Raw genomic sequence first — 461,373 nt, forward strand, 5'->3', positions numbered from 1 at the left:
AGCCCCATTTCCGATGTGCAGTTCTTCGTGACCGAGAGTGATGGCACTGTGGTCGGCAACAGTAATGGCTACTTCACCACCGATTCGGCAGGCACCATCCTCATTGATAACATCGATCCCGGCACCACACTGGTCGCAAAGGAGGTCAAAGCAAAAGAGGGCTTCCTCCTGGACGACACCCCCCAGACCGCCCAGATCAAGGCCGGCCAGACCGTGACATTGGAATTTCGTAATAAACCGATGGGCAATCTGATCATCCACAAACTGTCCAGCACCAATCAGACACCGCTTGAGGGCGTACAGTTCAAGATCACCTATGCGGATGGAAGTTATCTGCCCGATGAGGGCGGCAAGCTCTCCAGCAATGGCTTGTATTGGACGGACTCCGAGGGACAGATCGTTCTCTCCAATATCACAGGCACCATCGTAGCGACTGAGGTACAGAGCGTGTCAGGCTACACCATTGACCCCAATACCCAGTCACAGACAGTGGTGGTCAACCCGGACGACACCCAGGAGCTGTGGTTCTACAACGACCCTGTGGGCGGTGTGGAGATCATCAAGGTAGACGAGGCGGACCAGACCCAGCGTCTGGCTAACGCCACCTTCGAGATCCGCAAGATGGATGATGCCCTGGTAGATACTGTGACCGTCGATCAGAATGGCCGGGTCTTCCTTCCCCTGGAGGACGGCGCTTATTATGCGTTGGAGGTCACAGCGCCGGAAGGTTATAAGCTGGATGACACCCCCCACTACTTCGAGGTAAAGGACGGTAAGACCATCAAGCTGACGATCACCAACCGGGCACTCTCAGGTATTCTCATCCATAAGACAGACGAAAGCACAGGAGAAGGCATCTACGGGGTGAGCTTCCTGCTCTACGACAGCAGCAACACCCCCATAGGCCAGTACACCTCGGACGATCGGGGCTATGTCTATATCGAGGATCTGGAGGCGGGCCGCTACTATCTGCGGGAGCTGGAGAACGAGGGCTATGTCCCGGATACCCAGAAGAAAACCGTCTATGTGAAGTCCGGGGAGACCACCGAGGTGGAATGGGAAAACACGCCCATTACCGGACAGATTCAGATCACCAAGACCTCGGCAGACTATAACAGCATGAATGGCTGGCCCGCCGGGACGCCCATTCCCAACACCGTTTTTGAGATCTACAATTACCGGACCGGGAAGCTGGTAGACACCATCAAGACGGACCGGAACGGCGTGGCGGTCTCCAGGCCCCTGCCCCTGGGTCGGTACAAAATCGTGGAAGCCCAGGCAGCGGAATTTTATGGACTGGACAAGACTCCTATCGAGGTGGAGCTGGAGTTTGCCGGCCAGATCGTCAAGACTGCCATGACCAACAAGAGCCTCTATACCAATGTCAGCATCAAGAAGACAGGGTACGTGGAGGTTATGCCCGGCCAATCCATCCGCTATGACTTCAGCGGCATCGCCAACAACTCCACCACCAGCCTGACCTCCTTCTACTGGCGGGATACCCTGCCCACTCAGGCGGTACGGCTGGATAAGATCATCACCGGAACCTACAATGCAAACGGCAGTTACAAGGTGGTCTACCAGACCAACCTGAGCGGCGGCACCTGGCGCACCATGTATGATAACCTGCTCACCAGTCAGAACTACACGCTGGATGCCTCCCCCGCCGCGCTGGGATTGGCCTCCAATGAGTATGTGACGGCGTTCATGGTGTCCTTCGGAGTGGTGCCCGCCAACTTCCGGCAGGTGGAGGCCCCGCGGGTCTACTGCAATGTCGTCTCCCAGCTTGCCGGCGGAACGCAGTTCACCAATCAGGCGGACGTGGGCGGCGTCTATGACGGACAGTGGATCATGGCCACCAGTCGGTGGGTCACTAAGGTCTACAAGCCCTCCCAGCCTCTGCCCCGAACCGGATATTGAGAACCCACCCAACGGGGCCATCCGCAAGGATGGCCCCACCACTTTTTTGGAGGTGTTGTAAGTGAAAGAGATCAAACGGTATGCCAGGCCTATGCTCATCGTGCTTCTGCTGGTGCTGCTCTTCACCATCCCGGCCATGGCCACCGGCGGCAATGTGGCCGGCGCAGTGCAGCAGACCTGGAAGGATGCCGCTACCCAAATCAAGACCGTGGTGGACAGCGTTGTCTTTCCGGCCCTGACCATGATCCTGGCTATCGCATTCTTTGTCAAACTGGGTATGTGCTATTTTGACTATCGGGAACGAGGGCGCTTTGAATGGACGGGCCCGGCCATCCTGTTCGTCTGTCTCATCTTCGTGCTTCTGGCCCCCAAGTACATTTGGGGCATTGTGGGCATCTGATCGCCCCGGAAACGGAGATGGAGGTGAGACAAAGGCGTGTTTATATGGGACTTTGTGGCCAATCCCGTCATGGACGCTCTGGTGGATTGGTTTTACAGCCAGGTTGTAGGCTTCCTGGGGGCGTTCTTCGCCCAGATGGGCAATATGGGGGTGGAGCTGTTTGAACTGGAGTGGGTTCAGGCCGTGGTTCAGTTTTTCTCCCAGCTGGGCTGGGCCCTGTATGGGGTCAGCCTGGTGGTGGCCGGCTTTGAATGCGGGATTGAGTATGCTTCCGGAGGACGTGGGAATTTCCAGCAGGTGGCTCTGAATGCCATCAAAGGATTTCTGGCGGTCAGCCTGTTTACCATCGTCCCGCTTCGCCTCTATACCCTATCAGTATCTCTTCAAGGCACCTTCACCACCGGGATTTCCCACCTGGGAATCGGTGAGCTGGGTGCCTCCGTTCTGGAGGGGATGGATATTGATTCGCTGATGGATCTGGCCGTGGAGACGAACTGGGGGATCGGCACAAACCCCATTATGATCCTCTTCTGCATGATCCTGATGGCATACGCCGTGATCAAGGTGTTCTTCGCCAACCTCAAGCGGGGCGGCATCCTGCTCATCCAGATCGCTGTGGGGAGCCTGTACATGTTCTCCATCCCCCGTGGCTACACAGATGGCTTTACCCAGTGGATGAAGCAGGTCATTGGCCTGTGCCTGACTGCCTTTTTGCAGGCAACCATATTGGTGGCCGGGCTGATGGTATTCAGCGAACACCCCCTGCTTGGGCTGGGGCTGATGCTCTCCGCGGGAGAGGTGCCCAGGATTGCAGGTACCTTTGGCTTGGACACCACCACCAGAGCCAACATCATGTCCGCGGTCTATACGGCACAGGCGGCGGTGAACACGACAAGGACCATTGTGCAGGCGGTGACGAAGTAGAAACAATCTATGGATATTATGCTTGCATTGCCTGCAGCTTCTTTGTTGGGTTTTATGAATGGCTTTATGCCTTGCATTTGGGTATGCTTGCTTTGCAATGACAGAGAAAGGAGGTCAGAAAATGGCGGAAGAAACCAGAAACCTCTGCGCCCAGATTCCGGCAAGCCTGCATGCCCAGGTGCGTAAGCAGCAGGAGGCGTCCGGCAAGACTCTGGGCCAGTACATGACAGAGCTCATCACGGCCTACTACGAATACGAAAAAGGAGGCGCCTGCAATATGGCAAATGTAAAAACAGTGGCTTTCCAAATCCCGACGGAGCTGATGGAGCAGCTCAAGGCCTATCTCGAGAAATACAACATGACTCAGAAGGCATTCTTTCTGGACTGCATCCACCGGGCGCTGGCAGAAGATGCCGCGCAAAAGCCGGAGGCGTAAATATGGAGATGCCCCCGCCGCACAGCACAGCGGCGGGGGCATCCTTTTATGACACTGGAACCCGAAAGAGGTGATTGACATGAACAAAGAAGAGTTCTGGAACACCATTGAAGCTGCCCGACAGGCTGTTCCTGACGGGAGCCAATCCATGATTGCGGAGCAAATAGTCCGAGACCTGGTACAGAAACCGCCGGAGGACATCCTGGACTGGAACCTGTACTTCTATGAATACCGTGATGCGGCATGCCGCAATGACCTCCGGGCCGCCGGCATAGCCCTTGGTGTACCGCCCGACTCGGATGCCTTTCTTGATTTCCGAGCCTGGCTGATTGCACAGGGTAAGGAGACTTACATGGCGGCCATAGGCAATCCGGATACGCTGGCAGAACGGCCGACCATTGGTGCGGATATGAGCTTCGAGGAGTTGGCCAACTGTGCTGTGGACGCATACGCGGAGTTGCTGTCAGCTGCGCCAGAGAAAGAATCTTGCAGGCTGTATGATAAGTTGGATCATCATCAGCTTGGCGATCAGGCTTTAGCCGAACTTCGCGGCGAACTGCCGCAGCGTCAGGATATGGCCGATGCCCGATTGCCATTGGACTACTCCACGCAGTTCCCGAAGATCTGGGCGCGGATGACGTCCCGCTCACCTGAGATCTGCGCATTGGAGGAGAAGTTCGATTATTTCATTCCGCTGCGGGATGTCGTGTATGCGGCGGTCTACCGGGATTCCAGCTGCATGGAATACCGCTTTCTGGACACACCGCGCAATATCGCCAATTTCATTGGAAGCCATTCTGCGGCAGACCAGATTGTCCTGACTGACACGTTGGACCGGCTGGTTCTGGATACCCGGGGTTATTTTATTCACACCTGCCCGGATCGGGAAATGCTGGCAAAAGTAATGCACTTTCTGCTGCCGATCCAGCACGGAGAGGTGCCGCCGGAGCCAGTTCCATGTGAGTGTCTGACCAAACGCCAGGAGGAAACCCATGGTGACATGACCATAACACCTACATATTGAGTGGAACAGCAGAGGTGATGAAATGTTTATCTACCCTGAAAACCTGAGAGCCAAGCCCATGCTCTGGCTGTGGGAGCTGCGGGATATCGGCATCATCGGCGTGAGTTTTCTGCTCTCTGTTCTGGCGCTCAGTCAGGGCATTGGTATGATTCCGCTGGTGATCACGGTCCTGTACGCCTTCCTCTCCATCCGTTTGGAGGGATCCAGCATATTGGACTTTCTCCGCCGGGCAGCGTGCTTTCTGTTTTTGCAGCAGCAGCGTTATGATTGGAGGCTTGATCCATGATGAACCGAAAAGAAAAGCTGGCAATCCGCCAGCATCAGTCCACCCGGCAGCTCATGGGGATCCAGCGGATTACGCCCCACGGAGTGACGACAGCCCGCGGCGAGCTGGTGTTCTTCCTCATTCGGCCGGACAACCTTACCGTCCTTTCGGAGGATGGCATCCGCGTGCGTGTCACAGCCCTGGCCAATCTGCTCCGGGCGGAATCGGCGGTGGAGCTGCTGGCCCTGGACTCCAGAGAGTCCTTCCAGCGCAACAAGGAATTCTACCAGGCAAGGCTGGAGCAGGAGACCATCCCGGCTCTGCGCACTCTGCTGCAGCAGGATATCCAGCATCTGGAGGCGATCCAGTCCGCCTCCGCCTCATCACGGGAATTTCTGCTGGTCATGCGGATGGAGGAAAAAGAAGCTGCGGACGAGCGCGGGCTGCGGCAGCTGGAAAAGGCTCTATGTGACCACGGGGTCCGTGTCCAGCTGGTGGAAGAACAGGACGTGAAGCGGCTGCTGGCAGTCTACTACCAGCATGACGTGACCACAGACTACTTCGAGGACGTGGACGGAGAAAGGGCGGTGACCGGGAATGGCTAAGAAACAGCAGAAGAAAAAAGTGGGCACAAAGCAGCCACCACTCCCTCGGCCCAAAGAATTCCTGGACCTCATTGCGCCTGCCGCCGTACAGTTCAACACAGATTCCTTTGTCCTGGGCGGCACCTACCGCTCTGTGATGGTTCTGCGCAGCTATCCCCCCACGACGGAGCAGCTGGCCCTCCTGAGTCAGCTGGGAGAGCTGGGGGGTGTGACGCTGCACCTGGCCGCCCGTCAAGTCACACCCGCGGAGGAGAATGCCATTCTCCACACAGCCACCAACAAGAGCCGGATGGAACGTGGCAACCTGAACAACATGAAGCAGAGCGTCACGGCGGAGGCCAAGCTCCAGGATGTGGCCACCCTCATCAATACCCTGCGCCGGGAACAGGAGCCGCTGATCCACTGTTCGGTCTTCCTTGAGCTGAGTGCGGCTACAGCGGAACAGCTGCGCACCCTGCGGGATCAGGTCAATGCCATGCTGCTCCGCGCCAAGCTGGGGGCGGACCCTCTGTTTCTGCGGCAGAGGGATGGCTTCCTCTCCTCCAATCCGGCGGGCCATAACGTCTTTGGTGCCTTTGCAGAGCGCGTCCTGCCCGCCTCCAGTGTGGCCAACCTCTACCCCATGAGCTATTCAGGCAAGACGGACCCCTGCGGCTTCTACCTGGGTAATGAAAAATATGGCTCCAATATCATCGTGGACCTGGATCGGAGAACCGGCGACAAGACCAACGCCAGCGCCCTGATCCTGGGCAACAGCGGGCAGGGCAAGAGCTACCTGCTGAAATTCCTGCTGTGTAATGTGCTGGAGTCCGGCAAGTCCGTTATCTCCCTGGATTCGGAGCACGAGATGGAGGATCTGTGCGGCAACCTGGGGGGCAGCTTCGTGGATCTGCTCAGCGGCAGGATCCGCATCAATCTGCTGGAACCCAGGCACTGGGACGATGGCAGCGAGCCGGATGACCCTGACGCGCCCGACGCCTTCAGGGGTACCCTGCTGGCCCAACACATCTCCTTTCTGCGGGACATCTTCCGTGTCTACAAGGATTTTGACACCCCCCACATCGACACCCTTGAGTTGATGGTGGAGCGGCTCTACCGAAAGTGGGGCATCAGCGACGCCACCGACTTCTCCCGGATGACTTCTACCGACTACCCCGTCCTGGCCGACCTCTACGACACCATTGAGGAGGCCTATCAGAATTATGAGCACGAGGAGGATTTGAAGCTCTACCCGCGGGCAATGCTCCGGGATCTCATGTTGGGGCTCCACTCCATGTGCAAGGGGGCGGACGCCCGGTTCTTCAACGGCTACACCAATATCTCTTCGTCCAGGTTCCTGGTGTTCTGTATCAAGGGCCTGGAGAATGCGGCTCAGAACCTGAGAGACACCCTGCTGTTCAGTGTGCTGGCCTATATGTCCGACCAGCTGCTCACCGCCGGTAACACGGTGGCCGCCGTCGATGAGCTGTACCTGTGGCTTACCAATCCGGTGGCAGTCACCTACATCCGCAACTGTCTCAAGCGGGTGCGCAAAAAGGAGTCCAGTATGATTCTGGCCAGTCAGAACCTGGAGGACTTTGACCAGCCGGGTATCCGGGAGCTGACCCGCCCCCTCTTCGCCATCCCCACCCACCAGTTCATCTTCTATGCCGGCTCCTCCGACAAGCGGTTCTATATGGAAAACCTCCAGCTGGAGGAAAACGAGTACGAGCTGGTGCGGCAACCCCAGAAGGGCGTCTGCCTCTACAAATGCGGCAGCGACCGGCACCTGCTGGCCGTCCATGCGCCGCCTCATAAAGAGAAACTTTTTGGATCGGCAGGTGGTCGCTGATGGCAGCTCCCATTGCGGCTATCGCCAAGGTCGCTGCCGCGGTCCTGTCGGATGAGAGAGGACGCAAAGCGGTCGGGTGGATTGTGGTGGCGATTCTGGCGCCCGTCATCCTGCTTGTCGCTGCCTTCTGCTCCATCCTGGGCGGCTCGGCAGATCACAATAACAGTGTGCTCCAATTGTGCTTCTCCGGCGGTGCTCTGCCGGCCAGTATGCCGGCGGAGTATCGTGTCTATGTGGAAGACATGCAGCACAGCTTTGCGCTTCTGGACGGATACATGGAGACGGTCAACAATATGACCGAGGGTGAAAACGGCCTTGACTCCATACGGGTCAAGGCCATCTTTTATGCTCTGTATTTCGGCGACGAGGTACCCAGCAGCCGGGCCCATCAACAATTCGTGGATTGCTTTGTGACCTATGAGGAGCGCACCCGGACTGTGACCACCACAGACAAGGAGGGCAATGAGGTGGAAACCGAGGAGAGCTATACCGTGGCCATCCCCATCACAGACCTGGAAACCGTGTGGGCAAACATCCAGGCAGCCACCGGGCTCACCGTTACGGAGGAGCACCGCAGCAATGCCGACAGCATTTACAACCTGGTGCACTACGGCTTCTCCACCGGAACAGAGGACTGGATCCCAGGCGCGGAGGTGCCCTTCATCGGGGCGGATGGCTTCTGCTCTCCTATCGGCTCCGGCTGGGAGAGCCGTGTCACTTCTGAGTTCGGTTACCGCAGGGATCCCTTCACCGGCGAGACCAGGGGCCACACTGGAATTGACATTGCCGTTCCCACCGGCACGCCTGTCCGTGCGGCTCTGCCCGGCGTGGTCACCACCGCTACCTACAACGCCGGCGGCTACGGCTACTATGTGATGATCGACCACGGCAACGGCATGGTGACCCTGTATGCCCACTGCTCCAAACTGGTGGCCAGGGTGGGCAGCACCGTGCAGGCCGGCGACATTGTGTCCCTGTCCGGCTCTACCGGACGCTCCACCGGCCCCCATCTGCACTTCGAGGTGCGCATCAACGGTCAGCGCGTCAATCCAAGATCCTATCTGCCTACGAGCTAAGTCCAATGGTATGAAGTCAAGAGAGTGATGCAAGGAAATTTTAAGCAAAACAGAGGAAAAAGAAGGGCGTGAGCAGGAAAAAGGCAGTACCAACCAAAGCCCTGCCCCAGAGAAATTTTGAAACAGGGCCTTAACGTCAGAGCGGCAAGCGGTGCGCTTAGCCCTCCGGTGGGATATACAGGCGGTTGTCCTTCAGCAGCCGAAAGACCAACCGAACCAGTTTTCTGGCAGTTAAAGCGAGTGCGCGTTTATGCTGGTACTTGTTGACCTCATGGAATTTGAGGTCATAGTAGCGCCGGAATTCGGAGTCGCATCTTCTCACAGAGTTGGCGGCTTCCAGCAGGTAGTAACGGAGATAGCGGTTACCGGACTTAATCATTTGGGAATGTTCGGCTACAAATTCACCGGACTGGTCTTTGTTCCAGACAAGGCCGGCAAACTTGGCAACCGAGGCTTGAGAGTTGAAACGGTGGATGTCTCCAATCTCAGCGATAATACCAGCGGAGTAGACCTTGCCAATGCCAGGGATGGAAGTCAGGGTGTTTGGGATAATTTCAAACTGCTGTTCAATGGCTTTGTCCAAAACCTTGACCTGTTTTTCCAAAGCCCGCATAGAGGCAATGGAAACGGACATGGCCTGGTTCACAGAGTGATTCACTGTACTGGGCAAGCGATAAGAGCCCCTTGCAGCGGCTCGAATAGCCTTGGCTTTGGCTGCTGGATCGGCAAAGTTTCTGCCCTTTTCATCCAGAAATGCAGTCAGCTTGTCCAGATCAGCGTTTGCCAAGTCGTCCACGGTATCAAACTGTTCCATGAGTGCAATCGTGGTGGCGCTGGTATTTTGAATGTCCTTGTCCTGAGCCATACCAGAGCATTTGAGAAATAGGTAGTTAGCAAACCGCTGCTTTTCCCGGCTCAGGTTTTGAATGACATCAAATCTGGCTCGGGTAAGGGTTCTGAGCGCCTGGTAGCGATAGTCGTCCATATAGACCTCCTTTGCGATCCTGCCAAAACGGAGATGATCGGCAATCACAAAGGCGTCCACGAAGTCGTTCTTGGGCAGGTCAGGATAGGCTTCCTTGAACTTTTTGACCTGCTTGGGATTGAGTACGTGGATTTTTCTCTGAAACCGGCCAAGACTGCCATCTTCCCGGAGGGCATACACAAGGTTGTCCCCGTAAATGGAAGTGGCCTCCAGGCCAATTACCACATCGCTGAGCCGCATGGAGCCAAGCGCCGACACAATTCTTTCTGACAACAGTTTAGCACCGCCAAGGTTGTTCTGCACAGAAAAACTGGAGTGTTTGCTGCCGTCCGGGTTCATCAGGTAGGCGACATTGCTTCTGCTGCTCACATCAATGCCAACGAATAGTGGATTCACAATTTTCACCTCCCTGCACGGAGATTTCAGGCCAGCAGGTTTCGAGATACCCATGATAACCGGAGCGTCTGCAACCTCGCGTATCAGAATCATTCCGGAGAAGGCCGATGCGATATCCCTCACTGCTGAAAGGGCGACCCTGCATCCGGCAAACAGCCAATGAGTTTGCAGCTAACTCCCGGTTCAGGGGAACTGACTTAGCGTGAAGTAGCCTTGCGGCTCAACTGGAGGTAACAGAACTTGACCCTGCTGTCCTACAACTATTGTATCACGGGCATCTCAAAACCTGCTGATACCTGATTTATTAACTTTCAAACTTATTGTATGAACTTATTATACGAGGAGGTAATTCAGATGAAAAACAATGAGATCACCGTACTGAAAGTGGAGCCCGGAAAGGCTCCGGAGACCGTTACCATCCCCAATACGTTGGAGGCTGCCCAGAAGATGGTGGGTGGGTATATTGAGATCATCAGTCTGGATGATGTCTGCCTGGTCTGCAACGAGGATGGAAAACTCACCGGCCTGGAGGGCAACCGCCGGCTGGGGNTTACCATCCCCAATACGTTGGAGGCTGCCCAGAAGATGGTGGGTGGGTATATTGAGATCATCAGTCTGGATGATGTCTGCCTGGTCTGCAACGAGGATGGAAAACTCACCGGCCTGGAGGGCAACCGCCGTCTGGGGAACGACATCATCACCGGCACCTTTTTCCTGACGGGGTGTACGGACGATGGCGACTTCTGCTCTCTCACCCCGGAGCAGATGGAGCACTTCACCCAGCGGTTTGCGCAGCCGGAAACCTTCCAGCCCGGCGAAGTGGAAAACGCCTTCCGCTTTGAGTTCTACTCTATGTGAGGTGTGCCCTATGGAAAAGATTGAATTGAAAGTAACCATGGAACCGGAGCGGCTGGATGCTCTCCGGTATTTTTTGTCCGCCAGGGAAAAAAGCACACCTGAGAAGGAACTTCAGTGTGCATTGGATCAGCTCTATGAAAAGTATGTTCCGGCGGAGATGCGGGAGTACCTGGACAGCAAGTGCAAACCGTCCGCTTCCCGCCCCAGACCCCGGCGAGGCTTGAAGCCGAATCAAGAGCATCATTCCCCGCAGACTGAGCAGCTGCATGACGGCGCACTTCAGAAAATGGGAGGCAGAACCAGTGAAGAAACGTAAGTTCACAAGCCAGAACACATACCGACGCGGCCGCCTGCTGGACACACAGCAGATCAAAGTCATCCGGTACAGTTACGCATAGCAAGCAAAAAACTGCACGGCGGCGGAACAGGAGGTGTCCCATTGAGCGATTCTGTTGAAATTGTGACCTGGATTCACGAGTATGAGCTCAAGGCATGAACCAGGCAGATCAACGCTGGGAGCGATGGCTCAACAAACTGGATAGAAAAGAACTAACGCCTGACTCTGAGCCTTCGGTTGTTGTACGGCGGCCACCGCTGGTTGCTCCCGTGTGGGCCGCTGTGAGGCGCTGTGTGCCCGCCTTTGACCGCAAGGGGTATCCCTGCCCCTCCAGGCTGTCAGGCCCTCGCTTTGGGCCGGTTTCAGGGGCAGATTTGACTCTGGACCGGAGCTTTCGGGCTGTTCGATTTTAGTACTAGGATAAAGGGAGGTGGTCGCAAGCGCCCGCCTCCCGCCCACAAAGCCCCGCAGTGCGGGGCTTTTCTGGGTTTCAGGCTAGGTGCACCTTTTCACGCCTTTTCCGCTTTCTAGGTGCACCTTGGCGTAAAAAAACTCGCTGTACCAAGCGGTTGCGGCGATTTCAAGGAGGAGGTTGAGAATATGAGCGAACAGAGAATACAAAGAACCGTTGTGTGGGTGGATGCCGCACTTCTCGCCCGCGCAGACGGCTGGTTGGAGGCAGATAACTGTAAGAATCGCAGTGAATTTATCAGCAAGGCCCTGCGGTTCTACATGGGCTACCTGTCCACGGAGGACACCTCAGCGTATCTCTCCCGCGCTCTGGTAGACACGCTGCGAGGTATGCTGGCGGACAACGAAAACCGTCTGCGCAGCTTGCTGTTCAAGCTGTGCGTGGAGATCAACATGATGGGACACACCGTGGCCGCTCACTTCCGCGCAGACCCCATCAATCGCCGGGAGCTGCGGGCCTACGCGGTGGACGAGGTATTGCACACCAACGGTCAGATCAGCTTCGATGACGCCCTGGATCTCCAGCGGCAAATTGACTCTGACGAATGAGCCGCGTCCGTTTCATGTCCCCCTACCTGAAGGGCGGACAAAATGCAGCCAAGCTGTCCAACCGTGTCCGTTACATCGCGGCCCGTCCCGGCGTAGAGGTGCTGCCCGATGAGCAGAGAGATCTCCCGGCGACCAAAAAGCAGGAAGCCTATATCCAGCGCATCCTCCGGGACTTCCCCGGTGCGGAGGAGCTGCTGGAGTATGAAGACTACCGGAAGGAACCGACCAGAGGCCATGCAGACAGCTTCATTCAGCAAGCCTGCGAGGACTTCGTGGAGCCTATGAGCCGGGTGGAAAACTACCTGGACTACGTGGCCCACCGCCCTGGTGTGCAGACAAAGGGCGAGCACGGACTTTGGAACGGTGACGGCAAGGTGCGCAATCTCTCCCAGGCGGTCCGGGAGGTGGCGGAACACACCGGCAATGTGTGGACGCCGGTGGTGGCGATCCGCCGGGAGGATGCGGAGCGGCTGGGTTACGATACGGCTGAGAGCTGGCGCGCCCTGGTGTGTGCCTGCCTCCCGGAGATCGCCAGGGGCTATAAGATCCCGCTGGATCACCTACGCTGGTACGCAGCCTTCCACCGGAAAGAACACAGCGCCCACATCCATCTGGTGCTCTTCTCCACTGACCCTAAAGAGGGCTACCTGACCAGGCAAGGCATCGAGCAGGTCAAGTCAGCTTTCGGCCGGCGCATTTTTGAGCAGGACCTGCTCCACGTCTACGAGCAGAAGACGGAGTACCGGAATACCCTTGGCCGGGATGCGGAGCAGGCCATGGCGGAGCTGACCGCGAACCTGGAACACGGCCACTGCGAAAACAAGGTGCTGGAGCGGCTAGTCGTGGAACTGGCCGACCGGCTCCAAAACACCACCGGCAAAAAGGTGTATGGCTATCTGCCGCCTAAGACCAAGACGGTGGTGGATGCCATCGTGGACGAGCTGGCAAAGGATGAGCGGGTTGCCGCCGCCTATGATCTGTGGAACCAGATGCGGGAGGAGGTGTGCCGCACCTACACGGAGCATCCGCCCCAGCGGGTGCCGCTGTCCCGGCAGAAGGAGTTCAAATCCGTGCGCAATATGGTCATCCGGGAGGTGCTCCAGTTAGGCCGGAATGAGCTTTCCCAACATAGTGCGCCACAGCAAGGCGCATCTACTTCCAGTCAGCACACGTCAAATCGGCAGCCCCTGACGCGGCCCCAGGTGGCCGGATGTGTACTCAACCTGTTTCACAACATAGGGCGTATCTTCCGGGAGCAGTCTGCGGATGATGCTGTACAGCACGGTCTGCACATAGACAGGAAGCGCCGCCGGATGCTTCAGGAAAAGCGCATGGCCCTGGGCCACAAGGCCGACGACCACGAGGAGGCTATGCGGCTGAAATAGCCCTAAGAAAGGGTGCTCAGAAACCCGATGGGGTGAATGATATGGCTGCCCTTGGCGTCCAGATCCAACGCCGGGTCCAGCAGCTGGATGCCTCGCCGGATGCCGGTGTAGCCGTACTTGGCCCGAATGCGATCCACCGCCTGCTCCAGATCCTCCCGCTTCCGGCGCTTGACGTCCTCGGGAAAGAGGGAGAGCTGAGGTGCTTCCTCCGCCGGGGACAGTCCGCAGGCCCGGACGGACAGGCTGCGCACCGGCCGGGAGGGGCGGTTGGTGCAGAACAAATGGAAGGCCGCGTCAAACAGGTCGGTGGAGTTGCTGGCCGGGGCCGTCAGCTTCTCCTGCCGCTCATAGCGAAGAAGGGTGTTGTCCCGGATCCCCAGCTGGACGGTGGAGCACAGACACCGCTGTTCTCTCAGACGGGCAGCCACGCTTTCGCACAGAGCGTAGAGGGTGATCTTCACGTCGTCATCGCTGACCAGATCCCGAGGGGCGGTGGTGCTGTTGCCCACCGACTTCACCGGCGGCATGGCGTAATAGGTGGATACCCCGGAGCGATCCAGGCCGTTGGCAAACTGCCACAGCATCACTCCCACCTTGCCCAAAACCGCATGGAGGAAGTCGGGGCTGGACTGGGCCAGTGCTCCAATGGTATAGACGCCATACCGGCCCAGCTTCCGGGTGGTGGCAGGTCCCACATACAGCAGGTCGCTCACCGGCAGGGCCCACACCAGCTCCCGGTAGTTCTCACTGGTAATGACCGTGGTGGCATCTGGCTTCCGATAGTCGCTGCCCAGCTTGGCAAAGACCTTGTTGAAGGAGACTCCCACCGACACCGTCAGGCCCAGCTCTCCCTTGATCCGCCTCCGCAGGGTGTCCGCGATTTGCTTCCCATCTCCGAACAGGCTGGCGCTGCCACCCACGTCCAGCCAGCTCTCGTCCAATCCAAAGGGCTCCACCTGGTCGGTGTACTGGAGGTAGAGCTCCCGCACCTGATGGGAGAGCTCCAGATAGCGATCATACCGGGGCGGCACTACTACCAGACCAGGACAGCGTCTCCTGGCCTCCCAGATAGCTTGCCCGGTGGCCACGCCAAAGGCTTTGGCCTCATAGCTCTTGGCCAGGACGATGCCATGGCGCAGGGCGGGATCCCCGCACACCGCCACCGGCTTTCCCCGCAGAGCGGCGTTGTCCAGGCACTCTACACTGGCATAAAAGTTGTTCAGATCGCTGTGCAGAATCACCCGCTCCACCGCACCACATCCCGTACATTTGTTCTAATACCAGTATAGTGTGACACAGGCCCAAATATCCACGAGTAAGTTTTGGCAGTTTTGTGGTAGAATAACGTGGCGAGGTGAGTGCTATGTGCGGCAGATACAGCCTGTCCCCCCAGGAGAGCCGGGAGATCATGGATATCCTGCGGCAGGTGCAGGACAAGTTCAGAACCGGAGAGATCTTTCCCACCGATTCGGTGCCTGTGCTGATGGAGGTAGGGGAGGAGCTGGCTCCGGAGGTTATGGTGTGGGGTTATCCGGGGGTGGGCGGAAAAGGCAGGGCCATCATCAACGCCCGCAGTGAGACCGCCCTGGAGCGGCCCATGTTCCGCCAGTCTGTGCAGGGGCGGCGGTGCGTATTTCTCACCACAGGCTTTTACGAGTGGGGACATGGGGGCGGGCAGAAGCGGAAGTATCGGTTCCAGCTGCCGGGCCCGGATCGGGCCCTCTATCTGGCGGGACTTTGGAACGACTATGCAGGGCAGCGCCGGTGTGTGATCCTCACCACAGCGGCCAATCGCTCCATGGCGGAGATCCATGACCGGATGCCGCTGGTACTGAGAAGGGAGCAGGTGGAGGAATGGGTACACAATCCCCAGGCCGCCGGAGAGCTGCTCCACCAGATACCGCCGGAGCTGACCCACGTGGAGGCGGAAGCCTCCCAACAACTCTCACTCTTTTAACGATCAGATGCAAAAGGACGCCGTGGGCAGATGCTCACGGCGTTCTCTGTTTTCAGGAGGGAAATATGGGAACCTACATTCACTTTACCGACGAGCAGAAGGAGCGGGCCAACACCGTGGATCTGGTGGAGCTGCTGCGGCAGCACGGCGAAAAGCTGCTCCGCTCCGGGCGGGAGTATCGTCTGGAGAACGACCACAGCATTACCGTCCGGGGCAGCGAGTGGTATGACCACGACAGCCGCCAGGGCGGACATGCAGTCAGCTTTGTCCAACACTACTACGGCATGTCCTACCAGGAGGCTATGGAGTTCCTGCTGAAAGGCACCTATCCTGTTGTCGGTATTCGGGTCGGGCGAAACTAACCTTCAAGTGTCGGGAGTTCGCAGCCATACCTAGTCGGAAAAGATAAAGCCACTACCGATGCTCTTTTAAATCCTGTACACTGGAAAGTGCCAACAACCCAGCGGAAAGGAAAAGCGATGAAAGAGCAAAATGGTAATGGCTTTGCACCAAGTATAGCACAAGCCATAGAAGAAATGAAGGCAAAACAGGGAGACTCCTTTTCTTTGGAACGCATCAACTTAGCGGAGTTAGAACGACGAACCGGCGTATCTCGTAGCAGACTGCGCAGACTCAAGAGAAACGGCTTTCAAGACTTGCCTCGCAGCACTAAAGGCAGTAGACATAGGGTCACAAAACTCAGCGGTTATACTGGCCTGTTGGACAGCTTGCTGCGCCAAGGCGTTAAGAATTCCTCTGTCGTATTGGAGCGTTTGAAACAGGCTGGTTTTGAAGGAGGGGCGACCATTGTAAAAGAGTATATTGCCGCTCACAAGGACCTCATTCCGGCCAAACGCCAGTTGGTTGCGCCGCAGGGAAATCGTGGCCGCCGGTACGTCACAAAGCCCGGTGAAGCCTACCAGATGGACTGGGGATTCACGGATGTCTTGGATTACAACAGTCGGACCTACCGCGTTGCCTGCTTTGCCATGATTTGTCACCACTGTGGCCAGCGGTATATTGAGTTCTTCCCCAACGCCCGGCAGGAAAACCTGTTTATTGGGATGATCCATGCTTTCCAGTACATGGGGGTTCCGAGATTTGTATTAACCGACAATATGAAGAGTGTCGTGCTGCACCGGGATCTGGAGGGACATCCAGTCTGGCAGAAAGACTACGAAACCTTTATGCAAGCCCTGGCCTTCGAGACAAAACTTTGCAAGCCACGGCATCCCTTTACCAAGGGCAAGGTGGAGCGGTTGGTTCGCTTTGTGAAAGACAATTTCCTGGCTGACCGAGTATTCTGCGATCTTACAGACCTGAATTGGCAGGCACTGGAATGGTGCAACAAACAGAACGAAACATACCGCCGTACTGTGGATGGTGCGCCTCAAAAGATTCACGAAACTGTATGCGGAGAACAACTGCGTATGGTTCCGGAGGATGCCATCCGATTCTATCTCTGTCCGGAAAGAAAAATCTCCTTTGATGGCTTTGTAAATTACGAGGGCAGGCGTTTCGGTGTACCCTACAGCTATCCTGGTGCAACAGCGAGAGTAGAGCGCAACGGTGATTTGTTGCGCATCTATTCTGCTGATCTGAAGGTACTGCTGGCTACACATACCGTTACCTGGAGCCGCACCGACAGTTTCTGTGAGGGACAGTACGAATCCTTGGCACAGCCAGAAGAATTTCCCACAGCGCCTGTACAAACGCAGATTTTTCAGTTACCAAAACCCTCTCAGGATCTATCCTTTGCCAAATTCGATTTTGACAAGGAGGACCAGGTATGAAAGAAACAATCTTTGAGCAGGTGGCGTCCGCTGCTTCTGTTTTGAAGCTGGATCTTTCCGCTGAGGAATTCGCGCTGTTCGCAGAAGACCGGGAATTCTCGGAAGCGGGAATGGAGGCGGTACAGATGCTGCTCGGCTATCTTAGCGAAAAGAAACAGCAGACCACCATTCAGACCTTATTGAAGATGAGTCGTCTACCCACAAAAGCACCCAAGACCTTTGAGAATTTTGACTTTTCGTTGCTCAAAGGGAAAGATGTGGAACGCCTGAAGGTTTTGTCCTCCTTGAACGCTATCTACTCTCACCGCAACCTGGCCTTTATTGGCCCGGCAGGCACAGGCAAAACGCATTTGGCTCAGGCTTTCGGATACGCCTGCTGCCAGCACGGGTTGAAAACCTATTTCATTAAGGCATCTGAACTCCGTGACAGATTCACAGCAGCCCGACGTTCTGGAAAGACTGATTCCTGCCTAAATGGTCTTGTGCGCCCTTCTTGCCTGATTATTGACGAGATTGGCCACTGTGCCTTTGACAAGGAGAATACCAGGCTGTTCTTTGACCTGATTGACCGGCGCTACAACAAGGAAGGCAGTTTCAATATGATCTTCACCAGTAACAAGAATCCGGCTCTCTGGCGTGAGGATTTCGAGGAAGACGCTACCTTGCTGTGTACGCTGGACCGCATCTTTGACGATGCCACTGTGTTTAAGCTGCGTGGTGAAAGTTTCCGCGGAAAGAAACTGGAGACCGTCTCACTGCAAACTGGCAGGGTACCTACAGTTGAGCCGGCAGTAACGAAAGAATAACTAATCTATGAGTGCTGGGTTGTTGGCACTCTTTTTGTTTATTCTACTAGCTCTGGGGTTCGCCGACAAAAATTGGTTAAATACTCCCGACAAAATATGGTCTCGATCTCCCGGCGCTAACANGTAACGAAAGAATAACTAATCTATGAGTGCTGGGTTGTTGGCACTCTTTTTGTTTATTCTACTAGCTCTGGGGTTCGCCGACAAAAATTGGTTAAATACTCCCGACAAAATATGGTCTCGATCTCCCGGCGCTAACATCGGCAACCGGGAAATGGAGCCGCCCAAGCCCTTTGCGCTGCCCCCGTACCACCAGAATATGCGCCGGGTGTACGCCTACCTCATGAAGCAGCGGCAGATCGACGGCGCCATCATCACCCACTTTGCCAGGAAGGGCCTGCTCTATGAGGATACCCAGTACCACAACTGTGTCTTTGTGGGCACAGACGAGGGTGGCGTCCCCCGACATGCCCACAAGCGGAGCACCAATAGCTGGGGCAAGTCCTTCAAGGTCAATGTGGAGGGCAGCCGCCCCCAGTACAGCTTCCACCATGTGGGGAGAGACAACCTGCTCTATGTGTTTGAGGCGCCCATCGACATGCTGTCGTTTCTGACCCTGTACCCGGATGACTGGCAGGCCCACAGCTATGTAGCCCTGTGCGGCACCGGAGGGCAGGCCATGCATTGGATGCTGGAGCAGAATCAGCACCTGCGGGACGTGGTGCTCTGTCTGGATAACGACGGGCCGGGACAGTCCGCCGCAAAGCGGCTCCAGATAGAATTGCAGGAAGGAGGATACCACAGCGGTATCCTCCTTCCCGTATATAAAGACTGGAACGAAGACCTGGTGTCTGGTGCGCTTACATCATCCCCGGCCATGACTGCGGTTCAGAGCTTATGAGCCGGAACCATGACAGCCTCCGCCAAGGGAGAAGTATGCCATTCTCCTGGACCGGGGGTCGGTTCACCGTGGACCACCCAGAAGGTCACACTAGAAGAGGGCTCAAATACAGAGAACGAGAAAGGAGACCGAACCATGATAGACGAAAACTGGATGCTGATTGGACTGCTGGCACTGGTATTTGGAGCTCTGGTTGCGATAGCTGCCCTCTCCAACCGGGGCAGCCTGAACAGCATCAAGAACAAGACGGTGGGTGACGGCCAGTACGGAACTGCCCGCTGGGCCACCGAGAAGGAGATCCGCAAGAGCTACCGGCGGATACCCTTCCGGCCGGCCCTGTGGAGAAAGGGAGAGCAGCTCCCAGAGGCCCAGGGCCTGGTGCTGGGCTGTGTTGGGAAAAAGGACAGGCTGGCCGCTCTGGTGGATTGTGACGACATCCACTGCCTGATGATCGGCGCCTCCGGCGTGGGCAAGACGGCCTACTTTCTGTACCCCAACATGGAATATGCCTGTGCCAGCGGCATGAGCTTTCTGGCTCTGGATACCAAGGGAGATCTGGCCAGAAACTACGGCGCCATTGCCACCAAATACTACGGCTACCAGGTGGCGGTGGTGGATCTGCGCAACCCCACCCGCTCGGATGGCTACAACCTGCTCACCCTCATCAACCACTACATGGACGTGTGCCGACAGAAGCCGGACAATCTGGCAGCCCGGGCCAGGTCCGAGAAGTACGCCAAGATTTTATCCAAGACCATCATCAATCCCGAGGGGGAGAGCTTTGCCCAGAACCAGTATTTCTACGACGCCGCCGAGGGCGTACTCACCGCGATCATCCTGCTGCTGGCCGAATACCTTCCACCCAAGGAGATCGACGGAGCACTCCGGGAACGGAGGCACATCGTATCCGTGTTCAAGCTGGTGCAGGAACTGCTGGCTCCCAGCATGGTGCCGGGGAGAAACGAGTTTCAATTCCTCATGGACCACCTGCCGGAGGAACACAAGGCCAAGTGGTTCTCTGGTTCCGCCCTTAACGCCGCGGAACAGTCCATGGCCTCCGTCATGTCCACCGTCCTGGCCCGGCTCAACACCTTCCTGGACAGCGAGCTGGAGCAGGTGCTGTGCTTTGACAGCGCCATGGACGCAGAGAGTTTTGCCTCCCAAAAGTCCGCCATTTTTCTAATCCTGCCCGAGGAGGACACCACCAAGAACTTCATGGCCGGGCTGATGATCCAGACACTGAGCCGGGAGCTGTTCTCCGTGGCGGACGAGCACAACGGAAAGCTGCAGAACCGGGTGGTGTTTTTCTGCGACGAGTTGGGTACGATGCCCACCTTTGACATCCTGCCCCTCTTCTCCGCCGGCCGCTCCCGACGGCTCACCCTGGTGCCCATCATTCAGTCCCTGGCACAGCTGGAGAAGAACTACGGAAAAGAGGGTGCGGAGATCATCCAAGACAACGTGCAGGACACCATCTTCGGCGGCTTTGCCCCCAACAGCAAAACCGCCGAGGCGCTGTCCAAAGCCCTTGGCAACCGCACGGTTATGAGCGGAACCATCTCCAGAGGCAAGAGCGAGTCCGGGCAGTCTTTGCAGATGATCCAACGTCCCCTCATGACGCCGGACGAGCTCAAATCACTTCCAAAAGGTCACTTCATCGTCATGAAAACCGGCACCCACCCTATGCGCACCCGGCTGCGGTTGTTCCTGGAATGGGGCATCACCTTTGGAAAGCCATACCAGGTTTCGGAAAAGGCTGCCCGGAAGGTGTACTATGCAGACAAAAAGGAATTCTTACATGCAGTTCTACCAGAATTTCCAGTTATGGAACAAAACATACAACAGAAGGACTACCGGATCAGAAAGGGGAAAACATGAGTTATTTTAATGACATTTATGGAGACGCTGAGCTGAGCAGCAAAGCAAAACTGGTGCTGCTTTATCTCCACGACCGTGCCAACCAGAAGGGCGAAAGCTGGTACGCTATCAATACCATTGCTAAAGACCTGTGCCTTTCCCGCTCCTCGGTCAAGCGGGCAATGAGCGAACTGATCCGGCGGGGAAAAATCAAGAAGCGGGCCAGGTTCAGAGAAAATGGCGGAAACACATCCAACCTGTATTCCTTAATCGTATGAGTGGTCCCTCCCTCCGTATTCAACCAGTTCCTTCTCACTTTTGAATCGTCTATTTCTCTAGACTTTTGGCGCACATTCCAGTATTGTGTGTTTGCGAACTATAACAATAGTGAAAGGAGAATAAGCCATGGCACAACTGCCTGTTACAAAATGTCAGTATTGTGGATCCGAAGATATCGGTGAGGGCTGGCAGCACGGTGATGCTCTGGTAACCTTCAAGTTTCATGGAATGCTTGGTAACCGTTTGAAGTATCTCATCTGTCGGAAATGCGGTGCTGTACTGTACCAGTGTGTGGCTGAACCCCACCGCTTCCCGCCCGCAAAATAGTATAAGATCCTTGTTTCTATATGTATGGTCAAAAAACAGTGAAAAAGAACAGCGGTTAACCTACCGCTGTCCCTTTAAACAACATAGTTCGCTTGCTTGAGCAAGACCTCAACAACGTCAATAATCCTTTTTCGATCTTCGGCAGATATATTTTCCATCTGCTCTTCCAGTTTGGAATCCTTGGTCCGATAACCCTCATGAAGTACATCACACAAAACCATATCTGAAGTGGCAGACAAGGCGTTGCATATGTCTATGAACGTTTCGAGAGCTGGTATCTTCTCTCCACGTTCAATCGCTCCAATATAATTAATACTTAGCCCAGTAGCCTCCGCCAGATCCTCTTGGCGCAGTTCTCGATGATGACGGAACTTTCGTATGTTTTTTCCAATGGACTCAAGTCCCATCGTGATACCTCCTATAAGCATTGCAGTATCACTGATAGTATAGAGCCAGAAAACAATACACCATCTATTCGGATTTAATCAATACTATTAGAGCTGATTGTTTGCAAAAAATAATATAATAATAAATATACTTCGATGTAGCAAATCTTTAGGCTAACCAAAACTGATTGAAAAAGTATTCGGATTCAATGTCCATACCACCTTATTTAGAAATGAGCATAGTTTACTGTCATGCCAGTGCCACTAGGGTTTCCGTCCCAAACCGCTAAAACAAAATCAGAATGCTCACATCGAGATTGTTTTTATTATACATGATAATGTGAAAACCGAAAAGGAGGTCTTGGCTATTGTAGAGGAGCTCAAGCGTCTTTATCCCGACGCTCTGTGTTCCCTGCCTTACCCCAAGCCCTATGAATTATTATTTTCCGTTCGTCTGGCCACCCAGTGTACGGACGAGCGGGTCAACCAGGAGACGCCTGCCCTCTACGCTCGTTTTCCCACTCTGGAATCTCTGGCTCAGGCCGATATAAACAAAGTAGAGACCTATATCCACTCCACCGGCTTTTCCGGGCCAAAGCCAGAGACATTGTAGCGGCCGCCCAGATGATATTGGAGCAGTATGACGGCAAAGTGCCCGACACGATGGAGGATCTTTTAAAGCTGCCTGATGTAGGCAGAAAGACCGCCTACCTGATCCTGGGCAACGTATATTATAAGCCTGGAGTGTGGTGGCAGACACCACTGCATTCGGATTACCGGCCGTCTGGGGCTTACCAGCGGCACCATGGATCCTGGTGAAAGTGGAACAGCAGCTGCGCCAGGTTCTCCCTCCAGAGGAATCCAACGACTTCTGCCATTGGGTGGTGCTCCATGGCCGGGCTGTATGCATGGCCCGCAAACCGGATTGTCCCAACTGTACACTGCGTCCCTGATGCTCTCTATTTACGTAGCACCAAGTAGAAACCATATAATTTTCCAGCATAGATTCTATGCAATCTATGCATAGCGTGCCCTCTGTCTTGACGAGTCCGATTGAATTATTATAAGATTCAAATGAAATATCTCAAATCTGACAAAAAGGCGGGGTTATCATGATCGACGGCAAACGTGTGGTCGAAACATTTCTGGACTACGTCCAAATTGACAGTGAAACACACCATGAGCATGAAATGACCGCCCGGCTTGTGGCGGATCTGAAGGCACTCGGCCTTGCAGTGACAACCGATGAGGCGGGAAAAGCTGCTGACTCCGACGGTGCCAACGTCTATTGCCATATTGACGGGGATCCCTCCAGTGACTGTATTCTGTTCAGTTCCCATATGGATACTGTGACGCCGGGAAAGGGAATCCGCCCACAGATTAGAGACGGCTACATCTACAGCGATGGCACCACTGTTTTGGGGGCTGATGACAAGTCAGGAGTCGCCGCTATTATGGAAGCTCTGCGTGCCTTGCTGGAGAGCGGGGTTCCCCACCGCCCCATTGATATTCTCTTTACCATTCGGGAAGAGGGTGGGCTGAACGGCTCGGCAAATGTGGACTACAGCCGTCTGAAAGCCAAATACGGCGTGGTTCTGGACGCCAGCAACGATGTAGGAAAAATCGTCTCCAGCGCACCAGGTCAAATCCGGATTTATGCAGATATTTACGGTAAGCGGGCCCATGCCGGCTCTGATCCGGAGAAGGGCGTCAGTGCAATCCAGGCCGCAGCCGTGGCGGTAAGCAACATGAAGCTGCAGCGCATTGATGAGGAGACCACTGCCAACATCGGCACACTCTCCTGCGTGGGGGAGACAAACGTGGTGCAGGATCATGTGGTCTTTGCCGCTGAGACCCGCAGCAAGAACCAGGAAAAGCTGGAAGCCCAGGCTGCCCATATGGTCTCCTGTCTGCAGGCCGCCTGCGATACCTTTGGCGCGCGGCTGGAATACCGGCTTCACCACAGCTACCGCAGCTATTCTCTGCCGGAAAACCATCCCCATGTCCAGCGTATGATGCAGGCATGCAGGCAGGTAGGTTGTGACCCATGGCTGACCTATACCGGCGGCGGGACTGATGGAAACCATTTCAACGCCCACGGCATTGAAACCGCAGTTCTGGCCTGCGGCATGGAATACGAGCATACCACCGGAGAGCGGGTTTCCATCCAGAATCTACAAGACGCCGCAAAAGTCGTATATACTTTGATGCTACCGGACGAGCACTGATCGAAAAGAGCTTTCACATAAAAGCAGACAGCCTCGGACGGATTTACCCGTCCGAGGCTGCAGTTTTTATTTTCTCAGGCCAGCCCAGGCATAGAGCCATTTTTTCCGATAGAACCGCACCATGGATATCGAGGCCCGTGCCACCCAGTCCATGGCCATCGCGATCCACACCGCGTTCAGCCCCAGATCAAAGCCGTGCAGTAAAATCAGCGCCACGGAAACCCGAACACCCCACATGCCGATGAGAGAGACATAGAAGGGCCATTTCGTATCACCGGCTCCCCGCAGCACCCCCGCCAAAACAGTTCCAATTGCCTGGAATGGCTCTGCAAAGGCTTCGATCCGCAGAACCGTAGCACCCATAGCAATGACCTGTTCATCCCGAGTAAATACCCCCATGATCTGGGGAGCAAACAGAAACATACCAATGCTCAACAGGGTAATGGACAGCACCGCCAACTTGACACAGCCTGTCCCATACCGGATTGCCTGTTCTTCCCGCTTGGCACCCAATGCCTGTGACACCAGCGTAGTTCCCGCAGTGGCAAAGCCGAACATAGGCAGGTAGCACAGCGACTCTCCCGTGTTGGCCAGTTGATTGGCAGACAGTGCGGCAGTTCCGGCACTGGTAATCAAAGCGGTCATTACGATTTGCCCGGAGGAAATGGTAACCCGCTCCACCGCCGTGGGAAAAGCCAACCTGGCTGCCTGCTGGATAATTATCCGGCTCGGCCGATAATCATCTCGGAGCCGAATTGCCAGTTCACTCCGGGTTCGGAACAGGGTTATCAGCATACAGGTACCGGAAAAGGCAATCCCCAGCGTCGTCGCAATTGCCGCACCCCATACGCCGAGACCGGCTCCGGGCATGGTCACATTCATACCCAGAATTTGAAGTTGCCGCGTGGGATAAATCAGCAGAAAGTTGCCGCAGATGTTGATCAGATTGGTCAGAATATTGAAGAACATGGGGGTTCTTGTATCCCCGGAAACCCGCAGCAAATTGGCACATATGACCAGCGCCGCCTGAAACAGATAGGCGCTGCCAATGGTGGTGTAATATTGCTGGGAAAGCGGAATTACCTGTTGATCTGCACCCATCCACCGGGCCAGATTGGGCCCCAATACCGCCACCGCCGCCAATGTCAGTATGGCACCTACCACAAAGACAGACAAAACTGCCTGCCGAATAACACAGCGGGCTTTTTCCAGGTTTCCTTCTCCAATACTACGCCCCACAATGGCCGCAAAGCCCAGCGAAATGGCCATCAACAGCCCGTTGATCATCCAAACGGTAGACTGACTCACTCCAATGGCCGCCGTTGCGTCAATACCCACCGTGCCGACCATTGCAATATCTACATAGTTAACCGCAGTCTGAAGCAACTGCTCAATAATGGTGGGCCATGCCAGAAATAAAATAATCTGATAGGGCGACCTGCCGGTATCCAGCAGATCGGGCAGGCTCTTCATAATCGCGTTCCACCTCTGCTCCGCAAAAGTTATCCCAATATCCCCGCCAAAACGTGGATAATCTGCGGAAATATAGAGATTACCAGTACCATGCGTACGATCTGCAGCACAATCAAGTCAGGATTGTGAATGTCCAGATCGCTGGAAATAAGGGCCATATCGCTGGCGCCTGCAGGTGTGGCAATCAGCATGGACTCCCGCCGGGTGAAACCGCAAAAGCGGTGCAATACTCCACCCAGCAGGAAACAATTGCACGCATAGACCAGTACCAGCAGCAAAACAGGGATAATCAATACACGCATGCCCAGCAGATCTTCCAGTCCCAAACTGGCGCCGATATACGCACCGGAAAGTACCTGAGCTACGCGCTTGAGCCACATGGGAATGGACGCCCGCCCAAAGATCAACTTAAGTGCGATCACGCCAAGCATAGCAAACAGCAGCGTTCCTACCGGTATTCCGGATTTTTTCCCGATCACTCCGCACACCACTGCCACTACCATCGTCAATACAACCAGCTTCCAACTGCTGTCCTTTGCAATGACCCGCGCCGCTCCTGATCGCTCCTCCGCAGGCTCGTCCCGGGTTACCCGCATAATGATAGAGGGAAAAATACCAATGCCCGCTACCAACCGCATAAACTGCGCTACCGCTACATCGCCAGCGTTGGCACCCATATCTGCTGCAATGATGGGCACATCGCTCATCCCGCCTGGTACCGCGCAGAAGAAAGCAGTTAGCCAATCTACACCGCTTAACGTGTGGATCACTACCCCCATGACCATGTTCAGCACAAACATACTTCCCAGTAGCAGTGCAGCCGGTTTGAACAGGTAGGGCATCCGCTTTAGATCGCTTTTTTCCACGGTGGCCCCTATAAAAGCTCCGGCGGTAATTTGAGCCGCCATTCTGGCTTCAGGTGGCATATAGGATAAGCCCGTTCCGATATTCAGTGCTGTCACCCCTACCAAGGCGCCTACCATCATGCCGCCAGGTACTTTTAGTTTGAAGAAAAGAAGTCCCACTGCGACCCCTACCGCCAGAGTAATCAGTAATCGTACCACGCTAACCCGCTCCCTTAACCTTCCATTGATGTGCGGCCGCACATTTCTTGACTTTAGTCTAATGGAAAGCCACTTGCGATGCAAGTCGGGCCATTTTGGGAGGGCACACGCTATCTCCTCAATAAAAATGTAAAAGTTTCATTTTATTTGTCGGTTTTAATCGCTATGTGCACGAAATAATTTTGCATTATTTTTTCTTATGATCCTTCATAAAAAGATTCCATGGCACTTTACCCACAACAACGGATGTTTTGCCCCTGTGGCAGACGGTTCCTATTCAAACGCCGCTCCAATCTCTGGAGCTTAAGGAGAGAGCAATGTGGACAGCCAAGACTATCAAATATTACTGGATCTCAATGAACTAAAAAGCATCACCAAAGTGGCCCAGAAATATTATCTATCCCAACCTGCACTGACCAAGCGGATTCAGCGGATTGAAGATGAACTGGGATGCTCCATCCTGACCCGCCACAAAAAGGGCGTCACCTTTACCGCCATTGGTGAGCAGGTGCTTCCCTACTGCAGAGATCTGCTTCGCACCCAGCAAGAAATGGTAAGCTGCATCAACAATCGGCAAGGGCTGGTGGGTGGCGCACTCTCTATTCTCTGTTCCAATTCCTATTCCTATCACCGGTTGCCACTGGCTTTGAAAAACTACTGCACCGCCTATCCACTGGTCAGCATTTCTGTTACGGTGGGGCGCAGCGGTGTCCTCTATCAGCAATTTTTACAGCGAGAAGACTGTGTCGCTATTCTCCGTGGGGAGCGCGCCTGGGGCGATGGGCGACTTTCCCTGGCCTCAGAACCGTTGTGTCTGGCCTGCAGTTATGAAAACGCCGACCGTCCTCTCCACTCCTACCCCTTCATCTTTTACCATACAGATGATCGGGCCTCTCTCTCTCAGATCGAACGTTGGACACTGGAGCGGGAAATTCCTTTTTACAACGCGAAATATTCCATCAACCACATTGACAGCTGCAAAGAACTCGCTCTTTTGGGAATGGGTTGGAGTATTCTGCCCCGCACCTGCCTGGATGGTTTTGACGGTTTTATTCGGAATCTCTATTTTTCCGATGGCACACCGCTGACACGAGACACCTTTTTGCTCTACCACAGCTCTTACTATCATCAACTGGAACAGATTCGTCTGTTCGTGGACACACTTGTCTCAACGGATCACTCCTATTCCTCCCCATCCAAAGGGCAAAGATAGCAGGTTCCGTCGCCATAAATCCTTCGATATTCCGCCCTGCTGATGTTGGATGCCAGCATGATGCCTCTGTATAAAATCTTCAGAGAATTTTAGAATAATCAATGTCGTGCCTCACTTCAAAGTGAGGAATATTCTCCTGAACAAATTTAGGCATCTCGCGCATGGCTACTTCAATAAATTTATGGGTAGCCTGCGACATCGTTTTGCCTCTCTTATACAGAAGTCCCATCTTGCGCACGGTGGGCGTTTCTTCCATAGAGCAAAAAATGGGCTCCGGCGTAAACTGCTCCTCATAGGTTATAGACACCGGCGCCAATGCAAAGCCCTTACCTTGATGCGCCAGGCGATAGGCTGTGGTTGTGTTGATTACTTCCATAGAAATCTCCGGTTGAATCTTATAAGTCTCAAACAGCCGTCGGGAAAGGTAGTATGTCCCCTGTGACGGAGTAGCAGAAAAAAATGGAAGCTGTTCCAACAATCCTGCCGGTACGTACTGCAAAACCCCGTGTTGGTTGGGCGGAAGTTCAATTCCCTTAAAAATTACGCTTTCCCGGCTGACCACTTCCGTCATCTCTTCGTCACACAGGGGAACAAATTCCAGACCTTCTGTCAAGATCGGCAGTGTGCAGACGAAAAAGATATCAATAGCCTCTTTTCGCAGCATCTGCTCCAGGCTCAACCCGTTTCCTTCCACAAGTTGCACTTCAATCCCGGGATTTTCCTCATGATAGGCCGGCAATATCCGGGGCAGCCAGGTGTGACAGCGGGTAGAGGGCATCCCCAAGATCAACCGATCCTTTTTATCGGCCGCGATCTCCTCCATCTCTTGATCCAGCTTGGCTTTCATGGACAAGATTTTTCTCATTCCCGCCAGATATCGCTCCCCGGCATAGGTCAATCGGATGGGTGAACAGGATCGATCGAACAGCTTTACGCCCAGTTCTTCCTCCATATTTTTAATGCATCGGGTCAGGGCTGGCTGGGAGATAAAACATTTCTCAGCGGCTTTTGAAAAACTCTTGAATTCCGCTACCATCATCATGTAATGAACCTTGTTGAAATCCAAACAATCATCTCCCAAAGCCTTTTAATTTTGTTCTTTCATTATGTTTAAACAAACCCTATAACAAAGTAGTCATAATCATTATATCCAAAAAGCATTGGACGTATTGCATATTTTTCCGTATCCTATTGGCAGGATAATTATATGCATAATCCAAATTCTTGTCAACAAAAACGCACACCTCCCCTTTTATCCCCACATTTTGAAAGGAGCAAACCTATGAGGAAGCCAGATGTCGCCTACATAAATGGGAAAGTTTACACCATGGATCCCGGCTTTACCGTTGTCTCAGCTTTTTGCACGTCGGGAGATCGCTTTGTGGCTGCTGGATCAGACGATGAAATTCGCGCCCTGTGCACCCCTAAAACCAAGCTGGTGGATCTGAAGGGAAAAACCGTACTTCCCGGTCTGATTGACTCCCACCTTCATATCAACAATACCGGTGCTATGAAAATGGAGCTCAATATTGTAGGCATGCAACGTGAGGACATTATTGCAGCAGTGGGTAAGGCCTATGAGCAAGCCAAACCTGGAGAATGGATTGTGGGTCGTGGCTGGCTGAATGACGAGTGGCCAGACGCCTCTTTCCCCTCCAAAGAAGAACTGGATGCTGTTGCGCCAGACGCCCCTGTCTATCTGAAGCGGGCCTGTGGACATGCCGCCTGGGTTAACAGCAAAGCCTTTGAGGTGGTTAGAATTCACGACGATACCCCCGATCCGATCGGCGGAGAATATCTGCGCAAACCAGACGGCACTCTGCTGGGGGTGGTCACGGATCAAGCTCAGGACCCCTTTAACAAAGCTATTCCACCGTATAACAAGGAGCAGCTTCAACGTATCGTCCTTTTGGCACAGGAAGGCTTCTTTGCTGCCGGCCTGACTACTGTACACGACGCCGGAACTGCAGAGGAATGGATCCAAGCCTGGGAGGAACTCTACCAGCGCGAGGAACTGAAGCTGCGCATCTACGCCAGCATGCGTGTGGTGGGCCGTCCTAACTATCAGGAACTGACTGACGGCTCCCTGGAGTTTTTCAAAAAGGGTCTCCGCATCGGCATGTATGGAAACCGGCTGACGGCCCGTTCCTACAAGATCTCCGGTGACGGCTCTTTGGGTGCCCGCAGCGCGTGGATGTTGGAAGATTATAACGATCAGTCCGGCCACAAGGGAAACGGCAAGTGGACAGACGAGCAGTTGTATACCATCCTGTATGAGGCCCATAAAGCCGGATTCCAGATCTGGGTTCACGCCATAGGCGACGCCGCCAACCGGCAGTGCCTGAACATTTATGAGCGGCTGCTCCAGGAAATTCCCAATACCGATGCCCGTCTGCGTATCGAGCACGCGCAGATTCTCTCCCAGGAGGACATTCCCCGCTTCAAGCAGTTGGGCGTCATTCCTACTCATCAGACCGTATTCCTGCGCACAGACAAAAAAGTGGCGGATGACCGTCTGGGATCTCAGCGGATCAAGGGAGCTTACGCCTGGCGCACCCTAATTGACCAGGGCAATGTGGTTCCCAATGGCACGGACTCCCCCGTGGAAAGCTATAATCCCTTCCTGAGCATGTACTGCGCTGTTACCCGCAAGGATGAGCACGGCGAACCCGAGGGCGGCTGGTATCCAGAAGAGGCTATGACAAGAGAGGAAGCCCTTCGCTCTTATACCACCTGGGGTGCATATGCAGGCTTTGAAGAGCGGTTGAAGGGCAGCATTGAGCCGGGAAAACTGGCTGATTTCATTTTGATTGACCGGGACTATATGACCTGCCCGGCAGAGGAAATCAAGGATATTCAGGTCTTGCAGACCGTTTTGGGCGGCGAGACCGTGTATCAAAAAGGTTAGAGAGGAAGCAGTCGCACCACGTAAAAAGAAAGGAGATTGGAGTATGGGCTCGGCACAAAAGGAAAAAAAGAGTCTATTTTTCCGCTTTATTAATGGCGTAGAGGTCATAGGAAACAAACTTCCACACCCCTTTTATCTCTTCAGTATCCTGATCGTCGTTGCAATCGTTCTCTCCGTCATTTTTGCCGGAGTATCGGTTTCCTATCAGAGCGCCTCCAGTTCCGGCAGCTCGGAGGAGATGGTTACGGCAACCGTAAAGAATCTGCTGAATAAAGAGACCATTACTTATGTTACGGAAAATATGTACAGCATCTACTATAACTTCTCCCCCATGATGATGATGGGTCTGCTGATGCTGTCCATCGGTCTTGCCGAGCAGGTGGGCCTGTTTGGCGCCTTTATTAAACGCACCATCGCCGGTGTCCGTCCTGCTTTCGTATTTGCCATCGTCTCTTTCATCGCCATCAACGCCAATACCGCCTCCAACGCCGGTATCCTGGGCTGTACCGCTGTGGCCGCTGCGGTGTTTGCATCCATGGGCTATAACCCCTGGCTTGGCATCATCCTGGCCTATGCCGCCGGCAACGCCGGTATGTCCGCCAACGTGTTCGTGGGCAACCTGGACGTGCTGCTCAGCGGCATCAACGAATCTGTCTGCTCCTCTCTGGGAATTGACACTTCCACGGTACACGTGCTACAGAACTGGTTCTTCATGGGCGCTTGCGCCATCGCACTGACTTTTGTCTACACCTTTGTCACCACCAAGTTTGTCCGTGGCTTCATTGGCGAGCCCAAGGATCTGAGCCTGGTGCAGATGGAAGGCTCCGACCGGGAGCTCACTCCCATTGAGCACAAAGGTCTGCGCAACGCCGGTATTGCTGCCATTATCTACATCGCTCTGATCGTGATCGCCTGCATTCCCCAGAACTCCTTCTTCCGGGCGGATGACGGCAGCATCGTTCCCAACTCTCCCCTGCTTAAGAGCGTACTGACCCTGTTGTTCCTGTTCTTCCTGATCACCGCCATTGTTTATGGCCGTACCACCAAGAGCATCGCCAACTGGAATGACGTACCCAAATTCCTGGCCGGCAGCATCAGCTCCATGGTCAACTTTATGGTCATCGCTCTGCCTGCTTCCGTATTTATTTATCTGTTCAACGCCTCCAACATCCCCACTGTCCTAGGTGCCGCCGGAGCGGAGTGGATTAAGGGCTCCGGCATCAACGGGTTCGGTCTACTGGTCTTTATCGTGTTCTTCTCCACCTTCCTGAACCTGTTTATGACCTCCGGCTCCTCCAAGTGGATGATTCTGGCTCCCATCCTCATCCCCATGTTCTATGCCATCGGCTTTAGCCCCGCCCTGACCACTGTGGCCTACCGTATCGGCGACTCCTCCACCAACGCCATCGCCCCCATCTCTTCCGACGTGGCGCTCATCGTAGGTCTGCTGATCAAGTACAACACTGACAAAGACAAGAAGCCCGGTATGGGCACCGTGTTCGCCGGCTGTATGCCTTACGCCATCGCCACAATGATCACAGAGCTGATTATTCTTGCTGTATTCTGGATATTCAAGCTGCCCCTTGGTCCCGGAGTCAACATGTTTGTCAGCTAAAGATAAGGAGATATATCATGAGCTTTATGCCCCTCTTTACCATTCACGGCGCTACCAACCGGGAGCGCGGGTTGGATTACGGCAGACAGTGCAAAGAGTTGATCCACGGTGTACTTGATCGCTATATCACGTTTTTCAACAGCGGACACGCCGCTGTAAGCTGGGACAGCGCCCGGACGATTTCTCAGTCCTTCCTACCCTTTATCCGCGCCTACTCCCCTGAACTTCTAGAAGAGCTGGAGGGTATGGCGGAGGGAGCTGGCGTCAGCTTCGACGATCTGCTGACGTTGAATTCCCGCTCTGAGGCCATGACCCTGATTCAGCGCCCCGCCTTTGATGAGGAAGAGCTGGACGGCTGTTCCAGTGTGGCTGTCCTCCCCGACGCCATGGCAGATCAGCACACTGTCCTGGCTCAGAACTGGGATACCTATACCTGGCAGGAATATGGCACCATTATTCTGCAGGTTCTGAAAGAGGACGGAGCGGACATGATGATTGTCACCGAAGCCGGTCAGTTGGCCCGCTACGGTCTCAATCAGGCCGGTATTGCGCTGGGTGTAAACAGCCTGCACAAAACCTACAACACCAAAGTGTTCGGAGTGCCCTCCGTATTCATTCGGAGAAAATTCCTGGAGCAGGATCGCTATGTTGACGCTGTCAATCAGATCTTTGGCGCAGAATCCATGCTCCCCATGTATTATGTGGCCGCCTATGTCGGCGGTGACGCCATGGGGTTCGAGAAGGTGGAGCAGGGCCAGATGGTTCTCTATCCGGAAAACGGCCTGATCGCCCACAGCAACCACCTCAAGCATCCAAAACAGGGATATCAGGTAGATTCCCTGGGCGGCACGCTCTATCGTGACCGTCGGATTCTGACGCACTTGCTTCCCAAGGTTGGCTCAATTACCCGCCAGGATATCATTACCGCATTCCAGGATCACTTTGGGTTCCCCTTCTGCGTATGCCGTCATGGTGACGAGCGCAAGAAGGAGTTGGACAGGATCAGCACCCTTGGCTGCATCATTATGGACGCCACGGATAAACGAATCTGGGTCTGTAAGGGCACCCCCTGTTCTGGCCAATTCCGGGAATATGCCTGGGAGCGCCCCGGTAAGCTGGCCCAGTGGAACGGTATCGTCATGTGGTAAACACCCTCTGCCTCCTCTCATTTCCTAAAAGCGGCGGAACCGAAGTTCAAGCTTCGGTTCCGCCGCTTTTTTACCAACTGATTGGGAGAATGAGGACTCCTACTTTCGGGATATTTTGTGCCCCTTTCCGTCCGGAGAGCCATGCTCTCCGGCACTCTTGTGTCCACTGTTTCCGCCCGCTCGTTTCCCCGTGTGGGTCAGCGTGTGGGTCAGCAAAATGGTTCCTCTCAAAATCTCCACTACAATAAGCAAAGCACCATGCTTTACTCATAAAAGATTCTTCAGTGTATTTAACTGTTCCAGAAGGGGAGCTGGAACCCTAGGCTCAAATTTCTGATAAAACGCACTGATTTCTTTGGCTTCCTCCTTCCAGAGGGTGGTATCCACAGAGAGCAGGCTCTTAAGAGTTTCCAGGCTCACACCGGAACCCTCCAGATCAATATCCTCGGGCTTGGGCTCAAAGCCGATGGGAGTATCCACTGCCTCGATCTCATCGAAACAACGATGCATGATCCACTCCAGCACCCGCAGGTTGTCGCCGAAGCCCGGCCACAGAAAGTGCCCCGCGTCGTCGGTGCGGAACCAGTTGACGTTGAAGATCTTGGGGGCCTTGTCGCCCAGCACTTTGCCCATATCCAGCCAGTGCCGCCAGTAGTCGGCCATGTGGTATCCACAGAAGGGAAGCATAGCCATAGGATCCCGGCGCACCACGCCCACGTCTCCGGTGGCGGCAGCGGTTGTCTCAGAGGCCATAATGGAGCCCACGAACACACCGTGTTCCCAATCCCGGCTCTGGTACACCAGAGGAGCGGTTTTGGCCCGGCGGCCGCCGAATACCAGCGCGGAGATGGGAACGCCGGCGGGATTTTCAAACTCGGGAGAGATACAGGGGCAGTTCTTGGCGGGAGCGGTGAACCGGCTGTTGGGGTGCGCACCCTTCTCGGTGGAAGTCCTTCCGTCCCAGGGACGGCCCCTCCAGTCCACAGCGTTGGCGGGCGGATTCTTATCCAGCCCCTCCCACCACACGGTGTTGTCGTCCAAGTTATGCGCCACATTGGTGAAGATGGTGTCCTTCCGGGTGGCCTGCAGTGCGTTGGGGTTGGATTTTTCGTTGGTGCCGGGGGCCACGCCGAAGAAGCCGTACTCCGGGTTCATGGCCCACAGACGGCCGTCGGGACCAACCCGCAGCCAGGCGATGTCATCGCCCACGCACCACACCTTCCATCCCCTCTTCCGGTAGTGCTCCGGAGGAATGAGCATGGCCAGGTTGGTCTTACCGCAGGCAGAGGGAAAGGCGGCGGCCAGGTAACGCACCTCGCCCTGGGGATTCTCCACGCCCAGGATCAGCATGTGCTCGGCCATCCAGCCCTGATTTCTGCCCAGATAGGAGGCGATGCGCAGGGCAAAGCACTTCTTGCCCAGCAGTACATTGCCGCCGTAGCCGGAGTTGACGGACATGATGGTGTTGTCCTCGGGGAAGTGGACGATGTAGCGCTTCTCAGGATCGTTGTCTGCAGTGGCGTGGAGGCCCTTGACGAAATCATCCTCCAGCCGGTGGGCCGCAGCCCGACCTACTCGGGTCATGATGGCCATATTGAGCACCACGTAAATAGAGTCGGTCAGCTCGATACCGTATTTGGCGAAGGGAGAGCCAACCACACCCATGGAGTAGGGAATGACGTACATGGTGCGGTCCTTCATGGCTCCGGTATACAGTCTCCTCAGCCTGGCGTACATTTCCTCCGGGTCCATCCAGTTGTTGGTAGGACCGGCGTCCTCCTGTTTTCTGCAGCAGATGAAGGTGCGGTCCTCCACACGAGCCACGTCGTTGGCGGCGGTGCGGTGAAGATAGCAGCCGGGCAGCTTATCCTGATTCAGCTTCTCCAGTTCACCGGTGACGCAGGCCTGGGCCCGCAGCTCCTCCAGCTGGGTATCGCTTCCGTCGATCCATACGATATGCTCAGGCTGCGTCATGGCGGCCATTTCGTCGATCCAGTCCAGTACAGCTTGATTGTTTGTCAGTGCCAATTTGATCCACTCCTTCTCATTTCGGAAAATTCAGAAAGAAAAATGGCTGTTACAGAACAAACGCAGTAACAACCATTTTTTCCTTTATAAGACGTTGCGAATGACGTCCAGAATGGTACCGTCCCGGTATTCCACCAGCCCGACCACCTTGTCGCCATAGTGAGGTGTTTCAGGTTTCCCCGTCAGGTTGTAGGCCATGTCTCTCAGCTCTTCTATTTCGTACACAGGCAATCCCTGCTCGATCAGCCGCTGTTTCAGCTTCGGATTCTGGGGATTGACCGCGATGCCCCGTTCTGTTACGACGACATCCACGCTTTCACCCGGCGTGGAGATGGTGACGACGCGGTCTACGACGATAGGAACCCGCTTCCGGATGAGGGGCGCCACCACAATGGCCAGATTGGCGCCGGCCGCCGTATCGGGGTGTCCGCCCAGAGCTCCCATGATCACTCCGTCGGAAGCTGTGAGGACGTTTACATTGAAATTCGTATCCACCTCGGTGGCCGAGAGGATCATCACGTCCAGGGAGTTGGTTACATTGCCCTTGGCCTGGGGATCGGCGTACATCTCCGCATCCATCTCAATGTGTCTGGGATTGTCGCGGATGGAGGCCACTGCGTCGGCATCAAATGTCTGCACATCCAGGAGCGCGTCAAAGTAGCCTTCCTCCAGCATTTCTGTCATTGTGGAGGTAATGCCGCCGGAAGCGAAGGAGCCTTTGATGCCGTGCTCCTTCATGTAGTCTTTCAGATACCGGGCCACGGCCAGGGAGATGCCGCCGCTGCCGGCCTGATAGGAGAAGCCGTTTCGCACAAGACCCGTGGCGATGATGACCTGACTGGCGTACTCCGCAATGGCCAGCTCGATGGGATTCTTGGTCTTGCGGGTGGCACCCTGGCTGATCAGCTGCGGGTCGCCGATCTGCTCTACCTGGACGACGCAGTCGACCATGGTCTGAGGAATACTGATGGGGTTGGCGGGATAGGGAACCAGGTTGTCGGTAATGGCGACGACTTTCCGGGCAAAACGGGCGTCCACTTTGGCGTAGCCCATGGATCCAAAGGCCGATTTGCCCAGACAGCCGTTCATATTTCCCATGTTGTCGCAGCAGGACGCGCCGATAAACGCCACATCGATTTTCCGCTCGCCGGATTCAATGGAGCGGGCCCGGCCGCCGTGGGTCTTGAACACGACAGGTTTGGGAAGGATGCATTCCCTGGAAATGGCCTCCGCCAATTCCCCGCGCATGCCGCTGGTCTCGATCCCGGTCACCACGCCTGATTTGATGTAGTCAATCAGACAGCTGTGGGATTTGCTGAGGGAGGATGCGCATACCGTAAGGTCCCGGAATCCCATCGCTGCGATCTCTGCCATGACCAGAGGGAGAACCAGGTCTCCGTTGCGCAGGTGGTGGTGGAAGGAGATCGTCATCCCGTCCTTTAAGCCCACCTTCTCAATGGCGGCACGCAGGCTGGGCGCCAGCTTTCCGGTGGAAACAGGGATCTGCTCCGAAATGTATTTGTTGCGCCGCTTGCCCGGCTCCATATAAGGACGCAGCTTGCCGATGCCTTCTACCTCGGTTGGGATACGGCGCTTGATCCGGTTAGGAACAAATTCCATGTTACGACACCTCCTCACCGATTTGCAGCAGTACGCGCTGTGCCTTGGCAACCACGGGAGCATCCACCATTTTCCCGTCTACCGTAAAGACACCGACGCCTGCTTGCTCCGCTGCGCGCATGGCTTCGATCACGCGCCGCGCGTGAGCCACCTCTGCTTCGCTGGGGGTATAAATGCGGTGGACCACGGCCAGCTGACTGGGATGGATGCAGGATTTCCCGCTGAAGCCAAGTGCCTTGGCGTTGTTGACCTCCGCCTCAAATCCGGCTTCGTCCTCCAGATCGCTCCAGACGGTGTCGATGGCGCTGATCCCGGCCTCCGCAGCTACGACGGGCAGATACATGCGGGCGAACTGAAGCTCCTGTGCGGATTTGCTGCGGCTGGTCCCCATGGAACGGGTATAATCCTCTGCACCGAAGGAGAGAGAAATCACCCGAGGGCTGGCCTTTACAGTTTCCCTGGCGTTCAGAACGCCTTTGGCGGTTTCGATGGAGCATTGGATCTTTACGCTGCCGTGGGGGATCTGGTGCTCCTCCTCCACTTCATCCAGGAGCTGCGCCAGACACCGCACATCCTCCGGCGATTCGCACATGGCAAGGCGCAGATTACGCACACCCGCCGGTACTACAGCCCGCACATCCGCCTCGCCAAACGGGGTCTTTAAGGCGTTAATTCGGGCAAATACAAGACTTTTTCCAAAATCCAGCTGTTCCATGGCGGAACAGAGCAGATCCCGGGCGCTGTCCTTTTCTGCAAACGCCACCGCATCCTCCAGATCAAAGAGAATGGCGTCGGGGTGGAACACCGGTGCATTGAGAAACATTTTCGGCTGACTGGCCGGGCAGAACAGCATCGTGCGCATCCTATTCATGGTTTGCCCTCCTTGCCCGGTCCACAGCCGTTTTCAGTCTGGCCCGGATCACAAAATCCAGGCTACCGAAGTCTTGGATTTCTACAGCCGCGTTCTTTACCCCGAGTTCTTCCAGACATGCCTGGGCACATGCCCGGATAGCGTTACCAAACATACTCTCCTGTTTGCTATGCAATTGGAGTGCAATCCCACCAGTATCTCTCAGCGAAACCACTACAACACAGTCCTGCGGCTTTTCAAAGCCGGCACGTCCTGTCATCTTTCTTCCCCTCACTTTTAAACGCTATACTTTATACGAGATGTAGGTCCCTTCGCACGGGCAGCCTTTACAGATGTAGGCAGTTTTCCCATTTAAGTCGTAAACCGACGAGGATATCGTCTTCCACACCTTATCTTCATCATAATCCCCATGGGGCACATGACTGCAGACCGCTTCAATACAGTTACCTTCCGGATATGTATCAGGAGCGCCAGGAAATGTCTCATGATCTTTCAGACACTGTTGAATCCGGTAAATGTCCAGTTGTCCGCTGCATTTCTCCAACCGTCTGCGCAGCACCTCATCCCGAAACTTTGTGCCCTGGTTGGTGCAAAACGCATGCCCGGCCACCATATGGTTTGCATGGGTTACGATATTGTTTTCTGGAAACACCTTAAAGACCCCGCCCGGAGTGGCCTCCAGATCCACACCTACTCCCTCGGCACTAGCCAGCATAAAGTTGCAGGACACCCCTCTTTTGTTGTTTCGTACGTTTTCACATACTTCTTCAAAAGAGCGGCTGTTCAGTGCTTTCCGACGAACAAAGGTAACGGGGGCGCCTACTTCACCTGTATCAAAAACGGAGGTAAGGTTATTGGCACACAAGCCAATGCCAAAATTGTTCATCCCATTTCGCACCAACTGTCCCGCCTCTGTCACCCCGACGATATGCAGTCCTGCACCGTTGTCAATAGAGACAACTACTGCATGCCGTTCAACCCAGGGGCGGTAGTCCCAGTTCTGCATCAGATAGGTCGATTGCCCATCTGCAGATGCGGCAGGCAAAACTACCCCTGTGGTACATTCCTGTGCTTTATGTTTCAGGATTTCATAACGGCAGTTTAGTGCCAATATTTCCTCTAATTTGGTACCGCTTCCATCGGCAATTCCTCTGGCTTCCTCCAGTTCATCCAAGAAGTCCCGCTCTAGCAGATCTAGATACAGGCTGCTTTTGGTCGTGATAGAGTTCCAGTCCATCTGCAGTGTTTTGGAAAAATGCCGCTGATAGCCTTCAATTCCCCGGTAGATCAGCTCTTTTGCCTGTTCCCCGTATTGTATGCCTCTGGTGTATGGGTCTGCCGAGTTGATGGAAATACACTTGAATGTCTCTTCCGCCATATGCCTATCCTCTTTTCCGACTTATCTTTGCCTTCAGTGTGGGCCACAACAGCATGATCGCCGCCACTATCAGCAGCACTATTGCAATAGGTCTGGTAAACAGCGACGTTACATCCCCCTGGAAGGCCACAATGGCTGTACGGAAATTTAACTCCACCGTTGGGCCCAGCACATAGCCCAGCGTTAGAGGCGCCAGAGGAATTCCTACTCGGTTAAAAATATACCCCAGCACGCCCATAACACAAAACACCCAAATATCGAATATTCGGTTGTTTGCCGTGAGCGCTCCAATCAAACACATGAGCAGGATTACAGGGAACATATAGTTCATTGGTGTGGAGAGGATTTTGATAAAGTGGCGGATAAAGATAATATAGAGCACATACATTGCCACACAGGCCAAAATATAGGCAAAGTAAATGGTACCTACCACTTCAGGATTGTGGTCAAAAAGCATGGCGCCGGGAGCCAGTCCGTGCACAATCAGGCCGCTCATCAGCATTGCAGTAATGGTATCTCCCGGGATTCCCAGTGTCATCATGGGAATCAGCGCACCGCCGCACACCGCATTATTTGCGGATTCTGGCGCCACAATGCCCTCTGCACAGCCTGTTCCAAACTTCTCCGGTGTCTTGGAGGAATTTTTAGCCTGGTTGTACGCCACCAACGCAGCGGTACTCTGCCCTACGCCAGGCAAAATACCGATCAGCGTCCCAATGATAGAGGAAATGCTGATCGTCCTCCACAGGCCTTTAAAGGAACCTTTCTGAGGAATCACCGTGCGGCGCTCATCACTTTGAACCTCATGCATAGGCTGACCCAGATTTTTTAACTGTACCAAGATTTCACCTAGGGCAAACAAGCCCATCAGCACAGTCATTTCGGTAAAGCCGGAACTTAGGCGCCAATACCCGAAGGTAAACCGCTCTACAAAAGACAGCTTATCCAGCCCCACCATTGCCAGAATCATGCCCAGAATTGCGCTGATCAAGCCCTTGATCATATCCTCGCTGCAGAGAGATACCACTACGGCCAGGCCCATGATTCCTAATGCAAAATACTCCCAGGAACCAAACATCAAGCCAAATCGCGCCAGCTTTGTCGCCACCAGAATCATAACAATACCGCTGAAAATGCCGCCGATCAGGCTGGCCGTTGCTCCATAGCTCAAAGCACGATATGGGTGACCGTTTCTCGCCATAGGCGCGCCATCAAAGCAAGTAACAATTGCAGCGGCATTACCCGGAATATTCAGCATGATAGAGGCAATCAAGCCGCCGGAAACACCGCCTACATAGATGCCGATCAGCATCGCGATGCCCTGAGTGGGCGGCATGGAAAAGGTAAAGGGAAGCATGAGAGAAACGCCTAGTGCTCCAGTCAGGCCGGGAATCGCGCCAAAAATAATGCCGCCGAATGTGCCTGCCAGGAGATACAGTAGGGTAAGCGGATTTGTGACCACATCCGCCATTCCGTGCAGAATAAGTTCAAACGCAGACAAGTGTGTTCCCCCTTCCTGAGGATATTTGTCAGTACTCTCACTTCATGGGGCAGGCCTGTATTTACAGGTCTGCCCCATTGAGGCTTACCCGTTCAGTTTGGCATAGATATCGCCGTACACGCCGTAATAGTACTCGCCGTACTCATGCATTTCTTCATTGGTCATCCAGGAAGGGCTCTGTCCCATAGCAATCAGCTGCTCCTGGGTGGCGGGGTCTGCAACACACTCCTCCAGCTTTTCCGTCAGCACATCTACAATCTCCTGAGGCGTATCCGGGTGAATATCCCAGCAGCGGGTCAGACCAACCGTCACATCATATCCGCACTCTTTCAGTGTGGGGACATCAGGCCAAAAATCCAGGCGTTCATCTGCGCCGACAGCCAGAACTTTCAGCTCACCGGCATCCACGCTGGATTTTGCACCGGAGGCATAGGATTGATAGACCACCGCATGGCCACCCAAAACGGCTGCGCGGCTCTTGGAGGCATCATCGTAAGGGACATAATTAAAAGAAACCCCAGCAATATCCCACAGATTCTGGGCATCCATTTCATTTTTTCCTCCCGCGCCCACACAGGCCCAGTTGATACTGCTGTCCTCCTTCGCAGCAGCAAACAGGTCCTCAATCGTGTTATACGGTGAATCCGCGGCTACGCAGATGCAAAGCGGATCATATACAAAATTCCCCAGATAAATAAAGTCCTCATAATAGGGCTCGTTTAGCTGACCGCTGACCAAGGAAGCTGCCATAACCTCAGGAGAATGCATAAAGAGCGTATAGCCGTCGGTGTAGTCGCCCTTCATATACTCGATAGCAGCCGCTGAATCACCCGTCGTATTCTGGATCGTTACTGTCCACCCAAACATTTCCTGCAAGCGAGTGGCAATCGTGCGCGCTGTCAGGTCGTGTTCCCCGCCAGCGGAGAAGGGCACAATTACGGTAATAGCCTTTTTAGGGTACCCATCTGCAGCTGAACTGCCGTCACCGCTGGATTCGGCCGTTTTCGAACAACCGGCGGCGCTGAGAAACAGGGCTGCGGCTAAGCTAAGGGCCAAGAGTTGCTTCTTCATTGTAATTCTCCTTTTCATTCAGATATAGTGGTTTTCTATCCGCAGCGTTTACGCTGCGCTCTCTCATGTGATCAGGCCCAGAAACCCTCCGGGAGCCGTACTCCCAGCAGAGAGCCGAAAAGATACTGCACAACAAAAACGGTAATAGCAGTAATTATGAGCCATATGATGATCTCTTTGCGCAGCACCTTGCCTTTTACTGTGCCGCCCCTTGCTTCTATTGTAAAGAAGGCCAGCAATGCAAACAGGAACAAAGCGGAACTGATCATAAAACCAAGATAATTCATTAGGAGCAAATAGAGCACAATGATACCCAGCGTTACACATACCCGTTTGGAAAGAATAGTTGCTGCCGCCTCCTGAGAACGCTTTCTGACGCTGCGGATAATCAAAAGCAGGGATAACAATGCCAAAATTCCAACCCAAAGCAGAACATAAGTATCTGCCCGTGCTAGAAAGTAGCTAGCTTTGGTATCTTGCATAATAAACGCATAGACAAAGCTGATGATGCTAAACGTCAAAAGAATCAGGCCCAAAATTAAGTCTTGTACCCACGCTTTCACAAAACCATCTCCCCTGCTATAAGGACATTACATACCGGGCGATTTCCTCTCCTGTTGCGAGCCAGATGTTTTTCCTTTTGATCTGCTCCAGCACTGTGTTCACCATAAACATGCGCCCCGGCGAGCCAATGGTTTGCGGTGTAAGAGAAAGCACATAGCAGTAGCCCATATCGTAGTCCGCATTCAACTCCCGTAGCCAGTTGTCCAAAACATCATCGTAAATTGCGATACGCGCGTTTCCCGCCGGGAAGCTATCTCCCCAGGCCAGGTAAGGGAAATCAATCAGTTCCCACCTGGTGGGGATTTCAATCATATCCGCATATGCCCCTGACCCAGGAATTCGATATGGAATATCATGGTCAAAAAAGGAATTGTCATACAGGAATCCGGCCTGTTGAATCAGCGTAAGGGTCTCTTCCGTACACCCTCCCTCCGGCAGGCGAAAGCCAACAGGCATCTTGCCAATCGTCTGTTCGATCGCTTTTGCTCCCTGGTTTAATACACTTTGTTGCTGTTCCTTAGACAGTCCACCAAAGTCCTCATGCCGATACCCATGCAGTGCAATCTCATGCCCTGCCTCCGCAATCTCCTTTAGCTGTTCTGGATAGGTCTCGGCAAAAATTCCGGGCGCAAAAAAGGTGGCTTTTACCTGAAATCGATCCAGTGCCTCCAGAATTCGATTTATACCACGTCGAGGCCCGTATTCGCCCATTGAGCGATGCTTGGGTGTATCGTATTTTTCCGGGTCCATTCCAAGCCAGATAAATTCCGCATCCAGCATGATACAAATCATCGCCGCCGCTTGGTGCCCGTGCGGCCATACAATTTCTTTTTTCACGTGATCACCTCCTACCGTATCTGTATTAATAGTGTGTTTTCCACCAATTTGCAATTTCGATGCCAGTCGCAAACCAGACATCGCCCTTCGCCAGCATTACATCCAGTAATTCTTCCAACATCTGCGCTCTGCCCGGAATCCCAATAATCTGTGGGTGAAGCATGAACGTCATGCAGCCACCTTCAGCATAGTAACCCTCAAATTCGTGCTTCCAGTTTGATAATACACCGCGGTAGCTTGAAATTCTGTCCTGTCCTTTAGGCTGAGGTGGTTGAAAGCTGTAAACGAATGCGGGATAGTCATCCAATTCCCAACGAGCAGGTATTTCAATAAAATCTGACTTTTTACCCTGGAAACACATACGATAGGGCCTGTCATCCCCGCGCATCGAACTGGAATATTGAAATCCTAATTGTTCATGCCAAATCTGTGGTGCATCCATTTGAAAATCGCTGGAAGTCGCCACAAACCCTACAGCCTGTTTACCGATAATCCGGTCAAAGGTCTCCTGAGACCTCCGGATTACATCCATCCACGCTTGCGTGGGACGATCGGTATACATATGTTCCTCGTGGTCGTAACCATGGAAACCAATTTCATGTCCGCAAGCATCAATACGCCGTAACATATCGGGGTAGCGCTCCGCAATCTGACCTGGTACGAAATACGAACAGGGAATCTTCTTCCTATCAGCCAGCTCGAGCAGTCGATCCACCGCCCTCATGGGGCCATAACGGCCATAGGAGACCCTCCGCGGAGATGGATGCGCCGGATCACGATTGTATAGAGATTCTCCATCTACATGGATGGTAAGCAGCACCGCACATTTTGCATGATTAGGCCAGAGAATGTGAGAATTGCTCAATTTTATACACCCTCCATATTTTTGTTCAAAGATTGGTCTCGATTATACTTCCGGTTCCTCCACTTGAACGGCAAGCCATATACATGTAATCTTTTGGGCATTTTTAGCCTACTACTTTTGCACCGTACTGTCCAATACCAGTTCTCAGATATAACATATAACAAAAAAGGTATACCTTTTAGACATAGGAAAGATTTTTATAAAACTTTGTGTATTGTGTAGAATTTCACATATTATACAATAATTTTTGTTTTATTTTATAAATTGTGCTACACTATGTATAGTTTCCTAAACTGTAATCTCTGTTCCTTTGTTTGCCCTGTTTCCTATTGGTCAGATTTTCCTGCTTAGCAAGGGGTATTATATGATTTATTCTAAATATCATTATGTCGCAAAAGTCGCTTCACTCCGCAGCATTTCCAAAGCCGCGCAGGAGCTTTATATTTCCCAGCCAGCGCTCACTAGAGTTATCAGCAACTTGGAAAAGGAATTGGGCGTTACACTCTTCAATCGCTCTGTAATTCCTCTTCAGCTTACCTACGCCGGGGAGCGCTATTTGGAGGAAGCAAAACGGGTCTTAAGTATTGACGAATCACTAAGAAAAGAATTGCAGGAAATTTCTGAGGTAAAGCGAGGAAATCTGTCAATTGGAGCCAATTACGCCGCAAGCGCTTTATGGCTGCCACACATACTTCCTGTTTTTAGGAAAGAATATCCGGGTATAAAAATCAGTATTTCTCAGCAGACATCCCCTTTGTTTGAAAGCGACCTGTTGAAAGGCAATATTGATCTGGCTTTTACCACCCAGTCCGCTCCTTCAAAGAATCTCTCCTACACCTACATCTCTTCCGCCAGGCTTTTGGCATTCATTCCGCGTAACAGTCCTGTTTTACGAGGGCGGGATATCACATACAATAGTCTTGATAACATCCTGACTGTTACTCCAGAAGAACTGTGTGGCCAAGAATTCGTCCTCCTTCACCCCACAGACGGATTAGGCTATACTATTTCAAAGATGATGGAGGAAAACAGAATTCATCCCAGTCATGTGCTATATGTACCCAATATCGTAGCTTGCTATCGTTTGGCAGCATCCGGACTAGGAATCACATTTTCAACTCCATACTCTACACGATATACTCTCCCCAATGCCGTCCCTGTGATTGCTCAGCTTTCTACTGGCGCAGCTTATGAAAAAAACGCCATTGCTTACCCAAAAGAAAAGGTTTTATCCACAGTTGAAAAAAGATTTATTTCCATTGCACAGCAAAAAATTGCAAAACACCCCTTACTTCAGCCGCTTAGTGGAAGTCAATGGAACCAGTTGTGTTCCACCTCGCCTAGGCCAAATGATTTTTATGAATTCTCGTAAAGTAAATTCTTTGCTATCCAAATTCTATTGAATTCACACATACTGGCTATTACTACTTGCCCTTCGTGAACGTTAGTCAACAAAGCGCATCATAAAATTGGTGGGCAAACTGCTCATCGCAGTCGAAAACACAGCCTACATTCACAGGCGGGGTATGAAGTAGAACGGCAACAACCTCTACACCATCCTGTCGATACAGACAGCGATGAATGATTGCTGCCAACAACAGCAACTTCACCTGGAAACAAAAAGCGCCCGTGTGCTCCGCTGTGAGCTGCTGTATACCCCTTGTTTGAGGCCAGAGCACCCCCCTGTCCCAACCAAGGCTTTCAAAGCGGATTTGGGTCGCTGTCGGCCTGTTGAAAACACAAGCCGAGGGCAAAAGAAAAATTGGGACAACCTCAAAAACTACATCTTCTCGCAGTACAGGGAGCACCTGCGCCTCCGGGGCTTACACGGTTGAGGGAGCCGTTTTACCCACCCATGGGTGGGGCAAGCAGAGCATTTGGCTTGCCCCAAGCGGCTGCCAAACGCATGTTTGCGGGCAGAAGCCCGCACCCACTTTCCGCTGACCGGCAGCTGCACCTCACTTACACGCCGCAAAGCTTGCGCCCCAGAAAACAATATAAGGGCGGAGCGGGATTCCTGTAATTGATAACTTTCTCTTAACTCTGACCTTTTGGTATGGCTATCCACAAAAATGTTTGGTATGTTGTCGTTCCCGATAAGGAGCGGCAGCATACCAAATTTTTATGCGGAGGTGAGGAAGTATGGCAACACGAACCAGAAATCAGGTGGTGGCCTTCCGGGTAACCCCAACCGAGAGAAGGCAGATTAACGCCAGGGTCAGACGCTCCGGCCTGAGCCAACAGGAGTACCTGCTGAAGTCCGCACTGAATGAGCCTATCTATGTAATGGAAGAGCTCAAGCCCATTCTGGCGGAGCTGCGCGCTTGGGGTAAGAATCTGAACCAACTGACCACACTGGCACACCAAGGGCGAGTGCAGACCACCTACCTGCAGGAGTTTACCGCAGCTCTGGGCAATGCCTGTGAGGCGATCAGCACACTGACAGAGAAAGGCCCGGTGATTCACCATGGCAACCTGTAGTTTCATCAAAGAACGCAAACAGACGGCAGGGAGCATGGAGCGGGTAATCCAGTATGTGTCCCAGCCAAAGAAAACTATGGACGAGGAGGGCAACCGCTACCTGACGGGTGTCAACTGTGTTGCAGATGTGGCCATGCAGAGCTTCATGGCCACTAAACACCTCTACGGAAAAGACACAGGCACCTTCTTCTACCAGTACACCCAGTCCTTCTCCCCGGAAGAAGAGCTCACTCCCGCCCAGGCCCATGAGATCGGTCTGAAATTGGCGGAGCGATTCTTCCCCGGCTGTGAGGTCCTGGTGGCCACTCATGTGGATCGGCAGCACCTTCACTCCCATCTGGTGGTTAACTCGGTTTATCCGGATACCGGAAAGAAGCTCCACTTCACTCCCAGAACGCTGGAAGAGATGCGGAAGGTTAGTGATCAGATCTGTATGGAGCACGGCTTGACCACTCTAAAGCCGTACCGGCAGGATCACCGTACAAAGGGGCTAAGGACCGGGGAATACCGGGCGGCCATGCGGGGAGAGAGCTGGAAGTTCCAGCTCATCTCCACCGTGGAGGCAGTCATGCGGCAAGCTGGCAGCCGGGAGGAGTTCATACAGGAGATGAACCAGCGCGGCTACCAGGTACGCTGGGAAGAAAATCGGAAGTGCATTACCTACACCACATCTACCGGAATGAAGTGCAGAGACGATAAGCTGCACGAGCTAAAATTCAGAAAGGAGAACATGGAGCATGAGTTTGGAATACGAGCCCAAGCCAAGCAGCACAACGGTGCTTTGGCAGCCCTCAAGCAACGGGCGGTATCACCCAATCTGACGGAGCAACAGCCCAATGTACTGTATACCATGCCGGTGCAGACGGTGGAGCAGCTGGAGAATGTCCTCCAGCATACCCTGGCCCTCCAGAAAACGATTTAGGCATCCATGGCCACTCTGGCCACGAAGGAGAGCCTGGAGCCGCTGGCCACCTCAGAACTGCTCCAGCAGTGGCTGGAGCAGACGCAGGCATTCAACCAGGAAACCTACCGGGCGATGGAACGCATACTCTCGGACATGAAGGAAACAACCAGACAGGCTGGGAGGCAGAGAGGCGAATTTACCAGAGTCATAACAACCTTTCAGAAGGACACTCAGGAGGCAATTGCCTCGCTCCGGAGATGGATCCCCTTCATCATCATGAGTTCGGCAGCGGCGGCAGTTCCGGTGTACATTCTCATGTGGCAAACGCTGACATAACAACCGAAGTGCTCCGCCTGCTGTCCAGCCTGGAGGGAGATACCGATGACTTTGTCCTGGATACCACCATTAGGCATGGCCATGGAGACCAAAAGGCACTGGCCAGGGAGCAACAAAAAAGATCGCGCTGGGACATAAGCCGGATGACCACGATCAAGGGCAGTAGATGATTTAGTGCAGCGTATCAAAAATTATATCGCTAATCAAAGAATAAGGACTGCACACCAAAAAGTAATTGTTACTGCTCTGATAACTCTGCTCATTCCCTATGGCTATCCATTGGGAAAGCTGGTATTGTGTATTGCTGCAAAGGAGGCGACACACATGGCAAAGAAACGAGCTAACGGAGAGGGCAATATCAGAAAGCGGAAAGATGGCCGCTGGGAGGGCCGGTATACGGCTGGGTACGATCCCAAAAGCGGCAAACGGATCATTAAGAATGTGCTGGGTAAAACTCAAGGAGAAGTCAAGGAAAAGCTCAAGACCGCTATAGCGGAAAGCCAAGGTCTAGACGTCAGTAATGCGGCGGACGAGTATACCGTGGCGACCTGGCTCCGCACCTGGTATGAACTCTACGCCAAACCCAATGTGCGTACCGCCACAGCAAATCGGTATTAGCTTATTATTGAGGCCTACACCATCCCTCGCACCGGTAATATCAAGCTAAAGAAGTTGACCACCCGTCACCTGCAAAAGCTCTACAAAGAGTTACTGCAAGACGGCAGAATACATGTTAGAAAGACTTAGAAAGACACAGGTAAAGGGACTTAGCACCACAACGGTTCATAGCGTCCGTCTGATGCTCCATGCAGCCTTGGAACTGGCGGTCAAGAAGCGGCTCATCCCCAGAAATCCCGCCGAGGACTGTATTGCCCCGAAGCCCCCAAAAATAGAGATGCAGATTCTGCCCGCTGAAGATATGCACGCCTATCTGGAGGCTGCCAAGGCCCGAGCTCGCCTTCTCATGTTCTATCTGGAATTGGTCAGCGGCCTGCGAAAAGGTGAACTGGCGACCCTGCGGTGGGATGACGTGGACATCCAAGGTAAGACCATCTCGGTCAGCAAGCAGTATATCCGAAACCCGGATGGCTCCCTGGAGCTCACCCGCCCCAAGACGGAAAACTCCGTCCGCTTGGTATCTATTCCACAGACAGCGGTGGAACCGCTGGTCCAGGAGCATAACAAGCATCCGGACAGTCTCTACCTGTTTCCGTCTCCTATCACCGGGGAATGGAACAGGTCATGTAAGACAGAGAGAAAAAGCCGGGCAGGAAGCACAAACTTCCTGCCCGGCACTGTTTAGATCTTTCCAGCCCTTTCCGCGTGTGGGTCACGGTGTGGGGCAGAAGGTTGACACACATTTTGACCCACACCAAAAAATCAAAATTCGCGACAAAAAGTCCTTGAAAGTCAAAGTTCTCAAGGCTTTTTGAAATTGGACTCCAATCTGGATATTTTCAGATCCTGCGAACGGTTCCGAAAGTGCACCCAACCGGCCTTCTGGCTGGCGGCGCTTTTGCGCCGTACAAACGTTTTGGCCGAAGGCCAAAACCTTGGCGCAGGGCAACTTTATTTCGCCTGAGCATGTAAAATCTCTCTCGGTATCCATAAAAATAACCACACCTGACGGTGTGGTTATTTTTATGGAACATCGCAACACTATAGATACCAGCTTTCAGACTTGCATTTAAAACCAAACTACTGTAATGGGGATGAAAAGAAATGCTTTTGAATGCGACCGAAATGAAACCCAAGTCGCATTCCAGTCGTATTTAATTATGTGTACTCGAACCAAAATCATTTGCAAACCATTTTGCACCGCGGTTTTTTCCCTTACAATATACGCGATTTTCCTGCCGAAGTTCACGCATGAGAACCTGTAACTGATTCCGGCTTTGCCCGGGTAACACCTGTTGTAATTCCTTGAATGGCGTTCCGTACTCGCCGCTTTCGCGGATGTGCTTCAGTAGCAGTTCCTTGTTTGTTTCACGATCCAAACCAACGATCCGCGTATGTACACCGGATTTTCCAACTGCGGCATATAGGCTGCGCACCAAAACATATCTGTTGCGGCCGATATGCTCTACTAATCCCAGATTCTCCAAACGTTTTAAGTTCTGCCTGAGATTCTGAGGAATGCTTTCTGCATGATACATTGCGTTAATTACCAAAAAATCGCCAGTGGTCAACGACTCCATCCGCTCATCGCCTATGCGGTTAATGAGCGATAACATTTTTTCGTCCAGCACCATACCGTTTAGAGTTAATTTTACGAAATCTTGATCTGTGCCTGTGAAATCAGGCAGTTGTTTTGCCTCCTTAATGCTCCACTCATACATCAAGTTCATACCCTGACCAGAGCGCTCAACCAGACCACAAAGCGCTAAAATTTCAGCAATACGGCGGTTTCGTGGCGATTGCCGGTCCAGGATATTTTCAATCGTAATTCCATTTGGAAAGCCTCCTGGACTCTCTACTACAAGCCGATCTTGGTACTGCCGGATAAACACGCTCCCCCCCATTTGATAATTCCGGTGACTCACTGCATTCAAGATCGCCTCACGAACAACGCGTTCGTTAAATGTTGGAATATCATAAACAAAAAAACCTTCCTGATAGTGTTGCTTATCGTTACGCAGATTAATAAGCTCCCACAAACGGTTATAGCAAGAAAAAAATCCTACCCGAAATTCCTCTCTCTGATTTGCTGGGCCAGAGGCATTTGACGAGCGGTACTCAAAAACGATTTCAGCTTGTGGCAAAAACTTTCCGAGCGCTGTTCGTTTACCAAATAACGCCAGTGCCGCATATGTAATTCTGTCCTCATCAATAACGGCTTCACAGTCTCGCAAAAGCTGTTCTTGCGAAAGACTCATTATCCGACGGTTACCGCTCTTTTCAGCCCATTTGTTACGAAACTCGTCTACAGCAGACGGATCTAAATCATCAAGAGTTGCCCCGACGCAAATAGTGCCAGAAAAATCGATCCCTGCCTCCGCATAAATACGTCGCCGAATGGTTTCTGGCATAGGAATCAGACTATCTCCTTCGTACCACCAGGCAACGCCATCAGCCTGCACAGGCAGGCCAACTGGTCGACCTGCTATCTCAAATACTAAAACACGCTTACCCTCGTGTTCATAAACTTGAAAGTCAACCATAATGTGCAGCTTATCGATCAAACCCTTACGTGTGCGTTCGGGCTGTTCAAATGCTTGGCTGCCCACAACTTGTCTAGGGCGTTTATCTGAAATACCAAAGACAAGTTTTCCCCCGCCACAGTTTGAAAGCGCACAGCAGCAACGAAGTGCTTCTCCAAAATCAAAACGGTTCTTTGCCTCCTTAAACTGAATCCCTTCACCCTCCTGAGCTTCCATCAATTCTCCAAGCGTCATAGGGGTATACACTTTGGCCTCGTCTCCTTATGTATTGGTTTATTTGAATGCTATCCTATTATTATGACTTTTATTATAGCAAGGTTTTGTTCTTTCTACAATCGATTTCTGTCCGGCATTTCCAGACCTTTTCCTTACCTCGAGGTCAGATGTACAACTGCAGGTTTCTTTTGCACCTTGACCATACATGACCTCCCAAGTCCCGAGAAATTCCAATGTCGATCAGGCACGAAGCCAGTTTTTTATCACGTCTGCTGCCCTTATTGCATCGGTGCGGGCCTTCGTCATATCAGTAAGGCTGATATAATCGCGCTGATCCACACTCATGATGGCTACCGGCACATCCTGAACCGTGATAAATGTTGTTTTCTTAGATTGGCTTATACTTTTCCCACCACTTCTCCTTGACTGCTATATGAAACAAATGCTACTCTATGCTAAGATATCATTGCTGAGGTGCCCTGTCAATTCTCGAAACAGCCCTTGGCAACCGGCCAGTACATCCCGCCAAGCGGTGTCGAAGTCATTAGTGTACCAGGGGGCGGCTACCTCCTGATCCGGGTGGCCGGCGTATTCCATCAGGAGGTGCATCTTGTCGTTGAAGTCGCCGCCGCAGATGCGATACATGTTGCGGAGGTTGGCCTGATCCATTCCAATGAGCAGGTCGTACTCCTCGTAGTCGCGGTTGCGGAGCTGCCGGGCGGCATGGCCGCCGCAGGCGATATCGTGCTCCGCCAGCTTTCGCCGAGCTGGCGGGTAGACCGGATTGCCTAGCTCCTCCCGGCTGGTGGCCTCCGAGGCGATCTGGAACCGGTCCTCCAGTCCCGCCTTTTTCACCAAGTCCTTCATCACATACTCGGCCATCGGGCTCCGACAAATATTGCCATGACACACAAAAAGGATCTTCTTCATGCTCCAGACACCCCACTGATACTATGTTGCTCTCAGTATAACAGGTATTGTCCGGTTCGTCGAGTTCTTCCCGCAGCCATGCTCCGGCTTGGATCTGTTCCAGCAGCTCCACCTTTGTCCAGTGGTGCCCCAGAGCGGCCCGGAGATACCAGATGCGCTCGTCAAAGCTCTCACAGCCTTCTAGGATGGCCATATTTTGTGTCCAGCCCAGCTTCAGGGCCAGCGCCCTCAGCTCTGAATTGTCGGCATAGGCGCGGTAAAATTCCCGCATCCGCCGCAGGTTTCGCGGGGAGAATCCTCTATCCCCAGGGTAGTTTGCCTGGAGATACTCGGCGGCCATGACCGCCGTGCCCTTCTCCGGGTGGGCACAGACGATCTTGCCGATCTCAAAGTACAGCTCCATCTGCGGGAACTCCGCCCCCATGAGCTGATCCAGTATCCCATACATGGCGCTGTAATCGGTTGGCTTTCTGACGTTCATTGAGCTCTCCTTTCTGGCGCCCCGCGCCTGCTTTGATCGCAAAAGGGAGCACGGCGTCTGATGCACCGTGCTCCCTTTTGTGGTCAACTACATAAGTGTTTGGAAGATGTCGCTCTCCAGAGTCACCACATCTTCCAGTGGAATCTCTGTCCCGTCTGTCAAAACCAGGCTCCGCTCCAGTTCTCTGAGCTTTTTCAGTCGGCCGGTGGTGGTCAGGTAAGCCCCGCCGTCCTTCTTTTCGTCCCGCTGGAACCAAGTGACGGTGAGCTCCGGCCGTTCGTCCATGTACTCCAGCAGCACGGCCTGCCTCCGGTCCAACTCTGCCTTGGTGTCCTCATCCAACTCTATCTTCTGCTCCGTCAGCCGGGCGGTCTCGGCAATGGCGGCCCCGTGGCCGCTCAGGGCGGCAAAGGGACTGAAAATCGCGGCCCGGTCGCGGATGGGCATCCGGGGGTGCCGCTTGGAGGTGGGATGCGGGAGGTTTATGATGTCGTCGTATGGCCCACTCATGCCTGATGCCCTCCGATCGTTTGGTTGCGCTCTTTGGCCGTGGCGCCATCCTCCAGGTTCATCCCCTTGAGGATGGCGTTCTTGCCGTACCGCTTCTTGATGCCCAGCATGGCCTCCTGGAGCTTCCGCTCCCGGGCATGGGCAGCCTCGCCCGCCTGTTCCTGTTGTTCCCTGACGGAGTAGTCGGTGAACAGATCCATCTGCTCCGCCTCGTGCCCATTGGGGGCCTCCGCCTCATCCAGCAGCTTATTGGCGCTGATGCTCAGACGGCGGATGAGCAGGTTCTTATCCACAATCCTGTCATAGAGGGTGGCTGCTGCCTTTTGCAGATCATTGGCTGACGAGGTGTAGGTGAAGTTCTCCGTGCCCACTGCGTGCTTGGGGATGCTCCGTCCGTAGCGGTCAGTGGTCACCGGGCCGTGGTAGTTCTGACGGCGGCCTGGGTCGTCCAGGTTCTCCCGGTCATAGCCCACAGTGAGCACCAGCTGGTTGGTCACCAGCCGCTTGTCTACCAGATCCAGCGCCAGGGCATCCGCCATCTCCCGTACCACCAGACGGGCCTTGTCAAAGTCATAGGGGCACTGAAGCACCTGGCCGGAGACGATGCTCTTGTTCTCCGGCTTGTACGCCTTCACGTCCGCGATGGTGCAGGGCTCCCAGCCCCAGGCGTGGTCGATCAAAATCTCCGCGTTGACCCCAAACAGCTTGTAGAGCAGCTCCTCATTGTGGTAATCTGTAGGCTTGCCAATGGAGCACCGGGCGATGTCCCCCATGGTGTACAGGCCGTTGGCCTCCAGCTTGCCCGCGTAGCCCTTGCCCACCCGCCAGAAGTCCGTCAGGGGCCGGTGCGCCCAGAGCAGGCGACGGTAGCTCTCCTCCGTGAGCTTGGCGATGCGGACGCCGTGCCGGTCGGCCCGGATATGCTTGGACACGATATCCATGGCCACCTTGGCCAGATATAGATTGCTCCCCATCCCCGCAGCAGCGGTAATGCCGGTGGTGTTCAGAATATCCAGGAGGATGGTCTGGGTCAGCTCCCGGGCCGTCATTCTGTAGGTGTCCAGGTAGTTGGTCACGTCCATGAACACCTCGTCGATGCTGTAGGGGAAGATATCCTCCGGCGCGATGTATTTCAGATAGATGCTGTAGATTCTCGTGCTCCAGTCAATATAGTGGGCCATCCGGGGCGGGGCCACCAGGTAGTCCAGAGCCAGAGATGGGTTCTCCTGCACCGACCGGTCGTGCCAAGAGGCGCCGGTGAGTCGTCGGCCCGGGGCCTGCCGCTGTCGCCGGAGATTGACCTCTTTCACCTTCTGCACTACCTCAAAGAGCCGGGCCCGGCCGGAGATGCCGTAGGCTTTGAGGGAGGGGGACACCGCCAGGCAGATGGTCTTGTCCGTCCGCCGCTTGTCCGCCACCACCAGGTTGGTGGTCATGGGGTCCAGCCCCCGCTCCACGCACTCCACCGAGGCGTAAAAGCTCTTCAAATCGCAGCAAATGTAACACTTCTCCTTCACGCCCCAGTCACTCCTATTACAATAAATTTGGACAGGAAAACCGGGCAGCCAGTTCGGCTTTCCCTCCATCTCGTGCCTAAGCTACAATAAGAGGAGCAACTGGCTGACCAATCACTCCTTGGGCTTATATGTCCGTGCGAAAGACTGTTAGCCATCCTCTTGTTGTAGCGTTCGATTTAAGCAGGTTGAGCCACCGAATGTCGGAGAGTTCGCGTCACATAATAGATTGAATCGGCAGCGAGAAAAGATGGATTCCGGTTGCAGATCCTTGGTATTGGAGGAACGCGAATGAACTGTGTTGGCATTGATGTTTCCAAAGGGAAAAGCATGATCGCCGTCATGCGGCCCTTCGGAGAAGTGGTGGTTTCACCCTTTGAAGTGCGCCACACCGCCAGTGAACTGAGCAAGCTGGCAGGGTTGCTCAAAAGCCTGGACGGTGAGACCCGTGTGGTGATGGAATCCACGGGTAATTACCACGCGCCGGTGGCCTGGCTGCTCCACGACGCGGGGCTTTATGTCTCCGTAGTCAATGCAATGCTGGTGCATGACTACGGGAACAACAGTTTAAGACGTGGCAAGACCGACAAGAAGGATGCCGTGAAGCTGGCCAACTACGGCCTTGACCACTGGCTCACACTGCCGAGATATGTCCCGGAAGAGGACACCCGGCTCATGCTGAAGACCTGCTACCGGCAGTACCAGCAGTATTCCAAAGTACAGACCATGCTGAAGAATAACTTAATCTCCCTGCTGGACACTACTTTTCCAGATGCAAACCGCCTGTTTACCAGTCCGCCCCGCACCGATGGCAGTGAGAAATGGGTAGACTTTGTGGCTGCTTTTTGGCATTGCGAGTGCGTCTGTGGCCTGTCTGAGAAGGCCTTTGCCGCCAAGTACCAGAAGTGGTGCAGAAAGCACGGCTACCATTTCAGCGAAGATAAGGCGCTGGACATTTATGCCTCCGCCTGTGGACATTTCGGAGTTATGCCGAAAACGGATACAGCAAAACTTTTGGTAGAACAGGCCATTTTCCAACTCCGGGCAACTTCTGCCGCATTAGCTGCTCTCAAGCAGGAGATGCAGTCCCTGGCGGCTTCTCTGCCGGAGTATCCTGTGGTGATGGAGATGTTTGGTGTTGGTCCAACCCTCGGACCTCAACTCATGGCTGAAATCGGCGATGTGCGCCGATTCCACTCCAAGAAGGCTTTGGTCGCCTTTGCGGGCATTGACGCCCCACCTTACCAATCCGGACAAATGGATGTCCGTAGCCGCAGCATCTCCAAGCGTGGTTCCGCTGCTTTACGCCGGACATTATTCCTTGTGATGGGCGTTTATCTGCAAAGCGCCCCTATGGGCGAACCTGTATACCAATTCATGGACAAAAAACGTTCCGAGGGAAAGCCTTACCGGGTCTACATGATGGCGTCTGCTAACAAGTTCCTGCGTATTTATTACGCCTCGGTAACTGCTTACGGGAACGCATATCCCCGCCCCTGGGCGGTGAACAGCAGCCCCAGAATGCCGCCTACCAGGCCGAAGACCACCGGCGGGGCAAAAAGGCACGGATCACCAGACAGAAAAAGAGCTGCATCGCGGAGGCCGAGCCTGTGCCAACAGGGATACCATGGCGGGATCCCGTACCTGGATGTTCCCCAGGCGGTTCCCGGTACCCAGAATGGCGGGGAAAATGGGCAGCACCGGAAAGGCCAGTCACACGGTGCTTTGCAGGACGGGCATCCTGGTTGGCTGCGAGAATACCCTCATGGTCCACATCCGCCGCCTGCGGGAGAAGGAGGAGGCGGATCCCTCCCGTCCGCAGTTTCTGCTGACGGGGCGGGGCTGGGCTATCGGCTCCGGCGGGAGGGTACCGCGGCGGGAAGGCTGCCGTCCTTGGGCAGCACGCAGGACTGGATGATGTCGGCAATCATCTCTACCTCATCCGCGCAGTCCTGCCGCAGCCACTCCTTAACGATGGCGGCAATGCCCTCCACATAGTAGGCGATATAATAGGGACGGTGGGAGGCTGGGATCTCGAACCGCTCCAGGACGGGGCCGATGATGCGCTGCTTCAGGTCCCCGTACCGGGCATAGGCCTGCATGCTGCCTGGGTTCCGGAATGCCGCACGGTAGATCTTTTTGTTGTCCTTGATAAAGCGGAGATAGGGGAGAAGATACTCCCGGGTGACCAGAACCAGCTTTTCCCGCTCCCGGCTGCCCATATTGCCCAGAATCTCTTCTTCCTGCTGGGGGAAATAGGAGAGAAAGCGCTGGTTGATCATCTCCAGGGTCTCATTCACCAGGTCGGCGATGGTCTCGTAGTGCAGGTAGAAGGTGGACCGGTTTACGCCGGCCCGGTGACAGATCTCCTTCACCGTAATATATTCCAGATCCTTCTCCTCCAGCAGCGCGATAAGCGCCTCGTTCATCCGCAGGGCGGTATTGAAGTATTTGCTTTCGGACTTGTTCATCTGCCGCCCTCCTCGTGTTTATTCTGCCGATTCGCTGATCTCCCGGGCCAGCTGCATGATCTCAAAGGCGTACTTTTCCTTGCCGGTCCGGAGAAGCTTTTTGTAGATGGGGTAGTTCAGGCCCACTCCGACAATGCCCAGGATGCCCAGAAGGATCCCGGCACCCGTCATCAGCATGCCGCCTTCTCCGATCACCTGCATGGAGAGGCACATCCCCAGGCCGAGGATCAGAGCCGCCCCAATGCCGAAACCATAGGCGAAAACTGTGGCCGGGCGCTTCGCTTTCCAGTCCAGCTTTCGCAGGGCGACCACCTTGGAGGTATCCTTGGGGGCATATTCGTTGGCAACGGCTTCCGCAAAAATTTTATCTGTGTTCATGGTACTATTCTCCTCTTATAATCATTGATTCTCTGCAGCTGCTGATATGATCATAGAGGATGTAAGGCCAAAAGAAAACGACACGGTTTGTGATTCGTGCTGAGTTCAAACTTTTATACTTTTTTCCTTGTCAGACAAACTCCGACGATTGCCGCAATCAGGACAATGGGTGCCAACCTGACAAACAGCCATTCAAACGCGTGGGAGACCGTGCCTGCGACGGCAATTTCCGGGTCACTGAAATCCCAACCCAGGTAAGGACTGTTGACGACCACTAAGGCCGCGGAAACTGCCACGATAACCACGCATAATGAAATCAGCGACCAATGAAGGATTTTTCTTCTCAGTGCCTTCCTTCGTGCGAACTGCAAATTGATGATTTCCAGCTTTTCGGAGAGCACTTTTACGGTATCTGCCTCCGATTCCATTACAGTCTCTCCCAGCAACGTGCTAACGGGCGTCTCAAGCGCTTCCGACAGGGAGATCAGCAGATCGGAATCCGGGACTGACAATCCCTGCTCCCATTTTGAGATGGTTTGCCGCACCACATTCAGCTTTATGGCAAGCTCTTGTTGGGAAAGCCCCTTTGATTTTCTAAGCGCTTTTATGTTTTCGTTTAACATGTGGGCTCACTCCTATTACAATAAATTTGGACAGGAAAGCCGGGCAGCCAGTCCGGCTTTCCCTCCATCTCGTGCCTAAGCTACAATAAGAGGAGCAACTGGCTGACCACTCACTCCTTGGGCTTGTAAGTCCGTACGAAAGACTGTCAGCCATCCTCTTGTTGTAGCGTTCGATTTCAGCAGGTTGAGCCACCGGATGCCGGGGAGTTCGCGTCACCCAATAGATTGAATCGGCAACGAGAAAAGATGGATTCCGGTTGCAGATTCTTTAGTATTGGAGGAATGTGGATGAACAGCGTTGGCATCGATGTTTCCAAAGGGAAAAGCATGATCGCCGTCATGCGCCCCTTCGGTGAGGTGGTGGTTTCACCCTTTGAAGTGCGACACACCGCCAATGAACTGAACGAACTGGCAGGGCTGCTCAAAAGTTTGGACGGTGAGACCCGTGTGGTGATGGAATCCACGGGTAATTACCACGCGCCGGTGGCCTGGCTGCTCCACGACGCGGGACTTTATGTCTCCGTAGTCAATGCAATGCTGGTGCATGACTATGGGAACAACAGTTTAAGACGAGGCAAGACTGACAAGAAGGACGCCGTGAAACTGGCCAACTACGGCCTTGACCACTGGCTCACACTACCGAAATATGTCCCGGAGGAGGACACCCGGCTCATGCTGAAGACCTGCTACCGGCAGTACCAGCAGTATTCCAAAGTACGGACCATGCTGAAGAACAACCTAATCTCCCTGCTGGACACCGCTTTCCCTGATGCAAACCGCCTGTTTACCAGTCCACCCCGCGCCGATGGCAGCGAGAAGTGGGTGGATTTTGTAGCCGCTTTTTGGCATTGTGAGTGTGTCTGTGGTTTGTCTAAAAAGGCCTTTACCACCCAATACCAGAAGTGGTGCAGAAAGCACGGCTACAATTTTAGCGAGGATAAGGCACTGGACATATACGCCTCTGCATGTGGACACTTCGGTGTCATGCCGAAAACGGATACGGCAAAACTTTTGGTAGAACAGGCTGTTTCCCAACTCCGGGCAACTTCCGCCGCGTTAGCTGCTCTCAAGCAGGAGATGCAGTCCCTGGCCGTTTCTCTACCGGAGTATCCTGTGGTGATGGAGATGTTTGGTGTTGGCCCAACCCTCGGCCCCCAACTCATAGCTGAAATTGGCGATGTACGCCGTTTTCATTCCAAGAAAGCGCTGGTGGCCTTTGCAGGCATTGACGCCCCACCTTACCAATCTGGACAAGTGGATGTCCGTAGCCGTAACATTTCCAAGAGAGGATCTGCCTCACTGCGAAGGACGCTCTTTCTGGTGATGGGGGTCCTCCTGCAATGCGCTCCAATGGATGAGCCGGTCTACCAGTTCATGAACAAGAAACGCTCTGAAGGTAAGCCCTACCGTGTCTACATGATGGCCTCCGCCAACAAGTTCCTGCGCATCTACTACGCTTCTGTGAAAGCCTACCTGGATTCTCTGGAGCATGGCTGATTTCCCAGCTCTATACTGTCTGGCTGACCGCCATTTTTTGAAATGCACAGCGGTTTAATTTGGTGCACCCTTTTCCTTTGCTCGTTTCCTTTGAAAGTTTTACTTGACTTTTGTTAGCAGGTCTNGGAGCATGGCTGATTTCCCAGCTCTATACTGTCTGGCTGACCGCCATTTTTTGAAATGCACAGCGGTTTAATTTGGTGCACCCTTTTCCTTTGCTCGTTTCCTTTGAAAGTTTTACTTGACTTTTGTTAGCAGGTCTTTCGCACTTAGTATGTCATGGGTACCGTCCAATTATCGGGTCCAGCCCAGCACGGCATCCAGTTCCTCCTGCTCTGCCTCCGGGAAATTCCTCCAGATCTGTTCATCGATCAGGGCCTTGGACTCCGCCGGAGCCACAGAGTAGGCGGATGAGACGTGGTCATAGCCCCACAGGGTCTCCGGGGTGGAATAGACGGAGATGTGCCAGCCGTACTCCTGCCCCCGCTTGTTCCGCCTCCGTCGGAAGTCCCGGATGAGCAAGTAGCCGCCCATCTGCAGGTCAGTCACCGTGCCCTCGAAGTTCTTCTCCCCGCCTTTGCCGAATCCGGCCTGCCGCTTGAGTTCAAAGGAGAAGCACACTCGTCTTTGGTCAGGAACTGGTCCATGATCCGCTTCTGCCGCATGGTGGCCAGCTCCTCGTCCCAGCGGCTGTCGAAGTCGTAGCCGTCCCTCCGCCAGTTGGCGAAGTGGGGAAACCACGCTCTGGAGATGAAGCCCGCCTTGCCGCCGAAGAACTTGCCGTAGGCCGCCCTGCCGCTGCGGGCGATCAGCCGCCGCCACTCCCAGGGATCCTGTTCCTCGTCCCCCGTCCACCAATAGAGGTCGGAGGTGTTCTCCTCCGCGGAGAAGCTGTCTACCTCGTTTTTGAACAGGGGCAGGAAGCCCACCTCGTCAATCAAGCCGATGAGCTCCTCCCAGCTCTGGGTGCGGCTGGGGTCATCCCAGTCCAGCCCCCGCATGATCCACTCGCCGTCCTCGATCGCCATCGTACCGCCTCCCCGGAGTTTTTCAAGCCAATTATAGCACATTCGTTCTATCTACTCCATAGTGGTGAGATATTTTCTTGGACAGAAGGCCGCAAAGGAAAAGGCGGCGGATCAAAACGCCGCCCTTTCCCTTACGGCCTTCTCTATAAAATCTGCACGATTTGCTCCCACAAGAGGATGTGCTTGGTATCAATGGCTTTGTTTCCGTGGTAGTGCCCGAACAGCCAGTAGTGGTATTGCACCCGGTCTTTGACCTCCTGGAGGAAGTCCGTCAGGTGGTCCGCCACATTGTGCCGGGAGAACTGGAGAGCAATGCTGGTGGGGGCGCAGTGAGTGAGGATGTAGTCCACCGCCCAGCCGTGGGCGTCCAGGTTTCGTCTGGCCTCTGCATATTCCTCCTCCGAGGGTAACTCCTCCCTCCACCAGGACAGGTGATCGATGCGGAATCGGGCGTGCTCCTTCCGCTTCAATGTCAGGTATTTTCGCTCAAAGTTGGGATCTTCCAGGCTGAGGATGCCGTCCTCAATGTCGTGGGAGGCCGCCCCGCCCATGGTGAAGAAGGTGCGGCCGGCCAGCTCAAATACCTGCCCCCGCATCAGGTGGAGCACGTGGGGCCGGATGGGCTGCACCCTGCCGCCGTGCCAGTTCTCTATCGGGTATTTCACAAGGGCATCGTAGTTTTCATGGTTTCCCGAGACGAAGGCCACCGTGAAGGGCAGCCCTTTCAGCCAGTCCAGCGCCTCGTCATCCCGTTCATCTCCGAACCACACGCCGCCGAAGTCTCCCAGCTGGAGCACCACATCCTCCTTGGTGAGCTCTTGGCCCTCCGGGAAGTATTCCGGGCGGAACCGCTCAAAATTCCCGTGGGTGTCGCCTGTAGCGAAGATCTTCATGCAAGCTTCCTCCTTTTTGGCTGTGCCACATACTGCTCGATCTCCCGGCCATCCCGGAAGGTCACCCGGATCTTCTCCCGGGAGAGCACCGTCACCTTCTCCAGCAGCTGGTGGATGACCTCCTCGTCCCACTCTGTCATCGCCGCCGTCATGTGTTCCATGGCGGCCGACACCACCCGCAGACGGTTCTGGAGCCGGCCCTGCTCCTGGCAGGCCCCCTCCAGCTGTGCCTTCCGTTCTTTGAGACGGGCGGTGGACTCGGACAGCTTCCGGAACCGCTCCGTGTAGTCCTCTGCCGGGTTGGCTGACGCCTCGGCCAGCAGGCTGTTGAAACGGCTGCTCAGTTCCTCCAGGGCCCGGTCAATGTCCGCCAGGCTCATGCTCTCACCCAACATCGGAGCAAGCTCCCACTCCATGACGGCGGTGAGCTGCCGGGCCTGGGTGTCGCGATCCAGCATGATGGCGTTGACGGCGGCCAGGATGGCCTGCTGGAGCGGTTCCTCGTCCAGGGTGGGAGACTGGGTGCAGAACTTCTTCCCGTAGTCCAGGCGGCTGACACACCGCCATACGGGGCGCTTGACTCCGCGCTGGGTCCACACGCACCGCCGGTAGGCCGTCCCGCACTCCCCGCAGAACAGCAGGTTGCTGAGGACATGCTTACCGCTGTACTTCCCCCGGCCGGTGGGGGTGCTCTTTCGCGTGGCGCCCGCCTTGGCGTTCCGCCGGGCCATCTCCAGCTGGACGGCGTCGAAGATCTCCCGGCTGACGATGCCCTCATGGTGGTTTTGAATCAGGTATTTGGGGAGCTGTCCGGTGTTGGGGATCACCTTCTTGCTGATGCAGTCCTGGATGAAGGTCTTCTGGAGCAGGACGTCCCCGCAGTATTTCTCGTTGGTCAGGATGCTCCTGATATGGGAGCCCATCCACTCTACTTTTCCGGAGACCGTGGGAATTCTCTGGCCCTCCAGGGCCACTTTGATCTCCCGGATGCTGTCCCCGGCCAAGTAGCGGTCATAGATGAAGCGGACGGTCTCCGCCTGCTCCGGCACAATCCTGGGCTTGCCATCCGGGCCCTTCTCATAGCCCAGCAGCTGCTTGTACTGCATGGCGACATGGCCGGATTTCATGGCCTGACGCTTGCCCCAGCGCACCCGGCTGCTGGTGCTCTCGCTCTCGGCCTGGGCGAAGGCCCCGTGTAGGGTGATGAGGAACTCGCTCTCCGGGTAGATGGAGTTGATGTTCTGTTCCTCGAAGATGACTGGTATACCCAGGCTCCGCAGCTCCCGGGTGAAGTTGAGGGTATCCACGGTATTGCGGGCGAAGCGGGAGACGGATTTAGCCAGAATCATGTCGATCTTTCCCTGCCTGCACTGGCGGATCATCCGCAGGAACTCCTTCCGCTTACAGGTGGAGGTGCCGGTGATGCCCTCGTCCGCGAACACCCCGGCCATGGTCCAGCCCGGTTCCTTCATGATCTTCTCGGTATAGTAGGAGAGCTGGTTTTCATAACTGGAGAGCTGCTCCTCGCTGTCCGTAGACACACGGCAGTAGGCGGCCACCCGCAAGTGGCGCTTTTTCTCCTGTTCCTGGGGAGTCTCCACTTTGGCTGGGATGATAATGACGTTGGGCGCAGTATCGTTCATGTACCTTTTCCCCCTTCCAAGGTCTGGTTATTTTTCAGCAGGACGGTAACCGCCCCGTTGCTGACAGTGATACGGCGGACGCTCTCGTGGAGCAGTTCCTGCTCCAACTCCACCATGGGAGCCCGCTCCTGGAACAGCATCCGGAGGCCTAGGGTTTCATACTCCTCCGGCCCGATGGCGTTCAGCTGGAAGGCTGCCAACTGAAAGGCCAAACTTTTGGCCTGTGTCTCATCCACCGGCGGGCGGTGCAGGAGCTCGTCCAGCCCCCGGCGCAGATTCTCTGTCTCCGGCGGCGATCCAGCCACCGGGGCCGGACAGGTGATACGCTCCGGATGCTGGATCAGTCGGTTCAGGAGGCCCAACACCTGCCGCTCCACCCATGCCGGTGGGCTGCCGCCGCACAGTTTCCGCAGTTCCTTCTGGGCCGGCGTCTTTTTGCAGGGGGAGAATTTTTCTTGCCTTTGAGCCTGAACCATGTTGAACCGGGCCTCCGGGATGATGGACGGGAATCCACCTTCGCCGGTGTACCGGCTGTCCGCTAGGATACGGGCTGCCATGTTCTTGTTCCAGGGCTTGTCCCCGTCATAGGAGATGCCTCTCTCCCGGAGCTTGTCTACCAAGGCATTGTAGCTGGCACCGGCCAGGTAGCTGTCGTAGAGCCAGCGCACCGTCTCCGCCTCTGCCGGGTGGAGCACGATTTCGCCCAGCTCCATTTTGTAGCCGAAGGGCCGTTTCCGGTTGCTCCCCATCACCGCACCGTCCGTTCTATGGGCTCTGTCAGCTCCAGGCCATTGACCAGCCGGAACCGCAGACGGTCATTGCTCTCCACGATAATCTTGTCCACGAGCTCGCGGAACAGCTCCCCATCGAAGGCGTCCAGGAAGTCCGGCCCAGCCTCCAGGGCTTCGATCAACTCCTGGGTCTGCTGGATCGTCTGATCTTCCTCGGCCTCCAGGAACCGTTCCTTTTCCAGCTTCGCGGCGCGGAGTTGTTCCGCCAGCTCGTTTTGGCGGGATATAAAAATGTCAGGGCCAACAAGCCCTTGCTGCTTGAGCTGGGCCAACAGTCGATCCTGACGGGTGATGTCTGCAATTTTCTGGTTGAGTGCCACGATGTCCAGGCTCCAGAGCAGCTTGCCCTTCCGGGCGTTCTGGAGATCTGCGAGCAGTTGGGTGAGGATAGGCCCTCCCTGGTGACGGAGCTTATAGTACAGGTGGAACACTGCTGATACTACCGCTTCCTCAGCAATGGGCAGGAGGTCGCACAACTCCGTGGATTCTTCATGCCCACGACATGCCATGTACCATTTCCTGTTTATACATTTAGGGCGAAGCGCCTTCCCACAGCAGCCACAATATAGCCAGCCATTGGCAAGGGGACGTTGGCCTGCGATTCCGGGCACCTGGCTGTCCCCGCGCCTCCGACGCAATTCCTGTGCTTTATTAAACACCTCTTGGGAAATCGCTGCCTCGTTAATCCCTTCCACAAAGTACATGGGCTTTTGGCCATGGTTATACTTTATTTTGCGTGGCAGGGTATCCGTCGTATACCGTTTCCGCAGAAAGGCGTTGCCGCTGTACCGCTCATTGGTGAGGATGTAGTCAATCCGCTGTGGCTTCCAGAGTTTTCCTTTAGAGAACAGGTTCAGCGCCGCTGCGATATCCCCCGCCGTCTTACCGGACAGGTACGCTTCGTAGATATACCGGATGATTGGCACCTGCTCGGGGATCAGCTCCAGCTTCCCTTTGACCAGGCGGTATCCGAAGGGTGCGGTGCAGGTGTTGTACTTTCCCGCCCTCATCCTCATGTCGATGCTCCACCGGAGGTTGTCTGAGATGTTTTCGCTCTCCTTCTGGTCCATCATGGCGAAGATGGCGGTAAGAAACTCACCGGCCAACTCTGAGGTGTCGATGCCCTGCTCCTCGAAGCATACCCCCACCCCTAGGGCCTTCAGTTCCCGGACGGTCTCCAGGCACTCCTTGGCGTTCCGGGCGAACCGGGAGGAGGACTTCACCAGGATCTTGTCCACCCGACCCCGCCGGCAGTCCGCCAGCAGCCGTTGGAAGTCGTCCCGCTTTTCCGCCGAGGTGCCGGTGATACCCTTGTCCGCGTACACGTCCACAAACTCCCACTCCGGGTTGTCGGTGATGAGCTCCGTGTAGTGGGCGTTCTGGGCGGCAAAGGAGTTGAGCTGATCCTCTGACCTGGAGCTCACCCTGGCGTAGGCCGCCACACGCAGCTTGCGATCCCTGACCGGGGTGCTGGGCGCGATGGTGATTACCCGGGGCGTGCTGTTCAATGCCAGGGAACCACTGGTTTTCTTTTGCTCGTCCACGAAATTGCCTCCTGTCAGCAACACACAATACCAGCACCGCCACAAAATATCCATATCCAAACGCAACAAAAATCAGGGGGAAAATATGACGTCCGCCCCGGTCTCTACACGGAGCCGGGCGGCGATCCTCCCGGCCTCCTTCCGACTAACAAGGCCGGCGCTCTGAAGGTGGCGAAGGAGAATTATCAGCCCGATATAATTGATATTCTGGTTCATAACCAACCCTCGTTTCAGAGGGAGGCCACCCCCAATAGGCAGGGAGCGGCCTCCGCTTCCTATTTTGGATTTCCAAAGGCAATCATTCCGCACCTGTATTCGACACTACTCCCCCAGGTGTCAGGGCGGCAGCAGACGGACTGCGCTGGCGCGCATCACGGGAATCTCACCCCTCCGAGGATCTCTCCGAGCTGCCCCCATTGCTTGATCCCGGTATCACCCGGGGCTGTGGCTGGACAGGAGTATCATTATCAGATTGCTGACGAGGGTCGGGCTGGGTAAACCAGCCGCAATGCGAAACAGCCCGCCACAGGCTGCTTTGTGGACGTATGGGCACCGCTCTGCACCTTCCTTGGCCGTCTTTGATGCGGGCTCACGGTCCGCACAGGTGGTCTTGGCGCATCCTCCAGCGTCGCTTTAGCCCTCCTTACAGAGGGGCTCTCATCAGTGGACGTATCCCGCTGCCGGATATTCTATTTGCAAGGATCAGGACGGAAATCGGTAGATCACCGATACTCCCAATACAGGGCAAACTGTGCCAGGATGCTGTTCATGACCTGAAGATCATCTCCAGACAAGGTTTTACGAACCTTCATCAATAATACTTGTTGCTTAGAGGATAGTGTGCGGCTCTCCATGTGAAACCAGTCTGGCAAATGGATCCCTCCACCAAAACGTCCACGCACAACTTGGATTGGATAGTAGCACGAGAGAATCACCAGGTCTGCACGGATTGTCCGCTCGGAAACGCCAAGTTCTGCCGAGAGATTTATGGCGGTCTCATGGCGCCTTTTGCATAGCAGATGCAGAATTTCGCTTCTCCGCTCTGACGGGGTCATCTCTCTCACCGCCTCGTCTTGCCCTGTGATTAGAAGTATAAAGGTTAAAGCGGAAGACCAATTTCCGGTTTAAAAATTTTTATGATCTGATAATGCAATTTCGGCATTATGCCAGATTAAAAGCCATTCTTTTATGCAATATGACAGGCTCGTTTGGAATACAAAGAAAACTGCCCATGTCGGAAGAGCCATATGGCCGTTCCAACATGGGCAGCTCCTGCCTGTAAATAAATTCCCGTCAAACGGTTATGCAAAAGATCTTTGCCGTTGAACTACTATCTCTCCACCATTCCATACTTGACCTTTACGCGGTCCAGCTTCTCCAGCATGGGCTCTGCCCCAAACCAGAGAAAAAGCCAAGTGGCAGCCGCCTGGATACAGTCGAAGGGGAGTCCGGAGATGTAGTAGGTCAGCAGGACCTTTTCATTGAGCTCTCCCACCCAGGTGAGGGCGGATGCCGGATTCATAATTCCGCCGTAGATCAGTATGGCGGCCAGTGCGCCAAACACGCATAGTGCACCCCGGTTGCGCCGCAGCAGCCCCTTTCGGAACAGGATGCCTGCCAGGAAGCCGATGATCCCCATGGAAAACATCTGCCAGGGGGTCAGTGGCCCCTGCCCGAAGAGCACGTTGGAGGCCAGCATGGTCATTGCACCCACCAGGAAGCCAGTTTCACCACCGAAAGCCACGCCGGCGATAATGGTCACCGCCATCACCGGCTTGAACTGCGGCAGCATGAAAAGCGCCGCCCGCCCTGCAATTCCAATGGCACACAGAACCGCTATGATCACCAGTTCCCTGGCCTGCGGCTTCCGGCCCTCAAAAATCAGGAAAAAGGGGAGCATACACTCCAGCAGAACCAGTAGAGAGATAAAGTAATACTTCTTATTGTCCAGATAAAACACACCGATATACAGGGTCAGAGGGATCATCAGCAGCACTAGTACAGCCGCCACAACGGTTCGCTTGGCCAGCTTCCGCTTGGCCTTGGGTACCTGTAAGGCATAATCCTTTCGGTGGGATCTCCGGGTGATGCAGGTAGCAAACAGAAAGAGCGAGAGAATAAAGAGTGCGTATAGAATCATTTGATGGTTTGCCAGTTCTGTCATGCCGTCGGCAGTAATCAGTTGGGTCAGATCCGTAACGTTCATAAACGACAGGAACAGGAGGAAAGACACCGTTCCTGTCAGCACTGCCCCCAGCTTGCGCCACCAGGGCAGCGGTTTAGGCTTGTAGTCTGCGCTGGCTTCCTCTGGTTCCGGGAGCGGCTCCCCGCTGTCCGGAAGCTCTGGCGCCGGCGGTAGATTTCCCCCGCATGCCTGTATGACGTCCTCCGCAGTTACCGCCTCCGGAAGCAGGCCGCGGGCCATGCGGTTGGCTGAGGTGGTATAGAAGCTATTACCGGAGAAAAAGGCCCGCGGTGGGGCTTCCGTCACAATGGAGCCGTCAAAAAACAGAGCGCAACGGTGGGCATACCGGGCGCAGAACTCAATGTCGTGGCTGACCATGAGCAGGGTCACACCCTGACGCAAGAGGCTTTGCAGGATCTCGGCAAACACCTGCTTGAACTCTGCATCCAGCCCCTTGGTCGGCTCATCCATCAACAGGATCTCCGGCCCCAGCAGGAGCACTTTTGCCAGAGCCGCCCGCTGCTGTTCACCGCCGGACAGATCATAGGGGTGCCGATCCAGTAATCCCTCCAGGCGGCACAGCCGCACCGCCCAGGCCACCCGCTCCTCCTGCGCCTTCCCCGAGAAATTCCGGCCCTTGAGAATCTCAAAGAGATCCTCTCGAACGGTTTTCTTCACAAAAAGCGCCTGGGGATTCTGCGGCAACACGCCCACGCTCCCCGCCAGCCTCACCTCGCCTCGGTAGGGCTTCTGGAGTCCGGACAACAGCTTCAGGCTGGTGGTCTTTCCCGTTCCGTTGCCGCCCAGCAGGGCCAGAAACTCGCCCCGCCTCACGGTGAGGCTCAACCCCTTCACCACGTCCGGCAGCTCTTTTTCGTATTTGAACCACAGGCCTTCCGCCGTGATGGCCGGTTCATTCGGATATGTGCGGCGCGGCTCAGACGGCAGCTCCATCAGGGGGTGTCCATCCGCGAACTTCGTCAGCCAATCCCGGCCCTCCCGCACCGTGACCGGGCAGTGTCCGCCCGCATCCGGCGCGGATGCCCAGATCCGCATCGGGGTTGGCATGGCCAGGAACATTGAGTGTCCCGCCCCGCGCAGGATCGCCCCCACCTCCGCGGGACTCCCTGTGCAGAGCAGCCGCCCGCGGTCCATGACCGCCACACGGCTGGCCAACAGGAAGGCGTCCTCCAGCCGGTGCTCCGTCAACACGACCGTCGTCCCCAGCTCCCGGTTGATTTTCCCCAGCGTCGCCAAAAAGTCTGCCGCTGCAATGGGATCAAGCTGACTGGTCGGTTCGTCCAGAATGAGCACACTGGGCTGCATCGCCATGATAGACGCCAAATTCAGGAGCTGTTTCTGCCCGCCGGACAGCTCTGTGACATTCTTGTAGAACCATGTCTGAATGCCGAAAAAGGAGGCCATCTCGGCCACCCGGCGCCGGATGGTGGGCGTATCATATCCCAGGCTCTCCAAGCCGAAGGCCAGCTCATGCCACACCTTGTCGGTGACAATCTGGTTCTCCGGGCTCTGCTGCACAAAGCCGATTCTTGCGCTCTGCTCGCGCTGATCCAGCTCCTCCAGCGGCCGTCCCTCAAAGCGGATGTGACCCATCCGGCGGCCATGGGGGGCCAGTACGGTCTTGAGCTGACGCAGCAACGTGGATTTCCCACAGCCTGACGGGCCGCACAACACCAGGAATTCCCCCCGCTCCACGGTCAGCGTTAAATCGTCCAGCGTCTTCTCCGCCTGCTCCGGGTAATAGAAGGAAAAGTGTTCAATTTCAATACTTGGCTTCTTCTGCTCAGACACGCATCCGTCCTCCCTGCTGTAATAATCTTGTCTGTACGCTCACGGCCTCCGCCCGGGCCATGCGCCCGCGAGAGGACAGCTCGTGGGTCAGGTAGCGCGGTTCAATCTGCTCCAGAACTGACAGGATGGCGGGGTCTGTCCAGGGGCGATGCTGATCAATCTGGAGGATGTGCTGATAGCTCACTCCAAACCGCTCCATATAGTCCTCCGGCAGCCCCGCTGGCAGTGAACCAGTGTGCGCCTTCACATAGGCCCCACTCAGGGACTGGTGTAGATGGACGCCCCGCACCCACTTTGCCAGGCTGCCATGCCGGTTCAGCATACGCCGGATGTAGTCTGCTCCCTCTGCCTCAGTTTTCAACTCAGTACAAGCATTCATCAGATGTCCGGTGTCCAGCAGAATCCCTTTCCCCGCAAAGCGGATTCCCTCCAGCAGCCGGGCCGTCTCCTCCGGTTCCGTAAAGGTAAAGCCTGGCCACCACTGATTTTCCACCAGGAATTCAAACGGCCATCTCTCCTCGCCAAGAATGAGGTTCACCACCTCTACCGCCGCGTCAATGACCTCCTGGTTGGTGTGCAGCCAGCGGTAGGTATATCCCTCCTCCAGCGATACGTCCGACACATGGAAGACCACATAACGGGCGCCCAGGTTCACCGCCCGCCGTAAATCCGCGCGGTATTGCTCCAGCAGCGTATCTGGCCCCAGCCCGCCATAGAAGCTGGCCGTAACCTCCAGTGAGCCGAATTTTTGTTTCAGTGCCGCCCGGTCATCTCGATAGAAGTCCAGCCAGTCCGGGTAAAAAATCAGGTGGTACCCAAGAATAAGCTCGGCAGGCAAATCCTTTGGCAGATCCTCTCCGCCCCAGACGCCCTCGATGCCGTCGCAGCCCAGCCGTTCCAATTCCTGGCCTAGATCACGCCAACTGTTGTACTCCCCAAGAGTCCCGGAGTACAGAGGCAGGCTCATCATTTGATACATGGCTTCACCTCATTTCGGGCGTCCAGTCTGCTCCAGGTACGGTCCGCGTGGATATTCAGGAACACCGGCGTCAGGCATAATGCCAAATAGACCGCCTGTAGGCAGACTGTCAGCGGCGCCGCAGGCGCTCCCTTGGCCGTCGGGTAGTATCTCCAGGAAAAGCCGCCCACCGCCGCTCCGCAGCAGAGGAAGAACCCGCAATAGAGCAGCCATCCCAGCGCCATCTTGTCCCGGTCATCAAAGCGGTAAATGGAGAAGGCCGTCCGCCCCGGAAGCCCATACCCCCGGCTCTTCATGCTGTCAGCTGTCTCAATTGCATTTTCCAGGCTCCAGGTAAGCATGATGGAGAAAATCGTGACAGCGTTTCGAATCCGCCGGATAACCCCACCATCGGAGACATCCCGTCCGATGCATCGCTGCGCCTCCGACACAACGTGGAATTGGGCCTGGAACTTTGGGACAAACCGCAGTGCCATGCTCAGCACCAGCGAGAGAGCCGGTATGAGCCTTCCAAACAGGTAGACAAATTTGTCCGAGGTCATCACCGCTGTGTAACAGGAAAACCATGTCACCACTGCGGCCAGCATGGCTGCCGCCGCTAATCCATACAGGATACTCTCCAATGTGAGCGGATTTCCCGAAGGCAGGTATGTAAGCAGGGTCGCCCCCTCATGGTTGAAGGCCGGGTTGATCAGGGCGGCCATCGCCATCATGGGGAGCATAAAGACAAGCGAGAAGCGTATCGCCTTCCGCCCCCTCAGATAGACCGCATAGGCCAGCGCCGACCCAAGGGAAATGCCGAGGCTGACCGGGTGCATGAAAAACATTGTAAAGGCTATCACCATTCCAAAATACAGAAAATTTATTATTGGGTGATAGCTGGAAAAGGTATCTCTATTTCGGATAAGGCATCCCCTCTAAACACCGGGTACGGCAGTCAGCCGTACCCGGTGTGCATTTCTGTTGCGAGGCATTCCCGGTATGCACGCTACTCGGCCTACTCTGCCCGCGGCTCCTGTTCATGCCTCGCTATCTCGCCGGCAATCTCTTGAAAGCGGCCAGCAAGATAGCCATAGTTGTCCCTTTGGTGCGGTATCAGGCATTTGCTGCAATCCTTAACGCCGTTCTCCAAATGGTGAAGCATCTCCGCACGTTCTGCCCAGCATATACATCGGACGATAGCGGAACAGGCGGCTGAGTTCCATCCCTTCCGCATGGAGCGGCAGGGATAGCGTTCCCACGCCTTATTGGAGGAGAAAGAAAACGTCCTGCCTTCCCGGTATTGCAGTTGCTACACTCCCTGCAGTAGTGCAGGAATCGTCCCGCAACCACGCACTCGTTCAGATAGGTTCTTACAGGAACGGCAACTGCATTTGCCTCTACCGTATACGGCATGAGCATTATCCCTCTGAAAGAATTTCAGATCACTCTCCAGTCGAATAAAAACCGCCCACATCCACACCCAGGTCGCAGGTGTAGACCCACTCTATTACATCCCCCTCTTTGAGCTGATAGCGTGAGCAGCCATAATTGGGGAACCACCCGTTCACTTTATACATCCAGCCGGACAGCTCGCCGCAGTCAAACTCATAGAGGTTGTTAATCCCCTCAATATAAGCGGAGTTATACATGGGGGTGTCCTCGAACTCCATGTGGATGCCAGCCTTCCGCATCTCGCGCTGGAGCACATTGAACACACTCTCCCCCTCGTAGAACGTAACAGTCGTCGTAGGGAATATGACTCCGTCTTCCGGTACCAGCTCCACCTTCTCTGGATCCAGCCAGTCCATGTTGTCCAGAATGGTGTCACAGCGGACAGAGAGCGTACAGGTATGGGTCACATCGGAGAACTCCACATCCTGCGGCTCCACCGGCAGAGGCTTTCCTTCCGGCACTGGATCCGTAAGATACTTGTCCTTTCCAGTCTCCGGATTGATCTCCATGCCGTTGGCCTCTGAGTACGCCTTGTCGCCCTTTTCCACACCGGCGGAGGAGCCGCCCGCCAGCTCGGCCGCGGCCTCCACCTTCTCCCGGGCAGTCATGCCGCCCTCCGCACCGCCCGGGCGGGCATCCAGCCCACCGGGTGTTGGGGATGGCGCAAGGGCATCAGTCTCCTGGGGGGTCTCGGACGGCACCGGACTACCGCTCACCGTCGGCGGGGGGCTTTCCGCCTCCCCGCCAGGTGTCACGATAGGCGCTATGGATTCCTCCGGACCGGAGGCGGGCGGCGCGGCCTCCAGCACTGCGCTGCTCTCCTGCTCCTGCACCGTCCAGCCCTGAAGACCTGGCGCGTTGCCGCCATACCAGAACGCCCCTGCCAGGACCGCGATCACGGCCACAGCGGCAATGATTTTCCCTTTTGTCAGCTTCATTCGGCCGCCTCACTGTCTTCCCACGGCGTGTACAGGCAGTAGGCCGGGCACAGGTCGCCCATATAGATCCACACGTTCTCTCCCATGTCGACGGGCTCGGAGAATGTCAGATTGGGGATCATCAGCTTGAGAGTGGTGCGCTTACGGCCCTTGATATTTTCCCCTTCAGGTGAGGGCTCCTTCCGGAACGCCTCCACCCGCTGGGCCAGGTCGTTGATGCCCAGCTCCCGGGAGAGCTTTGGAAGTATCTCCTCCTCCTTACAGTAAGCCACATGATCCGGATTCTTGAACCAAGCTACGTTCATCATACTGTTTCGTCCCCTTTCTGTAATCGTCAGAGCAGCTCAGCGCTACTCAGAAGGTTGAAAAGCATCTGAGCAACCTCTGCTCGGGTCACAGCGTCCTGGGGCCGGACGTTCAACTCCGTTTGGCTCAGGATCCCCTCCTGGTAGCAGAAGGCCAGCTGGGCCCTGGCCCACTCCGCGGAGCTCATATAGTCCGGGAACTGCGCCAGCATATTCCGCACAGCTGCGGTATCCATCTCCGTCTCGAGTCCGCACAGCTCCGCCGCGCGGGACACCATGACGGCCGCCTCCTGCCGGGTGATAGTCCCGTCCGGGCTGAACCGGCCCTCGCCCACGCCGTTGATAAGGCCGTATGTGCTGGCCGCGCCCACATAGGGGGAATACCAGGCAGTGGAGGCCACGTCCACGAAGGCGCCGGTGTCCGCTGGTGTCAGCCCCAGGGCCCGTACCACGATGGTTGCAAACTCTGCCCGGGTCATGCTTCCATCCGGGTCAAAATTTCCGTCGGACTTGCCGTCAATGATGCCTCGGGCGGCCAAGGCCTCGATGGCGGTGATCTGGTCACTGAAGGCGATGTCCGGGAAGGTCTTACCCGGTGACGTGATAGGCTGGGCGGTCACGGCGGGATCCTTGCCCTCCAAGCCCTGTCCCTGCCCGCTCATCTCTGTCTCCACGGCGTCGGGGATGGAGAGGGCGTCGGACATGCGGTAGAGGCTGCTGCGCCCCTCCGCCGCCCGCTGGGCGGCCACCAGGCCGTAGAAGCCCTGCTCCGTCGCCATCTGGTTGGACCCGGAGCCGGACTGGGTGTGCAGGAAGCCCTCCCCCTGCCGGTAGAAGGTCATCAAATTGTCCAGCATGGTGTTTCCGTTCTTTACAAACCGAGGATCATCCAGTTCGATGCCCAGCTCACACAGAGCCACGATCATCTGCACACAACTCTCGGAGTTAGCCGTCCCCCAGGACGCAAAACCGCCATCGTCGCTCTGCTGTTCCGACATGCACGTCAGTGCTTCCTTAGTAGCCCGCGCTACCTCCGGCTGATCTTGATACTTGGCCAGTGCCTGCAGAGCCATACCGGTGATGTCTGGATCGGATATTCCATCGCCAGAACTGGCTGCCTCTGTTCCTCCGAACAGGCTCCACCCTCCATCGGGCAGCTGGCACTCCAAAATGCGGTCGATATACATTTGACGGGTCGCCTGTACATTTGCCTCCGGGTTCTCCGGCATGGGATAGCCTGCGCTATCCAGTGCAATCAACGCCCAAATTGGGCCGTTAAGCCCCTGCCAAATCGTTTTTTCGTAGTCGCCCAGCGGTTTGGTCAGGTCATATCCAGCCACATTTCTGGCATCTTTCCCGATTGAGCTGAGAGCAACTATCACACGGGAATACTCCGTATATTTCTTATCGTGCAGCTTGCCGTCGCAGGCCGTTACATAGGCCTCCACAGTGGCATAGTAGTCCTGATAATAGCTGTCCGGTACATCGTACCCACTTCGGGCCAGCCCCAGCACAGCCCATTCACCGCCGATAGACCCTACCTGCGGGTTCTGAACGGTGCGGTACATATATTCTGCGGTATCCTGCACCGCCTCGTTCAAGGTCTCTTTGGATACGGCCGCCTGCGCTCCCGTCAACATACCCGTGGTCAGGGACAGGGCAAGCACAAATGCGAATCCACGCTGTTTCCATTTCTTCATATGACCGCGTCTCCTCCTGTTTTTCTTTCGGAAGGCCCTGCAGGTTCCCTCCAGGCACTGAGCCAATAGCTCCACAAATGCTTCATGGCCAGCTTGCTAAGGACAGGTATGCCCATCAGCTCCATGGCCCTTTTATTGGTACATCGCTTTTTTTGAAACAGCTTCTTAAGCTCTGGTGTGATTTCTTCTTCTCCCGGCGGCCGCCAGCTTTCTTTGACAGACTTGCACATGCGTTCTACCAGTTCTGACTCCCGCTCCGTCAAGGGAGAACCAATCCGTTCGCAATACGCCCTGAATCTGTCTGCGGACACCCGCTCCGGCCAGTCTGGCGGCCACCGCTTTTGCTCTTCCAGCCTTTTTCGAAATCCTTTGGCTGCCCAGCACGCTTTATTGGTACTTCCAAAGCGCCGTTTCAAATAAACCTGACGTATTAGGCTGAGCTGATACAGCCGTGGCTTATGGCCTGGATGATCCATTGTCCCAACCACGGCCTCCAAAAGCGCCTCATCCGTATAGCTCTCATAAATCTGCCGGCCGATATTCCCTTCGGGATTAAATACCCGCCAGATGTCCGGATCCACCGTTTGTCTTGAACTTTCTTGTTCTTCCCGGCTTTCCACGTCCAGTTCTGAGAGCCACTGGCGGTATCCCCGCAGCTCTTTTTCCGTCAGCTTTTGCTCTTTGAGCATGATACCGCTCACCTCAACAAGTAAAAGGCACGCCCTCCCCTTGGGTGAGCGTGCCTTACATTTGTATATCCCACCCATTTCTTCACAATCAGGTCTTGCCGACTAGACGGCGGGGGCAGGCCCGTACCGGTTTCCCGGAGTTTCACCTGACTGCATCTCTGTTTAATTGTGGGCTGGGCCGCCCGGCAGACCAAATTCGGTCTGCCGGGCTCCTGCTCAAGTAAGAAGGTGCTCCCTCCATCCTTACTGGGTGGATAGGGGGAGCACCCATGCGGCTCGGCCTGGGTTTACAGACCGGAGCCGAACGGGGGTTTCATAGTTTCTTCCGGCATCTCAGGCGTTCTTTGCCTTACTCTCCAGAAGGCGCATCAAAATGGTGGCAACCTCAGCGCGGCTGGCCTGGCCCTGCGGGTCTAAACACTTTCCATCCTTTCCGGTAATCAGCTTCTCCGCATAGGCCCACTCCATAGCCCGGGTTGCCCAAGCGGAGGTATCCGTACCGTCGGCAAAATCCTGCAGATTGGCCGTTTTGCTTACATCCCAGCCCTTGAGCTTCGCATAGCGATACAGGATGGAGGCAATCTGCTCACGGGTCACGCTGCCCTCCGGGTCAAAGCCCGCACCTGTGCCGCTGACGATATCAGTCTGGCTGGCCCAATCCACAGCCTCGGTGTACCACGCATCCGGCTTCACATCCGGGAAACCGGATGTGCCAGCCGCCGCAGGCTCGCCCTCCAGCCGCCACAGCGCCGTAACCAGCATGGCGCGGGTCATGGTGCCGTTGGGAGAGAAGGTGGTGGCGCTGGTGCCGTTAAAGAGCTCGTTGGTATAGGCATAGGCCACTGCGTCGTAGAACCAGTCTCCCTCACGCACGTCGGTGAAGGGGAGCTGCACCGGCTGTTCCGGCGGTACTGCAACAAAGGTGCCCAATTGGGTCGTGCTGACCTTTACCCAAAGCCCGCCGTTCCGGCTCAGGCAGACGCCAGCCAACTTCTCTACCGCGCCGCCTCCGCTGATCTGGTATACGGTGCAGGCCTGGCCCGCCTGGAATGCACCGGCATTCACGGGCAGAAGCAGGGTAATGGACCGGCCGCCAAAGCTGGTGATGGACTTGTTGCCGGAGGTAAGGGACACCTCCACCACAGAGGCACCGCTCATCTGCTCTTCCGTAACGTCCGCCCTGCCGTTCAGCAGAGCCTCTGCCTGGGAGATGGTGCGCCGTGCCATATTGACGGTCAGATCCTTCCCGCCTGCCCCACTCAGGATTCTGGCAAGGGTGAGATTTGGCATGGACAGCTCGCCCAGCGGCGTCCGTACAGCCAGATCCGCGTTCGTCTCGTCAAGGGCGTTGTCCAGGGTGCATCGGGGCAATTCCACAGAGATAGCGGACGCCTGTTCCGCCCCCGTCGGGGCGATGACCAGCACGCTGGCCTCGGCCTCGAGAGCCTCGTCCAGGAGCTTGTTGAGATCCGCCGCAGTCACTGCCGCAGAAGCGTTTCCGCTATTATCCACAGACGCTTTGGGCTCCAGGACAACTTCAACGCCGTCCTGCTCTGGCAGTGTCAGGCTACCGTCAATGACAGGCAGCTCATTCTGCCCGACCGCACCAGACTCTATCAGCCACAGCCGCAGGGCCTCATACCGCCCTGCGTCCTCTGCTGTAATGTACTCCCGCTGCTTGCTGTTCAGCTTCTCATATGCGTCTGCGGCTTTCCGCACCTGACGGATCAGGCTACTGGTCGGGACTTTGTTCTTGTTAACCGCCGGCAGCTCCTTTAGGAGCTTTTTGGCTGCGTCGATCTTCTCATAGAACTCGATTTTCTCCTCGGCGGCCTCCAGCTTATTCAAGAGGGTCTGGCTGATCTCAGCCTTCGCCTTTTGGGTCAGCGCGTCATAGGCCGCCCGCGCCGCCGACACCTTAGATGCCTGGGTCTTGTAGTTGGCATAGGTAATCTCCGGCACTGCCTTGATCATCCCAATGACCGCTTCCGCGCTGTTGCCGTTCACCACGGTAATGGTATACTTGGTACCCTCGTAGTCAATGGCCTCCGTGCTCTGGTTGTTCATAGAAGGCCACGATGGGTCGCCTACGCCGATGTAAAGGATGTCGCCGGGCTTGACTGTGATGCTCTCCGTGCGCTTGTAGAAGGCAGAGTCGCGGTTGTAGCGGTTCAGGAAGGTCTTAACCATGTAGTTCTTGTTGACCGCGGTGGGCGTCACGGTGACCCGCGCACTGTTCCCGGTAATGCTCAGGGTATACTCCAAGGTATCGCCGTCAAAACGGGGGGCGAGACTCCCGCCGCTAATGTGCAGGTCCTCCAGACTAGTGTCCGAATTGCCCCAGAGACTCCCCACATCTTCGCCCAGGTTCTGGGTGAACACGATGTTCAGGTAGTCGCCGTCTGCCAGCTCGTAGGTGCCGCGGCCTCCGACCCGGAAGGACTGGAAACCTTCGTTGACAAACCAGTCGTTGAGGGTGCCCATCCAGCCGGCACCCCGGGAACCGTCGAACTCGGCCAAGCTGGGCTCGCTGTTGTCCCGCCGGCCATTTCCGTTTTTATCCATATAGATGCCGGACAGGTAGGTGATATCATAGCCTCCGGTATCGCTGGCCCCGGTACCCCACCAGGAGTAGCCGTCCAGGGCCAGGGCCTTGAGTACGATGGTCATCATGGTGTCCTCGGCGCACAAGTCATACCAGCCAGACGCCAGGGTGCCGGTGAAGTCTCCGCCCCAGTAGGTGTTATTCTCAATGCTGATATACACCTCGCCTACCACGGGGCCAAAGTCCGGGATCTCCGTGCCACGCTGGAAGGTGGCGCGGATGCTGTGGCTCGCATCCACATCGTAGAAGGTATAGGAAGCGCTTCCGTCCGAACGGATGTACAGCTCGTCCAGATCGACCGTCTTTCCGTCTACGCGCAGAGTGGCGATCTCGTAACCGTTGTCCGGCGTGATGTGGAAGATCTGATCTTCGCCGGCATCCACTTCGACAGAGCCAAACGGATCAATATCTCCATTGCCGCCAGCCGTCGCCGTGATGGTAAAGGTCTGCGCTGTGGTCTCTGCCAGGACGATGAAGGTGCTCAGGTGGTTCACGCTGATGCTGACCACCCGGCCACTGTCAGAAACGCGGCATGTGCCGGTAAGAATCTCATGGCTACCGTTATCGCTGATAACCAGCACTTTGTACTCTCTACTCAGGGTAAAGCTGTTGTCCACGGGGATGGTGAGGGTAAGGTCGTGACCACCGAAAGAGGTAAGTTCTGTGCTGCCCACCCTGACCGACACTTCCACCGCCACGCTACCGGCGAGGTTCGTCCCATCGGGAACTATGTCCTCCATTGCGCTGTGACTCTTCTCCTCCACATGGATGGACAGCTTCTCCCCGTCAGTCTCTTTTTGGGCAATGGAGCCCAGGACATTTGCGGGGAGGGTGACGGTTCCCCTGGACGTCTGGATCTCCACACCGGCATTGGCCTCCGAGATGGTCTGGGCCGCGCCCGCGGGCAGTTCCACGCTGACCGAGGAAATGCTGCTGCTGTCCGCCGTGGGAATGATGGTGATGGTATCCGCCGCTGATGCAGTCACCGCTTCTACCGCTTTCTGCACCGCCGCTTCGTCGATGACCGCGGTCTGAGTATTGCCATTTATTGTCACCTCCTGCACGATCACAGGGGAGGGCTTCTCAAAGGTGACGGATATGGCGTGGTCCTCGGTGACGTTCTCAAAGGTGTAGGTGTAGGATTTGCTGTCCGCGCTGGTGACCAGGGCGTTGGCGGCTGTGGTCGGGGCGGCAGATTCCGCCTCCGTCCGCTCCGCGCCGCAGTCCGGGCACACATAGACGGAAATTGTCTCCGTGGAGGCCGCCGCGTCCAGCTCCCAGCTGTGGGGGGCCAGAGAGGACAGCTCCTCCAGGCCGCAGGCGGCGCATACGTTCCAGTGCACCCCGCTGCTGTGGGCTGTCTCTGTGAAGGCGTGCTGTGCGTAATCGCCATAGGACTGGCCGCAGAGGTCGCAGCTCGCCAGGGCCGTGCAGGTGGCTGTGCCGCCGCTGTGGCTGCACGCCGCCGTGCCGCCCGTCTCCGGGCTGTAGCCGCACACCTGGCAGGCGCTCCCCTCTGCATGGGGCTCCGCTGTCCCGTCCGTCTGGGGCAGACCGGCGCCCACGCTCATCAGGAGCATCGGGTGGATTCCCACAACACTGACCAGTTCCCCGCCCGTGCTGCCGGGGTTTATATCCGGCTGGCTCTCATCACTGGCCGGGGCTTCGGCGGATTCCGGAATTTTGGTCTGCTCCTCTGCCGGGGGCTCGTTTTCGTTGGCAGAGTCTTCTCCGGTTTCCTCTCCGGGGGCAGGTACTTCAGGATCGGATTCTCCTTCTGGAGGAATTGTGTCGGGATCTTGCCCCTCGGTCTCCTCCGGCTGTTGTCCGTCGGCATCGGGCATCTCCGGTTCGGCCCCGGGCGCTTCGGTTTCCTCGCCGGTAGTGGGTTTCTGAGTGGCGCCTCCCTGCTCCGGGAACTCCAGCTCCGGTGGAGCGGGCTCCTCCGTCTGCTCGAACACATGGGGTTCTGCGCTACTTTTGGCGCCGCAGATCTGGCACACCTGCCAATGGCTCGTCTCGTCCATCTGCCACGCGCCGCCGTACTGATGCGGAACCGTTCTGGTTTCCGCGCCCTGCTCCAGCACTTCGCCGCAGGCACCGCAGATCGTATCTCCAGTGTATCCAGGCTCTGTGCAGGTGGCCGCTCGCTGGCCGATGACGACGTTCTCACCCACATGGATGCCGTCGGCGCAGGCCTCCGGCTCCACGTCCTCAACGGGAACTGTGGGTAGCTGGTATTCGGGCGGTTCTAGTTTCTGCGCCACGGTTGCACCGCCGGCCCAGACGGATTTCCCGTCCACGAGGATGTCCTCAATCTGGTAGCCCTCGTTTGGCGTGACGGTAAAGGACTGCTTCGCCCCATCCGGCACCGTGACATCACCGACGGGAGAGATGGTGCCACCGGCATCTGCCGAGGCGTGGATGGTGTGGTCGGTATCAGTACCGTCCGTCGGACCGTCAAACACGTCGCTCATGTCATAGAGGGGTTTCTTGTTGTTCTTGTAGCGGTCGTAAGCCACCAGGGCATAGGCTGCCTGCTCGGTGGACATTTGGTCGATGGGACCATCAGAGGTGTGGCTGAATCCGCCATCCGTCTTCCGGTAGCCCAGCAGGTCCGCCAGAACGCTGATGCTGCCCTTGGCAAAGCTCCCCGCATCCTTCTTGAGCGCAGCTAGGGCCACAATGACCTGCGCGCTGGACTCCGAACTGCCGTATCCGCCGGTGCTGTTCTGCGAGGTGGACAGGAAATCCAAAGCTTTTTTTACAGCGCTCTGCAGATCTTCATGGCTGTGCGCTGTGCCCAGACGGTTGAACTCACCTGCGTCGAGATAGTAGGGTGCCAGCGCCTGGAGTGCCATGGCGCAGACGTCCACGCCGCCCAGTTGGCTTCCGGAGCCGTCATTCTCCTGGTCCGGGTTATAGATGGGCCAGTTGCCGTTGGACTGCTGCTTGTCAATCAGCAGGTCAATCCATGCGGCCCGGGCCGTGTTGCCCGCTTCATCCCGGTAATAATCGCCGGAATTCAAGGCAATGAGAGCCCAGATGGTGCCGTTGTTGCCCTGCTCAGAGACCTGATAGGTGTAGCTGCTGCCTTCGGCGGCCTCGTCCAGCAACGGCTTCACCAGATTGTAGGTTTTACCGTCACTGACCTGGAACTGTGTGGCGTCCATGCCCAAAGCGGTTAGGGTTACTACGACACGGGCGTACTCTGTGTGCATGGTTCCATTCTTGGAGGTGTCCAGTATGCCGTCATGGGTCTCCACATAATCCGCCAGGTTGGCCAGATATGCCGCCCGGACGTCTTCGGACAGGGTGCCGGCCCGGGCCTGGGCCAGGACGGCCCACTCGCCTTTTGTGGAGCCGACAATCGGATTTTTGACGTTCTGCTCCAAATATTCCAGAACGCCGTTCATGACCTCCCGGTAGCCGGAGGTGCCCTGTCCGCCGCCCTGGAGGATCTCCAGCGCGGCCTCGGCAGCCTCCAACACGTTCAGGTTGGACACCATGTCCTTGCCGCTGAACTTGCCGGCATAGTCCGTGTACGCCTGCCGGGCAGCGGTGATGGCCGCCTCGCTCTCCAGCGTAACCGTGCCGATTCCGGCGATCCGTTCTACCACAGGCAGGGCGGCCTCCGCATTGAGGAGGGTGTTGTAGGAATCCGGCGCGGTTGCAACCAGGGCTTTTTGCGCATCCGTCAGGTTCTCATATGCCGTCCTGGCGGCTACAATGGCATCCTTGCTCCCGGCGCTGACTTTTTCCCCAATCGCTTCCACCAGATCGTTAAACGCCTGTACTGCGGCCACGTCGTCCGGCGATATGCTCCCGCCCAGGGCCTCCACCGCCTCGTTGAGACGGGCGACCTCCGCTGCCTTCAGATAAAGTTGGCCGCTGATACCCAATGCCTCGTAAGCCGTTTTTGCAGCTTCAACTTTTGAACGGTGCGCCTCAGGATTCTCCGTAATTTCTACGGCAGTGGGAAGGTCGGCGATCTGAGTTTTTACGCTGTCAATAGCCGCAAAGAACTGGATCTGCTCCGCCGCTGCTGTCAGTTTAGCAGCAGAAACCTGTGATTTGTCCGGCAGTGCATTATAATCCGCTTGTAGCGCACTGACCGTCTGTTGGAAGCTTTTATAGTTGCTATATGTGATTTCTGACTTATCCGGCAGGTCGTCGATCCTGGCCTGGATTCCCTTCGCTCCGCTCTCGCAGACCTGGATGGTGTACCAGGTGCCGGTATAGCGGAGCGTGTTGCCGGACTGGTTGTTCATGGACGGCCACTTGTATTCGCCCACACCGATGTAAATGGTGTCTCCTGGCTGGACCGGTAGATTTTCACCACGGCGATAGTACTCCACATTGTTGGCCGTGGTTTTGTTATTGATAAATGTCTTGACCAGGAAATTTTTGTTTGCCGCTGTAGGTGTGACCGACACATCTCCGCCGTCCAGGGTCAGGGCATAACTGGTGGTCTCCCCGTCGAAGGATGGCGACAGCGTACCGCCGGTGACCTCTAGTTCCTTGAGGCTGGTGTCTCCGTTGCCCCAGGTTCCGCCCAGATCGTCTCCGTACCCGTCCATCGTGAACATCACGCGGATCTCGTCTCCGTCAACCAGGCGGTAATCGCGATCCGTATTTGAAACAGCATAGGAAGAAAATCCGTAGTTGGTGAACCAATCGTTGAGCACGCCCATCCAGCCGGAACTCACACTGCCGTCAAATGCCGCAAGTTTGGCTTCGCCATTGTCCCACTGCCCATTCTGATTTACATCTTTATAGATGTTTTCGATGTAAGTGACGCTCGTGTCATTCCCGTTGTTCCAACCATAACCGTTCTCGGACAGGGCTTCCAACACAGCAGTCATCATAGTGGTATCACTGTAAAGCTCGACCTCCGCCTCTACAAAGGCGCCGCCATTTTGATAGAAAGAGCCGTCCGCGTAAGTGGTGTTCTCAACGGTCACATGCACACTGCCGAACTCTCCGCTGGAAACGCGCGTCTCAACGGCTTTCATCGCATTGAGGGCATCGCTCAAGGCTGTTTCTATTGCTTCGGCGTTCTCCGCCGCATTGATCTTGGACACGCCCTCGTCATACGCAGATGTCAGTGTCTTCCAGTTTGTATCGCTGTAATCAGACCGCTTATAGCCATTGAACGCCTCTGACAGTTGATCCAGCGCACTGCTGCGCAGACTTTCCACCGATGTTTTGCCTCGGATATAAAATGTGATCGTCACATCGTTCCTCGGCATGAACGCTGATGTGGAGTCAGCGAAGTAGAAAGGGGCAACCCCTTCCCAACCCTTGTTGTATCCGCCTTTCGGATCGGTTGGGGGCCTATCCAGCCTCAATTCGCTCAGTGTCGCCCCCGTGGACTCCACACGATAGATCTCATAGTCCAGTTCATTCAATGCAGTGCCGGTTTCCGTACGGATATATACCCACCACTCATCATTGGGCGAGAGTTCAATGACGTTCGCATATCGAAAGCCTTTGTTTTTAAGGGCCAAAAAGCTCTTGAATGGGTCACTGGATCCCTCCTGCCCAATGAACTCAAAGGTCAGCGTAAAGGTCTTTTCCGGCAGGTTGCTTCCGTCCTCACCATAGGCTTCTACCAGAGCCTCCCACTGTGCCTGTTCCTGGCCGGTGAGCTGTGATTTCTGGTAGCCGGTCATTCCGGCATAGTGGGAACTCGCCTCCTGCATGGTGGAGATGTCGCTCTGCAGGAAGAGTCCCTCCCCGATCTGTGCCACTGTTGGGAGCTTCGCCAGGTATTTCCGCATGGCAGAGACAGATTCCTCATTGGATTTCTCCGCGTTCTCCACCAGGCTCTCGATTTGGGTCAGCGCATTTGAGAGCGCGTCTTCGGCCGCTTTAAGGCTTGTCGCGTCCTCGATGGCCTGCACTCCCGCATCATGGGCCGCCTGGACCTGGGCGTAGACGGCTTCTCCCAACTCAGTGGCGTTGCATCCGGCCAGCACCGCAGCCAGAAGGCTCTTGCGCGCTTCCTTCGCCGCCGCAAGTTCTTCCTCATTCAGAGGGGTGACCGTCACTGTGGTCCGGGCGGGCGCGTTCAGCGATGCGTACTGGTGCTGGGCGCCGCTGGCCGTCTGGTCAAATATCACGGATTCCGGATTCGCCGCAACCAGCACATATTGGCCCGCCTCATTGAGATGCGTGGTCACCGTCCCGCTTGCGTCGGTGATCCCCTCCAGAAGCTGGTACTCCCCGGACGGCGCTCCTCTCTCATCCAGCTTCACTGCCAGCAGGCGGGCGCCGTTGAACGGCGCAGAGCGGCCGTCGTAGCTTCCCACCCAGCCTCCAGTTCGGGTCACCTTCAGCGTAAGCGCCTCGCCCTCTGCCACGGTCTCCGCATGGTCTTCAAACGACAGCAGGCCCCAGAAGTCTGTCGTGTTGACATACGCCGTTACGCCCATGGCGCTGTATTCCCTGTCCATGGGAGCGGGGGCGAACAGGATCACAACTTCATCGCCGTCCCGGAGCTTTATGTCGCCCCACTTCGCTCGATTTACGGCCACTCCGTCGAGCTGTGTCGGATTTAATCCGGCATCCCGGAGCTGAATGCCGTTGACGAAGACCGCGACCGTGGTTTGGCGGTTTGACGTGAGCGAGGAATTGCCTTTCACCTGCAGCTGGAGCCCGGCTGACGCGACCAGTCCGGCAACGGTGCGGCCCGCACCGCTCAGGGAGACGTCAGGGTTCTCATAGATGCCTTCCGAGGGCGGGAGTCCCAGCTCCGCTCCGTCTGGGCTGGCGAGGTCGTAGGCAACCTGGCTGTCGGCCACGCGGAGGGAGACAGAAATTGTTTCCTTCGCGCTCTCCAGCCCCTCGTAGTAGGCCGACCACAGCGCCGCCGCATGTCTCTGATATCCATTCAGGACAGAAGCGGACACCGACGTCCCTACCAGACCGTGCTGCTGATAGTAGGATTGGGCTTCCTGGTAGGCCGTCTGGAACGCGGTAAAGCTCTCCTCTGTATAGCCGCTCTCATGTTCCAAAGCGCCCGCGAACTGAGCGAGCATACCGGCAAGCGACCGCTGATAGATCGACGCGCTGGTCACCTCATCGCCGCCGTTGTAAACAGCGTCCAGATCGCCGGCGGCAGCCAGCAACTCCTCCGCGTACTGCTCCACAGTGTCCTGATGCTCAGCCTTGTTCTCCGTTGTGGGGTTCCCATCCTGGTCATAGAGGGAAGCGAGGTAAGCTTTGCCCTTCTCATAGACTGTCTTATACGCAGTCCAGGTCTCCGGCGTATAGTCCTCCTGCCGGTACCCTCGGCTTTCCACCTCCTGGATGGCTTCATACAGGACAGTGGCGTTGACCTGGTTAGCAGGGATCAGGTTGGCGATGGCCGCATTCAATGAAGCTGTGGCACCATTCACATCCTCCTGTGTTGCAGTTATATTATCTAAAATCTCCTTTGCTGTTTTTAGTGCCGTCTGAAAGTCCTGCCAAAAGCCGTCACTGCTCGTTGTCTTCCCGTTGTAATAATCCTCAGCCTGATAGTAATCACTACTACTTATTAAGCCAGCCCTAGCAATGACACGTTGAAGCTCATCTTTATTTGCTCCTTCGACTTCTTGCGATGCCTCTGGCCATTCCAAAATAAGGACACCAATTATAGTATTAATTTTACCCCGTCTAGTAGCATATAGGTAGTATCCAAGCTTGTCTGTGTCTGTTCTTAGTCCATCTAAAATTTCTTCAGACAGATTGGATGAAATACTGCTTTGATAAAGGGCCTCACCTTTCGAGTAATTTTCCGAATCAGGTGCCACGTTAATCAAGTTTGTCGCACCTATAGCTGCTGGTTTCTTACCCATAACTGGCACGACAGTCGTAATTGCGCAGCTTGCCGCATCCGAAAACTCAATCGCATTATATTGTACAGTATCTACTACAAGGCGGTATAAATTATAATCATTTCCTTCAATTGTTATAGTTCCAATTTGCTCCAAAGCATCTGGGTCCGATACGGTCATGGTCTCGGCGGCAAAAGCAGTTGTCGGTAAAAACCCAAGCAGGATTGTCAAAATCAAAATAAATGAGATGAGCGAGCGTCCAAAAGGACGCTCGCTCACTTTTCCTATTTTATCCATATCCATTTTTTATTGGCAAATCAGCACAGTAATATACGGGGCCTCTTCTCCGGTCTGCGTGATGATCTGTAACATGTCTCCGGCTGCCATTGTAAACACATGCCCATCCGCAGCATCGCTAATCGTCTCGCCATTGAGCAACACACGCTCCATATCGGAGTACAGACGGTACTTGCCAGCGGCCACTACCTGGCTCCCCCCGTTGCTCGTATTCACCTCGTTCTCTCCTGTCGCTGCATCGGCAATAAACAGATCCTCCGTGATGCTGGCAGAGCCGCTCCCTGTCACCGCGTAGATGCCGCAAACCTCAGCGGAGGTCTCACCGAAGATACCGGGTGTGGGGATGGTGGTGTTATCCGTGCTGCTCATCAGTGCGGATGTATATACCCGGATATAACCGATCCTTATAAGCCCCGCAGGTGTGCCGTCCGGCTTTACCGCCCACGCAATGTCGAAGCCATCCCCACCCTGCGTGGTGGCCGCGGCGGTGTAGGGATTGATCGCCGTACCATAATTGCCGCCATTCACATGGATATCCGCATAGCCAAACTGATAGTCCGCGGTGGTATCCGTGTCCTTTACCAGTGTAACGCCGGTATAAGTCACGCTGGCGCCGTTAAAGGCGGAAGCGCCGACGGTCTGATCGCTGGAGACGGCGGACGTCTTCCACACGCCGCCGTAGTTCGCCGTGGTGGGGAACCACGCAGCGGCGCCAGCCTTGAACGTCCCGGTGAGTGGGAAGGAAACGCCGGGATTGCGCCCGTTCGGATCCGTGATGCTGTACTGAATATCGCTCCCGCTCAGGGTATAGGTGATGTTCACATCGCGAAGCGTATTGGGGTCATAGTACAAACTTCCGGCCAGCTCATACCAGGTCTTTCCATCTTCGGAGACCTGGACAGAGGCCGCCTCAGGGTTGCCGTTGAAGGCGTTGCCGTAGACGATAAAGTCCACGCCATAGGGATTGCTCGCGTCATCTTCAATATAGGCCTGGTTCCCTTCGCTGTCCCGCAGGGCATACTGGACGTAGCCGCCGCCGGCACCCAAGGAGACGCCGGTAGAAGAGAACCCGCCTAGAACCTTGGGGGTGCTGCCGGCCGTCGTGCTGCCGTCGGTATAAGGGCTGCCCCACATCGTGCCCCGGGCATACTGGCCCAGCGGCAGATACCCCTGCAAGACTCCGGTGATGGCGCCGCCGGCCATCTGTCCCTCCGGCGCAGCAAAGGTCAGCGTGTAGACGTTGTTGCTCTGGGCCGCATTCGCCAGCCTAATCACAATGCTGCCCCCGCTGTTGTTGGTCACCAAATACTTGGTGCCGCCCTCCGTTTCCTCCACAGGCGCAGACAGGGTGCCGCCAGTAACGGTGATTCCGTTCTCCTCGGCGCTGTCTACATAGAGGTAGAAGCTGGAGGGATAGTAGCCGTCTTCACTCGACACGATATCTCCTGTGTGATAAGCTTCGGAATCTACGGTTTCACTATCCCATACCACCGACAAAGGGCCTGCAGTATCAACGCTGATGCGGTCATGGTCATTGTCCATTACCGCTCCCGCACTGACCGTCAGCAAGCTGAATGCCATAGCCAGGGTCAGCAGCATCGCTGTAAATTTTCTGGTTTTCATACGTAAACCTCCTTCAAGTCTCTCCGTTGGATCGTTTCCCTTGTACTCCTGTTTACAACTCTTTTTGACTCTCACCGCCTCCTTCCGCTGAGAAGTCGCATTTTAATCAACCGTCAATGCGGCCGCCGCCGCGCTCCCGGAAAAAGCGCAGGGGCCGCCGCACCGATTGTCCCGTTCCCGCTGATCCTCTCCGCCCAAACACCAATACTGTTCCTGTGCAGTTGCCGCCCCGCATTGCTCCACGTCTCTCCGCTGTTGGTGGCTCGGCCGGCCTTGCCGACGTCCTGGCCTACTCCGCTCACGGAATATCGCTTTTGGTACTGGGTTATTCAATTGTCAGCCGCGTACCGGCCATATGCGACAGGCGATAGCCCGCTGAATGCTCAAAGAGAGATCGTCATAGGGGTTTCCCTATGACGGAAGAAGGGGATCCCCTTCTTCCTCCGGATTGCTCGCTGCTGTTCTGTTGCTCTGTGCACTCCCGCTCTCCGCCTGGCAACGGAACTCCTCCTTGAAAATCTGCCGCTTGGAGGTGGGCTTCTGCTTCTTCGGCGAGGGCAGTCCTGCTGACGTGATCACATTCTGCCAGCCGCCAAAGCGCGCCGCCTCGCTCCGGACATAATCCAGCAGCGCTTCGTCGCTGGCGTCACCATGCGCCTGGGCAAACTGGACGTTTCGCTGACGAAGCGCCTCCTTGGTCCGCCCAATGAGCTTTCTGCTGAGCTGCTGGTTGCCGATGAAATGCTTACCGTTCACAAAACAGCCTCCTGACTTGTGGCACAATCCGGCTACCCCGCAAACCTCTTGGGGCAATCGAAACAAAAAGACGGACGCATACCGATACGTCCGTCTTTCTCCTGAGCTTGCGAATAAAAAACGGACGCAAAATATGCGTCCGCTTCTGCTCCCATTTCGGGTAGAAGGGGCCACTTATTCAGTGCCCTCCTCACATTTGGCATTTATCTCAGAGCAACCCCAATGAATTGGGGGTAAGCTCCTAGTAGGTCTTCTGACTAATGTGTCCCGACGGGCTTAAAGCCCGCCTGCGCATATCCGCCGCCTTCCCAGCTAAGCCATTACGACCGCCAGTGACCTGCTTTCGCAGAAAACAGATATACTCCACAATCACAGCTATTGAATTGCACGTCCCCGTAGCTTTCGCCACGGCTCCTGCTGCAAAACATGTCCAGGAATTTCACCTGATTCCCTTGTTCAGAAACAAGGATGCGTGTCCGCTCCCTGACGGGAGTCGGGTCGCGCATTTGCCACAAAAGCCGGATTCATATTAAATTTTACAGGAAGGTGCATCCCACTCTGCCCATGCAGAACTCAGAAGCCATCCCCTTCAAAGAACTATCTTTTGTTAAACTTGCACTTTACAAATGGCTTTCTTTTGAGTTCATTATACAACTTTCCGCTCAAAATGCAAGGGGTAAACAGGAAAATTTTTCAAACACTATTTCGCGATCCTGATAATCGCCTTTTCGCCGAGCGCTGCGGTATAATAAAAAGCACATGGCCCACCCCTGCGCCGGGTTCAGGCCATGTGCTTCTCTTGTTCCGGCTGGAAAAACACATAATATTACCCACGATATTATGCGCCCTTTTCTTCCAGCCGATTGCTCCAAAATGACGCGAGACCTGCAGAAGAGTCCCGTGTCCCGTGTGGAGCAGCACGAAATAGGAGGGACAAGTGAATTCGGCAACAAAAAAACTGTATCCTGAAGGATACAGCAACAAATTCCACAGGTTCCTACTGTGGTTGAAACTGCACCCTCCCAGGTCCGGGGAGGCTTTTTTGTGCGTTATACACAGGCAGGTCTTCTGACTCAGACGTTCAAACGCACCTCTCCGTCTTCCCGGAACAAACATCCCAGTGACATAGCAGAGAGGCACTCCGCCAACACAGCAACGGCTTTGTGCGGGATTCTCACCCGGCTTCCCTTTTCACCCACCACAATTGGATGGACACCTGTGTACCAACTATATTCACTTGTTTTTTTATTTTATCAGGGTGCACTCGGAATGTCAAGATGGAACAAAAGAAAGTATGTGTAACAAAATCGTTGGCAAGGGGTGCTGGTACCAAAATTGGAGCCAGTAGAAAGTGTTGTTCAAGGTGAATGGCCTCGGCGTAAACCGGGCCAAGCGCACTCAGCCAGCACAGTCATTCTGTGGTGTGCATCTCGGACAGCGGGAAGAATTTGGTCAGGCAATACTTCGCGGCTGGATGGAGGTCACCAGCAGACAGTAAATGCGGTGGGATATAGATTTCACTCATCTGTTTGTTGGTTTGCTTTGCAGATATGGGAGCCGTTATTGTGTATAGCTTAGAGGGGGCCCCGTGGGCCGTCCAATCCCGCAGAACACGCCGCAGATGGCCGGTGCGGTGCAAGGCGAGCAAAGCCGCAAGGTTGTTGGCCCCGGCCACGCTCCAGCAGGTGCGGTTGTGCTTCATCCGGTTCCCAATAATGGTAAAGATGTTGCTCTCCATGCTCCCACACCGGGCGGGCTGCTGGCCCTCGTTGGGCAGCGGGGGTTTTCTTCCACTCCGTTGGTAGTATGGAATAAGGGATTTCCGGTAGTTGTTGAAGTAGGTAAACAGCTTCCGCCGCTTCTCTTGTTCGTCGGGATCCAGTGTGCTCTCAATAGATGCCTCCACCACAGCAATCGCTTCTTTGACTTTACGTGCATGAAATAGCTCCAGGATGGTTTCCTGGAGGTCTGGGTCATTCACACAGGTACGCACAGCCCGGTTCCGGTGGAACAAATCGAGCTGGTAGGTACATCCAGGCACCATATTCCGTTGCAGCCAGGTTCCGCCGTCGCTGTTAAAGACCCGTCGCTTCACGCAGTCCACAGCATAGAAGTCGGCCACTACACCCTCGGCGTGGCGGCGGAAGTGTTCCGCCTGTTCCATGCTGGCGTATGAAACCTTGTTGGCAAGGCTTCGCCGCCCGCTGGCGTCCTCGTAAATCCCGGAGTAGGCAATAGACACCTTCATCTCTTTGCTGGGGCCGTGTTCCAGCCGGTCTTTCCCTTGCAGAGCAAGGTACACGCCGTCCATCTCCTCATACAGTACCGGCGTTTCATAGGTCCCAGACCCACACTCGGCCTTTGCCGCCGCCGCCAGGCTGTCCACTCGGGCTTGCTCCCAGCTCCCAGCGTTCTGGACAATGCGCCAGACGCTCTCGTGGCTCAGGCTCAGCCCGGTCAGATCGTTGAGTGTGGCGGCTGCCGTCCGGTGACTCACCGCACAGGCCGCTTCCACCGCCATCATACACACAGTATCGCTGAAAAGGCCTACCGTGTCAAGGCCCATGCTCCTGTCCAGCAGGTATACCGTTGCCCTGGGCTGCTCCGCGGCCCCGGACAGCAGGTAGACATGGCGCTGGTACCCCACCTCGCCCATCACTGTTTTGAGCGTGGTGGGCCGGTAGCCCTTGTCCCGGTACATCCCACGGTCCCGCTGCCGAGCGAGCGTCCGATCCGCCTCCTCTATGCACTGGCGCATGATATTGCGGCCGAGGGAGAGAACGGCTTCGTACACCGCTTTCTCCAGTGTGGCGATGTCTACAAACTTCTCGCCCCACTGAAAAATCTGCTTGCCTTGTGTCTCTAACTTTGTTACCATTACCTTGGGACTCCTTTGCAGTAGGTGTTTGTTCTCAACTCACAATTCTACTGACTTTGGAGCCCCAAGGGAAGCGATGTTTTCACCGTTTCCCTTTTTCTTTTGCCTACGATAATTTTACACTAACAAAAGAAACGTGCGCCATCCGGCTCAAGCCGGACGGCGCATTTTTTATACAGTCTTCCGTGGATCCTGTGCCGGACACTTCAATAAAAACGAATCTAACGTTACTAAAGAGTCTTCTTTAACACTATAATATCGTCCCGCAGATAGTCCAGAAACACTGCCATGGCGGCTGAGACCGCCACATTCTTTTGCAGCAGATATCCGACATGGAGTGAGTCGGAGATCTCCTCTACCGGCATGGCAACAATCTCACCCATCCCGCTGTGGAAGGCATCGGCGTTGCTGTTGGTCAGGTCCGGACCTATGCTGAACGCATCGGTAAACCGAACCAGCGCCACCTTGCTGCACCGGTCGGAGACGTGAACGGTCTTTTCCGCAATCTGATGGAACACAACTTCTTCGGTGTATTCAGAGCGATCCGCCTCCTGGTCATAGGTTACGAAGGGGTATTGGAGCAGTTCGGCCATGCTGACCTTGTCCCGCTTCGCAAGAGGGTGACTTCTACGCAGGAAGGCATACGTTGGCAAGCGTTCTAACTCGGTGAAAGTCACATGGTTTATCTCAAAGGTCTTTTCCAGTGCTGGAATGTACTGGTCGTGCAGGGCCACCACCCCCACATCACTTTTTCCAGCAGCCACGTCACTAATAATGGTATAGGTTGGGCACTCCCGGATGGCGATATCATAGCTGTTCCAGGAGAGCTGCTCCATAAATCTCTGGAATGCCCGGACGGCAAAGGGAAGCCGCTGGGTCGAAACCGCGAACCGTGTAGGCGCATATCTCCGGTGGCGATAACGCCGTTCCAGGGCGCGGCTCTGCTCCACAATTTCGCGGGCATAGCGCAGGAAGTCCTCCCCGTCGGGGGTGGGCTGGATACCGCGGTTACTCCGCAGGAAGAGTTGAGTTCCAAGCTCGGCCTCCAGCTCCTTGATTGCGGAGGACAGGGTGGACTGAGAGATGTAAAGGGCCTTGGCGGCCGCAGAAAACGAACCGTGCTCCGCCACTGCAACCACATATTTTAGATTTTGAAGCGTCACAGAGGTCACCTCCCAATGGGCGTTTAATCCCTCATATAGGAAAAGTTCTCAATCAGTTCCCGGGTATAGGGGTGGGTAGGGGCATTCAGTACGGCCTCTGTCTCCCCTTGTTCCAGCAGCTTTCCCCGGTACATGATGCCAATCCGGCTGCTCGCGTGGCGCAGCAGATCGAGGTCGTGGGAGATGAGAAGATACGATACTCCGGTTCGGAGCTGAACCTGGTGTAGCAGATCCATGATCTGGGCCTGTACCGACACATCCAGCATAGAAGTGGGCTCATCCAGTACAATAAACTCAGGCTGGAGCAGCATGATGCGTGCCAGCACAATGCGCTGGATCTGGCCGCCGCTGACTTGGGAGGCCCGGCGCTCCAGCAGCTCCGGCTGAATGCCATAGGGCTCAATATGGGCGCGAATTATTTCATCCATATCCTGCTTGCCGGGCAGATCGTGGAGCAGAAAGGGCTCCCGCAGACTGTCCAGCACTGTCATCCGCGGATTTAGCGAAGTGTCCGGGTGCTGAAAAAGCATCTGAATGCGCCGGCGGTAGGGGAGCATCTTTCGCTGAGGAATGTACAAGAGGTCCGTCCCGTCATAGAGAACTGTCCCGGAGGAGGCCGGGAGAAGCCGGGTAATCATCCGACCCAAAGTGGATTTGCCACAACCGGACTCCCCCATCAGCCCATAAGTTTGTCCGGGCCCGATGGCGAGGGAAACATCGTCCACCGCCTTGTGGGTGCGTCCGCGAAGGCGGTTGGAGTGAAAACTTTTTGAGAGGTGCTGGACTTCAAGCGTAGCGATGGCAACACACGCTCCCTTCTCCACAGGGGATGGATTTCGGCTCTGTATGCCGGCAACGAGCCTCCGCGTAAGGGCACCGGGGATGGAATACGCAGCCGGAGGGCTGGTCGGTAAAGGCGGGAGAAAAGCCCGCCATAGGCTTCATGCCCAGGTGGGGCAGCGAGGCGATAAGCCCCTGGGTATAGGGGTGCCTAGGGTGCTCAAACAGTTCCCGCGCCGCGTTGGTCTCCAGGACACGGCCGCAGTACATGACAACGATACGCTCGCAGAATTTGCGGGCCAGCAGAAGGTCGTGGGTAATGACGATAAAGCCGACGCGGTACTGGTCCCGTACCATACAGAAGGTGTCGTAAACCTGATTGCGCACCACTGCATCCAGTCCCTTGGTGGGCTCATCTGCGATCAGCCATTGCGGACGTGCAGCCACAGCGATGGCTGTCAGTACACGCTGGCGCATGCCACCGGAGAGCTCGAAGGGGTAGGCACCTGCAATCTGCTTCGGGTCGGAAAAGGCCATCTGCCTGAGAAGCTCCAGCGTGAGTCTCCGGCAGTCTGGGGTACTTTTTCCAGCCAGACGGAAGACCTCCTCGATCTGGCGTCCCACCCGCACGCTGGGATTCAATGAGGTGGCCGGGTTCTGAGCCACCAGAGCAATCTCTCTGCCGCGGACTGTGCACAGCTCCCGCTCGGACAGGGCAGTGAGCTCCCGCTCTCCCAAAAAGATCTGTCCGGTGACAGAGGCGTTGGACTGAAGCAGTCCGAGAATAGACAGGCCCAGCACAGACTTGCCGCTGCCCGTCTCTCCAATGATGCCGGTGACCTGTCGCTCCGAAAATGCGAGGGAGACATGGTTGACGGCGGGAATATCACCCGAACGGGTAGCAAAGCGGACGCAGAGGTCCTTTGTATACAGTTCCATGTGCGTCCTCCCTTTACAGCATGCGGGCCGCGCCGTCATCGTGGTCAAGGCAGTCCCGGAGATAATCAGCAATCAAGTTGATGCTCAGGCAGAACAGAGTCAGGCAGGCCGCAGGGGCCAGTAGAACAAGAAAATCCTTCACATAGTAGAGCTTGGCGTCGTTAATCATGATCCCCCAGTCCGCTGCGGGTGCCCGCAGGCCCAGGCCCAGGTAGCTCATGGCGGCCACGGTGAGCACCGTAGAGCCGATCCGTGTGGCGATTAGAACCAGCAGAGGGAGCAAGATATTGGGCAGGATATGGCGCCGCATGATATAGAAGCTCCCGCCGCCCATGGCCCGTGCGCCCTCGATATAGTGCAGCTCGCGGATCTCCAGAACTTGATTGCGCACAATACGGGAGAATCCAGCCCAGGAGCTGACCACAATGGCGATCAGCAGACTGCGCATACCGGGGCCCAGCAGTCCCAGGATGGCGACCACAAAAGCGGCGCTGGGGATTCCTTGGAAGATATTGACCACAGCCTGAATCAGTTGATCTATCCATCCCCCCAGATAACCGGACACCAGGCCGATAGTCATGCCCAGCAACAGAGTGCATCCGGTGGCGAAGAAAGCGATGAACACAGAAGAGCGGCTGCCGTAGATAAGCCGGCTCAGCAGATCACGGCCGATATGGTCGGTACCCAGCCAGTGTTCAGTGGAGGGGGCGGCAAGGCCGTTGGCCATATCCACCGCGTTGGGGTCGCAGGGTGCCAGAAAATCAGCAAAGACCCCTACCAGCAGGAAAAGAACAAGCACAGTTAGTGAAAGGATGAACAAGACTTTTTTACCACGCATGCTCAGCCCCCCAATCGAATCTGCGGGTTCAGCCAGGCGCAGATCAGGTCGGCCAGCAGGCAGACCAGAACAAAGACAACACCGGTAAAAAGCACATAGCCCTGTATGGCGATATAGTCCCGATTATTGATGGCGGTGAGGGCGTAGCTTCCGATTCCTGGGACGGAAAATACGCTCTCCGTGATCATGGAGCCTCCCAGAAGACCGCCGAAGGTATTGGCGATATAAGTAATGGAGGGAACTAGAGAATTTCGCAGTGCATGACGGGAAATGAGCTGGCCCCTCCGCAGGCCCTTGGCCTGGGCGGTCAGAATGTAATTCTTGCTAAGCTCCCCCAGAATGGAAGAGCGAAGCAGCCGGATAACCACACAGGCCGAGCCGATGGAAATAGCAAGACAGGGCATGAGGAAGCAGGACAGTGTCTCCGCGCCGCTGGTGGGCAAGATACGCAGCTTTTGGGCGAACAGCCAGATCATAAAATAGGCTAGGCAGAAACCAGGAATAGACATCAGAAACACCAGTAAAACTCGCCCGAGCAGGTCAATGAATTTGTCCCGGAACAGTGTAAGCAGCAGGCCGCCAGCAAGCCCCACCACAGTAATGACCAGCAACGCCATTCCGCTCAGCAGGAGGGTGTTGGGCAGCAGCCGGAGAATCTCACCCAGCACCGGCTTGTCGTCAATATAGGATTCCCCTAGATCACCGTGGGCTGCGTTCCAGATCCAGCGCCCGTATTGCACCAAAATGGGATCATCTAACCCCATTTCCGCCCGGAGCTCCTGGATTTCCTCCTCAGTGGGGATATAGTTGGGATCGGCGCTGGCCCGATTGGTAGCGGGGTCTCCCCGTGCAACCAGCCCCAGACCGAAGGCCAGAAAGGTGATGCCGACCAGAATGGGAATTGTCCACAATATTTTTTTTGCGGTATAGCGCAGGGTTTGATTCAATGAAATTCCTCCCTTGAAAAACACCGCGCCAAAGCACAGCTTTGGCGCGGTGTGGCGGTTACTGCGCGTTCACCCAGGAAAGATGACTCAGATCCAAATGGTCACTGAAATCCTCGTAGCCTGTAATCTGCTCCTGATTGTAGATGAGGTTGCTGGTGTCGTAGAACAGAGGAATAACAGGCAACTCAGTGTTGGCAATCTCCTGGAGCTCCACGGCCAACTCATGGAAACGGTCGTCGTCCAGGGTGGTCTTCATCTCGGCCAGCAGCTCGTCCACGTGGGGGTTGCTGTAGGCCAAATGCTGGGATTTATTGTAAGACCCTTCGCTGCTCATATAGATATCCAGGAAGTGGTAGGCATTGAGGTTGGACATACCATGAGTCATGAAGTTTGCCCCCAGTTCACCGGCCTTGGACATCTCAGAGTAAGTAGAGGAGTCAATCACATTCACGGTGGCATCGATACCGATCTGGGAAAGCTGGGACTGGATATACTCCATCATCTCCTTATAAGGGCCGCGGTCCAGATACAGAGAGCGGGTATACATATCCAACGGAAGGCGCTCGTCCCCCAGCACCTCACGGGCCAGCTCCTTGGCCTTGTCCATATCATACTCTACGGGCAGTTCTACCCAGTCGGGGCACATACGGTTAATCAGGTTCTGCGTTGGCATGGCATAGCCGCCCCAGAGCTGGTCCACAATAAGCTGACGGTCAATGGCCAGACTTACCGCCTGACGCAAACGCATGTCGGAAAATTTGGTGCCCTCACCCTTAAGAAGCATTATATGGGTAATATTGGAGGTCTGCACCGCCATGGCAAAGCGGTCATCCTTGAGAAGCTCGTCCCCCAGGGCGGCAGGCATAGCCCCGAGGTCCAGCACCCCCATGACCTCCTCGCTGTCCAAGGCGGCATAGCGGGCCTGAGGGTCAGTGATGATGCGCACGCGGATATTCTTTGTTTTGGCGGGCTCTCCCCAGTAGCCGTCAAAAGCAGTGATATCAACGTACTCATCCTCTTTGATATCCTTGATAATATAGGGGCCAGTGCCGACAGGCTGCTCAGTGAAGTACCCGGTTTCCGTGTCCCAGGAGCCGGGGTAGAAAATACAGCTTGCAGTGTCCTTCATGTTAAATAACAGCCGGGGGATGGGGTCGGTAAAGCTGACATTGACGGTGTAGTCGTCGACCTTCTCACAGCCAATGAGGCCGGGGTAGAGCTCGTCCACCTTGAATGTAGTATACTGGGAATAGCCGCTCTCCATGAGCTTGTAACGGTTGAAGTTCTCCACCACGATATCAGCGTTGAAGTCCTCTCCATTCTGGAACTTAACGCCCTGCCGAAGGTGGAACGTCCAAACAGTGGCGTCTTCGTTGCGCTCCCAGCTCTCAGCCAGCACCCCCATGGGGTTTCCGCTCTCATCCACGGAGATCAGCGGTTCCCATGCACCCAGGAGCTTGTGGGAGAAATAGACATCCTCCAGACCAGGGGCCAGAGTACGGGCACCAGCCAAAACGATCATATCGTCTGCGGTGTGACCGGCGGATGCGGGTTCCGCGCTGGGGGAGGGGGCAGTTGAGGGGCTCTCTTGGGTGGCGGGGCTGCCGCAGGCCACCAGAGACAGGGCAAGTGCCGCGCTCAGCAGCGCAGCAGTCAGGCGTTTTTTCAGATTCATAGAATCCTCCTTCTTTCGGTCCAACTTATATCTGGAAACGCGCAAGTCCTGCGGATGCAGAAAATGTGCCGGTTCCACGGCCGTCTTCCAGAGTCAGACCCCATAAGAGGAAAAAAAGCAGACCATTAAAGGTCCGCTTCGCACAAACAGCGTTTCCGGGTTTCCAGCGGAAATCACCTGTCCCATTTGTGTCGAGAGGCCTTGACCGGAAGCATCAACATACTTCATCAAGCAGGTTTCCTGGCTCACAGATCGCCGCACTGACACGCCTTCTCGTGTAATTTACACAATGGCATATGTGAAAGTGCTCCCTGTTCACAGTGACCGGATCGCTCGGGACTTCCACCCGATTCCCTTTTCTCCGCTGAAACGCACAAACAAAGCGGACACTTGACGAAAAACAATATTTTATTGTGGATATTATCATAGCAATCTTTCCCACGGAAGTCAAGCAGATCCCCCAGGGAAGCCGCAGGCACGGGCAGATCTGCTATCGGAAAAACCAATATTCAATAAGGGAAAATGGAAATAGTGGAAGATGTCTCCGCTGTGATATAATTAAAAATTACAGACAACATGCAAGGGAGGCGCAGAAAGTCAAGATGTTGCGTATTGCGTTTTACGGAAAAGGTGGGATCGGGAAGTCCACCGTGGCCGCCCATCTCTCCGCGGCCTTTGCCCGAACGGGGAAACGGGTGCTTCACATCGGCTGTGACCCCAAGGCGGACTCTACCCGCTGCCTGACGTCGGGACGAATCCCAACTGTGCTGGAGACTCTGGGGAGGTCGGAGGAGCTTCTAGCCCGGGAGCAGCTTGTCTTTCCCGGGGCGTTCGGCGTCTCCTGTGTGGAGGCAGGAGGTCCCCAGGCCGGCGCGGGGTGCGCCGGCCTGGGCATCACCGCCATGGCGGACGAGCTCAACCGGCTCGGCATTCTGGAGGAGCCCTGGGACGTGGTGGTGTACGATGTCCTGGGCGATGTGGTATGCGGAGGGTTCGCAGTGCCCATGCGAAAACATTTTGTAGACCGGGTATACCTGATCACCTCTGCCGATTTCATGGCGCTCTACGCCGCCAACAACATCATGCGCGGAGTCGCCCGCTATTCCGGCGCCGCTCCCCTGTTGGGCGGGCTGATCCAAAACCGCAGCCACGGAGCGGGAGAGGATGCCTTGGTACGCTCCTTCGCAGAGCAATCCGGGACCAGAGTCGTCGGTATCCTGCCGGAAGACCGCCAGCTCCGAAGAGCGGATTATCTGCATACCACCGTACACCATCTGGAACCGGACGGGGCGGCGGCCATGCGCTTTCTGGAACTGGCCCAGCGGCTCTGGGATACCCAGCCCACCAGCCCCCGGCCACTGGGGGACGAGGCACTGGAGGCATTCTGCCGCCGGGCAGCAGAACAGGAGGTGGAGGGGCTTGCGTGACGCCTGCCGTGTGGAAGTCTATTCGGCGGAGGGGGGCGGGAAGCACTTTATGACCCTTCCGGAACGCATTTGGCAAAGGGGAGACCTTCTTCTGGCGGCTGCCGGTTCTCTGGCCTGTGTGCGGGCGCTTTACCTGCGCGCGGCAGAGCTGGGGAAACTCCACCAATTCCTGCCCTGCCCGCTGACGAGGGCGGACTACGCCGCCGGCCAGGCAGCGGAGCATCTGGCAGCCAGGCTTCGGGAGGCCGCACGCCGCCCCGGCGTAGGCGGGGTCGTGCTCTACGCCTCCTGTGCCGAGGTGCTGACGCAATGCGATCTGGAACAGGTTGCGGAGCAGGCTGGCCTTCCCGTCCGGATTCTGCTGCGGGGGCCTCTGGTGGCCCGCACCCGGAATGCCGTGGCAGAGTTGGAGCAAATTCTGTCCACCTTTCCCCCGCCTGTGGGGGAAATTCCCCGGGGCAGCGCGCCGCTGCCCGTTCTGCCGCCGGATTTCAGCGGAGTGGCGTCCCTTCTCCAGAGCTGGGACGCCTACCCCTTTCTGTTGACTGCCGGAGGATGCACCGGATGTCTGACACTGGGGGACGACGCCACCGCCGGACTGCGTCTGGAACATTCACGGTTTGATGATCTGGAGCTGGCCGCGGGCTGCGAGGCAGCGGCAGTCAACGGAATTGCGAGAGGCTTTGCGCACAGCGGCCGCGCTTTCTGCGGCCTTATGGGGAGTGCAATTCCCGAACTGCTCGGCATGGACTATACCGGGATACAGGAGAGTCTGGCCGAGCGGGGGGTCCCGGTACTCAGGTTCCCCTGCACCGGATTTGAGTCCGCACCAGTGGGCGTGGACCGGGCCCTGCGGAATCTGGCCACTTGGAGGCGCCCGGAGGGGCGTGACAACCAGAGGATCTCTATTCTGGGCTATTCCGATCTCGCGCTGGGCTCCAGACAGCCGCTGCGCCTCGGGGCGGAGGCTTTGACCACCCGGGGGTATCAGGTCTGTGTCTGGGGGGAGGAAGGTTTTGGGGGCGGAGAGCTCCGGTCTGCGCCGGCCCTGAACTGGGTGGTGACGGCCGAAGGATTGGGGGCGGCACGGCAAATGGAGGCCGACTATGGAATCCCCTATTTCTGCGGCCTGCCGCTGGAACGCTATGGACTGGAGCGATGGCTGTCCCGTTTCTCCACGGCGGCAAAGGGGGCCCCGCCAGAGAAGCCGGTGGAACATGAAACAGGGAACCGCACCCTTCTCCTGATCGGAGCGCCCATTGCAACGGAAGGACTGGCCTGGGCGATCCGGGGGGAATATCCGAATTGCCGGATCCTCCGCGCCTTCTATGCCCCCTACCGGACTTTAAAGGAGCTTTACCGGCCCTTTCTCACCGCAGATACGCTTCTGTTTGGCGATCCGGCGGAGCTGGCCGCTTGGGCGACGCCCGATGTCCTGCTGGCAGATCCCCTCTTTTTCCCCTCCCTGCGGCCGTGGTTTCCACGGGCGGAGCTTCTGGCCTGTCCAGAGCCCGGAGTGTGCGGCAGGGGTGGACTGCCCGCACGGTGGCTGGAGGATGTGGCGTGTGTGATGTCGGCTATTGGAAAAAGTCATACCTGGTAATGGAAAAATGCACTTCTCCCGGTGGTTGCCGGATGGCGGCCGACGTGCTATACTGTAATCACAAAGTTCAATATAGAAAAGGCATTGGAGCATTTCATGGAAACCGGTGAAAGTCCGGTACGGTGCCGCCACTGTGAGATGGAGCATCCCCCACAATGACACTGAGCCGACAGGCTTGGGAAGTCGGGGTGATGCGGAGAAGTCGAGTCAGGATACTTAAATGCTCCGGGACACCTGGTATCTAACGAGCCATTAGATGAGGGTGCCGCGGGTTGCTCTGCGCTTTTTGCGGTACGCTTCTTTTGGAACACCTTCTCTTGTTCAGATACAGGAGAAGGTGTTTATTTTTGCCGGGGAGCAGGACCGGGACGTCCGCCCTGGCCTCAGGCCCCCTGGACAGAGAATTTAAATTGGAACAGGAAAGGAATGGTACTTATGAAACGACATTTACACCGCCTCGGGGCGGCCGCCGTGTCCGGCGCGCTTCTGGCCTCCCTGCTGACTGCCTGTGGAGGGGGGATCACCGCGGAGACCCCGTCTGTTGTACCGGAATCCCCCGCACAGCAGACGGAGCAGGCTGTGGCGGAAACCCGCACCGTGACGGATGCGGCGGGCAACGTGGTGGAGGTTCCGGCGGAGCTCAGCCGCATCGCGGTTACCCCGCTGCCCTGGTCCTCCGTGATCTATGCCATCGACGGCACCTCTGAGCACATGGTCTCCATCAACCCCGGCGCCATGACCGCCTATACCAACTGTTTTTTCTCCAAGCTGGACAGCGGTTATGCGGAGCTGGACACCACCAGCATCGGCTCCGACTTCTCCATCAACATGGAGGAAATGGTCAGCCGAGGCGTCCAGGCTGTGGTGATCTGGGACTATCAGACCGAGGAAGCGGAACAGCTCAAGGCGCTGGGCATCACGCCGTTTATGGTGAAGAACGAGACCATCGAGGATCTCCAGGCCAGCTTTACCGCCATTGGTCAGATGTTGGGCAAGGAGGAGCGGGCCGAGCAGTTCAACACACTTTATACCGAGGCGTATGAATATCTGCAGTCCTTCCAGGAGCAGGTGAATGCCGCGGACAAGCCCAAGGTGCTCTATCTGCGCAATGCCGAGCTGAAGCTGCAGGGCAACGACATGTTTATCGCGGAGGCCCTGGAGCTGGCAGGTGCAGACAATGTGGCCGCCGATCTGTCCAGCATCACCATGGAGGAGATCCTGGCCATTGACCCTGATATCATTCTGATGAGCAATTTCGACTCCTTTACACCGGCGGATCTGTACGAGAACAGGCTGGATGGACAGGACTGGAGCCAGGTATCCGCCGTACTCAATCACCGCGTCTATAAGACCCCCATGGGTATCTACCGCTGGGACGCCCCGGGCGTGGAGACTCCGTTGATGATGCGCTGGCTGGCCCAACTGATTCAGCCGGAAATTTTTGCCGAGATCGATATCGAGCAGGACACCAGGGCCTTTTTCCAGGACTATTTCGGCTACAGCCTGACGGATGAAGACCTGGCCCAGATCTTTGCCGCCGATGCCAATGCGGACAGCCAGTAACCCAGCCCCGGCCCTGGAGCAAACACCCCGCCGGCCCTGCTCCTTTCCGGTTCTGTTTCTGGGATGTCTGGCCGCGCTGCTCATCCTGACCATCCTGGCCATCGGAGTAGGGCGCTATGCCATCTCCCCGGCGACCGTGGTGCGGGTGCTCCTCTCCAGATTCCTGCCCATCCCGGCCACCTGGGAGGGACAGGCGGAGAGCGTCATTTTTACCCTGCGTCTGCCCCGCATACTGGCTGCCCTGCTGGTGGGGAGCGCCCTCTCCCTCTCTGGAGCGGCCTACCAGGGGGTCTTTAAAAACCCCCTGGTGGCGCCCGACATGCTGGGCGTTTCGGCTGGCGCCTGTGTGGGTGCCTCGGTTGGAATCCTGATGAACGCCGGCGGAGTGGGAATTCAGGCCGGAGCGCTCCTGGGCGGCCTGGCTGCCGTGCTGCTGGCCATCGCCATCCCAAAGGTCATCAAGAATCAATCCATGATGACCCTGGTGCTGGCAGGCGTGATTATCAGCGGGCTGATGAACGCTATTCTGGGCCTGCTGAAATATCTGGCCGACCCGGAGACGCAGCTCGCCTCCATCACGCACTGGCAGCTTGGCAGCCTGGCGACTGCAGTGTGGCGGGATGTGTTCACCATGGGACCACCGATTTTGGCTGCAATCATAATTCTCCTGCTGATGCGGTGGCGGATCAACATCCTCTCTCTGGGCGAGAATGAGGCCAAGTCGCTTGGCATGGATATTCGGCGTGCCCGTGGGATCATCATTTTCTGTGCCACGATGCTCACCGCCTGTGCCGTCTGCACCAGCGGAACGATCGGCTGGATCGGGCTGGTAATCCCCCATTTTGGGCGGATGATGGTGGGGCCGGACAACCGCAAGCTGATCCCCCTATCCGCGGTACTGGGGGCTGCGTTCCTTCTGCTGATTGATACCCTGGCTCGGGTGCTCACCAGCGCGGAGCTCCCATTGAGCATCCTGACCGGACTTATCGGGGCCCCTTTTTATTTCTATCTCCTGTTGAAACAAAGGATGAAGCTGTCATGATTCTGGAAGTAGAACATCTGTCCTTCGCCTACCGGCCGGAACGCCCCCTGTTTTATGACGTGAGCTTCGCCTTTGAGCAGGGACAGGTTCTCTCTATTCTGGGGGCAAACGGAGCGGGCAAGTCTACCCTCCTCAACTGTATTGCAAATCTGCTGCTCCCTCAGCAGGGGGAAATCCGTCTCCACGGGACGCCTCTCTCTCGGCTGGAACTGCGGGAGATTTCCAGAATCATCGGCTATGTTCCCCAGAGCCACACCCCCGCTTATGATTATACAGTACGGGATTTTGTAGTCATGGGCCGGGCCCCTCACCTGGGAACCTTCCAGCAGCCTGGACGTGCGGACTATGACCTGGTGGACGCCACGCTGGAGGAGATGGGCCTGCTCCCGCTGGCCAACCGGCCCTATACGGAGCTCAGCGGCGGGGAACGCCAGCAGGTAACCATCGCCCGGGTAATCGTTCAGCAGCCGGAGCTGATCCTGCTGGACGAGCCCACCAACCATCTGGATTACGGCAATCAGCTCCGGGCACTCTCCATGGTGCGCGCCCTGGTGAAGCGGGGCTTCGGCGTCATTATGACCAGCCACAATCCCGACCATGTGCTTCTGCTGGGCGGGCAGGTTGGTATTCTGGGGAATGACGGCCGTTTTCTGGTCGGCAATGCAGAGGAGGTTATGACGGAGGAGCGGCTTCGTGCGCTCTACCGCAGCGACCTCTACTTAACCTATGTGGAGCGGGTGGGGAGAAAAGTCTGTATCCCCGGCCGCTTGAAATCGGATGAATAGGAGGGTAAGATGGAGTCGATCGAGGTTTTGGAGGAGGGGAAGCTTCTCTCCTTCCGATTCGATGAGATGCTGAACTATCACGGCCCCGGTTTCCCGGGTGGCGTGGCCCACGGATTTAAGGTCATGCAGAGGGCGTTTCCGCTGCTGGACGACGGGAACCTGCTGGAGCGCAGGGAGATCTCGTTCGTGACGGCTTTTCCAGGGCCGGGGGCGCGGGATGCCTTTGAGCTAGTCACCCGCTGCCTTACGGACGGCAGGTATGTGGTGGACAAGGAGCTCCCCGAGGCGGCGAACGAGCTGGAGAGTCCCGGCGGGCGCTATTACTTCCGGTTGAGCTACCGCGGGCGTTCCGTCGCAGTCACGCTCCGCCCCGGCTACGTGCGGGAGGAATTCATTCAACTGGCCCGCAAGAAGGGGCGCACGGAGGCGGAGGAGCGTGTGCTTGCCGGAATGAAACGCGACATGGCCGCCCGCCTGATGGCGGCCAAAGCGGAGGATATTTATCGAGCTGAGCGGCTTTAAGTGAAGTCGAACGTAAAAACATGCGCCATGGAGATTCCCGAAAGGGCCTATGGCGCATGTTTTTACTTCGTAATTTAATGGGACACACCGTAAAAGGATGCTACAGGCAGATATGTAAACGGAGCGCAGAGCAGGATTGGAATGTCACCTTAGTGAAGGTAAGAGCCCTATCTGTTGTCATCTCGCTTCTCTTGATGCCGTTCGGCCTGCATCAGCAGACAAAGACAATCGTTTTTCGTTTAAGCTCAGGGACATCTACCAAGACGGATTCCACCCCAAAAACCGTCCGGATCAGATCCGGTTCCAAAATGGTTTCCGGTGTTCCCTCGGCCACAACTGCGCCACGGCTCATAACATAGAGGTAATCACAATAGTCGATAGCTAAGTTGAGATCGTGCATAGCCGCAAAGACCTCGATACCCAGGCTCTTTACAACCCGGAGGATCTGGAGCTGATATTGAATATCCAGATGGTTAGTAGGCTCATCCAGGATCAAAGCCTCCGGCTGCTGGGTGAGGGCCCGCGCCATCAAAACCCGCTGGCGTTCGCCGCCGGAGAGCGTGTTGAATTTGCGGTTGGCCATTCCCTCCATTCCAACCAGCTCCAGCGCCTTCCAGGCTAATGCATAGTCCTCGTCGTTGTCTGTCTCCATCAGCTTCTTGTGGGGGGTACGTCCCATGAGGACAACCTCCTCTACCCGAAAGTCAAAGTTCAGCGTACTCATTTGTGTCATAACTCCCAGGCGGCGGGCGGATTCCTTCAAGGAGACTTCTTCCAAAGCCTTCCCATCCAGCAGCACAGTCCCGGAATGGGGCTTGAGCACTCGGTAAATCGTCTTGAGCGTAGTGGATTTCCCGCTACCGTTTGGTCCCACAATACCAACAAACCGCTTGGACTTTACCTCTGCACTGACATCATGAATAATGGTCTTTCCCCCGATCGCCACCGATAGATTTCGTACTTCCAGATCCATTTACTCATCTCCAAATCCATAGGATTTCGTCAGCATCAGCCAAACAAAGAAAGGGCCGCCAATCATGGCCGTGACAATACCGATGGGAAGCTCCTCGTTCCCCAACACCATACGGGCTGCCACATCACACCAGATCAAAAAAATAGATCCGACTATCGTTGATAACACCAATACCCTGCGGTGATCGGAACCTACAAGCATACGCACAACATGGGGGATAATCAGCCCAACAAAGCCGATTGTTCCTGATACAGCTACTGCAACACCGGTGATTGCGGAGGAAAATACCAGATAGACCTTTCGGATGGTTGCCACCTGAATGCCGAGGGTCAGGGCGGACTCGTCTCCGATTAGAAGCGTGTTGAGTACACGGAATTGGGTAAGGAAAAAAGCGACGCCAAGCAGCACGACAACAAAAGGAATGCCAAGCAAATTCCAGGAGGCCGAGGTCATTCCCCCCATTGTCCAGAACGTGACAGAGCGGATACCTTCGGCATCGCTCGCCGTATAGATAACAAAATTGGTAAAGGCGGAGCAGATCGCACTGACAGCCATACCGGCTAACAACAGTTTAATGGTGTTCCCCTTGGATTTTCCGGAAAACGCCACGGTAAAGACAAATAGCGCGGTGACCAGGGAGCCCAGGAACGCACCCACGGACACACCATAATTCCCAAACCAGGAGAAAGCCCCCAGGAGGATCGCCAGTGTGGCACCCAGTGAAGCGCCGGAGGAAAGCCCCAATACATAAGGATCCGCCAGTGGATTGCGGACTACCGCCTGCATCACCACACCAGAGACAGACAGACCTGCCCCCACCACCATTGCCATCAAGACGCGTGGAAACCGGATATTCCAAATGATATCTGCGGTTGTACTCTGGAGGAGTTCGGCATACTGGGCGGGCTCACTCCGGAAAATACGGCAGACCAGAATGCGCGCCACATCAGGAATGGCGATATCCACAGGGCCGAACGTAATGGAACTCAGGACGGATAATAGCAACAGGACCAGCAGTACCACGACCCATAGGGTCAATGGAAAGCGTCGGCGGCCGGCATTTAGGCTGGTATTTGCAATAGATGGCTTTACCTTGGTCATATTCATTCCCCTTTTTCCGCGGTTCGGCGTTTGCTTGGAACGGTTCGGGCGGCCCACCCTCTGCGTGTGGGCCGCCCGAACCAGCCTCTGCATCTACAGCCCTATGGGATGGCAAATGCAATTCTGAGAGTTATTCTGTAAAAAGTTCGGGATAAAACCCCTCGGCCAATGTTTCAATTGCCTCTATGGTGCGGGGCCCTCCGCAATAGAAAGCTGCATGATCCAGCACCACAAAGCGATCATTCTGAACAGCCTGAAGGCTCTGGAGGACCGGATTGGCCTTGATCGCATCGATTTTTTCCTGGGCAGGTGAGGAGGAGAGATCCAGTATGACCAGGACATCGGGGTCCAAACTCAACAGGACCTCCATGCTCTGCTGTCCATTATCGTTGGCCTGAATACCACCGGCCAACTCGGTCAGATTGGTATTGAAGTCCGTACCCCCCCGGCCCAGGAACTCATTCTCATAGACATACTGTACGGTGACAACTTGAACACGCTCGGACTCCGGGATAGTGGATACCTTCTCCTGGATGTCAGCAATTCGGTCCTTCATATCCTGAATCATGGCTTGGGCCTTATCTTCGATATCAAAAATCTGGCCAAGCTTCTCGATATCATCGTAAAGGAAATCTACGGTGCGATTGCCAAGCCCACTGACGGTGTTGTTCATCAGGTAGGTATGCACTCCTCGTTCATGCCAGTCGTTAACTGCACCAAGCGCATCCTCTGCAAAGAGAGACCCCCAGCCTACAATCAAATCTGGCTTCTGATCCAGCACAACCTCTTTTGAGGGATAGCCGGACTCCGCAATAAAGGGAATGGAGTTGTACTCATCAGCCATCCGTTCATAAACAGGGCTGAAGCGGTGGGCAGTCGCCACAATTTTATCCGTCAGGCCCAATGCAATCAGCAGTTCGGTGTTGGCCTGAGAGATGCTGACAACCCGCTCAGGGCAGGCTTCAAAAGTCTGTTCCACGATTTCGCCGTTCTGATCATAGGTCTCCACCGTGACCGGATAGTGGTTGTCTGCCTCTACGCCGTTGGATTCAACCGGAGTTTGAGAAGTTGCAGGAGAAGTTTCTTCTCCTACAGGCTGCCCGCCGCAGGAAACCAGGCCGAGCATCATGCTCAGCGCCAGCAACAGCGCTGTCAGTCTCGTTTCCATGTTACTACTCCTTTCGGTCATTCAGAGAAGAGTTCCGGGTAAAAACCACATGCCAGGGATTCGATCGCATCGATGGTTTCATAGTTACCGCCATAGAAGTCGACGTAATCCAGCGAAACAAAACGGTCATTTTTGACGGCGTTAACTTCGCTGAGGGATGGATTACTCTTGAGCGCATCGATTTTTTCCTGTGCGGGAGAGTCGGTCCGGTTAATAATCACAAGGACATCCGGGTTCAGTGCAATCAGGTTTTCGATGCTCTGCTTTCCAAAAGCCTCGTCCAGGCAGATGCCACCTGCCTTCTCAATGAGGTCATACGTAAAATCCGTATCCTTACGCCCAAAGAATTCATTTTCATAGACCATCTGAACGGTAAGAACGGTTACCTTGTCCGTATCCTCCAATGTGGACACTTTGTCGGCAATAGCCTGCTCCCGCGTCTTCATATCGGAGATCATTGCCTGGGCCTTATCTTCAATTCCGAAAATTTCCCCCAGCTTCTCAATGTCGTTGTAGAGGCGTGACACCGTGCGCCGCCCCTCTACGCCGGAGGCGCTGTTATCTACGATGTAAGTGGCGATTCCCCGCTCGTTCCAGTCCTGCACACTGCCGAGAGTATCCTCAGTAAACGTGCTCCCCCAGCCGATGATTAGATCCGGCTTTGCATCCAGAACCACTTCCTTGGAGGGACTATCATTGTCTGCAATGAATGGCAGGGCCTCGAACTCGTCCCGGTACTTCTCATTGACATCTCCAACACTTCTACAGGCCCCCACAATCCGGTCTCCCAGTCCCAGTGCTAACAGAAGCTGGATTGCCTGAGGCTGATTGCACACGACCCGTTCCGGTGCTTTTTCAAAGGTTTCGGCGTAGAGCGTGCCGTTTTCGTCGTAAACCTGCACAGTAACAGGATAATTTCCCTCTACTGGCTGCCCGGTCTCCACAGGCGCGGAGGTCTCCGGTGGGAGTGTGGTCTGGGCCGATGGCGCCCCGCAGGACGCCAAGCTGATGGTCATTACGAAAGTCATCAGCAGAGACACCCATTTCCCTTGTTTCATATGTGTTCCTTCCTTTCCTGTTCAGATGCGATACTCTATGTCCACCGCAAGCTGCGGCTGACAACATTTCAGTCGTACTTCCAAGGATACCTGGGCGCAGGCATAAAAATACTCTGCCCCCTGGACATGGGGCAGAGTATTTGTCAGCAATAACAGTCTACAGCAACCTGCGTCCATCCCATCTCTCAGAGGTACGGAAACGGCAAACAGACCATGTGCAATATCCCGACTTGACCCATCCGCCGTTTCCTATGGCGGTACCTAATCCAGCGCCTTCCCAAGGCAATGGGATGCCCCAGTGGCAAAATGCTGTTTCGTTGGTCACACGGTTGCTGAGTACAGTTCCAGATTCTCACTGGAGAGCCATTTGATACAGCTCTTCGCGCTAAAAGTGCGATGTTCCTGCGCACGACCTTTGTCCTATTCTATTTTATGAGTACTTCTCCGTGCCTTCCATCGCCCGGATTGTGATGCTATTATAGCACCTCTGGACGAATTTTGTAAAGCGAGACTTTTTTGTCGGCTAGGCTGAACGGGCCTTTTCTTTCCGGCCGGGCTGTGCTATAATCCCCTCATATACGTTTTCAGCAAGTGGCCAGACTCCGTCTGGTTAGAGGGAATCGGGTGCAACTCCCGAGCGATCCGGTCACTGTAAGCGGGGAGCGTGCTGCAGATCGCCATTGCATGTTTCACATGTGAGAAGGCGCAGCACGTGACGAGCCGCAAGCCAGGAAACCTGCTTGCTGAATTTGTGGGGACGCTTCCGGTGAAAGCTGCTCCACAGGCCGCCGGCCCTGCCGGTGCGCCTGTCTGCAAGCCGGCTCCGCGTCAGAATACGCGGGGCCGGCGATTTTGCTTTTTCCGGGCAGAGAGGAGAAATGCGCATGCGACAGCCTTTTTTTGAAGATCTGATGACCGCAATGTACCCCTCCGGCCTGCTGCACACCTTTGGTGTAAACGGGAAGATCTCCGGCAGCGTGGGGGCGGTGGGGGAAATGCAGGAGGTGCTTCCGCTCCTCCACAGCCCGCGGGGCTGTGGGTTTCACTACCGCTATTCCGCCCGGCGTCGGCACCAGCCCTTTTACAGCGTGCTGACCTCCAATCTGGAGGAGCGGGACATCATCTGCGGCGGGGAGGAGAAGCTCCGCCAGGCCATACGGGACGCCTGGAGCCGCTACCGCCCCGGGCTCATCATGGTGATCCCCTCCCCGATCAGCGACATTCTGAACGAAGATGTGCGCTCCGTATGCGCCGAGCTGCGGCGGGAGGGTATTTCGGTAGTGGGCGTCCAGTCGGAGCTCTTCTCCCACCGGGACAAAAACTACACCCGGAACCGTCTGAAAGAGCTGGCCCACCAGACCATCACCGGCGACAACCGGCTGGAGATGGAGCTAAAGGGCTGCGGCTTCACCGAGGCGCTCTACGCCCTGGTGGAGCAGGTGATGGAGCCGTCCGCTCAGATCCCGCACAGCATCAACATCGAGACGGTGGGCTGGGGGAGCGAGGGAAAGGCCGCCCTGCGGGAGCTGGAGGTCTTTTTGAACGGCTGCGGGATTCAGGTGAACACGTGGATCCCCAGCGCCCCCCTCTCCTCTCTGGTACACGCCCCGGCCGCGGAACTGAATCTGGTCAAGCGGGTTCGCTGGGCCAGACGCATGCGGGAGAAATTCGGAACCGCATACCTTCACATCGGCGGCGCGGGACGCTACGCCGGACTGGATGGAATCTGCACCTTTTACCGGGACATTGGACAGGCCCTCCGCATGGAGGCGGCGGTGGAGCCCGTCGTCCTGGCGGCGCGGGCCCAGGCCCTGGAGGAGACGGCGGAGGCCCGCCGCCGCCTGGGGCAGGCCCGGGCGGTTCTCGTCAGCCGCAGCATCCAGCAGGCTCCCTTCGAGCTCAAATCCTATGTGCGGGACTATGGCCTGTCGGTCTCCCATCTCTGTGTCATCCTGACCCCGGAGAGCCGTAAAAACCTGAATGTCACCCCCGCGCTGGAGGACAGCCTGCTGGCCCGGGTACGGGAGGCCGCCGCCCTCTACAGCCCGGAGACACAGCTCCTCCTGAACCCGGCAGAGGAGACGCTGCGCGGAATCTTCGCAGAGGCGGATGTGGTGGTGGGCACCGGCGACTTCACCTTGGAGGGGATGGGCGCGCCGCTGATCCCCGCGGTCAACGAAACCACCTCCCTCTCCTTTCCCTCCTATGTCCGCACGGTGCGTAGGATGTGCCGCCGCCTGGAGCACGGGACGGAGCGCAGCAGTCTTCTGCTGGGGAAAATGCCCTTCCAAAGCCGCCATTACCCACTGTACTGTAATCAGTCTAATCTGGCCGCCAAGGAAATGTGGTCCAGAATGTGGCTCAATCGAAAGGGGGATTCCGTATGAGGCCGGCCAGCGGCTGCAAGCTCTTTGGAGCTTATCAGGCTTTGGGTGGAATTCAGGACGGCGTTGTTCTGCTCCACTCCGTGGTGGGCTGCAATTTTGGCTCCATGTCTCTCCACGTTGCCCAGGATATGCGGGATATCCGGCAGACCTGCACCGTCATCAGCGACAGCGACGTGGTGTTCAGCGGCGAGGCCTCCCTGGAGCGGGCCGTCCGCTCCGCGCTGGAGCTCTTCCAACCGTCCGTCCTGTTCGTGGTCAGCGGCTGTGTGAGTGAGATGATTGGGGACGATATCCCCGCCGTCTTAGCCCGCATCCCCCATGAGGCGCCGCTGCTCCATGTGGAGGCGGCAGGCTTCCGTGGGGATGCGGCTCGCGGGCTGGAGGCTGGATGGCTGGCACTGCTCCCGCTGATGAAGCCCCCGGTCCCCCGGCCTTATCCCCGGCCCTATCCCCGTTCTGATCCCCGTCCCCTGGTTAATCTGATCGGGCTCGGGATGGATGACCCCCACGCCGCCGACGATGTTGAGGCCCTCCGGGCTATGCTCGCCCCCCAGGCCGCACTGGGCGCCGTGCTCTCCCGCTGTACGCTGGAGGAAGTGCGCCGCGCCCCCTATGCCGATGTGAACCTGGTGCTCCGTGGAAAGGGGCGTGAGCTGGCGCAAGCCATGAAGGAGTACTTCGGCATACCGTGGGAGGAACTTGATTACCCCTATGGCGCCGCCGGCGCGGACGATCTCTGGAGTCGGCTGGAGCGCCGCTTCGGTCTGGATTATCATCAGGCCCGGGCGGAGCTGGACCGTCAGATTGCAGAGGGAGCCGGAAAAGCCTACCGCTATTTACAGGCCCTCTACGGCATGCCAGCTGCGATCCTCGCCTCGGGGCCGCGGGCCGACGGTCTGCGGCGCTTTCTGGAGCAGGAGCTGGGGATGGAGGTGGTGTGCTTTGCCCGCCGGGAGGAGCTCTCCGACCAGGAGGACTTCTACCGGGAGCTGCGCGGCTCCGAGGCGGCGCTTCTGTTTGGCTCCTCCTTTGAGCAGGACGGTGCCGACGAGCTGGAAATTCCGCTGATCCGCGTGGATTACCCGGTGTTTGATGAGGTCTGTCTGACCCCCCGCCCCCACCTGGGCGGGCAGGGAACCCTCCATCTTCTGGAGGACATCTTCCGCGGCATCATGAACGGCCGCACCTTAAAGGGGGCGCTCTATCAGTGAAACGCATCTGCGTCTATGGAAAAGGGGGCATCGGGAAGTCCACCGCCGTGTCCAACCTGGCGGCGGCCATGGCCCAGGCCGGGAAACGGGTGGCGGTAGTGGGCTGCGACCCCAAGGCGGACTCCACCCGGGGCCTGATGGGGCGGCGCATCCCCACCGTTCTCGACCAGCTCAAGACCGGCGCCTCCGGGGAGATCGCCTTCACGGACAGCCGGGGCGTCCGCTGCATCGAGGCGGGCGGGCCGGAGCCGGGCACCGGCTGCGCCGGGCGGGGCATTATCGTGGCCATGGAGGAGATCCGCAGCCGCGGCCTGCTGGATGACCGGGATGTGGTGCTCTACGACGTGCTGGGGGACGTGGTCTGCGGCGGGTTCAGCATGCCGCTGCGGGAGCAGGTGGCCGACGAGGTGTATCTCGTCACCACCAGCGACTTCATGGCCCTCTACGCCGCAAACAACATCTGCCGGGGCATCCGCAAATACGCCCAGAGCGGCGGAATACGCCTGGCCGGGATCATCCACAACGGGCGCAGCAGCGTGGACAACGACGGCCTGCTCCAAGCCTTTGCGACGGAGCTGGGCACCACGGTGGCGGGAAAAATTCCCATGAGTCCCCTCATCGGCCAGGCCGAGCTGGAGCGCCAAACCGTGGTGGACAGCGCGCCGGACAGCGCGCCCGCCCAGGCGTTCCGCGCCCTGGCGTCCGTCCTCCTGGACAACCGCGGCGGCTGCATCCCGGAGCCGATGAGCGACGACGGGCTGGAAGCGCTCTGCCGGAAGGCGGCCCCGCTTTGATTCCGGCTGAGCACCCCTGCCTCTCCGCCCAGGCCCACTTCCGCTATGGCCGGATTCATCTGCCCGTGGCCCCCAGGTGCAACATCCGGTGCGGCTACTGCGACCGCCGCTATGACTGCGCCAACGAGTCCCGGCCCGGCGTCACTTCGGAGGTCATCTCCCCCGAGGCTGCCCTGGACCGCGTGGAGCGCGCCCTGCGCCTGGACAGCCGTCTGCGGGTGGCGGGGGTGGCGGGGCCCGGCGAGCCCCTGGCCAACCCCGCCACCCTGGAGACCCTCCGACTGGTTCGTTCCCGCTTTCCCGGACTCCTGCTCTGCCTGAGCACCAACGGGCTGGTTCTGTCTGATGCTTTGCCCGAACTGCTGGACTGCGGGGTTTCCACCCTGACGGTCACTGTCAATACCCGCTCCGTCGTCTGTGCCGGGCACGTCTACCGGACGGTGGGCGGCAGCGCGGATGCCGGAGCCATGGCAGCCTTTCTCTCCGCTCAACAGGAGGGCGTGGCCAAGGCCGCAGAAGCCGGACTTACGGTGAAAATCAACACCGTCGTCATCCCCGGCGTCAACACCGGGGAGATTGAGGGAATCGCCTGTTGGGCCGCCCGTGCGGGAGCCGCCGTCATGAACCTCATGCCGCTCATTCCCCAGGCCGATTTTCGGGGCTGTGAGCCCCCCAGCCGGGCGCTCCTGGAGGCGCTGCGCGCCAGGGCCCGTGTCCACATCCCCCAGTTCACCCACTGCAGACAGTGCAGGGCGGACGCAGTGGGTGTACCCGGAGAATAGACTGCTGCTTTTGATTGATAAAGCCTTGAAAGCGGCCATCTTGTAAGCACCTGCACAGATGTACAGGTTTTGAATAGCAGAAACTCGTGATCGCTATCAAATCGGATTAAGTCCGAGACAGCTCATCAGTCAGTTCAGCTTGTCCTACCTTTATTCGGTAACAGTTCGAGGTAATCCCCCCGCTCTCCCGAAATCTTGCCTGTTTCTCCACCCGGCCCTGGCGGATTAGCTCCGCCAGGGCCCGCTTTATGGTCGAACGGGAGAGGCTCAGATCTTTTGCCATGGTGCCTATGGCGTACCAGCTCTCGCCGTCTTTGTTTGCTCGGTCATGTAGGTAGACCAGCACCTGCTTGGCCCTGGCGTTCAGCTCCGGGTCATTGTAAATCTCATTGAAGTAGCTCATTTCTGTTTCTGTTCCTTTCCCATATGATAATTGACTGTCCCTGTCCGGAGGGGAAACGCCCGATAGATGGCGCTGGTCAGCTCCGCCTTGCTGGCGTAGTAGACCTTCCGGGCTGCCCGCTGGGGCACCTGGTAGGGCTCCCCAAAAGTGATCCCCCACTCCAGGAACAGCCGCAGGCGGGTCTGCATGGGATGGGTCCCGGTTTTCATGACGATGAAGTGTCCCTTGGGGATGGACTTGAGCTCATCCGGGGTCATGAGAGGCCGTTCAATCATCTGGAGGCTCTGGCTGGTATCGTTCTTCCCCCGGGAGATGGAACCACTCATCACGGTGCGGCTGCCCAGGGCCTTGGACAGCACCTCAGCGGTCTGGCTATTAGGGGCGAAGCCGCCGAAGATGGTGTCCTGGCAGTTATCCGTCAGGATCTCCGCCCCCTCCTTGCCGTAGTTCTTCTCCAACTGAGCCAGGGACTGGATGATGGGCACCAGGGTCAGCCGCCTGGAGCGGCCGGCTGAAAACAGGGGCAGGATGTCGAAGGCGGGCATGGTGCCCAGCTCGTCACAGAAAAATACCACCCGGTTGGGCAGCTTCCCGTCGTGCTCATCCGCCACGGAGAACAACTCCCGGCTCAGGGTCTGGATCATCAGCCCAGCCATGAAATTTTTCGTGGCATCTTCCTCTGGTAAAATCAGAAATATCGCAGATCTCTTCGAGGCAAAGCTCTCGGCGTCTATGGCGCTATCGAAGCAGAGCACCTGCTCCAGCTCCGAGTCCAGGAAGGTATTTAGCCGGGAGAGCACGGTGGACATGACGGAGGCCATGGACTGCTCGGCGGCGGTGAGGGCGGAGCCGGAGAACCACTTGGCCTTGTGCTCCTCCGGCAGGCGGTCCATGAGGAGCTGGAACTCGTTCTTGCCCGGCAGGATGCTGGGGGCTATCAGTTCCTGCACCAGCTTGAACACGGACACGATGTGCCGCCGCTCCCGCAGCTCACCATGGATCCTTTTGGGCGGCAAATATTCCGCCAGTAAGAGGGTCACAGCGGTAAGCACGCCCTCAGCTGCATCATAAAAATATTGATTTTGTGCGAAATTCTCCCCGTCTGGGTTGATGATAGTCTTTGAGAGAATCTTAGCATATTTTTCCGCCTTGGCCCGGGCAGCCAGGTTGGTGGGATCTTTCCAGCAGACATCCATGTAGTGGTTGATCAGGGTGAGCAGATTGTAGCCGTCGGAGCGGGTAGGGTTCCGAAGATCCACCACCGATACCTGGTAGCCGTAGCAGTCCCGGGCTATGGCGCCGTAGTTCCGGGCCAGATCTCCCTTGGTGTCACTTGAGAAAAAACTCATACCGCTGGCACAGGCGTACTCGATATTGGGGTACAGGAAATATGCGGTCTTGCCCACGCCGGAGGCGCCGATCATGAGGCAATGGACATCATCACAGTCCACTAGGGCCCGGATCCCACCGTGCTTCCACAGCTTCTCTGGGATGAGCGGATGGACTGTCTTCCCAAGCAAACGGAACTCCAGCGGAGCCGGGAGCTTTCCCACACAGCCCAGCACCAACCCCTGTGCGTCCGGGAGCTGCTCCCCCTTCCGCCACAGCGCGGGCTGGAAGGGTACGGAGTGGAAGGTCTTCCTCACCTCCGCCGGTGTGGCCCAGCGGGCGGTTCCGTGCTGGCCGTCGCCCACGTCCTTGCTCTTGATGCTGTCCAGGCTGCCCCGGCTGGAGAAGGCGGCGATGGCCGCCAGGGCTCCGAATACTGCTGCCAACAGGAGAATCAGCGTCCAGGTATCGTTACTCACGTGTATATCTCCCTCTTTCTGGTCATTCTCTGTGTTTGATCTATCTTCCAGTGTGACCTTCTTTGGTGGGCCAGGATGAACCGGGGCCCGGTCCAGCGGCAGGGCGCACCACCCCCTTGGCGGGCATGGTACGATTTCGGCACGGGGATGGGGCTACATGCTCTGCCCCATAGTCATGGCAGGGCCAGCCATGGTCTGCCCCTGCACCAGATCGTCGTTCCAGTCCTTATGCACAGGGAGCAGGATGCCGCTGTGGTATCCTGCTTCCTGCAACTCTTCCTGGATGCGCTTGGCCGCCGTCTGTCCGGGCTCGTCGTGATCCAGGCAGAGCACCACATCCCGGAGGCGGGTGTTCTGCTCCAGCATCCAATGCATGGCCTGGCCGCCGGTACCGCACAGGGCCACATAGCTGTGCTCCTGCCATCTGTCCGGGTACAGCGTGAGGAAGCTCAGCAGATCAATCGGGGCCTCAAACACATAGAGCAGGCCGTCCTGCCCCACGTGGTGGAAGCTGTGCTGGGGCCTGCTGCCTTCCACGTTGACCTTGAAAGACTTGCCCTGGCTGTTGGTGCTCCTCTTGTGGGCATGGCGGGGAACACCATGCTCGTCCGTGCCCACAAAGATGCAGTTGTGGTATTGAGCATCCTCGTACAGCAGGCCGGACCGGGCGAAGTGGGTGACCACCTCCCGGCTAACGCGGCGCTGTTTCATCAGGTAGGCGTACACACGGCGCATATCGGCGTTGGGCGGAGGCAGGGCGAAGGGCTTAGGCGGCTCCTCCCGCTTTGGCTCTGCGGCGGGATATGTCGCGCCCAATTCATTCCCCAACAGGAGCTCCATGGCCTCCTGGTAGCTTGTTCCGTAAAAGTGCTGGACAAAACTGACCGCGTGGCCGCCCCGCCGGGCAATATGGTCGTACCATTCGCTGCCCCGGACAGTAATATGACGGATCCTGGCCAGCCGGGACTCCCGCCCAGCGCGGAGCAGCTTCTCCCCCCGCCGCCGCAGGAACTCCTCCAGATCAACGGAGTTGGCCTGCTCCTTCTGTTCAGAGGTAAAGTGGATATAGGTTCCCGTGAGAAATCACCTCGGTTTTGGTTGCTGTCTTTCCCTGGATTGTGTAAAATAAAAGAAACAGAATTTGACTGTGCCAGGAGGCTGACCATGAACAAGCAGGATGAGATTTTAACTGTCAGCCCAGAGCAGACCTACCACGCCATCCGCGGCTCCATTGTGACTGCCCAGCACTCCGTAGCCAAAGCGGTCAACTCCGCCATGGTGACCGCCTATTGGGAGATCGGAGAGCAGATCTACAAAGCGTGTGGAGAAAATGACCGGGCGGAGTACGGAATCAGGCTCTTAGAATACCTCTCCGCAAAACTGACTGCTGAATTCGGAAAAGGCTTCAGTGTGCAGGAGCTCCGAAATATGCGCCAGTTCTATTGCACGTTTCCGATTCGCTCCACACTGTGGAGCGAATTGAGCTGGTCCCACTACCGCCTGTTGATGCGTGTATCAGACGAGAAGGCACGCGCATTCTATGCGGAGGAGTGTGCCAAATCGGCCTGGAGTGTGCGTCAGCTGGAGCGCCAGATCAACACCATGTATTACCAGTGGATCCTGGCCAGCCAGGACAAGGCGTCCGTCGCTGCGGAGATTCAGCGCAGAGAACCCAAGCCTGAGTACGAGAAGATCGTCAAGGATCCCTATGTCATGGAATTCCTTCAGATTCAGCCGGATACCCATGTCTACGAGAGTGATCTGGAGCAGGCCCTTATTGATCACCTCCAGCAGTTTCTCCTGGAACTGGGCCGCGGCTTTTCCTTCGTCTCCCGCCAGAAACGGTTTACTCTGGACGGGCAGAGTTTCTTTATTGATCTGGTGTTTTACAATTACATCCTCAAGTGCTTTGTGCTGATTGACCTGAAAACAGATACCCTGACCCACCAGGACATCGGCCAGATGCAGATGTATGTGAACTACTACACCCGTGAGATGATGAATGAAGGGGACAATCCGCCCATTGGCATTGTGCTGTGTGCGGAGAAAAACGACGCGGTGGTACGCTATACGCTGCCGGAAAACAACACCCAGATCTTCACCTCCAAGTACAAAACCTATCTGCCCACGGAGGATGAGTTGAAGCGGGAGCTTCGACTCGACTCCTTTCACAAGTTGGATGAATAGTTGAAGTTGGGGCTTGGACTGATCCGAGCCCCACTAGTTCATCCGCAGTTCCTCATGGTCATCCGCCTTATGTCCTAGGGCCATACGCTTCTCCCGGAGCATCCGGCGGCGCTTCTTGTCAATGTGCAGGCCAGTCTGGATGGCATCGGAGGCGGACTGCTCTCGGAAGATGCGGCCCATGTTGTGGAATAGCTGAAGGACACATTGGGCGGTATCCGCGTGGGATACCGCCCAATGTGTCTGTGTACGCTGGTGGTGCGTGACCTTCTGCTGTGGGTGATATGCCCCATGCGGCATACCGGATTGTGCAGGCGGTGTGCCAGATGGGGTAAACCCGTGTACCACCTCATCTGTTGTAGGCGGCTCACATCGCCCCAGCCGGAGCATCTCCCGTATGATCATGTTGCGCACGGCCTTGAACTCTTTCTGTTTGGAAAGGGGCAGGCGCTCCGGCAACTGCTCGGAGCAGGTGCGGCACACCTCCTCCCGCATCTGGTTCCACAGGTCATAGGCGGCCGCCACACGCTCGTCCTTTGCCAGCTCATCCACGATTGCGTCCACCAGTGCCTTGGCTACGGGCGGCAGGTAGCTGTACACCTTTTTGCCCTTGGTGTTCTGCAAGCGACGGGATAGTTCCAGAATCAGCCGCTCCAAATTTTCGTTTTGGAGCTGACCCTGTTCCATCTGCGCAATCAGCTCTGCCATGGCGCGCTCCGCATCCCGGCTCAGGGTATTCCGGTACTCGGTTTTCTGTTCGTAGACGTGGAGCAGATCCTGTTGGAAGATCCGCCGGCCGAAGGCGGACTTCACCTGCTGGATGCCCTGCTTGGTGAGGTAGCCCTCCTTGGGATCGGAGGAGAACACCACCATGTGGATATGGACGCTGTCCTCCTTGCGGTGGAAGGCGGCGTACCAGCGCAGGTATTCCAGCGGGATCTTGTACCCCCTGGCGATCTCCGGCACGCAGGCACACACCAGCTGCCGCCAGCTCTCCACGTCGTTGTAGCCCAGCCGCTCCGCGTCCTCCCGACGGATGGCCACCACCGGCGTCCACACGCTGCCGGTGTGCTCCGCCACCTCCCGGACGGCCTGGGAGAGATTGCGTACCTTGCCCCCGGCACACCACAGGCCGTGCTCACCATCCATCTGCACGCCGGGGCGGTGGGACACGTAGTCCAGGTAGTTCTCCATCCGGCTCATGGGCTCCGCGAAGTCCTCCTGCACTTGGCGAATGAAAGTATCGGCGTTTGCCTGGGTGGGTGCGTTCTGGTAGTCCTCGTATTCCAGCAGCTCCTCCGCACCGGGGAAGTCACGGAGGAGGCGCTGGATATAAGCCTGCTGCTTTTTCGTAGCAGGCTGGCCTTGTTGTTCACCCCTGAGTACTTCCACGCCGGGGCGGGTGGCGATGTAGCGGGCCCGGTTGGATAGCTTGGCTGTGTCCCTTCCGCCCTTCAGGTAGGGGGACATGAACCGGACGCGGCTCATTCGCCATCAGGAAAGATCTGGCGCTGGAGGTCTAGAGCGTCATCAAAACGGATCTTCCCGTTGGTGCGCAGCACCTCGTCCACCGCGTAGGCCCGCAGCTCCCGGCGGTTCACCGGATCTGCCCGGAAGTGGGCGGCCACGGTGTGGCCCATCATGTTGACCTCCACACACAGCTTGAACAGCAGAGTGCGCAGCCGGTTCTCGTTGTCCGCCAGCGTGCCCCGCAATGTGTCCACCAGAGCGCGGGAGAGATATTCCGAGGTGTCCTCCGTGGCCAGGTAGCCCNCCATCATGTTGACCTCCACACACAGCTTGAACAGCAGAGTGCGCAGCCGGTTCTCGTTGTCCGCCAGCGTGCCCCGCAATGTGTCCACCAGAGCGCGGGAGAGATATTCCGAGGTGTCCTCCGTGGCCAGGTAGCCCATGTAGAACCGCAGGGCCTTTTCGGCAAATTCCCCACGGCTTTTGCAGTTGTCCTCCTCCAGCCAGCCGTCCATCCGGCGGACAATGCCCGGCTTGAGCCAGAGGGTGATTTTCAGCCTGTTTTCCTCGTCCATGCTTCCTCCTTGTTCACCACGGCGGTGCAAAAGGGCCTCAACCGCCTGCAACGCCGTGTTTTTTCAAACGCACCACCGCTCTAAAACCCGGAACGGGCCTTTACCGACGGCGGTACCCAAATCCGGGAAAAGCCCCGCACTGCGGGGCTTTGTGGCCTGAGCGCCGGGGCTCACCACGGCGCTCCTTTATCCTCGTACTAAAATCGAACGCCCCAAACCGGGGCGAAACTGGCCCCAACGGGGCGGTTTCCCGTCTGGGCGGGGCCCCTGGCCCGCCCTCCTTCTGAAACCGGCACACAGGGCGCACACGGGGCCGACGGCGTGCTCACAGCTGGGCCAGGCTGGGGGCCTGGCGGGGCTGCGGTTCCTCCACCAGATACCGGGCCCGGAAATCTGCCAGCGCCATGCCGGTCTGTTCCAGGCAGTAGGCGTCCATCTTCTCCAGCAGCGCGGCCTGCTCCTGCTTGGCCAGCGGATACCGGAAGGCGAACTCATTGCCGTCTCCGCACACCAGGATGACGTCTAGTGCGGAGCACGGCCGGCTGGCGTTCAGGTCATAGGCGGCGTACACGTTGAGCCAGTCGTCGTTTTCCGCGGTCGCTACGTGGGTGCCAAAGACCGCGTCCGGGTCAAAGGTCACCGGCATATAGAACTGGAGCAGCCCACCGCACTCGGACAGATCCTCCGCGAAGCCAACCTCCCCCATGGGCAGCCGGTGTGTCCCGACCGTGAGCTCCGGCGGCTCGGCTTCCTCCGTTGTCAGCAGATGACTGTACTGCTGCGCCAGAGAACGGTCGGTGCGCCGCTGACAGCATGCCTCCATCTCCCCGCGCAGGACGTCTCGCTCCGCCCTGTTAAGCGGATACAGGAACGGATGCGCCTTCTTTCCAAAATTCCGGCAGAGGGTTATTTCTATGTGGTCCGCCACATCCTGAAGCGCAAAATCATAGGCAGTATGGAGGTTCAGCCAGTCACACAGTGAACTGGTATCCAGCTCCGAGCCAAACACCTCCTGCTGAACTTCTTTGCTGACACAGTCGAGCTGGAAATCCAGCGTGTGGCCGATACGCAGGATCTCCTCCGGGAACACCAAATCCCCCTGCCGCAGATCCCTGCGGTGGGTCAGTACGGGAACACTCACAGGCTCATCCCTCCCAGTACAGGCCCATTCTGCTCCGGCACGCTGTTTACCTGGGCCTGCTGTTCCGCCAGGCAGTCCAGGATCTCCTGGGCCTGCGTGTCCAGAAGGACGTCCTGTTTTGCCGCCCACGCCAGGTAGCCGTCCAGCTTCATACCCCGCTCCAGCAGGGCTTCCGCCGCCGCCTGCGCCTGCGCCCGCAGACACACGTTCATCGCCTCATAGTCCTCCGGCTGCACCCGCAGGCTGTCCCTTAGCAGATGTGCTACCCTCTGCTCGTCGTATGCAGCGAGCAGAGGGCGCAGCAGGGGGGCGGCCTGGTCACCCGGCTGGAGGCCCTTTTGGCGCAGCTCCGTGAGCATGGGCAGATCATGGGCATAGGCGGCGCCGCACAGCAGCCTGGAGGGTGCGGCGGCAACCTGCTCCGGCGTGGCCCAGCGGATAAGCTCTCTGGCCATGGCGCGGTTCTGCCCGAAGGCGTACCGGAGCACCTCACCGGGCAGGGCGGGGGACGGATTGGCCACCTTGTCCATTGTCTGATCCAGCATCATCTGCACCCGCTGGAGATCCCCGGTGTCCACCGCCCGTTTGCAGGCATCCAACCAGACGTCCTCCGGGTAGGGTGACTTTGTCCCAAGCATCAGTCTGGCCATCCGTTTGCCCACTGGGCCTGGCCTGCCTGCCGCTGCGGCCAGCAGGCTGCCCCGCTCTTCCGGCTTCGTGATCTGAACTGCCAGGGAGGAAAACGCATAGAGCTCCCCATCCCGGATGGCCAGCACCGCCCGGTCCGCCGTGCTCATGCGCAGGGGGCGGGCGCCCACCTCGTCCATATAGGCGGTGATGCTGCCGGTCATACGGCGCAGGAGCTGCTCCGTATTCGTCATCTGTGCCTCCTGCCGCATCCGCTGTTCCAGCAGCGCATCCATGAGTACCCGTTGCTCCTTCGGACTGAGATGGAGCACCACGCCCTCCGCTTTCGTGCTGTCTTCCATCTGCCGGTATCTGGCATAGGCACCTTGCTCACCGTGAAACGCCTTGGTAATGGCGGAGGAGATGAGGAACATCCGGTCCATGTCGGAGCCGCTCTCGCCCAGGGTCTTGCCCGTGGCGAAGCTTTTGATCACAGGCTTGCCGTCCTCCCCGTACCACTTCAGGTACACATCCAGGTAAATCCCCTCGCTGTCCCCGTAGTCCGTAGTGCAGAAGAGATCCGCATTCCTGGGGATCACCCTTCTGTCCTCCCAGTCGGCGTCCAGCAGAAAATACTCGTCCGGCAGATAGCCCATGCCCTCCAACCGGTGCTTCAGCTCCTCATAGACCTCCTGTCCAGTGCGGCCGCTCAGTTCAATGGTCTCCATCTGTCGCTTCCTCCTTCTGCATCTGTGTAGCCTTGGATGCCGCCGGCCGCCGACGCCTGTCCCGGTCCGGCCGGCACCGGGCGTCCAGGTAGGCCCGGGTCTCCGCCGGTACATAGGCCTCGTACAGCTCCTCCAGCGCCCGCTGGAGCTCCTTCTGGGGTGTGCGCTTGTTCTTAGCGGCCAGAAAATACCGGAGCGCGTCCAGCCGCTCCGGTTCCATGCTCACCGTCAGTTCTGTTTTTTCCATAGTCAGCTCATGCCTCCCATCGCCTGCATTGTGTTTTTCGGAACCTCGGATGAAACTGCAGGCTGCCCGCATAGGGTGTTCCACCGGGCCTCTGCTTCACGCAGATACCGCTCCGCCAGCTCAGGGTGTTCCCCCAGCAGAGGGCGGATGTGTGGGAAGCCGTAGTGTTCCTCTGAAACGCTGCGGTCATAGCTCCCCAGCACATAGTGGAGAGGGACGTCGTCCATCGGGAAAAAACGTCCCTGTACGGAGCAGGTTTTGCGTTCCGGGTCAATGGACTGGATGACGCCGCCACGGAGGGCAAAGTCTCCAGGACCGCCATAGGGTTCTGTGGCGGCAAAGAGCACCGTGTCTCCCACGGACAGCTCCCTGGACAGCAAAGCGTCCCGCATCTGGTCGATCAGTGACTCGCGGCTTGTGGAGAGCAGCTTGGTCTCCGGAGCCAGCAGGGCCTGTGCCTGCCGGTAAAGTGACGCCGCCTGCTGCTCCGTCACCCCCGGCCTCCATGTACCATCTGTCCGGGTGATCCGTTCGTTGTCCGGCAGCCCCGCCGCCGTTTCATAGGCGGCAATAAGGCAAGCCGTATTCTGGATTGAGTTCATATTCTCTCACTCCTCGTATGATGTGGTTGGCAGGTAGTATCTGGGGTTTGTTCTCTGTCCGCTGACCCGCACCTCGAAGTGGAGGTGGGGGCCGGTGGATCGGCCGGTGCTGCCGGACAGAGATACGATGTCGCCGGCCTCCACCGTTTGGCCCACCCGCACCAGCAGTTGAGAGTTGTGGGCGTAGAGAGTGGACAGGCCGTTACCATGGTCGATCATCACATAGTAGCCGTAGCTGCTGTGGTACTGGGCGGCGGTGACGGTGCCGGGCAGGGCGGCCCGGACGGGGGTGCCGGTGGGTACCGCCAAATCCATGCCGGTATGACCCCGGGTCTCCCCGGTGAAGGGGTCCCTCCGGTAGCCAAACTCCGAGGTGACCCGGCTCTCCCAGCCCGCCCCAATGGGGGAGCAGAAGCCGTCCGCCCCGATGAAGGGCACGTCGGTGCCGGGGATCCAGCCCTCCGTTCCAGTAGATGCACCGTACTTCACGACATTGTAAACGCTGTCCGCGTTGGCCTGCTGTTCCGGTGTGGCTTCCGCTCCGGTAAGATGCCGGATGTTTTGCCAGACCTGCTGGAAATCTGAGATTGAGACGGCCACGGTATAGGTCTCATGGGTCTCCACCTCATTCCCCTCCTCATCCACAGTGGTCACCGTGCGGGTGCGCTCCTCATAGGTGACAAAGCAATCCACAAAGGCCTGCCCGGCGTGGGCCGCCGGGTCATCCGCGCCGAAGTACAGAGCGAAGAACACCGCCTTGACTCGGACATCATCCAGGCCGTCCCCGTCCTCCATCTGCCCCTCTACGGTCTGCATGGCGGCATCCAGCAGGACAAAGCTGTCCCGCATCTCCTGGATGTATGCCTGATACTCCTCCGGGGTGCCCTCCGGGACGGCCCCGCCGTGAAAGCACAGATCCGCCACAGTGCGGTTGTGTTCCGCCCCACCTGAGAAGGTGGTGCAGAAGAAGGCCAGAAGGAGAATGATGGGAGAGAGTACGGCTATCAGCACCCACCCCACGGCCTTCCGGCTCTTTTCATTGGCGAGAATAGATGCAGCAGCCTTGAGCACCAGGGCTGGAGCGGCCATTATCCTCCGCCTCCTGTGATCAGTGCATGCTTGTGGGGCGGGGCGTGGACGTCCAGCAGGTTGCGGTCCGCACCGGATTTGAACAGGCAGACACCGTTATTGGGGGAACTGATCAGGTCGTACTCGGCACTTTCCAGTTGCAGGTTGTCCATGTAGAACTTCTTGTCCACCTTGCCGCCATGGAAGAGAAACTGGTGGGTGGGGATGGCAAACAGGGGGCGGGTCAGCTCCCGCACGCCCTGGATATCGAAATCCTCCAGGTTTTGCGACGCCAGGATCAGGGCGGAATTGCGCTTGCGCACCCGCTTGAGGCAGTTACGGATGTACTCAATGGTGGTCAGGTTGGACAGCCAGAGGTAGAGCTCGTCCAGGGCGGCCACGGTGTTGCCTTTGGTAAGGAGCTGGTCGCTGAGGTAGGACAGCAGGTTGAACAGCAGGGCGTCCTTGACGGAGGAGTTGGCATGGATCAGGTCCTTGACGCCAAACACCAGAAACCTAGTGCTGGTGATGTTCGTGCGGCCGTTGAAGTAGACGCTCTCCGCCCCCCGGCACATGGAGTGGAGCCCCAGCAGGAGCTCCCGCAGCAGCTCCCTGGGATACAGAGGGCTGTCCTCCTGGTCATAGTGCTCGTAGGCGTCCTCCAGGACGGCGTACAGATCCTCCGCAATGGGCCAGTCCTCCGGCCCCATGGCAGAGAAGTCCGCCTTGTCCGAAATGCCCCATTTCCGGTACAGCTGCTCCAGCATCAGCTCCAGGGTATCCACCTGTTGATGGGTGAAGGGCTTGTAGGCCCGGAAAAAGTCCTTGAGGAAGGAGATGTGCTGGGACAGGGAAGATTTCTGCCGGAATGCCTCTGGCGCGTCTGGATTGTCCTCTCCATCCACATCCCACCGCTTGGCCTCCAAAAAGTTAATACGGAACTGCCCGCCCATGAGGTCTGCGTAACAGCCACCCAGTTTGCCACAGAGCCAGGTCAGCTCCTGCTCCGGGTCCAGGCAGATCACCGTCTTGCCGCTCTCCAGCAGATTGCAGATGAGCAGCTTGAGCAGGTAGCTCTTGCCCTCGCCGGAGTTGCCCAGGATGAGCACGCTGGAGTTGGTCTTGTCCGGTGTGCGGCGGTCCAGGTCCAGCAGGATATCCGCACCATAGTGGTCATTGCCGATGTAGAACCCATGGGGATCGCTGCGGCCGGAGTAGTTGATGGGGTACAGGTTGGCGGTGGAGCTGGCGGGCAGCACCCGCTCAAACTGGGCGCCCAGGGCGTTCCGCCCCGCCGGGTTGGCGGAGAGGAAGCCCTCCCGCTGGCGGAGGAGCAGGGGGTCTGCACTGAGCTTGGCCCGGGTGAGCTCGGCGCCCACCTCATCCCGCAGCAGCCGCAGCTCCTCGGGGCTTTTGGCGGCCAGCTCCAGGAACACGGCGCAGTGGATGAGGGGCTCCCGGTTCTTCCGGGCGCTGGCAATGATGGCGGCCACATCCTGAAGGTTGGCCTCCGCCGTGACACTCCGCTTCAGGTTGTCCTGATTGCTCCGATCCAGCCGGTTCTTGTTGACGGCCTTGTGGTAGATGGCGTCCTCCTCCGCCGCTGTCACTTGGCGGGCGTAGAGGTGGAGGGTGACGCCGGCCCGGTTGCAGATGTGGGAGAGCAGGGCCAGCTCCTCGGTGACGGCGGGGTAACCCCGGAGGGCCAGGACACAGCGGTACAGGCCGCCCAGCACGTAGGAGTCCGTGTTGAACTTCACGGCTGCTGGGGCGATCAGGTCCAGGAAGTCCTTGGGCTGGTGCGTCTCCACCGGTTTTTCCACCGGCTTTTTCCGCTTTTTCTGTGCTTTAGCCATGATCGGTCACCCACCTCTCTCCATCCACTTGCTCAAAGTGCTCGGTGACCACGTCCTGCTGGTAGTACACCGCCAGGATGCGCTTCACGTCCTGTTCCCCGGCCAGGCAAACGTGAAAGCCGTGATCCTGGATCTGCTTCTCCAATCGCCGGGGCAGCTCCCGATCCTCTGCGGCCTTGCTGTCCAGCCGGCAGACCAGGACGAACTCCCGGGAGGCGGCGGTGGAGGACTGGCGTGCGTCCAAGTGCTCCATATCCTGCCGGAGCAGCTCCCGCAGGGCGGGAGACGGTTCCTCCTCCAGCCTCCTCTGGTAATACTGCTTGTTTTTCAGAAATGACTCCCTGGAGTCCAGGGCCAGCAGCTCCAGGGATGCCATCCCCTGGAGAAGCCCGGTGAGGGCCCGCACCCGGCCCCGGATACCCTTCGGGGACAGGATGGACAGGTTGTCCGGCCGGAGCAGGTAGAAGAGCAGTTCGTCCCTGCCGCACACCGCGCCGTGCTCCGTCAGGCGGGTGACACCCATGAGCTGCCGGGTAGTCTGCCGCTGACGCAGGAACTGCTGTTCCTTTCTATTCATTGTTCTGCCCCCATTCATAGTATTGCTGCTGCAGGAACAGGAAGCAGGCCGCCCGCCGCAGGAAGTCCAGGACGCTGGAGCCCTCCACCTGGATGGCGAGGAAGGCGTACAGCACGGTACCCACCAGGGGCAGCATGGTCCCCGTCTGGGCCAGCGCCAATACAGAGAGCAGAAAGGCCACCCCGATAATGGCCACGTCCCGCAGCTGCCACAGCCACAGGGTGGCCTTGGCCTTCAGGTTGTCTGGGTAGATGAACACGAAAACACCTCCAAAACAGGAAGGGACCCAGCCTGTCCGGCCGGATCCCTTCCTGCAGTTTATCCTTCTGTACTGCTTTCTTCCGTATCCTCGTCACATCCATCTGTTTCCCCCTCGGTCTCTGCAACGGCTTCCTCCGGGAGGCGGCCCTCCTGCTCCACGTGCCCCTCGTTGGCGGTATCCCCTGCAGCCTTACATTCCTCCTGGGCCTCCGCCAGGGCCCTGTGGATGCAGTCCAGGAAGAAGGCGTTCTGCTTGATGCCCTTCTCCTGCAGGTAGTCCTTAAATCGCTCGAACAGCTCGCCGGGCACCTGGAATGCCACCGTTCTCTTGTCTCCGCTCATCGTAGTTTCCTCCTTCTGATTGTCGTAAAATGTTTGGATCAACCAGGCCATATACTGGCCCAGTGTTTTTCCGGATACCTCCTGCTCCTCCCGCACCCGGGCGTGAAGCCCGGCGGGGATGGGTGCACAGAGGTTCTTCACATTTTCTTCCATGGATTGGCCCCCCTTCTGTTTGGTAACGCAAGTATATCGATCCCGGCGGTAAATAGCCATCACCAACAGCAACAAAGATTTTGCCGGAAAGCAAGCATAAGCAACAATGTCAGCCCCCCTCCGCCGCCCGGGCGATGCCCGCCATGATATACTCCACGCATGGCACTGGGACACTATTACCCAAGGCCTTGTACCGGGCGGAGTCCGAGGCGCCGGGCAGGTCTGTCCACCCATCCGGGAACCCCTGAAGCCGCTCACACTCCAGTGGAGTGAGACGCCGGATCAGGAAAACCGCCAGTGTATCACGGCTTGGCTGGCAGATCAGATCGGTGGCATCCTTCCCCTGACGGGCACTCTGGGTGGAGGCGGTATCGTCCTCTCTGAATTTGTCCACCCGCTGGCGGCGAAAAATGGCGTGCCGGTCCGCACTGGTCAGGGTATAGGCCACATCATTTTGGATGCCAATGCCGTTGCCGCCATTGCGGGGCTGCCGGTCAATGGCATTGCCGCAGATACACATAGTCGGCTCCGGCTGGAGGGCCAGAGGCAGGTTGTTGCCTCCGGTACCAGCCCTGGCGGATAGTGTGGGCACGATCGGATGCGGCCCAGTGTATCGGCTGTCAATGCCGTGGTTCTCAAAAACCAGGGGCTGATGCCCGTGCTGTTGTGCCCGCAGGGTTCCGGTCTTATCTTCAGTGCAGTCCATGACGCTGCCGCCCTGGTCGTTGAGGCAGAGCACGGAGGGCATGCGGTTGCCGCTCTGGCCGGCCTTCAGGGTGGGCGCTGCACGCTCCGAGTATCCAATACTGCCCGCGCTGGCCCCCGCCCCGGCGGAAAACCCGGCTGTAATATCCCGGGTATCCGCCAGGCCGCACTCATCCCAGGCGGCCAGCCCCGCCTGCACCAGGAGGGCCGCATGGAGCTGGGGCGGGAGAGGCTTGCCCCGCTCCTTCGCCCTGCGCAGAATGCCCAGGCAGGCTCTCCTGGTCAAATAGTATTTTCGGGGCGGATTGTCCTGCAAAATCAGCGACAAGGAACACCCTGCGTCTCCGCTGGGGGGTGCCGGGCCAGTATTGAGCGTCGAAGACCTTCCACGCCAGGGAGAATGCAGCTCCCACTCGTAATTTCCCAGCAGGTTGCCAGCCCCAGGGGTGAGGTCGAGTGAAAGGTATGGAATTGTCTGCAATTCCGGCGATCTGTTCCAGGACGAACCGGAAGTCCTCCCCTTTAGGGAAGCCGCTGCTGAACACGCCGGGGACATTCTCCCAGCAGAACCATCTGGGGCGAACAGACTTGCCTGTCCGCCCTCGTCGTATATCCGCATCCCGCATCTCCTTTGTCACCCGGATCTGCTCCAGGAACAGCCCGGACCGTGCGCCGGCCAGTCCGGCGCGGGTACAGGATGCCACGGATAAGTCCTGACAGGGTGAGCCGCCGCAGATAATGTCCACCGGCGGCAGCTTCGCCCCGTCCAGCCTGGTGATATCCCCCATATGGAGCGTCTCCGGGAAATGATGTTTCGTGACTTGAATGGGGAAGGGCTCAATCTCGCTGGCCCACAGTGGGGTGATCCCCTGCCGTATGGCGGCCAGCGGAAAGCCGCCGATGCCGTCAAACAAGCTTCCGAGGGTAAGGGTCATTTTACCGCCTGGACAATGGTGCGGGTGGTATTGACGGCAGCCTGGGCGGTGTAGACGGCGCTCATGATATTGGCTCTGGTGGTGGTGTCCAGGCCGAAGGCCCCGGCGATGCGGGGCACCTCTCCGGCGGCCAGCATGAGGCCAAGCCCCAGGAGGGCTTTGTCGCTGAACACCATAAGCCCCGCCACCAGAATGGTGGCCTGGAGGAAGGCGCTGAGACACAGGCCAATGACCTGCTTGCACCACTGGGTGAAGCCGTCCGTATAGCCCCGGGGGATGGAGAACATGTACAGGGAGCCCACCGCGATCTGGATGAGCAGGATGCCGCCCCGTTTCAAGTTTGAGAAGAACACCTTGATTACCGCATAGGCCATGAAGATCATGGCGAAGAGGAGCATGATGGGGTTGGTACCCAGGCCCCATTTGGCCTGGGCCGCGATATCCGTCAGGCCAGCCCCCTCAAGGCCTGTGAGGATTTCATTGCCCAGCTCCCCGATGCTCTTTCCCGCCCCTGTGATTTCCATGGCGAAGGTACCCTGGAGGGAGACGGAGAGGGCGTACAGCCGAACGGGCACAGTGGTGAACAGGCTGACGGCAAAGAAGCCCTTGAGGGCGTTGAGGGCGGGCTGCTGGAGATTGCCCCGGCCAGATGCGTACTCAATGCCGCACTCAAAGGCAGATACCACCACGCTGACGGCAAAGAGGGCCCAGCCCAGTTGGGAGAAGAAGCGCACCACTGACCGCACCCAGGAGAGGTCAAACAGCTCCACCCCCATGTTTCCCATCTGGGCGAAGAAGGCGCCCAGGAAGCCCACCATCTGGCTGTAAAACCAGTCCAGGATGGACTCCATCACCGGATTGGCCACAAAGTCCCAAATAAACACTCGCCTTCACCGCCTCAGATGCCTACGATATTCCAGATGTAATTGGGGGCCAGCAGCACGAAGATCAGGCAGACGAACAGGATGGCCGCCCCCGTCCACTCAAACTGGCCGTGCTTGCGATAGTCGAAGAAGCACAGTGCCACCTTGACAAAGAATGCAATCCCCAGCACCATGGTGAGGGCGGGGAACACCACAGTATCCACCACGGTCTTAATCTGGCCGGCGGCATCCGTCCAGGTCTGCTCCACGGCGTCCGCCACATTGCCGGCGGAGGAGGCGAAGGCCGGGACCATGCACAGGGCGGCCACCGTCAGGGCCAGGAGCAGCACCCGGATGCCCTTTTTTCTGATACTCATTCTGACACCTCCATAAAATTGGAGGGTCGCCCGACTGGGGCGGCCCTTCTAACGATAGTTTGCTGGAATCAATAGCCGGTGCGGGGCAGGGGCTCGGCGGGCTTGTAGACCTTGGTCACCCACCGGGAGGTGGCCATAATCCACTGGCCGTTGTACACGCCGCCCACATCCGCCTGGTTGACGAATTGGCTGCCACCGGTAAGCCAGGCGTAGACGGTGGCATAGACCTGGGGCGCCTCCACCTGCCGGAAGTTGGCGGGCACCACGCCGAAGGACACCATGAATTCGGTGACGTACTCGTTGGAGGCCAGGCCCAGGGCGGCCCTGGAGGCGTCCAATACATAGTTCTGCTGGGTGCTCAGGTTGTCCGCCAAGGTGCGCCAAGTGCCGCCACTCAGGTTGGTCTTGTAGACCACCTTATAATTGCCCGGCACGTTGTAGGTGCCAGTGACAATCTTGTCCAGCCGCACCGCCTGGCCGGGCAGAGTGTCTCGCCAATAGAACGATGTAAGGCTGGTGGTGGAGTTGTTGCCGATGCCTCCGAAATCGTAGCGGATCTGTTGGCCGGGCATGACCTCCACATAGCCGGTTTTTTGGATGCTTACATTGGTGTAGAGGCCCTTGTTGGTCATGGCTGCCTTTACGATCTGCCCTTCAAACTCAATCTCCACCTCGATGGGGGTCTTGTCCAGGCCGTAAAAGTCTGCGGCCTTGGATTCCACGATTTTGTAGCGGCCCAGGGGGAGAGGCCGGGAGGATGCAACGCCGTTCTTGTCCGTCTCAACCGTATCGACCAAGTTGCCGGTCCGGGCGTTGTAGATCTCAAACTCTGTGCCGGGGATGGGGGTGCCGGCGGGCCAGCCGTTGACACTGTTGTAGTCCGCGGAGGTCTTTGTTATCTGGATCTGTCCAGTGATGGGGGTGTTCTCCCACTCCACCTCGGTGGTCTCCCCAGACTCCACATAGACGGTCTTTTTCTCCGTGTCAGGAACATAGCCCTCATTCTCTAACTCTCTGAGATAATACCGCCCGGCCTCCAGACCCTCGATCAGTACATACCCCTCGTTATCCGAAGTGTACTGGCCAACGGGGGTGTTGGTGCTGTCATAGAGGATAAACGGCACCCCATAGATGCCCTCGCCGGTGGCGCTGTCCGTCTTGTGGATGAGGATGGCGCTGACCGGCGTATTCTCCACCTGGAGGGTGGTTGTCTCCCCGTTCTCCACCTCGAAATAGTGGGGCGTATCGTCCATGTGGAAGCCTTCCGCGCTCTCGGTTTCCACGGCATAGTACGATCCATTCTCCAGGGACAGGAACACCCGGCCGTTTCGGTCTGTTGTCACGGTACCCACCAGGGCGTCGTCCATACGGCGGATTTCAAATGTAGTGTTGGGAATCCGCTCCTTGGTGTCATCCGCGTTGACCTTGATCAGCTCCAAGCCGCCCACAGGGTCGTTATACACCGTGATGGTCTGGGTGTCGTTGGGGTTGATGACCACCGTTTGGGTACGGGTCTCCTCATGGATGGTGTAGCCCTCGATGGTCTTGGTTTCCGTGATGATGAATGTCCCCACCAAACCGTCAATGATGATCTGGCCGTTTTCGTCAGTGCGGTAGAGGCCCATGCTGGAGGTCATGCCGCCGTTGTCGTCCACCACCGTGCCGTCCGCCTCGGTGATGGTAAACTCTACCCCCTCCAGGGGCTCATGGGTGACGGAATCCAGCTTGTTGATGACAAGGCCGCCCTTGGGGGTGTTGGTGATGACCACCGTTTGGGTATCTACACCCTCCCCGATGACTACATTGGTGGAGGGGGCGTCCATGACGTACCCATGGGGCGCCTTGATCTCCGTGAGCACGTATGCGCCGGGGGCCAGGTTGGTGATGCGGATCTCACCGCTGCTGTCGGTGGTGAAAATACCGTTCTGGGTGAGGGTGGAATCGCCAATTACCCCGTCCAGTCCCACCTCGCAGCCGGCGGCCGTCGTCACTCGGAACTGGGCCCCGGCGAGAGGCTGGCCCGTGGCGCTGTCCCGTTTCTGGATGATCAGCTCACCCTTCGGCTGATTCTTAAAAGTGAGGCTGACCGTCCGGCCCTCTTTGATCTGCACGGTCTGGGCCTGGGTATCGATGAGGTAGCCCGGAGGGGCCTGGGTTTCCGTCACCACCACGCTCTTTCCGGGCTGGAGGCCGGAGATCAGGATCTCACCATTTTCGTCCGTCCGGTAGATGCCGTTGGAGTCCCCAATGAGGGTGCCGTCCGCATAGGTGACCTTGAACTCTGCGTCAGGCAGGGTCACGCTGGGGTTGGCCGAGCACACCTTGCGGATCAGGAGGTTCCCGTCCGGCATGTTTTCAAAGCGGACAGTGATGACACTCTGCTCCCCGTTGTCTGCCAGGTAGACGGTCTCGGAGGACTGGATGATGCTGTACCCGTCCGCCGGATCCACCTCCTCCACGATGTACGATCCTGGCTTCAGGCCCGTCCAGATGGCCATGCCGTTGGAGCCGGTCACCTTCTGTCCAATCACGGTGCCGCCGGTACCGGAGGCGCCTCCCAGGTAGCGGAGCTGGAAGGTGGCCCCGCCCAGGGCCTCGCCAGTGACGCTGTCCGTCTTGTGTACCACGATGGCGTTGAGGGGGACGTTCTCAAATGTCAGAGACTTGTTTCCGCCGCCCTCAATATAGACCTCCTGGGTGGCAGGCTCCTTGATGGTGAAGCCGGGGGCGGGTTCCAGCTCCGTCACCCGGTACCAGCCGTCCCGCAGGCCCTCCAACACGATCTGGCCGCTGGCGTCAGTGAAGTAGATCCCCAGGTTGTTGAGCTCGCCGGTGTCGGTGCCATTGCTGCCGTACCAGAGCTGGAATTTGGCCCCCCGGATGGGGCTGCCGGTGATGCTGTCTACCTTCTGGATGGTAAGGGTGGGCTTTTTGTGGTTCTCGAAATAGACGGTGTGGTTCCGGTTGGGATAGAGGGTGACCAACTGGGGCTCCGCATCCATGAGATAAGGGGAGGGAACCGATTTTTCTGAAATTTGATACACCCCGGGCAGCAGATTTTCCAGGGTGGCCGTTCCGTCTGCCCCGGTCTTGATTTCATCCACGCTGTGGCCGTCCGCCGCTTCCACCAGGAATACGGTATCCGGCACGGGCTCCCCGGTGTCGGCATCCCGCTTCACCACCGTCAGGTTGGGGCGGATGTCGTTCTCTAGGATGATCGTGGAGGTCTTGCCGGGGAACAGCTCCACATGGCGTTCCACCGGGTCGCTGATGTGGTCTGAGGTGGTGTCCAGCTCCTTGACCGAATACACCCCCGGCTCCAGGCCGGAGATCAGGATCTCTCCATTTTCATCAGTGGTACGGTCCAGATACCGGCTGCCGTCCTCGATTTTGGCGATGCGGAAAGTCACCCCAGCCAGCCGGGAACCGTCCGCACTCAGCTTGATGAGGTGCAGGGAGGGCTGGACGGAGTTGGTGAACACAAACCGGGCTGTCTGGTTGGCCTCCAGTTGGATGATGCGCTGGGCCTCATCAATGATGTAGCCGGGGCAGTCCAGTTCCGTCACCACATAAGCTCCGGTGGGCAGTTCAGACAGGTCGATTTCGCCGTTTTGGTCGGTAACAAATTCCGCCGGGCCAAAGCTGCCGTCCACCGCCTCAATGCGGAACTTGGCGTTGGGGATCACCTTGGAGGGGTTGGCGCTGTCCACCTTGACCAGCCAGATCCCGGGCTTCTGGTCGTTAAAAAAGTAGAGCTCCTTAATACTGTCTCCGGCCTTCAGTTCAATTTCCTGCGGGGTGGAATCCGCCAGATGTCCACTGTCCCCAGTGTCCACCTCTTGGACGCGGTAGGTGCCCGGCCGGCAGTCCGTGAGCAGGATTTCTCCCAAAGCGTCTGTCTCATAGTCCCCCAGCAACTCCCCATCCCGCCAAATACGGAAGGTGACGCCGGGCATGGTCTCATGGCTCTCTCGGTCGTACTTGATAATCTTCAGGCCGGGCAGGGCCTCGTTCTTCAGGGTGTAGGTGACGCAGTCTCCTGCCACCACAGTGGTGGTATAGGTCTGGGAATCCCGCTCCCACCCCTCTGGAGCGGACAGTTCCCGGATTTCGTATGCCCCCGGCTTCAGCTCCGTGAAGGTATAGGAACCGCCGGTGCCGGTGGTACCGGTATAGGTCGCGCCGCTCTCAATGTGCTTGATCTGAATCCGTGCCCCGGCCAGGCTGGCCCCGGTGGAAGCGTCGATCTTCTCGATACGCAGGTCGCCGTAGGGTTCATTTTCAAAGTCCACCTCGGCGGTTTCCCCGTACTTCACGGTGACCTGTTTGACCGGCTCCTCGTCCAGCAGATGATACTCCGGGGGTACCCGCTCATAGATGGTGTAATTGCCCACTTCTGTGAGAGGGATGGTGATGGAACCGGACTCCGGCGTGGTGTAGACGCCGATGGTGTCCCCGTCCGGGCCCACCACCTCGAAGGTGGCACCGGAGAGGGTGACAGTAGTGCCCGCCTCATACTTGGTGATCTTGAGGGCGGTTTCGCTGGGAGGGGGCGTAGGCTCGTCTGGGTCATCCGGCTCGTCGGTATCCGAATAGTTAGAGATGGCGTTTCGCAGCAGGCTGACCTTGGGATCCGTGTCGCAGAGGTAACTCTGGAGGTTGCCGTACTGGTCAACCTCCTGGCAAAGCGCGTAAAATACGACATACTGGTACACATCGGCTGAGAGGGAGAGCTGGACACTGCCGCTCTGGCCCGCTACGCAGTCCTCTGGGTAGAGCACCTTGAAGGTCCCCTTGTAGCCGTCTCCGGTATTGGAGACCTTGACCTGGGTAATATCCTGGTTGTTCTCATCCACAATACGGGCGCCCTCCGGTACGTCCGTCCCATCCTGGAACGATACATTAACAGCCTGTCCGTCCACCCAGGTCGGAGAAGTGACAGTAAATACCTGCTGGCGATAGGCGGCCCCATCAATGGTGACGGGGTAGGCTGCCTCCTGATCTGGGGAGGTGGTGAGCTGGGGCTCTGCCACACTGGTCCATGTGGTACCCTGAGTATAGATTTTGACCGCGGCATTGAGAATGCTTTCCCCAATCTCCCTCTCCGGGCCGGTAAGTCCGGGGGCTACGGTGACGTCGCTGATGTCCCACTCGGGGATCAGGTAACACCACAGGGCAATCTTGCCGGCGTAAAATGCCTGGTACTTGTTGGTCAGACCCAACTCCGCCAGGGAGCGGTGGGGGTACATGTTGGCCACCAGGCCCACCACTTTAGAGTCTGACGCTTTCTCCTCCGCCAGATAGCGGATGCTCTCCCCTTCAGGAACCGTCTGTGGTACGCCGTACTGGTCTGGCGTTACACAATAGGCTGGGATTTCCTGCGTCTCCCCGACGCTGTTGCGGTAGAGAAAGTAGGTATACGACTGGGTCTGCACCCTGCCGTTGACGGCCAGATAATTCATGGAGTAGCCGCCGCTGTAAATGTTGACCTCACCCAGGGCCTCCTCCGGGGTGGAGGCGGCACCCGCCGGCAGGATCAGCAGGGACAGGGCCACCGCCAGGGTGAGCATCAGGCTGATGATTCGTTTCATTTGCAAACTTCCCTCCTAAGCAAAAAGCGGGAGGCTTGCCGCCTCCCGCCGGTTTGTCTGGGACGCTGTTAGGTCACGTCCCTCTGATATTATATTCGGTATAGAGATATTTCCCGTCGTGGTACACATCCCAGGCTTCCACCTCGAACCGGGCCCCCGGCGCGGAGCAGAATACTTGGGTAAGCTGGTCTTCCTGCCAGGGCCAGAACATCTGCACCGCGTTCTGTGCAGAGATGCCCAGGTGCAGGTTGAGAGCGGGGGCACCATCCGCCCACAGCTCTGGACAGTTCACTGCGGCGTTGTAGATGGTGTACTCCATCCGCCGGGTCTCATAGAGGTTTCGAATGTGCAGGTTGTCCCCATATTCACTTTGAAACCGACGCACCTCCGCCTTCGGCAACTCCAGCTCCGGGAAGCGCGTCTGGTCATAGGCGGGCAGGGGTTCCGGCTCCTCCCACAGACGCAGATCCGTGATCTCATAGGTGGTGCCGTCATCGCAGAGCACCTTGTCCCCCTCCTTCAGCCGGAGGGGCTCGTCCGACTGGGGGACGATGACCACCCCGGAGGGGGCGGACACTGCACTTTCCTCTGTGTAAGGAGAGCTGGTGTCTACCAGGACACGGTTGGCGCCCTGGTCATACGCCACGCCGAAGTCTACCGCCCGGCCGACGTCCCGGAGCTGCACATAGTTGTGACCATTGATGACATACGCTTCCAGATCCACCTGCTTGCCGTCTACATAGAAGGTCTGGGTGCTTGGGGCTGCAGTGAGGGCAGCCACCCCCGCCGACGCGGGCCCCACCAGTGCTGCGCCTATCAAGGTACCTGCCAATACCGCCGGAATAAGCTGTTTCCTTTTCATACGGTTGACCTCCTTCTTTCCTCTGCTGTCCTTGTGTTCCTTACAGCAACAACATACCGGAAATCTGGGGAAAAGTCTATAGCAAAGGGGGGGCCCGGTGGAGAAAATGAGCCCGCAAAACAAAGCAGGTTACACAACCTCCGCCGCCTGCACCTGCCAGCGGTAGGTCCTCTGGTTACGCACGCAGGTGTAGAGAGTGAGCTTGTTCTCGTTGGAAGGGGCGGTGCCGCTGGTATCCGTCTCCTTGACCTTCTGCACACTGGTGACCTCATAGGTGCGGACACCCAGCTTGGTGGTCCAGGTGATGGTATCTCCCCGCTCCAGGGTGTGGAGATCTCCAAAGTCGTCCCGCACCCCCCGGTTGTGTCCGGCGATGGCGCAGTTTCCATCCCAGATGCTGGTGCCTTTGAAATGTCCCGCGCCCTTCATGAGCGTGGAGCTGTCTGTACCCTCATAGACCCGCACACTCAGGCCGATGGCGGGGATTTTTAAGGTACCCAGGTATCCGCCGGAGTAGTAGAGGTCCGAGGCCACCGGGGTATAGCCCAAGGTGCCGCCAGATTCCGTCTCCTGCTCCGGTTCCGCGGGGACGGCGGTGAAGGTGTCCACAGAAGGCGGGAACACAACGGGCATCCCGCTGCCGTTGACGGCGCCCACTGCCATACCCTCCGGGGCCAGATTGGGGGTAAGCCAGGTTCCGGTGTTCAGAGTGTCTGCGCTGGCGCTGCCGAAGCCCGGCGGGATGAGGGCGGCATTCTTGCTGATGTCCTCGTTTTTCAGGGCCCCGCCGTCTGCCGTGTGTACCACCTCCACCGAGGTGGGCTTGCCGTAGTCCGGCCCCTCCGGCGCGTCAATGGCGTAATCTAAAGCACCCGCCGGGGTAGCCAGGGCCGCCGCCAGGCAGGCGGCCAGGCACAGGGTGGCCAGCTTCTTCACTCCGAATCCTCCTTGTTCTCCCGGCGCCGCTTGACGAACAGGCAGGCTCCAATCACGCCGCCCACAGCAAAGACCACGCCCAGCGGGAGCAGGATGGCCGCCCAGTTGAACTGGGCCAGGCCATCCCCAGACTCCTCCATGGGTACGGCGGGCTCCAGGGGCTCCCCCTCAAAAATTGCAACGTAACGCACCCGGTTCAGGGCGATGCGGCTGACGGTGCCGGTGTAGTCCGCCGTGACAGTATAGCCGGTGACATAACTGCTGGTGGCGGTGCCGGTGTAGGTGGCCACGGCGGTGTAACAGTCCCCCAGGTTGTAACCGGCCACGCTGGCGGTGTTGTCCGTCCGCCAGTCAATATTCTGGAGGGTGAGGTTGCGCCCGTCCTCCTCAATGCTCTTGGGGATGCTGGCGGTATCCTGGCTGGCCAGGTTGGGATAGGAGCGGGTGGCGGACACCTCCCGGGTGGAGCTGCCGTAGCCCGCCGCTTCCACCTGGACAGTGTCCAGCTGGAGGGACAGGGTGCCGGACAGTCCGTCCTCCGTGACGAACTCCTTCTCCTGGGGCAGCAGGGCCAGGACGGATTCCATATCCTTGCTTTTACTCTCCAACGATACCGTCTCCGTGTGCGGACGGCTCTCATGCTCCGGCAGCTCCTGCTGGAGCAGGTCTGTCAGGGTGTAGTGGAAGCCGTCCTGCTCGAAGTCCGACCGGGGGATACCGGCAGGGTCCTGCTCCGGGGACAGGTCATAGACCTTGCGGATCTCCGTGCCGTCCTCACTGCGGGTGACAGAGGTTGGATAGCAGACCTGCACCTCGGTGACCGCGGGGAATGGCTCCGCCGCCAGGGCGGTTGGGAGCAGCGCCGCGGCTATCAACAGGCCGGCGGCGCATCTCAGAATGGTGCGTTTCACGATGGGGTTCCTCCTTCACATTTTGTCATATTTTGCTCCAGCCGCTCCAGAGTGCGCCGGGCCAGGAGGCGGAACTCCCAGGGCTCCAGCTCCAGGGGGCGGTAGTCGCCTTTGTCCGTGATGCCGTCCGCCCGCACCTTGAGCACCAGGGGCAGCACGGCAGGGTGCTCCTCGAGCACCGTGGGGGCCAGCCAGCCCTTCCCGGCCAGGTACACCCACCGGAGAGCGGAGGCCGGATTGCCGGGGACGTCGGGCCAGAGGTATTTCCCCACCAGCTTCTTGCGGCGCTGCTTCTTGTTGACGGGGATGGGGGCCAGGATCTTGCCCTCAATTTGGTAGCGAAGGCCAAGATCCTCTACACAGGCGCGGAATGCCTGGCAGGCCTCTGGAGTGTCCGCCCATTGAGGCAGCGGCTCCCCCAACTCTGAGGCCAGCACATCTTCCCCCTCTGGATCATCTGGGAAGAGGGGCACGTTCTTCACCAGCTCCAGCACATGGAAGCCGTCCGTCAGGCCCAGCACCTTCCGCTTGGTGATGGGCATGCCCCGGTAGTGCGCCAGGGCCTCCCCCAGCTCCGGGCGCTGCCGGATCGTCCAGCCTTTCTGTAGGAAGCCGCCCCGGCCCAGCCGCAGATCATCCATGGTGTAATAGGCCAAGCTCATTCGGCATCCTCCTCCCGGGTCAGCAGGGCGCCCAACCCGAACAAATCCACGCCGCAATGCTCCAGCATATCCAGGAACTCCGCGTCATAGGTTCGGAATACCTCGGACGCTCTTTTGCACGGCATACCGCTGGCTGACCGGCTGTCCAGAGCCAAGCGGACAACCATGCCGATGTTCAGATCGTAGAGCAGCCGGATGGCATCCAGCCGCTCCCTTGCAGTGCCCCCCTGCCGGGTAAGCACGATGCAGCCGTGCTCTGTATGCAGGGCCAGCCGCTCCGCGTCCTCCAGTCCGGAGAGCTGGAGGGCGGCCCGGGGGATGGCCAGGGTCTTCTTGCTTGTGTCATGGCAGATGGTAAATTTCATCTTCTGTTTTCACCTCGTATTCTTAGTCCTGCGGCCAGTCCCACACCCGAGGCAGCCGCCCGGTAGGGGCGGACAGGATCCGCAGCTCCGGCCAGTCGCTGGACACCAGTCCGGGGTTATCCAGCAGGGAGAGCTGGCGGTTGAGCATGGGGCTTGGGTCAAAGTTGGTCATGAGCAGCTCGTGGTACCTGGAGTCCTCCTGCCGAGCCATGGGGTTGGGGCGGTCAAAGCCCACAATATAAAAGTCCGGGGCGAAGAGGTCCAGAATGTCCGGATGGCTGTTATAGGACAGGACGATGTGGCTGTCCCGCGCCGCCGGGGCGCACAGGCAATCGTGGAGCCGGACGTGATCCCGGAGGGCAAAGGAGGGCGCGTACATCCTCTCCGCCTCCAGATAGGGCGGGTCCGCATAGATCACCGCACCCGTCCGGACGTACTGCCGAACCACATCGCAGCAGTCCTTGTTCTCCACCACCACGCCCTGGAGTGCGTCCGAGGCGCGTCGGAGCAGGCCAAGGAAGCGGCGCAGCTCCACGCTGCGCCCGCCGAAGCTGTTCCCGGTGGCGCTGTAGCTGTACCGGATGCTCAGATAATAGGCCGCAGCCCGCTGTACGTCCGGCAGGTTGGCCCGGCCCATCAGGAGCTTCTTCACCTCCTGCCTGTCCATGGGCGGGAAGTACTCCTCCGCGATCTGGAGCTCCTCCTCCAGGAAGTCGTTGGGGTCATACCCGTGGTTGAGGAAGCGGAGCACCACCTCGAAGTCCGCCCGGGCGTGGAGGGGCAGGAAGTCCAGCTCCCTGAGCAGCGCCAGGGGCCGGTCCCGGGCACAGCGGAACAGGTTGACCAGATCCACATCCACGTCGTTATACACCCGGAGCGGGGCATACCCGGCGCCCAAGCCCAGGGTCACCGCGCCGCTGCCGCCGCAGACCTCCAGCAGACGGGGCGCCCTCCTGGGGAGCAGCTGGAAAATATAGGGGAGCAGGAACAGCTTCCCGCCTACCCAGGGGAAGAAGGGTTTAGCGATCCGCCTCACCTCCCCCGGGTAGACGGAAGGCCCCCGTGGCCCTCTCCAAGCTACGGATGGCCTTCTCCACGCCGTCCCGCATTCGCCGGAGATGCCCGATTGTGGCAATCACCTCCCAGGCGTTGGCGGGGTAGAAGTAGCCGGTGCGGTCGCTGCAGATAGGCGCCCCGTCCACCCGCAGGTTATGGACCAGCTTCCGCAGCTCTGCCTCATGGATGCGGAACCTCTTTTTCATCTGTTTGCCACTGATGGCGTTTTCCCGGCCGGGGCAGTGCTTCTTCAGGTACTCCAGCAGTTGCTTCTCTTTGGCTTTCATGACGTCCTCCTTTTCCGGGCCGTCCTCCCGAAAAAGGGCACAAAAAACAGGGGCCGCTGTCCCCTTCGGGAAAACGGCCCCTGTTTCGTTTTGATATAGATTTGATCTGGGGTTACATCTGCTGCATCTGTTGGGGCGCCTGGGATTGCGTCTGCTGCCTAGCAATGTATGCACATCCGTCCTCTGTCAAGGTATAGCCCTTCTTCCGCAGCAAATCCAGTCCGTACCGTTCCAGATCAATGCAGCCTGACAGGGCCCGATCCACACATCCCAACCGCACGCGCAGATCCATCCACGCCATGTCTTGGAGCTGATCCGCCCGCACCACCTGGTAGCGGTTCAGGTTCTGCGCCAAATCCAGGGCAGCGGGCAGGGTGGCGCAGTGCTCATACTCCAGTATCCAGAGATAGGCCTGGAGGAACCCCTTCTGCCCCTGGTTCTGTTCCTGGAGGATAAATCCCAGGTTCTGACCGTCATAGATGAGATCCTCCAGCCGTCCCCTATATGCATCCTCCAGGCCGGTGATCCCCGGCAGGCTGCACCGGGCCTCCAGCAGGGTGCACTCCCGGATGGTCTGCACACCCAGAGCGTCCAGGGCCAGCCGGATCTCCCCCGGCCTCACGTCCATGATGTCGTTGTAGTCCGGCAGCGCCAGCCACACCCCCTCCGGCACCGCGGAGGAGGCCAGCTTCAGCCGCAGGCTCCAGCTGTAGTCCGGCCCAGGCAGGTTGACCCCGTCGTAGAAGCCCGTCACCCCCTTTCGCGGATATACCACATAGCAGCCCCCTGCGAACCGGCCGGGGTGCTGTGCCTCATACTGCCTGCCCAGCTTGTCCAGGTCGATGTAGTCCCGCAGCGCCAGGAGCCTGGCGTTGGTCTCCTCCAGGTAATACAGGCCCAGATCCTCATAACTCTGGATGCCGCCCAACACCTCATACTCGTCCAGGCTGGCCAGCAGGCTGACCACCTCTGTACTGTCCTGGGCGGGATGGCGCTGGATGGCCGCGTCCAAGGCGATCCCCTCCCGCGCGGTCAACACCTCCAGCCGCTCCCGCAGCCAGTCCTGCTCCTCCGGCCTGCCGGGGAGCTGTAAAAGTCCTGCTTTATCCATGGGCGTTTCACCTCATTTCCATCTGTACGCCGCCCCGGGTGGGCTGGGGCGGCAGCGGTTTCTGCACCGGCTGGCCATCCGCCCGGGTCAGCAGACCGTAGTCTGTCAGCTCGCCCCCGTACTGCTGGATCAGCGCCTCGCCGTAGCCGTAGAGGTTCAGGTACCAGCACAGCAGGTCGGCATTCTCCTCCCCCATGGAGCGGCGCAGCTCCCCGCGGGCCACGTCCTCTGGAGAGGCGGCTGCCCAATTCAGATTGTAGGCGTCCAGCCGTTCCGTCAACGCCATGGCATCCTCCAGGCTCGAAATGGACGACACCTCCAGCACCGCCTTGTACTTGATCAGGGCCAGAGAGTCCCGCTCCGCCAGCACCATCAGCCGGATGGCCAGGCAGTTCAGGGTATCCAGCCGCTCCGGCGTGGCCCACGCTGCCGGAAGCTGGGGTACCCGGCTGTGGAAGGCGGTGACGGCGCAGTTGGGGAGGCCCACGGCCTCCATCCGCTCCCGCACCTCCACCAGCTCCTGTCCGGCGGGGAGGGTGAGCTCCGCCCGTTCCTCCCCGAGCCGGAGCTCCAGCCGAAAGAAGCCAGTCGGGGCCTCCGGCGCGATGCGGAGTTCCTGGCCCTCTGTGGGCTTCCAGTTCCCATCCGGTACCACATACCCCTGCCTGGTGAAGACCCCGCCCGCCGACTGACGGATCCGGCGGCCCAGGAGCTGGAAGTCCAGCAGTTCAAATACCTTGTCCGGCACATCCTTCACCTCGGGGATGGAACCGTTTGCCGCGTAAACCCGGCCCAACGAGGCGTCATCCGTGGCCTCGGGCGCCACCTGGCAGTGCTTTGCCTGCTCAGACAGGGTAATGAGGGCGTCTGGTTCCATGGGCCTGCCGTCCTGCAGCTTGACTAGCCCCTCGAATGCGGTGCGCTGCCGGCTGTCCAGACTGGTCAGCCGCTCCGCCAGGGCATTGAGCGCGGGGAAGCCCTCGCCAGATTGCAGGCCAGGGAACAGGACGGGGAATTCCCCATAGTCCTCCATCTCCCATTCCACTCTGGTGTCCGGTGCGAGCCGCAGCCGTTCCCAGGCATCCAGGACAGCATACGGGTCTGCTGGAAGCTCCAGTGTCACATAAGTATCCTTGTCCGGATTGCACAGGGATACTGTAAAGGCCTTATCCACGGCTCATACCCCCCATCGTCATGCCCTGGGCCTGCGTCAGCCCGAACTGCTCTGCCTCCGTCTGGATGCTCCAGCCCTCCGGCTGCCACATGTGGACGTAAAGCTCCCCGCCGTCCACACGGATTGCCTGCTGCTCCAGGCCCTCGCCAACGCCGTCCGCGGCCTGGCCGGTGAGATAGTCCTTCAGCCCGGTCAGCTCCTCCGGAGAGAGCTGGCCGACGACCTGGCACTCCGCCACGCCCCACAGCCTGCCGTCTCTGGCCTCTGCCGTAAACACGGCGGAGCGCACCTTGACGTCCAGGAACTCCTTGTCGCACCAGAGCATGAGGCCCCGCTCCGCCTCCTCCGGCACCCGGTTCCGTACCATGAAGCCCAGGATCCTGTCCTCATAGTCCAGAAGCGTTCTGCCGTCCCATTCTTCACCCGTCTCATCCCAATCTCCCCACTCATTCCGGGCATAGAAGCTGGCGGTGAGGGGCATGTACAGCTTGAGCTGGGTGGACTCAGGCGGGTGGACGGAGAACATCTCCTCCCCAAGGGTCAGGACGCACTCACCTCCGTCGCTCTGCCGGACGTGGAACCGGCCCGAGTCATCGATGTGCTCCAGAGTACCAGCCTCCTCCAGCGTGTTTCTGGGATCATCCAGCTCCCATGTTTGGATCCGGCTGCCCGCGGGGAACTGATTCCGCAGGAAATCCAGCCACTCCTTCGATACACCCTGCATGATGATCTGTCTCCCTTCATTTTGCCTCAAGTGTCATTCGGATAGAAAAGGCCGGCTTCCAAAGCGGAAGCCGGCCTTCAACGGAGTCCCTGTGCATGCTCTGTTTCCTCTGATGGTTCATAGTTCTTTCCCGTCCTTTCTTCTGGTAAGCACACAACATACCACAGTGTGCCCGTAATATCCAGCATTTTTTACATCTGCGGCTGCATGGGCGCCTGACTCTGACTCCGCTCCAGCCACAGCGGATAATAGGCCACCTCTGTGATACCCAGATCCGCATTACAGGTGATATGGGCGGCCACGGCGGGGCAGGCTGACGAGATCTGGAACAACGCCTCGGTGAGCTCTGAGCCCAGGCCGTCCAGGATACAGCGGGGCCCGCCGGGCTTTTCGGCAAACTCCGGTTGATCCATGGTGAGGCGGGCCATGGCCTGGGTGGCGGATATGCCTGTTTCCCGGCCGTATGTGATGGCCCGCTTCAAGGCATGCTGCGGATTGAAGCGCCCAAAGTCCATGGTGTAAAACCGCTGTTCCTGCCCGGACTCCACAATGGTGCAGGTCGCAATCCGGCTGGGCTCCTCCGGCCGCTCCGGGCCAAAGAAGCCCATAAGCCGGCCCTCCTTGGCCAGGCCGGACACCTCTGCCGGTGTGCGCCCGGCCTGAAAGTAGACGGCAGCGGCGAACAGCTCGCTGGGCAGAGCGGCGTTTTGGTGCTGGATGACCTCATAGGCGCCCTGGAGGGTTTCCTCACCGAAATTCCGCGCCACCACTCGCAGGGCGGTGAGCATATCGATGTACTCCGTCTCCGCACACTCCCGGTCAAAGCGGTACAGCGCCTCGGTGGTGACGGGGTCCGGCCTGGGAACCAGTTCATTGATCTGCCGGATAAACTCTTTTTTCTGTATATTCTCTCCCCCTCGGTTCACATGGATAGCCCGCCCAGGGATGGCCCCTGGCTGGGGTGATCCTTGTCGGCCAGCAGTTGTACCAGAGTTTTCAAATCCTCCGGTGCAATCCGCTCAACCGCCTGGCACAGCCGGTTGAGGCCATTGATGGACAGGCGTTCCGCCGGAATGCTGCTGATGACCTCGCCGGGCAGGGTGCTGTCTACTATCCAAAAGTGGGGGCTGTCCCGGATGCCGGTGCGGCACAGGAGACGTTCCAGCCTTTCCGGGCTGTCCGGCAGAACCAGCAGTGTGCTCTGCCCCTCGCCGTAGGATGCCTCCAGGAGTATGACGAACTCCCGGTCAAGATAGTCCGGAAAGGGGCCGCCCTCCTTGTAGAACTTCTCCAGCTCCATACCGTTATCATAAACCACGCCATAGGGTGTGATAGTGCCATGCTTGTTGAGGATCAACTTCAAGGCCGCTGCTCTGCCATCCACCTGTTCCAGCTCCTCCTCACTGGCACAGCCGCCCTCCAGCGTCATGTAATGCTGGCGGCCTACAGCGTCCAAATCCGAAAAGTCCGTGATCACCGTGGCCTGCTGGCAGCAGAAGGTAAGATTGATGAAGTCCGTCATATCAAACGTACCCAGCCTGACCGCCATAGCCTGGAACTGGGCGGCCTCATAGTCGTCAAAGCTGTCCAGCCGCCGGGCCAGGTAGTCCAGCTCGTCCAGATTGGCGCCCACCTTCTCCAGGCGTTTGAGGATGGGGAAGCCGCTCTCCAGCTCGTCCACCCGGCAGTCCCGTTTCAGGGGGGCTCCCAGCTCCATAGCGGCCAGGCATTCCAGGGTGCGCTCATATTCCATGCCGGGGATGGGGAAGGGGATGGTCACCTGGCCATACTCCGGGTGCGCCGCGTTGCTCAGGACACAGCGCAGCACCGGCTGTCTGTTCTGTGTGGTCACATCTGCTGCCCTCCTATCTCCGGCCCCTGGCGGGGCACGTAATCCTCCAGCGGCCTGGGGTTCTCCTCCCCATACAGGTCATAGGTCATATCGTCCGCCGCCTTGCGCACCGCCGGGTCATCCGTCAGGGTCTCGAAGCGGAAGCCGGTCACATCCCTTGTGGGCAGCTCCTCCCGGATGGTCCGGAGGTAATCCTGTGGGGCTGTGAACTCCATGCGCTCGCCATTGGCAAAGGAAACCCGGCCCACCGGCCTGTCCAGTCCCAGTGTTCTGTCCGCCTGGTCATCTGAGTAGAACAGGCCGGCCTCCTCACGGGCGGCCGGCCGCAGGGGAAAGCGATTGTTACATGGATTCATCTGTGTGAATCTCCTCCTTAGTTTCTTGCTCTGCCCACCTGTCCGTGGCATTGAGCCGCCGCATCTCCGAGCGCAGGCACTTCCCATCCTTCCCCCAGCAGAGGAAGCCGTTGGCAGGGTAGGGGCAGCCCACACAGAGGGGGGAGCGGGTGCATACTGGCCTGGGCGGCGGTTCCGCCGGGTGCTCCGGGGCATAAATCTTACGGGCACTGAAATGGAATAAAATCTGGGCATAGAAAAAGGCGGCGCCTGATTTGGCGCCGCCCTCACATGGACGGTTCAAGATTTACTCCCTCTTTCTATATCAGATGTTGCGCTACCGCCGGCGGTTAGCCTCGCCCTGGGACAGGGCGGCCTTTCCACTCCAGTGGAAGTAAACGATCCTTCTTTGGCGCAAAGGTGAGGGGGGCTGTCCAAGGACAGCCCCCCTCCTGTATGCTTCCGTCTCAGATTTTAGATGGCCCGCACTCCGCGATCCAACTGTCCAGGTTCAGGCTTTCCGCCATGAGAAGGGCCAGCTTGTGCATCGCCGCCCGGTCTTGGGCATCCTCCAGCCTGGCCGTCGTCTCAAACAGGCCCCAGAGCAGTTCGGCAATCATCTTGCCGTCGTAAGGCTTCAGCAGTTCGCTGTTGGGCAGAGCGTCCTCGCTGCTCCCGCTGCGCAGAAGCTGCCGTTCTCTTTCAATCAGCTCCAGGCTGGCCTGCAGGCTCTCCCGGGGCACTTCCCAGGCTTTGGCAATCAGCTTCACGCCTGCCTCCATGGGAGCCTCATCCCCGATCTTGTCCGGCCCGCCCAGCGCCAGGGCATTGATTGCCTCCTCAGTTATCTGCTGAAGCAGCTTCTCCGGCGCGGGATGCTTCTCAATCTGTTTCATACGTGTGTCCTCCTCGTTATTTTTTGGTGGGCTTCTGACCACAACAATACCCGCTTTTGCGGGATAAAGCTATCACCATACGTAACGAAAAAAATGCCGCAAACCAAGCGATACCAACAATTTCTGTATAGAAAAAGCGGCGCCTGATTTGGCACCGCCCTCATATGGACTGTCCAAGCTTCTGACTTTCGCTCTGCATCTGATCCTGGGTTCTTTCCGGCAGCTGGGCTGTGATCTGATCCAGGAGGCGCCGGCATTGGAACTCCTGCTGGTAGGAGGCGGGCCCTCTCCATAGAGGAAGCCCTGCACCGCCTGGCGCAGCCCCTCCAGCTGCTCCCGGTCAAAGACCCGTTCCCTGGCCACCAGCCCGGAGCGGAGGGCGAAGTCCTCCCTGGCGCCCTGATAGTCCTCCATGTAGTAGTGGCCGTTGTTGACCCCGCTCCGGTCATAGTCCCGGGCCCAGGTGACGAACTGGGCCCCCAGCAGCGTCTCTGTCCCGGCCAGCACTGTGCCGTTGAACTCTGCCAGCACCCGGTAACCGTCCGCCAGGCCATCCGCCTTCAGAGGTGGGGCATTCTCCAGAAGCGTCATGTACTCCATCACCGTCCCCGCCGCCTCCGTGGCCTGAGCCAGGGCGGCCTTTGCCCTGCTGGTGTCTACCCAGGTGGGGTCATACCGGACGGCGCCGCTCTCCGTGACCCGGCACAGGATGCGTCCGTTCCACTCCACCGGGAGCAGGCCGTCCTCCTCCAGCGGCCGGGGCAGTAGCTCCCGCCGCCGCAGGGCGTAGGACAGTTCCTCGAAATAGGTTTTGGGGGGCATGTTCGTATTCCTCCTTTGGGGGCTCAGCGCCCTTTTTCGATCACCGTTCTGCGCCCCTGCCCGGGAATTTCACCATACCATCTTCTCTACAAAAATCTATTCAGCAAAGCAGACGCAAAGGTGTGCGCCCTTTTTGAACTTCCTGTGCAGCAAAAAAGCGCCGGTCTGATGGTTGCGAAACCAACAAACCGACGCTCTACTTTTTGTATATATTTTTTCCTCCATTTGGCGGCCTTCAGGGCTGAAAAAGGGCGCAGGGGAGGGGTAACCGGTATCTTATGGAGCGATCCGGGGTTCAATGTCCTTCTGTGGCTCCACAAGCCTCGAAAATATCTTTTTTTCAGAACACAAATTTCAGGGAAATAAAAAAGCCACACCCTCTGATACTCTAAGCATTCCGCTTAAAATATCCAGATTGGTGTGGCTTTATGGAGCTGCTATCCGGATTTGAACCGGAGACCTCAGTCTTCCCAAAAATGTAAAAAACAGAGAATTGCCAGCAGATCCGCACTCCCGCCGGGACTCAGATTTCGCTGGATCAGGTGCTGATCCAGGGCCTCAACTTCGGCCAGGGAACATGAGCCATTCCTCAGCAGATTCCCTGCCGCCCGACGGACATATGCCAGCCCCTCTTCCCCGCCCCGTCTTAACAGGTTGGTATCCTCGACTTCCCCCATGATCTGAAGCAACATTTCCACCAGCTCACGGTTCCAGGAACCCGTATCCAGCCTGCACTGCCGGAATTTCTTCAGCATACTGATTTCTCTGGCATATCCGTTAGCTGCAGAAGCTCTAGCCCCCTTCTGCCCGGCTTGTCCACCTGCAATTCGACCCGCCAGATTTCCCAGATGCCAGGCATCTTTTTCCGTTCCTCCCTGTGCGGCAAGGATTCCAGCCGCCGCAGACAGGATTCCCAAAGAAAATATAGCCCCCTTGTGGGTATTGGCCCCCGAGGTTATGCGGTACATCTCCTCCTCCGCCTGCATCCCTAGTATCTGAAGAGAAGGCAAACCCTCCTCCGGTAAGACCTCAGCATGCTCCAAGCCCCAGCGGGCACAGCGGGCAAAATAGGGCCTCAGTACACAGGCGCTGTCCAAAAAGCTAAAAAAATCCATGTCTCGATGAGCACCATTGTTGTTCCGATCCACCAAACCCGGCTTTGGTGTCACCGCCACCTCATGAAGAAGCGCCCGCTGGGCCATCATGCCGATAGACTCTGCCTGCCGCTCCACATACCAGGCCCACAGCACTTCTGTCGTATAGGCCCACATCTCCTCCACCGTATGCCGCCTGCTTCTGGCACAACCCACAGCCGGATTTCCGCACAGAAAGCATCTGCGCTCTGGCACACCCAGTTCCGCCCGACTCACCTTCTGCCCAAGCCCATATAGAACGTCAATATCCCACAGCCTGGCCGCCCTGCTCTCTTCCTCCAATAAAATCATGGATCGTTTGACTGTGACAGGGTCTCCTCCGCAGCAATAGCACGCGGTAAGTCCCGCCGCCGCTTCCAGCCGTTCCTCTCGCCAGTCCAACGACAGGCCGGTTAAAACAGCGGCAATCTTTCTCCGCCCTTCGTCGAAAAACAGGTCTGTCATAGGTGTGCGTTTCACGGGGCCGGCAATGTTCATCGTCAGGCATACCACGCATGCGCAGCCTGGCCGCTGCAGGAGGCTGTGCTGTAAATCCGCCCTGCGCTCCCGCAGCAGCAGCATATCCTCCAGTCCGATCTCCTCACCCGCCATCCAGTTCATCCTGCTTCCGCCCCTTCCTCTTCTAAAAGCCGAATCCAGTCCCACATACACTGAGTCAGGTACATGTTCTTTCTCCAGCAGATATAGCTGTGGTGGGAACTTTTTACTCCCTTCAGAAAATACACATTTCCCCGTCGCTCCAAAAAAGGATCGTTACCAAACAGCGGATAGGGCGAGAGGGTTACCGCCCCACTGGACAGGGCAATCCGCTTCGCCGTATCAAAGGAATTTACCTCTGCCAAAATTTTGGGAGACATACCGTATTGCTCAAACAGTGACCGAATGAACTGCCCGATATGATGTTCCTTTTCCAGCAGGACAAAGGCCTCATCCTTGGCGTCCAACAGGGAAATCGTAGCGGCATTGGGGTGCTGTTGAGCCAGCCTGGTGGTCTGGTCACACAGCAGCACCAACTTATTTTTCGCAAACAACCGGTACTCCAGCGGCGCACGCTTCTTTTCATACCGGGCCAGCACCACATCAATAGAGCCATCCAGCAGCATTTCTTCCAGCAGCGCCGACCCTCGCTCCTCAATGCAGAGCTTGGCATGGGGATGTAATTGGAAAAAGCGGGGCAGGATCCGGGGCAGCAGATACATACCCTCCTGGGCCGAAAGCCCAAAGCGGATGACCTCCTCCTGCCGGCCTGTCAGCTCGGACAATTCATTTTTCAAGTCCTGTTCCAGCATCATGATCTGGCGCCCTGTTTCCACATACCGTTTGCCAGCGGCGGTAAGGGTCAGCGGAGTGCTGCCCCGATGGAAAATCGCTGCGCCTAAATTCTGCTCCTCCTGCTTGATTGCCTGACTCAGTGCCGGCTGAGAGATGTGCTGGGCACGGGCCGCCGCAGTCATATTTCCCTCCTGGCAGACAGAGAGGATATACTGCAGATTTTTCATGTTCATTTCCATCACCCTATAACTCTACTGTTATAACACTTTTAATCTAAATAATATTTTACTTATTGTCAATCCCCTTGTACAATAGAATTGCGAAGGAAAGCTTGCAATGAGGGAGTGTTTCTTGTCATGGTCATCAAATCAGCGGCGGTTGCGGGTACACTGGAATCCAGCGATGCCCAGGTTTCCGTAGAGCCTGGGGAGGGTACCCTGGATATTTCCATTCAGAGCAGTGTGCTCAACCAGTATGGAAAGCAAATTCTTCACACAGTTCGGGACGTTTTATCCAATCTGGAGGTAACGGACGCAAAGGTATCTGTGGTGGATATGGGTGCACTGGACTGCACCATCCGGGCCCGAGTGGAATGTGCGGTTTTCCGAAGCTGTCAGATTGACAGCGGGTTCCCCTGGGGAGGTGCGTTAAAATGATTGCTCGTCCTGCACCGGAACGGTTTCGCCTCAGACGAACCATGATGTTTCTAAGCGCCCAGAAGCCCGGCCTGATCAAAGACGCCTATATCTATGGTGCGGACAGCCTGATTCTGGATCTGGAGGATGCTGTGGCGGAGAATCAAAAAGATGCCGCCCGGTTTTCCCTCTATCACACGCTAAAAACCATCGACTATGGCAGCACAGAGGTTTTGGTGCGAATCAACGGTTTGGATACCCCTCACTGGCAAGAGGATATCCGGGTCAGCGTAGCGGGAGGCGCGGATGGAATCCGTATTGCAAAATGCGAATCCGCCGCCGACATCCACCAGGTAGAGCATGCAGTCGAACAGGCAGAGGCCGAATTTGGTGTGCAGAAGGGTCGCACTCTTCTTATGGCCGCTCTGGAGAGTCCAAAGGGTGTACTTAATTCCTATGAAATTTGCTGTTCCTCCAGCCGCATGCTGGGTGTGGCCCTCTCCGGCGGCGATTTTCGGAAATGTATGCAGGTCTCCCCTACCCGGGACGGAATCGAAATGGCGACGGCCCGAGGCCACATTGTGTTGACCGCCCGGGCTGCCGGCGTACAGTGTTTTGATACGGTATTTACCGACCTGGACGATATGGAAGGCTTCCGCCGAGAGGTCATCCAGAATCATCAAATGGGTTTCGATGGAAAGAGCGTCATCAATCCCAAGCAGATTCCCATTGTCCACGAACTCTTTGCCCCCACCCAGAAGGAAATCACCGCTGCGGAACGCATTGTCCGGGCGGTGCAGGAGCAGGCGGCCCAGGGAATCGGCGTATTTACCATTGACGGAAAGATGATCGACATCGCCTTCCTGCCCGGCGCTGCCCGCACCATTGCGCTGGCAAAAGCCTGCGGCATATATAAAGGAGACCTCTGATATGATCAATTTTATAGGTAGGGACATTCCCGATTTTCTGTTGAAAAACGGCAGGGAGGCCTATCAGGGCAAGAACTATAAAGACGGAACTTTCCTGACCAAGGTCGGCCCCCGTACGGTACGCCGGGAGGCCCCCGTGGACACCAAGGTTGTTCCCTCCCTGAAGGAGGCCCTTCAGCAGTGTAACGCCCATAGCGGTATGACCGTCTCCTTCCATCACCACCTGAGAGACGGTGACTATGTGGTCAACCTGGCCATGGCCTCCATTTTTGAAGAACTGGGTCTGAAGGATATTACCATCGCCGCTACCTCTCTGGGCAGCGCCCACGACCCGGTGGCGGAATACATCCGCCAGGGAAAAGTGGTGGGCATACAGACCAGCGGAATCAGAGGCAAGGTGGGTGAAGTGGTCTCCCAAGGGCTGCTGCAGACACCGGCCATTATCCGCAGCCACGGTGGACGCCCCCGAGCCATTGAATGTGGGGAGGTTCATATCGACATTGCCATTCTGGCGGCCCCCACAGCGGACTGCATGGGCAACTGCCGGGGAATCGGCGGCAAGAGCGACTGTGGCTCTCTTGGCTACGCGATGGCTGACGCCCAGTACGCCGACTATGTCATTGTGGTAACCGATACCCTGGTGGACTTCCCCAACTATCCTCCCAGTGTCAAGGCCATTGATGTAGACTGCGTGGTTGTGGTGGATTCCATCGGAAACCCCAAGAAAATTGCCAGCGCGGCTGCCCGGATGACAGAAAACCCCCGGGATCTGATGATGGCGCAAAACGCTGCACAAATTATGGCGGCTACCCCCTATTTTAAGGACGGGTTTTCCTTCCAGACCGGCGTAGGCGGCCCTACCCTGGCCGTCAACCGTTTTCTGGCACCCCAGATGCAGGCCCGGAATATCCACATGGGCTGGGCCATCGGCGGGATCTGTACCTCCATGGTAGATATGCTGAAACAGGGGCTGGTGGATCAAATTATCGACGTTCAGGACTTTGATCTGGGCGCTGTGCAGAGCATCCACCGTACCCCGGGACACTTTGAAATGAGCGCCAGCCAATACGCCAACCCCGCCAACAAGGGCGCTTTCGTCAATTGCCTGGATTTTGTCATTCTGGCCGCCCTTGAAGTGGACATCCACTTCAATGTAAACGTACTGACAGGTTCCGATGGCGTGCTGCGGGGCGCCCCAGGCGGCCACCCGGACACCGCTGCAGGAAGCAAATGCTGTATCATTGTCACCCCGCTGCTCCGAGGGCGTATGGCAACGATATGCGAACAGGTGGTTACGGTGACCACCCCCGGAGACTGTGTGGACGTAGTGGTCACAGACTACGGTATCGCGGTCAATCCTCTGCGCCCTGACCTTGTGGCCTGTCTGGACGCGGCAGGTATCCCCCATGTCCCCATCCAGTGGCTGTGTGAAAAGGCCTATCAGATTGTGGACAGACCAGAGCCCCTCCACTGGGAGGACGACGTGGTGGCCATTGTAGAGGCCAGGGACGGCACCATCCTGGACGTGGTACGCAAGCTGAAGCCCTATTCCTTTGATTGAACCTCGGAAAGGAGATCACTATGGAGGATATCGTACTTTCCAGTCTGGAGCGAACAGACACCGACTCTGTGGCGCACTGGAAAAAGCTGTTGGAGCGGGAAGGAATTCACGAGGATCCCCATCTGGACTATACCGTGGTAGCCTATGACCGCCACGGAGATATGGTAGCCACCGGTTCCTGCTTTCGCAATACTCTGCGCTGCTTTGCGGTAGATTCCGCCCACCGGGGAGAGGGACTCCTCAACTGCATCGTCTCCCACCTGGTGGACTACCAGTACCGTCATGGGATCTGCCATCTCTTCCTCCACACAAAATGCTGCAATGCGCCTCTGTTTCACGAGTTGGGCTTTTACGAAATTGCCCGGGTAGAGGGGCAGGTGGTCTTGATGGAAAATCAACGGGACGGCTTTTCGCACTACCTGAACAGCCTCACCAGAGGACGGGGAACACAGGCTGCCATCGTTATGAACGCCAACCCGTTTACTGCAGGACACCGCCGTTTAGTGGAGACAGCCTGCAGAGAAAACGACACCCTCCACTTGTTTCTTGTCTCGGAAGATCTATCGCAGTTCTCTTTTGAGACCCGAAAGCAATTGGTGGAATCTGGTACCCGCGACCTGACAAATATCATATACCATGAAACCGAGAGCTATTTGATTTCAGCTGCGGTATTCCCATCCTACTTCTTCCCCAGCAACCAGGAACTCACCTCAATTCAGGCTACGCTGGACTGCACAGTATTTCTCAAAATCGCCCATGCCCTGGATATTACCTCCCGCTATGTGGGCGAAGAGCCCTTCAGCAAAACCACGGCAGTCTACAATCAAGTCCTCAGCACACTGCTTCCTCCAGGAGGCGTGGCCTATCGTGAAATCCCCCGGCTTACCGCAGACGATACCGTCATCAGCGCCTCTACTGTCCGTCGCCTGATTGCGGAAAAAAAGCCTCCGGCCGATCTGCTGGTCAAATTACTCCCTCCTACCACTTATCAGTATTTACTGGGAGCCCGTCTGATTAAATAAGGCTATCAATACCCGCCAGCGTGTGATCACCTCTGGCGGGTATTGATATGCACTTCAGGGTATGCTGCTTTGACACGTACACACTATAATATGCTCAGAATCAATTTCAGCCAAGGAGATTGTCATACGTATTATCATTTCTCGCGCCAAAAAGATGAGAGAACACAGAATGCTTTGCACCGGAGGAAATGCTCGTTTTTCATCGGAGGCGAAACGACTGAAAGCCATACTGCAATCCAGTCGTTCCGAAAGATGAAGCAGCTCTGGAACTGTAACGATTCCATCGCAGCCTCAAATGTGAAACGGCTGGCAGAAATGGATCTGCGTTGCCGCCTGACCCCTGCCCTTCTGGCTTATTAGGAAATCCAGTATCGCTATATGGCTCCCCATGTATTTACCGCCCCACAGTTGGATTATGTACGGGAACACCTACACATCCTCTCCGGCTTTTATGGTCTGCTGCAGCCCTTTGACGGTGTGCGGCCCTACCGTCTGGAGATGCAGGCTTAAACTGGCGGTGGGTCAGTGTCGGGATCTATACGCTTTCTGTGGCGATAAACAGGCAGTAGCTCTATACCGGGAGGGCGCCTGGATCTTAAACCTGGCTTCCAAGAAATATAGCCGTGCCGTCATTCCCCATCTTCCCTTCTCCGTTCCCTTGATCACCTGTGTATTTGGCACTTTAGATATACTTCCTTAATAAAAGTACTGATACATTAACCTACCAACAGTTCTATGAAGTTTGCTCAGCTACTGATGCCGAAAGAATGATGTCCCTTGGACTCGAGAAATTTGTTAAAATAGAATAGCAATATTTTAAGACAAATTAATCAATGCGGTAGTAATTAGTTATGAAATAAAATTGAGCCATGACCAGCGGAATTAATTTTGCTGGTCATGGCTCAATTTTTGTATGTTGCTGCGGATTTTGCTGAACATCCCATGTCCAAGTATTTTGGAGGCGTTCCAATTCACGAACCGACCATGACTGTTTAAATTAAAATGTTCCAATGCCCAGCATGGTTGACCTAAAGGCGGAGGGATACACCAAGAACCTTTTCATAATAGCCAAGCGCAAGCAGAAAATGAAATGTAATTTTATCCCCATCATCTATGAGGAAAGTGCTATGAGCTTTAATAGCGATGACTACGGTTCACGGATTAGGAGTTTGCGGAAAAATCGTGGGCTTACACAGGAACAGCTGGCAGAGAAAATGAATGTCAGCACTCCCTACATAGCAAAAATCGAAAATGGGAAACAAACCGGCCCGGTCGAACTGGCTGTAGAATTCGCAGAATTCTTTGAGGTTCCTCTGGATTATCTCCTGGTGGGAAAAGGAGATTTTGCAGAGGAACAGAAGCGCAGACTGCGGATGGCCATCTCTCTTCTGTCCAAATTGGAGGCATCCCTCTAAAAACTTTCCATTTTGGGTTGGTAAACTTTCCATTCTGTTTCTGTTGGAAGAATAAGCTCGGAGTTACAATCTTCGTGAGATCAAAACATCTCATGGAAGCTTGAAAAACACCGCCCCATCGGCGGTCATATCCAGCAACTTGAATACATTAGCTGACGGAGAGAGCGTCAGGCCGAGTGCGCGAAGACCACCTGTGCGGAGTATTCTGCATCAAAGGACGGCCATATAAGGTGCAGAGCGATACCCACTCAGGCCAGGACAGCTTTGGCACGCTGTTTCGCCACGACCTCGTCAGCCTACAATGATACTTCTGTTTACGCAGCTCGGAGAGATCCTCGGAGGGGTGAGAGTCCCATGATGTGCGCCAGCACAGTTTAAGTTGCCGCCCCGCCTGGGGAAGTAGTGTCGAATACAGGCAAATAAAGCTATTGTCAAAGAACAGAAGGCCGCTCCAGACTTGGAGCCTATGCGTGCTCTTCTGACTTTTGGGGGCGGCCTTCTGTTTTCTTTGATAGTAGAGATATGGGAATCGGTCATAGTCTTTTATCTACCTCCTTTTCAAAATATCTGAAACATCCACCATCCTTTCATTGCCTCCATACACCCCCTTCTCCAAGGCTCCCTGATTGGTTCTCATATTTCTGCTATCAAAAGCAGCATAGGAAAGTGAGGGATCATGATGGAAAATATTGATTTGTGCGGTGTCATCCAACTACTCCGTTCGTTGGTAGCGCAGAAGAAAGCAACGGAAAAAGAGGCCCGGAAGATATTGTCCCGAATTGCCGCACAGACCGGTGCGGACATTATCCTTTCTTTCTGAAATCGCATTCTTTTCAATCGCTATTTCAAAGGTGTTGTGGTATTGTTTGTGTTGCAAAAAAGGAGGTGAACTGACATGGCGGAAAAGCTGATGACCAACGGCAGCATGGCGCTTCGGGAAAAGCAATACCGGGTCATTACCATCGAGGCAAACGAAAAGCCCCAAAATGCCAAATTGCGGGTTGCGGCATACGCCCGTGTCAGCTCCGCCTCTGATGACCAGCTAAACTCCTTCGCCGCTCAGAACCATCACTACAGTGACCTGATCTCCAGCAAGGATAACTGGAGAATGGTAGATATATACGCAGATGAGGGTATCACAGGGACATCTGCTGAAAAGCGCGAGGACTTTCAGCGACTTCTGGCGGACTGCCGTAGAGGACTGATCGACAGGGTGTTGGTAAAATCCATCTCCCGATTTGCCCGCAATACCAAGGAATGCCTGGAAACCATCAGAGAGCTAAAATCACTCGGCGTCGGCGTCTACTTCGAAAAAGAGAACATTGACACTGCGAAGATGTCCGGCGAAATGATGACTGCGCTCTTCGCATCCTTTGCCCAGGCCGAGAGCGAATCCATCTCCGACAATATGCGGTGGGGCATTCAAAAACGAATGCAGGCTGGGACATACATACCCGCAAACTTGCCATACGGATATACTCTACAGAACCACTCCATACACATTGTGAAGGAACAAGCTGTTATCGTACAGCGGATATTCAGTGAGTACCTTTCTGGCAAAAGTACAGAGCGGATAGCATTTGACCTGCGAGAAAATGGTATCCCGTGTAAATCGGGTGAAGTCGCATGGGATTCAACTGCCATTCGATATATTATCTCGAATGAAAAGTACATTGGCAATTCTGTATGGCAAAAATACTTCTCAACAGACACGCTCCCATATAAGTGCCGGCTGAACCGAGGACAGAAGGTTTCGTACTACGCATACGGGACACACGAAGGAATCGTATCCAAAGAAGACTTTGAGAGAGCAAATGCTTTAATGAAATCTCGCGCACAGAAGATTACATTAACGAAAAAGAGTCCGTATGCGTTCCGGAAAAAGATAGTTTGCGGTGACTGCCAGTCACTATTTCGTCGCAAGGTGGTGCGCGGAATTATATACTGGGTATGCATAGGACACGACAAGAAAAGACACGGCATAAAATGCAGCATCACACCAATTACAGAGGATGAAATAACAAGTGCTTTCATCCGTCTATACTATAAGCTCAAGCACCATAGTAAACCACTCCTCATGGGAATGATCACCTCGCTCCAAGCTATCCGCAACCGCCGGATGCTCTGGAGTATGGATGTCATTGAACTTAACAAGCAAATATCAGATCTTACCAGTCAGAATCAAATGTTGGCCACACTGAAACAGCAGGGCCTCATTGATCCTGATATTTTTATATCCCAGAGCAATGAGTTGACCGAGCGGCTCCGCGCTGTAAAGCTGAAAAAGGAGCGTCTTCTGGCGGTCGATGGCGACAACACCATCGACCAAACGCGGGATCTGATGGAAATCTTGGATGATGGCCCGGACTTCCTTGACAGCTTTGACACAGAACTGTTCGGTGAGCTCGTTGAAAAGGTTATCGTGGAAAGCAATGAGCGCATCCGCTTCCGCCTGAAAAACGGGCTGGAGTTGGCAGAAACCATAGAGAGGACGGTGCACTGATGGGCAATCGGAAGCAGCCGTTTGGCTACAGGGTGGTTATGGGAGAAATTGCCCTCCATCCGCAGGAATCAAAGCTGGTAGAGTACATCTTCCGACAATACCTTACGGGAGCTACCCACAACACCTTGGTAGAGGAGCTTCGGGAACAGTCAATTCCCTATGACGTGGGAAAGGTCTGGAACAAAAACATGGTCGCCCGAATTCTGGAAGACAGCCGTTATACGGGAGAGCGCGGCTATCCGCCGGTCATTGATCAAGAAGCCCTGGAGAAAGCACTGGAAAAGCGAAGCGCAAAGCAGACGGCAGCTCCCAAAACGGACACGCAGAAGTTCCTCCGCCGCTTCAGCGGGCGGCCATCGACAGCGCACATGGAGCGGCAGGTGCTGGATCTGCTCAACAACCTAATCGTATCGCCGGAACAGCTCCGGCTTCCGGCAACAGCGCCGCCTGATCGATCCACCGAACTGAACCTGCAGCGTGAGCTGGACAGGGTGATGGAATGTCAGCCAATCGACGAGGATGCCGCAAAGGCGTTGATCCTGTCCATCGCTGCGGCTCAGTACAGCGCCATCGACTCCCGCGAATACGAAACGGTTCGTCTGCGCAGAGCGTTTTCCGGGCGTCAGCCCATGACTGCATTGGATGCAGAACTGCTTCAAAGCTCAGTATCCGCCATCCATTGTCATAACGATGGAAGCCTGAATATCCAGCTGAAAAACGGTCAAGTAATTGGAAAGACCTGCTAACAAAAGTCAAGTAAAACTTTCAAAGGAAACGAGCAAAGGAAAAGGGTGCACCAAATTAAACCGCTGTGCATTTCAAAAAATGGCGGTCAGCCAGACAGTATAGAGCTGGGAAATCAGCCATGCTCCAGAGAATCCAGGTAGGCTTTCACAGAAGCGTAGTAGATGCGCAGGAACTTGTTGGCGGAGGCCATCATGTAGACACGGTAGGGCTTACCTTCAGAGCGTTTCTTGTTCATGAACTGGTAGACCGGCTCATCCATTGGAGCGCATTGCAGGAGGACCCCCATCACCAGAAAGAGCGTCCTTCGCAGTGAGGCAGATCCTCTCTTGGAAATGTTACGGCTACGGACATCCACTTGTCCAGATTGGTAAGGTGGGGCGTCAATGCCTGCAAAGGCCACCAGCGCTTTCTTGGAATGAAAACGGCGTACATCGCCAATTTCAGCTATGAGTTGGGGGCCGAGGGTTGGGCCAACACCAAACATCTCCATCACCACAGGATACTCCGGTAGAGAAACGGCCAGGGACTGCATCTCCTGCTTGAGAGCAGCTAACGCGGCGGAAGTTGCCCGGAGTTGGGAAACAGCCTGTTCTACCAAAAGTTTTGCCGTGTCCGTTTTCGGCATGACACCGAAGTGTCCACATGCAGAGGCGTATATGTCCAGGGCCTTAACCTCGCTAAAATTGTAGCCGTGCTTTCTGCACCACTTCTGGTATTGGGTGGTAAAGGCCTTTTTAGACAAACCACAGACACACTCACAATGCCAAAAAGCGGCTACAAAATCCACCCACTGCTCGCTGCCATCGGCGCGGGGTGGACTGGTAAACAGTCGGTTTGCATCAGGGAAAGCGGTGTCCAGCAGGGAGATTAGGTTGTTCTTCAGCATGGTCCGTACTTTGGAATACTGCTGGTACTGCCGGTAGCAGGTCTTCAGCATGAGCCGGGTGTCCTCCTCCGGGACATATTTCGGTAGTGTGAGCCAGTGGTCAAGGCCGTAGTTGGCCAGTTTCACGGCGTCCTTCTTGTCAGTCTTGCCTCGTCTTAAACTGTTGTTCCCATAGTCATGCACCAGCATTGCATTGACTACGGAGACATAAAGTCCCGCGTCGTGGAGCAGCCAGGCCACCGGCGCGTGGTAATTACCCGTGGATTCCATCACCACACGGGTCTCACCGTCCAAACTTTTGAGCAGCCCTGCCAGTTCGTTCAGTTCATTGGCGGTGTGTCGCACTTCAAAGGGTGAAACCACCACCTCACCGAAGGGGCGCATGACGGCGATCATGCTTTTCCCTTTGGAAACATCGATGCCAACGCTGTTCATCCACATTCCTCCAATACTAAAGAATCTGCAACCGGAATCCATCTTTTCTCGTTGCCGATTCAATCTATTGGGTGACGCGAACTCCCCGGCATCCGGTGGCTCAACCTGCTGAAATCGAACGCTACAACAAGAGGATGGCTGACAGTCTTTCGTACGGACTTACAAGCCCAAGGAGTGAGTGGTCAGCCAGTTGCTCCTCTTATTGTAGCTTAGGCACGAGATGGAGGGAAAGCCGGACTGGCTGCCCGGCTTTCCTGTCCAAATTTATTGTAATAGNTGACAGTCTTTCGTACGGACTTACAAGCCCAAGGAGTGAGTGGTCAGCCAGTTGCTCCTCTTATTGTAGCTTAGGCACGAGATGGAGGGAAAGCCGGACTGGCTGCCCGGCTTTCCTGTCCAAATTTATTGTAATAGGAGTGAAACAGCATGAGAGAAAGCCCGCCCAAAGTCATCACCATACCCGCAAAGCCAGAGGTCGCAAGCCGGCAGGCGGTCCAACGCCAGCTTCGCGTGGCTGCCTACTGCCGGGTATCCACCGATGACGAGGAGCAGCTCACCAGCTATGAGGCGCAGCAGAACTACTACACTGACAAAATCATGACCAACCGGGAGTGGACCATGGCCGGGATCTTCGCAGATGAGGGCATCACAGGGACATCGGCTCGGAAGCGGCCCGAATTCCTGAAGATGATCCGGCTGTGCAAGCAGAAGAAGATCGACATCATCCTGACCAAATCCATCTCCCGCTTCGCCAGAAATACGGTGGACTGCCTGAATTACATCCGGGCCCTGCGAGAATTGGGTATTGCGGTCATCTTCGAAAAGGAGAACATCAACACGCTGGAAGCCGACAGCGAGATCCTCATCACCATGCTTGGAGCCTTCGCTCAGGCGGAAAGCGAGAGCATCAGCGCCAATGTCCGCTGGGGCAAGCGGCAGGCAATGCGCGAGGGAAAAACAATCATACAGTATAACCGGCTGTACGCCTATGAAAAAGGCGAGAACGGCAAGCCGAAAATCATCCAGGAGCAAGCAGAAGTGGTTCGTTCGATCTATGACCAGTATTTGAGCGGAGCCAGCCTTCGGATGATCAAAGACAGGCTGGAAGCGGAGCAGATCCCCAATGTGACCGGCGGCTCCCAATGGACGATCACGGCGATCCGAAGCATCCTGACCAATGAGAAGTATTGCGGAGATGTCCTCCTCCAGAAGACCTACATCAGCGACTGCATCAGCCGCAAGGTCATCCGCAACACGGGGCAGCTTCCCATGTATCTGGTCCAGAACCATCATGAGGGCATCGTGGAACGCAAAACCTTCGATGCAGTACAGGCAGAGATGGCGCGGCGCAGCGCCGGGAAAAGCCCGTCCAAAAAGAATGCCCCCACCGGGATGACATCCTATGCCAGCAAATACGCCTTGTCGGAGCGCCTTGTCTGCGGCGAATGCGGCACCCTGTACCGCCGCTGCACCTGGTCCAAGCAAGGCAGGAAGCGCATCGTGTGGCGCTGTGTCAGCCGGTTGGACTACGGCACCAAGTACTGCCACAACTCACCAACACTGGACGAGGAACCGCTCCAGAGGTCAATCCTCGCCGCAATCAACTCCGTCATGAGCCAAAAGAGTACGCTGATCCGGCAGATCACCTCTGCTATGGAGATGGAGCTGGCTCCGGTTCCAGGAGAGAGCATGAGCCTTGCCGATATTGAAAGGCGGTTGGGTGAGCTGAACGACCAGACCCGTGAGCTGGTGGCAGAATCCGCCCGAGCGGAGGATGCCACCGCCTGCACCGCCCAGCTGAGAGCTATCATGAATGAGGCTGCCGCACTGAAAGAAAAGCGAGCCCTGATCGAAGAACAGCGTCAGAGCAACGCTCAGGCTGTACGGCGCATTGAAGATGCGGCTGCCGCGATGGCTCAGGCGTCCACCCACATCAGCGAATGGGATGAAGCTCTCATCCGGCAGCTGGTGGATACGGTCAAGGTCAACTCAGCGGAGAAAATCACGGTCTTCCTCCGCGGCGGCGTTCAGGTGGAGCAGGATATGATATAATAGTCAAAAGAAGGTGAACCGAAATGATCTATGCAACCGGCGATACCCATGGCAACTTCCAGCGGTTTGCACCCGAACACTTCCCCGAGCAGGCCGGAATGACCAAGGAAGACTACATGATCATCTGCGGAGATTTTGGCGGCGTATGGGACGGTGGCAAGAAGGAGGAGCGCAATCTGGACTGGCTGGAGGATCTGCCCTTTACCACGCTGTTCATCAGCGGCAACCATGAAAACTTCGACCTGCTGAGAAAATACCCGACAGAGGAATGGAACGGCGGAAAGATCCAGCGAATCCGGCCTCATGTGATCCACCTGATGCGCGGGCAGGTCTTTGATCTGCAAGGGTACTCCTTCTTCGCCATGGGTGGTGCCAGAAGCCATGATATCGAGGACGGTATCCTGAACCCCAAAGCACCCGATTTCGAAGAACAATACTGGGCCCTTCGCAGAATGGGCGCCCGATTCCGGGTCAACCACCACTCCTGGTGGAAACAAGAGCTTCCCGATAAATCCGAGTATGAGGAAGCCCGGCACAGCTTGGAAAGCATTCACTATGAGATGGACTATGTGATCACACACTGCGCCCCAAGCAGCATCGTGGACATATTGGGAAACGGTGGATATGTTCACGACCAGCTGACCGGCTTCGTGGAGGAAGTCAAAGAACGGGCCAAGTTCCACTACTGGCTGTTTGGACATTACCACGACAACAAAATCATCGACGACCGCTTCGTCCTGCTCTGGGAGCAAATGGTACAAGTGGTGTGAACAGGCCAAAGAGAAACGCAGGAGGCGCCTCCTGTGCTTCTCTTTGGCCTGTTTCAAAATAAGGCAGGTTCTGCCGGAAAGGAGAAGCTATGAACATCCGCAAAAACATCGATTATTCCGCCATGTTTGCGGCTCTGGACGCTGCGCTGAGCGCCGAGATGCCCCAGATGCAACTCTGCTGCGAACTGGGCCGCATCGTCTGTTCCCGGCCGGAGAAAGGCGCGGCAGTGGCCGCAGCCGAATATCTGCATAGCCGTTTCCCCGATGCTTCCGGCTTCTCCCCGCGCAACCTTCGCCGGATGCGGGAGTTCTATCGGATGTATGAGGACACCCCCGAGTTGCTGACCCTGGCCATGGAGATCAGTTGGACGCAGAATGTAGTCATTCTGGAAGCAGACATGGAGCCGGAGGAGCGGCGCTGGTATCTTCGTGCCGCTGGTCGTTTCGGCTGGTCAAAGGCAGAACTCCAGAGAAAAATCGATTCTGCCGCCCATCTGGAAATCCAACTCGACGAATCTGAGATTCAGTGCTATACTGAGTGTAATAGTAATGAGTTGGAGTGTACGGAGCATGATCAGGATACTTTTTCTCTGCCACGGCAATATTTGCAGAAGCCCGATGGCCGAGTTTATCATGAAGGATCTGGTGAAGAAAGCCGGTCTGGAGCAGAGCATTCAAATCGAGTCAGCAGCCACCAGCACCGAGGAGATTGGCAATCCGGTGTATCCGTCGGCTCGCCGCAAGCTGTCCGAGCATGGCATCGATTGCTCCGGCAAGAGAGCCCGCCAGCTGCTGAACAGCGACTACGAGAAATACGACCTCCTGATTGGCATGGATCATGCCAACCTGCGGAGTATGTACCGCATCTGCGGCGGCGATTTTGCCGACAAGATGCACCTGCTGATGGACTTTACCAACCGTCCCGGCGAGGTAGCCGATCCGTGGTACACCGGCGATTTCGATACGACTTGGCGGGATGTGGAGGAAGGCTGCCAGGGACTTCTTCAAAAAATCATCCACAAGGGGGTGTAAGTGCGTGGACAAACTGGTTGTCAGGGGAACCGAGATCAGTGTACAATGGAATTCCAGTCGGGATGACTTTATCAGCTTGTGAACGAGGGTCGACTTTTGGAACAGTTTTTTTGGACTGTCCTAAAAGTCGGCCCTTGTTTTATTCTCAAAGCCTTGCTATTCAAGGTTTTTGTTGTGATAAGTTGTTCGTAAGAATCTGAACATTAAAATCCAAACAGCTGAAAATGACGGCAGAAGCAGCAGAAAATCCGGAATTTGAACCCCTCTTTCCAGAAACAGAACTTTTACTGTTTCCTGAAAAATGCGTCCTCATATTGCTCTGGCGTTTGAAGGTTCAGAGTGGTATGCGGGCGTTTTTGATTATAGAAAGCAATGTATTCGTCGATCTTCTTTCGCAGTTCAGCTTCGGAGTGGTAATTATTGCGGTAAAACTCCTCCTTCTTGAACACAGCGAAGAAGGATTCCATCACGGCGTTGTCATGGGGCGTTCCCGCATTGGAAAACGACTGCGTGATCTTTAACTTTTTCAGCAGCTGACGGAACGCATGGGAAGTGTATTGACTACCCTGGTCGCTGTGGAATATCAAATTTTCTCCCGGCGTTCGGGCATCGTAGGCCATCCTGAGCGTTGCTGTAATCAGCTGTGTACTATTACGTGTGGATACTTTATGGGCAATTACTTTTCTGGAATATAAATCAACAATGGCGCAGAGGTAATAATATCGATCCTTCAGTTTCATGCAGGTAACATCGCTGACCCAAACACAGTTTGGAGCCTCTGCATGAAACTGCCGCTGTAAAATGTTAGCCTTCCGCTCGTAGCTGTTGGATTTTTTCCATTGTCGTTTAGAGGTGGTCGATACGCTGCTCAACCCCATCTCGCTCATAAGTTCCCGTACCAATGTTGTGCCAGCTCGATAACCTCGCTCATGAAGCACGTTACAGATCTTCTCGCTCCCGAATGTCTGTCTGCATTCCTCAAAGATTTCCCGAATTGCCGTTCGCAATTCTTCCCTATGTTTGGCATAAGAACTGTTATCCCGTTTGTTCCGCTTGATGTGATTGTAAAAGGTTCCCCTCGGAACATCTAAGGCTTCGCAAAGAACATGGACACTAAACTGGCCATAAAATGGTTCCAATACGGCAAGCTTCTCCTGTGTTGTCGCGTTGGCGATCGCAGGGATAGATTTTAGAACCGCAATGATTTGCTCTTGCTTTTCGCAGCGGCGGAGAAGGCTGTCAAAGTCTTTCGGAGTAACAGTGCGGGAACTGTCCTTGGATTCAACAGGCCGATAGGTCTGAATCCATGTGTAAAAGGTACTTCTGGAAATCTGGTGCTCCTGGCAGATCTCAGAAACAGTCTTGCCGTTGTAATATAGGCTAACCAATGTTTGAACAAGGGTCGAATTTTGGAACAGATTTTTTGGACTGTTCCCAAAGCCGGCCCTTGTTTTATCCTCAAAGCCTTGCTATTCAAGAGTTTTGCCGTGACAAGCTGCTCGTAAGAATCTGGACATTCAAGTCCAAACAGTCGAAATTGGCGGCAGAAGCAGCGGAAAATCGAAGATCCGAACCCCTCTTTCCAGAAACAGAACTTTTATTGTTTCCTGAAAAATGCGTCCTCATATTGCTCTGGCGTTTGAAGGTTCAGAGTGGTATGCGGGCGTTTTTGATTATAGAAAGCAATGTATTCGTCAATCTTCTTTCGCAATTCAGCTTCAGAGCGGTAATTATTGCGATAAAACTCCTCCTTCTTGAACACAGCAAAGAAGGATTCCATCACGGCGTTGTCGTGCGGCGTTCCCGCGTTGGAAAACGACTGTGTGATCCTTAATTTTTTCAGCAGCTGACGGAACGCATGGGAAGTATATTGACTACCCTGTTCGCTGTGGAATATCAGATTTTCTCCCGGTGTTCGGGTCTCGTAGGCCATCCTGAGCGTTGCTGTAATCAGCTGTGTACTATTACGTGTGGATACTTTATGGGCAATTACTTTTCTGGAATATAAATCAACAATGGCGCAGAGGTAATAATATCGATCCTTCAGTTTCATGCAGGTAACATCGCTGACCCAAACACAGTTTGGAGCCTCTGCATGAAACTGCCGCTGTAAAATGTTAGCCTTCCGCTCGTAGCTGTTGGATTTTTTCCACTGTCGTTTAGAGGTGGTCGATACGCTGCTCAACCCCATCTCGCTCATAAGTTCCCGTACCAATGTTGTGCCAGCTCGATAACCTCGCTCATGAAGCACNAGGTAATAATATCGATCCTTCAGTTTCATGCAGGTAACATCGCTGACCCAAACACAGTTTGGAGCCTCTGCATGAAACTGCCGCTGTAAAATGTTAGCCTTCCGCTCGTAGCTGTTGGATTTTTTCCACTGTCGTTTAGAGGTGGTCGATACGCTGCTCAACCCCATCTCGCTCATAAGTTCCCGTACCAATGTTGTGCCAGCTCGATAACCTCGCTCATGAAGCACGGCACAGATCTTCTCGCCCCCGAATGTCTGTCTGCTTTCCTCAAAGATTTCCCGAATTGCCGTTCGCAATTCTTCCCGATGTTTGGCATAGGAACTGTTATCCCGTTTGTTCCGCTTGATGTGATTGTAAAAGGTTCCCCTCGGAACATCTAAGGCTTCGCAAAGAATATGGACACTAAACTGGCCATAGAACGGCTCCAATATCGCAAGCTTCTCCTGAGTTGTAGCGTTGGCAATCGCAGGGATAGATTTTAGAACCGCAATGATTTGCTCTTGCTTTTCGCAGCTGCGAAGAAGGCTGTCGAAATCTTTGGGGGTAACTTTACGGGCGCTGTTCTTGGATTCAACAGGCCGATAAGCCTGAATCCAACTGTAAAAAGTGCTTCTGGAAATCTGGTGCTCATGGCAAATTTCAGCAACAGGCTTCCCGTTGTAATATAGGTTAACCAATGTTCGCTTTTCTTCCTCACTGTAACGCATCCTATACGATCTCCTTTCACTTTATATGACTTTTTATGATGATTTAAGTGTATAAGGAGCCCATAAATACGACAAGGTAAAGTTTAAATGTGAGAGGGACACGGCACAGTAAAGGTGCAAAAGAAACCTGCATTTGTACATTTGACCTTGAGGTCGGGAAGAGGTTTGAAAATGCCGGACAGAAATCGATTGTAGAAAGAATAAAACCTTGCTATAATGAAAGTCATAATAATGGAAATAGTATTCCAATAAACCGATAATAAGGAGGCGAGGCCGAATTGTATACCCCTATGACGCTTGAAGAATTGATGGAAGCTCAGGAGGGCGAAGGGATTCAGTTTAAGGAAGCAAAGAACCGGTTTGATTTTGGAGAGGCACTTCGTTGCTGCTGTGCGCTTTCAAACTGTGGCGGGGGAAAACTTGTCTTTGGTATTTCGGATAAGCGTCCTCGACAAGTTGTCGGCAGCCAAGCATTTGAACAGCCCGAACGCACACGTAAGGGTTTAATCGATAAGCTGCACATTATGGTTGACTTTCAAGTTTATGAACATGAGGGTAAGCGTGTTTTAGTATTTGAGATAGCAGGTCGACCAGTTGGCCTGCCTGTGCAAGCTGATGGCGTTGCCTGGTGGTACGAAGGAGATAGTCTGATTCCTATGCCAGAAACCATTCGGCGACATATCTATGCGGAGGCAGGGATCGATTTTTCTGGCAGTATTTGCGTTGGGGCAACTCTTGATGATTTAGATCCGTCTGCTGTAGACGAGTTTCGCAACAAATGGGCTGAAAAAAGCAGCAATCGTCGGATCATGAGTCTTTCGCAAGAACAGCTTTTGCGAGACTGTGAAGCCGTTATTGACGAGGACGGAATTACATATGCGGCACTGGCGCTATTTGGTAAACGAGCAGCGCTCGGAAAGTTTTTGCCACAAGCTGAAATCGTTTTTGAGTACCGCTCGTCAAATGCTTCTGGCCCAGCAAATCAGAGAGAGGAATTTCGGGTAGGATTTTTTTCTTGCTATAACCGTTTGTGGGAGCTTATTAATCTACGTAACGATAAGCAACACTATCAGGAAGGTTTTTTTGTTTACGATATTCCCACATTTAACGAACGAGTTGTTCGTGAGGCGATCTTGAATGCAGTAAGTCACCGGAATTATCAAATGGGTGGGAGCGTGTTTATCCGACAGTATCAAGATCGGCTTGTAGTAGAGAGTCCAGGAGGCTTTCCGAATGGAATCACGATTGAAAATATCCTGGACCGGCAATCGCCACGAAACCGCCGTATTGCTGAAATTTTAGCGCTTTGTGGTCTGGTTGAGCGCTCTGGTCAGGGAATGAACTTGATGTATGAGTGGAGCATTAAAGAGGCAAAACAACTGCCTGATTTCACAGGTACAGATCAAGATTTTGTGAAATTAACTCTAAACGGTCTGGTGCTGGACGAAAAAATGTTATCGCTCATCAACCGCATAGGCGATGAGCGGATGGAGTCGTTGACTACTGGCGATTTCTTGGTAATTAACGCAATGTATCATGCAGAAAGCATTCCTCAGAATCTCAGGCAGAACTTAAAACGTTTGGAAAATTTGGGATTAGTAGAGCATATCGGTCGCAGCAAATATGTTCTGGCGCGCAGCCTATATGCCGCAGTTGGGAAATCCGGTGTACATACGCGGATTGTTGGTTTGGATCGTGAAACAAACAAAGAGCTGCTGCTAAAGCACATCCGTGAAAATGGTGAGCACGGTACGCCACTCAGAGAATTGCAACAGGTACTACCTGGGCAAAGCCATAATCAACTACAGGTTCTTATGCGGGAGCTTCAGCGTGAAGAACGTGTATATTGCAAGGGTAAAACTCGCGGCGCAAAATGGTTTGCAAATGATTTTGGTTCGAGCACGGATGATTAAATGCGACTGAAATGCGACTGAGGTCTCATTTCAGTCGCATTCAAAAGCATTTCTTTTTATTCAAATTACAATAGTTTGGTTTTAAATGCAGGCCTGAAAGCTGGCATCTATAGTGTTGCGATGTTCCAAAAAGAAGGACACGCTCAGGCGTGTCCTTCTTTTTGGTTTTCACAGAATGTCGATGTACTCGCCGCTGAGAGCCTTGTTCATGCTGCGCACGGCGCAGAATTTGCCGCACATGGAGCAGCTGTCCTCGTGCTCCGGCGCCCGGTCCGCCCGGATGCTCTTGGCCGTCTCCGGGTCGATGGAGCACTCCCACTGCTTCTCCCAGTCGAAGGTCCGCCGGGCGTCCGCCATGGCGTCGTCCAGGTCCCGGGCGTGGGGGATCTTCTTGGCGATGTCCGCCGCGTGGGCCGCGATCTTGGAGGCCACTATGCCCTGCTTCACGTCCTCCACATTGGGCAGGGCCAGGTGCTCCGCCGGGGTCACATAGCACAGGAAGGCCGCGCCGGAGGCCGCCGCAATGGCCCCGCCGATGGCGGAGGTGATGTGGTCGTAGCCCGGGGCAATGTCGGTGACGATGGGGCCCAGCACGTAGAAGGGCGCCCCCATGCAGATGCTCTGCTGCATCTTCATGTTGGCCTCGATCTGGTCCAGGGGCACGTGGCCGGGGCCCTCCACCATCACCTGCACGTCCCTGGCCCAGGCCCGGCGGGTCAGCTCGCCCAGGCGCACCAGCTCCTCGATCTGGCACACGTCGCTGGCGTCGGCCAGGCAGCCGGGACGGCAGGCATCTCCCAGGGAGATGGTCACGTCGTACTCCCGGCAGATGTCCAGGATCTCATCAAAATACTCGTAGAAGGGGTTCTCCTCCCCCGTCATGCTCATCCAGGCAAAGACCAGGGAGCCGCCCCGGGAGACAATGTTCATCTTCCGCTTGTGGGTTTTGATCTGGTCGATGGTCTTGCGGGTGATGCCGCAGTGGAGGGTGACGAAGTCCACGCCGTCCTGGGCGTGGAGGCGGATCACGTCGATGAAGTCCCGGGCCGTCAGGGTAGCCAGGTCCCGCTGGTAGTGGATGACGCTGTCGTAGACGGGCACGGTGCCGATCATGGCGGGGCACTCCCGGGTCAGCTTCTGCCGGAAGGGCTGGGTATTGCCGTGGGAGGACAGGTCCATGATGGCCTCTGCCCCCATGTGGACCGCGGCCATGACCTTCTCCATCTCCACGTCATAGTCCTTGCAGTCCCGGGACACCCCCAGGTTCACGTTGATCTTGGTGCGCAGCATGGAGCCCACACCGTTGGGGTCCAGGCAGGTGTGGAGCCGGTTGGCGCAGATGGCCACCTGACCCCGGGCCACCAGGTCCCGGATCTCCTCCTCGGTGCGGTACTCCTTGGCGGCCACCGCCTTCATTTCGGGGGTGATGATCCCCTTTCGGGCCGCTTCCATCTGTGTGGCATACTCTCTCATGGTGATTCTTCCTTTCAGACTGATTGTTTTTCTTCGGCGAAAGTGCCGCTCAAAGCGAAGTTGTGGGCCATGGGTCCGCTGCCCTTCCCCAGATCCAGCATGGCCGCCAGAGCGCCGGAGATGTACTCCTTGGCTCTCTGGATGGACTCCTCCAGGGAGAAACCCTTGGCCAGATTGGACGCGATGGCGGAGGACAGGGTACAGCCGGTGCCGTGGGTGTTGGGATTGCGGATCCGCTTTCCCGGGAACCATTGAATGTGGCCGCCGGCGTACAGCAGGTCGTCGGCGTCGCTGACGCTGTGGCCCCCCTTCACCAGCACGGCGCAGCCGTGGGCCCGGGCGATGGCTTCGGCCGCCGCCTCCATGTCCCCCCTGCCCCGGATGGTCAGCCCGGACAGCGCCTCCGCCTCCGGGATGTTGGGGGTGACCAGGTCGGCCAGGGGCAGCAGCTCCCCCTTCAGGACGGAGACGGCCTCCGTCTCCATCAGGGCCGAGCCGCTGGTGGCCACCATCACCGGGTCCACCACGATGCGCTCCGCCTTCCAGTCCGTCAGGGCCCGGGCGATGACCTGGATCAGGGCCCCGCCGGACACCATGCCGATCTTCACCGCGTCGGGCCGGATGTCGGAAAAGATCATGTCCAGCTGCTGCCGGAGAAAATCCGGCGGCACCTCCAGGATCCCGGTGACGCCGGTGGTGTTCTGGGCGGTCAGCGCCGTAATAGCGCTCATGCCGTACACCCCGTTCATGGTCATGGTCTTCAGATCAGCCTGAATTCCGGCGCCTCCGCTGCAGTCGCTGCCTGCAATGGTCAATGCTGTTTTCATGGGATTGCCTCCTTCTCGGTTCAGCATTGTTTTGTTAAGCGGCATAAGGTGGTGCCCCCAATGTGCCGCTGGATACGTTATTCCTTCCTCAGCCCGTCAAAGGCCTGCCGCAGTCCCTCCGCCGCGGCCCTGGGGTCGTCCGCCTTCATGATGGCGGAGACCACGCAGATGCCCCCGATGGGGATGCCCTTCAGCACCCCCAGATTGTCCCGGTTCAGTCCGCCGATGGCGTTCACCGGGATGGGCACCGCTTTGCAGATCTCCCCCAGGGTTTCGGTGGAGGTGAGGACGGTGACCACCTTGGTGGTGGTGGGGTAGATGGCCCCCACCCCCAGGTAGTCCGCCCCCTGCCGCCAGGCCTCCAGGGCCTGGGGCACCGTCTTGGCGGTGGCCCCCACGATCCTGTCCGGGCCCAGGAGCTTTCTGGCCAGCTCCACCGGCATATCGGTCTGACCCACGTGGACCCCGTCGGTCTCCGCCGCCAGGGCCACGTCCACCCGGTCGTCCACCACCAGAGGCACCTGATAGCGCCGGGCGAGGGCGTGGACTTCCCGGGCCAGATGGATGTATGCCCGGGTGGAGCGCTCCTTCTCCCGCAGCTGCAGGAAGGTCACGCCCCCCTGGAGGGCCCGCTCCACCTTCTCCAGAAAGACCTCCTCCGGCAGGCCGGTGCTGTCGGTCACCAGGTACAGGGTGGTATCAAGCTTCTTCATGGTAAAATTCCTCCGTCCGTTCACAGGTCTGGATGGTATCCCCGTCCAGGGTGGAGAGCCGGTCCATCAGATTCACCAGAAAGGTGCCGCTCCCCTTTGGGGTGGCCGCCTTCTCCCCCGCCGTTCCCAGGGTGACGCAGGCCGCCTCCGCCGCCGCCATGGGCTCCGCCGCCGTCAGGAAGCAGGCGCACAGGGCACCCAGCATACAGCCCGTTCCGGTGACGCTGCCCAGCTGGGGGGTGCCGTTGCGGACGGCCCTGGTCCGGCTCCCGTCGGTCACCAGGTCGGTCTCCCCGCTGGCCAGCACCACGCAGCCGTACCGGCGGGCCAGCGCCCCGGCGGCTTTTGCCGCTGCCGCCGGGGTCAGGGACCTGTCCCCGTCCACGCCGGAGGCGGTGTACTCCGGCCGGACCAGGGCGTTGATCTCGGCGTAATTGCCCTTGAGCACGGCGGGCGGGTATTGCTCCAGCAGCCGCCGGACATAGTCCCGGCGCATCCGGGAGCAGGCCACCCCCACCGCGTCCAGCACCACGGGCACCCCCTTTTCCCGGGCCGTCCCGGCGGCGCGGAGCATGGCCTCCATCCGCACGTCGGTGATGTTGCCCAGGTTGAGCAGCAGGGCCGCCGCCGTGGCGGTGATCTCCGCCACCTCCCGGGGGTGCTCCGCCATGATGGGCCGGGCCCCCAGGGCCAGCACGGCGTTGGCGCACTGGGTGATGGAGATGGGATTGGTGATGGCGTGGATCAGGGGGGCCTCCCGCCGCAGGGCCCGGAGCATGGGGTCGAACCGGTTACTCACGGGCCGCCGCCCCCTTCCTCCGGGTCTGGAGCAGGTAGTAGACCAGGGCGATGGCCGCGAACAGGAGCACCGCCCCCCAGGCCGCCCAGTTCCACAGGGGTCCGGCGGTGGGGAACACCATGCCGGTGAGGATCTTGATGACCAGGTAGACGATCATCCCCAGGGCGGCGATGGCGGCGGCGTTGGACAGGGGGCTGCTCCCCTCCTCAAAGCTCCGGTCGGAGAGCATCCGCTGGAACCGGGGCAGCACCCCGGCCCGGGCCAGCTGCCGCAGGAACACGAAGGCCACCGAGCCGCCGATGAGGGTGCCGCACAGGAAGGAGGGCACGTAGAACAGCCAGCTCAGCCCCTCCCGGTGCACCAGCAGGGTCATCACCGGGTAGGAGACGATGGCGCCGATGATGCCGGTGCCCGCCACCTCCCCCAGGACGGCGCAGATCAGCTTCCCCCTGGAGGCCCGGTAGAGCACCCCGGACAGGAAGGCGCCGAACACCGCCCCGGTGAGGGCCAGGGGCGGTATGCCCATGGCGCTCATGCGGATGATGCCGATGAGGGCGGCGCACAGCAGGGCGTACCAGGGGCCCATCAGCACGGCGCACACGATGTTGATCAGGTGGGCGGTGGGGCACATCCCCTCCACCCGCAGGATGGGGGAGATCACCACGCCGATGGCCACCATCATGGCCAGAAACACCATGCGGAGGATCTTTTTGGAATGGTTCATGGTCTGTTCCTCTTTTCCGGGGAAATGTCGGCACAGAAAAAGCGGGGACTACCCCTTCGGATAATCCCCGCGGCAAAGCGAATCCATCTGTTTCCCTACGTTGGCATTACCCAAATCAGGTTATCGGTCTAAGGTCACACCTTACTCTCAGCCTGTCACACAAGCTCCCGTTTTTTCAATTGTCTACCGCATTATAGCCCCGCTATCGGGAAAATGCAACCATTTTTTACTCGGCTTCCGGCCAAGGCAGATCCACCACCGTGGGCGTGTGGCCCACCGCGGGGAGAAACTTCTCCAGGAAATCGGTCCGCTTCAGCCGGATGGTGGAGGTGGAGAAGCAGGGGTGGCCGCTGATGTACTCCCCCGCCAGCAGCTCCCGGTCCATCACCAGACGCACCTTGCCCTCCGGGTCGTGCATCAGCTCAAAGGCGCTGGCAGAGCCGGGGGCGGCCCCCAGCAGCTGCTTCATCTGCTCCGGGCTGGCAAAGGACAGCCGGGCGCAGCCCAGCTGCTTGCTCAGGTCCTTGGTCTTGAAGGGCTTGTCCCCCGGCATCATCAGCAGGTAGAAGTCGGTCTGCTGCCGGTTGGTCAGCAGCAGGTTCTTGCAGATGGGCACACCCAGCACCGCCTCCACTGCCTTGCAGTCCTCCATGGTGTTGGCATAGTCGTGGTCGCACCGGAGGTAGGGGATGTTCAGCTTGCCCAGGAAGGCATACACCGCCATCTCATTGGGGTCCCGGTCCTCCGCCGGAGGGCCGGAATAGATCTCAGGATTCACATACATGGCTCACACCCCGGCCAGAGCCTGATCCACATCCTCCAGGATGTCGTTGATATCCTCAATGCCCACGCTGAGCCGCACCAGGTCGGGGGATACCCCGGCAGCCGCCAGCTCCTCGTCGGTCATCTGCCGGTGGGTGGTAGAGGCGGGGTGGAGGGTGCAGGTCTTGGCGTCGGCCACGTGGGTGGCGATGGAGGCCAGCTTCAGCCCCGCCATGAACTTGGAGGCCGCCTCACGACCGCCCTTCACGCCGAAGGACACCACGCCGCAGGTGCCGTTGGGCATATACTTCATGGCCCGCTCGTAGTAGGGGTCACCCTTCAGGCTGGGATAGCGCACCCAGGCCACCTTTGGGTGGTCCTTCAGGAACTTGGCCACCGCCAGGCCGTTCTCGCAGTGCTTGGCCATCCGCAGGGGCAGGGTTTCAAGGCCGATGTTCAGGTAGTAGCAGTTCTGGGGGGAGGGAATGGACCCCAGGTCCCGCATGAGCTGGGCGGTGGTCTTGGTGATGTAGGCCCCCTCCAGGCCGAATTTCTCGGTGTAGGTGATGCCGTGGTAGCTCTCGTCGGGGGTGGTCAGGCCGGGGAACTTGTCGGCGTGGGCGTTCCAGTCGAACTTGCCGGAGTCCACGATGGCGCCCCCCACCGCGTTGGCGTGGCCGTCCATGTACTTGGTGGTGGAGTGGGTGACGATGTCGGCCCCCCACTCGAAGGGGCGGCAGTTCACCGGGGTGGCGAAGGTGTTGTCCACGATCAGGGGCACCCCGTGGGCGTGGGCGGCCCTGGCGAACTTCTCGATGTCCAGCACCGTCAGGGCCGGGTTGGCGATGGTCTCCCCGAACACCGCCCGGGTCTCAGGCCGGAAGGCGGCCTCCAGCTCGGCCTCGGTGCAGTCGGGGTCCACGAAGGTGAAGTGGATGCCCATGCGCTTCATGGTGACGGCGAACAGGTTGAAGGTGCCGCCGTAGATGGAGGAGGAGCACACCACGTGCTCCCCGCAGGAGACGATGTTGAAGATGGCATAGAAGGAGGCCGCCTGGCCGGAGGAGGTGAGCATGGCGGCGGTGCCCCCCTCCAGGGCGCAGATCTTGGCCGCCACGTGGTCGTTGGTGGGGTTCTGCAGGCGGGTATAGAAATAGCCGCTGGCCTCCAGATCGAACAGGGCGCCCATGGCCTCGCCGGAGGTATAGCGGAAGGTGGTGGACTGGATGATGGGAATATTGCGGGGCTCCCCGTTGCCGGGGGTATAGCCCGCGTGGAGACATTGGGTGCTGATGCGGTGCTGGCTCATGGGTGGGTCTTCCTTTCTGTTTCTTACTTTGCCATAATGAAGTATGTTACACCCGGTCCGGGAGGTTGTCAAGGGCGGACACCCCCGATTTCCTCAGGCCATAAACTTCTGATAAGCCCGGAGGGCCAGGAGGATGCCCTGCTCCACCGTGGTGGTATCCTTGGGTGACAAGGACGTGCCAGAAGTACCCTGGAGAATGCCATTGGCATTCAACGCTGCCACAGCATCCACAGCCCAATCGGACACTTGGCCAACGTCCGCATAGCCCTCCAGGCTGCCTCCTTCGATAAGGGTCTTTTGGCCTGTCTCCTTTTCCAGATACTGAATCGTACGACAAAGCAGCGCTGCCACCTGTTCCCGGTTAATATAACCATTAGGGCTGAAGCGGCTGCCGTCATCCAGGCCGTTCACCAGTCCAATCGCGGCGGCCTTGCGTACCCACAGGTCATCCGTATCGGTAAAGGTACCCTCCGCCGCCGGGGTAATCGTCTGTCCGGTCACCTTCTCCACCAGGTTGGCCATCAACTCTGCAAAGCGCCGCCGGGTGATGCGGAACGTGAAATAGCTGTTGTTGCTCTCCGTCACAACTCCCGCCACCTGCGCCTGCTTTACTTCTTCCGCCGCCCAAGAGCTGGGGTAGTTTTTCAGGCGGGGATCAAAAATCAAATCCATTTTATTGTTGACTACATCGCCCCAAGCTACTCCATCGGAAAATTCTATGATATTAACGTAATATGCGCTATAGGATAGCGGCAACGGCCCATAAACCATCTCGCCCTGGCGATCCATTAAATAGCTCTCCCCGTCCGGTAAAGCGACTTGCGCCAGCCCCTGCTGAAAGCCTCTGATGACCTGAACGTCTTGTGGAAGGGTCAATTCCGTCTGTCCTTGCGCATTGATGAATTTCCACTGGTCGTTTTCCAGTTCTTTTACGGGAATCGGCCACTCTGGACAAGTGAGAACCTCTTCATAAATGGGGCCCGTAAGTTCCTGAACGGAGAGGTCTACCAGCCCCTTTGGGATCGGAACATCCAGCGGTATAGGCTTGTCCTTATATGGATAATAGATGGCGCCGCACACACCATCGGAAAAATCACCGGTAAGATTAAACTGCTCCTGCGGCTGAATCAGGATCGTCCCGTTCTCATCTGCCAGTCCTTCTTCGTCGGAATCCGTAGACAGGAGAAACAACGGATGCTCGTCACTGGTGCGCACGCCATCTGTATAGGCATCCTGATAGGAAATATTGTGATATGTGCAGGGGATAATCTCGTTTCCCTTCAAATCGATCACGCCGTCATAATCACCCAAGTTGACAATGACCGTGTTGCCACGGGGATCATACATGTAGTCGTACTGAGGGGCCACAATCCATGCGCCGGTCTTATCGATCAGGCCGTACTTTCCCATTAAATCGCGCGCAACCGCTACACCCCTGTGAAACGGCCCTACATCAGAAAATTGTTCGCAGGTAAACACCGTTTTTCCCTCGGTGTCGATGAACCTCAATAACCTATCTTCAAAGTTATAAATAGGCGCAACGCCCTCATGAAATTCGCCGCCGTTAATTTCAGAGGGAAGGGGCAACACGAGAGCGCCAGTTTGATCTACATAACCGTAGACACTCTCAGTCTTCACAAAGGCCCACCCCTCAGAGAAGGCACCCGCTGTCCGGCAACGCTCGAAAGGGAACAGCCACTCTCCCCATTGATTGCTGTAATTCATATATACAAGACTTGGGTACTCATACCCGTCAATTTCGATACCGCCTTCTACTCTGAGCAGAGGTAGGGCGCTGTTTCTTGTTGAAAAATCATCATAGGCAACACCATATAATAGATCAGCCCTGATATCCACTTGGACATAATCTACTTCACTGCCTACTGCTTTTGCCGAAGGGAAAATCGAGCAAGTGGCTAAAAGAAGTGCAGCCAGGGCAAATAGCGGTATCCTTTTGTTGAATTTCATCATATTCCTCCCTGTCTGTGTGACCCGTTGCGGCTATTCCAACCTCAGCGGCCTGTTTGTATGATGGCTTCTTCCTGCGCATCCGGTCAGTCCGTCTGATCCAGGCGGGCGTCCAGCTCCTCCTCCGGCGGCGGGGCCTCCTGCCCGTTGGAGAGCAGCAGATCGGAGGGGGTCAGCTGCTGGGTGGGCCGGTAGGGGATCTCGTCCCCCTCTACGGTGACGTACACCGACTCCACCCCCTCCACCTGGCACAGGGTCAGGGTGAGGCAGGCGTCAGCCACGGTCAGGTCCACCCCGGTCAGGCCGCCGTACTGCTCCGACAGGTCCAGATGGAGGCAGCCCTCCTCCAGCAGCTCCCAGCTCAGCAGACGCACCCCGTCGGGGAAGGGCGAGGTCAGGTTCTGTGTGGCAGGGCCCTGGAACAGGGCCTGCAGCAGGCCGGTCACCGGCTGGGTGCCCTCCGGCTGCTCCCAGGTCTCATACCCCACCGCCATGGCGGCGTTCTGATCCTCCAGGGCGGAAAAGTAGACCTTATAGTCCTCCGCCGTCCTATCTCCGGCCGTACCGGTGCAGCCGCTCAGGCTCAGCAGTCCGGTGAGGGTCAGGACCAGGATCCGTTTCTTCATGACCGCTCGCCCCCCTTCTCCCGCCAGCGGGCGAAGCGCACCTCAAAGCAGGTGCCCTCCGGCTCCCGCCGCCGGGCGGTGATGGTGCCCCCGTGCTGCCGCACGGTGTCCCGGACGATGGACAGGCCCAGGCCGGTGCCGCCGGCGGCCCGGGAACGGGCCTTGTCCACCCGATAGAACCGGTCAAAGATCTTGGGCAGATCGGCCTCCGGGATGCCCACGCCGGTGTCCTCCACCCGCAGGCACACCACGTCTCCCTCGGTGAACAGGGTGACGGTGACGGTGCCCCCGGGCAGGTTGTATTTGACGGCGTTCTCCATCAGGTTGAAGGCGATCTGATACAGGTCGTCCTCGGTGCAGCGGATGATACAGCCCTCCTGGAGGCGGAGCTCCAGCTTCACCTCCGCCGCCTGGGCCAGAGGGATGAGCATATGCTCCACCCGGCGCACCACCGTGCCCACGTCCACCGGCACGGTCTGGATCTCGTGGGCGGTGTCCAGCCGGGTGAGGGTGAGCAGCTTCTCCGTGATGCGGGTGAGCCGCTCGGCCTCCTCCCCGATGTCGGTGAGAAACTCCCGGGCAGTGTCGCCGTCCATGTGGTCGGCCTGGAGGATGGAGTCGGTAAGCAGCCGGATGGAGGCCAGGGGGGTCTTCAGCTCATGGGAGGCGTCGGACACAAACCGCCGGCGCACCTCCTCGGTGGTCTGGAGCCGGCCGGTGAGCTCGTTGAACTCATCGGCCAGACGGCTGAGCTCGTCGCCCCCCCGCATATCCACCCGGTGGCTGTATTCGCCTTCCCGGACGGTGTGGATGGCCCCCAGCAGCTGGGCGATCCGACGGGTCAGAGCCTTGGAGAACACCACGCCCATCGCCAGGGTCACCAGGCCGATCACGATGGAAATGGTGCGCAGGTTATTCTGGATGCCCTGGAGCATGGCCCCCTGCTCGGCGTCGTACTCGTAGAGATAGACCGCCCCCTGGGTCATGGAGCGGTAGGTGACAGGCACTGCCGCCCAGCTGTAAAAGACGCCGCCGGAATAGTCGCCCCGGAACACATTATTGCCCTTCAGGGCAGTCACTGCCTCCCAGAACAGGGCATACTGCCCCACGGTGTCCGTCCGCTGGGTCCCCTCCTGGATATCACACAGCACCCGGCCGGAGGGGTCGATGACCACCACCCGGGTCACCCCCAGGCTGCTCAGCAGCAGGTTCACCGTACGGGTGGCCCCCTCCGCCGTCAGAGGCTCCGGCCCGGTGGCCAGGGCTGAGGCCAGCACTGAGGCCTGGTTCTGCATGGAGGTCTGCTTGGAGCGGTAGGCCAGATTCTGGGATACCAGCACCGGATAGGTGTTCAGCAGCACCACCACCGCGGCCACGATCACCAGGTAGGTCAGGGCATACTTGGTCTGGAGGGAGCGCCAGAAGGGTACCCGCCGGCCCTGTTCCTCCCGCTTATCCATTTTTCAGATAGTAGCCCACGCCCCACTTGGTCAGGATATACTGGGGGTTGGCCGGGTCCAGCTCCAGCTTTTCCCGCAGGCGGCGGACATGGACATCCACCGTCCGGTAGTCGCCGGCGTATTCATAGCCCCACACCACGTTGAGCAGGTTCTCCCGGCTGTATACCCGGCCAGGGTTGCGCATGAGCAGCTCCATCAGGTCGAACTCCTTGGCGGTGAGGTCCACGCTCTTTCCGTCCTTCCACGCCGCCCGGGCGTCCGGGTCCAGCACGATGTGGCCTATGGTCAGCTTGCTCCCCGCACCGCTCTGCTGGGCGGCCATACCCGCCCGGCGCAGCAGGGCACGCACCCGGGCCTTCAGCTCCAGGATGTTGAAGGGTTTTGTGATGTAGTCGTCCGCTCCGCACTCAAAACCGATGATCTTGTCAGTGTCCTCGCTGCGGGCGGTGAGCATGATGATGGGCACGTTGGAGAATTCCCGGATGCGCATGCAGGCCTGGAGACCGTCGATCTTGGGCATCATCAGATCCAGGATGATCAGGTCGAAGCCGCCGCTCCGGGCCAGCTCCACCGCCTGCTCCCCGTCATAACCGGCCTCCACCTGGTAGCCCTCGCTCTCCAGGTTGAACTTGATGCCCTTGACCAGCACCTTTTCGTCGTCTACCACCAATATTTTCAAGGCGTGTCCTCCTTTTTCACTGTGAAACCGTTACCTGGTCGATCAGCCCGGCCAGAATTCCTTCCCCGATGCCGTCCACACGGGTCAGATCCTCCGGGATACGGAAGGGACCGTTGGCCTCCCGATAGGCGATGATGGCCTGGGCCCGTTTCTCCCCGATCCCCGGCAGGGTCATCAGCTCCTCCGCTGTGGCGGTGTTCAGATCCACCTTTCCCGCCGGGGTACTGGCCGCAGGCGGATCAGCCTCCCCATCCGTGGTCCCGGCAGGCGGGGGAGTGAGTACGATGGGGCTCTCCTGGGTCAGCGTGCGCTCCACCTCCACCTGCACCGGCCGGGCCTGCGTGGAACCCCGGAGAAACCAGCCGCCGGTAAAGGCCAGAAACATGGCCGCCAGGAGGATGGATATAAATTCCAGCCTGGAAATCTTCATGAATTTGTAACCCCCTCCCCCGTTGCGTCCCGGTATGGGGTCTGGTATAATGAAACATACAGAATTATTATATCATACTTAAATGGAGTTTCCTATGAAAAAGTCAAGACTGCTCGCTCTCTTTTTGACCCTGATCCTGGCTCTCTCCCTGGCCGCTCCCTTTGCCTCCGCGGCAGAGGGGGGCAGCGGCAGCGCCATTCTGGACGGCATGACGGTGGACGCCAAGGCCGCTGTTCTGGTGGACCCGGATACCGATGAGATCCTCTACGAGCTCAACGCCCACGACAAGATGTACCCCGCCTCCATCACCAAGGTGATGACCTGCCTGCTCACCCTGGAGGCGGTGGACCGGGGAGAGCTGTCCCTGGAGCAGACTGTCACCGCCAGCCAGGCCATCCACACCGGCATTGGAGACAACGCTTCCACCGCCGACATCAAGGTGGGTGAGGAGATCCGTATCATCGACCTGCTGTACGCCGCCCTCATTCCCTCGGCCAACGAGGCCTGCAACGTGATGGCGGAGGCGGTCAGCGGCGATATCACCACCTTTGTGGACCTGATGAACAGCCGGGCGGCGGAGCTGGGCATGACGGGCACCCACTTCGCCAACACCCACGGCTACCACGACGACAACCACTACACCACCGCATACGACGTGTACCTGATGAGCAAGGAGGCCATGAAGCACGAGACCTTCCGCACCATCGTCTCCTCCCTCAACTACACCATGCCCGCCACCAACATGCACCCGGAGGAGCGTATCGTCCGCTCCACCAACGCCCTGATCTCCAACTGGAACATCCGTGGCTACCTGTACCAGTATGCCACCGGCGTCAAGACCGGCCATACGCCGGAGGCAGGCTACTGCCTGTCCGCCTCCGCCACCAAGGAGGACCGGAACCTGATGTCGGTAGTCATGGGCTGTGAGCGGGTGCCGGGCACCACCGGCAGCGAGGGCTTTACCTACTTCAGCGAGACCATCCGGCTGCTGGACTGGGGTTTTAACAACTTCACCCGGCAGACCATGCTGGACGGTACCAAGCGGGACATTCCCGAGGTGGAGGTCACCCTGGGCAAGAACACCAACTACGTCACCCTGGAGCCCCAGGGCGAGGTGACCGCCCTGCTGCCCAAGGACGTGTCTGCAGAGAACTTTGAGTACGACTACACCCTCAACGCCGAGAGCGTGGAGGCCCCCGTGGAGCAGGGTCAGCAGCTGGGCACCATCTCGGTGTCCTTCAACGACAAGGTGTACGGCACCCTGCCTCTGGTGGCCAGCATCAGCGTGGAGCGGGACCCCTGGCTCTACCGGCTGGACCGGCTGCAGAAGTTCTTTGACCAGCTGTGGGTGAAGATCCTGCTGGTGGTCATTCTGGTGGTGGTCGCCTTCCTGCTGCTGCGCCGGCTGTTTTTCCGGGGCCGCAGGAATCGCTACGGCAGCTATGGCGGCGGCCGGGGCGGCCGCTACACCGGTTCCCGTCATCACCGCAGATAAGTAAAAGCGTGCCCCCTCACATGTGAGGGGGCACGCTTTTGCTGTTTTATTGATTCTCTGCCAGCAGGTCTTCCAGCAGCTCTACTGCGTCATACACCATCCGGTCGCAGTGAGACTTGCGGTCCTCCCCCCGGTCCTTGGCCAGGGCCAGCAGCTTGGCACACTCCAGGACCTGGTTCTTGTTCCGGAACCGGCTGAGCAGCTCCAGAGCCGCCTCGTTGCCCTGCCCGGCCATGCCCAGCACCATCAGGGCGCCGGTCACCGCGCCGCAGGTGCCGCCGTGCTTCATACCGCCGCCGAAGTGGGCGCCCAGCTTGTAGGCCTCCTCCTCGGTCAGGCCGCATTCCCGGCAGAAGGGCACCAGCACCGACTGGCAGCAGTTGTAGTGGATATCCGTCCTGGCCCGCAGGGCCTTTGTCTGTTCCATTCTGTTCATGTTGCGTCGTCAACTTCCTTTTCAAAAATCAGATCAATCTGCACGATCTCCCCGTGAGAGATATGGGTGGGTACCCAGCCGGCATACCGCCACCCCTGGACCGCATAGCGGTCGATCAGCTCCCGATGTTCCTTGAATTTGGTGGCCGCTACTCCTTCACCGACTACATTGACATATTGATATCGGTACATAGGTATCCTCCTCTTCAATTGAACATATCTCCGTGGTCAGAAAAAAGCCTGCGCACCCGCTCCAGCAGCGGGGCGTGCTCCGGCTGTTTCAGGCCGGGGTCAGCGCGCAGCAGCTCCTCCGCCGCCCCCTGGGCCTCCTTCAGCACCCGCATATCTGCCGCCAGATCGGCAATGGCCAGCTGGGGCAGACCGTGCTGCCGGGAGCCGAAAAAGTCTCCGGGTCCTCTCAGCCGCAGATCTTCCTCGGCTATTTTAAACCCGTCGTTGGTTTTTGACAAGACCCGCAAACGCTCCCGGCTGTCCGGATTGCGGGTGGAGGTGACCAGCACGCAGTAGGACTGGTGTTTTCCCCGGCCCACCCGGCCCCGGAGCTGGTGGAGCTGACTCAGGCCGAACCGGTCGGCGTTCTCCACCACCATCAGGGCTGCGTTGGGCACATCCACCCCCACCTCGATGACGGTGGTGGACACCAGAATGTCCAGGTCCCCCCGGGCGAAGGCGGTCATCACCGCCTCCTTCTCCCGGCTCTTCAGCTTGCCGTGGACCAGACCCACCCGCAGGTCGGGGAACACTTCGGTCTGGAGACTCTGGGCATAGGTGACGGCGGCCTTCACATCCCCCTCCCGGTCCTCCTCCTCTTCCACGGCGGGACACACCATGTAGGCCTGCCGGCCCTCCCCCACCAGTTTGCGGACAAAGTTATACATCCGCTGCCGCTTGTCCTCCCCCACCACGTAGGTCTCCACCGGACTGCGTCCGGGGGGCAGCTCGTCCACCACCGACACATCCAGGTCCCCGTAGATCACCAGGGACAGGGTGCGGGGGATGGGTGTGGCCGACATGACCAGCACATGGGGAGGGGTACCGGCCTTGGCCGCCAGGGCGGCCCGCTGGGCCACGCCGAACCGGTGCTGCTCGTCGGTGACCACCAGCCCCAGGCTGGCAAAGCGCACCCCCTCGCTGATGAGGGCGTGGGTGCCGATGACCAGGTCCAGCTCCCCCGCCTCCAGGGCGGCGTACAGCCCCTTCCGGGCCCTGCCCTTCACCGAGCCGGTGAGCAGGCCCACACGCAGCCCTGCCGGCTCCAGCATAGGCGCCAGAGAGCGGAAGTGCTGTTCTGCCAGCAGCTCGGTGGGGGCCATCAGGGCACACTGATACCCGTTTTTGGCCGTCGCCCAGGCGCCGTAGGCCGCCAGCATGGTCTTGCCCGAGCCCACGTCCCCCTGGACCAGGCGGTTCATGGGCAGGCCGGAGGACAGGTCGGCGGCCATCTCCGCCATCACCCGACGCTGGGCGCCGGTGAGGGTGAAAGGCAGCAGGTCCAGAAATTTCTCCGCCTCCGGGATGGAGAAGGCAATGCCCGCCTCCCTGTCCCGCCGGTGGCGGAGCAGGGCCATGCCGCAGGTGAGGAAGAACAGCTCCTCAAAGATCAGCCGGCGGCGGGCCACCTCCAGGGCGGTCTCGTCGGCGGGAAAGTGGATGTTCCTGCAGGCGAACTCCGCCGTAGCCAGGGCGTGGTCCTGCCGCAGGTCGTGGGGCAGAGGCTCCTCCACCTGTCCGGCACAGTCCTCCACGCACCGCTGGACCAGCCCAACCAGCAGGTTGTTGGAGATCCCGTGGGTCAGGGGATACACCGGCAGGATGCGGCCGGTAAACCTGACCCGGTCGGCCCGCTCGCACACCGGGTTGGTCATCTGCCGCCGGTTGGGCGTGCCCTCCACCTTGCCGAAGCAGATATAGGTCTCCCCCGTCCGGAAGGCGTCCTTCAGATAGCTCTGGTTGAAGAAGGTGGCGGTCAGGCTGTCGGCGTCGTCTACCAGACGCACCCGCACCAGCTCCAGCCCCCTGCGGATATAGGAGAACACAGGCGGCTCCGCCACCGTCAGGGTGAGGCACACCGGCACCCCCTCCGGCGCGGAGGCGATGGTGGACATCTGCCGCCGGTCCTCATAGCTTCTGGGGTAATAGCGCAGCAGATCCTCCACTGTGCGCAGGCACAGCCGTTCCAGGCCCTTTGCCCGGGCCGGACCTACTCCCGACAGTTCCAACAGACTGGTGGTCAGCTTCAATGGTGCCTCACCTCCTTCCTTTCCGCATCAGTGTAGCATATTTCCCATTTCCCGGCAAGCGTCCCCCTCTCCGAAGAAAAGGAGGCCCGGCGCGGAACAAATCGTTCCGCGCCGGGCCTCCTCCGTTTGCCCTTACCTGCCCTGACTGCGGCAGAACCGCATCAGGATGGCGGCGATCTCCGCCCGGGTGGCGGTGCCGGCAGGATCCAGCACGCCGCCGCCCTTTCCGCTCATCAGGCCCGCACCGCAGGCCCACTGGATGGCGGGAATGGCGTACTCGCTGATCATGTGGGCGTCGGTGTAGGAGAGGATGTTGGTGTCCTCGCCCACGCTGACATCGTAGCCCTTGTACTGAGCGTAGCGGTACAGGATGGCCGCCATCTGCTCCCGGGTGATGGGATCCTCCGGCCCGAACTTCCGGCCGCCATACCCCTCTACGATGCCCTGCTCCGCCGCCCAATTCACCCCGTCGGCGTACCAGGCGCCGGTGGCCACGTCGGTGAAGCCGCCGTCGGCGGTGACCGCCGGACTGCCCTCCAGCCGGTAGAGGATGGTGGCCACCATGCCCCGGCTGGTGACGGTCTCAGGCTCAAAGGTGGTGCCGCTGGTGCCGGTCATCAGCCCCTGCTCCACACTGTAGTGGATGCCGTCGTGATACCAGGCGTCCAGATCCAGGTCGGTGTAGACCCACAGGGGACAGCCGGTGTCCCGGGGGCAGTCCGCCGGGTCGTTCCGGTCAGTGAACGCCGCCCGGACGGTGACGGCCCGGGCCGGCATGGTGAAGGTGCGGCTGCCGTCGGCCTTTTCCGTCAGAGTGATCAGTTTGCCGGTGCTGTCGGTGACGGTGAGGCTGCTCAGTTCGTAGCCCTCCTCCGGCGTCACCGTCAGGGTGATGACGGCCCCCGCGCCGGCGGAGGTCCGGCTGGCTTTCACCGCGCCGTGCTCGGCGGACTCCACCGTGATCCGGTAGGCCGAGCTGCCTCCGCCGCCTCCGCCGCTGTAGCTCCAGTGGGCATAGATAGTGCCGTTTCCGGTGAACAGGGTGTCGGTGGTCACCGGGTCGCCTCCCTCCGCCGCCGTATACCAGCCGGCGAAGGTATAGCTGCTCCGGGTGGGTGTGGGCAGGCTGGTCAGTTTCCCGCCGGTGGTGACTCCGGAGGCGGGGTCCACCGTGCCGCCGGCGGCGTCAAAGGTGATGGTGTACTCGGTGGGCACGGCCTGGGTCACAGTAACGGTTGCCACGTCCGTGGTGGCGCTGGCCGTCTTGCCCTCCTTGGTGTTGGTCACCACACAGTAGTAGTAGGTGGTACCAGCCGCGGTCACGTCCGGGGTATAGCTGGAAGCGGTGGCCTTCTCAATCGCCGTGCCGCCGGTGCCGTCCTCCCTGTCGCTGCGGTACCACTGGTAGCTCAGGGTGCCGCCGTCAGTCACGCTGGCCTCCACGGTCAGCTCTGCCGCTTGGTCGCCCACGGTGTAGGCGGCGTCGGCGGGCTGGGTGTCGATGACAGGGGTCTGGGCGTCCACCGGGACGGGCTCCTCGGTGACGGTGATCTTGGCCGCCCGGGTGATGTTCTCGGCGGTCTTCTGGCCGGTGGCGGCCTCGTTGGTGTTGGTCACCACGCAGTAGTAGTAGAATGTGCCCGCCTGGTCTGTGGCCGGGGTGCAGGTATTGCCGGTGGCCTCGGGAATGGCGGTGCCGCCGGTGCCGTCAGCGCTGTCGCTGCGGTACCACTGATAGCTCAGGGTGCCGTTGTCGGTGACACTGGCCTTCACCCTCAGCTCTGTCGCCTTGTCGCCTACGGTGTAGGTGGCGTCGGCGGGCTGGGTGTCGATGACGGGGGTCTGGGCGTCCACGGTTGCGGGCTTCTCCGTGACGGTGACCTTGGCCACCCGGGTGGTATTTTCGGCGGTCTTCTGGCCGGTGGCGGACTCGTTGGTGTTGGTCACGACGCAGTAGTAGTAGAACGTGCCCGCCTGGTCTGTGGCCGGAGTGCAGATTTCGCCGGTGCCGTTGGGAATGGCCGTGCCGCCGGTGCCGTCGGCGCTGTCGCTGCGGTACCACTGGTAGCTCAGGGTGCCGCCGTCGGTGACGCTGGCCTTCACCCTCAGCTCTGCCTCCTGGTCGCCTACGGTGTAGGCGGCGTCGGCGGGCTGGGTGTCGATGACGGGGGTCTGGGCGTCCACCAGAGCGGGCTTCTCCGTGACGGTGACCTTGGCCACCCGGGTGGTATTTTCGGCGGTCTTCTGGCCGGTGGCATCCTCGTTGGTGTTGGTCACCACGCAGTAGTAGTAGAACGTACCCGCCTGGTCTGTGGCCGGGGTGCAGGTTTCGCCGGTGGCCCCGGGAATGGCCGTGCCACCGGTGCCGTCGGCGCTGTCGCTGCGGTACCACTGGTAGCTCAGGGTGCCGTTGTCGGTGACGCTGGCCTTCACCCTCAGGGCATCCGCCTGGTCGCCTACGGTGTAAGCGGCGTCGGCGGGCTGGGTGTCGATGACGGGGACCTGGGCGTCCACCAGAGCGGGCTTCTCCGTGACGGTGATCTTGGCCACCCGGGTGGTATTTTCGGCGGTCTTCTGGCCGGTGGCGGCCTCGTTGGTGTTGGTCACCACGCAGTAGTAGTAGAACGTACCCGCCTGGTCTGTGGCCGGAGTGCAGGTTTCGCCGGTGGCCTCGGGAATGGCCGTGCCGCCGGTGCCGTCGGCGCTGTCGCTGCGGTACCACTGGTAGCTCAGGGTGCCGCCGTCGGTGACGCTGGCCTTCACCCTCAGCTCTGCCTCCTGGTCGCCTACGGTGTAAGCGGCGTCGGCGGGTTCGGTGTCGATGACAGGGGTCTGGGCGTTCACGGTTGCGGGCTTCTCCGTGACAGTTACCTTGGCCACCCGGGTGGTATTTTCGGCGGTCTTCTGGCCGGTGGCGGACTCGTTGGTGTTGGTCACGATGCAGTAGTAGTAGAACGTACCCGCCTGGTCTGTGGCCGGAGTGCAGATTTCGCCGGTGGCCTCGGGAATGGCCGTGCCGCCGGTGCCGTCGGCGCTGTCGCTGCGGTACCACTGGTAGCTCAGGGTGCCGTTGTCGGTGACGCTGGCCTTCACCCTCAGCTCTGCCTCCTGGTCGCCTACGGTGTAAGCGGCGTCGGCGGGCTGGGTGTCGATGACGGGGACCTGGGCGTCGCCCGCCTGGGTCACCAGGAGGATTGCGTGCTCCGAGGTGACGGAGGCGACCCTGGAACCGGTCACGCTTTCGTTGGTGTTGGTCACCACGCAGAAGTAATGGATCTCCCCTGTCAGTCCGGGGTACCAGGGATCGAAGGTGGGCCCGGTCTGCTCCAGGATCGGCACCGGCTCTTCAGTCTGGCCGGGGATATACCCATACCACTGATAGGAGAGGGTGCCGCCGTCGGTGACGCCGGCCGCCACGGTCAGCAGATCCGGCGACCACTCATACCAGTCGTCCACAATGTAGCTGGCGCCCTGGGGCTGCACGGTGATGACGGGCTCCTGGGCGGCGGTGCCGTTGGGGTCCACCACCCGGATCCTGGCCGTGGCCGAGGGGCTCCAGTTCCTCTGGCTGCCCAGAACGTCGGCGTTGTGGTTGATGGCGATGCACAGGTAGCAGGTGGTGACCGCCTGGCCCGTAGGCGGCGTGTACCGGGACCCGATGGCGCCCGGGATGATCTCCAGGCCGAACATCTCCTGGAATTCCTGGAAGTCCGCGTCCTCCTCCAGCCAATCCGAGTCGGCGCTGAGGACGCCCAGGGTGGAGCCGGTCATGTCATCCCATGGGGTCTCACAGGTGTACCACTGGTAGGCGATTTCGCCGCCGTCGCTGGACCGGGCCTCCACCGTCAGGGGGTCCGCCGCCTCGTTCAGCTCATAGGTGGCGCTCTCCGGCTCGGTCAAGAAATAGGGGTAGTCGGCGTCCTGGAGCATGGAGTCGTCCAGCTCCACGGTGAGCTGGTAGGTCCTGTCGCCCAGGGTGACGGTGACCTGGCTGATCATGTCGTCAAAGGGCACCCACTGGCTGCCGCCGCTGCCCAGCTCCGTGTTGTTGATGGTGACCGTCCCCTGGGCGGCGTAGGCGGTGACCAGGATGCCCCGGCGGGTCACGCCGGTGATGGTGTGGCAGTAGGCGTCCTGGGCCTCGTCATAGACGAAATCGCTCATCCGCAGGGACAGGCCGTCAAAGATCAGGGTGTCCTGGCCGTTGGCGGGGTACACCGCCAACCGGCTGCCGGTCTGGGAGAAGGCCACGGAGGCGGTGGTCTCCGTCTCGCCGGCCAGCTGGCCGCCGTCAAAGACCACCTGCCGGGCCTCCAGCAGATTGTCCTTACCGTCCAGCAGGACGGCCAGCAGCGGTGTGGCCGCCGCACTCTGGAGGCCGTTGTTGCGGAGGGTCACCTCGGCTTCGGTGCCGCTGTCGCCGGTCCCCTGCTCCACATTCAGGGTAAACTGCTTCCCGGTACGGGACAGGGCCCCGTCCAGCCGGAGAGCGCCGCCGTTGTCGGCGCTGTTGTACTCAGGCAGGCGGACGGTCTCGGTCTGGGTGCCCACCCGGCCCTGGGTCCAGGCATCGGCGTACAGCATCACGCCGCTGTCGGGGATCTCCTGCAGGCCCAGGGTATTCTGCACGTAGCTGCCCAGATCACAGGTCAGGATCAGGGTCATGCTGCCTGCGTCCACCCGGCTCAGGGCCCCGTCTCCCGAGATGGTGACGGTGTTGCCGCTGAGGCTTACGCCGGTCTGGGGGGTCAGGGACAGGGAGGCCGGCTGGGTATACTGTTCATCCATCCACAGCTCCAGCTTGACCGCCCGGCCCTTGCCGTCGAGGATGGCGCCGGAGGCGTTGTAGAGGGTGACGGCGATGGTGCGCAGGCCCGCCTCCTCCTTCATCACCTCCAGCCGGGAGATGCCGATGTCGGGATAGTCCAGGTAGACGGTGCCGCTGTCCAGGGTGGGCTGCCCGTCGGCGGAGATGGTGTAGGTCACGTTTTCCACCGTGGTCCCCACCTGGTGATAGAGGGTGACGGCAGCGCTCTCGTTGGGCAGGAGGGCGGCCACGGAGCCGCTCTCCCCGGTGTTCAGGGTGACGGTCACATTGCTCAGGCCGGTGAGGCCGGTGTTGCGGACCAGGAACTGGATGGGGACGGTCAGGCCCGCGGTCAGCTCGCCGTAGTCCACATAGAGCTCCTCCACCTCCAGGCCGTAAGTATCGAAGGCGGCGGTGGCGGTGTAGAGCCTGACCTCCTCGCCGGGCACGGTGACGCCGCTCTCCTCATCCACCACGGGGTGGGCGTCGTCGTACCAGGTGGCCTGGATGACCCCCTTCACCTGACCGGGGCCGCTGACGTAGGCGTCGAAGTGGTCGGCCAGGGTCCGGCTGTCCAGCTCCGCCAGCTCCTGGGGCGCGGACAGGCAGTAGCCGCCCGCTCCGTCGGAGCAGAGGGTGGAGGCCCTGAGGAGGGTGTGGTCCGTCAGGCCGCTGTCGCCGCTGACGGTCTCGCTCCACACCACGGTCAGATCGTCCAGGCCGCGGTTGGAAGCGTTCAAAGCCGCCAGCCGGAAGTCGCCGCTGACGCTCATCGCGCCGCTGCGGACCATGGCGGTCAGGGAGCTGGGGAAGCTGGCGGAGGGGTTGCCCGCCCTGTCCACGGCCAGCAGGCGGATGTCGCCCACGTCGTCCCGGACGGTGTGCCAGGCCATGACGAACCGGCAGTCGCCGGAGCCGAAATCGGCCGCCGTCACCTGGGGATTCTCGTCCAGGTAAGTGTCCCGGGTGGCGTTGATGGGCATACCGGCCTTGCCGGTGCTGTCCACCACGCAGTAGCCCACCTCATACTCGGTGGTGTCGCCGCTGCCGCCGCGGTCCAGGGTGTAGACGGCCATGGCGGTGCCGTCGGACAGCATGGCGGCCTGCAGGCCCATGACGGCGCCGGTGGTGCCGTTGTAGAGCAGCTCCGGCGCGCTCCAGGTCTTGGTCTCGCTGTCGTAGCGGCTGAACATGATGTAATCCTGGATCCCGAAGTTCATCGGACTGTCGTTGTCCAGGATGGGGGTATAGGCGCTGCGCCAGAAGACCACGGCGCTGCCGGTACCGTTGGAGGCCACCGCCGGGGCCAGGTCGGGGCTGGCGTTGTCGGTCAGGCGGGTGGAGGTCCACCCGGTGCCGTCATAGACGGATACCACGATCTCCGTGCCGTTGAGCAGCAGGGTCTGCTCCGCGTCGCTCACCGGGTCGCCGGCGTCCTTGCCCTCCAGGTAGGCGCCCATGCGCACCCAGGCCGCCGCCGCGAAGCCGGCGCTGCCGGCCACCACGGCGTTGCTGTCGCCGTGGCCCGCAAAGCCGGCGGGGCCGGGGATCTCCTGGGAGGGCGCGTAGCTGCCGCCGCTGAGGGTGCTGAAGTGGGTCCGGCTCTCATAGACGCTGGGGTTGGGGTTTTCGCTTGTATAGCCGTCGTTCACATAGACCAGCACCTGTCCGTCGTCGCTCACGTCGGGATAGGAGGCCGGGTTGGCGTTGGTCTGGAGGGCGGCCAGGCCGTTTTCCTCGTCCAGGCTCATCAGGCTCAGCCGGTCCTGGCTGCCCCAGGTACGGGCATAGGCCTCCAGGTAGTCCCGGCTCTGCAGGGCGGCGGTCGCCGAGGCCAGATACAGGCCGCTGTCCGCCGACTGCTGGGACAGGCCGGAGTCGGCGCTTCCCCAGTAGCCCTCGATCTCGTTCCAGTCGTTGAAGTTCTTGGAGACCCCGGCGCCGCCGGCGACCAGCACGGCCTCATATTCCAGCAGCACCAGTTTGGCCACGAACTTGATGCCCGCCCGGCCGGAGATCTCCAGGCGCTGGCCGTTCAGCTGCCGCTGCCCCTCGTCCAGCAGGTAGGTGCGGGAGAGGAACCGGTTCTGGCTGTCCAGGCTCAGCTCGCCGAAGACGCCGAACTTCAGCGCCACGATGGACAGGTCGAAGCCCACGCCGCCGAAGGCGCTGGCATAGGCGTTGAGCCGCAGGTTGGTCAGGTAGTCGTTGACCCCGGTGGCCGAGGAATCGGCCCAGGTCAGGGTGTTGCCGCTGGTGTCCTGCTGCTGGCCGTACCGGGCGGCGGCCTGGAAGTCCAGCTGGATGGCGCCGCCCACGCCGAAGGAGGCGGTGACGGGGACGGGGCCCACCATGGCGTTGATATTGAAGGTGTAGCCCACGCCGGCTCCCGCGGTGAAGCCGCCGCCCAGGGTGAAGGCCTCCCACTCCCCGGTCTCGCGGTTGTAGCGGATCTGGGCCTCATACCAGCCCTCCAGCTGGAGGTTGATGTCCAGGTCGCCGAAGTTGCCCTGGGCCCGGTTGTTCCGGGCGGTCCGGGCGGGATTGTAGGTGCCCCGGGCCATGTCGGCCAGCTGGCCGGTGCCGGGCACCCCCAGGCCGCCGCTCTGGGAGAGGAAGTCGGCGTTGATGGCCACGCCGTCGGAGGAGTAGTCCCCCTCGTCCAGGCCCAGGGTGTCATAGCCGGTCCAGATCAGGGCGTTGAACACGGTGGGGTCCTGGCTGGGGGTGATGATCATTTTGAATATGCTGCTGTCCACCGGGCCGGAGAGGTCGTCCAGGTTGCCCGCCAGCAGCTTGACGATGTTGTCCCCGTCCACCCCGCCGAAGCTCACGTCCAGCAGGCCGCTGGAGTCCTTCATCTCCACCAGCATACCGGTGACCTCCCCCGCCTGGTCCACCGGGGTCACCCGGGTCAGGTCGATGATCCGGAAGGGCATGGCCCGCTCGTGGAGCAGGGTGCCGTCCATGCTCAGGCGGGTCTTGAGGCCCCCATCCTCTCGGTCGGGAATCCAGCCGGAGTCGGTGATGGTCTCTTCGTTCAGGGTCATGGTATTCCGGGCCACGGGGATGGAGGAGAAGGGATACTGGCTCGCGCTCCAGGTCTGGCCGTCGGGCACATAGCCCATCTCGTCGGCCATCTGCAGCACGTAGTTCTCCGCCCCCTCCATGCTCTCCCCCCACAGGTACATGGTGGTGGAAAGGGTGGCCTCCTGGAAGGTGCTGTTGGGGCCCACCATGCCGGTGGACTTGCGCACGTCGATCTTACCGGTGTCGGGCTCGGTGCCGGGCGCCTTGGCATAGGCTACGGTCTGCTCAGCCACAAAGGGCTCCCCGGCCTGGCCCTCGGGCACCTCCTCCAGAAGGATCACGTCCTCAGAGGTGCGCATCCGCTGGTCCAGGCTCATGCTGCCGTTCACCGTCCGGAACAGGGGGTAATATTTGTCGCCGTCAATGCCGCTGATCTCCAGCACGTACTCCAGCCGGTCCAGGGAGGTGGGCTGGTTCCGGGAGCTCTCTCCCATTTCAAAGGACCAGAACTGGGTGGAGTCGTAGTAGATGGTCAGCTTGCCGGTCTCGTCGGTGGTGTAGGTCTGACCCACGCTGCCGGCGTCCAGGCTTTCGGCGTCGGGACCCATCTCGGCGCTCTCGCAGTAGCCGCCGTTTTTGTACACGCCGCCCCGGATGGTCACCTGGGAACCGGCCAAGGGGGAGCCGTCGGGCTTGAGGAGGGTCAGCTCCACCTTGCCCGCCGGACGCAGGATCACCGTATTGATGGGATAGAGCTCCAGCCGGGTGGCGTTCCCCTCGCCGGAGCGCAGCTCCTCCTTGGGAATGGTGCCCAGGTACACCTCTCCCTCATACTCGGAGCGGAAGGAGACGTCGTCGATGATGGTGCGGGTCGTATACAGGGCCAGCACGCCGTCCTCGTTGGTCTCCCCCCGCACCAGGCCCCCGGCGTCCAGGGTGGTCGTGGCCGCCGGCAGCACCTGGAACAGGAACAATTTGTTCTGAAGGGAGGTGAAACGAACCGAGGCTTGGGCCTGTTCGCCGGTGGCGGAATGGGTGGCGGAGACCCGGCCGTAATATCCACCCAGCTTCTCCTCCTCACTGTCCGGCGTCACCAGCAGGACGGTATCGGGCAGGTATTCGGTGAAGGAGAAGTTCTCGATGTTCTCATAGAGCCCGCCCTGCTTGTAGTTCAGGTCGATGCCCGGCTCCTCCGGATAGAGCTTCGACACCTTCCACTGGAAGGTATCCCGGATGGAATCCCAGTTGTACTCCTCATAATTGATGCTGACCTCCGCCTGGAGCATCAGCTGCTCCCGCAGCGCCAGGATGGAGTCGGTGTCGGTGGGGGGCTGGTCGGCCAGATCCTCATTGGAGACCACCAGGTCGCTGGAAGAAAGGTCGTTGCCCTCCCCGTCCACCAGATGAAGGGCGTCGGCATTGAAGACGTACAGGTAGATGGAATCGGTGGTGGACGTCTCACGGTCGTATGTGCCGCTCTGATCGGTGACGGTGAGCACCGCCTGATAGATGTCCCGCAGGTGGCCCTCATCTACCGGCTCCACATTGAACCGCTTGGAGCCATTGGGGACGTATATCATGGTGCTTTCGTCGAACCCCTCGCCGTTTATCTGGATCTCTTCGCTGGCCACGGAAGTGACCGTTCCGTCCTCCTCGATCCGGGTCAGGTCCAGGGTGGCTGTCTGGCGCATCGGATAGAAGTTGTTCAGCTGGAAGGACACCTCCAGCTGGCCGGCGCCGTCGGAGGTCTCATCCAGGATCGTATCGTTCTTCGGCGGCAGGATCTCCGCCTGGACCGGCTTGGGGCGCACGATGATCCAGGCCAGGGCGGACAGGGAGATGTCACCGCTCTCCCCGTTCGGGTGGGGCATGGATACCCGCACCGTGTAGGCGGGCGTATCGCCGTCGGACAGGTTGCTGAACCCGTAATCGATTTCCGCGCTGTTGCTGTCCTGATCGGCGGTCACCCGCCTGGACCACTGCACGTTTTCCAGCTCCTCCAGGGTCTCATAGTACCCGCTGAACAACTCGATCGTGTACTCGAACTGGGCGTCGGGGGCCATCAGCTTGGCGTTGGAGCTCCACAGCACCGTGGCGGGCCCGCCCTGCCGGATGATGATGGTGGAGGCGTTGGAGGGGATCACCAGGGCCAGGGAATCCCCCGTCGTGACGGTATACGTCTCGGAATAGCCTCTCTCATCGTCGCTGGGATCCTCCGGCGTGCCGTTGTCCGCGTTGAAGTAGAACTGCACCTGGCCCACCTTCCTGCCTGTCAGCACCACGGTGCCGGTATAGTCCGAATTGGTGGTGACGGCGGCGATGTCCTCGTCGGTGCTGCCCCAGGATCCGCTGACGTAGGTAGGCGGGTTGCCGGTGCTGTTCGTTATGGTGGCCGTCAGGGTGGGGCGGTAGTCTTCGCCCAGCGAGAGGGTATAGTTGGCGGGGTCGGACTCCGGATCCACCGTGACGAACTCCGCCGAGACCTTCGCGGCGATGTTGATCTGTTTGTACGACCACACGGCGTCCACCCATTGGGGATTGTCCCGGGTGCCCTCGTTGGCCTGGACGTAGGCGTAATAGACCTGGGCCTTGCTCTGCAGGTCCACGGGATAGGGCGCGATGGAGAAGGGCTCGCCTTCGGAGGCCGGCATATAGACCTGGATGGTCTCCTTGGGGGTGCCGTAGGTCCCGTAGGCGTCCTGCTCATAGAGCAGCACCCGGAAGGGGGCCTCGCCGCTGCCGCTGGTGTCGTAGTTGGCGTAGAGGGTGCCGTATTGCCCCGACCGGTCGGCGTCCAGGGCAAAGACGATCTGGCCGTTCTCATAGCTGGCCGAGAGGCCGTTGACGCCGCCCCGCATGCGGATGCTCTCGATGGCGGCGCCCTCCACCGGCTTGCCGCTGATGTCCACCGGATTGCCGAAGAAGTCGGTCACGCCGGAGCCGGAGCCGTCGCCGAAGGAGACGGTCAGGCTGGTGCTGTCCACGCCCTGCACCGGATACCACAGCACCAGGTCGTTGCCCACGGTATTCATGCACAGCTGGTCGGCGGTGAACTCCGCGCCGTTGACGGTGATGACCGTGCCGTCGGCCACCTTCACCAGCTCGCTGAAGCGCAGGGTCACCGGGACCCGCTGGCCGGGGTAGTAGGTCCCCTCCGGCGCGGTGACGCTGTGCAGCACCGGCTGGGTGCTGTCGTCGAGCAGCTCCACCACGCAGTTCTGCACGGTGCCGGTGCCGCTGTGGGGATAGGCGGGAGCGTAGCCGTGGGAAAACGGGTCCTCAAAGAACAGGCCATAGGGGATGGCGTCGGCTGCGGTGCTCCAGCCCTGGAACCGGAATGCCGACGGGCTGTTGTCTTCCATCTCCTCCGCCAGGGGTATCTCCTCCCACTCCAGGACCATCTCCCCATTTACAAGCCGGTGGGTATAGTCCTTGCTGGTGTCCGAGCTGTTCAAAGGCAGATACCAGTAGTCCTTACTGATGTCCGGCGGAAAGTTGAAATTGGGTATGGTGGTAAATTTGATGCCGGTGTCGGTGGTCTGGACCAGTTCACCGGAGACCTGGAATTTCACCGCATTGACCTCGTTGATGGCCACCGGATTCCCCGATGCGTCCTGGAGGCTGCTCTGCATCAGCTGGCGCAGGGAATCTATCTGGCGGACCCGGGTGCCGTCCCCGTCCAGGAAGGAGAATCTCACCTGTGACCACTCGTCACCGTTGGGGGTCCCGTCGTTCCGAATGGTCATCGGGGTGGACATAGATCCTGTATCCGAAATCTCTCCCGGCAAGCTGGCAGATGAGGTCAGCATGACGGTGTGGTGGTCGGTATAGTCGCTGCCGTTCCAGAACACCAGACCGCCGGTGGAGTTGGAGAAGTGGAGGGCCCCGGCCAGATTGCCGTAGAAGCCGGGCTCCACAGCGGCATAGCCGTCGCGGACAGCGCAGACCTGGATCCTCACACTGTTGGATCCGCCGGTCTCGGTGACTGGCAGTTCGCATTTCCATGTGGCGGTGGGATTGTCCCGGGTCAGCTTCACGGAGATGGTGCCGGCCGTGGGAACGGTGACCGATACTTCCACATATTCCAGGAAGTCTCCCAGACTGCCCGGGTCCAGCGTGAGATCGAAGCTGACGGTCTCACCGCTCTGGGCGTTGTGGTGGATGGAGAAGTAACCGGAATAGCCGTAGTTATACCCCGAGTCCAGCGGGATCTCCTTAAGCGAGGAGACATCCACCGTCTTCCCTCTCAAAAAACTCACCGGCGCGCCCGCAGCCGCCTGGAGCTCAAGCCCCTGGGTCTGGAGCTGGTCCAGCAGGCTGTTGAGGGATTGCAGGGATTCCTCCGAGAAGGTGGTACCGGAGAAGTAGGTCTCCTGGATGCGCTGGAGCTCCCGCTCGATCTCCAGGATGGTCTTCAGGTCCCCCAGGGCGATGGGGGTGCCGTCCACATAGCCCACCCGGCTCAGGTCGGTGTCCGGGTCGGACAACAGGTCCTCCATCTCGTCCAGGGTGTACTCCTTCCCGTCCAGGGAGAGGGTATAGTCGGTTTTCAGCCGGCCCTTTTCGTCCAGCAGGCCCAGCTGCTCCAGCATGGCGCGGGCCTCCTCGGTGGTGCCGCCGGTCATGGCCGCCAGCTCATCCAGAAGCGCCTGGTTTTCCGCCGGGGTGTTGTGCAGCAGGTCGCCCACGGACGCCCAGGCTGTGCCGGGCAGCAGGGACAGGGCCATGCACACCAGGATCAGCAGGCTCAGCAGTCGTTTCTTCACGGGTCTACCTCCTTCTTTCACGCGTCAGTCCATCTGCATGGAATCCAGCAGCTCGTTGACGGAGGCCCGGACACAGTGGGTCCCGTTGTCCCAGACCACCTCGCTGCCCTCCAGCCGGGCCGTGCCGAACAGTCCGGGCGTGGCCAGCCGGCCGAACCGGATGGCCCGCACCCGGTGCTTCATGTCCACAATGGCCTCGCTGCCGTTGCGAAAGCTGAGCTTCAGCTGGTAACCGGGCAGTACGCTGAGTCTTACCGCCGCTCCCTCCATGTCCTCGCCTCCCTTTCCAAAAATAAAAGCACAGCGTTTCTGCTTTTATCATACAGAAACGCTGTGCGGTACACATCCCCCAAAGGGGGGATTTTCCGGGATTACTTCAGCAGATCCACCAGATGGCTCCGCCGGTCGATGTTGGTTTTGTTGAAAATGCTGCGGATGTGGCTTTTCACCGTCTCCTCCGAGATATAGAGCCTGGCGGCGATCTCCTTGTTGCGCATCCCCGACGCCGCCAGCCGGGCCACCTCCCGCTCCCGCTCGGTGAGGGCCCCCATCTGCTCGGGGTACTTCTCCAGCATGGAGAAGATGCGGCTCTCCTCCGCCTTGGTGTAGTGGATGTCCAGGGCCTTGATCTCCCCGATGGCCCGGGCGTGCTTCTTCTTGATGGAGGGGAACAGGAAGAGCACGGACAGATACCGCCGGAAGCAGGCCAGGAAGGTGTAGTTGTGGTCCTGCTCGGCCAGGGTGAGGGACCGGTCCAGCCACTCCGCCGCCCGGGTGGGCAGGGCGATGGCCAGATAGCACAGGGCCAGGCCCACGCACATGAAGTTGCGGGTGGACAGGGAGATGAGCCGGCTGTCCAGGGACAGGGATGCCTCCACGCTGGCGATGGCCCGCTTGTACTCCTTCCGCAGGATCAGGTCGGTGATCCGGTTGGTCTTCACCATGAAATTGGTGAAGGTCAGGTCGTTGAGCATGTCCGCCGGGCCTCTGGTCCACTCGGCGGACCGGTCGGGCTCCATCATCAGGCCCAGGAGATAGCCGCGCACCGTCTCCGCCATCAGGGTGTTGATGGCGGTATGCTGGAGGAAGGGGTAGGCCAGGGCCTTGTTCTCCAGATACTCGATGGCCTTCTGCAGGGAGATCATGTCCGACTGGTAGATGGCGTTGATACCCAGCAGCAGCGCCGCCCCGTAGGTGACGGTGGCGTTCTCCCACCGCTCCGACAGCAGAGCCGCCTTGTGGGCGTAGATGTCCGATTCGTCAAATTTTCCCTGGACGCTGAGGGCCTCCCCCAGGTAGAGCTCACAGGCCCCCGCGCCGTGGTGGTCGGTCAGGCGGTCGTACACCTCCAGCATATCCGTCAGCTCCTCCGCCGTCTCCATCATCTTCCCCGGCGTCCGGTAGAACAGATACCACATGGAGGGGGTGCCGAACAGGAAGGGCTCCCGCTTGGTGAAGATCCGGGAGGGGGCGGTCATCAGCTTCTCCGCCTCCAGGTACTCCGCTTTCATCCCCGGAAGGTCCGGGAAGGCCCGGAAGGCGGCCACCATATGCCACTCCCCCATGAGCTGGGGGTCTCCCGCGGCGGCCACGATGGCCCGGCACCGCTCCAGCTCCCGCTCGAAGCCCCCGAAGTCGGTGCCGGCGAAGAGGGTCAGGCACAGCCGCAGCATGGACAGGGGGTGCCGCTCCAGCACATCGGCGGGGCAGCGGCCCAGCACCGTCTGGGCCAGGGCGGTATAGCTGACGTCCCCGAACTTCTCGTTGAGCAGGCCGGTCAGGCCGCAGGAGAGAACCTCCTCATCATTGCCGGCCTGGAAAAAGCACTCCACCGCCTTCTTGTCGCTGCCCGCCCGGCGGTAGATCTCCCCGGCGGTCTCATAGACCCGGCTGCGGAACTCCGCCGGCTCGGCGGACAGCATCCCCAGCAGGAAGTGGCGCAGCAGCTCATGGGGGTAGGAGGCCCGCTCCCGCTGGTCGTGGTGCATCAGGGGGATGCGCACCAGCAGGCTCTCCAGCTCCTCCTCCCGGCCGGGGGCTACCTGGGGCAGCTGCTCCGCCCGGATGCAGTCGAACACCGCCACCCGGAGCAGCAGCTCCCGCTCCTCCGGGGAGAGCCGCCGCCAGAAGAACTCCTCCAGCAGGGCATCCATGTCCCGGAACTCCGGCAGTCCGCCCCCCTCCCGGCACAGGTGCTCAAAGTACAGGGCCACCGCCGCCGCCCACCCCTCGGTGTTGCGGTAGATGGACTCCACCTGCTGCCTGGACAGCTCCAGGCCCAGCTGGCGGCCGTACTGCCCGATGTCCTTCCGGCTCAGCAGCAGGTCTCGGGAGGAAAAGCGGCACACGCCGGTGGTGTGCTCGAACACCGCCCGCAGACGCCCGAAATTCTGGGAGATGAGAATGACCCGCAGCCCGTCCCGCCGCCGGTCCGCCAGGGCCTGGAGCAGGGGCATGGGCCAGTTGTCCCCGATCAGCTGAAAGTTGTCCAGGATCAGATAGCAGGGCTCCGGCACGGAGAGCCCCGCCAGGATGTCCGCCGCCTCGCTCACATTGCTGCGGTTGAGAAAGCCCAGCCGCCGCAGCGCCACACCCGCGTCGGCGTCCAGCTGCCCGATCTGCCGGATGAACCAGTCCAGGCTGGTGTCCTGGAGAAAGCTCACCGCGATGAACCAGTGGATCTGCTCCGGCGGGACCTGCCGCATGGCCCAGCGGACGGCGGTGGTCTTGCCATACCCCGCCGGGGCCTCCATCATGGACAGTCCGCATTCGTGGAGCCCGGACAGCTTCCGGGCCGTCTCCTCCGAAAAATAGAGCTGTTCCAATTCGCCGCCCTCTTTCCTCAAATGTTACCTGTGTTAATTATAAGTTTGGAAAACAATTTTGTCACCCTCCAAAGGGGAAATTTTCTTCCCGCCCCCCTCCCGTGAAAAGCACCACAAAGGGGCGGGCAGGGACCGGCGTTTCCTGTGCTTCCTGCCGAGCTTTGCAATTTTATAGAAAAACGATTGCAAAAACTTTAGCGTACAGATATAATGGACACAATCAATATATCACGGATATTTGTCCCGGTACAAAGGCGTCCCGGGGCGCGGCGGGGGCGGGCGCCCATCCGCCGCCTTTTGTTCCATTTTGACAGGTTATGACAAATGCAATTCAGAAAGGACGGACAGCATGGCGGAATGTAAGTTCAACAAGGTCCTGGTGGCAAACCGGGGCGAAATCGCCATCCGGGTGTTCCGGGCCTGCTACGACCTGGGCCTGCACACGGTGGCCATGTACTCCAACGAGGACACCTTCGCCCTCTTCCGCACCAAGGCGGACGAGGCCTACCTCATCGGCGAGAACAAGTCCCCCCTGGGAGCCTACCTGGACATTCCCTCCATCATTGACCTGGCCAAGCGCCGGAATGTGGACGCCATCCACCCCGGCTACGGCTTTTTGAGCGAGAACGCCGACTTCGCCAAGGCCTGTGAGGACGCGGGGATCACCTTCATCGGCCCCTCCTCCAGGATTCTGGCCCAGATGGGGGACAAGCTCACCGCCAAGGCCATCGCCAAGGCCTGCGGCGTGCCCACCATCCCCGGCTCGGCGGAACCCCTGAAGAGCGGGGAGGAGGCCCTGGAAAAGGCCCAGGCCTACGGCTTCCCCATCATCCTGAAGGCGGCGGGCGGCGGCGGCGGCCGGGGTATGCGCCGGTGCGACAGGCCGGAGGAGGTCATTCCCGCCTTCAATCTGGTGAAGAGCGAGGCCAAGAAGGCCTTCGGCAACGAGGACATCTTTATTGAAAAGTACCTGGTGGAGCCCAAGCACATTGAGGTCCAGATTTTAGGGGACAAGCACGGCAACGTGGTCCACCTGTTTGAGCGGGACTGCTCTCTCCAGCGTCGGTACCAGAAGGTGGTGGAGTTCGCCCCGGCCTTCAGCGTGCCCGAGGCCACCCGGCAGAAGCTGTATGAGGACGCCGTCAAGGTGGCAAAGCACGTGGGCTACGTGTCTGCCGGCACGGTGGAGTTCCTGGTGGACAAGAACGGAGACCACTACTTTATCGAGATGAACCCCCGCATCCAGGTGGAGCACACCGTCACCGAGATGGTCACCGGCATCGACCTGGTGCGGGCCCAGATCCTCATCGCCGAGGGGCACCCCCTGTCCACCCCCGCCATCGGCATCACCTCCCAGGACTCCGTTCATATGAACGGCTACGCCCTCCAGTGCCGGGTGACCACCGAGGACCCGGCCAACAACTTCGCCCCCGACACCGGCAAGATCACCGCCTACCGCTCCGGCGGCGGCTTCGGCGTCCGTCTGGACGGCGGCAACGCCTACACCGGCGCCGAGATCTCCCCCTACTACGACTCCCTGCTGGTGAAGGTCACCTCCTGGGACAACACCTTCGAGGGGGTGTGCCGCAAGGCCATGCGGGCCATCAGCGAGGAGCACGTGAGAGGCGTCAAGACCAACATCCCCTTCATCACCAACATCCTGGCCCACCCCACCTTCCAGGCGGGCAAGTGCCACACCAAGTTCATCGACGAGACCCCCGAGCTCTTCGACATCGACACCGGCCGGGATCGGGCCACCAAGGTGCTCAAGTATATCGCCCAGATCCAGGTGGACAACCCCTCCGCCGAGCGGCTCCAGCTGGACATCCCCCGGTTCCCCCCCTACGAGCACACGCCCCCCAGGTGTACCGGCCTGAAGCAGCTGCTGGATGAGAAGGGCCCCGAGGCGGTGCGGGACTGGGTGCTGGGTCAGAAGAAGCTGCTCATCACCGACACCACCATGCGGGACGCCCACCAGTCCCTGCTGTCCACCCGGGTGCGCACCCGGGATATGCTCAAGTGCGCCGAGGGCACCGCCGAGATCCTCAACGACTGCTTCTCCCTGGAGATGTGGGGGGGCGCCACCTTCGACGTGGCCTACCGCTTCCTCCACGAGTCCCCCTGGGAGCGGCTGCGGCTGCTGCGGGAGAAGATCCCCAACATCCCCTTCCAGATGCTCTTCCGGGGCGCCAACGCGGTGGGCTACACCAACTACCCCGACAACCTGATCCGGGCCTTCGTGAAGGAGGCCGCCAAGCACGGCATCGACGTGTTCCGCATCTTCGACTCCCTGAACTGGATCCCCGGCATGGAGATCGCCATGGACGAGGTGCTCAATCAGGGCAAGCTGTGCGAGGCCACCATCTGCTACACCGGCGACATCCTGGACCCCAAGCGGGACAAGTACACCCTGAAATACTACGTGGACATGGCCAGGGAACTGGAGAAGCGGGGGGCCCACCTGCTGTGCATCAAGGATATGTCCGGCCTGCTGAAGCCCTACGCCGCCAAGAAGCTGGTGTCCGCTCTGAAGGGGGAGATCGGCATTCCCATCCATCTCCACACCCACGACACCTCCGGCAACCAGGTGGCCGCCTACCTGATGGCCGCCGAGGCGGGGGTGGACATCGTGGACTGCGCCATCGACTCCATGTCCTCCATGACCAGCCAGCCCTCCCTGAACGCGGTGGTGGCCGCCCTGAAGGGCCAGGAGCGGGACACCGGCCTGGACGGCGACAAGCTGCAGAAGCTGTCCGACTACTGGGCCGACGTCCGCCTGCGCTACGCCAAGTTTGAGGCGGGCATCAAGAACCCCTCCACCGACATCTACCGCTACGAGATGCCCGGCGGCCAGTACACCAACCTGAAGAGCCAGGTGGAGAGCATCGGCCTGGGCCACCAGTTCGAGGCGGTGAAGGAGATGTACAAGACCGTCAACCACATGCTGGGCGACATCGTGAAGGTGACCCCCTCCTCCAAGATGGTGGGCGACCTGGCCATCTTCATGGTGCAGAACGACCTGACCCCCGAGAACATCGTGGAGCGGGGGGAGGCCCTCACCTTCCCCGACAGCGTGGTCAGCTACTTCAAGGGCATGATGGGCCAGCCCGCCTGGGGCTTCCCGGAGGATCTCCAGCGGGTGGTCCTGAAGGGGGAAGAGCCCATCACCTGCCGCCCCGGCGAGCTGCTGCCCCCGGTGGACTTCGAGAAGGCCCGGGAGGAGGTCCGCAAGTTCTACGACGACGCCACCGACCACAACGTGCTGTCCTGGTGCCTCTACCCCAAGGTGGTGGAGGACTTCTACCGCCACCGGCAGGAGTACGGCTATATCATGCGCATGGGCAGCCACGTGTTCTTCAACGGCATGGCCCTGGGCGAGACCAACAAGATCAACATTGAGGACGGCAAGACCCTGGTCATCAAGTACCTGGGTCTGGGCGACCTGAACGAGGACGGCACCCGCACCGTCCAGTTCGAGCTCAACGGTATGCGCCGGGAGGTGGCGGTGCCCGACAAGAGCGCCACCGCCCAGGTCCACAGGACCACCCTGGCCGACCCCTCCGACAAGAGCCAGGTGGGGGCCTCCATCCCCGGCATGGTGTCCAAGATCAACGTCAAGCCCGGCGATGCCGTGGAGGAGAACCAGGTGCTGGCCGTCATCGAGGCCATGAAGATGGAGACCTCCGTGGTGGCCCGGATGAAGGGCACCGTGGATCAGGTGCTCATCAAAGAGGGCGGCGCGGTCAAGGCTGGCGAGCTGCTCATCACCATCAAATAACACCAGGGGCCGGTCTGACGACCGGCCCCTCTTTTCTGAAGAAAGGCGGTTCACGCTATGGAAACCATTCTCCACCTGCTCCCCCTGACCCCGGACCAGCAGGCGGCCTTCCGGGCCGCGGCGCCGGAGGCGGAGCACCTGTTCCTCCCCACTCACGACCGGCGGGGCGCCGTGGACATCCCCCCGGACTGGCGGCAGCGGGTCACCATTCTGATGGGCTTCGTGCCGCCTCAGGATCTCAAGACCTTCCCCCGCCTGAAGTGGGTCCAGAGCTGGAACGCCGGAGTGGACCCCTACCTGGTCCCCGGCGTGCTGCCGGAGGGCGTAGTGCTCACCTGCGCTGCCGGGGCCTACGGCCCCGCCGTGTCCGAGCATATGCTGGCCACGCTGCTGGCCATCTATAAGGACCTGCCCCGCTACCGGGACCAACAGCATGAACATCTCTGGCGGGACCTGGGCCCGGTCCGCTCCCTCCACGGCAAAACCGTGCTGGTGGGAGGTACCGGCGATATCAGCCGCCACTTCGCCCGGCTGTGCCGGGCCCTGGGGGCGGCGACGATCTGGGGCCTCCACCGCTCAGACAAGCCGGTGGAGGATTTTGACCGCACCTTCCCCATGTCGGAGATCGACGGGCTGCTCCCCCAGGCCGACGTGGTGGCCCTGGCCCTCCCCCACAATGCCGACACCGCCGGTCTGATGGACCGCCGGCGGCTGCTGCTGATGAAGCCGGACGCCGTCCTCCTCAACGCCGGCCGGGGCTCCGCCGTGGACTGCGCCGCCCTGGCGGAGGTGCTGTCCGGCGGCCACCTGCTGGGAGCCGGGATGGACGTCACCAGCCCGGAGCCCCTGCCCCCGGACCATCCCCTGTGGGACGCCCCCCGGGCTCTCATCACCCCCCACACCGCCGGGGGCTACGACCACATGGCCCTCACTCTGGACAACCTCTGCGCCCTGTTCCTGGACAACCTGGACCGCTGGCTGAACGGCCGGCCCCTCCGCAGCCGGATGAAGTAAACACCCTATTGACATACCTCGATTTCCTAGGTATACTATGCCTAGAGAATCGAGGTATATTTTTTTGTGGAAAGGAGGACGTTCCATGAAAGCGGACAAATCCCTGCTCAACGGCAGCGCCACTCTGCTGGTGCTCTCCCTTCTGTCGGGGGAGGACAAGTACGGCTATCAGATGATCGCCGAGCTGGAGGAGAAGAGCGACCACACCTTTTCCATGAAGGAGGGCACGCTCTACCCCATCCTCCACACCCTGGAGAAGGAGGGGGCGGTAAACTCCTACGAGAAGGAGGCCCCCACCGGCCGCACCCGGAAGTATTACCACATCACCAAAAAGGGCCTGCGCCTGCTGGGGGAGAAGAAGGAGGAGTGGACCACCTTCTCCCAGGCGGTGAACGCGGTACTGGCCGGGTCCGCCCCGGCCATGGCGTGATGGAGGCCCCCTCCACTCCCCGGTCCTCCATCGGGGAATTCTGCAAAGCGGTGTGCTCCTTCGTCCGCTTCTGGCCGGACCACGATGCCATTACCGCCGAGCTCACCGCCCACATGGAAGATCACCGGGACGCTCTGCTGGAGCGGGACCCCGCGCTGTCCCCGGAGGAGGCGGAGGAGCGGGCGGTGGCCGCCATGGGGGACCCGGAGGCCCTGGGCCGGGAACTGGACAAGAGCCACAACCCCCTGCCCGGCTGGTTTCAGATCTTGTTCCGGGTGTCGGTGCGGACCGGTCTGGTCCTTCTGCTGCTTTTTTACTTTCTGCCCATAGGAGTTAACGCCCTGGGGATTGCCCTGAACCCGCCCCTCTACAACGACGACACCGGCGTCATTGTGGAACACTACGACCAGGTGGAGGTGCTGGCAGATTACCGGCCGGAAAACACGGCCTGCTATCTGGAGCACTACACCTTCTCGGCAGAGCGGGTGCTGGTCACCCCCCGGGAACACTCCGTGACCGGGGAGCCCGCCCTGCGGGTAAGTGTCCTGCTCAAAGCCGTCCACCCCAATCCCAGCCTGCGCTCCCCCCGGATTTCCGGCTGGCTGTGGGCGGAGGACAACCTGGGCAACCGCTATCCCGGTATAAACCAATTTGAAGCCGCGGAACAGCTGCATGACCTGTACCCGGAACAGGCTCCCGCCCCTGTCCTCAGCACCACCATGGGCGGGACCTCTCTCCAAACGCCTTTCGTGACCTATTACGATGTGTACATCACCGACGTGGACCCGGAGGCCGCGCAGCTCACCCTCCGCTTTGACCGGTACGGGGAGATCCAGCTCTCCTTTCCCCTGTCCCTGAAAGGAGGCGGAGCAGATGTCTAGAGTTCCCGCCACCCCTACCGTCCGCCGCCGGCGGCTGGTGATTGATCTGCTGCTCTTTCTGGTGCTGCTGGCCCTGTTGGCCTTCCTGTTTCTGTCCAACCAAACGCCCTATCTGACCGAAAAGCAGGCTCTGGCCGGCACACAGGTCATCTATCTCTATGGTCCCGGCGATGTTCTGGCCCGAACAGAAACGGAAGATACCGTCACCTACCTGCTTCAGGACGGGGACAGCTATGCCCTCTGCGGCCTCACCCGCCGTAACGGCCCGCTCTGGTCTGCCGGCGGTCTGGCCTCCGTCGTCAGGGACCGGACCTATCCCATGACCGCTCTGCCCACCGCCCAGTATCTGCTGGTGATCGTCAACGACCCGGACATTGCGGAGGTGGATGTGCTCTGTTACGATCGCTTCAGCGGCGGATTTCATAGTCTGAACCTGCCCCAGGTCACAGCCGGGGACTGCTACCTGTTCCAATACCCAGATCAGCAAACCCCCTACAAATTCAGTTCCGGAGACTTTCTTCTCCGGGGCTATGACGCCGAGGGGGCCCTGCGCTATGAGACCGCCGCTCCCGACCACTGGACGGAGCAGTGGGGCCTGACCATACCGGAAGCGAGGTGAGCTTATGGAGGAAGGTTTTAACAGCTACTGCGACAAGGTGTGCTCGGTGATCCGCTGGAAGCCCGCCCGGGAGGCGGCCCGGCGGGAGCTGCTGGACCACCTGGAGGACCATGCCGACACTCTGAAGGGCCGGGGCGTTCCCTCCGGCGAGGCCAGGCAGCAGGCAGTAAAGGCCATGGGAGACCCCTACGAGATCGGCCACCAGCTGGACCGCTGCCACAGCCCCCTGGTCCCCCGGCTGTCCCGAATTTTCATCCTGCTGGCTCTGGTCGTCCTGGTTCTGAGCCTGGTCATCGGATTCCGGAACGACACCGGCATCTTTGCCCTGTCCGGTCTGTTTGCCCAGACTGCCTCCCTGCCCTATAACGGCGACGGCACGGTGGAGATCTCCGGCGCCGCTGCCGGCGGAGGAAAGCTGGCGGGCTACACCCTCACACCCTCCAGCGAGGCTGGGCTGGTGCTGATCTCTGAGGATGAAACGGACCGGGAATACCAGCTCCAGTGTCCGGTATCTGTCAGCTACCGCCCCTGGCAGCTGCCTATGCTTGGCAGTGGTGCCGACGCCGTCTGGACGGACGACACCGGTGCTTCCGGCTGTGCGAACTTTTCTTTTAAAAGCCATTTTAAGCCTTTGTTCGGCGCTAGCGCCTGGCTGCAGATCTTTGATCCCACCCCCGGCGCACAGCAGTTTACCGTCACGCTCAGTTCCACAGAAGAGACCGTCACCATCTACATCACCCTACAGGAGGAGGTGCCCGCAGCATGAGCCGGTTCCGCTATGTGATCCTCCCCCGTATTCTGCTGGTCCTCAGCACCCTGGCTCTGCTGGCGGCCTTGTTCCTGCTGTGGCTCTCCCTGGAGCGCCCCCTGCCCACCATCGCCCTGGCCTGCCGCCAGGCCGGCCCCGCCAACTGCTTTACCGGCGGGGAGATGCTCGCCTCCGGCCCCATCCGCCTCAATCAGGCCGAGCCGGACGTCGACGCCTGGGCGGTGCTCCGCTCCGGAGACAAATATGCCGCAACAACCTTAAAGCGCACAGCCGGTGTGCTGTGGACAGTGCCCCAATTCAGTCTGTTTGTATTCTCCCCGGAGGAGGGCCAGACACTCTTACCCTGTCCCATCGCTTTGTTCCACTATTTCTCCTACGCGGATGGGAGCACGGGCTCCCCATATGTAGAGCAGGAAATCCTGTGGGAGATGCTTCCTCTCGCCATCTGCACCGATCCCTCTGTGGTAAAGCTGGAGGGGGAGTTCCTGTGGCTGGGCGATTGGGAAGACCCCCGGGAGGCCCTGGCCCAGCGTGGGGTATCCCTCTCTTTGTCCCCCGCCGGGAACGGTGTGTGGGCGGGAGAGCCCGCACTGATTCCCAATGTCCCAGATAACCCCAACGACAGCGCCACCTACAGCACTTACTCCATCTGGCTCCGGGGCTACGACGCCGCCGGCAATCTGATCTGCTCTTTCCCCTCTCAAACGATGGAATGAGGTGAGCCCATGGAGGAAGGATTTAACAGCTACTGCGACAAGGTGTGCTCGGTGATCCGCTGGAAGCCCGCCCGGGAGGCGGCCCGGCGGGAGCTGCTGGACCACCTGGAGGACCATGCCGACACTCTGAAGGGCCGGGGCGTTCCCTCCGGCGAGGCCAGGCAGCAGGCAGTAAAGGCCATGGGAGACCCCTACGAGATCGGCCACCAGCTGGACCGCTGCCACAGCCCCCTGGTCCCCCGGCTGTCCCGAATTTTCATCCTGCTGGCTCTGGTCGTCCTGGTTCTGNGGAAGCCCGCCCGGGAGGCGGCCCGGCGGGAGCTGCTGGACCACCTGGAGGACCATGCCGACACTCTGAAGGGCCGGGGCGTTCCCTCCGGCGAGGCCAGGCAGCAGGCAGTAAAGGCCATGGGAGACCCCTACGAGATCGGCCACCAGCTGGACCGCTGCCACAGCCCCCTGGTCCCCCGGCTGTCCCGAATTTTCATCCTGCTGGCTCTGGTCGTCCTGGTTCTGGGCCTGGTCATCGGGTTCTGGAATGACACCGGCATCTTTACCCTGTCCGGTCTGTTTCCCCAGACTGCCTCCCTGCCCTATAACGGCGACGGCACGGTGGAGATCTCCGGCACCGCTGCCGGCGGGGGAAAGCTGGCAGGCTACACCCTCACACCCTCCAGCGAGGCTGGGCTGGTGCTGATTTCGGAGGATGAAATTGACCGGGAATACCAGCTCCAGTGTCCGGTCACCATCACCCACTATCAGCCCTGGCGTCCGCCTATGGCGGCCTACCAGGCCTATGCCGTCTGGACAGATGACACCGGAGCTTCCGGCTACGCCTATTTCTCCTCCTACCATAAGGACGCTCTACTGGGCTCCACTGCCTGGCTGCGCATCGTGGACCCCACCCCCGGCGCCCGGAAGTTTACCGTCACCCTCAGCTCTACCGAGGAATCCGTCACCATCTACATCACCTTACAGGAGGAGGTACCCCCATCATGAGCCGGTTCCGCTATGTGATCCTCCCCCGCCTGCTGCTGGCCCTCAGCGCGCTGGCTCTGCTGGCGGCTCTGTTCCTGCTGTGGCTCTCCCTGGGGCGGCCCCTGCCCGCCATTTCCCTGGCCTGCCGCCAGGCCGCCTCATCCAACTGCTTCACCGGCGGTCAGTTGCTGGCCTCTGGTGCCGTCCGCATGGAGGAGGCCGAGCCGGAGTCCGACGCATGGGCGGTGCTCCACTCCGGAGACAAGTATGCCATGGTGGAGCTCAACCGTACCGCCGGCCTGCTGTGGTCGGTACGGGATTTTCTGGTTGTGGATGCTTCTCAGTTCAGCGCTCAGGACATCTTTTCCCTTCCGACGGTGATTTCGTATTTTTACTATGAAACAGAAACGCCCCAGCCCCTTCCCCTCCCGCCCGATCTGCCGGTGCGGGGCTACGAGCAGATCCCTTTGGCCATCTGTACCAACCCCTCTGTGGTGCGGGTGGAAGGTGAGCTGCTGTGGCTGGGCCACTGGGAAGATCCCCAGGAGGCTCTGGCGGAACGGGGCGCGCCCATCACCTGGTCGTCTGCGGGCAACGGCGTGTGGGTGGGTGAGCCTGTGCGCGCCGACCTGCCCGCCAAGCCCGACGGCAACGGCCACAGCGGCACCCTGTCCGTCTGGTGTCGGGGCTACGACGCCGCCGGCAATCTGGTCTGTTCCTACGATCCTACGGCGTAGCCCTCCTTCGACAGCATACTGTTCCAGTTTATGGTATGCTCTCCACAAAGGAGGATATGCCATGCGACAGCTGATTCCCGCTCTGCTGCTGCTCACCCTGCTGGTGCCCGCCGCCGCGGCGGTGGAAGCCCCCGTCACCCGGGCCCAGTTTGTCTCCGCCCTGTGGACGTGGGCGGGCGCTCTGCCCGCCGCGGGAACGCAGCCCTTTTCCGATGTACCGGAAGGCGCACCCTGGGAACCGGCCGTGTGCTGGGCCCACGACCAGGGTCTGATCCAGGGCACCGGCGGCCTGCTCTTCACTCCCGACCGGCCCATTACCCGGGAGGAGGCTGCCATCCTGCTCCGGCGGTATGCCGCCAGCACGGGCCGGGATGTGTCCTTTCCCGAGATCGCCCGCTGCAATAACTATGAGGAGATCTCCCCCTGGGCGGACGATTCCCTCTACTGGGCCGCCGGCACCGGGCTGATGGACTGGTCGGAGACCGGCCGGCTGGATCCCCAGGGCACCCTGACCCAAACCCAGCTCACCACAATTCTCACCCGGTTCTCCCCATAACGCCGAAAAGGCGGCCCGCGCTGCGGGCCGCCTTTTATCGTACCATTTTCTCCATCTGGTCCCAGGTGGGGCCCAGGGCCTCGATGTCCCCCCAGGTGGCGAATCTCGCCTCCAGCATGGCCCAGGTGACGTACCAGTACACGTACTCGATTTCCACGTGGGCGGGCAGGATGCTCTCGATGATAGCCGTCATTTCCTCAAATCCATCGGGAATTCCGGGCACATCAGGGAAGCGCACGATCACCTTTCCCGGGGTACCGGTCTCCTCTGCTACAGCATTGACCCCGCACCCCTTCAGGTTGTCGTTGATGGCTGCCAGGGTAAAACTGTCTCCGCTGATGCGCAGCAGGGCGGCCAGGGCCGCTCTGCGCATTTCCAGGTCATCGGTCACCGGCTTCCGGGTCAGCAGGGCCTCGATGCTTTCCAGTCCCCGGCCCTGGGCGGTGGAAATCAGCATCTCCCGCTGGATCTCCTCCAGAGTGTCCGAAACGCCGTCCAGGGCCGTCCCCTGGGCGTCCAGCTCCCCGCCGTTGGCGGTGCCGTCCAGATCATAAACCCGCAAGGGCCGCAGCAGCTGCCGCAGGTACTCCCCGTAGCCGCTCATACCGCCGCCTCCAGTTCCGAGACAGTGATGCTCTGCAAGCGGGGCAGCACGTCGTCCTCCACCGCCACGTCGGCGGCGGGGGAATCAATGACGTAGTTTTTTACCCCGTCCACAGCGAAGGTCAGCGCCCCCAGCCTGGCCCGGAGTACGTTCTGCCCCAGCAGCCGCCCGTCGAACCAGCTCCGGACGGCCTGTTCCACCGCCTGGCGCACCGTCTCCCCGTCCCGGTTGTCCTCCGCGGCAACCCGAATGGTCACTGCTACATTTTTGACCTCCGGGGCCCGCACCTGGACGTCCACAGCGATCTCCCGCCGCTGCTCAAAGTAGCTCTGCAATTCCTCCAGCAGTTCCCCGTCGGGCACCCCCGCCGGGGTGGACACCACCACGTCCACGCTGCCCACCCCTCTGGGCCGGGGCACCGCCACGGCGGCCGCCACCTGAGGGAAGGACATGGCCTCCTGCTCGTAATAGGCGGCGTTGGCCCCGTTGGGCATCCGCCGGAAGGTCTCCAGCACCCGGCTTCTCAGAGCCTCGTCGCTCTCGGCGTCCAGTCCGCCGGAAAAGCCCTCAGGGTTGGTGCAGCGGCTGACCCCCACCGGGGCCACCGCCATGGCCCGGATAGCGTCCGCCGCCACATTGCCGGACGCGCCCGGCTCAATGGCCCGGGCGGGTACCTCCACCGCCGTCTCCCCGGCACGGATGGTCCCCTCCCGGGTGGTCTCAAAACGCACGCCCCCGGCGGTCATGCACACCGTCCCCGCCTGGATAACCAGGTCAGTGTCCGCGGCAGAATCGGTCTCAAACCGGATAACGCCCTCCGCCGCTGCTGCCTCTCTCCGGGTCAGGCCCCGCAGCTGGGCGTGCAGGTCCAGATAGTCCTCCACGGCAGTCTGCGGGAAACACTGCCGGTTCACCCAGTCTGCCTGCACGTACAGGGCGTAGATCTGTTCCGCCACGGCGTACAGCCGCACCGCCATATCTCCGCCGCCGTTCAGGGTCAGACCTGTTTCCTTTTGGAACAGGTCCACCATCTGCTCATAGATTTCGTCTGCCGTCATGTTCTCACCATCCTCCCAGCTCCATGGTCAGCGTCAGATCCTCGCCCCGCCAGTCCAGGTGGAGCCTGAGCGTGCCGTTCTCCCCCAGCTCCGCCGCCGTCACGATCAGCTCCGGCTCGTCGGCCAGGGCCTGGGCAGCGTACTGCCTGGCCATGCTCTCCCGCTGGGTGGGCTTGCACCGGCTCAGCTGATACAGCTCGCTGCCCAGCTCCGGCAGGGGCGGAAAGCTCCCCTTGGGGATGGACAGCTTCCACATGACCCGCTGCAAAAGCTCCTGACTGCCCTCCGCCCGGCGGAGCCCGCCGTTTCCGTCCATGACATAGTCGCCATCCCGCACCATCAGTTCCATCCGCTCACCCCATTACCATCACCGGCTGCCCGTTAACTGTCAGCGTGCCGGTAATATCCACCGTCCCGTCCTTTTTCAGGCGCAGCACAGCCTTACCGCTGTGAAGGAGGATCTCCCCCTCCTCCAGCTCCCACTTGTCCTGGCAGCGCTCACCCAGCACGCAGGGCACTTCTCCCTGCTCGCCGGTCTTGATCACCAGTACTTGCTCTCCCCGGCGGGGCCGCCACACGTACCCGCCGGGGGCGAACACCGGCACCTGCCGCCGCTCGCCGTCCAGACAGACCCCCACCGGGTCGCCGGGCAGGGTGACCTGCCCCACGGCGGCGGCGGTCGCCGGCTCCGGCCTCCGTCGGCTCCGCTCCGCGATCCACATTTTCATCCTTCCTCTCTATTGCAGCGCCTCAGGCACCCCCAGGGTCAGCCTGGTGTGGAGCCCATTCCCGTCCAGTCCGCAGGTCATCTCCGCCACCCGCCAGACGCCCCGTCCCACCGGGTACCTTGGCGCCAGCGTCACCAGATCCCCCGGCCAGGCCAGGAAAGCTCCGGGCAGCTCCAGCTCCATCTGCCGCAGTTCCTCCCGGCTCCGGGCAAGCTGGTAATCTCCCGAATAGCGCATGGCCTGATAGGTGCTTTTTCCCGGCATGGTGAGCACCCTCCGGCACAGACCGCCCCGCCGGACAAAGTCGGCATTTTCCACTTTCTGCACCGCCTCGGTGGTACGGTCCCTCACCAGCACCTGGGACAGGACCCCGTAGCGCTGATCCCGCAGGGTGAGGGCGGTAATAGCCCCGTTTTCGCCGATCCGCAGGGTTTCCTGATCCGGCCACGGTCCGACTTCCAGCCTGCCCAGCCGGTCAAACCGGGGCGTGACCCCGCCGTAGTAGCGGCAGAACTCATAGACCACCTGCCACTCGCTGCTGCCGGTCTCCACCACAAACCCGGGCACTGCCGGCAGATTCACACCCGGCAGGGCCTGGATGCCGTAGGGTGTCACATGGTCCCGCAGGATATCCTGCCAGGTGGCCACCTGGTACTCCATCCCCAGCGCCTCATTGTCCAGCAGCCGGGCGGCCATGCTCCGGCCGGAGACCGTGAGAAATCCACCGCTTCCGTTCCAGCCCCGTTCGCACTCGTCCACCACGCCGGTGAATACCGTCTCCCCGTTTTCCACCGCCGTAAAGGTGACCGCCTCGCCCAGCAGATCCTCCCCCTCCGGCTTCCACAGGCAGGTAAGCAAAAAGCTGTCGCAGGGCGTGCCCCGCCCATATTGAAACTGCCATGCGGTGACATCTGGCAGTTGGATTTCCCTGCCGTCCCAGCAGGTCAGTTTCCCCTCCATCTCACGCCACCCGCACTTTCTGCCCCACCAGGATCAGGTTGGGGTTTTTGATCTGGGGATTGAGGGCCACCAGGGCGGTGAGGCTCATCCCATACCTTTGGGCGATACCCCACATGGTGTCCCCCCGCACCACCGTGTACCACTGTTCCTGACCGGCGGCCGGGACGCTCTCCTGCTGCCCGCTGCTGCCGCTGACGGAGGCGGTGACTTTGGTGCCGGTGCTGTGCCCGTCGTAACTCTCCCAGAAGGTGAAGTGGTAGCGCACATAGTCCGCCCTAGGCTCCTGGGTGAGGGAGAGTTCCACGAAATAGGCGTTGGAGGTCTGCCACACCGGGTGGACCAGCAGGCCCGGCCCGTCGGAGTAGAACACCGTGGCCAGCTGCTTGAACAGCTCATAGGCGTTCTCCCCCACAAATTCTCCCTCGCCCTCCATGATCCGCTGCTCCGGTCCCAGATCCTGGAGGACATACCGTCCAAAGGGCACCTTGTCAGCCCCCATAGTCCGCCTGAATCCAATGGAATACACCCTGGGATTGTGGGGCCAGACGAAGTCCTTATATCGCATTGCCGCCAATCTCACAGCAGTTGAAACCCCCCGTCAAATCTTCTGGCGTCCCGGCGCACCAGCCGGTCCAGCCCGGCGGCGTCCCAGCCGCCGGGCTGGACCTTCTCTCCCGGTTTCTGCAGGGTCACCACCCGGCTCTCCGGCCGGGCGGCGGGCAGCTCTGTCAGGCTCCGGCGCAGTTCCCGGTAGATCCAGTCCGCTCCGGGCGCGGTACTCCGCACCGCCCCCGCCGCTTCCGGCCGGCGGGCATAGCCTTCCGCGGTCACTTCCTCAAAGAGCAGCCCGACAGCCGCGGTGTCCCCATCCGCCGTCTCACCGTCCGAGGTTTCTTCCGCCTGGCGGCCGCTCTCCGCTGTTCCGACCGCCGTGCCATCCGGGCCCGCCGGTTCCTCCGTATCTGCAACGGGGAGCGTGGTCTCCTCCCAGGCCTTCCGCCAGTCGTTTTCCGCCCGGCGTTCTTCCCGTTCCTCCTGCTCCCGCAGAATGCTTGCAATGTAATCGGTCAAACCCGCTCACCCCGCTTCATCCGCTCATAGCGCTCCTGATCAAAGGAGGCGTTCTGCGCCGCCGCCGTCTCCCCTGCGGGCATACCGCACACCGGGCAGCGGTCCTCCTCCGCCTCTGCCCGGCAATGGGGACACAGCCGCTCCAGCGCCTCCTCCCGATCCAGCATCAGGTTGAGGGCGCACCACAGGTAATCTCTCGCCTTCATTTTTTGTGCCCGTTCCTCCGTCGGAAGGGCCTGAAAGGTCCGGAGCACACGCCAGCGAAGGCGCTCATCAGGCGCGTGCTCCAGGCTTTTTTTAGGGCCAGAACATCCTCCGCCCCATCCTCCGGGGATGGATTTTCCGTCCGATCCAGCTCATTCCACCGCCGGGCCAGCTCCCCGATCTCCCGGGCGCTCAGCCCTTCCAGCACTGCCCGGCCGGAGGGAAATACCGGCTTTCCCTTCCGTTCCAGGGCCCGGGCCAGCAGGCAGGCGTTGGCGCACAGGGCCCGCTCTCCCTCATTTTGAGCCAGCTCACCGGCTTCCCGGCCCGCCTCCAGTACCTCCAGGGCGGAGAGGAGCCGCAGCTCCCTTCCGTCCTCCAGCCTCAGCCGCTCCCTCCGGCTGAGGATGGACTGCCGCTGGGCCGTCATACCGCCGTCTCGATCCGCCTGGAGGCCACCACGGTGATCTTCTCCACCACCATGGCCCCCAGGGCGCCGGTCTCACCGATGGAGCTCCACTGGCAGCCGGAGTAGATGATCTTCCGGTCCGGCTTGCAGATTACCAGGCTGAAATCCTCCAGATCGTGGAAGTTGATCCCGTCCCGAATGGCCTCGTCGGTGGCGTACAGCCGGGTCAGCTCAATGACGTGGCTGCGCTGGCCGGGGATGGTGGCCACCGGCTCGTCCTCGCCGAAGGCCTCCACATTCTGACTGGTCCGGGTGGACTTGGCGGAGTAGCTCTGGACCACCGCCACCTTTTTCCCGTCGATCTCCAGATAAATGTCGCTGCTGGTGGGAAATCCTGCGACTTTCATAGGCATCCTCCTTTACACCGTGATGTGGGCGCTGAGCCAGATCTGGTTCAGGCCGTGGGCCACCGTGAAGGAGAAGTCCACCAGGCACACCGTGGGATTTTCCGTGTCCGCCTGCACCGTGACATTTTCGTAGCCGGTGATGATCTCCCGGCTCAGCTTGTTCTCCAGCTCCAGGATCACCTGGGAGCGGATAGCCCCTCTGGTCTGCTCCGTGTTCTTGGTCCTGCGAAACTTGGAGCGCAGGGAATCCCGGACTGTGGGGATCACATCATCCACGATCCGGATGGTGGTCAGCTCCCGCCAGGTGGCGTCAGGCGCTTCCCCGCTCTTGGTGCGGCTCGTGACGGCCCGCACCACACTGACGATGCCGCTCACCCGCTCCAGGGGGGTGACGCCGCCCCGCACCAGGGTGTCGATCTCGTTGTCGGTATACTGGGCGTCCAGACCGCCCAGGCCCTTCAGCTCCGCCCCTCCCAGGGGCACGGCGGGGTCGGTCTCCCCGGCGATGGCTCCCGCCACGGCGGCGGCCAGCAGGCAGGAGGCGTCCCCGGGAGCCAGCAGCACTACCCGTTCGCTGTTGATCTGGCCCGCCCGCTGCACCAGGTTGTCCACACTCTCTCCCGCGCCGCCGCATACCACGGCGATGCGCTCCCGCCGGGCCTCAGAGGCGGCGCACACGCTGTCCCGCAGCTTCTGCTGCACCGCCGCGTCTGTGCTGTCGCACACCACCAGGGCCACATCCTCTTCCGCCTCCAGCAGAGCGAAGGCGGCCCCATAGCCCTCCGCGTTGGCCACCGGAACCGCCCGCACCTGGGCCGCACCGTTGAGCAGCAGCAGGCGCACCAGCTCCGTCAGATTTTCCCCCTGGCCGAAGGTGGTCACCGCGTCCTCGTAGCGGTTGAGGACATACAGGGTCCCCGCCTCGCCCTTGGTGCACACCGCTACCAGACCTGCGGTCTGTCCGCCGCCGGTGCTGCTGACCACGGTGGAGGCGTCATAATCGGAATACACCCCCGGTCTCTCATGGGTCGTCATACTCAAATCCGGCTCTCTCCTCTCACAATAAAGTCCAGGAAGGTGCCGCCCTCCTCCGCCACAGCGTAGAGGTAGCCCTGACACAGGGCCTCCACCGTCCGGTGGTACAGGCCGGCCCCCTGGTCAAACTCGGTCTCTCCGCAGGAGAGCTCCAGCAGCCGCAGCCCCGGAGGGCCCTCCCGCCGCAGGGCCTCCGCCATCCGGTCAAAGGCGGACTGGATGGCCGCCGCGCCCCCGTTTTGGGGCGCATACAGGTCCAGACCGAAGGTCAGTACGATCTTTTTCCCGTACAGCTCCTGCCACTGGCCGCTCTCCTCGTCGTACCGCTCTCCCAGATAGTCCTGAAAGCCCCCCGGCCCCCCCTGACAGGCCCGGAGGGACACGGCGGCCACCGCCCCCTTCCGGCGGAGCCGTCCGCTGTCCGGGTAAGCGCACACCGCATCGATGCCCTGGCCGTTCAGGTATTCGGCCATCCGCTCCCGGACCTCTCCAAACTCCAAACTCACGTTCCCGTCCTCTCCTCCCGCCCATCGCAGGGGCCGATGCCCTCATCGGCCCGTCGCTTTTTCATGCATCCTCATCCCGGATCACCAGTAAGCCCCACCAATAGGCCAGCTCGTCGCCCAGCCAGACGGGCTGAGCGGCGCGGATGGAGAACTTTTTCTCTCCCCACGCCACATAGCCGTCACCCAGAGCGTCCAGGGAGACCTCCGGGCCGCCCAGATAGATCCACTGATCCTGCCGCACCAGTCCCAGGGGGGTGGGGAGGGTCTGGTACCCCTCCCCACGGCGCTCCAGGGCAGGCTGGAGGAAGGCCCGGCATACCGTACCCGTCTCAGCGTTCTCCTTGTATACCGTTACCTTCTGACCGTATTTCTCCAAAATCCTGCTCCATGCGCCTGTCATCCCTGGACCCCCCGGAACACAAATCCGCTGTCCTGCAAATAGGGCCCCAGCACCGTCTCGGCCTGGAGGCGGAGGGCGCGGGCCCGCTGGGCGCCGTCTCCGTTCTCCTCCTGGATGGAGACCTCACCGGCGGTGAACTTCAGGGGCGCGGTTCCCATCCCGTTGGCCGCCATGGCTGACAGCGCCAGCCAGGCGCAGCCCAGCACATAGGCCTGCCCGCAGTCCTCCGGGGTCACGCCGTCCCGCAGCCGGCCGGCCGCCTCAGCCTCCGCCGCCTGACACAGGGCGGTGAGGACCTCCAGATCCTCATCCGCCACTCTGCCCAGCTTCCGGGCCATGGCTACGATCTCCTCGCTTCTCATTTCAGCTTCAGCACCTTGGCCGCCTCGGTAAAGAGCTTGGCAAAGCCGGAGATGGAGGTGATGGCAGCCCGCTCCAGCTGGCGGTCGATGAGCTTGTCATACTCCACCATCACGTCGGAGCCCTGCACCATCTCCAGGGCATACCGCTTGTCCAGGCCGATGAGCTTGCCGCTCTCCAGGGCGGAGGTGCGCAGCAGGGTGGCCCCCAGGGGGGTGGCCAGCTTGCCGGTGCCCTGGAAGTTGAGGCCGGTAAGGGGATTCTGGAACTCGTCCATCTTGAGCATCTGGCGCATCATGTCGCCGGACACCAGCAGGGTGTTCATCTCGTAGGGCTCGAACTGGGCCCAGAAGTCCACCAGCTCATCGTAGGTCAGGGTACCGGCGGTACCGCCGATGGTGCCGTCGCCCACGGTAAACTCCTGTGCGGGGTTCTTGTTGCCGTCGCCGTTAAGGAGCACGTCGATGGCGTCCTCCAGGTGCATCCGGTTGATATGTGCGCCGATCTGCCGCAGGGTGACGGAGAACAGGTCCAGCTTCTGATAGCGGATGGCCTCGTAGGAGGCCACCAGCATCCGGCCCCGCTTGTGGAGCTTCACCAGGTTCTCCTGGGTCTTGACCTGGGTCTGGGGGATCTCGGCGCCCTCCTCCACCCGGCGCAGGGCCTTCTGGTCGTCCTCGGGGACGGAGGCGATGGAGCGGTAGTCCATGCCATCGAACCGGGTGACGGCGGCTGTGATGTGGGGGAGCAGGTCGCTCTCCTCCATGCCCTGGCGCACCGACCGGGCGATGTACTCGGGGAACAGCACGGCGGACTGGCTGGTGGAGAAGAACTTTTCCACCACGTCGCTGCCCGCGCCCTTCACCTTGATGTCAAAGCGCTTGAGCTGCCGCTGGTAGGCGTCCAGGCCCTCCAGCGCGGTGCCCTTGTACTGCTCGGAGGGGTCCTCCCGCTCCAGCACCTGGGTAAAGGTGCGGCCCGCCTCGTTGTACATGCCCTTTTCCAGCTTGAGATTGTCGAACCGATAGCTCATATACTTATCCTCCCTTTCTTACAGACAGATCACGGCGCTGTCGGTCTCCACCCGCACCACCAGGTACTCGGTGCCGGCAGAGGTGTCCAGCTTCATGCCGCCGGAGCCGTCGGCGGACAGCTTGCACCAACCGGCGGTAATGCTGCCGCCGCTGACAGGCACCTTTACCAGGCCGCCCAGCTGCACGGCGGCGTAGCCGTCCTCAGCGGACAGGGTCATACCGCAGATCTTGTTGCCCGCGGCGCAGGCGCCCACCGTACCGTCGGCGGTGACCTTGACCACCTGACCGGCAGCCACGCCCTCCGCACATGCGAAGGTGGCCACCATCTCGCCAATACCCTCAAAGGAAATCTTGCTCATACTCCTGCTCCTTTCTTTTGCTTCCCTGTTTTAAATCAGAAACGCTCCGTCTCTCTGTTCCAGTTCCAGGCCCTCTGAGCCCTTCAGCTGGGTCTCCGGGCCCCAGGCCTTGTCCACCTGCCGCTGGAAGGCTGCCCGCAGCCCCTCCAGCTCCGGCTCCTCCAGCCGTCCGGCAATGGCCTTCAGGGTATCATGTTCCAGGCCCAGCTCCGCCAGGCCTCCCAGCCGGACCACCTCGTCCTTCAGCTTCCGGAGGTATTTCCGGCCCAGCTCTGCCTCCCGTTCCAGCTGCTCCATATCCTGTCTCACGCTCTTCATCACCCCCGCCTCTTTTTGTGCCGGTACCGCCACGAAAGACCACTCATAGGCGTCGGTGGCCCCCACCAGGTCGGCCCAGCACAGCTTTCCGTCATAGGTCATGCCCTTCTCGTGGGGGCACCGGCTCTTGTCCCGGATATTCTCCCCACAGATGGAACACCGGGCCTCCGCCACAGCGCAGCCCACGCTGACCTCCTTCTTGATCCCGCCCTCGATCTCGGCGATCAGGTCCCGGTTGCCCTCCGTGCGCAGCATGTAGGCGTAGCCCTTCAGGTAGCACAGCGGCTCTCCCGCCTCGGTCAGGACCCCTTCATCCCGCACCAGCTCGGTGCGGTAGATGCGGGCAGCCTGCCCCCGGGCGCTCCACTGGTGGTCAAAGATGCCGCTTTTGCCCACGAACAGCCTGGCCAGCTCCTCCAGGGTCTCCACCGGGAACCGCTCGCCGTCCCGGTCCACCTGGTTGTCGCACAGCCGCACCGCAAAGGCGTATACCTCCTCCGCCGTCAGGGTTTTTCGGCTCATGGCGTTGATGAGCCCCAGCTCGGTTTCGTCCAGGGCCAGTTCCTGATCCAGCCCTGCCTGTTTGGAAATTTTCATTCCCGCTCTCCCTTCTCCCGTGCGTCGTTGTCCATCCGCAGGCTTCTGGTCTGCTGCCGGTAGAGCTGTGCTCTGGCCTCCTCCACCAGATCCTGCAGGTTGATGTCCTGCCAATCCACTTCCACCTTGCTGTCGTAGCCGTGCAGCCTGAGCCACAGCTCGCAGATCCGCTCCACCACCGGCTCCAGGGAGCGGCGGATGGCGGTGATCTCACTGGTCATCATGTCGGCCTGCTGGGTGCTCATCCGCTCGGTGGAGGACCAGGACAGGCCCAGCAGGAAGGGCGGGATGCCGGTACGGGCCACCAGCTGCTCCAGGATCTGCCGCACCGGCACCTCGCTGTCCAGCACCTGGTTGTCCGCCCCGATGACCTTGATGTCCACATCCCCCACCGCCACGAAGTCCCGCACGGAGCCGTCCTTGCCCGCCTGCATGGCGGCGGACCACTCCCGGGCGATCTGCCGGCTGCGCTCCATCACCAGGCTCTGGTCCATGGGTGTGTCCCCGGGCTTGTACACCACGGCGAAGCGGACGTTGCCCATCCGCTCCCAGTTCATTCCGGTGGCCTGGTAGATCTTCAGCAGGATCCCGGTGAGGAAGGGCATGGACCGGAGCATACTCACCCCGTAGGGGCTGTCCGTCTCCGGCTGGAAGGGGGTGAACAGCAGCAGGTCCTGCCTGGGCAGTTCCCGCATGGTGCCATTCCCGTCTCTCCCCCAGATGGCGAACTTCATGGGGGAATCCCCCTCCTTGATCTCGATGTCCGCCACGTTGCCGCACAGCAGAGCGGCGATGTCGGTGCGCCTGCGGTCCGGGACGATCTCCCCCACCGCCCGGCCGCAGGTGAGCATGGAATCCAGATAGCAGTCCAGGAAGGACTGGATGCCCCGCTGTCCTCTGCCTGTATCCACATGCTGAAGGAACCAGTCCAGCCCCTCCTGGGCCTTTTGGTCCCGGCAGATCACCTTCACCCCGCCGCTGAGGCGGATGAGCTTCCAGATGGCGGCGTCCACGATGGGCACCGCCTCCCGGATGGCCCGGTAAATGGCGATCTCCCCATGTCCCAGGGGGACGTATCCGTCCAGCACGCCGAAGGGGTGCCTGCCCCCTTCCCGGATCTGGACGGCCAGGCCGCCCCCGCCGCTTTCCTTTTTTTGAAACAATCCCATACCCACACTCCTTTTAAAACCTGTCCCGCTCCACACATAATCCCATCCAAAGTCCGCCTCCCCGCTCTCCCGCCACCGAAGATGCGAAATAGCGGATATCGTCCATGGCATGGTCGTGGATCTTCTTCACCCGGTCCCCCACCGCCTTCTCGTCCCAGCAGTAGAGGGAGAACTCCCGGATGGCGTCGGTGCAGGGGGCGCAGATCACCAGTTCTCCCTTCCGCAGCAGTTCGGCGGTGGTACGGATGCCGGCCAGTACATCGTTGTCCGCCTTTTCCACCGTCCATCCCCTCCGGCGGAGCAGCTCGATAAAGCTGGCGGCGGAGGGATCCACCACGATCTTCTGGATGTGCCTGCCCCCCGCCAGCTTTTCCAGCTCGTCGGCGTACTCTCCGTCGGTCTTCTGCCGTTTTTCCGCCCTGGAATCGTAGTAGTACTCCTTCACCCGATACCACACCCCGTCCCGTTTCCCCCACAGGCCAAAGGAGGCGGGGTTGACCGTGCCGTAATCGCAGGAGATGCGCCACTGCTCCATCTCCCCCTCCGGAGCCGGTTTGACGAAGCTCTCGTCGAAGAAGTCGTACACCCGCCCCTCGGCGGCCACCCACTCACCCAGCACGAACCTGCGGTAAAAGGTGCCGCTGAAGCTGCGGGCGTACCGGCGGATGACCCTGGGGGACAGGGCGGGGTTGTCCTCCATGGTAAAGTGGAGGTAGAGGGCGTTGCGCTCCTCTGCTTTCTGGACCCACTCCTTGTAGAACCAGTGCTCCGGCCCCTCCGGGTTGCAGGAGAACCACAGCCGGCTCCCCTCCACGGAGCATCGGGCGCAGGCCTGCTCCACGAAGGACCGGGGCATAAGGGCCGCCTCATCCAGCAGCACTCCCGCCAGGGTGATGCCCTGGATGAGGGCGGCGCTCCCCTCGTCCTTTCCGCCGAAGAGGTAGAAGGTGTTCTCCCCGCCGCCGAAGCGGACGATGATCTTGTTCTGGGACACCTTCTCCTCCCACTGGAAGCCCAGCTCCTTCAGTACCGGGGCCAGGGTGTTCAGCAGGTTGCGCCGCAGGGCGGTAACCGTCTTGCCGCACAGGCCGAAGGTCTGTCCCCGGTAGGTACGCATGGCCCAGCAGAAAAAGGACAGTCCCATGCACAACGTCTTTCCGCTGCGCACCGCTCCGTCACAGATGATCGCTTCCCGGCCTCTGGTCCGGGGCGCGCACCACCAGGTGAGCACCTGTTTCTGCTTGGGGGAAAAGGTCCGGAACCTCATGTCTCCTCTTTTCCTTCCGCCTTGCCCTCCCAGGCCCGGAAAAAGTCCACAGCCTTCTGCTCCTCCTGGCCGGCAGACAGGTCCACCAGCAGTTTGAGCACTGCCACCCGGTCCACCAGCTTCACTTCGGAGCCTCCCTTTTCGCTGCGCCGGAACTCAGTCAGAGGGGTCAGATCCAGTTCGTCCAGTTCCTCCAGAGGCATTCCGTCCAAAAAGGCCAGCTTGACCGCGTCGTTGACCCGGCACTGAGCCAGCTTTTCGATCTGCCTGAGCAGCCGTGCCCGTTCATTTTTCAATTCTCTCACTCCTCATCCCTGGTGTCCCGGCGCAAAAGATTGACCGTTTGCATACACCTAAGAGGCATCCGACTGATTTTGGGCATAAAAAAACCGCCTCCGGCACGTTTGTGCCGGAGGCGGTTTTTATGATGTTTACACTTCCATGATAACAGGCAGGATCATGGGATTGCGCTTGGTCTTTTTGTAGAGGAAGCCGGAAATAGCGCTCTTGATCTCCGACTTGATCGCGGCCCAGTCGTTCATGCTGTCCCGCTGGCAATTCTCCAGAGCGTTGACAGCCACCTTCCGCAGCTCCTCCATCAGGCCCTCGGACTCCTTCACATAGACAAAGCCTCTGGTGATGATGTCGGGGCCGGAGACCACGGACCCGTCCTCGCCGGACATGGACACCACTACCACGATCATGCCGTCCTCGGCCAGGTGCTTCCGGTCCCGGAGCACCACACTGCCCACGTCACCCACGCCGTAGCCGTCCACGAACACCCGGCCGGCGGGTACGGTGCCGTTGATCTTGGCGGAGTTGGGGGTAAGCTCGATGACCTTGCCGATATCGCTGATGATGATGTTCTTGGGATCCATCCCCATCTGCTGGGCCAGCTTGGCGTGGATCTTGAGCATCCGCTGCTCCCCGTGAACAGGGATAAAGAACTTGGGCTTCACCAAGGCGTGGATGATCTTCAGTTCCTCCTGGCAGGCGTGGCCCGACACATGGAGGGACCGCTCCCGCTCGTTGAGCACCTCGGCGTCCTTCCGGTAGAGCTCATTGATGACGCTGCCGATGGAGTTCTCATTGCCGGGGATGGCAGAGGCGGAGATGATGACCCGGTCGCCGGCCTGGATATCCACCTGCCGGTGGGTGTTGAAGGCCATGCGGGTAAGGGCGGACATGGTCTCGCCCTGGCTGCCGGTGGTGATGATGCACACCTTGTTTTTGGGCAGGCTCTTGATGTGGGCCAGGTCCACCAGTACGCCGTCTGGGATGTTCATATACCCCAGCTCGGTGGACACCTTCATGGCGTTCTCCATGGAGCGGCCGGTGACGGCCACCTTCCGCCCGTAGCGGGCGGCCACATCAATGATCTGCTGGATGCGGTCCACATTGGAGGCGAAGGTGGTGACGATGATCCGCTGCTCGCAGCCCCGGAACAGGGCGTCAAAGGAATCGCCCACGCTGCGCTCGCTCTTGGTGAAGCCGGGGCGCTCCACATTGGTGGAATCGGCCAGCAGGGCCAGAACGCCCTCCTTGCCCAGCTGTCCCAGCCGGCCCAGGTCGATCATGCCTCCCTGGATGGGGGTGGGGTCGATCTTGAAGTCGCCGGTGTGGACCACGGTGCCCACGGCGCACTTGATGGCAAAGCCGCAGGCGTCGGCGATAGAGTGGTTCACATGGATAAACTCCACGGAGAACTTGCCAGCCTTCACCGTCTCTCCCGCCTCGCAGGTGATGAGCTTGGTCTTGCTCAGCAGCCGGTGCTCCTCCAGTTTGAGCTTCACCAGCCCCGCGGTCATCCTGGTGGCGTAGATAGGCGCGTTCACATCCCGCAGAAGGTAGGGGATGGACCCGATATGGTCCTCGTGCCCATGGGTGAGGAAAATCCCCCGGATGCGATCCTTGTTTTTGATGAGGTAGGTGAAGTCGGGGATGACCACATCGATGCCGTACATATCGTCATCGGGGAATCCCATGCCCACGTCCACCAGGATCATGTCTCCGCCATACTCGTAAACGGTCAGGTTCTTCCCGATCTCGTTGAGGCCGCCCAGAGAAATTATTTTCAATTTTTCAGCCATAAAAGTCTTGCTACACTCCTTTAAAATACAGAAAATGTAAATTCTATCCGGACATATCGAAGATGCGGGCACACAAAAGAAAGGCGGTGGGTCCCCGCTCTTTCCGGCCCTGCCTCGTCGGAAAAAGGGATGACCAACCATCGCCTGGCGTACCGTATCCATGCTATGTCTCTGCCTTATCAAAGCGCACGGCGGCGCATAAAGCCATAATGATGATGATAGTATACCACACCGCAGGGGAAAAGTATACCTTTATTTTCTGCCGCCCGAAGGATAGGATTTTCCGCTCCGTCGTGTTACAATGGGAAAAAACAATACCCAGGAGGTTTTTATATGGACGAGTTTCATATTCGCCCGGGGCGCTACCGCCATTTTAAGGGCAACGAATATTGGGTGCTCTATACTGCCCGTCACTCGGAGACGTTGGAGCCGCTGGTCGTATACCAGGCGCTCTACGGGGAGCGCGGGATCTGGGTGCGCCCCGCTGCTATGTGGGGCGAGCATGTGGAGCGGGACGGCTATTCCGGCCCGCGATTCACTTACGTGGGGGAATAGAAAATGAATATTCAGATTTTTGGGAAGAGCAAATGTTTTGACACCAAAAAGGCGGAGCGCTGGTTCAAGGAGCGCCGCATCAAATTCCAGTCCATCGACCTGGTGAAATACGGCATCAGCCCCGGGGAGCTGAAAAGCGTGATGAACGCCGTAGGGCTGGAGGCCCTCATCGACCAGAAGCACCCCGATGCGGCCCTGCTGAACTATCTGGCCTACGATGCCGACAAGGCGGAAAAGCTGCTGGACAACCCCAAGCTCATCAAGACCCCCATTGTCCGCAACGGCAAGCAAGCCACCGTGGGCTACTGCCCGGAGGTCTGGGAGAGCTGGAAATAGGGGCCGGTGATCTCACCGGCCCCTGCCCTTACTTCTTCTTCCGATACAGCTCCGCCACGGCGCTCAGCTGCTGTCCCAGCATCTCTCTGGCCCAGTCCGGGCCTTTGATCTCCACGCCGTCTCCCAGGCCGAAGACCCAGCCCAAAAACTGGGGGCTGACCACCGCTGGAATGGTGACGGTGAAAAAATCATCTCCGTCAGGCACCAGAATGACCTCCCGGCCGAAGCGGTCCAGCACCACTCCCACCAGGCTGTTTCTGCACCGCAGGGTCACCTGTCCTTCCCGTCCGGAGAACATACCGAAGTGCTTCTGGGCATAGGATGCAATGTCAAAGTCACTGCCCACTCCCTCCAGGGGCAGACAGGTCACCGCCAGCTCGGCCATCTTGTCTACCCGATAGTGGCGCATCTCCCTGGAGCGGTGGTCATAACCTGCCAAATAGTAGTTCTCATTGTCCCAGATGAGCCCGGCGGGAGACACATCATACCGTTTTCCCTCCCGGCGGAACACCCGCTCCTTGCGGACGTTGTACTCAAAGTATTTGAAGCTGACGCTTCTGCGGTTGGCGATGGCGGTGTGGAGCTTGTCGATGGTGTAATAGACGCTCTCATTCATGGTCTTGGCCCGCCGGTCCACATAGACCTGCCGCTGGAGCTGTCTGGCCTGGTGCCTGCTGGCCAGGGATTCCAGCTTTCCGATCAGGTCATTGCTCTTCCGCTGGGAGATGAAGCGGGAGGATTGGACCGCGTCCACCAGCAGTTTGAGCTCGGCCAGCTGGAAGGGCCGCTCACCCAGGAACCACCCCGGGTCCTTTCCCTTCCGGTTCTGGACGTCCAGCCCAAAGACCCGCAGGGCCTCCATATCGTCATAGATGCTCTTCCGCTCCGCCTTGATGTCCCACTCCTCCAGAGCCTGGATCAGCTCCGGCACCGTCATGGGGTGGTCCTCGTCGGTACGCTCCCACAGGATCTTGCACAGGCAGAGCAGCTTCAGCTTCTGGTTGGTACTTCTGGGCATGGTTTATTCCCCCTATCCTGTTTTCAGGATAATCCTTCCAATGTCCAATAAACAGGACTTTTCTTAACCATACCATACTTTTCTCAGAAATGCGAGGTTTTTGTGCATGGCAGACCGGCAAACGGCGTTTCTTGTGTCCGCGCCTCTGTGCCCGCTGTATGAGCGGCCCGATCCCCGATCCCAGCGGGTGGACGAGGTGCTGTGCGGCTGGCCCGTCACCCTCCTTCAGGCGGAGGAGGACGGCTGGTGCCGGGTACGCACTCACTATGGCTATGAGGGCTTCACCCTGTGCAGCGGCCTGATCCCGGCGGAATCCCGGACCGGCCGGTCCCTTCTGGTGGTGACCGGTCTGTTTGCCGATGTGCTGACCGGGCCGGAGGCAGAGCACCCTGTGGTCCGCACCCTGCCCCGGGGGGCGCTGGTATCCCCCCGGGGCGCCGGAGGGGAGGGCTGGCAGCCGGTTATCCTGCCCGACGGCACCGGGGGCTGGATCAAAGCCGGCCTTCTGGCTCCCTATCTGCAATGCCCGCCCGCTCTGCCGGAGGAGGCGCTCCGGGCCCGGGTAACTGCGGCAGCCCGCTCCTATCTGGGGGTACCCTACCGCTGGGGCGGCAAATCCCCCCAGGGGATCGACTGCTCCGGCCTCACCTTCATGTCCTGGTTTTTCAGCGGAGTGTGCCTCTACCGGGATGCCAGGCTGGTCCCCGGCTTTCCCGCTCACGCCATTTCCCCGGACCGGCTGGCCCCCGCCGACCTGCTCTATTTTCCCGGTCACATTGCCCTCTACCTGGGAAACGGTCAGTACATCCACTCTACCGCCCGGGCGGGCAGCGACGGGGTGGTGATCAACAGTCTGGACCCCTCCGCCTCTGATTACCGGCCCGACCTGGCGGAAAAGCTGCTGGCAGTGGGCAGCGTGTTCCCCCTCACACGGTAGCAGAGCGCAAAAAGGCCCTCTGACGCGGCAGCCGCGTCAGAGGGCCTTTCTTACTCTATGGACGCTTAGTAGAGCAGGTTGCACTCGGTCTCCGGATTGAACAGGTGGATGAGTTCGGGGCGGAAGGTGAAGGTGATCTCCGTGCCGTAGGGGATGCCGGCCCGGTGCTCCTCCGGCAGGTCCACGGTGGGCACACGCAGAACCACGTCCTTGCCCGCGGCGTTGACGTGGAGGTAGACCTCGCTTCCCATCATCTCGGACACGTCCACCTTGCTGGCAATGGTATGAGGGCCGGCGTTGGGGGCGAAGGAGATGTGCTCGGGGCGGACGCCCACGATCACGTCCATGTCACCGGCGCCCTTCTTTTCCAGGATGGCCTGGGCCTTACCGGACAGTTCCATCACGGCCTCACCCACGGTGATCCGGTACTTGCCGTCCTGCTTGGACAGCTTGCCGTCAAAGAAGTTCATCTGAGGCGTGCCGATGAAACCGGCCACGAACAGGTTGGAGGGGCGGTCGAACACCTCCTGGGGGGTACCGATCTGCTGAATGAAGCCGTCCTTCATGATGACGATGCGGTCGCCCAGGGTCATAGCCTCGGTCTGGTCATGGGTGACGTAGATAAAGGTGGTGTTGATCCGCTGGCGCAGCTTGATGATCTCGGCACGCATCTGATTGCGCAGCTTGGCATCCAGGTTGGACAAAGGTTCATCCATCAGGAACACCTGGGGATCGCGGACGATGGCGCGGCCGATGGCCACGCGCTGCCGCTGGCCGCCGGACAGAGCCTTGGGCTTGCGGTCCAGGTACTGGGTGATGTCCAGGATGGCAGCAGCCTCCCGCACCTTTCTGTCGATCTCATCGGCGGGCATCTTGCGCAGCTTCAGAGCGAAGGCCATATTCTCATACACGGTCATATGGGGATACAGGGCGTAGCTCTGGAACACCATGGCGATGTCCCGGTCCTTGGGCTCCACATCGTTCATCCGCTTGCCGCCGATGATCAGGTCGCCCTCAGAGATATTCTCCAGGCCGGCCACCATCCGCAGGGTGGTGGACTTGCCGCAGCCGGAGGGCCCGACCAGCACGATGAATTCCTTGTCCGCAATCTCCAGGTTGAAGTCATGGACGGCGGTCACTTTGTTGTCATAGATCTTCTTGATGCCCTTCAGAGATACCGTTGCCATACTCATTGGCCGTAAGGGCAATGCCTCCGCAAATACCCTCTCGCCCGCGGGGAGTGGCTACCCCGGGGACTTTACGGCAGGTCTCCACACTGCCGCACCGCCGGCCGGCGGTTTTTCCTCCTTTTTGACAGCTCTCCCGGTCCTATGGAAATGGAGTAGGGCCGGGAGGCCTGATTTGGGGGTTGCGCTCAGCGGCTGACCAGCTTGCCGCGGAAAAAGACGTCTTTCACTTCCAGATCCTGATCCAGGACCACCACGTTGGCCCGCTTGCCCGGCTCCAGGCTGCCCGCCCGGCTGTAAATACCGATGGCCTTGGCCGGATTCACCGCGGCCGCCCGTACAGCGTCCTCCAGCGGGATACCGAAGGAGACCGCCGTTTTCATGCAGCGCATGAGATCGGTGACCGAACCGGCCAGGGTGCCGTCGGCCAGGGTGGCGTGCTTACCCTTCACGGTCACGTCCTGACCGCCCAGAGTATAGGCGCCGTCCGGCATGCCTGCTGCCCGCATGGTGTCGGAGATGAGGATGACCCGCTTGGCGCCGAACATCTTGAACACTGCCCGCACCACCGCGGGGTGGATGTGGACGCCGTCACAGATGAGCTCCACATTGCACAGGGGGGTATCCAGAGCGGCCCCCACCACGCCGGGTGCCCGGTGGCCGAAGGGGGGCATGGCGTTGAACAGGTGGGTCACCTGCCGGGCGCCCAGCCGGAAGGCCTCCATGGCGGTGTCATAGTCGGCGGTGGTGTGGGCGAGAGACACGGTGACCTCGCTCTCCACAGCCTCAATGAATTCCATGGCGCCCGGCTCCTCGGGAGCCAGGGACACCAGCTTCACCAGGCCATGGGAGGCGGCAATGAGACGGCGGAGCATAGCCACGTCGGGGGCGTGGAGCCAGTCGCCGTTCTGGGCGCCCTTCTTGGCCATGGAGAGGAAGGGTCCCTCCAGGTTGATGCCGCACAGGGCGGCGCCGGGCTTGTCGGCCGCCTTGTGGGCGGCGGCCACCTGGCACACGCGGGTGAGCTGCTCCTCCAGCAGGGTCATGCCGGCGGGGCAGATCTGGGTCACGCCCCGGGAGAGCTCATACTCGGCCATGACCTGTAATCCCTCCGGGTCCCCGTCGGAGAAATCGTGCCCCTTGCAGCCGTGGAAGTGCAGGTCAGTGAGGCCGGGGATCACATAGCAGCCGGTGGCATCGTAGGTCTGGCCGTCGGCGCTGGAGTTGGAGAGGAGGCGGCCGTCAAAGCACACATCCCGCCGGACGAACCCCTCCTGAAGATCGAATACCTGACCGCCTGTTATCCGCATACGGTTACACCTGCTTCCACCAGTTTGTGGAGGGCGGCCTTGTCGCCCACCAGGGTCACATCGGGGTGCAGCTGCAGGATAGAGGCAGGCACCTCCTTGGTCACAGGACCGGCAAAGGCCTTGCACACGGCGTCGGCCTTGTCCTCGCCGCTGACCACCATCAGGATCCGCCGGGCATTCATGATGTTCTTGATGCCCATGCTCAGGGCGTGGCGGGGCACCTCGTCCCGGCTCTCAAAGAAGCGCTTGTTGGCCTCAATGGTGCTCTCGGTCAGGGTGACCACGTGGGTCTCCAGGCCGAAATCGTCGCCGGGCTCATTGAACGCGATGTGGCCGTTGTGGCCCATGCCCAGCAGCTGCAGGTCGATGCCGCCCAGATCCCGGATCAGCTTGTTGTAGGCCGCGCACTCCGCCTCGGGATCCTTGGCCAGGCCGTTGAGCACGTGGGTATTTTCCGGCTTGATGTCGATATGGTCGAACAGATTGGTCTGCATGAAGTAGCGGTAGCTCTGCTCATGGTGGGGCGACAGGCCCAGATACTCGTCCAGGTTGACGGAGCGGACCTCAGCGAAGGTCAGGTCGCCCTTGCTGTACCACTCTACCAACTGCTTATAGGTGCCCACGGGGGTGCCGCCGGTAGCCAGGCCCAGTACGCAGTCGGGCTTGTAGATCACCTGGGCGGAGATGATGTTGGCCGCCCGGCGGCTCATGGCATTGTAATCTTCCGATTGATAAATACGCATACCGATCTTCTCCTATTTTCAGCAGTACTTGGCAATGGCGGCGGCGATCATGGCGGCGGCCTGGTCCACGATGGCGGCGTCGCTGTCGATGAGGCCGGGCATGGGCTTGCGGACGGAGCCGCAGTTCACGCCGCTCTTGGCCAGGATGGCCTTCTGCACGGCGTACAGATTGCCGTGAGCGGAGCACATCTTGTAGATGATGCGGTCGATGTCGTTCTGGATCTGGCGGGCGGGCTCCATCTCGCCCTTCCGGAAGTGCTCATAGATCTTCAGGAAGAGTTCGGGCATGACGGCGTAGGTGCCGCCGATGCCGGCGCAGGCGCCCATGGCCAGGCCGGAGATGTACTGCTCGTCGGGGCCGTTGAACACGATGACCCCGGCGTCCCGCCACATCTGGATATCCTGGACGGGCATGGAGGAGTTCTTCACGCCGATGACCCGGGGGTTCTTCTTCATCTCAGCCAGCAGGGACGGTGTGAGGGCCACACCGGCCAGCTGGGGGATGTTGTAGATGACGAAGTCGGTGTTGGGCGCGGCGGCGGAGATGTCGTTCCAGTAGCCGGCAATGCCGTACTCGGGCAGGTGGAAGTAGATGGGGGGAATGGCGGCGATGGCGTCCACACCCAGGCTCTCGGCGTGGGCGGCCAGCTCCTGGCTGTCGGCGGTGTTGTTGCACGCCACGTGGGCAATGACCACCACCTTGCCCTTGGCCTCTGCCATCACGTTTTCCAGCACGATCTTGCGCTCGGCCACGCTCTGGTAGATGCACTCGCCGGAGGAGCCGCCCACATACAGGCCGTTGACGCCCTTGCCGATCAGGTGGCGGGTCAGGGCCCGCACACCTTCGGGGGAGATGTTGCCAGCCTCGTCATAGCAGGCATAGAAAGCGGGGATAACGCCCTGATACTTTTTCAGATCGCTCATTTTAGATTCCTCCTCTCAAAAAATTTAAAACAACATACATGGATGGGATCAGGCCGAAGGCGGCGGACAGTTTGCTCTGCGGGCTGGCGGAAGCAATCGTTCCAGGCGTTGACATCCGGTCTCAGATGTGCTTATCCGACAGCACCTCAGCCACCATCTCACGGCGCAGGCGGCAGCCCTTCTGGTCCCGGCGGCATACCTCCCCGAAGAGCACGTCCACCAGATAAAGCTGGGCGATGCGGGCAGCCACGGAGCCGCTCTGCAAGGGTCCCTCCCGGGAACCGCACTGGAGCACGATGTCGGCAAAGGCCGCGCCCGGCGACTTGGGAAAGCGGGTAATGAGGATGATCCTGGCCTTTCTGTCCCGGATGATGCGCAGATTTTTCAGCAGCTCCTTGGTGGAACCGGAGTAGGAAAAGTAGATCACCGCGTCCCCCGGGGTCAGCTGGACCGCAGCGATGGCCTGGAGGTGGGAATCCACCACCGGAACAAAGTTCATCTGGATGGTGCTGAACAGGTGGGCGCACTCCTGTGCCAGAATCATGGAGCCGCCCTGTCCCATACACAGCACCCGCCCGGCGGAGATCACCATGTCCGCTGCCCGGCGGATGGCCTCCGGCTGGAGCAGCTCCAGGGTCTGGGTCATAGCTTCCAGATCGGTGTCATACACCTTGCGGGCTATCTCCTGCACGCTGTCCGCGGGCAGCACTTCGTCCCCCTGGGCGGGGAGCTCAGAACGCCCGGCGGTGGCGTTGGCAATGGCCAGCTTAAAGGCGCTGTAGCCCTTATACCCCAGCCTCCGGCAGAAACGGGAGATAGTGGCCTCCGCCACCCCCGCCTCCTCCGCCAGCTCGGAGATGGACATGAACTGGGTGCGCTGCTGGTGGATCACCGCGTAGTCGGCCACCTTTTTCTCGGCGCTGGTCAGTTCATAATATTCAGTATTGATCTTTTCAAATACATTGCCCAAGGGCATGGCAGCCCCCTCATTTCTGTTCCAGTATCTGCCCCAGCATCTGGTCGCACATGATAAGCATACGAGGCAGGTGGAAGGGGCCCTTGAAGGTGGAGCCCTTGCAGGCGGGCATGGTGGGCTTGCCGTCCCGGCGGAGATAGCCGTACCAGTCGCCGTACTCGGGGTCGGAGAAGTGCTCTTTGCAGTAGTCCAGGGTGCGCTCGAACCAGGTCAGATATTTCTCGTCCCCGGTGTCGCGGTAGATCATCATGGAGGCAATCAGAATCTCATCGTGGGGCCACCACAGCTTCATGTCGTGCTCATAGGCCTCCGGGGGGCGGCCCAGGCAGTCGATAAAGTAGAGCAGTCCGCCATACTCATAGTCCCAGCCGGCGCTGATGGCCTGGTCGAAGATCTTCACGGCGGTGGCGTGCTGGTCCTTGTCCCCCTTGCGGTTGGCATCCTCCATCAGGAACCAGGAGCACTCGATGTCGTGGCCGGGGTTCACCACCCGGCCCTCGGTAACATCGCCCCAGAACTCGCCGTTGGGACCCACACTCTCCAGGGTGCAGCCCAGTTCCGGCTTATAGTGGTAGCGGAAGATCTCGTCCACGCACTGGGCAGCCCGCTGGTTGTACAGCTTCTCCTGCTCCGGGTCCACCCGGCGCAGCACGGAGGTGATGTTCAGATAGATCATGGGGTTGGCCAGGGCGCGGCCGGACCGGGTCTCCGGGATGGTCTTGGGGCCCAGGCCGGTGGGATCCTGGATCAGGCCATGGTTCAGGTTCCAGATCAGTTCATAGGCGGCCCGGGCACGCTCCAGGCACGCCTTCTCGCCGGTGACGCCGTAATACTCGGCGTTGGCGATGGCATAGAAGCCCTCGGAGAAGCAGTAGCGGCGCTGACGCAGGGGCTTGCCGTCACCGGTGACGGTGAAGTACATCCGGTTGCCCGCATCCCGGTTGATGCAGTACTTTTCCATAAAGTCCAGGCAGCTGCGGCTGGCATTCAGCCACTCCTCCTTTACTCCGTACACGTGGCAAAGGTAGGCAAAGGTCCAGGCACAGCGGCCCTGCATCCACACGCTCTTATCGGTGGAAAACACCTTTCCCTCCCGATCCAGGCAGGTGTACACACCACCATGTACCAGATCCATACCGTTTTTCAGCCAGAACGACACACTTCGCTCCAGCTCCTCCCGGATCCATTGCCGATGCCCCTGCAGGCGAGCAGCCATATCCATTTGTAATCAACCCCACCTTTCTTCTCATTCTCTTATTAAAATATGAGTCCCACTAACTGTTTTCATCATACCCGCCGGTACAGGTCCAGTCAAGGGAAAAAAGAAAATAATTTTCAGAGCGCTGAAAATATGCTTGACAGATTTAAAAAAACTGATAGCCTATAGACGAGGAAAGTTGTTTGTTTCAGACAGAAGGAGGACTGGTCATGACTTATCTCGGAATCGAAGTTCCTATCAAGTACGTGCCGGAACTGGACCCCGGCTTTCTGCCTCTCGGAAAATTCTTCACCGCTTTTCTGAAGGACGCCAAAAAGCCCCTGGGCCTTGCTGTAGAGCGGGCGGGCGGCGAAGTAGCGGTTTATCACACTTTTATTCACGGTACTCCCGATATGGCCCAGGCCGACCGGTACTATGTGGACCGGCTCATCAAAACCTTGCTGTGGTATATGGGCGGCTTCAAGGTCTGCATCTCCGGCGACAAAGAGATCTATGAGGCCATGAAGTCCACCTACTGCGCGGGCGGTGCCCGTGCCTTTGATGCCGACTTCATGTCCAACGTGTATGAGAAGCCCTTTGAGGTGGTGTACTGCGACGCCCTGCCCGCTGAGTACAGCAATCCCCAGGCTGTGGGCCGTCATCTGGGCGGCTGCCGCATCGGCTTTGACGCCGGCGGCTCCGACCGGAAGGTATCCGCCGTCATCGACGGCGAGCCGGTATTCTCCGAGGAAGTGGTGTGGCACCCCAAGGTCACCGCCGATCCGGAGTACCACTACGAGGGGATCGTCTCCGCCCTGAAGTCCGCCGCCGCCCACATGCCCCGTGTGGACGCTGTGGGCGTGTCCTCTGCCGGTATTTATATTGAGAACCGCACCATGGTGGCCTCCCTGTTCCTGAAGGTCCCCAAGGAGGACTTTGACGCCAAGGTGAAGGATATCTACATCCGTGCCATTACCGACACCTTCGGTGACGTACCCTATGTGGTGGCCAACGACGGCGATGTGTCCGCTCTGGCCGGCGCCATGAGCCTGGAGGAGAACAACATCCTGGGCATCGCCATGGGCACCAGCGAAGCGGTGGGCTATGTGGACGAAAACGGCAACATCACCGGCTGGCTCAGCGAGCTGGCCTTTGCCCCCGTGGACGGAAATCCCAACGCCATGGAGGACGAATGGTCCGGCGACATCGGCTGCGGCGTGAAGTATTTCTCCCAGGATGCCGTTATCAAGCTGGCTCCTGCCGCCGGCATCAATCTGTCCCCCGACCTCTCCCCCGCCGAAAAGCTGAAAGAGGTCCAGAAGATCATGGAGCAGCCCAACTCCCCTGCGGAGGCCATCTTCCGCTCCATCGGCGTGTACCTGGGCCACTCCCTGGCGCTGTATCACCACTTCTACGGCTTCAAGCACGTACTGCTGCTGGGCCGGGTCATGTCTGGCAAGGGCGGCGACATCATTCTGGATACCTGCAAGCAGGTGCTGGCCGATGAGTATCCCGAGATCGCCGGCAAGATCAACCCCACCCTGCCCGACGAGAAGGCCCGCCGGGTGGGCCAGTCCGTGGCCGCCGCCTCCCTGCCCGAGCTGAAGAAGTAAATGCGCCGTCACATCGTCTGTCTGGGGGATTCCAACACCTACGGCTCCCGTCCGGAGGGCCCCCTGTTCCGCTTCAGTGAGGAGGAGCGGTGGACCTGCTTGCTGCAAACGCTCCTGGGCCGGGACTATCTGGTCCTGGAAGAGGGCCTGCCCGGCCGCACCACGGTCTTTGAGGATCCGGTGGAGGAGGGTATGTCTGCCCTGCCCTACCTGTACCCCTGCCTGAACAGCCATGCGCCGGTGGATCTTCTGGTGGTGATGCTGGGGAGCAACGACACCAAGGAGCGGTTGAGTGCCAACGCCTGTGCCATTGGAAAAGGGCTGACCCGTCTGGTGCGCAGGGCCCAGGCCATCGACTGCTGGCGGCCGGATGGAAGGCCCAACATTCTGATTGTCGCCCCGCTGGTCCTTTCAAAGGAAGTGGAGCGCTCCCCGGTGGCCCAGGAGATGGGCGCCGGATGTGTGGAAAAGTCTCTGCGGGTGCCCGGTCAGTTCCGTGCCGTCGCCAAAGCGCTGGGGTGCCACTTTCTGGACGCCAACAAGCTGGGGCTGGCCTGCAATCCGGTGGATCATATACATCTGACCCTGGAAAGCCACCGGGTCCTGGCGGAGCACCTGGCCCGGCTGATCCCCAGTCTGTTTTGATTTGTAAGGAAAAGAGACCGTCCCATGACGGTCTCTTTTCTGTTCTCTCCGGGGAAGGCAGAAGCGCAAAAATTACCGCCGCCCTTGACATATATAGATTACCGATATATAATTCTATATATAGATTATCTATATATAGGAGGCCGCCTATGGAAATGGACAGAAGCCTGGTCAGCGGCAGTATGGCGCTGCTGGTCATGAAGCTGCTGGAGGGCAGCGATATGTATGGCTATCAGATGATCGAGACCCTGAAGCAGCGGTCTGACGACACCTTTCACCTGAAGGCGGGGACCCTGTACCCTCTGCTCCACTCTCTGGAGGAGAAGGGGCTGGTCTCCGCCTACGAGCGGGAGGCCGCCGCGGGCAAGCCCAGGCGCTACTACCACCTGACAGAGGAGGGCCGCGCCGCCCTGGCGGAGAAGGAGGCGGCCTGGAACCAATACGCCCGGGCGGTGACCCGGGTGCTGAAGGGAGGGGTCTGCTGTGGAGAAGCCTGATACCATCCGCAGTTATCTGGAGGCGGTGGCGGAGCAGATCCGCTGGCGGCGGGCCCGGCCTGTGGTGACCTGGGAACTGGAGCGCCACCTGGAGGACCAACGGGACGCCTTCGCCGCCGAGGGCCATGAGAACGCCGAGGCGATGGCGGTGGCAGAAATGGGGGACCCTGTATCCGTGGGAGCGGAGCTGGACCGGATGCACCGGCCCAGGCCCCAATGGGGTCTGCTGGCCCTGGCCATCCTGCTGGCCCTGGCCGGGACCGTCCTCCGGGTGTGGCTGACGGCGGACTGGGATACCTATTATATGGATGTCAACCCTTATAAGGCGGCCCTGGCCTTTCTCCTGGGCGGCGGAGCCCTGCTGGCGGGGTACTTTCTGGACTACGGCAAGCTGGGCCGCCGGGGCGGCTGGATCTACCTGGGCGCGCTGGTCGTCAGCTTCCTGTTGCTGGTGGCATCTCCCAAGACGCTCAACGGTGTCCGCTATTATCTCCGCTATGCGGTTCTCCTCTATCCGCTGGCCTATGTCCTCTGGGTGTACGCCTGCCGGAAAAAGGGGTGGCTCGGCCTGCTGGCCGCTATGGCAGGTGTTTTGCCCCTGCTGTGGTTCTGCCAATACGCCCCTTCCACGCTCGGCGCCTTCCTGCTGCTGTCCACAGGTACTTTGGTGCTGCTTGTCGCGGCCTGGCAGGACTGGTTTGGCCTTGGGCGGCAGAAAACCCTGTGGGTGACGGCGGCCTGTACCGGGGCGGCGGGGATCGCCGGGGTCCGGTATATCTTCCGGAACGCCTATACCTCCACCCGGCTGGCAGCATTCCTCCACCCGGAGCAGTTTCTGGACGGTGCCGGCTATCACACCTTCCAGATCCGCAGTGCCGTCTCGGGGGCCAGATGGCTGGGCCAGGGCAGCTGGAACCCGGAAAATCCCTATCCGCTGACCGTGTCGGGGAGTGACAGCGACACCTTCCTCACCACCCTGATCCACCGGCTGGGCTGGCTGCCCTTCCTGGCGGTTGTGCTGGCCTTCGCCGCTCTGGCGGTGTGGATCCTGCTGCGCTGTCTGCGGCAGAGCAGCCAGCTGGGAAAGGCGGTGGTGCTGGCCGCCCTGCTCCCTCTGTGCATCCAATCCCTGTTTAGCACTGCCTGGAACCTGGGCTTCACCCTGCTCAGCAGCCCCTTCCCCCTGATCACCGGCAATACCAGTACGGTGCTGGATCTGTTCCTCATCGGGCTGTGCCTGTCGGTCTTCCGGGAGGAGCGCATCGCCCGGGATTCCGCCTATGATTATCATAAGGTGCGCCTTCCCAGATACCGCATTAAAATTATGATCCAAAAAGTCTGATCAACAAAAAGAAAGGCACGACATATGTCGTGCCTTTCTTTTCCTGCATCCATAAAAAAACAACCACACCTGACGGTGTGGTTGTTTTTTGGTGCGCGAGGCGGGACTTGAACCCGCACGTGCGTAATGCACACTAGAACCTGAATCTAGCGAGTCTGCCAATTCCACCACTCGCGCGTATTCTGTTTTGCGCTCTGTTTCAGCGCGAGATTTATATTACCATGCCTCACTCCGGTTGTCAACAGTTTTTTTGCTCTTTCCCCAAATTTTTTCACATTGCTTCCCGGAATTAAGGTTGACAAACGCTTCCTGGACCGCTATAATAATCAAGCAGTCTTTTTTAGGGCTGTTTTCGCGGATGTGCTGGAACTGGTAGACTGGCTAGCTTGAGGTGCTAGTGGCCCATGGCCGTACGGGTTCGAGTCCCGTCATCCGCACCATATGCGCGAGTGGTGGAATTGGCAGACTCGCTAGATTCAGGTTCTAGTGTGCATTACGCACGTGCGGGTTCAAGTCCCGCCTCGCGCACCACAAAGCCTTGAAACCATAGGGTTTCAAGGCTTTTCTACTTTTACCCGGGAGGCGGTATTTTATGGTCGGTATCATCGACGTAGGCGGCGGGATGCGGGGCATCTACACCGCCGGAGTATATGACTATCTGATGGATCACCACATCCAGGTGGACTACTGTCTGGGCGTCTCCGCCGGGAGCGCCAATCTGGTCTCCTATCTGGCCGGTCAGCGGGGCCGCAACCGCCGGTTTTACACCGATTACGCCAACCGGCGGGAGTACATGAGCCTGCACAACTTTGTGACCACAGGCTCCTATCTGGACGTGGATTACATCTATTCCACCCTCAGCGATTCCCATGGGGAGGACCCCATTGACTATGCCGCGTTTGAGGCCAATCCCAGCCAGTATGTGGCGGTGGCCACCGACGCCCGGACGGGCCTGGCCCGCTACTTCACCCGGGCGGACGTCCATCCGGACGATTTCTCGGTAGTCAAGGCCTCCTGCTGCCTGCCCATTGCCTGCCGTCCCTACCGGATCGACGGCATTCCCTACTTTGACGGCGGCGTGGCCGACCCGGTGCCCTACCGCAAGGCTCTGGCCGACGGCTGCGACAAAATCGTCGTGCTGCTCACCCGTCCCCGGGACTTCCGCCGTCCCCCCCTCAGCCACCCCGGTATCGCCCGGCTGGCCATGCACACCTACCCCAAGGCCCTGGAGGCCCTGCTCCAGCGCCACCTGAAATACAATGAGGCGGTGGACGAGGTCATCGAACTGGAGAAACAGGGCAAGGCTCTGCTGCTGGCCCCTGCCGACATCGACGGCATCAGCACCCTCAAGCGCAACGGTCTGGCCATGGACCGTCTGTACGGCTACGGCTATCAGGACGGCGCCAAGCTGGAGGCGTTCCTGAACCGCTGAAAGGAGAGGCACCATGTTTGACGTCAGCCAGATCCCCCATTACCGGGAAAACAACCGTCTGGAGGCCAAGCTGGCCACCGGCGGCCTGCCTCACAGCATCTGGGAGACCTACTCCGCCTTTGCCAACTCCTACGGCGGGGTGATCCTGCTGGGCGTGGAGGAGCTGCCCGACCATTCTCTCCGGGTCCAGGGCCTGCTGGACCCTCAGGAGCTGGTGGAGCAGTTTGAGACCCTGCTTTCCGATCCCAAGGTGGTCAGCGTCAACCTGTTGCGTGAGGACGACATCCAGATCCTCACCGTGGATGGGAAGGACATTGTGGCCATCTGCGTACCCATGGCGGAGCAGGACCAGCTGCCGGTGTACATCGGCGGTGACCTGGTGCGGGGCTCCTACCGCCGCAGCGGGGACGGGGATTACCACTGCACCCAGGCGGAGCTGAACGCCATGCTCTCCGGCCGTTCCCACTGAACCCGATAAAAAAACAGCCGCTCTTTCCCGGGGGAGCCGTCAGGCCCCCATTCCGGAAAGAGCGGCTATTTTTCTGCCCGCCAGGTGCTGGAACAGGGCGATCATCCGGCCCACCCCGATGACCGCCAGCACCGTGCCGATGCCCACGCCCACCAGATGGCCCGCAAGCACCAGCCCCAGCGTAATGGTGATCGTGATGTTGAACAGGTCAAAGCAGTTTTTGGTAAAGCCCACCGGTTTGCCGATGCAGTCGGCGATGGTCTGCACGATACCGTCTCCCGGGTTGGGCACCAGGCGCATGGAGAGGGACATGGAGGCCCCCACGCCGGTGCAGACAATGGCCAGGACCAGGACCAGCAGGCGCAGGGGAAACTGGTCCTGCCAGCTGTCGGAGGAGAAGCTGGGCAGGAAGCCGCCGAACAGATTCAGGAACCGGGTAAAGATCAGGCTGAGGGGGATCTGAAGCAGATCCATCAGCAAAACAAGTTTTCCATTTCTCCGCACGCCGTGAAGAATCAGCTCCACCGCCACAAAAACGCAGTAGAGAAACAAGGTGGTATTGCCGAAATTCAGCTGATAGATCTGGGAGACGCTGTAGGAGACGGAGATGATGGGAGATACGCCCAGGCCCGCCTTGGTATTCAGCGTCAGCCCCATGGCCAGGATGAGCAGTCCCAGGATGTAAAAGAGGGCTCTGCAGACAGTCTGTTTTTTCACAAAATCGGTCTTCTTTCTATTCCGGTATCAACGATCTCTTTTATTATAATCCCCGTCCCGGAAATTTCAAGAAGGCCCCTCACCGCAGAAAAGCCCGCCGGCAGAGCCGGCGGGCTTTCGTCTTGCTTACAGGTTGGCATCCAGCACGGTGGTGTAGGCGGAAGCAGGCATGACACCCACCTTCCGGTCGAACTCCTTGCCGTCCTTCAGGAACACCACGGTGGGGATGCTCATGACGCCGAAGCGCATGGCCAGGTCGGGCTCGTCGTCCACGTTCACCTTACCCACCAGGGCCTTGCCCTCGTACTTGCCCGCCAGATCCTCCATCACGGGGGCCAGCATCTTGCAGGGGCCGCACCAGGAGGCCCAGAAGTCCACCATAGAGATGCCGTTGGCCGTCGCCTTGTCAAAACCGTCCTTGGTCAGATGAATGATCGCCATAATCAAATCTTCCTTTCTCTGTGTATGTGTATTGATTGTGTTAACTCAAATGGTCGATATATTCCGCCGCCCGGTGGCCCGCCACCAGGCCCTCCCCCACGGCCTTGGAGACCTGGAGGGGCAGCCCGGTGCAGTCGCCGGCGGCAAATACGCCGGGGATGCTGGTGGCCATGTTCCGGTCCACCTTGATATAGTTTCCCTCCAGCTCCAGCCCGGGGAGCAGGTCCGCCGGGGCCATGGAGGGCCGGAGGATAAACACGCCTTCGCAGGGGAGAACGGCGCTTCCGGCCCGGAGGCCCTCCACCTTCTGTCCCCCCATAATCTCCACCTTGCCCGCCTTGACTGCCGGAATATCCGGCCGCAGGCCGTCGGGCTCATTGGGGCTGACATAGGTGACCTTGCAGCCGATCTCCTTCAGCCAGTTGGCCTCCTGGGGGGCGTCGGCCGCCAGGCCCACCACTGCGATCTCCTTGCCCCGGTAGAGCATCCCGTCGCAGGTGGCGCAGTAGCTCACCCCCGTCCCCAGGTGCTCCTCCTCGCCGGGGTACTTGGCGGAGCGGACCACGCCGGTGGCCAGAACCACCGCCCGGACCTGCTCCATGTCGCTGCCGATGCTCAGATAGAATGTGCCGTTCATGGGCATGATATTCAGCACCCGGCCCTCCTTCCGCTCCACTCCCATCTGTCGGGCGTGGGCGTTGAAGCGGTCCAGCAGGTCTGCGCCGGTCACATCATAAAAGCCCAGGTAATTGTCGATCCGCCGGGTTTTATGGAGAGGATTATCCCGGTCGTCGCCGCTGATCACCAGCACCGACTTGCCCCGGGCCCGTACCTGCACCGCCGCCGACAGCCCCGCCGGGCCGCCGCCGATCACCGCAACATCGTACACTGGTACTCCTCCTCCCTGTCGTCAAAGAGGGCCGCCACCACCGCCGCCGCCTCAGGATCGGCCACTTCATAGTAGACCTCGTTTCCCGACCTGGCCGCCCGCACGATCCCCGCGGCCTTCAGCCGCATGAGATGCTGGGAGATGCAGGACTGGGACTGGCCGGTGTTGGCCTCCATGCAGCCCACGTTGCGGCAGCCGCTCTGCAGCAGCCCCCGGACGATCCGCAGCCGCAGGGGGTGAGAGAGGGCCTTCAGCAGCTCCGCCTTTCTGGCATAACAGGCTTCCATCTCTGTCATCGTCTCACCTCATTTGCTGTTTCTAATATTATTATATTCAAATATTCTAATATGTCAACCCCCTTTCAAAAAATTTTTTCTTCCCCCGGCCCGCCCCCTTCTGCTCTTGCATTTTTTTCATATTAGAGGTAAAATATTGGTTCGTATCAAGATAGAAGGAGTGAACAGGATGCCAGAAGAATTGAAGCCCACCATGACGCAGAACTTTATCCATGATTTTATTGATGAGGACATCGCCCAGGGTGGTCAGTTCCAAGGCATGACCGTCCACACCCGGTTCCCGCCGGAGCCCAACGGCTACCTGCACATCGGTCACGCCAAGGCCATTTTCATTGATTTCGGCACGGCGGAGAAGTACGGCGGGCTGTGCAACCTGCGGATGGACGACACCAACCCCACCAAGGAGGACGTGGAGTACGTGGAGGCCATCCAGGAGGATATCCACTGGCTGGGTTACGACTGGGGCGACCGCTTTTTCTACGCCTCGGATTATTTTGAGAAGATGTATGAGTACGCCGTGGAGCTCATCAAGAAGGGGCTGGCCTACGTGTGCGAGCTGACCCCGGAGGAGTTCAAGGAGTACCGCGGCGACGTGAATACCCCCGCCCGCTCTCCCTGGCGGGACCGGCCCATTGAGGAATCCCTGGATCTGTTCGCCCGGATGCGGGCGGGCGAGTTCCCCAACGGCAAGTATACGCTCCGGGCCAAGATCGACCTGGAGAGCGGCAACTTCAACATGCGGGACCCGGTGATCTACCGGATCAACCACATGCACCACCACCGTCAGGGGGACAAGTGGTGCATCTACCCCATGTACGACTTTGCCCACCCCATTGAGGACGCCCTGGAGGGGATCACCCACTCCCTGTGCTCCCTGGAGTTTGAGGATCACCGGCCCCTGTACGACTGGGTCATCGCCAACTGCCCCGTGCCCGCCAAGCCCCGGCAGATCGAGTTTGCCCGGCTGGGCATCAACTACACCGTCATGAGCAAGCGGAAGCTGCGCCAGCTGGTGGAGGAGCACCGGGTGTCCGGCTGGGACGACCCCCGGATGCCCACCCTGTGCGGCCTGCGCCGCCGGGGCTACACCCCCCGCTCCATCCGCAACTTCTCCGAGCGCAACGGTGTCAGCAAGGCTGCCTCCACGGTGGAGTTTGCCTTCCTGGAGCACTGCCTGCGGGAGGACCTGAACGACGTGGCCCAGCGGCGGATGGCGGTGCTCCGTCCCGTCAAGCTGGTCATCACCAACTACCCCGAGGGGCAGAGCGAGACCTTCACTGTGGAGAACAACCCCAACCGGCCGGAGGACGGCACCCGTGAGGTCACCTTCTCCCGGGAGGTCTATGTGGAGGCCGAGGACTTTCTGGAGACCCCGGTGCCCAAGTACAAGCGGCTCTATCCCGACGGTCCCGAGTGCCGTCTGAAGGGCGCCTATCTCATCAAATGCACCGGCTGCAAGAAGGATGAGGACGGCAACGTGACGGAGATCTATGCCACCTATGATCCGGAGAGCCGGGGCGGCGATCCCGCCGACGGCCGCAAGGTGAAGGGCGCCACCATCCACTGGGTGGACGCCGCCACCGCCGTGGACGCTGAGATCCGCCTCTATGACAACCTGTTCTCCGACGCCGAGCCTGACGCCGGCGACAAGAACTTCCTGGACTGCCTGAACCCCAACTCTCTGGAGGTACTCACCGGCGCCAAGGTGGAGCGCTGCCTGGCCGATGCCCAGGCCCCCGCTTCCTTCCAGTTCCTGCGCCAGGGCTACTTCTGCGTGGACAACAAGGATTCCCGGCCCGGCCATCTGGTGTTCAACCGGTCCGTGAGCCTGAAGGATTCCTTCAAATTCTGATCCTATCAAAATAGCGGGCGGCCCCAGGCCGCCCGCTCTGTTTTATCGGGAGGTTACGATCATGAAGTATCTGTTCCGCAACGACTACTCCTTCGGCGCTCATCCCAAGGTGATGGACGCGGTGTGCGCCGTCAATCTGGAGGGCAACTGGGGCTATGGCGACGACAAGTACACCGCCAAGGCCAAGGACCGCATCCGGGAAGTGTGCGGCTGCCCCGACGCCATGGTGGAATTCCTCATCGGCGGCACCCAGACCAACGTGGTGGCCTGTTCCTTCCTGCTCAAGCCCTGGGAGGCGGCCATCTGCCCCGATTCCGGCCACCTGAACGGCCACGAGGTGGGCGCCTTCGAGGCCACCGGCCACAAGATCATCACCGTCCCCGTGGGAGGCGACGGCAAGATCACCCCGGACATGCTGCCCCCGGTGCTGGAGTGGCACCAGGACCCCCACCTGACCAAGCCCGGTCTGGTGTACATCTCCAACGCCACCGAGAACGGCGCGGTATACACCAAGGCGGAGCTCACCGCGCTCTCGGAGTTCTGCCATCAGAACGGCCTGCTTCTCTTCGTGGACGGCGCCCGGCTGGGGGCCGCCCTCACCTCCCCCGCCAACGACCTGACCCTGCCGGAGTTCGCCCACCTGGTGGACGCCTTCTACATCGGCGGCACCAAGAACGGCGCCATGTTCGGCGAGGCCCTGGTCATCACCCGGCCCGAGCTCACCGACGGGTTCTTCCGCATGAAGAAGCGGATGGGCGCCGTGATGGAGAAGGGCTGGATCCAGGGGGTCACCTTCCTCACCCTGTTTGAGGACGACCTGTACTTCAAGATGGCCCGCCAGGGCAACGAGATGGCCGCCCGGCTCCAGGACGGTCTGAAGGCCAAGGGCTGGACGCTGTGGGTGGAATCTCCCACCAACCAGGTGTTCGCCGTCATCCCCAACGAGGTGAAGCCCCAGGTGGACGAGGTGTGCGACTGCGAGGTGTGGTGTCCCTACGACGCCGCCCATACGGTGATTCGTTTCGTCACCTGCTTCCACACCACTCAGGAGGATGTGGACGGGCTGCTCTCCGCCCTGCCCAATCTGTAATCAGGCAGCAGACAAGGCCCCCGATGCGCAAGCATCGGGGGCCTTGTTTCGTTTCCCCGTTCAGGACCCTTGGGGCAGTTCCTCCAGCAGGGCCGCGGCGGCATAGGCGGCCGCTCCCCGGCACAGGAGCCCGTCCTCCAGCTCCGTTCCCGCCTCTTCCTGCTGTTCCACAGCCTGGGAGACCGCCTGCTCCGCCAGTGCGCCGCCGTCCTCCGCGCCCCGGTACCGGGCGGCGGCGGCCAGCAGTTCCTCTGTCTCCTCTGCCGTAATGGGGTCATCCGGACGGAAGGTCTCCTCGCCCTCTGGCAGCAGGCCCGCCGACCAGGCGGCGGTCACCGGCTCCACATACCACAGGCCCTCCTCCAGGTCGGTGTAGGGCGGGGTCTCCTCCCCCGCCTCCAGGCCCAGGCCCCGGGTGAGCATGGCCAGCACCGCCGCCCGGCTGGCGGGCGCCTCCCCCAGGAAGTCGCCGGTGCCGCCGCCGCTGAGGGCTCCCAGGGAGGTGAGGTACTCCACCGCATCCTCATACCAGGTCCCTTCGATGTCGGCGTAGCTGGCGTACTTCTCCCGCTCCGTCCGGCCGTCAGACAGACCCAGGGTTCGGAAGGCAAAGCTGTAATAGTCGGTGTCCAGAATGGCGGCGGACACCGTAAACTGGTTCTCCATGGCCTGGATCAGCTCCTGGGCGTAGGCCTGGTCCTCCTCCCCCAGCCAGGTGATCTCCCCGTCGGAGGCATCGTAGATCATCCGGTCGGTGAGGAAGCTGCCGTCCTTCAGCAGCGCCGCGTGGGTGCAGTCGGACAGCACGTCCCGGCCGGTGAGCAGCCGGGAGTCGTAGTCAAAGCCGAACAGGTTGAGCAGGGTGGGCAGGATGTCCTGGGTGCAGCAGAAATCGTCCACCACAATGGGCTGGGCCAGTCCGCCGGTCCAGCAGAGAAAGCTGTTCCGGTACTGCCAGAAGGGCTCTGCCACCGCATCCCCGGCCAGCTCCTCATAGTCCTCCTCCGGCAGGCCGTAGGGAGCGTGGTCGCCGGTGAGCACCACCACCGTGCGGTCGGCGATCCCCGCCTCCTCCAGCCGCTCCAGCAGGTACTCCATGGCCTTCTCCAGCTCCAGCTGGCAGGCGTAGTAGGCCCGCAGCTCCTCGGAGCCCTCCAGGTCCGCCACCAGGTCCTGATTCCGGGCACTGATGTGGTTGTCGGTAAAGTTGTAGTCGGCGTGGCCGGAGTAGGTCATGTAGTAGGCGTGGAAGGGCTCCTGCCCCAGGTACTCGTCCACCGTCTTTTCCATCATCTCCAGGTCGGAGGTGGGGGTGTCCTGCTCCATATCCAGGCCGAAGTTGATGGCTTCAAAGGTGTAGCCCATGTTGGTGTGGGTGTTGACCCGGTCGTAGAAGGTGCCGATGTTGTTGTGGTAGGCCCTGGCCTCCACCCCCTCCTGGGCGGCGAAAATGTTGCCCAGACAGAAGGGCAGGTAGTTGTCCTTGGACACCGCAAAGCTCATCTTGCTCAGGTCCGGCATCAGCCCCATGCACAGGCCGTACTCCCCATTGGTGGTCAGGTTGGGGAAGCTGTTGTAGAAGTTGCGGAACACGATGCCCTCATTGGACATGCGGTAAAGGGCGGGGGTGAGGTCCGGGTCGATGAGGTAGGGGGAGAAGGCCTCGGCACACACCACGATCAGGTTATAGCCTTCGAACAGCCCCGTATAGCTGTTCTTCGCCGTCCCCCGGAGGGAGGCGAAATAGTCGTTCAGACTGCGCAGGCTCTCGTCCTCCGTGGCCTCATCCAGCGCGTCGAAGTCCATACCGTCCAGAACGTTGGTGGGCCCCTTCCCTCCGGCGGTGAGATCCAGCCCGGCGGACACCCGGATGCCGCCGCTGCCCAGCAGGGTCTGCTTGGCGTCCAGCGCCCCGGCAGTCAGCAGGCCCAGCTGCTGGGCCCGCCGGTCGATGGTGGCCGAGCTGCTGGCAAACACCCCCTCCGGCGTACCCGGCCCCGTCCCCATCAGGGGCAGGGTGAGGATCAGAACCGCCGGAATAGCTGCCGCCGCCCCCACAAGGATCAGCTGCTCCCGCCAAGGCCGCCCGGCGATGGGCAGCCGCTTTTTCCGCCGCAGCACGTAAAAGGCCGCCATGGGCAGGGCCATCACCAGCAGACGGGGCAGGCAGCGCCAGATGGCCGCCGCCGCGATGGACCAGAAGGCGGTGACCGCCTCGCCCCCCATGGCGGCGTAGGCCAGGGACAGATAGGAGCCGAAAATATCCCAGTAGACCAGCTGGATGCCGTAATAGGCGTAAGCCAGGGGAAACAGCACCGCACCCACCTTGCCGCCCACCCGGCCCGGCAGGCCGCAGGCGGCGGTGCCCAGTGCGGCGGCGGCCAGGCAGAAGCCGGCCGCCGGCCAGAAGCGGAAATTGTCCGGCGCCGCCAACTGAACCACCGCCTCCCACAGCAGGAAGGCGGTGGCCCAAATCAGATAATATGCACCGATCTCTTTGCCTTGCGATCCGTTCATCAAAATGCCTCGTATATGAATGCGCCGTTTCCGGTAAAGAAAATGAGCACCATGGCCAGCATCAGGACATATACCGCCACGCTCACCACCAGCTTCACTATCCGCAGGGGCAGCGGCAGGGGCGGCGCGGTCTTTCTCCGGCCCCTTCCCGTCTCCGGCGCCGCCATCAGCACCGTCCAGTCCGCCAGCTGTCTGGCGGGCGCCGCCCCCAGGAGTGCCAGCAGCGGAATCACCCAGCTGCCGCCGATGGGGTCGGCCTCAGCCGCCAGGGCCGCGGCTGCCAAAGCGGCCAGCAGCAGGGCGGGAAGCAGCAGGATATTCCTGTCCGCCCTTTTGACACCCCTCAGGACGCCCCACAGAGCCAGCAGCAGCAGGCCCAGGGCATAGCTCTGCAAAAGGGGATGCATCACGCTGTCGATGATCTTGTCCCGGATGGGGATGCCCCGGTCCAGCCGGGCCCAGCTGTAGTCGTAGGACGCAAACTGGGTCCGGATCTTCCCGGCCAGCTGCCGGAGAGAGCCCGTCCCCCCCAGCGCCGCCCCCGCCATGGGACCGGCGCCGGTGAGGGCCCATAAAAGGCCCCCCGCCGCCAGCCATACGATCAGGAAGGCCGCCGCCAGGGTCACCGCCCGCACCCCCAGGGTCCGGTCTCTCTTCCGCCCGGGCAGGGTAAGCAGCAGCCAGAGGACCGCCGCCCCCAGCGGAATGGGCAGTCCGGGACACAAAACCTGACACAGGCCCCAGGCGGCCCCCGCCAGTCCGTGGTTCAGCAGGGTCCGGGCGAAGGGCCGGCACAGCAGCAGCCACACCCCCGCCAGCAGCAGGGCGGTGTACAGGGGCAGCACGGTCAGCACCCCGGCGGAAAAGAGCAGGGTGGGACAGAAGGCCAGCAGCCCTCCGGCGATCAGTCCCGTCAGCCGGGAGCCGGACAGCTTCTCCCCGATAAGCGCGGTGAGCAGGCAGCTCACACCGCCCCACACCCCGTTGGGGATCTGCACCGCCGCCAGGGTGGGGCCGAACAGGCGGATCAGGATGCTCTGGTATACCGCCGGAGCCGCAGCCCCGGCCTCGCCGGCGCTGCGGACCAGCTCCCGCCACTGTCCCGCGCCCGCCCGGGAGAGCTCCAGGGCCAGGTTCCACCCGGCCAGGTACTCCTCATGGGGCCACACCGTCCACTTCAGGGCGAACACCACCCGCAGGGCCGCCGCCCCCACAAAGAGGAGCTCCAGCCACAGCCGTCCCCCCTTGGGGGCCAGCAGCCGGGCCAGCAGAGCCAGGCAGAAGATCCCCGCCAGGGCCGCCGTGGTATAGACCGGGCGGATGGTCCCCGCCTCCCGGCAGATCCCCGCCGCCGCCAGCAGCAGAAGGAGGGCCGCAGGCAGGAGAAGGAGCAGCCCCAGCCGTCCGGCGGGGCCCTCCAGCTCCCGCCGCAGGGTCAGCTTCCCCTCCGGCAGGGCCAATTTTTTCTCTTCCTCCATGTCAGTCCTCCTCCGCCAGCCAGGGGTCGATGTAGTCGGTGAACCAGGGGGCGCCGGTGTCGTAGTCCAGGTGCCCGGTGTCAAAGAAGTACTGGTCCTCCACCACCCGGGTCATGTCCAGTGTCTCGATCCCCAGCCGCTCCAGCTGCTGGTTGGCGTAGTCCATCACATTCTGGGCGGCGGGATAGATCTCCAGCTTGCCGTTCCAGGGCATCCAGATGGCCCGCAGCCGGACGCCGTGGTCCTCACACCAGGCGGCCAGCCGGTCCAGGGCGGCGAAGTTCTCGGCGCAGTCCACCTCCGGGGTGGTCTCCCCGAACCGCTCCACCAGGCTCTCCCAGCTCTCCATCAGGTCCTCGTCGGACAGGGCGCCCCGGTAGACCGCCCGCTGCTGGTGGCTGGAGTCCACCTTGGTGAAGGGCTCTCCGTTGAGCAGGTTGGTCACCCCGTCGGTGACCAGCTGCTCCAGCCGGTCCCGCTGGAAATAGAGGTAGGGCTCGTACCACTTCCGGTGCCAGGGATAGGTGGCGTTGGTGGGCAGGGTGTCCAGGAAGGACAGGTTGTTGAGGCCCAGCACCAGATCCTCGGTGACGGTGAGCTCACCCTTCTCCAGCATCTCGGTGATGTCCTTCACCGTGCCGTAGTCCATGCCGATGTTGGCGTAGCCCACGCTGCCCTCCCTCCCCTCGATGTAGGAGGCGGTGACGGCGCTGCTGCCGAAGATGGCCTTCTCAAAGGTCATGTCCGGGTGCTGAAGCCGGATCAGCTCATAGTCGTTGCGCCAGATGCAGGTCATTCTGCTCACCGGGTCGGTGAGATTCAGGACCGTCTCTCCCCCCACCAGCACCGCCGCCAGCAGCAGGAGGAAGGCATATCGTTTCAGCCAGTTTTTCATAGGCGGAACAGTCCTTTCACCACTTCCGCCATCTGGCCCAGATCCATGGAGAAGGACAGGGCATTGATGCCGAAGGCAAAATTGACCGCCAGGCAGCGCAGCCGGAACACACCCTCCGGCATCCGCCGCCGGTCAGCGGTGGTCAGGTTCAGCAGGTTCTCCAGGGCCAGCAGGCCGCCCATAAAGGCGCCGCAGACCAGATTTTTCATGCTGAACCCATGCCACATACTCATGACCAGCATAGTGCACATCCCGATGGCGGCGGAGGCGGGGCGGCTGAGCCGCTTGCCGTTGACCACCACGAAGATGTGCTCCCGGATCCAGTCGCTGAGGGTGACGTGCCACTTCCGCCAGAACTGGGTGAAGCTGGCGGCGGTGAGGGGATTCTTGAAGTTCTCAGCCACGGAAAAGCCGGTGAAGGAGGCCACAGCGATGGCGATATCGCTGTAGCCGGACAGGTCGAAATAGAGGGTGAAGTAGCTGACCACGATGAGGGCCAGGCTCACCGGCAGGCACAGCCGGGCCGCCAGCAGCCGGTCCAGCACCAGCCCCAGCAGGGTCACCAGCACCATCTTTTTGAACATGCCCCGGATGATCCGCTTCACCGCCTGGGTGGTCACCTGGGCGGTCACCGGCCTGGGGGCCAGATAGTCCCGCTCGAAATCCCGGTACCGCAGAATGGGTCCGGAGGTGAGCACCGGGAAGAACAGCAGGAAGTTGGCGTAGGCCACCAGGGGGATGTCCTTGTCTGCGTAGTAGACATAAAACACCGCGTCGATGGCCTTGAGCATATTGTAGGCAAAGCCCACCAGGGTAAAGATGGCCGGCAGGAAGGGGAGCATCAGGGCGAACCGGGCATAAAAGAAGGGGGCGGCGCACAGGGCGCAGAACAGGACGAACAGGGTCCTGCGCAGGGTCTGTCCCTTGGCGGCCTTCAGTACCCGGAGCATCAGATAGGTGACCAGGGTGTAGGCCAGATAAAACACCGCCAGCTGCCAGGAGACGAAGAACAGCAGTCCCAGGTCAAAGAGCAGCAAAAAGGGGGTCAGCCGCCGTTGGGGGCTGACCCTGTGCAGGATGGCGGCAGCAGCGCCGTAGAGCAGTGTGGAACCCAGGATCCAGACCAGGGTGTCTGCCTGCAAATACCACATGATCCCTTACTTCTCCGCCAGCTTGCGCTCCACCACCGCGGCGATCTCATCCACCGTGTTCATGGGGTAGAGGATGATGTCCTTCTGGGTGATCTCCACGTGATAGGTGTCCTCCAGGAACAGGATGATCTCGGTGGCTCCCAGGGAATCCACAAAGCCGTAGTCGAACAGATGGACGTCGTCCCCGAAGTCCGGGTCGTCCGCCGGGATCTCAAAGTGCTCCATAATGTAGGACCGCAGGGTGTCCTTGACCGAATTTTCCATGGTGATTCTCCTCACTTTACCAATTTTTTATCGTACAGGGTTCCAACCGGCCCCATACCGGCCCGCTGCCAGTAGCGGTGGGCGGCGGGGTTGTTCTGCAGCACCTGCAGCTGCATGGTGGGGATCTCCCGCTCCCGCAGCCAGTCCTCCGCCATGTGGGTCAGCGCCAGGGCCAGGCCCTGCCGCCGCAGATCGGGGACCACATACAGGTCGTTGAGGTAGCCCACGCTGCCGCAGCCCTCGCACAGGTACTCGTTGGCCAGCCGCAGGATGGAGCAGAACACGAACCCGCCCAGGGTCCCGTCCTCCCTCTGGGCCACCGCCGTCAGGATCAGGCGGGAGCGGATGCGCAGGCGGAGCACCTGCTCCAGGGTATCCTGCCGCAGCTCATAGGGCATGCCGAAGGACTGCAATTCCCGGTGGTAGTCCTGATACAGTGCCAGCAGGGCGGGCAGGTCCTCCTCCGTGGCCTCCCGCAGGGTCCAACCGCTCATGGGGCCTGCCTCCCCTCCACCAGCTGCCGATGGAGCAGCACCCGGTCGATCTTCCGGTTGGGGGTCAGGGGGAGGGTCGCAAAGACCTCCAGCCGCTTGGGCAGCATATATTTGGGGATCAGCTTCCCCAGGGCCAGGTTCACCTTCCGCAGCTGGAGGGGGGATTTGCTCTCCACCGCCAGGATGATCTCCTGATTGGCCTGGTCGAACAGGGCGCACACCTTATCCACCCCCTCCAGGGTGGCGGCGGCGGTCTCGATGTCCCCCAGCTCGATGCGGTTGCCCCGCAGCTTGAACTGGTGGTCCCGCCGTCCGCAGAACAGGATGTTGCCCTCATTGTCCCACTTGCCCAGGTCGCCGGTGCGGTACATGACCTCCGGGTAGTCCGGGTTCAGGGGGTTGCGGACGAAGGCCTTGGCGGTCTGCTCGGGCGCATTCCAGTAGCCCAGGGCCACACCGCTGCCCAGCACGCAGATCTCCCCCTCTTCCCCAACGGCGGCGGGGGTATTGTCCTCTTTCAGCAGCAGCACCCGGGCGCCCCGCCAGGGCTTGCCGATGGGCAGGGGATCGGCGTCGTCAAAGTCCCGGTCCACGATGTAGCAGGTGCAGTCCACCGTGATCTCGGTGGGGCCGTACAGGTTGGCATACACGCAGTGGGGCAGGGCGCGGCGCCAGATGTTCAGCTGCCGGTTGGGCATGACCTCTCCGGCAAACACCACAGTCTTCAGGTCGGGCAGCTTCCGGCCCTCCAGGGCCCCGGAGTTGGCCACCGAGATCATCACCGTGGGCACCCAGAACACGCAGGTGACCTTTTTCTCCTCCATCAGATCCATCAGCTTGTAGGGGTACATGAACAGGATCTCCGGGATGATCACCAGCCTGGCCCCCGTCATCAGGCAGCCGTACAGATCGAACACGCTGTTGTCAAAGTGGAACCCGGACTGGAGGCCGATCACCGAATCCTCGGTGAGGCCGAAGGTGTCCACCACCGCCTTGGCGTACTCCAGCACCCCCCGGTGGGGGACGGTGACCCCCTTGGGCACCCCGGTGGAGCCGGAGGTGTACATGATATAGCAGGGATCGGTGTCGATGACGGCATCCAGGGCGGCCATCACCCGCCGGTGGTCGGCCTCCCCGGCGGTCAGGTCCGTGTAGAGCACCGCTTTGCTCTCCCCCAGCTCCAGCCCCGCCAGGCGGGCCATACTCTCCCCGTCGGCCACCACCAGGGCGGGCTTCAGATTCTCCAGGGTGCGGCCCAGCCGCTCCATGGGGATGGCGTAGTCCACCGGGGCATAGGGGCATCCGGCGTACAGGGCGGCCAGGAAGGTGACCACGCTCTCCCGGCTTTTGGGCAGGTAGACCAGCACCGGCCGGTTGGGCCGAAGGCCCAGCTCCAGCATGGCGGTGGCCGCCCGCTCCACCGCCTCCTCCAGCTCCTTCCAGGTCAGGGTGCCCCATTCATCTTCCACCGCCACCCGCTCCGGGAAGCGGGCGGCGGTCTGTGCCAGCCATCTGGCCGCGGAATTCAGCATGATCCATTCTCCTCCGTCAGGGTGGCCTTCAGGCGCACCCGGTCGATCTTGTCGTTGGCGGTGTGGGGCAGCTTGTCCATACACACCAGCTTCCCCGGCAGCATATACTGGGGGATATACTGCCTGAGCTGGAGATTCAGCTTCCGCAGGGACATGCCCTGCCCGCCCTCCACAAAGAGGACGATGCGCTCCGCCGGCGCGTCAAAGATGGCGCAGGCGTTCTCCACTCCGGGGATGCACATGGCTCCCGCCTCGATCTCACCCAGCTCGATGCGGTTGCCCTTCAGTTTGATCTGGCTGTCCTTCCGGCCCAGGAATCGGATGAGCCCATCCTCTCCCCACTGGGCCAGGTCGCCGGTGCGGTACATCCGCTCCGGGAAGGCGGGGCTCAGGGGGTCCAGGCAGAAGGCCCTGGCGGTCTGCTCCGGGTTGTTCCAGTAGCCCAGGGCCACCCCGCTGCCCAGCACGCACAGCTCCCCGGTCTCCCCGGGGGCGGCCTCCCGGCCGTCGTCCGTCAGGATGTGGACCCGCATATTCTCGCAGGCCTTGCCGATGGGCAAAGGCTCGTGGTTTTCGAAGGGCCGGTCCACCTTATAGTAGCAGCATACGTCGGTGATCTCGGTGGGGCCGTACAGGTTGGCGTAGGAACAGTGAGGCAGCGCCGCCCGCCAGATGTTCAGCTGGGTGTTGGGCATGACCTCCCCGCAGAAGGCCACATTTTTCAGCCGGGGCAGGGGGTGCCCCTCCAGGGCCCCGGCGTTGGCCACGTTGATCATCACCGTGGGCACCCAGAAGATGGAGGTGACCTGGTGCTCCTCCAGATACTCCGGCAGCTTGAGGGGGAAGAGGAACAGGGTCTCCGGGGTGAGGAGCAGCTTGCCGCCGCACCGGAGGGTGCCGTAGATGTCGAAGGTGGAGTTGTCGAAATAGAAGGGGGCCTGGTTGGCCATGACGGTACTCTCGTCAAAGGCGAAGGTGTTCACCACCCAGTCGGCGTAGTCCAGGATGCCCCGGTGGGGGATGGTCACCCCCTTGGGAGTGCCGGTGGAGCCGGAGGTGTACATCACATAGATGGGGTCGGTGTCGATGACGGCGGAGACAGCCGCCTCCACCGCTTTCTCGTCCGCCGCCGTCTGTTCCAGCTCAGAGAGAAGCACCGCTTTGGTGTCCCCCAGCCTGACCCCTTCCAGGTTGGGACGCAGGGCCTCGTTGGTGACCACATAGGCCGGATGGAGGCTCTCCACGATCTTCTCCAGCCTGGCCATGGGGATGTGGGCGTCCACCGGGGCATAGGGCCGGCCGGCGCACATGGCCCCGAAAAATACCGCCAGGGCGTCGATGCTCTTGGGCAGGTAGACCACCACCGGCCGCCGGTCCCCCAGCAGGGCGGTGCCGATGGCCCGGGCCCGCTCCAGCATCCCGCCGTAAGTCAGGCTGCCCTCTTCTTCCTCTACATAGACCCGCTCCGGCCAGCGCTTGGCCGCTTTCTCCAGCAGGCGGATGGCAGAATTGCTCATAGACTCGCACCTTCTATCTTGAGATTCTCAGTCTTGCTCCCAGAAGTGGAGCACCAGGGTGTCCGGGTCTCCCCGCTTGGTCAGGGTGGTCCGATCCCCGTGTTGGGTCATGGTCCAGCCCTCGGAGGGGGTGGATACAGTACCCTCCACCTCCACTTCCATCAGACCGCCTGTGGCAAAGTCGATGGTCAGGCTGTCCCCGTCCCAGGTCAGATCTGCGGGCAGGTTGACCTGCCGCAGGTAGGTCCCCTCCCGCTGGCCCTTCCAGACGGTGACCTCCTTGTCCAGGGACAGGTACAGGCTGTTGCCCTCCTGCCGCCACACCGAGGCGTCGGTCACATAGTCGGAGGCGGAACAGCCCTCCCCGAAGGTGAGCTTCACGCCCACGGCGCTCTGGTAGTCCTCGTCATACAGGGCCAGGTCGGTGCGCAGGGCGGAGGCGGACAGGCGGACCGCACCGTTTTCCCCGTCCACCGCGGCGGATACCGCCGTGTTGAGGGCGGCGGCGGAGGCGCAGGCCAGCTGATCCTCCCGGATGCAGGTGTAGCCGTAGGTATCCAGGAAGTCGGACATGACCCCGACTGCTTTTCTGGCCTCGGTGTCGTCCCGGTAGATCCAGTCGCAGTGGTAATAGAGGAACATGGGGTTGCCGTACCGGGCGGCGATGGCCTGCCAGTCGTCCCCCTTGTAGAACAGGGTGGAGGCGTTGAGCATCAGCATGGTGGGCTCTCCCCCGTCCTCCAGGAAGAAGGGCAGGGCCAGCACGTTCTCCGCCGACACCTGCGGGGTGGCGGAGGAGTGGGGCAGCTCGGTGCCCGAGTTCCACAGCATGCCGCTGTTGTACTGGGCCAGATAGGTCTGGGCAGGGCCGTACACGCTGGAATGCCAGGTGTGCTGGTTGTTGCCCACCCGGGTCAGGTCCACCCCGTAGGAGGCCAGGGCCTCCATGTGGCGGTCAAACTCCCGCTGCTCGTACCCCGCCGAGGCGTACCAGTGGGTGAGGGTGTGGACCCCCAGGTAGTAGTTCTTCTCCTTCATCCAGTCCACCTGCTCCTGGAGCTGCTCCCGGAAGGGGAAGTACTCCGAGTCGATGGGGCAGGGCAGGCCGTACTCCAGCTGGCCGCAGATCAGGTCCAGGGCCCCGTCCCCGTTGACGTCGTAAAACACCGGCTTGCAGTTGTTGCCGAATTTCAGGTGGCTGTTGCCCTTGTAGTTCTGTTCATTTCCCTCGAAATAGCCGGTGAAGGTGTAGCCGCTCCCCTGCCGCACCAGCTTGGCCACATAGCCGTGGAAGGTGCCCAGGGCGATGTCCAGGGTGCCGTCCCCGTTCAGGTCCACGGCGCAGGGGGCCGCCCAGTCGGCGATCTCCTCGGGCAGGTCAATGGTCTGTTTCGTGCCGAAGCCGCCGCCGGACTTGCCTTTGTAGAGGGCCAGGCCGCCGCCGGCGGAGCCCACCAGCAGGTCGGCAACGCCGTCGCTATCCATGTCTGCGGTTTCCGGGAAGGTCTGCACCTCCCCCATGCCCGGGTCCAGCAGCAGCCGGGGGGCCTCAAAGGTCAGCCCGCCCAGGCCCCGGAGCCAGTACACCTTGCCGTCTCCCGCGCCGGTGACCACATCGGGGGTGCCGTCCCCGTCCACGTCCAGAATGGCGGGGGCAGAGTGGCCGCCGGACACGCTGAGATTGGCTCCGGTACCGTCTGTCAGCATCACCGGGGTGTCCACGGTGAACCGCTGGTCGTTGTCCAGCAGCTCATAGCAGTAGAACTGGCCGTCGCCGCTGCCGCACAGCAGCTCGTCGGTCCCGTCCCCATCCACGTCACCGATGGTGGGATAGGCCCGCTCGGTATAGCCGCCGTCGTCGCTGAAATAGCTGACGGTGTTCTCCACCCACACCTGGCTGAGCCAGTCGTTGTCGCACACCACATGGGTGCCGGAGGAGTAGATCCCCTCGTACTCGTCCAGGTCATAGTCCAGGCCGCTGTCGCTCTTGTTCACCAGATAGGTGACGCTCTCCGCCCGCAGCAGCCACCAGTAGGGGTCCCGCACCAAGGTGTAGGAGGGGATCTGTCCCGCCTCCTCCGCCAGCTGGGCAAACTGACCCGCCGAGTCCTCCCGGATGGCGGTGATCTCCTCATAGTGGATCTCCCAGGCGGCGGGGTTGGTGCCGAAGGGGCCGTAGACCCGCTCCACGGCATAGCCGTACTCCTCCATGGACCGATAGGCCAGCAGCTTGCCGTAGAACAGCCGGTCGGCGCTGTTGGTGGTGTTGGCAAAGGGCTCCTGCCCTTCCTCACTGGCCGTCAGGGTGGGGGAATTGATGGAGTAGCGGTTGGGCAGCATGGGGTTGGTGAGCAGCACCTGTCCCTCCCCCACGTCGTTGAAGGTGTAGAGGGCCAGCTCCCCCGCCATGGCGATGGCCCGGGCGGTGGTGACGGTAAAGCCGCAGCCGTAGTCCTCCCCGGCCAGGGTCTCGGCGTTCTTGTAGCTGGGATAGAGGGCGGCGAAGTCCCGGATCAGCCCCTGGAAGCCGGAGAGGTTTTCCTCCACCTCCGGCCAGGTCAGCTCAGCGGGCAGCCCGTCCAGGGCGGTTCCCCCGGAGATACCCAGAAACTCCGCCGGGAACCGGTCCCAGAAGCAGTTGTCCAGCACCAGCAGGCCGCCGTTTTCCACATAGTCCATCAGCGCCCGCCTGGTCTGATCCCAGTTTTCCCCGTCCAGCAGGTCGGGATCGGCGATCACCAGGTCGCAGCCGCTGAAATCGTCCGCTGTCCCCAGTTCCCGGGCGGTCACATTGGCCAGGGAGCTGTACTCCAGGTGGCTCAGGGTATCCTGCCAGCCGCCGGAGGTCCCGGCGTGGAGCACCCCAGCGGTCAGGTCGGCCTGCTGGGTGATATTCAGTCCTTCCGGCGCCCCGCCGGGAGTCTCTCCCTGACGGCGGCAGCCGGAGGTCCCCAGTGCCATCAGCGCCGCCAGCGCTCCCGCGGCTATCCGGACGCCCCAGTTCCTTCTCATGATCCGGCTCCTTTCCTCGCATGTACTCTAAACAATTAAAATATCACAAGATACCCTTTTTTTCAATAGTTCCTGTCTTATCAGAAGGAATACCGGCCGTCGCCCTTCCGGGTCAGGGCGCTCTGGTAGAAGGCAGCGCAGGCTCCGGCCAGGTAGTCCGGATCCTTACTTCCGGCGGTCTCCACGGCGGAGTGCATGGCCAGCTGGGCCATGCCGATATCCACCATGGGGATGCTCACCTGCTGGCCCAGCAGATTGCCCAGGGTGGAGCCGCCCGGCTCGTCGGCCCGGTTGGCAAAGGTCTGCACCGGCACCCCCGCCTTTTGGCAGACCGCCCGGAACACTCCTGCGGTCAGGGAGTTTGTGGTATACTTCTGATTGGCGGAGTATTTGACCACCACACCCCCGTTGGGGTACACCCGGTTGGCCGGGTCGGACTTCTCGGTAAAGTTGGGGTGGACGGCGTGGCCGTTGTCGGCGCTGAGGAGCATACTGCCCGCCAGGGCCATCCTCTGCTCCTGCCCGTCCATGCTCAGGCAGCAGGCGATCCGCTCCAGCACATCCGGCAGGAAGGTGCTCAGGGCGCCCTGCCGGGTACCGCTGCCCACCTCTTCGTTGTCAAAGAGGCAGTAGATCTGGCCTGTTTTCTCCTGACCTCCGGCGGAGATCAGGCCCTCCAGGCAGGCCCAGGCGCAGCCCAGGTCGTCGATGCGGGGGGCCTGAAACAGCTCCCCTTCCGCGCCCAGCACCACCGGCTTCTGCCGGGGGCAGAGCACCAGATCCCAGGCCAGCAGGGCCTCTTTTTCCACACCCAGCTCCTCCGCCAGCAGCTCGGTGAGGGAGCGGCTCCCGGTCAGGCCGTACAGGGGCTGCATATCCCGCTGGGGGTTGTACTCATGGCCCTTGTTCACGTCCCGCTGCATATGGATGGCCAGGCTGGGAATGGTGAGCAGATCCCGGTCCAGATACACCAGCCTGCTCTCCGCGCCGCCCCCGGTGCGCACCAGCACCCGGCCGGCCACCGTCAGGGGCCGGTCCAGCCAGGAGGCACAGTTCATCCCACCGTATCCCTCCACCGCCAGCCGCAGATAGGTCTTGTCCCCCTCCAGCCTGTCGTTCTTCACCGCGAAGGTGGGAGAATCGCTGTGGGCAGCGGTGAGAAGCCAGCGCTCCGGCTTCTGCCAGGGCAGCCGGAAGGCGATGAGGCTGCTCTGATTCCGGGTGACGTAGTAGCCCTGACCCGGGGTCAGCTCCCACTTTTCATGCTCCTCCAGAGGAAGGAATCCCGCCCCCTCCAGCAGTTTCGCGGCATACGCCGCCGCGTGGTAAGGGCTGGGGCTGCGCTCTATAAAGTCCATCAGTGCCTGTACACTCATAGCACATATCTCCTTTCGTGAATGGCCCCCTCATTGTATCACGCCGGGGGTCCTGTGGCAATCTTCCCGCATTTTTTCAGTTTCAGCGGAGCATTCTGACCCGCTCAAGCGTATTAAGGGTGAAGGAGGGAGGAAGATGACGGAATCCAACCGGTTGGAAGCTGTGATCCGAACCTATGAAAACACCCTGTACCGCGCGGCTCTGGCCATTCTGGGGGACCCCCATGAGGCGGAGGACGTGGTACAGGAGGCCTTCCTGCGCCTGTGGGAAAAGGCCCCGGAATTTGAAAGCCCCGCCCATGAGCGAGCCTGGCTTCTGAAAGTGGCCGTCAACGGCTGCAAAAGCCGCCTGCGCTCCCCCTGGCACCGGCGCACCGCCCCGCTGCTGGACAGCTACCCCGCCGCCGATCCGGAGGAGCAGGCGGTGCTGGAGGTGATCCAGTCCCTGCCCCCCAAGGACCGGACGGTGCTCCACCTCTATTATTATGAGGGCTATCAGACCGCCGAGATCGCGGCCATGACCGGCTGGCGGGAGGGCACCGTCCGCTCCCGGCTGGCCCGGGCCCGGGACAGGCTGCGCCAGCTGCTGAAAGGAGAATGGGAATGAACCGCTATCGGAATTATATGGACCGCATCACCGCCCCCGCCGGGCTCCATGAAAAGCTGCTGGCCGGGGAACCACCCCGCCGCCGGAAGGCCCGGTACGCCCCCGCCCTGGGTCTGGCAGCCGCCTGCTGCCTGCTGGCGGTGGTGGGCCTGTGGCAGCCCTGGACGGACACACCGGCTCAGGAGGTCTCCCCCACCGCCGGCGTGGCTGCCACACCCGGCACAGTGGAGAGCGCCCCGCCGGAGCAGGACACGGAACACACCCTGACTGTGGGAGGCGACCCCTTCCAGGGTCAGCCCCACACCTTTTTCGGTATCCCCACCCTCTCTTTCCCCGACTGCACCGATTCCGAAGCAATCATGGTGGATTACGCCCCCCGGGAGGGCTGGTTTTCCGAGCCCATGACCGCCCAGGACATTCTGGGTATCTTCGGCGGAGGGGAGGAGATTCCCTGGAACCTGTACTGGTATGATTTCGGTCTGGACGGCACGGTGATCTACAACGCCGACGGCACGGTGTATAACGCCTCCATCCGGGGTGTCCGGGATACGGAATCCTTCACCCTCACCCTCTGGCCCGGCCAGTACCCCCAGAGGAGCACGGTCTACATCGACGCCGCCGTCCAGGAAGTGGACGGTGTGGAAGTCACCAGTTCCATGGTCTACGCCGACGAAAACGGCGACCGCCGGTATGAGATCACCTGTCAGGCCACCTTCCAGGTGGGAGATCTGGGCATGGACTTCGTCTACACCGGGGAGGACGGGGACAGAGCCACCATGCTGCCCTGTGTGTTCCTGTGGAACGCCCTCCAGGCGGACGGAACCATCACCACCGAACATCTGGCTCCCGATTCCATCCCGGAGCAGCGCGATGAGGAATTGACCCAGGAGGAGGCCTATGAGGAGGATCTGGCGGTTTTCCTCCCCGACCCGGAGGCGCTGCCCCTGGGCTTCCGGTTTGGGAACGCCCACCGGAGGCTGTACCAGGACCGGGATTCTCTCAGCATTATGTTTACCCACAGCTACGGCTACCTCTATGTCCAGGTCATGCGCTTCCCCGCTTACGCCAGCCTTCCGGCCCCCGACTTCCAGCCCGGCGAGGTCACCTCCTCCGCCCTGGAGGCGTGGGGCAGCTACGGGGACGACGGGCTGTGGGACACCTCCGCCTGGCAGTACGACACCTTTACCCTCCACTACCCCCAGGCAGACGGCTCCACCGTGGTGGTGAGCTGGAGCGCAAAGGGGATCTCCCCTGCCGACCTGGCCGGGCTGGTCAACGGCAACACCATGGCCCTGCCGGAGAAGGATGGGCTCCTGGCATTTCCTCTGGAATAACGAAAGAAGCGGGAGCCGCAGGGCTCCCGCTTCTTCTTATGGCACCAGGAACAGGGAAATGATCACGGTAATCATGCCGCACACCCCGATGGCCAGGCCGCTCATGGCCCCCTCGGTCTCTCCCAGCTCCAGGGCCTTGGAGGTGCCCACCGCGTGGGAGCAGGCGCCGATGGCCAGACCGGCGGCCACCGGGTCCTTGACCCGGAACACCTTGATGAGCAAAGGTGCGAAGATACTGCCCAGGATACCGGTGATGATGACCGCCACCACGGTGATGGCCTGGATCCCTCCCAGGCTCTGGGACACGCTGATGGCGATGGGGGTGGTCACCGACTTGGGCAGCAGGGAGGCGGTGACCGCCTGATCCAGCCGGAACAGGCGGCACAGGCCGTAGATGCTGCCCATGGAGGTGAGGGACCCGGCGGTGCAGCCCACCAGAATGGGCAGCCAGTTTTCCTTCAGCAGCTGGATGCGGGTGTAGATGGACACCGCCAAGCAGGCGGTGGCGGGGGCCAGAAACATATTGATGATGGCGCCGCCCTGGTCATAGGCCTCATAGGGGATCCGGCAGATCAGCAGCACGGCGGACACCAGCACGATGGCGATAAGCAGGGGGTTGCACAGCTCCAGTCCGGTCTTTTTCCGGATCTGCACACCGATCAGGAAGGCCAGGATACTGAGGGAGATGCCAAAGAAAGGGGACGCAAAGAGTTCAGACATGATGTTTCCTCCGATTCATCAGGGCACGGGTCAGGCGCACGGTGTAAGCGGTTACCACGAAGGTAAGTACGGTGCTGATCACGCATACCGCCAGCAGGGGCAGCAGGTTGCTGGCCAGCACGTCAAAGTAGTTGATGACGCTCACCCCGGCGGGGATAAAGAAGAAGGCCATATTGGACAGCAGGAAGTCGGACTTTTCCCGGATGTGATCCACCCGCAGAATCCGCACCATCAGCAGGGCCAGCAGCAGAATCATTCCGATGACACTGGCGGGAAACGCGATGGGAAGCAGTGCCTCAATAATCAAGCTGATCCAGCAGATGGAAAAAATGATGGCAATTTGGATGATGATTTTCACTGATTTTCCGCCTCCGGGGGTATAAAATTCAATTTCCGATTCTAAAGCCATCGCTCCCATTTGTCAAACCAAGATTAACCGCTTTTTCGCCGCCGCTATGGTGCAATTTGCGCAAAAAGGCGCGCCGCGAAATTTGGTGAACGCCGATAAGGAAGTATCAAAGACATACTAACTTAACGGCTGACAAACAGGGTTGCTAAAATGAACCGGCGTGTTATTTCGCAATGAAATGGCACGCCGGTTTTCTACGCATTTCAAACTGCGTTTTCAAGGGTAAGAATGGCAAGATACCGCCGGCTATCCAAGCACGCTAGAAAGGCCCGGTAACATCGGGTTTTCTACCCTCTAAGTGCGTAGGCATAAACGTCATAATAGTAGCGGGCGCAAGTAGATTTCTGCTTGCGCCCGCTTGGTTACCATACAGCAAAGACGGAGGAAGCCGTCAAGGGCGCGAAGCGTTCATCTCGACCCTTGACGGCTTCCTTTGGCTTTGCTATTTCTTTACCACGATGGCTTCCACCAATTTTGCCTGTAAGCGGTGCTTCATGTACTCGTCAATGCCGATGTGCGGCAAACCATCTTTGTCATAGAGAGTTCGCATACAAATCTTGTTGATGTAGCGGTCGTAGTACCGCAAGATGCGCTCCAATGCTAATGGATCACCGGCGCGGGCCGCTTCGATCACGTCCATGGGCAAAAGCACTCTGCCGTTAAAAGTTGGTTGCTTCATGTTAGTTTCTCACTCCTATTACAATAAATTTGGACAGGAAAGCCGGGCAGCCAGTCCGGCTTTCCCTCCATCTCGTGCCTAAGCTACAATAAGAGGAGCAACTGGCTGACCACTCACTCCTTGGGCTTGTAAGTCCGTACGAAAGACTGTCAGCCATCCTCTTGTTGTAGCGTTCGATTTCAGCAGGTTGAGCCACCGGATGCCGGGGAGTTCGCGTCACCCAATAGATTGAATCGGCAACGAGAAAAGATGGATTCCGGTTGCAGATTCTTTAGTATTGGAGGAATGTGGATGAACAGCGTTGGCATCGATGTTTCCAAAGGGAAAAGCATGATCGCCGTCATGCGCCCCTTCGGTGAGGTGGTGGTTTCACCCTTTGAAGTGCGACACACCGCCAATGAACTGAACGAACTGGCAGGGCTGCTCAAAAGTTTGGACGGTGAGACCCGTGTGGTGATGGAATCCACGGGTAATTACCACGCGCCGGTGGCCTGGCTGCTCCACGACGCGGGACTTTATGTCTCCGTAGTCAATGCAATGCTGGTGCATGACTATGGGAACAACAGTTTAAGACGAGGCAAGACTGACAAGAAGGACGCCGTGAAACTGGCCAACTACGGCCGTGAACACTGGCGCACGGTACCGAAATATGTCCCGGAGGAGGACACCCGGCTCATGCTGAAGACCTGCTACCGGCAGTACCAGCAGTATTCCAAAGTACGGACCATGCTGAAGAACAACCTAATCTCCCTGCTGGACACCGCTTTCCCTGATGCAAACCGCCTGTTTACCAGTCCACCCCGCGCCGATGGCAGCGAGAAGTGGGTGGATTTTGTAGCCGCTTTTTGGCATTGTGAGTGTGTCTGTGGTTTGTCTAAAAAGGCCTTTACCACCCAATACCAGAAGTGGTGCAGAAAGCACGGCTACAATTTTAGCGAGGATAAGGCACTGGACATATACGCCTCTGCATGTGGACACTTCGGTGTCATGCCGAAAACGGATACGGCAAAACTTTTGGTAGAACAGGCTGTTTCCCAACTCCGGGCAACTTCCGCCGCGTTAGCTGCTCTCAAGCAGGAGATGCAGTCCCTGGCCGTTTCTCTACCGGAGTATCCTGTGGTGATGGAGATGTTTGGTGTTGGCCCAACCCTCGGCCCCCAACTCATAGCTGAAATTGGCGATGTACGCCGTTTTCATTCCAAGAAAGCGCTGGTGGCCTTTGCAGGCATTGACGCCCCACCTTACCAATCTGGACAAGTGGATGTCCGTAGCCGTAACATTTCCAAGAGAGGATCTGCCTCACTGCGAAGGACGCTCTTTCTGGTGATGGGGGTCCTCCTGCAATGCGCTCCAATGGATGAGCCGGTCTACCAGTTCATGAACAAGAAACGCTCTGAAGGTAAGCCCTACCGTGTCTACATGATGGCCTCCGCCAACAAGTTCCTGCGCATCTACTACGCTTCTGTGAAAGCCTACCTGGATTCTCTGGAGCATGGCTGATTTCCCAGCTCTATACTGTCTGGCTGACCGCCATTTTTTGAAATGCACAGCGGTTTAATTTGGTGCACCCTTTTCCTTTGCTCGTTTCCTTTGAAAGTTTTACTTGACTTTTGTTAGCAGGTCTNGGAGCATGGCTGATTTCCCAGCTCTATACTGTCTGGCTGACCGCCATTTTTTGAAATGCACAGCGGTTTAATTTGGTGCACCCTTTTCCTTTGCTCGTTTCCTTTGAAAGTTTTACTTGACTTTTGTTAGCAGGTCTTTGGATTTCAAGTCTTTTCGCAGTTCGTTCAATGTCTTTGTCCTGTGGCGTTGGACGGCGCTGCGGGACATACCAACAAAATCACCCACTTCTCTGTCTGGAAGTTCCAGCGCATAATGTAGAATTAAAATCTGCTGCTCACATTCCGGCAAACTTACAAAAGCGTCTGCCACTAATTCGCTCTGAATATACAGAACATAGCCAAACGCCGAAAATGCAAACCTGTTGCTGGGGTATTCGTCTACGGTATAAAGTTTATCCATTTCGTGTTGGGACAAGGCGCTTAACTGGATTGCTCGTTTCCGCTGGCGGTTTAGTTCCCGGAAGTAGCTGATGGCCTCATGGCGGAGAACGGTTTTGCAGAAAGCGTCGAACTGGTGCCGTGCTCCATATTCATCAAACACAAACATTATCTTCTCACCCCCGATCTGCGGGAGAGTGAGAAGTTGAGGTTGGGGCTACCGCCCCTTGCATTTATGTTGTTGCGGCAGTTCCGGCCCGCACCGAAAGACCGCAATAACAACTCGGTAAAAGCGAATGTGATATGCTGATTATTTACATCGTATAGTACATCTTTTAGCCTAAACCTCTCCCATGCCGAGAACAGGCTTTTTTTGAGAAGCTATGTGTTTGGTGCATTAGCATGGCGGTTTCCTCCATAACCGCCGTTCCTGTGCAGGGCAAACGAAAGCGGCGGCCTTGATTTCTCAAAGCCGCCGCTGGTCGTATGGGCGTGTCAAATGGCTGCTAGGCGACAGCTTTTTTCTTTTGCCGTCGTTCGGCAGATTCTTTGATATTTATAAGCTCTTGTATACTATCCTAACCCCAATGTAGGGAACGTGAAATAGTAGCCATACATTTGGCAGGTCATAGATACGCTTGTCTAGTAATGGGGGAACAACTTACAGCGAAAAGACACTTTTTAACGCTTTCCCTAAGAGTTCGATTTTGCCTATCTTTTCCAAATCTTTTCGTAGCTTTTCTTCACTGCCATTTTTCCCGGCAACAACCTTAATGATTTTTGTTCCCGGGATAGTGCTTTTTTTCATTTGCAGCATCTCCTTTCTCCCTCATTATAAAATCCATGGCTATCAGTGCAAAATAAGTCCGAGTATTCAGACCATCTTTATTTGGATGTGATATAATGGATATTAATAGAGCAAGAGGTGAGAATTATGGAAACATACGGTATCACGATTCGTAAGATTAGATTAAGCAAAGGTTTTTCCCATAAAGAAATATATACTGGCATTTTGAGTAAGTCCTTTGCCATTGATTTCGAGAAAGGGATGTATGACATCAAGTTCAATCTCATGTTGAGAATTTTGGATAGGCTAATGATTTCTGTAGATGAGCTTCTTCTGATACATAGCCAGTACAAAACAACACCTTGTCAAGAACCTTTGCTAAATGTTAATCTTGAGCGAATAAAAAACGATCCATTATATTCTGCTGATATAGAGAAGAAGTTATATGATGAAATGACGGCAAATAAAACCTCATCAAGCAAATTACAACACGCAGAAATAGTAGCATTAAGATCTGTATATGGAAATCCTGATTATCAAAATTCATCCGAGTATCAAGCAGCTAAAAGCTACATTCAGAAATATCTATTTGATGTGGAAACCTGGTCATTATCTGAATTTCGTATATTTTCAGATATGAGCTTTATATTTGAGAATGGTGATGTGAAAACCTCACTTTTTCTTACCGCGTGGGATACTTTGGAAAAATACAGAGCACATCCAGATTATCAAGTATATCTATCTCATTTGCTAGTGAATAATCTTTATCAACTGATTTGCAGCAGGCAATATACCATTGCGAAAAGAGCAATCGATAAACTGCAAGAATTAACGATCGATCCCAATATGCTATCTTGGAAAGTTCCGATGCTCTATTATGACGGTTTGTTAAACTACGTAACAGGCAATCCGCAATCAGGTCTATCAAAGATCAAAAAGGCAAAGCAGATTTATCATCTATGTGGCAATGACTTTATGGTTGAGCAAATGGAAATTGGCCTAAAACATCTGCAAAATCCATAGAAAGAAGCAATGAACTAATCTATACAAAGTTCTCATTTTGCGGGCAGATTCCGTCCTTTCCAGCGTATTATTGGCGAAGCAAAAAACAAGGGTTTGGGAAGCTCCCAACAAGCAAAAATCTCCGCTCCGGCAGCAGGCCAGAAACGGAGATTTTGCGGAAGTGTGGCCACACTTCCTATGCTTGCTCTGTTGTGACTTCCCCGGAAAGGACGGGAACGGAATGGAAAGGAAACGAAGCACCAAAGAGAGCGATTATCTCCCAAAACGGGGAAATCCGCTGCAAGAAACCGTCTGTTATAAGCTCGGCGGGACGGTCTATGAAGTACATACTTCCTGCGGTGGGACGGAGCCACTTTATGACAAAATGGTGCGGCTTATTCGTTCGGAAGCCATTGCCACATCTGCTGACAAAGAGGACAAACCGCAGTATAATAAGGACAGCAACCTGTTTGTCGGGCGTTCATTACAGGAGGAATGAACCATGACAGCAAACACCAATTATCCCGACAACATTACCGCTTTATACGCCCGCCTGTCCCAAGAGGACGCGCTGGACGGCGAGAGCAACAGCATAGCCAATCAAAAGAAAATCCTTTTGAAGTACGCAACCGACAATGGTTTCCCTAATCCAACTTTCTTCATTGACGATGGTGTGTCCGGGGTAACATTTGACCGTCCGGGCTGGAATGAGATGATCCGGCTGGCCGAAGCAGGAAAGGTTAGAACCGTCATTGTCAAGGATATGTCCCGCATGGGCCGGGACTATCTGAAAGTGGGCTACTATACCGAGAGTTTCTTTGCCGAGCGCGATATTCGGTATATCGCCATCAATGACGGCGTGGACAGCGACAAGGGGGACAACGATTTTACCCCTTTCCGTAATCTGTTCAATGACTTCTACGCCCGCGATACCAGCAAGAAAATCCGGGCTGTTATGCGAGCCAAAGGAAACGCCGGGGAACATCTTTGCACCAATCCGCCCTACGGGTATATGAAAGACCCGGCGGACAAAAAGAAATGGATTGTGGACGAGGAAGCCGCCGAAATCGTCAAACGGATTTTTGACCTGTGCATTGCAGGGAAAGGCCCCATGCAGATTGCCAAGCTGCTGACCGCTCAACACGTTCTGACGGTTAAAGCTCACTATGCCCAACGGGACGGAAAGCCGCTGCCGGAGAAGCCGTACCAATGGAGTCCAAAGTCTGTCGCGGGGATATTGGAGCGGCCAGAGTACACCGGCTGTACGGTGAATTTCAAGACCTATTCCAAATCCCACAAGCTGAAAAAGCGGCTGCATAACGCCCCAGAGAATCAGCGGATTTTCCCCAATACCCAGCCCGCCATTATCGAAGAACAAGTCTTTGCACGGGTACAGGAGTTGCGGGAGAACAAACGCCGCCCGGCCAAGCAAGCCGAACGGCAAGGGTTGTTTTCTGGCCTGCTGTACTGCGCCGACTGTGGAAGCAAGCTGCATTTCGCCACAGGTAAAAACATGACACCGCAGCAAGACTGCTATCGTTGTTCCCGGTATAAGAGTAATACGGGTGATTGTACCATGCACTTTATCCGGGAAGAAACGCTGAAACTGTTTGTGTTGCAGCGGATTTTCGATGTGACGGCACTGTTCTTTGACGATGCCATGGCATTTGAGGAAGCCGCAAGAAAGCAGCGTTTTCAAGAAGCGGAAAAAGAGGCCAAGAAACGCAGGCGTGAAATTGCCCAAGCGGAAAAGCGTATTGCCGAACTTGACCGCATTTTCAAGCGCATCTATGAGGACGACATCAGCGGGGCGATCAGCCATGAACGGTTCTTGAAACTCTCCGCCGACTATGAGGCGGAACAAAGAGAACTAACGGAGCAGGTCAAGACATGGCGGGAAGCGGTAGAAACCTTTGAACAGGATCAAGCCGATTTTGCCAGCTTTGCAGCCATTGTTCGGAAGTATGTGGGTATCCGGGAACTGACGCCCACCATTGTCAATGAGTTTGTAAAGAAGATCATCGTCCATGCGCCGGATAAGTCCAGCGGCCACCGCAGGCAGAAGATTGAACTGGTCTGGAACTTCATCGGAGAAGTCAACCTGCCGGGCGACGATCAGACCGTGGAACGGCAAAGAAAAGGCAGGACGGCATGACCTTTCCGCCATGCCGCCCTGCGACAATCAAATTACTTCCTTATGGGGGCGTACCTTTCGCGGCGCGCCCTGCTGTTTTTTGTTGCTTACGTCTCGTCCTCAATGAGGCCGTAGTCTCCATCGTTGCGCTTATATACCACGGAGAACCGTCCGTCCTGATCCACATCCTTGAAGGCGAAGAAGGTGTGGCCTACCAGTTCCATCTGAAGCACCGCCTCGTCCACCGTCATGGGCTTGATGGGGAACTTCTTGCTGCGGACGATCTTGTACTCCTCCTCGTCGGTCTCAGGAGCGAAGGAAGAGATCTCCTCGGCATCCACGCTGCGGGTGAAGGCGTCCTGACGCAGGCGCTTCTCCAGACGGGTCTTATTTCTGCGCAGCCGGCGCTCCACGGAGGAGACGGCGGCGTCGATGGTGGCAAACATGTCGGAGGTGCTCTCCGCCACACGGATGATGGTGCCGCCGGAGCGGATGGTCAGCTCCACGTTGTTACGGCCCTTCTCTACGCTGAAGACGATGGCGGCCTCCGCGTCCGCCTTAAAATAACGGTCTAACTTGCCCACCTTTTTCTCCGCGTAGGCGTGGACCTTGTTAGGCAGATTGACTTTCTTGTCGGTAAACACGAACTTCATAGTTTTCAGCTCCTTCCGCCCTCCGGGGAGGGCCTTGCTGGAACCGGCTCTCACCGGTTCCCTGCTTTGATTATACCACGAAGTTCGCCAAATGCCACAACTAATTTGAAAATTTTCTGCGCAATTTCACCAATAGCACTTAGCCGCAGCTATGGCCGTGGCCGCCGCAGTGGTGTCCCTCGCCATGGCTGCCGCAGTCATGTCCCTCACCGTGGTCATGGTGGTGGGCGCACACCGTGTCGGGGTCATAGTTCAGGCTGCCGCCCAGCAGGGCGTTCACCTGAGCGTCGGCGTCGCCGGAAGCACCGGGGAACAGCTGGATCCCCGCCTGAGCCAGAGCGTTGCGGGCACCGCCGCCGATACCGCCGCAGATCAGGGCATTCACCCCGTGGGCGTGGAGGAAACCGGCCAGAGCCCCGTGGCCGCTGCCGTTGGTGTCCACCACCTGAGCGGATACCACCTTCCCGTCCTGCACCTCATAGATCTTGAACTGCTCCGTGTGTCCGAAGTGCTGAAATACCTGTCCATTCTCATAAGTTACCGCGATCTTCATTTCAGTTACCTCCTGCATCGTTTTTTCTCTGATTGCAGCTCCCGCATCCGCAGCGCCGCCTGCCGCAGTCCCGCCGGGCGCAGTCCCGACCGGCACACTCCTCTGCCTGGGCACATAGCATGTAGTCGCCGCCTGAAATCACCAGCCGCCGCCCCTCTACAAGGGCCAGGGCCAGTTTCCGCCTGGCCTGGTCGTAGACCTGCTGCACCGTGGAGCGGGCCACTCCCATCTGCCGGGCGCACTCCTCCTGGGTACAGCCCAGCAGGTCGATCAGCCGGATGGCCTCATATTCCTCCAGCGCCATTCCCACCGGCTCGGAGCGCTCTCCCTCCAGCGGGCCGAAGCTGCTGCACCGCGGCAGGGCGCAGATCCGTCTGCATTTCTTTGGCCGGGGCATGCTCATCTCCTCCATTTCTGGCTTATGCCATTTATTTTAGCACGTTTCCGGCATATGTCAATAATTAGTTTTCACGCAATTTCACCATTTACTTTTCACTTGTTCCAACTCTTTCGTCCGCAATGATTTCGTTCAGTCTGCCCATTGTATCTGAAGATCATCTGTACTATACTCTCACACGGTCAGACGCAAGGAGGTACAGCTTATGGTCTTTGATCTGAAAATCAATTCTATTTCCGAGCTGGCCGATCTTCAGCAGCTTGCTTTCCATGCGGATAAGCCGGTGTATATTGCCAACAAGGACGGCACCATCCGGGTAGACGCCCGTTCTTTCCTGGGCCTGTTCGCGCTGGACTACTCCAAGCCCATGAAGGTGGTCACCGATTCTCTGTATGTGGTGCGTATGCTGGAGATCAAGCGGCGCGCTCAGGATGCGTCCATGGCTCACGCCTGAGCCGGAAACATAAAAATCCCCCGGCACAGCTCCGCTGTGCCGGGGGATTGCTTTGTTACCGCTTCAGCGCAACGACAACCCCCAGCTATGCTGGGGAGAGTAAAAAGAATTATATAGTGAAAAAACCTTCTGGTAGAATGGAAGTTGCGGTCGGCCAACTGCAACACCAAAGAACCAGGAGGTTTTTTCGATGAAAGAAAAAGATATAGGGAGTTTGCAACATACGACATGGAGATGTCAATACCATATCGTATTCGCGCCCAAATATAGACGGCTAGCGATATATGGACAAATCAAGAAGGATATCGGACAAATTCTGCGGAAATTGTGTGAGCAAAAAGGTGTGGAAATTATAGAAGCAGAAGCGTGTCCGGATCATATTCACATGCTAATCAGCATACCGCCCAGGTACAGTGTATCACAAATCATGGGGTATCTCAAAGGGAAAAGCAGTCTCATGATATTCGACCGGCATGCGAATTTAAAATACAAGTACGGAGACCGGCATTTCTGGGCAAGAGGGTATTATGTGGATACAGTGGGGCGCAATAAGAAGCAGATACAGGAGTACATCCGGCATCAATTAGAGGAGGACCGGATTGCAGACCAGATCAGCATCAAGGAATTTATCGACCCGTTTACGGGTAGCAAGAATCCCAAGGCATAAAAATAGCCCCTTCAGGGGCCGGCCATGAGTCAGCAATGCAGTTGGCCGACCCATTCNGAGGAGGACGGGATTGCAGACCAGATCAGCATCAAGGAATTTATCGACCCGTTTACGGGTAGCAAGAATCCCAAGGCATAAAAATAGCCCCTTCAGGGGCCGGCCATGAGTCAGCAATGCAGTTGGCCGACCCATTCACGGCCCCTTTAGGGGCGTTGTCCGTATTGTGCCCTTCTAGGGCTTACTCAAGCCCCCGGCTTAGCCGGGGGTCCTGACTATTCGGTCATCAGTTCCCGCAGCAGCGGTTCGAACTGGACGCCATCCAAAACAGGAGTGCCCAGCTCCAGGGTATAGGCCACACAGCGCTGCACGAAATCCGCACCTCTCTGGGCGGCCCGTTCCAGGCTTTCACCCCGCAGCAGGGAACCCAGCACCACGCTGGCAAACAGATCGCCTGTCCCGGGGAAATGCTCCGGTTCCTGATGGGCCATAGCAAATCCTGTGCACCCGGCAGCCCGGTCAAAGAACCCGGCACCGATCTGTCCCGGTTCCAGGCTGACTCCGGTCAACACCACGGAACGCCTTCCGTCCATACTCAGCCGCTCCAGCCAGCGGCGGATCTCCTGTTCGTCACCGGGGAGATTCTCATACGCCTCTCCCAGCAGCAGGGCAGCCTCCGTCAGGTTGGGGGTGATCACGTCCGCCTGTGCTGCCAGCTGCCCCATCCGACGGCACATTTCCGGCGTATAGGTGCGGTAGGGCTTTCCGTGGTCTCCCATCACCGGATCCACCAGGATCAGGGTCTCCCTGGTGCGGAACCGGCGGTAAAAGTCCTCGATCAGGTCGATCTGCCCCTCAGAGCCCAGGAATCCGCTGTATATCGCGTCAAAAGTCACGCCCAATTCCGCCCAATGGCTGGCTGTTCCGGCCATCTGTCCGGTCATGTCCAGGAAGGTGGCTTTCTCACTGGCCGGAAAGGCGGTGTGGGCAGACAGGTAGGCAGTGGGCAGGGGGCAGCACTGCCCGCCCATAGCGGCCAGCACCGGCAGAACAACCGTCATAGAACAGCGTCCAAATCCTGAGATATCCTGAATTGCCGCAATCCTCGGCGCACGCGCCATATTGCTCCCTCCTCACGATGACGTCAACAGTCTTTATTATACCTGCATCGCTCCGGAAGTGCAATTGACAATTTTCCTGTCCGATGCTAAACTGAATACATTCTGCGGGCGTGGTGGAATTGGCAGACTCGACGGATTTAGGTGCTGTCACCTCAGTGAAGAATTACCGTTCCTTTTCCGGTGCCCGCGATCTTTAAAACTAAATATGCGCCTGTGATGGAATTGGTAGACATGCGAGATTTAGGTTCTCGTGCAGCGATGCGTGTGGGTTCGAGTCCCTTCAGGCGCACCAGCAGAAAGCTACATTTTAGCCTTGTAAATGAGGTTAAAATGTGGCTTTTACTTTAAGAAACCAAACGGTTTTGCTATAATCAAAATTACAAATATAGTAAGAAAAGGAAAATAAGTATGAGACTTTTAGTTTCTGAAATTTTTAGAGTGTATAAAAAAGCCCCTCTACAGATTTTATCTATTTGGCTTATGGATTTATTTGAGGCGCTTATTATAGTGGCTAATCCTTATGTGATCGGGAAGTGCATTGATGGACTTCTTCAGCAGGACATTGTTTGGCTAATTGTTCTTATTGTATTAGAAGTTTTATTTGGGATCTCAAGGACACTAAACAAATTGCTTGATACTCGTGTATATAGTCGAATCGTTAAAGAAGAAAGTATTTCTTATTACTCCCGTATTTCTGGTACAAGCGCAGTTGATTCTTTAATCAATGCACGCTTAGACTTGGTAAATGATATCCCCAATTTTTTAGAAATAAATCTTTTCCAGATTCTCAATATGACTCTGGGAATTATTATTTCTCTAATTTTCTTATATTCTGAGTCTAAAACTTGCGTCTTCTGGGCGGCAATTAGTACAGTTATATTTATCCCATGGATTACATATCCGTTCCAGTCCAAAATGACTTGTAACTATAAAAAATATAAAACTATGGATGAAAAACGTATCGATGCAATATCCAGCAGAAATATTAAGACATATAGCGATTTTATTCATGAAATTTTAAACATAGGAGTACAAAATTCTGATTTAGATGCAAGAATTTTTATTTTGACGCACTTACTTCACATCGGACTTTTAGTCACCGCAATATGGTCAATTTTCAGCGCAGAAAACTTTACTGCTGGATTATTATTTTCAACTATTAATTATGTTAAGATGCTAAATAGTCATACTGCTGAAGTGAATGATAATATAATATTGCTGAAAGATTTAAAAGAAACCGCCGAGCGGCTAAAAGAATAATATGAGATGGATATGCTTTTTCAGAAAAGCTAATGCTCATTTTCTAATTGAGCTTCTCCATCACCAGTTTATCTATTTCTTGCTCTATTATTAAAAAATGTTTCTGTAACGATAAAATGTGGGCGTCGAGGACCGGTTTCCTCAACGCCCACATTTTTTGCAGTTTCACAAGTTTCTCCATCTCTTTAACTTGGCTATCCCGAGCTGCCGTGAGGTACTCCCATACCATGGTATCCAGCTTTTCCTCGTGGATGCGGTGGGAGCTGCAATAGTTTTTTCCACTCCGGTGGTAGCCCTTGCAGACGTACTCTACACGCCGCTTGCCGTTCCAGTACCGGATCATGGGGATGAATACATTACCGCACTCCTGGCACCGGAGCAGCCCGGCATAGCGGTGCTTGGAGCGGTTTCCGTTGGCTGGCCGGGCCTGCTCGTTCAGCCTTTGCTGAGCCTGCTTCCATACATCCGGTTCCACGATGACCGGGAAGAAGTTTTCGTGGCGATACCATTCCGTCTGCTCCAATCGCTTTACCTTGCCACCCTGGGTCTCCGACCGATGGTTGATCAGTACTCCAGTATAGGCCTCTTCTCTCAGCACATTTTTTACACTGACATATGTCCAGAGATAGCGATTGTCTCTGGTTTTATACGCGGCCCGCACTTCTCGTCCGCACTGTTCATTCCTCAGCTGTGCCGGTGTCTTTCGGCCCAAATCATTGAGCCTGCGGGCGATCTCTTTCTGTCCAAAGCCCTGTAAGTACAGAGAATAGATCATCCGGACGGTTTCTGCCGCCTCTGGGTGGCGCTTGACCATGTTGGTGTTGCGATCTTTCCAGTAGCCAAAAGGAGGGGTAATCACGATGCCCTCCCGCTGCTTTTGCCGGTAACCGGACCGGATCTTTTTCCCGATATCCCTGGCGTAGTAGTCGTTCATCAGGCCACGGACGCCGATGACCAAATCATCCTCATCCGAGGCGGTGTCCAGTCCTTCTGTGACAGAGATCACCCGAACCCCACGTTCCCGCATGTAATCGATAAACAGGGCCGTCTGCGTCCTGTGCCGCCCCAGGCGGGAGAGATCCTTGACGAGGACAGCGTCCAGCCTGCCGGCATCCACAGCCGCCGTGAGCTCGTCCAGCCCACGGCGGCTAAAGTTCATACCGCTGGCATTATCATCAGTGGACTGTCCTATAATCTGGTGGCCCTGCCGTTCTGCAAAGGCTCGGCAGAGCTTCTGCTGATTCATCAGGGAATTCATCTCGCAGTCGTCATCATTGGATAATCTGGAATAGATCCACACCCTCATGCGATCCCTCCGTCTTCCCAGAATTTGTTCATAATGCTGTGCCCCAACCGATCAAAGTCATAGCTCTGAGAGAGATAACACTCGGTTTGTTCTCCGTTCTCATAGGTGTCCAGGTGATCGCGGAAGGGAGCCTTCAGACAAATATTCAGCGAGAGTTTTCCATCTTCCTCATGCACATAGATCTTGTCCACCAGTAGGCGCAGATGGGCTTCGGACAGATGCTCATCTTTCAGGATGTCATCCATCATACTGATGTCTCTCTTCAGCTTGGCCTGGCCTGCCGGCTGCGCAGAGTTTCCTCAATGTTTTGCAGTTCTTCAATCTGCTTTTGGGCCGCTGCGATCTCGGCTTCCCGTTTCTGGATCATCCGGTCATAGCGCTCGGCGTTGGCTTTGTCCCGAATCCGTTCCATCAAGATGGCCTCCATTTCTTCCTCCAGCATGGCGATTCGCTCCTGCTGCTTTTTGATCTGTGCGGTAGCGGCACTGGCCTTGGGCTGCCATTGGTCAATCAGCTGGTCCATCGCCTGAAAATTGGCCTCATACATTTTCTTGGTTTGGATCAGCTCCTTGGTGATGAGCTCATCCAGGATACGCTCATCCACCGTGTGGGAGGAGCAGTATTCCTTTCCGTACCTGTGATAGGTGTCACAGTGATACTCCACCCGCTCTTCGCCTTTTAAATGGATTCGTTTTCCCACAAAGGTGCGGCCGCAGCCCTCACGGCGCAGGAGGCCTCCATACCGCAGGATACTCTGATTGGTTCCGGCCCGGACATTTTGTTTCTTCCTCTCTGCCAGCAACACCTGAGCCCGCTCCCAAATTTCTCTGGATACAATGGGAGGGAAGAAGTTCTCGTGCCGGAATTGCTCCTTGGGTTCCGTGAATCGGAAGGTCTTGTTGATCTTATTACGCTCGCTTTTATGGCAGATCAGCGTACCGATGTAACTCTCGTCTTGCAGAATGCGGCCCACCATCCTCCCATCCCAGAGGTACTTTTTTATGATACCGTCCTGGGTATTTGGAGCGTGCTTATTCAGCAGTCCCAGCTGCGTCAGCGCCGGGGTTTTCCGCTTTTGCTCATTGAGCATTTTGGCGATTGCCCTGAGGCCATGACCTCCGATATAGGCTGTGAAAATCATCCGGACCGTTTCAGCAGCTTCCTCTACAACCACTACCTGCTTGGTGTTCTTGTCTTTGAAGTATCCAAAGGGCGGAATCATGACAATGCCCTCTTTTTGCTTCTGACGATATCCCGTGCGGACTCGCCGGCTGCCGTCCCGAGCATAGAAGTCATTGACCAGTCCCTTGAATCCAATGATGAGATCATCCGCCTCATTAAAGGTTTCAATATTTTCCGTGTCGGAGAGCACTCGAACCTTGTGTTCCCGCAGATAGTCGATAAACAGAGCGGTCTGGGTGCGGTGCCGTCCCAGACGGGAGAGGTCTTTCACCACGATGGCCTCGATCAGTCCGGCCTCCACTGCCTCATAGATTTTATCGATTCCGGCACGATTGAAGTGCATGCCGCTGACATTGTCATCGAAGGATTCGCCCACCACTTCGTGTCCATTGGTAATGGCGTAGTGGTAGATGATATTCCGCTGGTTGCTGAGGGAATTGAGTTCCTTGTCCTCATCTCTGGAGAGACGATAGTAGAGCCAGACTTTCACTCACGGTACCTCCTCTCTGGTAGAGTTGATTTTGCAAACAGAACATATCACAGACATCTGTGAATAGCCATGAAAAGATCTCAGTTATGATTCGATTCTACCAAACCGACAACCTGTTGTTCTTCTGCTTGTACGAAAGGGTTATCTACGGCAAGGTAATCATGAATCAGCATTTTCAGAAATGCGTCAAATTGAGTGTCACTCCCCACATAGGAGTACATAACACTGGATAGTTCAGACTTTGGGTTTCTCTTTCCCATAGGCTCCTTTCCGCCCGATTCGGGCTGCGTTAAAATACAGAGACTACATACTCTGCTGCCAGTTTTGTTCTTCTGCACGATCGTCCTCCTTGTGGCCGAGGGCGATTTTCTTTTGTCGCTCCTGGCGAAGCGTTTTCCAGTCGGTGTGCTGGTGTATGGTGGTAGCATCTCTTACGGGATCAGCATCTTGACCACGCTCCAGAGAGCGGCCAAGCCGGACCAGATCACCTGCAAGACTACCATGCCCACCAGGGTACCCAGCAAAATCAGAGCCAGCCATACCATAACCGACATCGCCGTACCCAGGCTGGGCGGAGAAATAGAAAACTCTTTCTTCTTCCCAGCCTGTCGCAGCAGTGCCTGTATCTCTGCCACATCCCGCGCCAGTTCCTCCATCTGCGTCTGGGTGGGACACGGTTCCCTCCGGCTGGAAACCTCCCGCAGAAGGGCTGTGTGAGCCGCTGTGTGCCGCTCCAGCTCGTCCAGCCGTTGGAGCAGTTCCTGCCACTCCTCCTTGCTGGGACAGTTCTGCGGCATCATAGACTGCGGAGCGTTCCTCCGTTTCAATTCCTCCATGGACAATCGCTGCCCGGATTCTGAACTCATGTTCCATGACCTCCTTGGTGTACTTTTTCTCGTGGAGCCGGTCATCCCGACACTTCATTCCCTTGGGTGTGGTGTAGGTGATGTTCTTTCTGCTATCCGTCCACCGCACCTGATACCCCTCGCTCTCCATCAGGGAAATGAATTCCTCCTTGCTGGCAGCGCACCTCATACACTGGTCAATGGTGTTCATGAGGCGGAACTTCCAACTTTCACCCTTCGCGGCGGATCGGTACTCTCTGGTGCCCATCCGCTTTTGTTTTACCTGCTTCTGCGGCGGCGGAAGGATCTCCAAGCCATGGGCAACGCATATTTCATCGTTGGCCATCCGGTGGGCCTGCAGGTCGGCGGCACTCTGGTGGAGCTTCTTACCATCCTGGAAGCTCACACTGTTCACCACCAGGTGATTGTGGAGGTGACCTGTGTCCACATGGGTGGCAACCAACACTTCGAAGTTGGGAAACTCCCGCTGGGCCAACTTCAGCCCTATCGCGTGAATCTCCTGTGGGGACAGGTCATCCTGCTTGTCAAAGGACTGCACGAAGTGGTAGTACTGACGGCCTTCTGTTTTATGGAAGTGTTCTTTTGTGAGCTGCATCTCGGAGCAGACACTTTGGGCGGTGCAGTTCCAGCCGGAGACCAGCCGACGATCTTTCCATGTGGTTTTCTCCCCCTGCTGGACGTATCTCAGCACACCGCCCAGAGCACCTCTGCCGCCGCCACGATTTTTGATTGCGGTGAAGGTTGCCATCTCGTCGACACCTCCTCCATATCATTCGCTTCCAGCCTGATTGGCTGAAAGCTCACTCATTCCAGGGTGTCTCCTCTCCCCACAAAAGCGGTCCACCACTTTTGTGGGGGCCCCACTTACCTCCCGCAGAAGCTCCCGGAGCTGTTCATAAATCTTTCCGTAATTCTCTGCCAGCGCGTCACCCTTCACAACTGTTACCCGTCCCATGTTGGCCAGGGTGGTGAGCTGATTCAGATTACGCCCCTGGGCTTTCAGCTCAGACAGCACCTGCTCCAGTCCTTCTACCCGCACGATCTCTTTTCCCAACCCGCTGTAGCATAGGTAGTCGGTGACCGTCAGGCCAGCGGCTTTGGCCCGTTCCTGAATGGCTTTTTTGACTCTGGGCGTCACTCGAAGGGTGATGATTTCCGTCTTTTTTACTCTCTGCATTGCTCCTCCTTTTCCCCCTCAGGGGCCGGGCACGGGGCAGCGCCCCGAACCTGTGCATGGCGTATAGCCGGGCGCGATGCTTGCCCTCCCCGAAGGGAGGAATCCGCATCCACGGCCCCCGCCATGCCCCCTCCATCCGGCTGCTCAACAACGGCAGGGTCGATGGGGACGATATCTGTGGCAGCGGAATCATCGACACCATCGACCCTACAAAGGCAGATAAGCCGCTCACCATTACTTTTTCTGAAGGTCACTGAAATGCCGCTGCGCCTTAGAGTGTCAACGTTTTTCCGGATTTGGTGAGAGAAACTGTTGGGAGAAAAGCCCTCGATGCCGACAGGGTCGATCTTTTCCAGCAGCGCTCTGGAAGTAGCACAGATTACTGGCTGCTCCTGTAGCAGTGCAGAGAGAAGAAGACGGATCCGTCCTCCAGGCTGCCCTGCTTGCTTACAGTCATCTGAGAGCAGGTTCCAGATGTGAGTTTCATTGCCGAACTCCAGGGACAGCTCCCGGTAGGCGATGTCCCTGCCAGTGCAGTAGAGGGTGGCGGTGTTCTCTCTGCGTTTACTCTTGCGGAGTACAAAGTTAGAATCCGTCGCGCCGCTTAAGCCTGTGGTGCCGGAGATCATGTTCATGGGATCATCGTCGTTCATCTTCCGCAGATGGTGGATCAGCAGTACCGCGATGCGGTGCCGGTCTGCCAGTGCTTTGAGAACACCAATGTCCCGATAGTCGTTGGCGTAGGGGTTTGCCTCATTCCCAGTGGATCGGATACGCTGGAGCGTGTCGATGACCACTAGGCCAGTGGCAGGATGCTCTTGGAGAAACTGCTCCATCTGATTTACTAACCCATTGTGGAGCTGTTCGGACATCACAGCGAAGTGCAGCGTCGATGGCGCATCTTCGGTGAGATCAAAGAGCCTGCTTTGAATACGCTGAAAGCTGTCTTCCAGACAGAGATAGAGAACTTCGCACGGGCGAGTGGAAAAGTTCCAGAGTGGTTTCCCTTGAGCTACCTGGAGGCACAGCCACAGCGCCAGCCAGGACTTGCCGATCTTCGGTGCTCCCGCCAGCAGGTGCAGCCCAGGAGGCAGCAGCTCCTCCACAAGAAAGGAAATCGGTTCATAGGCAATGGTCTGCAAGGTATCGGCGTCAATGGTATGTAATCTTGTCATAAAGTCTCCTCCTCCCGGTATATGGTGCAGCACGGTCATATTGAATACCTGATTAATTTATGATATAATCATCGGGTACAAGCACAGTATAACAGATCCAAATCCTGTTTCAAGGGCTTGGAGCACGGTTTCAACTCCACAAACGCAAGATGGGTAAAAGCTGAAAACTCTATCGGGTACAGAGGGAGTGTGGCAGATCATGTACTACATGAATCATGACGCCGTGGATTATTTCCGGGTGGACTTCACACCAGACGAGAGTATTGTAGGAGGAAAACATTATCCGCTGGGAACATTTGCAGCAGAGGCGCTGGAGTGCGGGTGGAAGGCATCCGCAAACATCCGCCAGCCGCTGGAGCATTTCCAGGAAGAATTTCAGATTTTCCTGTCTGCCAGAGATCCCTCCAGCGCGGCTATGGCTCTCCATGCCATGGAGCAGCTGTGGCGGGCACTGGGGGAGTTGCCTCTCTACAATAAGCTGCTGCCAGGATACAAGCGAATGATCGCGCTGATTCCCTATCTCCGCGAGCACCCGGATGTGGTGAACGAGATGCTGACACCGGGGACACCCCGCCATGAAGGGTACACCCGTTGGATGGAGAAATTGGAGCGGCTGGAAGATGAACTGCGTGCCTTCGTAAAAAATTCTGAGTGGATGCTGACAGAGTTCTTTCAGGATCTCCCCACCAGGCGGCGGCAGGACTATATCCATGCCTATGCCGGTTACCGAACCGTCATGGAGGATGCACTCCGCCAGAAGAAGGAGCTGGAGGACGAAGGCGAAACATGGCAGGAAGGGGCCGTGGATCTGGACACGATCACATTTGAGTACCCTGTAAATCTCTCCCTGGTTCCCGTCATGGAATTAAAGTCCGGCCGATTGACGATGGCGGAACAGATGACCTTTGAAAGCCTCACCAGCTTTTTGTACATGGATCTGTACAAGGGGATAGCCGCCGGGAATTTGCCCCGGCGCTGCGCCCACTGCCATCGGTGGTTTTTGGCGGTGGGCGGATATGACACCTGCTACTGTGACCGAGTGGTACCGGGTACTGGCGGCAAGACCTGTCGGAAGGTAGGGGCCCATGCGCGGGAGAAGGAGAAGCAGAAGTCAGAGACTGCCGTCCGGGAGTACAGCCGGATCTACAACCGGCTGAAGGCTCGGAAACGCCGAGGGCGGCTTACCACGGATCAGTGGAACCGCCAGGTGGCTCAGGCACAGGAACTGAAGGACGCCTTCCTGGCCCGTCAGATTCCCCGGGCAGAGTATATTCAGAGACTGAATGAACTATAAAAAAGAAAGCCTGTCCCAAGATTGGCAGGCTTTCTTCCCGAAGACATATACAAGGTATTGTTTTACCCGATTAATCAAAGCGGACATCCGTCCCGGTCTTATCGTACCGAAACGGATGTCCGCTTCCATAGTGATTCAGTTCATTTGATAGTTCCCAGCCCAATTTGAATCCACAGAGAAAGCTGTCTATGGCGCGTTCCTCTGCAATCAGATTTTGGACATCCATGATCCGCAATACCAATTTTCTCTCTGGTTTTTCCAGCCGCTCAATGAGCTGCTGGTGGCAATCCTCTATCTCCTGTTCGGCCTTCTCCATGGGCAGAGGCGTGTAAAATCTGTCATACAGTAGTTTCAGGGTGTCGTTCATATGTCTTGCCTCCTGTCACCAAAACACCATAGCACACAAACAGCAGAATATCCAGCTAAAAACAGATATTCTACTGTACCAAAAAATTTGATCAATTGTTGATAAAAAATTCATAAAGGGGAAACAAGTGACAGCCAATGTCCGTAGTGTTTTGTTGACGAAGAACTTTTTTAAATAGATCCCCACTTTGAAGGTATTTACATCCGACTTACAATACGATACAATGAAAGCCAATATGAGGCGCTGGTGGTGGAGGTACATTCTCTGGACTGGCGCCTCATATTTTCATACTTTTGAATTTAGGAGGTGAACATCATGAATATTGAAAAGCTATATCTGTATTACTATGGCTTGACTACAAGGCTGCAGGAAGCAGAGCGGGCATTGGATAAGCTCGATAAGCAGCTGGCCCAAGGCAGCATCTTGCCTTCAACATTTATGAAATGTGAGCATCATCATCTTACTTATATTCAAAAAATATCTTATGAAAGAGTTTGTATAAAGCGTGAAATCTTACGCCGATGCGGTTGAGGTGAAGCTAATCGTATCTCTTTGCAGCAGGTTTCTTTTATGCTTAGAATACACACCATTTGTCTCTAAGATAGCTTCACCTTTAGGTTCCGTTGCCTTCATGGCGTGCGGGTTCAAGTCCCGCCGCCCGCACCATTGTCGGAGCAAGCTCTGTATCGCTTGCTCCGCTCCGACTTTTTTGTGAAAGTCTAACGTGCTCATGCCGCCGCTCCTCCTTTCCAAATCACAACCGCTTGCGCTGAGTTGTGATTTGGTCTCGGGTGCAAACCTGGAAACCCTGGCATCTATAGGTTTTGATGTCCCATTAAAAGCGATGGCTCTTTATAGACATAGGGAGATAACAGTAACAGCTTGTTCTTCGTACAGACGACGAGTATATAACTGGGCCTACCGTAATAATGGGAAGGTGTCAAAGTAATTCTCAGTGATATAGGTTGAATCTAGGGTTATCGTAGATGGTATCTTAAACTCTACACAATCAATTTATATTGCTTTCTTCTAGCCAGCACTCCTACGGCTGCCTTTTTTCTGTACTCTTCCCACCCATAGCAGGCTTTGCTTTTATTCTTATCTGGCCTTCTATACAGCAGAAACCCGGCCCATGATTGATCCCGGAACTGGGCTCTGCAGACAGATCAAGCGGTAGTTTCCCTACTTAGGGAAGCACCGCTTTGTTTGTAAGTCATTTAATCATTCGACCGTGTCACTTTGATACATGCCTCTGAAATCATGTAGTTGAATGTATCAAGCACGGTTTTGCTGGTCTTTCCTCAACTGATCGACATGCAGACATATTAAAGAGTAAGGGATTCCCGAATACCTGTCATCGTCCGAAATTCAGCGGTCGCGTTCTCCAGGTGGAACATCCCCAACTTTTTGCCTGTTGTCTCATTATACACCTGTTGCAAGAAAGGGGCCGCCGATATAGCGGCGTTAGCAATCTTGTAGTCTTTTTCAAAAACAGCCTTTCCGTAATAGCGCAAGAACACACGATCCTTGCAGACACAAAACTCAACAAAAGGATTTGCTTCCATCTGTCGATAGACATCTTTGAACGTACCAACGCCAAAGTAAAGGGTATCTCCGATCAGCATATGAAGACCAATCGGCCGGCATTTAGGCTTTCCCTCAGTCACAGTAGTCAGATAAACAACGGGTACATCTTTTAAAAACTGTTCTACTCTTTCAATATCTTTCATAACTTTTCTCCTTAGAATCAAGGGCAGAGTATCACTTTGCGGATATCGTTATGCATACGCCATCTTCTGATGATGAACATAAAGCTTAAAGCTCAATCTGCCCAGCGGGGATTTTTGAAGATTGCCCGGCCCACGCCAATGAGATCGGCGCAGCCCTCCTCCAGAAGGGCCTCGGCTTGGACCGGGGTGGTAACTCCTCCTGTCAGAAGGACGGGGAGGTGAACCGCCTGCTTCACAGGAACAGACAGATCCCGGAAATACCCGGGCTCCCCGTGACCGGGTCGGATAAAGCCGTTCATGCCACCGGTGAGATGGAACAGATCCACGCCGCTGTGTTCCAGCAGCCGACAGGCCTCCACACAGTCTTCGACGGTACTCCCTCCAGCCTCATAGTCACAGCCGCCCAGCCGAAGGGCAATGGGGAAGTCCTCGCCCACAGCCTGCCGGACTGCCTGGATGACCTCCCGGTGAAACCGGATGCGGTTTTCCACTGACTGAGGACCGTATGCATCGGTTCTCTGATTGGCCAGCGGGGAGAAAAATTGATTGAGGAGATAACCGTGGGCGGAGTGGATCTCTACCCCGTCAAAGCCTGCCTTCTTTGCCCGAAGGGCCGCCTGGGCAAACCATTCCGTGACCTGCCGGATCTGCTGGAGCGTCATCTCCGCAGGCAGTTCTTCCCGCTGCTTTGGGTGGTAGAGCGCGCTGGGGCCAACGGGAGTCTGCCCGGTGGTCTTGGACAGCGCGGCCGATCCCGCATGGCTGAGCTGAGCAAAGACTTTGACTCCCTCCTGATGGATACAGTCGGTGAGACGCTGAAGGGAAGAAATCACATCGTCAGATGCGATGGAGGTCTGACCGGGATGGGCCTTTCCTTGAAGGTGGATATAGCTATGTTCCGTAATAATCAGACCAATTTTGCTGTACTTGGCCCGCTCCCGGTAGTAGTCGCATACCGCATCGGTTACATAGCCGTTCTCGTCCGCCTTTGCGGTTGCCATAGGGGGCATCACCAGCCGGTTGGCCAGGGTCAGGTTCCGGATCGTAATGGGATCAGATATGTGGGTCATAAGAAACGTCCTCCATAGAAGAAATTATGTTATTGTATAGGCGTTGCGGCTGGTTTTTCTCCATTCCGCCAAGCCAAAGGCCAGCGCCAGAACAAAGGCGCAGGCATCACCTACCGGCCCGGCCCATAACGCACCTTCCACACCCAAAAAGCGGGGCAGAATCAACAGGGCTGGAAGTAAAAAGAGTACTTGTCGGGACAGGGAGATCAAAGTGGCCTGAAGCGGCTTTCCTACTGCCTGGAAAAAGGTACCCGTGCAAAGCTGGAATCCGTTCAAGAGGATCAACAGCAGGAAAATCTTCAGACTTTTGACCGCAAATTCGCGATACAAATCAGACTCCGAGCCGAAAATGCTGACGATTTGATCGGGAAACAGCTGAAACAGCAGAGTGCCTGCACCCATGACAATTGTGGAACAGACAATGGCCAAAAGGTAGGTTTTCTGGACCCGTGCTGTCTTTCCGGCACCATAGTTATACCCGATGATGGGCTGAGAGCCCACAGAAATCCCAATGACGATGCCGGTAATAATCTGATTGACTTTCATGGTAATGCCCAGAGTGGTCATGGGAATTTCGGCACCGTACTTGGAGACCGCGCCGTATTTGACGAGCACATTGTTCATTACTGTAATTACGATGGTGGCCGCCAGTTGAAGAAAGAAGCTGGAAATTCCAAGGCTGCACACTCTGCCGCATAGCTTCCACCGGGGGAGCAGGCAGTCAGGCGTCAGGGTGATGCACCGGAATCTTCTCAGGTAAAGCAGGGTCATGACACAGGAGACGATCTGCCCCAGAACTGTTGCAATGGCGGCTCCCCTTACCCCCATGTGAAAGACAAAAATAAATAGTGGGTCCAGAATCGTATTCAAAATTGCTCCGCTCAGCGTGGACAGCATGGCGTAGACCGGGCTTCCATCGGCACGGACAATGGAGTTAAACCCCATGCTGAACATATAAAAGGGGAATCCCAATACGATGATGTACCCATACTCCAGAGAGTAGGACATGGTGGCGTCGGTGGCGCCGAACAGGACACAGAGCGGTTTTAGAAATGCCAGAGACAGTATGGTCAGAAGAATACTGACTCCCACCGTCAGAGTAATGGTGTTGCCTACGCCCTGTGCGGCCCTCTGTCGGTCCTCCTGTCCCAAGCGCAGACTGAAGTAGGCCGTGGTGCCGTCTCCAATCATCAGGCCAAGGGCCAGAGCAATCACGGTGAGGGGCAAAATCACGTTGGTTGCGCCGTTTCCCAAATAGCCTACGCCGCGTCCGATAAAAATCTGATCTACAATGTTATACAGGGTACTGACCACCATAGAAATGATACTTGGAACAGCAAAGGTTCTAAGCAGCTTTCCAACCGGTTCATAACCCAGAGGATTTGTTTCCGCCTGCATGATTTTTCTTCCTCCGTTTTGGTTTTGATTCGGCGGGAAAATCCCCGCAATAGGCAATCTTAATCTTTCCCATAATAGGAAAGTCAAGAGGAAACTTTTTTAATCAAAGAGGGCACCGGGAAAACTCCCGGTGCCCTCTTAGGTCAAATTTGTTCCTGCAACTCCAGTAATGGCCCCTTCAGATCAAAGTTAGCAGAAGTCAGATTGGTGATAATGACCTGGCTTGCCTTGGGATGTTGGACAAAGTACTCAGAAATCAGTGCATCCACATGCCCCATTGCCTGTGCGGGTTCTTGCTGACAGATATAGTCCCCCTCGGGCAGCACTTCCAGGTTGGTAATCCCATCTTTCTGCTGGAGAACCTCCAGAAAGATATCGGTATCCATGCGGTCTCCCTGCCGCCGGGCGATCAGACCAATGGGAAAGGTAAAGGCGGGCAGCAAGCCCAGGGATTGTCCGCGGAGAAAGATTTTTGTGGAACTCTGCTTAAACGCCAACTCTCCGCCAGAGGAGGTGAAGGGTTCCCGCAAAATAAGCCGCCGGCGCATGTGCCGTCGATAGACACCCTCCTGCTGCTGATAGCGTTGGTTTTCTTCAATCCGGCGGAGCGCCTCCTCCATCTGCTGCATGGTGTTGCGGAGGTGGGCAAGCTTTTCCAGGGCCTTTTGCTGCCCATCCTGAAGCAGATGCCGGATATCCAATGTCTGATCGGGCTGCCGGTATCGTTCCGAATCCTTTAGGGAAATATTCAGCTCCAGACACATCAGAATCATGTCCATCTCCACCAGCTGCTCCAAAGCATAATACCGGTAACCTGTCTCCGGATCGGTATAGGCGGGAATCAGCGCTCCAATCCGCTCATAGTATCGCAGCGATTTGGGATTTACATTACGAAGCTTGGCAAAATCGCTGATGGAAAGATAGCCCTGCATCTGCACTTCCTCCTTGGTTGCCCCTTGACTTTCCTATAATGGGAAGGTTTATTTTGTTATTATACAGCAAGTCGTCAAGGATTTCCAGAGACAGGAGAGAACCGTATGATTTATGAGACCAAAGGCACCTGCGCCAAAGAAATTAAATTGGAAGTGGACCACGGCACCATCCGGTCGGTGGAATTTGTGCTGGGCTGCCCCGGCTTTACCCAGGCGCTCAGCCGCCTGCTGGTGGGGATGCGTGTGGAGGATGCGATTGCGCAGCTGAAAGGAATCCAGTGCCTGGATAAAGGGACTTCCTGTCCGGACCAGTTGGCCCTGGCCCTGGCACTGTCGCAATATCAGAAATCGGAGGAAAAACAGCTTTGAAAGTAAAGAATTTTCCCATTACAACGCTCACTATTAAAAAATAGGCGTCTGGAAAGTTCCCTCATGGTATCCACACAGGCAATGTAAAGGCAAACGGAACAGGAATGACAAAGGAGAATATAAATGGCCGAAACAATCAACGAAACCAACAGTCAGGGAAGCGCACAGGAAATTTCTCAGCAGAGACAGATCCGCCGGGAAAAGTTGGTCAAGCTTCAGGAAGAGGGCTGTGATCCCTTTCAGATCACTCGCTACCAGGTGGACAACGATTCCGCCAATATCAAGGAGAACTTCGATACGCTGGAGGGACAGAAGGTCTCTCTGGCCGGTCGCCTCATGTCCAAACGTGGCATGGGCAGGGTCTCCTTCTGCGATCTGCAGGATAAGTCCGGCCGCATCCAGCTCTACGCCCGGAAGGACGAGATGGAGGAAGAGGAGTACAACCGTTTTAAGAGGTATGACATCGGTGACATCGTGGGCGTCAAGGGTGAGGTGTTCCGCACTCAGCGGGGCGAGATGTCCGTGCGGGTGCAGAAGGTAACGCTGCTCTCCAAGTCCCTGCTGCCTTTGCCTGAGAAGTTCCACGGACTGACCAACACCGAGCTTCGTTACCGTCAGCGCTACGTGGATCTGATCGTCAACCCGGAAGTAAAACGCAACTTTATGATCCGCTCCCAGTTCATCCAGCATGTGCGCAGCTTCATGAATGCCCGGGGTTTTATGGAGGTGGAGACCCCCGTGCTCAACACCATTTCCGGCGGCGCCACCGCCCGGCCCTTCATCACCCACCACAACACCCTGGACATCGACATGTACATGCGTATCGCCACCGAGCTACCTCTGAAGCGGCTGATCGTGGGCGGTATGGACCGGGTGTATGAGATCGGCCGCATCTTCCGCAACGAGGGCATGGACCCCAAACACAATCCCGAGTTCACCACCATCGAGCTCTATCAGGCCTACGCCGACTTCAACGACATGATGGATCTGTTCGAGGACCTGCTGTCCTCCGCCGCCCAGAAGATCCTGGGCACCTACCAGGTGGAGTGGCAGGGGGAGAAGATCGACCTGACTCCCGGCTGGCCCCGTATGCCCATGCACGAAGCGGTAAAGAAGTACTGCGGCATTGACTTTATGTCAATCACTACCGACGAGGAGGCGGTCGCCGCCGCCAAGTCCATCGGCGTAGAGCTGCCCGAGACCGCCGACAAGACCTGGGGCAACGCCCTGTATGAGTGCTTTGATCAGAAGGTGGAGGAGAAGCTCATTCAGCCCACCTTTATCACCATGCACCCCGTGGATGTGTCACCCCTGGCCAAGCGCTCCCCCAAAGATCCCCGGCTCACCGAGCGTTTCGAACTGTTCATCTGCCACAGCGAGATGGGCAACGCCTTCTCCGAGCTCAATGACCCCATCGACCAGCGTCAGCGCTTCCAGAAGCAGGTGGAGCTGCGGGACAAGGGTGACGAAGAGGCCGGCATGATGGACGAGGACTTCCTCACCGCTCGGAGTATGGCATGCCTCCGACAGGCGGCCTGGGCATCGGCATTGACCGCTGTGTCATGATGCTCACCAATTCCGATACGATTCGTGAGGTCATATTGTTCCCCACCATGAAGCCTATTCACAAGGAGTAACACCTTAAAGCATCCGGATTTACTAGGTTCGGATGCAATCCATACTCCAGATAGTCAATGATATTCTTGCTTGCAAGCTGCGCCATCTTAATGCGGGTCTCCACGGTAGCGGTGGCCATATGGGCACCCAGGACCACATTAGTCATTCCCTTCAATGCATTTGGGATATCGGGCTCGTGTTCAAAAACATCAAGGCCGGCCCCTGCGATCAGCTTCTTCTCCAGGGCCTCCACAAGCTCTGCCTCCTTGACGATGGGACCCCGGCCCACATTGATAAAATACGCTGACCGCTTCATCTGTTCAAACTGCTCCATACCCAGCAGCTGGCGGGTCTCCCCGGTCAGAGGAAGACAGACCACCACCACATCGGATTCCCGGAGCAGTCGCTCCATGGACGGAACGTAGACCGCTCCATACTCCGCCTCCACATCCGCGGGAAGCCGGTGGCGGTTGTGATAGCTGACCTCCATCAAAAAGGCCCGTGCGCGGCGGGCAACCGCCTTGCCGATCCGTCCCATGCCCAGGATTCCCAACCGCTTGCCGTCCAGGCCATGTCCCAGGTTAGCGATAGGTCCCCAAAGCAAGTCCGGGCACAGGCGCAGCTTGTGGTCGGTCTCCGCGATGCGGCGAACCACTGCCAGCATCAGGCCCACTGCGAATTCGGCCGTGGCCTCGGTGACCACGTCGGGCAGGTTACACACCAAAATCCCTCGCTCGCTCAGGGCGCTCAGGTTGATATTGTCGTATCCCACACTGTGGGTACTTATAACTTTGATCCGTTCCATCCGGTCAATCGCCTGAGCATCGATCGGAAAACCGCAGGCGATCAGCGCGTCATACTGGGGCAGCACACCCAATATCTCCTCACGCTTTGGGAGCCGTGAGGGATAGTAAACGTCATATCGCTCAAACAGCTCAGAAAGTCCCTCCCGCAGGATTGGATAAGGGACCATCACTTTCCGTTTCGCCATACTGATACCTCCCTGGCGGAGCCTGCAAAGCTCCGGACCGCGCAAACCATTCGCGCGGTCCGGAGCAGCAGGCTATTTTATTTCATACTCAGGCTGCAAGCCATCCGATGGAGACGCACTGACCGTCCCCATACCAGGTCACGTTCCGGCCCAGTCCTTCAAACAGGGCCCGCGCCGGCACATAGTATACCCCGTTCACCTCCGCAACAGGCACGGTGGCGGTCCGGCCCTCCAGAGTGACTTCCGCCTGGCCGTCTGCCACAGACGTCTGGGCACCGATCCCATTTGCCGTATCATTCAGCGGAACATAAATCTTGCCCGGCTCCACCACAACGTCGCTGTTAAAGGTCATAGGAAGGCCGTTCCAGACCACGGTAGGCTGGGACAGATCCTTAGTATAGACCACCTGGCCGCCGGAAACGGTCATCAGGGCCTGGATGTCCTTGATATCCTCCTCTGGACAGGTCATATAATCCCGGTCGATCACCACAAAGTCTGCCACCTTACCGGCCTCCAGGGAGCCCTTCCACTCCTCGCTGTACTCGGCATAGGCCGCCCAGATGGTAAAGGACCGCAGGGCCTCCTCACGGGTCATGCACTGCTGGGCATACCAGCCCTCGGAGGGATTGCCCAGCCGATCTTTCCGGGTTACGGCGGCATACAGGCCGAAATAGGGATTGGTATACTCTGTAGGCGCATCGGAGCCGCCCGGAATGATCCCGCCTCTGTCCAGGATCTCACGCCACGCGTAGGCGTACTGGATGCGCTCATGGCCCACACGGTCCTCCGCCATATTCATATCGGAGGTGGCATGGGTGGGCTGCATGCTGGCGATGACCCCCAGCTCCATGGCCCGTTCCACCAGGTCCTGGCTGGCGATCTGGAAGTGCTCGATCCGCATACGGGGGTCCTCTCTGGGGTTTTCCTCCATGACCTTTTCGTAAATACGCAGCGCCTGATCGATGGCTGCGTCTCCGATGGAGTGGGTGGCAACCTGATAGCCGGCGTCATAGGCGCACTTGACCATTTCGTACATGGCCTCGTCGGTATGCTGTTCCTCTCTCACCGTCGGAGATGTGGGCTATCTGGTCGGGTTTTGCGAGCAGAGCTATTTTGTCAAGGTGTTCCGCAAATATACCGGCATCACACCCAGGCAGTACCGGCAGCAGGCATTATCCTCCTGGCCGCCATAAGGATCAGGGCGGGCCGCTTATTCCTGTTCCCGGCCGCTCTCCCTAACGGTCCCGGAAACCACCGATACATAAAAAAGACAGGCGTATGGAGCAGCCGGGCAGGCTATTCCATACGCCTATCTTTTTCTGGTTTTTTCAGGCCGGCGCCCCGGTCATTTCTCCTCAAAGCCGTGGGGGTGGTCCTTGTGCCAGGCCCAGGCGGTGGCCACGATGGTGGACAGGTCGTTGTACCTGGGCTTCCACCCCAGCACCTTCACCGCCTTCTCCGAGGAGGCGATGAGCTGGGCCGGATCCCCCGCCCGCCGGGGGGCCATATTGGCGGGGATGGGGTGGCCGGTCACCTCCCGGGCCACCTCGATGACCTCGTTGACGGTAAAGCCCACGCCGTTGCCCAGGTTGAACACGTTGTTCTCCCCGCCCTTCATCAGGTAGTCCAGGGCCAGGATATGGGCCTGGGCCAGATCGGTGACGTGGATGTAATCCCGGATGCAGGTGCCGTCCTTGGTGGGGTAGTCGTTACCGAACACGCTGACTGCCTCCCGCTGGCCCAGCGGCACCTGGAGGATAATGGGGATCAGGTGGGTCTCCGGGTCGTGGGCCTCACCGATCTTTCCCGAAACGTGGGCGCCGCAGGCGTTGAAGTACCGCAGGGCCACATATTTCAGTCCGTGGGCCCGGGACACCCAGCCCATCATGTGCTCCATGGCCAGCTTGGTCTGGCCGTAGCAGTTGGTGGGGATGGTCTTGTCGTCCTCCAGGATGGGCACCCGCTCGGGCTCCCCGTAGGTGGCGGCGGTGGAGGAGAACACGATCTTATCCACCCCGTGGGCCACCATGGACTGGAGGAGCACCATGGTGCCGTAGAGGTTGTTGTCATAGTACTTCAGGGGGTCGGACATGGATTCCCCCACCTGGGAGGAGGCGGCGAAGTGGATAACGCCGTCGATCTTTTCCGCCTGGAACAGGGTATCCAGGGCACCCCGGNGCACCATGGTGCCGTAGAGGTTGTTGTCATAGTACTTCAGGGGGTCGGACATGGATTCCCCCACCTGGGAGGAGGCGGCGAAGTGGATAACGCCGTCGATCTTTTCCGCCTGGAACAGGGTATCCAGGGCACCCCGGTCCCGGATATCCAGCTGATAGAACTTGGCCTTGGGGTGGACGGCAGCCCGGAAGCCGGTCTGCAGATTGTCGGCCACCACCACCTCACGGCCCGCGTCGATCAGTTCATACACCGTGTGGGAGCCGATATATCCGGCTCCGCCCAATACCAGAATTGCCATTTCAGATCTACTCCTTTCACAGCAAGCCGCGGGTCACACCGCCGCTCAGTTCTTTTTGAGCCAGAGGAAGCCATAGCCGGGGAGGGTCAGGCTCCCGCCCTCCAGCTCCTGCCCGCTCACCAGATCGGTCAGCCGGCCCGCCGGGCAGGCGGCGGTCTGGGGCTGCTCGGAGAAGTTGAACAGGGCGATCAGCTCCTCCTCCCCATACCGGCGGCGGATGGCCAGAACAGAGCCGTTCCAGGCATCCAGCAGGGTGACCTCCGCGTCGGCCCGGAACACCTGCTCCTTCCCCCGGATGGTCTCCAGCCGCCGCAGGCCCTGGAAAATCCGGCCGGGAACGGTGCTCTCGTCCCGGCACAGCGCCGCCTGGTCCCACTGGAACTTGCCCCGGTGGAGGTAGCGGCTGTCGTCGAACTTGGCCGGGTCCCCGTGGTAGTTGTAGTCATTCAGCCGGCCCACCTCGTCGCCGCTGTACAGGACGGGGATGCCGCTCTGGGAGAACATCCAGGCGTGGAGCATCAGGTCGCAGCGGATGCCCCGCTCCAGGGCGTCGGGGTCGCCGCTGACCAGGGCGCTCTCCACGCCGCACAGGGAGGCAGTGGTGCCGCACAGCCGGGCGTCCCCCAGCCGGGGGTCGTCGTTGTACAGCTCGCCCCGGGACCAGCTGCCCGGCCACCGGCCGGTGAACCAGTCGTTGAGGTATTTCTTGTGGGGGACCTCCTTCTGTCCCTGCTGCCGGAACAGCCAGGGATAGTCCAGGCCCCAGCCGATGTCGTCATGGCAGCGCAGGTAGTTCTGGAACAGATAGGTCCTGGGGAGGGCGCAGACCTGCTCCATCTGGTGGCGGAGCAGCCCCACGTCCCGGGTGGCCACCGTGTTCCAGGTGGTACACATGGTGGTCACATTGTAGAGCATATCACACTCGGGCCGCTCCGGCGTGCCGAAATAGGGGGCCACCTTGGAGGGCTCCATGACCACCTCGCCCAGCAGCAGCACCCCGGGGCAGACCACCTGGCAGGCCAGATGGATCAGGCGCACCAGGGTATGTACCTGGGGCAGATTGCGGCAGCTGGTGCCCAGCTGCTTCCAGATGTAGGGCACCGCGTCCAGCCGGATCACGTCCATGCCCCGGTTGGCCAGATAGAGCAGGTTCCCCGTCATGTCGTTGAGCACCATGGGATTGCCGTAGTTCAGGTCCCACTGGAAGGGGTAGAAGGAGGTCATGACGTACTGGCCGCAGTCCCGGAGATAGGTGAAGTTTCCCGGGGCGGTGGTGGGAAATACCTGGGGAACCGTCTGTTCAAACTGGGCGGGAATGCTCCAGTTGTCGTAGAAAAAGTAGCGGCTGCGGGCCACCGGGTCTCCCGCTCGGGCGGCCTTGGCCCAGGGGTGCTCCTCGCTGGTGTGGTTGAGCACGAAGTCCAGGCACAGGGCGATGCCCTTTTCCCGGCAGGCGTCGGCCAGGTTCTCCAGATCCTCCATGGTGCCCAGATCGGGGCGCACCTTCCGGAAATCGGATACCGCATAGCCGCCGTCGCTCTTTCCCGCCGGAGAATCCAGCAGGGGCATCAGGTGGAGGTAGTTGACGCCGCACTCCTCCAGATAGGGCAGCTTCTCCCGCACCCCGTTCAGGGTCCCGGCAAAGCAGGAGGGATAGAGCATCATGCCCAGCATCTTGCTGGACCGGCACCAGTCCGGATCGGCCAGCCGCTGCTCGTCCTGCCGCCGCAGCGCAGGCTTCCGCTGAGCCAGGGAATCCTCCAGCATTCTGAGGAAATAGGAGAATGCCTCCTCATTTTCCCCGTAAAGGGAGAAGTAGAGCCATCTCATCTCCTCCAGGCAGGGCGCAAGCCGCGCCTCAAACAACTCTTCTTGCTTCACTGTACAGTCTCTTCCTTTCTGAAGGCCGCCCTGCCGGCAGCCTTCATCAGGCCGGCAGGGAGCTTCCCCTTCCCCGGCTGAATTTAGATTGGCGTATCAGGATACCGTATCGGAATCCTCCTCCTGAGGCATCTCCTTCGGTGCGGGGCAGTAGTCCCGCAGCAGGGTGCGCAGGAAGAAGTTGGACAGCAGACAGGGCGCGGAAAAGCCCAGCAGCAGCATATAGATCAGGCTGATGGGCAGCTCCAGGATCCCGAACAACAGCAGGCCGTACCCCACTGCCGCGGCCACAATGGGCCGGAGGGGCCTGCCCAGCCCCAGCGCCAGGGCCAGCCGGAGAGCGGGCCGCAGCTTCATACCCATGCTCAGAGCGCCGTACAGGCAGCCCGAGGTGAGCAGGGTCACCAGCAGGATCGTGGAGCACACCAGAAACGGCGCAAACATCACCAGGTTTTGGGTGGCCTGCAGCAGATAAAAATAGGCGCCGAAGCCGGAGGCCGCCAGCGGGAGGGCAGTGAGGAAAAAGGCGCCGTAGGCCTGCTTCCAATAGGTGCGGAAGGCGGTGCGGTAGTCGTAAAAGCACAGCACCGGCTGATCCAGCATCATTTTGCGGATCACCTGATTCATGGCAAAAATCGCCGGAGGAATGGTGACCACCGGAATGCAGGAGACCACAAACAGCAAATTCAAAAGGAAGATGGTGCCCGCCTCCAGCTGGATGATCTGCAGCAGCCGGGCCGGGCCGGTCTTTTCCGGCTCGTCCTTGGGGATACCCGGGCCGGGAACATTATAGTCTTTGCGGAAAAACAAAGGGACCCCTTCCTTCCACGTCCTTATCAGCGTGAACATATCATACCATATCCCGCAATTCAATAGCAATAAACTGACAGCGTAGGTAATTTGATGATATATCCCGTTTGGCAGGGCGTTTTATCATCTTTTTACCGAGGCTATCATTTTTTTGCTATTGCGAAGGGATATCGCCCATGCTATTCTAGGTCTCAAAGAGGGCTGCTTTGAAATTTGCCGGCCAATCCGCCGGAAAGTGTCATCAATAAATTACCCATTCAAAAAAATGGAGGTCAAGGAGTCATGGCAAGCATTACGTTCAAGCACGTCAATAAAACCTACCCCGGCAACGTGACCGTTGTCCCCGATCTGAATCTGGAGATCAAGGACAAGGAATTCGTCATTCTGGTCGGTCCCTCCGGCTGCGGCAAGTCCACCACCCTGCGGATGATCGCCGGCCTGGAGGACATCACCGACGGCGAGCTGTACATCGGCGACCGTCTGGTAAACGACGTGGCGCCCAAGGACCGTGACATCGCCATGGTCTTTCAGAACTACGCCCTCTATCCCCACATGACGGTCTACAAGAACATCGCCTTCGGCCTGATCCAGCAGAAGGTGCCCAAGGACGAGATCGACCGCCGGGTCCACGAGGCGGCCCGGGCCCTGGATCTGGAGCACCTGCTCAACCGCAAGCCCAAGGCTCTCTCCGGCGGCCAGCGGCAGCGTGTGTCCCTGGGCCGCGCCATGGTGCGCAACCCCGCCGTGTTCCTGCTGGATGAGCCCCTGTCCAACCTGGACGCCAAACTGCGCACCGCCATGCGCTCCGAGATCAGCCGCCTGCACAAGCGGCTCCAGACCACCTTCGTCTACGTCACCCACGACCAGACCGAGGCCATGACCATGGGCGACCGCATCGTGGTGATGAAAGACGGCGTGATCCAGCAGAACGACGCCCCTCAGGTGCTCTACGACTACCCCTGCAACCTGTTTGTGGCCGGCTTTATCGGCTCGCCCCAGATGAACTTCCTGGACGCCGTCATCGCCAAGAAGGGGGACGGGTATGCGGCCCAGGTATGCGGCACTGCCGTGGCCCTGCCCGCCCGGATGAACGAAGCGGTGGCCCCCTACGTGGGCAAGACCGTGGTGCTGGGCATCCGCCCCGAGGATGTGATTGCGGCGGACGCCGGCCAGCCGGCCGGTCCGGAGAGCCTGACCTCCACCGTGGAGATCGCCGAGCTCATGGGCGCCGAGATCAGCCTGCACGTGGACTGCCAGGGCAACCGGATGGTGATCCGCACGGAGCCCACCTTCAAGGGCCGTGAGGGCGACACTGCCATTCTGACCTTCAAGAACGAGAAGATCCACCTCTTCGACAAGGAGACCGAGCAGGCCATCGCCCACTGAGCACGGAGACAGACCCATCGGCCAAAGGGACAGGAGGCGGCTTCGCCCCTGTCCCTTTTTGGGAGGAACACCACATGATTTCCAATCCAGCAAAAGCGCGGGAGATCCGTCCCGCCCCGCCCGACCCGGCACTGAACGGCCTGCTGACCCTCTCCTCGGCCCGGGTCCTCACCCTGCCCTCCGGCAGCTGCCACAGGGGATACGCCGGGGATCTGTGCTGCTGTCTCCTTGCCGCGGTTGAGGGAGCCGTAACCGTCTCCTCCTACACCGGGAACGACGTTCTGTCCCCGGGCCAGGCGCTGGCCCTCTGGCAGTGCGGGGAGTTTTCCGTACAGTCGGTGGGGGAAGGCGTATGTATGCTGGTACAGCTCCAGGGGGAGCTGCCCGGCCGGCTTCTGGCCGGCCGTCTGGCTGACGGAACCGCCTGCTTTCCCAAGGGCGCGGCGGCAGTGCGGGAGGCGGTGCTGGCCCTGTCCGTTCTGGAGGACGAGCATGCGCCGGTAAGCGGAACCCCCGCCTCCGCCTACGCCTATACCATGCTGGCCAACCTGATCAGCGGGCCCTCTTCCGGCGGAGAACGGGGAGGGGAAGAATCCCTCTCCCCGCTTGTGGAGGCGGCGGTGGGCATCATCCAGGAGGAATTTCCCTTCCTGGAGGGGCTGGACGAGCTGGCGGAGCGGCTGGAGGTGTCCAAGGCTCACCTGATCCGCACCTTTACCCGGCAGACCGGTGTCTCCCCCGGGCGCTACATTACCCACCTGCGGATCGAGTATGCCAAGCTCCTGCTCCGGGGCGAGGATCCCTCCATCACCTATGTGGCGGAGGCCTCCGGCTTTGCCAACGCCAACTATTTCGCCAAGGTGTTCCGCCGGGAAACCGGCATGTCACCCAGCGAATACATGGAAACAGCCCCCCGGCAGGACCGGAAGGAACCGCCGAAGCGGGCTCCCTTCCCGTGGTAGGAGGAGATACACAGCACATTTTGATATATTGGATTCCTCAGTTTTTGAAGTCTGCTCTGTCTCATTTGGAGCCAGTTATCTCATCTTCCTAATGGATTCCAGCTCGTTTCGTCTTATTGCACAAAAAATGTACTGCTATAATTAGTAATTTAACGAAAATGTTTTAAATATGCCCAAATGTCGTTTAATATGCGCGCAAGGCGTATTATACGATATTTGGGCATATTTTTACGGTACACTTTCATTTACAGTTTAGACATAATCATTATATTATGAATATAATTTTACGGCACCTTTTTCTGGTGCCGATGGAAGCGCGGAACAAGCAAAAGAGGAGGAGAGATGTCATGAAAAAGGTACCACGCATACTGGCCCTGCTTCTGGCAGCAGCGCTGATGCTGCCGCTCTCCGGATGCGGCTCGTCAGACGGCAAGACCCATCTGACGTTCCAGATCTGGGATGTGGCCCAGCGGGACGGTATGCAGGCCATGTGTGATGCTTATACCGCCAATGTGAACCCGGATGTGGTGATCGAGGTCCAGGTCACCAGCTGGAGCGAGTACTGGACCAAGCTGGAGGCCGCAGCCGAAAGCAACACCCTGCCGGATCTGTTCTGGATGCACACCGATCAGATCCTGTATTACTCCGAGTTCGGGATGCTGGCCGATGTCACCGACCTGTTCCCCTATGAGGAGCACTACAGCGATATCTCCATCAGCAACGCCCAGGGCTCCGACGGCAGGATGTACGGCGTGCCCAAGGACAAGGACAATGTCTGCCTGGTCTATAACAAGGAGATGTTTGATGCCGCCGGGGTGGCCTATCCCGACGAGACCTGGACGTGGGACGACCTGGTCTCCGCCTCCCAGGCCATCTATGACGCCACCGGCAATTACGGCTACATGGCCTACAACGACGAGCAGCTGGGCTATCACAACTTTGTCTATCAGAACGGCGGCTGCATCCTGACCGAGGACAAGACCAAGGGCGGCTTTGACCAGGAGGCCACACGGGACGCCGTGAAGTTCTATGTAGACCTGCAGAGCTACGACTGGTGCCCCAACCAGGCCTACTTTGCCGAGACCACTCCCGGCACCGCCTTCTTCTCCGAAAAGGGCGCCATGTTCCTGGAGGGCAGCTGGAACCTGCTGGCTGAGATGACCAACTACCCCGACATGGTGGGCAAGTGGGACGTGGCGGTGCTGCCTGCCGCTCCCGATCCCGTCAGCGGTGACGGCCGGGCCACCATCTCCAACGGCCTGACCTACGCCACCGGCGCCCACGGCAAAAATCTGGACATCGCCCTTGACGTGCTGAAGTACTTCGCCGGCGAGGATGCCCAGCGGATTCAGGGCGAGTCCGGTGCCGCCATCCCCGCCTATGAGGGGCTGGAGGAAACCTGGATCAGCGCCTTCGACCAGTTTGATTACCAGCTGGATCTGGAGGCCATTATGAGCCAGTTTGACTACTGCGTGCAGTACGTCAACAACTCCGCCCGTCCCAAGTGGAAGAGCGGCGTGGTGGATATCATGACCAGCATTTACAACGGCTCGGTGGACATTGATACCGGCCTGGATGAGATCCAGAATCTGATCAATACCGAGACCGCCAAAAAGCTGGCCGATTCCTGAGAGGAGGGGTGACACATGGGAAAGAAAGCAATGAGGCTTTCTGCCGCCGCCCGGCGGGAGGAGCACTGGGGCTATCTGATGATCGCCCCCACCATTATCGGCCTGGTGGTGCTGAACCTGTGGCCGTTCGTCCAGACCATCTACACCAGCTTCTGTGAGCACCTGGGGTTCGGCCACTACAAGTTCATCGGCATCGGCAACTATGTGGAGATGTTCCAGAGTCCGGAAGTGTGGCGGGCCACCTGGAATACCATTCTGTTCTGTATCCTCACCGTGCCGGTGGGACTGTTCCTGTCCCTGCTGGTGGCCATGATGCTCAACGCCAAGATCAAGGGCAAGGGCATTTTCCGCACCATCTTCTTCCTGCCCATGGTGTGCGCCCCCGCCGCCATCACCATGGTGTGGCGCTGGATCTTCAACAGCGACTACGGCATTCTCAACCAGCTGCTGGGCGCCCACATCAACTGGATCACCGATTCCCACTTCGTGATGATCGCCTGCGCCATCGTGGCCATCTGGAGCAACATCGGCTATGACGCGGTGCTGCTGCTGGCCGGCCTGCAGAACATCTCCAAGACCTACTATGAGGCCGCTGAGATCGACGGCACCAGCAAGATCAATCAGTTCTTCCAGATCACCCTGCCCATGGTCTCCCCCACCCTGTTCGTGGTGATGATCATGCGTCTGATGTCCTCCATCAAGGTCTACGACCTGATCTACATGATGGTGGAGGATACCAACCCGGCCCTGACCTCGGTACAAAGCCTGATGTACCTGTTCTACCGGGAGACCTTCGTAGCCGGCAGCCGCGGCTACGGCGCCGCCATCGTGGTGTGGACCGTGGTGCTCATCGGCGCCATCACCGTCATCCAGTTCATTGGCCAGAAAAAGTGGGTCAATTATGACGTGTAAGGGAGGGGAATACCGATGAAACAAAGCTCTATGCGCAATACAAAACGGCTTACCACCATCCTTACTTACGTATTTCTGATCCTGGGCGCCGTTATTATGATCTTCCCCTTCGTGTGGATGATCCTGACCAGCTTCAAGACCCAGACGGAGAGCATGCAGATCCCGCCGGTGATCTTCCCATCCCACTGGAATCTGGACAACTTCGCGGATGCCATCGCCTCCCTGCCCTTTGTCAACATGTACATCAACACCGCGCTGATGGTCCTCTTCCGGGTGATCTGTGCCGTGGTGTTCAGCTCCATGGCGGGCTACGCCTTCGCCAAGCTGCAGTTCCGGGGCAAAAACATCCTCTTCGGCCTGATTCTGGTGCAGATGTCCCTGCCCTCCCAGATCTTTATTCTGCCCCAGTATCAGATGGTGGCAAAGATGGGCATGGCCAACACCGTGTTCGCCCTGGTATTCCCGGGCATCGTCTCCGCCTTCGGCACCTTCTTCCTGCGGCAGACCTACATGGGCATCCCCACTGAGATCGGCGAGGCCGCCTGTCTGGACGGATGCAACCAGTTCCAGACGTTCGTCAAGGTCATGTTCCCCCTGACCGGCACCTCGGTGGCCGCCCTGACCATCTTCACCGCCGTGTTCGCTTACGGCGACCTGATGTGGCCTCTGGTGGTCAACTCCGACCTGAAGATGATGACCCTGTCCTCCGGCCTTGCCACCCTGCGGGGCCAGTTCTCCACCAATTTCCCCGTCCTGATGGCAGGCAGCCTGCTGGCCATGCTGCCCATGGTGATCCTGTACATGATCTTCCAGCGCCAGTTCATCGAAGGCATTGCCAACACCGGCGGGAAATAATCTGTCAGCTCCCGTTTATGCGACAGCCTCTGCACTGGCCTCTGACCAACCTGCCGGGGCTGTCGCATTTTTATGAATTTTCGGATCTGCCCTTGAAACTAACCCAAATATCGCTTAGAATGGTTGGGCTGTATGAAATTCCGCTGTATACGGGACACTACAGATCTTTCTTTGCGAGGAGTCTTCTATGATTATCCAAGATAATGAAAAGCGGCTCTTTACTTTACAGACCCGCAGCACCACCTATCAGATCAAAGCAGACCAAAACGGGGTCCTGCTCCATACCTACTACGGACCGAAGCTCTCGGGCGGCGATCTGTCCCGGCTGATCCGATTTGCCGACCGGGGCTTCTCTCCCAATCCAAACGAGGCGGGAAACGACCGCACCTATTCCCTGGACACCCTGCCCCAGGAGTACTCCGGATCGGGTGCGGGAGATTTTCGTCTGCCCTCTCTGGAGCTGGAGCTGTCCGACGGCAGCTATGTGGCGGACCTCCGGTACATAGACGCCAAGCTGCAGAGCGGGAAGTACACGCTGGAAGCCATGCCCGCCTTCTTCGGTTCCGCTGAAGACGCAGATACGCTGATCATCACCCTGGAGGACGCGGCCGCCCATGTCCGGGTGGAGCTGCTCTACGGTGTGTTCGAGGCATACGATCTCATCACCCGGGCGGCCCGCATCGTGAACTGCGGGGATACACCGGTCCGTCTGCACCGGGCCGCCTCCCTGTGCCTGGATTTTCCCAGCGCCGACCTGGACTTTATCACCTTTGACGGCGGCCATGTAAAGGAGCGGGGCCTGAACCGGACCCGCCTGCGCCCCGGGGTCCAGTCAGTGGGCAGCATCCGCGGGATCTCCAGCCACCAGCACAACCCCTTTGTGATGCTGTGTGAACCCGGCGCCGACGAGGAGCACGGGACCTGCTACGGTGCCGCCCTGCTGTACAGCGGCAACTTTGAGGCGGCTGTGGAGCGGTGTCAGTTTGAGGACGCCCGGCTGACCATGGGCATCCACCCCTTCCACTTCTGCTGGACTCTGGAGCCCGGCCAGACGTTCACCACGCCGGAGGCGGCGCTGCTCTGTTCCCCCAGCGGCTTTGGTGAGATGAGCCGGCAGTTCCACCGGGCCATCCGGGCCCATCTGCTCCGGGATGTCTGGCAGGACCGCCGCAAGCCCATTCTGGTCAACAGCTGGGAGGCCTTCTATTTTGACTACGATCATGATCGGCTGCTCCGGTTTGCCAGGGAAGCTGCCGCCCTGGGCATGGAACTGTTTGTGCTGGACGACGGCTGGTTCGGCCACCGGAACGACGACTGCAGCAGTCTGGGCGACTGGTGGGTCAACAAGGAAAAGCTCCCCGGGGGCCTGGGCGCCCTGTCGAAGGAGATCAACGCTCTGGGCATGGAGTTTGGCCTGTGGATCGAGCCGGAGATGGTCAGCGAAGACAGCTGCCTCTATCAGGCGCACCCGGACTGGGTGCTGAATCCCGCCGGCCGGCCCTATACCCGGGGCCGCTGCCAGCTGGTACTGGACTATACCCGGGAAGAGGTCCGGGAATATATCTTCCAGGCCCTGCAGAAGCTGCTGGACAACGCCAATATCTCCTATCTGAAATGGGATATGAACCGTGCGCTGACCCAGGTCTGGTCCGTCGCCCTTCCCAGTGGCCGGCAGGGCGAGGTCTACCACCGCTATGTGCTGGGTGTCTACGCTCTGCTGGAGCGGGTCCGGCAGGCCAACCCCCACACTTTGATTGAGGGCTGCTCCGGCGGCGGCGGCCGGTTCGACATGGGTATGCTGTACTACACGCCCCAGATCTGGTGCAGCGACAACACCGACGCCATCGACCGGCTGTCCATCCAGTACGGCACCTCCTTCGCCTATCCCCCCGCCACCATGGGGGCCCACGTCTCCGCCGTGCCCAACGAGCAGACCGGCCGCAGCGTCCCCCTGGAGACCCGGGGTACCGTGGCCCTGTCCGGCACCTTCGGCTACGAGATGGATCTGGGCACCTTGTCTGAGGAGGAGAAGACCCTGGTGGTCCGGCAGATCCAGGCCTACAAGGAGAGCTATGAGCTGATCCAGACCGGAGACTATTACCGGCTGACCCCGCCCTCTCCCGACGGAGCGCCTACCGCCTGGCTCCACGTGTCCTCCGACCGCCGGTCGGCGCTGCTCAGTGTGGTGTCCGGGCAGGTCCATGCCGGCCCGCCCTTCCGGCGGGTGAAGCTGCGGGGTCTGGACCCCGCGCTCCGGTACCGGCTGACCGGCGACGATACCCCGTGGCCCGGCGATGTACTGATGCAGGCCGGCTATCCGCTCCCCATGCTGGGCGAGTATCAGAGCCTCCGTCTCTGGCTGAAGGCAGAATAAGCAAAAGAGCTGGCCACTGATTCTGCGGCCAGCTCTCTGTCTTTCCGGTATTCTGTTCAGGCATGGTGCTTTCTGTTCTGGGCACGCCACTTCTGGGGCGGAATGCCGTAGTGCTTTTTGAAGGCGCGGGAGAAGTGGAACTGATTGGAGTACCCGCACCGGACGGCGATCTCACTGATGGCGGCATTGCTGCTGCACATCAGCTCCGCAGCCTTGGCCAACCGTACCCGGATCACGAATTTCTGAGGCGGACAGCCCACGTTTTCCTTAAAGAGCTTGCTGAAATAGCTGCGGTTGAGGCGGCAGGCGTCGGCCACCTCCTCCACCGTCAGGTTCCGCTGATAATTCTGCTCGATATAATTGACCGCCTCCTGGATGTAGAAGTCCTTGAGCTGGTTCTCCTGGGCGCTCACCCGGGTGGAGGAGGACTGCATCAGGGCGTCCACAAACAGATACAGGTAGCCGATCAGGTGGAGGGCGGATGCCTCAGAATGCTCAGCAATGTAGAGCATAAGGTCACGGACCTGGGCACTCTTGGTCTCGTCGTCCGCCCGGTAAATGGGCTGGGCCGCGGTCAGGCCGGCATAGCGCAGGGACTCCGAGGCCCGCAGGCCGTCAAATTCCAGCCAGACATATTTCCAGGGGTCGTTCTCATCAGCAAAATAGGTGTTGATCAGGCCGGGACAGATCAGGAAGCCCTGCCCGGCCCGCAGTTCGTAGCGGCGGGTGGTCACTCCATCCTCAGCGGTGGCATCCAGAGAGCCCCGTCCGGATATGACATAGTGGAACAGGTAATGGTTCCGGATAAAGGGTCCGAAGGAATGCAGAGGGCTGCACTGCTCATAACCATACTGATAGATCCTCAGGTCCAGAAAATTCTCGTTGGGAAAGATAGAAAAAGAGAAATCTCCCATCCGGCTTCCCTCCCGACCATGTCAAGATATCTGTTTTTAGTATAGCATAAATACAGCGGAAAGGCACATGATTTCTTAGCAGAGTATTTCGCACCGTTTCCCGTGGGAAACAGGGGCAGGAAAGGAGAGCGGTCCATGCCCAGGCTCTATTATAAAGAAGCGCAGCGGCGCGCACAGAAGGAGTTCCGTGCCTGTACCTCCCGGGGTGAATATCCCTATCTTCCCGTTCTGGATGACTTTATATCCAGAGACCGTCTGAACCGGGGAATGGATCTGGGAACGCTCCAGATCCCTCTGGAGTTCGTGGTGGGGACCTGTACCGACATCCGGACCAACGCCTTCGCCCGGAATTTTATGCCGCTGCTGGATGAGGACTCGGAATTTGCCGCCAAGTGGCAGGCGCTCTGTCAGGCCCACGTGGAGGAGGGGATCCGCGACCCCATCAAGGTGTACGAGTATATGAACCGCTACTATGTCCAGGAGGGCAACAAGCGGGTCAGCGTACTGAAATTCTTCGGCGGCGGCATGGTCAGCGCCGCGGTGACGTGCATCCTGCCCGAGCACAACGAGACCCCGGACGTGGAGCTCTACTATGAGCTGCTGGGCTTCCGCCAGCTCAGCCGGATCAACTACCTGGAGTTTTCCAAGCCGGGCAGCTATCTGAAGCTGCAGCAGCTGCTGGGGAAGGCGCCGGACCAGTCGTGGAGCGAGGATGAGCGCCGGGATTTCTCCGCGGCCTATTATTCCTTCCGTCAGGCCTACGAGGCCCGCGGCGGAAATCGTCTGTCCTCCACGGTGGGAGACGCCATGCTGGCTGTGATCCAGGTCTACGGCTATCCCGCCATCCACGGCAAGACCCCCTCCGAGATTTCCCAGCTGGTGTCCAATGCCTGGGAGGAGATCGTCCTGCAGCAGGAGAAGGACCCCATTGACGTGAAGCTGGCGCCGGAGGAGAAGAAGCCCGGCCTGCTGTCCAAGGTGTTCTCCGTGGGCGAGAAGGGCGCCATGCGGGTAGCCTTCATCCACGACAAGACCCCCACGGAATCGGGCTGGACCAACAGTCACGAGCAGGGCCGGCTCTATGTACAGCGGGTATTCGGCGACGCCATCCAGACCACCGCCTACTTCAACGCCTTGGACTCCGATCCGCTGGCCGTCATCCGGCAGGCCATTGATGACGGCAACACCGTCATCTTCACCACCTCTCCCCGGCTGCTGCCCGCCTCCCTCCGGGCCGCGGTGGAGCAGCCCAAGGTCACCATTCTGAACTGTTCCCTGAACAAATCTCACCGGTATATCCGCACCTACTATGCCCGGATGTATGAGGCCAAGTTTATCATCGGGGCCATCGCAGGCAGCCTGGCCGGTGTGGACAGCGTGGGCTACTTGTGTGACTACCCCATCTACGGGCAGATCGCCGGCATCAATGCTTTCGCCTTAGGCGTGCAGATGGTGAATCCCCGCACCAAGGTCTATCTGGAGTGGTCTACGGTAGGCGGTGCGGAAGCCGCCATCCGCAGGCTCACCGACCGGGACATCCGGCTCATCTCTTCCCGGGACCTGACCCGGAAGGGGGACCGGAGCTGGACCAGCTTCGGTCTGTCCCTGATCTCCGGGGAGGACCGGGTGGTTCTGGCCGCTCCTGTATGGCAGTGGGGCGTCTACTATGAGGCCATGCTCCGACGGATCCAGGACAAATCCTTCCAGACCGAGTACGAAGAGAGCGGCAAAGCCCTGAACTATTACTGGGGCATGCCCTCCGGCGTGGTGGCCCTCCACTGCACCGACAAGGTGCCCCCCAGCACCCAGAAGCTGGCGGGGCTGCTGCAGGACTGCATCCAGGCCGACCTCTACTACCCCTTCCGCGGCAAGCTCTACGCCCAGGGCGGGAAGGTACTGGAGGGAGACCTGACCCCGGAGCAGATCATCTGCATGGACTGGCTGGCGGAAAATATCGTGGGTTCCATTCCGGAGTACGACGAGCTGAGCGAGACAGGAAAGGCCACTGTAGACCTGGTAGGAGTAGAGGCTGTTTCAAAAGATAAGCGGGGATAATATGAAGATCTTGGCCGTCGCTGACGTGACTGCGAAATATTACTTTGACTACTACACGCCGGACAAACTGAACGGGATTGATCTGATTCTGTCCTGCGGGGACCTTCACCGGGAATATCTGGAGTTCCTGGTCACCATGTCCAACCGCCCGGTGCTCTATGTCCACGGCAACCACGACGAGTGCTATGACCAATTCCCGCCGGAGGGCTGCACCTGTATCGACGACATGATCTATGTCTATCAGGGGATCCGCATCCTCGGCCTGGGCGGGTCCCACCGCTACCGGGACGGAAAGTATATGTACACCGAGGCCCAGATGCGCCGGCGCATCCAGCGCCTGTGGTTTCAGCTGCGCAAATACAACGGATTTGATATTCTGGTCACCCATGCCCCTGCCCGGCATATCAATGACTTTGAGAACATTTCCCACCGGGGGTTCTCCTGTTTTGTGGACCTGTTGGAGAAGTATCAGCCAAAATACTTTCTCCACGGCCACATCCACCAGACCTACGGGATCCACATCCCGCAGAAAACGAAGTGGGGGGAGACCACCATCATCAACAGTTATGACCACTGCGAGTTTACCTTCTGAACAAAACAGCAGGGCCGCACAGGAAGTTCCTGTGCGGCCCTGCTGTTTTACGACGCGGCTTTTACCACCACCAGATACATCTTGAACCGGGTAACCGCCTGCACGGCGTGGGGGATCCCGGCAGGCATGATAATGGCCTCGCCGGCATTGACGGTGTGGGGAATACCATCAATCGTGATCTGAGCGGTTCCCTCCAGGACAGCGGCCATGGCGTCGCCGCCGGCGGCGTGGGTGCTGATTCCCTCGCCTTCGTCAAAGGCAAACAGGGTGATGCCTGCGCCGGGCTGCTGGGCCAGGGTCAGGCTGACCACCTTTCCAGGCTGGTAATCCACCTGCCCGCTTAGGGCAAAAACCTGTGCATGAGGGATATTTTTGATCAGTGGTTCCATAACAGTCTCCTCCTTGTTATCTTAGGAAAGGGTGATCTGCAGCAGCTTGCAGCCATCCGGAGCGGCCACCGCGTGGGTCGTCCGGGCGGGCACCGCCAGACAGTCTCCGGCATAAAGGGTATGCACAGCATGTTCTATCGATACGGACAGGCCGCCCTCCAGCACGTAATAGAGCGTATCGCCGAAATAGCATTCCTCACTGACGCTCTCCCCGTCTCCAAAAGCCAAAAGGGTCATCTGGCAGTGTTCCGACTTGCTCATGGCCATGCTGACCACCCGGCCCGGCTGGACGGCAATCAGCTGCGCCAGCTTTTCCGGCTGCTGTGTGGGCAGATTACGCAGCAATACCATAGGTCCGACCTCCTTTCCAGCTCTGCTTGCAGTTAGTATATCCCATCCCGCAGGTAAATTCCGTTGCAGCTGCAACAAAACCCGATTTCCGCTCCGTAAACAGCGGGGCCGCCGCAGGCGATGAATTTTTCGCCCGCTCGTCTTGCATCTCAGTCAGCCGCTGATTATAATAAGATTTACCAAACGGATCCCATTCCGCATCTCTGCGCTCTCACCGGCAGCGTGCCGGGTGGAGCCCGGAAATCTTTTTAAGCAGGTCCAGGCTTATGAAACAACATGCAGAAATCTCACGGGAAGACATCTTTCAAACGCTGCCGGTCCCCACTGCGCTGCGGATGATGGTGGTCCCCTCCATCACCAGTCAGCTCATCGTCCTGATCTACAACATGGCGGACACCTTCTATGTGGGGCAGACAGACAACCCCTACATGGTGGCAGGCACCTCCCTGATCCTGCCGGTATTCAATATCACCCTCTGTCTGGCCGGACTGGCGGGGATCGGCGGTGGGTCCCTGATCTCCAGGCTGCTGGGACGCGGTCAGGAGGAGGAGGCCAGGCGGGCCGGCACCTTCTCCCTGTACCTGGGCGCGCTGATCGCGGCCGTCTTTTCCCTGGGGATGCTCCTGTTTATGGACCCCATCCTGAACCTGTTGGGGGCCGGTGAGAACACCTATACATACGCCAGGCAGTACGCCATGTGCGTGATCGTCACCGGCGGGATCCCCACGGTGCTCTCCAATGTGCTGGCCAATCTGATCCGGAGCGTAGGCCGCTCCAAGGAGGCCGGCATCGGCATCATTCTGGGCGGAATCCTCAATATCGGCCTGGACCCGCTTTTCATGTTTGTCCTGATGCCGGACGGTCGGGAGGTGCTGGGCGCCGGTATGGCCACCTGTCTGTCCAACTGCGTGGCCTGCCTGTTCTTCCTGACGGTACTCATCCGCATGGGGAAAGGGTCCATCATCACCTTCAACCCCAGGGTGGGGCTGCCTCAGAAGGAGAGCATTTTTACGGTTTTTGCCGTGGGCATCCCGTCTGCCATCGCCTCTTTCCTGTTCGACATGGACTATGTGATCATCGACAAGCTGATGGTCTCCTACCACGATCTGGCGCTGGCGGCCGTCGGCATCGTGCTGAAGGTGGAGCGGTTCCCGCTGAACGTGGGCATCGGCATCTGCCAGGGCATGCTGCCCCTGGTGGCATACAACTGCGCCGCCAAAAACAAGGAGCGGATGGACGCCACCATCCGCCTGGCCCGGACGCTGGGCCTGGTGATCGCCGGGGTCAGCGTGGTGCTGTATGAGCTGTTCGCGGTCCAGTTCACCCACCTGTTTATCTCGGACGCCCAGACGGTGGAGATGGCCGCCCAGTTCCTGCGCATCCGGGTGCTGGCCACGCCCCTGATGTTCCTCAGCTTCTTCACGGTCTACCTGTTCCAGGCCTTCGGAAAGGGCCGGATCTCCCTCTTCCTGGGTGTCACCCGGTGGCTGGTCTTCAATATCCCCATGCTCTTCCTGCTGAATGCCATCTTCGGGATGTACGGGATCGTCTGGTCCCAGGCCATCGCGGATACTCTGACCGTGGCCCTGTCCTTCTTCATGTACTTCCGGTACAGGCCCCGGTTCTGAGCCCTCCTCTGTACACTGCCGGCAGCCGCCCGCCCAGTTTGGACAGCAGCTCATTGGTGATGGTGCCGCACCTGGCCGCCACCTCTCCGGCGGCGATCTCCTCCCCGCCGTCCCTGCCGATGAGCGTGGCCACGTCCCCCGCCTGCACCTGGGGCAGGCCGGTGACATCCACCAGCAGCTGGTCCATGCACATCCGCCCCGCCATGGGGCAGCGGCGGCCACGGATCAGCACCTCGCCTCCGCTCTGGGAGAGGGTTCGAAGCAGGCCGTCGGCATAGCCGATGGACACCACCGCCAGGCGGGTGTCCCGCCCGCACCGGAAGGCCAGGCCGTAGCCCGCCCCCTGCCCGGCGGGCAGGGAGCGCAGGGAGACCACCCGGGCCCGCAGGCTGAGCACCGGCCGCAGCTCCCGCCACGCCCCCTCCGCCGGTCCGGCGCTGGGCACGCCGTACAGGGCGATCCCCGCCCGTCCGTAGGCCATGTGGGTCTGGGGCGGTCCATCCAAAATACCGTAGCTGGCCTGGATATGGACGGCGCCGGGGTCATACCCGGCGGTCCTCATCCAGGCCAGTGCTGTTTGGAAGCGTTCCAGTTGGCTCCGGGTATAGGCTCTGTCCTCTTCTGCCGGGCTGTCGGACACGCACAGGTGGGAAAAAGTGCCCTGAAACCGGAGGTACGGCAGGCGGCGCACCCGTCCGATGGCCTGCACATCCTCCGCCGGAACGCCCAGCCGGTGCATTCCGGTGTCCAGCGCCAGGTGGACCGCCAGGGGCAGCCTTTGGGCGGCCAGAGCCCGGGCGTGGGTCTCGTCGGCCACGGTCTGGGTCAGGTCCCACCGGGCCAGCGCTTCCGCCGCCTCCGGCGGCGTATAGCCCAGCACCAGGATGGTGCCCCCGATCCCCCCGCGGCGCAGGGCAGCTCCCTCCGCCAGACAGGCCACCGCGAAGGCGTCCACCCCCTGCTCCGCCAGGGCTTTTGCCGCCGCCACCGCCCCGTGTCCGTAGGCGTCGGCCTTCACCACCGCCATCAGGCGGCAGGTTTTCCCCAGTTTATTCTGCAGCAGCCGGGTGTTGTGGACCAGGGCGTCCAGATCGATCTCCCGCCAGGCCCGGCCGGTCTTTCCTTCCTCACGCTCCATACGGTTCCTTCCTCTCCAGAATCCTGGGCGGCTGGGCCACCACGGTGCAGCCCGCCGGCACGTCTTTGCTCACCACCGCGCCCGCCCCGATCCGGGCGCCGGCGCCGATGCGGATGGCCCCCACCAGTACCGCCCCCGCCCCGATNTACGTGCGCTCGTCACGGTACTAATGTAATGATTTGCTACACAACTATGACGACATGTTCTATATGTATTTTTTTTTTTTATAAGAAGCCGACACCCCCGGAATTCTGAAGGGATATGTCGGCAACGTCAGATGGATGTGTAAAAGAGACGCCCCCCCCCGCCCCGATCCAGCAGCCGTTGCCCACCACGGGGGCCTTCCGGTCCACCTCGCCGATGGTCACGTTCTGGTAGATGCGGCAGTTGGCCCCGATCACCGCGTACCGGGAGATGAACACCCCGTGGAGGCCGTGGGGCAGGACGGGCTCCCCCTGGATGTCCGCCCCCGGCCCCACATAGCCCCCGTGGCGGTGGGCGGAGCGGTTGAGCAGAAAGGTGAGGATGTCCCGTGCCGCCCTGCTTTTGACCTTCTTCCGCAGCCAGTAGAGCCGCCAGAACCAGCCCAGGCCGTCCCCCTTGGACCAGTCGGTCAGCTTTTCCCGCAGGCTCATATCCTCACCCCTCCCTGCTCCAGCAGCTCCAGATACTCCTCCAGGGTGAGCCCCAATTGGGTCATAATGGCTCCGTGGGGGGCGCCCACATAGCGGAAGTGCCAGGGCTCGTGGGCGATGCCGGTGATATGCTCCTTTCCGGCGGGATAGCGGAGAATGAACCCGTACTTCCCCGCCTGCTCCTTGAACGCCCCGCACACGCCGGTATCCGGGAAGTCTGGCCGGATAAAGTCGATGTGGGGCGCGGCCAGGCCCAGGTCGATGGCCAGGCCGGTCTGGTGCTCACTGCATCCGGGGAGGGCCACGTACTGCCGGGTAAACGCCTCTCCTTCTTTCTCCATGGTGTCGTCCCAGATCCGCTGCTGCTCCTCTCGGCTGCGCCAGCCGGAGACGGGCACGATCTGCCCCTCCCCTCCCACCGCCCGGATGCAGGCCGCCAGCATCCGGGCCGCCTGCCGCTCCAGCAGCACCTGGGACCAGCGCTCATCCACCGCCGCCAACTCCGGTTCCGCCCCCTCCGGCATGGGGTGGGCGGCATTCACCAGCAGCAGGGGGTCCACACCCTTCACCTGTACCCTCACTGTGCCAGCCCCCCTTCGATGATCCGGGTGATGAGGTCGGTAAAGTCCAGCCCCGCCGCCTCCATCATTTTGGGATACCGGCTGTGGGCGGTAAAGCCGGGGATGGTGTTCACCTCATTGAACACGATCTCCCCCGCCGGGGTGAGGAACAGGTCCACCCGGGCAAACACCCTGCAATCCAGGGCCCGGTAGACCGTCTTTGCCGTCTCCTTGATCTGCTCCGCCTGCTCGGGAGAGATCCGGGCGGGGCAGTGGATGGCGGAGGTTTTCAGGGTGTACTTCTCCTCAAAGTCGAAGAACCCCTGGCTCAGCTGGATCTCGTCCACCTCGCCCACCGTCAGTTCCCGGCTGCCCAGCACGGCGCAGCCCACCTCGAAGCCAGGGACGGCCTCCTCCAGCAGCAGCTCCCGGTCGTTGGCAAAGGCCTCCTCCACCGCCCGGGGCAGTCCCTCCGGCCCGGTCACCCGGGAAATACCGAAGGAGGACCCGGCCCGCACCGGCTTGACAAACAGGGGAAAACCCAGCTCCTCTGCCGCAGCCTGGATCTTCCCCAGATCCGCGTCTCTGGAGAACACCGCGCTGCGGGGGACCTGCACCCCTGCCAGGGCGGCCAGCTTGTGGGAGCGGTCCTTGTCCATGCACAGCGCCCCGGACAGGGCGCCGCAGCCGATCACCGGCACCCCCGCCAGCTCCAGCAGGCCCTGGAGGGTGCCGTCCTCCCCGTTCTTGCCGTGGAGCACCGGGAAGGCCCCGTCAAAGGGCAGGCTCCGGCCGGAGCCGTCCAGCAGCAGCAGCTTTTTCTCCCCCCGGTCCGGGGAGAGGGCGCAGGGCAGGCAGCCGGCCTTCCACCAGGTGTCGTCCTCCAGCTTTTCCAGGGGGCCGGTGTAGTACCGCCAGGCCCCCTCCCGGGTGATGCCCACCAGCAGGGGCCGGTACTTTTCCCGATCCATGTGACTGATCACGCCGCAGGCGGACTGCAGGGATACCCCGTATTCGCTGGAGCAGCCGCCGAAAAAGAACAGAATGGTTTTCATTTCTCTTTCCTCCCCAAAAGGCAAAGCGCCCTGTTTTGATACCCGTATGGTATCAAAACAGGGCGCTTTTTGTTTTTCCTTTCCCTTTCGGGGCGGTTGCAATATTCTGTTGGAAAGCTTGTGATTTTCTTACACCCTGCCCTCCGCCGGCAGGATGACGGTAAAGATCACCTGCTCATCGGCGCTTCTGGCATGGATGGTGCCGCCGTGGGCCTCCACGATCTCCCTGGCGATGGCCAGGCCCAGACCGGCGTTGCCGCTCCGGGTCCCTCTGGAGCTGTCCAGCCGGAAGAACCGCTCAAACATCCGCTCCAGCTTTTCCGGCGGGATGGTGCGGCCGGCGTTGCGGAAGGTGAGGACGATCCGCTCCCCCTCCTGCTGCCCCGCCACATGGAGGACGCTGTTGGGGTAGGCGTAGTGGCAGGCGTTGTTCAGCAGGTTGTCAAAGACCCGGGCCATCTTGTCCGGGTCGCACACCGCCCGGAGTTTCAGGGGCAGGTCCAGCTCACAGGTCATCCCGTTCTCCCGCAGCACCGGCCCGAACTCGCTGACCACCTGCTCCAGCATCCGCTTCAGATCCACGTCCCGGAGCTCCAGCTCCAGCTGGCTGAGATTGAACCGGGTGATGTCGAAGAACTCGTTGATCAGGTCCTCCAGCCGCTCCGCCTTGTCCAGCACCACGCCGGTATACCTGGCCCGGGTCTCGGCGGACAGGTCCGGCTCGTCCCGCAGCAGGGTCAGGTAGCCGATGACGCTGGTCAGGGGGGTCTTCAGGTCGTGGGCCAGGTAGACCACCAGGTCGTTCTTCCGCTGCTCGGCCTCCCTGGCGGCCTGGGCGTCCCGGAGGGCCCGCTCCCGCACCAGGTTCAGCTGGTCCTCCAGGTTTTTCAGGTTGGCGGGCAGGCGGATGGGCGCCTGGTCCGGCTGGGCCAGCTGCTCCGCCCCGGCCAGCACCATCTGGGTATCCCGCACCAGGCGGCCGATGAACAGATAGCTGATGGCCACCCAGCCCACCAGCACCGTGGCCATGCATACAAAGACGATGTAGTCCCGCACCCAGCGCATCAAATGATACAGGGGGCTGCTCTCATACCAGGTGACGCCGGAACACACCAGGAACCCCAGCAGGGCCAGCAGCAGCACCGCCACCACCCAGCCCGCCAGGATCAGCAGGTACAGTCCCCAGGTCCGCCGGGCGGCCCGCCGGACCTCCTCCTCATTCCTATACAACGGTGTACCCCACCCCCCAGACGGTCTTGATGAATTTGGGTTTCTTGCTGTTCTCGTGCATCTTCTCCCGCAAACGGGCGATGTGGCTCATAACGGTGTTGTTGCTGTCCATGAACTTCTCCCCCCACACCGCTTCGAACAGCTCCTCGCTGGACACCACCTTGCCCTGGTGGGCACACAGATACCACAGGATGGAGAATTCCAGGGGGGTCAGAGCCAGCTCCTCCCCGAAGAGCACGCACTTGTGGGTGGTTTGGGAGATCTGCAGGCCCCGGATGTCGTATTCCGTAATCTCCCCCGCACCGCCGGAGCCGTTGTATTTCAGGTACCGCCGCAGCTGGGTCTTGACCCGGGCTACCAGCTCCAGGGGGTTGAAGGGCTTGGTGATGTAGTCGTCCGCCCCCAGGGTCAGGCCGGTGATCTTGTCCATGTCCTCCACCTTGGCAGTGAGCATGAGGATGGGGAACAGATGGTCCTGCCGGATCTTCTGGCAGAGGGTGAAGCCGTCCATGTCGGGCAGCATCACGTCCAGAATGGCCAGGTCCAGCTTCCGCCCCGCCACACAGGCAAGGGCGTCGGCGCCGTTGTCAAATTTGTGGACGGTGTAGCCCTCGTTTGTCAGGTAGACCTCCACCAGATTGGCGATGGCCGCCTCGTCGTCCACAACCAGAATGTCGATTCCCATGGTTTCCCCCCAAGCCCCAGATTTCTTGCTCTATTATAGCGATTTTTCCCCCGCCGCACAAGGCAAATCAGAGGAAACGGCCCCTGCCCGCCCGGGCAGGGGCCGTTATGCTTATGCCGTGGTCTTGCTGGCGCAGAGAGGGACTCCGCTGTCCGACAGCAGGAAGAGGGCCACCCGGTCATAGGCGGGACGCCCCGCCGTATCCAGCTCCAGCACGTTGAGGCCTGTCTCCCAGCCGTCGGAATCCACTACCTGGACTTTCACCATGCGCCCGTCCCGGTAGAAGGCGGCCGCCAGATAGGCCCCTTCCTCCGCACTGTGCGTCCACACCAGGCCGGCCCGCAGAATTCCGTCGGAGCCAGACACGCACCCGGCCAGGGTGTCGGCATTCAGGGGCAGGCTGTCCCACTCCGCCGGATAGCTCTGGAGGGGGAAGGTAAACAGGGGGCCAAGCTCCGGCTGGAGGTCGGAATAGATTTCAATGACCCCGGCCTCCCGGTTGCAGCGCAGGCCCAGCCCATCGGCGGAGCTGGTCGGGGCAAAGGAGAACTCCCCCACCGTGGCCCTGGCCCCGGTGGCCAGGTTACAGCGGTTCAGACGGTAGGCTTCCCTTGAAGCCATGGAGAGGTAATACAGTTGGCCATCCACCCAACGGACACCATTGGAGGAACTTCGGTCTCTGTCCAGACCACTCACCACCGGCACTCCGGGGTCTTCCCCCAGGGTTTCGGTGCGATAGATTTCCTGATAGCCGCCCAGATAGTAATAGGCCCCATTCCAGCGGTGCACAGGCTGCGATGTATTGTTGAGCCACCAGCCCTCGATGTAATCATTGGGACAGGTTATACTGGTTGTATCCCACACCCGGTTCATGCTCTCATCGGAGCGGAGGAAATAGAAGTGACGGCCGCCTCCCTCCACGTTGGGTGCCGGGTCGTCATGGGTCACATCCACGTGATACCAGTTCCCGTCAATCTCCACCAGGTTCCAGGCGTGGTTCATCGGTGTGCTGGTGAGCTTCACCGCGTTGATGCCCGCCTGCTTCAAGAGCATCTGATAGGCCAGGGCGTAGCCGTTACACACCGCCTTCCCGTTGACCAGGGCGCCGTAAGCGCTATAAACCGCTTTGTCCGTGGGCGTGCCATTTACCAGGGTATCCCAGTCATAGGCCACCGTGTCCATCAGGTAGTCATGGAGCACCAGGGCCGTCTCCGCCTGGCTCATGCCCGGCTCCACCAGGGACAGGGCCTCCGCTATAGCCTGGTTCATCCGCACTTCGGCGTCAGCGGGCAGATTTTCCAGATAGTAGGGCTCAATACTTACTACGGTGCTCCCGATAAGCCACCAGGTCACATTGCTCCCCACATAGAAAAGCTCCGGGTTGTCGTTGACCACCTGCTCATAGAGGGCTGGGATTTCCGCGCGTGAAATCTGGAACTCAGACACGTCAATCTTTTCCTGCTTTGCCAGCAGGCCCTGGTAGATACACTGATAGGCCGCTTCGCTGGAAAGCAGGCCCACTTCACCGGGGACGGTCTGGGCTCCGTCCAGGCTGCCGCACTGGAACAGGTTGACCTCTTCATACTCCTCCACCGGCTCGTCCCCGGCGGCCCAGGCCGTACAGCTCAGCACTGCCAGCAGCAGAAACAACATGACAACCACTTTTCTTCTCACAGGATCCCCTCCCTTGTCTCTCCATATTTTAACAGGCCAAAAGGGCCTATGCAAGACGCATAGGCCCTTTTGGCGTGCAGTTTGTTACATTTTTACTTGGCCACGTTCTGACCGAAGTTCATCAGGATCTGGGCCACCTCAGCGCGGCTGGCGGTGCCCAGAGGATTGAGGGCGTTGTTGGAGCCGTTGATCAGCTTCTCGCCTACAGCCCACTTCATGGCCTGCTCCGCCCAATCGGAGACCTTCTCATCGTCCGCGAAAGCGGTCAGGTCGCCGGAGGCGGTCACGTCATAGCCCTTGAACTTGGCGTAGTTGTACAGCAGGACGGCCATCTGCTCCCGGGTGATGGAATCCTCGGGACCGAACTTGCCGTTGCCATAGCCGTTCACGATACCGTTGGCGGCAGCCCAGTTCACAGCGTCGGCATACCAGGCGTCGGCAGCCACGTCGGTGAAGGTGCCTTCAGCGGGAGCGGTGCCCTTCTCCAGGTTGTACAGGATCTGGGCCATCATGCCCCGGGTCAGGTTCATGGCGGGGCTGAAGGTGGTGCCGTCGTTGGTGCCGTTCATCATGCCCTGCTCGTACACGTAGGCAACAGCCTCATTGTACCAGGCATCGGCGGCCACATCGGTGAAGGGCAGGGTGTCCTCCGCAGCAAAGGCAGCCTTCACAGTGACCTTGGAGGCAGGCATCTTGAAGGTGTACTTGGTGTCGTTCACCTTGGTCAGCTCAATCTCCTTGCCGTCCTTGTCGGTGACGGTCAGGGTGCTCAGAGCATAGCCGCTGTTGGGCGCAACCGTGATGGTGACGGTAACACCCGCGGAAGCGCTCTTGGAGGAGACGGTCACGGTGCCGTTGTCAGTCTTCTCCACAGTGACGGAATAGGTGGTCACGCCACCGCTGCCACCGCCGGAGGGAGCGTTGGGCGTAGCCTTGACGGAAGTCTCGGCGCTGTCGCCCACAGAGTTGACGGCCTTCACCTTGAAGGTGTACTCGGTGCCATTCTCCAGACCGGTGAAGCTGTAAGAAGCAGTGGCGGCATCCAGGGTGATGACGGTCTCGTCATTGCACTGGACGGTATAGCCGGTAATGGGCGCGCCGCCGTTGTCGGATACGCTCCAGGAAACGGTCACCTGGCCGCTGCCGGTGGAGGTGCTGACGGTGGGCGCGGCGGGAGCGGTAGCGGCGACGGAGACCTCGTCGGACAGGATCTCGCCGGTGTAGCTTTCCTTGGCCACCAGCTTGGCGGTAACGGTGTGGCCCTTATCGTCGGTGGTCACAGTGTACTCAGTGCCGGTAGCGCCGGAGATGACCTGGCCGTCCCGCAGCCACACGATGTCGTAGCTGTCCTCAGCGGCGTCAGCCACGGTGGCGGTGATCTTGCCGTCCGCCTGGGCCAGGGTGACGGTACCGGCCAGAGCGGTCTTGCCCACCACGACGGGGGCGCTGGTGATGCTGCCGGTATAGTCGCCGGAGGCGGTCACAGTCACGGTGATGGACTGATCGGCGCTGTCGGCGGGAACAGTAAAGGTGCCGGTGGTCTCACCCTCGGCGGCCACGCCGCCCACAAACCACTGGTAGCTCAGGGGGGCGCTGCTGGGTGTGACGGAAGCGTTGGCGGTCAGCACAGTGCCCTCGGCAATGGCGGCCGGCTCGGCGGTAATGGTCACAGTGCCGGTAATGGCCTGCTGGGCCACGGCAACAGGCTCGCTGCTCAGGGTGACACCCTGGTAGTTGCCGTCCGCTGCCGCAACGGCCTCGGCATAGATCTCCTTGTTGGACAGGTCGCTTGTCACCACAAAGCTGGCCTTGCCCTGGGCGGCGGTGATCTCCGCATGATCGGGATCCCCGTCCACCTTGTAGTACCAGTGCCAGACATACTCGCCGGAAGCCACATCAGCCAGCTTGGCGGTGAGCACGCCGCCCACCTGGGCATCGCCCACGATGGTGGGGGTCTTCTCAGCCAGGGAGGCCTTGGCAATCTCGAAGGTGCAGGTGCTGTTGGTGCCGGTGTAGTTGCCCTTACCGGTGACGGTAACAGTAGCGGTACCGGCATTGATGTTGTCGGCATAGGACAGGGTGTAGTCGGTGTCCTTCACCAGAGCGGTCTCGCCGTCCTTCACGGTGACGTCAGGCTCAAAGGCCTTGCCGGTAAAGGTGGCGGAGTAATCCTCGGGCAGAGTGACAACGGCGTCCTTGATGTCCTTGGGGTTGATCTTGAAGGTGGCGCTGACGCCGCTGCCGGCGTACTTCTCGCTCACCAGAGTGGCGTGCACCACATAGGTGCCGGCCTGGGTGGGCTTGGTCTCGGAGCGGGCATAGGTGGTGCCCTCCGCGCCCTCGTACTCAAACTTCCAGTCGGGGTTGGGATCGACGCCGTGCTCCTTCTCCACCTGAACGGCAGAGGGATCGCCCACGACAGTACCGTAGGTCACATCGGCGGGAGCGGTAACGGTGACGCCCACGGGGAACTTCACGGTAACGATGACCTTGGCAGTCAGAGCGGTCAGCTTGCTGCCGTCCAGGTTATCGGTACCCACGGTGCCGGTGAAGGTGTAGGTCTTGTCGGTATTTCCAGCAAAGCCGTCGCTGGTGGTCCAGGTGATGGTGACCTCCTCGGTCAGGCCGTCGCCGAAGGTGGCAGTAGCCTTGGTCACAGGGATCTGGCCCTTCACGGCGTCGATGCTGTCCACGGCGGAGGCCAGGACGGTGACATCAGCCACACTGGTCACATCCAGGGAGGTGATCTCAGCCTTGGTGATGTTCACGGTGATGCCGGTGGGCTGGGTCAAGGTGTAGTTGGCGTTGTCAATGGTGAGTTCGCCCAGGGTCACAGCCAGGTTGCTGCCCGCGTTGGCGGATTCAATGGTACCGGTGGCGGGAACGGTGGCCTTCACCGTATCGCCCTCCAGCACACCCACCAGGGTGCCGCCGGTGATGGCCACGGTGGTGGTCTTGTCGTAGGCACGGTCGGTAGCGGTCACGCCGGTGATGGTGATGGCCTTGGGGGCCACGGTCACTTCAGCGCCGGTGTAGTCCACATTGTAGGCCTTGTCTGCGGAAGTGAAGTTGAGCACGTAGCTGCTCTTGCCGGCGTCGGGACGGGCATCAGCGCTCTTCACGGAGAAGGTGCCCTCCACCTTCTGGCCGTTGATGCTGGCGGAGCCGCCGGAAATGGTCACGATCTGGCCCCAGGTGTCGCCGTAAACGGGGTTCTCCTTCACGGTCACGGTGGGCCAGGTGATCTCGATGTCCTTCACGGTGATGGTGGTGGATGCCTTCACCTCAGTACCGTTCACAGTGGCGGTCAGGGTGTAGGTCTTATCTTTGGCGGCACCGGCGTTGACGGTCACAACACCGCCGGCGGCGCTCACCTTCTCGTCGGCGGTAGCGAAGGTCCAGTCGATAGCGGCGTTCTTCATCTCGGCGCCGTACTGATCCAGAACCTTGGCGGAGTAAGTATACTCATTCTTACCCTCGACAGGGATGATCAGGGTATCAGCAGCACCCACCTTGGCGCCGTCGCGGTTCAGCTCCACGGAGGCAGCGGTGGATTCCGCACGGATGACGCTGAATTCAGCGGTGCCGAAAACGGAGCCGCTGGTGGCCTTCACGGTCACCTTGCCGGCCTGAGCGGCGGCAGCCACGGTGATCTTGCCAGAAGCATCAATGGTAACGCCCTCGGGGGCAGCGGTCAGTTCCCACTTCACGTCAGCGCCCTTAATCTCGGCGCCATACTGGTCCTTCACCACGGCGGAAGCCTGGACGGTAACCGCCTCGGCGTTCAGGGCGGGCGCGGTCACGGAGGTCTCGGGCACGGTCACGGTGACGGAAGCGGCCTTGGAGGCCTCCCGGGCCACGGAAACGGTCATCTCATCGGAGACGGAGCCAGCGGTAGCCTTTACCTTGACGGTTACGGCACCGGCAGCTGCGGCTTCCTTGGTGACGGTCAGGGTGCCGTCCGCCATGGTGATGCCGGTGCTCTCGGGAGCGATGCTCCAGGTCACGGTTTCACCCTTCATCTCGGTGCCGTACTGGTCGGTGACAACGGCGGTGTATTTCTCGGTCACGTCAGCACCGGTGGGAACGGTGATGCTGTCCTTACCGCTGATCTCCACCTTGGAAGCCACGGGGGTCTCACGGGTAACCTTGATGGTAACAGCATTGGAGGTCTTGCCCGCCAGCTGAGCGGTCACCTTGATGGTGCCCTCCGCGGCCTTGGCAGGAACGGTGATGGTATTGCCGGACAGCGTAGCGCCGGTGCCGCCGGCGTCCAGCTGATAGGTCACGCCATCAGTGGGGTAATCCTCTCCGTCGGTATCCTTCGCCTCAGGCTTCAGGGTAACGGTCTGGTCCTCCGCACCGTTCACGACCACGGCGGTGGGATCAGCGCTGAGGGTCACGGTGTCAATCGTCTGCTTATCGCTTCCAATATAAGTCAAGTCGATATTCAGAGTATCCGCAGCATCTTTGTTATAGATGTAGTTTGTGCCAGTCTTATCAGACAGCAACGCACCGCTGGCATTGGCCAGAGCCTCGGGCGTCTTATAAAACAGGGAGAGGAAACTGCCCTCAGATTTATCGGTCTCAATCTTAAAGCTGCCCTTGGCCAGTTCTCCACTGAGTTTAAAGTAGAAGGAGAACAGAGCTGTATCATTGAGTTCCGACTCGTTTTTGTAGTCGGGATCAGTGGGGTACATGCTAACGCTAAGTGCACTTCTCCCACCGTTTTCAAGGCCGGAAATAAGTAAACCATAAGCGGTATCCGCCGCGTCCATCAGTTCAACCTGGATAGACGGCTTTGCTTTGGTAACGTCAACCTCTGCATGGCTATTGGCGTTGACAGGTGTAATAGCCGCATTGTCAAAAGAAAAGAGAACGTTGACAGCATTCAGGCCGTTGGATGTAATTTTGAAGGACAGCTTATAGATATCCCCTTCCACCTGCTCCATACTGGTAGTAAGGGCAGGTTTCTCCACAGCCGCCGCGGGAACAGCAACCATCCCCACCAGCATTGCCAGTGTCAGGAGCATTGCCGCCGCTTTTCTTAAATGACGCACGATGATATACCTCCTTCAGTTGTCACGCTTCTGTTATATTGACCTGATTGTAATTGCTCAGCAGAATGGACAAGTCCAGAATGGTCACCTGACCATCTCCATTAATGTCCGGGCCAGCAGATACACTCTGTCCGTATTCACCCAGCAGAACAGACAGATCCCGGATGGTCACCTGACCATCTACCTCGATGTCGCCGCCCAGCAGGTCCTTAGCGGGCACACTCAGCTCATCTTCCACCGTCAAAGTGGTCTTAATATAGGACAGATAACCGGGCATGGTGATGGTCAGCTTGTAGCTGCCGGGAGCCACACCATCCAGAGCATAGGCGCCGCTGGCATCAGTGGTGGCCGTATAGGTACCGCTGGCGCCGGTCAGCGTCACAGCAGCGCCGGAATGATCGGTACGGCCCTGCAGGCTCACCTTTCCGCTGACCGTAACACCCTGTCCCTTCAGGGTGCCCAGCACCACCGGGGAATCCGCTCCCGCAAACTCGCCGCCCAACAGCACCACGCAGTCGGGGGTGCTCTTGGGGATAAAGTCAAAGCTGATCCCGTCGGCACCGGCGGCCTTCTGGTCAATGTACATGATGGTGTCCTCGCTGACGCTGTAATCAGTCGGCGTTCCCTTTACCACCAACAGGGCATATTGTTTGCCGGATGCGGTTCCATCATAGCTGGCGGTGTACTTGCCGGTCTGCTCGCTGTAAGTCACTGTACCGTTGGTACTCGTCGTGTACTCATCGTCTGCCGCCAGTGCAGAGCAGGTCAGAGCCACGGTGAGCAGCCCCAGACACAGCCCCAGTCTGAGCCATTTTTTCATTTCCTTCCCTCCTTATACGAATCCGCCATACATGGTCAAAAGACGTACAACCTCGTCCATGGTCTCAGCCTCCACGCTGCCGGCGGGATCCCAGCCGTATGCCGGGTCGATCACCACCGCCAGATTGCGGGCCTGATCCCACTCCACCTGGTAGCCCAGCGCTTCGGTGACGAAACGCACCGGCACCATGGTGCGGAACTCGTTGCTGCCGGACGGGGTAAACTCAGCCGGGACATCCAGCTTTTTTTCCACTCCGTCCAGGGTGTAGGTCAGTTCACCCACCTTCATGCGGATGGTGTGGCCGCCCTTGGTGATGACGGCGGTCTGGGTGTCGTTCTCCCAGTCCACCTTCGCCCCCATCCGCTCGGCCACAAAGCGCACCGGCACGAAGGTCCGGTTGTCGTGGGCATAGGCGGTCACATTGGGCTCGCCGGAATAGATGGCGGTAACGCCGCCCTCCACCACCGCCGCATGGCCGCCGATCTTCAGGAAAATGCCCGCCTGGAGCAGCTGCTCCGCCGTGGGCTCCGGCTCACCGGGCTGAGGCACATCCACCGTGCCGCTGCTGCCGGTCTCAGCGGAATACTTGAATTCCACTTCCAGCGGAGCGGCAATCCCGGCGTCCAGCACCGCGCCGCCCTCCGGCAGGTACTCCTGCCAGGGCGTCCCGCCGTCCTTTACCGCCAGCTTGAGCACCACCGGCTGTTCCCCTACCTTTTTAAAACGGAAGGTAAACAGGTCCAGCCCGCTCTCCCCTACGATGGCTACGCCGGTTTCAGGCGCTCCGTCCGTCGCCACACTCATGCCCGGGGTCACATAGCCGGTAAAGTCGATCAGGTGCTTCTCCCTATCAATGGAAGTGCCGATGGTAGCCATCCAGCCGTCGTCCTGCTTTGCCGCGAAGTCGAAAAAGACGTCCGTCTCTTTTCCGCTGGCATCCACCGGAACCACCGTGGCCGGATCATACCACAGTACAAACTGGAACGCGTTAAAGGTGGCGTTGTAGATCCGCATATCCACGGTAAAGCAGCCGTTGGCGTCCGGCTTGCCGCCCTCAAACACCACCCGGGCCGTTCCCGATCCCGCAGCCAGCGCCCCCGGCGCCAGCCCCAGGATCAGGCATACCGCCAGGATCCAGCCAAAAATTCGTTTTCTCATTCAGCCCCTCCTTCCATAGTGCAGCCAACCGTCTCCCGGGCCGCCCGTCCCTCCCGGATCGCCCGTTTGAGCCTGCTCAGCGTCACGGAGGTCATCCCCAGCAGGGACGCCACATGTTTGCCGCTGACCCGCTCGATCAGCCCGGGATAGTACTTCAGGAACCACTGGTACCGTTCCATTGCTGTATATTGATAAATCAGCGCCTTCATAGACCAGTGATACCGCAAGGCATTTGTCAGAAGCTCATTATAGATCCGCAGCAGCTGGGGGTTGTCCCGCAGAAGCTCCATCAGATCGAAAACAGGGATCGCCAACAGCTCGCAGTCCGTCAGCGCCTCAATGCTGACGAAGGACGGCTCTCCAAATTTAATGCAGGAGACCGCCGGGGCCCCGCACTGGAACGCAAAGCAATCCGTAATATCCCGGCCTTTGGCGTCCAAAAAGAACCCCCGAAGTACGCCGCTGACCAGGAAATAGGTCCAGGTCTGTACTTCTCCCTCCTGTACAATTACCTCTCCCTTTTTCGCAAATTTTTGCTTTGTTTTGCCCGCAAGCTGCCGGATCAGTTCCTTATCGGACACATGATATACGTCCGCATAGAATTCATCCGCCCGCATGGCCTCAGCTCCTTTATCGTGTGTTGCATTAATTCATTATACTGGCTAAACACGCTTTGAGCATTATCCTAGATTAATTTATCCGGCAAAATAAAAAATTTTTACATAATATGCAAGTTGCATAGTATTCAGTTTTTTGTCACATAATATACAAGATTATTATACCTCTCTTATGTGCTTTTGCAAATATTATTTTAGGTTATTTTTCAATTGGGCGCACGCCCCGGATGGCAGGCCGGCAAGAGGGTGTTACGCCGCAGAACCGGCGGAACTGACCTGCGCAGGCGCAGTCCTGCCTGGCAGTTCAATTTCTCACGGTGCCTGTAAATAAAAATGAGCCTATGGCTCCCAAAAGAAAAGCACCTGCTTTCGCAGGTGCTTTTCATGGTGGAGGCGGGGGGAGTCGAACCCCCGTCCGAAAACGCTTCCGCTGGAACTTCTCCGGGCGCAGACGGTCATTTACATTCCCTCGCCCTGGCGTAGGCCGTCAAACTACAGGGTCCGGTAGCTTCATTGTTCATGGTGCGCTCAAAGCTTTGCGCACACACGTGCACCACTAAACGACGCCCCATCCCGGACCGTGGTCCTTCCGGGTGGGACGGTCACGGCTTAAGCCGCGACAAGCTCAACGTTATCGTTGTTCTTTAATTTATAAGTTGCCTGTTTTTAGGATGTCAGGCGCATCCGCCCGCTATTCCAGCCTCTACGTCCCCGTCGAAACCAGTACGCCCCCTCGTCGTCGCAAAGTCCGCTCTGCTCGGGACGCCCAGGCGTGGGCATCCCTCCCTGCGCTCCCTTGCTCCTCCTCTTCCCGGCGGACCCGCTGTGCTGGGCTCCGCCGGGATCGGGAGGGTACAGTACCTGTCTGGGAACAACGATCACGGTCTGTTGACCGAGCTTAACATTTCTCAGGCGCGGGATAGTCCACACCGAAGGTCTCCACGGTGACGGACTTCATCCGCTGATCCTCATAGGGCCGGTCCATCCGGTCCCGCTTGGCGTTCACGATGGCGTCAGCCACGTCCATGCCCTCGATCACCTTGCCGAAGGCGGCGTACTCGCCGTCCAGGTGGGGCGCCTTCTCCACCATGATGAAGAACTGGCTGCCGGCGGAGTTGGGGTGCATGGCACGGGCCATGGACAGCACGCCCCGGTCGTGCTTCAGGTCGTTCTTCACGCCATTGTGGGCAAACTCGCCCTTGATGGAGTAGCCCGGACCGCCCATGCCGGTGCCCTGGGGGCAGCCGCCCTGGATCATGAAGCCGGGGATCACCCGGTGGAAGATCAGGCCGTTGTAGAAGCCGGACTTCACCAGGCTGATAAAGTTGTTGACGGAATTGGGGGCCACATCGGGGTAGAGCTCAGCCACCATCTTTCCGCCGTTTTCCATTTCAAAGGTCACGATAGGATTCTGCGCCATGTGAGATCCTTCCTTTCTGTTCCATCAATAGCCGCCCCGGCGGTGGGTCTTCATGGCCCGGTCCATTTCCCGCTTGGCATCCTTTGCGGCGGCGGCGTCCCGCTTGTCATAGAGCTTTTTGCCCTTGGCAAGGCCCACCTCCAGCTTCACCCGGGGGCCCCGGAAATAGACGGACAGGGGGACCAGGGCATAGCCGTCCTGCTTCACCTTGGCAAACAGCTTCAAAATCTCCCGCTTGTGCATCAGCAGCCGGCGGGGCCGCAGGGGGTCCTTGTTGAAGATGTTCCCCTTTTCATAGGGGCTGATGTGCATGCCGTGGACACGCATCTCGCCGTCCTTGACGATGCAGAAGGAATCCTTCAGGTTGACGTGGCCCTGCCGGATGGACTTGACCTCGGTGCCCGCCAGCTCGATGCCCGCCTCGTACTTATCCTCGATGAAATAGTCGTGGTAGGCCTTGCTGTTCTTGGCCACGATCTTGATGCCCTTTCCCTCCATGGGTCCGCCTCCCTTCCGGGATAAAGTCCTTGAGTTTTTATTATACCACGCCTGTCAATAGCTCAGACAGGGAAATAGGTCCGGATCCCATCCAGGGCGTTTTTCTCCAGCACCTGGCGGCCGTGTTCGGCCAGACAGGCGTCCAGATGGGGCCGGTCGTCCTCGCACCGCCCGAACTCGGACAGGAAGGCGGCCGTCTCCCGCCGGTCACCGGGCAGGGAGAGCCACCAGCGCTCCCCCCACCAGAACAGCACCGTATCCGGGCAGGGGCTGGGGATACAGCGGGCGGCGGCGGCCAGATCCTCCAGGCGCTCAAAGGAAAACCAGCTCCGCTCCGGGACCCGCACATGGGCAAAGACCAGCACGCCGCAGCTCTCCGGGTAGGCCTCGATCTCGATTCCGCCCTCCAGCGTGATGCCCGCCTCCCGGAAGGCGGACCGGGTCAGCTCCAGAGCCCGCTCCAGGGTGAGTTCAGATGGGGTGAGGCCGTACTGCTTCAGGTCGGCGGGGGTGATGTAGAGCGCCACGCTGGCACTGCCGATGGATTGGATGGTCATAGCGTTCCTCCTTAGGGTCATGGTCACATTATACCGGACAGGTCCCGCCGGGGATAGCTGTAATCCTTGGAGAGATTGGAAAAGGAGAGACTGGAACCAGGCCGGGAAATGTGGTATACTATGGACATTCATACGCAGCCCGGGCGGAAGGCCCGGACGGGAAGGGAGCACGGACCATGGAGCTGTGGGAAAAAACGGTGGAAAGCAAGACCCTGTTTGAGGGGAAAATCGTCACGGTCAAGCTGGATCAGGCCCAGCTGGTCAACGGCGCGGTGGTGCGCCGGGAGGTGGTGGAGCACCCCGGCGGGGTGTGCATCCTGCCCCTGTTTGACGACGGGACGGTGAGCATCGTGCGCCAGTTCCGCTATCCCTTCCAGGAGGTAGTCACCGAGCTGCCCGCCGGCAAGCTGGAGAAGGGGGAGGCCCACCGGCCCGCCGCCCTGCGGGAGCTGGAGGAGGAGGTGGGGGTCACCTGCGGCAGACTGACCTACCTGGGCTGCCTGTACCTCTCCCCCGGTTTTTCCACCGAGGTGCTGCACATGTATCTGGCCCAGGATCTGAAGCAGGGCCAGTGTCATCCGGATGAGGACGAATTTCTGGAAAGCGAGCGCATCCCCTTTGACCAGCTGTTCCAAAAGGTCATGTCCGGTGAGATCACAGATGCCAAGACCGTGGCGCTGGTACTGAAAACCAAGCAGCTGCTGGGTCTGTAAACAGAGACAGGAGGCAGAGATGAGCAAGCGCATTTTGATCGTTGAGGACGAGAAGAACATCGTGGACATCCTCAGCTTCAACCTGAGCAAGGAGGGCTACGAGACCCTGGAGGCCTACGACGGCCAGGCCGGGCTTCAGCTGGCCCTGGAGCAGGATCCGGACCTCATTCTGCTGGATCTGATGCTGCCCAAGATGGACGGTTTCGACGTATGCCGCAATCTCCGCCAGGCGGGCCGGAGCACGCCCGTCATCATGCTCACCGCCCGTGAGGAGGAGACCGACAAGGTCCTGGGGCTGGAGCTGGGGGCGGACGATTACATCACCAAACCCTTTTCCATGCGGGAACTGCTGGCCCGGGTAAAGGCCAACATCCGCCGCAACGAGATGGCCGCCGCCGCGGCACCCGCCGGTGCGGTCAAGCCCGCCGGCCAGCGGCTGGAGCTGGGCCGGATCACCATTGATCCCGATCTGATGGTGGTCTACAAGGACGGCCGGCCCCTGGAGCTGACCCAGCGGGAGTATGAACTCATCCGCTTCCTGGCCTCCCAGCCGGGGAAGGTCTTTTCCCGGGAGGCGCTGATGGAGCACGTGTGGAACTACGAGGGCTATGTGGGCGACGTGCGGGCTGTTGACGTGGCGGTGCGCCGCCTGCGCGAGAAGGTGGAGGACGACCCGGCCGCCCCCCAGTTCGTGGTAACAAGACGTGGCCTGGGCTATTATTTCAATGCCTGAGTTCCTGCTCCACACCCGACGAAAGGAGGTGCCCGCCATCCCATGTTCCGCAGCCTGCATATGAAGCTGATGCTCATCATGACCCTGCTCATCATTCTGCTGATGACGGTGGTGGGCGCGTTCCTCATCAATTCGGTATCCAATTACTATACCCAGGACTTCTACGCCCAGATGTCGGAGGCTTTTCAGGACCAGGATTTCTGGTCCGATCTGAACACCCCCGTTCAGGGCGAGGAGGACAGCGTCTCCAACATCGTTCAGATTCTGGACAACTACTACAGCGTGCTGGGGGTGGACAACCGCAGCCGGAAGTATTACGTGCTGGACGGCAACGACGGCCGGCTGCTGGCCTGCTCCAACAAGCAGGAGAGCGGCACTCAGCTGGACATGGATTCCAGCAACCTGATGCAGGTGCTGGCCGGTGCGGACAAGAGCGACAACAGTGATCCCACCTCCTCCTACATGGATGTGGCGGTGGCGGTCCAGCGGGGCGCCAACCGGTACATCATCTATGTCCGGGACGACGGCACCAACGCCGCCGCCCTGAACAGCGAGCTGATGACCCTCATCGTGGAGGCGCTGGTATTCGGCCTGATCATCTCGGTGCTTCTCTCCTTCCTGCTGTCCAAGGCCCTCATCACCCCCATTGAGCGGCTGACCGAGGGTGCCGAGCGGGTGGCTGACGGGGACTTTTCCCAGAAGCTGGAGGTGGCCTCCCGGGACGAGATCGGCGTGCTCACCGGCACCTTCAACGACATGGCCGGTCAGCTGCGCACCACTCTGGAGGCGGTGGAGAACGAGCGCAACAAGCTGGGCACGCTGTTCCTCCACATGACCGACGGCGTGGTGGCCTTTTCCCGGGACGGCTCGGTGATCCAGTCCAACCCCGCCGCCGAGGACATGCTGGGCCGGGCCATTCCCATCGGCGGCAGCGAGAATTACGACACGCTGTTCTCCGACATCGCCCCCCTCCAGGGTGTGCTGGCGGTGGAACCGCCGGGCTATCTGGACGGCACCCGGACGGTGGGCGGGCGCAGCCTGGAGCTGCTGCTCACCCCCTTCGACCAGGAGCGGCTGGGCGGCGTGCTGGTGGTCATCCACGACGTCACCGAGCAGCACAAGACCGAGGAGATGCGCCGGGAGTTCGTGGCCAACGTGTCCCACGAGCTGCGCACCCCCCTGACCAACATCCGCTCCTATGCGGAGACCCTGGTGGACAACGCCGGGGAACTGCCTGCCGACACGGAGAAAAATTTCCTGGGGGTCATCCTCAACGAATCCGACCGGATGACCCACATCGTACAGGACCTGCTCACCCTCTCCCGGTTCGATTCCGGCCGGTCGGAGCTGAAGCTGGCCCCCTTCTCCTTCCCCCAGGCGGTGCGTGACGTGTACAACGCCGTGCTGATGGAGGCCCAGCGCCACGGCCACACCGTCACCCTGGATATGCCGGACGGCCTGCCCGACATTGTGGGCGACCGGGAGCGCATCCTGCAGGTGATGATGAACGTGGTGTCCAACTCCATCAAGTACACCCCCGACGGGGGCAAGATCCGCATTTCCGCCGGTCAATGGCCGGGCAAGGTGTGGATGGAAGTGGCGGACAACGGCATCGGCATCCCCCAGGAGGACCGGGGCCGGATCTTTGAGCGGTTTTACCGGGTGGACAAGGCCCGTTCCCGGGAATCGGGGGGCACAGGCCTGGGTCTCTCTATCGCCAAGGAGATCATCGACCGGCATGAGGGCACCATCGAGCTGCTGGACCGGCCCGGTCCCGGCCTGACGGTGCGCATCACGCTGCTGACGGAGGGGCCGCGCCATGGACGGGAATAAGCGGGCACGCCGCCGTCGCCGGCGGGGGGTGGAGACCCTCAAAAGCATCCTCATCGTGCTGCTGTCTCTGTCGGCCATCTACCTGACCCTGCTGGCCCTGGACTACAGCAAGGTATCCTGGACGCCGCTGCAGGGGGTGCTCTCCCTGTTTCACTCCCAGTCGGACCAGGCCTCGGCGGACACCATCCCCTCCGGCCAGTCCTCCATCTCCCCCAAGCCGGTGCGCATTGCCGTGTGCGACGGTGCCGACCGTTTTGCCTCCCAATACGATACCCAGCAGACCGACCAGCTGTTTGATGCGCTGAACATCCTGCTCACCGAGGCCCTGGGCAGCGCCGCCTCCCCCGAGCGGGTATCGGAGAGCGACTGGCGCCAGGCGCTTCAGGCTCCCGGCGTGTGGTTCGACTTTCTGGGGGCGGTGCCCCTGGATGCGCTTTATACCTGGCTGGGTGACGGCGGCACCAACTCCGCCCTGATCCACTCCGCCCGGCGGATGGCGGTGGCTCTGGATCCGGACGGCCAGGTGCGCCTGTATTATCATAATGAATCTGACGGCCTGTATTATGCCTGCGCCACCACTGTGGTCTACAGCGGGCATATGGACCTTCTGGTCTCCGGCTACGGCGGCAACGGCGTTTCCTTTGTCTTTGAGCACCGGTCGGACAGCGCATACGAAGAGCTGGACCCCTACGTGCTCCTCTCTGCCGATGCCCTGCAGCCGCCGGTCTATCATGTCACCAACCCGCTGGGGGAGATCGACGACTCCATCGTGACCGCCTTGCAGCAGGCGGTCTCCTTCCAGCCCCAGAGCAATTCCGTCTATCCGGTGGCCAACGGCATCCGGATCCGGGAGGGCCGGGAGACCCTGGAAATCAGCCGGAACGGCACGGTGGTCTATCACGCGGGAGACGGAGACGCCCTCCGCTATCCCATCGCCGGCGGGGAGGACGCCAGCCCGTTTGCCCTGGCCGAGACCACCTGGCGCCTGGCGGCGGACACCGTGGGCCGCTGGTGCGGGAACGCCCGGCTGTATCTCATGGGCGTGGAGGCGCAGGCGGACGGCAGCACGCTGGTGTCCTACGGCTACACCCTCAGCGGAGCGGAGGTGGCGCTGCCCGACGGGGCCTGCGCCGCCCGCTTCCTTGTGCGGAACGGGCAGATCACGGACTACACCCTGACCTTCCGCAGCTATGAGCAGACCGGGCAGACCAGCCTGGTGCTGCGGGAGCGGCAGGCCGCCGCCGCTCTGGAGGCTCTGGATCCGGAGGGCCGGGAGCTGGTCCTGTGCTACAGCGATACCGGCGGGGATTCGGTCCAGGCCGGCTGGATCGCCAGATAAGCGGGAGGAATTATGGAGTGGTCTAAAATCAAAACCATCATCCTGCTGATGCTGGTTGGCGTCAATGTGTCCCTGCTGCTGCTGATCGGCCTGCGGGTGGGCCGGGGCGCGCTGTACCAGGACGAAACCCGGCAGGCAGTTGTCCAGGTGCTGAAGCGGGGCGGTATCGAGTTTGAGCTGGAGCAGGTCCCCAGGGATATCGACCTGCCCACCCTGACCGTCACCCGGGACCGGGACAGCGAGGCCCGCATTTCCCAGATCCTGCTGGGGGATGTGACCCAGACCGGGGAGAGCGAGGTGCGTCCCAGCTACTCCGGCCCGGGCGGTACGGCGGAATTTTCCCTCAATGGCTCCTTCACCGTGGTGTTTGATCAGGAGCGTTGGCGGTGCCAGCCGGGCCAGGACCTGAGCGACGCCTCTCTGGCCTGTCTGGAGCAGATCGGCTTTCCCGGCACGCTGGAGCAGTCGGTCACCCTGGGGGACACCACGGTCCTCACCTATTTTCAGACGTGGGAGGATACCCCCATTTTCTCCTGTCGGGCCACACTGACCTGGGTGGAACAGGCGCTGACCGCGATCGAGGGCAGTCGCCTGTCAGGCGAGGCTGAGGGCAGCAGCACCCAGTCCCTGCTCTCCACCCCCACCGTTCTCATGCGTTTCCTGGCCAGCGTCAGCGAGGGAGGCTCGGTGTGCAGCCGGATCGAATCCATGTCTCCCGGGTACCTGACCAGCGTCAGCGGCCGTTCGGTACAGCTCACCCCGGTGTGGCGCATCATTACCGATACCGGCGCCTACTATGTGGACGCCGTTTCCGGCACCGTCACCCCGGAAACCTGAACAAACAAAGCAGCGGACCTGCCGCCAATGCGGCAGGTCCGCTGTTTTTGGTCTATTTCCGCGCCTTGTCCCGCACATAGATGTGCTTGACATGGGGCAGGCTGGTCTGGCGCACATCCACCTCAAACCGGGGCAGGTAGCGCACCAGCTGGGTCAGCTTGGAGAACCCGAAGTTGCGGGGATCGAAGTCGGGCTGCTTTTTCACCAGCAGGTTGCCCAGATCTCCCATAAAGGCGTAGCCGTCCTCGTCGGCCATGGTTTCCACAGAATCGGCAATAAGTTCCACCACCGCCTTGGGCACTTTGGATTCCGGCTCGGGCGGCTCGGGAGCCGGAGCGGGCTCCTCCTTCTTCTTGGCCGGTTTCTTGACCTTGGAGGGCTTCTCCTGCTTCGTCTCCTCTTCCCGGGGCTCCTCCGCCTTGGTCTCCTCCGCCCGGGCCTTTTCGGCGGCGGAGCGGATGACCTCGATATACACAAACTTGTCGCAGGCCACGATGAAGGGGTTGGGGGTCTTGCGCTCCCCCATTCCGTACACCTTTTTGCCCGCCTCCCGCAGGCGGATGGCCAGACGGGTGAAGTCGCTGTCGCTGCTCACCAGCACGAAGCCGTCCACCTGGCCGGTGTACAGAATGTCCATGGCGTCGATGATCATGGCCGAGTCGGTGGAGTTCTTCCCGGTGGTGTAGCCGTACTGCTGAACGGGCGTGATGGCGTTCTCCAGCAGCAGGGGTTTCCAGGAGGCCAGGTTGGGTGTGGTCCAGTCGCCGTAGATACGCTTGATGGTGGGGGTGCCGTACACCGCCACCTCTGCCATCACGTCCCCGATGGCGGAGCGGGGAGCGTTGTCCGCATCAATGAGCACCGCCAGGCGCAGATCCTTCTGTTCCGCCATACCCTCAGTCCTTCCGGGTCTGCACGATGTGCTCCACCTGCTCCAGCTGCTCCACGGTATTGACCCCCAGCATCTCCTGAGCGGTACAGGTGGGGCAGGCGTTCACTCTGCCGCCCTTGGCCAGGATATAGGCCGGAGCGTCGGTGAGGTAGTACTCCCCCTGGGCGTTGTTGGGCCTGAGCTGGTCGATGGCCTGCCACAGGGCGTCCGTCTCAAAGACGTACACGCCCACGTTCAGCTCCCGGATGGCCTTTTCCTCCGGCGTGCAGTCCTTGTCCTCCACGATGTGGCTGAATTTGCCGTCTGCCCCCCGGACGATGCGGCCGTAGGGCAGCTCCTCGTCGGACACAGCGGAGAGCAGGGTGCAGTCGTTGCCCTGCTCCCTGTGGGTACGGATCAGGGACTCATAGGTGGACCGGCGCATGAGGGGCATATCGCCGTAGCACACCAGGATGCTGCCCCGGAAATTTCCCAGGGTCTCCCGGGCGCACTGCACGGCGTGGCCGGTACCCTTCTGGGGCTCCTGCACCGCGTGGGGATAGTCGGGGAAGGCGGCCAGCACCTTTTCCCGCTCATAGCCCACCACCAGCACCACATCCTCCTTGTCCAGGAAGGACAGCTCCTCCAGCACATAGCCCAGCAGCGGCCGTCCCGCCGCCTGACGCAGCACCTTGGGCAGGTCGATCCCCTCGGTGCGCAGCCGGGTACCCTTCCCGGCGGCCAGTACCACCGCTTTCACAGAATGATCCATGGTATTCCTCCTTTTTTGCACGCTTATTTTTCCCTGTCAGTATAGCATAGCACCCTTTGGCTGGCAACGCGGCTGTGAAAATATTTTTCAACTGTAAAATTCTGACCTTGACTTTTGTTAACTTAGGTTTATACTGTAAACGCTTCAGATGGAGCACCGGGCCCGTGTTCCCCTAGCAAACTTCACCTCCCTGTTGTAAGCAGGGACCGTCTGGAGGATTGGTTTCCATGATTTCGTTTTTTGTATGTTTGATTCTGCTGATTGTAGGTTTCTTTACCTACAGTAAGCTGGTAGAAAAGATTTTCCGCATCGATGACCGGCCGACACCTGCGGTCGCTCATCCTGACGGCGTAGACTATGTACCGATGAAGACCTGGCGTATTTTCCTGGTCCAGCTTCTGAATATCGCCGGTCTGGGTCCCATTTACGGCGCCCTGTCCGGTGCCTGCTGGGGACCGTCTGTGTATCTGTGGATCGTGCTGGGCACCATTCTGGGCGGCGGCGTCCACGACTTCCTCTCCGGCATGATGAGCGAGCGCAACGACGGCAAGTCCATCTCCGAGGTGGTGGGCCTCTACATGGGCAAGGTCATCACCTTCATCATGCGGGTGTTCTCTGTGGTACTGCTGGTGATGGTGGGCGTCAACTTCTCCGTGGGCCCTGCCGGCCTGCTGGCCAAGCTGACCCCCGACTATCTGTCCACCATGTTCTGGCTGGTGGTCATTATGATCTACTATCTGGTGGCCACCTTCCTGCCCATTGATAAGATCATCGGCAAGCTCTACCCCGTGTTCGGCATCTGCCTGATCATCATGGCACTGGGCATCGGCGGCGGCATCCTGTTCCAGATGGGCGGCGATATGCCGGAGATCACCCTGGCCAATCTGACCGTCGCCCATCCCGACGGTCTGCCCAAGTGGGCCATGATGTTCGTCACCGTGGCCTGCGGCGCCATCTCCGGCTTCCACGCCACTCAGTCTCCCATGATGGCCCGCTGCATCACCAGCGAGAAGCAGGGCCGCACCATCTTCTACGGCGCCATGGTGGCCGAGGGCATCATTGCCCTGATCTGGGCCGCTGCCGGCGTCACCTACTACACCAACCACGGCTCTCTGCTGGACGGCATGACCGGCCTGACCAACGCCATCGCTGCCGGCGGCTCCGGCGGTGTGGTGTTTGAGATCTCCACCGGCCTGCTGGGTACCGTAGGCGGTGTGCTGGCCATGATCGGCGTCATCGCCTGCCCCATCACCTCCGGCGATACCGCGTACCGGGCCGCCCGGCTCACCATCGCCGACTGGTTCCACATCGACCAGTCCAAGGTGGGTCCCCGTGCCGCTCTGTCCATCCCCCTGCTGGGTGTGGGCGCCGTCATCGCTCTGGCGCTGCCCTGGGACGTGCTGTGGCGCTACTTCTCCTGGTCCAACCAGACCCTGGCCATGATCGTGCTGTGGACCGGCGCCGTGTTCCTGCACAAGTACGGCTTCCCGCCCAAGGCCTGCTTCATTGCCGCTCTCCCCGCCACCTTTATGTCCGCGGTGTCGGTGACCTACTTCTTCCAGGCCCCCGAGTGCCTGAACCTGTCCACCTCCATCGCCTACCCGGTGGGTATCGTGGTGGCCGCCCTGTTCCTGGCCATCTTCATCTGGCGTGTCCTGATCGTGACCAAGGACGACGTTGTCAAAGCGGAGGCCCGCTGAACCGGTTCAATCAAAAAAGGACGCTGCACATGCAGCGTCCTTTTTTCGTCTTTGCTCAGCGCACCTGATTGCCGTCGATAAAGACCGCCTGGATCTTGCCGTTCCAGTCGAAGGGGTGACCAGAGGTCACCACCACATCGGCGTCCTTGCCCGGGGTCAGGGTGCCCACCCGTCTGGAGATCCCGGCGATCTCCGCCGCGTCGGAGGTGATGGCGGCCAGGGCCGCCTCCGGCTCCATGCCCCCCCGCACCGCCATGGCGGCGCATAGAGGCAGGTACTGGATGGGGGTCTCCGGGTGGTCGGTACAGATGGCCACCTTCACCCCCGCCTTGGCCAGCAGGGCCGGATTCTCCAGGGTCTGGCCCACCAGCTCCGGCTTGGACCGGTCGGTGAGGCAGGGCCCGGTGATCACGGCCGCCCCCTCGGCGGCCAGCAGATCAGCGATCTTGTAGCCCTCGGTGCCGTGGACGATCACATAATTCAGCCCGAACTCCTTGCTGATGCGCACCGCTGTGGCGATGTCGTCCGCCCGGTGGGCGTGGAAGTGGGCGGGCACCTGCCCCTCCACCACCGGCGCCAGAGCCTCCAGCTTGGCGTCGTAGTCGGGCATGTCCACCTCCGGGTCCTCGTCGGCCTTGGACTGCTTGTCCTGGTACTCCTGGGCCTTGGACAGGTTCTCCCGGATGATGGCCGCCGTGGCCATCCGGGTCACCGGGGTCTCCTTCCGGTCGTTATACACCGACTTGGGATTCTCCCCCAGGGCGAATTTCATGGCCGCCGGCGCCTTCAGCACCATCTCATCCACCCAGCGGCCCGTGGTCTTGAGGGCCAGGAACTGGCCGGCGATGGGATTGGCCGAGCCGGGCCCGGTGAGCACCGTGGTCACCCCTCCCTCCCGGGCCTCCCGAAAGCCCCGGTCCATGGGATTCACCCCGTCGATGGCCCGCAGGTGGGGGGTGCAGGGATCGGTGGACTCGTTGCCGTCGTCGGCCTCAAAGCCCAGGGAATCCCCGAACAGGCCCAGGTGGCAGTGGGCGTCGATAAAGCCGGGGAGAATATGCCCCCCCTGGGCGTCCAGCCCCTCCGGAGCGCCGTTCAGCTCTTCCATGGAGCCTACCGCCGTGATCTTGCTCCCTTCAAAGGCCACATATCCCCTGGGGATCACCGGCCCATCCATGGGATGAACCACGCCGTTGTAAATAATCATGTAACCGCGCCTTTCGACAAAACTTCTGATTGACATTCTATGGAATTTAAGCTATTCTATGCTTACAGCTTATCCAATATGCGTGTACGATCCATGCTCAAGTATTCCATTCTCCCGCAGACATCTGGATTTGGGCGCCTCCCGATGGAGGCGCTCCTTTTTTATCCCTCCAGGGTGTACTGCTCCACCAGAGCCACGTCCCGCTCCAGCCAGGTGCCGTCCCGCCAGAACCGCAGGGTGAGGACATCTCCCGCCTCCAGCTGCTCCTTGACAGCCAGCAGCTCGTCGGTAGTGGCGACGCTCACCCCGTTGGCCTCCACGATAATGTCCCCCACCTCCAGCTTGCCGTCGGCGTCGGAACCGGCCTGGACACTCTCCACCCGGACGCCCTTGGGCTGCACATCGGCATAGGCGGCTACCGCCCGCACGGTGATGCCGATGGTGGGCCGTCCGGTGACCACCCCGTGGGCGATGAGCTCATCCACCACGGTTTTGACGGTGGCGGTGGGGATGGCAAAGCCCAGCCCCTCCACCGTGCTGTCGTAGGATTCCATTTTCAGATTGGTGATGCCCACCACCTGACCCCGGTCGTTGATGAGGGCGCCGCCGGAGTTGCCCGAATTGAGGGCCGCGGTAGTCTGGAGGAGCACCATGGTGTATCCGTCCACGCTCACATCCCGGTTGATGGCGGAGATGATGCCGTCGGTCATGGTGCCCCGCAGCTCCTCACCCAGAGGGTTGCCGATGGCCAGCACCGTGTCCCCCACCTGGAGGGCGGCGGAGTCGCCGAACTCCGCCGGGGTCAGTCCCCGGGCGTCGATCTTGAGCACCGCCAGATCGGTCTGTACGTCATACCCCACCAGCTGGGCGGGATAGACCTGCTCGTCCTGGAGGGCCACCTCCACCTGACTGCACCCTTCGATCACGTGGGCGTTGGTGATGATGTAGCCGTTTTCCGTCATGATGACCCCGGTGCCCAGGAACAGGCCCAGGTCCGAGGTGCCCCGGATGCTGACGATGGAGGCAATATTCTCCTGATAGATCTGCTGAAAGCTGTGGGGTTCTTCTCCGGCGGCGGACACGATGGTCAGGGTGGTGCCGTCCCCGGTGGGGGCCCGCTCCACCGTCGTGGCGGCGGTCGGCGTCTCCTCCTCATCCGGCGTCCAGGTGGAATCGGGCTGCCGCCCCTCCTGCCGGAACTGGGCCGCCATCTCCGACAGGCTGGCGGCGTCCCAGGCCTTCACAAGGACCGCGCCGCCGATCAGCACCAGCAGCGTACAGAGAAACAACAGCACCGCCGTGCCGCCGCCCCGCCGTCTGCGGCGGGGCGGCGGGGCGGCGGGCGGCGCCGGCCGGATGGCCGGTCTCAGATCGTCCTGATCGTAATAGTAGCCCCGCATACTTCCCCCTTACGCCAGGGTCAGGGTGAATACGAATTCGGTCACACCGTCCTGGCTGGTTACGGTAATGTTTTCCTTGTGGTTGTTCAGAATGGTCTTGACGATATACAGGCCCAGGCCCACGCCCTCCCGGTCCACGCTGCGGGATTTGTCGCTCTTGTGGAACCGGTCAAAGATCATGGCCAGTTCGTCCGGCGGGATGGTCTGACCATGATTGCGCACCGCCACATGGGCCTTGCCGCTCTTGGTGGTGATGGAGATGCCCATGGTGCTCCCCTCGTCGGAGAACTTGATGGCGTTGTCCAGCAGGTTGTAGCACACCTGAGTGATGGCGTCCGGATCACCCCACACCATCACCGGGGCGTCGGGCAGCTGGGTGTCCACGTCCAGGTGCCGGGAGTTGATCTTGGTCTCCAGGCTCACCAGCACCCGCAGCATCACCTCGGACACGTCAAACTGCTCCTGAGCGGTGACGTTCTCGGCGGACTGGAGCCGGGACAGATCCAGCATCCGCCGCACCAGCCGGGACAGCCGCCGGGTCTCGGAGGAGATGGTCTGGAGGGCGGCCCGCTCCTTGTCCGGCGGGATGGTGCCGTCCAGGATGCCGTCGGAGAAGCCGGCGATGGTGGTCATGGGTGTTTTCAGCTCGTGGGAGATGTTGGCCACAAACTCCGAGCGCCGCTCCTCACTCTTGGAGATGGAGTCCGCCATGGCGTTGAAGGCCTCGGCCAGCTCTCCCACCTCGTCCTTCCGGTCCTCGTAGCCCTTGACCCGCACCTCATACTCCCCGTGTCCGAATTTGCGGGCGGTCTCGGCGATCTCCTTCAGCGGCTTGGTCTGCCGCAGGGAGGTCACCGAGCTGGTGAGGAAGGCGATGCACAGCACCACGACGGCGGTAAAGAAGAAGATGGAGGTAAAGGCCCGCCACAGCTCGGTGAGGCTGGAGGCCTCTGCCGCCACATAGGCCACGCCCACCACGCTCTGCTGGGTCTGGCCGCTGGACAGGTTCACCGTCTTGACCGTAATGGGCGTACCCGCCACATAGCGTTTTTCCGGGAAAAAGCCTCCCAGGTCGCTCATGCCGGTGTAGTCGCCGTTCTGGCTCATCTGATCCACTACAGACTGGGGCAGGTAGCTGCCCGCCAGCTCCTGGTAGCCCTTTACGGTGGCGCCATCGGTGGAGACCACCATCTGGCCGTCCGGCTCGGTGATGAGCACCACCGCGTCGGAGATCTGGGCGATGGTGGCGATCATGGCAATATACACGTCGTCCTCCACACCCAGCCCCAGGGAGCGGGACTTGGCGGTAAAGTTGGCCACGTAGTTGGCGTTGCGCTCCATGGATTCCCTGGTCTGGCGGATGGTATACCGGTAGGACAGGGTAAAGAAGGCAGTGCCCAGCAGCGCGAAGGAGATGAGGATCATCCCGGCAGTGAGGACAAACTGCCGCTTATACAGGCTTTTCATCCGCCGGTCACAACCTCGAACTTATAGCCCACGCCCCACACGGTCTTGAGGGACCACTGATCGCTGACGCCCTCCAGCTTCTCCCGCAGGCGCTTGATGTGGACGTCCACCGTCCGGGAATCGCCGAAGTAGTCAAAGCCCCACACCTCATCCAGCAGCTGGTTGCGGGTAAAGACCCGGTTGGGGGAGGCGGCCAGGTGGTACAGAAGCTCCAGCTCCTTGGGGGGCGTGTCGATCCGCTTGCCGTCCACCAGCAGCTCATAGGAGTCCAGGTTGATGACCAGCTTGTCGAAGGTCAGCTTCTTCTCTCCGCCGCCGTTCTCGTCCCCGCCGAAGCGGCGAAGCACGGCGTGGATGCGGGCCAGTACTTCCTTCATCTCAAAGGGCTTGACAATGTAGTCGTCGGCGCCCCCCTCCAGGCCGGCCACCTTGTCCTGGGTCTCACCCTTGGCGGTGAGCATGATGACCGGGGTCTTGTCGTTCTCCCGGATCTTTTTCAGCACCGACCAGCCGTCCATCACGGGCAGCATGATGTCCAGCAGCACCAGGTCCGGGTGGAAGGAGCGGAACAGCTCCACGCCCTTTCCGCCGTCTCCGGCAACCGCCGTTTCAAAGCCCTCCTTCTCCAGATAGAGGTGGAGCAGCTCCGCGATGTTGGACTCATCTTCCACGATGAGCACTTTCTTTGCCATAATGCACCGTCCTTTTCCTGTTCTTTCCTCAATGCGGCAATATAATAAATGTATTATAATCCTTTTTTCCGGGATTGGGGTGAATATTTTGTGAATGCGCCCTATTCCGCCGTCACATAGGCCCGGTCCAGCTGCAGCACCGCGTAATAGTTCGGATCCAGCGTCCGCACTTTCTCCGTGATCTGCCGGACGATCTCCTGGTCAGACAGCTTGCAGCTGTGAGGCACCACTACATCAAAGATCAGGTTGGTGTGCTGGGGGCCCCGGGTGACCCGGAAATCGTGGATGGTCATACCGGCGTCCAGCTCCTTCACCAGCCCCCGCACCTGCTCCCGCAGGCGGTTGACCTCCTCATCCTCGGTGGCGATGGGATCCATGTGCACCGTGGTCTCCACCCCGAATTTCTGGTAAATCTCCCGCTCGATGTGGTCGATGGCGTCGTGGGCCTCCATAATGTCGTCGCTCTGGGGCACCTCGGCGTGGAAGGAACACATCCGACGGCCGGGACCGTAGTCGTGGATCACCAGATCGTGCATTCCCACCACCTGCTTGTGGCTCATCACCAGCTCCTGGATCTGCTTCACCAGGACAGGGTCGGGGGCGCTGCCCAGCAGGGGATCCAGGGTATCCTTGGCCGCGCCCCAGCCGGCCCGCAGAATGAATACCGCCACCACTACGCCTATCCAGCCGTCAATGCTCACTCCGGTAAAGCCGCCCACCAGGGTGCCCGCCAGTACCGCCGAGGTAGCCACCACATCGGACAGGGAATCGGTGGCAGTGGCCTCCATGGCCGCCGAATCAATACGCTTCCCCAGCTTACGGTTAAACCGGCTCATCCACAGCTTCACCAGGATAGAGACCGCCAGGATAACCACCGACAGCAGGGAAAACTCCACCGGTTCCGGCCGGAGGATCTTCTCGATGGAGCTCTTGCCCAGCTCCACACCCACCATCAGGATCAGCAGAGACACCAGCAGCCCCGCCAGGTACTCAATGCGGCCGTGGCCGAAGGGGTGGCTGTCATCCGCCTTCTGCCCCGCCAGCTTGAAGCCCACCAGGGTGACCACCGAGGAGCCGGCGTCGGACAGGTTGTTGAAGGCGTCGGCCGTCACTGCGATAGAGCCGGTCAGCAGGCCCGCCAGCATTTTCCCCACCGACAGCAGCAGGTTGAGAAAAATACCCACCGCGCCCGACAGGATCCCGTACCGTTCCCGGACCGCAGGCTCCTGCACCTTCTCCCAGTCCGGGATAAAGCGCCGGACCAATCGCTCCGTCATAACACTCATCTCCAAAAAATAGGTTACTTTTGATTATCGCACGTCCAACTCACCGCGTCAAGCGATGCAGCCCCTCCCGCGCCGCGGCTGCGGAAAAATCTTTTGTTGTCCCCTGCCATCTGTGTTATAATTGTATAAATATATAAATAAAAGGCAAAAAACTGTCGTATAAATACAGGAGGACGGGATGGACATGAACGACGCCGCCATCAACACCCCAAAGCCCCCGGAGCTGACGCAGCCCGATTTCCGTGAGATCTGCGAAAACCTGTACGACGGCATCCATGTGACCGACGGCACCGGCACCATCCTTTTCATCAACGAGGCCTATACCCGCACCACCGGCATCCGTCCGGAAGAGCTTGTGGGCCGGAAGGTGTGCGACGTGGAAAAGGAGGGCAAGCTCTACAAGGGCTCGGTCACCGATACCGTGCTGGCCAAGCGCACCCGCATCAATTCAGTGGCCACTATTTTCCCTTTGAATAAAGAGGTTCTGGTCACCGGCACGCCGGTGTTCGCCGAGGACGGCAGCATCAAGATGGTGGTGACCAACACCCGGGACTTTCCCGAGCTCAAGCGTCTGGAACAGCAGCTGCTCACCCTGACCGAAGAGCGTCAGAAGGCGGATGAGGAGCTGGCCTACCTGCGCCAGCAGCAGGCCGGCGGCAAGCAGCTCTACTATCGCAGCCAGGCCATGCGGGAGGTCGTGGAGCTCATCCATACAGTGGCCCCCACCGACGTCACCGTACTTATCACCGGAGAATCGGGCACCGGCAAGGAATTGATTGCCAACGAGATCTACCAGAACAGCAGCCGGAAGGGCAAACCCTTCATCAAGGTCAACTGCGCCGCCATCCCGGCGGAACTGCTGGAATCGGAGCTGTTCGGCTACGAAGAGGGCGCCTTTACCGGTGCCCGCCGCTCCGGCAAAACCGGCATGTTTGAGCTGGCCAACAACGGCGTGCTGCTGTTGGATGAGATCGGCGACATGCCGCTGCCCCTTCAGGCCAAACTGCTGCGGGTCCTCCAGCAGCGGGAGATCATGCGCATCGGCGGCAGCAAGACCATCAAGCTGGATCTTCGGGTCATCGCCTCCACCAATCTGAATCTCCAGGAGGAGGTGCAGGCCGGCCGCTTCCGGGAGGACCTGTACTACCGGCTCAACGTGGTGCCCATCGAGCTCAAGCCTCTGCGGGAGCGGAAAGAGGATATCCCCTACCTGGTGGACCGCTTCTGTGAGGATTTCAGCAAAAAATATGGCAAGGACACCCACATCAGCGCCGCCGGCCTGGACCTGCTGCAGAGCTACCGCTGGCCGGGCAACATCCGGGAGCTGGAAAACCTGCTGGAGCGTATCGTCGTCACCAACTCCGGCGGCATTCTCACCCGGGATGTGGTATACGCCGCGCTGAACCCGGACGGCGGCCATTCCCATCTGCCGTCCTCCGCCTCCGGGACGCTCCGGCAGCAGGTGGCCGAGTTCGAGCGGGAGATCATTCTCCGTGCACTGGAGCGGGAAGGTTCCCTCCGGAAAGCCGCCAAGGTCCTGGGTGTGGATCATTCCACACTGGTCAAGAAATGCCGCACCCTCCAGCTGGGTTCCGCCAAATCATACACTCGGTGAATTTTTTCACCACCCCAGGTGATTTTTTTCACCGTTTTAGATTTTCCTTGATATGTCAGTGTTTTGTGGTTTTTGTCCTCTGAATTTTTACCATTTTCGCCCTTTATTTCCCAGTAATTGCCGGTGATTTTTTTCACCGGCAATTCTTTTTGTCCGGAAGAGCGTACATGTCCGCTTTTCTTTGCGCCCCAGTGCATTCCGGATTATTTTCATGTGCTCTCCATTTTTGGCACGGCATTTGCAGTATAGGGGGATGAACAGAAAAAGAGGCAGGATGTCTTCCGGTATCCCGCTTCGTGTTTAAAAAGGAGATGCGTTTCAAATGGATAAGACCATCATCACCGTAGCTACCACTGGCGCATGGCCCACCAAGGCCAACAACCCCAACGTGCCTATGACCCCCGAGGAGATCGCCGAGGACGTCTATGCCTGCTGGAAGGCCGGCGCTGCCGTCGCCCACCTGCACATGCGTGACGACGAGGGCAAGGGCACCATGGACAAGGCCCGTTTTGCCAAGACCGTGGAGCTGCTGCGTACCAATCACCCCGACTGCGACATCATCCTGAACATGACCACCTCCGGCGACCTGAACGCCACCGATGAGACCCGTCAGGCCCACCTGAAGGAGCTGCGCCCCGAGATGGGCTCCTATGACTGCGGCTCCATGAACTGGCTGCACACCTCCCTGTTCCTGAACCCCCCCAAGTTCCTGGAGGAGCTGGGCCAGAATATGCAGGCCTGGGGCGTGAAGCCCGAGATCGAGGCCTTTGACCCCGGCATGATCGCCAACGCTCAGTACTACCTGAAGAAGGGCGTGCTGAAGGCTCCCCTGCACTTCCAGTTCTGCATGGGCTGCGCCAACGGCATCCCCGGCACCATGAAGAACCTGGTGTTCATGAAGGAGACCATGGAGTCCCTGTGCCCCGGCTCCACCTGGAGCTGCTTCGGCGTGGGTCACTCCGCCATGACCATGCTGTACGGCGCTGTGGCTCTGGGCGGCCACGTCCGTGTGGGTATGGAGGACAACGTCATGTACTCCAAGGGCGTGCTGGCTGAGAGCAACGTCCAGTTCGTGGAGCGCGCCCGCCGCGTGATCGAGGAGTTCGGCAAGAAGGTCGCCACCCCCGACGAGGCCCGTGAGATCCTGAGCCTGAAGAAGTAAGGGGAGGAAGAGAATCATGAAGACCACTCAGAATATCAAGAATATCCTGATCTGCGGCGCCGGCATGATGGGCAAGAACATCGGCTACGTGTTCGCCTCCAACCCCAACTTCAAGGTGGGTATGTACGACCTGTACCCCACCGATGTGGAGGCCGGTATCCGCACCAACACCAAGCAGCTGCTGGAGAAGGGCGTCATCACCGAGGATGAGCTGAACGACCGGCTCTCCCGGATCTCCTTCACCACCGACATCGACAGCGACATCGTCAAGAACGCCGACTTCGTCATCGAGGCCGTGTTCGAGGACATGAAGATCAAGCGTGAGACCTTCGCCAAGCTGGAGGCCCGCTGCGCTGAGGACACCATCTTCTGCACCAACTCCTCCGTCATGAGCCCCAGCGAGATCTCCGCCGAGCTGAAGCACCGTGAGCGCTTCGTGGGTACTCACTTCTGGAACCCCGGCCACCTGATCCCTCTGGTGGAGGTGGTCAAGTCCGACGCCTCCTCCGAGGAGACCGCTCAGACCGTGATGGAAGTCCTGCGCTCCGTGGGCAAGAAGCCCGTGCTGTGCAAGAAGGACGTCCCCGGCTTCATCGCCAACCGGATGCAGCACGCCCTGTGGCGTGAGGCCATCTCCATTGTGGAGCACGGCATCGCCGATGCCGCCACCGTGGACGAGGCTGTGAAGTACTCCTTCGGTCTCCGTCTGCCCCAGCTGGGCCCCATGGAGAACGCCGACATGGTGGGTACCGACCTGACCTACAACATCCACGACTACATCCTCCAGGATCTGGAGGATTCCCACACTCCTTCCCCCCTGCTCAAGCAGCTGCGTGACGAGGGCAAGATCGGCTTCAAGACCGGCGAGGGCTTCCAGAAGTGGACTCCCGAGCAGGTGGCCAAGTCCAACGCCGACCTGAACGAGTACCTCATCCGTATGCTCTACGGCAAATAATTTCCCCGCGCTTTCCGTTCCGTGGGAACGAAAACATATATGAGAGAAGTTTGAGAGAAAGGAAGCGATCCTATGTCCCAGCAACCTCAGACGAAGCGTCTGAAGGGAACTCCTCTGTGGAACCTGAGCAAGAAGTTCAACTTCGCCGCGGAGAAGATCATTCCCGATTCCTTTGTATTCTGCGTCATCCTGATGATCCTGGTGTTCGTCCTGTCCCTGTTCATCGGCAAGGGCCCCGTGGAGCTCCTGCAGGCCTGGTGGGGCGGCCTGAGCAGCCAGTTCACCCTGGCCTTCCAGATGGGCATCATGGTCTGCGTGTGCGCCACCTGCGCCCGCAGCCCCCAGGTCACCAAGCTGCTGAATGCCATGGCCAGCCATGTGCATAACCGCTACACCGCCATCATCATCATGATGATCTTCGGCTATGTGACCTCCATGATCAACTACGCCTTCTGCACCATCGTCACCCCCATCCTGTCCATGCAGCTGGCCAAGCGGGTCAAGGGCCTGCACTTCCCCATGATGGTGGCCGGCGGCTATACCTGCATGATCCTGGGCCAGTGCCTTGGGCCCTCCGCCACTCTGTACTCCAACCTGGCTACCGAGGGCAGCTCCTACGCCGAGATCGTGGGCCACACCATGACGGTACTGGAGACCTGCTACAATCCCCCCAATGTGATCCTGTTCTTCGTGCTGGCCATCGCCTTCATCCTGATCGTGCTGTTCACCCAGCCCGGTGAGGACGAGCTCATTGAGCTGCGGGATGTGGCCACCCAGGCCGACGTGGTCCCCAACGACTACAAGATCACCGAGAAGGCCACTACCTTTGCTCAGCGGATGAACACCTGCAAGCCCGTCATGTGGATCGTGGGCGTCTTCATCTTCGCCAACATCATTTACGACTTCGCCACCAAGGGCTTCTTCGGCGCCCTGAACATGAACCTGGTTATCTTCCTGTTCGTGGGCATCAACTGCTTCCTGTTCCCCCAGCCCAGCGCCTGGATCACCGCTCACGCCGACTCCATGCACCTGGCTACCGACATCATCATGCAGTTCCCCTTCTACGGCGCCATCATGGGCATGATGTACATCGAGGGCGGCCTGGGCTCCGTGCTGATCAGCGCCATTACTTCCGTGGCTACTGCTCACACCCTGCCCATCTTCACCTTCCTGTCCGCCTGCCTGGTCAACTGCTTCATCCCCTCTCAGGGCGGTCAGTTCACCGTTCAGGGTCCTCTGATTGTGCAGACCGTGCAGAACATCCAGGGTGCCGACCTGGCTACCTGCCTGAACGCTTTCGTGCTGGGCGACGAGTGCACCAACCTGCTGCAGCCTCTGTATGTCATCCCCGCTCTGTCCGTGGTTGGCATGAAGCTGAAGGATGTGTGGGGCTTCATGGCCTTCATCTGTGTGTTCTGGATCATCATCACCTGCTTGGGCCTGTATTTCATCCCCCTGTTTATCTGACACCCTTTTGTTCCCTATTTCCCATAAAAGACGAGGTCCGCTGTGGATTCCACAGCGGACCTCGTCTTTCTTGTTCATACCAGATGGAGCAGCCGGGCGGCCGTTGCCACACAGAAGCACAGGGCCATCCCCACCCCCGTGGGCAGCAGGATCCCCAGCAGGGTCCATCTGACGCTGCCGCTCTCCTTGGCAATGGAAATGCAGGTGGTGGAACAGGGCCAGTGGAACAGGGAGAACAGCAGGGTACACACCGCCGTCAGCCAGGTCCAGCCGTGGTCCGTCAGCAGCTGATGGAGGGCCCCCAGCCCCTCCATCTCCTGAATGGTGCCGGTGGAGAGGTAGGCCATGATGGCGATGGGAATGACGATCTCATTGGCGGGAAAGCCCAGAATAAAGGCCGCCAGAATCACCCCGTCCAGCCCCAGCAGCCGGGCAAAGGGATCCAGAAATCCGGTGACGTGATCCAGCACGCTCAGCTCCCCCACCGTCACATTGGCGCACAGCCAGATCACCAGTCCCGCCGGGGCGGCCACCGCCGCCGCCCGGCCCAGCACGAAAATGGTGCGGTCCAGGATGGAGCGGAGAATGACCTGCCCCACTCTGGGACGCCGGTAGGGGGGCAGCTCCAGGGTAAAGGAGGAGGGCACCCCCTTGAGAACGGTGGCAGAGAGCAGGCGGGAAATCTGGAAGGTGGCCAGCACCCCCAGCAGAATGACCCCCGTCAGCAGCAGGGCGGCGGACAATCCCGCCCACGCGCCTCCCTCCGCCCCCACAAAAAACATGGTGATGACGGCAATGAGGGTGGGGAACCGGCCGTTACAGGGCACAAAGCTGTTGGTGAGGATGGCGATGAGCCGCTCCCGGGGGGAGTCGATGATCCGGCAGCCCACCACCCCCGCGGCGTTGCAGCCGAAACCCATGCACATGGTCAGGGCCTGCTTGCCGCAGGCCCTGGCCTTCTGGAAGGCGTGGTCCAGCAGGAAGGCCACCCGGGGCAGGTAGCCGAAATCCTCCAGCAGGGTGAACAGGGGGAAGAAGATGGCCATGGGGGGCAGCATGACGCTGATCACCCAGGCCAGCACCCGGTATACCCCCAGCACCAGGGCCCCGTGGAGCCACGCCGGGGCTCCCAGCCATACAAACAGCTCGCTCAAGCGGTCCTGGACCCAGAACAGGGCGCCGGACAGCAGGGCCGAGGGATAGTTGGCCCCCTGGATGGTGAGCCAAAGCACCCCCGCCAGCAGCAGGATCATCAGGGGCACGGCGGTGGCCCGATGGGTCAGGAGCCGGTCCAGCCGCCGGTCCCGGTCCTCCACCGGGTCCCGCCGGGCGGTCACCGCCGCCCGGGCCGCCCCTCTGGCCGCTTCCAGCAGAGCGGATACCAGCACGCCGTTGAGCTCCGCCGGGTCCAGCCCCTGGTGGGCCAGCGCCTCCCGGGCCTCAATTACCGCCCTCCATACCTCGTTGTCCTTTCTGGGGTCCCAGTCCAGGGCGGCGGACAGGGCGTCCAGCAGGGAGCCGTCCCCCTCCAGCAGCCGCAGCGCCGTCCAGCGGGCAGGCAGCCGCCCTTTCAGCCTCCGTCCCAGCAGAGGCGTCAGGGTGGCCACGGCAAACTCCACCGGCGGCGGATAGCGCACCGCCAGGGGCTTCGGCGGCTTTTCCAGCACCGATTCCACCTGGTCCAGCAGCTGGTCCAACCCTTGTCCCCGTCCGGCGCAGGTCCCCACCGCCGGCACCCCCAGCCGGCGGGACAGCTCCTCCAGATCCACCCGGACCCCCTTGCGCTCCGCCTCATCCAGCAGGTTGACGCACACCACAGTGCGGGGCTGGAGCTCCAGCACCTGGAGGACCAGGTTCAGGTTGCGCTCCAGGCAGGTGGCGTCGCATACCACCACCGCTCCGTCTGCTCCGCCGAAGCAGAAAAAGTCCCGGGCCACCTCCTCTTCCGGCGAATGGGCCATCAGAGAATAAGTACCGGGCAGGTCCACCAGCACATAGTCCATCCCCCTGTGCCGGCACCGCCCCCGGGCAGTAGCCACCGTCTTGCCCGGCCAGTTTCCCGTGTGCTGATGCAGGCCTGTCAGGGCATTGAACACGGTGGATTTGCCCACGTTGGGATTGCCTGCCAGGGCAATCACCCGTTCCCGGTCTAGTTCCACGGCCCGCCTCCCAGCCGGACCTCCGCCGCGTCCCTGCACCGGATTGCGATGACCGCCCCCCGGATCAGATAGGCCGCCGGATCTCCGGCAGGACTGACCGCTGTGCAGGTGACGGTGGTGCCGGGTACCAGGCCCAGATCAAACAGCCGCCGGCGCATGGCGCTCTCACCCTCCACGCCGGCCACCACACCGCTCTCTCCCACCCGGAGGGTGTTGAGAAAACCACTGTTCATATCAGATCCATCTCCTTGTCAGAGGTATGGGAAGTTTCTTTTCCGCACCACATCCTATGGCTGTTCCTGTCCAACGGTGCGCAAAAAATTCGTTATTCCGTCAATTGTGTATTGACTAACATTTTTGATTGCTTTAGAATAGGAAGTTGCTCAAATGGATCCGATTGCGGCCGCAGCAGTATGCTGCGGTTCTATTTTGTATCAGGAGGCAGTTCATGTCACAAGTAAGCGAGAACAAAATGGGGACCATGCCGATCAAAAAACTGGTCCTCTCCATGTCCCTTCCCATGATGATCTCCATGCTGGTCCAGGCCCTCTACAATGTGGTGGACAGCTATTTCGTGGCCAAGGTCAGCGAGGACGCCCTCACGGCTGTTGGTATGGCTTTCCCGTTCCAGAACCTGATGATCGCCGTTTCGGTGGGCACCGGCGTAGGCGTCAACGCCCTGCTCTCCCGCAGCCTGGGCGCCAGAGATCAGGAGACCGCCAACCGCTCGGCGGAAAACGGCGTGCTGCTGGCGATCCTCAGCTCCCTGGTATTCATGGCGGTGGCCCTGCTGTTTGCCCGGCCTTTCTTCGAGCTGCAGAAGGCCACGCCGGAGATCGCCCAGCAGGGCGCGGCCTATCTGCGCATCTGCGGCGGTCTGTCCTTCGGCATCTTCCTGGAGGTCATGTTCGAGCGGCTGCTCCAGTCCACAGGCCGCACCTTTTATACCATGATCACCCAGGGCGTAGGCGCCGTCATCAACATCATCATGGATCCGGTGCTCATTTTCGGTGTGGGTCCCTTCCCCCGGATGGGAGTTGCGGGTGCCGCCGCCGCCACCGTGCTGGGACAGATCGTGGCCGCCATCCTGGCCGTGATCTTCAACATCACCCGCAACCACGACATCCAGCCCACCCTGAAGGGGTTCCGGCCCAACGGACATATCATCCGGCAGATCTACAGCGTGGGCATCCCCACCATCGTACTCAACTCCATCAGCTCCATCATGACCTTCGGCATGAACCTGATCCTCATCTCCTTCTCCTCCACGGCGGTGGCGGTGTTCAACGTCTACTTCAAGCTCCAGAGCTTCGTGTTCATGCCGGTGTTCGGTCTGAACAACGGGCTGGTGCCCATCGTCTCCTATAACTACGGCGCCCGGAAGAAAAAGCGGCTTATCGACGCCGTCCGGTTCGGCTCCCTGCTGGCGGTGGGCATCATGCTGGTGGGACTGGCTATCATCCAGCTCTTCCCCGCCCCCATTCTGGGCATCTTCGAGGCCTCGGCCGATATGCTGCGCATCGGCGTGCCCGCCCTGCGCATCATCAGCCTGTGCTTTGTGTTCGCCGGCTTCAACGTGATCTGCTCCTCCACCTTCCAGGCTCTGGGCAACGGCGTGCTGAGCATGATCATCTCCATCGTCCGGCAGCTGGTGGTGCTGCTCCCCGCCGCCATCGACCGGGTAGCCGATGTGGAGCAGGAGATCAAGTCCATGGGCTATGCCACAGAATCCATGGAGAGCATCCGCAAACCCATGGAGAAGGAGGCCCGGACGATCACGTCCCGCACACCCTGCCGGGTGATGCCGTAGTTCTCCGCGATCTCCGCCAGAGACAGGTCCTCATTGTAATAAAGGTCGTAGAACTCCTTCTGTCGGTCGGTCAGCATGTCGCCGTAGAAATCNTTTGTTCTATTGCAAAGAGAAGCAGCAACCGGAGGAGGAGGTCGAGCGGGTGGGCGCGAAAGTGTTTAAGAGAGCCGGGTGGGGGGGGGGGGGGCGGGCTCGTGCCCGCCGCTCTGGGACACCTTGAGCACCTTCTCCAGGGCCTTGGCGATGGCGTCGGGGCAGGAGGTCACCGGCACCCCCGGCTGCCGCAGGCAGGAGGGGCAGCGGATTCCCTTGAGCTGCTGGATGATCTCCTTGGGGTCCATGCCGGAGCGGATGCCCACGCTGACCAGGCGAGCGGTGGCCTCGCTCTGGCTGGGACAGCCGCCGGCCCGGCCGGTGTTGGTGAACACCTCGCAGATGCCGTTCTCATCGTAGTTGACGGTGATATACAGGTTGCCGCAGCCGATGCGCACCTTCTCCGTGAAGCCGGTGGTCACCGCGGGCCGGGGCCGGGGCAGGATGTGGCCGTACTCCTCCTGGGGCACCTGGCACTCCTCGCACACCCGGCCGGTGGGGGCGGGGGCCTCCTTGCCGTCGTTGACCTTGCCGATGTTCAGCACCTGCTCGTTGCGGCTGCCGTCCCGGTAGATGGTGGTGCCCTTGCACCCCAGGGTGAAGGCCAGGCGGTAGACCTCGGCCACCTCCTCCTTGGTGGCGGAGTTGGGGAAGTTCACCGTCTTGCTCACGGCGTTGTCGGTATACTCCTGGAAGGCGGCCTGCATCCGCACGTGCCAGATGGGGGACACGTCGTGGGCGCAGACGAATACCCGCTTGATGTCCTCAGGGATGCCGTCCACGTGGGCCAGGGAGCCCTGCTCCACGATCTTCCGCATCAGCTCCTCGGAGTAGATCCCCGCCTCCACCAGCTTGTCCTTCAGGATCTGGTTGGTCTCGATCAGGTGGGTGTTGTCCATGACGTTGCGGATATAGGCGTAGGCAAACACCGGCTCCACGCCGGAGGACACCCCGGCGATGATGGACAGGGTGCCGGTGGGGGCAATGGTGGTGACGGTGGCGTTGCGGATGGGCTTGCCGTCCTTGAAGATGCTCTGGTCAAAGAGGGGGAAGGCGCCCCGGGCCTCGGCCAGCTTCTCGCTCTCCTGGTGGCCGATGGTGTTGACGGTGTCCATGATCTCCCGGGCCAGGGCCACGCCCTCCTCGCTGTTGTAGGGCACGCCCATGTAGAGCAGCATGTCGGCAAAGCCCATGACGCCCAGGCCGATCTTCCGGGTGGAGCGGGTCATCTGGTCGATCTCGGGCAGGGGGTACTGGTTGACCTCAATGACGTTGTCCAGGAAGTGGACGGCGGTGCGGATGGTCTTTTCCAGCTTGGCCCGGTCCAGCACCCAGCCCGCCACCGTCCTGGTGATGTGGTTGACCAGGTTGATGGAGCCCAGGTTGCAGCTCTCATAGGGCAGCAGGGGCTGCTCGCCGCAGGGGTTGGTGGATTCGATCTCACCCTGACCGGGCACCGCGTTGTCCCGGTTCAGCCGGTCCAGGAAGATGATGCCGGGCTCGCCGGTCTGCCAGGCGGACTGGACGATGGTGTCAAAGACCTCCCTGGCATTGAGCTGGCCGGTGACCCGCCCGGTGGCGGGGTCCACCAGGTCGTACATCTCGTTCTTCCCCGCCGCCTCCATAAAGGCCTCGGTGACGCCCACGGAGATGTTGAAGTTGGTGATCTCGGAGGTGTTGTTCTTGCAGGTGATGAAGTCCATGATGTCGGGATGGTCCACCCGGAGGATGCCCATGTTGGCGCCCCGGCGGGTGCCGCCCTGCTTCACCGCCTCGGTGGCGGCGTTGAACACCTTCATAAAGGAGATGGGGCCGCTGGCCACGCCGCCGGTGGAGTTCACCGTGGAGCCCTTGGGCCGCAGACGGGAGAAGGAGAAGCCGGTGCCGCCGCCGCTCTTGTGGATGAGGGCGGCGTTCTTGATGGCGTCAAAGATATCCTCCATGGAGTCTGCCACCGGCAGCACGAAGCAGGCGGACAGCTGGCCCAGAGGCCGGCCCGCGTTCATCAGGGTGGGGGAATTGGGCAAAAAGTCCAGGTTGGTCATCATCTCGTAAAAGGCCTTGGCGGTGGCTACCACGTCGGCCTTGGGGTCAAAGTGCCGGTCGCCCTCGGCAATGGCGTTGGCCACCCGGTGGAACAGGCCGTCCACCGTCTCAGTGGGGTTTCCCTGCTCATCCCGGGCCAGATAGCGCCGCTCCAGCACCGCCTTGGCGTTTTCAGATATGGGCATATTGTGTCTCTCCTCCCGAAAATTCTACATAGCACAAGATATTGTATCACAGAAACACAGCTTGTCAACATTTAGTTTCTTGCCCGGATACACCTTTCTTGGTATAATAGAGGAAATTTTTCGGACTTTTTGGGGGAGGAAACCCTATGGAAGAGCGGCGTGTCACGCCTGCGGGGCGGCCGGACCCGGGGGAGCTGCGCTCCCACTGCCAATATTTTTCCCGGCTGGGCTGGGCCCTGTTCGCCCAGATGATCGCCATGATCGCCGTACAGGTGGCCGCCTCGGTGCCTGTGGGGCTGCTGGCCCCACATCTGCTGAGGGAGCCTATTTTTCTATGGGTGCTCTCGGTGGTCTCGGTCTACGGGGTGGGCTTTCCCGCCTTCTGTCTGGTGCTGCGGGGCACCTCCGCCCCCCGGCGGCCGGAGCCCCGGCCCATGGAGCCCGCCCGCTTCCTCCAGGCCTATGTGATCTGTCTGTGCCTCATGTATCTGGCCAACTACCTCACCCTGACCCTCACCGGTCTTATCGGCCTGCTGCGGGGGGAGGCGGTGACCAACCCGGTGGAGCAGACGGCAGCCTATCCCACGGCCCTCAATGTGCTGCTGGGCTGTGTCGTCGCCCCGGCGGCGGAGGAGTTCATGTTCCGCAGACTGCTGCTGGACCGGCTGCGGCCCTACGGGGACCGGTTTGCCGTCGTGGCCTCCGCCCTGTGCTTCGGCCTGTTCCACGGCAATCTGAACCAGTACTTTTACGCCTTTGCCATCGGCCTGGTGCTGGGCTATGTGGCCCTGCGCACCGGCCTGATCTGGCAGAACATCCTGCTCCACGCCATGATCAACTTCATCTCCGTGGGGCTGCTCCCGCTGCTGGAGGCCCTGGGGGATCTGGGCACCAGCCTTCTTGCGGTGCTGGTGCTGGGGGCCATTTTCCTGGGCATCGTCTTTCTGGCCGCCCTGCGGCGGGAGCTGCGGTTCGATCCCGGCTCCGTCTCCCTGAGCGCGGGGTGGACGTGGCGGGTGTTTTTTGAAAACCCCGGAATACTCTGCTTCTGCCTGCTGTCCCTGGCCCTGTGCGCCTCCTATCTGCTGCCCGGAGTGTGAAATGCCGGTTGATTTCCCGGGCTGTTTCCTGTAAAATAAGATGCGCTGAATCAATAACAAAAAGGGGGTACCCTTCCATGATGAAGGTGCTCTATCTGCTCAACTTTGCAGGCAAAGCCGGAACGGAACGGTATGTGGAGACCCTGGTGCGCTATCTCTCCCAGGACGGTCTGGTGCAGCCCTTTTTCGCCTATAACGAGGGCGGGCTGCTGGTGGAGCGGCTGGAGGAGATGGGCGTGCCCTGCCAACCGGTGGAGATGCGCCGCCGGTTCGACAAGAAGGCCGCCAAGGAGCTGGCCGCCCTGTGCGAAGAGTGGGATATCGACCTGATCCACTGCCACTACCTGCGGGAGCATTACACCGCCCTGCTGGCCAAGAAGTACAACAAGAAAATCCGGGTGGTGTATACCAACCACTTCGTGCTGGCCAACGACTTCGTCACCCGGCTTTCCAACCGGTTCATGGACAAGAAGCAGGACCAGATGATCGCCGTGTGCAACAAGGGCAAGGAGCAGCTCATCGCCAACGGCTGGAGCGGCGACCGGATCCAGGTGATCTTCAACGCCGTGGACCCGGAGGCCTGGGCGGGTGACCGCTCGGAATCCACCCTGCGGGCCGAGCTGGGCCTGCCGGAGGACCGGTTCGTCATGCTGTGCGCTTCCCGGTTCGCTGACGACAAGGGCCACAAGTATCTGATCGATTCGGTGAAGCGGCTCACCGAGCTGACGGCGGTGCCTTTCACTCTGGTGCTGGCGGGGGACGGCCCCCTGCTGGAGCCCACCAAGGAGCAGGTAAAGGAGCTGGGTCTGGAGGAGCAGGTGAAATTCATCGGTTTCCGCAAGGACATCAAGAACCTGTACAAGGGCTCCGACCTGTATGTCAACTCCTCCCGGCACGAGGCCCTGTCCTTCCTCATCATCGAGGCCATGGCCGCCGGGCTGCCGGTGATCGCCACCGACATGGGGGGCAACTCGGACATCGTCAACGACGAGGCGGGCTGCGGCATGCTGGTGGAGTACGACAACCCCGACTCCATGGCGGTGGCCATGAAGTGCTTCCTGGAGGATCCGGCTTTCACGGCCAAGTGCCGGGAGAACGCCCTGCGGACGGTCCAGGAGAAGTTTGAGATCCACAAGATGGCCAAGGCCACCTACGGCGTCTATGAAAAGGCGCTCCACGACTGATTCCAAGGAGTAAAATTACCCATGTCGATTACAGAAAGCAGTGTTTTTCTGCGGTTTTTTCTGGCCTTCTGGCTGGGCCTGAAAAACGCAGTATCCCACAGCGGCGTCAACGCCCTCTGCCATAAGCTGGAGCGCGGGGTCCGCCGTCTGCTGTCGGGCAGCGTGCTGTGGCACTTTGCCTGGCGGGAGGGCGTGGTGTCAAGGGCCTGGAAGGGCAGCATCGCCTGCCGGCTGTTCACCGCGATCCTCAACATCCCCTGCGCCATTGTGAAGGCCCTCTACAACGTGGGCCGCCCGGTGTGGGAGGCCAGCCTGTTCTGCCGCCTGCTGCGGGCGCTGGGCGGGGCCACCTTCTTCTTCCTGGGTCTGTTCATGCTGGTCATGCTGATGGCCCCCCACGCCCTGTGGAACAACGTGTACGGTCTGCTGGGCGCGGTGGCTCTGACGGCCCTCTTCGTGGTGGGCAGCGCCTCCCGGCGGCAGTACCGGCTGGAGCTTGACACCCTGGGGCCCTATATGACCATCTATATGGCCTTCATCTGCCTGGCCCTGCTGGGCTCCCTGTCCACCCACATGTCCATGCGGTTCTTCGCCTTCCACGTCACCAGCTTCCTGCTGGTGCTGGTGGTGGTGAGCTCCATCCACAAGTACGAGCAGCTCCAGCTCATGGTGTCCCTGGCGGTGCTGGGCCTGTCGGTAGCCGCTCTGTACGGCTGCTACCAGGGCTATGTGGGGGTGGAAGTGGTTCCCTCCCAGCAGGACATGGTGGTCAACGCCGGCATGCCCGGCCGGGTCTATTCCTTCTTCGACAACCCCAACAACTTTGCCGAGCAGTTGGAGATGCTGCTCCCCCTGAATCTGGCCCTCTTCCTCAACTGCCGCTGGCGGGGCAAGCTCCTCAGCTTTATCTCCCTGTGCCTGGGGGTGGCCGCCATCGGCTTCACCTACGGCCGGGCCAGCTGGATCGGACTGACCCTGGCAGTGCTGGTCTTTGTGGCCCTGCTGGACTGGCGGTGGATCCCGGTGCTGCTGGTGCTGGGCGTGGCCGCGCTCCCCTTCCTGCCCGAGACCATCTACAACCGCATCCTCACCATCGGCAACACTCAGGATTCCTCCACCCAGTACCGCTTCACCATCTACGACACCACCGCCAACCTGATGCGGGACTACTGGCTGCGGGGCGTGGGCCTGGGCAGCGACATCATGAAAAAGGTGTTCCAGACCTATCCCACCAACTTTGACGGCTCCTATCCTATCCACACCCACAACAACTACCTGCAGATGTGGGGCGAGGCGGGCATCTGGGGCATCCTGTCCTTCCTGGGCCTGCTGGTGTGGCAGCTGAAGAAGGGCGTCAAGGCCTTCCGGGCCGCCGCCGACCCCCGGGTCAGACGGATGCTGGCCGCCGCTATCGGTGCCTTCTGCGGCATCTGCGTCATCGGCCTGGCGGAGTACACCTGGTTCTATCCCCGGAACATGTTCACCTACTGGTTCCTGTTCGGCGTCATCGCCGCCTGCGTCAAGCTGGTGAAGGCGGACAGGACCGCCAAAGCCTGAAACGAAAGAAACGAGCCCCGCGCCGGACCGGTGCGGGGCTCGTTCTGTCATGTTCCGGCTGCCTCCTTCAGGTCCGCCTGGGTGAGGGCCATCAGAGCCTCCTTGTCCGGCTGCTCCAGGGCGGCCACCCGGTCGGCCTGGCGGGCCACCGCCCGCTCGAACAGGTTGCGCACGTCCCGGGCGTTGCCGAAGTTCTCGTCCCGGTTCTCGTACAGCTCCCGGAGCAGCCCGGCGGCGCAGGCCCTGCCGTCCTCGTCCAGGGTGTAGCCGTTTTTTTCGCACATGGAGCAGAAAATCTCCATCAGCTGCTCCCCGGTGTAGTCGTCAAAGTAGAAGTACTTGTTGAACCGGCTCTCCAGGCCCGGGTTGGCGTGGATGAAGCGGTCCATCAGCTCGGTGTACCCCGCCACGATGACCACCAGATCCGCCCGGTGGTCCTCCATCCCCTTCAGCAGGGTCTCGATGGCCTCCCTGCCGAAGTCGTTGGGGTTGTCCTGGCTGGCCAGGGCGTAGGCCTCGTCGATGAACAGCACGCCGCCCAGGGCCTTCTGAATCACCTCGCCGGTCTTGATGGCGGTCTGGCCCACGAAGCCGGCCACCAGGCCGGAGCGGTCCACCTCCACCAGCTGGCCCTTGGACAGCACCCCCATGGCCCTGTAGATCCCGGCCAGCAGCCGGGCCACCGTGGTCTTGCCGGTGCCCGGATTGCCCATGAACACCAGGTGGAGGCTCAGGGGCGGCACGGGCAGGCCGTGCTCCTGCCGGAGCTTGCGCACCTTCACCAGGTTGATGAGGCTCTTCACATCCGCCTTTACCTTCTCCAGACCGCACAGCCCGTCCAGCTCGGCCAGCAGCTCCTCCAGCGTGGGGGCGGGTTCCTGCTGCTCCTGCTGCTGCTCCTCCTTGGGCTGGGTCTGGGGCGCCTCGGCCGCGGGCGCGGGCCGGGTGACGAAGTCCTTCACATCCAGCGGGGCCTTTTCCCCCTTCAGTCCGTCCCGGTCGCACTGGGCGGACAGGCTGTCGGCGCAGGAGTTGACGAATCCCGCCTCCGCCTCGCTGACCTGGTCGTCCACTGCCGCGAAGAGCAGCAGCATCAGGGTGGTCAGGTCGATGAACCGCCGGGCCAGGCTGCTGCCGGACACCTTATCGCAGGCCCGCATCCGGGCAAAGAAGTCGGGGGCCTTGAAGCCGGGATAGGACAGCACCGCCGAGGACAGCTCCCAGAACAGGATGGAGGGCGCCTGATTGCCCTTGGTGTAGATGGCGTTGTAGTACTCCACGTGGCGGGGGGTGACGGACGCCCCATCCCGCTGCCATACCCCCAGGGCACAGGCCCGGAAAAAGGTGTCCGCCTCCTGGGTGAATCTGGTCCGCAGGGCGGCGTCCGGGATCTGCCGCCGGAAGGCGGTCACCCCCTCGCTGTACTGCTTGTGCACCTCCGCGGCGCTGATGGAGCTTTTCATCCCGCCACACCTCCGTTTTTTACTCCGTTTGCTGTATTATATCCGATTGCGGGCCGTAACGCAAGGCGATGCAAAGTTGACATAAATATTAAAAAACCTTTACATTTTTGCCCCCGCCGTTGACGGATGGCCGCCCCCCGTTGTAAAATAACTTGAGAATGTCGATTGGAGGGATTTCCCATGGCATCCAGACGAAGCAAAGACGACCGGCCCAAGATGATCCACTGTGAATACTGCGGGGAGGATTACTCCTCTACTTATAAGCACTGCCCCTTCTGCGATGAGACGGAACACCAGGACTACGACGACCAGGACGAGTATGAGGACAGCGCCCCCCGCTCCCGGGGCGGCAAGCGGTTAGTCACCAATACCCGCGGCGGCGGCTACGGCGGCGCCCCCTCCCCCCTGCGGATCGTGGGCATCGTCATCTCCCTGGCCCTCATCGTGGCGGCGGTGATCATCGTGGTTTCCATTATCATGCCCCTGGTGAGCAAGGGCCATGCCGAACCCGGCTCCTCCGTCCCGCCGGAGAGCTCCGCTCCGGTGGTGGAATCGGAGACCCCCGGCCCCGAGGATTCCACTCCGCCGGCGGCTGAGTCCCCTGAGAACACCATTCCCGCCGAGCAGACGGCCACCGGCTTTACCCTGAATCAGACGGAGTTCTCCTTCTCTGACCGGTATCCCGACCCCATCACCGTCCAGGTGACCTTCGTACCCGCCGGCTCCACCGGCACCATCACCTGGACCAGCAGCGATCCGTCCATCGTCTCGGTGGATGAGAACGGCAAGGTGAGCCACGGCACCACCCGGGGCAGCGCCACCATCACAGCCTCCATGCCCGGGGCCGCCGACCAGACCATCCTGGTCTACAACCAGGTCACCAGCGGCACCTCCAGCGGCGGCACTTCCACCGGCAGTTCCACCGGCACCCTGTCCCTGAACACCACCGACTTTACCTTCTCGGCCCTCAGCAACCCCTCGGTGCAGATGAAGGTGAACGGCACCTCCTCCACCCCCACCTGGTCCATCGGCAACACCGCCGTGGCCACCATCTCCGCCAGCGGCGTGGTAAAGCCGGTGGGACACGGCACCACCACCATCACCTGCACGGTGGACGGCCAGACCCTGACCTGCATCGTCCGCTGCACATTCTGAGACAGACAAAAAGAACCGGCTCCCATGGGAGCCGGTTCTTTTTTTACACAAACTCGTAGTCGGCGAACTTATCTTCGCCCTGCTTGTTGTCCTTGGTCTCACCCACGAAGGTGCCCATCACCTTGCAGTCCGGGCAGTACCCGAAATCGGGATCGGAGGCGAATTCCAACTCATAGCGGAATTTCTTTCCGCACTTCGGACATTCATAGAAAAAGTAATAGGTTCCCCAGGTCATGGCTGCGCGCCGCCTTTCTCCTTAATTTGGCAAAATACATCATAGCACGATCCTCTGCTGAACGCAAGAGTTTACCCGGCGTTCTCCTGTTCCTGCCGGGCCTGCCGGCGGGCGTCCCGGGCCTGGATGGTCTCCGCCAGGGTCCTGGCCGGGCGGGCATTGATCTGCTCCTGCCAGCTGAGCACCCAGGCTCTGAGCTGGTCCAGTCCTTCTTCCGTCAGAGGAAAGCGGACCGTCTCCTCCACCGTGCTGTCGGCCAGGTTCCAGGGGCCCTCCCACACCTGGGCCTCCAGGGCCGTCCAGGCGTCCTCCTCCTTCACCGGGTCCACCCGGTAGCGCATCCGGCCGCCGCTGGCCGTCCAGAAATTCCCGTTCTCAAAGTGGGAGAGCACGGGCAAAAACAGCTCCTGTTCCATACTGTCAGCTCCTTAACCATAAAAAACGCGTGGTATTATCATACCACGCGTTTTCTTGTTTTTCAATTCTCCGCGTAGCGGGACAGGAACTGGCGGGTACGCTCCTCCCGGGGGTGCTCGATGACCTGCCGGGCGTCTCCCTGCTCCACGATGACCCCCTCGTCCATAAAGATCACCTGGTCGGCCACGTCCCGGGCGAAGGCCATCTCGTGGGTGACGATGATCATGGTGGTCTTCTGCTCGGCCAGGGAGCGGATCACCTTCAGCACCTCGCCGGTGAGCTCCGGGTCCAGGGCGGAGGTGGGCTCGTCAAAGCACAGGATGTCCGGCTTCAGGGCCAGGGCACGGGCGATGGCCACCCGCTGCTGCTGGCCGCCGGAGAGCTGGCAGGGGAAGTGGTTGGCCCGGTCGCTGAGGCCCATCTTGGCCAGCAGCTCCCGGCCCTCGGCCTGGATCTCCTCCAGAATGGCCTTCTTGTTCTGCTTGAAGTCGGGCCGCTCCTGGCTCAGCAGCTCCTTGGCCAGGGTGACGTTTTTCAGAGCGGTGTACTGGGGGAACAGATTGAAGGACTGGAACACCATGCCGAAGTGGAGCCGCTTCTTGCGCACCTCGCTCTCCCGCTGGGTGGCGGGATCGGCGGCGTCGAAGATCACCTTGCCCCCCACCGCGATCCTGCCCTGGTTGGGGGTCTCCAGAAAGTTGAGGCACCGCAGCAGGGTGGTCTTGCCGGAGCCGGAGGAGCCGATGATGGCCAGGGCCTGGCCCTGTTCCAGGGAGAAGCTGATGTCCTCCAGCACCCGGGTGGCGCCGAAATGCTTTTCAATGTTCTGAACTTCCAAAATCGCCATCTCAGCACCTTCTTTCAGCGGAAGTAGGCCAGCTTCTTCTCCACCCAGCCGAAGAGCAGGGTGAGGGCCCCGTTGAACACCAGGTAGTACACACCGGTGAAGAACAGGGGCCACAGCAGGCCGGAGTAGCCGTGGGAGCCCTTCAGGAAGGCGTAGCCCGCCCAGATGATCTCCTGCATGGAGATGATGCGGGCGATGGAGGTGTCCTTCACCAGGGTGATGATCTCATTGGACATGGGAGGCACGATACGCTTGACCATCTGCAGCAGGGTGACGTGGAAGAAGATCTGGCTCTTGGTCATGCCCAGCACCTGGCCCGCCTCCTGCTGGCCCACCGGCACGCCCTGGATGCCGCCCCGGTAGATCTCGGAGAAGTAGCAGGCGTAGTTGATGATGAAGGCCACGGCGGAGGCCAGGAACCGGCCCCCCTCGCCGCTGGGCCAGGGGCTGCCGCCGGGGAGCACATAGCCGGGTATGTAGAAGATGATGATGAGCTGGAGCATCAGGGGAGTGCCCCGGATGACCCAGACCACAGTTTTGGTCAGCCAGCGCAGGGGTGGAAAGGAGCTCATGGAGCCGAAGGAGACCACCAGCCCCAGGGGGATGGCGCCGATCAGCGTGACCGCGAACAGCTTCAGCGTCTGGAGAAAGCCCTCGTTCAGGGCCCCGATGACCGTCAGAAACATAGGCGGAACCTACCTTTAATCGAAGTGTTGCAAGCCGGTAAACCGGCCAAAAGCAGAGAGCGTCACCGCTCTCTGCTTTTGGGACTTGGTAAAAGGATGTCTTACTCCTGGGGGATCAGGGCGGCCTGGATGCCGTAGGTCTCGGCCAGGCTGGTCATGGTGCCGTCGGCGTAGCTGTCCACAAAGAACTGGTTCAGCTTCTCCGCCAGATCGGAGCCCTTCCGGAAGCCCACGCCGTACTCCTCGCTGTTGAGCTGGATGGTGTAGGTCAGATCGGCGTAGCTGGTGCCCTCGCCTACCATGGCGCCCGCCATCAGGGAATCAATGATGGCGGCGTCGGCGGTGCCGGAGCTGACCTCCAGCACGGCGGTGGCCTGATCCACCACCTCGGTGTAGCTGAAGCCGTTGGCGTCCGCCTGAGCCTGGCCGGCGGAGCCGGATTCCACGGCGAAGTTCAGGCCGCTCATGCTGGCCACGTCGGGGTAGTCATCGGCCACGTCGGCGGGGAGGATCACCACCTGGGCGTTGTTGCAGTAAGCATTGGTGCACTCCATGGCGGAGGTGACCTCGTCAGTGAGGGTCATGCCGTTCCACACCACGTCGATGGTCTTGCCGTCCAGCTCCATCACCTTGTTGTCCCAGTCGATGATCTGGAACTGGGCCTCCACGCCCAGGCTCTCGGCAAAGGCCTTGGCCATGTCGGCGTCAAAGCCGATCCAGTTGCCGTCGGCGTCCTGGTAGTCCATGGGGTCAAACTCGGTGATGCCCACCACCAGGGTGCCCTTGTTCTGGACATAGGCCAGGTCGCTCTCGGCGGCGGGGGTATTGGATTCGGCAGAGGCGGGGCTCTCGCTGTTGCCGCCGGCAGGGGTCTCGGCGCTGCCGGTGGTGCCGCCGCAGGCGGTCAGTGCAAAGGTAAGGCCCAGCGCAAGGGCCAGAGCAGTCAGTCTGCGTTTCATGTACATTCCTCCAAACCATAGATAGAAATCGTGGTTGCTTTCGTATGTTACCACACTAAAGCATCATTGTAAAGAGGAATTTGAAATTTTCTCTGCATGGCGATAGTCCTCCGGGGTATTCACATTAAAAAGAACGTGCTCCAGATCAAAGCCGGGCAGGTCCCCTTCCTCCACCACCCGGCAGTCCAGCCGGTCCAGCAGGGCCCCCATGGCCCGCCGCCCTTCGTCCAGGCAAGCCTGGATATGGGGCAGGCAGGAGCGGCGGTAGGCGGCGAACAGGGGCTCCGGCTTTCCGCCGTTCCCGCGGATCAGGCAGGCATCCTTCTCCCCCAGCTTTTCCAGCAGCAGCCGGGCCAGGGCGGGGTCGCCGAAGGGCAGGTCCACGGCGGTGAGGAAGAGCCGCTCCGCCCCGGTACGGACGAAGGCGGTCTCCAGCCCCGCCAGGGGCCCCTGACCGGGCCGCAGGTCGGGCAGCTCCCACCGGCCGGACACCCACACCCGGTCAAAGCTCCCCCGGAACCTGGTAACCAGCCGGGTAAGGAAGTCCTCCCCGCCCAGGGTGAGCCCCGCCTTGTCCCGGCCCATGCGGGAGGATCTGCCCCCCGCCAGGATCACCGCTTCACGCGCCATACCGCTTTCCCCTTTCGTTTGCCATAGTGTAGCAGAAAAATTTACCCGCGTCAAAATCTGTATAGAAGCCCGTTGGATTCCATATCCTTTGAAACAGAATTCAGACGCATTGGAGGCTTGACACGCTATGAAAAAACTGGCCGCGGCCCTGCTGGCCGCCCTACTGCTGGCCGTCCCCGCCCGGGCCGCCTCCGCCGCGCCGTCGGTGGACGCCGGGGCGGCGGTGCTGATGGAGAAAGAGACGGGCACCGTTTTATATGAGCAGAGCGCCCACGACAAGATGGAGCCCGCCAGCGTGACCAAGATCATGACCCTGCTGCTGGTCATGGAGGCCATCGACAGCGGCAGCCTGTCCGCCGAGGACGTGGTGACGGTGTCCGCCCATGCCGCCTCCATGGGGGGCTCCCAGGTCTATTTAAAGGAAGGGGAGCAGATGACGGTCCGCGATCTGCTCAAGGCGGTGGCCGTGGCCTCGGGCAACGACGCCTCGGTGGCTCTGGCCGAGCACCTGGCCGGCAGCGAAGAGGCCTTTGTGGAGCGGATGAACCAGCGGGCCGCCCAGCTGGGCATGACCGACACCTGCTTTGTCAACTGCACCGGCCTGCCGGCGGCGGGCCACCTCACCACCGCCTATGACATCGCCCTGATGAGCCGGGAGCTGATCCTCAACCACCCCGCCATCCGGGAGTATACCACCATCTGGATGGATTCCCTCCGGGACGGCCAGTTCCAGCTGGCCAACACCAACAAGCTGATCCGGTTCTATGAGGGCGCCACCGGTCTGAAGACCGGCTCCACCGATTCCGCCGGCTACTGCCTGTCCGCCACGGCGGAGCGGGACGGCATGGAGCTCATCGCCGTGGTGCTCCACTGTCCCTCCTCCAACGTCCGCTCGGCAGCGGCCTCTTCCCTGCTGAACTACGGCTTTGCCAACTACACCCTGATGGACGTCTACCCCTCCCAGGCCCTGCCGCCGGTGGACGTGCTGCTGGGTGAGGAGGAGACCGTCCAGCCCGTTCTGTCCACCTCCAGCCGCATTCTGGTGGAAAAGTCCATGGTCAATCAGGTAACCACCCAGCTCAGCCTGTGCCAGGACGTGGAGGCCCCGGTGGAAGCCGGTCAGAAATTGGGCGAAATGACGGTGTATGCCGGCGACCAGCAACTCCAGACCATTCCCATCATAGCCGACACCGCCGTGGAGCGGCTTACCGTCCCCGGAATCTTTGCCCGCCTGCTGAAAACCCTTTTTATGGCCCAGTAATATATGTGCTGCACGCCGGAGACGGAGCTTCCGTCTCCGGCGTGTGCGCATTCTCCCCAAAAGTTTATTGCCCTACCTTACAAAATTTTACGCACTCTTTCCCATAGGCATCTTGACTATCCCAGCATATCGTTGTATACTTTCTACAAATAAGACCAGATTTATTTGGATCTTATTTATTACCAATGACAAGATTCTTTGGTTTACAGTCCCTTTGTTTGGGGATTTTTACCAACAAGGAGAGGATACCTATGGCTTTTACTGAAGAGAGTTCTGCCCTGAAAGACTTTTCCAACGGGCAGTCTGTCCGGGCGCAGGAGTTTATGGGCTCCCATCCCGCCGTCCGGAACGGTGTGGCTGGGTGGACCTTCCGGGTGTGGGCGCCCCACGCCAAGTCTGTGTCTATCATGGGGGACTTCAACGGCTGGAACGAAAACGGAAACCCCATGGAGGAACTGGCCGACGGCGTGTGGGAGGGCTTCGTCCCCGGCCTGCAGCAGTACGACAACTATAAATATGCGGTCCACGCCGCTGACGGCCGGGTGCTGGCCAAAGCCGACCCCTATGCCTTCCATGCGGAGACCCGGCCGGGGAACGCCTCCAAGCTGTACGACCTGAGCGGCTACCAGTGGGGCGACCAGAGCTGGATGGACTACCGGAAGAACAACCCCATCTACCAGAAGCCGCTGAATATTTATGAGGTACACCTGGGCTCCTGGCGGCGCACCGGCGACGACCAGATGCTGTCCTACCGGGACATCGGCAAGTACCTGGTGCCCTATGTGAAGGAGATGGGCTTCACCCATGTGGAGCTGCTTCCCGTCACCGAGCACCCGCTGGACGCCTCCTGGGGCTACCAGTGCACCGGCTACTTTGCCGCCACCAGCCGGTACGGCACCCCCCACGACTTCATGTGGCTGGTGGATCAGCTCCACCAGGCCGGCATCGGCGTGATCCTGGACTGGGTGCCCGCCCACTTCCCCAAGGACGCCTTCGGCCTGTATGAGTTCGACGGCCAGCCCTGCTACGAGTATGCCGATCCCCGGAAGGGGGAGCACGCCGACTGGGGCACCCGGGTGTTCGACTACGGCCGCAATGAGGTGCGCTCCTTCCTCTGCTCCTCCGCCATGTTCTGGCTGGAGCAGTACCACGTGGACGGCCTGCGGGTGGACGCGGTGGCCTCCATGCTCTACCTGGACTACGGCCGGCAGGGCGGCGAGTGGACCCCCAACGTGTTCGGCGGCCACGAGAACCTGGAGGCCGTGGACTTCCTCCAGCAGCTCAACGGTCACATCTTTATGGACCACCCGGACGTGATGATGATCGCCGAGGAATCCACCGCCTGGCCCCGGGTATCCCACCCGGTTGGACAGGGCGGCCTGGAGGGCGGTTTGGGCTTCAACCTGAAGTGGAACATGGGCTGGATGAACGACATCCTCCACTACATCAAGCTGGACCCCTATTTCCGGCAGTTCAACCACAAGGACATCACCTTCTCCCTGATGTACGCCTTTTCGGAAAACTTTGTGCTCCCCCTGTCCCACGACGAGGTGGTGCACATGAAGGGCTCCCTCATCAACAAGATGCCCGGCACCAACGAGGAGAAGTTCGCCGGCGTGCGGGCCTTCTACACCTACATGCTCACCCATCCCGGCAAGAAGCTGCTGATGATGGGCTGCGAGTTCGGCCAGTGGAACGAGTGGCACTATGAGCACTCTCTGGACTGGCACCTGCTGGATCCCGAAGCGGAGTGGGCCAAGCCCCACCGCCAGCTGCAGCAGTTCTTCAAGCAGGCCAACGCCCTCTACCTGGCCCACCCCGAGCTGTGGGAGCTGGACTTCTCCTGGGAGGGCTTTGAGTGGATCGAGGCCAACGACAACCAGGCCAACACCATCGCCTTCCTGCGGAAGGACAAGAAGGGCGACACCCTGGTGATCGTGTGCAACTTCTCCCCCGTGGACCGGACGGGCTACACCATTGGCGTGCCGGTACCCGGCGTATACACCTGCATCTTCTCCACCGACGATCCCGCCTTCGGCGGCAAGGGCCTGGGCGACACCGAGCCGGTGAAGAGCCAGTACAATGAGAGCCAGGGCAAGGAGCAGTCCATCACCCTGAAGCTGCCCGCCATGAGCGCCGCCATCTATCGCTGCACCCGGAAGTTCCCCGTCCGCCGCAAGAAGGCGGACGGAAGCAAGCCGGCCAAGAAGGCGGCAAAGGCGCCTGCGAAGGGAAAGGCCTCCGCCGCCAAGGCAAAGGCCTCTGCTCCGGCGGTGAGGGAGAAGGCAGCCGCCCCCGCCGTAAAGGCGAAGGCGGCCTCTCCCGCCGTGAAGGAGAAAGCCCCCGCTCCCGCCGTAAAGGCGAAGGCGTCCTCTCCCGCCGTGAAGGAGAAAGCCCCCGCTCCCGTGGTAAAGGAGAAGGCGGCCGCTCCCACTGTGAAAGAGAAGTCCCCCGCCCCGGCAGCCAAAAAAGCCGGGAAGAAAGCCAAAGCAGAGAAAGAAGAGAAGTAAGCTCTGATCCGGAGCCGGAAGGAGAGGAGAGGTCCGCAGGCTTTTGCGGCGCTTTCCGGCCATTCTTGCAGCCACCCAGAATCATCCATCGTCTGGTTTTATCGTTTATGTTATAGTAAAAGTCCAGTTCAATGACTGAGGTGATAGAATGAAAAAGGAATGTGTCGCCATGTTGCTGGCGGGCGGGCAGGGCAGCCGTCTGCACGCTCTTACCAGCCACGTGGCCAAGCCCGCGGTCCCCTTTGGCGGAAAGTACCGCATCATCGACTTTCCCCTGTCCAACTGCATCAACTCCGGTATCGACACGGTGGGTGTGCTGACCCAGTACCGCCCGCTGGAGCTGAACGCCTACATCGGCAACGGCGAGCCCTGGGACCTGGACCGGTCCTACGGCGGCGTCCACATCCTGCCCCCCTACATGCGGGAGGGCGAGAAGGGCACCTGGTACAAGGGTACCGCCAACGCCATCTATCAGAACATCAACTTCCTGGAGACCTATGACCCGGAGTACGTGCTCATCCTGTCCGGCGACCACGTGTACAAGATGGACTATGCCCAGATGCTCCGCCGGCACAAGGAGGTGGGCGCGGCCTGCACCATCTCCGTGCTGGAGGTCCCCATGGAGGAGGCTCCCCGGTTCGGCATCATGAACGTGGATGAGAACGACGACATCTACGAGTTTGAGGAGAAGCCCAAGAAGCCCAAGAGCAATCTGGCCTCCATGGGCATCTACATCTTCACCTGGAAGAAGCTGCGGGAGTATCTGATTGCCGACGAGGAGGACGAGAAGAGCGCCAACGACTTCGGCAAGAACATCATCCCCGCCATGCTGAACGCCGGGGAGAAGATGACGGCCTACCGGTTCCAGGGCTACTGGAAGGACGTGGGCACCATCGACTCCCTGTGGGACGCCAACATGGATATGCTCTCCCCCGACAACGGCATCGACCTATATGATACCGAGTGGCCCATCTACGCCCGCACCCCCACCAAGCCGCCTCACTTTATGGGCAAGGACGCCAAGGTGGCCCACTCCATGGTCACCGGCGGCTGCGAGGTATACGGCACGGTGGAGAACTCGGTGCTCTTCCACTCCGTCATCGTGGAGGAGGGCGCGGTGGTGCGCTACTCCATCCTGATGCCCGGCACCGTGGTCAAGGCGGGCGCCGTGGTGGAATACGCCATTGTGGCGGAAAACAGCGTCATTGGTGAGCGGGCCCGGGTAGGCGCCTCTCCCGACGGCAGCGAGGAGTGGGGCGTGGCCGTGGTGGCCCAGCACCTCACCATCGGGCCCGACGCCGTGGTCTCTCCCAAGGCCATGATCACTCGTAACGTGAAAGGAGGTGGGGTGAAATGATGAACAAGCTGCACGGCATCATTTTTTCCTACCTTTCCAACCCCGACCTGCGGGAGCTGACCCAGCACCGCAACACCTGCTCCATCCCCTACGGCGGCCGGTACCGGGTGATTGACTTCATGCTCTCCAACATGGTCAATGCCGGCATCTCCGACGTGGGCCTGATCGTCCACGCCAACTATCAGTCTCTGCTGGACCATGTGGGCTCCGGCAAGGACTGGGACCTGAGCCGCAAGCACGGCGGCCTGCGCATTCTGCCCCCCTTCGGCTATTCCGGCCGGCGGGAAGGCGTGTATCGGGGCCGCATGGACGCTCTGGCCGGCGTGCGCTCCTACCTGCAGAATATCCGGCAGGACTACGTGGTGCTGGCCGGCGGCGACGTGGCGGTGAACCTGCCCCTCCAGGACATCTTTGACGCCCACATCCGCAATGACGCGGACATCACCGCCGTGTGCACCAGCCACCCCATGGGGGATCCCAAGGAATCGGATTACTTCTCCATCGGCGCCGGCGGCCGGGTCACCGACGTGTCGGTACACCCCTCCATCGCCCAGGGCTGTGAGTCTCTGGAGGTCTACATCCTCTCCAAGGCGCTGCTGCTCTCCCTGGTGGACCACTGTGCCGCCCACAACATCCCCTCTTTCAGCGTGGGCGTGCTGCAGGCCATGTCCGGCCAGCTGAAGATCTGCCCCTATGTGTATGACGGCTATGCCGCCCGGCTCCAGTCTGTGGCGGGCTACTTCGCCCGCAGCATGGAGCTGCTGGATCCCGATATCCGCAAGCAGCTGTTCGTGCCCGACCGGCCGGTACGCACCAAGGACCGCTCCGATCCGTCCACCTATTACGGCCCCAACTCCAAGTCCATCAACTCTCTGGTGGCCGACGGCTGCATCATCGAGGGCGAGGTGGAGAACTCCATCCTGTTCCGCGGTGTGCGGGTGGAGAAGGGAGCCCGGGTATCCGGCTGCGTGCTGATGCAGGGCACCACCATCCAGGCGGGCGCTGTACTCAAGTACGCCATTACCGACAAAAATGTGCGTGTGAACCCCGGCCGGATGCTGATGGGTCACAGCACCTACCCCCTTGCCATCGCCAAGAACGAGATCGTATGACGGGGCGGGCCGGCCTCCGTGCCGGCCCGTTTCCCCTATGCTCACATATCAATTTGATTGGAGAACAGTATGAATATTTTGTTTGCCACCTCAGAGTGCGCCCCTTTTATCAAGACCGGCGGTCTGGCGGACGTGGCCGGCGCCCTGCCCAAGGCCCTGGCCAAGCTGGGACACGACGTGCGGGTGATCCTGCCCCTGTACGAGGGCATCGGTCAGGAGTGGCGCAGTCAGATGACCTTCCTGCAGTGCTTCCACATCACTGTGGCCTGGCGCACCCCCTACTGCGGCATCTTTGAGCTGAAGCGGGACGGCGTCACCTACTGGTTCGTGGACAACGAGTACTACTTCAAGCGGGCCAATATTTATGGCCACTACGACGACGGCGAGCGGTTCGCCTACTTCTCCCGGGCCGTGGTGGAGACGGTGGGCTACCTGAACTGGCATCCCGACGTACTGCACTGCAACGACTGGCAGACCGCTCTGGTGCCCATCTACCTGCTGGAGGAGCGCCACCGCATTCCTCAGCTGGCCGACACCAAGAGCGTGTTCACCATCCACAACATCGAGTATCAGGGCCGCTACGGCAGTCAGACCCTGAAGGATCTGTTCGGTCTGAACGCCGGCTACTTCAACGAGCATATGCTGGAGTACCACGGGGATGTGAACCTGATGAAGGGGGCCATCTACGCCGCCGACTATGTCACCACCGTGTCTCCTACTTACGCTGAGGAGCTGCAGTACAGCTTCTATGCCCACGGACTGGAGGGGGTCATCTCCGATAACCGCCACAAGCTGAAGGGCATCCTGAACGGCATCGACACCGAGGTATATGACCCCTGGCAAGACGCGGGTCTGACCAAGCACTTCTCCGCCAAGCAGATGGCGGGCAAGAAGGCCTGCAAGGCCGCCCTGCAGCAGATGTCCGGCCTGCGGGAGAATCCCGACACCCCCATTATCGCCTGCGTCTCCCGGCTGGTGAAGCACAAGGGCTTTGATCTGGTCACCGCCGCCATCCAGGACATTATGGGCATGGATACCCAGATGATCGTGCTGGGCACCGGCGACTGGAACTTTGAGGAATCCTTCCGTCAGGCCCAGAACCAGTATCCCGGCCGGTTTGCCGCCCACCTGATGTACTCCCCCAACCTGTCCACCGCCATCTACGGCGGCGCCGACATCTTCCTCATGCCCTCCATCTCCGAGCCCTGCGGCCTGAGCCAGATGATCGCCATGCGCTACGGCACCATCCCCGTGGTGCGGGAGACCGGCGGCCTGCGGGACTCCGTGATCCCCTACAACAAGTACACCGGAGAGGGCACCGGTTTCTCCTTCGCCAACATCAACGCCCACGAGATGACCGGGGTGCTGGCCGAGGCCGTGGACCTCTACCACAACGACAAGAAAGCCTGGAAGGGCATCCAGAAAAATGCCATGACGTCCGACTTCTCCTGGGACAAATCCGCCCAGGAATACTGCCAGATCTACAGCTGGGTAACGGGCAAGTAAAGTTCGATTCCCATCTCTTGACAAAGTAAATACGCTTGTGATAAAATTCCGCTCCGCAGGGGGATTTTGGCTCCCTGCGGAGCGCTTTGATGCGATCCTAACCAGAATAGGAGATGTCTGCGTTGCACAACTATACGAAGAAAGAGCTGATGAACCTCATTACCGGCAAGCTGCGCCGCAACTTCGGCCGTGACGTGGAGGAAGCCACCAGCCTGCATATGTTCAAGGCCTGCGCCATGGTGCTGCGTGATATTATGTCCGAGCGGCAGATGAAGACTGCCGACAAGGTTGCGGAAGAGCACCAGCGTCAGGTCCATTATCTGTCCCTGGAGTTCCTGATGGGCCGCTCTCTGATGAAGAATGCCTATAACCTGGGTGTGCTGGAGCAGCTGAAGGGTGCCATTGAGGCTCTGGGCTTCTCCGCCCCCGACCTGTTCGAGACCGAGCCTGACGCCGGTCTGGGCAACGGCGGCCTGGGCCGCCTGGCCGCCTGCTACCTGGACTCCATGACCACCCTGGAGATCCCCGCCACCGGCTACTCCATCTGCTACGAGCTGGGTATCTTCAAGCAGAAGATCGTGGACGGCCAGCAGGTGGAGCTGCCCGACAACTGGCTGGGCCTGGGCGACGCCTGGCTCATTCCCAAGATGGACGAGGTGGAGGAAGTCCACTTCGGCGGCAAGGTAGAGGACGAGTGGGACGACCAGGGCCGTCACCGGGTGAAGCACACCGGGTATGACACGGTGCTGGCGGTGCCCAAGGACATGGAGATCTCCGGCTACCACACCGAGCACGGCAACCTGCTGCGGCTGTGGGACGCCAAGAGCCCCACGCCGGTGGACATGAACCTGTTCTCCTCCGGCCAGTACCTGAAGGCGGTGGAGCAGCAGGCCATGGCCGAGTCCATCTCCAAGGTGCTCTACCCCGAGGACAACCACTACGAGGGCAAGTCCCTGCGTCTGAAGCAGCAGTACTTCTTCGTGTCCGCCACCATCCAGTCCATCGTGCGCAAGCACCGGGCGGAGTACGGCACCCTGCGCAACTTCCACCTGAAGCACGTCATCCAGATCAACGACACCCACCCCACCCTGGCCATCCCCGAGCTGATGCGGATCCTGCTGGACGAGGAGGGCTACGGCTGGGAGGAGGCCTGGTATATCACCACCCACACCATCGCCTACACCAACCACACCGTCATGGCGGAGGCCCTGGAGCGCTGGCCCCAGCAGCTGATCGAGTCCCTGCTGCCCCGGATCTGGCAGATCCTCATTGAGATCTCCAACCGCTACCAGCAGGCTCTCACCACCTACTTCCACGGCGACCTGTCCAAGGTGGCTCCCATGGCCATCATCTGGGGCGGCGAGGTGCGCATGGCCAACCTGTGCGTGTGCGCCTGCTTCAAGGTCAACGGCGTGTCCGCCCTCCATTCGGAGATCCTGAAGCACGACGTATTCCACGACGCCTATGCGCGTACCCCCGACAAGTTCACCAACGTGACCAACGGCATCGACCACCGCCGCTGGCTGGCGGAGAGCAACCCCAAGCTGGACGCCCTGATCCAGGAGTGCTGCGGCAAGGACAAATACCTGCTCCAGCCCGAGGCCCTGAAGGAGCTGGAGAAGTTCCAGGACGACGCCGGGGTGCTGTCCCGTCTGGGCCAGATCAAGGCGGAGAACAAGAAGGCCTTTGCCGCCTGGGTGAAGCGGGAGAGCGGCATCACCCTCAACACCGACGCCATCTTCGACGTACAGGTCAAGCGGCTCCACGAGTACAAGCGCCAGCTGCTGAACGTGCTGCACATCATCTACCTGTACCAGCACATGAAGAACGATCCCCACTTCGACTTCGCGCCCCGCACCTACCTGTTCGGCGCCAAGGCGGCCCCCGGCTACGCGGTGGCCAAGCGGATCATCCGGCTCATCAACTCGGTGTCCGATATGATCGCCAAGGACCCCATCTGCAAGGACCGGCTCCAGGTGGTCTTTTTGGAGAACTACCGGGTGAGCCTGGCGGAGAAGCTGATGCCCGCCTCCGAGCTGAGCGAGCAGATCTCCACCGCCGGCAAGGAGGCCAGCGGCACCGGCAACATGAAGTTCATGATGAACGGCGCCCTGACCATCGGCACCCTGGACGGCGCCAATGTGGAGATGCACCAGGTGCTGGGCGACGAGAACATCTTCCTCTTCGGCCTGAAGGCCCACGAGGTGGCCGAGCTGAAGCAGAAGGGCTACAAGTCCTATGAGTACTACGTCCACAACCCCGACCTGCGGGCTGTGGTGGACCAGCTGAACGTGGGCTTCGGCGACGGCGTGGCCTATGACGACCTGGCCCGCCGGCTGCTCTTCGGCGACGGCGGCGCCGCCGACGAGTACCTGCTGCTGGCCGACTTCGAGAGCTACCGGGACGCTCACGCCCGGGCGGGCCGGGCCTACCAGGACCCCAAGGCGTGGAACAAGATGTCCCTGCTGAACATCGCCCGGTCCGGCATCTTTGCCGCCGACCGCTCCATCAGCGAGTACGCCAAGAACATCTGGAACGTCCCCGTGCGGGAGCTCAAGTAAACAGGAACCCCAAACCGGGCGGCAAAAAGCCGCCCGGTTTTTTTGCGCTTTGCGCAATCATTGCCCCGCCTCCGGCGCTTTCTTACCAGAAGGGAGTGAATGGTATGCCCAGTCTCAACGGTCTTCCCCTCTCCTGCGAGGAGATCCTGGACCGCTACGGCCCCCTGGTCTACCGCATGGCGGTCCAGGGCACCGGCAGCGCGGCCGACGGGGAGGATGTGGCCCAGGAGGTCTTTGTCAGCCTGATCCGCAGCGACCCCGCCTTTGCCGATGACACCCACCTGCGGGCCTGGCTCATCCGGGCCACCGCCAACCGCTGCAAAAGCTGGGGCCGCTCCCCCTGGAGAAAGTGCACCGTTCCGCTGGAGCCCAACCGGGATACCGTCCCGCCGCCTCCCGATGGCTCCGGCGTGCTGGAGGCGGTGGCCGCCCTGCCGGCCAAATACCGCTGGCCGGTGTACCTCCACTACATCGAGGGGTACACCGCCGCCGAGATCGGCCTGCTGCTGGGCTGCCCCCGGAACACGGTGCTCTCCCGGCTGAGCCGGGCCAGAGAGAAGCTGAAGGACGCGCTGAAGGAGGAATGGTCATGAACAGCGAGCAGCGCTATCGCAGTACCCTGCGGGGGATGACCCCCTCCCCCGCCTGGCGGAAGGACACTTTAGCGGCCATGCAGGCCGCCCAGGGGAAAAAGACCCGCCTCCGCCGCCGTCCCCTGGTCCTCGGGGCCACAGCGGCGGCCCTGGTCCTGGGGGTAGGGCTGGGCGCCTGGTGGTCCGGCCGGATGGGGACCGACCCCAACGACCCCGGCGTGGCCCGCACCCCGGAGCCGGCGGTCACCTCCACCCCGGAAATCTCAGAGGGCTGGAACGAGAGCTTTGCCATCGTCACCGACCCCAGCCAGCTGATGGGAAAGAACCCCGCCGCCGGGCGGCTGGGCGAGCTGTACGAGCTGCCGGTGTACGAGAACCCCAATATAGCGGCCAGCGACGAGGCGGAGGAACTCATGCACACCCTGGCCGAGGCCATTGCCCAGTCCCTGGACCTGACCGCCGACAGCTATACCTTTGAGGCGGGAACCGACATGCCCTGGATGACCCTGAACTGTACCGATTCCACCCAGATCATCCTCCACGGGCTCAACTTCCGGCGCATCCTTCCGGGCTCCGACCCGGAGGCCCTCTGGGCAAAGCTGTGTGAAACGGTCCGCACCTCTTCCGAAGGTTTCACGGTGGAGGAAGAAATTCTGGAAGAATACAACTTTGACGGTACGCCTTACACCGTCCGCTCCGTCTTCGCCACCCATCCGGATACCTCCCTTGAAATGCAGCTTTATTTCTACTCCTTCTTCAACCGCTACACCCTGGAGGGCGGCAACATCTATCAGGCCGTCTCCTCCGCCGCTCTGCTGGCTCCTCCGGGCGAACTGGTCTATCCCCTCCGTTCGGAGGAGGACGCCCTGGCCGCCTTCCGCGCCGGGGACTACTGGGGGGCCCACTACACCGCCCACCCGGACCAGGCGGAGATCCTCCAGGTCACCATCGAGTACGACACCACGGAGGGCCAGCCCTACTTCCAGCCGGTGTACCGCATCCTCTACACCCAGGACTACTGGGACGAGGTGATCGCCGACTGGATGGACGACGGGGTGGACCCCTCCTCCTTCACCGGGGTGGGCATCGCCTATGTACCCGCTATCGACCCGGAATACCAGGATGAGGTGCCCTACCGGCGGTACTTCAACGGCGGTCTGGCCTATCACGGCTCCTGACCGTCCCCATAAACAGACGAAGGGGCGCTCCCGCATGGGAGCGCCCCTTCGCCGTAAGAGAGGAAAGGAAAGAGAGAGGTTATTTGGTCAGGTAAGAGAGGGGGTCCACCGGGGCGCCGTCCTGCTCCATGCTGAAGTGGAGATGGTCGGGCAGGGCGCTCTCGGCAATGGCGGTGTTGCCCACGCTGCCCAGGATGTCGCCGGAGGAGACGGTATCCCCCTCCTCCACCGTGGGGGTGGCGGCCAGGTTGGCGTAGGTGGTGGTCATGCCGCCGCCGTGGTCCACCACCACGGTGGTGCCCATCATCACGTCGGAGGTGACGGAGGTCACCGTACCGGCGGCGGCGGCACGCACCTCAGTGCCGGCGGCGGACGCGATGTCGATGCCGGTATGGGTGCGCCAGTCCGCCATGGTGGGATCATAGGACAGGGCGTCCACGCTGTAACCGGTGAGCACGTCCCCCCGCACTGGCCAGAAGTAGGATGTGGGGGCGGCCGCCGGCGTGGCTGCGGGGGTGGGGGTGGCGGCCGGGGCCGGGGTGGCGGTCACCTTGGGCGTGGCCGCGGGCGTGGGTGTGGGCACCGCATGCTCCGCCGTGACGGCGGGAGCGGTGACCCTGGGCGTGGGCGTGACGGTGACCTGGGCCGGTCCGCCGGCGGCCACATCCTCCTGCTCCGGTGTGAAGGAAGAGAACAGATACCAGCCCGACACGCCGATGGCGGCGATACAGAGGAACAGGACGATGTAGAAGCCTTTCCCCTCTATGAAATCGCCGAAACGCTGAACAAACGGTTTTTTCATGCTGATTAGCACCTCCGAGCCTATTGTGGACAACCCGGCGGTCCGATATACCTGAAATCTGCAAAATTTTTCTTGCCTTTCCATCCGGGAGAAGGCGTACCACATTTTAAGAAAACTTTAATCCTTCCTTGATGACGCCTTATAAACAATTCTGATATGCTGAATGGGCATCCAGGAAAATATGGATAAACTGCTAATTTTGCAGCGTTCCCGTTGACAGGTCCCCAGGTCAGGCGTACAATTGTGACAACTTGTCATATAGGAGGGGCGTCTATGCCCAGCACCACCTTTTTCAATCTGCCCGACCAGAAGCGGGAGCGTCTGCTGGCCGCAGCCCGGGCGGAATTTGCCCGGGTCCCCTACGAGGATGCCTCGGTCAACCGGATCATCCAGGCGGCCGGCATCCCCAGGGGCTCGTTCTACATGTATTTTACCGATAAGGAGGACCTGTTCCGCTATCTGATGGAGAACTACGGCGGAATGCTGGAGAACCGGCTGGGCCAGCTGCTGGACCACACCGGCGGCGACCTGTTCGCCGCTTTTTTCGCTCTGTTTGACGACATCCGGGCCCAGTGGGATAGCGGGGTCTGCCGGGAGATGGCGGCCATCATCCGCCGGAACCGGCAGATGCAGCCGGGGGCCTACCTGGACCGGCGGGGGCCGGAGGGCATCCTGGACCGGCTGCGGGACAAGGTAGCCCTGGACCGGCTGGATCTGCGGACGGACACCGATCTGTGCGATCTGTTCCGCCTGCTGGTGTTCGGCCTGGTGGGGGCGCTGATCTCAGCGGGAGCCACCGGCGACCCGGCCGCCGCCCGGCTGCGGCTGGAGCGTTTATTCGGGATCCTTCAGCGGGGTGCGCTGACCAAAGCGCCCTGCTGTTAGAGTCATAGCAAGGAAAAGGAGAAACCAGTATGGAAGCAACCCAGACCAAGCCGGCCGCCCCGGCGGCGGAGCCGGAAAAGCAGGCTCCTCAGTTCAAGGCACCTAAGAAAAAACGCAAGTGGGTCAAGCGCCTGGTGATCATTCTGGTCATCGTGGCCATTCTGGCCTTCCTGCTGTCCCGGTGCATGGGCGCGGGCCAGCAGATCCTCAGCAGCGCCTATCTGCCCTACACGGCGGAAATGCGGGACATGACCGTGTCGGTGTCGGGCACCGGCACCATCGAGCCTGTCCAGTCCTACAAGGTCACCACCCTGGTCAGCGGCGAGATCCTGGAGGCCCCCTTTGAGGAGGGCCAGACGGTGCAGAAGGGCGACGTGCTCTTCCGCATCGACGCCCGGGACCTGGAGAGCAACATTGAGCAGCTCCAGCTCAGCGTCCGCTCCGCCCAGCTGGCCCTGGACGACCTGCTGAAGACCCAGAGCGACAACCAGAAGGACCGGAACGTGAAGGCGGAGGACGCCGGTGTCATCACCAAGCTGTACGTGGACCAGGGGGACAGCGTCACCATCGGCGCCCCCATCGCCGACGTGCTGGACCGGGACCACATGAAGCTGAAGGTGCCCTTCCACTCCGCCGACGCCAAGAACTTCTACATCGGCCAGGCGGCCACCGTCACCGTCAGCGGCACGGCGGAGACCATCACCGGCACCGTGGATGAGATCGCCGCCACCGACGAGGTGGGCCCCGGCGGCACCCTGGTGCGGCAGGTGACCATTCTGGTGAACAACCCCGGCGTGCTGTCTGAGACCAGCCAGGGCTCCGCCTCCGTGGGCGGGGCGGCCTGCGCCTCCGGCGGGGCCTTTGCCTACGCCAGCTCCTCCCAGATCACGGCCAAGGCATCCGGCGATCTGGATACCCTCCGGGTGAAGGAGGGGGACCGGGTCAGCGAGGGCCAGGTCATCGGCGTCATCTCCGAGGCCGACCTGGATACCCAGATCGAGAACGCCCGCATCAACCTGGAGAACGCCCAGCTCTCTCTCCAGAACGCCCAGGATAAGCTGGAGGACTACACCATCACCTCCACCATCACCGGCGAGGTCATCGAGAAGAACCTGGACGTGGGGGACAACATCAGCGGCGTCACCGCCAACGGCGCCACCGTCACCTACCCGGCGGTGATCTACGACCTGTCGGAGCTCACCTTCGACATGGACATCGACGAGCGGTACATCAGCCAGATCCAGGTGGGCCAGCAGGTGGAGATCACCGCCGACGCCCTGGACGGCCAGAGCTTCACCGGCGTGGTGGATAAGGTGAACATCAACGGCACCACCGTCAACGGCAACACCAGCTATCCCGTCACCGTCAAGGTGGACGGGGCCCCGGAGGAGCTCTACCCCGGCATGAACGTGTCCGCCAAGATCATCGTGGAGGAGGCGGGCAGCGTGCTCACCCTGCCGGTGGAGGCGGTGGAGCGGGGCAACACCGTAAAGGTGGCCCTCCCCGGCTGTCTGGATGAAAACGGAAACATCGTGGACCTGTCCGCCACCGAGGAGCGGCAGGTCACCCTGGGCCGCAACGACGACAACTACATCGAGATCACGGACGGCCTGGAGGAGGGGGACGTGGTCCTGGCCCTCAGCCCCCAGGGCTCCAGCATGATGGACACCATCGCGGCGGAGATGGGGTAAGCCATGGGACATCTCATTGAACTCAAGGACGTATATAAGATCTACCAGATGGGAGACGAGGCGGTCCACGCCCTGGACGGCATCTCCCTGACGGTGGATCAGGGGGAGTTCGTGGCCATCGTGGGCCAGTCCGGCTCGGGCAAGTCCACCGCCATGAACATCATCGGCTGTCTGGACGTGCCCACCTCGGGCACCTACCACCTGGGGGGCGTGGACGTGTCCACCATGGACGACGACCAGCAGGCCGAGATCCGCAACAAGATGCTGGGCTTCATCTTCCAGCAGTACAACCTGATCCCCAAGCTCAACGTGCTGGAAAACGTGGAGCTCCCCCTGCTCTACGCCGGGGTGTCCGCCAGCCAGCGGCGGGAGCGGGCCATGAGCGCCCTGGACCGGGTGGGCCTGGCAGACAAATATAAGAATCTGCCCAGCCAGCTCTCCGGCGGCCAGCAGCAGCGGGTGTCCATCGCCCGGGCCCTGGCGGGCAATCCGTCGGTGATCCTGGCCGACGAGCCCACCGGCGCCCTGGATTCCCGCACCGGCCGGGAGGTGCTGGGCTTCCTCCAGAAGCTCAACGCCGAGGGGGACACCGTGGTGCTCATCACCCACGACAACTCCATCGCCGTGAAGGCCAAGCGCATCGTCCGGCTCCAGGACGGCAGGATCATCTACGACGGGGACGCCCACGATCCCCAGGCGGTGGTCCAGCCGGAGGAGGAGCAGGAGGAGGTGGGCGTATGAAGATGGGTCAGTCCTTCCGCATGGCCATCAAGAGCCTGATGACCAGCAAGATGCGGGCCCTGCTCACCATGCTGGGCATCATCATCGGCGTGGCGGCGGTCATCATCATCATCTCCCTGGGCAACGGCATGGAGCAGTACATGAACCAGCAGTTCGAGCAGGTGGGCGTCAACCTGATCCAGGTCTACGTCTACCCCACCGGCAGCAACCGGGAGGCCAGGCCGGACGACTTCTACAACCTGGCGGAGAAATATCCCCAGTATCTGGACTCGGTGTCCCCCTACCTGACCGCCACCGCCGCCGTGCGCCACGGCACCGACGAGTATGACCATACCAGCGTCTACGGCGTCAGCGAGACCCTGTACAACCCAGAGAAGAACCAGACCGTCAACGGCGAGCAGCTGAAGGAAGGCCGCTTCCTCAGCTACGTGGACGTGGAGCGGGAGCAGAAGGTGTGCGTCATCGGCGACTACCTGAACCAGGACATGTTCCAGGGGGACGGCCTGGGCCAGGCCCTCACCATCGGCGGCTCCCCCTACACCGTCATCGGCGTGCTGGACCAGAAGGCAGATTCCACCGAGGGCAGCGGCGACGACCTGATCTACCTGCCCTACGGCCTGGCGGAGCAGATGGGGGCCGGCGGCGGGATGCAGGTCTATCTGGTGACCAGCACCAGCCAGGACACCTCCTCCGCCGCCAAGGGGGTCATCGAGAGCATGCTGTACCGGATCTACCAGGATGACAGCGCCTACATGGCCATGACCATGTCCGAGATGATGGACATGATGGACTCCATGCTCAGCGTGCTCATGACCATCCTCATCGTCATCGCCGCCATCTCCCTGGTGGTGGGCGGCATCGGCATCATGAACATCATGCTGGTGTCGGTCACCGAGCGCACCCGGGAGATCGGCATCCGCAAGTCCCTGGGGGCCAAGGGCAAGGACATCCGCAGCCAGTTCATCATCGAGGCGGGCACCACCTCCGCCATCGGCGGGGTCATGGGCATCGTCCTGGGCATCATCCTGGCCAACGTGTTCACCGCCCTGGTGGGCGCCCTGGTCAGCGGGGCGGAGGGCTTCGCCGCCGTTCCCACCGCCGGGGGCATCGCCGTGTCCTTCGGGGTCAGTGTGGGCATCGGCATCCTGTTCGGCTACCTGCCCGCCAACAAGGCCGCCAAGCTCAACCCCATCGACGCCCTGCGGTATGATTAAAACGGCATCCCGCCCTTGTGCGGGGGCGGCGGTTGGTATATGATAAAGACACAAGCTTCCATTTCCGTGGGAAGGAGAAAAAAGATGAAACAACGACTGTTATCCGGCCTGCTGGCCGTGGTGCTGCTGCTGGGTCTGGCCCCCGCCGCCCTGGCCGCCGCCCCGGCGGAGGAGGAGGCCGCCCAGGTCCTGGCGGCTCTGGACATCATGGTGGGGGATCAGAACGGAGATCTGGCCCTGGACCGCACCATCACCCGGGCGGAGTTCACCAAGCTGGCGGTGGCCGCCTCCTCCAGTCGGGACACCGTGGGAGACACGGTGGCGGTAAAGCCCTACCCCGACGTGCCCCAGACCCACTGGGCCGCCCCCTATATCAAGGCGGCGGTGGACCTGGGCCTGGTGCAGGGGGATCTGCGGGGCTACTTCAACCCCGACCGCACCATCACCCTGGCGGAGGGCGTGACCCTGGTCCTCCGGCTGCTGGGTTATGAGGACAGCGAGTTCACCGGCGTGTGGCCCTCCGGTCAGATGGCCCAGTACCGGGCTTTGGACCTGGATGAGGGGATCTCCCTGGGCCAGAACGGCAGCATGACCCGCCGGGACGCCATGTACCTCTTCTACAACCTGCTGCTCACCAAGAACAAATCCGGCGTGTACTACCTGAATGTGCTGGAGCCCACCCTGAATCTGGTGAATGCCGCCGGCGAGCTGGACCGGGTGGCCCTCATCAACTCCGCCATGGAGGGACCGGTGGTGGCCGCCTCCGGCTGGCAGAGCAAGCTGCCCTTCTCCGCCTCCACCGCCAAGGTCTACCGCAACGGCAAGGCCTCCAGCCTGGACGCCGTCCAGGTCCAGGACGTGGTCTACTGGTCGGAGTCCATGCGCACCGTGTGGGCCTATGACGACAAGGTAACCGGCACCTATGAGGCGGCGGCGCCTTCGGTCACCGCTCCCACCTCGGTCACCGTGGCGGGCAAGACCTATGCCATCGAGACCACCGATGCCGCCTATGACCTGTCCGATCTGGGTCAGTATCAGATCGGCGATACCGTGACCCTGCTGCTGGGCCGCTCCGGCGGCGTGGCGGCGGTGGCCGACAGCCAGATCGCGGGTGCCGTGGTCTACGGCGTCATCACCAAGGTGGAGAACGCCGCCTATGATGACGGCAACGGCGGCACCTACACCGCCCGCACCGTGACGGTATCCGCCACCAACAGCGGCAGCTACCGCTATCAGACCACCAACAAGAACCTGGAGGTGGGCGACCTGGTGCGGGTGGACACCAGTGGGGACGGCACCGTTACCCGCCTGTCCGAAACCCGGCTTACCGGCAAGATGAACAGCGACGGCACCAAGCTGGGCAGCTATACCCTGGCGGATGACGTACAGATCATCGACACCTATGAGGAGCGCACCCCCATCCGGGTCTACCCCCAGCGGCTGGCCGGCGTGAACTTCACCGGCGACATGGTGCGCTACTACGTCCGCAACGCCCAGGGGGAGATCACCCACCTGATCCTCAATGACGTGACCGGCGACCTGCACAAGTACGGCGTCATCACCGATGTCAACGAGGTGGACGTGTCCATCCCCGGCGGCGGGTTCATGGTCAGCTCCTCCTACACCTATGACGTGGGCGGTCAGGAGCTGGTATTCGGCTCCTCCAGCTCGGTGTACAACCTGAGCGAAGGCCCCTGTCAGGTGAAGATGGACAGCGATACCAACATCGAGCGTCTGGTCAACCTGAACCAGATCAGGCTGTCCGCCGTCAGCGGCACCACCGCTGTGGGCACCGACAACCGGGAGTACACCCTGTCCGAGACCGTGGCGGTCTACGTGGTGGTGAACGGGGAGTATCAGCTCTCCTCCCTATCCCGCATCCAGGGCGGCAGCTACACACTCACCGGCTGGTACGACAAGGACGAGACCTCCGGCGGCCGCATCCGGGTGGTCGTGGCCCGGTAAGGTCTGGACAATATATGCAGCAAGGGCTCCGCGGAACTTGCGTTCCGCGGAGCCCTTTTCTGTCTCTTACCGCCGGGCGATTTTGATGACCAGCACGGTGCGGTCGTCCGCCGCCCCCTCCTGCCCTTCGCTCTCCTCCAGCAGGGTCTGGGCCAGTTCCTTGGGGCTGGCCCCGTCAAAAGCGCCCAGCTTATCCCGCAGCCACTGGTCGCCCCCGCCGCCGGTGATGCCGTCGGTGATGAGGACCACGCAGTCCCCCGCCTCCAGCCTGAGCTGGACCACATCGGGCAGACCCCCTTCGCCCCCGGCCAGACCGGCGGGGAGGGCCGCTCCGGTCATCCGGCTGACGGCGTTCCCCTTTTTCACATAGGTGGGCGCGGCGCCGTATTTATACACCGCCGCCTCCCCGGTAAACAGGTCCACCCGCAGCAGGTCGATGGTGGTGAAGCCGATCTCCTCCTCCCCCCGGAGGGCCAGGGCGGCGCTCACCGTCCGCAGGGCATTTTCCGGCCGCACCCCCGCCTTGAGGAACTGCTCCAGCAGCCGCACCGCCAGGGTGCTCTCCCGCTGGGCCAGACGGCCGGAGCCCATGCCGTCGCACAGCAGCACGTAGAGGGCGCCGTCGTCGTGCTTGAACCAGGCGCCTGTGTCGCCGGACACCGTCTGCCCGTCCTTCCGCCTGCAGGCCGCCCCCGCCACCGCCATCAGCGGCTCGCTCTGCACCAGCACCAGCCTGTCCCGCCGGTCCCCCTCCGCCACACGCAGAGGGAAGCTCATCAGCTTGGACAGCTTTTCCACGCTCTGCGCCTGCCGCAGAGTGGCCAGCCCCGCCCCCTCCAGCTCCAGCCGCAGGTGACCCGCCTCGTCGTAGTAGACCGCCAGCTGACACTCGATGCCCTGGGCGGTGAGGTACTGCCGCAGCCGCTTTTCCCGCACCGGGTCGGGCACCAGCTCCGCCCCCAGCTCCGCCGCCGCCGTGCCCAGCACCTGGGCCAGCTCTCCGTACTGGCGGCACACCGCCGCCCGGTTCTCCCGCACCCGGCTCTGGTACTGCCGCCGGTAGAGCAGGGCGGCCACCTCCTCATTGGCCGCCGCCAGAAACTCCGGGAACTTGATGCAGCGGTTGGAGAAGTAGGCGGGGAAGTCGCCTCCCTCCCCCCGGCCCCGGTCCAGCATGGCGGGCAGGGCGTCGTTGAGGGCGTTGAAGGTGGACACATAGTCCCGCTGCCAGCAGGCGCTCTGGAGGGAGCAGTGCTTGCATACCCGGTCTGCCGCCCGGTCAAAGACGGCGGCGGAATCGCCGTCGTTGGGCCGCCCCGTCCGCAGGGTCAGGCGCATGGACTCGTACAGGCTCTTGAAGGCGGCGGCGGTCTCCTCCAGCCGGGCCCGGACGTAGGCCCTGGCCCGTTCTCTGGTGTCCTGCCTGGGCTGGGGCGCCACCAGGGCCCCCCCCTGCCGCAGGGCCCGCTCGGGCAGCAGCAGAAAGATCACCGAGGCGGCAAACCCCTCATAGAGCAGAGAGATGTGGGGCCCGCCCCCCCAGCCCCACAATCCCGCCAGGCCGTTGGCCAGCACGTAGGCCACCGCCGACGCCAGCCGCCCCTGCCGGTGAAAGGCCCCGGCCATCACCCCGGACAGGGCATAGGCCATGGCGTAGAAGGGCATGCCCCCGGCGGACAGGTCCATACCCAGGCCCACCGCCACTCCCGCCGTGGCCCCCACACCGATGCCGCCCCGGTTGGCAGTCACCATCACCGCCAGGGCCGCGGCCAGCCGTCCGACGGACAGCTCCCCCGGCAGCATCAGGTTGGACAGGGTGAGCAGCAGGGTGCCCACCAGGATCAGCAAACTCACCGTCTGCCGGGTGGTGAGCCCCTCCTCCTCCCGCTTCTCCGTCCAGGGCGTGAAGGCAATGCGGTAGAAGTAGGCCGACGCCCCGCACAGCAGCAGCTCCGTGCCGAAAAAGACCAGGCTCGACCGGGTCCACCCCTGGTCGGACAGGTAGACGAAGCCGGTGATGGCGTCCATGGCGGCAGCGGCCAGGGGCATGAACCAGGCCTTGCGATAGGCTTTTACGTCAAAGAAGGCAAAGGCCACCGAGAACACCAGGATGCAGGCCGCCGTGTACCGCAGGCCCTCCGGCATACCCTGCATGGTGAGATAGCCGAAGCAGGCTCCCAGCAGCGCGCAGAATCCGTCCAGCCCGGAGCCGGAGGCCCCTACCAGCCCCAGCCCGAAGGGGGCGTAGCCTCCAAAGATCTCCGCCCCTGCCAGCAGCGCCCCCAGCAGGAACCGGATGACGCACTCCGCCGTCCGCACCAGCGCCGGCGCCCGGAACACCACCTTTCCCGTCTCCCGGGCCTCTTCCCGCAGCCGGGCCGCCTTGGTCCTCAACTTTTCCTTTGTTGCCATGGTCCCTGTCTCCTTTGTTCCGGGCTTGTCCGCCCAGTGTATCAGGGACATTATAATCCAGTATCTGGAAAAATTTGGTCGTATCGCGCCAGCCTCTTGACGATGGCAGGCCCGCGGTGTTAAATAGAGGAAAGAGAGAAAGGAGCGGATTGCTATGGAGGAACTGTACCAAAAGCAGCTGGGCTTCGGCTGTATGCGCCTGCCCCTGCTGGACCCGAAGGACCCCACCTCCTTCGACCACCCCCGGATCTGCACCCTGTTTGACGCCTTTCTGGAACGGGGCGGCACCTATTTTGACACGGCCTACACCTATCACGGCTATCAGGGGGAGCTGGAGATGCGCAGGGCGCTGGTGGAGCGCCACCCCCGGCATGCCTTCCGGCTGGTCAGCAAGCTGCCCCTCCGGGACTTTACCGACCGGGCGGACATGGAGCGCATTTTTCAGGAGCAGCTGGAGCACTGCGGCGTGGACTATTTCGACGGATATCTGCTCCACAATATGGGCACCAACGTGTACCGCAAGTGCTGCCAGCACGGCGCCTTCGACTTTGTGTGCCGGAAGAAGGCGGAGGGACAGGTGGGCCAGGTGGGTATGTCCTTCCATGACAAGCCGGAGCTGCTGGAGGAGATCCTGGAGCGGTACGGGGCGGGCATCGACTTCGTGCAGCTCCAGCTCAACTACTCCGACTGGGAGGAGCCCTCGGTCCAGAGCCGCCGCTGCCTGGAGACCGCCCACCGGTACGGAAAGCCTGTGGTGGTCATGGAGCCCTGCAAGGGCGGGGCCCTCATCAACCTGCCGGAGCGGGCGGCGGAGCTGCTCCGGCAGGAGGGGAAGGGCGGCTCTCCCGCCGCCTGGGCCCTGCGCTTTGCCGCCAGCCAGGATGGAGTGGGAGTGGTGCTCTCCGGCATGAAGTCCATGGAACAGCTGACGGACAACCTGTCGGTCTTCTCCCCCTTCCGCCCCCTGGACCGGGAGGAGGAAGCGCTGATCCTCCGGGTGGGGAAGCTGGTCAACGACAGCACCGCCGTGGCCTGCACCGGCTGCGGCTACTGCACCCACGGCTGCCCCGTCCACATCCCCATCCCCCAGTTTCTCTCCCTCTACAATGCCGCCCTGCGCAACCCCGCCACCATGAGCAACCAGAGCGTGTACTACAACAATCTCTCCCTGGCCACCGTCAGGGCGGGTGCCTGCATCGGCTGCCGCCAGTGCGAGAGCGCCTGCCCCCAGCACCTGCCGGTGGCGGAGCACCTGAAGAAGCTGTCTCAGATGTTTGACGGGCGGAGCCTCTTCCCCGTCCGCCGCTGACCTTCCCCGGACGCAAAAAAATCCCAGGCCGCCGGCCTGGGATTTTTTCTGCCTATTTGACCACCACGTCCACATAGGGGGAGGTGGTGGCGTCCAGCACCGCCATATAGCCGCACCGGAAGGTCATCCAGTCCCCCACCTGTACCTGCCCGCCGCAGTCCTCCACGTCCACGATCAGGTGATCGGAGCTGGCGCCGATCATCTCCGCCCCCGGCAGTATAGGGGTGAGGGCCGCCCAGGCCACATCCTGCTTTCCGGCGGCGCAGATGGCCCGCAGACGCACCCCCCGGTCGGGATACTCCGGGGTGTCCCCCTTGCCGTCCCGGCCCAGCTCCCCGATGGGCACCGAGGGCTTGCGGCGCAGCTCCACCACCTGGGCCCGGAATAAAAAGGCGTCCTGGTGATAGCCCTCCAGGAACCGATTGCCGGTGGTGTCCTCCCCGTAGAGCACCGCCTCCCCCGCCCGCAGCTGGTTTATCCCGTCGGGCATGACCCCGTCCTCCAGCAGCTTGAGGGCACAGGTGCCGCCCGCCGACAGGACGGAGATGGAGCAGCCGTAGGTCTGATTGAGATAGTCCCGCAGATCCACCAGAACTTTGGTATTGGCCACCGAGGGCAGCACGCTGCCATAGCACCCCACATTGGTGCCCAGCCCCACCAGCTTCACGCCGGAACAGGCCAGGATCTGGGGGACGATCTCGTCCAGCTGCTCCCGGCCGAACACCCCCTCCCGCAGGTCTCCCACATCCACCATCAGAATGATGGGGTGGACCTTTCCCTGCCGTAGGGCGGCCTCCGACACCGCCCGGATGGTCTCGATCTGGCTCTGCAGGCTCCAGTCCGCCCAGCGCACCACCTCCTCCGCCTCCGGGATGGCGGGGATGCGGATGAGCAGATACTTCAGGCCGGGGATGGCCGCTTTGGCGGCCATGATGTTCTTCATCCGGCTGTCGGCAAAGGAGGTGATGCCCCCCGCCATGGCCGCCCGGATCACCTCCGGCCGGGCGGAAAAGCCTTTGGTCACAAAGGTCAGCTCCACCCCCCGCTGGGCGCAGAAGTCGTGGAGTTTCCGGGCGTTTTCCGTCACTTTTCTGGTGTCGATCTCCAGGACAGGCGCATACATGACAGGTCCCTCCGTTTCGATCTTCTGATACCTTCATGATACCTGTTCCCCGCCGCCCTTGCAAGAAAATCTTTCCGCCCTATTGACAAGCGGATATGAGTGTGTTATTACTGTATATGTCAAGTATATACAGTATGACAGTAAGAGGTGCACCATGGATATCATCATCAGCAACTCCGGCGGCGTGCCCATCTACGACCAGATCACCCGGCAGATGAAGGGCCTCATCCTCCGGGGAGAGCTGGCCGAGGGGGAGGCCCTTCCCTCTATGCGGCTACTGGCCAGGGAGCTGCGCATTTCAGTCATCACCACCAAGCGGGCCTACGAGGAGCTGGAGCGGGAGGGGTTCATCACCACCGTGCCGGGGAAAGGGTGCTTTGTGGCCCCCCGGAACCTGGAACTGGTCCACGAGGAGACCCTCCGCCGGGCGGAGGAGCATCTGTCCCAGGCGGTGGACATCGCCAAAACCGGCGGGGTGTCCCTGGCCGAGCTCACCGAGACCCTGCAACTTCTGTATGGAGAGGACGAACATGAATAACGCATTGGAGATATCCCATCTCACCAAGGACTACGGCTCCTTCAAGCTGGACGATGTGTCCCTCACCGTGCCCGGGGGCACCATCATGGGCCTGATCGGGGAGAACGGGGCGGGCAAGTCCACCACCATCAAGTGTATTCTCAACCTGGTCCGCCGGGACGGGGGCATCATCACCGTGTTCGGAAAGGACAATCTGAAGGAGGAGCGGGCGGTAAAGGCAGAGATCGGCGTGGTGCTGGACGAGGTACTGTTCCACGACGTACTGCGGCCCCGGCAGCTGGGGAAGATCCTGTCCGGCCTGTACCCGGGCTGGGACATGGCCCTCTTTGACCGCTACCTGGAGCAGTTCGGTCTCGCCGGGAACAAGACGGTGAAGGAGTTCTCCCGGGGCATGAAAATGAAGCTGGCCATCGCCGCCGCCTTTGCCGCAAAACCCCGGCTGCTGATCCTGGACGAGGCCACCTCCGGCCTGGACCCGGTGGTGCGGGACGAGATCCTGGACGAGTTTTTGAACTTCATTCAGGACGAGGACCACGCCATCCTCATCTCCAGCCACATCACCAGCGACCTGGAAAAGGCCGCGGACTACATCACCTATCTCCACAAGGGCCGGGTGGCGGTGTCCGGGGCCAAGGACGAGCTGCTGGACAGCTACGGCAAGCTGGTGTGCGGCAAATCCGACCTGGAACGGGTGGACCACTCCCTGCTGGGGGGCAGCCGGGTGGGCCAGTTCGGCTGCGAGGCCCTGGTGAAGGACCGCCATGCCTTCGCCAGGCGCTACCCGGGTCTGACGGTGGACCCGGTCACTCTGGAGGATATCATGGTGCTCACCGGAAAGGGGGATGAGCAATGAAAGGGCTCATTTACAAGGATTTTGTCCTGCTGCGCAAGCAGCTGTCCACTTACCTGGTCTTTCTCATCGTCTACGGCGGCTTCTGTATCGCCGGGGTCTTCCCCATCTCCATTCTGGTGGCCCTGGTGGCGGTGATCGGCCTCACCGTCCCTCTGTCGTCGGTGGCCACCGATGACGCCACCCGCTGGGACCGGTACGCGGTAGCCACCCCGGTCAGCCGCCGGGGGATCGTGGCAGGCAAGTACCTCTTTGCCGTGCTCATCATCCTCCTCAGCAGCGTGGTGACCCTGGCCCTGATGCTGGCCCTGGTGGCCACGGGGCTGGCGGACGCCTCAATGGAAGAGGTGGCGCTTTCCGTTCCGGCCTGCGCCTTCCTCACCCTGCTGCTCAACGCCGTCACCCTCCCCTTTCTGCTAAAATACGGGGCGGAGAAGGCCCGGGCCGTCAGCATGGTACTCTTTGTCAGCATCTTCGGCGGCTCCGTCCTGGTGGGGGGACTGGTCAGCCGGGGGCTGGCGCTGCCCCAGCCCCCCGATTGGCTTCTGCTGTCCGGGCCAGTGCTGCTGGCGGCGTTCAGCGTGGCGGCCTATCTGATTTCCTTCGCCGTCTCCCTGGGCATCTACGACCGGAAGGAGTTCTGAACCATGACACCGGATCAAATCTTCAAACTGGCCCCCAACAAGGTGGACTATCTCATCCCCGGTGGAGAGATGATCAACGAGTTTCTGGGAGAAGGGCCGGAGGCCCCGGTGTGCTCCCAGATGTGGGTGGCCTCCCTGGTCACCTCCGCCCTTCGCCCCGGCACCACCGTGGGCCTGTCCCGGATCAACGGTACCGGCCGCTTTCTGCGGGACTGCCTGGCGGAGGACCCGGCGGCCTGGCTGGGAGCGTCCCATGCCGGGCGCTGGGGGGCTGACCTGGGCTTTCTCCTCAAGCTGCTGAACTCCCGGGACCGGCTGCTGATCCAAACCCACCCGGACGGCACCAAGGCCCTGAAATATTTCGGCCTGCCCCACGGCAAGGACGAGGCCTGGTATGTGCTCTCCACCCGGCCAGGGGCCTGTATCTGGCTGGGCTTCCGGCCCGGGGTGACCCCGGAGCGGTTCCGGGCACTGATCGAGGCCCAGGATTCCGCCGGCATGCTGGACTGCCTCCACAAGGTGGAGATCCGGCCAGGCCAGGTGTACTTCATCCCCTCCGGCACCGTCCACGCCCTGGGCAGCGATTCCCTGGTGGCCGAGATCCAGGAGCCGGTGGACCTGACCCTGCGGGCGGAGTACATCCGGCCCGACGGCTCCCGGCTGCCCCGTGAGAGCATGTACGGCGCCGCCGGTATGGACGGCCTGATGGACTGCTTCACCTTCGACTGCCTGAGCCGGGAGAAGCTGCTGAAACGGCACCTGTCCGCCCCTCTGCCCGAGGCGGCGGAACCCTGGCGGAAAAAACTGATCTCCCAGCGGCAGACCGGCCGCTTCTGGATGGATGAGATCAATCTGGGCCCCGACTGCCCGGCCATGGAGGGAGCCAACCCCAGCTTCCAGGTCTGGCTGGTGCTGGAGGGCAAGGGAGAATTTCAGTGGGACGGCGGCTCCCTGCCGGTGAAAAAGGGGGACGAGGTCTTTCTCCCCCACGGCGTGACCTCTTACCGCTGCACCGCTCAGACCCCCTTCCGGGTCCTGGCCTGCGGCGTACCGGATTCCAACTGACCCCAAAAGGCGGGAGCATCTGCTCCCGCCTTTTTTTGCGGAAATCTCTTGACAAGGAAAGTCTACTATTGTAAACTTCAATTAGACTACAACAGTAAACTTTTAGGAGGTCGCCATGTGCAACAGTGCGGAAAAGATCCAGGACGCGGAGCTGGAGGTCATGCAGGTGCTATGGAGCGCCCCCCAGCCGGTGCCCCTCATTGACATCCGGCAGGCACTGGCCGCCAGGTGCGGCTGGGAGGATTCCACAGTAAAGACCCTGCTGCGCCGCCTGTGCGAAAAGGGAGCGGTGCAGCTGGAGCGCCGGGGGATGTACCGGGCGGTCATCACCCGGGCGGAGTACAGCCGCTGGTCCGCCCGGCGGCTCATCGGCAAGGTGTTTGACGGGAGCGCCAAGAAGCTGGTGGCCTCCCTGCTGTCCGACGGCCAGCTGACCCAGGCGGACATCGACGAGCTGTCGGCCCTGCTGCATGGGGAGGGCCCGAAATGAAGGAGTTTCTGCTCACCCTGCTCGCCCTCTCCCTGTCCGGCGCCCTGCTGGGCGTGATCCTGCTGGCGGCCCGGCGGATGGCCGGAGGGCGGCTGCCCAAGGCCTTCTGGTACTATGCCTGGCTGCTGGTGCTGCTCCGGCTGGTGATCCCTGTGGGCTTTGGGGTGCACCTGCCCCAGCCGGTCCTCGCTGTACCGGAGGGCACCCAACAGGAGACTATGCTCCCGGCAGCCCCAAACCAGACGGAGCAGGAGGCTCCCGCCGCCGGGACCGGTACGCCGGTTGCCCCGGTCCAGCCCCATCAGGTCCCTGCGCCGCCGGAACGGTCCCTCTCCCCCACGGCGGTGCTGTTTGCCCTGTGGCTGCTGGGGGCGGCGGGCTTTTTCCTCTGGCATCTGGCGGCCTACGCCCGGTTTGCCCGCCGGGTCCGTCGCTCCCTGGTCCCGCCTCCGCCGGAGGCCCTGGCTCTGTTTGAGCCGCTGGCGAAGGGCCGCCGGGTGCGGCTGGCCGCCAGCCATCAGGTGGACACCCCCATGCTGATCGGGCTGCTGCGGCCGGTGGTGGTGCTGCCCCTCGGCCAGCCGGTGGGCGCCGCCGTCCTCCGGCACGAGCTGACCCACTGCAGGCGGGGCGACGTGCTGTACAAATGGCTGGTGGTGCTGGTCACCGCCCTCCACTGGTTCAACCCCCTGGTCCACTGGATGGGGCGGCGGATCGCCCTGGACTGCGAGCTGTCCTGCGACGAGGCGGTGCTGGCCGCCCTGCCGCCGGAGGAGCGGGTGGGCTACGGGGAGCTGCTGCTGGCCCTGGCCGCCCGGCGCAGGCTGCCCGCCGGGGTGACCGCCACCACCCTGTGCGAGGAGAAGAAGCAGCTGAAGGCCCGGCTCCAGGGGATTCTGGGCTACCGGAAGCCCACCCGGGCGGCGCTCTGCGGAGCGCTGGCCCTGGGGCTGGCGCTGACCTGCTGCGCCTGCGGCGTGCTGGAGCTGACCGGCCAGGCGGCGGAGCCCGCCTCTCCCCCCACACTTGAACCGGAGGAAGCTGTCAACGACCCCTATGCGGCACTTCTGTCCCGGTACAAAGAGGCCCTCGCCCTGCGGCAGCCGGAGGACTACCCGGACCTGCCCGTCATCCTGACCAACCCCTACTGGGCGTGGACGGACACGGACAGCCTGCTGGACCGGACAGGGTACGCCCGGATGGACCTGGACGGCGACGGGTCGGAGGAGCTGCTGCTGGGCTGGGTGGGAAACGACATCTGGAACCTGGACCAGGGCTATGTGTTCGCCATCTACACCCTGTCGGAGGGCCAGCCCGTCCTGGCGGTGGAGGGCTGGGAGCGGAACACCTATGTGCTGGGGGCGGACGGGTATCTCTACAACTGCGGCTCCAGCGGCGCCGACCGGACCCAGTGGAACAAATATCTCTTTGATCCCACCGACCCCGATTTCCTGGAGGAGGTGGAGCAGGTATCCGTGCCGGAAAACGGCCAGGAGGCCGTGGCGGTGGGAGATGCCTGGATGGCCTCCGGGGTCTCCATCCCCTACACCACCTTCTCCTCGCCTGAAACCGTGTACCAGGACGTTCTCCTGGGCAATGCCTCCTTCCTCTACTGGGCGGAAGGCGCTGAAACCCCGGAATCCAAAGCTATATCGCAGGTCCCCGCCCTGTTCAGCCCGTACAGCGACTATGCCGGCATCTACCAGTTTGCGGTGCTGGACCTGGACGGCGACGGCGGGTCAGAGGTGGTCCTCCAGATCTCCGATGTGGCCAACGATATGGGGGGCTATCTGGTCCTCCGCCAGGAGGGCAGCGCGATTTACGGCTATCCCAGCCACTGGCGCACCTTCTGGAACCTGAAGACCGACGGCACGTTTGAATACTCCTATCCGGCCGGGAATGAGGGCGGCGTGGCCTCCGTCCGCTTCACCGGGACAGGCATGGACCTGGACAAGCGCATCTGCGGCCAGGGGAAACAGTTTACATTCGATACCTTCCTGGTGGACGGCAAGCCGGTCTCCGAAACGGAGTACAATGCCGCCTGGGATGCTCAGGACCAGAAGCCGGACGCGGTGTGGTACCTCTGGAACGAGGACAACATCCGGGCATTCACGTAAAGAACAGCAGGGGCGGGAACAAAGGTTCCCGCCCCTGCCGTTATGTCAGCTCCGCGATATAGACAATGATCTTTTCCTGCTCTACCGGAATGTACTGGATCTTCAGGTGCTGGCCGTCATGGGTGACCACGCCGCCCCAGGAGGCGGCGCAGTGATAGCCCGTCTGAAGCACAAAATTGGAATAAGAAAAGGAAACGCCGTCGATTTCAAAGGATTCCATATCGTGGCCCGAGGCAGGCATGGGGTGGTAGTTTTCCACATAGCCTGTCACCTCTGACACTTCTCCACTCTTCCACAGCCGTCTGCATGCGGCATATAGGAGGATGCTGCTTCCCATCGTAAAAAGAAATACCGCCAGCATCACCAGGGCGGTGATTTGAAACACCAGCCCGCCCAGCCTGCGTTTCCACGGCTGGTGTGCCGTGTTGTTTTTCATCTGTCTCCCTGTAAGGAAAAAGGCAACGGACAGCACCAGGGGAATGAGCAGAAACAGGCCGTCTATAACATTTATGTGCAGTTCATACAGCACCCGTTCCACATCTGCACACCCCCCAGGATATGACAAAAAAGGCACTTGCATCTCTGCAAGTGCCTTTTGGTCCGAGTGACTGGATTCGAACCAGCGGCCTCTTGAACCCCATTCAAGCGCGATACCAAACTTCGCCACACCCGGAAATTGCCGCCTTGTTTCAGACGGCTTGATTATATTACCACGGGTACGAGAAAAATGCAAGCCTTTTTTGCAAATTTCTTTGCTTTTTTTCGCCACTTACACCCAGCTGTCCTCCAGCTCGTGCTTGCGCTCCCGGGTCATCAGCTCCACGATCACCACATGGGGATCCTTGCCGTGGTAGAGCACCTGGTAGGCCGCCTCGGTGATGGGCATTTCCACCCCCGCCTTTTTGGCCAGAGCCCGGGCGGTGGCCGCGGCGTAGTAGCCCTCCACCACCGCGCCGATCTCCTTCACCGCCTGCTCCGCCGGAGTGCCCTTGCCGATGAGGATGCCGCAGCGGCGGTTGCGGGAGTGCATGGAGGTACAGGTGACGATCAGGTCGCCCACGCCGGTGAGCCCGGCAAAGGTCTCCCGCCGGCCACCCATAGCCACGCCCAGCCGGGCGATCTCGGTCAAACCCCGGGTCATGAGAGCGGCCTTGGTGTTGTCGCCAAAACCCATGCCGTCGCACACGCCGGCGCACAGGGCGATGACGTTCTTCAGGGCGGCTCCCAGCTCCACCCCCACCACGTCGTCGGAGGCGTACACCCGGAACCGCTCGTTCATGAACAGGTCCTGGACCAGCTCGGCGGCGGACCGGTCCTGGGAGGCGGACACCACCGCCGTGGGCACCCGGCGGCCCACCTCCTCCGCGTGGGAGGGGCCGGACAGGGCCACGATGGGGTGGTCCTTCCCCACCTCCTGGGCGATGGCGTCGGTGAGGGTCAGGGAGGTGTCCTTCTCAATGCCCTTGGACACCGACACCAGCACGGCGCCGGGATCCAGCAGGGGAGCCACCGTCCGGGCGGTGGTGCGCACGGCAAAGGACGGGGTGGCCAGCACCACCGCGCCGCAGCCCCTGACGCAGTCCGTATCGGAGGTCAGCTTCAGTTCCTCCGGCAGGGGGACGCCCTTCAGCATGGGGTTCTCATGCCGCTCCTGCAGCACAGCGGATTCCGCCTCGGTGTAGGACCACAGGGTCACATCGTGGCCATTTTCCAGCAGCACCAGGGCCAGAGCCGTGCCCCAGCCGCCGCTGCCCATGACAGAGATCTTCACTTGGACGTACCCCCGTTCAATTTATGATGCAGGCTGAATTTGGATTCGGTGCCGCTGAGGATGCGCTTCAGGTTGCCCCGGTGCTTCCACACGATGAGGCCCCCCAGGATCACCGACAGGATCAGCACCAGCCAGGCGTGGGCGGACCAGGCCGGGTCCGTCAGGTAATCCCGGTAGACGAAGCCGGTGGCAAAGGGGAAGGAGGCCCCGGCCCAGATGGAGCCCAGAGACACCCACTTGGTGATGGCGGCCAGAATGATAAAGCCGCCCCACACCACCAGGGCGATGCGCCAGTCCATCATGATGGCGATGGTGCCGCCGGACAGGATGCCCTTGCCGCCCTTGAAGTGGAACATGCAGGGGAACATATGGCCCAGCAGGCAGAAGGTGCCCGCCCAGTACTTCCCCACCACCACGGCAAAAGCTCCGCCGGCGTCGAAGATCCAGACTGCAATCAGCACCGCGATCACCGCCTTGAGTACGTCGGTGAGGATGACCACAAAGGTCAGGGGCCCGCCGAAGGTGCGGTAGAAGTTGGTCAGGCCGGCGTTTCCGCTGCCGTGGGTACGGATGTCGTCCCGCAGGATATACTTGGAGACGATGACCGCCCCGTTGAAGCAGCCCAGAAAGTAGGATACCAGCGCCACACCGGCGTAGGCCAGGACTGTGAGCATCATCCAATCCGTCATTCCCGTCACTCCTTGTCGCTCTTCTGCCGGATGGTGAGCCGCACCGGGGTCCCCTCCAGTCCGAAGGTAGAGCGGATCTGATTTTCCAGATAGCGCTGATAGGAAAAATGGAACAGCTTGGCGTCGTTGCAGAAGCAGACGAAGTGGGGGGGCTTGACGCCGATCTGGGTCATATAGTAGATCTTCAGCCGCCGGCCCTTATCGGTGGGGGGCTGGACCCGGGCGGTGGCGTCGGCCAGCACCGAGTTGAGCATGCCGGTGGTGATCCGCAGGGAGGCCTGGTCCACCACGTAGTTGATGAGATCAAAGAGCCGGTCCACCCGCTGGCCCGTCAGGGCGGAGATGAACAGGATGGGGGCGTAGGTCATATAGGACAGGTCCCGGCGGATATCCTGGCGCATCCGGTCCATGGTCTTGTCGTCCTTCTCGATGGCGTCCCACTTGTTGACCACGATGATGCAGGCCTTGCCCGCCTCATGGGCCAGGCCGGCCACCTTGGTGTCCTGCTCGGTGACCCCCTCGTTGGCGTCGATGAGGATCAGGCACACGTCCGCCCGCTCGATGGCCATGGTGGCCCGGAGGACGGAGAACTTCTCGATGGGGTCGTCCACCTTGGACTTCTTCCGCATCCCGGCGGTGTCGATGAGCAGATACTTGCCCTTCTTGTTCTCAAAGTAGCTGTCCACCGCATCCCGGGTGGTGCCCGCCATGTCGCTGACGATCACCCGCTGCTCCCCCAGGATCCGGTTCACCAGAGAGGACTTGCCCACGTTGGGCTTGCCGATGATGGCCACCTTGATGACGTCGTCGTCCTCCTCCTCCTGGTCCTCCGGGGGGAAATACTTGAAGCACTCGTCCAGCAGGTCGCCGGTGCCGTGGCCGTGGACGGCGGAGACGGCGATGGGGTCACCCAGGCCCAGATTATAAAACTCGTAGATATCCGGGTTGGTGGTGCCCACCTGGTCCATCTTGTTCACCGCCAGCACCACCGGCTTGCCGGAGCGCAGCAGCATGTTGGCCACCTCCTGGTCGGAGGCGGTGAGGCCGGTCTTGATGTCGCACAGAAAGATGATGACGGTGGCGTTCTGAATGGCGATCTCCGCCTGCTGGCGCATGAAGGCCAGGATCTCGCTGTCGGTACCCGGCTCAATGCCGCCGGTGTCCACCAGGTCAAACTTCCGGCCCAGCCACTCCGCCTCGGCGTACAGCCGGTCCCGGGTGACGCCGGGGGTGTCCTGCACGATGGACAGCCGCTGGCCCACCAGCTTATTGAACAGCATGGACTTGCCCACGTTGGGCCGGCCCACGATGGCAATCAAAGGCTTCATAGTATCTTCTCCCTTCTGGTCAGGGGTTATATCTGTAATATTCCGCCTCCGGCGGCAGCACCGGGCAGTCCCGGACGATCTCCCGGCCCAGGATGGCGTCGGCCAGGTCGAAGCCGCTGTCGGCGGGCACGGGGACCACGGTCACCCCCAGGGCCTCCTCCAGCTGGTCCACGGTCACGTCATCCAGGAACACCCGCTCACCGGCCCGGAGCATGTTGTCCGGGATGAGCAGCCGCTCACCCAGGTCCTTCCCCTTCAGCTGCTCCAGCAGGTCGGTGCCGGTGATGAGGCCGGAGACCGTGATGGTCTCCCCGAAAAAGCGGTTGACGATGGGATAGACCATTCCTTTTATATTACCACATTTTTCCCGGGCGTTGTCAACAATTTCCTGGACAAAAGGCGCGGCGGACAGACCGGTGGCGATGGAAAAGGGGCTCTCGCGCTCCGGCTGCTCGTCCTCCAGTGCCAGCTCCGCCTGGCTGGACAGCAGCCGCAGCATCCCCACCCCGTTCTCCAGCTGGGCCATGTCCTCATAGTAGCCCTTCTCCGGCAGGTCCCGGCCGGCGAGCAGATAGAACTCATCGGAGCACCACACCAGGCTGGTACCCTTGGCCGCCCGGAATTTTTCGGCAAAGCCCTCCACCTGGTCGATAAGGGCGGCGGCCTGTTCCCTGGTATAGGGGTCGATCCTGCACAGGCCCTCCCGGAACTTGGTGACCCCCACCGGCACCACGGCGACGCTGTTTACCGCCGGGTAGAGCTCCCCCAGCTCCGCCATGGTGCGGTCCAGGGCGGGTCCGTCGTTGACCCCGGGGCAGGCCACCACCTGGCAGTTCATCGTAATCCCCGCCTGGGCAAACCGGGTCATGATGTCCAGGCACTCCCCCGCCCGGGGGTTCTTCAGCATGGCGGTGCGCAGCTCCGGATCGGTGGCGTGGACCGAAATATTGATGGGACTGATGCGCAGATCCATTACTCTCTGTATTTCCCGCCGGGAGAGATTGGTGAGCGTAATATAATTTCCCATCAAAAAGGACAGACGGGCGTCATCGTCCTTGAAATAGAGGGTCTTGCGCATCCCGGGCGGCATCTGGTCCACAAAGCAGAAGATGCACTTGTTGGCACAGGACCGGGCCTTGTCCATCAGGTAGGTCTCGAAGTTCAGACCCAGGTCCTCCCCCTCCTCCTTGCGGACCCGGACCGTGCGGCTGCCGCCGTCGGGGCCGGTGAGGGTGAGCTCCAGCCTGGGATCATAGGCGTAGAACTTATAGTCCAGCACGTCCACGATGGGGTGGCCGCTGATGTGGGTCAGGGTCTCGCCAGGCCGCAGGCCCGCCCTGGCCGCCGGGCTGCCCGGGTCCACCGATGCGATTTTTGTCAGGCTCATGGGCGCGCGCTCCTTTTGCAACAGGTCATTTCTCTTTATTGTACCCGAATTCCGGGCAAAAAGAAAGAGGGGCTTTTCTCCCCTCGTTCTTTTCAGGCTATTTACTTCGCCTCAGCGGTCTCCACCTTGCCGAACTCATGGCCGTTGTAGCTCATGCAGCTCTTGCACATCCGGTGGGGCAGACGGAACGCACCGCACTTGGGGCAGGTGGTGACGCCGGGAGTCTCCAGCTTCCACACGGAGCTGCGGCGCTTGTTCCGGCGCTGCTTGGACACTTTACTCTTAGGGACTGCCATTTATGACACCTCCTTAGGTTCATGCCCTGGCCGGGCAAAACTTACTCATTCTCTTTATCCAACAGCTGCGCAAGTGCAGCCAAACGTGGATCAATTTCCTTCCTGCATCCGCAGGGGCCCTCGTTCAGATCCGCTCCGCAGGTGGCGCACAGCCCCTTGCAGTCCTCTGAACAGAGATGCTTGGCGTCCATGGACAGCACCAGCGCGGTGGTAAAGATCTCATCCAGATCGGCCTCCCCGTTCTCCAGAAGCACGATCTCGTCGTTCTCCTCATCCTCCAGCTCCTCCGCCAGCAGGGTACTGACCGGCAGGGACAGCTCCTGGGAGAAGGGCTTCAGGCAGCGGTCGCACACCAGCTCCAGGGTGGTCTCCGCCGTACCCTCCAGCAGCAGGGCGTCGGCCATATTGCGCACCGTTCCGCTGACACGGACGGGATGGGCAAAGGGCTTCTCCCCGTAAAAGTCCAGCCCGGACAGATCCAGTTCAAACCGGAAGGGCAGGGACGCGCCGGGGACATGGATGATAGACCTGAGATCAAGTCGCATGATACACCTCACACAATGGCACAGCAGACATTATACTCAAAACCTTCGCCATTGTCAAATACTTTTTCACTTTTTCCGTAATTTATGATATAATGCAGCTACTATCCCGGCCCGCTGCCGGGTTTTCAGGAGAATTGCCCATGAAGGAATTTACCATCGGCAAAAATGACGCCGGACAGCGGCTTGACCGCTGGCTGGCCAAGACCCTGCCTCTGCTCCCCGGACCCCTGGCCCAGAAGTACATCCGCCTGAAGCGGGTGAAGGTCAACGGCAAGGGCTCCCAGCGGGACGTGCGGCTCCAGGTGGGAGACCTGTTACAATTATATATCAACGACGAGTTCTTTGACCAGCCCCGGGAGGACAACGCTTTCCTTTCGGTATTCAAGCCCAGGCTGGACATCGTGTACGAGGACGAGAACCTGATGCTCCTCAACAAGCGGCCGGGGCTGCTGTGCCACTCCGACGAGCACGAGAAGGTGAACACCCTCATCACCCACATCCAGGCCTATCTCTATCAGAAAAAGGAGTGGAACCCCAGGGACGAGCACTCCTTCACCCCCGCCCTGTGCAACCGCATCGACCGGAACACCGGCGGCATCGTCATGGCGGCCAAGAACGCCGAGACCCTGCGCATTCTGAACCAGAAGATCCGGGACCGGGAGATCGCCAAATATTACCTGGCCATCATTCACGGAAGAATGGCCCCGCCCCAGGGAAAACTGGAAGGGTTCCTGCTGAAGGACGAGGACAAGGCCCAGGTGAAGGTGTTCAGCCGTCCGGTGCCCGGGGGCAAGAGCGCCGCCACCTTATACAAGACCCTGAAGGTGAACCGGGGGCTGTCCCTGGTGGAGTGCGAGCTGCTCACCGGCCGCACCCACCAGATCCGGGCCCAGTTCGCCGCCGCCGGCCATCCCCTGCTGGGAGACGGCAAGTACGGCCGGGAGCGGGACAACAAGCAGTACGGCCGCTCCTTCCAGGCTCTCTACTCCTACAAACTGGCCTTCACCTTCCCCACCGACGCCGGGATCCTGGAGTACCTCCGGGGCAAACTATTTACCGTGGATAACGTGGATTTCGTGTCGGAATATTTCCCAAATAGCTGACGTAAAATCCCGGAAAAAAACGCGGTTTTATTATTGACATTTTTCGCAATAACATATATATTTGTTTCGTCAATAGGGCGTACCCAACCGCCGGTTTGGGTACGCCTTTTACTACCTTTTGAGAAATGGGGGAGGATACATGTCCAAGGAACTGATCCGCCTGTCGGATTGCTTCATGAAATTTGACGACGACGTCATTCTGGACCATATCAACCTTTATATTAATGATAAAGAGTTCCTCACGCTGCTCGGTCCCTCCGGGTGCGGCAAAACCACGACGCTGCGAATCATCGGCGGCTTTCAGAAGCCTACCTCCGGCGACGTGTATTTTGACGGCGTGAGGATTAATGACGTTCCCCCCCATAGGCGGAAGGTCAATACAGTCTTTCAGAAGTACGCCCTGTTCACCCACATGAACATCTTTGAGAATGTGGCCTTCGGCCTGCGGGTGAACAAGGTGCCCGACCCCAAGGATCCCAAGCGGATGATCAAGGTTCCTGAATCGGAGATCAAGCAGCGGGTGGAGGAGGCCCTGGCCCTGGTGAACCTGGCGGGCTACGGCAGGCGCTCCGTCAACTCCCTGTCCGGCGGCCAGCAGCAGCGGGTGGCCATCGCCCGGGCCATTGTCAACCGGCCCCAGGTGCTCCTGCTGGACGAGCCGCTGGGCGCCCTGGATCTCAAGCTGCGCAAGGACATGCAGATCGAGCTCAAGCGCATCCAGCAGCAGGTGGGCATCACCTTCGTCTACGTCACCCACGACCAGGAGGAGGCCCTCACCATGTCCGACACCATCGTGGTGATGAACGAGGGCAAGATCCAGCAGATCGGCACCCCCGAGGACATCTACAACGAGCCCAAGAACGCCTTCGTGGCCGACTTCATCGGCGAGAGCAACATCATCGACGGCATCATGCATGAGGACTATGTGGTTGGCATGTACGGCCGGAAGTTCAAGTGCCTGGACAAGGGCTTCGCCCCCAATGAGCCGGTAGACGTGGTCATCCGCCCGGAGGATATCGACATCGTGCCCGAGGCGGAGGGCCAGCTCACCGGCACCGTCACCGAGGTGACCTTCAAGGGCATCCATTACGACATTATCGTGGATTTCCGCGGCTTCAAGTGGCTGATCCAGACCACGGACTACTCCCCTGTGGGGGCAAAGATTGGGGTGAAGATCGACCCCGACGGCTTCCACATCATGAAGAAGAGCCAGTACTCCGGCACCTTCGGCGATTACAGTTCCTACTCCTCCGAGTATGACGAGCTCAACGAGGACCGGTTGGAGGATGAGGAGGCCGGCGATGAAGAATAAATGGCTGGCCGCGCCCTACGTGGTCTGGATGGCCATTTTCGTGGTGGCGCCCCTGATCCTGGTGGTGATCTTCGCCTTTACCAGCAAGAGCGGCGGCGGTGTTACCCTGGAGAACTTCAGCAACATGGCCACCTATATCCCCGCCTTTGAGCACTCCTTCGCGCTGGCCATCGCCGCCACGGTGATCTGCATCCTCATCGGCTACCCCCTGGCCTATTTCCTGTCCAGGGAGAAGCTGATGGTCCGCAAGGTGGCCATGATGCTCATCATGCTGCCCATGTGGATGAACTTCCTGCTGCGGACCTACGCCTGGATGTCCATTCTGGACGACAACGGCCTCATCAATCAGTTCCTGGCCAACATCGGCTTTTTCAACCTGATCAACGGCATGTTCGGCACCAACATCCAGTATATCCACATGATCAACACCCAGGGAGCCATCGTGCTGGGCATGGTATACAACTTTCTGCCCTTTATGGTGCTCCCCATCTTCTCGGTCATCGACAAGATCGACCACCGGGTCATCGAGGCCGCCCAGGACCTGGGGGCCGACGGCACCATGGTGTTCCGCAAGGTGATCTTCCCCCTGTCCCTGCCGGGGGTGCTGTCCGGGGTGACCATGGTGTTCATCCCCTCGGTGTCCACCTTCGCCCTGTCCCGCCTGCTGGGCGGCGGCAAGACCCTGCTGCTGGGCGATCTCATCGAGATGCAGTTTCTGGGCAACGCCTACAATCCCCACCTGGGTTCCGCCATCGCCCTGGTGATGATGGTGATCGTCCTGGTGATGATGGCTGTTATGAACCGCTTCGGCGAGGGTGAAGAGGGGGTGGCGGTACTGTGAGCAAACGTCGGATCCCCTCCAGAATCTTCACGGTGCTGGTGTATGTGTTCCTGTACGCCCCCATCGTGCTGCTCATCATCTTCTCCTTCAACGCCACCAAGAGCAACCGGGTATGGGGCGGCTTCTCCCTGAGCTGGTATGCGGAGCTGTTCCACAACACCCGCCTGCTGGGGGCATTGCGCACCACCATTATCCTGTCGGTGCTGGCCGCCGTCATCGCCACCATTCTGGGCACCGCCGCCGCCATCGGCTTCTACTCCATGCGCCGCCGGAGCCGGAGCATCTTTCTGGCGGTGAACAACATCCCCCTGACCAACGCGGACATCATCACCGGCGTGTCCATGATGCTTCTGTTCGTGTTCGCCATCGGGGTATTCAACGACAGCGCTCTCAGCCAGGCCCTGGGCATCCGCTGGCGCACCGGCTTCGGCACCCTGCTCATCGCCCACATCACCTTCAACGCCCCCTATGTCATTCTGTCGGTGATGCCCAAGCTGCGGCAGCTGGACCCCAATATCTATGAGGCGGCCCAGGACCTGGGGGCCTCCGGTTTCCTGGCCTTCCGAAAGGTGATCCTGCCGGAGATCATGCCCGGGGTGCTCAACGGCCTGATCATCGCCTTCACCATGTCCATCGACGACTTCGTCATCAGCTACTTCACCAAGGGCTCCGGCGTCACCACCCTGGCGGTGGAGATCTACACCATGGTGAAAAAGCCGGTGACGCCCGAGATCAACGCCCTGTCCACCCTGATGTTCCTGGTGGTGTTCGCCCTGCTGCTCACCGTCAACATCCGTCAGGCCCGGCAGGAGACCGCCTCCGCCCGGCGGAAGGCCAAGCTGAACCCCAGGCGGTAAGGCCGCCCATCCTGTGCGATAACTCGCCCCAAGGGGCCGGTTATAGATCAAATTTCCGAAAGGGGATAAAGAAAGAAATTGAAAAAGTCTCTCGCACTCCTGAGCGCTGCTGCTCTCACCCTGGGCCTGCTGTCCGGCTGCGGCGGCACCACCTCCGGTGACGCCAAGGACCCCGGCACCGCCGACAAGGGCGTGGTCAACGTCTACAACTGGGGCGTCTATATCGACGACTCGGTGTTGGAGGACTTTACCGCCGAGACCGGCATCAAGGTGAACTATGACACCTTTGAGAGCAACGAGTCCATGTACGGCGTTCTGAAGAACGAGGGCGCCAGCTACGATGTGGTTATTCCTTCCGACTATATGATCTCCCGTATGATCGAAGAGGATATGCTGGAGCCGCTGAACTTTGACAATATTCCGAATTTTGAGGACATCGACCCCGCTCTGAAGAATCCGGACTATGACCCGGAGAACCTGTACAGCGTACCCTACATGTGGGGCCTGCTGGGCATCATCTACAACACCACCATGGTGGATGAGACTCCCACCAGCTGGGCCACCATGTTCGACGAGAAGTACGCCGGTCAGATCCTGATGTTCAACAACTCCCGTGACGCCATCGGCGTGGCCCTGAAGTACCTGGGCTACTCCTACAACACCACCGACGAGGCCCAGATCAAGGAGGCCGTGGACCTGCTGATCCAGCAGAAGCCCCTGGTGCAGTCCTACGTCATGGACGAGATCTTTGAGAAGATGCAGAGCGGCTCCGCCGCCATCGGCGCCTACTACTACGGCGACTACCTGACCATGGCGGAGGTCAACCCCGACCTGGCCTTCTGCCTGCCTGAAGAGGGCACCAACCTGTATGTGGACGCCATGTGCATCCCCAAGAGCGCGGAGAACAAGGAGAACGCCGAGGCGTTCATCAACTATATGTGCTCTACCGCCGCCGGTCTGAAGAACTGCGAGGAGATCTGGTACTCCACTCCCCTGCTGTCCGTCCGGGACGAGCTGGACCCCGAGGTCTCCGGCGATCCCTACGCCTACCCCGACGAATCCATTCTGGCCCAGTGTGAGAGCTTCAAGAACCTGCCCGCCGACACCCTGGCCTTGTATGATTCCGAGTGGACCCGGCTGATGCTGGCCTCCAACTGAGCGATTTTGAAAAATACGCCGCGGAACTGTTCCGCGGCGTATTTTTTTGCTATGCTATGTAACGAAAGTGCCGCTCAAAAAACCAATGGGCAGAGAGGGGGGAGAGGACATGGCCTGGAACGGGGAGGACATCTACCAAACGCACGCCGAGGGGGTCTACCGCTACCTGTTCGCCCTGTGCCGGGAGGCGGACACGGCGGAGGAGCTGACCCAGGAGACCTTCTATCAGGCACTGAAGGGCTTAAAATCCTTCCGGGGGGACTGCGCGCCCCAGACCTGGCTGTGCGCCATCGCCAAGCGGCTGTGGTACAAGGAGCTCTCCCGCCGGGGCCGGACGGTGCCCATGGACGGGGAGGCCCTGGCCCAGGTGCCCGCCCCCGACGACCCGGCCCTGGAGACCGAGCAGAAGGATGACAGGCTGCTGCTCTATCAGGCCATCCAGAAGCTGCCCCCGGACACCCGGGAGGTGATCTACCTCCGCCTGGCGGGAGACTTTACCTTCCGGGAGATCGGGACCATCCTGAACCATACCGAAGTGTGGGCCAGGATGCGGTTCTACCGGGGCAAGGAAGCACTGACTAAGCTGATGGGAGGGAAGGAACATGAGTGAACACAGGCTGGACTGCTGCGTGGTGCGGGACCTGCTGCCGTCCTATATCGAGGAGCTGACGGAGGATGAGACCTCCGCCCAGGTGAAGGAGCACCTGGAGGGCTGCCCTCCCTGCCGGGAGGTGGAGGCAAACATGCGCTCCGGGCTCGCGGTGGAGCACGCCCCCAAGCCGTCCCTGAACTTCCTCAAGCGGGTGAAGCGGACCCGGCTCATTGCCGCCGTCCTCACCGTGGTGCTGGCCCTGTGGTGCATCTGGTGGCTGTACGACATCCAGGCCTTCCACTACCCCAACACGGAGTCCGGCCGGCTGGAGGCGGTGGAGGACTACGTCCCCAGCCCCCCGGATTCCACCATCCAGCATGTAGCGGAGGGGGATCCCCTGCGGGTGCTGGGCTGGGTGGAAGAGGGCAAGTACCTCTATGTGGCCTATGCCGCCGACAACGCCGGCAATGTCCACGGCATCCTCCGCATGGAGCGGGGGCTCAACGGCAAATACTGGCCGGTGAGTTCCTCGGAGAGCCCCTTCCCCTACACCGCCGGTATCGACGCCCAGTCCATCAGCGCCGGAAACGGGGACGGCTGGCTGTTCTTCCTGATGGGGGACGGCTGCCGGGACATCTGGTCCGCCAAGGTGACCTACGGCGTGTCCCTGGAGGGCTCGAACCAGGTCTACGACTATACGGCCACCTATGAGATTACAGAGCCTGACTTCCTGTGGCGGATGGACTACGACCGGCTGGAGGAGGAGCTGGGCATCCCGGCGGGCACCATGACGGGGGTACACGTGGAGAACATCACCCTGTATGACAAGGATGGGCAGGATGTGACGGCGGAGTATGAGGACCCCTCGGTGGAGCAGACCTGGGCCGGCGGCAAGAGCACAGCGGAGCGGTTCCTGCTCTACGTCTTTATCGTCATCGTCATCGGCCTGGCGGCGACATGCATCCGCTACTTCCTGCGAAGAGATTAAAAAACAGCCCCCGAAGCGCTCGCTTCGGGGGCTGCCGCTGTTTAGTCCTCAAAGATCATGGTGGCGAAGTAGTCCTCCGGGGTCTCCGCCCGGCGGATCAGTCTGGCGGAGCCGTCGGTCCGGAGGAGCACCTCCGCCGAGCGCAGCCGGCCGTTGTAGTTATAGCCCATGGAGAAGCCGTGGGCGCCGGTGTCGTGGATCACCAGCAGGTCCCCGATGTCCACCTCCGGCAGCATCCGGTCGATGGCAAACTTGTCGTTGTTCTCACACAGGCCGCCGGTGACGTCGTACTTGTGGTCGCAGGGGGCGTCCTCCTTGCCCATGACGGTGATGTGGTGGTAGGCGCCGTACATGGCGGGCCGCATCAGGTTGGCGGCGCAGGCGTCCACCCCCACGTACTCCTTGTAGGTGTGCTTGAAATGGAGCACCTTCGTCACCAGGCAGCCGTTGGGGCCCAGCATGTACCGGCCCAGCTCAGTGCAGATGGCCACATCTCCCATGCCGGCGGGCACCAGGATCTCCTCGAACTGCTTCCGCACCCCCTCGCCGATGGCGGCGATGTCGTTGGCCTGCTGGTCGGGCCTGTAGGGGATGCCTACCCCGCCGGACAGGTTGATGAAGCAGATGTCGCACCCGGTCTCCTGCTCCAGCTCCACCGCCAGCTGGAACAGGATGCCCGCCAGGGTGGGGTAGTAGTCGTTGGACAGGGTGTTGGAGGCCAGGAAGGCGTGGATGCCGAACCGCTTGGCCCCCATGGCCTTCAGCTTTTTGAAGCCCTCAAAGAGCTGCTCCCTGGTAAAGCCGTACTTGGATTCTCCCGGGTTGTCCATCACCTGGAAGCCCTCGGCGGACTCCCCCAGGGTGAACAGCCCGCCGGGGTTGAAGCGGCAGGAGATGGTCTCGGGGATGGTGCCGATGGTATCCTTCAGAAAGTCGATGTGGGTGAAGTCGTCCAGGTTGATGGTGGCCCCCAGCTTGGCGGCCAGCTTGAACTCCTCCGCCGGGGTGTCGTTGGAGGAGAACATGATCTCCGGGCCGGTGAAGCCGCACTTGTCCGCCAGCATCAGCTCGGTGAAGGAGGAGCAGTCGGCGCCGCACCCCTCCTCCCGGAGGATCTTCAGGATGGCAGGGTTGGGGGTGGCCTTTACGGCGAAATATTCCTTGAAGCCCGGGTTCCAGGCAAAGGCGGCTTTCAGCCGCTGGGCGGTCTCCCGGATGCCTTTTTCGTCATACAGGTGGAAGGGGGTGGGGAACTGCCGGACGATCTCCTCCAGCTGCTCCTGTGTCACAAAGGGTCGTTTCATGGGGTCACCTTCTTTTCTTTTGCGTTTTACTATAATGAAGTTTTCTTTATTTGTCAACGGGCAGAACCGCTTGCTCTGCCCGAATTTTGCCGCTGTTCTTGAGAAATATTCCCAAATTAACGACAGTTTATGCTTTTCTCTTGCCAAGCGCGCCAGGATCTGATATAATGCTTTGAATTTAAATGCAGACAGGAGAGGTGCCGCCATGGGTTACATGTATACGGATATGCTGACGGCGCTTCTTTTTCGGAACAGCAATTGTTTTTTCATTTGAAAAAGCAGTTGCTTTTTTTCTGTCTGCGGGAAAAGAGAGGAGAGCAATATGAACGACAACAAGACGCCGGGCAATGAGCCCATCCGGGACGCCCGGGTACTGGGCCTGCCCAAAATGCTGATCCTGGGCCTGCAGCACATGTTCGCCATGTTCGGGGCCACGGTGCTGGTGCCCATCCTGGTGCAGGGCTACGGCCTGCCCCTGTCCATCCAGACCACCCTGTTCTTCGCCGGCATCGGCACCCTGTTCTTCCACATCTGCACCAAGCTGAAGGTACCCGCCTTCCTGGGCTCCTCCTTCGCCTATCTGGGCGGCTTTGAGGCCATGGCCAAGCTGGACGCCGGCAAGTACGCCGGCATGGACCCGGCCGTCAAGCTGCAGTACGCCTGCGGCGGCATCGTGGTGGCCGGCCTGCTGTACGTCATCCTGGCCGCCGTCATCAAGGCGGTGGGGGTGAAGCGGGTGATGCGCTTCCTGCCCCCGGTGGTCACCGGCCCCATCATCATCCTCATCGGCCTGAACCTGGCCCCCTCCGCCGTGTCCAACGCCTCCACCTGCTGGTGGCTGGCCATTGTGGCCATGGCCATCATCGTGGTGGCCAACATCTGGGGCAAGGGCATGGTGAAGATCATTCCCATCCTGCTGGGTGTGGTAGGCTCCTATATCGTGGCCGTCATCGCCAACGCCATGGGCGCCACCGCCCTGGACGCCGCCGGCAACGTGGTGCCCCTCATCAACTTCTCCGGCGTGGCCTCCTCTGCTCCGGTGGGCATCCAGCCCTTCTTCCTGGCCCGGTTTGACCTGACCTCCATCTTCGTCATGGCCCCCATCGCCATCGCCGCCATGATGGAGCACATCGGCGATATGTCCGCCATCTCCGCCACCGTGGGCCGCAACTTCATCGAGGACCCCGGCCTCCACCGCACCCTCATCGGCGACGGCATCGCCACCTCCCTGGCCGGCCTGTTCGGCGGACCCGCCAACACCACCTACGGCGAGAACACCGGCGTGCTGGTGCTCTCCCGGGTGTACGATCCCAAGGTGGTCCGTCTGGCCGCCATCTACGCGGTGATCCTGTCCTTCTCCCCCGCCTTCGCCGCCATCGTCAACTCCATCCCCACCGCCATCATCGGCGGCGTGTCCTTTATCCTCTACGGCATGATCTCCGCCATCGGCGTGCGCAACGTGGTGGAGAACCGGGTGGACTTCACCAACTCCCGCAACCTGATCATCGCCGCCATCATCCTGGTGTGCGGCCTGGGCTTCTCCAGCGGCATCACCTTCGCCATTGGCGAGGTCCACGTGACCCTGACCAACCTGGCCATCGCCGCCATCGCCGGCATCGTGCTCAACGCCGTCCTGCCCGGCAAGGACTACGAGTTCGGCGCCGACGTCACCGAGGGCCGTTCCGGCGATTTCGGCCGGTATTGAGACCCCTCCGCCGCCCCTCCGGGGGCGGCGTTCTTTTACCGCTTCTGACCCTATTGTTTTTTCTAAAACTGGATATTTTAATAGGGTCAGTCCCCCGCTATAATGGTGCCATTAAGAGAAGATCGGAAGTGGTTCCTATGAACAAGAAACCGTGGATGACGGTGCTGCGGCTGGCGGTGCTGGCCATGATGACCGCCCTGGTGTTCGTCAGCAATTATTTCCGCATCATCGTCCCCCTGTCCACCGGACAGACCGCTTTCACCCTGGCCAACATCCTGTGCTGCCTGTCCGGCCTGCTGCTGGGGCCCATCGGCGGGCTGGCCGCCGGGCTGGGCTCCGCCCTGTACGACCTGACCAACCCCCTGTACGCCTCCGAGTGCTGGCTCACCTTCCTCACCAAGGGAGCCATGGGCCTGGGGGCCGGGCTGGTGATGCTCTCCGCCCGGAAGCGCAGCGAGGCCGGCTATGTCCGCTGCCTGTTCGGGGTGATCCTGGGCTGCGTGATCTACTACGCCCTCTACTTCACCAAGAGCCTGTTCTACGACGGCATGCTGGTGGGCGGCCTGCCCTTTGAGGCCGCGGCGGCCCTGCTGCCCCTGAAGGTCCCCGCCTCCCTGTTCAACGGCATTGTCGCCGCCGTCGCCGCACCGCCTCTGGCTCTGGCCATCCGCCGGGCCCTGAAGCGGTCTCATCTGGCCCTGGAGTAACGAGAAAAAAGGACGGACGCCGAAGCGTCCGTCCTTTTTTCTGCCTGTATTACAGCTGAGCGGCCTTCTCCTTCAGGAACCGCCGGAGCCACGCGCCGGTGGCCTTGTTTTCCAGGGCGAAGTCGATGGTGGCCTCCAGGAAGCCGCAGATGTTGCCGGTGTCGTACCGGCGGCCCTCAAAGTCCACCGCCACCATGCGGCTCTTCTTGCACAGCTCCCGCAGGCCGTCGGTGAGCTGGATCTCCCCGCCGTAGCCGGGCTTCACGTTCTCCAGGATGTCGAAGATCTCCGGAGTGAGCACGTAGCGGCCCAGGATGGCGTAGTTGGAGAACATCTGCTGGGGGGTGGGCTTCTCGTTCATGTCGGACACATCAAAGATCTTGTCCTCCAGGGGCTTGACCTTTACCGAGGAGTAGCGGGAGATGGCCTCGGTGGCCACCTTCTGCACCCCAACCACGGAGGCGCTGTACTTCTCCGCCGCCTCGATGAGCTGGAGGGTCACCGGCTTCTGGGCCCGCATGATATCGTCGCCCAGCAGCACCGCGAAGGGCTCGTCCCCCACGAAGCGCTTGGCCCGGTAGATGGCGTGGCCCAGGCCCTTGGTCTCCTTCTGCCGGACGTAGAAGATGTTGGCCAGGTCGGCGGCGCGGCGGACCTCCACCAGTTCCCGCTCCTTGCCGGCCTGGAGCAGCCGGGTCTCCAGCTCAGGATAGTAGTCAAAGTAGTCGTCCATGGCGGACTTGGCCCGGTTGGTGACGATGAGGATATCCTCGATTCCGGCGGCCACCGCCTCCTCGATGATATACTGCACCACCGGCTTGTCCACCATGGGGAGCATCTCCTTGGGCACGGTCTTGGTGGCGGGCAGCATCCGGGTACCCAGACCGGCGGCGGGAATGACGGCCTTACGGACTTTCATAACAGATCCTCCTTGTCATACGCCGGGGCGGACCGCCTTATAGCTGTGCCAGGCGGCGCTCCGGGATCATGGTACGGAAGTAGCGGACCCTGGACATGGCCTTCAGCAGCACGGTGCCCAGAACATAGCAGGCCACAGCCTCCCCCACCACAAAGGTCCACAGATTCAGCGCATAGGCCGCCCAGAACACGTCGTTCAGGGCGCCCGCCTGCGCCCAGGCCCACATGGGGGGCAGCAGCAGGGCGTTCATCACAATGGGGGGCAGACCGGCCAGATACCACCGGGGCATCTTCGTGCTCAGGAAGGCGGCAATGGCGGTGGCCAGAGTGCCCACGATCATGTCGATGGGGCCGTAGGGGGAGAGAATGTTGGTCAGCAGACAGCCCAGCGCCAGGCCGGGGGCGGTGGCGGGGAACAGGAAGGGCAGCACGGTCAGTGCCTCTCCCAGCCGGACCTGCACCGGTCCGAAGGTGAGCTGAAAGATGTTGCCAAAGTAGCACAGGACGAAGTAAGTCGCCGCTACCATGGCCGCCAGGATCAGGTCTTTCGTGGAAAACTTGCGCATGATACTTGATTCCTCCATTTTGGTATTTAGAGAACCGCGGGCGGCCTTTGGAGCCGAAGCCGCGGAACGAACACGGCACAGCCGTGCTTGGACCGGGTGTGGAGACCAGTCGGAGGTATTGTATCATGTTTTGTCCGGGAAGTAAAGCGGCCCCGGCGGACTGTGTCCGCCGGGGCCGGGTGGTTATGGGATCTGATAGGTCAGTGCGGCCCGCAGGGGCGTCTGACTGGCCTGGTCCAGGCAGAACACCTTGACCGTGCCGCCGGACACCAGCTCCGCCCGCTCCCCGAAGAGCAGCCGGGTGGGCTGACTGCCGGAGGAGGCGGTCAGGCTCACGGCGGTCAGCCGGCCCTGGGGGTCGTACACCGCCGCCACAAAGTCCGCCCCGGCCTGGGGTGCGGCGCCGCTCCAGAGGAGCTCCACTCCCGTGGGGTCGGCGTAGAGGATGCGGCTGCCCTGCCCGGTCAGGCTGGGATAGCCGCCGTTGACCTCCCCGTCCAGCTGCCAGGCCAGCAGCCCCTCCTGCCCTTCGATGTTGGCGTTGAGGGTGTCGGCAAACTCCTGCTGATTCATGTTGGATACATAGGTGCAGGGCTGTTTGTTTTTGTCCACATAGGTGGAGGCGGCGTTGGAATAGCAGTTGGTGAAGGTTCTGTCAATGTTGTACTGGGAGCCGCCATACAGCCGGCCGAAGATCTCGGATTGCTCGGTGGCGTAGCTGCTGCCCGTCATGGTGGGGAAGCCCGTCACGTAACAGTTTTCCACAACGAGGACGGCGTTGCTGTACATGATATAGCCCACCACGCCGCCGGCGTATTTGTCGCTGCTCACCTTGGCAAAGTGCAGCTGGCCGGTATTGGCACAGTTTTTGACAGTCAACGTGCCGTCGTAGAACTGGCCCAGGATACCGCCGATTTTGCCCGCGGTACTCAGGTAGACCCGGCCGCTGTTGACGCTGTTGGTGATGTTGACGACGGCATCCGTCCCACATTCGGCGGCACCGACGATGCCCCCCGCGGAGACCATGGAGCCGCCGCCGCTCACCGCGCCCAGGTTGGTGCACTGGTCCAGCGTGGCCACTTTGTTGGTGCTGGACGAGCTGCTGCTTATCCTGCCCACGATGCCGCCGGTGTTGTACACGTTTTTCGAGCTCACTGCGCCGCAGTTGACCGCCTGGGAGATGCTGCCGCCGTTGCTCATCCCGCCCACGATGCCGCCGGCTCCGTATCCCCCGTCCTCGCTGATGTCGGCGTAGTTGTACACCCGCTCCAGCGTGCAGTTGCTGGCCTGGGCTACAATGCCGCCGGTGCTGTCGGTGCCGGACAGGGCCACATAGTTGCGGCAGTCCTCAATCCGGGAATTGGTCGCCTGGCAGACCAGGCCGCCCAGCATGCCCGAGTCGTGCTCGGTCTTCACCGACCCGCTCACCGTGCAGTTGGACAGGGCGCCGTCCTGGAGCAGACCCACCAGGCCGCCCACCCCATCGGTGTTGGTCGTCAAATCAATATTCTCCAGGTGCAGGTTCCGAATGGTGCCGCCCTTCGTCACCTCGCTGAACAGGCCCACCGTGCCGTAGCCGGACAGGTTCAGGAGGGTCAGGTTCCGGAGGGCGTGGCCGTTGCCGTCCAGCACGCCGGAGAAGCTGGACACCATCAGGGTGGAGTAGGCCGTCGTCTGGGGAAAGTCCAGATCCGCCATCAGCTCATAGCAGGCGGAGCGGTAGCCGATGTGGTTCTGATACCCCACCCGGTAGGCGAACAAAATCCACTGCTCCACACTGGAGATCTGGTAGGGGTCCTCCTCCGTGCCCGTGCCGCCGGCAAAATCGGGCAGGCCCACCGGCTGGGTGACAGCCGAATCCATGGTGTTTTCCGACCCGGAAACAGAGATGCGCACATAAACGCCCTTTCCTACCGCGTTTCCGCCCACCAGATAGGAATCACTGGTGGACTCCGCCCAGAAGCTGCCCTGGACGCACCACTCATACTTGAGCCTGGAGGGATCCACGGGGCCCTTGGTGGACTCCAGCCCGGACACATCCACGTGGAGCACGTCCCCCAGCTTGGGGGTGGGGTTGTCGATCTTCACCGTGCCCAGCAGCATCAGCCGGTCCTCCACCGGCAGGGTCCACTCGGAATAGGCCGTCCCCACGCAGCCGGAGGCCGTCACCCGGACGCTGTACTGGCCGCTCTTGCTGCCTGTGGGCAGCTGGTAGGTATTCCCCACGGCGCCGTCAACCGCCCGGTCCCCCTTCATCCACTGGATGGAGACCGTCCCCAGGGCCTGCTTTCCCTGGTCGGTGGTCAGGTCGGACAGGTCGGCGTACAGGGTATTGCCCACATTGGGGGCAATGCCCTCCTGGGAGAAGCTCAGGTTGACGACCCGGGGCTGTCCCTGGAGGACAGGCTGTCCGGCCGTCCCGTCCGGCTCCCGGCTGAGGACGGGGTAGGGGCTGCCCGCCTCCATCCGCCAGGGGGCGTCCGCTCCGTCAAAGCTCCAGCCGGCGGCGGCATAGGTGGCCTGCTGTCCGGCCTCCCCGGCGGTGACGGTACCGGTGGCGTTGTCGGTGATCCCGCCGGGCACAGGGGCCAGCACCCACACATCCTGGCAGGAGACCCCGGGGGTGCATACCGTCCAGGCGTTGCCGCGGGCGGAGGAGATCTCCCCCGTCAGCACAAAGCAGTCCTTTACTGCCGTACCCACGCCGGTGTTGTATCCCACCAGGCCGCAGGCATAGTCCGTCCCTTCGTCCAGATTCTCGGCGGTCACCGCACCGGAGACATAGCACCGCTCCACCGTACACACATTGTCGCTGCCGCCGATGAGGCCGCCGGCGTAGGCTCCCGTCTCCTTATCCAGCGCCAGCACATCCCCGCTGCTGTAGCAGTCGGAAATCGTAAGCACCGCTCCGCTGTTCAGCCCCACCAGGCCCCCGGCGTAGGCATAGTTGCTCATATCGTATTCCCAATCGCTGGCGTACAGATCCTTTGCCGTGACCGGTCCCCGGTTGGCGCTGCTCCGGATCTGGACCGTGCAGTTCTGCACCGTTCCGATCAGGCCGCCGGAGCAGATGTTGTTCATCCCGCCCTCGACGGCAATGGAGTTCTGCACCGCCCCCAGGTTGACACAGTTCTGCAGCAGCACATGGGGCTGGTCGGCCCCCGCGCCGCCCTTCTCCGCCACGCCCAGGATGCCGCCCAGACTGGCCTTGTCCCGCCCGTCGGTGGTAAGGGTGGTCCGGCTATAACAGCTGCGGATGGTACTGGTCTGCCCCTGGTTTCCATAGGCCTGGCCCACCAGGCCGCCCGCACTGAAGGTGCCGCTGCCGTATGAGCTCACTTCGGCGTAGATGGAGCCCTCTCCATAGCAATTCTCAATCACGCTCTCCCCGGTGATGCTGCCCGCAATGGTCCCCGCATAGACGGGATAGATGTAAGTCATCTCGATCTTCGCCTGCTCCACGCCCAGGTTTTTGATGGTGCCGCCGCTGACGCGGCCGAACAGGCCGGCGTAGGGATAGCTGGACTGTTTGGGTCTGGTCACCGTCAGATTGCGTATCACGTGGCCCTGGCCGTCCAGCACGCCTTTGAAGGGGGTGGATTTGCAGATCGGATCCCAGTTCTCGTACCCGGACAGGTCGATGTCCTGGGTGAGCACATAATAGCCGTCCGGATCCTTGGTGATCTGCGCCAGCTCCTCCGCCGTGGAGATCTCCGTGTAGCCCGGCTCCGGCGCCCCGATCTCCTCCAGGAAGCGGGAGCCGTCCCCCGCCGCCCCGGCCGGGAGCTGCACCCCGGCCAGCAGAACCAGCAGCGCCGCCGCCAGCAGCATGGTCCGCATTCGTTTCATTCTGTTGCTCCTTTCTTCCCTTTACTGATCCAGGTACAGCGGCATGGCCACAGGCCGCAGATTGGTGGAGCGCAGGAGGAACACCCTGATCTCCGCCCCCTCCTGCTCCAGGGGCAGGGACACGGAGGTCACCCCGTTTTTCAGGTCCGTTCCCACCGCGGCCTGGGAGAGCATCCGGCCGTTTTCGTCATAGCTGGCGGCACACACCAGCAGCTTCTCCCCCGCCATGCGGCTGTACACCTGGGCCACGCCTCCGCTGTAGGAGAGCAGCTGATAGTGCTCCGTCAGCCAGGTGAAATAGGGCAGGCCGTCGTTCTGCTCCGCCGCCAGGGCCCAGGTCCCGTCCATATCCCAGGTCTCCCGGTACTCATACCACCCCGGGTCCCGCGCATCGTCGGCACCGATCCGGAAGGTGTAGGAGGGGTAGGAGAGGCTGGTGTATCCCTCGGACTTGATCCCCTCCAGATAATAGCATTTGTGGTCCGACTCGGTCCGGGCACCGGTGCCCAGCAGGTTGGCCTTGATGGGGCCGGAGCTGCCGGTGCCGAAGGAATAGTCGTAGTAGACGCCCACGCTGGGGGAGAGCACCAGGCAGTCCCTCACATACAGATAGGCATAGTTTTCCAGCACATAGCCCACGATACCCCCGGCGTAGCCTACGCCGCTGGTCCGGGCGCTCACCTTGCCGGTGCTGTAGCAGTTGGCGACCTGGTACACGTATCTGCTCTCCCCCAGTACATACTGGCCCACGATGCCGCCGCAGGCGATCTCATAGTAGGCCTCGTCGGCGGAGCTGACGCCCACGTCTCCCAGGTTGTAGCAGTCGGAAATGGAGCTGTCGCTGAAGCCGGCAACACCCCCCAGATAGGCCGACCGGCCGCAGTAGGACCTGGGGGAGATCCACACGTCGGCGGTGTTGTAGCACTGCCGGAACACCACCCGGTTGTCCAGATAGCCCACCACGCCCCCTACGTAGGCGGCGGACTGGGTGGCGGAGGGGTTCAGGCTCCCCTCGTTGAAGCAGCGCTCCACCACGTAGGGGTCGCTCAGGTAGGTGCCGATCCTGCCGGCCACGCCCCCCAGGTACAGGCTGTCGGACTGGAGGCTGGAGGAGCCGGCGCCGCCGGACAGGGAGGCCATGTTGAAGCAGTCGCTGACGTCGGCGTCCAGCCTGCCCGCCAGGCCGCCCAGATAGAGATTCCCTCTGGAGAGTCTGGCGGTGATGCTGCCGGTGACATAGCAGTTGCGCATCTCGGCGGTGGACCCCACATTGTCCCCCATCCAGCCGGCGATGCCGCCCACATAGCAGGCCGTGGCGGCGGCGCCGGTCACGGTGATGGACACCTGCTCCAGGCCCAGGTTCTTGATGACCCCCTTCTCGCTTACCCGGCCGAACAGGCCCCCATAGGCCACCAGATCATCTATGGTCAGGTTGGAGATCACGTGGCCCTGTCCGTCAAAGGTGCCGTCAAAGGGGTCCGCGGAGGTGCCGATGGGCGTCCAGCTGGCATAGCCGGACAGGTCCAGGTCGGCGGTCAGCACATAGGACCCGTCCATCGGCAGGGCGGGGTCCGTACCGATGGACGCCAGCTGCTCCGGGGTGGAGATGGGGATGGCGTCCCCGTCCGGCGCGTCCACCGTGCCCTGGAAGGCGCCGCCGCCCGTCATGCCGGGCAGGTCCTTCTCAAACAGGGCGGTGACCGTCACGTCCCCCGCCGGCATGACGAAGGAGAGGACGGGCAGCTTGACGTCGGTGAGGGTGACCCCCTCCGCCGTCCAGCCGGCAAACAGCCAGCCCTCCTTGGCCTGGGCGGTGAGGGTGATGGTGTCCCCCGCCTGGCAGGCGCCGGACGGGGCACCGGTCACCACACCCTGCACGGCCTCCGCATTCACGGTGAGGAAGTGGATCGGCCCGTCATAGGTCACCAGAGCCAGGGGGGTGCCGTCCTGCTTCTGCACCGGGCTGTTCAGATCAAATTCATATTCTGTGGTTTCTCCAAAATGCTCCGGAACGCCCCGCTGTCCGGCATTGTTGCTCCCCCGGACATACACCAGTCCGTCCTGACGCAGGGCCACCAGATGCTGGCTGCCCTGGGCGGCCTCCGCGATGTGGTCGATGCCGATCCGGGTGGGCTCCTCCAGAATGGGGAAGTTGGTGCCGGTAAAGGGCGGGAGCAGCAGCAGGTCGTGCCCCCACGTCCAGAGGGTCCCGTCCTCCTGGAGGGCGACGGGGCTGGTCCCCCAACTGGGCGTCACATAGCGGGGTGCGCTTCCGCTGTATCCGGTTGTTTTATAGGGGACGGTGACAGGGTCATTGTTCGACTTCTCGCCGTTCCCTACCTGTCCGTAGTCGTTCCGGCCCCAGGCGTAGATTCCCGGCTCCGGACCGTCCACCACGGCAAAGATGGTCCCCTCCGACACCCGAACGTCGGTGAGGTACTGGCTCTCCGGAAAGACGATCTCCCGGGGGTATCTGGAGTTGAAGTACTCGTCGGTGAGAAACCAGTCGTATACATCGTCACCCCAGCCGTACATCCTGCTGGGGTCCTCCTCCGTACCCGAGCCGGCCTGAAAGAGGAAGAAAGCCCGGTCATCCGAGGCGGTAACGGTATGTATCCCCTTACCGTCCAGCTCCTCCACGTGGCAGGGGTCGTTATAGGGCATCGCATTGCCGTAGAAGATATAGCCCCAGCCCCACACCGTGCCGTCTCCCATCACCACCGCGGAGGCGCCTCTGCCCAAAGCAAAATCCTGCACGCCGGAGTCGTTGGGCAGATAGACCTGCTCGGGGGTCAGCACGTTGCCGCCTTTGTAACCCACGCCCAGCTCTCCCTGGCTGTTGACGCCCCAGGCCCACAGGGTGCCGTCCGCCTTCAGGGCCATGACACCGTTGACGCCGGCGTCAATGTCCACCACATTCTCCAGTACCGGCATGGCGTAGTACCGGTTTTCGGTGGTGCCGTCCCCCAGCTGACCGGACCCGTTGCCGCCCCAGGTCCACACCGTGCCGTGCTCGTCCAGGGCCACGGAGAAGGAACCGCCCGCGTCCACCTTGGGGGTCACCGTCAGCGGCTCCTCCGCCGCCCACGCCCCGGCGGGCAGCAGGGACAGGAGCAGCGCGCCGGTCACCAGCCAGGAAAATAACCGTTTCATTGCCGTCACCTCACAGATTCTTTGTCCCTGTTATTGTAACATCCATACAATTTCCCCACAATATGCCGGCAGCATAGTATTTTACCCGGAGACGGCAAAAAAGCAGACGGGCCGCGGTCTCCCGCGGCCCGTCTGCCGTTCTTTTCTTTACAGGGCAAAGGGCTGTTCCACCAGCGCGCCGCCGCAGTAGCGGGCGGCGATGTGCCGGTCGTCCCCGTCGTAGAGGAACTGCTCCAGCCGCTCCAGGGGGGTGCGCTCCAGCAGGTCGTCCACCGGATCGGGGGTGATCACCAGGGCGTCGAAGTCGAAACCCGGCTCAAAGGCCCCCACCTTGCCGAAAAAGGCCCCGCTGCCCCGGGTGGCCAGGTGGAAGGTCTCGGTCACCTTCAGGTGCCGCTCTTCCGGGTGGTTCAGCCAGTTCAGCTTGGACAGGGCGGCGGCGGCGGCCACGCTCCGGTTCATGGCGGCGGTGTGGCCGCCCGCCACGTCGCTGGCCACACAGCACCACAGGCCCTCCTCCAGGTCCCGGCGCAGGGGCATCACCCCGCTGGACACGTTGCTGTTGGAGAAGGGGCAGTGGGCCAGCAGCACGTTTTTCTCCCGCAGGATGTCCTTCTCCCCGTCGGAGAGGTAGATGCCGTGGGCCATGATGGTCTTACCCTTCCGCAGCAGGCCGAAGGCGTCATACACCTGGGTGTAGGTGGAGATGTCCGGGTGGAGCTCCTTCACCCACTGGATCTCGCTGGGGTTCTCCGCCAGGTGGGACTGCACCGGCAGGTCGTACTTCTCCCCCAGCTGCCCCAGGCCGTCCATCAGCTTTTCCGTGGTGGAGGGGACGAACCGGGGGGTGAGGATGAAGCCCACGTGCTTCAGCTCCGCCCGGCTGCGGCAGATCAGCTCCTCGGTGTCCGCCAGGGACTGCTCGGTATCCTCCCGCAGGTCGTCGGGGGAATTGCGGTCCATGTTCACCTTGCCCACCAGGCCCCTCAGCCCCGCCTGCTCGGTGAGCTCCATCAGCCGCCAGGCGGCCTCCTTGTGGATGGTGGCGAAGGCGGAGAACCGCATGGTGCCCACCGCCCACAGCCGGTTGAGGAACCGCTTCCATACCTGCTCGGCAAACCCCACGTCCCGGTAGCGGGCCTCCAGGGGGAAGGTGTAGGTGTCCAGCCACTCCAGCAGCCGCACGTCGTAGCCGATGCCCCGGTTGACAAACTGGGGGGCATGGATGTGCATATCGTTGAAGGCGGGGATGATGACGGCATCCCCCCAGTCGGTCACCGGCTGGCCGGCGTATTCCGGGGGCAGTTGGTCGTAGACGCCCGCAACGGTCTCACCCTCGGTGACCAGCCAGGCGTGCTCCCGCACTTCCAGCCGGTCCAGCTCCGGCGCCCAGATAAAATTACCCTTGAAAATCATGGTGTTCCTCCCCGGCCCGGCGCAGCAGCGCCAGGGCCTGCTCGAAATCGGTTTTCTCCCGGATCTCCGCCCGGTACCGGCCCTCCAGGCCCTCCTGACTGGGGCAGCAGGCTGTGCAGCCCCCCACGATCAGCAGCAGATCATAGCACACCCCCGGCCTGGCCCCTTCAAACACCGCCCAGGGACAGGCCGCCTCCAGGCGGCGGACCTCCGCCACCCGGTCGAACCGGGGATTGCAGCCGCCGCAGTAGCGCACCCCTACCGCCACAGGCTCAGCCACGGCCGGGGCCCTCCCCCCGGAGGATGGCTCTGGCCTGCTCCAGCAGGTCCTCGCTCACCTCCTGGATGAGCACCACCTGCTTTACCTCGGGTATCGCCTGACAGACCTCCTCCTGGATGATCTGCTCAGTGGTCAGGGTGGCCGAAGGGCAGCCGGAACAGTGGCCCAGCAGACGTACCCGCAGTACGCCGTCCTCCAGGCTCACCGCCTCCACCTCACCGCCGTGGCCGTGGAGATAGGGCCGCACCCGCTGGTCCAGCACCTGCTCGATCTGTTCCATCATGGTCTTGTTCTTCCTTTCCAGGCGGCCTGCCGGCCGCCCCTTTCCTTTCTTTTATCCTACCATGCCGGCGCGCTCCGGTCAACGAAAAGGCGGAGGGGAAATCCCCTCCGCCTATACTGTCGAAAAAGTGGCCAAGCCACTTTTTCAAGAAAGACGCAGCCCGCCGCGCGCAGACTTTGTCCGCTAATCGCGCACAAAGTCCACACTTGCGGTCTGAGCAGTGTTTTCCCCGACGCACATGTCGCCGGGGAAAACGGCATTGGATTTTATTCGCGGCTGCGGCCGCGAACTCTGCGAGGCTTTTCAACAAGCCCAGGCGCAGGGTCTCTCTTCAGTCCACCAGCTCCACGGTGTAGCCCAGCTCCCGCAGGCCGGACACGATCCCGCCCGGGTCCGCCCCATGGAACGTGCCGTTCCATGGGGACCCCAACCCTTTTCACCCCCGGGGCGAAGTCAATCCGCCCCGGGGCAAGGATTTGCCCTCCGGGCAAATCGCTTGTACGGCGCAGGCGCCGCCCCGCCTTTGGCGGGGACATGGTGGACCCGGAATAGCCCGGCTCAGTCCACCAGCTCCACGGTGTAGCCCAGCTCCCGCAGGCCGCTGACGATCCCGCCCGGGTCCACCATGTGGCCAGCCCCCACCGCCAGGAAGAAGGTGTTCTCTCCCTCGGTCTCCAGATAGGAGGCGGCGGCCTGGATCATACCCGGGTCCCGCTGGGTGAACAGCTTGGAGTTGAGCTCGTCATCGCTGTTGATGATGGCCGCCTTGTCGTACACCTTGGCAAAGGCCTCCGGGTCCCGGGCCTTCCAGGCGGCAAACATGCCGGACATCATCTTCTCCTGCTCCTGGGCAGCCTGCTCAATTTCCGGATCCGTCTTCCCGCCCTGGGCCATCTCCAGCAGGGACAGGGCGGAGTCCAGATAGGTCTCCTGATACTTGGCGGACAGGCCGTCAAAGATACCGCCCTGGAAGGCGTAGGTCTCCACCGCGTCGATGTTCTTGCCGGCGTTCACCGCCCGGGCGTTCACGTACAGGTCGATGGCCATGGCGTTGGCGCCGGTGGTATCGTCCATCAGGCTCAGGTTGGAGAAGGTGGAGGCCAGGGCCCAGGGCTTATAGGCGTCCAGGCCGTTGGGACCCAGGCCAAGGGCCTGGGACTGGGCCTGCACCCGGGCATACAGCTCGGGGCTGATGTGGTCGGCCAGGGTGGTGCCGTCGCCGTAGGTCTGGAGGCTCTGGAGGAGGGCCATCCCCTCCTGATCGTTGAGGTCCAGCTCAAAGGCCACGGTCTGGGAGGCGTCGATGGCGTCCCGCAGGGACTTGTGGAGGGGATACACGTTGTCCCGGTCCAGGTGGATGGTGCCCAGCAGGTAGAGGGTGTTCTCCCCGTTGGTGGCCTTCCACAGCAGGCCCTTGGACCCGGCGTCGTTGGCGTCATACACCGCCAGGATCAGCCGGTCGGCCATGACCATGGCCTCCTGATAGGTGCAGGGGCGCTCCAGGGCCAGGTTGCCCGTCTGGTCCCCCTGGACCACTCCCAGGCCGGACAGGAAGGAGGCGGCGCCCTTCTCCACGCCGGGCAGCTCATAGGCCGCCGCCTGCTGGTACAGGGCGTTCATCACGCCGCCGCGGGTGGTGTCCACCACCAGGCCCACGGCGTCCGCCGTCCGCTGGGGCAGCTCCAGCAGGGCCAGCTTGTCGGCCACGATCTTGCTCATGTTCTCCAGCTGGTCCATGGTGACAGTGCTCTGGATGTAAGTGGTGTAGTTGTCGTCCACCAGGCCCAGGGCGTAGCTGTCCGCCAGGGCGCTCACCGCCCAGGCGTCGGGCAGCTGGGGCTTCTGGGTGTCCTCCGCCGCCAGGGCGGGCAGGGTCAGCAGGGCCGCCGCCAGAACACCGGTGAGGACCCGCTTGAGAATGCCGTGTCTTTTCATGGGATTCACTCCTTCTTGTCTAAATGCAGGCTGGCAATGAACTGCTTGGCCGTCCGGGGCGTGCGGCCGGTGTGCCGCATTTCCCACCGGATGGCGCCGGTACGCAGCTGCTGCTTGTCCATCTCCACCCCGTACAGGGCGGCCATCCGCTCCACCAGATCCAGGTATTCCCCCTGGTTCAGGGCCAGATAGGGGATGCGCAGGCCGAAGCGCTCGGCCAGGGAGGTCTTTTCCTGGATGGTCTCGCTGGCGTCCACCTCGTCCCCCGCCCGGTCGGAGAAGGTCTGCCGCACCAGATGGCGGCGGTTGGAAGTGGCGTAGATGGCCACGTTGGCCGGCCGCTTCTCCAGGCCGCCCTCCAGGATGGTCTTCATCACGGAATAGGTGGTGTCGTCCTGGTCGAAGGCCAGATCGTCGATGAACAGGATGAACTTCAGGCGGCGCCCCCCAAGGGTGCGGATCAGCCGGGGCATATCCGCCAGGCCCTCCTTCTGTACCTCGATGAGCCGCAGCTGGTCGAATCCGGGCTGGGAGAGCAGGCTCTTCACCGTGGCCGATTTGCCGGTACCGCTGTCGCCGTAGAGCAGTACGTTGTTCATCGCTTTCCCCTCCAGCATGGCCCGGGTGTTGGCGATGACCTGGTCCCGCTGGAGCTCGTAGCCCAGCATCTCCTCCGGGCCGGGGCAGTCCGGGTCCTCCACCGGGAACAGCTCCCCGTCCTCCCACAAAAAGGCCTTGCAGCGGGCAAACAGGCCGGAGCCGTGGGTGCGGTAGAATTGGGTGAGGGAATCAAAGGTAAAGGGGCAGCCCGCCGTCCAGCGGGGCAGCATTTCCGTATCCGGAACGGTCTTTTTCATCTCCGCCAGCAGCTCTCCGCAGTCCAGTTGGGAGAGGGTGCGGAACAGTCCGATCTCCCGCTCCGCCGCCGCCTCCAGGGCCGGGTCGTTCTCCCCCCGTTCCATCAGCCGGGCATAGGGGAAGTTCTGATCCCGGAGCTGGTCGTAAAACCAGTCCCCCAGGCCCTGATAGCCGTCCTGACGGAGCTGATAGAACAGCTCGGCATAGGCGTCCACTGCCTTCTCGCCGTTCTTCGCCATGATTCCGTCCAACAACTGCCGCAGGGCTTTTATTTCCGGTGTGTGTAAAATGGGCCGGTATGCCGCCACGCCCCGCAGGGCCCGGTCCAGTGTCTCCATGGTCATGGTTTTGCCTCCTTCGCAGATGGCACTATTTTATGCGTCCGCGCCCCGCCTGTCAATCCCGGCCCTTGACTTCTTTGCCTACCTTTCGTATTCTTAAACAAAAGGAAAGAAAGGGTGGATTGTTATGCTTCTTCAGACCCAGCGGGAGACGGTGGTGGAATACGGCAAAAAGCTGGTGACCACCGGGCTCACCGACGGCACCTTCGGCAATCTCAGCGTCTTTGACCGGGAGAGCGGTCTCATGGCCATCAGCCCCTCCGGTATGGACTATTTCCTCACCACCCCGGAGGATGTGGTGGTCACCGACCTGGAGGGGAAGGTGGTGGAGGGCTGCCGGAAGCCCTCCAGCGAGCTGGACCTCCACCGTCTGTTCTACCAGCGCCGCCCCGACGTGAACGGCGTGGTCCACACCCACTCCACCTTCGCCACCGTCCTGGCCTGCCTGGGCTGGTCCATTGAGCCGGTCCACTACCTGGTGGCCTACTCGGGCACCTCGGTGCCCTGCATCCCCTACTACCCCTTCGGCTCCCTGGAGCTGGCGGAGGCGGCCTGGGACGCCATGAAGGATACCTATAACGCCTGCCTGCTGGGCAACCACGGCCTGCTGGCGGTGGGGGGCAGCCTGTCCTTCGCCTTCGACGCCGCCCAGCAGCTGGAGTTTCTGTCCAAGGTCTACTACCACGCCCGGCTGGCGGGGGGCGGGGTGAAGCTTACCGACGCTCAGCTCCAGGCGGTACTGGGCAAGTTCCAGTCCTACCGGCAGGCGTGAGCCCACCCGTTTCGCCTATTTACACTGGCCGGTTTTGGAGGTACAATCAGCTTACAGAAGAACACAAGGAGGTGCACCATGAAACTGACCTTTTTCGGCGCGGCCCATGCTGTCACCGGCAGCTGCCACTGCGTGGAGTGCGGCGGGAAGAAGATCCTGGTGGACTGCGGCCTGCAGCAGGGCAGGGACGAGCGGGACAACCAGGAACTGGACTTCAACGCCGGATACATCGACGCCGTGGTGGTCACCCACGCCCACATCGACCACTCCGGCCGCATCCCCCTGCTGGTGAAGCAGGGGTTTGAGGGCAACATCTACTGCACCCGGCTCACCGGCCAGCTTCTGAGCATCATGCTGCGGGACTCCGCCCACATCCAGGAGAGCGACGCCCAGTGGCAGAACCAGAAGGGCAGGCGGGCGGGCGCCGACCCGGTGGAGCCCCTGTACACCGTGGCCGACGCCGAGGCCGCCATCAAGCACATCGTCACCTGCGAGTACGGCACCCGCCTCCAGATCGAGGACGGGGTAAAGGTCCGCTTCGTGGATGCGGGCCATCTGCTGGGCTCGGCCAGCGTGGAGATGTGGCTCACCGAAGGGGAGGAGACCCGGAAGGTGGTGTTCTCCGGCGACATCGGCAACCGGGACCAGCCCATCATCCGGGACCCCCAGTACATCAAGGACGCCGACTACGTTCTCACCGAGAGCACCTACGGCGACCGGCTCCACGACATGGACGAGAAGCCGGACTACACCGCCGACCTGGCCGCCATCATCGACGAGACCCTGGGCAAGGGAGGCAACGTGATCATCCCCTCCTTTGCCGTGGGCCGTACCCAGGAGCTGCTGTACTTCATCCGGGAGATGAAGGAGCAGGGTCTGGTAAAGAGCATGCCCAACTTCCAGGTGGTGGTGGACTCCCCCCTGGCGGGAGAGGCCACCCGCATCTTCTCCGGCGACCTCCACGGCTACCTGGATGAGGACGCCATCGCCGCCCTGAAGGGGGGCGCCCTGTTCCAGTTCCCGGGGCTCACCATCACCGAATCCAGCGCCGAATCCCGGGCCCTCAATGAGGACAAGACCCCCCGTGTGATCATCTCCGCCTCCGGCATGTGCGATGCCGGCCGGGTGCGCCACCACCTGAAGCACAACCTGTGGCGGCCGGAGTGCGCCGTGGTGTTCGTGGGCTATCAGGCGGAGGGCAGCCTGGGCCGCCGGCTGCTGAACGGGGTCTCCTCCGTCAAGCTCTTTGGCGAGGAGATCGCGGTGCGGGCCAAAATCGTCAACTTCCACGGCCTCTCCTCCCACGCCGACCGGGACGGGCTGCTGCGGTGGATCGAGCACTTCACCCCCCAGCCCAAGCAGGTCTTTGTGGTCCACGGCGAGGCGGAGGTGGCCGACCTGTATGCCGACACCCTGCGGCAGCGGGGCCTGGCCGCCCACGCCCCCAACTATGAGGAGGTCTACGACCTGCTGAACAACCAGATGCTCTCCCCCGGCCTGCCGCCGGAGAAGAAGCCGGTATCCACCCCCGGCGCCTCCCCCGCCTACCAGCGGCTGGAGGATGTGGGCCGCAAGCTGATGGAGGTCATCGCCCACAACAAGGGCGGCACCAACAAGGACCTGGGCAAGTTTGCCGACCAGCTGCGGGCCCTCATCGAAAAGTGGGACCGCTGAAGATCCGAACACAAAAAGAGACCGCGGAGCGAAAGCTCCGCGGTCTTTCTGCTTCTTACTGGAATCCGATCCGCGGCTTGGGCGCCGCGGGGGCGGCGGGGGCCGTGGGGACGGTGATCTCCTCCCCGTGGAGGACGTACAGCTCCGGGTCTCCCTTGGGCAGGTCCTTGGTGAGGGCGGCGTGCTGGATCAGGCTGCGCTCGAACAGGTTGCGGGCGAAACGGGCGTTGCCGAACCGGGCGGAATCCTGCCGGGCCTGGTCGAAGATCTGCCGGGCCTTCTCCCTGGCGCTGTCGTCCAGCTTCATCTGATTGCCCGCCGCGATGCCCTCCAGGATCTGGAGCAGCTCGTCGGTGGTGTAGTCGGGGAACTCGATGGTCTTGGCGATGCGGGAGCGCAGGCCGGTGTTGGCCTTGTCCAGGAACTCCTCCATCTCCTTGGTGTAGCCGGCAAAGATGACCACCAGCTTGTCCCGGTTGTTCTCCATCTGCTGGATCAGCTCGGCGATGCACTCCTCCTTGAAGGTGTCCGCCCGGCCGCCGGTGTAGGGGTTGAGCTGGTAGGCCTCGTCAATGAACAGCACCCCGTTGTAGGCGGAGGCGCACTTCTGGGCGGTGAGGGGGGCGGTCTGGCCCACGTACTTGGCCACCAGGTCCTTGCCGGAGCAGATCACCAGCTTGTTCTCCTGGATGAAGCCGATGCTGTACAGGATCTCGGCGGTGAGCCGGGCCACGGTGGTCTTGCCGGTGCCCGCGTTGCCGGAGAACACCATGTGCAGGTTGATGCGCTCCTTGTCGGTCTTCTCCAGCTTCATGTTGAAGCGGATCAGGTCGTTGATGTTCTTCAGCTCCTGCTTCACGTTCTCCAGGCCGGTGAGCCGGTTGAGCTCGTCGAAGATCTCCTGCTCCGTCCGGGGGGGCTTGACGTAGGGGATGTCCTCCTTCAGCAGCACGTCTCCGGCGTTGATGTTGGCGTTGAAGTGCTTGAACATGATCTGCTCGTACAGCAGGTCCACATACTCCATGCTCCGCTGGGGGGCGGCGGGATAGGCCATCCTGATGTAGCTGTACAGCTGCTCCTTGGTCTCCTCCGGCACCTCCAGGATCTGCACCAGCTTGTCCTCCAGCACGTCCAGCACCTTCTCGTTGGAGTAGTCCTCCATCTCAAAGCTGCGGGTGAAGATCCGCCGCTTGAACTCCGGATAGTTGGCCAGGAAGGTCTGGATGGCCACCTTGGTGTCGCAGAGGATGGTCATGTTGGTGTCCTTCTTCTCCTCCATCAGCCGCAGCAGCTTGTGGTACTCCCGCTGGAAGTCCTCGTCCCGGCCCAGCAGCTCCACGTCGTACAGCAGCACGGTGGTGCCGGGCTGGAGATTGCCGTAGTACTCCATCAGGCCGCTGAAGGAGTAGCCGGAGTAGTAGAGGGTCTCCATGCAGATGTTCTCCTGGGCGCAGGGGTAATAGGTGAAGTGCCACAGGGCGTTGCCGAAGATCCGCAGCAGCGGCTCGGCGCTGGCCGGGTCGGGGGCGGACACCGCCATGTTGAAGGGCAGGAAGGGGATCCGGGCGTTTCTGGAGCGGCTGGTGATGTAGTGGAACAGCTCCGCGAACCGCTCCTTGTCCTCCGGCTTCAGATCGGACTGCCGCACCTCGTTGAGGAAGCGGTTGAACTGATAGTTGTCCACCATGCTCAGGCCGGCGTAGGTATTCCTCTGGGCCACCTGGTAGGCAATGTCCACCGCCGGCCGGTTGTATTTCTTGGACAGGGCGATGAAGTAGGCCGCCAGCTTGTCCGGACACTGGGTATAGCCGCACTGGCGGCAGCCCTCCCGCCTGCGGCACAGGAAGCTGTCCCGGTCGCTGAGGAGCAGGGTGTCCGCCTCCCCCTTTCCCTGGTACCACATATGGATGTAGCGTCCGATCATATCCCCCCGGTCCTCCTTCCGGCACAGGGGGATATAGTTGTAGGCCACCACCATCTGGTTGGAGTACTCCACCGATACCGCCCGGGTCTTCAGCAGGTCGTAGGCGCCGTGGGCGCTCTTGGCGTCGATGCCCGCGATATCCGCCGGGTCCAGATGGATGGGGGTCTCATCGGCCCAGGCAAAGGGGATCAGCCGGCTCCCCAGCAGGTCCGCAAACAGATCCCGGGGGTTCCGGTTCAGGGTCTGGGCATATTTGCACAGATAGTTGACCAGTCCGTAGGGGCAGGCCTCACCGGGGCAGGTCTTGCGCATCTTGCAGTACTGCCGGGGCGCCTGAAAAACAGCCGCCTCCGGGCTGTCGTAGTCGGAGGTGCAGTAGTAGTCGGTGAAAAAGAAGTGGGTGTAGATCTGCTCCAGCCGGGAGGAATCCATGGCCGGAGAATTGCCCTTCAGCTGGGCGGTGCTGCAGAAATTGACCTTCATCAGGTAGGAGCAGTTGGACCGCTCCGGATCCTGCCCCTTGTAAAAGCCGAAGTAATAGAGAAAATAGGCGAAATTGACCAATTCGGGATGATTCGCCGCAAGCTGCCGCACCCTGGGGTAAAGGCCGGCGTAGTCGATGGCCGGGGCCTGTTCCTGGACCGTACTCATGTACACACCTCCGCATTGATTTTGTCGAAACCAGCATCTTCAGTGTAGCACACTCCACCCTCTGCCGCAACAAAAACGGGGCCGCTTGCGCGGCCCCGTTTGGGGTCTGGTTACAGGGTGGGGAATACTGCCCTGGCGGCCTCCAGGGTGGCCTCCAGTTCCGCCTGGCCATGGGCCTCCGAGACGAACATGGCCTCGAACTGGGCGGGGGCCAGGGCCACGCCGTGGCGGAGCATGCCCTGGAAGTATTTGGCGTACCGGCCCACGTCGCTGCCCTTGGCGTCCACGAAGGTGGTCACTTCGGTGGGGGTGAAGAAGGGGGCCAACAGGGAGCCGATCTGGTTCACCGCCACCGGAATGCGGGCCTCCGCCGCGGCGGCGCGGAGCCCCTCCGCCAGCCATTTGGCCTTGGCGGCGATGTCGGGATAGATCTCCGGGTGGTCCTTCAGATAGCGCAGCTGGGCCAGACCGGCGGCCATGGCCACCGGGTTGCCGCTGAGGGTGCCCGCCTGATAGACGGGACCGCAGGGGGCCACCTGCTCCATGAGGGCCCGGCTGCCGCAGTAGGCGCCCACCGGCATGCCGCCGCCGATGATCTTGCCGAAGGTCACCAGGTCGGCCTTGACGCCGAAGTATTCCTGGGCGCCCCCCAGGGCCAGCCGGAAGCCGGTGATGACCTCGTCAAAGATCAGCAGGGCGCCGCTCTTGTCGCACAGCTTCCGCAGTCCCTCCAGGAACCCGGGGGCGGGGTTCACCACTCCCATGTTGGCGGCCACCGGCTCCACGATGATGCAGGCGATCTGGCCGGGCCAGGCGTCCAGCAGCTCCTCCACGGAGGAGAGGTCGTTGAACTGGGCGGTGAGGGTGTGCTTCACGATATCCTCCGGCACGCCGGCGGAGGAGGGGTGGCCTCCCGCCAGGGCGGAGGACCCGGCGTTCACCAGCAGGCAGTCGGAGTGGCCGTGGTAGCAGCCCTCGAATTTGATGATCTTGTCCCGGCCGGTGGCCCCACGGGCCAGCCGGACGGCGGACATGACGGCCTCGGTGCCGGAGTTGACCATCCGCACCATCTCGATATTGGGCACCAGGTCCACCATCAGCTGGGCGATCTCCACCTCCCGGCGGGTGGGGGCGCCGAAGGACAGGCCGTCCTTCACGGCCTTCTCCACCGCCTCCCGGATGACGGGGTGGTTGTGGCCCAGGATCATGGGGCCCCAGGAGCAGACGTAGTCGATGTACCGCTCTCCGTCCTCGTCCCAGATGAAGGGGCCGTCGGCTTTTGTGATGAAGCGGGGGGCCATGCCCACCGCCCGGTAGGCCCGCACCGGGGAGTTGACCCCGCCGGGCAGCACCTTGACGGCCTGCTCAAACAGTTCCTCCGAGCGTCCCATCAGCCGATATCCCCCTTCCGGATGGCATCCGCCAGCTCCTTGGCGTAGTAGGTGATGAGCATATTGGCTCCCGCCCGGAAGATGGAGACGGCGGTCTCGCACATGATGCGGTACTCGTCGATGAGCCCGGCGGCGGCGGTGGCCTTGATCATGGCGTACTCGCCGGACACCTGGTAGGCGCACATGGGCAGGTCGTAGGCGTCGGAGCACTCCCGGATCACGTCCAGGTAGCTGAGGGCGGGCTTGACCATGATGATGTCTGCCCCCTCCTCGATGTCCAGGGCGCACTCCTTCAGGGCCTCCTTGCGGTTGTGGGGGTCCATCTGGTAGCCCTTCCGGTCCCCGAAGGAGGGGGCGGAGCCCGCCGCGGAGCGGAAGGGGCCGTAGAAGGCGGAGGCGTACTTGGCGGAGTAGGCCATGATGGGCACAGTCTCATAGCCGTGCTCGTCCAGGGTGGCCCGGATGGCGGCCACCCGGCCGTCCATCATGTCGGAGGGGGCCACCATGTCGGCCCCGGCCTGGACGTGGGACAGGGCGGTCCTGGACAGCACCTCCAGGGTCTTGTCGTTGTCCACCTCATGGCCCCGGAGGATACCGCAGTGGCCGTGGTCGGTGTACTCGCACATGCACACGTCGGTGATGACGTAGAAGTCGGGGTGCTTTGCCTTAATGGCCCGGATGGCCTCCTGCACCACCCCGTGCTGGTCCCAGGCGGAGGAGCCCACCGCGTCTTTCGTGGCGGGCAGGCCGAACAGGATGCAGTGATGCACTCCGGCGGCCAGGCACTCCTCCACCGCCAGATTCACGCTGTCGATGCCGTAGTGGTTCTGCCCCGGCAGGGCCTCAATGGGCCGGACCCCTTTCAGGGTCTCGTCCACGAAGATGGGGTAGATCAGGCTGTCGGGGGACATGCGGGTCTCCCGGCACAGGCGGCGCACCGCGTCATTGCCCCGCAGGCGGCGGGGCCGTTGGATCAGTTCCATATCAAACACCTTCTACAATTAAATCTGTCAGGGCGTCCATGGTGGCCGCTTTGGCAATTTTCACGGGAATTCCATACTGCTCCGCCTCCGTGGCGGTCTGCGCTCCGATACACATGCCTACCATCCGGGAGAAATCGGCGTCCTCCCCCACGGAGGACACGAAGCCCTTCACGGTGGAGGCGGAGGTGAAGGTGACCAGGGTCACATCCTCCCCTTCCACCAGCGCCCGCAGGTCCTGGGACCGGGGATTTTCATACACCGTGCGGTAGGTGGCAATGTCGTCATAAGCAATGTTACGCTCCGCCAGCCCCTCTGTCAAGGCGGGGGAGCCCCCCTCCGCCCGGAGGATGAGCACCTTTCCCGCGGCGGGGAGACCTTCTCCCAGGTGGGCGGCGTCGTACACCTCCGGCACGTAGTCGGCCTTCAGGCCGTGCTTGGCCAGCTCCCGGTTGGTGCCGGGGCCGATGGCGGCCAGTTTGACCGTCCCCAGGGCCCGGGCGTCCCTGCCGTTGGCCTCCAGCCACCGCCACAGGGTATCCACCCCGGCGGGGCTGGTGAGGGCCAGCCACTCATAGTCGGAAAGCCGCCCCATGGCCCCGTCCAGGGCCGGGCAGGGGTCCAGCGGCACGGTGGCGATGCAGGGATACTCCCACACCTCCGCACCCAGGGCCCTCAGACGGGCGGACAGGGTACCCATACGCTCCTTGGGGCGGGTGACCACCACCGTTTTCCCCTTCAGGGGCAGGTTGTCGAACCAGTCAAAATCCTCCGCCAGGGCGCACACGCCCCCCACCACGATGACGGCGGGGCTGACCACCTGGGCCGCTTCCGCCGTCTCCGGCAGAGCCGCCAGGGTAGAGCTGATCCGCCGCTGGGCGGGGGTGGTGCCACGCTCCACCACGGCGGCGGGGGTGGCCGGGTCCATGCCCGCTTTCAGCAGTCCGGCGCAGATATTGGGCAGGGCGGATACCCCCATCAGAAAGACCAGGGTGCCGCGGGTGCGCACCAAGGCCTCAAAGTCGATGTCCAGCTCCTTCCCCGCCCGCTGGTGGCCGGTGACGATGTGGAGGGAGGAGCAGCAGTCCCGGTGGGTCACCGGGATGCCCCCGTAGGCGGGGGCGGCGATGGCGGAGGTGATGCCGGGCACCTCCTCAAAGGGGACCCCGTGGGCGGCCAGCAGCTCCAGCTCCTCGCCCCCACGGCCGAACAGGAAGGGGTCGCCCCCTTTCAGGCGCACCACGTTCTTCCCCTCCAGGGCCTTGTCCAGCAGGATCCGGTTGATCTGATCCTGGGGCACGGGATGGCGGGACGCCTGCTTGCCCACGTTGATCTGTTCGGCCGTCTCGGGCATGAGGGCCAGGATGGCGGGGCTCACCAGCCGGTCGTACACCACCACCTCCGCCTTCCGGAGGGCCTCCAGCCCCTTCCGGGTCAGCAGGCCGGGGTCTCCCGGTCCCGCACCCACCAGCGTCACTTTTCCGGGCATGAAACCCCTCCTTTCATCTCATCCGCCAGGGCGATGGCCAGCGCCTCGCCCCGGTCCCTGGGGCCGGTGACGGTGCGGCGGAGCACACGCCCCGCCTCGTCCACGTACAGGCCCGTGATGGAAATTTCCTCATTCTTGATCCGGGCGTGGGCGGCGATGGGGGAGGAGCAGCCCCCGTCCAGCCGGCGGACAAAGGCCCGCTCGGCGGAGGCGCACAGGGTCCCCTCCTCATCCACCACATGGCTGAGATAGCTCAGATCCTCCCCCGCCCGGCTCTGGATGGCCAGAATGCCCTGACCGGCGGCGGGGATCATCTCGTCCACGGTAAAGTACCGGGTGATCCGGTTTTCCAGCCCCAGCCGTTTCAGGCCGGCGGCGGCCAGCACCAGGGCGGAATACCCTCCCTCGTCCAGCTTCCGCAGGCGGGTCAGCACGTTGCCCCGCACCGGGGCGATGTCCACGCCGGGGAACAGCTCTTTCAGCTGCACCGCCCGCCGGGCGGAGGCGCAGCCGATGGGCTTGGTGTGATCCAGCTCGGCAGCACCCTGGGGCAGCACCAGCACGTCCCGGGGGTCCTCCCGCTTGGAGAAGCCCGCCAGAGGGATCCTGGGGTCCACGTCCATAGGCAGGTCCTTGCAGCTATGTACGGTCAGGTCCGCCCGGCCGTCCAGCAGGGCGGCGTCCAGCTCCTTCACAAAGAGGCCCTTGCCGCCGATCTTGTCCAGGGTGCGGTCCAGGATCTTGTCGCCGGTGGTTTTCATGGTCACCAGCTCCAGGGCGATATCCGGGTGGCTGGCCCGGATGGCGTCCATCACCAGCTCCGACTGGATGACAGCCAGCTTACTCTCCCGGCTGCCCACCCGTATGGTTTTCATTCCAATCCCTCCAGTACGGTCCGGATGGCCTTGGCGGCCCGGGCGGTGCGGGCGTGGTCGTCGCCCCGGCCCTCTACCCCCGCCACGATGTTGTCCCCGGTGCAGATGGCCGGGAAGAAGAAGGTGCACTCGTCCGGGGCGTCGGCCACGCTGACGGGGATGCCCAGAGCACGGGCCTCCTCCCCCACCGCGTGGTTGACCGCCCGGTCGTCGGTGGCGCTCACCGCCAGCTCCGCCCCGGCCAGGTCGCCGGGGGCATAGGGCCGCTGGAGCCATTTGACCCCCTGGGGCAGGCTCCTGCACCGGGGGGCGATGAGCACCACCTCCGCCCCGAAGCGGGCCAAAACCCCCGCCCGGCGGCAGGCCACCGCCCCGCCCCCTACGATGACGGCCTTCTTCCCCGCCAGCTCCACGAACAGGGGGAACCGGAAGGGCTTTTCGCTGGGCTGGCTCCAACGGGGACGGGCGGCGGTGTGTACCTCGATCTTCTGGGCGGCCCGCTCCAGGTCCTCGGGGGTCAGGCTCTCCTTCAGCCCGCCGGACAGCAGATCCACCGCCCGGCTCACCGCCAGCTCCACCAGGTCCCGGGCCTCGGGGCCGTCCAGGTCGGTGGACAGCACCCGGGCGGTCACCGCCTGCTTCACCCGCTCCAGCCCGGGCAGGCAGGAGCGGTAGTTCTCCCACTGCTCCTGCTGGGACAGGTACTTTTGCAGAATCTCCTCCGCCTCCGGGGGGATATCCCGGCACACCTCCACCCCCAGGTCGTCCACGTTGTAGAGGGTGAAGCCGGGCAGCTCCCCCACCCCGGGCTCGATGTCCCGGGGGATGGCCAGATCCACCAGCACCTTGGGGGGCCGGGCCAGCTCGGCCAGCTCATAGGCCGCCACGGTATAGTGGGGGCTGGTGGTGGCGGAGAGCACCAGGTCCATCCCCTCCATGGCGTCGTACCGCTTCTCATAGGGGGTGACGGCGCATCCGGCGGGCACCACGGTCTGGCCGTGGTGGTAGCTGCGCAGGGTAATTGTAACGGCGCACCCGGCGGCATGGAGCAGGTCGGCGGCCAGCCGCCCCATCTCCCCGTTGCCGATGACCAGGGCCTTTTTCCCCAAAAGGCCGCCCAGATGGGCGGCCAGCTTCTCCACCCCGCTCTGGGCGGCGGAGCGGGGCACCCCGGTGAGGCGCACCTTGCTCTTCATCTCTTTCCCGGCGGCGGCGGCGTTGCGGAACAGGGTCTCCAGCACGCTGTCCGCCGTGCCCGCCTCCCGGGCGGTCTGGATGGCCCCCTTCACCTGGGTGACGATCTGATCCTCCCCCCAGATCTGGGAGCGGAGCCCTCCGGCCACCTCCATCAGGCGGCGGGCGGCCTCCCAGCCCTTACAGGCGGTAAAGGCCTCCCGGAACGGAGCGTAGTCCACCCCGGCGGCGGCGCACAGCAGGGCCCCGGCGTCCAGCTCCGCCCCGTTGGTGCAGGACAGGTAGAGCTCGGTGCGGTTGCAGGTGGACAGCAGGGCGCACCCCTCGATCCGCGGATCCTTCCACAGCCTGCGGTCCAGCTCCACCACCTGGCCCCGGGTGAAGGACAGCTCCTCCCGCAGGTCGATGGGGGCCTTGTGCCAGTCCAGGCCGGCCATGATCAGATTCACGCCTGTTCCTCCTTTTTCACCAGCACCACCGAGAAGTAGCCGGTGCTCTCGGGCAGGTCGGCAAAGCTGGGGCACACCAGCTCCCCCTCCATGCCGCAGTTGGCCACCATGGAGGCCCGGCTCAGCAGGCCGTGCTCCTCCAGGGTGTTCTTCAGCGCCCCGATCTCCTTGCCCGCCTTCATGAACACCAGGTTGGCGTCCAGATCCAGGCAGTCGGACATGTCCCTGTGGGAGGCGGGGACGATGAGCAGCCGCTCGGATTTCTCGCACAGGGCCATACCCAGTCGGGCGGCCACAGCGCAGAAGGAGGGCACGCCGGGAATGATCTCCGCCTCGTACCCTCTGGCCGCCACCTTCCGGTGGAGGTAGAGGTAGGTGGAGTACACCGTGGGGTCTCCCAGGGTGAGGAAGGCCACGTCCTTCCCCTGGTCCAGCTGGGCACACACCAGGTCGGCGTTTTGTTCATAGGCGGCGTCCAGGGCGGCTTCGTCCCGGATCATGGGGGCGGCGCAGTACAGCAGCTGCTTCCCCTCCGTCAGGTCCCCGGCGATAGCCAGGGCGGTCTTTTCCCCCCGGCCCGCGTCGGGCACCGCCAGCACCGGACACTGGCGGATGATGCGCTCGGCCTTCTTGGTGAGCAGCTCCGGGTCGCCGGGACCCATCCCCACCCCGTAGAGTTTCCCCTGATTCATACCTTTTCTTCCTCCTTGAGCAGGCGTAAAATCTCCCGCCGGGCCGCCCCGATGGTGGCGGCGGTGCCGTGGGTGTCCAGCCCGTCGGCCTGCCGCAGCACCTCCATCAGATGGGCGATGCGGGGCAGGCGCAGATGATTGGCCCGGAGGGCCTCCGGGTTGGCAAACAGATCGTCCGGCGTGCCCTCCAGCAGCACCCTGCCGCCTCCCAGCAGGTAGGCGTAGTCGCAGTAGAGGGGGACGATATCCATGTCGTGTGTGGCAATCAGAATGGTCATGCCCAGGCCGTCCCGCAATTGGACCAGCAGGCGCATGATCTCGCTGACCCCCTGGGGGTCCAGCCCGGCGGTGGGCTCATCCAGAATGAGCACCTCCGGCTCCATCACCAGCACCCCGGCGATAGCCACCCGCTTCTTCTGGCCGTAGGACAGGGCGTGGGTGGGCCGGTCCCGCAGCTGAGACGTGCCGGTGCGCTCCAGGGCCGCTTCCACCCTTCGGCGGACCTCCTCCGGCTCCAGGCCCAGGTTCACCCCGCCGAAGGACACGTCCCGGTACACATCGGCGGAGAAGAGCTGGTCGTCCGGGTCCTGGAACACGATGCCCACCCGCCGCCGCAGAGCGGTCAGGCCCTTCCGGTCGTACCGGACGGGCTGGCCGTCCAGCAGCACCTGGCCGCTCTTGGGGGTGAACACCCCGTTCAGGTTGAGGAACAGGGTGGACTTGCCCGCCCCGTTGGCCCCAAGAATGCCGGTGATGCTGCCCCGACCGGCGGACAGGGTGATGTGGTCCAGGGCGGCGGTGCCGTCCTCATAGGCGTAGCACAGGTCTTTTGTCTCGATCGCAGGGTTCATCCCACCGCCATCCTTTCCAAATACAGCACCAGCAGCTGAACCCCCGCCACCCCCGCCGTCAGGGGGAGCAGCCACAGGCCGGGGGTGTAATCCCCCGCCAGGGTGGTGAGGCTGCCGGTGTAGCCCCGGGCCTCCAGGGCGGTATAGATGTTCTGGGCCTTCCGCCAGGCCCGGAGGAACACCATGGAGGACAGGGCGCCCAGGGAATTCACCGACCGGCGGAAGCCCTGATAGCCCAGCCTGGATTCCTGGGCCAGGCGGATGTGGTCGGCCGTCTCGGCCAGCACGAAGATGAAGCGGTAGATCAGCTCCATCAGCTCCACCAGCAGCTTGGGCACGTGGAGCCTCTCCAGGGCCATGGTCAGGTCGGTGATGGGGGTGTTGAGGGACAGAAAATACATGCACCCTACCGCACCCAGGGCCTTGCAGAACAGCCGGGCCGCCTGGTACAGATCCTCAGCGGTAAAGCCCCACAGCCGCTCCCCCACGGGGAGGGCGGCCACCACCGCCGTCCCCGCCGGGTAGCTGTGGATGAGAATGGTGATCCCGCCGATGACCAGGAAGGCCAGGGGGACTTTTAAAAAGTGGAGATAGACCCTGACCGGCAGGCCACCCAGGGCGGTGATGAGCACCCCCATCACCGCCACCGTGGCCACCCCCACCCAGACGCTGTTGCAGCACAGGCAGATCACCAGAGCCGCCGCCGCCAGCGCCAGCTTGGGCAGGGGGGACACCCGGCGGAGCCGGGACTGATAGGCGTAGCGGTCGGTGCCCATGGTCACTTCTCTCCCTTGTTTTTATCGGATTTGGTCACCCGGCCCAGCACGAAGCCCACGATGCCCGCGCCGATGGCGGCCTGGAGGGCGAAGAGCAGGGACTCCACCTCGCCGCTGGCGGGCTCCAGAATGGGCTCGAACCAGGGCTCGTAGTCGGGGTTCAGCTCCGTAATGGCCTCCTCCGCCTCTCCGTCCGCCCCGCCGAACTCGGCGTTGGGCAACAGCCACAGGGGCACGGCGGCGATGACGATGACCAGGATGATCAGAATCAGATTTTTCTGCCAGACTTTCATATCCAGCCCTCCTTACAGCACCCGCAGCTCCTGGAGCTGGGCCTTGCTGTACTTCTCCAGCACGTTGAAGATCACCACGGTGAGCAGGCCCTCGGCGATGGCGAGAGGCACCTGGGTGACGGCGAAGATGGTGAGGAATTTCACCGTGCCGCCGTTGACGATGCCCAGCTGGAGGGAGGTGACCACGTAGGTGAACAGGTCCCCCAGGGCGGCGGCGGCGAACACCGCCACGGACACCGGCGCGTTGACCTTCCGCAGCAGCTTGTAGAGCAGCCAGGACAGAATGGGCCCGGCGATAGCCATGGAGAAGGTGTTGGCTCCCAGGGTGGTGACACCGCCGTGGGCCAGCAGCAGGGCCTGGAACAGCAGCACGATGAGGCCCAGCACCGCCATGGTCAGGGGCCCGAACAGGATGGCGCCCAGGCCCACGCCGGTGGGGTGGGAGCAGGAGCCGCTGAAGGAGGGGATCTTCAGGGCGGAGAGCACGAAGGCGAAGGCGCCGCACATGGCCAGCAGGATCTTGGCCTTGGGGGCCTGGTCGATACGCTTCCTGATGGAGAAGAAGCCCGCCACCACGAAGGGGATACACACGGCTCCCCACAGCAGGCACCAGTTCACCGGCAGATAGCCCTCGGCGATGTGCATGGCCCCGGCGTTCACGGTGAGCAGGCCCGCCAGAGCCGCCAGCACCCCTCCCGTCAGGAGGATTCGGTTCAGTTTGGATCGTCTCATAGTCGTTTCATCCTTTCCTATCACTCGTAGGTGGTTGGATTGCCGGACCGGGCAGGTCTTCCGGCTTGAGCTTCTCTGCCGCCCCGCGTCTTCCCGGGTCTCCCCAGTGACATGGTGCGCGGCGGCTCTTCTCTTACGGCAGCGGGACTGCGCGGGAATTCCACCCGACTTCCCTTTTCCCGGCCCTCTATCTAAAACAGGCTTACGCCTGGGCCTGTCTGGCGTGTTCCACAAACAGGGCCCGCACCTGGGGATACTCTCCCAGGCCGGTGAGGACACAGTTCACCCGGTAACCCAGCCCCTCCAGGACGTTCTTCCAGGAATCATCCTCGTCCCCGGCCAGGTCGTTTTTGGCGTGGTCCCCGGCCACCGTCATCAGGGGCCGCAGTTCCACTTCTTTTACCAACCGCCGCTCCTTCAGCCGCCGCAGGACGGCGGCAAAGTCGGGATAGCCCTCCACAGTGCCCACGATGATATCCCTCCGCCCCAGGTCGTGGAAGGCGTACTCCATCAGGGCGTAGGCGGAGTTGGCCTGGTGCTCCGAGCCGTGGCCCATGTAGATCACCGCCCGGTCCTCGCTTCTGGGGGGCAGGATTTCCATCAGGGCTTTTCCCAGGTCCAGGTAGTCCTCCGCCGCCGTCAGCAGGGGCACCCCCACCGTCAGCCGGTCAAACCGGTCCCGGTACTCCTCCGCCTGGGCGGCCAGCTTGTGGTACTCCTCCCCGTTCATCACGTGGGTGGGCTGGACCAGAACGTCGGTGTAGCCCTCCCGCTCCAGCCGCTCCAGGGCGGCGGGCACGTCGTCGATCTCCACCCCCCGCTCCTTTTTCCACCGGCGCAGGATCATGCCGCTGGTAAAGGCCCGGCGGAGGGTGCGCTCCGGGAAGGCGGCGGCCAGGTCGGCCTCAATGGCGGCGATGTTTTTCTCCAGCGTATCGGCATAGCTGGTGCCGAAGGACACCGCCAGAAGGGCTTTTTGTTCCATACCGTTCACTCCCGTTCGTTGTTGCTGGCCTGATAGAGCAGGGCGTTGCAGATGGCGGCGGCCACGTTGCTGCCTCCCTTGCGGCCCCGGGCCACGATGTGGGGGGTGTCCATGGTGAGCAGCAGCTCCTTGCTCTCCACCACGTTCACAAAGCCCACCGGCACGCCGATCACCAGGGCGGGGTTCATCTTGCCCTCCCCGATCAGCTCGCAGGCCCGCACCAGGGCGGTGGGGGCGTTGCCGATGGCCAGGATGATGGGACCCTCCAGCGCCGCCGCCCGCTCCATGGACACGGTGGCACGGGTCTCCCCCCGGGCCCTGGCCTCAGCCGCCACGTCCGGGTCGGACATGAAGCACACCGCTTTGCCGCCGAACTTCTCCAGCACCCGCTTATTGACGCCGGAGAAGGCCATCTGGGTGTCGGTGACGATGGTGCAGCCGCTCTTGATGGCGGCCACGCCTTTTTCCACCGCGCCGGTGGAAAACACCAGGTTGTCGGCGTAGTCAAAGTCGGCGCTGGTGTGGATGGCCCGCTTGATGATGGGCAGCTGGTCGGCGGGAAACACCCGGTCACCCAGCTCCCGGCCGATGATCTCCATGCTCCGGGCCTCAATGTCGGCGGGGGCCACCCGCTGTAATTGGATCTTTTTCATATTATATCTCCCCGTTCAGAATCCGGTAGATCTGTTTCATATCCAGGCTGGAGCGCAGGCCCTCCGCCAGCTTGTCATACTGGAGCTGGGCATAGGCCTGCCAGTCCACGCTGGCCGCCTGCCGGTCCAGGCCCTTGGCCTTCAGCAGGCAGTTCACCAGGGCGGCGGCGCACTCGGCCTTGTCGAAGATGCCGTGGACGTAGCAGCCCCACACGTTTCCGGCGGTGAGGCCGTCGGTCCGCTCCTCCCCGGTCTGGGTGGTGAAGGCCACCAGAGGGGCGGCGGCGCTGGCCGTGCGGCCCATGTGGATCTCGTACCCCTCGAAGGGCACGCCGGCCATCTCCGCAAAGATGCCGGTCGGAGCCTTGAAGGTGCCGGTCACCCGGGTGCGGGTCTTTTCCCCCTGGAAGACGGTCTCGGCGGGCAGCAGGCCCAGACCCTTCAGGGTGCCGCCGCTCTCCACCCCGTCCGGGTCGGAGACGGTGTCCCCCAGCATCTGATAGCCGCCGCAGATGCCCACCACCGCGCCGCCCCTGGCGGCGTGCTTGAGGATGGCGCCCTCCAGGCCGCTCTGCCGCAGCCACCGCAGGTCGTCCATGGTGTTCTTGGTGCCGGGGAGAATCACCAGGTCCGGGTTCCCCAGCTCCTTCACGCTCCCCACGTACCGGAGGGTGACCTCCTCCATCCGCTCCAGGGGGTTGAAGTCGGTGAAGTTGGACAGCCGGGGCAGGCGGATCACCGCGATATCCACCAGACCCACCTTGCCGGTGGCGGACAGGCGGCTGGACAGGGAATCCTCGTCGTCCACGTCTACGTCCAGCATGGGCACCACGCCCAGCACCGGCTTGCCGGTCAATTCCTCCAGCTGACCCAGGCCGGGGCGGAGGATTTCCACATCGCCCCGGAATTTGTTGATAATTAAGCCGCGGATCAGGTCCTGCTCATCGGGCTCCAGCAGCTTCACCGTGCCGTAGAGGGAGGCGAACACGCCCCCCCGGTCGATATCGCCGCACAGCAGCACCGGGGCGTTGGCCCGCTTGGCCATGCCCATGTTGACGATGTCGTCCTGTTTCAGGTTGATCTCCGCCGGGCTGCCCGCCCCCTCAATGACGATGATGTCGTACTCCGCCGCCAGGGATTCATAGGCGGCCATCACCTCGGGTATGAGGGTCTTGCGGTAGTGGAAGTACTCCCCCGCCGGCATGGTGCCCCGGGGCACGCCGCCCACGATCACCTGGGAGCCCACGTTGCTGGTGGGCTTGAGCAGGATGGGGTTCATCCGGGCGTCGGGGGCCACCCCGGCGGCCTCGGCCTGCACCACCTGGGCCCGGCCCATCTCCAGCCCGTCGGGGGTGATGGCGGAGTTGAGGGCCATGTTCTGGGACTTGAAGGGGGCCACCCTGTAGCCGTCCTGCTTGAAGATGCGGCACAGGCCTGCCGCCAGCAGGGACTTGCCCGCGTTGGAGGCGGTGCCCTGGAGCATGATCGCCTTTGCCATTACAGCACCCCTTTCAGGGCGGCCAGCAGCCGCCGGTTTTCTTCCCCGCCCTTGACGCACACCCGGTACCAGTCGGGGCCCAGGTTGTGGTAGTTGGCGCAGGAGCGGATCAAAATGCCCTTTTGGAGCAGTTTTTCCTTCAGATCTGTGACGTTTTTCAGGCGGAACAGCAGATAGTTGGCCTGGGAGGGCACCACGGCGCACCCCAGCTCAGTCAGCCCCGCCGCCAGGACGGGCCGCTCCCGGGCCACCAAAGCCCGGGCCTGTTCCGGCCAGTGGGGGCAGCGGGTGAAGGCGGCCGCCCCTGCCGCCTGGGCGGGGGCGGACACGGACCAGGGCTGGGCAAATTTGCTCAGCCGCTCCAGCAATCCGGCGTCCGCCGACAGGCCGTAGCCCAGCCGCAGGCCGGCCATGGCGTAGCTCTTGGTAAAGGCCCGCAGCAGGAACAGATTGGGGAACTCCGCCAGGTATGGGGCCAGCCCCGCCCCGCCGCCGTCGGCCAGGGGGAGGAAGCACTCATCCACCACCAGGACAGCGCCCACCGCCTTGCACTGCCGGGAAATTCCCACCAGCAGGTCGGTGGAAACGAGCCGTCCGGTGGGGTTGTTGGGGGTGCAGAGGAACACCAGCTCCACCCCGGAGGCTATCCCAGCCAGGAACCTTCTGTCCAGGTCAAAGCTTTGGGCGCGGTCCAGGGCGTACCGCTCCACCTGACAGCCTACGCACTTCAGGGCCCCCTCATACTCGGAAAAGGTGGGGGCGGGCAGCAGGGCACGCCGGGGCTGGAGGGCGAAGGCCAGCCGGAAGATGAGATCGGCGGCCCCGTTGCCGCAGATCACCTGCTCCTCCTCCACCCCGTCGTGGGCGGCGATGGCCTGCCGCAGCACCCGGCACAGGGCGTCAGGGTAGGCGGAGCCGTCGGCCCCGGCGGCGGCCCGAGCCGCCTCCGGCGGCATCCCCAACGGATTCAAATTGGTGGAAAAGTCCAGCACCGCGCCGCCGTAACGGCTCCGGGCGGTGAGCAGGTCCCCGCCGTGGGTGTATTCAGCCATGGTTTGTTCCTCCTTTACGGGAACAGCAAAATCAGCAGTGGCACGCCGCAGAAAATCAGCAGGGCGAAAAAGGCGGTGGCGTACAGGATACGCCCCGAGCGCAGGATGTCCAGCGGCTCGATGGGCCGCTGGTCATCCCCGATATAGGGCTTTTCCACCAGCTTGCCGAAGTAATAGTTGGGTCCCGCCAGCCGGAGCTGGAGCGCCCCGGCGCAGGCGGCTTCCGTGTGGGCGGAATTGGGGGACTTGTGGTTCTTCCGGTCCCGTCTGAACACCCGCCAGGCGTTTTTCCCGTCGTACCCCGCCGCTGTGGCCCCCAGGCACATGAGCACCCCGGCGATGCGGGCGGGGATGAAGTTCAGGATATCGTCGAATTTGGCCGCCGCCCGGCCAAAATACAGATATTGGTCGTTCTGATAGCCTACCATGGAGTCCATGGTATTGGCCGCCTTGTAGAACATCCCCAGGGGAGCCCCGCCGATGGCCAGGAAGATGAGGGGAGCGATCACCCCGTCGGAGGCATTCTCCGCCACCGTCTCCACCGCCGCCCGGGTCACCCCCGCCTCGTCCAGGGAGGCGGTGTCCCGGCCCACGATCATGGACACGGCCTGCCGGGCCTGGTCCAGGTCCCCGGCCTTGAGGGCGTCGTACACCTTGCGGCTCTCGGCGGCCAGGGATTTGGTGGCCAGCAGCTGATAGCTCAGCAGGCTCTCCACCCCCAGGGCCAGCCAGGGGCTCACCAGCTTACAGGCCCACAGCAGCAGCACGGCAAGGCCGGTGGGGATGAACAGCGTCAGCACCACCAGCACCGTCCCCCCCGCCAGCTGACCGGCGGGGGACTTGGGAAAGAGCTTCCGCAGCAGCTTTTCCAGACCGGCGATGAGGGCCCCGATGGCCCGCACCGGGTGGGGGGCCCAGTGGGGGTCCCCCAGCAGCAGATCCAGGCAGAAACCCATGAGCAGGGCCAGCAGATGGCCGATTCCCCAGCTCATCCCTTGTACTCCTCCAGCACCGTCAGCTCCAGGGTATCCGGGTTGAGGGCCATGCGGAAGCCGCCGCAGTTGGGGCACATCCAGCCGTAATACTCCCGCACCGGGCGGCCGTACTTGCTCAGCAGGCCCATGAGGGCGCCGCCGTGGGACACCACCCCCACCCGCTGATAGCCGTGGGCCATGGCGTCCGCCGCCAGCTTCTCCAGGCCGATGGACACCCGGTCCACCACCTGCTCTGCCGTCTCGCCCACCGGCATGGCGGCGAAATTCAGATGGTCTCCCGACTGGCCGATCCAGGCCTGGTACAGGGGATCGTCCTTCAGCTCCTCGTGGTTCTTCCCCTCAAAGGGTCCGAAGTCGCTCTCCCGCAGCTCGTTTATCACCGTCATCTCCGTCCCCGGCCACAGCAGCTCCGCCGTCTGGCGGCAGCGCATCAGGGGGGAGCGGTAGATGTGCTCCACACGGGGCAGGGTGGGACCCACCCGCTTGGCCAGTTCAATTCCCTGGGGGGCCAGGGGGATGTCCAGGGTACCGACAAACCGCTTCTCCAGGTTACCCTGGGTGGTACCGTGCCGAATGAGGATCAGTTCCATGTTGAAGAATCTCCTTTCAGGGTCATGGGCAGGCCGCAGAAAATACGCTCCACCCGCTGCGCCCGCTTGGCCAGGCGGCAGCACAGCCGCCCCACCTGCTCCCGCCAGGCCCGCTGGGCCGGGTCGATGGGCACCACACCGCAGCCCACCTCGTCGCAGATGAGGATGATATCGGGATTGACGGCCAGCAGCTTTTCCTCGTCCAGGTCGGGCCACAGCTCCACCCCGTCGAAAACAGGCAGATGCTCCGCCTCCTCCGGGGTATGGGCCACCTGGCCGGGGTCATATCCGGTCTTTTGCAGCACGTAGTCCAGCTTACCCTGGGCCGCGCCGCCGATAATCAAGGTCATAATACCGCCACCACCTTCTGGACGAGTACCACCGCCAGCACCATGGCCAGCTCGCAGGTCTGGAGGAAGAATCCCGCCAGATCGCCGGTGACCCCGCCGAACTGCCGAAAACTCATGATCCGGTAGTAGAGGCAGGCCAGCCCCGCCCCCAGCAGGGCGGCCCCACCGGTGAGGGGGGACAGCCACAGCATGGCGGCGGCGCAGGCCACCACCCAGATCACCAGCACCCCCCGGGCCCTGGCCGTATCCATGGGCCCGGTAAAGGTGGCCAGCAGGCCGGTGCCCCGGGCGTTGGGCAGGGTGACGGCGAAGAGGCCGGACAGGCTGCGGGACAGGGCGGGCCCCAGGGCCAGCACCAGGACGGTACTCCCCGCCGCCTCCACCTCGCACCAGCAGGAAAAGAACACCAGCAGGCAGAGGACGCAGCAGATGATGGCAAAGGCCCCGGTGTGGGAATCCTTTAAAATCTCCAGCTTCTTCTCCCGGGTCTGGTGGGAGGACAGGGCGTCGCAGGTGTCGCAGAACCCGTCCAGGTGGATACCGCCGCTGAGGGCGATGGGGATAAGCAGGGCGATGGCGGCAAAGAGGGCGGGGCCCATGTGCAGAAACTCCGCCAGGGCCATCCAGCCCCACAGCACCAGGCCGATGACCACCCCCACCAGGGGGAACCAGCACAGGGCCCAGGACAGGGCCTTTTTCTCCCAGTCCACCCTGGGCATGGGCAGCTTGGAGTACATGGCAAAGGCAATGATAAGGCTTTTCACGTAAAAACTTCCTTCCAGGCCACGGGAATCCCGCACACCACTTCATATACCTGATCCGCTTTGGCGGCGATGGCCCGGTTCAGGTCGGCCAGCAGCTCCAGATAGGCGGCGGTCTCCGGGTCGTACCGCACCCCGTCGGAGAACAGCTCGTTGGTGACCACCACCAGCAGGTCCGCCCGGGCGGCGGCTTTTGTAATGCCCGCCAGCACCCGGTCAAAGGCGGCCTTCCCGCCCCCCTGGGGGGCGAAATACTCGTTGGCGGACAGGTTGGACAGGTCCTCCAGCAGCACGGCGGCGTGTTCCGGCACCTCCAGCCTGTCCAGGCCGGTGGGGCACTCCAGGGTCTGGAAACCCTTGCCCGCCCGCATGGCCCGGTGGCGCTCCACCCGGCGGACGCTCTCGGCGTCCCACACCTGCATGGTGGCCAGATAGATCCGCTCGTTCAGGCCGGAGGACACCACCAGTCCCTCGGCAAATTCCGACTTGCCGCTGCCCGACCCGCCGGATACCAGAATCAGCATGGCAGTTTCACCTCAGGTGAGGGGCTGATAGGCCTCGATGTCGGTGGCCTCGAAGGTGGTCATCTCCCGGTACACCGCCAGGCCCATGTCCAGCAGGGGCATCACCGCCACCGCACCGGTGCCCTCCCCCAGCCGCATCCCGGCGTAGAGGAAGGGCTCCAGGCCCAGTTCCGCCAGCACCAGCTTGCTGGCGGGCTCGTCGGAGGCGTGGGAGCCCAGCATGTAGTCGCGGCTGTCGGGGCACAGCCGGGCGGCGATGAGGGCGGCCACCGAGGAGATGAACCCGTCCACCAGCACCGGCACCCGGCACAGCGCCCCGCCCAGGAACACCCCGGCCAGGCCCGCCAGGTCCAGGCCGCCCACCTTGCTCACCACGTCCAGGGGGTCATTGGGGTCGGGCTTGTTGAGGGCGATGCCGGTCTCGATGGCGTGGATCTTGCGCTGTAAGCCCTCGCTGGACAGCCCGGCTCCCCGGCCGGTCATCACCACCGGCTCTTTCTTCAGGAACACGGAGGCCACGGCGGAGGAGGTGGTGGTGTTGCCGATGCCCATCTCCCCGGTGCCCAGCAGGTTGACGCCCTTGGCGCACAGGTCTCTGGCGATCTCTACGCCGGTGAGCACCGCCCGCTCCGCCTCCTCCCGGGTCATGGCGGGACCCTGGGTCAGGTCGGCGGTGCCACGGCGGATGTTCTTCTGCAAGATCCGCTCACCCTTCAGGGGGGTGGCGCAGCCGATATCCACCGGCACCACCTCCGCCCCGGCGTGACGGGCCATGGCGCACACGCTGGTATCCCCGGAGGACATGTTCTCCGCCACGATGGCGGTGACCTCCTGGCCGGTCTGGGTGACCCCCTGGGCCACCACGCCGTTGTCGGCGCACATCACCGCCACCGCTCTTCGGGAGATGTCCACATCAGGGGTGCCCGTCATGGCGGCGATCCGGATGACGGCGTTCTCCAGAGCCCCCAGGCTGCCCAGGGGTTTGGCGATGGAGTCCCAGCGGGCCTTGGCTGCCGCCGCCGCCTTCTGGTCTGCGGGGGTGATGGAACGTACCACTTCTGCCAGCGTCATAGCAATGCCTCCTGTTGATGATAGCGGCGGGCCGCCGCCACAAAGTTGCGGGCCAGCTCCGGCCTGGCCCAGAAATGGAAGTGGGGGAATCCGGCGTACAGCGTGGGCGTATGGAAGGCGCAGTCCCAGCCCCGGTCGCTCTGAGGCTTCCGGGCATGGAAATCGGCGCCGGGGGTGGTGCTGTCCCAGTAGTGGAACTCGTGGGCGGGGAAGCTCTCCCCCGCCCTGCACAGCAGGCCGTCCTTCCGGGCGGTCAGGGTGATGTATCCGAACCGGCCCAGCCTGCCGGTATTGCGGGCCTGGCCGGAGAAGGCCCCCACCATGCGCCAGTCATACCGGCTGTCAGCGTCCCCCAGCTGCCGGTTCAGGTAGAGAAAGCCGCCGCACTCGGCCACCGTGGGCAGGCCGTGAAGGACCTTGTGGTGGATCTCCCGGAGCAGGCCGTGGTTGTTCGCCAGCTCTTTGGCAAACAGCTCCGGGTAGCCGCCCCCCAGATAGAGGCCGCAGGTCCCCTCCGGCAGGGTCTCGTCCGCCAGCGGGGAGAACTCCACCAGCTTTGCCCCCAAAGTTTCCAGCAGCTCCAGGCCGTCGGCGTAGTAGAAGCAGAAGGCCTTGTCCTTCGCCACCGCGATGACGGGCTGGCCCTCCACCGGCTCAGGCAGATCGACGGGCTTTGGATTCAGGGCCGGGGCGGAGGAGGCCAGAGCCAGCAGGCCGTCCAGATCCAGGCTCTTTTCCGCCTGGGCCGCCAGCTTTTTCAGCTTTTCCTTCAGGTTGGCCACCTCGCCGGCGGTGACCAGGCCCAGGTGGCGGCTCTCCAGGGCGCAGTCTGGCAGGTTGGGCAGATAGCCGTATACGGTAAGGCCGGTCTCGGCCTCGATGCACTCCTTTAATCGGGGGTAGAGCATGGGGGACACCCGGTTGAGGATCACGCCCCGGATGCCGCTGTCCGGCCGGAAGGTCTGTATGCCGTGGACCGCCGCCGCCAGGGTGAGGGCGCTGCCCCGTCCGTCCAGCACCAGCACCGCCGGCGTTTCGGTCACACGGGCCAGCTGCCAGGCGCTGGCCTCATGGCTCATGGCGATGCCGTCGTAGTAGCCCATGACCCCCTCGATGAGGGCCAGGCCGGACCCGGCGCTGTTTTTCTCCAAAAGATACCGGGTCTTGTCCTCGCCCAGGAAGAAGAGGTCCAGATTGCGGCTTTTGGCCCCGATGATCTCGCTGTGGAACATGGGGTCGATATAGTCCGGGCCACACTTGAAGGCCACGGGATTCAGCTTCCGGTCCATCAGGGCCTGGAGGACGGCGCAGGTCACCGTGGTCTTGCCCCCTCCGCTGGCGCTGGCGCACAGCAGCAGCCGGGGGGCGCTCATGCCCGCCCCTCCCCGGAGAACAGCCACACCGGGTTCTGGGCGTCCATCAGATGGTACCGCCCGGCAGAGCGGGTGCGGGTGGCGGACACCTGCACCATGTCGGCGCCCTCCAGGTTGGCAAAGAGGCGGGCCGCCTCGGCCACCGTCTCCAGGGTGACGGCGGTACACACCACCCGGGCGGCGGGATTCTTCCGGAAAATCACGTTGAGGATCTCCTCCAGCTCTCCGGAGGTGCCGCCCAGAAAGACCCGGTCGGGGGCGGGCAGGTCCTCCAGGGCCGCCGGGGCGGCGCCCCCCACCACGGTCAGGTTGGAGGCGTGGAACCGGGCCTTGTTCTCCTCCAGCAGGGCCAGGGCCTCCTCCTTCTTCTCCACGGCGAACACCCGGCCGGCGGGACAGGAGAGGGCGCACTCCACCGACACCGAGCCGGTGCCCGCCCCCACGTCCCACACCACGTGGTCCGCCTCCAGCCGCAGCTTGGAGAGGGCCAGGGTGCGCACCTCCTCCTTGGTCATGGGCACGTCGCCCCGGAGGAAGGCCCCGTCGGGCAGGCCGGAGCCGTTCCACGGCCGCACCACCGGGTCGGGATTCTCCGCCAGCAGCACCGCCAGGTCGGCAAATTCCTCCTCCGCCAGTTCCGCCGCGGTGCCGGTGACGATCCGCTCGTCGGAGTAGCTCAGCCGCTCTCCCACCGAGACGGTCACGTTCCCCAGGCCACGGTCGGTCAGCTCCCGGCAGATGTCCTGGGCCTTGGTGCTGCCGCCGGTGAGGGCGAAGGTGCGCTCGCTGCGCTGGATCTCCCCCACCGCGTTGTGGCTGCGGCCGTGGGCGCTGACGATCTTCACATCCTGCCAGTCGGTGTGGAGCTTGGCGCAGAAGTAGCTCAGGGAGGAGATGCCGGGGAGGGTAATGACTTCATGGTCCCCCAGCAGGGCCCACAGCTTTTTGGCCCCGCTGTAAAAGCCGGTGTCTCCCGACAGCAGGACCCCGATGGGGCCCTCTCCCCGCTGTTTGCCGATATATTCCGCGATATCGGCCCCGGCGATGAGGGGCACGCAGTCGTGACTTTCCGTCCAGGGCTCCAGCAGCCGGGGCGCACCCACCAGCACAGGGCAGGCCTTGATGGCCTCCAGGGCCCCCACCGTCATCACCTCGGGGGAACCCATGCCCACCCCGATGAGATAGACCTTCATGCCCGTCCCTCCTTCAAAATCTCCTGAATCTCCTCCAGGGTATATCCGGTCTCGTCGCCGGGCCGCTCCACCACCAGCAGGGCGGCCCCCGCCTCTTTTGCGGCCTCCGCCTTCTCCCGGAACCCGCCGTAGCCCCCGGTGTCCTTGGTCACCAGGGTTTTGATGTCATATTGCCGTAAAAGGGCCACGTTCAGCTCTTTGGAGAAGGGCCCCTGCATACAGATGATGTGCCTGGGCGGAAAGCCCAGCTCCAGGCAGCGCGTCAGCGAATCCACCATGGGGAGCACCCGGGGATAACACCGCTCCACCAGGCCGGGCTTTGCAAAGGCGTCCAGCTCCTTGCTGCCGGTGGTGAGCAGTACGTTGCCCGGCAGCCCCTCCAGCATCTCCGCCGCCGCCGCCACGTTTTCCGCCTTGTGGCACCCGTCCTCCCCGTCGGACATGCGCACCAGCCGGAGCCGGGGCAGGCCGGCGGCCTCTGCCGCCGCTTTGATGTTGGCGGTCACCTCCACGGCGTAGGGGTGGGTGGCGTCCACCACGTGGGTGAAGGGGCGGGCGGCCATCAGCCGTTCCATCTCCCCCCGGTCCAGCCGCCCCACATGGGCCTCCGCACCGGAAGGCAGGAGGGTCTCGCCGTACTCGGTGGCCACGCACACCAGGGCGGGGATGTGCCGGTCCAGCAGCCACTGGGCCAGCTCCCTGCCCTCGCCGGTGCCGCCGAAGAGCAGAATATTCATCTCACTCCCCCCGCTGGAGGTAGCCCCGGGGGGTGACCATCTTCCCGCCCAATACCTTGGTCTGGCTGTTGCCGATGAACACGGTGGTGAACATATCCACCCGGGTGTCCCGCAGCTGGCTCAGGGTGAGGAGCTGTCCCTCCTCCCCCGCCCGGCCGATGTTGCGGACGGTGCCGCACACGGTACCGGGGTCCTTGTCCCGCAGCAGGATGTCGCAGGCCCGCTGGAGATAGTCCGGGCGGCTCTTGCTGGAGGGGTTGTAGAGGCAGATGACGAAGTCCGCCCGGGCGGCGGCGGTGAGCCGCTTTTCGATCTTCTCCCAGGGGGTGAGCAGGTCGGACAGGGAGATGACGGCGAAGTCGTGGGTCAGGGGCGCCCCCAGCACGGCGGCGCCGCCGCAGGCGGCGGTGATGCCGGGCACCACTTCGATCTCGATGGGGTCGTACTCCTGGGCCACCTCGTAGATGAGCCCCGCCATGCCGTACACCCCGGAATCTCCGGAGCACACCACCGCCACGTCCTTGCCGGTGAGGGCGGCCTCCACGGCGGCCCGGCACCGGTCCACCTCCCGGCGCATGCCGGTGGACAGCACCTCTTTTTCGGGAAAATCGTCTTTCACCAGGTCGATATAGGCGGTATAGCCCACGATCAGGTCGCAGGCCTCCAGCGCGGCTCTGGCCCGGCCGGTCAGGTCCGCGCCGCCGCCGGGGCCCAGTCCGATGACAGTTACTTTCATAAAACATTCCTTCCCGCCACCGCCACGGTGACGCCGTTTTTTGCCTGCTTGGGCATCAGGATGGTCCCGCCTGCCCGGACCGCCGCCCGCTCGCACACGTTGTCCACCCCGGTGACTCCTTTTACAAAGTCGGAGGGGGTAAAGGTCCCCTCCACCGCCGCCAGCTCCGCCGCCGGATAGACGGACAGGGGCAGGTGGTGGGCGGCGCAGAAGGCCAGCAGGCCGGGCTCGTTCTGTTTCAGATCAATGGTGGCCACCCGCTCCACGGCGGCAGGCTCATACCCCGCCAGGGCGGCGGACACCGCCTCCTCAATGGCCGCCCGGGCCGTACCTCTCCGGCAGCCGATGCCCAAAATCAATCCTTTGGGAACCAGCCGCAGGGTACGGGCAAAGGGGCCGTTTCCGGTCTTCCAGGTGACCCATACCCCAAGCTCCGCCGGGTGTTCGGTCAGCCCCTGCGGGCAGGAGTGGCCGAAGTCGCTGGCAAAGCCCACCGGCTTTCCTTCCAGCAAGGCGGCAGACACCTCCTTGGCCAGCGTCCGGTCGGTGATGGCCATATCCCGCTCCCTGGCCCACACGTCCACGGCGAACAGACCGTTGACGTCGGTGGCAGTGGAGATGGCCGCCTGGCCGCCCGTGAGGGCCGCCACCCGGAGGGCCAGCTCATTGGCCCCGCCCACGTGGCCGGAGAGGAGGGGGATGACGAACCGCCCCGCCTCGTCCACGCTTACCACGGCGGGGTCGGTGAATTTATCCTTCACATGGGAGGCAATGGCCCGGACGGCGATGCCGCAGGCTCCCACAAAAATGAGGGCGTCCTTTTCCCCCCACATCCGCGCCGTCCAGCCCTCCAGGCTGTCGTACGCCTCCGCCCCCACCTCAGCGGCAAACCGGGCTGGCACGTGGAGGGAGGCATCCAGCGCCTCCGCCAGCACCTTTCCCAGGACCGCGCCCCGGCGGGTAAAAGCCAGAATGGCCGCTGTCACTTGCTGGCCTCCCGGAACTCGTGGGTAAAGGTGGGGTCGTACAGCTTGGATCTTTCGTATTTTTTACCCAGGAAATTACCAATCGTAATCAATGCCGTCTTGGTGACGTGGTTTTCCCGGGCGGTCTGAGCCAGGGTGGACACGGTGCAGCGGTACACCTTTTCCTCCGGCCAGGTGGCCTTATACACGATGGCCGCCGGGGTGTCGGGTGCATAGCCCCCCGCCGCCAGCTCTTTTTCCACATCCTCCAGCAGGCCGGTGGACAAAAAGAGCACCATGGTGCAGCCGTGGGAGGCCATCTTGCGGAGCTGCTCTCCCTCGGGCACCGGGGTGCGGCCCGCCATGCGGGTGATGATCACGGACTGTGATACGTCGGGCAGGGTATACTCCGCGCAGAGGGCGGCGGCGGCTCCGGAGAAGGAAGACACGCCAGGGGTCACGTCGTAGCTGATACCCAGCTTATCCAGCTCGTCCATCTGCTCCCGATGGGCGCCGTAGAGGGAGGGATCGCCGGTATGGAGGCGGGCGGTGGTGCCGCCCTTTTCTTCCGTAGCTTTCATTACCTCGATGACTTCTTCCAGGGTCATCTTGGCACTGTCGTACACCTGGCAGCCCTCTTTTTTATAGTCCAGCAGGGCGGGATTCACCAGGGAGCCGGCGTAAATGATGACGTCGGCCTCCCCCAGCAGCTTGGCTCCCCGCACGGTGATGAGATCGGCCCCGCCGGGGCCTGCGCCGATAAAATGTACCATAAGTTCCTCCTATACCCGGTGGAGGGCCAGCAGCCGGTCCGCCCCCGATGTCTTTCCTAACATGCCATATTGATTGGAGAAGAAAACCGCCTGGATCTCCAGTTCCGGCCCCGCACGATGGCGGAGCTGATCCTCCAGAGCCGCTCCGATGGAGGCCATCACTTGTTCCAGCAGGCCGGCTTTTTTCAGCAGCTCCACCCCCGCGTCGGTGGTGGGACTGTCGAACAGGGCACGGAGCAGCTCCGACGAACCGCCCGCCAGGGCGGCGTGGGCGGTGAGGGTCTCCCGCCGGCCGTCGGCCACCTTGGAGTGGGTGTTCATGCTGCCGGCAGCCACTTTGATCAGCTTGCCCAGGTGGCCCACCAGCAGCAGGGACCGGAAGCCCAGCCCGGCGGCGTGGTCGATGGCCGCGCCGACATAGTTGCTGCACGTGCAGCGGTGGGTCAGGTCCAGGCCCAGGGTATCCTGGGCGAAGGCATCCCCGTAGTTGCCGGGGGTCATCAGCAGGTCTGTCACCCCGGTGGCGCGGGCCATGTCCTGCTCCAGGTAGAGGGAATCAAGGAGGGCGGCCTCGCTCATGGGCCGGACGATGCCGCTGGTGCCCAGGATGGAGATGCCCCCCTCAATGCCCAGCCGGGGGTTGAAGGTGTGTTCCGCCAGCCTCTCCCCCTCGGGCACCGAGATGGTCACCGCCAGGCCGCCGGCATAGTCCGCCCCGGCCATGATCTGCTCCACCTGGGTCCGGATCATCCGCCTTGGGGTGGAGTTGATGGCGGCCTGACCCACCGGCTGGTCCAGGCCGGGCCGGGTGACCCGGCCCACCCCCACGCCGCCGTCGATGGTGACGCCGGGTGTATCCGTCCGCTCCGCTCTGGCGCAGATCAGGGCCCCGTCGGTGACGTCCGGGTCGTCCCCCCCGTCCTTGCGGACGGCGCAGGAGGCCCAGCCCGGTCCGGCGGCGTGGTCCAGCAGCTCGGCCTCCACGGTGATGCCGGCGGGGGTGTCCACCCGGACGGCGGGCAGCCGCTCCCCGGTGAGGAGGAGCCGGGCCGCCCCGGCGGCGGCCGCCGCCGCGCAGGTGCCGGTGGTATAGCCGCAGCGCAGCTTCTCCTTCCCCACCGGGAGATAGACCTCCAGCTTTGCCATTCCGCCCCTCCGTTCCAAAAAAGAAAGCCCTCCCGTCATTGAGGGAGGGCCTTTTGCCTGTGTTCTGCCGCACTCTCCACCTCAGAGTAACGCAAACGCCCTTACAGTGGGTCTCCTGGCTTGCGTTTCCTCCTCCGGCACGCCTTCTCGGCCTGGGGCCAATGGCTCGTGCGCCTTCGTCCACGCTTACAGTAGAGGTAAGACTGCGCCGGATTTTCACCGGCTTCCCCTGATGCGGTACTCCGCGGCTGCAAGTGCTTTCAGTTATCTTAGCTATTATATCAGTACGCCGAAAAAAAGGCAAGGAAAATCGGTCGAATTTGTGGCTTTTACTCATGGAGCTTGCCCGCTACGATCACCGGCACAAAGAACCCCAGGGCGGCCGCCAGGGTGAGCCACAGCCGCCCCGACCCCCACAGCACGGGGGCGAAGCACTGGAGGGCCAGGTAGAGCAGGGGGAACACCACCGGCGTCAGCAGCAGCCACCACCGGGCCGCTCCCATCAGGTAGGGCCAGTTCCGGTTGCTGATGCGCACCCCCGCCAGGTTCATGCGGAAAGGCCCCTGGCTGAAGGAGGTGATGTTGTTCTCATCGTAGTAGGCGGGCAGCACGTCCGGAGCCAGGAAGCAGGCCCAGGCCCCGAAGAACAGGCAGATCCCCTCCACTATTCCCAGATCGTCCCACAGCACCGGCCAGGAGAAGCCCGCCCACCGGAGGGCCAGCAGCTCCACCAGCGCCATGATTGCGGACAGGCCCCACAGCAGCCCCCGCCGTCTCCGGTCCTGCCGCTTCTGCTGCCGCTGGGTCCCGGACAGCTCCAGGGAGCCTGTCAGCAGCTCCTCCACCTGGTCCACCGGCAGGGTTTCCGCTCCCGCCAGCCGCTCCCCCCGGAGCAGCTCGGTCACCGTCACCCCCAGAATCTCCGCCAGCGGGGTGAGCAGGGAGATGTCGGGCAGGCTCAGCCCCCGCTCCCACTTGCTCACCGCCTTGTCGGACACGTAGAGTTGTTCGGCCAGCTCCTTCTGGGTCAGGCCCTTTTCCTTCCGCAGCCGGACAAGGAAGGCCCCGAAGGCCTCCCGGTCGATCTCAAACATAGATGCAGCCTCCTTCCTCCCGCCATTGTAAGGCCGCCGTACCGTTCCTGGCAACCGACTGTCGGTAGAGTAGATGGAAATTCCCTGACCCGGCCGCCTGATAACCGCCCCTGGCCTGGCAATATCTCGTAGATCTGACCCAGAGTGGAGCAAGGGAAAAAGATCAAAAGCTTCACTGGTGACACCAGACCGGAACAAGGCGGAAAGGAAGCCCGGAGATACTGTACCATTCTGGTACCGGCCAGGCCCCCGCTCATGGTCCACTCTGGGCCAGCCAAATAAACCAAAGCACCCCCCGACACAGCCGGAGGACCGTGCTGCATCAGGGGGCGTTCCGAACAAAGTGGGTGGGTCATGCCCGCCGCCGTCCCCCCAGGCCGCGGATCCGGTTGAACAATTTGCTGCCCAGCTCAAACAGGTTGAGCATCAGCTTGAACACCGAGTAGGACAGGCCCAGGAACACCAGCAGCACCAGGAAGGGCTGGAGCTCCAGGGGGCTCAGGCCGAAGTTCTGTCCAAAAAAGAGAATCGTCACCGCCGAGGAGCCCGCCATGGCCCCCCACAGCACCCGCCGCTTCCAGTCAAAGGGCTTGCACACCTGATAGAGCACCAGAATGCCGATGACGATGAGCAGGATGGCGGAGATGGTGGACAGCTCGTCGGTGGTGAAGCCGAAGGCCAGGTAGAACACCTCCGCCCCCAGCACCACGATCAGATCGGACAGTCCGCCGGGCAGGGCGGACCGGAACACGTTGGCCAGGAACTTCCCCTTCACCAGGCTGTGGTTGGGCTCCAGGGCCAGGAAGAAGGAGGGCACCCCGATGGTGACGGCGCTGAGCAAAGACAGCTGGAGGGGGGTCACCGGGTAGGGCACCGTGGCAAACAGGGAGATGATGGCCAGGCAGAAGGAGAAGATGTTTTTCACCAGGTAGAGGGCGGCGGCCCGCTGGATGTTGTTGATGACCCGCCGGCCCTCAGCCACCACCTTGGGCATGGCGGAGAAGTCGGAGTTGAGGAGCACCAGCTGGGCGGCGTGGCAGGCGGCGTCGGCGCCGGAGGCCATGGCGATGCCGCAGTCGGCGTCCTTCAGGGCCAGCACGTCGTTGACGCCGTCGCCGGTCATGGCCACGGTGTGGCCCTCCTTCTGGAGGGCCCGGACCAGCTTCCGCTTCTGGTTGGGGGTGACCCGGCCGAACACGGTGTAGTGACGCACCGCCCGCTCGATGTCGCTGTCGCTGCGGAGGGTGGCGGCGTCCACGTACTTGTCCGCCCCCTCGATGCCCGCCTGGCGGGCCACCTCGGCCACCGTCACCGGGTTGTCGCCGGAGATCACCTTCACCGCCACCCCCTGCTCGGCAAAGTAGCGGAAGGTCTTGGGGGCCGCCGGGCGCACCCGGTTGGCCAGCATGGCCAGGGCCATGGGGGACACCCGCCGGGGGTCCAGCCCCCGCCCCTGGTCGGGGACGCCGTCATACTCCGCCAGCAGCAGCACCCGGTAGCCCTTGGCGGACCAGGGGTCCACCTGCTCCTTCAGGTCGGCGTACCGCTGACCCATGATGAACTCGGGGGCCCCCACCACGAAGGAGCCGTGGCCGGGGAACACGGCGGCGCTCCACTTGGCCGCCGAGGTGAAGGGGATGGTCTGGGAGGCGTGCCACACGGAAGTGCCGTGGAATTTCTTCTGCATGGCCCGGCCGGTGTCGTTGTCCGCCTCCATCACCTTGTAGAAGGCGTTGAGGGTCTCGGTGACCTCGGTCTCGGCGTATTTCTCCGGGTCCAGGTACACCACCTCCCCCACCTCCATGTGGGGCTCGGTGATGGTGCCCGTCTTGTCCACGCACAGCACGTCCACCCGGGCCAGGGTCTCGATGCAGTTCATGTCCTGGGCCAGCACCTTGCCCTGGGCCAGGCGGATCATGCTCACCGCCAGGGCCACGCTGGTCAGCAGGTAGAGCCCCTCGGGGATCATGCCGATGAGGGCGGCCACCATGGACACCACCGCCTCCTGGGCGGTGCGCTCCAGGAAGAAGTACTCCTTGACGAAGAGGGCCACCCCGATGGGCACCAGCAGAATGCCGATGATGCGGATCAGCTTGTCCAGGGAGGACATCATCTCGCTCTTGCCCACGGTGACGTCCTTTTTGGCCTCCAGGGTCAGCTTGGCGGCGTAGGACTCCGCCCCCACCCGGTCCAGCCGGGCCCGGCAGCGCCCGGCCACCACGAAGGAGCCGGAGAGCAGCTGGTCCCCGGGATTTTTCACGATGGCATCGGCCTCGCCGGTGATGAGGGCCTCATTCACCTGCACCTGACCGGAGAGGACGGTGGCGTCGGCGGGGATCTGCTCCCCGGATGAGAGCTCCGCCACGTCGTCCCGCACCAGCTGGGCCGCCGGCACCGAGAGCACGTTCCCCTCCCGCACCACATTGGCACGGGGAGCCGCCAGCAGGTTCAGCTTGTCCACCGTCTGCTTGGAGCGCAGCTGCTGAAAAATGCCGATGGCGGTATTGGCCAGGGCGATGAGGAGGAAGAGCATGTCGTCAAAGGACCCCACCGCCACCAGCAGGGCCGCCAGAACGATAAAGATGAAGTTAAAGAAGGTGCAGCAGTTCTCCCGGACGATCTGCCCCACTGTCTTGGTGGGGGATTCCACCGGGTCGTTGGCCCAGCCGTGGTGCTGCCGCTCCCGTACCTGGGCCATGTTCAGGCCCTTTTCCGGGTCCGCCGTCACCCGGGGCACCTCCCGTCGGGTATGCTGTTGTACTGGTTCCGCCGGCTCTGTCCGGCGTGGTTTCTTCTTCGCCATGCTTCCGCCCCTGTTTTTTGTTTTTTCGTATGCATTATAGCGGAATTGCCGCCGCCGGACAAGGGCGGCAGGAAAAACTTAACTGTTTCCTCACAATTTTTTCGTGTTTTTGCAGATTTCTTTCGCTCCTCGCAGAAATCTCCGGTCTTTCCGGCCGTCCGGCTCATTATACTGGAAAGAAAGGAGGGTGCCTATGGAATGGAAACCGGATCGGAAAAAGGCGGCCGCCCGGCTGGCTCTGTGCGGCGGGCTGGCGGCGGTGCTCTATGGCGCCGCCGTCAAGCTGCCCGCTCTGGAGGAATACCGCCCCTGGCTGGAGGAGCACAGGCTGGAGGCAGGCGTGGTGGCGGCAGCGGCTCTGTTCGGGCTGTCCCTGCTGGTCTTTCCCCTGCCGGAGAACTGCGGGGAGGAGGACCCGGACGATGATCCCTGCGGCGGGTACAGTCCCGTGGAATGACCGCAAAAAGGACCCGCTAAAAGCGGGTCCTTTCGTCGTTCAGCGGAACAGAGGCAGGAGGGCGGCGCCGATGATGCCGGCGTCGTTGCCCAGAGCGGCCCGCACCAGCCGGGTGCGGTGGACGCTGTTGCGGGCGTAGTCCTCCCGGTTCAGGATGTAGCGCACCGGAGCCATCAGGGTCTCTCCCTGGGCGGAGGGCCCGCCGCCGATGCAGAACACCTCCGGCTGGAGGATGTTCACCAGGCTGGCCACCCCGCAGCCCAGGTAGTCCACGTACTCGTCGATGACCTTCCCGGCGGCGGCGTCCCCCTGGGCGGCGGCGTCAAAGGGGGTGCGACCGTTGACCTTATCCAGATCCCCCGCCAGCTGCCACAGCAGGGAATCCGGATTCTCCTCCATCACCTGCCGGGTGCGCTTGATGAGGGCGGTAGCGGAGCAATAGGCCTCAAAGCAGCCCTTCCGGCCGCAGGTACAGGGCCGGCCGTTGTGCTCAATGACGAAGTGGCCCACCTCCATACCGGCGTAGTTGAAGCCGGTGTACAGCCTGCCGTTCAGGATGGCGCCGCCTCCCACCCCGGTACCCAGGGTGATGGCCACCATGGACTGGCTGCCCTTGCCCGCCCCGGCGGCATACTCCCCCAGGGCGGCGGCGTTGGCGTCGTTCTCCAGGTAGATCCGCTTGTGGAGCCGCTCCTCCACCAGTGCCGCCAGGGGCACATTCTCAAAATCCAGGTTGGACCAGAATTTGATCAGCCCGTGCTGGGGCTCGATGGTACCGGGGGAGCCGATGCCCACCGATTCCACCTGCTCCAGGGACACCCCCGCCTGCTCCGCCGCGGCCTTGGCGGCAGCGGCCATCTGATCGGCCACAGCTTCGGCGCCCGTCCGGGGAGTGGGCAGGCTGGCCTTGCCCAGAATGGTCCCGTCCTTGTCCACCACGGCGGCCGCCACGTTGGTGCCGCCCAGATCAATGCCAAGATAGTGCATACTCCGGCCTCCTCCGTTTCTTCTGCTGACATTATAAGACAGGTCCGCCCCCAGCACAAGCAAAAAACGCCCCGGCGGGACAGATTCCGCGTCGGGGCGTAAAAGGGGGGGATCACGTGGTCACGGTGCCCCGGGCCGTCCTAGGGAGCCGGGGTGAAAGCTCCACCTGCTTTTTTTGGCGGGAGCGCAGATGGACCGCCAGGGTGATGACGCCGCTGATGACCAGGAAGGAGTAGAAGCTGATGCCCCGGGACACCAGCACCGCCGGGGTCACCAGGGTGGGGCCGAAGAACAGGGCCATGGCGGTGACAAAACCGCCCTCTGAGGCCCCCACCGCCCCGGGCAGGGGCAGGTTGGACACCGCCAGGGTCACCAGGGCCTGGGTGCAGATGATGCTCACCGCGCTGCTGCCGGTGAGGCCGAAGGCGTGGTACACCGCCACCGGCACGGAGAACAGGGCGGTGAGCTGGAGGAAGGTGAGCCCCAGCAGCACCGGCACCAGGCCGGGATTTGCCTTGACACAGTCGGCGCCCCGGCGGTACTCCGCCAGCTGCCGCTCCAGCTTCTCCCGGGCCGCCTCCTCATGGCGCACCAGGCGCACCCGCACCAGCAGCTTCAGCACCCCGCCGGTGAGCTTGCGGGCGGCGTTGGGCAGGAACATGAGGCAGAGCATGCCCGCCGTCAATGCCCCGTTGACCAGGGCGCCGTAGAGCAGCAGGATCATCAGCCCGTTCCCCAGGTTTGCCACCAGGGAGAAGTGGGAGAGCACCACTGCCAGGGCGTAGCCCACCACTGTCACCTGGTAGCACACGGCAATGAGCATCATATTCAGCGCCCCGTGGGCGGCGGGGATATTGTCCCTGGACATAT

General features: G+C 60.3%; 413 protein-coding genes, 5 tRNA genes, 1 other RNA gene, 10 pseudogenes and 8 riboswitches (1 of these 437 running past the window's edge). Of the genes and pseudogenes, 156 read left to right on the forward strand and 273 right to left on the reverse strand.

From position 1 onward, the window contains the following. The 9 genes from E0E41_RS06410 to E0E41_RS06450 all read left to right on the forward strand — a co-directional run. The coding region (locus E0E41_RS06410; RefSeq protein WP_278045178.1) for an MSCRAMM family protein at window positions 1-1,920 on the forward strand (1,920 nt) is incomplete at its 5' end. A 91-nt stretch (window positions 1,921-2,011) separates the two neighbouring features. Continuing rightward, the gene (locus E0E41_RS06415) at window positions 2,012-2,320 is read left to right on the forward strand and encodes a DUF3852 domain-containing protein (protein ID WP_207303242.1); all 309 of its coding nucleotides are present in this window, start codon (window positions 2,012-2,014) and stop codon (window positions 2,318-2,320) included. Window positions 2,321-2,356: 36 nt separating this feature from the next. Continuing rightward, window positions 2,357-3,244: a conjugal transfer protein TrbL family protein gene (locus E0E41_RS06420; protein WP_130869234.1), complete on the forward strand. Its 888-nt coding sequence runs from the start codon at window positions 2,357-2,359 to the stop codon at window positions 3,242-3,244. A 121-nt stretch (window positions 3,245-3,365) separates the two neighbouring features. Beyond that, complete coding sequence (locus E0E41_RS06425) at window positions 3,366-3,680, forward strand: hypothetical protein (RefSeq protein ID WP_130869235.1); 315 nt, start codon at window positions 3,366-3,368, stop codon at window positions 3,678-3,680. A 79-nt stretch (window positions 3,681-3,759) separates the two neighbouring features. Continuing rightward, window positions 3,760-4,704, forward strand: a complete 945-nt coding sequence (locus E0E41_RS06430; protein WP_130869236.1) for a DUF4240 domain-containing protein — start codon at window positions 3,760-3,762, stop codon at window positions 4,702-4,704. Window positions 4,705-4,726: 22 nt separating this feature from the next. Continuing rightward, complete coding sequence (locus E0E41_RS06435) at window positions 4,727-4,990, forward strand: hypothetical protein (protein WP_130869237.1); 264 nt, start codon at window positions 4,727-4,729, stop codon at window positions 4,988-4,990. Next, complete coding sequence (locus E0E41_RS06440; protein ID WP_242623711.1) at window positions 4,987-5,574, forward strand: hypothetical protein; 588 nt, start codon at window positions 4,987-4,989, stop codon at window positions 5,572-5,574. Before E0E41_RS06435 ends, E0E41_RS06440 begins: the two co-directional genes overlap by 4 nt. Continuing rightward, window positions 5,567-7,405: a VirB4 family type IV secretion system protein gene (locus tag E0E41_RS06445; protein ID WP_130869238.1), complete on the forward strand. Its 1,839-nt coding sequence runs from the start codon at window positions 5,567-5,569 to the stop codon at window positions 7,403-7,405. Before E0E41_RS06440 ends, E0E41_RS06445 begins: the two co-directional genes overlap by 8 nt. Beyond that, window positions 7,405-8,481, forward strand: coding sequence for a M23 family metallopeptidase (locus E0E41_RS06450; RefSeq protein WP_130869239.1), 1,077 nt, complete (start codon window positions 7,405-7,407; stop codon window positions 8,479-8,481). The genes E0E41_RS06445 and E0E41_RS06450 overlap by 1 nt, the downstream gene beginning before the upstream one ends. A gap of 157 nt (window positions 8,482-8,638) precedes the next feature. Here the strand turns inward: E0E41_RS06450 and E0E41_RS06455 are convergent, their stop codons facing one another. Further along, a complete protein-coding gene (locus E0E41_RS06455; RefSeq protein ID WP_130869240.1) occupies window positions 8,639-9,862 on the reverse strand; it encodes an IS110 family transposase in 1,224 nt (407 codons plus the stop codon). Window positions 9,863-10,216: 354 nt separating this feature from the next. On the opposite strand from E0E41_RS06455, the gene E0E41_RS06460 reads away from it, so the two are divergent. The 4 genes from E0E41_RS06460 (at window position 10,217) to mobP3 (E0E41_RS06475) (ending at window position 13,462) form a co-directional block, all read left to right on the forward strand. Beyond that, window positions 10,217-10,720 (forward strand): DUF3846 domain-containing protein, encoded by a 504-nt coding sequence (locus E0E41_RS06460; RefSeq protein WP_242623712.1) that lies wholly within the window; start codon window positions 10,217-10,219, stop codon window positions 10,718-10,720. A gap of 10 nt (window positions 10,721-10,730) precedes the next feature. Further along, window positions 10,731-11,036, forward strand: a complete 306-nt coding sequence (locus E0E41_RS18870) for a DUF6103 family protein (protein WP_242623713.1) — start codon at window positions 10,731-10,733, stop codon at window positions 11,034-11,036. A gap of 621 nt (window positions 11,037-11,657) precedes the next feature. Beyond that, entirely contained in the window at window positions 11,658-12,077 is a 420-nt protein-coding gene (locus E0E41_RS06470) for a hypothetical protein (protein ID WP_130869242.1), read from the forward strand. Further along, window positions 12,074-13,462 (forward strand): MobP3 family relaxase, encoded by a 1,389-nt coding sequence (gene mobP3 / locus E0E41_RS06475; protein ID WP_130869243.1) that lies wholly within the window; start codon window positions 12,074-12,076, stop codon window positions 13,460-13,462. The genes E0E41_RS06470 and mobP3 (E0E41_RS06475) overlap by 4 nt, the downstream gene beginning before the upstream one ends. 2 nt (window positions 13,463-13,464) lie before the next feature. Here the strand turns inward: mobP3 (E0E41_RS06475) and dinB are convergent, their stop codons facing one another. After that, window positions 13,465-14,712, reverse strand: a complete 1,248-nt coding sequence (gene dinB / locus E0E41_RS06480) for a DNA polymerase IV (protein ID WP_130869244.1) — start codon at window positions 14,710-14,712, stop codon at window positions 13,465-13,467. A gap of 113 nt (window positions 14,713-14,825) precedes the next feature. On the opposite strand from dinB, the gene E0E41_RS06485 reads away from it, so the two are divergent. The 7 genes from E0E41_RS06485 to E0E41_RS06515 all read left to right on the forward strand — a co-directional run bounded on the left by E0E41_RS06485 (window position 14,826) and on the right by E0E41_RS06515 (window position 21,054). After that, window positions 14,826-15,419, forward strand: coding sequence for an SOS response-associated peptidase (locus tag E0E41_RS06485; protein ID WP_130869245.1), 594 nt, complete (start codon window positions 14,826-14,828; stop codon window positions 15,417-15,419). A 65-nt stretch (window positions 15,420-15,484) separates the two neighbouring features. Beyond that, complete coding sequence (locus E0E41_RS06490) at window positions 15,485-15,781, forward strand: hypothetical protein (RefSeq protein ID WP_207303202.1); 297 nt, start codon at window positions 15,485-15,487, stop codon at window positions 15,779-15,781. A 117-nt stretch (window positions 15,782-15,898) separates the two neighbouring features. Further along, the gene (istA, locus tag E0E41_RS06495; protein WP_130869038.1) at window positions 15,899-17,212 is read left to right on the forward strand and encodes an IS21 family transposase; all 1,314 of its coding nucleotides are present in this window, start codon (window positions 15,899-15,901) and stop codon (window positions 17,210-17,212) included. After that, complete coding sequence (locus E0E41_RS06500) at window positions 17,209-18,018, forward strand: ATP-binding protein (protein ID WP_087296494.1); 810 nt, start codon at window positions 17,209-17,211, stop codon at window positions 18,016-18,018. Before istA ends, E0E41_RS06500 begins: the two co-directional genes overlap by 4 nt. 274 nt (window positions 18,019-18,292) lie before the next feature. Continuing rightward, the gene (locus tag E0E41_RS06505; RefSeq protein WP_130869246.1) at window positions 18,293-18,919 is read left to right on the forward strand and encodes a DUF3991 and toprim domain-containing protein; all 627 of its coding nucleotides are present in this window, start codon (window positions 18,293-18,295) and stop codon (window positions 18,917-18,919) included. Window positions 18,920-19,054: 135 nt separating this feature from the next. Then, the gene (locus E0E41_RS06510; protein WP_130869247.1) at window positions 19,055-20,797 is read left to right on the forward strand and encodes a type IV secretory system conjugative DNA transfer family protein; all 1,743 of its coding nucleotides are present in this window, start codon (window positions 19,055-19,057) and stop codon (window positions 20,795-20,797) included. Next, window positions 20,794-21,054: a helix-turn-helix domain-containing protein gene (locus E0E41_RS06515; protein WP_130869248.1), complete on the forward strand. Its 261-nt coding sequence runs from the start codon at window positions 20,794-20,796 to the stop codon at window positions 21,052-21,054. Before E0E41_RS06510 ends, E0E41_RS06515 begins: the two co-directional genes overlap by 4 nt. A 402-nt stretch (window positions 21,055-21,456) precedes the next feature. Here E0E41_RS06515 and E0E41_RS06525 read toward each other — a convergent pair whose 3' ends face one another. After that, window positions 21,457-21,789 (reverse strand): helix-turn-helix domain-containing protein, encoded by a 333-nt coding sequence (locus E0E41_RS06525; protein ID WP_130869250.1) that lies wholly within the window; start codon window positions 21,787-21,789, stop codon window positions 21,457-21,459. A 319-nt stretch (window positions 21,790-22,108) separates the two neighbouring features. Between E0E41_RS06525 and E0E41_RS06530 the strand changes: the two are divergent. After that, a pseudogene (locus E0E41_RS06530) lies at window positions 22,109-22,721 on the forward strand (endonuclease III domain-containing protein). A gap of 159 nt (window positions 22,722-22,880) precedes the next feature. Beyond that, window positions 22,881-23,996: a M20/M25/M40 family metallo-hydrolase gene (locus E0E41_RS06535; RefSeq protein WP_130869251.1), complete on the forward strand. Its 1,116-nt coding sequence runs from the start codon at window positions 22,881-22,883 to the stop codon at window positions 23,994-23,996. A 66-nt stretch (window positions 23,997-24,062) separates the two neighbouring features. On the opposite strand, the gene E0E41_RS06540 is transcribed toward E0E41_RS06535, so the two are convergent. Together E0E41_RS06540 and E0E41_RS06545 are read right to left on the reverse strand one after the other, a co-directional pair. Further along, a complete protein-coding gene (locus E0E41_RS06540; RefSeq protein WP_130869252.1) occupies window positions 24,063-25,469 on the reverse strand; it encodes an MATE family efflux transporter in 1,407 nt (468 codons plus the stop codon). Between the two features lie 29 nt (window positions 25,470-25,498). Next, complete coding sequence (locus E0E41_RS06545; protein WP_130869253.1) at window positions 25,499-26,533, reverse strand: AbrB family transcriptional regulator; 1,035 nt, start codon at window positions 26,531-26,533, stop codon at window positions 25,499-25,501. A 319-nt stretch (window positions 26,534-26,852) separates the two neighbouring features. On the opposite strand from E0E41_RS06545, the gene E0E41_RS06550 reads away from it, so the two are divergent. Continuing rightward, entirely contained in the window at window positions 26,853-27,746 is an 894-nt protein-coding gene (locus E0E41_RS06550) for a LysR family transcriptional regulator (RefSeq protein ID WP_130869254.1), read from the forward strand. A 79-nt stretch (window positions 27,747-27,825) separates the two neighbouring features. On the opposite strand, the gene E0E41_RS06555 is transcribed toward E0E41_RS06550, so the two are convergent. Next, complete coding sequence (locus E0E41_RS06555) at window positions 27,826-28,812, reverse strand: LysR family transcriptional regulator (RefSeq protein ID WP_130869255.1); 987 nt, start codon at window positions 28,810-28,812, stop codon at window positions 27,826-27,828. Window positions 28,813-29,028: 216 nt separating this feature from the next. Here E0E41_RS06555 and E0E41_RS06560 point away from each other — a divergent pair, with 216 nt between their 5' ends. From E0E41_RS06560 to E0E41_RS06570, 3 genes are read left to right on the forward strand one after another with little or no spacing between them, the layout of a single operon-like run. Next, window positions 29,029-30,654, forward strand: a complete 1,626-nt coding sequence (locus E0E41_RS06560; RefSeq protein ID WP_165450516.1) for an amidohydrolase — start codon at window positions 29,029-29,031, stop codon at window positions 30,652-30,654. A gap of 43 nt (window positions 30,655-30,697) precedes the next feature. After that, the gene (locus E0E41_RS06565; RefSeq protein ID WP_130869257.1) at window positions 30,698-32,269 is read left to right on the forward strand and encodes an AbgT family transporter; all 1,572 of its coding nucleotides are present in this window, start codon (window positions 30,698-30,700) and stop codon (window positions 32,267-32,269) included. Between the two features lie 17 nt (window positions 32,270-32,286). Further along, on the forward strand, window positions 32,287-33,417 hold the full coding sequence (locus tag E0E41_RS06570) for a C45 family autoproteolytic acyltransferase/hydolase (RefSeq protein ID WP_130869258.1): 1,131 nt from the start codon (window positions 32,287-32,289) through the stop codon (window positions 33,415-33,417). Between the two features lie 267 nt (window positions 33,418-33,684). On the opposite strand, the gene E0E41_RS06575 is transcribed toward E0E41_RS06570, so the two are convergent. The 10 genes from E0E41_RS06575 to E0E41_RS06620 form a co-directional block, all read right to left on the reverse strand. Further along, on the reverse strand, window positions 33,685-35,451 hold the full coding sequence (locus E0E41_RS06575) for a phosphoenolpyruvate carboxykinase (GTP) (protein WP_302466828.1): 1,767 nt from the start codon (window positions 35,449-35,451) through the stop codon (window positions 33,685-33,687). A 78-nt stretch (window positions 35,452-35,529) separates the two neighbouring features. Next, window positions 35,530-37,065, reverse strand: a complete 1,536-nt coding sequence (citF, locus tag E0E41_RS06580) for a citrate lyase subunit alpha (RefSeq protein WP_130869260.1) — start codon at window positions 37,063-37,065, stop codon at window positions 35,530-35,532. 1 nt (window position 37,066) lies between these two features. Beyond that, window positions 37,067-37,936 (reverse strand): HpcH/HpaI aldolase/citrate lyase family protein, encoded by an 870-nt coding sequence (locus E0E41_RS06585; RefSeq protein WP_130869261.1) that lies wholly within the window; start codon window positions 37,934-37,936, stop codon window positions 37,067-37,069. Then, window positions 37,929-38,195 carry a citrate lyase acyl carrier protein gene (citD, locus tag E0E41_RS19245; protein WP_130869262.1) on the reverse strand — a complete coding sequence of 89 codons (267 nt, stop codon included), beginning with the start codon at window positions 38,193-38,195 and terminating at the stop codon, window positions 37,929-37,931. Before citD (E0E41_RS19245) ends, E0E41_RS06585 begins: the two co-directional genes overlap by 8 nt. 24 nt (window positions 38,196-38,219) lie before the next feature. After that, entirely contained in the window at window positions 38,220-39,314 is a 1,095-nt protein-coding gene (locus E0E41_RS06595) for a C45 family autoproteolytic acyltransferase/hydolase (RefSeq protein WP_044943751.1), read from the reverse strand. A 4-nt stretch (window positions 39,315-39,318) separates the two neighbouring features. After that, the gene (locus E0E41_RS06600) at window positions 39,319-40,815 is read right to left on the reverse strand and encodes a tripartite tricarboxylate transporter permease (RefSeq protein ID WP_130869263.1); all 1,497 of its coding nucleotides are present in this window, start codon (window positions 40,813-40,815) and stop codon (window positions 39,319-39,321) included. Window positions 40,816-40,899: 84 nt separating this feature from the next. Continuing rightward, on the reverse strand, window positions 40,900-41,886 hold the full coding sequence (locus E0E41_RS06605) for a tripartite tricarboxylate transporter substrate binding protein (protein WP_165450517.1): 987 nt from the start codon (window positions 41,884-41,886) through the stop codon (window positions 40,900-40,902). Between the two features lie 71 nt (window positions 41,887-41,957). Continuing rightward, window positions 41,958-42,449, reverse strand: coding sequence for a tripartite tricarboxylate transporter TctB family protein (locus E0E41_RS06610; protein WP_130869265.1), 492 nt, complete (start codon window positions 42,447-42,449; stop codon window positions 41,958-41,960). A gap of 16 nt (window positions 42,450-42,465) precedes the next feature. Further along, window positions 42,466-43,287 carry a polysaccharide deacetylase family protein gene (locus tag E0E41_RS06615; protein WP_165450518.1) on the reverse strand — a complete coding sequence of 274 codons (822 nt, stop codon included), beginning with the start codon at window positions 43,285-43,287 and terminating at the stop codon, window positions 42,466-42,468. Between the two features lie 25 nt (window positions 43,288-43,312). Continuing rightward, window positions 43,313-44,152, reverse strand: a complete 840-nt coding sequence (locus E0E41_RS06620; protein ID WP_207303203.1) for a polysaccharide deacetylase family protein — start codon at window positions 44,150-44,152, stop codon at window positions 43,313-43,315. A gap of 364 nt (window positions 44,153-44,516) precedes the next feature. Between E0E41_RS06620 and E0E41_RS06625 the strand changes: the two genes are divergently transcribed. From E0E41_RS06625 to E0E41_RS18885, 7 genes are all read left to right on the forward strand, one after another. Next, window positions 44,517-45,524 carry a LysR family transcriptional regulator gene (locus E0E41_RS06625; protein ID WP_130869268.1) on the forward strand — a complete coding sequence of 336 codons (1,008 nt, stop codon included), beginning with the start codon at window positions 44,517-44,519 and terminating at the stop codon, window positions 45,522-45,524. A 770-nt stretch (window positions 45,525-46,294) separates the two neighbouring features. Continuing rightward, a complete protein-coding gene (locus tag E0E41_RS06630; protein ID WP_130869269.1) occupies window positions 46,295-46,633 on the forward strand; it encodes a plasmid mobilization protein in 339 nt (112 codons plus the stop codon). A 34-nt stretch (window positions 46,634-46,667) separates the two neighbouring features. Further along, window positions 46,668-47,555, forward strand: coding sequence for a relaxase/mobilization nuclease domain-containing protein (locus tag E0E41_RS06635; RefSeq protein WP_165450519.1), 888 nt, complete (start codon window positions 46,668-46,670; stop codon window positions 47,553-47,555). A gap of 6 nt (window positions 47,556-47,561) precedes the next feature. Further along, entirely contained in the window at window positions 47,562-47,873 is a 312-nt protein-coding gene (locus E0E41_RS06640) for a hypothetical protein (protein WP_130869271.1), read from the forward strand. Window positions 47,874-48,197: 324 nt separating this feature from the next. Next, a complete protein-coding gene (locus E0E41_RS18875) occupies window positions 48,198-48,491 on the forward strand; it encodes a hypothetical protein (RefSeq protein WP_242623714.1) in 294 nt (97 codons plus the stop codon). 39 nt (window positions 48,492-48,530) lie between these two features. Then, window positions 48,531-48,620: a hypothetical protein gene (locus tag E0E41_RS18880; RefSeq protein WP_242623825.1), complete on the forward strand. Its 90-nt coding sequence runs from the start codon at window positions 48,531-48,533 to the stop codon at window positions 48,618-48,620. Continuing rightward, window positions 48,604-49,176 (forward strand): site-specific integrase, encoded by a 573-nt coding sequence (locus E0E41_RS18885; protein WP_242623715.1) that lies wholly within the window; start codon window positions 48,604-48,606, stop codon window positions 49,174-49,176. The genes E0E41_RS18880 and E0E41_RS18885 overlap by 17 nt, the downstream gene beginning before the upstream one ends. Before the next feature lie 469 nt (window positions 49,177-49,645). Here the strand turns inward: E0E41_RS18885 and E0E41_RS06650 are convergent, their stop codons facing one another. From E0E41_RS06650 to E0E41_RS06670, 5 genes and pseudogenes are all read right to left on the reverse strand, one after another. Continuing rightward, window positions 49,646-51,280: an ATP-binding protein gene (locus E0E41_RS06650; RefSeq protein WP_024724833.1), complete on the reverse strand. Its 1,635-nt coding sequence runs from the start codon at window positions 51,278-51,280 to the stop codon at window positions 49,646-49,648. Window positions 51,281-51,700: 420 nt separating this feature from the next. Further along, window positions 51,701-52,180: a low molecular weight protein-tyrosine-phosphatase gene (locus E0E41_RS18495; RefSeq protein WP_024724834.1), complete on the reverse strand. Its 480-nt coding sequence runs from the start codon at window positions 52,178-52,180 to the stop codon at window positions 51,701-51,703. 88 nt (window positions 52,181-52,268) lie between these two features. Beyond that, window positions 52,269-52,661: pseudogene (locus tag E0E41_RS19250) on the reverse strand (DUF1016 N-terminal domain-containing protein); the annotation flags it as partial. A gap of 87 nt (window positions 52,662-52,748) precedes the next feature. Beyond that, a complete protein-coding gene (locus tag E0E41_RS06665) occupies window positions 52,749-53,171 on the reverse strand; it encodes a hypothetical protein (protein ID WP_021632721.1) in 423 nt (140 codons plus the stop codon). Next, complete coding sequence (locus E0E41_RS06670) at window positions 53,168-54,688, reverse strand: DinB/UmuC family translesion DNA polymerase (protein ID WP_055270513.1); 1,521 nt, start codon at window positions 54,686-54,688, stop codon at window positions 53,168-53,170. The genes E0E41_RS06665 and E0E41_RS06670 overlap by 4 nt, the downstream gene beginning before the upstream one ends. 288 nt (window positions 54,689-54,976) lie before the next feature. Here E0E41_RS06670 and E0E41_RS06675 point away from each other — a divergent pair. Further along, window positions 54,977-56,161: pseudogene (locus E0E41_RS06675) on the forward strand (IS110 family transposase); the annotation flags it as partial. A gap of 247 nt (window positions 56,162-56,408) precedes the next feature. Then, window positions 56,409-56,528: pseudogene (locus E0E41_RS19100) on the forward strand (response regulator transcription factor); the annotation flags it as partial. A gap of 4 nt (window positions 56,529-56,532) precedes the next feature. On the opposite strand, the gene E0E41_RS06690 reads toward E0E41_RS19100, so the two are convergent. From E0E41_RS06690 to E0E41_RS06700, 3 genes are all read right to left on the reverse strand, one after another. Beyond that, window positions 56,533-57,156 (reverse strand): TetR/AcrR family transcriptional regulator, encoded by a 624-nt coding sequence (locus tag E0E41_RS06690; protein WP_130869273.1) that lies wholly within the window; start codon window positions 57,154-57,156, stop codon window positions 56,533-56,535. Between the two features lie 18 nt (window positions 57,157-57,174). Next, window positions 57,175-57,534: a dihydropteridine reductase gene (locus E0E41_RS06695; RefSeq protein WP_130869274.1), complete on the reverse strand. Its 360-nt coding sequence runs from the start codon at window positions 57,532-57,534 to the stop codon at window positions 57,175-57,177. Window positions 57,535-57,647: 113 nt separating this feature from the next. After that, on the reverse strand, window positions 57,648-58,157 hold the full coding sequence (locus E0E41_RS06700) for a helix-turn-helix domain-containing protein (protein ID WP_130869275.1): 510 nt from the start codon (window positions 58,155-58,157) through the stop codon (window positions 57,648-57,650). A gap of 288 nt (window positions 58,158-58,445) precedes the next feature. Between E0E41_RS06700 and E0E41_RS06705 the strand changes: the two genes are divergently transcribed. Further along, window positions 58,446-59,654 (forward strand): IS110 family transposase, encoded by a 1,209-nt coding sequence (locus E0E41_RS06705; RefSeq protein WP_130870730.1) that lies wholly within the window; start codon window positions 58,446-58,448, stop codon window positions 59,652-59,654. Between the two features lie 294 nt (window positions 59,655-59,948). Here the strand turns inward: E0E41_RS06705 and E0E41_RS18890 are convergent, their stop codons facing one another. The 27 genes from E0E41_RS18890 to E0E41_RS19105 form a co-directional block, all read right to left on the reverse strand. Beyond that, window positions 59,949-60,275, reverse strand: a complete 327-nt coding sequence (locus E0E41_RS18890) for an AlkZ-related protein (RefSeq protein ID WP_420319676.1) — start codon at window positions 60,273-60,275, stop codon at window positions 59,949-59,951. Then, window positions 60,200-60,682 (reverse strand): AlkZ-related protein, encoded by a 483-nt coding sequence (locus E0E41_RS06710; protein ID WP_226923914.1) that lies wholly within the window; start codon window positions 60,680-60,682, stop codon window positions 60,200-60,202. The genes E0E41_RS18890 and E0E41_RS06710 overlap by 76 nt, the downstream gene beginning before the upstream one ends. A 143-nt stretch (window positions 60,683-60,825) precedes the next feature. Then, a complete protein-coding gene (locus E0E41_RS06715; RefSeq protein ID WP_024724835.1) occupies window positions 60,826-61,575 on the reverse strand; it encodes a metallophosphoesterase family protein in 750 nt (249 codons plus the stop codon). Next, window positions 61,572-63,218, reverse strand: coding sequence for a recombinase family protein (locus E0E41_RS06720; RefSeq protein WP_024724836.1), 1,647 nt, complete (start codon window positions 63,216-63,218; stop codon window positions 61,572-61,574). The genes E0E41_RS06715 and E0E41_RS06720 overlap by 4 nt, the downstream gene beginning before the upstream one ends. After that, window positions 63,215-63,967: a recombinase family protein gene (locus tag E0E41_RS06725; protein WP_024724837.1), complete on the reverse strand. Its 753-nt coding sequence runs from the start codon at window positions 63,965-63,967 to the stop codon at window positions 63,215-63,217. The genes E0E41_RS06720 and E0E41_RS06725 overlap by 4 nt, the downstream gene beginning before the upstream one ends. Beyond that, window positions 63,967-65,553 (reverse strand): recombinase family protein, encoded by a 1,587-nt coding sequence (locus E0E41_RS06730; RefSeq protein WP_024724838.1) that lies wholly within the window; start codon window positions 65,551-65,553, stop codon window positions 63,967-63,969. The genes E0E41_RS06725 and E0E41_RS06730 overlap by 1 nt, the downstream gene beginning before the upstream one ends. 72 nt (window positions 65,554-65,625) lie before the next feature. Next, entirely contained in the window at window positions 65,626-65,769 is a 144-nt protein-coding gene (locus E0E41_RS18505; protein ID WP_165450520.1) for a hypothetical protein, read from the reverse strand. Window positions 65,770-66,275: 506 nt separating this feature from the next. Continuing rightward, the gene (locus E0E41_RS06735) at window positions 66,276-66,608 is read right to left on the reverse strand and encodes an HTH domain-containing protein (RefSeq protein WP_021630443.1); all 333 of its coding nucleotides are present in this window, start codon (window positions 66,606-66,608) and stop codon (window positions 66,276-66,278) included. Window positions 66,609-66,883: 275 nt separating this feature from the next. Beyond that, on the reverse strand, window positions 66,884-69,550 hold the full coding sequence (locus tag E0E41_RS06740) for an ECF transporter S component (RefSeq protein WP_055270507.1): 2,667 nt from the start codon (window positions 69,548-69,550) through the stop codon (window positions 66,884-66,886). Further along, window positions 69,543-70,529 (reverse strand): TIM barrel protein, encoded by a 987-nt coding sequence (locus E0E41_RS06745; RefSeq protein ID WP_024724840.1) that lies wholly within the window; start codon window positions 70,527-70,529, stop codon window positions 69,543-69,545. The genes E0E41_RS06740 and E0E41_RS06745 overlap by 8 nt, the downstream gene beginning before the upstream one ends. After that, entirely contained in the window at window positions 70,517-71,374 is an 858-nt protein-coding gene (locus tag E0E41_RS06750) for an energy-coupling factor transporter transmembrane component T (protein WP_007493757.1), read from the reverse strand. Before E0E41_RS06750 ends, E0E41_RS06745 begins: the two co-directional genes overlap by 13 nt. Before the next feature lie 152 nt (window positions 71,375-71,526). Further along, window positions 71,527-71,817 (reverse strand): cysteine-rich small domain-containing protein, encoded by a 291-nt coding sequence (locus tag E0E41_RS19255; protein ID WP_227127990.1) that lies wholly within the window; start codon window positions 71,815-71,817, stop codon window positions 71,527-71,529. A 136-nt stretch (window positions 71,818-71,953) separates the two neighbouring features. Next, window positions 71,954-72,901 (reverse strand): DUF4430 domain-containing protein, encoded by a 948-nt coding sequence (locus E0E41_RS06760; protein WP_007493753.1) that lies wholly within the window; start codon window positions 72,899-72,901, stop codon window positions 71,954-71,956. Then, the gene (locus E0E41_RS06765; protein WP_007493751.1) at window positions 72,898-73,209 is read right to left on the reverse strand and encodes a hypothetical protein; all 312 of its coding nucleotides are present in this window, start codon (window positions 73,207-73,209) and stop codon (window positions 72,898-72,900) included. Before E0E41_RS06765 ends, E0E41_RS06760 begins: the two co-directional genes overlap by 4 nt. A gap of 26 nt (window positions 73,210-73,235) precedes the next feature. Further along, entirely contained in the window at window positions 73,236-74,906 is a 1,671-nt protein-coding gene (locus E0E41_RS06770; RefSeq protein ID WP_050001759.1) for an S-layer homology domain-containing protein, read from the reverse strand. Next, complete coding sequence (locus tag E0E41_RS06775) at window positions 74,903-75,595, reverse strand: hypothetical protein (protein WP_024724846.1); 693 nt, start codon at window positions 75,593-75,595, stop codon at window positions 74,903-74,905. Before E0E41_RS06775 ends, E0E41_RS06770 begins: the two co-directional genes overlap by 4 nt. Before the next feature lie 333 nt (window positions 75,596-75,928). Next, window positions 75,929-85,603, reverse strand: a complete 9,675-nt coding sequence (locus tag E0E41_RS06780; protein ID WP_130869276.1) for an S-layer homology domain-containing protein — start codon at window positions 85,601-85,603, stop codon at window positions 75,929-75,931. Window positions 85,604-86,329: 726 nt separating this feature from the next. Continuing rightward, window positions 86,330-87,757 (reverse strand): hypothetical protein, encoded by a 1,428-nt coding sequence (locus E0E41_RS06785; RefSeq protein ID WP_130869277.1) that lies wholly within the window; start codon window positions 87,755-87,757, stop codon window positions 86,330-86,332. Between the two features lie 597 nt (window positions 87,758-88,354). After that, on the reverse strand, window positions 88,355-88,699 hold the full coding sequence (locus E0E41_RS06790) for a hypothetical protein (protein WP_021631872.1): 345 nt from the start codon (window positions 88,697-88,699) through the stop codon (window positions 88,355-88,357). Between the two features lie 226 nt (window positions 88,700-88,925). After that, window positions 88,926-89,182: riboswitch (cobalamin riboswitch) on the reverse strand. A 558-nt stretch (window positions 89,183-89,740) separates the two neighbouring features. Next, window positions 89,741-89,934: riboswitch (cobalamin riboswitch) on the reverse strand. A 176-nt stretch (window positions 89,935-90,110) separates the two neighbouring features. Then, window positions 90,111-91,577, reverse strand: coding sequence for a UPF0236 family transposase-like protein (locus E0E41_RS06795; RefSeq protein ID WP_007491039.1), 1,467 nt, complete (start codon window positions 91,575-91,577; stop codon window positions 90,111-90,113). A gap of 230 nt (window positions 91,578-91,807) precedes the next feature. After that, window positions 91,808-92,740, reverse strand: a complete 933-nt coding sequence (locus E0E41_RS06800) for a LysR family transcriptional regulator (protein WP_021631852.1) — start codon at window positions 92,738-92,740, stop codon at window positions 91,808-91,810. Window positions 92,741-92,763: 23 nt separating this feature from the next. Then, a complete protein-coding gene (locus E0E41_RS06805) occupies window positions 92,764-93,564 on the reverse strand; it encodes an ABC transporter ATP-binding protein (RefSeq protein WP_130869278.1) in 801 nt (266 codons plus the stop codon). Then, complete coding sequence (locus tag E0E41_RS06810; RefSeq protein ID WP_021631854.1) at window positions 93,527-94,459, reverse strand: ABC transporter ATP-binding protein; 933 nt, start codon at window positions 94,457-94,459, stop codon at window positions 93,527-93,529. The genes E0E41_RS06805 and E0E41_RS06810 overlap by 38 nt, the downstream gene beginning before the upstream one ends. A gap of 13 nt (window positions 94,460-94,472) precedes the next feature. Then, window positions 94,473-95,297 carry an ABC transporter permease gene (locus E0E41_RS06815; RefSeq protein WP_024724851.1) on the reverse strand — a complete coding sequence of 275 codons (825 nt, stop codon included), beginning with the start codon at window positions 95,295-95,297 and terminating at the stop codon, window positions 94,473-94,475. 2 nt (window positions 95,298-95,299) lie between these two features. Continuing rightward, on the reverse strand, window positions 95,300-96,244 hold the full coding sequence (locus E0E41_RS06820; RefSeq protein WP_034566845.1) for an ABC transporter permease: 945 nt from the start codon (window positions 96,242-96,244) through the stop codon (window positions 95,300-95,302). A 58-nt stretch (window positions 96,245-96,302) separates the two neighbouring features. After that, complete coding sequence (locus E0E41_RS06825; protein WP_021631857.1) at window positions 96,303-97,919, reverse strand: ABC transporter substrate-binding protein; 1,617 nt, start codon at window positions 97,917-97,919, stop codon at window positions 96,303-96,305. A gap of 93 nt (window positions 97,920-98,012) precedes the next feature. Beyond that, window positions 98,013-98,147 carry a hypothetical protein gene (locus tag E0E41_RS19105; protein WP_263639450.1) on the reverse strand — a complete coding sequence of 45 codons (135 nt, stop codon included), beginning with the start codon at window positions 98,145-98,147 and terminating at the stop codon, window positions 98,013-98,015. Further along, window positions 98,133-98,328, reverse strand: a riboswitch (cobalamin riboswitch). It overlaps the preceding gene by 15 nt. A gap of 193 nt (window positions 98,329-98,521) precedes the next feature. On the opposite strand from E0E41_RS19105, the gene E0E41_RS06830 reads away from it, so the two are divergent. The 6 genes from E0E41_RS06830 (at window position 98,522) to E0E41_RS06855 (ending at window position 104,861) form a co-directional block, all read left to right on the forward strand. Then, a complete protein-coding gene (locus tag E0E41_RS06830; RefSeq protein WP_007490275.1) occupies window positions 98,522-99,346 on the forward strand; it encodes a nitrogenase iron protein NifH in 825 nt (274 codons plus the stop codon). Beyond that, entirely contained in the window at window positions 99,339-100,949 is a 1,611-nt protein-coding gene (locus tag E0E41_RS06835) for a nitrogenase component 1 (RefSeq protein WP_024724852.1), read from the forward strand. Before E0E41_RS06830 ends, E0E41_RS06835 begins: the two co-directional genes overlap by 8 nt. A 98-nt stretch (window positions 100,950-101,047) precedes the next feature. Continuing rightward, window positions 101,048-101,165: riboswitch (cobalamin riboswitch) on the forward strand. 219 nt (window positions 101,166-101,384) lie between these two features. Then, window positions 101,385-102,512, forward strand: coding sequence for an ABC transporter substrate-binding protein (locus E0E41_RS06840; protein WP_130869279.1), 1,128 nt, complete (start codon window positions 101,385-101,387; stop codon window positions 102,510-102,512). After that, the gene (locus tag E0E41_RS06845; RefSeq protein WP_021631993.1) at window positions 102,496-103,554 is read left to right on the forward strand and encodes a FecCD family ABC transporter permease; all 1,059 of its coding nucleotides are present in this window, start codon (window positions 102,496-102,498) and stop codon (window positions 103,552-103,554) included. The genes E0E41_RS06840 and E0E41_RS06845 overlap by 17 nt, the downstream gene beginning before the upstream one ends. After that, entirely contained in the window at window positions 103,551-104,339 is a 789-nt protein-coding gene (locus tag E0E41_RS06850) for an ABC transporter ATP-binding protein (RefSeq protein WP_021631994.1), read from the forward strand. The genes E0E41_RS06845 and E0E41_RS06850 overlap by 4 nt, the downstream gene beginning before the upstream one ends. 9 nt (window positions 104,340-104,348) lie before the next feature. Further along, window positions 104,349-104,861, forward strand: coding sequence for a hypothetical protein (locus E0E41_RS06855; protein ID WP_024724854.1), 513 nt, complete (start codon window positions 104,349-104,351; stop codon window positions 104,859-104,861). 211 nt (window positions 104,862-105,072) lie between these two features. Here E0E41_RS06855 and E0E41_RS06860 read toward each other — a convergent pair whose 3' ends face one another. The 4 genes from E0E41_RS06860 to E0E41_RS06875 form a co-directional block, all read right to left on the reverse strand. Then, window positions 105,073-105,834 carry an ABC transporter ATP-binding protein gene (locus tag E0E41_RS06860; protein ID WP_021631996.1) on the reverse strand — a complete coding sequence of 254 codons (762 nt, stop codon included), beginning with the start codon at window positions 105,832-105,834 and terminating at the stop codon, window positions 105,073-105,075. Further along, on the reverse strand, window positions 105,835-106,935 hold the full coding sequence (locus E0E41_RS06865) for a FecCD family ABC transporter permease (RefSeq protein ID WP_198152298.1): 1,101 nt from the start codon (window positions 106,933-106,935) through the stop codon (window positions 105,835-105,837). 130 nt (window positions 106,936-107,065) lie between these two features. Beyond that, window positions 107,066-108,103, reverse strand: coding sequence for an ABC transporter substrate-binding protein (locus E0E41_RS06870; RefSeq protein ID WP_035300385.1), 1,038 nt, complete (start codon window positions 108,101-108,103; stop codon window positions 107,066-107,068). A 17-nt stretch (window positions 108,104-108,120) separates the two neighbouring features. Further along, window positions 108,121-109,161 (reverse strand): ABC transporter substrate-binding protein, encoded by a 1,041-nt coding sequence (locus tag E0E41_RS06875; protein ID WP_021631999.1) that lies wholly within the window; start codon window positions 109,159-109,161, stop codon window positions 108,121-108,123. Window positions 109,162-109,733: 572 nt separating this feature from the next. Then, window positions 109,734-109,919: riboswitch (cobalamin riboswitch) on the forward strand. A gap of 126 nt (window positions 109,920-110,045) precedes the next feature. Between E0E41_RS06875 and E0E41_RS06880 the strand changes: the two genes are divergently transcribed. The 4 genes from E0E41_RS06880 to E0E41_RS06895 are packed head-to-tail and all read left to right on the forward strand — an operon-like array spanning window position 110,046 to window position 114,335. Beyond that, window positions 110,046-111,548 carry an oxidoreductase gene (locus E0E41_RS06880; RefSeq protein WP_009257709.1) on the forward strand — a complete coding sequence of 501 codons (1,503 nt, stop codon included), beginning with the start codon at window positions 110,046-110,048 and terminating at the stop codon, window positions 111,546-111,548. Next, the gene (locus E0E41_RS06885; protein ID WP_130869280.1) at window positions 111,545-112,759 is read left to right on the forward strand and encodes a nitrogenase component 1; all 1,215 of its coding nucleotides are present in this window, start codon (window positions 111,545-111,547) and stop codon (window positions 112,757-112,759) included. The genes E0E41_RS06880 and E0E41_RS06885 overlap by 4 nt, the downstream gene beginning before the upstream one ends. Then, a complete protein-coding gene (locus tag E0E41_RS06890; protein WP_130869281.1) occupies window positions 112,756-113,553 on the forward strand; it encodes a P-loop NTPase in 798 nt (265 codons plus the stop codon). Before E0E41_RS06885 ends, E0E41_RS06890 begins: the two co-directional genes overlap by 4 nt. Then, complete coding sequence (locus tag E0E41_RS06895) at window positions 113,550-114,335, forward strand: radical SAM protein (RefSeq protein WP_130869282.1); 786 nt, start codon at window positions 113,550-113,552, stop codon at window positions 114,333-114,335. The genes E0E41_RS06890 and E0E41_RS06895 overlap by 4 nt, the downstream gene beginning before the upstream one ends. Before the next feature lie 106 nt (window positions 114,336-114,441). Here the strand turns inward: E0E41_RS06895 and E0E41_RS06900 are convergent, their stop codons facing one another. The 3 genes from E0E41_RS06900 to E0E41_RS06910 form a co-directional block, all read right to left on the reverse strand. Continuing rightward, the gene (locus E0E41_RS06900; RefSeq protein WP_007493944.1) at window positions 114,442-114,738 is read right to left on the reverse strand and encodes a helix-turn-helix domain-containing protein; all 297 of its coding nucleotides are present in this window, start codon (window positions 114,736-114,738) and stop codon (window positions 114,442-114,444) included. After that, window positions 114,735-116,546: a type IV secretory system conjugative DNA transfer family protein gene (locus E0E41_RS06905; protein ID WP_024725273.1), complete on the reverse strand. Its 1,812-nt coding sequence runs from the start codon at window positions 116,544-116,546 to the stop codon at window positions 114,735-114,737. The genes E0E41_RS06900 and E0E41_RS06905 overlap by 4 nt, the downstream gene beginning before the upstream one ends. Before the next feature lie 153 nt (window positions 116,547-116,699). Further along, entirely contained in the window at window positions 116,700-117,386 is a 687-nt protein-coding gene (locus E0E41_RS06910; protein WP_130869283.1) for a DUF3991 and toprim domain-containing protein, read from the reverse strand. A 324-nt stretch (window positions 117,387-117,710) separates the two neighbouring features. Between E0E41_RS06910 and E0E41_RS06915 the strand changes: the two genes are divergently transcribed. Then, window positions 117,711-118,733: a PDDEXK nuclease domain-containing protein gene (locus E0E41_RS06915; RefSeq protein ID WP_024725194.1), complete on the forward strand. Its 1,023-nt coding sequence runs from the start codon at window positions 117,711-117,713 to the stop codon at window positions 118,731-118,733. A gap of 33 nt (window positions 118,734-118,766) precedes the next feature. Here the strand turns inward: E0E41_RS06915 and mobP3 (E0E41_RS06920) are convergent, their stop codons facing one another. The 32 genes and pseudogenes from mobP3 (E0E41_RS06920) to E0E41_RS07080 all read right to left on the reverse strand — a co-directional run bounded on the left by mobP3 (E0E41_RS06920) (window position 118,767) and on the right by E0E41_RS07080 (window position 151,500). Next, a complete protein-coding gene (gene mobP3, locus E0E41_RS06920; protein ID WP_024725195.1) occupies window positions 118,767-120,218 on the reverse strand; it encodes a MobP3 family relaxase in 1,452 nt (483 codons plus the stop codon). An 882-nt stretch (window positions 120,219-121,100) separates the two neighbouring features. After that, a complete protein-coding gene (locus E0E41_RS06930) occupies window positions 121,101-121,916 on the reverse strand; it encodes a hypothetical protein (RefSeq protein WP_024725197.1) in 816 nt (271 codons plus the stop codon). Next, window positions 121,913-123,271, reverse strand: coding sequence for a hypothetical protein (locus E0E41_RS06935; RefSeq protein ID WP_024725198.1), 1,359 nt, complete (start codon window positions 123,269-123,271; stop codon window positions 121,913-121,915). The genes E0E41_RS06930 and E0E41_RS06935 overlap by 4 nt, the downstream gene beginning before the upstream one ends. Further along, window positions 123,258-123,518: a DUF6103 family protein gene (locus tag E0E41_RS06940; protein ID WP_024725199.1), complete on the reverse strand. Its 261-nt coding sequence runs from the start codon at window positions 123,516-123,518 to the stop codon at window positions 123,258-123,260. The genes E0E41_RS06935 and E0E41_RS06940 overlap by 14 nt, the downstream gene beginning before the upstream one ends. A 2-nt stretch (window positions 123,519-123,520) precedes the next feature. After that, complete coding sequence (locus E0E41_RS06945) at window positions 123,521-124,120, reverse strand: hypothetical protein (RefSeq protein WP_009261614.1); 600 nt, start codon at window positions 124,118-124,120, stop codon at window positions 123,521-123,523. 6 nt (window positions 124,121-124,126) lie between these two features. Continuing rightward, window positions 124,127-125,209 (reverse strand): M23 family metallopeptidase, encoded by a 1,083-nt coding sequence (locus tag E0E41_RS06950; protein ID WP_024725200.1) that lies wholly within the window; start codon window positions 125,207-125,209, stop codon window positions 124,127-124,129. After that, a complete protein-coding gene (locus E0E41_RS06955; protein WP_130869285.1) occupies window positions 125,209-127,044 on the reverse strand; it encodes a VirB4 family type IV secretion system protein in 1,836 nt (611 codons plus the stop codon). Before E0E41_RS06955 ends, E0E41_RS06950 begins: the two co-directional genes overlap by 1 nt. Beyond that, complete coding sequence (locus E0E41_RS06960; protein WP_024725201.1) at window positions 127,037-127,621, reverse strand: hypothetical protein; 585 nt, start codon at window positions 127,619-127,621, stop codon at window positions 127,037-127,039. The genes E0E41_RS06955 and E0E41_RS06960 overlap by 8 nt, the downstream gene beginning before the upstream one ends. Further along, window positions 127,614-127,880: a hypothetical protein gene (locus E0E41_RS06965; RefSeq protein WP_009261397.1), complete on the reverse strand. Its 267-nt coding sequence runs from the start codon at window positions 127,878-127,880 to the stop codon at window positions 127,614-127,616. Before E0E41_RS06965 ends, E0E41_RS06960 begins: the two co-directional genes overlap by 8 nt. Before the next feature lie 59 nt (window positions 127,881-127,939). Then, the gene (locus E0E41_RS06970; protein ID WP_009261398.1) at window positions 127,940-128,377 is read right to left on the reverse strand and encodes a hypothetical protein; all 438 of its coding nucleotides are present in this window, start codon (window positions 128,375-128,377) and stop codon (window positions 127,940-127,942) included. Between the two features lie 109 nt (window positions 128,378-128,486). Next, window positions 128,487-130,017: pseudogene (locus E0E41_RS18895) on the reverse strand (DNA cytosine methyltransferase). Beyond that, window positions 130,014-130,901: a conjugal transfer protein TrbL family protein gene (locus tag E0E41_RS06980; RefSeq protein WP_024725202.1), complete on the reverse strand. Its 888-nt coding sequence runs from the start codon at window positions 130,899-130,901 to the stop codon at window positions 130,014-130,016. Before E0E41_RS06980 ends, E0E41_RS18895 begins: the two are co-directional and overlap by 4 nt. A 14-nt stretch (window positions 130,902-130,915) precedes the next feature. Further along, complete coding sequence (locus E0E41_RS06985; protein WP_024725203.1) at window positions 130,916-131,257, reverse strand: DUF3852 domain-containing protein; 342 nt, start codon at window positions 131,255-131,257, stop codon at window positions 130,916-130,918. A 68-nt stretch (window positions 131,258-131,325) separates the two neighbouring features. Beyond that, the gene (locus E0E41_RS06990) at window positions 131,326-136,848 is read right to left on the reverse strand and encodes a SpaA isopeptide-forming pilin-related protein (protein ID WP_024725204.1); all 5,523 of its coding nucleotides are present in this window, start codon (window positions 136,846-136,848) and stop codon (window positions 131,326-131,328) included. A gap of 73 nt (window positions 136,849-136,921) precedes the next feature. Further along, window positions 136,922-137,710: a hypothetical protein gene (locus tag E0E41_RS06995; protein WP_009261589.1), complete on the reverse strand. Its 789-nt coding sequence runs from the start codon at window positions 137,708-137,710 to the stop codon at window positions 136,922-136,924. Between the two features lie 129 nt (window positions 137,711-137,839). After that, entirely contained in the window at window positions 137,840-138,646 is an 807-nt protein-coding gene (locus tag E0E41_RS07000; RefSeq protein ID WP_009261588.1) for a class D sortase, read from the reverse strand. Beyond that, window positions 138,643-139,557, reverse strand: a complete 915-nt coding sequence (locus E0E41_RS07005) for a hypothetical protein (RefSeq protein WP_024725205.1) — start codon at window positions 139,555-139,557, stop codon at window positions 138,643-138,645. The genes E0E41_RS07000 and E0E41_RS07005 overlap by 4 nt, the downstream gene beginning before the upstream one ends. Continuing rightward, window positions 139,554-140,219, reverse strand: coding sequence for a hypothetical protein (locus tag E0E41_RS07010; protein WP_024725206.1), 666 nt, complete (start codon window positions 140,217-140,219; stop codon window positions 139,554-139,556). Before E0E41_RS07010 ends, E0E41_RS07005 begins: the two co-directional genes overlap by 4 nt. Then, window positions 140,216-140,584: a hypothetical protein gene (locus E0E41_RS07015; RefSeq protein WP_009261575.1), complete on the reverse strand. Its 369-nt coding sequence runs from the start codon at window positions 140,582-140,584 to the stop codon at window positions 140,216-140,218. The genes E0E41_RS07010 and E0E41_RS07015 overlap by 4 nt, the downstream gene beginning before the upstream one ends. 22 nt (window positions 140,585-140,606) lie before the next feature. Beyond that, on the reverse strand, window positions 140,607-141,620 hold the full coding sequence (locus tag E0E41_RS07020; RefSeq protein WP_130869286.1) for a DNA adenine methylase: 1,014 nt from the start codon (window positions 141,618-141,620) through the stop codon (window positions 140,607-140,609). Continuing rightward, a complete protein-coding gene (locus E0E41_RS07025) occupies window positions 141,604-141,927 on the reverse strand; it encodes a hypothetical protein (protein WP_009261578.1) in 324 nt (107 codons plus the stop codon). Before E0E41_RS07025 ends, E0E41_RS07020 begins: the two co-directional genes overlap by 17 nt. A gap of 112 nt (window positions 141,928-142,039) precedes the next feature. After that, window positions 142,040-143,038 (reverse strand): hypothetical protein, encoded by a 999-nt coding sequence (locus E0E41_RS07030; protein WP_009261579.1) that lies wholly within the window; start codon window positions 143,036-143,038, stop codon window positions 142,040-142,042. 7 nt (window positions 143,039-143,045) lie between these two features. After that, window positions 143,046-144,212, reverse strand: a complete 1,167-nt coding sequence (locus E0E41_RS07035) for an antirestriction protein ArdA (protein ID WP_024725208.1) — start codon at window positions 144,210-144,212, stop codon at window positions 143,046-143,048. Continuing rightward, complete coding sequence (locus E0E41_RS07040) at window positions 144,205-144,936, reverse strand: DUF4314 domain-containing protein (RefSeq protein WP_009259883.1); 732 nt, start codon at window positions 144,934-144,936, stop codon at window positions 144,205-144,207. The genes E0E41_RS07035 and E0E41_RS07040 overlap by 8 nt, the downstream gene beginning before the upstream one ends. Before the next feature lie 191 nt (window positions 144,937-145,127). Further along, window positions 145,128-145,862, reverse strand: coding sequence for a hypothetical protein (locus tag E0E41_RS07045; RefSeq protein WP_009259884.1), 735 nt, complete (start codon window positions 145,860-145,862; stop codon window positions 145,128-145,130). Next, a complete protein-coding gene (locus E0E41_RS07050) occupies window positions 145,859-146,788 on the reverse strand; it encodes a hypothetical protein (RefSeq protein WP_009259885.1) in 930 nt (309 codons plus the stop codon). Before E0E41_RS07050 ends, E0E41_RS07045 begins: the two co-directional genes overlap by 4 nt. Beyond that, a complete protein-coding gene (locus E0E41_RS07055) occupies window positions 146,785-147,144 on the reverse strand; it encodes a hypothetical protein (RefSeq protein WP_024725209.1) in 360 nt (119 codons plus the stop codon). Before E0E41_RS07055 ends, E0E41_RS07050 begins: the two co-directional genes overlap by 4 nt. Beyond that, window positions 147,131-147,427: a hypothetical protein gene (locus E0E41_RS07060; protein WP_009259887.1), complete on the reverse strand. Its 297-nt coding sequence runs from the start codon at window positions 147,425-147,427 to the stop codon at window positions 147,131-147,133. Before E0E41_RS07060 ends, E0E41_RS07055 begins: the two co-directional genes overlap by 14 nt. A 163-nt stretch (window positions 147,428-147,590) precedes the next feature. Further along, on the reverse strand, window positions 147,591-148,019 hold the full coding sequence (locus E0E41_RS07065; RefSeq protein WP_009259888.1) for a hypothetical protein: 429 nt from the start codon (window positions 148,017-148,019) through the stop codon (window positions 147,591-147,593). A gap of 72 nt (window positions 148,020-148,091) precedes the next feature. Beyond that, window positions 148,092-148,841, reverse strand: a complete 750-nt coding sequence (locus E0E41_RS07070; RefSeq protein ID WP_050001816.1) for a hypothetical protein — start codon at window positions 148,839-148,841, stop codon at window positions 148,092-148,094. Between the two features lie 461 nt (window positions 148,842-149,302). Beyond that, entirely contained in the window at window positions 149,303-150,556 is a 1,254-nt protein-coding gene (gene citX / locus E0E41_RS07075) for a citrate lyase holo-[acyl-carrier protein] synthase (protein WP_165450522.1), read from the reverse strand. 35 nt (window positions 150,557-150,591) lie between these two features. Beyond that, window positions 150,592-151,500 carry a LysR family transcriptional regulator gene (locus E0E41_RS07080; protein WP_165450523.1) on the reverse strand — a complete coding sequence of 303 codons (909 nt, stop codon included), beginning with the start codon at window positions 151,498-151,500 and terminating at the stop codon, window positions 150,592-150,594. 123 nt (window positions 151,501-151,623) lie between these two features. Between E0E41_RS07080 and citD (E0E41_RS07085) the strand changes: the two genes are divergently transcribed. From citD (E0E41_RS07085) to E0E41_RS07120, 9 genes are all read left to right on the forward strand, one after another. Beyond that, entirely contained in the window at window positions 151,624-151,923 is a 300-nt protein-coding gene (gene citD / locus E0E41_RS07085) for a citrate lyase acyl carrier protein (protein WP_130869289.1), read from the forward strand. After that, window positions 151,920-152,831, forward strand: a complete 912-nt coding sequence (locus E0E41_RS07090) for an aldolase/citrate lyase family protein (protein ID WP_130869290.1) — start codon at window positions 151,920-151,922, stop codon at window positions 152,829-152,831. The genes citD (E0E41_RS07085) and E0E41_RS07090 overlap by 4 nt, the downstream gene beginning before the upstream one ends. Window position 152,832: 1 nt before the next feature. After that, on the forward strand, window positions 152,833-154,392 hold the full coding sequence (citF, locus tag E0E41_RS07095) for a citrate lyase subunit alpha (RefSeq protein ID WP_130869291.1): 1,560 nt from the start codon (window positions 152,833-152,835) through the stop codon (window positions 154,390-154,392). Window positions 154,393-154,412: 20 nt separating this feature from the next. Further along, entirely contained in the window at window positions 154,413-155,414 is a 1,002-nt protein-coding gene (citC, locus tag E0E41_RS07100; protein ID WP_130869292.1) for a [citrate (pro-3S)-lyase] ligase, read from the forward strand. A 378-nt stretch (window positions 155,415-155,792) separates the two neighbouring features. Continuing rightward, entirely contained in the window at window positions 155,793-155,924 is a 132-nt protein-coding gene (yaaA, locus tag E0E41_RS18900) for a peroxide stress protein YaaA (protein ID WP_242623717.1), read from the forward strand. Between the two features lie 500 nt (window positions 155,925-156,424). Further along, window positions 156,425-156,829 carry a helix-turn-helix domain-containing protein gene (locus tag E0E41_RS07110; protein WP_130869293.1) on the forward strand — a complete coding sequence of 135 codons (405 nt, stop codon included), beginning with the start codon at window positions 156,425-156,427 and terminating at the stop codon, window positions 156,827-156,829. A gap of 676 nt (window positions 156,830-157,505) precedes the next feature. After that, entirely contained in the window at window positions 157,506-157,649 is a 144-nt protein-coding gene (locus E0E41_RS18520; RefSeq protein ID WP_165450524.1) for a hypothetical protein, read from the forward strand. Between the two features lie 75 nt (window positions 157,650-157,724). Continuing rightward, window positions 157,725-159,332: a recombinase family protein gene (locus E0E41_RS07115; protein WP_130869294.1), complete on the forward strand. Its 1,608-nt coding sequence runs from the start codon at window positions 157,725-157,727 to the stop codon at window positions 159,330-159,332. Beyond that, entirely contained in the window at window positions 159,332-160,078 is a 747-nt protein-coding gene (locus E0E41_RS07120) for a recombinase family protein (protein ID WP_130869295.1), read from the forward strand. Before E0E41_RS07115 ends, E0E41_RS07120 begins: the two co-directional genes overlap by 1 nt. A 113-nt stretch (window positions 160,079-160,191) precedes the next feature. Here E0E41_RS07120 and E0E41_RS07125 read toward each other — a convergent pair whose 3' ends face one another. Beyond that, on the reverse strand, window positions 160,192-161,400 hold the full coding sequence (locus E0E41_RS07125) for an IS110 family transposase (RefSeq protein ID WP_130870789.1): 1,209 nt from the start codon (window positions 161,398-161,400) through the stop codon (window positions 160,192-160,194). A 426-nt stretch (window positions 161,401-161,826) separates the two neighbouring features. On the opposite strand from E0E41_RS07125, the gene E0E41_RS07130 reads away from it, so the two are divergent. Together E0E41_RS07130 and E0E41_RS07135 are read left to right on the forward strand one after the other, a co-directional pair. Further along, window positions 161,827-163,452 (forward strand): recombinase family protein, encoded by a 1,626-nt coding sequence (locus E0E41_RS07130; RefSeq protein WP_130869296.1) that lies wholly within the window; start codon window positions 161,827-161,829, stop codon window positions 163,450-163,452. 23 nt (window positions 163,453-163,475) lie between these two features. After that, window positions 163,476-164,222, forward strand: a complete 747-nt coding sequence (locus E0E41_RS07135) for a metallophosphoesterase family protein (RefSeq protein WP_130869297.1) — start codon at window positions 163,476-163,478, stop codon at window positions 164,220-164,222. 53 nt (window positions 164,223-164,275) lie between these two features. Here E0E41_RS07135 and E0E41_RS18905 read toward each other — a convergent pair whose 3' ends face one another. Beyond that, entirely contained in the window at window positions 164,276-164,473 is a 198-nt protein-coding gene (locus E0E41_RS18905; protein ID WP_242623718.1) for a hypothetical protein, read from the reverse strand. Here E0E41_RS18905 and E0E41_RS19260 point away from each other — a divergent pair. Together E0E41_RS19260 and E0E41_RS07145 are read left to right on the forward strand one after the other, a co-directional pair. Then, window positions 164,390-164,656 (forward strand): annotated as a pseudogene (locus E0E41_RS19260) (DUF1016 N-terminal domain-containing protein); the annotation flags it as partial. The gene E0E41_RS18905 and the pseudogene E0E41_RS19260 overlap by 84 nt on opposite strands. A gap of 136 nt (window positions 164,657-164,792) precedes the next feature. Next, window positions 164,793-165,254, forward strand: coding sequence for a low molecular weight protein-tyrosine-phosphatase (locus E0E41_RS07145; protein ID WP_130869298.1), 462 nt, complete (start codon window positions 164,793-164,795; stop codon window positions 165,252-165,254). Between the two features lie 284 nt (window positions 165,255-165,538). On the opposite strand, the gene E0E41_RS07150 is transcribed toward E0E41_RS07145, so the two are convergent. After that, a complete protein-coding gene (locus E0E41_RS07150) occupies window positions 165,539-166,642 on the reverse strand; it encodes an IS3 family transposase (protein ID WP_368019899.1) in 1,104 nt (367 codons plus the stop codon). Between the two features lie 209 nt (window positions 166,643-166,851). Further along, window positions 166,852-168,213: an IS3 family transposase gene (locus E0E41_RS07155; protein WP_130869300.1), complete on the reverse strand. Its 1,362-nt coding sequence runs from the start codon at window positions 168,211-168,213 to the stop codon at window positions 166,852-166,854. 278 nt (window positions 168,214-168,491) lie between these two features. Here E0E41_RS07155 and E0E41_RS07160 point away from each other — a divergent pair, with 278 nt between their 5' ends. Continuing rightward, complete coding sequence (locus E0E41_RS07160) at window positions 168,492-170,126, forward strand: ATP-binding protein (RefSeq protein ID WP_242623719.1); 1,635 nt, start codon at window positions 168,492-168,494, stop codon at window positions 170,124-170,126. 168 nt (window positions 170,127-170,294) lie between these two features. Here E0E41_RS07160 and thiC read toward each other — a convergent pair whose 3' ends face one another. The 12 genes and pseudogenes from thiC to E0E41_RS07220 all read right to left on the reverse strand — a co-directional run bounded on the left by thiC (window position 170,295) and on the right by E0E41_RS07220 (window position 181,896). After that, window positions 170,295-171,599, reverse strand: a complete 1,305-nt coding sequence (gene thiC / locus E0E41_RS07165; protein WP_130869301.1) for a phosphomethylpyrimidine synthase ThiC — start codon at window positions 171,597-171,599, stop codon at window positions 170,295-170,297. A gap of 14 nt (window positions 171,600-171,613) precedes the next feature. Continuing rightward, window positions 171,614-172,426, reverse strand: a complete 813-nt coding sequence (gene thiD / locus E0E41_RS07170; protein WP_130869302.1) for a bifunctional hydroxymethylpyrimidine kinase/phosphomethylpyrimidine kinase — start codon at window positions 172,424-172,426, stop codon at window positions 171,614-171,616. Between the two features lie 77 nt (window positions 172,427-172,503). Next, window positions 172,504-173,139: a thiamine phosphate synthase gene (gene thiE / locus E0E41_RS07175; RefSeq protein ID WP_130869303.1), complete on the reverse strand. Its 636-nt coding sequence runs from the start codon at window positions 173,137-173,139 to the stop codon at window positions 172,504-172,506. Next, window positions 173,126-173,938 (reverse strand): hydroxyethylthiazole kinase, encoded by an 813-nt coding sequence (gene thiM, locus E0E41_RS07180; RefSeq protein ID WP_130869304.1) that lies wholly within the window; start codon window positions 173,936-173,938, stop codon window positions 173,126-173,128. The genes thiE and thiM overlap by 14 nt, the downstream gene beginning before the upstream one ends. 202 nt (window positions 173,939-174,140) lie before the next feature. Beyond that, a pseudogene (thiW, locus tag E0E41_RS07185) lies at window positions 174,141-174,662 on the reverse strand (energy coupling factor transporter S component ThiW); the annotation flags it as partial. A 75-nt stretch (window positions 174,663-174,737) separates the two neighbouring features. After that, window positions 174,738-174,843, reverse strand: a riboswitch (TPP riboswitch). Between the two features lie 45 nt (window positions 174,844-174,888). Then, entirely contained in the window at window positions 174,889-175,446 is a 558-nt protein-coding gene (locus E0E41_RS07190; RefSeq protein WP_130869306.1) for a prolyl-tRNA synthetase associated domain-containing protein, read from the reverse strand. 3 nt (window positions 175,447-175,449) lie between these two features. Continuing rightward, window positions 175,450-176,733: an O-acetylhomoserine aminocarboxypropyltransferase/cysteine synthase family protein gene (locus E0E41_RS07195; RefSeq protein WP_130869307.1), complete on the reverse strand. Its 1,284-nt coding sequence runs from the start codon at window positions 176,731-176,733 to the stop codon at window positions 175,450-175,452. A 93-nt stretch (window positions 176,734-176,826) separates the two neighbouring features. Then, window positions 176,827-178,701 carry a WG repeat-containing protein gene (locus tag E0E41_RS07200; RefSeq protein WP_165450525.1) on the reverse strand — a complete coding sequence of 625 codons (1,875 nt, stop codon included), beginning with the start codon at window positions 178,699-178,701 and terminating at the stop codon, window positions 176,827-176,829. 86 nt (window positions 178,702-178,787) lie between these two features. Beyond that, window positions 178,788-179,327 (reverse strand): GerMN domain-containing protein, encoded by a 540-nt coding sequence (locus E0E41_RS07205; RefSeq protein WP_130869309.1) that lies wholly within the window; start codon window positions 179,325-179,327, stop codon window positions 178,788-178,790. Further along, the gene (locus tag E0E41_RS07210; protein WP_130869310.1) at window positions 179,324-180,787 is read right to left on the reverse strand and encodes a sensor histidine kinase; all 1,464 of its coding nucleotides are present in this window, start codon (window positions 180,785-180,787) and stop codon (window positions 179,324-179,326) included. The genes E0E41_RS07205 and E0E41_RS07210 overlap by 4 nt, the downstream gene beginning before the upstream one ends. Further along, the gene (locus E0E41_RS07215; RefSeq protein ID WP_130869311.1) at window positions 180,780-181,466 is read right to left on the reverse strand and encodes a response regulator transcription factor; all 687 of its coding nucleotides are present in this window, start codon (window positions 181,464-181,466) and stop codon (window positions 180,780-180,782) included. Before E0E41_RS07215 ends, E0E41_RS07210 begins: the two co-directional genes overlap by 8 nt. A gap of 16 nt (window positions 181,467-181,482) precedes the next feature. Beyond that, a complete protein-coding gene (locus E0E41_RS07220) occupies window positions 181,483-181,896 on the reverse strand; it encodes a ComEA family DNA-binding protein (RefSeq protein WP_130869312.1) in 414 nt (137 codons plus the stop codon). Between the two features lie 94 nt (window positions 181,897-181,990). On the opposite strand from E0E41_RS07220, the gene E0E41_RS07225 reads away from it, so the two are divergent. After that, entirely contained in the window at window positions 181,991-183,391 is a 1,401-nt protein-coding gene (locus E0E41_RS07225; RefSeq protein WP_130869313.1) for a D-alanyl-D-alanine carboxypeptidase family protein, read from the forward strand. Between the two features lie 46 nt (window positions 183,392-183,437). On the opposite strand, the gene E0E41_RS07230 is transcribed toward E0E41_RS07225, so the two are convergent. From E0E41_RS07230 to E0E41_RS07255, 6 genes are all read right to left on the reverse strand, one after another. Next, window positions 183,438-183,827 carry a C-GCAxxG-C-C family protein gene (locus E0E41_RS07230; protein ID WP_130869314.1) on the reverse strand — a complete coding sequence of 130 codons (390 nt, stop codon included), beginning with the start codon at window positions 183,825-183,827 and terminating at the stop codon, window positions 183,438-183,440. Continuing rightward, window positions 183,824-184,018, reverse strand: coding sequence for a DUF4177 domain-containing protein (locus tag E0E41_RS07235; RefSeq protein WP_130869315.1), 195 nt, complete (start codon window positions 184,016-184,018; stop codon window positions 183,824-183,826). Before E0E41_RS07235 ends, E0E41_RS07230 begins: the two co-directional genes overlap by 4 nt. Window positions 184,019-184,032: 14 nt before the next feature. Then, window positions 184,033-186,087 (reverse strand): ATP-dependent DNA helicase RecG, encoded by a 2,055-nt coding sequence (gene recG / locus E0E41_RS07240; protein ID WP_130869316.1) that lies wholly within the window; start codon window positions 186,085-186,087, stop codon window positions 184,033-184,035. 132 nt (window positions 186,088-186,219) lie between these two features. After that, the gene (locus E0E41_RS07245; protein ID WP_130869317.1) at window positions 186,220-198,690 is read right to left on the reverse strand and encodes an S-layer homology domain-containing protein; all 12,471 of its coding nucleotides are present in this window, start codon (window positions 198,688-198,690) and stop codon (window positions 186,220-186,222) included. A gap of 24 nt (window positions 198,691-198,714) precedes the next feature. Then, the gene (locus E0E41_RS07250; RefSeq protein WP_130869318.1) at window positions 198,715-198,960 is read right to left on the reverse strand and encodes a DUF2442 domain-containing protein; all 246 of its coding nucleotides are present in this window, start codon (window positions 198,958-198,960) and stop codon (window positions 198,715-198,717) included. Window positions 198,961-199,061: 101 nt separating this feature from the next. Then, window positions 199,062-201,515, reverse strand: a complete 2,454-nt coding sequence (locus E0E41_RS07255; protein WP_130869319.1) for a helix-turn-helix transcriptional regulator — start codon at window positions 201,513-201,515, stop codon at window positions 199,062-199,064. 349 nt (window positions 201,516-201,864) lie between these two features. Between E0E41_RS07255 and E0E41_RS07260 the strand changes: the two genes are divergently transcribed. From E0E41_RS07260 to E0E41_RS07305, 10 genes are all read left to right on the forward strand, one after another. After that, window positions 201,865-205,293, forward strand: a complete 3,429-nt coding sequence (locus tag E0E41_RS07260; protein ID WP_130869320.1) for a pyruvate carboxylase — start codon at window positions 201,865-201,867, stop codon at window positions 205,291-205,293. Window positions 205,294-205,350: 57 nt separating this feature from the next. Then, window positions 205,351-206,307, forward strand: coding sequence for a D-2-hydroxyacid dehydrogenase (locus E0E41_RS07265; RefSeq protein ID WP_130869321.1), 957 nt, complete (start codon window positions 205,351-205,353; stop codon window positions 206,305-206,307). Between the two features lie 85 nt (window positions 206,308-206,392). Next, on the forward strand, window positions 206,393-206,737 hold the full coding sequence (locus E0E41_RS07270; RefSeq protein WP_130869322.1) for a PadR family transcriptional regulator: 345 nt from the start codon (window positions 206,393-206,395) through the stop codon (window positions 206,735-206,737). After that, on the forward strand, window positions 206,674-207,618 hold the full coding sequence (locus tag E0E41_RS07275; RefSeq protein WP_130869323.1) for a permease prefix domain 1-containing protein: 945 nt from the start codon (window positions 206,674-206,676) through the stop codon (window positions 207,616-207,618). Before E0E41_RS07270 ends, E0E41_RS07275 begins: the two co-directional genes overlap by 64 nt. After that, on the forward strand, window positions 207,611-208,237 hold the full coding sequence (locus tag E0E41_RS07280) for a DUF5044 domain-containing protein (protein WP_130869324.1): 627 nt from the start codon (window positions 207,611-207,613) through the stop codon (window positions 208,235-208,237). Before E0E41_RS07275 ends, E0E41_RS07280 begins: the two co-directional genes overlap by 8 nt. 4 nt (window positions 208,238-208,241) lie before the next feature. After that, the gene (locus tag E0E41_RS07285) at window positions 208,242-209,003 is read left to right on the forward strand and encodes a permease prefix domain 1-containing protein (RefSeq protein WP_130869325.1); all 762 of its coding nucleotides are present in this window, start codon (window positions 208,242-208,244) and stop codon (window positions 209,001-209,003) included. Beyond that, complete coding sequence (locus E0E41_RS07290; RefSeq protein WP_130869326.1) at window positions 209,000-209,722, forward strand: hypothetical protein; 723 nt, start codon at window positions 209,000-209,002, stop codon at window positions 209,720-209,722. The genes E0E41_RS07285 and E0E41_RS07290 overlap by 4 nt, the downstream gene beginning before the upstream one ends. A gap of 9 nt (window positions 209,723-209,731) precedes the next feature. Continuing rightward, window positions 209,732-210,721, forward strand: coding sequence for a permease prefix domain 1-containing protein (locus tag E0E41_RS18915; protein ID WP_130869327.1), 990 nt, complete (start codon window positions 209,732-209,734; stop codon window positions 210,719-210,721). Next, window positions 210,718-211,437 (forward strand): hypothetical protein, encoded by a 720-nt coding sequence (locus tag E0E41_RS07300; RefSeq protein WP_130869328.1) that lies wholly within the window; start codon window positions 210,718-210,720, stop codon window positions 211,435-211,437. Before E0E41_RS18915 ends, E0E41_RS07300 begins: the two co-directional genes overlap by 4 nt. A gap of 61 nt (window positions 211,438-211,498) precedes the next feature. After that, on the forward strand, window positions 211,499-211,993 hold the full coding sequence (locus E0E41_RS07305) for an S-layer homology domain-containing protein (protein ID WP_130869329.1): 495 nt from the start codon (window positions 211,499-211,501) through the stop codon (window positions 211,991-211,993). 34 nt (window positions 211,994-212,027) lie between these two features. Here E0E41_RS07305 and E0E41_RS07310 read toward each other — a convergent pair whose 3' ends face one another. The 21 genes from E0E41_RS07310 to E0E41_RS07410 all read right to left on the reverse strand — a co-directional run bounded on the left by E0E41_RS07310 (window position 212,028) and on the right by E0E41_RS07410 (window position 226,569). Beyond that, window positions 212,028-212,597, reverse strand: a complete 570-nt coding sequence (locus tag E0E41_RS07310) for a DUF2313 domain-containing protein (protein ID WP_130869330.1) — start codon at window positions 212,595-212,597, stop codon at window positions 212,028-212,030. After that, entirely contained in the window at window positions 212,594-213,655 is a 1,062-nt protein-coding gene (locus tag E0E41_RS07315; RefSeq protein ID WP_130869331.1) for a baseplate J/gp47 family protein, read from the reverse strand. The genes E0E41_RS07310 and E0E41_RS07315 overlap by 4 nt, the downstream gene beginning before the upstream one ends. A gap of 4 nt (window positions 213,656-213,659) precedes the next feature. Further along, window positions 213,660-214,004: a hypothetical protein gene (locus E0E41_RS07320; protein WP_130869332.1), complete on the reverse strand. Its 345-nt coding sequence runs from the start codon at window positions 214,002-214,004 to the stop codon at window positions 213,660-213,662. 4 nt (window positions 214,005-214,008) lie between these two features. Next, window positions 214,009-214,377 carry a hypothetical protein gene (locus E0E41_RS07325; protein ID WP_130869333.1) on the reverse strand — a complete coding sequence of 123 codons (369 nt, stop codon included), beginning with the start codon at window positions 214,375-214,377 and terminating at the stop codon, window positions 214,009-214,011. Between the two features lie 15 nt (window positions 214,378-214,392). Then, window positions 214,393-215,343, reverse strand: a complete 951-nt coding sequence (locus tag E0E41_RS07330) for a hypothetical protein (RefSeq protein WP_130869334.1) — start codon at window positions 215,341-215,343, stop codon at window positions 214,393-214,395. Between the two features lies 1 nt (window position 215,344). Continuing rightward, on the reverse strand, window positions 215,345-215,842 hold the full coding sequence (locus E0E41_RS07335; RefSeq protein ID WP_242623720.1) for a LysM peptidoglycan-binding domain-containing protein: 498 nt from the start codon (window positions 215,840-215,842) through the stop codon (window positions 215,345-215,347). A gap of 77 nt (window positions 215,843-215,919) precedes the next feature. Continuing rightward, window positions 215,920-216,414 carry a hypothetical protein gene (locus E0E41_RS07340; RefSeq protein WP_130869336.1) on the reverse strand — a complete coding sequence of 165 codons (495 nt, stop codon included), beginning with the start codon at window positions 216,412-216,414 and terminating at the stop codon, window positions 215,920-215,922. Further along, window positions 216,411-216,620 (reverse strand): molybdopterin oxidoreductase, encoded by a 210-nt coding sequence (locus E0E41_RS07345; RefSeq protein WP_130869337.1) that lies wholly within the window; start codon window positions 216,618-216,620, stop codon window positions 216,411-216,413. Before E0E41_RS07345 ends, E0E41_RS07340 begins: the two co-directional genes overlap by 4 nt. After that, entirely contained in the window at window positions 216,617-217,048 is a 432-nt protein-coding gene (locus E0E41_RS07350) for a hypothetical protein (protein ID WP_242623721.1), read from the reverse strand. Before E0E41_RS07350 ends, E0E41_RS07345 begins: the two co-directional genes overlap by 4 nt. Beyond that, complete coding sequence (locus E0E41_RS07355) at window positions 217,045-217,434, reverse strand: hypothetical protein (RefSeq protein WP_130869338.1); 390 nt, start codon at window positions 217,432-217,434, stop codon at window positions 217,045-217,047. Before E0E41_RS07355 ends, E0E41_RS07350 begins: the two co-directional genes overlap by 4 nt. 12 nt (window positions 217,435-217,446) lie before the next feature. After that, window positions 217,447-218,469 (reverse strand): phage tail sheath C-terminal domain-containing protein, encoded by a 1,023-nt coding sequence (locus E0E41_RS07360; protein WP_242623828.1) that lies wholly within the window; start codon window positions 218,467-218,469, stop codon window positions 217,447-217,449. 2 nt (window positions 218,470-218,471) lie between these two features. Beyond that, the gene (locus E0E41_RS07365) at window positions 218,472-218,975 is read right to left on the reverse strand and encodes a hypothetical protein (protein WP_242623722.1); all 504 of its coding nucleotides are present in this window, start codon (window positions 218,973-218,975) and stop codon (window positions 218,472-218,474) included. A gap of 61 nt (window positions 218,976-219,036) precedes the next feature. Next, window positions 219,037-219,375, reverse strand: a complete 339-nt coding sequence (locus tag E0E41_RS07370) for a hypothetical protein (protein ID WP_130869340.1) — start codon at window positions 219,373-219,375, stop codon at window positions 219,037-219,039. Continuing rightward, complete coding sequence (locus tag E0E41_RS07375; protein ID WP_242623723.1) at window positions 219,372-219,737, reverse strand: hypothetical protein; 366 nt, start codon at window positions 219,735-219,737, stop codon at window positions 219,372-219,374. The genes E0E41_RS07370 and E0E41_RS07375 overlap by 4 nt, the downstream gene beginning before the upstream one ends. Further along, window positions 219,734-220,768, reverse strand: coding sequence for a phage major capsid protein (locus E0E41_RS07380; RefSeq protein ID WP_130869341.1), 1,035 nt, complete (start codon window positions 220,766-220,768; stop codon window positions 219,734-219,736). Before E0E41_RS07380 ends, E0E41_RS07375 begins: the two co-directional genes overlap by 4 nt. A gap of 18 nt (window positions 220,769-220,786) precedes the next feature. Continuing rightward, window positions 220,787-221,128: a hypothetical protein gene (locus E0E41_RS07385; protein ID WP_130869342.1), complete on the reverse strand. Its 342-nt coding sequence runs from the start codon at window positions 221,126-221,128 to the stop codon at window positions 220,787-220,789. A gap of 30 nt (window positions 221,129-221,158) precedes the next feature. Next, window positions 221,159-222,043 carry a hypothetical protein gene (locus E0E41_RS07390; RefSeq protein WP_130869343.1) on the reverse strand — a complete coding sequence of 295 codons (885 nt, stop codon included), beginning with the start codon at window positions 222,041-222,043 and terminating at the stop codon, window positions 221,159-221,161. Beyond that, the gene (locus tag E0E41_RS07395; RefSeq protein WP_130869344.1) at window positions 222,040-223,212 is read right to left on the reverse strand and encodes a phage portal protein; all 1,173 of its coding nucleotides are present in this window, start codon (window positions 223,210-223,212) and stop codon (window positions 222,040-222,042) included. The genes E0E41_RS07390 and E0E41_RS07395 overlap by 4 nt, the downstream gene beginning before the upstream one ends. Before the next feature lie 13 nt (window positions 223,213-223,225). Then, the gene (locus tag E0E41_RS07400) at window positions 223,226-224,479 is read right to left on the reverse strand and encodes a PBSX family phage terminase large subunit (protein ID WP_130869345.1); all 1,254 of its coding nucleotides are present in this window, start codon (window positions 224,477-224,479) and stop codon (window positions 223,226-223,228) included. Next, window positions 224,476-224,775: an XRE family transcriptional regulator gene (locus E0E41_RS07405; protein WP_130869346.1), complete on the reverse strand. Its 300-nt coding sequence runs from the start codon at window positions 224,773-224,775 to the stop codon at window positions 224,476-224,478. The genes E0E41_RS07400 and E0E41_RS07405 overlap by 4 nt, the downstream gene beginning before the upstream one ends. Window positions 224,776-224,910: 135 nt before the next feature. Continuing rightward, window positions 224,911-226,569, reverse strand: a complete 1,659-nt coding sequence (locus E0E41_RS07410) for a ribonuclease J (RefSeq protein ID WP_130869347.1) — start codon at window positions 226,567-226,569, stop codon at window positions 224,911-224,913. Window positions 226,570-226,902: 333 nt separating this feature from the next. Between E0E41_RS07410 and E0E41_RS07415 the strand changes: the two genes are divergently transcribed. Beyond that, window positions 226,903-227,124, forward strand: coding sequence for a DUF1653 domain-containing protein (locus tag E0E41_RS07415; protein ID WP_130869348.1), 222 nt, complete (start codon window positions 226,903-226,905; stop codon window positions 227,122-227,124). Between the two features lie 3 nt (window positions 227,125-227,127). Continuing rightward, entirely contained in the window at window positions 227,128-227,460 is a 333-nt protein-coding gene (locus E0E41_RS07420) for an arsenate reductase family protein (protein WP_130869349.1), read from the forward strand. Between the two features lie 28 nt (window positions 227,461-227,488). Here the strand turns inward: E0E41_RS07420 and E0E41_RS07425 are convergent, their stop codons facing one another. Further along, window positions 227,489-228,478, reverse strand: coding sequence for a helix-turn-helix transcriptional regulator (locus tag E0E41_RS07425; RefSeq protein ID WP_130869350.1), 990 nt, complete (start codon window positions 228,476-228,478; stop codon window positions 227,489-227,491). 106 nt (window positions 228,479-228,584) lie between these two features. On the opposite strand from E0E41_RS07425, the gene E0E41_RS07430 reads away from it, so the two are divergent. Then, window positions 228,585-229,415, forward strand: a complete 831-nt coding sequence (locus E0E41_RS07430; protein WP_130869351.1) for a C40 family peptidase — start codon at window positions 228,585-228,587, stop codon at window positions 229,413-229,415. Window positions 229,416-229,480: 65 nt separating this feature from the next. Here the strand turns inward: E0E41_RS07430 and E0E41_RS07435 are convergent, their stop codons facing one another. The 6 genes from E0E41_RS07435 to E0E41_RS07460 all read right to left on the reverse strand — a co-directional run bounded on the left by E0E41_RS07435 (window position 229,481) and on the right by E0E41_RS07460 (window position 235,777). Further along, entirely contained in the window at window positions 229,481-230,602 is a 1,122-nt protein-coding gene (locus E0E41_RS07435; protein ID WP_130869352.1) for an ABC transporter ATP-binding protein, read from the reverse strand. Window positions 230,603-230,790: 188 nt separating this feature from the next. Continuing rightward, window positions 230,791-231,912, reverse strand: coding sequence for an N-acetylglucosamine-6-phosphate deacetylase (nagA, locus tag E0E41_RS07440; RefSeq protein ID WP_130869353.1), 1,122 nt, complete (start codon window positions 231,910-231,912; stop codon window positions 230,791-230,793). Beyond that, the gene (nagB, locus tag E0E41_RS07445) at window positions 231,903-232,655 is read right to left on the reverse strand and encodes a glucosamine-6-phosphate deaminase (RefSeq protein ID WP_130869354.1); all 753 of its coding nucleotides are present in this window, start codon (window positions 232,653-232,655) and stop codon (window positions 231,903-231,905) included. The genes nagA and nagB overlap by 10 nt, the downstream gene beginning before the upstream one ends. 18 nt (window positions 232,656-232,673) lie before the next feature. Continuing rightward, entirely contained in the window at window positions 232,674-233,579 is a 906-nt protein-coding gene (locus E0E41_RS07450) for a dihydrodipicolinate synthase family protein (protein ID WP_130869355.1), read from the reverse strand. 121 nt (window positions 233,580-233,700) lie between these two features. Further along, window positions 233,701-234,555 carry a MurR/RpiR family transcriptional regulator gene (locus E0E41_RS07455; RefSeq protein WP_130869356.1) on the reverse strand — a complete coding sequence of 285 codons (855 nt, stop codon included), beginning with the start codon at window positions 234,553-234,555 and terminating at the stop codon, window positions 233,701-233,703. 10 nt (window positions 234,556-234,565) lie between these two features. Then, the gene (locus E0E41_RS07460; protein WP_130869357.1) at window positions 234,566-235,777 is read right to left on the reverse strand and encodes an AGE family epimerase/isomerase; all 1,212 of its coding nucleotides are present in this window, start codon (window positions 235,775-235,777) and stop codon (window positions 234,566-234,568) included. 206 nt (window positions 235,778-235,983) lie between these two features. On the opposite strand from E0E41_RS07460, the gene E0E41_RS07465 reads away from it, so the two are divergent. From E0E41_RS07465 to E0E41_RS07480, 4 genes are all read left to right on the forward strand, one after another. Then, the gene (locus E0E41_RS07465) at window positions 235,984-237,366 is read left to right on the forward strand and encodes an ROK family protein (protein WP_130869358.1); all 1,383 of its coding nucleotides are present in this window, start codon (window positions 235,984-235,986) and stop codon (window positions 237,364-237,366) included. After that, complete coding sequence (locus E0E41_RS07470) at window positions 237,367-238,011, forward strand: GDSL-type esterase/lipase family protein (protein ID WP_130869359.1); 645 nt, start codon at window positions 237,367-237,369, stop codon at window positions 238,009-238,011. Window positions 238,012-238,160: 149 nt separating this feature from the next. Continuing rightward, window positions 238,161-238,508, forward strand: a complete 348-nt coding sequence (locus E0E41_RS07475; RefSeq protein ID WP_130869360.1) for a PadR family transcriptional regulator — start codon at window positions 238,161-238,163, stop codon at window positions 238,506-238,508. Further along, window positions 238,495-239,850, forward strand: coding sequence for a permease prefix domain 1-containing protein (locus E0E41_RS07480; protein ID WP_130869361.1), 1,356 nt, complete (start codon window positions 238,495-238,497; stop codon window positions 239,848-239,850). Before E0E41_RS07475 ends, E0E41_RS07480 begins: the two co-directional genes overlap by 14 nt. Window positions 239,851-239,939: 89 nt before the next feature. Here E0E41_RS07480 and E0E41_RS07485 read toward each other — a convergent pair. Continuing rightward, window positions 239,940-240,027, reverse strand: a tRNA-Leu gene (locus E0E41_RS07485). Window positions 240,028-240,204: 177 nt separating this feature from the next. On the opposite strand from E0E41_RS07485, the gene E0E41_RS07490 reads away from it, so the two are divergent. The 4 genes from E0E41_RS07490 (at window position 240,205) to E0E41_RS07505 (ending at window position 241,751) form a co-directional block, all read left to right on the forward strand. Continuing rightward, window positions 240,205-240,290 (forward strand) — tRNA-Leu (locus E0E41_RS07490). Window positions 240,291-240,293: 3 nt separating this feature from the next. After that, window positions 240,294-240,381: transfer RNA gene (locus E0E41_RS07495), tRNA-Leu, on the forward strand. A gap of 61 nt (window positions 240,382-240,442) precedes the next feature. Next, on the forward strand, window positions 240,443-241,282 hold the full coding sequence (locus E0E41_RS07500) for a patatin-like phospholipase family protein (protein ID WP_130869362.1): 840 nt from the start codon (window positions 240,443-240,445) through the stop codon (window positions 241,280-241,282). A gap of 13 nt (window positions 241,283-241,295) precedes the next feature. Next, window positions 241,296-241,751, forward strand: coding sequence for an AlbA family DNA-binding domain-containing protein (locus E0E41_RS07505; RefSeq protein WP_130869363.1), 456 nt, complete (start codon window positions 241,296-241,298; stop codon window positions 241,749-241,751). Between the two features lie 39 nt (window positions 241,752-241,790). Here the strand turns inward: E0E41_RS07505 and E0E41_RS07510 are convergent, their stop codons facing one another. From E0E41_RS07510 to E0E41_RS07525, 4 genes are all read right to left on the reverse strand, one after another. Continuing rightward, complete coding sequence (locus E0E41_RS07510; protein ID WP_130869364.1) at window positions 241,791-242,468, reverse strand: YczE/YyaS/YitT family protein; 678 nt, start codon at window positions 242,466-242,468, stop codon at window positions 241,791-241,793. A gap of 126 nt (window positions 242,469-242,594) precedes the next feature. Beyond that, window positions 242,595-242,909 carry a thioredoxin gene (trxA, locus tag E0E41_RS07515; protein ID WP_130869365.1) on the reverse strand — a complete coding sequence of 105 codons (315 nt, stop codon included), beginning with the start codon at window positions 242,907-242,909 and terminating at the stop codon, window positions 242,595-242,597. A 40-nt stretch (window positions 242,910-242,949) separates the two neighbouring features. Beyond that, window positions 242,950-243,798, reverse strand: a complete 849-nt coding sequence (locus E0E41_RS07520; RefSeq protein WP_130869366.1) for an NAD(P)/FAD-dependent oxidoreductase — start codon at window positions 243,796-243,798, stop codon at window positions 242,950-242,952. After that, window positions 243,780-244,094, reverse strand: coding sequence for an ArsR/SmtB family transcription factor (locus E0E41_RS07525; RefSeq protein WP_130869367.1), 315 nt, complete (start codon window positions 244,092-244,094; stop codon window positions 243,780-243,782). Before E0E41_RS07525 ends, E0E41_RS07520 begins: the two co-directional genes overlap by 19 nt. A gap of 169 nt (window positions 244,095-244,263) precedes the next feature. Between E0E41_RS07525 and E0E41_RS07530 the strand changes: the two genes are divergently transcribed. Further along, the gene (locus tag E0E41_RS07530; protein WP_130869368.1) at window positions 244,264-245,946 is read left to right on the forward strand and encodes a glutamine--tRNA ligase/YqeY domain fusion protein; all 1,683 of its coding nucleotides are present in this window, start codon (window positions 244,264-244,266) and stop codon (window positions 245,944-245,946) included. Window positions 245,947-246,007: 61 nt separating this feature from the next. Then, a complete protein-coding gene (locus E0E41_RS07535; protein WP_242623724.1) occupies window positions 246,008-247,036 on the forward strand; it encodes a threonine aldolase family protein in 1,029 nt (342 codons plus the stop codon). A gap of 60 nt (window positions 247,037-247,096) precedes the next feature. Here the strand turns inward: E0E41_RS07535 and E0E41_RS07540 are convergent, their stop codons facing one another. From E0E41_RS07540 to E0E41_RS07585, 10 genes are all read right to left on the reverse strand, one after another. Then, window positions 247,097-249,553 (reverse strand): LTA synthase family protein, encoded by a 2,457-nt coding sequence (locus E0E41_RS07540; RefSeq protein WP_130869370.1) that lies wholly within the window; start codon window positions 249,551-249,553, stop codon window positions 247,097-247,099. Beyond that, window positions 249,553-251,031 (reverse strand): hypothetical protein, encoded by a 1,479-nt coding sequence (locus E0E41_RS07545; protein ID WP_130869371.1) that lies wholly within the window; start codon window positions 251,029-251,031, stop codon window positions 249,553-249,555. Before E0E41_RS07545 ends, E0E41_RS07540 begins: the two co-directional genes overlap by 1 nt. 1 nt (window position 251,032) lies before the next feature. Next, a complete protein-coding gene (locus E0E41_RS07550; RefSeq protein ID WP_130869372.1) occupies window positions 251,033-251,926 on the reverse strand; it encodes a hypothetical protein in 894 nt (297 codons plus the stop codon). Next, complete coding sequence (locus tag E0E41_RS07555) at window positions 251,923-253,077, reverse strand: MBOAT family O-acyltransferase (RefSeq protein ID WP_130869373.1); 1,155 nt, start codon at window positions 253,075-253,077, stop codon at window positions 251,923-251,925. The genes E0E41_RS07550 and E0E41_RS07555 overlap by 4 nt, the downstream gene beginning before the upstream one ends. 6 nt (window positions 253,078-253,083) lie before the next feature. Further along, entirely contained in the window at window positions 253,084-253,341 is a 258-nt protein-coding gene (locus tag E0E41_RS07560) for an acyl carrier protein (protein ID WP_130869374.1), read from the reverse strand. A gap of 11 nt (window positions 253,342-253,352) precedes the next feature. Continuing rightward, entirely contained in the window at window positions 253,353-253,835 is a 483-nt protein-coding gene (locus E0E41_RS07565; RefSeq protein WP_130869375.1) for a GNAT family N-acetyltransferase, read from the reverse strand. Continuing rightward, on the reverse strand, window positions 253,832-255,367 hold the full coding sequence (locus E0E41_RS07570; protein ID WP_130869376.1) for an amino acid adenylation domain-containing protein: 1,536 nt from the start codon (window positions 255,365-255,367) through the stop codon (window positions 253,832-253,834). The genes E0E41_RS07565 and E0E41_RS07570 overlap by 4 nt, the downstream gene beginning before the upstream one ends. Continuing rightward, window positions 255,361-256,884 (reverse strand): amino acid adenylation domain-containing protein, encoded by a 1,524-nt coding sequence (locus tag E0E41_RS07575; RefSeq protein ID WP_130869377.1) that lies wholly within the window; start codon window positions 256,882-256,884, stop codon window positions 255,361-255,363. Before E0E41_RS07575 ends, E0E41_RS07570 begins: the two co-directional genes overlap by 7 nt. 27 nt (window positions 256,885-256,911) lie before the next feature. Next, complete coding sequence (locus tag E0E41_RS07580) at window positions 256,912-259,896, reverse strand: FG-GAP-like repeat-containing protein (protein WP_130869378.1); 2,985 nt, start codon at window positions 259,894-259,896, stop codon at window positions 256,912-256,914. Window positions 259,897-259,976: 80 nt separating this feature from the next. Further along, entirely contained in the window at window positions 259,977-261,272 is a 1,296-nt protein-coding gene (locus E0E41_RS07585; protein WP_130869379.1) for a M18 family aminopeptidase, read from the reverse strand. A 136-nt stretch (window positions 261,273-261,408) separates the two neighbouring features. Between E0E41_RS07585 and E0E41_RS07590 the strand changes: the two genes are divergently transcribed. Beyond that, complete coding sequence (locus E0E41_RS07590) at window positions 261,409-261,879, forward strand: RNA polymerase sigma factor (RefSeq protein WP_130869380.1); 471 nt, start codon at window positions 261,409-261,411, stop codon at window positions 261,877-261,879. After that, window positions 261,876-263,213, forward strand: coding sequence for a hypothetical protein (locus E0E41_RS07595; RefSeq protein ID WP_130869381.1), 1,338 nt, complete (start codon window positions 261,876-261,878; stop codon window positions 263,211-263,213). Before E0E41_RS07590 ends, E0E41_RS07595 begins: the two co-directional genes overlap by 4 nt. 36 nt (window positions 263,214-263,249) lie before the next feature. Here E0E41_RS07595 and E0E41_RS07600 read toward each other — a convergent pair whose 3' ends face one another. The 3 genes from E0E41_RS07600 to E0E41_RS07610 form a co-directional block, all read right to left on the reverse strand. Next, window positions 263,250-263,933 (reverse strand): LrgB family protein, encoded by a 684-nt coding sequence (locus tag E0E41_RS07600; RefSeq protein WP_130869382.1) that lies wholly within the window; start codon window positions 263,931-263,933, stop codon window positions 263,250-263,252. After that, window positions 263,926-264,291 (reverse strand): CidA/LrgA family protein, encoded by a 366-nt coding sequence (locus tag E0E41_RS07605; protein ID WP_130869383.1) that lies wholly within the window; start codon window positions 264,289-264,291, stop codon window positions 263,926-263,928. The genes E0E41_RS07600 and E0E41_RS07605 overlap by 8 nt, the downstream gene beginning before the upstream one ends. 493 nt (window positions 264,292-264,784) lie before the next feature. Continuing rightward, window positions 264,785-265,021 carry a helix-turn-helix domain-containing protein gene (locus tag E0E41_RS07610; protein ID WP_130869384.1) on the reverse strand — a complete coding sequence of 79 codons (237 nt, stop codon included), beginning with the start codon at window positions 265,019-265,021 and terminating at the stop codon, window positions 264,785-264,787. A gap of 291 nt (window positions 265,022-265,312) precedes the next feature. Here E0E41_RS07610 and E0E41_RS07615 point away from each other — a divergent pair, with 291 nt between their 5' ends. Continuing rightward, entirely contained in the window at window positions 265,313-266,521 is a 1,209-nt protein-coding gene (locus tag E0E41_RS07615) for an IS110 family transposase (RefSeq protein WP_130870794.1), read from the forward strand. A gap of 237 nt (window positions 266,522-266,758) precedes the next feature. Here E0E41_RS07615 and E0E41_RS07620 read toward each other — a convergent pair whose 3' ends face one another. Both E0E41_RS07620 and E0E41_RS18525 read right to left on the reverse strand, forming a co-directional pair. Beyond that, window positions 266,759-267,211: an RNA polymerase sigma factor gene (locus E0E41_RS07620; RefSeq protein ID WP_278045193.1), complete on the reverse strand. Its 453-nt coding sequence runs from the start codon at window positions 267,209-267,211 to the stop codon at window positions 266,759-266,761. Between the two features lie 474 nt (window positions 267,212-267,685). After that, window positions 267,686-267,832 carry a hypothetical protein gene (locus E0E41_RS18525; RefSeq protein ID WP_154666632.1) on the reverse strand — a complete coding sequence of 49 codons (147 nt, stop codon included), beginning with the start codon at window positions 267,830-267,832 and terminating at the stop codon, window positions 267,686-267,688. A 126-nt stretch (window positions 267,833-267,958) separates the two neighbouring features. Here E0E41_RS18525 and E0E41_RS07625 point away from each other — a divergent pair, with 126 nt between their 5' ends. The 3 genes from E0E41_RS07625 to E0E41_RS07635 all read left to right on the forward strand — a co-directional run bounded on the left by E0E41_RS07625 (window position 267,959) and on the right by E0E41_RS07635 (window position 270,968). Beyond that, the gene (locus E0E41_RS07625) at window positions 267,959-268,834 is read left to right on the forward strand and encodes an Rgg/GadR/MutR family transcriptional regulator (protein WP_130869386.1); all 876 of its coding nucleotides are present in this window, start codon (window positions 267,959-267,961) and stop codon (window positions 268,832-268,834) included. A gap of 220 nt (window positions 268,835-269,054) precedes the next feature. Further along, a complete protein-coding gene (locus E0E41_RS07630; RefSeq protein WP_130869387.1) occupies window positions 269,055-269,312 on the forward strand; it encodes a hypothetical protein in 258 nt (85 codons plus the stop codon). Between the two features lie 3 nt (window positions 269,313-269,315). Next, entirely contained in the window at window positions 269,316-270,968 is a 1,653-nt protein-coding gene (locus E0E41_RS07635; RefSeq protein WP_130869388.1) for a recombinase family protein, read from the forward strand. Between the two features lie 86 nt (window positions 270,969-271,054). On the opposite strand, the gene hpf is transcribed toward E0E41_RS07635, so the two are convergent. The 3 genes from hpf to E0E41_RS07650 form a co-directional block, all read right to left on the reverse strand. Further along, window positions 271,055-271,600, reverse strand: coding sequence for a ribosome hibernation-promoting factor, HPF/YfiA family (hpf, locus tag E0E41_RS07640; protein WP_130869389.1), 546 nt, complete (start codon window positions 271,598-271,600; stop codon window positions 271,055-271,057). A gap of 139 nt (window positions 271,601-271,739) precedes the next feature. Further along, the gene (locus tag E0E41_RS07645; protein ID WP_130869390.1) at window positions 271,740-272,153 is read right to left on the reverse strand and encodes a NifB/NifX family molybdenum-iron cluster-binding protein; all 414 of its coding nucleotides are present in this window, start codon (window positions 272,151-272,153) and stop codon (window positions 271,740-271,742) included. Between the two features lies 1 nt (window position 272,154). Further along, window positions 272,155-272,550 carry a DUF134 domain-containing protein gene (locus E0E41_RS07650; RefSeq protein ID WP_130869391.1) on the reverse strand — a complete coding sequence of 132 codons (396 nt, stop codon included), beginning with the start codon at window positions 272,548-272,550 and terminating at the stop codon, window positions 272,155-272,157. A gap of 205 nt (window positions 272,551-272,755) precedes the next feature. Between E0E41_RS07650 and E0E41_RS07655 the strand changes: the two genes are divergently transcribed. Together E0E41_RS07655 and tnpA are read left to right on the forward strand one after the other, a co-directional pair. Further along, window positions 272,756-273,004 carry a hypothetical protein gene (locus E0E41_RS07655; protein WP_130869392.1) on the forward strand — a complete coding sequence of 83 codons (249 nt, stop codon included), beginning with the start codon at window positions 272,756-272,758 and terminating at the stop codon, window positions 273,002-273,004. 190 nt (window positions 273,005-273,194) lie between these two features. Further along, the gene (tnpA, locus tag E0E41_RS07660) at window positions 273,195-273,671 is read left to right on the forward strand and encodes an IS200/IS605 family transposase (protein WP_130869097.1); all 477 of its coding nucleotides are present in this window, start codon (window positions 273,195-273,197) and stop codon (window positions 273,669-273,671) included. 272 nt (window positions 273,672-273,943) lie between these two features. On the opposite strand, the gene E0E41_RS07665 is transcribed toward tnpA, so the two are convergent. Next, window positions 273,944-274,789, reverse strand: a complete 846-nt coding sequence (locus E0E41_RS07665) for a pyridoxamine kinase (protein ID WP_130869393.1) — start codon at window positions 274,787-274,789, stop codon at window positions 273,944-273,946. A gap of 207 nt (window positions 274,790-274,996) precedes the next feature. Here E0E41_RS07665 and E0E41_RS07670 point away from each other — a divergent pair. Together E0E41_RS07670 and E0E41_RS07675 are read left to right on the forward strand one after the other, a co-directional pair. Next, window positions 274,997-275,081: transfer RNA gene (locus E0E41_RS07670), tRNA-Leu, on the forward strand. A 116-nt stretch (window positions 275,082-275,197) separates the two neighbouring features. Continuing rightward, window positions 275,198-276,049: an ABC transporter six-transmembrane domain-containing protein gene (locus E0E41_RS07675; protein ID WP_130869394.1), complete on the forward strand. Its 852-nt coding sequence runs from the start codon at window positions 275,198-275,200 to the stop codon at window positions 276,047-276,049. Window positions 276,050-276,092: 43 nt separating this feature from the next. Here E0E41_RS07675 and E0E41_RS07680 read toward each other — a convergent pair whose 3' ends face one another. The 8 genes and pseudogenes from E0E41_RS07680 to E0E41_RS07710 all read right to left on the reverse strand — a co-directional run bounded on the left by E0E41_RS07680 (window position 276,093) and on the right by E0E41_RS07710 (window position 282,245). Next, window positions 276,093-277,355: a recombinase family protein gene (locus tag E0E41_RS07680; RefSeq protein ID WP_130869395.1), complete on the reverse strand. Its 1,263-nt coding sequence runs from the start codon at window positions 277,353-277,355 to the stop codon at window positions 276,093-276,095. Beyond that, window positions 277,352-277,603: a hypothetical protein gene (locus E0E41_RS07685; protein WP_130869396.1), complete on the reverse strand. Its 252-nt coding sequence runs from the start codon at window positions 277,601-277,603 to the stop codon at window positions 277,352-277,354. Before E0E41_RS07685 ends, E0E41_RS07680 begins: the two co-directional genes overlap by 4 nt. 14 nt (window positions 277,604-277,617) lie before the next feature. Beyond that, on the reverse strand, window positions 277,618-279,027 hold the full coding sequence (locus tag E0E41_RS07690; protein WP_130869397.1) for a recombinase family protein: 1,410 nt from the start codon (window positions 279,025-279,027) through the stop codon (window positions 277,618-277,620). Between the two features lie 80 nt (window positions 279,028-279,107). Then, on the reverse strand, window positions 279,108-279,365 hold the full coding sequence (locus tag E0E41_RS07695; RefSeq protein ID WP_130869398.1) for a hypothetical protein: 258 nt from the start codon (window positions 279,363-279,365) through the stop codon (window positions 279,108-279,110). A 93-nt stretch (window positions 279,366-279,458) separates the two neighbouring features. After that, window positions 279,459-279,893 carry a hypothetical protein gene (locus tag E0E41_RS18920; RefSeq protein ID WP_242623850.1) on the reverse strand — a complete coding sequence of 145 codons (435 nt, stop codon included), beginning with the start codon at window positions 279,891-279,893 and terminating at the stop codon, window positions 279,459-279,461. Between the two features lie 349 nt (window positions 279,894-280,242). After that, window positions 280,243-280,641 (reverse strand): annotated as a pseudogene (locus tag E0E41_RS19345) (relaxase/mobilization nuclease domain-containing protein); the annotation flags it as partial. Between the two features lie 21 nt (window positions 280,642-280,662). Then, complete coding sequence (locus E0E41_RS07705; protein WP_207303204.1) at window positions 280,663-281,070, reverse strand: plasmid mobilization protein; 408 nt, start codon at window positions 281,068-281,070, stop codon at window positions 280,663-280,665. Next, a complete protein-coding gene (locus E0E41_RS07710; RefSeq protein WP_130869400.1) occupies window positions 281,058-282,245 on the reverse strand; it encodes an AAA family ATPase in 1,188 nt (395 codons plus the stop codon). The genes E0E41_RS07705 and E0E41_RS07710 overlap by 13 nt, the downstream gene beginning before the upstream one ends. A gap of 199 nt (window positions 282,246-282,444) precedes the next feature. Here E0E41_RS07710 and E0E41_RS07715 point away from each other — a divergent pair, with 199 nt between their 5' ends. Continuing rightward, window positions 282,445-283,539 carry a DUF6076 domain-containing protein gene (locus E0E41_RS07715; RefSeq protein ID WP_130869401.1) on the forward strand — a complete coding sequence of 365 codons (1,095 nt, stop codon included), beginning with the start codon at window positions 282,445-282,447 and terminating at the stop codon, window positions 283,537-283,539. A 70-nt stretch (window positions 283,540-283,609) separates the two neighbouring features. On the opposite strand, the gene E0E41_RS07720 is transcribed toward E0E41_RS07715, so the two are convergent. Next, window positions 283,610-283,906 (reverse strand): DUF6809 family protein, encoded by a 297-nt coding sequence (locus tag E0E41_RS07720; protein WP_130869402.1) that lies wholly within the window; start codon window positions 283,904-283,906, stop codon window positions 283,610-283,612. A 315-nt stretch (window positions 283,907-284,221) separates the two neighbouring features. Here E0E41_RS07720 and E0E41_RS07725 point away from each other — a divergent pair, with 315 nt between their 5' ends. Then, entirely contained in the window at window positions 284,222-284,437 is a 216-nt protein-coding gene (locus tag E0E41_RS07725; protein ID WP_130869403.1) for a hypothetical protein, read from the forward strand. On the opposite strand, the gene E0E41_RS07730 is transcribed toward E0E41_RS07725, so the two are convergent. The 5 genes from E0E41_RS07730 to E0E41_RS07750 all read right to left on the reverse strand — a co-directional run bounded on the left by E0E41_RS07730 (window position 284,420) and on the right by E0E41_RS07750 (window position 289,036). Then, a complete protein-coding gene (locus E0E41_RS07730; protein WP_130869404.1) occupies window positions 284,420-284,638 on the reverse strand; it encodes a hypothetical protein in 219 nt (72 codons plus the stop codon). The genes E0E41_RS07725 and E0E41_RS07730 overlap by 18 nt on opposite strands. Before the next feature lie 593 nt (window positions 284,639-285,231). Continuing rightward, the gene (locus tag E0E41_RS07735; RefSeq protein WP_130869405.1) at window positions 285,232-285,636 is read right to left on the reverse strand and encodes a pyridoxamine 5'-phosphate oxidase family protein; all 405 of its coding nucleotides are present in this window, start codon (window positions 285,634-285,636) and stop codon (window positions 285,232-285,234) included. A 92-nt stretch (window positions 285,637-285,728) separates the two neighbouring features. Continuing rightward, entirely contained in the window at window positions 285,729-286,706 is a 978-nt protein-coding gene (locus E0E41_RS07740) for an NADH:flavin oxidoreductase (RefSeq protein ID WP_130869406.1), read from the reverse strand. Between the two features lie 24 nt (window positions 286,707-286,730). Next, the gene (locus E0E41_RS07745; RefSeq protein ID WP_130869407.1) at window positions 286,731-288,104 is read right to left on the reverse strand and encodes an MATE family efflux transporter; all 1,374 of its coding nucleotides are present in this window, start codon (window positions 288,102-288,104) and stop codon (window positions 286,731-286,733) included. A gap of 143 nt (window positions 288,105-288,247) precedes the next feature. Further along, window positions 288,248-289,036: a MerR family DNA-binding transcriptional regulator gene (locus tag E0E41_RS07750; RefSeq protein WP_130869408.1), complete on the reverse strand. Its 789-nt coding sequence runs from the start codon at window positions 289,034-289,036 to the stop codon at window positions 288,248-288,250. Between the two features lie 105 nt (window positions 289,037-289,141). Between E0E41_RS07750 and E0E41_RS07755 the strand changes: the two genes are divergently transcribed. Together E0E41_RS07755 and lysS are read left to right on the forward strand one after the other, a co-directional pair. After that, window positions 289,142-289,405, forward strand: a complete 264-nt coding sequence (locus tag E0E41_RS07755; RefSeq protein ID WP_130869409.1) for a TIGR03905 family TSCPD domain-containing protein — start codon at window positions 289,142-289,144, stop codon at window positions 289,403-289,405. A gap of 123 nt (window positions 289,406-289,528) precedes the next feature. Continuing rightward, a pseudogene (gene lysS, locus E0E41_RS07760) lies at window positions 289,529-291,042 on the forward strand (lysine--tRNA ligase). Here the strand turns inward: lysS and E0E41_RS07765 are convergent. Together E0E41_RS07765 and E0E41_RS07770 are read right to left on the reverse strand one after the other, a co-directional pair. Further along, window positions 291,030-292,013: an NAD(P)-dependent oxidoreductase gene (locus E0E41_RS07765; protein ID WP_130869410.1), complete on the reverse strand. Its 984-nt coding sequence runs from the start codon at window positions 292,011-292,013 to the stop codon at window positions 291,030-291,032. The pseudogene lysS and the gene E0E41_RS07765 overlap by 13 nt on opposite strands. 88 nt (window positions 292,014-292,101) lie before the next feature. Next, window positions 292,102-293,079 (reverse strand): amidohydrolase family protein, encoded by a 978-nt coding sequence (locus tag E0E41_RS07770; protein WP_368019909.1) that lies wholly within the window; start codon window positions 293,077-293,079, stop codon window positions 292,102-292,104. Here E0E41_RS07770 and E0E41_RS07775 point away from each other — a divergent pair. Next, window positions 293,048-293,206, forward strand: a complete 159-nt coding sequence (locus E0E41_RS07775) for a helix-turn-helix domain-containing protein (protein ID WP_242623829.1) — start codon at window positions 293,048-293,050, stop codon at window positions 293,204-293,206. The two genes, E0E41_RS07770 and E0E41_RS07775, sit on opposite strands and share 32 nt — an antisense overlap. Window positions 293,207-293,358: 152 nt before the next feature. Here the strand turns inward: E0E41_RS07775 and galE are convergent, their stop codons facing one another. The 3 genes from galE to E0E41_RS07790 all read right to left on the reverse strand — a co-directional run bounded on the left by galE (window position 293,359) and on the right by E0E41_RS07790 (window position 297,180). Next, window positions 293,359-294,489: a UDP-glucose 4-epimerase GalE gene (gene galE / locus E0E41_RS07780; protein ID WP_130869412.1), complete on the reverse strand. Its 1,131-nt coding sequence runs from the start codon at window positions 294,487-294,489 to the stop codon at window positions 293,359-293,361. Window positions 294,490-294,534: 45 nt separating this feature from the next. Next, window positions 294,535-296,370 carry an alpha-amylase family glycosyl hydrolase gene (locus tag E0E41_RS07785; protein ID WP_368019910.1) on the reverse strand — a complete coding sequence of 612 codons (1,836 nt, stop codon included), beginning with the start codon at window positions 296,368-296,370 and terminating at the stop codon, window positions 294,535-294,537. A gap of 96 nt (window positions 296,371-296,466) precedes the next feature. Then, entirely contained in the window at window positions 296,467-297,180 is a 714-nt protein-coding gene (locus E0E41_RS07790) for a YesL family protein (RefSeq protein ID WP_165450526.1), read from the reverse strand. A 282-nt stretch (window positions 297,181-297,462) separates the two neighbouring features. Between E0E41_RS07790 and E0E41_RS07795 the strand changes: the two genes are divergently transcribed. From E0E41_RS07795 to E0E41_RS07820, 6 genes are all read left to right on the forward strand, one after another. Beyond that, window positions 297,463-298,566 carry an ABC transporter ATP-binding protein gene (locus tag E0E41_RS07795; protein WP_130869414.1) on the forward strand — a complete coding sequence of 368 codons (1,104 nt, stop codon included), beginning with the start codon at window positions 297,463-297,465 and terminating at the stop codon, window positions 298,564-298,566. 74 nt (window positions 298,567-298,640) lie between these two features. Beyond that, the gene (locus E0E41_RS07800) at window positions 298,641-299,528 is read left to right on the forward strand and encodes an AraC family transcriptional regulator (RefSeq protein WP_130869415.1); all 888 of its coding nucleotides are present in this window, start codon (window positions 298,641-298,643) and stop codon (window positions 299,526-299,528) included. 347 nt (window positions 299,529-299,875) lie between these two features. Next, entirely contained in the window at window positions 299,876-301,159 is a 1,284-nt protein-coding gene (locus E0E41_RS07805; protein WP_130869416.1) for an ABC transporter substrate-binding protein, read from the forward strand. 15 nt (window positions 301,160-301,174) lie between these two features. Further along, complete coding sequence (locus tag E0E41_RS07810) at window positions 301,175-302,071, forward strand: carbohydrate ABC transporter permease (protein WP_242623727.1); 897 nt, start codon at window positions 301,175-301,177, stop codon at window positions 302,069-302,071. A 15-nt stretch (window positions 302,072-302,086) separates the two neighbouring features. Then, a complete protein-coding gene (locus E0E41_RS07815; RefSeq protein ID WP_130869417.1) occupies window positions 302,087-302,926 on the forward strand; it encodes a carbohydrate ABC transporter permease in 840 nt (279 codons plus the stop codon). A gap of 187 nt (window positions 302,927-303,113) precedes the next feature. Then, window positions 303,114-305,300: an alpha-galactosidase gene (locus E0E41_RS07820; protein ID WP_130869418.1), complete on the forward strand. Its 2,187-nt coding sequence runs from the start codon at window positions 303,114-303,116 to the stop codon at window positions 305,298-305,300. Between the two features lie 56 nt (window positions 305,301-305,356). Here the strand turns inward: E0E41_RS07820 and E0E41_RS07825 are convergent, their stop codons facing one another. Beyond that, window positions 305,357-306,214 (reverse strand): AraC family transcriptional regulator, encoded by an 858-nt coding sequence (locus tag E0E41_RS07825; RefSeq protein WP_130869419.1) that lies wholly within the window; start codon window positions 306,212-306,214, stop codon window positions 305,357-305,359. A 135-nt stretch (window positions 306,215-306,349) separates the two neighbouring features. Between E0E41_RS07825 and E0E41_RS07830 the strand changes: the two genes are divergently transcribed. Both E0E41_RS07830 and E0E41_RS07835 read left to right on the forward strand, forming a co-directional pair. Continuing rightward, window positions 306,350-308,269: a BMP family ABC transporter substrate-binding protein gene (locus E0E41_RS07830; RefSeq protein ID WP_130869420.1), complete on the forward strand. Its 1,920-nt coding sequence runs from the start codon at window positions 306,350-306,352 to the stop codon at window positions 308,267-308,269. Between the two features lies 1 nt (window position 308,270). After that, window positions 308,271-308,861 carry a metallophosphoesterase family protein gene (locus E0E41_RS07835; RefSeq protein ID WP_130869421.1) on the forward strand — a complete coding sequence of 197 codons (591 nt, stop codon included), beginning with the start codon at window positions 308,271-308,273 and terminating at the stop codon, window positions 308,859-308,861. A 47-nt stretch (window positions 308,862-308,908) separates the two neighbouring features. On the opposite strand, the gene E0E41_RS07840 is transcribed toward E0E41_RS07835, so the two are convergent. After that, window positions 308,909-309,250, reverse strand: coding sequence for a cupin domain-containing protein (locus E0E41_RS07840; protein WP_130869422.1), 342 nt, complete (start codon window positions 309,248-309,250; stop codon window positions 308,909-308,911). 21 nt (window positions 309,251-309,271) lie between these two features. After that, a complete protein-coding gene (locus tag E0E41_RS07845) occupies window positions 309,272-309,601 on the reverse strand; it encodes a cupin domain-containing protein (protein ID WP_130869423.1) in 330 nt (109 codons plus the stop codon). Window positions 309,602-309,867: 266 nt separating this feature from the next. On the opposite strand from E0E41_RS07845, the gene E0E41_RS07850 reads away from it, so the two are divergent. Next, complete coding sequence (locus tag E0E41_RS07850; RefSeq protein ID WP_242623728.1) at window positions 309,868-311,229, forward strand: MATE family efflux transporter; 1,362 nt, start codon at window positions 309,868-309,870, stop codon at window positions 311,227-311,229. On the opposite strand, the gene vanT is transcribed toward E0E41_RS07850, so the two are convergent. The 16 genes from vanT to E0E41_RS07930 form a co-directional block, all read right to left on the reverse strand. Next, window positions 311,198-312,367 (reverse strand): serine racemase VanT catalytic subunit, encoded by a 1,170-nt coding sequence (gene vanT, locus E0E41_RS07855; protein ID WP_130869424.1) that lies wholly within the window; start codon window positions 312,365-312,367, stop codon window positions 311,198-311,200. The genes E0E41_RS07850 and vanT overlap by 32 nt on opposite strands. Further along, complete coding sequence (locus E0E41_RS19110; protein ID WP_438819451.1) at window positions 312,357-312,491, reverse strand: hypothetical protein; 135 nt, start codon at window positions 312,489-312,491, stop codon at window positions 312,357-312,359. The genes vanT and E0E41_RS19110 overlap by 11 nt, the downstream gene beginning before the upstream one ends. Window positions 312,492-312,591: 100 nt before the next feature. Beyond that, on the reverse strand, window positions 312,592-313,002 hold the full coding sequence (locus tag E0E41_RS07865) for a serine acetyltransferase (protein ID WP_207303205.1): 411 nt from the start codon (window positions 313,000-313,002) through the stop codon (window positions 312,592-312,594). After that, window positions 312,999-313,583 (reverse strand): M15 family metallopeptidase, encoded by a 585-nt coding sequence (locus tag E0E41_RS07870; protein WP_242623729.1) that lies wholly within the window; start codon window positions 313,581-313,583, stop codon window positions 312,999-313,001. The genes E0E41_RS07865 and E0E41_RS07870 overlap by 4 nt, the downstream gene beginning before the upstream one ends. Continuing rightward, complete coding sequence (gene vanG / locus E0E41_RS07875; RefSeq protein WP_130869425.1) at window positions 313,580-314,617, reverse strand: D-alanine--D-serine ligase VanG; 1,038 nt, start codon at window positions 314,615-314,617, stop codon at window positions 313,580-313,582. Before vanG ends, E0E41_RS07870 begins: the two co-directional genes overlap by 4 nt. A gap of 129 nt (window positions 314,618-314,746) precedes the next feature. Beyond that, a complete protein-coding gene (locus E0E41_RS07880) occupies window positions 314,747-315,847 on the reverse strand; it encodes a sensor histidine kinase (RefSeq protein WP_130869426.1) in 1,101 nt (366 codons plus the stop codon). Beyond that, window positions 315,840-316,532, reverse strand: coding sequence for a VanR-ABDEGLN family response regulator transcription factor (vanR, locus tag E0E41_RS07885; protein WP_130869427.1), 693 nt, complete (start codon window positions 316,530-316,532; stop codon window positions 315,840-315,842). Before vanR ends, E0E41_RS07880 begins: the two co-directional genes overlap by 8 nt. 111 nt (window positions 316,533-316,643) lie before the next feature. After that, window positions 316,644-318,206, reverse strand: a complete 1,563-nt coding sequence (locus E0E41_RS07890; RefSeq protein WP_130869428.1) for a transglutaminase domain-containing protein — start codon at window positions 318,204-318,206, stop codon at window positions 316,644-316,646. Window positions 318,207-318,298: 92 nt separating this feature from the next. Continuing rightward, a complete protein-coding gene (locus E0E41_RS07895; protein WP_130869429.1) occupies window positions 318,299-323,266 on the reverse strand; it encodes an S-layer homology domain-containing protein in 4,968 nt (1,655 codons plus the stop codon). A 22-nt stretch (window positions 323,267-323,288) separates the two neighbouring features. Next, complete coding sequence (locus E0E41_RS07900) at window positions 323,289-324,086, reverse strand: carboxypeptidase regulatory-like domain-containing protein (protein ID WP_130869430.1); 798 nt, start codon at window positions 324,084-324,086, stop codon at window positions 323,289-323,291. A 12-nt stretch (window positions 324,087-324,098) separates the two neighbouring features. Continuing rightward, window positions 324,099-325,244, reverse strand: a complete 1,146-nt coding sequence (locus tag E0E41_RS07905; protein WP_130869431.1) for a stalk domain-containing protein — start codon at window positions 325,242-325,244, stop codon at window positions 324,099-324,101. Next, the gene (locus E0E41_RS07910; RefSeq protein ID WP_130869432.1) at window positions 325,241-325,861 is read right to left on the reverse strand and encodes a Crp/Fnr family transcriptional regulator; all 621 of its coding nucleotides are present in this window, start codon (window positions 325,859-325,861) and stop codon (window positions 325,241-325,243) included. The genes E0E41_RS07905 and E0E41_RS07910 overlap by 4 nt, the downstream gene beginning before the upstream one ends. Window positions 325,862-326,246: 385 nt before the next feature. Then, window positions 326,247-326,594: a transfer-messenger RNA gene (gene ssrA, locus E0E41_RS07915) on the reverse strand. 165 nt (window positions 326,595-326,759) lie between these two features. Further along, on the reverse strand, window positions 326,760-327,281 hold the full coding sequence (locus E0E41_RS07920) for a peptidylprolyl isomerase (RefSeq protein WP_130869433.1): 522 nt from the start codon (window positions 327,279-327,281) through the stop codon (window positions 326,760-326,762). 24 nt (window positions 327,282-327,305) lie between these two features. Beyond that, window positions 327,306-327,779, reverse strand: a complete 474-nt coding sequence (gene smpB / locus E0E41_RS07925) for an SsrA-binding protein SmpB (protein WP_130869434.1) — start codon at window positions 327,777-327,779, stop codon at window positions 327,306-327,308. Between the two features lie 62 nt (window positions 327,780-327,841). After that, window positions 327,842-328,336, reverse strand: coding sequence for a hypothetical protein (locus tag E0E41_RS07930; protein ID WP_130869435.1), 495 nt, complete (start codon window positions 328,334-328,336; stop codon window positions 327,842-327,844). A 176-nt stretch (window positions 328,337-328,512) separates the two neighbouring features. Here E0E41_RS07930 and E0E41_RS07935 point away from each other — a divergent pair, with 176 nt between their 5' ends. The 5 genes from E0E41_RS07935 to E0E41_RS07955 are packed head-to-tail and all read left to right on the forward strand — an operon-like array spanning window position 328,513 to window position 333,791. Beyond that, on the forward strand, window positions 328,513-329,049 hold the full coding sequence (locus E0E41_RS07935; RefSeq protein ID WP_130869436.1) for an NUDIX hydrolase: 537 nt from the start codon (window positions 328,513-328,515) through the stop codon (window positions 329,047-329,049). Between the two features lie 19 nt (window positions 329,050-329,068). Continuing rightward, window positions 329,069-329,782: a response regulator gene (locus E0E41_RS07940; protein ID WP_130869437.1), complete on the forward strand. Its 714-nt coding sequence runs from the start codon at window positions 329,069-329,071 to the stop codon at window positions 329,780-329,782. A gap of 42 nt (window positions 329,783-329,824) precedes the next feature. After that, a complete protein-coding gene (locus E0E41_RS07945) occupies window positions 329,825-331,615 on the forward strand; it encodes an ATP-binding protein (RefSeq protein WP_165450527.1) in 1,791 nt (596 codons plus the stop codon). Next, window positions 331,602-332,954 (forward strand): hypothetical protein, encoded by a 1,353-nt coding sequence (locus E0E41_RS07950; RefSeq protein WP_130869438.1) that lies wholly within the window; start codon window positions 331,602-331,604, stop codon window positions 332,952-332,954. The genes E0E41_RS07945 and E0E41_RS07950 overlap by 14 nt, the downstream gene beginning before the upstream one ends. Before the next feature lie 12 nt (window positions 332,955-332,966). Continuing rightward, on the forward strand, window positions 332,967-333,791 hold the full coding sequence (locus E0E41_RS07955) for a hypothetical protein (RefSeq protein WP_130869439.1): 825 nt from the start codon (window positions 332,967-332,969) through the stop codon (window positions 333,789-333,791). A 52-nt stretch (window positions 333,792-333,843) separates the two neighbouring features. Here E0E41_RS07955 and E0E41_RS07960 read toward each other — a convergent pair whose 3' ends face one another. Continuing rightward, window positions 333,844-334,683, reverse strand: coding sequence for an NYN domain-containing protein (locus tag E0E41_RS07960; protein ID WP_130869440.1), 840 nt, complete (start codon window positions 334,681-334,683; stop codon window positions 333,844-333,846). Window positions 334,684-334,687: 4 nt separating this feature from the next. Further along, on the reverse strand, window positions 334,688-335,434 hold the full coding sequence (locus E0E41_RS07965) for a sugar phosphate nucleotidyltransferase (RefSeq protein ID WP_130869441.1): 747 nt from the start codon (window positions 335,432-335,434) through the stop codon (window positions 334,688-334,690). Window positions 335,435-335,661: 227 nt separating this feature from the next. Between E0E41_RS07965 and E0E41_RS07970 the strand changes: the two genes are divergently transcribed. Next, a complete protein-coding gene (locus tag E0E41_RS07970; RefSeq protein ID WP_130869442.1) occupies window positions 335,662-337,134 on the forward strand; it encodes a carbon starvation CstA family protein in 1,473 nt (490 codons plus the stop codon). Between the two features lie 55 nt (window positions 337,135-337,189). Here the strand turns inward: E0E41_RS07970 and E0E41_RS07975 are convergent, their stop codons facing one another. From E0E41_RS07975 to E0E41_RS07995, 5 genes are all read right to left on the reverse strand, one after another. Beyond that, window positions 337,190-338,341, reverse strand: coding sequence for an amidohydrolase (locus tag E0E41_RS07975; RefSeq protein WP_130869443.1), 1,152 nt, complete (start codon window positions 338,339-338,341; stop codon window positions 337,190-337,192). A 161-nt stretch (window positions 338,342-338,502) separates the two neighbouring features. Next, window positions 338,503-339,741, reverse strand: a complete 1,239-nt coding sequence (locus E0E41_RS07980) for a S1C family serine protease (RefSeq protein ID WP_130869444.1) — start codon at window positions 339,739-339,741, stop codon at window positions 338,503-338,505. 9 nt (window positions 339,742-339,750) lie between these two features. Then, complete coding sequence (locus E0E41_RS07985; protein WP_130869445.1) at window positions 339,751-341,208, reverse strand: sensor histidine kinase; 1,458 nt, start codon at window positions 341,206-341,208, stop codon at window positions 339,751-339,753. Then, on the reverse strand, window positions 341,205-341,900 hold the full coding sequence (locus E0E41_RS07990) for a response regulator transcription factor (RefSeq protein WP_130869446.1): 696 nt from the start codon (window positions 341,898-341,900) through the stop codon (window positions 341,205-341,207). Before E0E41_RS07990 ends, E0E41_RS07985 begins: the two co-directional genes overlap by 4 nt. A gap of 101 nt (window positions 341,901-342,001) precedes the next feature. Then, window positions 342,002-343,177, reverse strand: coding sequence for a cation diffusion facilitator family transporter (locus tag E0E41_RS07995; RefSeq protein WP_130869447.1), 1,176 nt, complete (start codon window positions 343,175-343,177; stop codon window positions 342,002-342,004). A 187-nt stretch (window positions 343,178-343,364) separates the two neighbouring features. Between E0E41_RS07995 and E0E41_RS08000 the strand changes: the two genes are divergently transcribed. From E0E41_RS08000 to E0E41_RS08015, 4 genes are all read left to right on the forward strand, one after another. Continuing rightward, window positions 343,365-344,801: a sigma-54 interaction domain-containing protein gene (locus E0E41_RS08000; protein ID WP_242623730.1), complete on the forward strand. Its 1,437-nt coding sequence runs from the start codon at window positions 343,365-343,367 to the stop codon at window positions 344,799-344,801. A gap of 322 nt (window positions 344,802-345,123) precedes the next feature. Continuing rightward, window positions 345,124-345,963 (forward strand): 3-keto-5-aminohexanoate cleavage protein, encoded by an 840-nt coding sequence (locus E0E41_RS08005; RefSeq protein WP_130869448.1) that lies wholly within the window; start codon window positions 345,124-345,126, stop codon window positions 345,961-345,963. A 16-nt stretch (window positions 345,964-345,979) separates the two neighbouring features. Further along, a complete protein-coding gene (locus tag E0E41_RS08010) occupies window positions 345,980-346,918 on the forward strand; it encodes a 3-hydroxyacyl-CoA dehydrogenase family protein (protein WP_130869449.1) in 939 nt (312 codons plus the stop codon). Window positions 346,919-346,990: 72 nt separating this feature from the next. Then, window positions 346,991-348,385, forward strand: a complete 1,395-nt coding sequence (locus E0E41_RS08015; protein ID WP_130869450.1) for a TIGR00366 family protein — start codon at window positions 346,991-346,993, stop codon at window positions 348,383-348,385. A 74-nt stretch (window positions 348,386-348,459) separates the two neighbouring features. Here the strand turns inward: E0E41_RS08015 and feoB are convergent, their stop codons facing one another. Continuing rightward, entirely contained in the window at window positions 348,460-350,544 is a 2,085-nt protein-coding gene (gene feoB, locus E0E41_RS08020; RefSeq protein WP_242623731.1) for a ferrous iron transport protein B, read from the reverse strand. Continuing rightward, on the reverse strand, window positions 350,535-350,777 hold the full coding sequence (locus E0E41_RS08025; RefSeq protein WP_130869452.1) for a FeoA family protein: 243 nt from the start codon (window positions 350,775-350,777) through the stop codon (window positions 350,535-350,537). Before E0E41_RS08025 ends, feoB begins: the two co-directional genes overlap by 10 nt. Before the next feature lie 215 nt (window positions 350,778-350,992). Here E0E41_RS08025 and E0E41_RS08030 point away from each other — a divergent pair, with 215 nt between their 5' ends. Continuing rightward, the gene (locus tag E0E41_RS08030) at window positions 350,993-352,354 is read left to right on the forward strand and encodes an MATE family efflux transporter (protein ID WP_130869453.1); all 1,362 of its coding nucleotides are present in this window, start codon (window positions 350,993-350,995) and stop codon (window positions 352,352-352,354) included. Here the strand turns inward: E0E41_RS08030 and E0E41_RS08035 are convergent. After that, window positions 352,309-352,431: pseudogene (locus E0E41_RS08035) on the reverse strand (sigma factor-like helix-turn-helix DNA-binding protein); the annotation flags it as partial. The gene E0E41_RS08030 and the pseudogene E0E41_RS08035 sit on opposite strands and share 46 nt — an antisense overlap. An 81-nt stretch (window positions 352,432-352,512) precedes the next feature. Next, complete coding sequence (locus tag E0E41_RS08040; RefSeq protein WP_130869454.1) at window positions 352,513-354,678, reverse strand: vitamin B12-dependent ribonucleotide reductase; 2,166 nt, start codon at window positions 354,676-354,678, stop codon at window positions 352,513-352,515. Window positions 354,679-354,824: 146 nt separating this feature from the next. Here E0E41_RS08040 and E0E41_RS08045 point away from each other — a divergent pair, with 146 nt between their 5' ends. From E0E41_RS08045 to E0E41_RS08055, 3 genes are all read left to right on the forward strand, one after another. After that, window positions 354,825-355,778: a CPBP family intramembrane glutamic endopeptidase gene (locus E0E41_RS08045; RefSeq protein ID WP_130869455.1), complete on the forward strand. Its 954-nt coding sequence runs from the start codon at window positions 354,825-354,827 to the stop codon at window positions 355,776-355,778. A 77-nt stretch (window positions 355,779-355,855) separates the two neighbouring features. Beyond that, window positions 355,856-356,962, forward strand: a complete 1,107-nt coding sequence (locus E0E41_RS08050) for a glycosyltransferase family 4 protein (protein WP_130869456.1) — start codon at window positions 355,856-355,858, stop codon at window positions 356,960-356,962. 21 nt (window positions 356,963-356,983) lie between these two features. Further along, window positions 356,984-358,519, forward strand: a complete 1,536-nt coding sequence (locus tag E0E41_RS08055; protein ID WP_130869457.1) for an O-antigen ligase family protein — start codon at window positions 356,984-356,986, stop codon at window positions 358,517-358,519. Window positions 358,520-358,566: 47 nt separating this feature from the next. On the opposite strand, the gene E0E41_RS08060 is transcribed toward E0E41_RS08055, so the two are convergent. Beyond that, window positions 358,567-359,982 carry an AAA family ATPase gene (locus E0E41_RS08060; protein ID WP_130869458.1) on the reverse strand — a complete coding sequence of 472 codons (1,416 nt, stop codon included), beginning with the start codon at window positions 359,980-359,982 and terminating at the stop codon, window positions 358,567-358,569. A gap of 180 nt (window positions 359,983-360,162) precedes the next feature. On the opposite strand from E0E41_RS08060, the gene E0E41_RS08065 reads away from it, so the two are divergent. Beyond that, on the forward strand, window positions 360,163-361,137 hold the full coding sequence (locus tag E0E41_RS08065) for an Ig-like domain-containing protein (protein ID WP_130869459.1): 975 nt from the start codon (window positions 360,163-360,165) through the stop codon (window positions 361,135-361,137). A gap of 43 nt (window positions 361,138-361,180) precedes the next feature. On the opposite strand, the gene E0E41_RS08070 is transcribed toward E0E41_RS08065, so the two are convergent. The 6 genes from E0E41_RS08070 to mobA all read right to left on the reverse strand — a co-directional run bounded on the left by E0E41_RS08070 (window position 361,181) and on the right by mobA (window position 364,911). After that, entirely contained in the window at window positions 361,181-361,372 is a 192-nt protein-coding gene (locus E0E41_RS08070) for a hypothetical protein (protein ID WP_130869460.1), read from the reverse strand. 71 nt (window positions 361,373-361,443) lie between these two features. Further along, the gene (locus E0E41_RS08075; RefSeq protein ID WP_130869461.1) at window positions 361,444-361,788 is read right to left on the reverse strand and encodes a hypothetical protein; all 345 of its coding nucleotides are present in this window, start codon (window positions 361,786-361,788) and stop codon (window positions 361,444-361,446) included. A gap of 62 nt (window positions 361,789-361,850) precedes the next feature. After that, window positions 361,851-362,636, reverse strand: coding sequence for an amino acid ABC transporter ATP-binding protein (locus E0E41_RS08080; protein ID WP_130869462.1), 786 nt, complete (start codon window positions 362,634-362,636; stop codon window positions 361,851-361,853). Window positions 362,637-362,650: 14 nt separating this feature from the next. Then, window positions 362,651-363,322 carry an amino acid ABC transporter permease gene (locus tag E0E41_RS08085; RefSeq protein WP_130869463.1) on the reverse strand — a complete coding sequence of 224 codons (672 nt, stop codon included), beginning with the start codon at window positions 363,320-363,322 and terminating at the stop codon, window positions 362,651-362,653. A 101-nt stretch (window positions 363,323-363,423) separates the two neighbouring features. Then, window positions 363,424-364,281, reverse strand: a complete 858-nt coding sequence (locus E0E41_RS08090; protein ID WP_130869464.1) for a transporter substrate-binding domain-containing protein — start codon at window positions 364,279-364,281, stop codon at window positions 363,424-363,426. 63 nt (window positions 364,282-364,344) lie between these two features. Continuing rightward, complete coding sequence (gene mobA, locus E0E41_RS08095; RefSeq protein WP_130869465.1) at window positions 364,345-364,911, reverse strand: molybdenum cofactor guanylyltransferase; 567 nt, start codon at window positions 364,909-364,911, stop codon at window positions 364,345-364,347. A 127-nt stretch (window positions 364,912-365,038) separates the two neighbouring features. Between mobA and E0E41_RS08100 the strand changes: the two genes are divergently transcribed. From E0E41_RS08100 to E0E41_RS08135, 8 genes are all read left to right on the forward strand, one after another. Then, window positions 365,039-366,172 carry a D-alanyl-D-alanine carboxypeptidase family protein gene (locus E0E41_RS08100; protein ID WP_130869466.1) on the forward strand — a complete coding sequence of 378 codons (1,134 nt, stop codon included), beginning with the start codon at window positions 365,039-365,041 and terminating at the stop codon, window positions 366,170-366,172. A 251-nt stretch (window positions 366,173-366,423) separates the two neighbouring features. Continuing rightward, window positions 366,424-368,682, forward strand: coding sequence for a 1,4-alpha-glucan branching protein GlgB (glgB, locus tag E0E41_RS08105; RefSeq protein ID WP_242623732.1), 2,259 nt, complete (start codon window positions 366,424-366,426; stop codon window positions 368,680-368,682). A gap of 148 nt (window positions 368,683-368,830) precedes the next feature. Next, entirely contained in the window at window positions 368,831-370,039 is a 1,209-nt protein-coding gene (locus E0E41_RS08110; RefSeq protein WP_130869467.1) for a glucose-1-phosphate adenylyltransferase, read from the forward strand. After that, the gene (gene glgD / locus E0E41_RS08115) at window positions 370,036-371,151 is read left to right on the forward strand and encodes a glucose-1-phosphate adenylyltransferase subunit GlgD (protein ID WP_130869468.1); all 1,116 of its coding nucleotides are present in this window, start codon (window positions 370,036-370,038) and stop codon (window positions 371,149-371,151) included. Before E0E41_RS08110 ends, glgD begins: the two co-directional genes overlap by 4 nt. Window positions 371,152-371,220: 69 nt before the next feature. Beyond that, window positions 371,221-372,657: a glycogen synthase GlgA gene (gene glgA / locus E0E41_RS08120; RefSeq protein WP_130869469.1), complete on the forward strand. Its 1,437-nt coding sequence runs from the start codon at window positions 371,221-371,223 to the stop codon at window positions 372,655-372,657. Between the two features lie 113 nt (window positions 372,658-372,770). Further along, window positions 372,771-375,218: a glycogen/starch/alpha-glucan phosphorylase gene (locus E0E41_RS08125; protein WP_130869470.1), complete on the forward strand. Its 2,448-nt coding sequence runs from the start codon at window positions 372,771-372,773 to the stop codon at window positions 375,216-375,218. A 104-nt stretch (window positions 375,219-375,322) separates the two neighbouring features. Further along, a complete protein-coding gene (locus E0E41_RS08130; RefSeq protein WP_130869471.1) occupies window positions 375,323-375,811 on the forward strand; it encodes an RNA polymerase sigma factor in 489 nt (162 codons plus the stop codon). After that, the gene (locus E0E41_RS08135; RefSeq protein WP_130869472.1) at window positions 375,808-376,989 is read left to right on the forward strand and encodes a hypothetical protein; all 1,182 of its coding nucleotides are present in this window, start codon (window positions 375,808-375,810) and stop codon (window positions 376,987-376,989) included. The genes E0E41_RS08130 and E0E41_RS08135 overlap by 4 nt, the downstream gene beginning before the upstream one ends. 79 nt (window positions 376,990-377,068) lie before the next feature. Here E0E41_RS08135 and E0E41_RS08140 read toward each other — a convergent pair whose 3' ends face one another. Further along, entirely contained in the window at window positions 377,069-377,791 is a 723-nt protein-coding gene (locus E0E41_RS08140) for a M23 family metallopeptidase (protein ID WP_130869473.1), read from the reverse strand. A 273-nt stretch (window positions 377,792-378,064) separates the two neighbouring features. On the opposite strand from E0E41_RS08140, the gene E0E41_RS08145 reads away from it, so the two are divergent. The 5 genes from E0E41_RS08145 (at window position 378,065) to E0E41_RS08165 (ending at window position 384,287) form a co-directional block, all read left to right on the forward strand. Next, the gene (locus tag E0E41_RS08145) at window positions 378,065-378,676 is read left to right on the forward strand and encodes a TetR/AcrR family transcriptional regulator (protein ID WP_130869474.1); all 612 of its coding nucleotides are present in this window, start codon (window positions 378,065-378,067) and stop codon (window positions 378,674-378,676) included. A 29-nt stretch (window positions 378,677-378,705) separates the two neighbouring features. Continuing rightward, window positions 378,706-380,367 (forward strand): efflux RND transporter periplasmic adaptor subunit, encoded by a 1,662-nt coding sequence (locus tag E0E41_RS08150; protein ID WP_130869475.1) that lies wholly within the window; start codon window positions 378,706-378,708, stop codon window positions 380,365-380,367. A gap of 3 nt (window positions 380,368-380,370) precedes the next feature. Further along, window positions 380,371-381,108 (forward strand): ABC transporter ATP-binding protein, encoded by a 738-nt coding sequence (locus tag E0E41_RS08155; protein ID WP_130869476.1) that lies wholly within the window; start codon window positions 380,371-380,373, stop codon window positions 381,106-381,108. Continuing rightward, window positions 381,105-382,322: an ABC transporter permease gene (locus tag E0E41_RS08160; RefSeq protein WP_130869477.1), complete on the forward strand. Its 1,218-nt coding sequence runs from the start codon at window positions 381,105-381,107 to the stop codon at window positions 382,320-382,322. The genes E0E41_RS08155 and E0E41_RS08160 overlap by 4 nt, the downstream gene beginning before the upstream one ends. Window positions 382,323-382,406: 84 nt before the next feature. Continuing rightward, window positions 382,407-384,287 carry an S-layer homology domain-containing protein gene (locus tag E0E41_RS08165; protein WP_130869478.1) on the forward strand — a complete coding sequence of 627 codons (1,881 nt, stop codon included), beginning with the start codon at window positions 382,407-382,409 and terminating at the stop codon, window positions 384,285-384,287. A gap of 66 nt (window positions 384,288-384,353) precedes the next feature. Here the strand turns inward: E0E41_RS08165 and E0E41_RS08170 are convergent, their stop codons facing one another. Continuing rightward, window positions 384,354-386,699, reverse strand: a complete 2,346-nt coding sequence (locus E0E41_RS08170; protein WP_130869479.1) for a SpoIIE family protein phosphatase — start codon at window positions 386,697-386,699, stop codon at window positions 384,354-384,356. A 154-nt stretch (window positions 386,700-386,853) separates the two neighbouring features. Between E0E41_RS08170 and E0E41_RS08175 the strand changes: the two genes are divergently transcribed. Beyond that, on the forward strand, window positions 386,854-388,008 hold the full coding sequence (locus tag E0E41_RS08175) for an aldo/keto reductase (RefSeq protein WP_130869480.1): 1,155 nt from the start codon (window positions 386,854-386,856) through the stop codon (window positions 388,006-388,008). A gap of 52 nt (window positions 388,009-388,060) precedes the next feature. Here the strand turns inward: E0E41_RS08175 and E0E41_RS08180 are convergent, their stop codons facing one another. Further along, window positions 388,061-389,131, reverse strand: coding sequence for an alanine racemase (locus tag E0E41_RS08180; protein WP_130869481.1), 1,071 nt, complete (start codon window positions 389,129-389,131; stop codon window positions 388,061-388,063). Between the two features lie 154 nt (window positions 389,132-389,285). Here E0E41_RS08180 and E0E41_RS08185 point away from each other — a divergent pair, with 154 nt between their 5' ends. The 6 genes from E0E41_RS08185 to E0E41_RS08210 all read left to right on the forward strand — a co-directional run bounded on the left by E0E41_RS08185 (window position 389,286) and on the right by E0E41_RS08210 (window position 394,835). Continuing rightward, a complete protein-coding gene (locus E0E41_RS08185; protein WP_130869482.1) occupies window positions 389,286-389,669 on the forward strand; it encodes a GntR family transcriptional regulator in 384 nt (127 codons plus the stop codon). Then, window positions 389,662-390,522 (forward strand): ABC transporter ATP-binding protein, encoded by an 861-nt coding sequence (locus E0E41_RS08190; protein ID WP_130869483.1) that lies wholly within the window; start codon window positions 389,662-389,664, stop codon window positions 390,520-390,522. Before E0E41_RS08185 ends, E0E41_RS08190 begins: the two co-directional genes overlap by 8 nt. After that, window positions 390,519-391,163 (forward strand): ABC-2 transporter permease, encoded by a 645-nt coding sequence (locus E0E41_RS08195; RefSeq protein WP_130869484.1) that lies wholly within the window; start codon window positions 390,519-390,521, stop codon window positions 391,161-391,163. The genes E0E41_RS08190 and E0E41_RS08195 overlap by 4 nt, the downstream gene beginning before the upstream one ends. A 3-nt stretch (window positions 391,164-391,166) precedes the next feature. Next, window positions 391,167-392,228 (forward strand): class I mannose-6-phosphate isomerase, encoded by a 1,062-nt coding sequence (locus tag E0E41_RS08200; protein ID WP_130869485.1) that lies wholly within the window; start codon window positions 391,167-391,169, stop codon window positions 392,226-392,228. A 115-nt stretch (window positions 392,229-392,343) separates the two neighbouring features. Next, window positions 392,344-392,718 (forward strand): BlaI/MecI/CopY family transcriptional regulator, encoded by a 375-nt coding sequence (locus E0E41_RS08205; RefSeq protein WP_130869486.1) that lies wholly within the window; start codon window positions 392,344-392,346, stop codon window positions 392,716-392,718. Further along, complete coding sequence (locus tag E0E41_RS08210; protein WP_130869487.1) at window positions 392,715-394,835, forward strand: M56 family metallopeptidase; 2,121 nt, start codon at window positions 392,715-392,717, stop codon at window positions 394,833-394,835. The genes E0E41_RS08205 and E0E41_RS08210 overlap by 4 nt, the downstream gene beginning before the upstream one ends. Window positions 394,836-394,875: 40 nt before the next feature. Here E0E41_RS08210 and E0E41_RS08215 read toward each other — a convergent pair whose 3' ends face one another. The 8 genes from E0E41_RS08215 to E0E41_RS08250 form a co-directional block, all read right to left on the reverse strand. After that, window positions 394,876-395,373, reverse strand: coding sequence for a hypothetical protein (locus tag E0E41_RS08215; RefSeq protein WP_130869488.1), 498 nt, complete (start codon window positions 395,371-395,373; stop codon window positions 394,876-394,878). A 58-nt stretch (window positions 395,374-395,431) separates the two neighbouring features. Next, a tRNA-Pro gene (locus E0E41_RS08220) sits at window positions 395,432-395,508 on the reverse strand. A 96-nt stretch (window positions 395,509-395,604) separates the two neighbouring features. Next, window positions 395,605-396,606, reverse strand: a complete 1,002-nt coding sequence (locus E0E41_RS08225) for an NAD(P)H-dependent glycerol-3-phosphate dehydrogenase (RefSeq protein WP_130869489.1) — start codon at window positions 396,604-396,606, stop codon at window positions 395,605-395,607. Further along, entirely contained in the window at window positions 396,603-397,295 is a 693-nt protein-coding gene (locus E0E41_RS08230) for a glycerol-3-phosphate acyltransferase (RefSeq protein WP_130869490.1), read from the reverse strand. The genes E0E41_RS08225 and E0E41_RS08230 overlap by 4 nt, the downstream gene beginning before the upstream one ends. A 5-nt stretch (window positions 397,296-397,300) precedes the next feature. Continuing rightward, the gene (gene der / locus E0E41_RS08235; protein WP_130869491.1) at window positions 397,301-398,623 is read right to left on the reverse strand and encodes a ribosome biogenesis GTPase Der; all 1,323 of its coding nucleotides are present in this window, start codon (window positions 398,621-398,623) and stop codon (window positions 397,301-397,303) included. A gap of 19 nt (window positions 398,624-398,642) precedes the next feature. Next, window positions 398,643-400,010 carry a DUF512 domain-containing protein gene (locus tag E0E41_RS08240; protein WP_130869492.1) on the reverse strand — a complete coding sequence of 456 codons (1,368 nt, stop codon included), beginning with the start codon at window positions 400,008-400,010 and terminating at the stop codon, window positions 398,643-398,645. A gap of 101 nt (window positions 400,011-400,111) precedes the next feature. Next, complete coding sequence (gene rpmF / locus E0E41_RS08245) at window positions 400,112-400,306, reverse strand: 50S ribosomal protein L32 (protein WP_130869493.1); 195 nt, start codon at window positions 400,304-400,306, stop codon at window positions 400,112-400,114. Window positions 400,307-400,347: 41 nt separating this feature from the next. Continuing rightward, window positions 400,348-400,851, reverse strand: a complete 504-nt coding sequence (locus E0E41_RS08250; RefSeq protein WP_130869494.1) for a YceD family protein — start codon at window positions 400,849-400,851, stop codon at window positions 400,348-400,350. 140 nt (window positions 400,852-400,991) lie between these two features. Between E0E41_RS08250 and E0E41_RS08255 the strand changes: the two genes are divergently transcribed. From E0E41_RS08255 to E0E41_RS08285, 7 genes are all read left to right on the forward strand, one after another. Then, window positions 400,992-401,954, forward strand: a complete 963-nt coding sequence (locus E0E41_RS08255) for an RluA family pseudouridine synthase (RefSeq protein ID WP_130869495.1) — start codon at window positions 400,992-400,994, stop codon at window positions 401,952-401,954. Window positions 401,955-402,093: 139 nt separating this feature from the next. Next, window positions 402,094-403,266, forward strand: a complete 1,173-nt coding sequence (locus E0E41_RS08260) for an ABC transporter ATP-binding protein (RefSeq protein WP_130869496.1) — start codon at window positions 402,094-402,096, stop codon at window positions 403,264-403,266. Next, window positions 403,256-404,107, forward strand: a complete 852-nt coding sequence (locus tag E0E41_RS08265; RefSeq protein WP_130869497.1) for an ABC transporter permease — start codon at window positions 403,256-403,258, stop codon at window positions 404,105-404,107. The genes E0E41_RS08260 and E0E41_RS08265 overlap by 11 nt, the downstream gene beginning before the upstream one ends. After that, complete coding sequence (locus E0E41_RS08270) at window positions 404,104-404,964, forward strand: ABC transporter permease (protein WP_130869498.1); 861 nt, start codon at window positions 404,104-404,106, stop codon at window positions 404,962-404,964. The genes E0E41_RS08265 and E0E41_RS08270 overlap by 4 nt, the downstream gene beginning before the upstream one ends. A 78-nt stretch (window positions 404,965-405,042) precedes the next feature. Further along, window positions 405,043-406,122, forward strand: coding sequence for an ABC transporter substrate-binding protein (locus E0E41_RS08275; protein ID WP_130869499.1), 1,080 nt, complete (start codon window positions 405,043-405,045; stop codon window positions 406,120-406,122). Between the two features lie 109 nt (window positions 406,123-406,231). Beyond that, window positions 406,232-406,732 carry an RNA polymerase sigma factor gene (locus tag E0E41_RS08280; RefSeq protein ID WP_242623733.1) on the forward strand — a complete coding sequence of 167 codons (501 nt, stop codon included), beginning with the start codon at window positions 406,232-406,234 and terminating at the stop codon, window positions 406,730-406,732. After that, window positions 406,725-407,702: a zf-HC2 domain-containing protein gene (locus tag E0E41_RS08285; protein WP_242623734.1), complete on the forward strand. Its 978-nt coding sequence runs from the start codon at window positions 406,725-406,727 to the stop codon at window positions 407,700-407,702. The genes E0E41_RS08280 and E0E41_RS08285 overlap by 8 nt, the downstream gene beginning before the upstream one ends. A 41-nt stretch (window positions 407,703-407,743) precedes the next feature. Here the strand turns inward: E0E41_RS08285 and E0E41_RS08290 are convergent, their stop codons facing one another. Next, a complete protein-coding gene (locus E0E41_RS08290; protein WP_130869501.1) occupies window positions 407,744-409,006 on the reverse strand; it encodes a diaminopimelate decarboxylase in 1,263 nt (420 codons plus the stop codon). A 322-nt stretch (window positions 409,007-409,328) separates the two neighbouring features. On the opposite strand from E0E41_RS08290, the gene E0E41_RS08295 reads away from it, so the two are divergent. After that, a complete protein-coding gene (locus tag E0E41_RS08295) occupies window positions 409,329-410,711 on the forward strand; it encodes a uracil-xanthine permease family protein (protein ID WP_130869502.1) in 1,383 nt (460 codons plus the stop codon). Window positions 410,712-410,848: 137 nt separating this feature from the next. Beyond that, window positions 410,849-411,418, forward strand: a complete 570-nt coding sequence (locus tag E0E41_RS08300; RefSeq protein WP_242623735.1) for an ECF transporter S component — start codon at window positions 410,849-410,851, stop codon at window positions 411,416-411,418. Window positions 411,419-411,467: 49 nt separating this feature from the next. Here the strand turns inward: E0E41_RS08300 and galU are convergent, their stop codons facing one another. The 9 genes from galU to E0E41_RS08345 all read right to left on the reverse strand — a co-directional run bounded on the left by galU (window position 411,468) and on the right by E0E41_RS08345 (window position 425,020). After that, window positions 411,468-412,337: a UTP--glucose-1-phosphate uridylyltransferase GalU gene (gene galU / locus E0E41_RS08305; RefSeq protein ID WP_130869503.1), complete on the reverse strand. Its 870-nt coding sequence runs from the start codon at window positions 412,335-412,337 to the stop codon at window positions 411,468-411,470. Between the two features lie 37 nt (window positions 412,338-412,374). Continuing rightward, on the reverse strand, window positions 412,375-412,902 hold the full coding sequence (locus E0E41_RS08310; protein ID WP_130869504.1) for a QueT transporter family protein: 528 nt from the start codon (window positions 412,900-412,902) through the stop codon (window positions 412,375-412,377). A 183-nt stretch (window positions 412,903-413,085) separates the two neighbouring features. Next, window positions 413,086-416,751 carry a GLUG motif-containing protein gene (locus tag E0E41_RS08315; protein ID WP_130869505.1) on the reverse strand — a complete coding sequence of 1,222 codons (3,666 nt, stop codon included), beginning with the start codon at window positions 416,749-416,751 and terminating at the stop codon, window positions 413,086-413,088. Window positions 416,752-416,772: 21 nt separating this feature from the next. Further along, window positions 416,773-419,904, reverse strand: a complete 3,132-nt coding sequence (locus tag E0E41_RS08320; protein WP_130869506.1) for an InlB B-repeat-containing protein — start codon at window positions 419,902-419,904, stop codon at window positions 416,773-416,775. A 147-nt stretch (window positions 419,905-420,051) separates the two neighbouring features. Next, window positions 420,052-421,320: an amidohydrolase family protein gene (locus E0E41_RS08325; protein ID WP_130869507.1), complete on the reverse strand. Its 1,269-nt coding sequence runs from the start codon at window positions 421,318-421,320 to the stop codon at window positions 420,052-420,054. Then, window positions 421,304-421,600 carry a hypothetical protein gene (locus E0E41_RS08330; protein WP_130869508.1) on the reverse strand — a complete coding sequence of 99 codons (297 nt, stop codon included), beginning with the start codon at window positions 421,598-421,600 and terminating at the stop codon, window positions 421,304-421,306. The genes E0E41_RS08325 and E0E41_RS08330 overlap by 17 nt, the downstream gene beginning before the upstream one ends. After that, complete coding sequence (locus tag E0E41_RS08335) at window positions 421,593-421,883, reverse strand: NifU family protein (RefSeq protein WP_130869509.1); 291 nt, start codon at window positions 421,881-421,883, stop codon at window positions 421,593-421,595. The genes E0E41_RS08330 and E0E41_RS08335 overlap by 8 nt, the downstream gene beginning before the upstream one ends. A 558-nt stretch (window positions 421,884-422,441) precedes the next feature. Continuing rightward, on the reverse strand, window positions 422,442-423,818 hold the full coding sequence (locus E0E41_RS08340) for a TraB/GumN family protein (protein WP_130869510.1): 1,377 nt from the start codon (window positions 423,816-423,818) through the stop codon (window positions 422,442-422,444). Window positions 423,819-423,823: 5 nt separating this feature from the next. Beyond that, window positions 423,824-425,020, reverse strand: a complete 1,197-nt coding sequence (locus tag E0E41_RS08345) for an ATP-binding protein (protein ID WP_130869511.1) — start codon at window positions 425,018-425,020, stop codon at window positions 423,824-423,826. A gap of 124 nt (window positions 425,021-425,144) precedes the next feature. On the opposite strand from E0E41_RS08345, the gene E0E41_RS08350 reads away from it, so the two are divergent. Next, window positions 425,145-425,789: an L-fuculose-phosphate aldolase gene (locus tag E0E41_RS08350; protein WP_130869512.1), complete on the forward strand. Its 645-nt coding sequence runs from the start codon at window positions 425,145-425,147 to the stop codon at window positions 425,787-425,789. A 78-nt stretch (window positions 425,790-425,867) separates the two neighbouring features. Continuing rightward, window positions 425,868-427,463: an MBL fold metallo-hydrolase RNA specificity domain-containing protein gene (locus tag E0E41_RS08355; protein WP_130869513.1), complete on the forward strand. Its 1,596-nt coding sequence runs from the start codon at window positions 425,868-425,870 to the stop codon at window positions 427,461-427,463. Between the two features lie 55 nt (window positions 427,464-427,518). Here E0E41_RS08355 and E0E41_RS08360 read toward each other — a convergent pair whose 3' ends face one another. From E0E41_RS08360 to E0E41_RS08505, 30 genes are all read right to left on the reverse strand, one after another. Further along, window positions 427,519-430,038 carry an AAA family ATPase gene (locus tag E0E41_RS08360; protein WP_130869514.1) on the reverse strand — a complete coding sequence of 840 codons (2,520 nt, stop codon included), beginning with the start codon at window positions 430,036-430,038 and terminating at the stop codon, window positions 427,519-427,521. 110 nt (window positions 430,039-430,148) lie between these two features. After that, window positions 430,149-431,429 carry a glutamate-1-semialdehyde 2,1-aminomutase gene (gene hemL, locus E0E41_RS08365; RefSeq protein WP_130869515.1) on the reverse strand — a complete coding sequence of 427 codons (1,281 nt, stop codon included), beginning with the start codon at window positions 431,427-431,429 and terminating at the stop codon, window positions 430,149-430,151. Beyond that, window positions 431,429-432,412 (reverse strand): porphobilinogen synthase, encoded by a 984-nt coding sequence (gene hemB / locus E0E41_RS08370; protein WP_130869516.1) that lies wholly within the window; start codon window positions 432,410-432,412, stop codon window positions 431,429-431,431. The genes hemL and hemB overlap by 1 nt, the downstream gene beginning before the upstream one ends. A gap of 1 nt (window position 432,413) precedes the next feature. Continuing rightward, a complete protein-coding gene (cobA, locus tag E0E41_RS08375; RefSeq protein ID WP_130869517.1) occupies window positions 432,414-433,898 on the reverse strand; it encodes a uroporphyrinogen-III C-methyltransferase in 1,485 nt (494 codons plus the stop codon). Next, window positions 433,883-434,773, reverse strand: coding sequence for a hydroxymethylbilane synthase (hemC, locus tag E0E41_RS08380; protein WP_130869518.1), 891 nt, complete (start codon window positions 434,771-434,773; stop codon window positions 433,883-433,885). The genes cobA and hemC overlap by 16 nt, the downstream gene beginning before the upstream one ends. Then, a complete protein-coding gene (locus E0E41_RS08385; RefSeq protein ID WP_242623736.1) occupies window positions 434,770-436,416 on the reverse strand; it encodes an NAD(P)-dependent oxidoreductase in 1,647 nt (548 codons plus the stop codon). Before E0E41_RS08385 ends, hemC begins: the two co-directional genes overlap by 4 nt. Next, window positions 436,413-437,108: a precorrin-2 C(20)-methyltransferase gene (cobI, locus tag E0E41_RS08390; RefSeq protein ID WP_130869519.1), complete on the reverse strand. Its 696-nt coding sequence runs from the start codon at window positions 437,106-437,108 to the stop codon at window positions 436,413-436,415. The genes E0E41_RS08385 and cobI overlap by 4 nt, the downstream gene beginning before the upstream one ends. After that, window positions 437,105-437,959 (reverse strand): ATP-binding cassette domain-containing protein, encoded by an 855-nt coding sequence (locus E0E41_RS08395; protein ID WP_130869520.1) that lies wholly within the window; start codon window positions 437,957-437,959, stop codon window positions 437,105-437,107. Before E0E41_RS08395 ends, cobI begins: the two co-directional genes overlap by 4 nt. After that, a complete protein-coding gene (gene cbiQ, locus E0E41_RS08400) occupies window positions 437,956-438,735 on the reverse strand; it encodes a cobalt ECF transporter T component CbiQ (protein WP_130869521.1) in 780 nt (259 codons plus the stop codon). The genes E0E41_RS08395 and cbiQ overlap by 4 nt, the downstream gene beginning before the upstream one ends. Window positions 438,736-438,737: 2 nt before the next feature. After that, window positions 438,738-439,028 (reverse strand): energy-coupling factor ABC transporter substrate-binding protein, encoded by a 291-nt coding sequence (locus E0E41_RS08405; RefSeq protein WP_130869522.1) that lies wholly within the window; start codon window positions 439,026-439,028, stop codon window positions 438,738-438,740. Between the two features lie 12 nt (window positions 439,029-439,040). After that, window positions 439,041-439,760, reverse strand: coding sequence for an energy-coupling factor ABC transporter permease (locus tag E0E41_RS08410; protein WP_130869523.1), 720 nt, complete (start codon window positions 439,758-439,760; stop codon window positions 439,041-439,043). 33 nt (window positions 439,761-439,793) lie between these two features. Further along, window positions 439,794-439,987: riboswitch (cobalamin riboswitch) on the reverse strand. Further along, window positions 439,963-440,745, reverse strand: coding sequence for a sirohydrochlorin cobaltochelatase (locus E0E41_RS08415; RefSeq protein ID WP_165450528.1), 783 nt, complete (start codon window positions 440,743-440,745; stop codon window positions 439,963-439,965). It overlaps the preceding riboswitch by 25 nt. A 5-nt stretch (window positions 440,746-440,750) precedes the next feature. Beyond that, window positions 440,751-441,398, reverse strand: coding sequence for a precorrin-8X methylmutase (locus E0E41_RS08420; RefSeq protein ID WP_130869524.1), 648 nt, complete (start codon window positions 441,396-441,398; stop codon window positions 440,751-440,753). A 1-nt stretch (window position 441,399) separates the two neighbouring features. Beyond that, window positions 441,400-442,896 (reverse strand): cobyric acid synthase, encoded by a 1,497-nt coding sequence (locus tag E0E41_RS08425; RefSeq protein WP_130869525.1) that lies wholly within the window; start codon window positions 442,894-442,896, stop codon window positions 441,400-441,402. Continuing rightward, the gene (gene cobD, locus E0E41_RS08430) at window positions 442,896-443,948 is read right to left on the reverse strand and encodes a threonine-phosphate decarboxylase CobD (RefSeq protein ID WP_130869526.1); all 1,053 of its coding nucleotides are present in this window, start codon (window positions 443,946-443,948) and stop codon (window positions 442,896-442,898) included. The genes E0E41_RS08425 and cobD overlap by 1 nt, the downstream gene beginning before the upstream one ends. 14 nt (window positions 443,949-443,962) lie before the next feature. Next, complete coding sequence (gene cbiB, locus E0E41_RS08435) at window positions 443,963-444,940, reverse strand: adenosylcobinamide-phosphate synthase CbiB (protein ID WP_130869527.1); 978 nt, start codon at window positions 444,938-444,940, stop codon at window positions 443,963-443,965. Next, window positions 444,937-445,533, reverse strand: a complete 597-nt coding sequence (locus tag E0E41_RS08440; protein WP_130869528.1) for a histidine phosphatase family protein — start codon at window positions 445,531-445,533, stop codon at window positions 444,937-444,939. Before E0E41_RS08440 ends, cbiB begins: the two co-directional genes overlap by 4 nt. Continuing rightward, window positions 445,524-445,883 carry a bifunctional adenosylcobinamide kinase/adenosylcobinamide-phosphate guanylyltransferase gene (locus E0E41_RS08445; RefSeq protein WP_130869529.1) on the reverse strand — a complete coding sequence of 120 codons (360 nt, stop codon included), beginning with the start codon at window positions 445,881-445,883 and terminating at the stop codon, window positions 445,524-445,526. Before E0E41_RS08445 ends, E0E41_RS08440 begins: the two co-directional genes overlap by 10 nt. After that, the gene (locus E0E41_RS08450) at window positions 445,880-446,647 is read right to left on the reverse strand and encodes an adenosylcobinamide-GDP ribazoletransferase (protein ID WP_130869530.1); all 768 of its coding nucleotides are present in this window, start codon (window positions 446,645-446,647) and stop codon (window positions 445,880-445,882) included. The genes E0E41_RS08445 and E0E41_RS08450 overlap by 4 nt, the downstream gene beginning before the upstream one ends. Then, on the reverse strand, window positions 446,644-447,168 hold the full coding sequence (locus E0E41_RS08455) for a bifunctional adenosylcobinamide kinase/adenosylcobinamide-phosphate guanylyltransferase (protein ID WP_130869531.1): 525 nt from the start codon (window positions 447,166-447,168) through the stop codon (window positions 446,644-446,646). Before E0E41_RS08455 ends, E0E41_RS08450 begins: the two co-directional genes overlap by 4 nt. Window positions 447,169-447,180: 12 nt before the next feature. Further along, window positions 447,181-448,239, reverse strand: coding sequence for a nicotinate-nucleotide--dimethylbenzimidazole phosphoribosyltransferase (cobT, locus tag E0E41_RS08460; protein ID WP_130869532.1), 1,059 nt, complete (start codon window positions 448,237-448,239; stop codon window positions 447,181-447,183). Further along, entirely contained in the window at window positions 448,236-449,612 is a 1,377-nt protein-coding gene (locus E0E41_RS08465; protein WP_130869533.1) for a cobyrinate a,c-diamide synthase, read from the reverse strand. Before E0E41_RS08465 ends, cobT begins: the two co-directional genes overlap by 4 nt. Beyond that, window positions 449,609-450,805, reverse strand: coding sequence for a precorrin-6y C5,15-methyltransferase (decarboxylating) subunit CbiE (cbiE, locus tag E0E41_RS08470; protein ID WP_130869534.1), 1,197 nt, complete (start codon window positions 450,803-450,805; stop codon window positions 449,609-449,611). Before cbiE ends, E0E41_RS08465 begins: the two co-directional genes overlap by 4 nt. Continuing rightward, entirely contained in the window at window positions 450,802-451,542 is a 741-nt protein-coding gene (gene cobK, locus E0E41_RS08475; RefSeq protein ID WP_130869535.1) for a precorrin-6A reductase, read from the reverse strand. Before cobK ends, cbiE begins: the two co-directional genes overlap by 4 nt. Window position 451,543: 1 nt before the next feature. Continuing rightward, entirely contained in the window at window positions 451,544-452,278 is a 735-nt protein-coding gene (gene cobJ / locus E0E41_RS08480; protein ID WP_130869536.1) for a precorrin-3B C(17)-methyltransferase, read from the reverse strand. Beyond that, complete coding sequence (locus E0E41_RS08485; RefSeq protein ID WP_130869537.1) at window positions 452,275-453,264, reverse strand: cobalt-precorrin 5A hydrolase; 990 nt, start codon at window positions 453,262-453,264, stop codon at window positions 452,275-452,277. Before E0E41_RS08485 ends, cobJ begins: the two co-directional genes overlap by 4 nt. Beyond that, window positions 453,261-454,016, reverse strand: a complete 756-nt coding sequence (cobM, locus tag E0E41_RS08490) for a precorrin-4 C(11)-methyltransferase (protein ID WP_130869538.1) — start codon at window positions 454,014-454,016, stop codon at window positions 453,261-453,263. The genes E0E41_RS08485 and cobM overlap by 4 nt, the downstream gene beginning before the upstream one ends. A gap of 9 nt (window positions 454,017-454,025) precedes the next feature. Beyond that, complete coding sequence (gene cbiD / locus E0E41_RS08495; RefSeq protein ID WP_130869539.1) at window positions 454,026-455,162, reverse strand: cobalt-precorrin-5B (C(1))-methyltransferase CbiD; 1,137 nt, start codon at window positions 455,160-455,162, stop codon at window positions 454,026-454,028. 88 nt (window positions 455,163-455,250) lie between these two features. Then, window positions 455,251-455,430, reverse strand: a riboswitch (cobalamin riboswitch). Window positions 455,431-455,491: 61 nt separating this feature from the next. After that, on the reverse strand, window positions 455,492-456,256 hold the full coding sequence (locus E0E41_RS19115; protein WP_130869540.1) for a helix-turn-helix domain-containing protein: 765 nt from the start codon (window positions 456,254-456,256) through the stop codon (window positions 455,492-455,494). 352 nt (window positions 456,257-456,608) lie between these two features. Further along, on the reverse strand, window positions 456,609-459,059 hold the full coding sequence (locus tag E0E41_RS08505) for a cation-translocating P-type ATPase (protein ID WP_130869541.1): 2,451 nt from the start codon (window positions 459,057-459,059) through the stop codon (window positions 456,609-456,611). Window positions 459,060-459,252: 193 nt separating this feature from the next. Between E0E41_RS08505 and E0E41_RS08510 the strand changes: the two genes are divergently transcribed. Beyond that, entirely contained in the window at window positions 459,253-459,516 is a 264-nt protein-coding gene (locus E0E41_RS08510) for a hypothetical protein (protein ID WP_130869542.1), read from the forward strand. Between the two features lie 39 nt (window positions 459,517-459,555). Here E0E41_RS08510 and E0E41_RS08515 read toward each other — a convergent pair whose 3' ends face one another. Together E0E41_RS08515 and E0E41_RS08520 are read right to left on the reverse strand one after the other, a co-directional pair. Then, the gene (locus E0E41_RS08515) at window positions 459,556-460,503 is read right to left on the reverse strand and encodes an ROK family protein (RefSeq protein WP_130869543.1); all 948 of its coding nucleotides are present in this window, start codon (window positions 460,501-460,503) and stop codon (window positions 459,556-459,558) included. A 112-nt stretch (window positions 460,504-460,615) separates the two neighbouring features. Then, window positions 460,616-461,373, reverse strand: the 3' portion of a protein-coding gene (locus E0E41_RS08520; RefSeq protein WP_130869544.1) for a lysylphosphatidylglycerol synthase transmembrane domain-containing protein. 316 nt of this gene lie beyond the right edge of the window; the window shows 758 of its 1,074 coding nt (coding positions 317-1,074); its start codon lies off the right edge, out of view; the stop codon is at window positions 460,616-460,618.

It is taken from the genome of Intestinimonas massiliensis (ex Afouda et al. 2020) (genome assembly GCF_900626285.1).
Classification (GTDB): Bacteria; Bacillota; Clostridia; order Oscillospirales; family Oscillospiraceae; genus Flavonifractor; species Flavonifractor massiliensis_A.

Coding starts and splice junctions, on each gene's coding strand:
- E0E41_RS06415 (WP_207303242.1), top strand. CDS start 2,012: ATGCTCATCGTGCTTCTGCTGGTGCTGCTCTTCACCATCCCGGCCATG.
- E0E41_RS06425 (WP_130869235.1), top strand. CDS start 3,366: ATGGCGGAAGAAACCAGAAACCTCTGCGCCCAGATTCCGGCAAGCCTG.
- E0E41_RS06430 (WP_130869236.1), top strand. CDS start 3,760: ATGAACAAAGAAGAGTTCTGGAACACCATTGAAGCTGCCCGACAGGCT.
- E0E41_RS06435 (WP_130869237.1), top strand. CDS start 4,727: ATGTTTATCTACCCTGAAAACCTGAGAGCCAAGCCCATGCTCTGGCTG.
- E0E41_RS06440 (WP_242623711.1), top strand. CDS start 4,987: ATGATGAACCGAAAAGAAAAGCTGGCAATCCGCCAGCATCAGTCCACC.
- E0E41_RS06445 (WP_130869238.1), top strand. CDS start 5,567: ATGGCTAAGAAACAGCAGAAGAAAAAAGTGGGCACAAAGCAGCCACCA.
- E0E41_RS06450 (WP_130869239.1), top strand. CDS start 7,405: ATGGCAGCTCCCATTGCGGCTATCGCCAAGGTCGCTGCCGCGGTCCTG.
- E0E41_RS18870 (WP_242623713.1), top strand. CDS start 10,731: ATGGAAAAGATTGAATTGAAAGTAACCATGGAACCGGAGCGGCTGGAT.
- E0E41_RS06470 (WP_130869242.1), top strand. CDS start 11,658: ATGAGCGAACAGAGAATACAAAGAACCGTTGTGTGGGTGGATGCCGCA.
- mobP3 (WP_130869243.1), top strand. CDS start 12,074: ATGAGCCGCGTCCGTTTCATGTCCCCCTACCTGAAGGGCGGACAAAAT.
- E0E41_RS06485 (WP_130869245.1), top strand. CDS start 14,826: ATGTGCGGCAGATACAGCCTGTCCCCCCAGGAGAGCCGGGAGATCATG.
- E0E41_RS06490 (WP_207303202.1), top strand. CDS start 15,485: ATGGGAACCTACATTCACTTTACCGACGAGCAGAAGGAGCGGGCCAAC.
- istA (WP_130869038.1), top strand. CDS start 15,899: ATGAAAGAGCAAAATGGTAATGGCTTTGCACCAAGTATAGCACAAGCC.
- E0E41_RS06500 (WP_087296494.1), top strand. CDS start 17,209: ATGAAAGAAACAATCTTTGAGCAGGTGGCGTCCGCTGCTTCTGTTTTG.
- E0E41_RS06505 (WP_130869246.1), top strand. CDS start 18,293: ATGGAGCCGCCCAAGCCCTTTGCGCTGCCCCCGTACCACCAGAATATG.
- E0E41_RS06510 (WP_130869247.1), top strand. CDS start 19,055: ATGATAGACGAAAACTGGATGCTGATTGGACTGCTGGCACTGGTATTT.
- E0E41_RS06515 (WP_130869248.1), top strand. CDS start 20,794: ATGAGTTATTTTAATGACATTTATGGAGACGCTGAGCTGAGCAGCAAA.
- E0E41_RS06525 (WP_130869250.1), bottom strand. CDS start 21,789: ATGGGACTTGAGTCCATTGGAAAAAACATACGAAAGTTCCGTCATCAT.
- E0E41_RS06535 (WP_130869251.1), top strand. CDS start 22,881: ATGATCGACGGCAAACGTGTGGTCGAAACATTTCTGGACTACGTCCAA.
- E0E41_RS06540 (WP_130869252.1), bottom strand. CDS start 25,469: ATGAAGAGCCTGCCCGATCTGCTGGATACCGGCAGGTCGCCCTATCAG.
- E0E41_RS06560 (WP_165450516.1), top strand. CDS start 29,029: ATGAGGAAGCCAGATGTCGCCTACATAAATGGGAAAGTTTACACCATG.
- E0E41_RS06565 (WP_130869257.1), top strand. CDS start 30,698: ATGGGCTCGGCACAAAAGGAAAAAAAGAGTCTATTTTTCCGCTTTATT.
- E0E41_RS06570 (WP_130869258.1), top strand. CDS start 32,287: ATGAGCTTTATGCCCCTCTTTACCATTCACGGCGCTACCAACCGGGAG.
- citF (WP_130869260.1), bottom strand. CDS start 37,065: ATGGAATTTGTTCCTAACCGGATCAAGCGCCGTATCCCAACCGAGGTA.
- E0E41_RS06585 (WP_130869261.1), bottom strand. CDS start 37,936: ATGAATAGGATGCGCACGATGCTGTTCTGCCCGGCCAGTCAGCCGAAA.
- citD (WP_130869262.1), bottom strand. CDS start 38,195: ATGACAGGACGTGCCGGCTTTGAAAAGCCGCAGGACTGTGTTGTAGTG.
- E0E41_RS06595 (WP_044943751.1), bottom strand. CDS start 39,314: ATGGCGGAAGAGACATTCAAGTGTATTTCCATCAACTCGGCAGACCCA.
- E0E41_RS06605 (WP_165450517.1), bottom strand. CDS start 41,886: ATGAAGAAGCAACTCTTGGCCCTTAGCTTAGCCGCAGCCCTGTTTCTC.
- E0E41_RS06625 (WP_130869268.1), top strand. CDS start 44,517: ATGATTTATTCTAAATATCATTATGTCGCAAAAGTCGCTTCACTCCGC.
- E0E41_RS06630 (WP_130869269.1), top strand. CDS start 46,295: ATGGCAACACGAACCAGAAATCAGGTGGTGGCCTTCCGGGTAACCCCA.
- E0E41_RS06635 (WP_165450519.1), top strand. CDS start 46,668: ATGGAGCGGGTAATCCAGTATGTGTCCCAGCCAAAGAAAACTATGGAC.
- E0E41_RS06640 (WP_130869271.1), top strand. CDS start 47,562: ATGGCCACTCTGGCCACGAAGGAGAGCCTGGAGCCGCTGGCCACCTCA.
- E0E41_RS18875 (WP_242623714.1), top strand. CDS start 48,198: ATGGCAAAGAAACGAGCTAACGGAGAGGGCAATATCAGAAAGCGGAAA.
- E0E41_RS18885 (WP_242623715.1), top strand. CDS start 48,604: ATGTTAGAAAGACTTAGAAAGACACAGGTAAAGGGACTTAGCACCACA.
- E0E41_RS18495 (WP_024724834.1), bottom strand. CDS start 52,180: ATGAAGAAGATCCTTTTTGTGTGTCATGGCAATATTTGTCGGAGCCCG.
- E0E41_RS06665 (WP_021632721.1), bottom strand. CDS start 53,171: ATGAGTGGGCCATACGACGACATCATAAACCTCCCGCATCCCACCTCC.
- E0E41_RS06690 (WP_130869273.1), bottom strand. CDS start 57,156: ATGAACAAGTCCGAAAGCAAATACTTCAATACCGCCCTGCGGATGAAC.
- E0E41_RS06695 (WP_130869274.1), bottom strand. CDS start 57,534: ATGAACACAGATAAAATTTTTGCGGAAGCCGTTGCCAACGAATATGCC.
- E0E41_RS06700 (WP_130869275.1), bottom strand. CDS start 58,157: ATGTTAAACGAAAACATAAAAGCGCTTAGAAAATCAAAGGGGCTTTCC.
- E0E41_RS06705 (WP_130870730.1), top strand. CDS start 58,446: ATGAACAGCGTTGGCATCGATGTTTCCAAAGGGAAAAGCATGATCGCC.
- E0E41_RS06710 (WP_226923914.1), bottom strand. CDS start 60,682: ATGGCGATCGAGGACGGCGAGTGGATCATGCGGGGGCTGGACTGGGAT.
- E0E41_RS06715 (WP_024724835.1), bottom strand. CDS start 61,575: ATGAAGATCTTCGCTACAGGCGACACCCACGGGAATTTTGAGCGGTTC.
- E0E41_RS06720 (WP_024724836.1), bottom strand. CDS start 63,218: ATGAACGATACTGCGCCCAACGTCATTATCATCCCAGCCAAAGTGGAG.
- E0E41_RS06725 (WP_024724837.1), bottom strand. CDS start 63,967: ATGGGGAGCAACCGGAAACGGCCCTTCGGCTACAAAATGGAGCTGGGC.
- E0E41_RS18505 (WP_165450520.1), bottom strand. CDS start 65,769: ATGAACCAGAATATCAATTATATCGGGCTGATAATTCTCCTTCGCCAC.
- E0E41_RS06735 (WP_021630443.1), bottom strand. CDS start 66,608: ATGACCCCGTCAGAGCGGAGAAGCGAAATTCTGCATCTGCTATGCAAA.
- E0E41_RS06745 (WP_024724840.1), bottom strand. CDS start 70,529: ATGTATCAAATGATGAGCCTGCCTCTGTACTCCGGGACTCTTGGGGAG.
- E0E41_RS06750 (WP_007493757.1), bottom strand. CDS start 71,374: ATGGTGATAGCCTTTACAATGTTTTTCATGCACCCGGTCAGCCTCGGC.
- E0E41_RS06760 (WP_007493753.1), bottom strand. CDS start 72,901: ATGAAGCTGACAAAAGGGAAAATCATTGCCGCTGTGGCCGTGATCGCG.
- E0E41_RS06765 (WP_007493751.1), bottom strand. CDS start 73,209: ATGATGAACGTAGCTTGGTTCAAGAATCCGGATCATGTGGCTTACTGT.
- E0E41_RS06770 (WP_050001759.1), bottom strand. CDS start 74,906: ATGAAGAAATGGAAACAGCGTGGATTCGCATTTGTGCTTGCCCTGTCC.
- E0E41_RS06775 (WP_024724846.1), bottom strand. CDS start 75,595: ATGCTCAAAGAGCAAAAGCTGACGGAAAAAGAGCTGCGGGGATACCGC.
- E0E41_RS06795 (WP_007491039.1), bottom strand. CDS start 91,577: ATGGTAACAAAGTTAGAGACACAAGGCAAGCAGATTTTTCAGTGGGGC.
- E0E41_RS06810 (WP_021631854.1), bottom strand. CDS start 94,459: ATGGAACTGTATACAAAGGACCTCTGCGTCCGCTTTGCTACCCGTTCG.
- E0E41_RS06815 (WP_024724851.1), bottom strand. CDS start 95,297: ATGCGTGGTAAAAAAGTCTTGTTCATCCTTTCACTAACTGTGCTTGTT.
- E0E41_RS06825 (WP_021631857.1), bottom strand. CDS start 97,919: ATGAATCTGAAAAAACGCCTGACTGCTGCGCTGCTGAGCGCGGCACTT.
- E0E41_RS19105 (WP_263639450.1), bottom strand. CDS start 98,147: ATGAAGTATGTTGATGCTTCCGGTCAAGGCCTCTCGACACAAATGGGA.
- E0E41_RS06830 (WP_007490275.1), top strand. CDS start 98,522: ATGTTGCGTATTGCGTTTTACGGAAAAGGTGGGATCGGGAAGTCCACC.
- E0E41_RS06840 (WP_130869279.1), top strand. CDS start 101,385: ATGAAACGACATTTACACCGCCTCGGGGCGGCCGCCGTGTCCGGCGCG.
- E0E41_RS06845 (WP_021631993.1), top strand. CDS start 102,496: ATGCGGACAGCCAGTAACCCAGCCCCGGCCCTGGAGCAAACACCCCGC.
- E0E41_RS06850 (WP_021631994.1), top strand. CDS start 103,551: ATGATTCTGGAAGTAGAACATCTGTCCTTCGCCTACCGGCCGGAACGC.
- E0E41_RS06855 (WP_024724854.1), top strand. CDS start 104,349: ATGGAGTCGATCGAGGTTTTGGAGGAGGGGAAGCTTCTCTCCTTCCGA.
- E0E41_RS06860 (WP_021631996.1), bottom strand. CDS start 105,834: ATGGATCTGGAAGTACGAAATCTATCGGTGGCGATCGGGGGAAAGACC.
- E0E41_RS06865 (WP_198152298.1), bottom strand. CDS start 106,935: ATGACCAAGGTAAAGCCATCTATTGCAAATACCAGCCTAAATGCCGGC.
- E0E41_RS06870 (WP_035300385.1), bottom strand. CDS start 108,103: ATGGAAACGAGACTGACAGCGCTGTTGCTGGCGCTGAGCATGATGCTC.
- E0E41_RS06875 (WP_021631999.1), bottom strand. CDS start 109,161: ATGAAACAAGGGAAATGGGTGTCTCTGCTGATGACTTTCGTAATGACC.
- E0E41_RS06880 (WP_009257709.1), top strand. CDS start 110,046: ATGCGACAGCCTTTTTTTGAAGATCTGATGACCGCAATGTACCCCTCC.
- E0E41_RS06885 (WP_130869280.1), top strand. CDS start 111,545: ATGAGGCCGGCCAGCGGCTGCAAGCTCTTTGGAGCTTATCAGGCTTTG.
- E0E41_RS06900 (WP_007493944.1), bottom strand. CDS start 114,738: ATGAGCTACTTCAATGAGATTTACAATGACCCGGAGCTGAACGCCAGG.
- E0E41_RS06910 (WP_130869283.1), bottom strand. CDS start 117,386: ATGGAGCTCCTGTTGGGGAATGAATTGGGCGCGACATATCCCGCCGCA.
- E0E41_RS06915 (WP_024725194.1), top strand. CDS start 117,711: ATGAACAAGCAGGATGAGATTTTAACTGTCAGCCCAGAGCAGACCTAC.
- mobP3 (WP_024725195.1), bottom strand. CDS start 120,218: ATGAGCCGCGTCCGGTTCATGTCCCCCTACCTGAAGGGCGGAAGGGAC.
- E0E41_RS06935 (WP_024725198.1), bottom strand. CDS start 123,271: ATGGAGACCATTGAACTGAGCGGCCGCACTGGACAGGAGGTCTATGAG.
- E0E41_RS06940 (WP_024725199.1), bottom strand. CDS start 123,518: ATGGAAAAAACAGAACTGACGGTGAGCATGGAACCGGAGCGGCTGGAC.
- E0E41_RS06945 (WP_009261614.1), bottom strand. CDS start 124,120: ATGAACTCAATCCAGAATACGGCTTGCCTTATTGCCGCCTATGAAACG.
- E0E41_RS06950 (WP_024725200.1), bottom strand. CDS start 125,209: ATGGCCGCTCCAGCCCTGGTGCTCAAGGCTGCTGCATCTATTCTCGCC.
- E0E41_RS06955 (WP_130869285.1), bottom strand. CDS start 127,044: ATGGCTAAAGCACAGAAAAAGCGGAAAAAGCCGGTGGAAAAACCGGTG.
- E0E41_RS06960 (WP_024725201.1), bottom strand. CDS start 127,621: ATGAATAGAAAGGAACAGCAGTTCCTGCGTCAGCGGCAGACTACCCGG.
- E0E41_RS06970 (WP_009261398.1), bottom strand. CDS start 128,377: ATGGAAGAAAATGTGAAGAACCTCTGTGCACCCATCCCCGCCGGGCTT.
- E0E41_RS06985 (WP_024725203.1), bottom strand. CDS start 131,257: ATGAGTATCAGAAAAAAGGGCATCCGGGTGCTGCTCCTGGCCCTGACG.
- E0E41_RS06990 (WP_024725204.1), bottom strand. CDS start 136,848: ATGAAACGAATCATCAGCCTGATGCTCACCCTGGCGGTGGCCCTGTCC.
- E0E41_RS06995 (WP_009261589.1), bottom strand. CDS start 137,710: ATGAAAAGGAAACAGCTTATTCCGGCGGTATTGGCAGGTACCTTGATA.
- E0E41_RS07010 (WP_024725206.1), bottom strand. CDS start 140,219: ATGAGCTTGGCCTATTACACCATGGATGATCTGCGGCTGGGCCGGGGC.
- E0E41_RS07015 (WP_009261575.1), bottom strand. CDS start 140,584: ATGAAATTTACCATCTGCCATGACACAAGCAAGAAGACCCTGGCCATC.
- E0E41_RS07025 (WP_009261578.1), bottom strand. CDS start 141,927: ATGAAAGCCAAAGAGAAGCAACTGCTGGAGTACCTGAAGAAGCACTGC.
- E0E41_RS07030 (WP_009261579.1), bottom strand. CDS start 143,038: ATGGATAAAGCAGGACTTTTACAGCTCCCCGGCAGGCCGGAGGAGCAG.
- E0E41_RS07040 (WP_009259883.1), bottom strand. CDS start 144,936: ATGCAGGGTGTATCGAAGGAGTGGCTGGATTTCCTGCGGAATCAGTTC.
- E0E41_RS07055 (WP_024725209.1), bottom strand. CDS start 147,144: ATGAATCCATGTAACAATCGCTTTCCCCTGCGGCCGGCCGCCCGTGAG.
- E0E41_RS07065 (WP_009259888.1), bottom strand. CDS start 148,019: ATGAAACAGATTGAGAAGCATCCCGCGCCGGAGAAGCTGCTTCAGCAG.
- E0E41_RS07070 (WP_050001816.1), bottom strand. CDS start 148,841: ATGCCCCCCAAAACCTATTTCGAGGAACTGTCCTACGCCCTGCGGCGG.
- citX (WP_165450522.1), bottom strand. CDS start 150,556: ATGCTGCTGCTGCGGGAGCGCAGGGCGGATTTACAGCACAGCCTCCTG.
- E0E41_RS07080 (WP_165450523.1), bottom strand. CDS start 151,500: ATGAACATGAAAAATCTGCAGTATATCCTCTCTGTCTGCCAGGAGGGA.
- citD (WP_130869289.1), top strand. CDS start 151,624: ATGGTCATCAAATCAGCGGCGGTTGCGGGTACACTGGAATCCAGCGAT.
- E0E41_RS07090 (WP_130869290.1), top strand. CDS start 151,920: ATGATTGCTCGTCCTGCACCGGAACGGTTTCGCCTCAGACGAACCATG.
- citF (WP_130869291.1), top strand. CDS start 152,833: ATGATCAATTTTATAGGTAGGGACATTCCCGATTTTCTGTTGAAAAAC.
- citC (WP_130869292.1), top strand. CDS start 154,413: ATGGAGGATATCGTACTTTCCAGTCTGGAGCGAACAGACACCGACTCT.
- yaaA (WP_242623717.1), top strand. CDS start 155,793: ATGGCTCCCCATGTATTTACCGCCCCACAGTTGGATTATGTACGGGAA.
- E0E41_RS07110 (WP_130869293.1), top strand. CDS start 156,425: ATGCCCAGCATGGTTGACCTAAAGGCGGAGGGATACACCAAGAACCTT.
- E0E41_RS18520 (WP_165450524.1), top strand. CDS start 157,506: ATGATGGAAAATATTGATTTGTGCGGTGTCATCCAACTACTCCGTTCG.
- E0E41_RS07115 (WP_130869294.1), top strand. CDS start 157,725: ATGGCGGAAAAGCTGATGACCAACGGCAGCATGGCGCTTCGGGAAAAG.
- E0E41_RS07120 (WP_130869295.1), top strand. CDS start 159,332: ATGGGCAATCGGAAGCAGCCGTTTGGCTACAGGGTGGTTATGGGAGAA.
- E0E41_RS07125 (WP_130870789.1), bottom strand. CDS start 161,400: ATGAACAGCGTTGGCATCGATGTTTCCAAAGGGAAAAGCATGATCGCC.
- E0E41_RS07130 (WP_130869296.1), top strand. CDS start 161,827: ATGAGAGAAAGCCCGCCCAAAGTCATCACCATACCCGCAAAGCCAGAG.
- E0E41_RS07135 (WP_130869297.1), top strand. CDS start 163,476: ATGATCTATGCAACCGGCGATACCCATGGCAACTTCCAGCGGTTTGCA.
- E0E41_RS18905 (WP_242623718.1), bottom strand. CDS start 164,473: ATGCAGATATTCGGCTGCGGCCACTGCCGCGCCTTTCTCCGGCCGGGA.
- E0E41_RS07145 (WP_130869298.1), top strand. CDS start 164,793: ATGATCAGGATACTTTTTCTCTGCCACGGCAATATTTGCAGAAGCCCG.
- thiC (WP_130869301.1), bottom strand. CDS start 171,599: ATGAGAGAGTATGCCACACAGATGGAAGCGGCCCGAAAGGGGATCATC.
- thiD (WP_130869302.1), bottom strand. CDS start 172,426: ATGAAAACAGCATTGACCATTGCAGGCAGCGACTGCAGCGGAGGCGCC.
- thiE (WP_130869303.1), bottom strand. CDS start 173,139: ATGAAGAAGCTTGATACCACCCTGTACCTGGTGACCGACAGCACCGGC.
- E0E41_RS07190 (WP_130869306.1), bottom strand. CDS start 175,446: ATGTATGTGAATCCTGAGATCTATTCCGGCCCTCCGGCGGAGGACCGG.
- E0E41_RS07195 (WP_130869307.1), bottom strand. CDS start 176,733: ATGAGCCAGCACCGCATCAGCACCCAATGTCTCCACGCGGGCTATACC.
- E0E41_RS07200 (WP_165450525.1), bottom strand. CDS start 178,701: ATGAAATTCAACAAAAGGATACCGCTATTTGCCCTGGCTGCACTTCTT.
- E0E41_RS07205 (WP_130869309.1), bottom strand. CDS start 179,327: ATGAAGAAACGGATCCTGGTCCTGACCCTCACCGGACTGCTGAGCCTG.
- E0E41_RS07210 (WP_130869310.1), bottom strand. CDS start 180,787: ATGGATAAGCGGGAGGAACAGGGCCGGCGGGTACCCTTCTGGCGCTCC.
- E0E41_RS07220 (WP_130869312.1), bottom strand. CDS start 181,896: ATGAAGATTTCCAGGCTGGAATTTATATCCATCCTCCTGGCGGCCATG.
- E0E41_RS07225 (WP_130869313.1), top strand. CDS start 181,991: ATGAAAAAGTCAAGACTGCTCGCTCTCTTTTTGACCCTGATCCTGGCT.
- E0E41_RS07230 (WP_130869314.1), bottom strand. CDS start 183,827: ATGAACAGAATGGAACAGACAAAGGCCCTGCGGGCCAGGACGGATATC.
- E0E41_RS07235 (WP_130869315.1), bottom strand. CDS start 184,018: ATGTACCGATATCAATATGTCAATGTAGTCGGTGAAGGAGTAGCGGCC.
- E0E41_RS07250 (WP_130869318.1), bottom strand. CDS start 198,960: ATGGAGGGAGCGGCGGTAAGACTCAGCGTACTGCCCGGTTACCAGCTG.
- E0E41_RS07260 (WP_130869320.1), top strand. CDS start 201,865: ATGGCGGAATGTAAGTTCAACAAGGTCCTGGTGGCAAACCGGGGCGAA.
- E0E41_RS07265 (WP_130869321.1), top strand. CDS start 205,351: ATGGAAACCATTCTCCACCTGCTCCCCCTGACCCCGGACCAGCAGGCG.
- E0E41_RS07270 (WP_130869322.1), top strand. CDS start 206,393: ATGAAAGCGGACAAATCCCTGCTCAACGGCAGCGCCACTCTGCTGGTG.
- E0E41_RS07280 (WP_130869324.1), top strand. CDS start 207,611: ATGTCTAGAGTTCCCGCCACCCCTACCGTCCGCCGCCGGCGGCTGGTG.
- E0E41_RS07285 (WP_130869325.1), top strand. CDS start 208,242: ATGGAGGAAGGTTTTAACAGCTACTGCGACAAGGTGTGCTCGGTGATC.
- E0E41_RS07290 (WP_130869326.1), top strand. CDS start 209,000: ATGAGCCGGTTCCGCTATGTGATCCTCCCCCGTATTCTGCTGGTCCTC.
- E0E41_RS07300 (WP_130869328.1), top strand. CDS start 210,718: ATGAGCCGGTTCCGCTATGTGATCCTCCCCCGCCTGCTGCTGGCCCTC.
- E0E41_RS07305 (WP_130869329.1), top strand. CDS start 211,499: ATGCGACAGCTGATTCCCGCTCTGCTGCTGCTCACCCTGCTGGTGCCC.
- E0E41_RS07310 (WP_130869330.1), bottom strand. CDS start 212,597: ATGAGCGGCTACGGGGAGTACCTGCGGCAGCTGCTGCGGCCCTTGCGG.
- E0E41_RS07315 (WP_130869331.1), bottom strand. CDS start 213,655: ATGACGGCAGACGAAATCTATGAGCAGATGGTGGACCTGTTCCAAAAG.
- E0E41_RS07320 (WP_130869332.1), bottom strand. CDS start 214,004: ATGGAACTGATGGTGCGGGATGGCGACTATGTCATGGACGGAAACGGC.
- E0E41_RS07325 (WP_130869333.1), bottom strand. CDS start 214,377: ATGTGGATCGCGGAGCGGAGCCGACGGAGGCCGGAGCCGGCGACCGCC.
- E0E41_RS07330 (WP_130869334.1), bottom strand. CDS start 215,343: ATGGAGGGGAAACTGACCTGCTGGGACGGCAGGGAAATCCAACTGCCA.
- E0E41_RS07335 (WP_242623720.1), bottom strand. CDS start 215,842: ATGGGGGCTGACAAGGTGCCCTTTGGACGGTATGTCCTCCAGGATCTG.
- E0E41_RS07345 (WP_130869337.1), bottom strand. CDS start 216,620: ATGAAGGCGAGAGATTACCTGTGGTGCGCCCTCAACCTGATGCTGGAT.
- E0E41_RS07350 (WP_242623721.1), bottom strand. CDS start 217,048: ATGACGGCCCAGCGGCAGTCCATCCTCAGCCGGAGGGAGCGGCTGAGG.
- E0E41_RS07355 (WP_130869338.1), bottom strand. CDS start 217,434: ATGAAAGTCGCAGGATTTCCCACCAGCAGCGACATTTATCTGGAGATC.
- E0E41_RS07360 (WP_242623828.1), bottom strand. CDS start 218,469: ATGACGACCCATGAGAGACCGGGGGTGTATTCCGATTATGACGCCTCC.
- E0E41_RS07370 (WP_130869340.1), bottom strand. CDS start 219,375: ATGACAGGCGCATGGAGCAGGATTTTGGAGAAATACGGTCAGAAGGTA.
- E0E41_RS07375 (WP_242623723.1), bottom strand. CDS start 219,737: ATGAGAAGCGAGGAGATCGTAGCCATGGCCCGGAAGCTGGGCAGAGTG.
- E0E41_RS07380 (WP_130869341.1), bottom strand. CDS start 220,768: ATGAGCTATCGGTTCGACAATCTCAAGCTGGAAAAGGGCATGTACAAC.
- E0E41_RS07385 (WP_130869342.1), bottom strand. CDS start 221,128: ATGAGCAAGATTTCCTTTGAGGGTATTGGCGAGATGGTGGCCACCTTC.
- E0E41_RS07390 (WP_130869343.1), bottom strand. CDS start 222,043: ATGAAAATTTCCAAACAGGCAGGGCTGGATCAGGAACTGGCCCTGGAC.
- E0E41_RS07395 (WP_130869344.1), bottom strand. CDS start 223,212: ATGGGATTGTTTCAAAAAAAGGAAAGCGGCGGGGGCGGCCTGGCCGTC.
- E0E41_RS07400 (WP_130869345.1), bottom strand. CDS start 224,479: ATGAGGTTCCGGACCTTTTCCCCCAAGCAGAAACAGGTGCTCACCTGG.
- E0E41_RS07410 (WP_130869347.1), bottom strand. CDS start 226,569: ATGGCTGAAAAATTGAAAATAATTTCTCTGGGCGGCCTCAACGAGATC.
- E0E41_RS07415 (WP_130869348.1), top strand. CDS start 226,903: ATGGACGAGTTTCATATTCGCCCGGGGCGCTACCGCCATTTTAAGGGC.
- E0E41_RS07420 (WP_130869349.1), top strand. CDS start 227,128: ATGAATATTCAGATTTTTGGGAAGAGCAAATGTTTTGACACCAAAAAG.
- E0E41_RS07425 (WP_130869350.1), bottom strand. CDS start 228,478: ATGCCCAGAAGTACCAACCAGAAGCTGAAGCTGCTCTGCCTGTGCAAG.
- E0E41_RS07430 (WP_130869351.1), top strand. CDS start 228,585: ATGGCAGACCGGCAAACGGCGTTTCTTGTGTCCGCGCCTCTGTGCCCG.
- E0E41_RS07435 (WP_130869352.1), bottom strand. CDS start 230,602: ATGGCAACGGTATCTCTGAAGGGCATCAAGAAGATCTATGACAACAAA.
- nagA (WP_130869353.1), bottom strand. CDS start 231,912: ATGCGGATAACAGGCGGTCAGGTATTCGATCTTCAGGAGGGGTTCGTC.
- nagB (WP_130869354.1), bottom strand. CDS start 232,655: ATGCGTATTTATCAATCGGAAGATTACAATGCCATGAGCCGCCGGGCG.
- E0E41_RS07450 (WP_130869355.1), bottom strand. CDS start 233,579: ATGAGCGATCTGAAAAAGTATCAGGGCGTTATCCCCGCTTTCTATGCC.
- E0E41_RS07455 (WP_130869356.1), bottom strand. CDS start 234,555: ATGCCCTTGGGCAATGTATTTGAAAAGATCAATACTGAATATTATGAA.
- E0E41_RS07460 (WP_130869357.1), bottom strand. CDS start 235,777: ATGGATATGGCTGCTCGCCTGCAGGGGCATCGGCAATGGATCCGGGAG.
- E0E41_RS07465 (WP_130869358.1), top strand. CDS start 235,984: ATGACTTATCTCGGAATCGAAGTTCCTATCAAGTACGTGCCGGAACTG.
- E0E41_RS07470 (WP_130869359.1), top strand. CDS start 237,367: ATGCGCCGTCACATCGTCTGTCTGGGGGATTCCAACACCTACGGCTCC.
- E0E41_RS07475 (WP_130869360.1), top strand. CDS start 238,161: ATGGAAATGGACAGAAGCCTGGTCAGCGGCAGTATGGCGCTGCTGGTC.
- E0E41_RS07500 (WP_130869362.1), top strand. CDS start 240,443: ATGGTCGGTATCATCGACGTAGGCGGCGGGATGCGGGGCATCTACACC.
- E0E41_RS07505 (WP_130869363.1), top strand. CDS start 241,296: ATGTTTGACGTCAGCCAGATCCCCCATTACCGGGAAAACAACCGTCTG.
- trxA (WP_130869365.1), bottom strand. CDS start 242,909: ATGGCGATCATTCATCTGACCAAGGACGGTTTTGACAAGGCGACGGCC.
- E0E41_RS07525 (WP_130869367.1), bottom strand. CDS start 244,094: ATGACAGAGATGGAAGCCTGTTATGCCAGAAAGGCGGAGCTGCTGAAG.
- E0E41_RS07530 (WP_130869368.1), top strand. CDS start 244,264: ATGCCAGAAGAATTGAAGCCCACCATGACGCAGAACTTTATCCATGAT.
- E0E41_RS07535 (WP_242623724.1), top strand. CDS start 246,008: ATGAAGTATCTGTTCCGCAACGACTACTCCTTCGGCGCTCATCCCAAG.
- E0E41_RS07540 (WP_130869370.1), bottom strand. CDS start 249,553: ATGAACGGATCGCAAGGCAAAGAGATCGGTGCATATTATCTGATTTGG.
- E0E41_RS07545 (WP_130869371.1), bottom strand. CDS start 251,031: ATGGAGGAAGAGAAAAAATTGGCCCTGCCGGAGGGGAAGCTGACCCTG.
- E0E41_RS07550 (WP_130869372.1), bottom strand. CDS start 251,926: ATGAAAAACTGGCTGAAACGATATGCCTTCCTCCTGCTGCTGGCGGCG.
- E0E41_RS07555 (WP_130869373.1), bottom strand. CDS start 253,077: ATGTGGTATTTGCAGGCAGACACCCTGGTCTGGATCCTGGGTTCCACA.
- E0E41_RS07560 (WP_130869374.1), bottom strand. CDS start 253,341: ATGGAAAATTCGGTCAAGGACACCCTGCGGTCCTACATTATGGAGCAC.
- E0E41_RS07565 (WP_130869375.1), bottom strand. CDS start 253,835: ATGAGCGGTTGGACCCTGCGGGAGGCCACGGAGGAGGACCTGCCCGCC.
- E0E41_RS07570 (WP_130869376.1), bottom strand. CDS start 255,367: ATGCTGAATTCCGCGGCCAGATGGCTGGCACAGACCGCCGCCCGCTTC.
- E0E41_RS07575 (WP_130869377.1), bottom strand. CDS start 256,884: ATGAGCAATTCTGCCATCCGCCTGCTGGAGAAAGCGGCCAAGCGCTGG.
- E0E41_RS07580 (WP_130869378.1), bottom strand. CDS start 259,896: ATGAGAAGGAACTGGGGCGTCCGGATAGCCGCGGGAGCGCTGGCGGCG.
- E0E41_RS07585 (WP_130869379.1), bottom strand. CDS start 261,272: ATGAGTGTACAGGCACTGATGGACTTTATAGAGCGCAGCCCCAGCCCT.
- E0E41_RS07590 (WP_130869380.1), top strand. CDS start 261,409: ATGACGGAATCCAACCGGTTGGAAGCTGTGATCCGAACCTATGAAAAC.
- E0E41_RS07595 (WP_130869381.1), top strand. CDS start 261,876: ATGAACCGCTATCGGAATTATATGGACCGCATCACCGCCCCCGCCGGG.
- E0E41_RS07600 (WP_130869382.1), bottom strand. CDS start 263,933: ATGTCTGAACTCTTTGCGTCCCCTTTCTTTGGCATCTCCCTCAGTATC.
- E0E41_RS07610 (WP_130869384.1), bottom strand. CDS start 265,021: ATGAAGCAACCAACTTTTAACGGCAGAGTGCTTTTGCCCATGGACGTG.
- E0E41_RS07615 (WP_130870794.1), top strand. CDS start 265,313: ATGAACAGCGTTGGCATCGATGTTTCCAAAGGGAAAAGCATGATCGCC.
- E0E41_RS18525 (WP_154666632.1), bottom strand. CDS start 267,832: ATGAAAAAAAGCACTATCCCGGGAACAAAAATCATTAAGGTTGTTGCC.
- E0E41_RS07625 (WP_130869386.1), top strand. CDS start 267,959: ATGGAAACATACGGTATCACGATTCGTAAGATTAGATTAAGCAAAGGT.
- E0E41_RS07630 (WP_130869387.1), top strand. CDS start 269,055: ATGGAAAGGAAACGAAGCACCAAAGAGAGCGATTATCTCCCAAAACGG.
- E0E41_RS07635 (WP_130869388.1), top strand. CDS start 269,316: ATGACAGCAAACACCAATTATCCCGACAACATTACCGCTTTATACGCC.
- hpf (WP_130869389.1), bottom strand. CDS start 271,600: ATGAAGTTCGTGTTTACCGACAAGAAAGTCAATCTGCCTAACAAGGTC.
- E0E41_RS07645 (WP_130869390.1), bottom strand. CDS start 272,153: ATGAAGATCGCGGTAACTTATGAGAATGGACAGGTATTTCAGCACTTC.
- E0E41_RS07650 (WP_130869391.1), bottom strand. CDS start 272,550: ATGCCCCGGCCAAAGAAATGCAGACGGATCTGCGCCCTGCCGCGGTGC.
- E0E41_RS07655 (WP_130869392.1), top strand. CDS start 272,756: ATGGTCTTTGATCTGAAAATCAATTCTATTTCCGAGCTGGCCGATCTT.
- tnpA (WP_130869097.1), top strand. CDS start 273,195: ATGAAAGAAAAAGATATAGGGAGTTTGCAACATACGACATGGAGATGT.
- E0E41_RS07665 (WP_130869393.1), bottom strand. CDS start 274,789: ATGGCGCGTGCGCCGAGGATTGCGGCAATTCAGGATATCTCAGGATTT.
- E0E41_RS07675 (WP_130869394.1), top strand. CDS start 275,198: ATGAGACTTTTAGTTTCTGAAATTTTTAGAGTGTATAAAAAAGCCCCT.
- E0E41_RS07680 (WP_130869395.1), bottom strand. CDS start 277,355: ATGAGGGTGTGGATCTATTCCAGATTATCCAATGATGACGACTGCGAG.
- E0E41_RS07685 (WP_130869396.1), bottom strand. CDS start 277,603: ATGATGGATGACATCCTGAAAGATGAGCATCTGTCCGAAGCCCATCTG.
- E0E41_RS18920 (WP_242623850.1), bottom strand. CDS start 279,893: ATGAGTTCAGAATCCGGGCAGCGATTGTCCATGGAGGAATTGAAACGG.
- E0E41_RS07705 (WP_207303204.1), bottom strand. CDS start 281,070: ATGCAGAGAGTAAAAAAGACGGAAATCATCACCCTTCGAGTGACGCCC.
- E0E41_RS07710 (WP_130869400.1), bottom strand. CDS start 282,245: ATGACAAGATTACATACCATTGACGCCGATACCTTGCAGACCATTGCC.
- E0E41_RS07715 (WP_130869401.1), top strand. CDS start 282,445: ATGTACTACATGAATCATGACGCCGTGGATTATTTCCGGGTGGACTTC.
- E0E41_RS07720 (WP_130869402.1), bottom strand. CDS start 283,906: ATGAACGACACCCTGAAACTACTGTATGACAGATTTTACACGCCTCTG.
- E0E41_RS07725 (WP_130869403.1), top strand. CDS start 284,222: ATGAATATTGAAAAGCTATATCTGTATTACTATGGCTTGACTACAAGG.
- E0E41_RS07730 (WP_130869404.1), bottom strand. CDS start 284,638: ATGAGCACGTTAGACTTTCACAAAAAAGTCGGAGCGGAGCAAGCGATA.
- E0E41_RS07735 (WP_130869405.1), bottom strand. CDS start 285,636: ATGAAAGATATTGAAAGAGTAGAACAGTTTTTAAAAGATGTACCCGTT.
- E0E41_RS07740 (WP_130869406.1), bottom strand. CDS start 286,706: ATGACCCACATATCTGATCCCATTACGATCCGGAACCTGACCCTGGCC.
- E0E41_RS07745 (WP_130869407.1), bottom strand. CDS start 288,104: ATGCAGGCGGAAACAAATCCTCTGGGTTATGAACCGGTTGGAAAGCTG.
- E0E41_RS07750 (WP_130869408.1), bottom strand. CDS start 289,036: ATGCAGGGCTATCTTTCCATCAGCGATTTTGCCAAGCTTCGTAATGTA.
- E0E41_RS07755 (WP_130869409.1), top strand. CDS start 289,142: ATGATTTATGAGACCAAAGGCACCTGCGCCAAAGAAATTAAATTGGAA.
- E0E41_RS07765 (WP_130869410.1), bottom strand. CDS start 292,013: ATGGCGAAACGGAAAGTGATGGTCCCTTATCCAATCCTGCGGGAGGGA.
- E0E41_RS07775 (WP_242623829.1), top strand. CDS start 293,048: ATGGCCTCGTCGGTATGCTGTTCCTCTCTCACCGTCGGAGATGTGGGC.
- E0E41_RS07795 (WP_130869414.1), top strand. CDS start 297,463: ATGGCAAGCATTACGTTCAAGCACGTCAATAAAACCTACCCCGGCAAC.
- E0E41_RS07800 (WP_130869415.1), top strand. CDS start 298,641: ATGATTTCCAATCCAGCAAAAGCGCGGGAGATCCGTCCCGCCCCGCCC.
- E0E41_RS07805 (WP_130869416.1), top strand. CDS start 299,876: ATGAAAAAGGTACCACGCATACTGGCCCTGCTTCTGGCAGCAGCGCTG.
- E0E41_RS07810 (WP_242623727.1), top strand. CDS start 301,175: ATGGGAAAGAAAGCAATGAGGCTTTCTGCCGCCGCCCGGCGGGAGGAG.
- E0E41_RS07815 (WP_130869417.1), top strand. CDS start 302,087: ATGAAACAAAGCTCTATGCGCAATACAAAACGGCTTACCACCATCCTT.
- E0E41_RS07820 (WP_130869418.1), top strand. CDS start 303,114: ATGATTATCCAAGATAATGAAAAGCGGCTCTTTACTTTACAGACCCGC.
- E0E41_RS07825 (WP_130869419.1), bottom strand. CDS start 306,214: ATGGGAGATTTCTCTTTTTCTATCTTTCCCAACGAGAATTTTCTGGAC.
- E0E41_RS07830 (WP_130869420.1), top strand. CDS start 306,350: ATGCCCAGGCTCTATTATAAAGAAGCGCAGCGGCGCGCACAGAAGGAG.
- E0E41_RS07835 (WP_130869421.1), top strand. CDS start 308,271: ATGAAGATCTTGGCCGTCGCTGACGTGACTGCGAAATATTACTTTGAC.
- E0E41_RS07840 (WP_130869422.1), bottom strand. CDS start 309,250: ATGGAACCACTGATCAAAAATATCCCTCATGCACAGGTTTTTGCCCTA.
- E0E41_RS07845 (WP_130869423.1), bottom strand. CDS start 309,601: ATGGTATTGCTGCGTAATCTGCCCACACAGCAGCCGGAAAAGCTGGCG.
- E0E41_RS07850 (WP_242623728.1), top strand. CDS start 309,868: ATGAAACAACATGCAGAAATCTCACGGGAAGACATCTTTCAAACGCTG.
- vanT (WP_130869424.1), bottom strand. CDS start 312,367: ATGGAGCGTGAGGAAGGAAAGACCGGCCGGGCCTGGCGGGAGATCGAT.
- E0E41_RS07865 (WP_207303205.1), bottom strand. CDS start 313,002: ATGAGCCTGCGGGAAAAGCTGACCGACTGGTCCAAGGGGGACGGCCTG.
- vanG (WP_130869425.1), bottom strand. CDS start 314,617: ATGAAAACCATTCTGTTCTTTTTCGGCGGCTGCTCCAGCGAATACGGG.
- vanR (WP_130869427.1), bottom strand. CDS start 316,532: ATGGGAATCGACATTCTGGTTGTGGACGACGAGGCGGCCATCGCCAAT.
- E0E41_RS07900 (WP_130869430.1), bottom strand. CDS start 324,086: ATGAAAAAATGGCTCAGACTGGGGCTGTGTCTGGGGCTGCTCACCGTG.
- E0E41_RS07905 (WP_130869431.1), bottom strand. CDS start 325,244: ATGAGAAAACGAATTTTTGGCTGGATCCTGGCGGTATGCCTGATCCTG.
- E0E41_RS07910 (WP_130869432.1), bottom strand. CDS start 325,861: ATGCGGGCGGATGAATTCTATGCGGACGTATATCATGTGTCCGATAAG.
- E0E41_RS07920 (WP_130869433.1), bottom strand. CDS start 327,281: ATGGCGCAGAATCCTATCGTGACCTTTGAAATGGAAAACGGCGGAAAG.
- smpB (WP_130869434.1), bottom strand. CDS start 327,779: ATGGAGGGAAAGGGCATCAAGATCGTGGCCAAGAACAGCAAGGCCTAC.
- E0E41_RS07930 (WP_130869435.1), bottom strand. CDS start 328,336: ATGACCATCCAATCCATCGGCAGTGCCAGCGTGGCGCTCTACATCACC.
- E0E41_RS07935 (WP_130869436.1), top strand. CDS start 328,513: ATGGAGCTGTGGGAAAAAACGGTGGAAAGCAAGACCCTGTTTGAGGGG.
- E0E41_RS07940 (WP_130869437.1), top strand. CDS start 329,069: ATGAGCAAGCGCATTTTGATCGTTGAGGACGAGAAGAACATCGTGGAC.
- E0E41_RS07945 (WP_165450527.1), top strand. CDS start 329,825: ATGTTCCGCAGCCTGCATATGAAGCTGATGCTCATCATGACCCTGCTC.
- E0E41_RS07950 (WP_130869438.1), top strand. CDS start 331,602: ATGGACGGGAATAAGCGGGCACGCCGCCGTCGCCGGCGGGGGGTGGAG.
- E0E41_RS07955 (WP_130869439.1), top strand. CDS start 332,967: ATGGAGTGGTCTAAAATCAAAACCATCATCCTGCTGATGCTGGTTGGC.
- E0E41_RS07960 (WP_130869440.1), bottom strand. CDS start 334,683: ATGGCGGAACAGAAGGATCTGCGCCTGGCGGTGCTCATTGATGCGGAC.
- E0E41_RS07965 (WP_130869441.1), bottom strand. CDS start 335,434: ATGGATCATTCTGTGAAAGCGGTGGTACTGGCCGCCGGGAAGGGTACC.
- E0E41_RS07970 (WP_130869442.1), top strand. CDS start 335,662: ATGATTTCGTTTTTTGTATGTTTGATTCTGCTGATTGTAGGTTTCTTT.
- E0E41_RS07975 (WP_130869443.1), bottom strand. CDS start 338,341: ATGATTATTTACAACGGCGTGGTTCATCCCATGGATGGGCCGGTGATC.
- E0E41_RS07980 (WP_130869444.1), bottom strand. CDS start 339,741: ATGCGGGGCTACTATTACGATCAGGACGATCTGAGACCGGCCATCCGG.
- E0E41_RS07985 (WP_130869445.1), bottom strand. CDS start 341,208: ATGAAAAGCCTGTATAAGCGGCAGTTTGTCCTCACTGCCGGGATGATC.
- E0E41_RS07990 (WP_130869446.1), bottom strand. CDS start 341,900: ATGGCAAAGAAAGTGCTCATCGTGGAAGATGAGTCCAACATCGCGGAG.
- E0E41_RS07995 (WP_130869447.1), bottom strand. CDS start 343,177: ATGACGGAGCGATTGGTCCGGCGCTTTATCCCGGACTGGGAGAAGGTG.
- E0E41_RS08000 (WP_242623730.1), top strand. CDS start 343,365: ATGGACATGAACGACGCCGCCATCAACACCCCAAAGCCCCCGGAGCTG.
- E0E41_RS08005 (WP_130869448.1), top strand. CDS start 345,124: ATGGATAAGACCATCATCACCGTAGCTACCACTGGCGCATGGCCCACC.
- E0E41_RS08010 (WP_130869449.1), top strand. CDS start 345,980: ATGAAGACCACTCAGAATATCAAGAATATCCTGATCTGCGGCGCCGGC.
- E0E41_RS08015 (WP_130869450.1), top strand. CDS start 346,991: ATGTCCCAGCAACCTCAGACGAAGCGTCTGAAGGGAACTCCTCTGTGG.
- E0E41_RS08025 (WP_130869452.1), bottom strand. CDS start 350,777: ATGAACAGTGGTTTTCTCAACACCCTCCGGGTGGGAGAGAGCGGTGTG.
- E0E41_RS08030 (WP_130869453.1), top strand. CDS start 350,993: ATGTCACAAGTAAGCGAGAACAAAATGGGGACCATGCCGATCAAAAAA.
- E0E41_RS08040 (WP_130869454.1), bottom strand. CDS start 354,678: ATGCCCATATCTGAAAACGCCAAGGCGGTGCTGGAGCGGCGCTATCTG.
- E0E41_RS08045 (WP_130869455.1), top strand. CDS start 354,825: ATGGAAGAGCGGCGTGTCACGCCTGCGGGGCGGCCGGACCCGGGGGAG.
- E0E41_RS08050 (WP_130869456.1), top strand. CDS start 355,856: ATGATGAAGGTGCTCTATCTGCTCAACTTTGCAGGCAAAGCCGGAACG.
- E0E41_RS08055 (WP_130869457.1), top strand. CDS start 356,984: ATGTCGATTACAGAAAGCAGTGTTTTTCTGCGGTTTTTTCTGGCCTTC.
- E0E41_RS08060 (WP_130869458.1), bottom strand. CDS start 359,982: ATGAAAAGCTCCATCAGCGCCGCGGAGGTGCACAAGCAGTACAGCGAG.
- E0E41_RS08065 (WP_130869459.1), top strand. CDS start 360,163: ATGGCATCCAGACGAAGCAAAGACGACCGGCCCAAGATGATCCACTGT.
- E0E41_RS08070 (WP_130869460.1), bottom strand. CDS start 361,372: ATGACCTGGGGAACCTATTACTTTTTCTATGAATGTCCGAAGTGCGGA.
- E0E41_RS08075 (WP_130869461.1), bottom strand. CDS start 361,788: ATGGAACAGGAGCTGTTTTTGCCCGTGCTCTCCCACTTTGAGAACGGG.
- E0E41_RS08080 (WP_130869462.1), bottom strand. CDS start 362,636: ATGGCGATTTTGGAAGTTCAGAACATTGAAAAGCATTTCGGCGCCACC.
- E0E41_RS08085 (WP_130869463.1), bottom strand. CDS start 363,322: ATGTTTCTGACGGTCATCGGGGCCCTGAACGAGGGCTTTCTCCAGACG.
- E0E41_RS08090 (WP_130869464.1), bottom strand. CDS start 364,281: ATGAAACGCAGACTGACTGCTCTGGCCCTTGCGCTGGGCCTTACCTTT.
- mobA (WP_130869465.1), bottom strand. CDS start 364,911: ATGGCGCGTGAAGCGGTGATCCTGGCGGGGGGCAGATCCTCCCGCATG.
- E0E41_RS08100 (WP_130869466.1), top strand. CDS start 365,039: ATGAAAAAACTGGCCGCGGCCCTGCTGGCCGCCCTACTGCTGGCCGTC.
- glgB (WP_242623732.1), top strand. CDS start 366,424: ATGGCTTTTACTGAAGAGAGTTCTGCCCTGAAAGACTTTTCCAACGGG.
- E0E41_RS08110 (WP_130869467.1), top strand. CDS start 368,831: ATGAAAAAGGAATGTGTCGCCATGTTGCTGGCGGGCGGGCAGGGCAGC.
- glgD (WP_130869468.1), top strand. CDS start 370,036: ATGATGAACAAGCTGCACGGCATCATTTTTTCCTACCTTTCCAACCCC.
- glgA (WP_130869469.1), top strand. CDS start 371,221: ATGAATATTTTGTTTGCCACCTCAGAGTGCGCCCCTTTTATCAAGACC.
- E0E41_RS08125 (WP_130869470.1), top strand. CDS start 372,771: ATGTCTGCGTTGCACAACTATACGAAGAAAGAGCTGATGAACCTCATT.
- E0E41_RS08130 (WP_130869471.1), top strand. CDS start 375,323: ATGCCCAGTCTCAACGGTCTTCCCCTCTCCTGCGAGGAGATCCTGGAC.
- E0E41_RS08135 (WP_130869472.1), top strand. CDS start 375,808: ATGAACAGCGAGCAGCGCTATCGCAGTACCCTGCGGGGGATGACCCCC.
- E0E41_RS08140 (WP_130869473.1), bottom strand. CDS start 377,791: ATGAAAAAACCGTTTGTTCAGCGTTTCGGCGATTTCATAGAGGGGAAA.
- E0E41_RS08145 (WP_130869474.1), top strand. CDS start 378,065: ATGCCCAGCACCACCTTTTTCAATCTGCCCGACCAGAAGCGGGAGCGT.
- E0E41_RS08150 (WP_130869475.1), top strand. CDS start 378,706: ATGGAAGCAACCCAGACCAAGCCGGCCGCCCCGGCGGCGGAGCCGGAA.
- E0E41_RS08155 (WP_130869476.1), top strand. CDS start 380,371: ATGGGACATCTCATTGAACTCAAGGACGTATATAAGATCTACCAGATG.
- E0E41_RS08160 (WP_130869477.1), top strand. CDS start 381,105: ATGAAGATGGGTCAGTCCTTCCGCATGGCCATCAAGAGCCTGATGACC.
- E0E41_RS08165 (WP_130869478.1), top strand. CDS start 382,407: ATGAAACAACGACTGTTATCCGGCCTGCTGGCCGTGGTGCTGCTGCTG.
- E0E41_RS08170 (WP_130869479.1), bottom strand. CDS start 386,699: ATGGCAACAAAGGAAAAGTTGAGGACCAAGGCGGCCCGGCTGCGGGAA.
- E0E41_RS08175 (WP_130869480.1), top strand. CDS start 386,854: ATGGAGGAACTGTACCAAAAGCAGCTGGGCTTCGGCTGTATGCGCCTG.
- E0E41_RS08180 (WP_130869481.1), bottom strand. CDS start 389,131: ATGTATGCGCCTGTCCTGGAGATCGACACCAGAAAAGTGACGGAAAAC.
- E0E41_RS08185 (WP_130869482.1), top strand. CDS start 389,286: ATGGATATCATCATCAGCAACTCCGGCGGCGTGCCCATCTACGACCAG.
- E0E41_RS08190 (WP_130869483.1), top strand. CDS start 389,662: ATGAATAACGCATTGGAGATATCCCATCTCACCAAGGACTACGGCTCC.
- E0E41_RS08195 (WP_130869484.1), top strand. CDS start 390,519: ATGAAAGGGCTCATTTACAAGGATTTTGTCCTGCTGCGCAAGCAGCTG.
- E0E41_RS08200 (WP_130869485.1), top strand. CDS start 391,167: ATGACACCGGATCAAATCTTCAAACTGGCCCCCAACAAGGTGGACTAT.
- E0E41_RS08205 (WP_130869486.1), top strand. CDS start 392,344: ATGTGCAACAGTGCGGAAAAGATCCAGGACGCGGAGCTGGAGGTCATG.
- E0E41_RS08210 (WP_130869487.1), top strand. CDS start 392,715: ATGAAGGAGTTTCTGCTCACCCTGCTCGCCCTCTCCCTGTCCGGCGCC.
- E0E41_RS08230 (WP_130869490.1), bottom strand. CDS start 397,295: ATGACGGATTGGATGATGCTCACAGTCCTGGCCTACGCCGGTGTGGCG.
- der (WP_130869491.1), bottom strand. CDS start 398,623: ATGAAGCCTTTGATTGCCATCGTGGGCCGGCCCAACGTGGGCAAGTCC.
- E0E41_RS08240 (WP_130869492.1), bottom strand. CDS start 400,010: ATGAGCCTGACAAAAATCGCATCGGTGGACCCGGGCAGCCCGGCGGCC.
- rpmF (WP_130869493.1), bottom strand. CDS start 400,306: ATGGCAGTCCCTAAGAGTAAAGTGTCCAAGCAGCGCCGGAACAAGCGC.
- E0E41_RS08250 (WP_130869494.1), bottom strand. CDS start 400,851: ATGCGACTTGATCTCAGGTCTATCATCCATGTCCCCGGCGCGTCCCTG.
- E0E41_RS08255 (WP_130869495.1), top strand. CDS start 400,992: ATGAAGGAATTTACCATCGGCAAAAATGACGCCGGACAGCGGCTTGAC.
- E0E41_RS08260 (WP_130869496.1), top strand. CDS start 402,094: ATGTCCAAGGAACTGATCCGCCTGTCGGATTGCTTCATGAAATTTGAC.
- E0E41_RS08265 (WP_130869497.1), top strand. CDS start 403,256: ATGAAGAATAAATGGCTGGCCGCGCCCTACGTGGTCTGGATGGCCATT.
- E0E41_RS08280 (WP_242623733.1), top strand. CDS start 406,232: ATGGCCTGGAACGGGGAGGACATCTACCAAACGCACGCCGAGGGGGTC.
- E0E41_RS08285 (WP_242623734.1), top strand. CDS start 406,725: ATGAGTGAACACAGGCTGGACTGCTGCGTGGTGCGGGACCTGCTGCCG.
- E0E41_RS08290 (WP_130869501.1), bottom strand. CDS start 409,006: ATGAAACGACCCTTTGTGACACAGGAGCAGCTGGAGGAGATCGTCCGG.
- E0E41_RS08295 (WP_130869502.1), top strand. CDS start 409,329: ATGAACGACAACAAGACGCCGGGCAATGAGCCCATCCGGGACGCCCGG.
- E0E41_RS08300 (WP_242623735.1), top strand. CDS start 410,849: ATGAACAAGAAACCGTGGATGACGGTGCTGCGGCTGGCGGTGCTGGCC.
- galU (WP_130869503.1), bottom strand. CDS start 412,337: ATGAAAGTCCGTAAGGCCGTCATTCCCGCCGCCGGTCTGGGTACCCGG.
- E0E41_RS08310 (WP_130869504.1), bottom strand. CDS start 412,902: ATGCGCAAGTTTTCCACGAAAGACCTGATCCTGGCGGCCATGGTAGCG.
- E0E41_RS08315 (WP_130869505.1), bottom strand. CDS start 416,751: ATGAAACGAATGCGGACCATGCTGCTGGCGGCGGCGCTGCTGGTTCTG.
- E0E41_RS08320 (WP_130869506.1), bottom strand. CDS start 419,904: ATGAAACGGTTATTTTCCTGGCTGGTGACCGGCGCGCTGCTCCTGTCC.
- E0E41_RS08325 (WP_130869507.1), bottom strand. CDS start 421,320: ATGATTTTCAAGGGTAATTTTATCTGGGCGCCGGAGCTGGACCGGCTG.
- E0E41_RS08335 (WP_130869509.1), bottom strand. CDS start 421,883: ATGATGGAACAGATCGAGCAGGTGCTGGACCAGCGGGTGCGGCCCTAT.
- E0E41_RS08340 (WP_130869510.1), bottom strand. CDS start 423,818: ATGAAAAGACACGGCATTCTCAAGCGGGTCCTCACCGGTGTTCTGGCG.
- E0E41_RS08345 (WP_130869511.1), bottom strand. CDS start 425,020: ATGACCATGGAGACACTGGACCGGGCCCTGCGGGGCGTGGCGGCATAC.
- E0E41_RS08350 (WP_130869512.1), top strand. CDS start 425,145: ATGCTTCTTCAGACCCAGCGGGAGACGGTGGTGGAATACGGCAAAAAG.
- E0E41_RS08355 (WP_130869513.1), top strand. CDS start 425,868: ATGAAACTGACCTTTTTCGGCGCGGCCCATGCTGTCACCGGCAGCTGC.
- E0E41_RS08360 (WP_130869514.1), bottom strand. CDS start 430,038: ATGAGTACGGTCCAGGAACAGGCCCCGGCCATCGACTACGCCGGCCTT.
- hemL (WP_130869515.1), bottom strand. CDS start 431,429: ATGGGACGCTCGGAGGAACTGTTTGAGCAGGCCGTCAAGGTGCTGCCC.
- hemB (WP_130869516.1), bottom strand. CDS start 432,412: ATGGAACTGATCCAACGGCCCCGCCGCCTGCGGGGCAATGACGCGGTG.
- cobA (WP_130869517.1), bottom strand. CDS start 433,898: ATGCCCGGAAAAGTGACGCTGGTGGGTGCGGGACCGGGAGACCCCGGC.
- hemC (WP_130869518.1), bottom strand. CDS start 434,773: ATGAAAACCATACGGGTGGGCAGCCGGGAGAGTAAGCTGGCTGTCATC.
- cobI (WP_130869519.1), bottom strand. CDS start 437,108: ATGAATCAGGGGAAACTCTACGGGGTGGGGATGGGTCCCGGCGACCCG.
- E0E41_RS08395 (WP_130869520.1), bottom strand. CDS start 437,959: ATGAACCCTGCGATCGAGACAAAAGACCTGTGCTACGCCTATGAGGAC.
- cbiQ (WP_130869521.1), bottom strand. CDS start 438,735: ATGGGCACCGACCGCTACGCCTATCAGTCCCGGCTCCGCCGGGTGTCC.
- E0E41_RS08405 (WP_130869522.1), bottom strand. CDS start 439,028: ATGAAAGTCTGGCAGAAAAATCTGATTCTGATCATCCTGGTCATCGTC.
- E0E41_RS08410 (WP_130869523.1), bottom strand. CDS start 439,760: ATGAGACGATCCAAACTGAACCGAATCCTCCTGACGGGAGGGGTGCTG.
- E0E41_RS08415 (WP_165450528.1), bottom strand. CDS start 440,745: ATGGAACAAAAAGCCCTTCTGGCGGTGTCCTTCGGCACCAGCTATGCC.
- E0E41_RS08420 (WP_130869524.1), bottom strand. CDS start 441,398: ATGAAAAAGATCCAATTACAGCGGGTGGCCCCCGCCGACATTGAGGCC.
- E0E41_RS08425 (WP_130869525.1), bottom strand. CDS start 442,896: ATGGCAAAGGCGATCATGCTCCAGGGCACCGCCTCCAACGCGGGCAAG.
- cobD (WP_130869526.1), bottom strand. CDS start 443,948: ATGGCTGAATACACCCACGGCGGGGACCTGCTCACCGCCCGGAGCCGT.
- cbiB (WP_130869527.1), bottom strand. CDS start 444,940: ATGAGCTGGGGAATCGGCCATCTGCTGGCCCTGCTCATGGGTTTCTGC.
- E0E41_RS08440 (WP_130869528.1), bottom strand. CDS start 445,533: ATGGAACTGATCCTCATTCGGCACGGTACCACCCAGGGTAACCTGGAG.
- E0E41_RS08445 (WP_130869529.1), bottom strand. CDS start 445,883: ATGACCTTGATTATCGGCGGCGCGGCCCAGGGTAAGCTGGACTACGTG.
- E0E41_RS08455 (WP_130869531.1), bottom strand. CDS start 447,168: ATGCTGATTCTGGTATCCGGCGGGTCGGGCAGCGGCAAGTCGGAATTT.
- cobT (WP_130869532.1), bottom strand. CDS start 448,239: ATGACGCTGGCAGAAGTGGTACGTTCCATCACCCCCGCAGACCAGAAG.
- E0E41_RS08465 (WP_130869533.1), bottom strand. CDS start 449,612: ATGAGCGCCCCCCGGCTGCTGCTGTGCGCCAGCGCCAGCGGAGGGGGC.
- cbiE (WP_130869534.1), bottom strand. CDS start 450,805: ATGAAGGTCTATCTCATCGGGGTGGGCATGGGTTCCCCCGAGGTGATG.
- cobK (WP_130869535.1), bottom strand. CDS start 451,542: ATGAATATTCTGCTCTTCGGCGGCACCGGCGAGGGCAGGGAGCTGGCC.
- cobJ (WP_130869536.1), bottom strand. CDS start 452,278: ATGAAAGTAACTGTCATCGGACTGGGCCCCGGCGGCGGCGCGGACCTG.
- cobM (WP_130869538.1), bottom strand. CDS start 454,016: ATGGTACATTTTATCGGCGCAGGCCCCGGCGGGGCCGATCTCATCACC.
- cbiD (WP_130869539.1), bottom strand. CDS start 455,162: ATGGCAAAGCTGGAGGTCTATCTCCCGGTGGGGAAGGAGAAGCTGCGC.
- E0E41_RS19115 (WP_130869540.1), bottom strand. CDS start 456,256: ATGTTTGAGATCGACCGGGAGGCCTTCGGGGCCTTCCTTGTCCGGCTG.
- E0E41_RS08505 (WP_130869541.1), bottom strand. CDS start 459,059: ATGGCGAAGAAGAAACCACGCCGGACAGAGCCGGCGGAACCAGTACAA.
- E0E41_RS08510 (WP_130869542.1), top strand. CDS start 459,253: ATGGAATGGAAACCGGATCGGAAAAAGGCGGCCGCCCGGCTGGCTCTG.
- E0E41_RS08515 (WP_130869543.1), bottom strand. CDS start 460,503: ATGCACTATCTTGGCATTGATCTGGGCGGCACCAACGTGGCGGCCGCC.